Consider the following 461,373-nt stretch of genomic DNA (forward strand, 5'->3'; position numbering starts at 1 on the left):
AATATGTCATTATAGATTTGCGCGAGGGAAATTATAATTTTAAAGTTCAACATTTAGATATGGTAAATATTCGAAGTAATCATAAGGTTGAAATTGATAGTAAAATAAAAGTCATCAAAATCAAACCGACTATAACTTCAAATAAATTAGAGATTATAAATGAGTTGCCTCAGAACTTTAATAAGTTCAGCTATACTAACAAGATATAAAAAACTGATTTTATCTCCTCCATTTTAATTAACTATGAAAGAAATTTCAATTGATTCAAAAAAAGTACAATTGTGGGGAATACTAATAAGCATTCCGATTATTTTAGTTTTTCTATTAATCTTGTTTTTTAATTGGGGTGAAGTATTTAATCAAAATTTAAAAGATATAAAAGCTTCAATTCAAATCTTTGATAGTAAAATAGCAAATACCATTTTAATTTTTTTGGTTCCAAATTTAATCATTTTTACAGCCATAATTGTTCACGAACTTATTCACGGTTTTTTTATGGCACTTTTTTCAAAAAAAGGATGGAAATCGGTGAAATTTGGGTTTATAAAAAAGCACTTAATGCCTTTTGCAAACTGCACAGAACCTTTGAAATCAAAAAAAATGTTGATTGTTTCACTTTCGCCTTTCTTTATATTAGGATTATTACCATCAATTTATGGCTTTCTGTTTAAGGATTTGGTTTTTTTATTTATTGGTTTTTCTATGACTTTAGGAGCTGTTGGCGATTTTATTTATGCCTATTTGATATTAAAAGCGGGTTTGAATCATACATTATTAGATCATAAGAGCCAAGTTGGTTTTATAATCATAGATTAAAAGTATCAAAAATGATTGAACAAAAAAGAAAAATGTCAGTTCACAAAGGTGGTAAGGAAGAGGCCGTGGTTCTAAAAATGTTATTAGATAGTTTCTCCATTCAGGTCTTTTAAGATTCATCGTTATTGTCTGTTTTTAATCCGTGGGGAGTTTTGGTTGGGGATGTTGATTCCGTAAAATTAAAGGTAAAAGAAGAAGATTATAATGAAGCAAAGACAATAATTGACAATTATCATTCTGGGAAATACATCATATAATTTATTATAAATTCTAAATTGAACTACATAAATTTAGGTTCAGATCCAAAAAACAACTTTGAAAATTTTAGCTCATAAAGCAAATCCAAAAGCTTTTCAATTCATTTGATTATTCTTTTAACTACTGTCGCTTTTCGAGATTATTGCCAATAATTAAAGTAGATATAAGTAGTTTAAATAAGGAGTCATTCGGGATAAAATAATTTCGGCAGTTTAACTTCCGTCCAATTTTATTAGACGGAAGTCTAATAAGTTTGCTATAACAAAATGTTCTCGAGAAAATGATTTTGTTGAAATTTATTAATTAACTATTTTAATTTTAAAATTATGAATTTAGAAGAATTGAATTTAGTAGAACTTGATGTTCAGGAATCGAAAGAAATTGAAGGGGGCTTTGGCATATTGTTTATCGCCGCTCATATTTTTGCGCTTGGCGTATATAATGGCTATAAATCAGCAGAAGCTAGTGCTCATTAATTAATAAATTAATATATATAAATATGGAAACGAGAGATTATGCAGTTATAGAATTAACTCAAGATGAGATTCAAGAGGTAGAGGGAGGATGGTTGCCAGTTGTTCTTGGCGGTATAGCCATTGCAGCCGCTGTTTACGGTGCAGGACGTGCTTGTGGGGAAGCTTTATACTATGCAACTCATTAATATTTTGAATATAGGGACTAGGTTCGTGTTTTTTAAAATTCCAAAGTTGAGTGTCATTTTACATAACACTTAATAAATAATATCTGGACAAAAACACTACAATGGCTTAAGGCTATTGTAGTGTTTCTTTTTCAAAAGAAAATTACTTTAATGAATTTCAGTTTAGATCCAATAAATACTCTTGAAAATCTTATTAGAAAAAATAAAACAAAGAGTTTTTCAATATATCTCGTTATTGTTTTGGCAATTCTAATTTTCTTAGGACTACTTCCTTTAATTAACATAGATATCAGTAGTCAAAGTCGCGGAATAATTCGTAGTAAAACAGATAATGTTCCTGTTACAACAATTGTGAGCGGAAGGGTTAACTGGATAGCTCTAAAGAACAATATTTTTGTAAAAAAGGGCGATACACTTTTAAAAATATCCAAAGAAAACCTAGAAAGTGATAAAAGAACTCAAGATATATTATCAAATTCTACTTCTTCCTTGCTAGAAGATATTTCAAATCTTTTACAAAATAAAACTTCGCAATTGGAGACTTCTACAGCACGTGAAGATTTATTCAAATTTCAATCAGGAAAAAAGGAACTGCAAAGTAAAATTTCGCAAGCGCAAGTAAATTATGATCGCAATAAAATTCTTTATGATAAAGATATTATTGCAAAAGCAGATTTCGAAAAACTGGAATATGAATTACGATTAACCAAGCATTCATTGCAAAATTATATAAGTCAACAGAAAGCAACATGGGAAAACCAGAAAAGAGATTTGGAAGAACGATTGAAAAATCTTAACGGAACTGTTGCCAAAATAAATGTAGAGGCAAATAATTATTTTGTTTTAGCACCAATTTCGGGCACTATCGAAAATTATTCTGGAGTTCAAAATGGTTCTTTTATAAATGCGTCACAAGCTGTTGCGACCATTTCTTCAGCAGATCATCTTATTGTTGAAAGTAATGTCGCTCCCAATGATATTGGTCTGATAAAGAAAAACCAAAAAGTAAAATTTCAATTGGATGCATTCAATTACAATCAATGGGGATTGTTGGAAGGAAAGGTAATTGATATCGACCGTAATATTACGATGCAGGGCGATCAGGCTTTTTTTAAGGTGCGATGTTCTTTAGATTCTAAAACTTTACGTTTAAAGTCGGGTTACAAAACCGATGTTTCAAAGGGAATGACTTTAACTACAAGATACATAGTTACCCGCAGAAGTTTATTCGAATTGTTGTTTGATAAAATTGACGATTGGCTAAACCCAAAACAACTACCAAATAGAAAATAAATGGCCTCGATAAAAATAAAACAACACGATATTAAAGATTGTGGTGCAGCTTGTTTGGCATCTATTGGAAATCATTTCAAAGTTAATCTGCCCATAGCAAGGATACGTCAATACGCTAATACTGATAAACGAGGCACTAATGTTTTAGGGATAATTGAAGCAGCTGAGAAAATGGGATTTACTGCAAAAGGAGTAAAAGGCGGTTTAGATTCTTTAGATAAAATTCCGCTTCCTGCTATTGCTCATATTATTACAAAAGAGCAGTTGCATCACTATGTGGTCATTTATAAGGTTGAAAAAAACGCCATTACAGTTATGGATCCGGGTTTGGGTAAAATGGAAACTTATACTATTGAAGATTTTCAAAAAATATGGTCAGGTGTTTTAATTCTTTTTGCGCCAAATGATGATTTTAAAATTAAAAACGAAAAAACTTCTCCAATAAAGAGATTTTGGAATTTAATTCAGCCACATAAAACTATTTTAATTCAGGCTCTAATTGGTGCCATTGTATTTACGGTTTTGGGATTGGCAATGTCAATTTATATTCAAAAAATAACAGACTATGTTTTGGTTGATGGAAATAGAAATCTGCTCAATTTGCTTAGTGTTTCCATGATCGCAATTATTCTTTTGCAAGCTTATATTGGTTCAAAGAAAAGTATTTTTGTAATGAAAACGGGTCAATTAATTGATGCCAAATTAATTTTGGGTTATTATAAACATTTGCTTCACCTGCCTCAGCGATTTTTTGATACGATGCAGATAGGAGAAATCACTTCTCGTATAAACGATGCTGTAAAAATTCGTTCTTTTATAAATGAAACGGCTATAGAAATGATTGTAAATGTCTTTATTGTCATTTTTTCATTTGCTTTAATGTTTACGTATTATTGGAAATTAGCTTTGGTCATTATTCTTGTAATTCCATTTTATACATTGATTTATTTTCTCCTAAATAATTTCAACAAAAAAGTAGAACGAAACATTATGGAAAATGCCGCCGAATTACAAACCCAATTAGTAGAAAGTATCACACATGTAAGAACAGTAAAAGAATTTGGAATAGAAGATTTTTCAAATCTAAAAACAGAAAATAAATTTGTAAAACTTTTATTTACAACGTATAAATCTGGTTTAAATGTTGTTTTTGCTTCAACTTCGACGCAATTTTTGGCTTCTGCTTTTACCGTAATCTTAATGTGGATTGGTTCAGGATATGTAATTGATAGAGCTATTACTCCAGGAGAATTATTTTCTTTTTATGCTTTAATAGGATATTTTACCTCGCCCGTAGCGTCTTTAATTGGTATGAATAAAACCGCACAGAATGCATTAATTGCTGCTGATAGGCTTTTTGAAATTATGGATTTAGAAAGAGAGGAAACGGAAAATAAGATCGAACTGCAAAAAGAAAACCTAGGAGACATAAAATTTGAAAATATCTCATTCCGTTATGGATCTCGTATAGAGGTTTTTAAAAACTTTAATGCAGTATTTAAAAAGAATGAAACTACAGCCATAGTTGGAGAAAGTGGCAGTGGGAAAACAACTTTGATTTCTTTGCTTCAAAATTTATACCCAATAAAAGAGGGCAAAATTTTAATTGGGGAATATGATACTAAATTTATTCACTATAAGAGTTTGCGTCAAATGATTGGAGTTATCCCACAACAGCTTAATTTATTTTCGGGGAATATTATCGAAAATATTGCTTTGGGAGATTCATTTCCAAATATTCAAAGAATTTTAGATTTATCCCAACAATTGGGAATTACAGAGTTTGTAGAAAAACTTCCAAACGGTTTTGAAACGCAGATTGGTGAAAACGGAGCAATGCTTTCTGGAGGACAAAAGCAAAGAATAGCTATTGCAAGAGCTATATATAAAAACCCTGAAATTTTATTGCTGGACGAAGCAACGTCATCATTGGATACTAATTCAGAAAAAATTGTAAAAGGAGTTATTGATAATTTTAAATCACAGGGAAAAACGATTATAGTTATTGCGCATCGTTTAAGTACAATTGCAAATGCTGATACAATTTTGGTAATGAAAGAAGGAAATATTGTTGAATCTGGAAATCATTTGGATTTATTGGAACAAAAATTAGAATATTTTAATCTTTGGAATAAACAGAATTTACTTTAAAGATTATTAATGAAGAAAAATAAATGCGTTTAACTTCCGTCCAATTTTATTAGACGGAAGTATGATAAGTTTGCTATAATAAAAACGTTCTCGAGAAAATGATTTTTGTTTTAAATTATTAATCATTTAAATTTTAAAGTTATGAATTTAGAAGAATTGAATTTAGCAGAGCTTAATGTTCATGAAGTCCAAGAAGTTGAAGGGGGTTGTCCAGTTTGTTTGTATTTACAGTGTGAATCACATGTAAAAGATTTTTTAAGAGGATTGTTTGACTTATAAATTTGAATAAATTATGCTAGTAGAATTAAAAAACACAGAATTGGTTGAGATTAATGGAGGTTGTCAAGATTGTTACGATAATGGCGCTAAATTAAGAAAATTAATAGGTATTGCTTGGGATGTTCTCATGGCTATTTAAATAAATATAGAGGTTGTCTTAACAACCTCTTTTTATTTGCTCAACTTAAATAAGAAAAATGAACTATAGAAGTACAATTAATTACAGCTTAAAAGAGAAAGTACTAAAAGTAATAACTTCATATTTACTAGGTTTAAGTTTAATTATTATTACAGTATTAGTAATAATCTTGCCTCTCGATTTTATTATTACTAAATATCTTCATTTTGAATCTGTCAAAGAATTAATACATCAAACACAAAACAAATATGTTAAGTATCCTTTTTATATAACTGTCTTTATAGGTCCTATTATTGAGGAATTATTGTTTCGGTTATGCTTAATAGTTAACAGAAAAAATATCTCAATTTTTACAGGTTTTTTTTTGCATGAAATATTACGAAGACGTTTTATAAAACTAAATTTTCATGATGAATTATATTTCTATATAATTTTAATTGGTGTTTTTACTTTTTTACTTACATGGAAATTTTTGACTCCAACGATTATTAATTCTATTGACAAGAAGCAAAATTGCTTAGTTTGGATTTCAATAATATTTTTTGGATTAATACATATTACTAATATTAAGATTCTGCATTGGGAATTAGCGTTGTTTTATCCTTTTTATGTAATACCCCAAATGATCATGGGGTATTTTATTACTAATTTAAGATTAAAATACGGTTTTTTATGGGGTCTGTCTTTGCATTCACTATTTAATTTTATTGCAATTATTATATAATCAGAAATAAATTAGAAGCAACATTATTTTATTTAAATGAAAATAAGAGTTTCATATTAACTGTAAAAAAATATGTCAAAATATAAACTAACTAAAAATGAAAGTCAAAGGATTGGAAAAGGGAAAAATGAAAATATAATTTTCAATATTATTCTTTTCATTTTTCTATTAGTTGTTTTTTTTAAATGGAATTCAATTGACGACTTTTTTAATCATTTCTTTTTTTTTGGCGACTTCAAAATAAAAATTATCACATTCGTTATGTTATAGTATTTATTAATGTTTAAAAAATAGCAGACTATACTAAAAAATATTTTTTTAAAGTAATATTAAGTTTTCTCTGAAAACGATAAAAGATGATGAATCAAAAGAAATTTTTGAAGGCTCAAACTTACGTCCAATTTTATTAGACGGAACTATAATTGTTATGACTTAACTACTAAGAAAAAAATTGACCACAATCCTAAATTACTTGTTCCTGATCCGGTTTAGAAAATTAGTTTCTAAAGGCGATAATCTGGCAATATTTTTAATAGTACTTCTTTATTTAACAGTTGCATTTTTGATTTTTAAAAATTATGATTCCTTCAGAAATTACGTTCCCTTTCTTTTTGTCGATATTATAATTTATCATTTGCAAAGGTCAGATTTGGAACTTTTAAAAATGAAGAGAAATTATAAAGTAATCTTATTTACAGAATATATTATTTATTCATTTCCATTTTATCTGGTGCTTTTATTAAAAAGAGAGTTTGTTCCTATTGCGATAATTATTTTGTTTAAAATAGCATTGATTAGCGTACCTAGATTCAATCTCAAAATCATAAAATATCCTTTTGATACCTTTAATATTTACTGGCATATTTCTTTCAGAAAATACAAGATCATTTATATTCTTCCAGTATTGATTCTGGTCATTTTTATGGCAGTAAACAGCAATAATCAAAATCTTCAGTATGCCGTTTTTCTGGGTTTGTCTGTAATTGCTTGTGTTCCTTCATTCGAAAGAGAACAAATTGAAGAGATAAAGCAAAATCCGTTTGATGCCGTAAAATATGTAAGATATCAGTTTAAAAATTCAATTATAAATACCGCTTATTTAATATTTCCAATAGCAATAACATTGTCTTTTTTATTGCAATGGGAAAAAATGATATTCTTGATTTTTATATTTATAGCGCCTCTTTATAATCTGTTGTTAAAGTATATTTGTTTTAATAATAGCTTGTTACAGCAGATTTTCTTTGCCATTTTTATTACCGGAAGTATATTTTTATTTGGAGTTCCTTTTTTAGCGACGCCCATTATCTATAAAAAAGCGATTAAAACTTTAAAACAATTAAAGGCATGCTAAGGATTACTATTGATCAAAAGAAATACAAGGATAAATCGATATTAGAAAACATTAATATTATTATCTATCAACCAGGAATTTACGGTGTTGTTGGGAAAAATGGTCAAGGCAAAACCACACTTTTTAAATGTATCGTAGGTTTAGAGAAGTTTAAAGGAAGTTGTTTTATAAATGATGAAAAGGTGATATTGCAAAATGTAGGCTGGATTCCAACAGATCCTCCAATTTACGGAGAACTTACTGCCGATGAATTTTACGATTTTTATGCGCATTTATTAGATGTAAGAACAAAAAGCATCAATCGAATATTTGAAATTCCAGATAATCAATTAATACGCGAATTTTCTACAGGAATGAAAAAGAAAACATACTTGAATGCTGTTTTTAAAAAGGAATTTCCAATTTACATTCTAGATGAACCGTTTAACGGATTGGATTTAGAATCGAATTATTTATTAATGAATTACATTAGAGGACTTTCTAAAACCTGTATTGTTTTTATTTCCTCTCATATTTTAGAAATTCTCTATAAAGATTGTGATCAAATTTTTCTGCTGAAAGATAAAAACATACAGACGTTTGAGAAAAGTGAATTTCCAGAGATAGAAAAAACACTTTTTATGTAATTGCATGAGAAAACAGAATTTGCTTTAAATGTTTGTTAATTAATAAACATTTAGATTTCTCCTTTTATAAGGAAGCCGTAACTTTACTTTTTAAACGGCTGCCGTCTTCAGTTGGTAGTCTAAATCTATTAAAAGTTACAAGTATGGCTTCACAATTATTTTCTCCATTACTATTAAAAAATACCACATTAAAAAATAGAATCGTCATTTCGCCAATGTGCCAATATTCTGCCGAAGACGGATATGCAAACGATTGGCACCTGGTTCATTTAGGAAGTCGTGCGAGCGGAGGCGCCGGATTGATTATTCAGGAAGCAACTGCCGTTTCTCCCGAAGCTCGAATTTCGCCTGCTGATCTTGGAATTTGGAAAGATGAGCATATTCAAAAACTGAAACAAATCAATCAATTTATCGTTTCTCAAAATGCTGTGCCCGGAATTCAATTGGCGCACGCTGGACGAAAAGCAAGTGTTTCGGCTCCGTGGCTTGGCAATAAAAAATTGGATTTCGCTCAAGGCGGATGGCAAACCGTTGCGCCAAGTGCGATTGCATATCATGAGAATGAACCTTTTCTTCCTGAAGCCTTAGATAAAAACGGAATCCAAAAAGTGATTTCTGATTTTAAATCCGCAACCAAAAGAGTCGTTGAAGCCGGATATCAAGTTCTCGAAATTCACGCAGCGCACGGTTATTTGTTGCATCAGTTTTTATCGCCTTTGACAAATGTAAGAACCGATGAATATGGAGGAAGTTTTGAAAATAGAATCCGTTTTACATTAGAAGTTGTAGAAGCAGTTCAATCAGAATGGCCGGAAAATCTTCCTTTATTTGTTCGAATTTCAGCAACAGATTGGGCAGAAAACGGATGGAATCCAGAAGAATCTGTAGTACTTTCTAAAATTTTAAAAGAAAAAGGAGTAGATTTAATTGATGTTTCGTCAGGCGGATTGGTTTCGCATCAAAAAATCAATATTGGTCCAGGTTACCAAGTTCCTTTTGCAGAAAAAGTAAAAAGTGAAGCCAATATTTTAACCGGAGCAGTTGGTTTAATTACGGACGCAAAACAAGCCGAAGAAATTTTGAATAATGGCCAAGCCGACTTAATTTTGTTTGCCAGAGAATCATTAAGAAACCCGAATTTGCCTTTAGATTTCGCCAAAGAATTAAACGACGATATTCATTGGCCAAAACAATACGAAAGAGCTAAACTATAATTTATTTAGCCACAGATTTTACAGATTAAAAGGATTTTTCTGAGTTTTTTCGCCACGAATTACACAAATTTTCACAAATCGTTGCGTTCAAAAACTTAAAAAATTCGTGAAAATTTGTGTAATTCGTGGCAAAAGAGAAATCCTTTCTAATCATATTAATCTGTGGCGAAAAAAAACTAAAACAAAATGCAAAAAATAAAAACAGCACTATTATCATACGGAATGTCGGGGAAAGTTTTTCACGCTCCGTTTTTAGATATTCATCCCGGTTTTGAATTATTAGGATCTTGGGAGCGAAGCAAAAAACTCATTCAGGAAGATTATCCGTACGTACAAAGTTATCCATCAATTGATGATTTATTGGCAGATGATGTCGATTTAGTAATCGTAAACACGCCAGTAGGAACGCATTATGAATATGCGAAAAAAGTACTTTTGGCAGGAAAACATGCTGTTGTAGAAAAAGCTTTCACAACAACTGTTGCCGAAGCCGAAGAGCTCACTCAAATTGCCAAAGACAAAGGATTAAAATTAGCCGTTTTTCAAAACAGAAGATGGGACAGCGATTTTAAAACGATTCAGAAAATAATTCATGATGGAGTTTTAGGCGAATTGGTTGAAGCCGAATTTCATTTTGACAGATATAATCCGTTGTTGAGCCCAAAAGCGCACAAAGAAACGGCAAATGACGGAGCGGGAGTTTTAAAAGATTTAGGGCCACATATTATTGATCAGGCAATTTGTTTGTTTGGTTCACCAAAATCGGTATTTGGGGATATTCGTTTTACTAGGCAAAATTCTTTGGTTGATGATTGGTTTGATTTGGCATTGATTTATGAAAATTTCAGGGTGCGTTTAAAAGCAGGTTTTTTTGTTAGAGAAGCTAATCCTGCTTATACTATTCATGGCAAAAAAGGCTCTTTTTTAAAGCCAAGAGGCGATGTTCAGGAAGATGAATTGAAACTCGGAAAAAAACCAAATTTAGAAGCTTGGGGAACAGAACCAGAAGATTTGCAAGGTCTTCTGCATACTGAAATTGACGGAAAAGTAATTCGCGAAAAAGTACCAACATTACAAGGAAATTATTTCTCGTTTTTTGACGGCGTTTACAATTCAATTACAAACAATACAACAGAACCTGTTACAGGTCAAGACGGCGTAAAAGTAATGCAGATTATTGAAGCTGCCATTGCGAGTAATACGCAAAGAACGGTAATAAATTTGTAGCGAATAATGGCCCACGGATTATGCGGATTGAAACTGGTTTTCGCTGGTTTTGTTTTTTTCAATCTCTGGCAAAATACGTAATGAATAATCGTAGAGACGCACTGCAGTGCGTCTTTTTTTATGTCGGAAAAAAAATCAGTATCAGTGCAAATCTGTTTTAATCAGCGTAATCCGTGGCCCAAAAAAACACAGCAATTTATAAACAATAACGTTGTAAATAAAGGAACATTTTTCAGCATAAAAGAAATACGTCGTTTTTTTGTACTTTTATGTAATAATCCCAAAATGCACCGATTTTGATAAATTTCAATCCATTAGAACTATTTCAGACAAAAGGAAAAATCAAGAAAGTTTTCAGAGAAGCAAAAGCCTCTTATTTGAACCGAATTCGTTTTGCCGTTGGAATGTTTTATTTCGGAATGGGATTAAGTTTTGCAACCTGGGCAAGTAGAATTCCAGATATTAAAACCGCTCTTCATTTAACCGAAGGCGATTTGGGATCCATACTTTTTGCTTTGCCAATGGGACAATTGATCATCATGCCTTTTTCAGGGAAAATGGTGACCAAGTTTGGAAGCCACCGTATTTTGATTTTCTCTTTAATAATGTATGTTTTATGCCTTATCAATTTAGGATTGGCAACAACTGCACTACAATTATCATTAGGTTTATTCTTGTTTGGTTTATTTGGAAATTTAGCCAATATTGCCGTAAACACTCAGGGCGTTTATACCGAAGTGCTTTTTAGAAAAACAATCATGTCGTCGTTTCACGGAATGTGGAGTTTTGCGGGTTTTACAGGGGCTTTGGTTGGCTTAGGAATGCTTGCATTAAACTTGTCGCCACTACATCATTTTTTAATAGTGGCAGCGGTGGTTTTGCTTATGATTGCTTTTAATTTTAAATTTTTGGTCAAAGCCAAAGAAAAGAAAATCAAGAATAAAGGCGAAAAGAAAAAATTATTTACAAAACCAGACAGCGCCTTGATTTGGCTTGGCGTAATAGGATTTTGCAGTATGGCGAGCGAAGGTGTTATGTTTGATTGGAGCGGTGTTTATTTTAAAGATATTGTAAAAGCTCCTGGACCTTTGGTTGTTCTAGGATATACTTCATTTATGATTATGATGGCCAGTGGAAGATTTCTTGGTGACGGGCTTATCAATAAATTTGGACGCGAACGCGTGATGCAAATCAGCGGCATCATGATTTCTGGCGGACTTTTCACAGCTGTTTTTCTGCCGTATTTATTTCCGTGTACAATTGCTTTTATGGCAGTTGGTCTTGGAGTTGCCACAATTGTTCCTACGGTTTACAGTTTGGCCGGAAAAAACCCAACTGTGCCACCAGGAGAAGCTTTAACGATCGTTTCCAGTGTAAGTTTCTTAGGGTTTTTAATGGGACCTCCCGTAATTGGCCATATAGCGCAAAATTTCGGACTTCAATTTTCTTTTGCTTTTATCGGAATCTTTGGTGTTTTGATTGCTTTTATGGTGTCTAAAATTAGAACTTCGGCTTAAAAACAAAACAAAAAATAGCAAATCTATTTAATTAATTTTGAATTTCAACTCATTTAATAATGAGAAAAAACTTATATTTTCAATTTATTTCTTTATATTTGGAATTCAAGATTTAAGAATTTAAATCCATTTATTTCTCCAAAAACCAATTTTATCTTTTGAATAGGAAGAATTTCCGAAAATAATTTTCAAAAATAAATTGGAATTTTTATGATTGAAAGATACGCTACATTTTTTATTTTATTGGTTTTTGATTTTGCTTTTGCGCAAGAAACAGTCTTTAGAGGAATTATTGTTGACGCGAAAACGCAAAACCCGCTTGAAAATGTTGTCGTGAGTATTCAAAATTCGGCCATTACGCAACTTACTTCAAAAGATGGGAAATTTGAATTGCATTCTTCTCTAAATGGAGAACAACTTCTTTTAATTCATAGTCAAGGTTTCAAGGATTTATTACTTAAAATTCAATCAAAATTTGGTGAAAATGTAAATCTCGGCATCCTACAATTAGAAGATTTATATACTGATGAGACTCCTGCCGCTTTAATTACGCTTTTAGACACTGATTTGTCTGATGACAGTAGTTCTTCAGATATGACATCCGGGCTTTTGCAGTCTTCTAAAGATGCGTTTATGCAGGCATCAGCATTTAATTGGGGTCAAGCCCGATTTAGAGTTCGAGGTTTAGACAGCGAAAACGGGACCATGATGCTCAATGGCATGATCATGAATAAACTCTATGACGGAAGACCACAATGGAGTAATTGGGGTGGATTGAATAATGTGATCCGAAATCAAGAATTTTCGGTAGGAGCGGCAGTTTCCAATTATGCTTTTGGAGGCGTTTTAGGAACACAACAAATTTTTACAAGAGCTTCTCTGTATCGAAAAGGAAGATCATTTACACTTTCTGGCAGCAACGGGGCTTATACTTGGCGCGGAATTGCTACAGAAGCCTCCGGAATGAATTCTTCAGGTTGGGCTTATGTAATTTCGGCAGGCAAAAGATGGGCGGAAGTAGGTTATTTTGATGGAACAAATTTCGATGCAGAATCCTTTTTTCTTAGTGTAGAAAAGAAATTGAACAATAGGCATTCTTTGAATTTTACAGGATTTTATACGCCAAATTCGCGTGGAAAAAATTCGCCAAATACAAATGAAGTAATTCATTTAATGGGTGAAAAATACAATTCGTATTGGGGATTTCAGAATGGAGATAAACGAAATGCGAGAGTAAAAAATGTCGAAGAACCCCTGTTGATGCTCAATCATTATTTTAAGATTGATGAAAGAACAAATCTGAATTCTGGAATCATGTATCAATTTGGGAAAGTAGGAAACAGTACTATTGATTATCAAAATGCGAATAGTCCAGATCCTGTTTATTACCGAAAAATGCCGAGTTATTTTAGTTCGCTTTATGCAAAAGATCAAGGAGAATTTTCAGGCCAGTTTACTCCCGATTATGAAAATGCCGAAAAAAGCAAAGAAACATTTTTGGCGAATCCGCAGATTGATTGGAAAGCAATGTATTTGGCAAATCAAAAACCAAGCGGAAATGGTTACGAGCCGGCACAAAGTCATTATGTTCTTTATGAAGATCGCACTGATGATAAAACATTTGCATTCAATTCTACTCTAAACACTCAGATCAATTCAAATCTTTCCTTTGATGGAGGATTTGTTTATAAGAATTTGAAATCGCATAATTTTCAGTATTTATTGGATCTTCTTGGCGGTGAATATTTTCTAGATATTGACCCTTTTTATAAAGGCAATCTTTCACAATCCGATTTATTGCACCCAAATCGATTAGTCAAAAAAGGAGATACTTATGGCTATAATTATAATTTTTTGGCCCACACTTTTGATGTTTTTACGCAGTTTAAATTCACGTATAATAAAACTGAATTCTTTTTGGCACAATCGTATTCCATGTCAGATTATCAAAGAGAGGGTTTATATCAAAACGGACTTTATCCCACAAATTCATTAGGAAAAAGCGAGAAGGTGAATTTTGAAAATTTTGGGTTTAAAGGCGGATTCACGTATAAGATTTCGGGAAAACAATTGCTTTTTTTCAATGGTGAACACCTAACAAGAGCCCCGTCTTTGAGAAATACTTTTTCAAATGCACGTTTAAATAATTCGGTTGTAAATGGAATTCAAAGTGAAAATATAAGCAGTGTTGAGGCAAATTATATATATCGTTCACCAAAACTCAAATTTCGTTTCACAGCTTACCATACTTCAATAAAAAACACTGCAAAAACTTCTTTTTTTTATGCCGAAGGAATTTTTGATAACGGCGCAGGATATGATCCTACAGATGCATTTGTCAGTCAAACGCTAACCAATCTAGATAAGAGAAATACAGGGGCAGAATTAAGTTTTGAATATCAAATATCATCTACTTTAAAAACCATTTTTGCAGCTTCTTATGGAAATTTTGTTTACACCAGTAATCCTGATGTAACAATTACAAACGATGCAAATCTTGCAAAAGACAATTCTCAAACCACGTTTGATTTTGGGCCTGCTTATCTTAAAAATTACAAACAAGCAGGAACGCCACAGCAAGCCTATTCACTTGGAGTAGAATATCGTGATCCTAAATTTTGGTGGTTGGGCGCGAATATCAATTATTTGGCAGATAATTATATTGATGTTTCTCCAATTTCGCGAACAGCACAGTTTTATATTAACCCAGTGAATGGATTTCCTTTTCCAGAAGCGACTTTTGAACGCGGAAATGAATTGCTGAAACAAGAAAAATTTGAACCAATTATATTGCTTAATGTTAATGGCGGAAAGTCTTGGCGCTTTCGCAAAAAATATATCGGACTTTTTGCTAGCGTTAATAATGTATTGAATTTAATGTACAAAACAGGCGGTTTCGAACAGGCTCGAAATGCTAATTATAGAGCATTGAATCAAGATGTTTCCAGCGGAACGCCTTCATTTGGATCAAAATATTATTACGGTTACGGTCGCACTTATTTCTTAAATCTAACAATCGGATTATAAATTGAAATTTATTTCTCATGAAAAAAATAGTTTTATTTTCAACTTTATCATTGTTTTTTTTCAGTTGCGCTACTGAAATTGACACACCAAAATTAGAATGTACTCAACCTGATTTTATTGTAAACAAAACAGTAGAAAAAGTTTATGAGATTTCGGATCCAACGGCTAAACAATATACGTATGACGACATTATAGAAGCCTATGTGGTTTCAAGTGATGAAGGTGGCAATTTTTTTAAAAGCATTTCTTTTCAGACAAAAGCATCAGAAAACGTTTCCGCAATTGGATTTAGTGTTCCAGTTGACGTGTCAAATACCTATATTGATTACCGCGTTGGAAACAAAGTCTATGTAAAGCTCAAAAATCAATTTACAGATTTGTATTATGGCGGATTACGAATTGGTAGTTTGTATGTGAGCAACGGGGGCAACCCTACGATTGGAAGAATTTCGCAAAATGAATTTAAAAATGTTTTGAATGCGTCTTGCACAACGATTGACGAAAATCAATTAGTAGAATCGATTTCTATTGAAGAAGCGTTGCATGATTCAAAATTAAATACTTTGATCGAGCTCAATAATGTTGAATTTACAGAAGATGCCCTAGGTCGTCATTATTTTGAAGAAAGTAATAATGTAGGAGGTTCGACAAATTGGAATTTAAGAGATAAAACTGGAAATCAAATTATTTTTAGAACCAGCAGTTATGCCAAATTTGCGGATCATTTTGTGCCGGAAGGAAGTGGCAAAGTTCGCGGCATTTTAACCAAGTTTGGATCAGATTATCAGTTTATGGCTCGATTTGAAAGGGATATTGAAATGAACGGAAAAAGAAATACGCCACTTTTTGCTGAAGATTTTCAGTCCGTTAAAAACAATGTCAATTTTGTCCTTCCAGGTTGGAGCAATATTGTTGAAAAAGCTACAAAACTTTGGAAAAGTATGGTATATTCAGGAAATGGATATGCAGAATTCAATACAACAAGCACAACCGCGGCTGAAAATATTGCGTGGCTGATCTCTCCAAAAATTAATTTAACAGATTATAAAAATGCCATATTGTCTTTTAGAAGCGCACAGCATGATTTAAAGGTCGACTCGCCATTAAATACTTTAGAAGTTTATGTGTCAACAAACTTTGATGGTTCTAATGTTACTAAGGCAAAATGGATAAGATTAGAAGCAAAAATTCCTTCGCTTTCAACTCCCGCGCGTCAATTTATAAATTCTGGAGGAATTGATTTATCTGAATATTCAGGAAATATCAACATTGCTTTTAGGTATGTTGGCTCTGGAAAAGACAAAACGCTGAACGGTGCTTTTATGGTTGATGATGTTAAGGTTTTTGGCGAAAAGTAGGTAGTGTTTTTTTTGATTTCAAAGAAGAAAAACTAATAGTGATTTGTTTTTGAGATTTAAGCTATTAGAATTTGTCAGAATTTTGTATTTTGGTCATCCCAAATCAATACAAAAACAAAATGAGAACCTACTTTATCGCCATCTTGATGATGGTATTCCCTTGCTTGACGCACAGCCAAGATCAGGCCGATGCAGTCAAACTAAAGCAAATCAACATTGTAAAAACAAATTACCAAAACTCAAAAGATGGTGAAATTGTAAATAAAACAATGGTTTTTAAAGATGGCAAACTTCAAACCGTTACAACTTCAGATGTTGTTCAGCACTTTTTTTATAATAAAAATGGATTGCTGGATATGACAGTGAAAGATAAAATTGGAAGCGATTGGAAGGAAGTTGTGAATTATACCTACGATGCAAACAACAATATCATAAAATTTGTAAAAAAATATCAGGAAGGGCCTGATTATATTACAAAAGTGGTGACTTTTTTCTATGAAGGAGCAAGAATAAAAGTAACGACTAAAAAGAGTACCAATCACCAGAATCTAGTTGATGATATTGAATATATTGTTGAGAACGGAATTATTGTTAGACGTACTTCGCGCGATAGAAATAAGCAGATTATTGGTAAAATCGAATATGTTTATGTAAACGATAATGTCTCAAAACACAAAGGTTTGGTTGGAGATAAAATCTCAAAATCGTTTACCTATGATGATAAAAAATCTGCGGACCAATTAATTGTTCAGAGTCTTTTTGGGGATAATTATAAAATAATTGTGCCAATGATTTCGTATCATGAAGAAGAATTTGCATTTGAGTCGATTTCATATAATAACGAAATGAATTTTAGTCCATCATCTTCGGCATTAGTTGCAGTCAGCAGAAAGTACAAATACAACAAATTGAATTTCCCAATTTCTTGTTCTCAGATTGAAGAAAACGGAATTGTGAAAACAGAAAAAACATTTATCTACGAATAAATCTGTATAATAAATTTTGTAACCATTTATAAATTAGGTTTTATTGCCTGATTTATAAATGGTTTATTTTTTTTAATTGAATTTAAAATTGGAATTCTATAATTGTAAGTAGTGTACAAATGCTTAAATTTGTGGCTTATTTTAAGATATGTTAGAGAAAGAAGTTATAAATTTTGAGAAAACGGCCATTGTTGGTATTGTAACTCAAAATCAAAGTGAGGAAAAACTTAACGAATATTTGGACGAATTAGAGTTTTTGACTTTTACTGCAGGAGGTGAAGTTATAAAACGTTTTTCGCAAAAAATGGAACGCCCGAATCCCAAGACTTTTGTGGGAACGGGAAAAATAGACGAAATCAATCTTTTTGTAAAAGAAAACGGAATATCGACGGTTATTTTTGATGATGAATTAACGCCTTCACAACAAAAAAATATTTCAAGAATTATTGATGCAAAAATCTTAGATAGAACCAACCTAATCTTAGATATTTTTGCGCAAAGAGCCGAAACTTCGTACGCAAGAACGCAGGTAGAATTGGCGCAATGTCAATATTTATTACCAAGACTTTCTGGTTTATGGACGCACCTTGAGCGTCAAAAAGGTGGAATTGGTATGCGTGGTCCTGGGGAAACGGAGATTGAAACTGACAGACGTATTGTACGTGACAGAATTTCGTTATTAAAAGATAAAATCAAAACGATTGACAAGCAAATGAGTATTCAGCGAAGCAATCGTGGCGCAATGGTGCGTGTAGCTTTGGTTGGATACACCAACGTTGGAAAATCGACTTTGATGAATGCTATCGGGAAAAGTGATGTTTTTGTTGAGAATAAATTATTTGCAACTTTAGATACAACGGTTCGAAAAGTGGTGATTAAGAATTTGCCATTTTTGCTTTCGGATACGGTTGGTTTTATTCGAAAATTGCCTACTCAATTGGTAGATTCATTTAAAAGTACGCTTGATGAGGTTCGCGAGGCCGATTTGCTTTTGCATGTTGTCGATATTTCGCACCCAGATTTTGAAGATCATATTGAATCGGTAAATCAGACTTTGCAGGAAATCAAAAGTAATGATAAGCCAACGATTATGGTTTTCAATAAAATCGATGCTTACAAACATTTGACTATTGATGAAGATGATTTGATTACTGAAAGAACCAGAAAACACTGGACACTTGATGAGTGGAAACAGACTTGGATGAGTAATGTTGGTCAGGATAAAGCATTGTTTATTTCGGCAACGAGAAAAGAGAATTTTGAGGAATTTAGAGAAATGGTTTACGAAGCGGTTCGCCAGATTCATATCACGAGATTTCCATATAATAAGTTTTTGTATCCAGATTATAAGGACGCAATTGAAAAAGAAGAAGAATAAAACTGAAACGGCTTTTGAATTATTTCAAAAGCCGTTTTTATTTGCCACAGATTAAGGGATTTAAAAGGATTTTTTATAATCTGAATAATCCTTTAATCTGTGGCATTTTTTTTCAAATGTTTAAAAGAAGCCAATTGTTTTAATTTAGCCCCGATGGAGGCGGTATCCTTGCTGGCCCGAGAGGGCAACAGCGAGATATAGCCGAGAGCGGGAAACCACGTTTGTTAAAATGCCTTTTGCGATGCTCCTGATTAGAATCCAAAATTAATTCCTAAACCAAAAACTTCTCTGGTTTGGAATCCTTGAAATGCATTGTCATCGTAAATTGTCTGGAAGGAGAAATTTGCTGATAGAAATTTATTTACTTTCATTACAATGTTTAAGGAATAATTAATGTCGATGTTTTGCGGGTCTTCTAAATAATTTGAATACAAATTAAGGGTGTTTTCGGCCGTTACATTGGTCATAATGGCCAGTTTGTAATATACCGAAGCATAGAAACCTAGTTCGTAACGCATGCTTTTGCCGGCGTCGACGCCAAAATAATATCCGTCAGGATAAGGCAAACCTGTGGCTGGATCAATGGCTGAGGTATAAGCTTTGTCTACAAATGTGAATTTTGAAGTTAAAGGCGCAAAATTTATTTTGAGATTTTCATCTTTTGACCAGTAAATACCTGGACCAGTTGTTAGGTATCCTGGCGACATGAATTTGGTATTTTCAGTCCTGATTTCTTTTCCGTTTGCGTCTTGTCCGTAAATGTATCCGGTTGTGAATTGTGTCCTAAAGTTTAAGAAATAAGAGTAATACCATTCGCCAAATGCTCTTTTTCCAACGACTGAATTGAATTCGAAACGGTCATCGGTTTTCTTTTCGAAATCGGCATTTTTGGTTTGTAGCAAACCGTAATAAGCGAGAACTTTATTGTCCCAGGTGATATCGTCTTTTTTGTAGTTGAAATCATAATTGATTCCGAGTGTTCCTGAGAAGCTGTCTTCACCACCTGCAATCCAGTTGTTAAAGCTAGATTGGTTGAGTAGAAGTGATACCGTCCCTTTTGCTTTCCAGCCTTCTTTTTCAATGGTATCATTGATTTTTTTTACGGCTTTTTCAGTGTTTTGTGCGAGTTCTTTTTCAGTGTTTTGAGATTGAACAAAAGTAAGATTTGCTAAAATGAACAATAATAATAGAATCTTTCTCATAGTATTTAATTTAAATGTATGGGACAAATATAACTAAAAACATTTATTTTGTAGGATTAATCTCAATTCATGAATTTATTTTTTGGATTCTTTGTATAAAGGTACGGCAGAACATGCTTCGCCGTACATAATACTTCTGGCAAATGGTTGCAAATGGGTTGTAGCCAAGATATAAGCGCGCATTGGCACTGGTTTTCTAGAACAGCCTCTTACAATTACGGGTTTACTTTTGTAAACAGAATAGTCAAGTTTACTAAGGATTTCTTCGTAAAGACTTGCATCAAGGTCTTCAATGGTACCGTTTACTACTTTTTTAGCAAAAGGAGCCAAATGAACGCTAACTAAAATAAGTGCCCAAGCCGGAATAATAGCGTCTGTACTGCAATGTACCGCTACATATTGATCTTGATATTGCGACCAATCGTGATTTTTAAGATGTTCTCTAAAGTCTTTTTCTTTCAATAAAAATCCTTCCAAAAGCCATTGCGAAATGTCAATTTGTGTTCGAATTCCTTTTGGATAATAATCTTCTAAATCAAAAACTTCTAAAGCACTATTGGCAACTTTATTGATGATTTCTTCCATTCTTTAAGTCTTAAAGTCGAAGGTCGAAAGTCATAAAGTCCTGAACTTTGGACTTTATGATTTTCAACTTTATGACTAAATTAAAGCATTCCTAATTCTAACTTAGCTTCTTCGCTCATTAAATCTTTGCTCCAAGGCGGATCGAAAGTAATTTCAACATCTACATCTTTGATGTTTTCTATTGATTTTACTTTTTCTTCTACTTCTCTTGGCAAGCTTTCTGCAACTGGGCAGTTTGGCGAAGTAAGTGTCATTAAGATTTTTACTTCGTAATCGGTGTTTACCATTACGTCATAAATTAATCCTAATTCATAAATATCTACAGGAATCTCAGGATCGTAAATTCCTTTTAAAACTCTTACGATTGATTCTCCTAATTCGTTTGTGTCTATTTCTTGTTCCATTTTGTTATTTGTTTTTTCGCCACGAATTTCACAAATTTCCCGAATTTAAAAATTACTGCCAATTCGTGAAATTCGTGGCAAAGGAAATTTAATTTTTGTTTTTAGCGTCAAAAGCCAAAGCGTACATTTTGATGTTTTTTATCATTGATACCAAACCGTTGGCGCGTGTTGCTGATAAATGTTCTTTTAATCCAATTTCGTCTATAAAATCAGTATCTGCATTTATGATATCTGATGCTTTTTGGTTGGAGAAAGCACGAATTAAAATCGCGATAATTCCTTTTGTCAATATCGCATCGCTGTCAGCTGTAAATACAATTCTATCGTCGTTTTGTTCACCTTGCAACCAAACTTTCGATTGGCAGCCTTTGATTAAATTTTCGTCGGTTTTGTATTCTTCTTTGATTAATGGAAGACTTTTTCCTAATTCGATGATGTATTCATAACGTTGCATCCAGTCGTCGAACATTGAAAATTCGTCTATTATTTCGTCTTGAATTTCTTTTATCGTCATAATTATTCTTTAGCAAAATCAGTCAGCAAATTTACCAGTTTTTCAATTTCCTTTGGAGGAAAACCGTTGTCAAAACCTTTTGTTTCGTAGGTTTTCTGATTTTGAGTTATTTTTAAATTTCCAATTGCGGCTCCGTCATAAAAACGTTTTTCTGTTGGAGCTTTCAAGTTTGGAATATTTTCTAGATTTATTTTTGAAAACTCTGATACAATTTGCTTCCATTTTGCATCGTCAATTTTCTTTTCAACTGCTTGGGCATTTCTGCCATTTGTAACCGAAACGCTTTTATTCTCAACTATTATCTTTTTAAATACACCTCTCGAAACTGCAGAATATTCCATTTTTGTTGTGGTCATATCAGCTAATTTTTGGCTTGAACAGCCTGTTACGAAAAAGATTGCTAGAAATAAAAAAGAGAATAGTTTCATAAAAATAGTTTAGCTTAACATGGTTTGTGCTTTTTTCACAGCATCAACCATCGCATCAATTTCTTCTTTTGTATTATAGAATGAAAATGAAGCACGAATCGTTCCTGGAATACAGAAGAAATTCATAATTGGTTGTGCGCAATGATGTCCGGTTCTAACCGCAATTCCTAATTTGTCAATAATTGAACCAATATCATAAGGATGAATTCCGTCAATATTAAACGAAACTACAGAGGCTTTATTTTTGGTATTTCCATAAATTCGGATACCTTCAATTTCGTTTAAACGTTTTGTAGCGTGTTCTAAAAGTTCGTGTTCGTATGCTTGAATATTTTCAAAACCAATTTCGTTTAAATAATCAATTGCGGTTCCTAAAACAATTCCGCCAGCGATATTTGGTGTTCCGGCTTCAAATTTATGAGGAAGATCTGCGTAAGTAGTTTTTTCAAACGTAACTTCTTTGATCATTTCGCCACCGCCTTGATAAGGAGGAAGTTTGTTCAGCCAAGCTTCTTTTCCATAAAGAATTCCAGTTCCTGTTGGACCACACATTTTATGCCCAGAAAAGGCATAAAAATCACAATCTAATTCCTGAACATTTGGTTTTAAATGCGGAACTGCCTGCGCGCCGTCAATTAAAACTGCAGAACCTACAGTATGTGCTTTGTCAATAATATATTTGATTGGATTGATTACACCCAATGCATTTGAAATATGATTTACAGTAACAATTTTCGTTTTATCCGATAGTAATTTATCAAATTCCTCAATGATTAATTCTCCATTGTCATCGATTGGAATAACTTTTAAAACAGCCCCCGTTTTTTCGCATAACATCTGCCAAGGCACAATGTTACTATGATGTTCCAAAGAAGAAACAATTACTTCGTCGCCCGGTTTTAAAATAGAAGCAAATCCGTTTGCAACTAAGTTAATTCCGTGCGTTGTTCCTGAAGTAAAAAGAACTTCGTGAGCATGTTTTGCATTGATATGATCTTTCACTTTGCGACGAGAAATCTCGTAAGCATCAGTGGCTAATTGGCTTAAAGTGTGAACGCCACGATGAATATTGGCGTTGATTTCCTGATAATATTTTACTTCAGCATCAATCACGATTTGCGGTTTTTGCGAAGTAGCTCCGTTGTCGAAATATACTAATGGCTTTCCGTTTACAGTTTGCGAAAGTATCGGGAAATCAGCTCTTATTTTTTGAATATCTAGCATGTCTTATTTAGAAAAAATCTATTTACAAAAGTACTAAAACTAAATTTGTTTATACAGGAATTCTATAATTTCCTTTTATGATGCGATTGTCAGATGTTGTAAATGCTGATTCCTTAAAAATAGTTTCGGTTTTCTGCATTATCCGAAACAGATTTCTAATTTGAGTTCTAAAATCGTGAGCATAAATTATTTATATTGCATTAAAAACATCTTAAACATCATGAAAAAATTTTTAAAAGTACTGGCGCTTGCCCTTGTTCTTGCTTTTTTGTATTTCGGATTTACAACTTATCCAAAACTTGATTTAATTTCGGGTTTCTCGGCCAAAAGTGTTGCATCCGGACATTTTATGGATCATCGCTCATTGGATTTAATTCAGAAAACCGATAATGATATTCATTTATTAGATCTTGCGACAAACACAATTAATGACGCCGGAAAATTTGCAACATCGGCTGTTTATGGTTTGAAAGAAAGAAAAGCAATTTACAGAGACGGTTTAGGTGCTTTATTGATTAATGACGATTATGATGTTTCAAAACCTTATTTGCTTCCAAAGAGAACAAAATTGGTTAATAATCTTCCGTTTCCATATGGAAATAATGAACCAAAAGATACCGCTTTCGCGAATGTGGATTACGCAAAATTAAAAAAGGCAATTGATGATTCTTTTGATAAAAATGGCGGTAAAGCAAAACGCACTCGTGCGGTTGTTGTTTTATATAAAGACCATTTAATTGCTGAAAAATACGATACAGGTTTCAATAAAGACAGTAAAATTTTAGGCTGGTCGATGACAAAAAGTATCACAAGTTCAGCATTTGGAGTTTTAGCTAAACAAGGAAAAATTGATATTTACAAACCAGCGCCAATCAAAGAATGGCAAAATGACGAGCGTAAAAATATTACCGTAAACGATTTGCTTCATATGAATTCCGGTTTAGAATGGGAAGAAAACTACAGTACAATCTGCGATGCGACTCAAATGCTTTTCCAGTCTGAAGATATGGGAAAAGTACAAATGGACAAACCAGCAAAATACAAACCAAACACACATTGGTATTATTCTTCAGGAACAACAAACTTATTATCGAGAATTTTAAGAAGCCAATTTAAAACCCAACAAGAATATCTTGATTTTTGGTACAGCGCCGTAATTGACAAAATCGGAATGAACTCGATGATTGTTGAACAAGACATGTCGGGAACTTTCGTGGGTTCTTCTTACGGATGGGCAACACCACGCGATTGGTCAAAATTTGGATTATTATACTTAAGAAAAGGAAACTGGAACGGTGAGCAAATCCTCGATGAAAGCTGGGTAAAATATACCGCAACTCCAACGAATACTTCAGAAGGAAAATATGGAGCGCAGTTTTGGTTAAATGCTGGCGGGAAATTCCCAGATGTTCCTCGTGATATGTTTTATTGTAGTGGATATCAAGGTCAAATGGTAGCGATTATTCCGTCTTTGGATATGGTAATCGTGAGAATGGGAGTGAAGGAAGAAGAACCTGGATTTGATTTTAATGGGTTTTTGAAGGGGATAATTTCTTCAGTAAAAAAATAAAATTTAACCGCAAAGACGCTAAGTAAAAAGCGCAAAGTTCGCAAAGTTTTGTAATAAACCTTTGCGAACTTTGCGTAACCTTTGTGTCTTTGCGGTAAAACCTGACTACAAATCAAATCCTAAATTCACGCCTAATTTGTTAGCGATGATTTTAGTAATTCTTTGTTTTAATTCTGGTATTTTAATGCTTTCGATAACGGCATTTGAGAATGCGTACATCAATAAAGCTTTAGCTTCTTTTTTCGGGATTCCGCGTGACTGCATGTAGAACATTGCTGTTTCATCAAGCTGTCCAACAGTACATCCGTGAGAACATTTTACGTCATCAGCAAAAATTTCCAATTGAGGTTTTGCATTGATAGTTGCTTTGTCACTCAATAAAATATTATTGCTTTTTTGGAAAGCATTTGTTTTTTGAGCTTCTTTTTCTACTAATACTTTTCCGTTGAAAACTCCAGTTGAACGATCAGAGAAAATTCCTTTATAATCTTGAAAACTTTCGCAATTTGGTTGTGCGTGATTTACCAAAGTATAGTGATCAACGTGTTGTTTGTCGTTTAAAATCGAAATTCCGTTTAACGTACTTGTCAATCTTTCGCCAAAATGATAAAAGTTTAAGTTGTTACGAGTCAAATTTCCACCAAAAGAGAAAGTGTGTACATAAGCATGACTTTCCTGTTGTTGAGAAACGTAAGTATTGTCAATTAAATTCGCTTCGTTATTATCGTTTTGAATTTTGTAATAATCAACAATCGCGCGTTTTTGCGCAAAAATCTCAGTAACAGAGTTTGTTAAAACCGGATTTTCATTCAAACTTTGGTGACGCTCAATAATTTGAACATGTGAATTTTCACCCACAATAACCAAATTTCTTGGCTGAACCATTAAAGCTGATTCTGCACCAGTTGAGAAATACATAATCTCAATTGGTTTATCAGCCACTTTTTTCTTCGGAATATTGATAAAAGCACCTTCAATTGCAAATGCAGTATTCAGTGAAGTCAAACTATCATCTTTACTTGCAATTTGATTAAAGTAAGTGTCAATAATCATTTTATATTTTGGTTTGGTCAATGCCGATGACATTAAGCAAACATCGATTCCGTCATGCGTTGTAGAAGACAAATGCGAACTGAAAACGCCATCGATAAATACTAATTTGTACGTATCGATTTCGTGTAAAAAGTATTTTTTTACTTGATTAAATTCGATTGCATTTTCCTGTTTTGGAAAAACCGTAAAGTCATTTTTTAAGATGGCGTTTAGCGATGTATATTTCCAAGCTTCTTCTTTTTTGGTTGGGAAACCTTTATTTTCGAAGTTTTTTAAAGCATTTGTGCGTATGTCATGTAAATCTGAATGTACATCGACACGCTCTTCAAAAGCCATAAAAGACGATACTAATTTTTCTTTTAAATCCATTTCTTTTTTTTAGTCTTAAAGTCGAAAGTCGAAAGTCGAAAGACTTTAGATTGTCGACTATTTTTATAAAAAAATCATAAACTAAGTTGAGTCTAAACAGACTTTACAACTTTCGACTTTATGACTTTTGACTCAAATATTTAATGAAACCGCTTAATAATTTCGATATTTCTGTTATCGATTCTAAAAGCATTTCAAATTCTTCTTTTATAATATATTCTAAATCAAAAGCTAAATATAATTGAGATCTTACTTCTCCTGCTGATGCTTTGGCTACATATAAAAAGTAAATAAACTCTTTGTCCGTATTTCTTTCAAAGCCTTCTGCTATATTTGATGATATAGAAAGTGATGCACGTCTTATTTGTCTAACAAAATCAAAGTCTTTTTTGAAATTAGAATTTTCAGTAATCAAATATATTTTCTTATTGAAGATTCGAGATTTTTGCCAAGAATTTATTTCCTCAAAAGATTTGAACTTACTCATATTGTATTTTCGACTTTACGACTTTTGACTTTCGACTTTATGACTGACTAATTCTCTGCCTTGATCCAATCGTATCCTTTTTCTTCTAATTCGTAAGCCAATTCTTTTCCTCCAGATTTTACGATTCTTCCGTTGTAAAGAACGTGAACGAAATCAGGAACGATATAATCTAGCAAACGTTGGTAGTGCGTGATCACGATAATTGCGTTTTTGTCGCTTTTTAATTTGTTCACTCCGTTAGCCACAATTCTTAAAGCATCGATATCAAGACCAGAATCCGTTTCGTCAAGGATTGCTAATTTTGGCTCTAACATTGCCATTTGAAAAATCTCGTTTCTTTTTTTCTCTCCTCCAGAAAAACCTTCATTTAAAGAACGAGATAAAAATTTACGGTCAATTTCCAACAGCTCCGATTTCTCACGAATAACTTTCAGCATTTCGTTTGCCGGCATTTCTTCTTGTCCGTTTGCTTTACGAGTTTCGTTGATTGCCGTTTTCATGAAGTTAGTAACGCTAACTCCAGGAATTTCTACCGGATATTGAAACGAAAGGAAAACACCTTTGTGTGCTCTTTCTTCTGGAGCTAAATCAGCAAGATCTTCTCCGTCAAGAATTACCTCTCCATCTGTTACTTCATAATTTTCATTTCCTGCAATAACAGCAGAAAGTGTACTTTTTCCAGAACCGTTTGGTCCCATTATCGCGTGAACTTCTCCAGCTTTAACTTCTATATTAATTCCTTTCAGGATTTCTTTATCACCAATCGCGGCGTGAAGGTTTTTTATTGATAACATTGTTTTTTATTTTATATAAATGTCAATTCTATTTTTGTTTGTTGGTTTAGGATGTTGGCATTAAAATGCGCGTGTCCTAAATATTCCATGCCTAAATAATCGGCTGATTTTTGAAACGGTATGTAAAAACTATCTTCGATTTCATTATCGTGTGAATTTGTAATCACTCCAATTTTCTTTCCTCTTAGCTTTCTTCCGGTTTCTTTTTCAATTCGGATTAAATCTGAAATCCTGTCGAAAAAGACCTTCATAATTCCGCTCATATTATACCAATAAACCGGCGTTGCAAAAATTAAGGTCTCGTATTCTTCCAATATTCTTCTTATTAAAGGAAGAAAATCATCGTCTATATTTTTGCTTTCGTAATCGTAATACGAAATATTGTAATCACTTAGATTCACTACATCGATGTGATGCTCTTTAGAAATTTCATCCACAATTTTTGTTGTGTTTCCGTTTTTTCTGGAAGAGCCTAAAATGATGACTTTTTTATTTTCCATCTTCAAATTATCCTACAGATCCTTCTAAAGAAATCTCTAATAGTTTTTGAGCTTCAACAGCAAATTCCATTGGAAGTTTATTCAAGACATCTTTACTGAAACCGTTTACAATTAAGGCAATCGCTTTTTCAGTCGGAATACCTCTTTGGTTACAGTAGAAAACTTGGTCTTCTCCAATTTTACTTGTAGTTGCTTCGTGCTCGATTTTTGCTGTTGGATTTTTACTTTCGATATAAGGGAAAGTATGTGCGCCACAATTGTTACCCATTAATAATGAATCACATTGCGAAAAGTTTCTTGCATTCTCTGCTCTTGGCGAGATTTGCACTAAACCACGGTAGCTATTTTGAGATTTTCCAGCCGAAATACCTTTAGAAATAATAGTCGATTTAGTGTTTTTTCCTAAATGGATCATTTTAGTTCCAGTATCGGCTTGTTGGAAATTATTGGTAACAGCAATAGAATAAAATTCTCCAACTGAATTGTCTCCTTTCAATACACAAGAAGGGTATTTCCAAGTTACAGCAGAACCTGTTTCAACTTGTGTCCAAGAAATTTTAGCGTTTGTTTCGCATAAACCTCTTTTGGTTACAAAGTTGTAAACTCCACCTTTTCCTTCTTTGTTTCCTGGGAACCAGTTTTGAACAGTTGAATATTTAATTTCAGCATCATCCAAAGCGATTAATTCAACCACAGCAGCGTGTAATTGATTTTCGTCACGGCTTGGCGCTGTACATCCTTCAAGGTAAGAAACGTAACTTCCTTCATCAGCAATAACTAGCGTTCTTTCGAATTGTCCAGTTCCTGCTTGATTGATTCTGAAATAAGTTGAAAGTTCCATTGGGCATTTTACACCTTTTGGAATATAACAGAAACTTCCATCAGAGAAAACTGCTGAGTTTAGCGCTGCGTAGAAGTTGTCTTTTTGAGGTACAACAGTTCCTAAATATTTTTTTACTAATTCAGGATGTTCTTTAATGGCTTCAGAAATCGGACAGAAAATAATTCCTTTTTCGGCCAAAGTTTTCTTGAAAGTTGTTGCAACAGAAACAGAATCGACAACAATATCCATAGCGACATTGTTCATCATTTTTTGCTCATCAACAGAAATTCCAAGTTTTTTGTACATCTCTAATAATTCCGGATCAACATCGTCTAGAGTTTTGTTAGGATCTACTTGTTTTGGAGCTGAATAATAAGAAATCGCCTGAAAGTCTGGTTTTTCATAACGAACATTTGCCCATTCTGGCTCGATCATTTCTTTCCAAGCGCGGAAAGCCTCGATGCGCCATTCGGTCATCCATTCAGGTTCTTCTTTTTTAAGCGAAATAGCTCTTACAATTTCTTCGTTTAAGCCAATAGGGAAAGTTTCAGATTCTATATTGGTATAAAATCCGTACTCATATTCTTTAGTTTCCAGTTCGATTTTTAAATCGTCTTCGGTGTATTTGCTCATTATTTTGTTTATTGTCTAAATAGTTTTAAAGTCCAAAGTTTGAAGTCAATTTAGTCTTTATGACTTTACGACTTTCGGCTTTTGACTAAAGAGAAAATGATTCTCCGCATCCGCAAGTTCTGCTTGCATTTGGATTGTTGAAAACAAAACCTTTTCCGTTTAATCCGCCTGAAAATTCAAGAATTGTTCCGGCTAAATACAGAAATGATTTTTTTTCAACTGCGATTTGTATATCATTATCTACGAATATTTTATCGTCATCTCCTTTGGTTTTGTCAAATTTTAGATCGTATGACAAACCAGAGCATCCGCCACTTTTCACTCCAACACGTACGTAGTCGTGAGCGGCATCAAAACCATCGTCAGTCATCAGGTCGATGATTTTCTTTTTGGCTGTATCAGAAACTTTTATCATTGTTTTTATGGTATTTATCTTTTTCAACATTCCTTTAATATTTATCAAAAAGTAATCAAATTATTACATTTTAAAGTGCTGTCTGTCAATGTTGAAATGAAATTGTCTGCAAAGATACGACTTAAAAACCTTTTTCCATAACGGTTCACATTATTATAACAAATGTTAAAATAGATAGAAGTTATTTTGATGTTCAAAAATTACTAGAAAGTCGCGCTATTCTGCAGAAAATAAAAAGAAACTTACAAAAAAAGTTTTTGTTTGTTGCCAAATTGTTAAGAGTTGGCAAAAAGAGTTAAAATCCCGTATTTTTACCTGTGCGTAATTTTAAATTTATGGTACTTTTGCAATAAATTATGATAAATCATGAAAAAAAATTACAAAGATAGCTGGATAAAAGCGCTTTTTGCAATTATTTTTATTTTTGGCATTGGAGCCACATATTTGATTTTTAGCAGTGAAACAACAGAGATTATAAATGAGCCTAAAAGTAGCAGGCTGGAAATAATTGAACCGGTTTCAGAATCTATGGATCAGGAAAGTATACTGGACTCTTTGAATAATTTGAAGTTGGCTTATGATGTTGCCATTTATGAAAAAACTGCACTTTCTGCGGAATTGGAAATTGAAAAAAAGAATATTGAGAATTTGATGGAAATCATCAGGGCATCAAAAAATCCTTCTGCAGAGCAAATTAAAATTTACCGCAAACAACTTTCGGATCTAAAAACAGCATTAGATGAAAAAGTAAAAGAGGTTAAAAAACTGAAATCTCAGAATAAAAACTTGCTGACCGAAATCGAAAGCCAAAATGTTGTCATGTACAAGCAAAAAGCAGAAAATGACACATTGATCTCGAAACAGAAAAAACTGGAATCGACTTTAAAAGATGCCGCAAAGCTTTCTTTGAGCAATTTTAAAGTGACGGCTATTAATGAAAAAAGTTCAGGAAAGGAACAAGAAACGATTAAAGCGAAAAACACCAAAAAACTAAAGATAAGCTTTTCAGTGAATGGAAATTCGGCTTCAAAAAATGGAAAAAAAATCTATTATATTCAGGTTTTGGATCAAAAAAATACTGTTTTGGGTGAAAATAAATTGATCGAATTTGGCAATGACAAAGCATTGGTTTACAGTTTTTTGGTTTCATGTGATTACCAAGGAAAAACGGCCAATGTTTACGGCGTTTTAAATGATGATTTGAATGCATTTAAAAAAGGAACCTATTTTGTCAATTTCTTTGACAAGCAAGAAATAATGGGAAGCTCGTCGATTACCTTAGAATAAGTTTCAAAAAGTTTTGCAATGAATTTTTAGTTTAAAGAGCAGGATTTCCTAGCTTTGTTTCTTTACTAGAAATTATTTATATGAAACTTTATCCAATAGAATCTGGAAATTTTAAGTTAGATGGAGGCGCTATGTTTGGCGTGGTTCCTAAAACAATCTGGAATAAAACGAATCCCGCAGATGCTAATAATTTAATTGATATTGCGGCGCGTTGTTTATTGATTGAGGATGGAAATCGTCTTATTTTAATCGATACCGGAATGGGCGATAAGCAATCGGAGAAATTTTTTGGTTATTACTCGCTTTGGGGTTCGCATTCTATAGATAAATCACTAGCAAAATATGGTTTTCATCGAGACGACATAACTGACGTTTTTATGACACATCTGCATTTTGACCATTGTGGTGGAAGCGTGCAGTGGAATGCAGATAAAACGGGTTATGAGCCAGCTTTTAAAAATGCTAAATTCTGGACCAATGAAAATCATTGGGAATGGGCAACAAAACCAAATCCTCGTGAAAAAGCTTCTTTTCTTTCCGAAAATATTCTTCCAATGCAGGAAAGCGGACAACTGAATTTTGTTGATCGACCAAAAACCGATTTTGGCTTTTCTAGCGAATTAGGTTTCGATATTTATTATGTTGATGGTCATACCGAGAAGCAAATGATTCCGCATATTAAATACCAAGACAAAACGATTGTATTTTGTGCCGATTTATTGGCGACAGCCGGACATATTCCGCTTCCTTATGTGATGGGATATGACACACGACCTTTGTTGACCATGCCCGAAAAAGCCAAATTGCTGAACGCGGCAGCCGATCAAAATTATTATTTATTCTTGGAGCATGATGCTCACAATCAAATTATCACTGTTGAACATACCGAAAAAGGCGTTCGTTTGAAAGAGGTATTTACTTGTGAAGCTATTTTTTAGATTCTTTAATAAAATTATTAATCCAATTTCCATCCAAAGGTTGTTTGGAAAACATAATCATCTTTTGAAGCTCCTGTTTTTGGTTTATTGTCGTAATTGTAAACAAACGAAAGTTTGATGAAAAAATCCAAAGGCAAATCGTATTTGGTATCCAAAGAAAAATCGGTACGAACCCTTTTGCTTTCTGTTATACTCGGAAAAACAGTTGCTTTTGTCTGAATACTGAAATCGCCAATATCGTATAGATTAAAATCGGTTCCAAGAAAAAGCTCCAAACTTTTATTAGGTTCGCTGGTATCTTTAAATTTTTCGTGGTTAAAAGACAAGCCAGAAGCAACTCCCCAGTATTTTTTGTTGCTGTGCATGAGGAATTTTCCGTATCCTGCTTTTGAAATGATTCGCAGATCGATGTCTTGCTCGGTATTTGATAAAGTGCTTACTGATAATGGAATGAAATAATCTTTTGGGAGCAAATGAACATAACTTAATTCGGAATCAATTCTGCGGATGGGATCGCTGTCGTCCTGAATCGATTGTAAGTGTTTGTACATTGCGGTTCCGTACCATCTTTTGGCCGTGTAGCCTAAGTTTACGTTTGCCGTTAATTGCTGTAAGTTTTGGGCTTTGGTCAATTTTATTCCCACATCAAAACTGGCATCGAGTCTGTCCCAAAAACTGTCATCAACAGGTTTTATGTATACAATATCCGCGAGGTCTATTATGGATTTGGTTTGTGTTTCGACATTGGTAATTTCGCACTTATTGGGCGCTTTGGTTTTTGAAATTTTCCCGTTTAAGAGCACTCCATTGGTCAAGTTGATAATATGAATTCTTTCTGAGCCAATGTTTTTTACATGTTTCCATTCCAGTTTAAAATCATCTTTGCTATAATCGGTTTCAATTTGAACGACGCCTTTGTTCATTATTTTTATTTCGCCAACAATGATGTCATTGTTTTTCAGTACTAATGTATCAGAAGTTTGCGCACTGGCTTTGAAGAAAAAGAAAAGAAAAAATAAAAGAATGATTTTCTTCATATTGGGTTTTATTTCTTTGGTTGTCAGCTTGTAACATTAAAGTTAGAAATAAAAATGCAATGAAAATCAGAAATATAAAAAAATCCCATTTTCAGTTTGTGGAAAATGGGATTTTTTGGATTAATTGATTTTAATTTTTAGTTGGTTTTAAATTTCCAAACTTGGCCAACAGTTTCTCCTCCTTTGCCGTCTTTTACAACAACTCTCCAGAAATATTGTTTTGCAGGTTCTATCGCAACATCAAGTGTGTTGGCTCCTTTGTTTTCACTTATTTTAGCCGTTGGTGGATTTGCAGTTCCAAAATAAACGTCATAAGTCAAAACATCTGCTGTATCAACATCAGAAGTAGTCCATTTTAGCGTTGCCGTCGTGGTGCTTAGAGCGGCATTAAGAATTGGCTGTACTAATTCTGGCGCAAAAGGCAAATGATTTACTACAGCATCTCCTGATGTATAAAATTTGAAAGTAGCCGAAAAAGCACTTGCCAATCCTTTTGCATCAATAGCTTTTATTCTCCAATAATAAGCTGTGTTTTTACTCAGCACAAAAGAAGCTGAGTTATCTGCACCATCAAAAGTTTTTTCGATTTGAGTGAAAGCATTGTCTTTTGCCACTTGAATTTGATACGTTATGGCATCATTTTCTGTATCTGTTGCTTTGTTCCATTGAAAAGAAACAGTATTGTCTAAACATAGTTTATTATCAACTGGACCAACTAATGTTGGAACAGTTGGAGCTGTGTTTGTTTTTGGCGGTGTTGGCGGTTCAACCGGATCATCAGAACCACCTCCGCAAGAAATAAAAACTAAGCTGATAATTGATAGGTATATAAAATTCTTCATTTTTATTTTTTTATGATTTTAATGTATTCTGGAGTTTCAAAATAAATCTTAGCAGCATAAATTCCTGAAGGCTGGTTTTCAAGGCTCAACTGTACTTTTCCATTTTCGATAGTGTAGTTTTTTGCCGAAACCAATTGACCGCCGAAGTTGTACAATTCGATTGTAACTTCTTTGTTTTTTGTTGGAATTTCGATTTCAAAACTTCCAGATGTTGGGTTTGGATAAGCTGCTAAAGTTCCGTAAAGATCTAAAGTTGCTATTTTTTTAGAATAAACTCCCTCGCACGCTTTTGATGTAGCAACTTCTAATAAACCGCCTTTTTCAAGATCTAAAGAGAAATTAGAATCGTTTGTTTGAAATTGTGCCTGACCGTCAATAAATACAGTAAATGGCGCAGTTCCTTCGGTAATTTCAACATCAACCTTTTTAGCGCTTACACTAGATTTTCCAGTAATGGTAGCTCCTTTTTGAATGGTAACATTAAAATTTTGTTCGAAAATTTCACCAGGAATGGTAATAGCGATCGTGTAATTACCTGGAGTTAAAGTAGTAACTTTTAAAGTATTATTTGTGAATGCGGTTGCTTTTCCGTTTATAGTTGCCACGTATGCAAATGTTTGTTTTGCCGTAATGCTTATTTCACCATTGTTTTGACCAAGGCAAGATTCTCCTTTAGTTTCAATTGCAAAATTATTTGCAGGTAAAGTAAGTTCACCAGTACACTCTGTATTGTACTTCGCTGCTGTATCTTTTGCATAAGTCCAATTGGTGTTAGCATATACTACATCATCAACAAGAATACAGTATAATTTTGGGTTTGCACGTAAATCTAAGTAAGCAGAATTTATTGAGGTATTTTTCCCATTTTTTAAATTCAGACTTGTCAATTGATTGCCGTTCAGGTTTAAGTTCATTAATACTGGATTTTGAGACAAATCTAGCGTTGTAAGTTTATTGTCAGATAATACTAATAATTTCAGAGCTGCATTTTTAGAAAAATCTACCGTAGTAATTTTGTTAGATTTTAACTCCACTGTGTTAAGCAGGGTATTGTTACTGATATTTAAGCTTTCTAATTTGTTTGTACTTGCAAACAATGAGGCTAATAAAGGATTTTTAGAAAGATCCAGACTAGTCACTTGGTTATCAGTAATTGTTAAAGCTGCTAGTTTTGTATTATTTGAAACATCTAAAGACGTTAAAAGGTTGCTTGAAAATGATACGCTAGTTAAATTGATGTTTTTAGTAATATCTAAACCAGTTAATTTATTATTATTAGCATATAATGTTAGTAAAGCTGTATTTTTTGAAACGTCTAATGTTGACAGCTGGTTGCCACTAACAGACAAAGTGGTTAAATTAACATTTGCCGAAAGATCAATTGTTGTTACAGCATTAGTGCCAAAATCTAATAATTTTAATTTACTGTTTTTTGAAAAGTCTAACGAAGTTATTTTATTACCTGAACAGTCAAGTGTAATTAAATTTACGTTTTTAGAAACATCCAAAGAGGTCAATGCCGCAGAATAACAGTATAAAGTTTCTAATGCAGTGAAATCTTGAATACCTGTTAAATCAGATACTTTCAATGTATTATCGGTTACATTCAGGTAAGTTATTTTTGAAATGCTTGCGGTAAGTACTTTGCCGTTTTCACCGTCGGTGTCTATATTTTTGGCAATTAATAATTTTTCAAAATTCACATCAGGTATTAACGTGTATTTACCGTTTACAGGACAAGCTTCAGATGAATATGTTGCCGTTGCGTCTTTTGCAATCCAGTTATCTTTTGAGAATTGAGCATCATCAACTTGAATACAAAGCAAGTTTGGATTTGCTGTAAAGTTTCCAAAAAATACTCTTTCAAAATTCACATTGTTTCCGTTTTTCAAGTTCAAGTTGTACAAATTGTTAGAAGCGCAATCAATTTCTTTTATTAGTATGTTTTTAGAAATATCTAAATTTTCTAATTGATTGATACTAGCGCTTAAGGCTACTAGTTTTGTGTTTTTAGAAACATCTAACACAGTAAGAGCATTCGTGCTGCAGTTTAAAGTGTTTAATTGCAAAAGTCTAGAAACGTCTAACGTTTTAATCGCATTGTTGCTGCAATTTAAATTGTTCAATAAGGTTGCATTAGAAAGACCGTTTAAACTTGCAATTGCATTTGAGCTGCAGTTTAAAATTACTAAGTTGTAGTTTGCAGTTACATCAAGAGAAGTCAATTGATTTTTGCTAACATTCAAATTGGTTAAAAATCGGTTTTTTGAAACATCAATTGTTGTCAATTTGTTATCAGCAGCTTCTAATGTAGTTAAAGCAGTAAAATTTTGTATTCCGGTCAAGTCAGTAATATTGCTTTTTGACACGTTTAGAGAAGTCACAGTATCAATGCTGTAAGTTGCAACTTTTCCGTTTGGACCATCTTTGTCGATTCCTAGAGCGATTAATTTGTTTTCAAAATTAACATCAGGAATTAGTGTAAATGGCTCTCCATTTGGACATGCTTCTGATGAAAAGTTTGATGTTGCATCTTTAATTGTACTCCAATTTGCATTTGAAAAAGTAACATCGTCAACTGTAATACAAGTTAGATATGTATTATTTTTTAAGTTAGAATAATTGATGTTTATTAAGCTATTAGCGCCATTTTTTAAATTCAGATTGTATAGCTTATTGTAAGCCAGATTTATTTGATAAAGTTTGTTGTTTTTAGATAAATCTAAAGTGCTGATCTGATTTTGAGAACATTGTAATGTTTCTAAAAGTAGATTATTTGAAAGATCTAAAGAAGTCAACAAATTGTTGTACATAGATAAATACCGCAATTTTGTGTTTTGTGATAAATCGATAGTTTTGAATTTATTATCACCGATGTCTAGATTTGATAATTTGGTGTTTTTAGAAACATCAAGAGTTGTCAATTGATTACGATCAATACTTAGCAAACCTAATTCTGTGTTTTTTGAAAGATCAAGAGTTGTCAATTGATTGTTTGTAATCTTTAAAACCCACAATACAGCATTGTTTGAAAAATCTATACTTGTTAATTGATTATTGCTAAGATTTACATTGTATAACTCTGTGTTTTTAGAAAGATCAATGGTTTTAAGAGTGTTATTGCTTGCATCTAATGAAGATAAAGCTTTAAAGTCTTGAATTCCTGTTAGATCAGAAACTTTATTTTTGCTATCATTTAATGTTAAAGATGTCAAGCCTGAAATGCTTGCTGTACGAACTTTTCCATTTTCACCATCTTTGTCTAAACCTTGAGCAATCAAAATTCTTTCAAAACTTATGTCAGGAATTAATGTTTGCTGTTCATTAAGAGGACAAGCTTGTGATGAATAGGTTGCCGTTGCATCTTTTGCGATCCATTTTGCTTCAGCAAATGCGGCATCATCAACTTCAATACAAACTAAATGTGGATTTAGGGTAAAATTGCCAAAAGTCATGCGCTGCATATTGGCGTTATTACCATTCTTCAAATTTAGATTGTAAAGATCGTTAGAAGCACAATCGAATTCTTTTAAAAGCGTATTTTTTGAAACATCTAAATATTGCATTTTATTAAAACTAGTGCTTAGCAAAGTAAGTTTTGCATTTTTTGAAACATCTAATGTCTGAATGGCATTAGAATTACAACTTAAACTGTTTAGTTCTGTATTTTTTGTGACATTTAAAGCGGTAATATTGTTATAAGCACAATTCAAAGTATTTAGCGATATGTTAGCAGTAACATTTATCGAAGTCAGTTGATTTGAGCTAATGTTTAATGTTTTTAAGCCAGTATTTTTAGAAACATCAATCGTGGCCAATTTATTATTGCTAGCATTTAAAGCTGTCAAAGCTGTAAAATCTTGAATTCCTGTTAAATCTGCAATGTTGCTATTTGAAACATCTAAACTTGTTAGAGTAACAACATTCATGGTTTCAACTTTTCCTGCTATTCCATCTTTATCAATGCCTAATGCAATTAACTTCGCTTCAAAATTGGCATCAGGAATTAAAGTATAAGGAATTACAACTGGACATGCAACTGAAGAGAATGTAGCAGTTGCATCTTTTTTTGCTGACCAATTTGTATTAGAATAAGAAACATCGTCAACTTGTATACATTTCAAGTCTGGATTTCCAGTAAAAAGCAAACCGCCATTGTTTCCTGACGAAACATTTATTAAGGTATTGGCTCCATTTTTGAAATTCAGATTGACCAGTTTGTTATTTCCCGCCATTACTTGAGTAAGTTTTGCGTTTTTAGAGAAATCTAAATTTCTGATTTGATTATCTGAACACCAAACTTGATATACCTCTGGATTTTTTGAAATATCAAAAGAGGTTAATTTATTATTATTAGCAAGAATATAAGTCAGATTTGTATTTGCAGAGACGTCAATTTTGCTTAGATTATTGTTGCTAACTCGTAGACTTTTTAGATTTACATTATTTGTCAGATTAATTTCTGAAATAAGGTTGGTGCTTAAATCAATCGAAACTAATGCTGTGTTTTTTGAAAGATCAATTTTTGATAATTTATTATTGCTAAGAGTAAGACTTGTCAAAGCTGTGTTTTTAGAAACATCTATTGTTTCTATTCCATTGCCATAAGCTTGCAGTTGGATTAAAGAAGTAAAATCTTGAATCCCTGTTAAATCGGAAATCCCCAGATTGTAAATATTTAAAATAGTGATTTTATCGATATTTTCGGTTAATACTTTTCCGTTTTTACCATCTTTATCAATATTATTATTAATTAGAAAATCTTCAAATTTAGGATCTGGAATAAGCGTATAAACATTACAGTCTAAACTAAAGCTTGTTGTTGCATCTCGGGTAATAATCCAAGTAGAAGCAAGAGCAAGATCAGGCACTTCGATGCAAGTCAATGCTGAATTGTTAGAAGTATTTAAAGTCGTCAATGCTGTGTTTTTAGAAAGATTCAATCTTTTTAATGCATTGCCAGAGACGTTTAAATTTTTTAATCCAACAAAACCTTCAATTCCGGTTAAGTTCGTAATTCCTTTTGCTGAAACATCTAATGTGGCAACAGTATTGATGCTAGAATTTAAAACTGCACCATTTTTTCCATCAGTATCAATCCCTAAAGCGATTAATTGATCTTCGAATTTTGCATCTGGAATTAAAGTCGAAAGCGAACAATCTAATGAAGTAAAATTCGCTTCTTTATCTTTTAATGCTGACCAGTTAGTATTAGAATAAGCAGCATTATCAACTTGAATACAACTTAATGCATTGCTAGCAAATGATAAATCTATAGAGCCACCTGTTGAATTGCCATTTAGATTCGTATAACCAATATTACGGCTTAATAGGAAATTAGAATTATTTCCATTTTTTAAGTTCAGACTGCTTAGCTTGTTAGCAGAACAATTCAGGGTAACCAGTGCATTGTTATTGCTAAGATCTAAAGAAGTCAATTGATTTCCATAGATACCTAAATCAGCTAATAAGTTGTTTTTTGAAAGATCGATATTCGTTAATTTATTAGAACCTAATTCCAAGACAGTTAATGCCGTATTATTAGATACATTTAAAGATGTAATAAGATTGCTTGTAAAATTAATTTGTTTTAAAGCCGTATTTTTAGATAGATCTACAGTCGTTAATTTATTGCTTCTTACTTGTATTTCAAGAAGATTTGTATTGTTTGACAAATCTAAAGTCGTTAAGCTGTTATTTGACGCCTCAAGATATTGAAGAGCTGTATTCGAAGCTAGATTCAAAGTCGATAAACCAAGATTACTGCAGTCTAGATAAACCAAATTTGGATTCTTACTTGCATCAAAGCTTTTTAGATTGTAATTGCCCCCACAATTCAATTTAAGAAGGTTTTGATTTTTGCTAAGATCCAGACTTGTTAAACCTGCTTGGTTGCAATTTAAAGTTGCCAAAGCAGTAAAATCTTCAATACCAGTCAAATCAGTTATAGAGCTATTTGAAACATCCAGATATGATAGTGAGTTGATGTTTATTGTTGGGACTTGACCATCTGTAGTACCAGAATCAAGACCAAGTGCAATTAATTTTTTTTCAAAATTAAGATTAGGAATTTTTGTGTATTGTTCTGTACCTTGTACATAAACTTGAACCGCATCAATCAAAACTTCAAAAGAGGCACTGTCAAAGCTAAAAGTAGAAAGCGATAAATCGTATGATAAATCTTTATCTGCTGTAAAAGTAGCCGTTTTTTCTGTCCATAAATTATTTGTTGCAAATGTACTACTAGACAAAGTGGCCGCGCTTCCAGTTTGCGAAATGTTTAGCGCAATAGGATGATCTCCACTGTAATTTGCACTGACATATTTGTATTTATACTTTATAGTATAAGTTACCCCAGCTTTCATTGGTACTTGAGTTGTAATTTTTGGAGATTTAGTCGTGTAGGACAATCTTGCACTATATTGTAATGTTGTATAATCATAACTTGCATTAACAACATTCGTTACGGTCCAATTTTGTATTACTCCGTTCGGTGCAGTAAAATCCCCGTTTGGAACAAGATTAATCTGCGCATGAATTGAAAAATTTGCTAGAAACAGCAACAAGAGTAGTTTTGTTTTCATAGAATGAATTTAAATTTTTGTCACCGCAAGTATAGTCGCTTTAAAGCAAAATTCCTTACGGAAAACCGTAAGTAGCGACTCTTTTAATTAAAAAGGATGTATTTGATACTAAAAAAAGCTCCATTTTCGATTCATTGAAAATGGAGCTTTTATTATTTTTTGTTGCTGTATTATTCTACAACAATTTTCTTTGCCGAAGCCGCATCTTGGTTAATCAAGTATAAATAATAAACACCCCTTGGCAATCCAGATAAATCAATTTTAGTATTAGATTCATTTGAATTTAATTGGAATGATTTTACCAATTTCCCAGTTGTATCATAAACAGTAACTTTTTCTACCGACACATTTTGAATGTTAACTTCTCCTTTTGTTGGGTTCGGATAAACCACTGCTTTTCCAAAAACAGAATCTTCAAGACCAAGTGTACAAGTTTCTGAATAAGTTGTTTTAGTTTCTTTTATCTTAGACCAATTTGTGTTAGAATAAGCAACATCATCCACTTTGATACAAGTAAGACTTAAATTGTTTAAGAAGCTTGTATAGAGCGCAGCTGCTGTTTTCTTGCCGGTTTGAGTTGGTAAAATGAAGTTTTTATTATTACCATTTTTAACGTTAAGCGATACTAAAGGATTAAACTCAACAAAAATAAGTTCTAATTGAGGATTATTAGAAATGTCTAAAGTTGTTAATTGATTATTACTCACATTTAATCTTTTTAACAATGGATTTTTGCTCAAATCTAATGTCGTCAATTTTGCATTATTGAAATATAGATTTTCCAATTTTGGATTTGATGTAACATCAAGCGCTGAAATATTAGTATAAATACAATTCAAATCTTTTAGATTTGGCAAGTTTGATACGTTTATTGTTGTCAAATTATTTTGACCGCAGTAAATTATCTCTATTTCAGGATTTGCAGAAAAATCAATACTTGTCAGTAAATTTTGATCGGCAATTACGTAATGAACTTTTTTATTCTGAGACAAATCAATAGATGAGATTTTATTGTTGCTGAATGCAAGGTTAAATAATGCGGTATTTGCTGTCACATCTAAACTTGTCAACTTATTATTATTTAGCGAAAGTTTAGTCAGTAACGGATTTTTGCTGACATCAATTGAGGTCAAATTGTTGTTATCACAATCTAAATAAGTCAAAGCTGTAAAGTTTTCCAGACCAGATAAATCGGTAATATTAGAGTTTGATAAATCTAAAGAAGTGATCGAGCTAATATCGGAGGTAGCAATTTTTCCGTTAAGACCATCTTTATCAATTCCTAAATCAATTAATTTTTGTTCAAAATTAGTGTCTTTAAGTGTTGTGTAAGAGGTACAATCTAAGTTGTAATTTGCAGAGCTGTCTTTAAAGTTTTTCCAGTTTTGGTTGGAGTAAATTTCATCATCAACCTGAATACAGTTTAAATCTAAATTTTTAGTAAAGTTAGAATTGCTGTTAAAGTTTTTATTGTTCCCATTTTTCAGGTTAAGAGAAACTAATTTATTGCTGCTGCAATCAAGAGAAGCCAAACTTTTGTTTTGTGAAACATCCAGCGTCGCTAATTGATTTCCGCTGCAATTAAGAGTTTGTAAGCTAGTGAAACCTTTAATTCCTGTTAAGTCTTTGATGTTGCTAGCCAAGACATTTAAAGAAGTTACATTTGAAATACTGCTATTTAAAACAGTTCCGTTTTTACCATCTTTGTCGATTCCTAAAGCAATTAATTTGTCTTCAAAAGCTGGATCCGGTATTGCAGTTACGGCAGTGCAATCTACAGTTGAATATGATGCTGTAGCATCTTTAAAAGTAGACCATTTTTCATTAGAATAAATGGCATTGTCAACAACAATACATTTAAGCAAAGGATTTTTCGAAAAGTTAATTACGTACGGTTCCAATTGCATCACGCCATTGTTTCCATTTTTTAAGTTTACATTGGTCAGCAACGGATTTTCGGAGCAGAGAATAGTTGCTAAATTCGTGTTTTTAGAAACATCCAAGCTTGTTAACTGGTTTCTTTCACACCATAATAATCGCAATTGTTTGTTATTTGAAACATCAATATCTGTTATTTGATTTGTTGAACAAGTAAAATATTGCAAATTAAGATTCTTTGAAACATCGATGGCTTTTAAACTATTATTAGATATAACTAAGTTTTCAAGAGCGACATTTTTAGAAAGATCAATCTCTGTTAAATTATTATAATTGGCAAGAAGATATTTTAAAGTCAAATTTTGGGAAACATCTAAGCGCGTCAACTTATTTGACATTACATTTAATGAATCTAATGCTTTGAAATTTTCTATTCCTGTAAGATCAGAAATATTGCTATAGTAAAGATTTAGTTCTTTTACAGTAGAAATATTTGAAGTTAAAACTTTTCCATCTGTTGTGCCTGAATCTAAACCTAGAGAAATTAATTTTTCCTCAAAATTAACATCAGGAATTAAAGTATATGTAGGTAAACAGTACAATGAAAATGAAGCTGTGGCATCTTTTTTTGATGACCAATTTGTATTTGCATAAGCTACATCATCTACCTTTATACAGGTTAAATCTGGATTGTTTTTTAGGTCTAAAGAAGAGTCTAAGATGGTGTTTTTTCCATTTCTTAAGTTTAATTCAACCAATTTATTGTTAGATACATCCAGAGTGATTAATGCTGTGTTTTTCGAAAGATCAAGATTAGTCAGCAAATTGTTTTTACCGTTCAGCGTAACCAATAAAGGGTTTTGCGAAAGATCAATTGAGGATATTTTGTTTTCAGCAAAATATAAACCCGTTAAAAGAGTATTTTGAGTTACATCTAAGGAAGTGAAGTTGTTTCCGAACGCATTTAAAACAGTTAATTGTTTGTTCTCGGAAACATTTATACTATTTAATCCCAAAATGTCGCAATTTAACTCTTCAAGTTTTTTATTTTGAGTTACATCAAGAGATGTTATTTTGTTTAAACCGCATGATAAAATTGATAAATTTGGTTGGTTTGTTACATTTATGCTTGTTAGCATATTTCCGCGACAATCTATTTGAGTAAGATTGTTGTTAGTAAAATCTATTTCAGTTAGTTTGTTATAATTACAACTTATTCCAGAAAGATTTTTGTTTTGAGATAAATCAAGTGACGTTATTTGATTTTGTGAAACGTTAAGAACGCGCAGATTTGTGTTTTTGGATACATCTATGCTTGTTAGGTTGTTTTCATTAATTTCTAAAAATTCAAGCACTAGATTTTTACTTAGATCAACAGAAGTTATTTTATTTGTGTTGCAAGAAAAGTATTTTAAAGCTGTAAAGCCTGCAATTCCTGATATATCTGTAATATTACTATTAGCAATGTTAAGAGAAATGATGTTGTTAATGTCAGCATTAAAGACTCTTCCGTTTAGGCCATCTTTGTCAATCCCTAAAGCAATTAATTTTTTCTCAAAATTTACATCAGGTATTTGCGTAAACATTGAAGCGCAGTTTGTATTATAAGTAGCTGTAGCGTCTTTTATACTCATCCATTTTGTGTTAGAATAAGCATCATTATCGACTTCAATACACAACAAATTCGGGTTATTTCTAAAATCTGAAAAAGTTAGGTCTAAAATATCATTATGGCCGTTTTTTAAATTTAAGCTTTGAAGCTGATTATTTTGGCAAGCCAATTCGGTTATTTTAGGGTTTTTTGAAATATCAAGAGAAACTAATTTGTTATCTAAACAATCCAGTAAATTCAATTGAGGATTTAATGATACATCTAAAGCAGCTAATTTATTGCCATGACACATTAATTGCTCTAATGCAATATTTTTTGAAACATCAAGAACGGCAATTTGATTGTAATGACAAATTATAGAAGTTAAAAGTGTGTTTTTTGATACATCTAAACTTGTCAACTTATTATTGTCACATGTAAGACCTGTTAAAGCAATATTATTATCAATAGTTAAGCTTGTTAATTTATTACTGCTAACAGTTAAATTCTTTAGTTGTGTATTTTGAGATACATCTAAACTTCCTAATTGATTCCTCGCCACACTTAAGTTAGTCAGATTAGTGTTTTTTGAAACATTTAAAACGGTGAGTGTATTTAATCGACAATCAAGTGTTTGTAATAAAACGTTAGCACTAATATCTAAATTAGAAATTTTATTAGTACTGATATTTAAATCTTGTAATTGCGTATTTTGAGATAAATCTAAATTTGCTATCTGATTAGTAAAGACATTTAAATTCGTCAATTTACTATTAGCTGAAAGATTTAAACTTGTGATTAGGTTTCGTGAGCAATCAAGAGATTCTAATAAAGTATTAGCACTAACATCTAAACTCGTCAGTTTATTATTTCCAACATTTAAATTTTTCAGTTTTGTATTTTGAGATAAATTTATGCTCGTTAATTGACTGTTGGATACATATAATCCGGTTAAGGATGTAAATTTTTCGATCCCTGTTAAGTCTGATATCGGATAATCATAAAGACTTAAATCGGTTACTGAACTAATAGCTGAAGTCAAGACTTGACCGTCAGGAGTTCCAGTGTCAATTCCTTTAGCAATTAAAGTTTTTTCAAAATTGAGATCAGGAATTACAGTATAAAGAGTAGAAGGACATGAAGTTTCATTATAAGTAGCCGAAGCATCTTTTATACTAGACCAGTTTGTTGTTGAGTAAGCCGTGTTGTCTACTAGGATACATGCTAAATTAGGATTGTTGTTAAGCTTGGTTGAAGCCTTTTTTAAATTTGTATTATTTCCATTTTTTAGATTAAGCGTATAAAGATTATTATCGTTACAAGTTAAATCAGTCAAAACGGTGTTTTTGGAAAAATCTAGATTGGTGATTTTATTTTTTGCGCAATATACTGCATCAAGTAAAGTATTTTTAGAAACATTCAGACTTACTAACTGATTTTGCTCACAGTTTAAAGTCATTAATGCGCTATTTTTACTAATATCAAGAGTTGTTAAAGAATTTGAGTAACACTCAAGATAATATAAAAGCGTGTTTTTAGAAAGATCTAAAGAAGTCAATTTGTTTTGACCACATTCTAACCCGCGTAACTGTAAATTACTAGAAACATCTAACGAAGAAATTTGATTGCTGAAACAATATAATTGTTCTAATGCTGAATTTTGCGAGACATTTAAAGCGGTCAATAAATTACTTTGGCAATCCAATTCCTTTAATTTGCTATTCGCCGAAACATTTAAAACAGCTAGTTGATTGTTATATACCTGCAACACCTCTAGCTGCGGGTTTTGGGAAACATTTATATTGGTCAATTTATTATAGGAAGCATTTAAAACTTTCAAAGCAGCAAAATCTTGAATTCCGGTTAAGTCGGCGATAGAGCTTGATGAAACATTAAGCGATGAAACTTTTGAGATATCGAATGTCAGGACTTTTCCATTTTTTCCGTCTTTATCAATTCCAAGAGAAATCAATTTGTTTTCAAAATTTGAATCGGGAATAGCAGTATAACCGTAACAATTAGTACTGAAAGATGCTGTAGCTTCTTTTAAGCTTAACCAATAACGATCAGAATAGGTTGGGTCGTCTACTTGAACACATTTTATAGCATAACTTCTTTTAATATCAAAAGTTGTAAAATTGATATTATTTCCATTTTTTACATTTAAAGAAATCAAAGAACTGGCATCGCTACATTTGAAAGAAGTTAATTTTGGACAGTTCGAAATATCAATGCTTTTGATGCCTGTAGCAGAGCAGTCCAGACTAATCAAATTGATGTTTTTAGAAAGATCTAAAGCGGTTAATGGACCATTACTAGAACAGTTTAAATTTTTTAATGCAGTATTGTTAGTTACATCTAAGCTTGTTATTTGGTTTATCGTACAAGAAAAATCTGTTAACAATATGTTTTTAGAAATATCAAGACTGGTAATTTTATTAGAAGTACAATAAAAAGTCTTTAATGCAGTATTGTTGGCAACATTTAAACTGGTCAATTGATTGCTTTGAATATCCAACCAATCTAATTTGGTATTCTTTGAGAGATCAATTGTTGTTAATTTATTGCTGTAAAGAGTTAAACTGGTCAAAGCCGTCAATTTTGTAACATCAAGTGAGGTAATGTAATTATCACTGCAGATAAGTTTTTCCAGACTAACAAAGTCTTGAATACCAGTTAAATCGGTAATTGAACTATTTTGAACCTCTAAAACTGTCAATTTAGAAATTTTAGAGGTAAGAACCAGTCCATCGACAGCACCAGAATCAATTCCTAAAGCGATTAATTTTTTTTCAAAATTAACATCAGGAATTGCAGTATACTGTGCATAAATAGAAAAGTTAGCCAATAAAAGCAACAAAAGTAGTTTTGTTTTCATAGAATTGATTTAGGGATAAGTCGCGCAATGATAATTAATCCTTGAGAAAATTCCTTACGGAAACCCGTAATTGCCTATTCTATTTTCAATTTAACTGCTTTTAAATTTTTATCAGATTAGTTTTAAGTATTTGATATAAAGTGTTTTTTGTTAGGTTTCTATTTCCTTAAAGTAAATTTAAATAATCATAAGACAGTGTTAATGGTTAGTTTTTTGTAACAAAAAGTCCTAATTTAGGCCCATCTTTTAACTTTAACGATATATTTACTTACATGAGTCATATAAAACCATTAAAATTATCTGCTTTTGCTTTATTGGTTTTAGCAGGATGTGGCACTACTTTACAGGCACAATCTGCTGCTTCTAAAGAATTTATTAAAGCACCTTTGGCTGTTGTGAAAAAAGCTCCAGTCACTGACAATGAATTAAAAAGATGGAGTCACCTGGACTTGGTAAAAGATTCTATCCCAGGAATGAGTGTTGATAGGGCTTACGCCGAATTATTACAAGGAAAAACAGGCCAGAAAGTAATCGTTGGGATTGTAGATTCTGGCATTGATATCGAGCACGAAGATTTGCAAGGAATGATTTGGACAAATCCAAAAGAAATTCCAGGCAACGGAATCGATGATGACAAAAACGGATTTATTGATGACGTTCACGGTTGGAATTTCCTAGGAAATGCAGTGCACGAAAATCTTGAATTGACGCGTATCGTGAAAAAAGGCGATGACGGTTCTGCTCAATACAAAGTTGCTTTGGCAGAATACAATGATAAGTACGATGAAGCTTTAAAAAATAAACAACAAGTAGATGCGTTATTAAATATTCACAATACTATAAAAAAAGAGTTAGGAAAAACAACCTATAAACTTGAAGATTTAAGTACAATTAAATCAGCTGACCCCAAAGTTCTATATTGTAAAGACGCAATGACTCAAATTTTCACAAATGCTGGTCCCACTTTTGATCCAGAAGCTGATTTTGAAGAGTATAGAGAACAAGTTTACGATGAGCTGAACTACAATTTAAATAAAGAGTACGACGGAAGAAAAATTGTAGGCGACAATCCGGATGACATCAAAAACAATCATTATGGAAACAATATTGTTTTTGGTCCAGATAAAGAAAAAGCATTACACGGAACTCACGTTGCTGGAATTATTGGACAAGTCCGTGGCAATAATTTAGGAGGAGACGGAATCACAAACAATGTTGAAATCTTGACTGTAAGAGCAGTTCCAGACGGAGACGAATATGATAAAGATATCGCGCTTGCTATTCGCTATGCAGTTGACAACGGAGCAAAAGTAATCAACGGAAGTTTTGGAAAAAGCTTTTCACCACATAAAGACTGGGTTTATGACGCGTTGAAATATGCAGCCAAAAAAGATGTTTTGATCGTACACGCAGCAGGTAATGACGGATATAATATTGATGAAACAAAAAACATCAATTACCCAAATGATTCTAAAGACAATGTAAACGAGTTTACAAACAACGTAATCACGGTTGGCGCAATCAACAAACAATATGGCGAAAATGTAGTGGCAGGATTTTCAAATTTCGGAAAAATAAATGTTGACGTTTTTGCTCCAGGAGAAGAAATTTATGCAACAGTTCCAAACAATAAATACAAATATCTGCAAGGAACTTCAATGGCATCGCCAAATGTTGCTGGTGTAGCGGCATTGATTCGTTCGTATTATCCAAAATTGAAAGCAGTTCAGGTGAAACAAATTTTAATGGATTCTGGAGTGGCGCTTCCTGCAAAAGTAGTTTTGGGTGAAAATGAAGAAACAGGTGAAAAGCCAGCAGCAGTTTCATCAACAGAATCATCTCGAACAGCTAAAATGGTAAATGCTTACAATGCATTGCTTATGGCCGAAAAAATGTCTAAAAAATAATCAAACAGAATATATTAATCCGATGGAAGGGCGGCGGCTCTTCCATTTTTATTAAAATAACCATGCGAAAAATTGTATTATTATCCTTTCTGAGTTTGGGTCTAAACTCTGCCTTTGCCCAAAGCGCTCCATATTGGCAGCAACACGTCGATTATAAAATGGAAGTATCGATGGATGTAAAAACCTATCAATACAAAGGAAAACAAGAATTAGTTTATACAAACAATTCTCCTGATACTTTAAGAAAAGTTTTCTATCATTTATATCCAAATGCTTTTCAGCCAGGAAGCGAAATGGATGCACGTTTGCATTCTATAAAAGATCCAGATGCAAGAATGGTGAATAAAGTTAAAGATGCTGAAGGAAAAGAAATCAAACAAAGCCGAATTGAAACTTTAAAACCAAATGAAATCGGGTTCTTGAAAATCAGCAATTTTAAACAAGATGGAGTTGCTGCTCAAACCAGACTTTCATCTACAATTTTAGAAGTGACTTTGGCGAAACCAATTTTGCCAGGTTCAAAAACTACTTTCACCTTAGATTTTGACGGACAAGTTCCAGTTCAAATTCGTCGTTCTGGACGAAATAATAAAGAAGGAGTTGAGCTTTCGATGTCACAATGGTATCCAAAATTAGCCGAATTCGATTTTGAAGGATGGCACGCCGATCCATACGTTGCGAGAGAATTTCACGGCGTTTGGGGAGATTTTGACGTAAAAATTACAATTGATAAAGAGTATACAATCGGAGGTTCAGGGTATTTACAAGACAAAAATTCAATCGGACATGGTTATGAAGATGCTGGCGTAACAGTAACGTATCCTAAAAAAGCAAAGACGTTGACTTGGCATTTTATTGCGCCAAATGTTCACGATTTTACTTGGGCAGCTGATAAAGCGTACACACATGATATCGTAAAAGGACCAAACGATGTTGATTTGCATTTCTTTTACAAAAACGACGAAAAAACAACTGCAAACTGGAAACAACTTGAGCCTTTAATGGTTAAAGTTATGGACTACTACAACCACAGAGTTGGGCAATATCCTTATAAACAATATTCATTTATTCAAGGTGGCGACGGCGGAATGGAATACGCAATGTGTACTTTGATGCTTGGAAGCGGAACACTTGAAGGAATTTTAGGAACGGCAACGCACGAATTAGGTCACTCGTGGTTCCAACATATTTTGGCTTCAAACGAATCAAAACACCCTTGGATGGATGAAGGTTTTACAACTTACATCGAAGACAGTGCTTTGAACGAATTAAAAGGAGATAAAAAAGAAGTAAATCCTTTTGAAGGAAATTATAAAGCTTATTACAGTTTAGTAAATTCTGGCAAAGAACAGCCACAAACTACGCATGGTGACCGTTATGATGAAAATCGTCCGTACAGTATTTCATCTTATGTAAAAGGAAGTATTTTCCTTTCGCAATTGGAATATGTAATTGGAAAAGAAAACGTTGACAAAACTTTAAAAAGATATTACAACGATTTTAAATTCAAACATCCAACTCCAAATGATATCAAAAGATCGGCAGAAAGAGTTTCTGGTGCAGAATTAGATTGGTATTTAGTGGATTGGGCACAAACAGCAAACACAATTGATTACGGAATCAAAGACGTTGCTGATAATGCTGGAAAAACAACAGTTACTTTGGAAAGAATTGGAAGAATGCCAATGCCAATTGATTTAAAAGTGGATTATACAGATGGAACTTCTGAAACATTCTACATTCCATTGAGAATGATGAATTTCATTAAACCGAATCCAAATCCAAACCAAAAAAGAACTGTTTTAGAGGATTGGGCTTGGGCGCAATCAAACTACAGTTTTACAATTGACAAAAACAAAACGGCAATCAAAAAAATCACTATCGATCCAAGCGGATTAATGGCTGATATTAAGCAAACAAATAATGTTTTTGAAGTAAAATAATCTTCAAATTAGAATATAAAAAATCCCGTTTAGAATTTCTAAACGGGATTTTTGTTTTTAATTATCAGGAGCATCACACGAGGCATTTTAATAAACAGGATTTCCCGCTCTCGGCTATATCTCGCTGTTGCCCGACCTCGGGCCAGCAAGGATAACGCCTCCATCGGGGCTAGATACAAACATTAGGCTTCTTTTAAAGATTGCAATAATGCGTTTTATCTTATTAGTAAAAAATCAATTGCCTCCAGCTTTAGGTGGTGAAATTAAGATGAAAATAAAAAAGGCTTTATCCAAACATACGAGTTTGGCTAAAGCCTTTCATTTGTTCAATAAAAAAACCTCCAGCTAAAGCTGGAGGCAATTGAGATTTTTGATTTTATAATAATAAGTAAATCGTTCTGAAAAAATTTAACTCAAATGCTCAATCATATCTTTTGTCATGGTTTCCAAATCAAATTTATGATTCCATCCCCAGTCTTCTCTGGCAGAACTGTCGTCAATACTTGCTGGCCAGCTATCCGCAATTTTTTGACGGAAATCTGGATTATAAGTAATTTCAAACTCCGGAATATGTTTTTTGATTTCTGCAGCAATTTCTGTCGGAGTAAAACTCATGGCCGCCAAATTGTATGATGAATGAATTTTAATTTCTTCAGCCGGAGCTTTCATGATGTTGATGGTTGCGTCAATTGCATCATCCATATACATCATCGGCATTTTGGTTTCCGAAGATAAAAAGCATTCGTATTTTTTATCGGCAATAGCTTTGTAGAAAATATCAACAGCATAATCTGTCGTTCCACCGCCTGGAGGAGTTGACCAGCTGATCAAGCCCGGATAACGAATACTGCGAACATCAACACCATAAATGTTATGGTAATATTCACACCATCTTTCGCCCGCTTGTTTACTGATTCCGTAAACGGTTGAAGGTTCCATTACGGTATATTGAGGTGTGTTTTCTTTTGGAGTAGTTGGTCCAAAAACGGCGATACTTGAAGGCCAGAAAATCTTTTTTATTTTTTTGGCTTTAGCCAAATTCAAAACGTGAAAAAGCGAATTCATATTCAAATCCCAAGCAAAAGCAGGGTTTTTTTCAGCAGTTGCAGACAAAAGCGCGGCCATTAAATATACATCTGTAATTTGGTGCACTTCGACAAGATGTTCAATTTGGTTAAAATCTAAAGCATTGACCACTTCAAAAGGTCCTGAGTTAACAACATCAGTATTTAATTTTCGGATATCAGAAGCAATTACGTTTTCTGTTCCGTACAGCTTGCGTAGTTTTTGGGTCAGTTCGGTCCCAATTTGACCACAAGCGCCAATGATCAATATTTTCGGATTCATTTTGTGTGAGTTTTAGAAAGACAAATATAACGTTTTCGCAATTACGTACGTTTTTTAGAATCATAAATTATAGATTCAATAATGAAAAAGTTTGTTTGTTGGATAATTCTCTTTTTCAGGGGTGTGTCTTTGTGCCTACAAGAGTGTGCCCTTGTGCCTTTGAAAAATCGACAGAAAAATTTATTTCTCTTGGTTAAATTATAAAAAGAAAATCATTTTAATTCAGTCAATTCTATCTAACTTTTTTAACTTTAAAAATAAGCGCAAAATCTTAGCGTCTCTGCGCCTTTGCGTGCAAATTTCTTGTTGCTGAAACAAGAAGCTTTATGTTTTAATCTCGCGAAGTCGCAGAGACGCTAAGATTTTAAAGCAATTTTTTTTTGAATTATTGTTTCGATTTCCTCTAAGGATTGTCAACTTAGAAATTCTTATCAAAGTCCAACAACTTTTTTCAAATCTGTGGCAAAACAACAACAATGATTTAGAGAATCTTTGGCAAAAATCAGAATTCGTAATTGTAAATTTACTTCGTAACTTTGCGACTTAATGTTTTGCCAAATGAAATATAAAATAGCTCTCTTTTTACTTTTGACTTTTCTGTTGCAATCTTGTCAAGATGAAAATGCAAAACGCCTTGCAGAACAACAAAAAGTAGCCAAAAAGAATGAGAAAATCTTCAATAATATTAATAAAGCCTGGACCTTTATCGACGAGCCAATTAATGAAGCTGCAGAAAAAAATGCGGGTACATGGACAGAATGGCGCGAATTTTTAAAGGAACTTGGAGACAAGCCTAGAAGAACAATTGGTGCATTTCAAAAAAAGTCAAAAGCGATTGCAAAAAAAGCAATGGCATTGAACAATAATATTCCGGCAGAATTAAATCAACCAGCCATAAAAAGCAGAATTTCTATTTTGATTACCAAAGTCAAAATGATGGATTTGTTTATCAATTTGAGCACAATTCCAGATGATAAAGTGACATTTTTGATTGGTGAAATCAATAAGGAAATTATTTCATTGGAAAGACAAATGGATAAAATTGTCGAAAAAGCGAAAATTCCAAAAGAACAAGGGGAAGAAGATTTCTTGAGAATGTTAGATACAACACGAGCGATTCCGAGTTCAGGAATGCCACAAGTTCCATTGCAAAAAACGGATCAAAATACACCAAAAGTTGAGTAAGAACGCCTTATATACCACATACGATAATCTGCCAAAAGCGCAGCAGATTGCGACAAGCTTGCTAGAAGGGAATCAGATAAAAATGAACTTTAGTGGCTTGTTGGGATCGGCGGTTTCATTTTTAATACGTTCTGTTTTCAGAAAAACTGAGCTGCCTTTTCTGATAGTTTTAGACAACAAAGAAGAAGCGGCGTATTATTTGAATGATTTAGAACAAATGATTGGTGAGCAAGATGTTTTGTTTTATCCAGCTTCATTTCGTCGTCCGTACCAAATTGATGAAACCGATAATGCCAATGTTCTGCTTCGTGCTGAGGTTTTAAACCGAATCAATTCGCGTAAAAAACCAGCGATAATTGTTACGTATCCAGAAGCGCTTTTTGAAAAAGTAGTAACAAGAAGAGAACTCGATAAAAACACCTTAAAAGTAGCTTTAAATGATAAAATTTCGATTGATTTTATCAACGAAGTTTTGTTTGAATACGAATTCAAGAGAGTAGATTTTATTACCGAGCCTGGAGAGTTTTCAGTTCGTGGAGGAATTGTCGATGTGTTCTCTTTCTCAAATGATCATCCGTATCGAATTGAGTTTTTTGGAAATGAAGTAGACAGCATCCGAACTTTTGATGTTGAAACGCAATTATCTGTTGAAACGCATAAAAAAATCACGATTATCCCGAATGTCGAAAACAAACTTTTTCAGGAAAACCGTGAGAGTTTCTTAGATTATATTGCTGAAAAAACAGTTCTTTTCATTCAAAATACTGAAGGACTTTTTAGTCAATTAGATAAACAATTTGCGAGGGCTGAAGAAGCTTTTGAGAAATTGTCGAAAGAAATAAAACACGCTACGCCAGAACAATTGTTTTTAAATCAGGCGTCATTTATAAAAAGATCTTTGGATTTTTCAGTTGTAGAATTGGCTTCAAGACCTGTTTATAAAACCACTAAGAAATTCGAATTTCATATTCAGCCTCAGCCATCTTTCAACAAACAATTTGATTTGTTGCTGAATAATCTGAGCGATAATCATTTTAATGGATACGTGAATTATCTGTTTTGTTCAAATGACACTCAGGCCAAACGTTTTCATGATATTTTTGAATCTTTGGATGAAGCCAATTCAGAAAATATCAGGAAACACTATCATACCATTGTATTGCCTTTATACCAAGGTTTTATTGATGAAGAAAACCAAATAACGGCTTATACCGATCATCAGATTTTTGAGCGTTATCATAAATTCAACATCAAAAACGGATATTCGAAAAAGCAAAACATAACCCTTAAAGAATTAACCGCACTTTCCGTTGGCGATTATGTAACACATATCGATCACGGAATTGGGAAATTTGGCGGTTTACAGAAAATTCAGGTGGAAGGCAAAACGCAGGAAGCTATAAAATTGGTTTATGCCGATAATGATATTGTTTATGTGAGCATTCACTCGCTTCATAAAATTTCCAAATACAACGGAAAAGACGGAACGCCTCCCAAAATCTATAAATTAGGTTCGAACGCCTGGAAAGTTTTAAAACAAAAAACCAAAGCGCGCGTCAAACATATTGCCTTTAACTTAATTCAGTTGTATGCAAAACGACGTTTGGAAAAAGGTTTTCAATTTGCACCTGATAGTTACTTGCAAAACGAATTGGAAAGTTCGTTTATTTACGAAGATACGCCAGATCAAATGAAATCAACGGCAGAAGTGAAAGCCGATATGGAAAGTGATCGCCCAATGGATCGTTTGGTTTGTGGTGATGTTGGTTTTGGAAAAACGGAGGTTGCGATTCGTGCTGCTTTTAAAGCGGTAGATAATAGTAAGCAAGTTGCGGTTTTAGTTCCGACTACTATTTTAGCGTACCAGCATTATAGAACTTTTTCGGAACGATTAAAAGATATGCCGGTTACAATTGGTTACTTAAACCGATTTAGAACGGCAAAACAAAAAACGCAGACTTTAAAAGATTTAGCCGAAGGAAAACTAGATATCGTAATTGGAACGCATCAATTGGTCAATAAAAATGTAGTTTTTAAAGACTTAGGATTACTGATTGTTGATGAGGAACAAAAGTTTGGTGTAAACGTAAAAGATAAACTGAAAACCATTGCGGCCAATGTTGATACGCTGACTTTGACTGCAACGCCAATTCCGAGAACGCTTCAGTTTTCTTTGATGGCAGCTCGAGATTTATCGGTAATTACAACGCCTCCGCCAAACCGATATCCGATTGAAACGAATGTTGTTGGTTTTAATGAAGAAATTATTCGTGATGCGATTTCGTATGAAATTCAGAGAAACGGACAAGTTTTCTTCATCAATAATAGAATTGAAAATATAAAAGAAGTAGCAGGAATGATTCAGCGTTTGGTTCCAAATGCAAGAGTCGGAATTGGCCACGGACAAATGGACGGTGCCAAACTAGAAGAATTGATGTTAGGTTTCATGAATGGAGATTTTGATGTTTTGGTAGCAACAACCATTATCGAAAGTGGTTTAGACGTTCCAAATGCGAACACGATTTTCATCAATAATGCCAATAATTTCGGATTGTCAGATTTGCATCAAATGCGTGGTCGAGTAGGGCGAAGCAACAAAAAAGCATTCTGTTATTTCATCTGTCCGCCGTATTCATCAATGACCGAAGATGCTAGAAAACGTATTCAAGCACTGGAACAATTCAGCGAATTGGGAAGCGGTTTCAATATTGCGATGAAAGATTTGGAGATTCGTGGAGCAGGAGATTTATTAGGAGGAGAACAAAGCGGTTTCATCAATGAAATTGGTTTTGATACGTACCAGAAAATCATGAATGAGGCGATTGAAGAATTGAAGGAAAATGAATTCAAAGATTTATATCCAGAGGAAAATGATATCGATACCAAAGAATATGTAAAAGACATTCAAATCGATGCCGATTTTGAACTTTTATTCCCAGATGAATACATTAACAACGTTTCTGAACGTCTAGTTTTATATAACGAATTAGGAGCGATAAAAGACGAAGCGGGTTTACAGGAATTTGAGAAAAAACTAATAGACCGTTTCGGGCCATTGCCAAAACCTGCTGTTGCTTTATTAAACAGCATCAGAATAAAATGGATTGCCACGAAAGTTGGAATTGAGAAATTAGTCTTGAAACAAGGCAAAATGATTGGCTACTTCGTATCCGATCAGCAGTCCGATTATTACCAATCGGTGAAATTCAGAAACGTTTTAAACTTTGTTCAAAAACATAGCAATCTTTGTAAAATGAAAGAAAAACAAACCGTTAATGGATTACGTTTGTTATTGACTTTTGAAAATGTGAAGTCTATAAAACGGGCTTTGGAGTTGATGGAGTTGTTCGAGGAGTAATTTTTTGTTTTTTAGAAGCAGAAATTTATAGCTTCAAAGAAACACCTGTCCCGCTATCCCTTACAATCTTTTGTACCGAACCCCGGCACAAAAGGATTTCCAGTTCTATCGGGGCTAAACGAGAAATTTAGTAATTCTTTTCACCATTTTTAAAGTTGCTTATGATTCTATGAATACTGATAAGAAAACATTTTTTGATAAAATTAGTTCGCAAATACTATATCGATTAGGTTTTGCTGGCTTATTTCCAAATTTAGGATTGATTACAGGCGGGATTCTGTTATTTCATGGTTTTAAAAGAAAAGATTTAAAGATGAAAATAATAGGAATAGCCAGTATACTTTTTACTCCATTATTTTGGCTTCTTTTAGAAAATAGTGAGCTACATAAAAAGCAACTTATAGAACTTACAAAATATCAATTAAATGAAGTTGTAAAAGATTTAGAGTTTTACAAGAGTAAAAATGGTCAATATCCAGATAGCCTGGCAGAATTAAAGCCTCAAAATAAATTTTTTAATGACGAGGAACTTTTTATCAATGAGTTTGATTTTACGAAATCAAAGCTTGTTAGATTTTATTATAAGAAAGTTGAAAATGATTATATTTTGAAATCATCAGGCCCAGATTTGATTTTGGGTACAAAAGACGATATTTATTCACAATTGAAAAAATAAAAAATGCCTTTTGAAATTCTCAAACGGCATTTTTTTTTATAACTTTTCTCCATTTAAAGTATTACTGATATTATTAAAAGCCTCTTCAATGTTCTTTAAATTAGCATTTTCTTTATGATACATCAAAGAAGTGTAAAGTTTAATAATTTCAGAACCAGAATCAAATTCGATAATATTATTAAGCTTAATGATATAATTGGTCATATTGCTTTTATTGTACCATCTTTCAAAAGTAGCAAATCTTTGAAATGCTTTTTTGTCATTATCATCGCAAATGTAAATTAATGCATCTTGAGTATTTTCAAAAAATGTTGTTATAATGTTTTTAATTGTTTCTGAAACAAATAAATCAAACGGTGCAGGTTCAGTACTAATTCTATCTATTGTGATCTGATAAATATTTCCCAATTCTAAACCATCACCTATGCATGTAGCTAGTGTGAAATCTTCGTAGAAAGCAACTCTGTATTCGATTTGTCTTTTTGTTAAAAAAGTGTAATAACCAGAATCAGAATTAAAAGTATAATTATATTGTTTTGACAAGCTTGATACCTTTTGAAGTTAAGGTTTCGGCAGAGATTTTTCCTTGTAAAAAAGAACGTACGGCAATCTTATCTTCTCTCATTTTGATAATTGCTTCTTTAATTACTTCTTTATTTACAGTTGTAGTTTTCATATTGCAAAGTAATAGTTTTAAGTTGAATATTGCAAAAAAAGTAGTATTATTTTTATGTTTTGTGTGTAAATTAATGATTGTAAATTGATTAATTGTATTAAATTAAGGTAAAAAGAAATAAAATTAAATTTTATTAAAAAATGGCGCACGAAAATTCATGCGCCATTTTTACATACTACTAATTAACCAAAATTTATAGCTTCTTCAATCCTTTTAACTCAGAAGCATTTCCTTCTTTAATACTTACAGCAACACCTCCGCCTGGAGCTAAATATTGCTTTAGTTTGCTTTTTGAGCTTACGATAACTTTAGTAACCGTATATTTCTGCGGATTTTCTTTCCAGTTTGCTTCTTTTGCATCAGCGTAAATAGTTGCTATGTAGTTTTTTCCAGCTGGCAAATAATCAAATGAAATGTTTGCTGTTCTTGCATTTTCATCAGTAATGCCGCCAATAAACCATTCGTTTTTGCCTTTTGCTTTACGAGCAATTGTAATGTAATCTCCCGGTTCAGCTTCAAGAATATAGCTATTGTCCCAATCAACAGCTACATCTTTAATGAACTGAAATGCATCTGGAAAACGTTCGTAATTCCCCGGAATATCAGCCGCCATTTGCAACGGACTGTACATGGTAACATAATAAGCCAATTGTTTTACTAAAGTTGTATTGACGCGTTGATTACTTCCAGTTCCGTAATAGGAAAGATCAGTTTGGAAAATTCCCGGTGTGAAGTCCATTGGGCCTCCCATTAATCTTGTAAAAGGCAAAATTGTGGTATGATCGGGAGTTAATCCGCCCATCGATTCAAACTCCGTCCCCCGCGCAGATTCCTGAGCAATCCAGTTTGGAAAAGTTCTGTTTAAACCCGTTGGACGAACCGCTTCGTGGCTGTCAATCATAATTTTATAATCGGCTGCGCGTTTCGCAACATTGATGTAATGATTGACCATCCATTGTCCGTCATGATGTTCACCACGCGGAATAATTTTTCCAACATAACCGGTTTTCACAGCATCATAACCATTGTCATTCATAAATTGAAAAGCACGATCTAAACGACGCTCATAATTAGTTGCTGATCCTGAAGTTTCATGATGCATAATAATTTTTACACCTTTTGAAGCAGCATATTCATGAACTGCTTTTACATCAAAATCCGGATAAGCAGTTACATAATCAAAAACTTCTTCTTTCCAGTTTCCAATCCAATCTTCCCAACCAATGTTCCATCCTTCAATCAAAATGGCATCAAAACCATTTTTTGAGGCAAAATCAATATATTCTTTTGCGCGTTCTGTAGTTGCGCCGTGTTTTCCGTTTGGAGTTAGTTTTGTAAAATCATCAGTTAATTTTACATTGTTTTCTTTCCCGAAAGCCCAAGTGCTTCTTCCAGCAACAAAATATTCCCACCAAATTCCGATGAATTTCACTGGTTTAATCCAAGAAACATCTTTATAACTTGTCGGCTCATTTAGGTTCAGAATTAATTTCGAAGCCAAAATATCTGTTGCTTTATCGCTTACTACAATAGTTCTCCAAGGCGATTGTGCATCGGTTTGCATATAGCCTTTTGCTCCAAGCGCATCTGGCGCTAAATGAGTGATCATTTTATTGTTTACAGCATCAACTTCAAGATACATTGCCGGATAATTGATTAATCCAGCTTCGTGAATATTGATGTACAAACCATCATCAGATTTCATCATTGAAGGCGTTTGTACAGATAATTCTTTTATTGGGCATTGTGCATTGATTTCAATAGTCGCTTTTTTCATCAACGAAGGAATCTCTGAAATCTTCGAAGTTGTATAAGCATATTCATTGGTATCATAATCTCCAGGAATCCAGAAAATTTTATGATTTCCAGCCAAATTAAATTCAGAGCGTTCTTCCTTGATTACAAAATAACTTAGGTCGTTTTGTTTCGGAAATTCATATCTGAAACCTAATCCGTCGTTGAATAATCGAAAACGGATTCGGATAAATCGATTGTTATTTTTTGGCTGAGCCAAAGTGACAACCAATTCGTTATAATGATTTCTAATTGTTTTTTCTTCACCTAAAACCGGATTCCAAGATTCATCAACAGAAGATTGTGCTGTATTTGTAACAGTAAAACCATCCATAAACGAGGCCATGTTTTGAAGTTCCAAACCTAAAGAACTGGGCTTAATAACCGATTTTTGCTTGTATGATAATTGGTAAGAAGGAATTCCGCCTTCTTTTAATTCAAATTTTAAAGAAAGATTTTTGTCTGGCGAAGTTATTTCTTGTGCTTGAAGCCAAAATGAAGTGGCGAATACTAAAAATAAAAGTGCAGTTTTTTTGCCCAAACGAATTTGAAGCAACATTTTTTGGGATTGAAAATTCATGTTATTTGGTTTTGTGCAAATCTAGTTCTATTTAGAGGCTTTTATTGCTTTTTAAGTATTAAATATTGGTGGGCCACTAAGTTTATTTCGGATCCAATGGTAACCGAATTTCCTGTTAAGGCATCTTTCCATGTAGTATTTGCTAAAGCTGTTGGAGCAGTATATGTAACATTTTTGTTTTTAATGTTTGCTACAATTAAAACTTTATCAGAAGTGGTTTCCATTGTAAAAACACTTACTTCATTGCTGCTGTATCCTGTAACTTTTCCTTTTCTTAGCGCTTCGCTTGTATTTCTGAAAGCAATTATTTTTTTGTATTCTTTGAGCATATCATAATCAGCAATAGACCAGTCAATGGCAATTTTATCAAAGTAATCGATTCGTTTTGCATAACCAATTTCCTGTCCGCCATAAATCATTGGAACAGATTTCATGCTTGAAGCAATTGCAAAAGCAGTTAAAGATCCTTTTTTGCCTCCAAAAAGTTCTAACGGAGTTCCGTCAGAAAGATTTACATCATGATTTGTTATGTAGCGAACAATGCGTTTTGAACTGTCTAATTGACCATATTCTTTAGAGCTTTCTGTTTGTAAATAAGAAGCTGGCTGTGTTTCTGAAAACACCTTTTTTAATGCATCGAAATAAGCAAAACCAAAAGTGTAATCGAAACCTGCATCATAATGATTGACTCTTGTGCCTTCTGCCATCATAATCATTTTCTGATTTTTAATTTTACGAATTTCAGTGATAGCTTGCGTCCAAAAAGCCTGTGGAACAAAATCGGCAGCGTCACATCTAAATCCATCAATATTGGCATTGTAAACCCAATAGGACATAGCGTCGATCATGGCATTTTTCATGTCGTTATTATTGTAGTTTAATTGTGCTACATCTTGCCAGTTGGTTCCCGGCGGAATTGTAATATTTCCGTTAGCATCTTTTTGGTACCAATCCGAATGTGCTGTAATCCATTGATTATCCCATGAAGTATGATTGGCAACCCAGTCTAAAATGACAGCCATGTTTTTACTATGTGCTTCTGTAACCAAAGAGCGCAGGTCATCAAGTGTTCCAAAAGCAGCATTTACCGCTTTGTAATCTTTTACAGAATATGGAGAACCTAATTTACCAGCCATTTTTACCTGTCCAACAGGATAAATTGGCATTAAGTAAATTACATTCGCACCTAATTTCCGAATAGAATCAAGACGGTTTTGAACTCCTTTCAGATTTCCTTCCGGACTAAAAGAACGGATATTTACCTGATAAATAATGGCATCTTCGTTTGCAGGGACTTTGTCAAAAGCAGTTCCATATTGTTGATATCCCGTTCCAGGATCCGGTTTTGGATCCGTTTTAGGACCATCCTCTGAAGAACTGCAGGAAATAAATGCCAAAGCAAACAGCAAAATGAAAACGATGTTGGTTTTTGACTTCATGATTTTAGAAATTAAATTATACAAGACTAGAATTGCAATTTTGTTTTTTTAGATAACCTGCCTTTCGCTCAAAAAAGGCAGGTATCACTCAAACTAATCTAGCTTATATCAAATATGTTAGATTATTTTTTAATTATAGTGCAAGTTGCTGTTGCCGGATAACCTTTTGTTGCCGGATCAGTTTCGTCTATAGTAAACGTAATGTCATAAGTTCCCGCTTCTGTAATTGTATAAGCGCCTTGATCGTCACGGTTAATTGTATTTGTTGATGCATCTTTTGGTCCGTAATTAACGTCCCATTTGTTGTTTAATCTGAATTTTAAAGCTCCCGGAACTAAATCGGCAGTAACTTTCCAGGTTTTTGTTTTATGGTCGTATTTCATTGGAGTACTATTATCCCAACCTCCAGATTGAGCTGTACCAACAATTCCCCAAGAATATGGAGTTGCAGACCATTTTAAAGTATTAAGATTTGCTTTAATTTGGTATGAACCTGCGCTCGGAAGAAATAAATTGTCATCATCCATTCTCACTAAATCTTCATTAGTAGCACCAGCTCCATAAAATTTGGCCCACGTTCTGGCAGTATTTAATTTGAATGCTAATGCAGTGCCTTCGGCAGTCATGTAGCCTTGATAAACTCCTTTTTCGATTGCTGTCAACGCTGCAGCAGTTTCAACTGCCCAACCTTGATAATCTCCTGGCATATAAATTTCGCCAAAAACAATTGCTTTTTCATAAGGAGTCACTGTTATCTCAATTGGATCAGAATAGATATTTCTGTCCATTGCGGCAACAACTCTTATTGCTAATTTTCCTTCTGCATTTGGTTGTAATCCTAAATCAGTTGCAATTTTATTCAAATCACGAACAGTAAAAGATTTAGTCAAGACATCGTTTCCTGCTTCGAATGTTTTAGCATTTAACCACGCTTTAGTGCCAGAAGTATTTGCCGGAAGATCAAATTGAACCGTATATAAAACCGGAGCTTCAATTGGGAAAACAACAGCAGGCCAAGAAATAGTTGTTGCATTAGCGTCGGCTGCGTCTTCTTTAAGTACAATTTTGCTTGCTGAAGATGTAATTGCAGAAGGAAAACTAACCGACTTTAAAACGGTTAATTCTGCATCAGAGTCACAAGAAGTAGCCACGATTACTAATGCAAGTAATGCTACTAATTTATTTATATATTTTTTCATAGTATTTAGCTGTTTTTAGTAACCTGGATTTTGTTTAAGTCCTGGATTGGCATTTAAAGCTGAAGTTGGGATTGGGAATATTTTTCTAAATTCTTGTGATGCGCCTCTGAATTCATTTGGCAACAAGAATTTATCAAAACGAATCATATCTTCTCTACGATGACCTTCCCAGTTTAATTCGCGTCCTCTTTCATCGTAAATATCATCAAGAGTAGGGTTTGAAGCTAAAGCAGTAAGACCAGCACGAGTTCTAATAGCATCAACTAAAGGTTTAGCTGCTCCAGCATTCCCTAAACGAACATTACATTCGGCTGTCATTAACATAACATCAGCATATCTGTAAATTGGGAAATCATTTGAAGCTCCACCGCCGTTCATTGAACCTGCAGGATAAAATTTAACATTTCGCACTCCTTCCTGAGCGCCTGCTCCAGGATTATCTAATGAAGCTACATCCAATGTATAATTTACGTTGCCCGGTTGTGGCCCTAATAAGAATTGTTTTTTACGAATATCTTTATCATCATATTTCGCATAAAAATCTTTAGGAACAATAGATCCGTTCCAGCCACTGTAGCCAAATAATGCATTAGCGTGTGGTCCAATTAAACTACGTACGGTAAAAATATTACGGCCTACAACATCAACAGTAGTGTAAATAGATAAAATGGTTTCATCTTGAGGACTTACATCACCAAACAATTCGTAATATTTATTCCCTAACGGACTTGAAGCATCTGAAAGCGCAGGATGTAGTGAAAAACCACCACCGTTTACAACATTACAAGCCGCAAGACATTCTTGCCATTTTGGAGTTCCGGTTAAAACACCTGCATTCAAGTATACTTTAGCAAGCAAAGTATATCCAGCCCACTTGTTGAATCTGCCGTAAAATTCGCCACCTTTAGTGCCTGGCAATAAATCAACATTGGCTTTTAATTCTGATACTACAAAATCAAATACTACCTGACGACTTGCTTGTGGAATTTTATCGACAGTAATATTGTTATCTGTGTAAAACGGAACACTTCCAAAGTCATCAATTAATAAATAATAGAAAAATGCTCTTAAAACTTTTGCTTCAGCAATTTTTGATGCATCCGCTTTAGAGTCTTCCAATTGTTGTATTGCAAGGTTGGCAGTAAAAATTGATTTGTAAAGCCAGTTCCATGTATTCCCAACGATTTCGTCTGTTGGCAGCCATTGATGTTTGAACAAAATTGCGAATCCAGTTGACCAGTCACCAGTGTTTCTATGCGGAATAACTTGATCATCAGCACACATGGAGTTTAAGTCATACCAACCCATATCGGCACCAGCATAACCAACGCCACCCCAGTTACCAGCGATTTGTGCATATACACTCGCTAAGGCTATGTCAGCTCCTTGAGGAGATCCATAAAAATCTTCTGCAGGGTATTTGTCATACACATTTTCGTCAACATTGGTACAACCTGTCAAAGCCAAGAAACAAATGCTTCCTGCTATAAATATATTTTTGATTTTCATTTCTTTTACTATTTAAATTTAACATTTACACCAAACGAGATGCTTCTGGTACGAGGATAAATTCCTTTATCTCCTCCAAAATATACATTTGGATCTCCACTTCCACTTAAGTTGATTTCAGGATCAATACCTGAATAATTTGTGATAAGGAATAGGTTGTTTCCAGTAAGAGAAAGTCTAATAGAATCTATGAATCGATCTTTAAAACTAAAATTGTATCCGGCAGTAACGTTTTCTAAACGAACAAAAGAACCATCTTCTAACCATAAATTTGAAGAATATTGCGAGGTGTAAATACCTAAGTCAACAGCGCTCCGTAAAACATTGCTTTTTCCAATGTTTTCCATATAACTTGAACGTTGATTTACAGTGTTGTAGATTTTGTTTCCTCCAGATCCTCTTAATAATAAAGAAGCATCAAATTTTTTATATCTCACACTTGGATTGAAAGCGAAAGAATAAGTTGGAAGAGCAGAACCTTGCATTACACGATCCGGACTCATACTACCTTGATCAATAACACCATCACCATTTTGATCTACTACTGTTTCAGCATTTGCAGCATCTTTACCTTGATGTTGCAAAATATTAAATGTGCCTATTGGTTGTCCTTTTATCAAATAAGAATTTGGTGCACCCCAACCTACATAGTCTGTATTTAATGCTACGCCATTAATGCTTCCGCTTAAGTTAAGAACTTCATTACGCATGAAAGAAACGTTTCCTGCTAAAGTAAAAGTCGTATTTTCATTTCGGATTACATCATATGCCAATGCAACCTCTAATCCTTCGTTTTTAATACTACCAACATTAGCTTTGATTTTATCATACGGATATGGAGGTTGTGGAACTGTGTAATCAAATAATAAATTATCTGTTGTTGCAGTATATACATCAATTGTACCTCTTAAGCGGTTGTCGATCAAACCAAAATCAAGACCAATATTGGTTTGTTTTTTGGTTTCCCATTTTAAATCGGCGTTGCCATTTTGAATGATGTTGTAGTTTGGAATTTGAGAGCCTCCAAAATAAGTCGTACCAGCAGCGCCAACTAAAGAAAGTGAGCTTTGAGGCTGTAAACCTTGCTGATTACCGGTAACGCCATATCCTACACGTAATTTCAAATCATTAACAACAGATTGATTAGCCATAAATGATTCTTTCGCAATTTGCCAAGCTACCGAAGCAGATGGGAAATTACCCCATTTGTTGTTTTCTCCAAATACAGAAGATCCATCACGTCTGATACTTGCTGTAACCAAATAACGATCTAATAAAGCGTAATTTACTCTTGCTAAAAAAGAAGCTAAAGTTCTGTCATTTTTATAAGATTGAATATCACCAGGTAAAGCTTTACTCATGTCACCTAATTGAAGGCTGTTATAAGTTGCTAAATCATTGACAAATCCTCTTGCTGCCGAGTAATTTCTTTGCTCACTTTGGTATTGCCATTCATAAAGACCTAAGACATTGATTGCGTGAACTCCAAATGTTTTTTTATAATTCAAACTGATATCCATTAATTTCTCTTCTTGGCGAGTATTATTGATATTTCCAAAACCTTTTTGGTTAATAGCGTTTGCATCTGTGGATTTTGCCGGATTATAAAAACCGATTGAATTATTTGCTTTTCTCCAGCTTCCAAACCAACCAGCCTGCAAACCATCAACGATGTCTAAATCTGCTTTAAGACTTCCAAATAAATTATCGTATTTTCCTTCATTAGTAATTTCTTGTTGAGCCGCATAAGGATTCAAATATTGAAATAAATTAGGATCTGTATAATACGTTGTTCCATCAGATTGAAACACAGGATCAGTAGGACGCATTTGATAGGCTTGAGAAATTAAGTTTGAAACTTGATTCACTCTACCAATACTTTGTACACTGCTGTTCGTGTTACTAATTCCGTTAGTTAAACTATAAGTCAAAGTTAATTTGTCATCCAAAGCTTTTTGAGTCGCTTGTAATCTTGCAATATATTTTTTGTTATCAGAGTTGATCACAACACCATCTTGTAAAATAGCACTTAAAGACCCGTGGTAACTAAATTTTTCAGACCCACCACCAAATGAAAGCGTGTGCGTTTGCGTAAATCCTGTTTGTGTTAAAATTCCGTACCAATCTGTGTTTGCACCATGATTTGCAGAAGCAGGAACTCCAACACTTTGAGCTGCAGTCCACCATTGATCAGCATTTAGAAAATCTAATTTTTTTGGAATAAAATCGATAGCAGAAGAACCTACGTATTCAAAAGTTGTTTTTCCTGATTTATTGGTTTTAGTGGTTACAATGATAACTCCGGCAGCTCCTCTAGATCCATAAACGGCTGTAGCTGAAGCATCTTTTAGAATATCGATAGACGATATTTCTGTTGGAGGAATTGAGTTTAATAAATCTAGATTTCCCTGAATTCCATCTACTACAACTAGAGGGTCGCTTCCACCAATTAAAGAACTTACTCCACGAATACGCACACTTGGACCAGAACCCGGTTCGCTACCAATTTGGTTAATATTTACACCTGCCGCTTTTCCAGAAATTAATTGCAACGGATTTACAATTGCACCTTGATTCATCTCTTTTGCTGTAATTGTAGAAACTGCACCCGTTACATCTTTTTTAGTAACAGATCCATAACCAACTAAAACTACTTCTTGTAAGTTTGTTGCGTCTGGTTCAAGCTTAATGTTGATTATTTTTTGGTTTGCCGTTACTTTTTTGTCTTTGTAACCAACAAATGATACCACAATTACAGATTGATTACTGGCAACGGTAATCGTAAATTTTCCGTCAAAATCTGTCGCAACTCCATTTTTTGTTCCTTCTTCATTTACAGACGCACCCGGAAGCGGACTTCCATTTTCATCAGTAACAATTCCTGAAACGGTTTGTTTTTCAAACTCAATAACTTGTGTTTTAAGCTCCGGCTTTTTTAAGATAATCTGTGTATCTCGAATTTTAAATTCGGTTGGAGTACCTTTAAAAAGCTTATCTAGAACAACGTAGATAGACTGATCTTTTACCGAAATCGAAACTGTTCTGTCTAGATCAATATCATTTAGTTTATAAATAAATCTGAAATCGGTTTTTTGTTCTATGGTCTCAATCACCTTTTCGATTGTTGAATTGTTCAATTCCAGCGTTACTTTTGTCTTTTGGGCATAAGTATTCGCTCTAATATTAAACATGGCGACCAAAATAAGTAATGTAGTTAGTTTCAATTTTAGGTCATTTTGGAACACTCGGTATAAAAACCCAGTATTCTTTGATTTTTTTTTCATAATTTTGTTAATTGATTGTAGTTAATTCGTTATATTCAATCACTTAGTAAATCGGAAATTGTTCGCAGCTCTTTCCGATTTTTTTATTCCCGTACTTTAGTTCATCATAGATTGTAATTGGTTTTAAGTGGTTATTTAATTAGTATTTGATTGTCTTTGATAGTATAATTAATGCCATGAATATCATTAAAATAGCTCATAACATTTTCAATAGATTCTTCCTTAAAGCTGGCATTGAATTTTTCGTTGGCTAATTTTTCGTTTTTGTTTACAATTGTAACATTATAGCGTCTTTCCAGTTTAGTGATAATGTTTTTGAAAGTCATATTTCTAAAGGTCAAGCCTCCATTTATCCACGAAGTGTAAATATCTGTGAGAACAGGTTTGGTCGAAATTTTAGCATTTTCTTTATTGAAGCTTCCTTTAAATCCAGGTTTCAAAATCGTGTTTTTTAAAGCATCAAATTCTTGGTTTGATTGATACATCCCAACAGAACCTTCAACCAAAACAACATCAGTCAATGCATCTTCTGGATAGTTAGAAACGTTGAAATGCGTTCCTAAAACACGAACATTCAAGTTGTCGGCATTTACGATAAATGGATGTTTTTTGTCTTTGGCAACATCAAAAAAAGCTTCTCCGTCAAGAAATACTTGTCTGTTTTCGCCAGCAATAAATTTTATGGGATATTTTAAAGTTGTTCCCGAATTCAGATGAACAAATGTTCCGTCAGATAATTGAAGGCGGAATTTTTTTCCGTACGGAATTTTGATCGTGTTGTAAACCAATTTTTCAGGATCTGAACTGTTTTCGTAAACTAACTTATCTCCAGTTTGATTTCCAACAACATTGCCTTTTGAGTCTTTTACAATCGATGAATTTTTTTCAGAAATTACTTGAATATCGCCATTTTCTAATTGAAGGACAATGTCTGTGCTTTTGAAATCAAATTCTTTTTCAGCCGGTTTAGTTGCAAGATTTTGTTTGTAGAAAAAACCAATTCCCAACAAAACAACAACAGATGCAGCAATCGAAATGTATCTTCTATAATTTGATTTTCTTGCCGGCAGTTCGATTACATTTTGATCTTCTTCTTTTTCTTTGGAAGCAGATAAAATATTCATAAAAATATCGTCGGCAGTCTGTTTATCCATTTTTGGCATTTCATCCAAAAGATTTTGAACATCTTCTACTGTCGGAAAATCATCAGTAAGTTGATTTTTTTTATAATAAGCAATTACCTCGTTTGTTTCTTCGGGCGTACATTGGTTCAAAACAAACTTTTGTAAAAGACTTTTTATTTCAGAATTTGAATTCATTACGAATTGTTTTAGGTCGGGATTTTATATAATACAATCGAAATGAAGTTGAGTACTACTCAGATGTTATAAATTTTTCAATTTTAACATTTGAAAGATTAAATTAAATTTCAAACAATTGATTGTCAGTATTTTGACGAATATGTTTTTTTGAAAAAAAATGATACTATAGAATATTTGCCTGCAGATATAAACAGATTTAAACTGGTTTGCACAGATTTTAGTTTAATTTTTTTCGCATTTTTTCAAATATGGCCCGCGGTTTCAACCGCAGGGACGCAATGTAATCACAGCGCAGAATTGTAATCTGAATCGCGATCTGCATCACATACGTCTCTCGCGGTTGAAACCGTGGGCTACATTTTATAATAATTTTTGAAATTTTCGTGGAAATTGAACAGAAATTGAAATAATTAAAAATCTGTGCAAACCAGTTTAAATCCGTTAAATCCGTGACCCATCTTCTCACTAAGAACAAAAAAAATCACTCCGAAGAGTGATTTGATTGGTTAAAAAATTGGTTTTGGTTAGATAATCTCATCATGAACTTGAAAAAAGACTCGCATGGATTCCAGTGCTTTGCTCATTTGGTTCCTGACAGTATTTATAGAGATGCCGAGTTCTTCGCTTATTTCTTCGTAACTCATGCCTTTCTTTCGGGACATTTTAAAAATTTGCTTTCGCTTGGGGGGCAATTGTTTTATGGCTTGTTTGCGAAGTTTTTTGCAATCTTCTTCGCGAATCGAATAATCGCCGTATTCATGAGATTTTTGACTTTCATAAAAAACAGCTTCTTTTAAAACCTGATCATTTGCAGCTTTATTCAAAGTATTAAAAGCCTGATTTCTCGCAATGGTAAAAATATAAGCTTTAAATGACTGCTCCAGATTCAAGTTTTCGCGATGCTGCCATACCTTCATAAAAACATCCTGAACATTTTCTTCGGCAGCTTCTTTTGATTTTAAGAGACTAATGCTGTAACCATAAATATCTTGGTAATACAAATCAAAAAGCACGCGAAATGCTTTTTCGCTGCCATTTTTTAGTTCGCTTACCAATAATTTGTCGCTATGATCTTTGGCTTCCAACATTAAATTAATTAGTTTGTATTTAAATCTAATTATATTACGATACTGTTAAAATCGATACTCTAATGCGTTGAGTGATTAGCAAATATATAAAAATATAATTCGCATAAAAAAGTCAAAAAATACACTTATTTGTATTTTTGAAAAATTACGACTGCTTCGATGGCAGGAAATACAGCGTTAAAATGCTTTTTATCAAGTTGATAACTTTTTGGCTTAAAATTTAAAAATTAACTATTCTGAACTTTTAATTCTGGGAATATTCTTATTCTTGAAAGCAGGAATTGCAAATTCGTCAATTTTTTTAAACCAAAAAATCCTTTCATCTTTTTTAAAAAAGACAAAAGGATTATTGAAAATTGAATCTATATAATTGATCTAAAATTAAATTCTGTTTAATTAGTTTTTCAAATCTTTGATTACTTTGAAAGCAACGTCAACTTGATCTTCGCCAACTAAAATTGTAAATTCATTTGAAGTAGAAATTACCTCGTTGATGATGATTCCTTCCCAAGCCAAACGTTGGAAAATAAAATAATAAATTCCAGGAACAACAATATTTTCTTTTGGCAATTTTACTGTAATAGAAGCTAAATTGTCTAATTTCTGAATTAGTTTTTCTCTCATAAAGTGTTTCTCAACCAAGTGATTCACACTGCTGCTCACTACAATATTAGTTTCATTTACACCACGTGATGAGGTATAGAAAATATCAGATAAAGCATTAATATCAGAAATTAAGTCAGCTTGTTTGTTTAAAACAGTTTCTGAAGCAGCAAAAGTGTAATCTGTAAGCTCAGAACGAACCGTGATTTCACCAATATTCTTGATTACTTTATTGATTTTGTGGTTTAATTTAAAATCTAATTCCTCAGTCAATCTTTTAAGAGACATTACAACAGCACCTTGTTTTACCTCTTTGCCAAACTCACTTTCCAGCTCGGTCATAATATTTCGAGATAGCGAAGTCAGATTGATAATTCCGAGCGATAATGCATTTAATAAAAACGGTTTTGTTTTGATGTAATTTTCGACGATGGAAGAAACGGTTTTCATAATTTTTTTTCTTTTTTTTTTGTAACTTAATTGTGTTGGTTTAGTTAATTTGATGTTATAAATCTCTGCAAATATAAATAAAAAAACAAATTGTTACAATTATAACAACAAAAAAATATGTTAAAAATGATAAAAAGCGTCAGTAAGGTGCTCAATTGCAAATGTTTCCTCAGATTTATGTATTGCAATTATGTCAAAACGAACATTTAAATCATCATCAAAATCCATTTCCCTATCGTTTATGTAGGCATTTACTGCTTTTATGAGCAACTGAATTTTTTTTTGTTTGACAAAATCCTGCGGAGAACCAAAATCCAAACTCGATCTTGTCTTTACTTCAACAATGGCCAAAATGGAATCTTTTTGGGCAATAATATCAATTTCGGCTTTTTGAATAATAAAGTTTCTTTCTAAAATTTCATAACCATTTTCTTCGAGATAGGAGACGGCTAGATCTTCTCCGAGTTTTCCTAGTTCATTGTGTTCTGCCATAGTTTTTGTTTCAAGGTTTCAGGTTTAGGCTTTTTGCACGCAAAGACGCGAAGTCGCAAAGTATATTTAAAACTTTGCGACTTCGCGTCTTTGCGAGATTTTTATGTGGTATTTTTAGTCTCCCTTTTTAAAGAGTGAATGTTATTTTTGGAAGGTAAGCGTACTTCCAGAAGCATTTACCTCAATTGTAGCGGTATTTCCCATTATCAAAGCCCTATTATCTCTAATGTGCCCTGCTGGAAAGTTAAAAATTACGGGAATATTATATTTTTTAGTTACATCATCAATGATTTCCAGTGCGTTTTTCCCCCACGGAACTTCATTGTCTTTCATTTTAGTCATGCCACCAATAACAATTCCTTTAAGATTTTCGATGCATCCATTTCGTCTTAAATTCATCATCATACGATCGATATGATAAAGATATTCGTCTAAATCTTCAATGAATAATATTTTGTCTCTGCAATCTATTGCCGATGGAGAACCTAATAAACTATATAAGATGGATAAATTTCCTCCAACTAATTCTCCGGTTGCTTTTCCAAAACGATTCATTGGAGATGGAGCAACTGTATAAGATAATGATTCGCCAAATAAACTTGCTTTTAAAGAACTGATCGCCTCTGGAGTTGCGCGCGGAATTGTAATCGGCATTACACCATGAATTGATTTATAGCCCATTGTGTTTAAATGATTATGCAAAACGGTAACATCACTAAAACCAATAATCCATTTTGGATGTTGTTTAAATTTGGTAAAATCCAATAAATCTAGCATTCTAACAGTTCCGTATCCACCTTTAACGCACCAAATTGCTTTAATATTTGGATTGTCCATTTGCTTTTGAAAATCGGCTGCGCGTTGTTCATCAGTTCCGGCCAATTGGTGATAATCTAGACCAATGGTGCTTCCCACAACAGCTTCTAATCCCCAACTATGCAATAAATCAATTGTTGGTTTTAAATTATCGTCGATGTTTTTTCTGGCTGTTGCCAAAAGAGCTACAGTATCTCCTTTTTGTAAATAAGGTGGTGTTATCATGATTTGTTGAGATTGACAAGTGAATGTATGTAAAGCAAAAGTAAGCAATGCGAGTTTAAAGCCATTAAATTTCTTTTTGATATTAAGATACCGATTCATAATTTCTTTTGCAGTTTTTAATTTTGATTAGAAGCAAATTTAAATATTTAATCATATTATTTTGTTGAAAAATCCTACAATTTATTTAAATTGGTCATTTGATTTTTTAAAGTTATGCAAATTATTAAATTTCATTTTTGTTTGATTGTTTTTTTGGCGCTTTCTTTTTCAAATGCCCAATCTAAGAAATATAATATCCACACAATAGCCTTTTACAATTTCGAAAATCTTTTCGACACGATTGATGACCCAAATACAAATGATGATGAATGGACGCCAACAGGAGCACAACATTGGACAAAAGAAAAATACGAGCAAAAATTAAAAAATCTGTCGAGGGTTATTTCAGAAATTGGAACTCCTGAAAATTCAAATGCACCAACATTGATTGGCTGTTCTGAAATAGAAAACAGAGGCGTTCTTGAAGATTTGGTGAAACAAGAAAAAATTGCAGGTTTCGATTACGGAATTATTCATTTTGATTCACCAGATCAACGCGGAATAGATGTGGCACTTTTGTATCAGAAAAAATATTTTAGGCCGACTTCTTTTTCGAATATTCCTTTAATAATTTATAAGAATAAAACTGTTGTTCAAGAAAATGGAAACGAAGATTTAGGAGATGTTGAAGTTAAAGTTGACACTAAAAACCGAGTTTTCACGAGAGATCAGCTTTTGGTAACAGGTTTTCTTGATAATGAAGAAATTCATATTATTGTTAATCATTGGCCTTCCCGATCGGGTGGAGAAAAGGCGAGCAGTCCATATCGAGAAGCAGCAGGAAAATTGAACAGAAAAATTATCGATTCATTGCAGCAAATAAATCCGCTCGCAAAAGTGATTACAATGGGAGATTTAAATGATGGACCGTTTAATAAAAGTGTAAAAGTGGCTTTAGGAGCAAAATCGAAAAAAGAGACAACTGCAGAATTTGGGACTTTCAATCCGTTTGAAGAAATGGCCACAAAAGGAATGGGAACTATTGCATTTAGAGACTCCTGGGATATTTTTGATCAAATTATATTGACACAATCGCTGCGACAGCCGGATTTTTCAAGTTATAAATTTTGGAAAGCTGGGATTTTCAATCGGCCCTATCTTGTACAAACTACTGGAAAGTATAAAGGATATCCATTACGAAATACACTAACCGAAGCTGGTTTTAGCGACCATTTTCCGGTTTATGTTTATTTGATACGAGAGAAATTGTAGAGGTGCGTCTAAGTTGTTGCAAGCAAAACCGATAAGACGTACTGCGGTGCGTCTCTACAAATTCATTACCTTAGCTTTTCATAAATACTTAAAAAAATGGCTATAGCAAAACCATTCAATCTAACAAAATGGATTGAAGATAACCGACATTTATTAAAACCACCAGTTGGAAATAAAAATCTTTATGTAGATTCAGGAGATTATATTGTTATGATTGTTGCTGGACCAAATGCTCGAAAAGATTATCATTATAATGAAACAGAAGAACTTTTCTATCAGTTAGAAGGAAGTATAAAAGTAGTAATTCAGGAAGATGGCGAGCGCAAGGAAATGGAGTTAAATGCCGGTGATATGTATCTACATCCTGCTAAAGTGCCACATTCTCCAGTTCGTTCAGCTGGTTCAATTGGTTTGGTAATCGAAAGAAAACGAGCAGGTTTAGGCTATACAGATGGTTTGCTTTGGCATTGTGACAATTGCAATCATAAATTGTACGAAGTCTATTTTGAACTTCACAATATTGAAAAAGATTTTCTGCCTCATTTTGAACATTTCTACAATACAGAAGAATTAAGAACTTGCGATAAATGTGGAACAGTTATGGAAACAGATCCAAGATTTGTCGCTAAAAAATAATTTCGATTAAAATATAAATGGTAAATCCGACAGGTTTTTAAAGCCTGTCGGATTTTTTATAAATGCAGTTTTTAAATATTTTTTTAATCCGCTTAATCAGTAAAATCTGTGGCAAAAAAATTATAATTCAAACTTTTTCCCTTGTTCAGGATAAATGATTTTCAATCCTAAATCATTTTGATTCTTAAGTTGTTCTTTAAGCTTAGTAATATTTTTTGTTGGTGGTTTTAAGTGCGTAACAATGATTTTGAAGTTGTTTAAAGAGCCTTTTCCAGCTAAATCTTCTAAAACATGAAGTTCTTTCATCAGATAATTTGGGGTTAAGTGCCCAAATAAAAATTGGTCTGGTTGTTCATTTGGAAAAGAGACTTCGATGAAAATTCCTTTTAATTGTTTGTTTTGTACCAAAGGTTCAACTGCTGTCCACAAAGCTTTCAACTTATCACTTTTTTCGACAGAATCTGGGCCGGTATCACCTAAATACAGAACATAAGAATTTTCGTTTTTAATTAAAAACGCCGTACTTTCAAACGGATTAACATGGCTTAGTGGAAAAGCTTTTACCGTCATTTTTGTATTTGAAATTGGAGTTTCCTCGCCTAAATTCAAAGTTTGAAAATGATATTTTTTCAACGGAAATCCGACACCTTTATCTCCAAAGTTTGCCCAAGTTTGATCGTTGAAATAATGATTTTCCATCATTTCCATACATTTCTGAGTCGCATAAACAGTTTTTGAGGAGTCAGCAGGAGAATTTATGATTAAACCTGAAACGTGATCCAGATGCGCATGCGAAATCAAATATCCTTTTATGTATTTGCGCAAAACTTCGCTTGTTGAAACTTTGAAAACTTTATTTTCAATTGCTTTTTCGATTCCCGCATTTACAGTTCCGGCATCGAGACAAATAAAATCTTTTGTATTTGATGGAGCAACTAAATATGCGGATAGATTTTTTTCATCAATTCCGCCTTTTATTCCTAAAGGAACAACTTGAAATGAAGGTTTTTCTTTTTGAGAGAAAGCATTTGTCGAAATTAATAGCAAACAAAGTAAAAGCCTACTGAAAATGGTCATAATTGTTGTTTTATGTAATGCAAATTTCACTAAATAAATCCAATAAATAGGGCTTCATTTCTGTTAATACTATTAAATAATCTTAATTTTACTCTTATTTATGAATTCATTTCAATTTGAAATTAATTCTAAAAGAATATCTTTACATAAAAATATAACAATTTTAACTAAAAAAGTTACAATGACAACAATAGCATCACAATTTGGCATGAATGAAGCACTGGAAAAACTAGGAATTAAACTAGTAAACGAAGGAACTTCAACAGGAGTGGAGAATTTTTCATCAGGTGAAATCTTAGATAGTTTTTCTCCTGTAGATGGAAAATTAATAGCATCAGTAAAAACTTCAACACTGGAGGATTACGAAAAAGTAATGCGTTCGGCAACTGAGGCTTTTAAAACTTTTAGATTAATTCCTGCGCCACAACGCGGTGAAATTGTACGCCAGTTTGGAGAAAAGTTGCGTCAAAATAAAGAAGCTCTTGGAAAATTGGTTTCTTATGAAATGGGAAAATCATTGCAAGAAGGTTATGGAGAAGTTCAGGAAATGATTGATATCTGTGATTTTGCCGTTGGACTGTCTCGCCAATTGCATGGTTTGACCATGCATTCTGAAAGGCCAGGACATCGAATGTATGAGCAATATCATCCGTTAGGAATTGTCGGAATTATTTCGGCATTTAATTTTCCTGTTGCGGTTTGGTCTTGGAACACAGCTTTGGCTTGGATTTCTGGCGATGTTTGCGTTTGGAAACCTTCTGAAAAAACACCTCTTTGCGGTATTGCTTGTCAAAATATAATCGCTCAAGTGATCAAAGAAAACAATTTGCCAGAAGGAATTTCTTGCTTGGTAAATGGAGATTATAAAATAGGAGAGTTGTTGACAAAAGATACTCGTATTCCGTTAGTTTCTGCAACTGGTTCTACCAGAATGGGTAAAATCGTTGCACAAGCTGTTGCTGCTCGATTAGGAAAATCATTATTGGAATTAGGAGGAAACAATGCCATTATAGTTACTCCAGATGCAGATATTAAAATGACTGTTATTGGAGCAGTTTTTGGAGCTGTTGGAACGGCTGGCCAGCGTTGTACATCGACTAGAAGATTGATTATTCACGAAAGTATTTACGACAAAGTAAAAGATGCTTTGGTTGCTGCATACAATCAATTACGAATTGGAAATCCGCTTGACGAAAATAATCATGTTGGACCACTAATTGATACGCATGCTGTTGAAGCTTATGCAGTTGCTTTGAACAGAGTTGTCTCAGAAGGCGGAAAAATTTTGGTTGAAGGCGGTGTGCTTTCTGGCGAAGGTTATGAAAGTGGATGCTACGTTAAACCGGCAATTGCTGAAGCTGAAAATTCATTTGCAATTGTACAGCACGAAACTTTTGCTCCGGTTTTATATTTGATTAAATATTCTGGAGAAGTTGATAATGCAATCGAAATTCAAAATGGAGTCGCTCAAGGATTATCTTCAGCAATTATGACTAATAATTTACGTGAAGCTGAAAGATTTTTGTCAGTAACAGGTTCGGATTGCGGAATTGCGAACGTAAATATTGGAACTTCCGGAGCTGAAATTGGAGGTGCTTTTGGTGGAGAAAAAGAAACAGGTGGTGGACGCGAGTCTGGATCTGATGCTTGGAAAATCTATATGAGACGTCAAACAAATACGATTAATTATACAACGAATCTTCCTTTGGCACAAGGAATTAAATTTGATTTGTAAGATTTCTTTAAAGATAAAAACAGCAAAGGCTTCCAATAGTAGGAAGCCTTTTGCATTTCAAACTGAGTTAGTTAAGTTAGGTTTGTTGTTTTATTTTTTCAAAATAGTTTGATTGAATGAACCATCATTGGTATAAACTTTTACCAAATAAGTTCCCGAGATCAATTGACTTAAATCGATGCTTTCTGCATTTTTTCCTGCACTAGCTACTAATGTTCCAGAAATATTGTAAACCTGAACTTTTTCAATTGTTTGAGTTGATTTTGAAAAGTACAAAACATCAGAAACTGGGTTTGGATATAAAACAACTTTTGATGTTTCAGGCTCTGTTGCTACTTCAGCAGTTTTCGTCATTCGTAAAGTACTTCCGCTCGTGTAAACTGTGCTGATATAGAAAAGGTTGGCAACAGAACCTTTTGTAATAGTGTGAGAACCTGCAGCAATTGAAGCCGTTACAATGCCTGCTGATGCAGTATAAGAAACATTATCAACTTTGATTGTTCCTGTAAAATTTGAATCAAAAACTAAAGTTAGTGTTGAAGAACTTGTTGTTGTATAAGTTATAGTCGTACTTGTTTCAATTTTTAAGCGTTTCGTTAAGGTTAGTCCATTGTATGTCACAGAACCATCTGTAGAATTCATATTTCCAGTAATTGAATAGAAAGAACTTGTTTTTCCTGAAACTGTGAAATTATGAATTTCATCCCCGCTTGGTGTACCAGTAGTAACCGTAATTGTTCCAGAACCTGCTACAGGAGTTCCTGTTCCTGTTGTTGCAATTGAATAGGAAACAGTTGCTGTTGGAGTTCCCGTAATAGTAATGGTTTTTGCCGTTGTGTTTTTTACAAAACTAATTCCAGATGCTGGCAAGCCTGTTACGGTTGCGTCTGTAGCAGTTCCTCCCCAAGTGAAGACAATTGATGATATCGCTGTTCCGCTAGCAACAGTTTGATTGTTGTTTGTTGTAGAAGTCAAAGTTTGAGCGCCTGCAGCTGTAACTGTAATTGTTCCAGAACCTGTTGCTGGAGTTCCTATTCCTGTGGTTGCAATTGAATACGATACTGTTGCCGTTGGTGTTCCAGTAATTGTGATTGTTTTTGCGATTGCGTTTTTCACAAAACTAAGTCCAGACGCTGGCAAGCCCGTAACCGTAGCATCTGTAGCATCGCCACCCCAAGTAAAAACGATTGATGAAATTGCTGTTCCGCTTGTTACTGTTTGGTTTTCATTTCCATTAGAAGTAAGTGTTTGTGAACTTGCTGGAGGATTTCCTTCGCCTTGAATAGCAACTAAAGTTCCCGAATAGTTTGTCAATGCAGATTTAAGTGCTGTAATTACAAGTGAAGAAGTATCATCGACACTGTTGTCAAATACCCATTTCAAATCTCCTCCAGAAACACGCCCAGCGTATTGTGTTACTTTGGTTTTTGCAGTTGCTGGCTGATCAATTACTAAATTTTTCACATATAATGACGCATCAGTATCAAAGTTGTTATATGAATTTGCTCCTGATTTTGATTTAATTGTACTGCTTACAGTTTCGCCTCTTGATGTTGCAACATAGGCATCAAAATCGGTAGTTGAGCTTATTTTTCCTGAAATATTGTACAACGGATTAGGATCATTATAAGCTACAAAACGCATATTATTTGTTCCGTTTGAAGCATCAAAAGTGTTATTGTAAGCTTTTATAAATCCGCCAGCTTCACCAGAGAATGTTCCCATAGTTCCGGCATTATTAACTTGATTGGCTTCATCCCAAATATCTGTTCCTTGCAGAGAAGTCAACATTGGATGTTTAGCATTTCTGAAATAATTTCCTTCTACAAAAAGTGAAGATCCCATTGTAGATCCAGCTCCATATTTCGCATTTCCGTCATAATAATTGTTGTAAATGTGAGCGGAATAATAACGAACACGGGGATGACGAGAATCGGAATGATCGAACCAGTTGTGATGATACGTGATGTACAAACCAGTTGTTGTTCCTTCGCTTAAGCCCAAAAGACTTGCTTTTCCGTTGTCCCAAAAGTGATTGTAAGACAAAGTAATATAAGTTGAAGATTTGTTGTCCAATGCTCCATCTCCTTTAATTTGATCGGCATCGCTTCCTGCATTTCCGTAGAATAAGTCACAGTTATGAACCCAAATATGATCGTTGTCTTGTTGCATTCCAACATTATCACCAGCTGTACTATTGCAGTTCATAAAACCAAGATTGCTTACTTCGATATTTGAAGCCGATTTTAGTCGAACACCCCAGCCATTTGCAACAGCATCATTTCCAATCCCTTCAATTGTTACGTAGCTTGATGCATTATTTGCATTTTCGATCACAACATCGCCACCTTCCATAACCGTCATGTCAGTAATGTTTCCGATTAATCGAATGATGAATGGGCGAGTGTCTTTTCCTTTTTTGATTGCATATAAAATATTTTGCAAACCAACGCAAGGATTAGCACTTGCTCCAGTAATATTCATCGAAATGGTATTTTTTGTGTTTTGCGTAATGTATAAAATTACGGCATTGTCTTTAGGTGTTCCATCGGCTTTGTAACCGCCCGGAACTCTGCCACTTTCAAAAGCAAATCCGTTTCGATCGTGTGCCACAACGGTCAATGCACTTGTTGTAGATCCGGTTCCTTCTACTCCAGAAATTACTGGTTTTACTTTTACAGTGTACGATCCCGCTTTTAATCCAGGAATATCAGCACGAAAATAACTTCCATAGCTTCTAATGAGTTGATCATCAATTTTTCTGTCGGTAATTCCTTCGCCAGAATAATAAACATTGTAAGTTTGTGCATTAGTGACAGGTTGCCATTTTACAAAAGCAGTTTCAAGCCAGCCTGATGCTTCAGTAATTGTAACTTGCTGTGCCCAAGTTTGAACGCAAACAAGAAAAACGAAAACGAAAAGTAGGTTTTTTTTCATAATTGTTTTGGTTAAAAATAGTTAGTAAATAGTATTTGTGGTTTTGATTCTCTTTTACAATTTTAATTGTAATCGATTACACAAAAATATATAATTTTTTGAAATTCATAATTGTTTGATATATTAAAAATTAATAATTTAAAAATTTTAAATAAAAAATAATCATTATGTAATAAATTGCATTAATTGCAATTTATTACATAATTCAAGCTGTTTGTGTGAAGTCTTATTTTTACTACGTTTTTGCAATCAGTTGAAAAGATGATGGACGCAGATTTTGATTTTTCTGAAGATTTTTTAAAAATTTGGACCAATAAATTTTAAATAAGAAATAGATTACTTTTTGAGTTTGCTATTGGGAAATTTGCTTAAAAATGATTTTTTAATGTCTATTTTATTTTTTTTGAGGAGGAAAAACTGAAAGATTAGATTTGTTTTCAGCGAAGTTTTAAGAAGAAAAATATACTTCAGAGAAACCTTTTTTGAGAAGATCATTTTATCAAAATAGAGAATAAAAAAAAGCCTTTTTGAAAATCTCAAAAAGGCTTAAAATATAAGGTTGAAAAAAATTATTTTTTCGATAATTTAGATAGAAGTCTTAGGAATTCAATGTACAACCAAACTAATGTGATTACTAATCCCATAGCACCAAACCATTCCATATATTTTGGCATTCTTTGTTGTGCACCTTTTTCAATTTGATCGAAATCTAAGAATAAGTTTAAAGCTGCGATAACAATTACAAAAACACTGATTCCAATGCTCATCATTCCGTTTCCGTAATGAACAGGAGTGAAATTGAATATCAGAGAAGCTAACCAAGAGAATAAGTAGTAAGTTGCAATTGCCAATGTAGCAGCAACTACTACTGATTTGAATGTTTCAGTAACTTTTACAATTCCAAATTTATACAAGCCTAAGCAAACTAAAAATGTTACTAAAGTTGCAGCAACAGCATTAATTACAATTCCAGGGTACATCGCTTCAAAAATTGCAGATATGCCTCCAATAAACAAACCTTCAAATAAGGCATAGCCAGGTGCTAAATAAGGAGAATATTGTGGTTTGAATGCTGAAATTAATACTAATATCAATCCAACAATTGCACCACCCATTGCCGGAATCATGATGTTTATTCCATTAAAAGCCATCCACCAGGTTACCATGGCAGCGCCAGTAAGAATTAAAAATAAAATAGCTGTTTTGTTAATTGTGCCAGAAACAGTCATTTCTTGATTGTAATCAATAATTTGTGCTTCGTGTACTTCTTCAGCTCTTGAAACAGCATTTGATGAAAAACGTTTGCTGTTTAAAAATGGATTTTTTGAATTGAAAGCCATAGTTTAAATACATTTAAATGAACTCAAATATAGGAAGTTTTTTTTAAGTCTATTCGTTTGAACAGAAATTTTTAACATGAATTTTTCTTAAAAAAATAAGGACAAAAAAAATGTCCATCAAAATAAATTTTTGATGGACATTCTAATATCTTTTTGAAAAATTTTAGCTCAATAAATCTAAAACCAAAGAAGGGAATAAACCTAAAACAATGTTCAAAGTGATTGAAACCACTGCTACAGCATAAATAAGGAATGGTTTTCCTGTGCGCTCTTCATTTGGCTCTTTTGAATACATTGCTAATATTAGTTTGAAATAATAACCAACACTGATGATAGAGTTGATAACAGCAACAATAACTAAAGCAATATAACCCGATTGGATGGTTTGGTTGAACAAGAATAATTTAGCAAAAAATCCAGAAAAAATTGGAATTCCGGCCATAGACAACAATGAACCAGTCAAGATTGCAGCCAATAACGGATTTGTTTTTCCTAAACCATGAAAGTTTGTAATATCCTCGTTGTCTTGATTTTTGCAAACATATAAAATAACGCTAAATGCAGCAATTCCGGCCAATGCATAAGCAGCTGCATAGTATAATAAAACTCCTGCAGATGTTGCAATAGTTAAAAATGTCATCAACATGAAACCTGCGTGTGAGATTCCAGAAAATGCCAACATACGTTTTACATTTACCTGACGCAATGCCATTATATTTCCGACTGTCATCGATGCAATTGAAATGATTACAATAATATGTTCAAATGTTCCTAACATATCTTGATTTTCTAAAGATGGAATCAGGTTTAATCCGGCAACTAATTTATAAAGTGTTGCCATAGCCACCACTTTAGCCAAAGTACTCATTAAAGCAGTTGTCAACGCTGGAGAACCTTCATAAACATCTGGAGCCCAGAAATGGAATGGAACAGCAGCGATTTTGAAAAACATTCCGATGGTCATTAAAACCATCCCGATTGGAAACCAGATTGGCAATTCAGCAGAAAGAGAGCTTTCGAAAATTTCAGTCACATCAAAAGTTCCCATAGCTCCGTAAATCAAACAGATACCGAATAAAATGATTCCTGATGCGAAAGATCCCATCAAGAAATATTTCATACCTGCTTCATTACTTTTTATGTTCAAACGATCGCTCGCCGCAAGAATATATAATGCAATTGACAAGATTTCGATTCCTAGGAAAAACATTGCCAAGTTTCCGAAAGAAACCATCGCAACAGATCCAGCTAATAAAAATACTTTTATAGCAATATAATCAGAGATCTTTGTTTGATGATTTTCGTAGAAATTGTGGCTTAACGCTACAAGGAAAATGGTCAAAATAATAAACAATGATGAAAATGCAGTAGAGAACTTGCTCACCACAATCATATTGTTATAATAACTTGCTGTTGATCCAAATTCATAATAGTTAAGTGCCAAAACTCCTAATAAACCTAAAATGGTAAACGGAACAATGCCTTTTCTAAAATTTAGAATTTCAAACAATAGGCAAAAAATACCCAATCCTGTTATAGCTATTAATGTATTCATTTTTGTTTTTTTGATTTAGGAAATCTAAAACGCCCTAATTTATTTTATTTAAAATATATTTTTACTTTTTAAGCTTTTTAACTTTTTTAGTTTCGAATAATTCTGAAATCAAAATTCGTTAATCGGCATTCTAAAATTTTAGTTTTTATTGATAACGTTTAAAATCGTTTCTAAACTTGGTGTAATCAAATCGGTTATTGGTTTTGGATAAAATCCGAAGAAAATCAAAACAGCAATAATTGCTATCATTGAAATACCTTCGTTAACGGTAACATCAGCAAAAACTTTTGAATTTGTTTCTCCCAACATTACATTTTGAAACATTTTAAGCATATAGTAAGCGCCCAAAATAATAGTAGTTCCCCCCAAAACAGCAAACCAGATATTGATTTGAGATAAACTGTACAATACTGTAAACTCTCCAACAAAGTTAAATGTAGTAGGCAAAGCAACCGAAGCCAAAACCAAAATCAAGAACATTGAAGTAAATTTTGGAGATTGCGTACGAATACCGCCTAAAGAAGAAATTTCTCTTGTTTCAAATCTTCTGTAAATGATTTCTGCAGCATAAAACAATCCAACTACAACAAAACCGTGAGCGATCATCTGTAAAACTGCTCCGCGGAAACCATCAACTGTTAAAGTATAAGTTCCTGCAGCAATTAATCCAACGTGAGCTAAAGATGAATAAGCTAATAATTTCTTTAAATCTTTTTGTCTCAAAGCTACAATTGATCCATAGATCACTCCAGCAATTCCTAACACAATGAAAATATCCATGTATTCTTTTGCTGCCAATGGCGCAATTGGCAATTGCCAACGAATTACACTGTATAATCCCATTTTAAGCATGATACCAGATAAAAGCATTGTTCCAACAGTTGGTGCTTTTTGGTACACATTTGCCTGCCATGTGTGGAAAGGGATAATTGGAATTTTGATTGCATAAGCTAAGAAGAAAGCTAAGAATATCCAAAGTTGCTCATCTGCAGAAAGATTCAATTTGTATAAATCTTCAATTAAGAAACTTTGCACTTTTGTATATAAATAGATAAAAGCTGTTAACATGAATAATGAACCAGCAAGTGTGTAAATAAAGAATTTAACCACTGCTTTTCTTCTTTCATCTGCATCACCGTTACCCCAAATCAGAGCAATAAAGTAAATTGGAATAAGTGCTAATTCCCAGAAAATATAATATAAAAGACCATCTGCAGCAAGGAAAGTTCCTGTCATTGCAAATGCCATAAATAAAATCAAAGCATAAAAAGCTTTTGCATTTTTATATTCATTCCCAAAAGAAGAGAATATAATAATAGGCGTTAAAGACGCTGTCAATAAAACCATTGCAAGAGCTAATCCGTCAGCATTTAAAGCGAAAGAAATTTTTGGTTGTGTAATCCAGCTGTTGATTACGCTGATATTTTCACCTGCAGCATAATTATTCAATAATACAATTGAACATCCTAAAGCTGCTAAACTAAAAAGTAATGCAACTTTTGAAGCTAGTTTGTCACCAGAAAAATAAGTGGCAAATGCACCAATTAAAAGTATAATTAATATAGTAGAAACGTTCATAGTTATAATATTATTGAGCTAAAAATATATAGGAAACAATTGCACAAAGTCCTAAAACAAAGGCAAAAAGATATAATCCGATACTTCCGGTTTGTAATTTTTTTCCTTGGAATGATAATTCATTCGCCACTTTGCCTAATCCAAAAACTAGTGCTGATAAGCCAGTTTCAATATAATCTCTAAAGATTTTTGATAAACCGTTTATCGGACTTACAAATACAGCGTCATAAAGTTCATCAACATAATATTTGTTGTATAGCACTTTTGCTACACCAGTAATATTTTCGTCTGATTCAGGAACATTATCTTGTTTAAAGTATTTTACGTAAGCAATTAAAATTCCTAGTAAACATCCTAATACTGCAACTCCCATTAAAGCATATTCAGTTGTGCCTAAATGGTGTTCTTCACCAGCTGCTTTTGTGAAAAGAGGAGCTAAATACTCATTCAACCAGCTGTTGCCTGGTAAACTAATCAATCCACCAAACGCAGCAAGAATAGCTAAAATGATAAGTGGAATAGTAATTAATGAACCACTTTCGTGTAAGTGATGTTTTTGCTCTTCAGTTCCTCTAAATTCTTTGAAGAAAGTCAAGAACATTAAACGGAACATATAGAAAGCTGTCATGATTGAAGCAATAGATCCAACAACGTATAACGGAATACTATGGTGGAAAGCAGTCATTAAAATTTCGTCTTTAGAGAAGAAACCTGAAAGTAAAGGGAAACCTGAAATTGCCAATGAAGAAATCAACATCGTCCAGAACGTAATTGGCATTGCTTTACGCAAACCTCCCATGTTACGCATATCTTGCTCTCCATGTAATCCGTGAATCACAGATCCAGAACCTAAGAATAAACAAGCTTTGAAGAAAGCGTGTGTGATTACGTGAAAAACAGCTATTTCATAAGCTCCAAATCCTAATGCTAAAAACATTAATCCTAATTGTGAAACTGTAGAATAAGCCAATACTTTTTTGATATCGTTTTGTATTAAACCAATTGTAGCCGCAACTAACGAAGTAATTGCTCCAATAACTGCAATAACAGTTTGAACATCTGTTGCAAGGTCAAAAACAAAGTTTAATCTTGTTACCATGAAAATACCAGCAGTAACCATTGTAGCTGCGTGAATCAATGCAGAAACCGGAGTTGGTCCGGCCATCGCGTCAGGCAACCAAGTGTATAACGGAATTTGAGCAGATTTACCACAAGCTCCAATAAACAAGCATAAAGCAGCTAAAGAAAGTAATGGTAAATTTAAGTTAGAAGCTCCAGCAATTGCAGTTTTTAAAGTGGCGTAATCTAATGTTGAAAACATTGATCCAATGATGAACATACCAATTAAAAGACCTAAATCTCCAATTCTGTTCATGATGAAAGCTTTTTTTGCAGCATCATTGTAATCTTGGTTTTTATGCCAGAATCCAATTAAAAGGTAAGAGCAAAGTCCAACACCTTCCCATCCGATGAAAAGAACTAATAAGTTGCTTCCAATTACAAGTGTAATCATAAAGAATACGAATAAATTCAAATACGCAAAAAACTTGTGCATATTTTCATCATCATGCATGTAACTGATAGAGTATAAGTGAATCAAAGATCCGATTCCAGTTACAAAAAGTAACCAAAGAACAGATAATTGATCTAATAAAAATCCAAGATTGATTTTTAAGTTGCTAATTTGAATCCAATCAAATAAAGAAACTTCAATTGCTTTTCCAGTCGAAGTAATTTGATTAAAAAGTAGAAGAGTAACGATGAAAGAAATTGCCACAGCAACAGTTCCGATTGCTCCAGAAACTGATTTTCCTAGGCTTTTTCCAAAGAAAACATTGATTAAAAATCCTAAAAAAGGAGTTAATACTAAAAGTAAAGCTAAATTAATATCCATTTCTTTTATCCTTTTAAATTTTTTAAGTTATCGATACTAATTGAGCCAATGTTTCTGAAAATAGAAACCAGAATCGCTAATCCAACTGCAACTTCGGCAGCAGCAACGGCCATCGAAAAGAATACGAAAACTTGTCCCTGTGCATCTTGATGATAAGTCGAAAAAGCTACAAATAAAAGGTTAACTGCATTCAGCATAATCTCGATAGACATAAAAACAATGATAGAATTTCGTCTGTATAACACACCAAAAACACCAATACAAAAAAGTACAACACTTAAAAAGATGTAATTTTCAATACCTATTTGATTTAATATATTACCCATTACTTATTTAATTTTTCTTTTTTAGACAATAATACAGTTCCAATCATTGCAACTAAAAGTAAAACTGAAGCAAATTCAAATGGTACCATATATTCGTTCAATAATATTTTACCCAATACTTTAATCGATTGGAAATCTTCTCCTGTTGAATCGTAATCACCTACAATTGGTTTAGAGTTGATGAAGATTGCGATTAAAACAATAACAATCAAACAGAAAGAAACAATCGCACCCAATCGCGTAATTCGTGGTCGGTGTACATCTTTTTGTTCGTTTAAGTTCATTAACATGATCGTAAACAGGAACAAAATCATAATTGCTCCAGCGTAAACGATGATATGTACAATTGCTAAGAATTGAGAGTTTAATAATAAATAATGACCACCAATCGAGAAGAAACAAATCACCAAGTAAATAGCGGAGTGAATTGGGTTTCTGCTAAAAATAGTCAAGAAAGCAGTAATTACAGTAATAAACGCTAAGATACAAAATATCACTCCTACAGGAGTTGCGTTTGCAAGATCTGGAATGTGTATCATTAGTTAGCGTTATTAAGTTGTGAATTTTTCAAAGCCATTTCTAAAGGCATAACAAGTTTGTCTTTTCCAAAAATGAAATCTTCTCTATCATAGCTTGCAGGAACTAAAACTTTAGATTCTGTCAAGTAAATTGCATCTTTCGGACAAGCTTCTTCACACAAACCACAGAAAATACAACGAAGCATGTTGATTTCATAAATCTCAGCGTATTTTTCTTCTCTATACAAGTGTTTTTCATCTGCTTTGCGTTCAGCAGCTTTCATAGTGATCGCTTCTGCTGGACATGATAAAGCACATAATCCACAAGCAGTACAGTTTTCGCGACCTTGTTCGTCACGTTTTAGCATATGCTGACCACGGTAAACAGCACTTCTTTCACGTTCTTGCTCTGGGTAATGAATTGTAGCCTTTTTTCTAAAAAAGTGCTTAATGGTAATCAATAAACCTTTTACAATTGCCACAAGATACAATCGTTCCAAAAAAGTCATGTCCTTATTTGACACCACTTTTTTTCTACCCGATAATGATATAGTTTCTATTGACATTTTTACTATTATAATTTATGATTCAAAATCTGATAAGTCAAATTCAAATCTATTTTGTTTTTATTTGAAGCTGGTGGCGGTTCTTAGAATCCTAAAGCTGTTGCGATATCGTGTCTTAAAATAACAGCACCTGTAATCATGATATTAATAATCGAAAGCGGAATTAAAATTCTCCAGCCTAGGTTCATTAATTGGTCATATCTAAATCTTGGAATCGTCCAACGTACCCACATGTAAAAGAATATGAAGAAACATATTTTTACAAATAAAACTGCAATTCCTAATAAATTAGCTGTATTTACACCAACATTTTCTACCATCCATTGCATTCCAGGATAATTGTAGCCTCCAAAGAATAAAACAGAAATAATAGTTGCTGAAATAAACATACTTGCATATTCAGCAAATAAATAGAATCCCATTTTCATGGATGAATATTCGGTATGGTAACCTCCAATTAACTCACTTTCGCATTCTGCTAAGTCGAAAGGTGTTCTGTTAGTTTCAGCAAAAGAACAAATTAGGAAGATTAGGAATGATAATGGCTGATAAAAAACATTCCAGTTCATTCCTTGTTGTTGTAAAGACATTTCTCTTAAGCTCATTGTTCCAGTCATCATCAATAATGCAATCATTGACAACCCCATTGCAACTTCATAAGAAACCATTTGAGAAGCAGCACGAACTGCTCCCATTAATGAGAATTTATTGTTAGAAGCCCAACCACCAATCATGATGCCGTAAACTCCAACAGAAAGAACTCCGAAAATGTATAATAAAGCGATGTTTACATCAGTTGCTTGAAGAATAATGTCTCTTCCGAAAAGATGAAGTTTATCTCCCCATGGAATTACAGCGCTTGTCATTAAGGCTGTACTCATAGCAATTGCAGGACCTACAATGAATAAAAATCTATTTGGCGTGTTTGGGAAAAACTCTTCTTTAGAGAATAATTTCATACCATCCGCAAGTGGTTGTAATAAACCTCCCCATCCGGCGCGGTTTGGTCCAACACGGTCTTGCAAGAAAGCAGCAACTTTACGTTCTGCCCAAGTAGAATACATTGCCATAATCATTGTTACCGCAAAAACGACAACAATAACAACACTTTTTTCTATAATAAATGCACTTTCCATTTCTTACTATTTTTGATCTTTATCAGTTAATGGAATTGCTGCCATACTAATTTTTTTACGGTCAATATCTCTACCTAAAAGGATATTCTTTTCAGTATCGATTTCAACTTTCTCTAATTTCTGAGTGTAGTTATTTTGGTTGATAACAGAATCTTTTTCAAATTCTCTTGGTCCTTCAATAACCCAGTCATTTATATTTTTGTGTTCAAAACGACAACTGTTGCAAATGAATTCTTCAACTTCATGATATTCATCTTTACGACCAGTTACACGTTGAATTTCTCCACCAAACATCCAAACGGTAGTTTTACCGCAACATCCTGGTGTTGTACATTCTCTGTGTGCATTGTAAGGTTTGTTAAACCAAACTCTTGATTTAAAACGGAAAGTTTTGTCTGTTAAAGCTCCAACCGGACAAACATCAATCATGTTTCCAGAAAACTCATTGTCGATTGCTTTAGAAATACCAGTCGAGATATTAGCGTGATCTCCACGATCTAATACTCCGTGAACTCTGTTGTCTGTCAATTGATCTGCAACTTGTACACATCTTTGGCATAAAATACAACGGTTCATATGCAGCTGAATATTTGGACCAATATCTTCTGGCTCAAATGTTCTTTTTTCTTCAATAAAACGTGATTTAGGATTACCGTGCTCAAAACTTAAATTTTGAAGATCACATTCTCCAGCTTGATCACAAATTGGGCAGTCTAATGGGTGGTTGATCAATAAAAATTCTGTTACAGATTTACGGGCTTCGGTAACTCTGGCAGAAGATTTACTGTTTACTTCCATTCCGTCCATACATCCTGTTACACAAGATGCCATTAATTTTGGCATTGGTCTAGGGTCAGCTTCACTTCCTTTTGAAACTTCAACTAAACAACAACGGCATTTTCCACCGCTGCCTTTTAATTTTGAGTAATAGCACATGGCTGGCGGCACCAAATCTCCACCAATCATACGTGCAGCCTGCAGGATCGTTGTTCCTGGCTCTACGTCTATACTTTGACCGTCTATGGTTACTTTCATTTCTTTATGTCTTAATGTCTAAAGTCTAAAGTCTAAAGTCAATCTACATAACTTTTAAACTTTCCAACTTTCGACTTTTTAACTTTTGACTATATTATTATTTTACCGCCTACTAAGTGTTTAACTTGTGAAAAAGGTCCAGCAACAAAGTGATCTCTATTTTTGATTTTTTCAGGGAAACGAACATGATATTCGAATTCATCTCTAAAGTGACGAATTGCAGCAGCAACAGGCCAAGATGCGGCATCTCCTAGAGGACAAATTGTATTTCCTTCAATTTTGCTTTGAATGCTCCATAACAATTCGATATCTTCTTCACGGCCTTGACCGTTTTCGATTCTCCATAAGATTTTTTCCAACCATCCAGTTCCTTCACGGCAAGGTGTACATTGTCCGCATGATTCGTGGTGGTAGAAACGAGCAAAGTTCCAAGTGTTTCTAACGATACAAGCTGTGTCATCGTAAACAATAAATCCTCCAGAACCTAACATAGATCCGGTAGCAAAACCACCGTCACTTAAAGATTCGTAAGTCATTAATCGGTCTTCTCCATTTGCTGTTTTGAAAATTAATTCAGCCGGCAAAATTGGCACTGAAGAACCTCCAGGAACAAAAGCTTTCAAAGGTCGGCTTGAAGACATTCCTCCTAAATATTCATCAGAATTCATGAATTCGTCTACACTTAAACCTAATTCAATTTCATAAACACCAGGGTTTTTAATATTCCCCGAAGCAGAAATTAATTTAGTTCCAGTTGAACGGCCAACACCAATTTTAGCATAATCATCGCCAGAATTGTTAACGATCCAAGGCACAGTCGCAATAGTTTCAACATTGTTTACTACGGTTGGGTTTGCCCAAAGACCAGAAACTGCTGGGAAAGGTGGTTTGATACGAGGATTTCCTCTTTTACCTTCCAATGATTCGATCAAAGCTGTCTCTTCTCCACAGATATATGCCCCAGCTCCACAGTGTACGTAAAGCTCAAGATCATAACCTGTTCCTAATATATTTTTTCCTAACCACCCTGCAGCTTTTGCTTCGGCGATTGCTCTTTCTAAAATTTTGAAAACCCACATATATTCTCCACGAATGTAGATATAAGATAGGTTAGCGCCCAAAGCGTAGCTAGAAGTGATCATTCCTTCGATCAATAAGTGAGGAATATATTCCATCAAAAAACGATCTTTAAATGTTCCAGGCTCCGATTCGTCGGCATTACACACTAAGTGTCTTGGTCTTCCTGATTTTTTGTCAATAAAGCTCCATTTCATTCCGGCTGGGAAACCCGCGCCACCACGGCCACGTAATCCTGATTTTTTTACCTCTTCAGTAACTTCATCTGGTGTAAGTGTTTTTAAAGCTTTTTCTACAGATGCATAACCGCCATTTTGACGATATACTTCGTAGGTTTTGATTCCAGGAATATTGATTTTATCTAATAATATTTTTTGTGACATCTTATTTATCGTGTAATATTATTTTATCATCTCTACAATCAGCAATTAACTGATCAATTTTCTCTTCTGTCAATTTCTCTTTGTAGAAATCTCCCAATTGCATCATCGGAGCATATCCGCAAGCGCCTAAACATTCTACACCAGCAAGGGTAAACATTCCATCAGGAGTTGTTTCGCCCATTTTAATGCCTAATTTTTCAGAAGTGTAATCCATTAAATTTTCGGCACCGCTTAAACAACAACAAGAAGTTTGGCAAAATTCAAACATGTACTTGCCAATTGGCTTTTGGTTGAACATCGTATAAAAAGTAACCACTTCATAAACCTCAATAGGTTTTATCTGAAGAATCTCAGCAACTTTGTCTTGAAGTTCAATACTAAGCCAGTTGTTGTGTGCATCCTGAACCTCATGTAAAACAGGCAATAAAGCCGATTTTTGTTTGCCTTCAGGATAATGACTGATTAATTCATTGATGCGTGTCATCAATGCTTCAGTCATGTTTATTTCTTGTTTGTAATGTTTACGTTCCATTTTTATTTTAGATTTTAGATTTTAGATTTTAGATTTTTTCAATCTTTGTCCATAATCCGTATTCTGCAATCTTTGTTTTAGTTTTAGATTTTTCAATCTGAATTCTTCAATTCTATATAAGTCTAGATTTTCAATCTAAAATTTAGAGATGCTATTCTGCAATCTAAAATTTAAAATCTTCAATCTAGAATTTTTTACGCGTCTAATTCTCCAGCAATTACGTTTAAACTTGATAAAATCACAATTGCATCAGAAAGCAATGCTCCCTTAATCATTTCAGGATATGCCTGATAATAAATAAAACATGGTCTTCTGAAATGTAATCTATATGGAGTTCTGCTTCCGTCAGTAGCTAAATAAAAACCTAACTCTCCATTTCCACCTTCAACAGCATGGTAAATTTCGGCAACTGGAACAGGAACTTCTCCCATTACAATTTTAAAGTGATAGATTAGTGATTCCATATTATTATATACGTCTTCTTTTGGAGGAAGGTAATAATCTGGAACTTCAGCATGGTATTCATTTCCTGCCGGCATTTTATCCAAAGCTTGGCGAATAATGCTTAAACTTTCCCAAACTTCAGCATTACGAACACAGAAACGATCATAAGTATCTCCTGATTTTCCAACAGGAACAATAAAATCGAAATCTTCGTAAGATGAATAAGGTTGAGCAACACGAACATCATAATCAACCCCTGCAGCACGCAAGTTAGGACCTGTAAATCCATATGCCATTGCTTTTTCAGCTGAAATGGCACCAACGTTTACAGTTCTATCAAGGAAAATTCTGTTTCTTTCGAATAGGTTTTCGAATTCTTTCCAAGCAACTGGAAATTCTTCAAGGAAAGTTTCTATTTTTTTGAAAGCTTCTGGAGACCAATCTCTTTCAAATCCACCAATTCTTCCCATATTTGTTGTTAAACGAGCTCCGCAAATTTCTTCGTAAATCTCGTATACTTTTTCTCTAAATTGAAAAACGTATAAGAAACCAGTATAGGCACCAGTATCTACACCAAGGATTGAGTTACAAATTAAGTGGTCTGTAATACGAGCGAGCTCCATTACAATAACTCTTAAATATTGCGCTCTTTTTGGAACTTCAATACCTAAAAGTTTTTCTAAAGTCATCCACCATCCCATATTATTAATAGGAGAGGAGCAATAGTTCATACGATCTGTAAGAGGAGTAATTTGGTAAAAAGGACGATTTTCAGCGATTTTCTCAAATGCTCTATGGATGTAACCAACGGTTGGTTCAGCTTCAAGAATTCTTTCTCCATCCATTAGTAAGATGTTCTGAAAGATACCGTGAGTAGCTGGGTGTGTAGGACCTAAATTCAGAACAGAAAGCTCGCTTCCGTCTTCATTGTGTCGCTCCTTAATTATTTTAGCATAACGATGCTCTGGTGGTAATAATAGTTCTGACATTTTATAATGTTGAATTATTTATTTTATCTTCTATTTCAATTTTTAGATTTGGAATATGTTTTACAACAATACTCCAAATGTTTTCATCAGATATGCTATCATAAGCATGAATGATTTGGTTTCTAAGACCAATTATTCGACGAGCATTTGTAATTTCAAATTCTGTGTTTTCTTTTAGAATTCTGTTTACTGCTTCGCCTATGATTTCTAAATTTCTTTCAATACCTCTTTTTAACAAAGTGTTTTTAGAATAATTAGAAAATGTTTTTTCTTCATTTAAAAGAAAACTATCAATCTCTTCAATGGCTAATTTTATATCAAATAATGATTTTAAAATTCTTTCATCCATAGATTAATTGTTTTTCTCTATCTATAACTTTTCTGAAAACTGGATTTTTGATAGCTTGATTTTCAATTAAATCTACAGCCCGGTCAAATAGTAATTCAACCTTTTCTTTAAAATCCATATAATTATCAAAATAGTCTTCTAAATTAATTGATGAAAATTGAATTAACATATCAATATCACTTTCGTCATTAAATTGATCTGTTAAGATAGAACCAAACAAATGCAATTTCTCAACATGATGTTCCATGCAGAGCTGATTGAGTTTTTGTTTATTTTGTTCTATCAGTTTCATTTAACTTAGCAATTTGATACTGTTCTTCCGAAGAATCTGTCATCTTTATCAGTTCTTCCGCTGTCTTCCATTGGGAATTCTTTTCTCATTGGGAAAGACACCATTTCGTCCATATTCAAAATACGTTTCAATTGCGGATGACCAATAAAATTGATTCCGAAGAAATCGTAAGTTTCTCTTTCCATCCAATTTGAACTCAAGAAAATATTTGAAACAGATTTTATTTCAGGTTTTTCACCATTTAAATAAACTTTGATTCTGATGCGTTTATTTTCGATCCAGTTGTGCAGGTGATACACTACAGCAAACTGGCGCTCTAGCTCATTGTCTGGATAGTGAATCCCGCATAAATCTGTTAAAAAGTGAAATTGTAAGTCAGCATCATTTTTTAAAAATAATATTAATGCTGTGATTTTGTCAGCCGAAGCTTCTAAAGTAAAAATATCTCTTTCTTGATGAAAGTTAAAAACATCGTTATTGAATGTTTCTACAAGTTTATCTTGGATCAGGGTATTTTCTAAAGCCATTTTATGAGATATTATATGAAGCTAATAATTCTTGGTATTCTGGAGAGCTTCTGCGTCTAACAGATTCGCTTTTTACCAATTCCTGTAATCTCATTACACCGTCAACAATTTGTTCTGGTCTTGGAGGACACCCTGGAACATATACGTCAACAGGAATTACTTTGTCAATTCCTTGAAGAACAGAATAAGTATCGAAAACCCCTCCTGAAGAAGCGCAAGCTCCAACAGCAATTACCCAGCGAGGCTCAGACATTTGTTCGTAAACTTGTCTTAAAATCGGGGCCATTTTTTTTGAAATAGTTCCCATTACTAAAAGCATATCAGCTTGACGAGGAGAGAAACTCACACGCTCTGAACCAAATCGTGCCAAATCGTAATGTGAAGCCATTGTCGCCATGAATTCGATACCACAGCATGAAGTCGCGAAAGGAAGCGGCCATAATGAGTTAGCTCTTGCTAAACCAACTACATCATTAAGTTTTGTAGCGAAGAAACCTTCACCAGTAACTCCTTCTGGTGGCGCAACCATATTTACTTTTGAATCGCTCATTTTTATTTTAGATTGTAGATTCCTGATTTTAGATTTTTGATCTTGAAATCGAAATCAATATTTTAAAAATCAATATTGTGTTTTGAGAAATTATCTTTCAAATCTAAAATTCTAAATCAATCTAAAATCTAAAATTTGAAATCTAAAATCTTAATTTATTCCCACTCTAAGGCTTTCTTTTTGATGATATAAAAGAAACCAACCAAAAGCAAAGCCATGAAAACAATCATTTTTAGCATTCCTTCAATGCCAAGATCTTTAAAGTTTACTGCCCAAGGGTAAAGGAAAATTACCTCTACGTCAAACAACACAAATAAGATCGCAACTAGGAAATATTTTACCGAAAAAGGAATACGTGCGTTTCCAACAGATTCGATACCACACTCGAAGTTTTTGTCTTTCACTTCAGAGGTTCTTTTTGGGCCTAATTTTCCAGAAATAATTATTGTTCCTACTACAAAACCAACAGCCAGAACTAACTGCATTAAAATTGGAATGTAACTGTATTGATCAGATTGCATAAACTTAGGGTTTTTACTTAAAGAATAAGCCACAAAGATAACTTTCAACTATGTAAATCACAAACTAAAGGAGGATATAAGTATGTTCAGAATATGCGTTTATGCCTAATTTTTATTGATTATAAATAAGAGGATGTTTTTTTAATATTTTTTTAAGAAATAAGCAAAAAAAAAACGCCTCGAAATAAATCGAAGCGTTTTTAAAACCATTCAGAGGCAAAAAAAATAAATTGCTATATTTTTCTTAGATTACTGCTACTTTAGCAGCAACTTTCCCTTTTCTTCCTTCTTCTTCTTCGTAGCTTACACGGTCACCTTCGCGTAATTCTTCCGCGTTAATTCCTGAAGCGTGAACGAAGATGTCCTTTCCTGTTTCTTCGTCTGTAATGAACCCATAACCTTTAGATTCATTGAAAAATTTTACTGTACCTGTACGCATTGTAATTGTAATAATAATTTATAATAAAGCAAATGTAACATATTAACTAATACAAAAGACATGTACGTGTTAATTTTTTGTAAAAATTATTGATTTACAGTGTTTTTACGTGGTTTATTACATCAAAATGCTAATAAAATAGGATAATTTGAGAATCATTAATTGTAGGAATATACAAAAAGGCATATTGTAGGAATTTTATAATCGATAAATGTAAAATTTGCATTTATTTTTTTACTTAAAAAGATAAAAAAACGCCGATTGAATTTTTTCAATCGGCGTTTATATTTTTGGATATTTTGTAAAAAATTATGCAATATCGACTTTAATACGAAGTTCTTTCAACTGTGCATCATCAATTGCGGCCGGAGCGTCGATCATAACATCACGTCCAGAATTATTTTTAGGAAAAGCAATAAAATCTCTAATGGTTTCCTGACCTCCTAAAATAGCAACAAGTCTATCCAAACCAAAAGCTAAACCTCCGTGTGGTGGCGCTCCAAACTGGAAAGCATCCATTAAGAAGCCGAATTGCGCTTTTGCTTCTTCTTCGGTAAATCCTAAATATTTGAACATTAATTGTTGTGTTGCTTTATCATGAATACGAATTGATCCACCGCCAATTTCGTTTCCGTTTAAAACCATATCGTAAGCATTTGCACGAACTTTTCCAGGTTCTGTTTCTAACAAAGCCATATCTTCTGGTTTTGGAGATGTAAATGGGTGGTGCATTGCATGGTAACGACCGCTTTCTTCGTCAAGTTCCAATAATGGAAAATCAACAACCCATAATGGAGCAAATTCTTCAGGATTACGTAATCCTAAACGAGTTGCTAATTCCATACGAAGTGCAGAAAGTTGTGCACGAGTTTTGTTAGCCGGACCAGAAAGTACAAAAATCATATCTCCAGGATTTGCTTCTGTAGCTTTTGCCCAATTTGCCAAATCATCATTGTCGTAGAATTTATCTACAGATGATTTGTAAGTTCCATCTTCGTTGCATTTTACATAAACCATTCCAGATGCACCAACTTGAGGACGTTTAACCCAGTCAATTAACCCGTCAATTTCTTTACGAGTGTAATTTCCTGCTCCCGGAACTGCAATTCCCACAACTAATTCCGCGGAATTAAAAACTGGGAATTCTTTGTGCTGTGCAAATTCGTTTAACTCACCAAATTTCATCCCAAAACGAATGTCCGGTTTGTCATTTCCGTATGTTTTCATAGCATAGTCGTAGGTAATTCTTGGGAATTTATCTACTTCGATACCTTTAATTTCTTTTAATAAATGTCTTGTCAATCCTTCAAAAACATTCAAAATATCTTCTTGTTCTACAAATGCCATTTCGCAGTCAATCTGAGTAAACTCTGGCTGACGGTCAGCACGTAAATCTTCATCACGGAAACATTTCACGATTTGGAAATATTTATCCATTCCACCTACCATCAATAATTGTTTGAAAGTTTGTGGAGATTGTGGCAATGCATAAAACTGCCCTTCGTTCATACGGCTTGGCACAACGAAATCTCTTGCTCCTTCTGGAGTTGATTTGATTAAGTAAGGCGTTTCAACTTCGCAGAAATCTAAATCAGAAAGATATTTGCGAACTTCCATCGCTACTTTATGACGGAACAATAAACTGTTTTTTACAGGATTTCTTCTAATATCCAAATAACGATATTTCATTCTGATGTCTTCTCCACCATCCGTTTCATCTTCAATTGTAAATGGAGGAGTTAATGCAGTGTTTAAAATCGTCAATTCAGAAACTAAAATTTCGATTTCACCCGTTGGAATATTTTTGTTTTTAGCTTCACGCTCAATAACAATTCCTTTTACCTGAATTACAAATTCTCTTCCTAGAGTTTTTGCCAATTCAAAAACGGTTTTATCAGTACGACTTTCGTCGAAAATAAGTTGTGTAATTCCGTAACGGTCGCGTAGATCGACCCAATTCATAAATCCTTTATCGCGTGATTTTTGAACCCAGCCCGCAAGCGTAACTTCGGTATTAATATTTGAAGCGTTTAATTCGCCGCAATTATGACTTCTATACATGATCTCAATTTTAGACTGCAAAAGTAAATACAAAATTCAAGATAATATAGTAAAGTGATAAACTTGATGCTTAGAAATTTGAAATATTTTGTTAATTCTGAAATTTCAAAGCGGTTATTTCTTTAGATTTGATTCACTAAAAATAAATTTTAATATCTATGAAAAAACTTTTTGTGGCAGGAATGTTGATTTTTAGCGCCCTGAATGTCTTTGGTCAAGCGAAAAATCAAATAAAATTTACGGCTAAAATTGCTAATCGAAATAGTGACACCCTTGTGGTTAAGGCAAGAAATGGTTTTAAGCAAGTGATTCCGATTGATAAAAAAGGGGTTTTTGTTGCAGTTTTTGATGCTCCAAAAGGGTTTTATGTTTTTTCTGATGGAACTGAATCGTCAAACTTGTATTTAAAACCAAATTCTGAAATTAACTTAACAATGGATGCCAAAGAATTTGATGAAACTATTGTTTATAAAGGGAAAGGTATCAATGAAAGTAATTTTCTGGCACAACAGGCGTTGAAAGACGAGAAATTTCAGAACGAGGCCTTTACTAAAGATGCGAATGAATTTACTGCTCTTTTAGAAAAAAAGAAAAAAACAGATAATGAAAATTTGGAAAAGGGAGATTTTGACCCTGAATTTAAAACGGCATTAAAAAGTAGTTTTGAAAGTTTTAATCAATATGCGTCTGAGGAATATGAAAGAGTAGCGAAAGCAAAGAGTCTGATTGGGAAACCTTCACCTGAATTCGATTACGAAAATTTTAAAGGAGGAAAAACAAAACTGGCTGACTTAAAAGGAAAATATGTTTATATAGACCTTTGGGCTACTTGGTGTGCGCCATGTAGAGCTGAAATTCCGTACTTGCAAAAAGTGGAAGAGAAATATGATGGAAAAAATATTGAGTTTGTGAGCATTTCTATTGATAAAGCAAAAGACAATGAAAAATGGAAGAAGTTTGTAGAAGACAAAAATTTGGGTGGTGTTCAATTATTTGCTGATAAAGATTGGACTTCTGAGTTTGTTGTGAACTATGGAGTTACTGGAATTCCGAGATTCATATTAATTGATCCTCAGGGCAATATTGTAAATTCTGATGCTCCAAGACCATCTGATCCAATACTTGTTGAGCAATTAAATGCATTATTGAACTAATTTATTTACGAAATCGAGAACGTTATCGTAATATTCTGATTTTCATGAAATACCAGTAAAACCAGTGCCTCAGCGCTGGTTTTTTTGTTTTGGAAGATTTTCCAATGTTAAGTTTTTATGCAATGTTACCAAATTGTTAAGCAAAAGTTTTTTTAATGTAAACAATTAACTATATTTGATAAAGATTTCTTAACATTAATACCTACAGATATGAAAAAGAGTGTAATTTTAGCTGCGTTATTGTTCTCTGGAATGTTAATTGCGCAGGAAGCAAAACCTGAATTAGAAGCCGTTGGAAACAAGGTAAAAGCTACTTATTACTATGAAAATGGAAATGTGCAGCAAGAAGGCTTTTTTAAGGATGGTAAGTTAGATGGTGTTTGGGTATCTTATGACGAAAAAGGAAATAAAAAAGCCGTTGGAGAATACACAGACGGAGTAAAAACTGGAAAATGGATTTTCTTTAATGAAGAAGGTCTAAAAGAAGTAGCTTATGTTGACAGCAAAGTTAGCTCAGTGAAAAATTTACAGAAAAATGCTTTAGCAAACAGAAATTAATTGATTTCGACAAATTATAAAAAAACCGTCCCGTTTTTTAACGAGACGGTTTTTTTATGTTTTTATGTTTCGATTTTTTACTGCGTCCAAACCAGATTATAAAACCTGTAACCGGTAAAGCGGAAGCAAGCAAGCTGACTGTAAAAGCGATAATCTTTCCTGGCAAATCTAGAACTTGACCAGTATGAATTCCATAATTCATTTCGACTACTTGTAATCCCAAGGTTTTTTTGTCAAAAGTTTGGCTCTTGATCAATTCTCCGCTTGACGGATGAAAATAATAATTGCTCTGCTGATCATAGCGCAACGTATGAGGATAAGCACCCGTGCTCACAATGTCTCCTTTTTGTTGTGGAATCATTATAAAAAACATTTCGGCTTTTGGTTGTAGTTTTATAGTTTGAGCAAAAGCTTTGTCGATTGCAGCAACAGAATTTGTTTTGAATTTTGTGGTATAGATTGTATGTGTTTTTGTTTCCGTCGCTTTATCTCCGCCAAAATTGAAGGTTTTGTAAATTCCATCGCCAACCCATTCGTAGGTGAAAGTTAAACCTGTAATTGCTAGAATCAGCGCAATCAATGCAATGTAAAATCCAGAAGTATTGTGCCAGTCATAATTTACACGGCGCCATTTGGCATTCCATTTAATGGTAAAACTTCTTTTAATATCGCTTTTTCGTTTTGGCCACCATTGTATAATTCCAGAAATAAGCAATAAAATAAAAATGATTGTTGCGCCACCAATAATATGTTTCCCAATATAATCGGGCAAAAGCAAATACAAGTGAATGTATTCAACGATGATGAAAAAATCGGTTTTTGGATTTTCTGTTTTTAAATATTGCCCTGTGTACGGATTAAAATAGAGATATAAATTTTCAGTATCGGAATAAGTGTAAACAATAGCTGACCGATTTTTTCCGTAATAAGCGACCATGCTGATTTTGTTCTTCGGAACAATTTCTTTTGCTTTTTCTTTCAAAGCAGAAGGAGGAAGGAAAGGCTTGTTTTGAGGTTCAACCAAACGCCATTCTTTTCGAGTAATGTCTTTTATTTCGTCATGAAAACAGAAAATGCAGCCCGTAATGCAAACTACAAAAACAATAAGCCCGGAAATTAATCCGAGCCATTTATGCAGAAAACGTATTTTCGTTTTGAATCCCATTTTTTGATTAAAAGCGTAAAATTATGCTCAAAATTCATTTGGGACAAATAATTCTAATTATTTTGTTTGTGGTAAAGTTTTTTTCTCACGCAGATTCCGCAGATTTGGCGGATTTTTTTTAAATATTATCTGTTAAATCTGCGGAATCTGCGAGAGAAACTCCTTTCAGTTTTTTTAAGAAACTGCTTGTTTTGGTTTTAAGTGATAAGCAGTATAGAGCGATATTGATGCTAGGAAAATCCAGAAAATATCTATAAAGAAAACCTGAATTTTGTTTTCCATGAAGGAAGTCCAAAACCAATTTCCAGAAACAATTCCGTTAGTAATTGGAATTAAGAATCCTAAAATACTTCCTGAAATCAGGCAGCATTTATTGGTAAAAGCGTCATTCTTTTTGATGATAAAGAAAACAGTCAGAATTAGCCACCCGCCAAAATAAATTTTAAACAAATCAGATTGCGTTAAAGGATAGAAAATTTTGCTTCCAATAAATGCCAAAGCTGTAATTGGATACATGCTTAGACAAATGGCCAAATAAATTCGAACAACTGCAGCGTTGAAACGTCTTTTCTTTTCTGGAAGATTGTTTTTTTGTCTTGCAACCAACCAAATCATAACGCCTGAAATAATGACGAAGCAAGTTATAATCCCCAAAATAAAGCTGATAATTTTTAGAGCATGTCCGCCATAATCGCCAAAATGAATTCGGTATAAAACGTTCTTCACAACATCAAGATAGCTGGTTTGAGAAACGGGATCTTTTTTGGCAATTATTTTTCCATCAGAAACACGATAAAGAACTTTTCCGATTCCGGTGAATTTTTTGTGATTCAGCATTTCACCTTCAACTAAAACATGCATATTGATATCACCATAATTTTGGATGTACACGCGTGTAACTTCAAAATCGGCCCAATTGTTTTTTGCTTTTGCTATAAGTTCGTTAATATTAAAAGGATTTGCCAGTTTCTTTTTCTCAAATTTATAATCGGCATCTATGTATTCAAGTTCCTTATATAATTTGTTTTGATCACCTCCGTAGAGTGCCATCACGGCCGGTGCTACGATCAAAAGTTTAATCATAAAAAAGGCTCCCGTAACAGCGTAAACAAATTGAAAAGGAAGGCCGATCATTCCTAATGCTGTGTGTGCATCTGTCCAAAGTGTTTTTAATTTTTCTTTTGGACGGAACATGTAAAAATTCGATACGATTTTTTTCCAATGCAATAAAACTCCCGTTACAATTGCGAATAAGAAAAACAAAGCTGTGAATCCCGAAAGGTAATAACCGACAGGATAAGGAATTTGAGCAAAAAAATGCAAACGATATAATAATTCTCCCAAAGAATAAGCTTCTTCGTACGTATAGGATTTGTAGTTTTTGTTGTCCAGATAAAAATAATCGCCGAGACGTTGCTTTTTTGGAGCCAATGAGTCTTTTGTTCCTCCGAGCGAAACAGCAACTCGGTTTTCTAGGTATGGCTTAGAAATCGTAATATTTCTTGCGTGCAAAACATATTTTTTGTCCAAATGCTGTAAGGCATCATTGTAATCTAGCTGAATTTCTTTTGTTTGTGCTGTAGATTCACTTCTTTCCCAATTGACGATTTCATCCCTAAAAAAAGAAAAAGATCCAGCAAAGAAAATTACGAATAGCGCCACGCTGATCACAATTCCGCTGACAGTATGTGTATGAAAATAGATATTATAATGACGGTTGTTCATAGATTAATGCGCCGTTTGATTATAGGTTTGACCCAAGTATATAAAAAGACAAAAAAGAAGAGTTAAAAGAATGTAAATGCCCCAGATTTTCCAACCACTTTTAGCCAAAAAAGCGACGACCATTAATGCGACCCAAAGAATGAATCCGCTGAAAGCCATTGTAATCAATACATCTGCACGATTGAACCAAGAAGCTAGAGCCAAATGAAAAGTGACAGATACAAAGTAACCTCCTAAAATCGCCGCAGTAATTTTGAGAAAACGAGGCAAAAAAGCCGGAGTTAAATATTTTGGATTTGCTGGCATGCTTTATTTAATGTGGTTTAGTTATAGTAGAATTCTAAAATGGCAACAAAAACAAGCAATGCTAGAAGTGCTTTGCTGTTTATTTTTTTTAATGGAGTCAGAATAATGATAAGACTTCCAACAGTCATCAGCTGAATGAAAAACATTAAAGTGCCACAACCTAAAGACTTTGTAAAAAGCCACATTGTATAGGCTGTCGCCAATAAAAATAATCCTGTAATTTTAGTTTGTTTTGGATTTCGTTGCATCCATTTTTCAAACCCTAAATCATACGATAAAGTGGCTCTTTTTGAAGTGTAATAAAGCGTATAAAAAGCTAAAAAAACGACAAGGCTGGCAATTGTTATCATAATTTTTGGAATTTAAAAACACCTTTCTGTTTGTTCAGAAAGGTGTTTGTGCTTGATTTTTTATTAGAACTTATAAGAGAAACTTGCAGCGAAAGTTCTAGGATCTTTTGGATGAATTGTTGACCATCCGTCATAGATTTCTTTGTTTGCGATGTTGTTTAACTTAAGCGTTATGGCAAATTTTTCTGTACTATAAAATAAAGAAGAGTTAAGTTCTGTATATTCTGGAATTGTAAATGTTCCTGAAACAGATCTGTTCATGATCTTGTTGTCTCCAACATAGTTTCCACCAAATCCTAAACCAAATCCTCTTAGTGTTCCGCTAGTAAATTTGTAGCTAGCCCATAAGTTTGCTAAGTTGTAGGCTCCGGCGCTTTCTGGTCTGAATCCTACAAAGTCAGCATCTCCTTGTGTTAAAGTAGCATCATTGTAGCTATAGCCAAGAATAATGTTTAAACCTGTAATTGGGTTAGCGATAAATTCAGCTTCAAAACCTTTGTTGTGCTGTGCACCGTCTTGGTAGTTCGTTACATCAGTTGCGTTTGGTCTTACGCTGTATGCCATATTCGAAACTTTAATGTCGTAGTAGCTTAAAGTAGCGTATAATTTATCTTTGAAAATATTCAATTTTGTACCAAATTCGATTTGGTTAGCATGTTCAGGATCAAACGTTACTGGAGTTCTCACAGTTCCATTTACGTTTTCGCTAGGCGCTACATTTGAAAATCCATTCATGTAATTGGCGAAAATAGATACTTTGTCAATAATAGGTTGGTAAACTAATCCGAATTTTGGAGAGAAAGAAGTTTGATTATAATCGTCAGCATCTGTAGAAACATCTCCTGTGTTCATAAAACGGTCAGCACGTAAGCTTACCATTGCAGAAAAAGCAGGAGTAAAGTTGATTACATCAGAGAAATAAGCGCTGTAAACTTCTTGTTTTGTTTTGTTGTTGTTTCTTGGAGCATTTCCAACAATTGCGTCAGATCCAGCTTTAGTCAAATCTCCTGTGTCGCCATTTGATGGTCCGAAAATGGCATTGAATGCTGCTAAATTATCTCCAACATAAACATATCCGTTTGCAAAATAACCTGTACCACGATCAAGACCAACTCTGTTGTAGTAATCTAAACCAACTACAAGTCTGTTTCTCATGCTTCCGATTTTAAAATCACCAATAAAGTTTTGTTGTACGTCAAAAGTGGTGTTTTTGTTGTCTTGGTAATTAAAATATCTTCCTAAAACAATTCCGTCTCCAGGTTTCATTGGAGTATAAGCAGTTCCTTCATATAAGTAAGCGTAATTTCCAGTTGACTTAGCATTACTTGTAGAAAAAATAGTTTGCGAAGTCCATTGGCTAGAAAGCTTATAGTTCATTTGCGCCTGGATGTTGTAAGAAGGTGTTTTGATTGTTAATTCGTCGCTCGTGTAAGAACGTTTGTTGTCGTATTTCAATTCGGCAATATTGCGAACTCTTAACGGATTTCCTCTGTCTAAAAACAACATTGTTGGATTTGTTGTTTCATTAGTCATGAATTCTGTATTTACTAAGAACGATAATTTATCATTTACTTCGTAAGATAATGATGGAGCGATAAAAAATGATTCTCTAAAACCAGCATCTTGAAAAGTATTTTGCTTGTTGTAAGCCGAATTAATTCTAAAATTAAGTGTTTTTTTATCGTTAAGAGAGGTGTTAAGATCTACAGTTGCACGATTTAAACCATAGCTTCCAACAGTATAATTTACATCTCCGCCAAATCCTTTGTAAGGTCTTTTTGTTGTAGTATTGATTAATCCTCCGTATGAAATTAAGCTGCTTCCAAATAAAGTTCCAGAAGGGCCTTTGATGATTTCAACTCTGTCAATGTTTGCAGGATCCAAACTTCCGTTTGTCAAACCTGGCACCCCATTTACAATTGTAGCTTGAACTGGGAATCCTCTTAAAGAGTAGTAACTTGCACCATCGCCTCCACGTCCTGTTGAAGCCCAAAGTTGTGTAACGCCAGGCGCATTTTTTAATGCATCATCAAATGTTGTAACTACTTGTTCTTTTAAAACGCTTCCGGTAATTGTAGTGTAAACTTGTGGATTTTCAAGATTTTTAAGAGGCAATCTCGAAACTTGTTGGTTGTCTTTGCGTACAAAACTATTTTTGCGTCCATTAACAACGATTTCTGTTAATTCTTCTGAATTTGAGATAAGATTTAAATTTTCAGTTAATTCTTGTCCTTCAGCAACAGTAATTTTTTTTTCGATTGTGTTGTAACCAACAGCCGAAACTTTTAGTGTATAGCTTCCTGCCTTAACATTTTTGATTTTGTAATTACCTTGGTCATCTGAGATTGTTCCAAATCTAGTGCCTTTTAAAGCGATCGAAATGCCTTCCGGAGATTCATTATTGTTTAAAGATATTTTGCCTTTAACAGTTGCTTTTTCTTGTGCAGAGATTGTTGCGCATGTCAATAAGAAAAAACAAGAAATTAAGATAGAAAATGTAAATTTTAATTTCATTTTTATTTAGAATTAATTTTAATAGTGCAAATTTAAGTGTTGAAACCCAACTATACAAGCTATTTTTATTTATTCTAAATAAATTTTTTTTAAAGGGTAAAATTTACATTTTTTCAAAAAATTAACATCTTAAGCTAAAATTAAGCTAATCTTAAGCAAAAAAAGCCTGTTCAAATTGATGAACAGGCTTTTTATTATTTTCTAAAATTATTTAAAATTACAACTCTAAAGCACGTTTAGCGTCGCCATTCATCAATAATTCTAATGGATTTTCTAAAGCTTCTTTAACAGCAACCAAGAAACCAACTGACTCACGTCCGTCGATGATTCTGTGATCGTAAGAAAGCGCAACATACATCATAGGGTGGATTTCAACTTTTCCGTTTACAGCAATCGGACGCTCGATGATGTTGTGCATTCCTAAAATTCCTGACTGTGGAGGGTTGATAATTGGAGTAGATAACATACTTCCGAAAACACCACCGTTAGTGATTGTAAAAGTTCCTCCAGTCATGTCGTCAACTGTAATTTGACCGTCACGAGCTCTTAAAGCTAATCTTTTGATTTCAGCTTCAATGCCACGGAAAGTTAAGTTTTCAGCATTACGAACAACAGGAACCATTAATCCTTTTGGTCCAGAAACAGCGATAGAGATATCACAGAAATCGTATCCTACTTTGTAATCTCCGTCGATCATAGAGTTTACATCTGGATATAATTGTAAAGCTCTTGTAACCGCTTTTGTAAAGAATGACATGAAACCTAAACCTAAACCACCGTGCTTAGCTTTGAAAGCATCTTTGTATTCGTTACGAATATTGTTGATTGGCGTCATGTTTACTTCGTTGAAAGTAGTAAGCATAGCAGTTTCATTTTTAGCCGAAACTAATCTTTCTGCAACTTTACGACGCAACATAGATAATTTTGTGCGCTCAGTTCCACGGTTTCCTCCAGTTGGAGTTCCCATTGAAGCTACAGCTGTTGCATTTACAGCATCATCTTTAGTGATTCTTCCGCCTTTACCAGTTCCAGAAACTGATGCTGGAGCAATATTTTTTTCATCTAATATTTTTCTTGCTGCCGGAGATGGAGTTCCCGCTGCATAACTTGTAGCTGCTGGAGCTGGAGCTGCTTTTGGTGCTTCAGCCTTTGGAGCTTCTGCTTTTGGTTCTTCAGCCTTTGGTGCTTCTGCTGCTGGTGCAGCTGGAGCGCTTCCTGCTGGTTTTGCAGCATCAGTATCAATTAAACAAACTACAGCACCTACTGCTACTGTATCACCTTCTTCAGCTTTTAGTGTAATTACACCACTCATTTCAGCAGGCAATTCAAGAGTAGCTTTGTCTGAATCAACTTCAGCAATCGCTTGATCTTTTTCTACATAATCTCCGTCTTTTACTAACCAAGTTGCAATTTCAACTTCTTTTATTGATTCCCCTGGTGATGGGACTTTCATTTCTAAAATCATCTTATTTCTTTGTTTAAGGTTTTTATGGTTTCATGTTTCAAGTTTCAGTTTGTTAAACTTGAAACATGGAACATGAAACTTGAAATAATTTTTTTAATTATCTAAATAAATTTTTATCGAATACCATTCTAATTGCATCTGCGTGACGGCGTTTTGCACGTGTGTAACTTCCTGATGCAGGAGCAGAATATGCTTTTAATGAAGCCAATCTCCATTTTACAAGATCAAAGTTCATTAACATAAAGCTGTAAGCTCCCATGTTTTTAGGCTCTTCTTGTGCCCAAACATAATCATCTGCATTTGGATATTTAGCGATGATTTCTTTAATCTGCTCAACTGGGAAAGGGAATAATTGCTCGATACGAACCACTGCAACGTCATTTCTTCCGTTGTTTTCTCTTTCAGCCACGATATCATAGTAGAATTTACCTGTACAGAAAACTAAAGTTTTTACTTTCTTTTTATCTATTGCATTGTCATCAATGGTTTCTTGGAAACTTCCGTTTGCGATTTCATCCACTGTAGATACACATCTTGGATCACGCAATAAACTTTTTGGAGAGAAAACAACCAATGGTTTACGGAAATTCGTTTTCATTTGTCTTCTCAACAAGTGGAAGAAGTTAGCTGGCGTTGTACAATCTGCGACATACATATTATGTCTTGCGCAAAGTTGTAAGTAACGCTCCATTCTTGCAGAAGAGTGTTCTGCACCTTGTCCTTCATATCCGTGTGGCAATAATAAAACAATACCATTTTGGTTGTTCCATTTGTCTTCTCCACAAGAAATATATTGGTCAATCATAATTTGAGCACCATTAGAGAAATCTCCAAATTGTGCTTCCCAGATGGTTAAGGCTTTTGGATTTGCTAAAGCATATCCGTAATCAAAACCAAGAACACCATATTCAGATAAAAGCGAGTTGAAAACGCCAAATCTTCCTTTTTTGTTCTCAATACCGTTTAATAAGATTACTTCTTCTTCAGAATCTTCTACTTTAACTACAGCATGACGGTGCGAGAAAGTTCCTCTTTCTACGTCTTGTCCAGAAATACGAACATCAAATCCTTCAGTTAAAAGTGAACCGTAAGCTAGTGCTTCTGCAGTTCCCCAATCAACTGTATTGTTGTCGTATCCAGTTTTTCTATCGGTAACGATTTTGGTTATTTTGCTGATGAATTTTTTATCAGCTGGCAACGTTGAGATCGTGTTGATGATAGAATCCAAACCTTTTTTGTCAAAAGTAGTATCTACTTTTTGAAGCATTTGTGTATCAGTTACCTGAACAAATCCTTCCCATTCGTTTTTCATGAATGGCGTAATGATCGTCAAATCTTTTTTACGAGAAGCTTCTAAGTTTTCTTCTAATTTAGATTTGTATTGTTTTTCTAAGCCATTCACATAAGAAGCATCAATTACACCGTCAGAAAGTAATTTCTCAGCATAAATGTCTCTTGGGTTTTTGTGTTTAGCGATGATTTTGTATAAAACGGGTTGCGTGAAACGAGGTTCATCACCTTCGTTGTGACCGTATTTTCTATATCCTAATAAGTCGATAAATACGTCACGTCCAAACTGCATTCTGTAGTCTAATGCAAAAGATACAGCGTGAACAACAGCCTCAGCATCGTCAGCATTTACATGCAATACTGGAGATAAAGTTACTTTAGCAACGTCTGTACAATAAGTTGATGAACGAGCGTCTAAATAGTTAGTCGTAAATCCAACTTGGTTGTTGATTACAATGTGGATTGTTCCTCCAGTTTTGTAGCCATCAAGTTGCGCCATTTGAATAATTTCATATAAAATACCTTGACCTGCAATTGCAGCATCTCCGTGTACCGCGATTGGCAATACTTTAGAGAAATCATCAGCATAATATTTGTCTTGTTTCGCTCTTGTGATACCTTCAATTACAGCTCCAACTGTTTCTAAGTGAGAAGGGTTTGGTGCCAAATTGATGTTGATGCTTTTTCCAGATCTCGTTTTTCTGTCAGCAGTAAGACCTAAATGGTATTTTACGTCACCGTCAAAATATTCTTGATCGTAATCTTTACCGTCAAACTCACCAAAGATATCTTGAGTTGATTTTCCGAAGATGTTTGCCAAAACGTTCAAACGACCACGGTGCGCCATTCCCATTACGAATTGTTCAACACCTTTTTCAGCAGCTTGTTCGATCAAAGCATCTAAAGCTGGAATGATCGATTCTCCACCTTCTAATGAGAAACGTTTTTGTCCCACATATTTAGTGTGAAGAAAGTTTTCAAAAGAAACAGCTTCGTTTAATTTATTTAAGATTGTTTTCTTTTCTTCAGTAGAAAAAGTAGGCTGATTAACATTTACAGCTAACTTGTCTTGAATCCATTTTACAACGCCAGGATTTCTGATATACATATATTCAATACCAATATGTTGGCAGTAAATAGCTTTTAAACGGTTTACGATATCTTGTAGAGAAGAAGGTGCCATTCCGATTGTCTGAGCAGCATCAAAAACTGTTGAAAGATCAGCTGACGATAAACCGAAGTTTTCGATGTCTAAAGTTGGCGAAGATTGTCTGCGGTCACGAACAGGATTTGTTTTCGTGAATAAATGCCCGCGCGTACGGTATCCGTCAATTAATTTTAAAACGTTGAATTCTTTCTTTAGTTTTTCTGAAACCTGACTGTAATCTGTGTTGTCGCTTGTCACGTACTCAACAATTGTTTGCACAGGATTTTCGTCATTATAAGTTGTCATTCCAAAGTCAAAACCTTGGAAAAAACTTCTCCAGCTAGGCTCAACGCTGTCTGGGTTAACTAAATATTGATCGTATAATTGTGCAAAAAACTCGGTATGCGCTGCGTTTAAAAATGAAAACCTATCCATAATATGAGTGAATATACTTTTTTGTTATATAGAAAGGCAAAAGTACAACAATCACATTTATTTAAATCTTTTTTTTACGTACTTTTACGTAAAAATTTGTTAAAATAAACGTTAACTATGAATAAAAATCAAATTTCAATCGTTTTCAATTCTTTTTTTGTGATTTTGGCAGTTTTATTTTTAACCAATGTTAAAGCGCAGCAAAATTATGTTATAGACAATAGCAATCACTTTTGGGAAAAAGTGCAATTTGGCGGCGGACTTGGATTGGGTTTTGGTTCAGGTTATACCAATATTTCGGTTATGCCGAGTGCGATTTACAACATCAATCCTATAGTTTCAGTCGGTGCTGGACTGCAATTTGGTTATTTATATCAGAAAAATTATTATGAATCTTTTGTTTGGGGAGGAAGTCTTATTGGATTGGTAAATCCAATTCCAGAAATTCAGTTATCTGCTGAATTGGAACAAGTGAGAGTAGATACCCAATATGAAGCTACCTATAATTTCCCATCTTATTCAGATAGCTATTGGAATACTGCATTATATCTGGGAGCAGGGTATAGAACAAATAATGTTACCATCGGTGCGCGTTACGATGTTTTATATAATCCAAACAAAAGCCTTTACGGATCTGGATTTATGCCTTTTGTGAGAGTTTATTTCTAAGATGCTATCCCGATAGCTATCGGGACTGAGATGCTAAGATTCTAAGTTTTTAAATGTGAAAATGTGAAAAAATATATTTCTATAATAATTGTAATTATTACTTTGAGTTGTAATAATACCTAGAAATCAAAACATACTGCTGAAAAGATTGCAAAAAAAGAATTGCGACCTTTTTTTGATTCTGATGAAATCGATCATTATTTTGGAAATTACACTCTTGAAAATGTAATTGATTTTACAGGAAAAAGTAAAAGATCAAAAAAACAACAAGAGCTTGAAGGTTTGTTTGCAGGTTATTTTCCTGATAGTATTCCTAAAAAAGATTTTGAAGAAATTTTGCTAAGTCATAATTATAAGAAATCTGATCTTACAATTAAACAGCAAAAAGAAATTGAAAATATATTCAGTGAAAAAGACTCTTTACAAATGAGTGCATACGCATGTGTTCCAGAATATAGGGATATTTTTATTTTTAAGAAGAAGGAAAAAACGGTTGGAATCGCAAAGATTTGTTTTAAATGTGGTCGTTTCCAGATTATAGGAAGTAAAATTGATACGCAATATTTTGGGCTTTTTGAGGAATTAGAGAAATTGCATAATATTGTTCGTCCCAATGAGAAAAAAACTTAGAATCTTAGCATCTTTACTTGTAATAATTCCGAAACCAAACTTTCTGCCATTCTCTTTTTAAAATCAAGAAAGAAACTTGTTCAGCTAGAATGGCTAAATCTGAGCCATCGAGCTGTTTGATGTCGTTTTCTGGAACGTCGATTATGTATAAAAGGTTGAGATATTCAGCAAATTTGTACTGAATCATTCGGTAGATTTTTTCGTGAAGCTGAATCTTTAATTCTTCGGGGGAAATGCTTAATGGAAAATCGATTCCTTCATTTGCCAAATTAAAATCCTTGTTGATCTGCTCAATTAAATTTAAGTATAAAGATTCCTTTTGAGCTTCTTCGAATAGTAATTCGGTATTTAAAGGTGAAACATACATAATTTTAGAAATTATTAATGATAATTCTCAGATTCAATAGCAACATTAATGCGTTTATTGTCTGTTTTTGATTTCCAGAGATCAACAATTTTTGCTAGCAGTATGTCGCCGCCTGCGTATATAAAAACCGCTCCCATTGGCGGGTTCGCTGTTGGGATTAAACTCAACGTTTTTGGTGCCCATTTCCAGCATTTAAAAAAGGTTCCAGCCAGTTCGATAAATATAACACAAACTGCTATAAAATAGTACAGATTCTGCCATTTTTTTCGCTTTAAAAGCAAAAAGAAAAAGACTCCAAAAATAAGCGAAAAAATATCGTTTAGAAAGAAACCGACGTATAAAAACAAGAGCGAAAATCCAATTGTAAAATATATTCTAAAGGCTTTTTCGTTGTTGTACGCCCATTTTGTATTTGCATAAATATAGCCCGAAGCAAAAACAATTGCATGTCCAAAAGGAACATAAAACGGAATAAATTCGGTTTTGTAATTGTACATTTCGAGCAACGAGCAGAAAATAACTTCTCCAAGATAAGACAAAAGCACCATCACAAACATTAATTTTCTTAACTGAGAATCAGAAAACCAAAAGAAAAATGAGAAATAGATGATTGTTAAAATGGTGGTAATGTGTTGACCGTCGAAAAAGTGTGTGCTAAAATAGACGCTGTCAATTCCTAATGCTAAAAGTGTGAAAAAAGGGAAAAAGACAGCAAAAAACAATTGTTTTTTGGCATCGTAATTTCTGTCATCAAAAAAGAGAGCATTAATGATTTGGTTCATAAAGTGCTCAATATTAAACTTTTCGACCCATTAAGTTTTCTCCAAACGTTCTCAGGATATTTTTCTTTTCAGCATTAATATCCATTTTTTCTAAAGTTTCAAAAGCTTTAAAAGTGTACATTTCTATTGCATCTTGCGTTGCTTTTGAAGCGCCTGATTCGTTAAAAATAGCTTTTGCAGTCTCGATTTTTTCTGAATTTTCATCCAATTGCGAAGTGAATAATTTTTGTAATTCGGTTGCTTTTTCAGGAGTTGAAAATTCTAAGGCTTTTAAATATAAATAGGTTTTTTTGTTTTCGATAATATCGCCACCAACTTGTTTCCCAAAAGTTTCTGGATCTCCAAAAGCGTCTAGGTAATCATCTTGAAGTTGAAAAGCCAATCCTAAATTCAATCCGAAATCATAAATTAAGTCAGCTTCTTTTTCTGACGTTTTGGCTACAATTGCACCCATTTTCATTGCAGCGGCAACTAAAACGGCTGTTTTGTATTCGATCATTTTTAGATATTCCGGAATAGTAACATCGTTTCTTTCTTCAAAATCAACATCCCACTGTTGGCCTTCGCAAACCTCAAGTGCAGTTTTGCTGAATAATTTGGCCAAATCTCTAAAAACTGCTGGCTCGTATTGTTCAAAATATTGATAAGCGAGAATCAGCATGGCATCGCCAGACAAAATTCCAGTGTTGATATTCCATTTTTCATGCACTGTTTCTTCGCCTCTTCGCAAAGGCGCATCATCCATAATGTCATCGTGAACAAGTGAGAAATTATGAAAAACTTCTACTGCCATTGCAGCCGGTAGAGCGATCGTATAATCAGTATCAAAAACCTCCGAAGCCATTAAAGTAAGCACCGGGCGCATGCGTTTTCCGCCAAGTCCTAAAATATATTCGATAGGCTCATAAAGGTTCTTCGGTTCTTTTTGTATGCTTTGTTTTTTTAAGTAACTAATAAAAAAATCTTGGTACTGACTAATATCGTGCATAAAATGAAATTCTGATTTTCGAGGCTCAAAGATACAATTCAATTATGAATAATCTATATTAAATGCGACTATGATTTTATTGTTTGATGCAATCGCAGTGATTTTTGGATTCTTAAAATTATTTTTCAAAAAACTTGGAAACTTTTTTGGTATTCAGAGTTTCCCGTGTATATTTGCAGCTCAAAACGGAAACTTTGGACACTGTGAAAGTTTCCGTATAAAATTTAAATAATTTATAAGTTTTTCAAAATCAGATATTTATGAAAACAACATGGACTTTAGATTCGACACAATCAGATGTTTTAATAAAAATGAGACATTCTAAAATTGCCTATTTAGGAGGCATTACCAATAAATTTGGAGGTTATGTGGATATTGAAGATAATGAAATTGAAGACGCATCGGTTGAGTTTTCATTGGATATAAACAATAAAAATGAAAGCTTCCAGCGTATAGATTCGCATTTGCAGCTTCAGGATTTCTTTGACGAAGACGAGCATCCTATTATCAGTTTTAAATCGACTTCATTTCAAAGAGTAAACAATAACATCAACTTCTTTAAAGGTGATCTAACCATAAAAGATGTGACTAGAGTGGTTGAATTGGATGCTGAATTCATCGGTATGAATACTTACAATGGAGAGAAAAAAGTAGCTTTTGAGATTAAAGGAAATATTAAACGTCAGGATTTTGGTCTTGATTATGATTCTTTCAATCATCAGAATGGTGAAGCACTTGGAAAAGATATTAAATTAATTGCAAATTTAGAATTTAGCATATAATTCCTACATAATGAATAAGTTAATGTAAAATTATTACAAATATAACGGAAACTATTTTTCTGATTTTAGTTTCCTAAGTATATTTGTAATGCAATGAAAATCAAAATGAAAGAGAAAATTATATCAAAAGCTAGTGAATTGTTTTTGAAACTCGGTTTTAAAAGTGTCACCATGGATGATATTGCAGGGGAGATGTGTATTTCAAAAAAAACGATTTATAAATATTTCTGCAATAAGGAAGTTTTAATCGAAGAAAGCACTTCGATGGTCCACAGGCAGGTTCACGAAATCATGGATACCATTATCGCAAAGAATTATAATGCGATTCAGGAGAATTTTGAGATTAGAGAAATGTTTCGTGATATGTTTAAAAACAACATTGATACGTCGCCTATTTATCAATTAAAAAAACATTATCCAGAGATCTATCAAAACATTTTATCCTTTGAAATCGATCAGTGCACGCAATGTTTTAGAGATAATATCGAAAAAGGAATTCGCGAAGGCCTTTACAGAAGTGATTTAAATGTAGAGGTTTACGTTAAATTTTACTACACTCTGGTTTTCCATATCAACGAAAATACTGTTTCTGAAAGCGAAGCGCAAAGAATAGAATTAGAAGCACTAGAATATCACACCAGAGCGATGGCAACTCCAAAGGGAATAGAAGAATTAGAAAAACAACTTAAGAAACTTACCGCTTAATCGTCAATATATAATTTATGAAAAAAATCATTGTAATACTTTTGTGCTCTCTTGGCCTTTCGGCTAATGCGCAAGTCACACTAACCTTAAAAGACGCGCTTGTTTATGCGCTTCAAAATAAAGCTGAAGCTAAAAAGGCAAAATTAGAGGTTGAAAATAGCGAATATAAAATTCAAGAAATACGTTCTAGAGCCCTGCCTCAAATTTCTGCAAACGGAAACTTAACTCATAATCCAATAATTCAAACAACGGTTATTGATGGAGCCGGTTTTGGTCAGCCAGGAACTACTATTCAGGCTGCTTTTGGTCAAAAATGGACTTCAAACGCAGGACTTTCATTGACTCAGGCAATATTTGATCAATCTGTCTTTACAGGTTTAAGAGCTGCAAAATCTACTCGTGAATTTTATCAAATCAACGATCAATTAACAGAGGAACAAGTTATTGAAAGAGTAGCAAATAACTATTATTCGGTTTATGTACAGCGTGAAAGATTAAAATTGTTGGATAGTACTTATCTTAATACAACAAAAGTTCACGATATCGTAAAAGGACAATTTGACAATGGTTTAGCCAAGAAAATTGATTTAGACCGTATAATTGTAAAATTGTCAAACATTGATACAGATCGCCAACAAGTTAAAAACCAAATTGAATTACAAGAAAATGCTTTGAAGTTTTATATGGGAATGCCAATTGAAACTCAAATTATTATCCCAAAAGAAGAATTTGAGGCTGTTCCTGCATCATTAACTGAGGTTCCAAATGTAGAAAACAGAACAGAATATCTGCTTTTGAAAAAACAAGAAGAACTTTTGGTATTCAATAAAAAAGCTGTTGAAGCAGGATATTACCCAACACTTTCGTTAACTGCTGGTTACAATTATATTGGTCAAGGGCCACAATTTCCTTGGTTTGCAAAACCTTCAGATGGCGTTTATTGGTCAGATTACGCTGCTATCGGATTAAATTTACACGTACCAATTTTTACAGGATTTGGAACTCGTGCTAAAGTAAGACAAGCCGATATAGAAATTAGATCACTTCAGGAAGATATCAAAGACACTAAACTTTCTCTTGATCTGGATTATAGAAATGCAATGGCGCAAATCGATAACAACATGGTAACCATCCAGAACCAACAAGAAAATATGCGTTTGGCTCGTGAAATTTTGAGCAATACAAAAAACAATTATCTGCAAGGTTTAGCATCTTTAACCGATTTATTGGATGCTGAAAATGCACATCAGGAAGCTCAAAATAATTACACAAGAGCTGTTTTAAATTATAAAATTGCCGAAGTGGCATTAATCAAATCAAAAGGCGAACTAAAAACTCTTATTAAATAACTAATTACAATGAAGAAAACTATTATAACAATCGTAATCATAATCGCAGCTTTGGGTGTGATAGGATATGTTTTAAATAACAATAAGAAAAAGAATAAGGAAAAAACAGATATCGTAGCCGAGAAAAATGCTGCTGTTTCTGTAAAAGTTACTCCAGTAAAAACAGAAGTAGTTTCATTAGATTTCGTTGCTAACGGAAACTTTGCTCCAACTCAGGAATTGACTTTCTCTGCTGAAAAATCTGGAAAAGTAATTAGTGTTTTGGCTAAAGAAGGTGATTACGTAAGAGTAGGTCAGACTTTATTGACAATGAGAGGCGATATAATCAATGTAAATGCCCAACAAGCACAAGCAGTTTATAATAATGCAAAATCTGATTATGCGAGATACGAAAATGCTTTTAAAACTGGCGGTGTTACAAAACAACAATTAGATCAGGCAAAACTGGCTTTGACAAATGCTCAGTCAAACTTAACTCAGGCAAATATTAATGTTGGTGATACAAAAGTAAAAGCTCCAATCAACGGATTTATCAATAAAAAGTATATTGAGCCAGGTTCTATCTTGACAGGAATGCCTGCAACTGCATTATTTGATATCGTAAATACTGCAAAATTAAAGTTGACAGTTACGGTAAACGAAAATCAAGTAGCAAGCTTGAAATTAGGAGATAATATCAATGTTACTGCAAGTGTTTATCCTGATAAAACTTTCCCAGGAAAAATTACATTTATCGCTGCAAAAGCTGATGCTAGTTTGAACTTTCCAGTTGAAATTGAAATTACAAATAATTCAAACAACGACTTAAAAGCAGGTATGTACGGAACAGCAAATTTTGCATCTAAACAGCAAAAACAAAGCCTAACAGTCGTTCCTAGAAATGCATTTGTTGGAAGTGTGAGTAGTAACGAAATTTTTGTAGCTGAAAACGGTGTTGCAAAATTGAAAAAAGTTGTTGCTGGAAGAATCTTAGGAGATCAAGTAGAAATTTTAAGCGGATTATCTGATGGGGAAAAGGTAATTACTACAGGTCAAATTAACTTACAAGACGGTAATACAGTAGAAATTATTAAATAATTATTGGCTTTAAGCCCTAAGTAATAAGTTTTAAGCCCTAAAAAAGCCTAAGGCCTATAGCTTACAGCCTATAGCATAAAGCAACAAATATGAAATTAGCCGAAATATCCATAAAACGTCCGTCGTTAGTAATTGTATTGTTTACAATTCTGACTCTTGGTGGATTGTTCAGTTACAGCCAATTAGGCTATGAGCTGATCCCAAAATTTGAACAAAACGTTATTACAATTTCTACTGTTTATCCTGGAGCTTCTCCAAGTGAGGTAGAGAATACAGTGACCAAAAAAATAGAAGATGCGATTGCGTCTTTGGAGAACGTAAAAAAGATTGACTCCAAGTCGTATGAAAGTTTGTCGATTGTTTCGATTACGCTGACATCAAACGCAAAAGTCGATTTTTCTTTGAACGATGCACAGCGTAAAATCAACGCCATCATCAGTGATTTGCCAGATGATGTTAAAACGCCGGCTTTAACCAAATTCTCGTTGAGTGATTTACCAATTATGACACTTGGTGCCAATGGTAAAATGGACGAAGCGGCCTTTTATGACTTAATTGACAAAAAAGTGGCTCCAATTTTATCTCGTGTACAAGGTGTGGCGCAGGTAAACATTATTGGTGGTTCTGAGCGTGAAATTCAGGTGAATCTTGACGCTGTAAAAATGCAGGGTTACGGACTTTCTATTCCTCAGGTTCAGCAAAATATTTTGACTTCAAACTTAGATTTCCCAACTGGAAACATTCAGACTCGTGATCAAAAAATATTAATTCGTTTAGCGGGTAAATATAAAAGTGTTGAAGAATTAAGAAACTTAGTGGTTTCTTCCCAAAACGGAATTCAAATTCGTTTAAGTGATATTGCCGATGTTCAGGATACGCAGAAAATTGCTGAAAAAATATCACGTGTAGATCAAAAAAGTGCAATCGTACTGCAAATCATCAAACAATCTGATGCAAATGCGGTGGCAGTAAGTGAGCAATTACTAAAAACAATTGCAACTCTTGAAAAAGATTATAAAGTAAATCAACTTAAATTAGAAGTAGCAAAAGACAGTACAATCTTTACTCTTGAAGCAGCAGATTCTGTTGTTCACGATTTATTGATTGCGGTAATTCTGGTAGCATTTGTAATGTTGTTTTTCCTTCACAGTATTAGAAACTCATTGATTGTAATGGTTTCGATTCCTGCATCGTTAATTGCAACTTTCATCGGAATTTATTTAATGGGATATACTTTGAACTTAATGAGTTTACTTGGTTTATCTCTTGTTGTGGGTATTCTTGTGGATGACGCGATTGTGGTTTTGGAGAATATTTACAGGCACATGGAAATGGGTAAAAGCCGAATCCGAGCGTCTTATGATGGAACAGCTGAAATTGGTGGAACCGTAACTTCGATTACATTGGTAATTGTTGTAGTATTCTTGCCAATTGCGATGAGTTCTGGATTGGTTTCTAATATCATTACGCAGTTCTGTGTTACGGTAATTATCTCAACGATGTTATCATTGTTGGCTTCATTTACTATTATTCCATGGTTATCTTCTCGTTTCGGGAAATTAGAGCATATTGAAGGAAAGAATTTATTTGGAAGAATCATCCTTGGTTTCGAAAGTTATTTAACACGTTTCACGGATTGGGTTTCTCATTTATTGACTTGGTGTTTAGATCACTATATTAAAACTTTTGTTGTTGTAATTGTACTTTTCTTTGCTTCAACCATTGGATTAATGGGCGGAGGTTTCATTGGAGGAGAGTTCTTTGCTTCTTCTGATAGTGGAGAGTTCTTGGTTCAAATTGAAATGCCAAAAGATGCTTCGTTAGAACAAACGAACTTCATGACACAAAAAGCTGAAGCTTTCTTAAAAGCTCAGGAATATGTTCACAGCCAAATTACAACGGTAGGACAAACTTCTGAAGGTTTTGGAGCATCTCAGGCTACGGCTTACAAAGCAGAGATCGACGTAAAAATGATCGAGCAAAAAGACCGTACAGATGATGCGAATGTTTATGCTGCAAAAATCAAACGTAAACTTGAAAAAGTATTAGTTGGAGCAAAAGTAAAAACAGTTCCGGTTGGTATCTTGGGTACTGCTGAAGATGCAACTTTAGGATTAATTGTAACAGGTCCATCTACAGAAGCGGCAATGGCTTTTGCGAAACAAGCTGAAGCAGAATTACGTACAATTCCTGGAACAACTGAGATCAAATTAACGGTTGAAGACGGAAATCCTGAAATCAACGTAAAAGTAGATCGTGATAAAATGGCTGCTTTAGGTTTGACGCTTCAAACAGTTGGTTTAACCATGCAAACTGCTTTTAGTGGTAATACTGACGGTAAATATAGAGCTGGTGAATACGAATACGATATCAATATCAGATATAATGCTTTTGACAGAAAAAGTATTACCGACGTTAGTAATTTGATTTTCATTAATAATGCAGGTCAGCAAATTAAATTGTCGCAATTTGCAGATATTACTGAAGGTTCTGGACCTAGCCAGTTAGAGCGTAGAGATAAATCGGCGTCTGTAACTGTAAAAGGACAAAACGTTGGGGTTCCATCGGGAACAATCGTTCAGCAATGGCAGGTTAAATTAGATAAATTGAAAAAACCAGCTGGAGTAAACTACATTTGGGGTGGTGATCAAGAGAACCAATCTGAAGGATTTGGTACTTTAGGAATCGCTTTATTAGCCGCTATTATTTTGGTTTACCTTGTAATGGTGAGTTTGTATGACAGTTTCGCGCATCCATTCGTAGTATTGTTTGCAATTCCGCTTTCGTTTATCGGAGCGATGTTAGCGCTGGCATTGACAAATAATTCATTGAATATCTTTACCATTTTAGGTATCATCATGTTGATTGGTCTGGTGTGTAAGAATGCGATCATGCTTGTCGATTATACGAACCAAAGAAGAGCAGCAGGAGAATCTATCAGAAATGCGCTAATTCAGGCGAACCACGCTCGTTTGCGTCCAATCTTGATGACAACAATTGCGATGGTATTCGGTATGTTCCCAATTGCATTGGCAAAAGGAGCGGGAGCTGAATGGAAAAACGGATTGGCTTGGGTAATTATTGGAGGTTTGATCTCTTCTTTATTCTTGACCTTGATTGTGGTTCCTGTAATTTATAATATCATGGAGAAATTGATTCAGAAATTCTCTAAAGGAGAAAAAATCGACTACGAAGCTGAAATGGTGGCTGATTATACGCCAACAGAATTAAGCGAAGACGGTTTTAATCCGAAACATACCCATTAATTTTGATTTAATTTTAGACGAAAGTTCCAATTAGGAAATTTCAAAACTAAAAATCCCAAATTCCAATATGAAGGAGTTTGGGATTTTTTTATTGATTTTAGGAATTAAGAAAAAAAATGTTTCACGCAGATTTTACAGATTTAAGCAGATTTAAAAAAGATTTTCGTTTAATTAAAGATAGCCTGTGGTTTCAACCACGGGCTATGTTGAGCAAAAGAGATAGATATTTCAGCAGATTTAATTAGAATAAATCTGCGTTTATCTGCTTAAATCTGTTTAAAATCTGCGTAAAAAAATTATAGATAGTTTATTTAAAAATCTGTTTATTTGTATCACCTTACAAAAATTATTATGCTACAAAAAGATAAATCGGCTGCGATTGGTTTCATTTTCATAACCATGTTGATTGACATTACGGGCTGGGGAATTATTATTCCGGTTGTTCCAAAATTAATCGAAGAATTGATTCACGGAGATATCAGCGAAGCGGCAAAAATTGGCGGCTGGCTGACTTTTGCGTATGCAATAACACAATTTGTCTTTGCACCAGTAATTGGAAATTTGAGTGATAAATTCGGAAGAAGACCTATTATCTTGATTTCGCTTTTCGGATTTTCATTAGATTATCTTTTGTTGGCATTTTCACCAACGATTATTTGGCTTTTTATCGGAAGAATTATTGCTGGAATTACCGGTGCGAGCATCACAACAGCTTCTGCCTATATTGCCGATGTCAGCACGGCCGAAAACAGAGCAAAAAACTTTGGATTAATTGGTGCCGCTTTCGGATTAGGATTTATCATCGGACCTGTTATTGGAGGTTTATTAGGACAATACGGATCACGGGTTCCTTTTTACGCAGCAGCGATTTTGTGTATGGTCAATTTCCTTTACGGATTTTTTATTTTGCCAGAATCTCTTAAAAAAGAGAACCGAAGACCTTTTGATTGGAAACGTGCAAATCCAGTTGGTGCGATTTTAGGCTTGAAAAAACATCCAGAATTAATTGGGTTGATTTCAGCAATATTCCTTTTATATGTGGGTTCGCATGCGGTTCAGAGCAATTGGAGTTTCTTTACCATTTATCAATTCAATTGGAATGAAAGAATGATCGGAATTTCATTAGGAATCATCGGACTTTTGGTTGGAGTAGTGCAAGGCGGATTAATCCGTTTTATTAATCCGAAATTAGGAAACGAGAAAAGTATTTATGTTGGTTTGGGATTATATACAGTCGGAATGTTATTATTTGCTTTTGCAACAGAAAGCTGGATGATGTTTGTGTTTTTGATTCCGTATTGCCTTGGCGGAATTGCTGGGCCGGCTTTGCAATCAGTTGTAGCCAGTAAAGTATTGCCAAGCGAACAAGGCGAAATTCAAGGAACTTTGACCAGTTTAATGAGTGCTTCTTCCATAATTGGTCCGCCAATGATGGCCAATACTTTTTACTTTTTCACTCATAGTGATGCGCCATTTAAATTTGCAGGAGCGCCCTTTATTTTGGGCGGATTTTTAATGCTGCTGAGTACTGTTGTTGCTTATTTTTCATTGAAAAAACATTCGGTTCCAAAAACAGAAATCAGTCAACAAGAAATCGAATAAAAACGAAAAAGCCTTCATTACATAAAATGAAGGCTTTTTTTATGGCTTTTGAATAATTATTTTTTAATGAATTTTACTGTTTTTGCTTTCCCTTCAGATGTTACTTTTAGAATATAAACACCACTAGAAAGACTTGATAAATCAATCCCAGCAGAAAGAGCATTTATCTTTTTGGATAAAACAGATTTTCCAGAAACATCAATAATTTCAACATCGTCGATAACAGCATTGTTTTCAATATTTAAAATATCAATCACCGGATTAGGATAAAATTGGAACGAAGTCAAATTGAAATCTGGTGCCGAAAGTGAACCATTAACTTTGGCTGTTACCGCAAGACGTTCCTTACTTTCAATTCCGTTTATGGTTTGTGAAGCATAATACGTTTTTCCGTCAACTAAAACAGTTGTTAATGGTAATGGAGTTTCATTTGTTTTGCTTGTTGGTGAAGTTCCTGGTGTACTGTACCATTTAATATCTTGTCCATCGATAGTTAAATCTGCTAAAGTTTGTCCGGCTTTGAATTCTACAGTTATTTTATTGCTTTGTCCATCTATTGTTGGAGCGACGGGGTCAACAGTAATATCACTCATGACATAACATCCATTTAAATCGGAAGTGACAACACGATAGATTCCAGTCGATAAATTAGAGAAAGTATTGTTTGTTGAAAACAGATTCAAATTAGGAGATATCGCATATCTATAACCTCCAGCCCCGCCCGTAGCATTTATCGTGACGTTTTGATTTACAACTTCGGCTGTAGCTATCAACGCAATAGATTCAGTTACAGTAATTATTAGAGTAGAAGTACATTCATTACTATCTTTTACTGCTATTAAATAAGTGCCAGCATACAGATTAGAGAAGATATTGCTAGCTTGATATGTATTTCCGTTTAATGAATAAAGATAAGGCGCTTTTCCTCCTGAAGCTGTTACCTGAATCACAGCATCATTGTTTCCTGGACAACGTATTGGAGAAGTAATAGATGCTGTCGCTACAACCGAATTTACACCAGCTAAGGCAGTAGAAAGGGTGAGTATATCGCCTCCTGCATCTTTAACTTTTATGGTGTAATCTCCTGCTTGTAAATTAGAAGCGATATTAGATGAGCCGTAAGTAATACCATTATCAAAAGAATATTGATGAGGGTATTTGCCTCCTGCTGCATTAATGGTAATAGTGCCTAAAGTTGTGCAAGTAATTGGCTTTATCATGAGAGTGCCAAAAAGGGTTTGTGACGTGATCGTTATTCCCGAAAGATTTACACTGCAACCTCTTGAATCGATTACTTCGATATTGTATTTCCCAACCGATAAACCTTCAAAAATAGGAGAAGTTTGCGGAATACTGATATTATCGTATTTCAGTACATATTGATAAGGAGCTGTTCCGCCTTGAGCCGAAATTGTAATTTTTCCATCATTACTAGCAACAGTTGTACTATTTGTAGCAGTGTTCGTCAAAGATAAAATTGTTGGCTGTGCCAATTCTACCGTTAAGGCGACACCACATCCAAGCGCATCTTTTACCCAAATAATATATTGTCCGGCTGTTAAACCAGTAAAAATATTTGCAGAAGTATAGATTTTATTGTCTATCGAATACGTATAAGGTGCTTTTCCGCCATTGGCAATTACAGTTATGGATCCGTTACTATTATTAAAACAATATGGGGTTACTTGTGTAGTAGTAGCAGTCACTGCAGAAGAAGATTCAATCGTCACTGATACAATAACTTGACAACCATTACTGTCTTTTACATATAAATTATGTGTTCCTGCGGTTAATTCATTAAAAGTATTTACGGAAGAAAAAGTAATTCCGTTAGCAGAATACAGGTAAGGTGCTTTTCCTTGAGTAGCATTAATTGTGACAATATCATTTTCATTGCAGCTCGTTGCTTTTGTAATAGTTGCTGTTGCGAATACTGGAGCCGACTCCATTAAGTCTACAGTATTCTCCGAATTTATAGTGCCTGCTGCATCTTTTACCCAAACGGTATAGGTACCGGCTGGCAGATTGTTAAAAACAGCATTTGTTTGGTAAGTTGTTCCTCCATTAATAGAATATTCATAAGGAGCTTTGCCTCCAGAAGCAACAACAGAAATAGTTCCGGTGTTGGTTGAACAATCCATTGCTTTGTTGATTTGAACAGTCAGCGCAATAGGATCTTCAATAAAAAATGAATGCGCGAACCCAAAACAGCCTAAAGAATCATAAACCAGTATCCAATTAGAACCACGCAGGTTTGTAAAAACATTACTGGACTGTAATTCACCATCATTTAGAGAATAAAGATAAGTGCCACTGCCGCCTCTTACATTAACAATGCTTGCTGTGTTCCCTTCTACAACTAATCGTCCTATCATATTTGCTGGCTCAGTTATTGTATAAGGCAAAGTGAAGATACAATCATTAGCATCTTTCACTTTGATGGTATATATTCCGGATCCAACTTCGTTAAAAGTGTTGGTAGTTGTGTAAACATCATCTTTAAGGGAGTATTGGTAAGGAGCCCTTCCTCCTGATGCCGTAATGGTTACCGATCCATATTCCGATCTACAAAATACAGTATTTGTTGCAGTTGCAGTTAAGGGAACAAGCGGTTCTATTACTAGAGTATTTGTAAGTGAAACGCAACTACCGCTGTCTTTTACAGAAAACTGATATGTTCCCGCACCTAAATCAGTAAAAATATTGTTAGATGAATATACACTTCCATTGATAGAATATTGGTAAGCTCCTATTCCGCCCACGGCATTTATTATTACTGTTGCATTGCTTGTGCAATCTATTGCTTTTATAAGTGTTGCTGTTGTAGCTATAGATGGAGGGACAATTAAATTAATTGTTGTAGATGTTTCAGTATTTGTAGCATCTTTAACTTTTATTAAATAAGTTCCTGGAAATGCAGTATAAGTATTCGAAGCGCTATAAGTCATTCCATTGTCAAAAGAATAGGTATAAGGAGGTGTTCCACCTGTTGCATTAGCTGTTATGATTCCATAAGGGTTAGTACACGTTATTGGAGTCGCTGTAGCAGTTGCTAAAAGTGCTGGTGGCCCATCAACAATCGAGACCGTTCTTATTGCAATGCACCCATTTGCATCTCTAACCTGAACATCATAGGATCCTACTTGCAAACCGTCAAAAATAGTTGAGGTTTGAAAAACGCTAGCTGGCATTCCGTTATTTGTCAATGCATAAGTATAAGATGCAACTCCGCCTGTTGCAACAACGGTTATTTTTCCATTATTACCGTTTGTGGAATTTGAAACATTTGCAATTAAAGTTATTGGGGAAGGTTGGTCAATTTGGATGAAATATGAACTCAGACATCCATTTGCATCTTTTACAGTGACATTATAAACTCCGGCGCTTAAATTTGTAAAAACATTTGTAGAAACAAAAGCGCTATTGTTTATTGAATAGCTATAAGGTGCTTTTCCGCCTTGTACTTGTATGTTTATACTTCCGTCATTGGCTTGGTAGCAGGTTGTATTTGTTTTTGAAACTGTTATTGTTGGAGCATTTACAGGCAAAACAGTTATAACATTTGAAGTAGCAAAAGTATTATTAATGTCTTTAACAATAACGGAATAATTTCCTGCATTTAGATTAGTAAAAATGTTGCTACTCTGAAAAGTTGTTCCATTATCAATAGAATAAGCATATGGTGAAAAGCCTCCTGTTGCAGCAACGGTAACTTCTGCGCCGCTGGTGCAATCTAGTGTTTTAGTAATAGAAATGTTAGCTGTGATAGGATTTGCTATTTCAGCCGTAAGACGAACAGGCTCACAGTTATTTGAGTCTTTTAACCTAATAAAAGATGTTCCAACGCCCACATTTGTAAACACATTGCTGCTTTGAAAAGCACCATTATTTATGGAATAAAGATAGGGTCCTGTTCCTCCACTTACATCAATAACAGAAATCGTATTGCCCTCAATTAATAGTTCTCCAAATACTTCTGTTGGTTGTGTAATGGTATAGGGAAGTGTAGTTATACAACCCGCAGCATCTTTTACTTTAATAATATAATTTCCAGCGTTAAGGTTTGCAAATACATTATTGCTTGAGTAAATATCATTATTTATCGAATATTGATAAGGCGCTTGTCCTCCTGTCGCTGCAATGGTCAAAGTTGCTTTTTCACCCCAGCACAATATTGGCGTGGCAGCAACATTTGCCATTAATGGTGGCGATGGCGGTTGTACAGTATTAAATAATGGAGTCGAAACACAATTTTTACTGTCTTTAATAAGGAAAGTATAATTGCCTGGAGCCAGATTACTAAAAACATTACTATTCGTAAAAGTTTGCCCATTGTCCATAGAATAATAAAATGGAGCCTGACCAGAAGTTGCCTGAACCTTAATTGATGCAGTATTACAGCTTGTAGCATCGGTAACAAGTGCAACACCTGTAACATTAACAAGCGGTGCGATAGTCAGTGCAAATGGATTTGAAACCGAATTTAAAGCATCTTTAACCGTAATAGAATAAGTGCCAGCATTAAGATTATTAAAAATATTAGAGGTTTGATAAGTAAATCCATTAATTGAATACGTATACGGAGCTTGGCCTCCAGTAGCGTTTGCAGTTATAATTCCGTTATTGCCGTTGCCCGAACAATCTAAATCTTTGGTTACAAATGCAGTTAAGTTTAAGAAAGGAGCAACTGTTGTATTTACTGTCGCACTACATCCTTCCGAATCACTTACACTTACATTATAATTACCAGGAGCTACATTTGAAAAAACATTGCTTGATTGAAAATTTATTCCGTTTAATGAATATTGGTATGGCGGTGTTCCTCCATTGGCTGTGACAATTATTGTATTTTGATCTACAATCATTTGCGTTGCCACTAAAGCTGAAGGCTCTGTAATAGTATAAACAATCGAAGTTTTGCAGCCTCTCACGTCATCCCGAACAGTAATAGTATAAATACCAGCAGGCAAATAAGAATAATAATCTTGATTTGTAAATGAACTACCATTTAAGGAATATAAATAAGAACCACTTCCTCCAGAAACATTTATTGATAATGATGCAGTTTCTCCTTTACAAAGTATCGGTTTGTTGGAAGCCGTTACTGTTAAAGCCGGAAAAGTAGTTAAATTGAAATAATTGGTCGTGATAGTGCCATTATTGTCTATTCTTCCGTAGATTTTTGAGGTACCTGTAATTCCAGTGTAACTAGTTGGATTCAGAATTACATTTGTATTGTTTAAAGCATCGTTTTCACTCAAAAAGTAAGTTACCGTTGTTTCAGCAGGATTTAAATTACCAATAAAATCGGCCTTAAGTGAAGTGAGATTAAAAGTTTCGTTAGCGCAAACTGTAACGAAAGCGACTTGAGAATAAAATGTAGTTGTAAATAATAAAAGAAAACAAAGTAGAGTTTTTTTCATAGTACTATATTTGTTAATTGGCTATCAAATATAGTAGAATAAATAGTGTTAAAATTGCGGTTTTCCGTAAAAGCTTAAAAAAAATTAACTAAAGCAATATTTTCATTTCAAATACAAATAATTATTATAATAATCAATAATTGCTTTTCCTTCCAATAAAACATCAGCTCCTATAATTCCATCAACGGGTTTTGCTTTATGCGATTCCAAAGCTTCATTTACATGCGAAAGATCAAATATAACGATGCTAAAATCGTTGTTTTTCCAGCTTCCTAATGTCAATTTGTTTTCAGAGGAAATTTGTGTTTTCATTCCCGTACCGCCCGCACCCGATGCTTTGGTTTTCGATTTTTTTGCCTTCAACTCAAAGCGCTCAATACTTTCAAATCCAACGCAAGAATTTGATGCTCCGGTATCTAAAATGAAGTCTCCCAAAATGCCGTTGATCTTAGCTTTTATAGCAAGATGCTGGGTTTTGGTAAGCTTGAATTTTATTTTTTTGTATTTCTCTTTTTTGAGGTATTCGTGAAGATTTTCCATTTTTGATTCGGATTGAATATCAAAAATAAACCAATTAAAATCAATAAACTAACAATATAATAGATATAATTCGTTGATTTTTCTTCATTTGAAATAGAGCCATAATACACAAACGAACTCCAATAGTAAGGCGACTTTTTGACATTCGAAATAGATTTGTTGTTCAAATAATCTAATTTGGCTTTGCTGTTGGCTTCAAAATAAGAAACATTATTGTTGACGTTTTTATAAAAATCTTCCATAAAAACAGAAGTCGTAAAATCATTTACTTTCCATAACGAAAACAATAAATTTTGTGCGCCGGCAAACTGAAAGCCTCTTGCAACGCTCATTGCACCTTCGGCTTTGTAGAGTTTTCCAATTCCGGTTTCACAGGCGCTTAAAACCACTAAATCGGGATTGATATGCAAATTATATAATTCAGAATAGAAGATTTCTTGATCATAAAATTTGATGCTCGCCGGAGTTTCAATATCTCCCGAGGAGGCATGCGTACTTAAATGCAGAATAGAATAATTTGGTGCATTATTTTTGAAATTGGCAAAACTTGCATCAGCATTTTCTAAATATTTCCCTTTAAAATAACTTTTGATTGATTCCAATTCTTTCTTCGAATAACTTAATTCAAAAGCAGTATTTTCAAAAACAGGAAAAACACCTAAAACTGTTTTTTCTGATTTCTGAATTGGTTTTGAATTCAAATAAATATTTGCCGAAGTATTATAAGCAATCTTAAAATCGTTGAGTAAATAATGCATTTTGGCAAAATTTGTCGTTTTTGATTCCTGCGTAATCAATGCTTCAAAAGGAAGAAAATTCAAAATTCCGTCCGGAACAATGATGAGGTTTTGATACACGGCATTGCTGGGTAATTTTAATAAATCGTAAGCTTTTTTTCCATAATGATTATAACCTGAAATATCATTTGTAATGGCGTCTGCGCTATTAAAATAATTTAGAAAAAATAGAATAGAAACAATTTTTCCATCGCCTATAGGAACTTCGGCTAATGAAATTCGATTATTTTGTAAAATGAAATAATACAGCCTTTCAGCTCCCATAAAATAATAAACCATCATTGCTTTATCATTTTCCAATTTTTTGAACAATGCTTTCAAATCGTATTTTTCAGGAAGATAATCTTGTCTTTGAGATTGTATTTTCTTTAGCGAAAGCATCACTTCATTTTGCTTTTTTATAAGCTGGTTTATTTTTGAAATAGCGGCTAAATTTCCTTTTTGCTGTTCTTTTAAAATGGCATTATTTAAGTTTTGAATTCCCTGTAAAAGCTGTTTTTCTTCTGCCGAAGCATTTTTAATATTCGAACGATAACGTTGCAAAATTCCTGATTTTGTTTTTTCAGACAATTGAAAAGCTTCGTTTAGATATTCTACTTTTCCTTCCTTTTCATATAAATTATTATAGATCGAAATGCATTTTTCAGTTCGGTTTCGTGATCGTATTTGTGAGATGATTTTTGAATTTTCATAAACTAATGAATTCATTAGCAAATCTTCGATGTAAAAAGAAAGTTCAAAAGTTTTTAAAGCTTTTTTGGGCTGATTTATTTCCAGCATTTCGGCCTCTAAATCGAGTGCATCAATTAAAACGGTTTCTGCATACAATTGGTTTTGATAGGGAAGAAGATTACTCGAATCATAATCTGGAATCAGAGTTTTAAAAACTGCTGAAATCTGTTTTTTGCTTTCCTCGTATTTTCGTTCATCAAAAAGAAGTAAAGCTTTTTCGTAATAGAGTTTTGCAAGTTTTCTCGGTTGTTGATTTGCTGTTTTTAAAAGTAATTTTTCGGCTTTTTCTAAATAGGAATTGGCGAGATCAAAACGTTGCCATTGTCTGTTCATCGAAGCCATATTTCGACACGAATTTGATAAAGTTTCGGTTTGATTTTTTTCGTTTTCTAGATATTTTATCGAAGATTGAAATGCATTTTCAGCTTTTTTGTGAGTTTCGGGATGCAATAAGTTTCCGCCAGAACTTAACAAATAGTTATTGCCTAAATTATTCAGTAAAATCCCTTTTTGCGAATTCGACAATTTCTCTGTTTTTAAAGTATTTTCCAAAAGCTCAATCGCCTGTGAAATCTTGCCAGAATTCTGATAAACATTTGATAAATTCAGAATCGCAGCAAATTTTTGTTTTTCCGAATCGGGATAATTTTTGGAAGTATTGACAATAAAAAAATACTGTTTTATAATGTTTTCGGCACTATTATAATCACCCAAAACGGTATATAAATTTCCTAAAGGTTTTAAGCAGAATTCAATAATGTCGTAGTTGGAAAGTTTGTTTTTTTGATAAATCTGCCACGCTTTTTCGTAGCTCGAAATCGCATTTTGCGTTTGTCCAAATTGGTTTTCATAATACGCTTTATTGCAGTTTAAAACCACAATAGCAAGTAATTCATCTTTGGTTTTTGGTTTTGGATTTGTCCAGAAATCATTTTCGGCAGTCTTTAAATTTTGTAACGCTTCCGCGGAAGGATGAGCAACAAAAACATCAACAGCATTATATATTTTATCTTCCTGATGCTGTCCAGAAACATTCAGATTTATGAAAAAGAAGATTAAACCATATAAGTGATATAAGTTCATATTAATTTGTTTTTTTGCCACGAATTTCACCAATTTCCACTAATTTTTTAAGCAGTGCTTTTGAGTTTCGATTTGTGAAAATTCGTGAAATTCTTGGCAAAAGTCTTAGTGTATCTCTGTGTTGCCTTCGTGAATCTCTGCGGAACAAACTAAAACTTCCATATTCCATAAAGCTGAATATAATTGAAATTCTGTTCAAAATTAATCACATAACGCGCACCCAAACTCGGCCCGATTCTCGCAAAACCAGCTGTCAAATCAAATAATAATCCGGTTTTAAAATCGGTAAACGAGTTTTTGATTGTGTTTGACGTTGTTTTCGAATCAATTAAAAAATTGCCTTTGTCGCCTTCGTAAAGGTCAACTTGTATATTCTGATTTTGTTCCGAAGAAACATTTACATTGAACTGAACTCCAGCACCAACTCCAATGTAATTATTGATATTATACCGGATCAAAACAGGAATTTCCCAATTGATGTTTTTGTTTTCGGTTGTGGTTGTTGTGCGCTGTAATTGACGAACTCCGTTAGCATTTGTCAAAAATTGATCTTCAACTGTAACTTCGCTATTGTATTGATTCAAAGCATTCAGCCATTCCGCCTGCCAATAAAAACGATACGATTTAAAAGGTGAAATTGTCGCTCCAACAAAATAACTGGTCGATTTATCTAAATCAGGATAAATATTGTAACCTGCTTTTGCGCCAATTGAAATTCCGGGCAAGAATCGGGTTGTGGCGTAGTTGGTAATTATAGGTTCGTTTTTATCAAAAATAATCGCAGTTCGGCTTTTGGTTTTTACTTTATGAAAGTCTTCGGCAAACTTCATTGAATATTTTACAAAACCTTTTGTAGAATCTTTTTCCTGAACATTTTTCTGTTCGCTTCCCGGCAAATAAATGTTTTTGAAAGTAAAAATAATTTGTTTTTGCTTGATAATGGTATCGAGACAGCTTACGGTTGGTTCTTCTCCTTTTGGGCAAATCGGGCATTCGGGATACATGCTTTCAATTTGGAAAGTTTTTTTGTCAAACATATCCGGAACATCGGTTTCTAACCGAATTTTTCTTGCCGGACCTTCGCCATTATTCTGAAAACGGGTTTTGAAATTCACTCTTTTAAAACGCACCAATCTGTAATTCATAAAACTTCCGTTGGATCCCATTTTATTTGGGTCGTGCGAAGTGACAATTTCCATTTCTAGGTTTTTGATTTTGTGGTTTTTATAACTTCGATTCGGAACAAAAATCCCGCGCATGGTAACTGTTGCGCTTGTATCTTTGATCATTTCCGGAGTTGTTTTAAACGTATAAAAAACATTTCGAGTTTCCCCCGGATTGGCATCATCAAATTCTAAAATAGAAACATTATGATAGGTTTTTTGGGCTTCAGATAATGAAGCGTCAAGATCTTCTTCAGTAGTTGTATTTCGGTATTTTTTACGCTGAATTGTATTTTCGGCGGAAGCCAAAAAAGTATTCGTATCATCAAGATCATCAACATTTGCAACAAGATTTTCTTTGATTTCTCGCTCATTCGCATAAGTCCTAAAATCGCTTAATTCGAAATTATTGTGCTTGAATTGTTTCTCATTATAAAACAAATACAGTTTGCCGCTTGCAACATAATTCTCCAGATTTTGATAACTTACTACAACTATCATTTCCTGATCAGGAATTGGATCACAATTTTTCATTATGGCAAAACCATTTTGATCTGCAATAGATGCAATATCTTTATAATTAGTATCTGTAATATCATTTACGGCTACTTTTTTCGGGCGTGTTGCCGGAGGTTTTCCGTTGTCGTAATTATTGGTAACAGCAAGTCGCGTGGTGTAAGTTCCTTTATTTTTATAAACATGTTTTGGTTCTACTTCTTTGCTGTAATGGCCGTCGCCGAGTTCCCATAAATACGAATAACTTGGTTTTGGAGCACCAGCAATCGGGATCAAAGGCGGCGTTTCGGGTTTAAATGTAAAGGCATTTCCGTTTTGGATAAAACCAATATTGGCTCTTCGGGTTATGGTGTCTTTTACTTTGGTTTGTCCTATTGTGATAATAGAAAATAGAATAAAGAAAATAGACAGTTGTGGTTTCATAACTAGATAGTTTTGGGTTCTAAAAATTCAATAATCAACGAGTTGAATTAAATTAAAAAAAATTAACACATAGAAACATAGGTTTTTGTATCAAAAAAAGAGATCAAACGAAACAAGTTTCCACACATAGCTAAACTATGTGCATTTAGATTTAGTGAAACGCCTTTATTTAAATATTTCTAAAAACTATGTTTCTATGTGTTGAAAATTATTACATTCAATTAATTGAGAATCAATTTTAAAACAGGTTTAAATGTAAAAAAAAGTGATGAGCAAATCATCACTTTTTCTTAAAAAAGTATTTCTAACTTATTGAATAGCATTGATTGCTGCTACCAATTGCGCCTCAGTACCGACTACGGTTTCGGCAAGAGTAAAAGTGTAAATATCGTTGGCAGCGACGGTTACAGCTTTGATCGCATAGCGCCATTGACCATTGTCTTCGGTAACAAAAATCACATGGCATTTCAGACCAATCGGGATTTGGCCATAATGTTCGCTGAATAATCCTGCAGCGGTATAAGTATCTAATTTTGCAAGTGCATTTTTTCCTTCGCCGTCGTATGACAAATAAATTGCGCTATTGTTGTTGTCATAACCATCAGGAGCATCGGCAAGAATTGTTGTTTTTGGTCTTGGATCACTGTAAAAACGGTCCACATTTGTCCATCCAAAGTTTCCAAAAGTTACATAATAATTGTTTCCTTCGCCCTGAACACCGCCTTTTCCGTTAGCACCGTCAGCACCCGCTTTTGCTTCTCTCCAAACTAGTTCTCCTTTGTCATCAATTACGCCACTCCATAAAGTCATGGTATTGTCAACACCATCCGTTAAAGTAGCGGGAACAATCATGCTCATTGAACAGGAAGTTTGAAGCTCAACACCGCCTTGAGTTGCTTTGATGAAAAATTCTCCGCCAGAAATCAATAAGTTTTTCTTTCCGTCAGCAGTAATTCCCATAGTTGGTTTATTGGTAATCAACATATTTCCTTTGTCAAAAAGCTCAATGTATTCAATATCGATTTGTCCTGTTACGGCATTTCCGTTTTTGGTCAAACAATTTCCGTTAATGTTCAATTTTACACCTTTTGCCGATGTTAATGTAATCATTCCACTTCCGGCAGTTGCAGTAAATTTTTGTGTATTTCCTTTAACTCCTTTTTCGCTGATGCTTTTAAAAGCCGCCGCCGTTGGAGGCATAATCTGGATATCCTCTCCATCGCTGTTGTCACAGCTTACTAAAGAGATTAGCAATAAAAATAATAGACTGATAGTTTTAAATTTTGTGTTCATGATTTCTAGTTTTTAAAAAATCTGACTTGAGTATTTCAAGTGGTTTTCAGATTTTGGTTGTTACATTTATATTCTTAAATCAATTTGGGTTTGATTTTGTTACCCTTGTTTTCAAAATATTTTTCAGGCTTGTCTAACACTATATCAATTCGGTTGAAAATTTGTTACCCTTGTTTTTGATTTTTTTATTTAGGGAGATAAACATTTGTCTTCAAAAAGGTTTCCATCTTCATCGACAGCTACTAAAATGTTTTTCTTCTGCGAAAGCGAAACAATCAAATACAGCCAAACAATCGACCAAAGTCCGAATGTGATGCAGGTCAAAAAGAGGTGAAAAGAATGTTTAATGGCTTTTTTTTCTTTGGACAAAACCACATAAGGCAGTTTTTCTTTATGCTCGATAATTACAAAACCATTTCGTTTTTTAGCCGAAATCATTTCGTAAAACTGATCCAGATTTTTCTCTTTGGTAAATTGATAGGTTTCCATTTCCTTTTAATTTTTTTAGTTTAAAAGAGTATTACGGCTTTATATCAAATTGATTTTGTAATTGTTACCCTGTATTTTAAAATTATTTGAGATTCTTTTTTAACTTTAACTAATCAAAAGTTTTTTTATGGAGAAAATTAAAATACATCGTGACCAAATGTATATTGACGGACTTGCAGCAAATGATTCGGCTATAATTGAATCTATTTATAAAAAGTTTGTTCCCAAAGTGGTTTTTTTCGTTTTGAATAATTCAGGCGATCGAGATCAGGCGCAGGATATTGTGCAGGAAGTTATGATTTTGCTTTACAATCAGGCGAAAGCCGGCACTTTAAAATTGACATGCCCTTTTGATGCATACTTTTTTTTATTATGCAAAAGAAAGTGGCTAAACGAATTCAAAAAAATCTCGAATAAAGGGGTAACAATTCATGAAGATGTAGTATCTATCAATGAATCGGCTCTGGAGTTAATCGCTCAAACAGAAGATTTTGAAGAAAAGCAACAGCTTTTTGATGCCATGTTTCAAAAGTTGGGAGACAAATGCCAAGAATTGTTGAAACTGAGTTTCACTATTAAATCAATGGAAGAAGTTGCCGAGAAACTAAACGTTACGTATGGTTATGTGCGTAAAAAGAAATCCTTGTGCATTGGTCAGCTTACAGAGTGGATTCAGGGAGCAAAAAATTTTAAATCTCTAAAAAAATAAGCAGTCATGAACGAAGAACGCTACATATTATTCGATCAGTATCTTGAAGGAGAACTTGCAGTTGAAGAAAAAAATGATTTCGAAAAACAGTTAAGTGAAGATGCACAGTTTGCATCAGAATTTGAAACTTTCAAGTCGATACAGCTTCAGTTGGAGAATAAATTTGGATTCGAAAAAGAAAGAGAAGCTTTCAAAGAAAATCTGAATCAGATAGCTGAAGAACATTTCAATAAAAAGCCGAAAGTAATTGGCTTGAAGCCTTGGTATTTGGCAGTTGCTGCATCAATAGCAGTATTATTTGGGCTTTTCTTTTTTAACTACAATCAGAATCCGGCTTTCGCCGATTATAATCACCCCGAACAAGCTTCTTTTGCTGAAAGAGGAAGTGAAGACGGTCCTTTGAAAAATGCAGAAAAAGAATTTAATGCAAAGAGATATTCTTTGGCAATTCCGCATTTTGAAGCCGTTTTGGCCAAAGGAAAAACGCCAGAAATCCAATATTTTTACGGAATTTCACTTTTGGAACAAAGCGAATATTTAAAAGCCGAAGCTGTTTTCAATGAACTGAAAGCAGGAAACTCAGCTTACAAAGACAAAGCGACTTGGTATTTGGCATTATCTAAATTGAAACAAAGAGATTATAAGTCTTGCAAAGAGATCTTACAGACCATTTCTGAGGATTATGAAGATTATGATGAAGTGCAATTGTTGCTCGATGATTTAGAATAAGCTTGGACTTCGACTCCGCTCAGTCTGACAATACACATAAAAAAAATGCTTTTACGTAAAACCGTAACCGAATTTAGAATTTTAGTTCTAAATTCGGTTTTCTTTTTATAAGAAATAGCCCAAAAACTATTTATTTAAACTAAACCTACATGAAGAAAATTACGTTAGTACTTTTTATTGTTTTTTCGCAAAGTATTTTCAGTGCATCCAAAATCACCGAAACTGAAAAACTGGTTGCAACTTGCAAAGTATGGGGTTTCTTAAAATATTATCATCCAGAAGTGGCCGGTGGAAAAACCAATTGGGACGAACAGCTTTTGCAGAAATTGCCGAAAATAGAAAAAGCACAAACTAAAGAAGAGTTCTCCTTAATCTTAGAAAACTGGATTGACGATCTTGGCCCAGTAAAAGAAATCGCTCCTATTTCTGAATCAAAAGATGTAAAGTTTTTTGATAAAAACTTTGATTTAAGTTGGATTAATTCTGATAAATTGTTTTCGAAAAAGCTTTCGAAGAAACTCAAATTTATTGAAGAAAATAGATATCAAGGCAAACAATTTTATGTGGAAGGAAGTGAACATGTAGAAAATGTTAACTTGAGAAATGAGCGTTATGACGATCCCAATTTTGAGGATAAAAATTCTAAACTACGTATGATATTTATGTATTGGAATGTCGTTGAATATTTTTTTCCATTTAAGTATCTAATGAGTCAAAAATGGGATGAAACTTTAATTCAGACATTGCCTGCGGTGATCAAAGCTGAAAATTATACTGATTTTTACACAGCAATGAAAAAAATGGTTTCAAAAATAGATGACAGCCATACAGAGTTTTTTATGTATAAGTCTTCGATAGGTGAAGGAAATGGAAGATTTTTTCCTGCTAAAGGAAAAATAATTGATGAAAAAATAGTGGTGACAGAAATTCTAGGAGACAGTGTTGCCGAAGCTTATAATATTAAAATTGGAGATGTCATTACTAAAATAAATGACAAAACAATTAAAGAACTTATTTCAGAAAATAGAGATTTAATTTGCGCGTCAAATGAGGCTGCTTATTTAAATAAACTCGTAAGGATTGTCCTGGCGAATACCAATGATAATGTTAAAGTTGAATTTTTGAAAGACGGAAAATACGAAACAAAAGATATGATTTGGTTTGATTATCATGAGTCGCATCGAAATGAATTTAAAAAAGGAGCTCAGAAAAAGACGGAAAAGTTTAAACTTCTCAAAAATAATATTGGATATGTAGATATGGGAGTTATAAAACCGAGAAATATTCCGGCTATGATTGAAGCTTTAAAGTCAACAAAAGCAATTGTTTTTGATATGAGAAATTATCCATTGGGAACTTTTAGGGAAATATCAAATTTTCTAAATTCTCAGGAAAAAGAATTTGCCATTTACACACGTCCATATTATGCTTATCCAGGCAGATTTATTTGGAAGGGAGGAACAAAAAGCGGTTCTGATAATAAAGATCATTACAAAGGAAAAGTGATTGTTTTGCTTAATGAAAAATCACTCAGCCAATCTGAGTGGACCGCTATGTGTTTTCAAACAGCGGGAAATACCACAATTATTGGAAGCCAGACTGGCGGAGCAGACGGAAATGTAAGCCAATTTGATTTTAAAGGATTTCACACACTATTTTCAGGAATTGGCGTTTATTATCCTGACGGAAGAGAAACACAAAGAATAGGAATTGTTCCAGATATTGAAGTAAAACCAACTATAAAAGGAATTCAGGAAGGCAAAGATGAGGTTTTAGATCGTGCTTTGCTTTTTATTGAAACAGGAGATTTGAAAACAGGAGCGGCTATAAAAAACTAAAAATATAATATTGGGGGCAAAAACCTTTGTCAAAGGTTTTTGAATATTGTTATCCTGAGTGAAGTAGAAGGACAAATAAGTAAGTAAAAAAGAATTGGGGATCTTTTTTAGTGGACTTCGACTTCGCTCAGTCTGACAATATAAAGTTTAAAAAATTTGTTTTCATCCGCGTTTTCACGAAGTGAATCCGTAAAATCCGCGTTCCATAATCACCACGAAATTGCTATTCTTTTAATATTGTCGTAATTTTGACAGCTTTAAAAAAATAGACAATTGAATTCAGCACCCATAATTACCGATACACACACACATTTATATTCTGAAGAATTTGATCAGGATCGTGACGCCATGATTCAGCGCGCCATAGATGCCGGAATTACACGTTTTTTTATTCCTGCAATCGATGCTGCAGCAACGCAGTCTATGTATGATTTAGAGAAAAGTTATCCAGAAAATATCTTTTTGATGATGGGACTTCATCCTACATATGTAAAAGATAATTATGAAGAAGAATTGGCGCATGTAGAAACCGAATTATCAAAGCGAAAATTCTATGCAGTTGGCGAAATCGGTATCGATTTGTATTGGGATAAAACACATTTAAAAGAGCAGCAAATTGCTTTTAAGAGACAAATTCAGTTGGCAAAACAATACAAATTGCCAATCGTAATTCACTGCCGAGAAGCTTTCGACGAAATCTTTGAAGTTTTGGAAGAAGAAAAATCTGAAGATTTATTTGGGATTTTTCATTGTTTTTCCGGAACTTTAGAACAAGCTGAGCGTGCGATTTCTTACAAAATGAAATTAGGAATTGGAGGAGTTGTCACTTTTAAGAACGGAAAAATCGATCAGTTTTTGAACCAAATCGATTTAAAACATATTGTATTGGAGACAGATTCGCCATATTTAGCGCCGATTCCGTACCGAGGAAAACGAAATGAAAGCAGTTATTTAGTCAATGTTATTGCTAAATTAAGCGATATTTATGGAGTTTCTGCCGAAGAAATTGCCAAGATTACGACTCAAAATTCAAAAGACGTTTTTGGGATTTAACCAAAGCCTTACAAAACTTTAATTTTTTTTTTGTTCTTTTGCCCACTTAAACCTAAATAAATAATGCAGAGATTTGATGCCATTCGACCGTTTTATGATTCTGAAATAAATGAAGCACTTCATGGTGTTGTCAATCATCCGATGATGAAAACCATGATGAACTTTACATTTCCGGATGTAGAAGATGAGGTTTGGAAGGAACAATTGAAGAAAACACATTCTATTCGTGATTTTCAGTGCAATTTTATTTACAATACTATTCAGAAAGTTTTAGAAAAAAGTTCTGAAGGATTAACAACCTCAGGTTTTGAGAAATTAGAGCCAAATACTTCTTACTTGTTTATCTCGAATCATAGAGATATTCTTTTAGATACCACTTTGCTAAATGTTTGTTTGTTCGAGCATGGTTTAGTCATGACAGCTTCGGCAATTGGCGACAATTTGGTGAAGAAAGCTTTCTTGGCAACTTTAGCAAAATTAAATAGAAATTTTTTAGTTTTAAGAGGATTAACGCCTCGTGAAATGTTGCAAAGTTCAAAGTTATTGTCTGAATATATGGGACAATTGCTGCTTCGCGAAAATCGTTCGGTTTGGATCGCGCAAAGAGAAGGAAGAACAAAAGATGGAAATGACGAAACTAATCCAGGCGTTTTAAAAATGATCGGAATGGCTTCTGATGAAGAAGATTTGATGAATTATTTTAAGAAATTAAAAATTGTTCCAGTTTCGATTTCGTATGAATATGATCCGACTGATGTTTTGAAAATGCCACAATTAATGGCAGAAGCAAACAACGAAGTTTACGTAAAAGACAAAAATGAAGATTTCATGACCATTATAAGCGGTGTCATGGGGACTAAAAAAAGAATACATATTTCTGTTGGCGATGTTCTAGATACAGAAATCGATCAGATTGTGGCTGAAAATGACAATGCAAACAAACAAGTTCAAGCTTTGGCACAAACTATCGATGATGTTATTTTGAAAAACTATCAATTATGGCCAACAAATTTTATTGCTTACGATATTTTAAACGAAACTGATAAGTTTGCTCACAAATATAAAGAGAGTGAAAAACAGCTTTTTGAGCGTCGTTTAGAAATGCGTATCGGGAGCGATAATCCAGTGACAAGACAAGGATTTTTGGCTATGTATGCAAATCCAGTTGTCAATAAATTAAAATACCAAGATGTCATCTAAAGCAAAAATATTATTGATTTATACCGGAGGAACCATCGGTATGAGCAAAGATTTTGAAACGGGCGCGCTCAAAGCCTTCAATTTTGGTAAATTAATTCAGAAGATTCCTGAAATCAAACAATTGGATTGTGAAATTGAATCAATTTCGTTCGAACATCCAATAGATTCTTCAAATATGAATCCTCAAATGTGGACAAAAATTGCCACAATGATTGAGGAAAACTACACTTCTTTTGACGGATTTGTTGTCCTTCACGGATCAGATACCATGTCGTATTCAGCTTCAGCATTGAGTTTTATGCTGGAGAATTTGGCAAAACCAGTTGTGTTTACCGGTTCGCAATTGCCAATTGGTGATTTGCGTACCGATGCTAAAGAAAACTTGATTACAGCAATTCAGATTGCATCTCTTCAAGAAAACGGAAAACCGGTTATTACAGAAGTCTGCTTGTATTTTGAATACAAATTATATCGCGGAAACCGAACTTCTAAAGTAAATGCAGAACATTTTAAAGCTTTTACAGCGCCAAATTATCCGGAATTGGTAGAATCGGGTGTTCATTTAACCTTAAATAGACATTTATTTCTTCCAATAAATAAAGATGCGAAACTGATCGTTCATAAGAATTTGGACAATCACGTTGCCATCATCAAAATGTTTCCAGGAATGAGCGAAATTGTTTTGGCTTCAATTTTAGCAACTCAAGGTTTGCGAGGAATTGTTTTAGAAACGTATGGCTCAGGAAATGCACCAACTGAAGATTGGTTTTTAAATTTAATCGAAAAAGCAATCAAATCTGGAATGTATATCGTTAACGTAACGCAATGTTCAGGGGGAAGTGTGAATATGGGACAATATGAAACCAGTACGGCTTTAAAATCCTTAGGCGTTATTTCAGGAAAAGACATTACTACCGAAGCCGCAATTACAAAATTGATGTATTTGTTAGGGCATAATATTCCGCAAAACGAGTTTAAAGATATTTTTGAGACTGCACTTCGCGGGGAAATATCTTAAGTTTAAATTCCAATATTTTAAATTCCAAATTCCAAAATCTAAAGTTGGAATTTGGACTCGAGCAATAGCGAACAGGCGAAGCAATTTAATTTTTGCAATTTCCTCAAAGCGTTGGAATTTGGAATTTTCTAATTGGAATTTTTATAACGAACCGGACAACTCTCCAATTCCTCATCAACTTTATGTTTTCTATAATAGACATAAACAATAACCGAAAGAATACAAATGATTCCCTGAATCGCAACCGTATTTCTAGTTCCGATAATATGAGAAACATATCCAACGATCAAACTTCCCACGGGAATCATTCCTTGGTAAGCCATCAAATAATAACTGATGCTTCTTGATCTCATATTTACAGAACTTTGTGTTTGAACGTAAATGTTTATAGATGAGGTTTGTGCCATCATTCCTATACCACTCAAGGCCATGCAAATAAGCGCTATGGCTAAACTATTTGAGTAAGCAAGTATGATAATGCTAAAACCTAATAATAAGCTCGCAGCAATCATTATTTTGCCCATATTGTCAGCTCTTTTAAGATTAGCCAAATAAATCGCTGATACAATAGAACCAATTCCGGCGGCACTTTCAAACCAGCTGAAAGTTTGTGCGTTTCCGTTGAAAATATCTTTTGCAAAAACAGGCATTAAAGTATTAAAAGAAATCACGAATAAACTGCTGCACATTAGCATTAAAAGCATTCTGGCCATTTCGGTTTCTTTTTTGACATAATCCAAGCCTTCAAGGAAATCATCCAGCATTTTGAATTTATCTTCGGCTTTGATGTGAGGTGTGATTCTCATCATTAACAATGAGATTAAAACCGGAATGTAGCTTAAGAAGTTTCCAATAAAACAAATGTCTTCACCGTATTGGTGCAATATAATTCCGGCAAGCGCTGGACCGGCAATTCGGGCGAAATTATTCAAAGTTGAATTTAAGGCAACTGCGTTTGGCAAATCTTCTTTGTCATTTACAATATCAATCATCATGGTTTGTCGGCAGGTCATGTCGAATGCATTGATAATTCCTTGAAAAAGACTTAGAGCCAAAATAAAATTGATATTGTAAATTTTTAGGTAAATCAACAAAGCCAAAAGTCCCGCTTGAAGCATTGCCATCGATTGCAAAAAAATCATGGCTTTGTGTCTGTCGTATCTTCCGATAATACTTCCGGCTAAAGGTGCAAGAAATAATGACGGAATCATACTTAAAAAAGTCGCCAGCCCAAGTAAAAATACAGATCCGGTTACGCTATAAACCATCCAGCTGACCGCAGTTTTTTGAAGCCACGTTCCAATTACAGAAACGGATTGTCCGTAAAAGAATAACTTGAAATTCCTTGATTTTAGCGCTTTAAACATAACCTTAAATATTTTTTACAAAGGTCGGGATTATGATTTCATTAGAAAAATTAATAATTTTACTCGTAATAAGTAGTAAAACTTATCAATATGGAAATCTATCAATTAGAATATTTTATAAAAACAGCTGAGGTTTTGCATTTTACAAAAGCAGCCGAATTGTGTTTTGTAACGCAATCTGGGCTTTCACAGCAAATCAAAAAGCTAGAAGAAGAGCTTGGTTTGCCTTTGTTTAAGCGAATTGGCAAAAAAGTACAATTAACAGAAGCGGGGTCCGTTTTTTTGATTCACGCCAAAAAAGTGGTCGAAAATGTCGAAAACGGTAAACAAGCCATTGTAGATTTAAATGAAATGATTGGCGGCGAACTGCGAATTGGCGTTACCTATATTTTTGGTTTATTGATTCTTCCTGTTGTCAATGCATTTGCCAAGAAATATCAGAATCTGAAAATTGTGGTAGAATATGGAACAACAGAAGCACTGGAACAAAAGCTTCTTAATAATCAGTTAGATGTCGTTTTGGTGATTTCATCACATGAAATTGAATTGCCCATTCAGAAAATCCCTTTATTTACTTCTCACATGGTTTTGGCAGTTTCTAGAACACATGCTTTAGCTGCATTAGATAAAATAGCTTTCAAGAAAATAGAAGAAATTCCGTTGGTATTGCCTGGAAAAGGATCCAATTCAAGAGAATTTGTTGAAGAATTATTTCAAAAATTCAATATGAAACCCAAAATTTCAATAGAGTTGCATTCGATACACGCCTTATTGCAAATGGTAGAAAACAGCGATTGGGCCACAATTGTGGCAGAAATGGCGCTAAAAGGCTGGGATCAGCTAAAAGCAATACAAATTACAGGCGTTGCTACAAAAAGAGAAGCTTTTATGTTAACAATTGAAGGTTATCAAAAAAAGGCCGTAAAACTTTTTATGGAAGAATTTAGAAAAAGCATTTAAAGTAATCTTGAATTTTGTTTTTGAAACTCAATTTTTTTTGTGTTCTTTGCAGACCAACAAAGAAAGGTGTCCGAGTGGTTTAAGGAGCTAGCCTGGAAAGCTAGTATATGGGAAACTGTATCGAGGGTTCGAATCCCTTCCTTTCTGCATGAGTTGTCCTGAAAAAGGTTGACTCGATTAGTAATATAAAATTAATTAAATCGGAACAGAATTATTTTTGTTCCGATTTGTTTTTTTCCATCTTTTGAGTTTGATTTGATTTTGTAAATGTGCTTGATTTGGAGTCAGCATATTTATTGATAAATGCACTCTTATTTGATTATAAAATAAAATAGATTCTAGAGCTTGCTTTTTCAGATTTTCAAAATCTTCAAAGATTTCAGATAATCCAAATTCTTCTTTTAAAATACCATTTACTCTTTCTGCAACTGCATTTTCATATGGATCATAGTTTTGTGTCATACTTATCAGAATCTTGCTTTGAGATAAATATTCCGTGTACTCTTTGCTGCAATATTGAAGACCTCTATCTGAATGATGTATGAGATTTCTGCTGTATTTCCTATTACCGACAGCCATCTTTAAAGCTTCTAATGTAGAAGAAGCCATTAAATTATCCGATAAATTATAACCTACAATTTTCTTCGAGTATGCATCTGTTATCAAATGCAGGTAATATGTTTGTTCTTTAGTTCTTAGATAAGTAATATCAGCAACCCAAACCTGCTCAGGCTCATTGAGCTTGATTTCTTTTATTAAATTTGGATATTTACGCATCCAATGTCTTGAATTTGTTGTCTTGTAATATCTTCTAGCTTTAGGGACTAATAAATATTCATCACGTAAAAAATCAAACAATTTATCTCTGCCAATCTTTATTTGATGTCTTTTTAAATCATCTTTCAGCATATAATGCAGTTTTCTGCCACCGGTTTTTGGCAGCTTTTGACGAACCGACATTACCAAAGATTTGAGATGTACTTTGTCGGGAATTGACTTTAATAGATGTGATTTTCGTTTGTAATAAGCTTGTTTACTGTATCCAAACAATCGACATATTTCACAAGGACTAACCCTGTATATACGATTTATTTCTTGGACTGCTTGGAACCAGACTTTTTTACAATCTCGATTTTTAGCTCGCGTTCGGCTATTTCAATAAACTTTTTAAAGACCAATAATTCTTGCTCTTTCTTAGCTAATTGAGCTTCGAGTTCTTTGATGCGTTGAGATTGAGGATCTTTCATAGGTCGTCCCAGTGTTAGTTTTTCCAGATATGTAAATTTACCATATTTTCTTAACCAACTGTCGATACAGCTATGACTTCTGATTTGGTAACGACGGCGAAGATCTGCCTTGCAAAATAATCCCAGTTCAAATTCTTTTACAACCTGTTTTTTGAATGCCTCACTGTAAGTGCAATCAGGCACAATTCTTTTAAATACTTCTCTTGTTAGTGACATAATTAAGTTAATTATAGTCAACTTTTTTCAGGACGAGACAGCAAGATAAAATCCCCAATTTCATTTAATGAAGTTGGGGATTTTTTGTTTGAAAAAATAAATTTGGATTACGGTTTTCCATATTATTTTATTACTTAATTATTATATATTTGGCCCAATTGTCAATATAAAAATTTAAATGGATTTGCCTCCTTACTCGCCGGGACTTCACAAACTGGTAACATTACATGTCGATGAAATTTCTAAATTAACCAACAGTAAAGGCTTTGTTGCTGTAACTGAATCTATTTTAGAAAAGTATGAACTTGAAAAGGTCGGTGCAGTTGTCCACAACTTCGAAAATGATAGTTTTACGATTTCGTATTGCCTGAAAGAATCGCATATTTGCATACACACTTGGCCAGAATACAATCAGTTGACTTTAGACGTTTATTTGTGCAATTATCTTCAAGATAATTCAGCAAAAGTGCGTGCTGTAATGGCAGATTATGTGGCTTATTTTGAAGCAGAAATTATTAAAGATTTTGAAATTAACCGATAAGATATGAAGATTCCATGTTACGAATGTAATACAGAAACCGAATTAGAGATTGGTTTTGAAGTTGTAACTTTTGTTTGCCCGACATGCCACAGCTTATATGAAGTTGGTGATGATGGAAAATTTTTCAGAAAATCAAAATATAAAGCAGAAACAGAACCATTTCCGTTAGCCATTGGCGATAAAGGTTTCTTAAACGGAAGCGAATATAAAGTTACTGGTATTTTGAGAAAAAAAGTGCATCCAGATTATCGATGGACAGAATTTATTTTGCAGAATGAAGCAAAGGAGTTTCTGTATCTATCGCTGTCTAATGGGCATTGGATGATGCTAACGGAAATGGAAGAAATTGATCAGTTAAGAAAAGGAGTTCGTGTTCTCAAACATAATGATATAAGTTATGATTTATTTGAGCATTCGGATGCTCAAATTATAGATGCACAAGGTTTTTTTGATTTTAAGCTTCGTAGCAGATTGATTCATCTGGTAGAATTTATAAATCCGCCGTATATCATTTCTGTGGAAAGAATGAACAACATACAAACAGCTTTTCATGGCGAATATGTACGTAAAAGCATTATCAAAAAAGCTTTTCCAAAAAGAACAATGCCATATCAGTCAGGAACCAACATGATTCAGCCGTCTCGTTTTGATCTTAGAAATACGGCAATTATTTTCTGTCTTTTTGCTTTGCTGATCATAACGGCAAATTGGTACATTTATAGAGATCAGGTGGAGCAAAACGTTTTTAATAGTGCTATCCAATTCAGCGATTTTAATAATAAAGAAATTACTACCCCATCATTTGTGCTTAATGGTGCTTCGGCCCCTATGACGATTAAAGTTTCGACGAGCGTAGATAATTCCTGGGCAAATTTAAATATTGCTTTAATCAACGAAGATACAGGAGATGAGGATTATGCCAATAAAGATATAGAATACTATCACGGCTATTCTGATGGAGAATCATGGTCAGAAGGAAGCCAGTCAGAGAAATTTAATATCTGTGGCGTTAAACCAGGCAAATATCATCTTTTGATAACGCCAATGAAAGCTCCAGAAGATCTTTCTGCCAGTACAATGAATGTAAGTGTAGTCTGGAATCAGCCTTCGAATCGAAATGTTTGGCTGGTTATTATTGGGATGATTGCAATTTACTTTATAATACGATATTTCAAAAACCAATTCGAAAGAGAGCGATGGGCAGACAGTTCTTACTCAACATTTGACTAAAACATTATGAATAGAATATCTGATTTCTTTGCAAATAATTGGGCGCCTTTAGCAATTGGATTCTTTTGCTTTGGCGTTTACATCTACTTTGCTCTTGCAGGAAACCGAATCTGTGATTGCGAAACTACAGAAAAGTACAGACCAACAACGAGCGGAAGCCGTTCATCATACAATCATTTTTATCACAAATAAAAAATTAATCAATATGGAATTATTTCACGCACAACCAATAGTAAATTCGATTATTTATTCTTTTTTAGGAATTGTCATCCTGTTGATCGGATATTATGTTATTGAGAAACTTACTCCAGAAAATACTTGGAAAGAAGTAGTAGAAAAAAACAATGTTGCTGTTGCGATCGTTCTAGCAGCATTCATCATTGGGATTTCCATGATTATTAGTGCAGCAATTCATGGGTAAAAAGTTTCTTAGGTTCGAATTTCTTTTACTTTTTGCTGTATTTATAATTGCCACTTGCGGACTAATTTATGAATTGGTCGCAGGAACTTTGGCAAGTTATTTATTAGGCGATTCGGTAAAACAATTTTCGTTTATTATTGGCGTATACTTGTTTTCGATGGGTATAGGCTCATTTTTTTCAAAGTTTTTTCATAAAAATCTGCTCAATACTTTTGTAGAAATCGAAATCTTGGTTGGACTTATCGGAGGTTTAAGTTCGGTGGTTTTGTTTCTATTGTTTGAAAATGTTGGGTCGTTTCAGTTCATTTTATATTTATTTGTTTTCGTAACGGGTTTTTTGGTTGGATTAGAGATTCCGCTTTTAATGAATATTTTAAAAGACAGAGTCGAGTTTAAAGATCTTGTTTCAAATGTTTTTACGTTTGATTATATCGGCGCTTTGCTGGCTTCTATTTTGTTTCCGTTAGTTTTAGTTCCGAAATTAGGAATTATGGGAACTTCTCTTTTTTTCGGAATGATCAATGTGAGCATTGCTATCGTTTTGTGTTTTTTGCTGAAAATAGAATTAAAAAACGTTTATTTTCTGAAAGTAAAAGCTATTTTTTCGTTTGTTCTATTACTTGCCGTTTTTGTTTTTTCGAATGATATTCTAGCGTATTCAGAAGGGAAATTATATGGCGAAAATATTATTTATACTAATTCAACTCCGTATCAGCGTATCGTTTTAACGCATAATAAGAGCGATTACAGGCTTTATTTGAATAATAACCTACAATTTAGTTCTGCCGATGAATATCGTTATCACGAAGCTTTGGTGCATCCCGTTATGTCGATGGCTAAAAGTGTAAAGAACGTTTTGGTTTTAGGCGGTGGTGACGGTCTTGCAGTTCGCGAAATCCTGAAATATAAAGACGTTCAAAAAGTAACTTTGGTCGATTTGGATGAAGGGATGACGAAGTTGTTTAAAACCAATACAGTTTTGACCAATTTCAATCAAAATTCGCTAAATAATCCAAAAGTTACTGTAATCAATACAGATGCTTATATTTGGGCAAAAAGCTGTAAAGAGCAATTTGATGTGGCTATAATCGATTTTCCAGATCCATCAAATTATAGTTTAGGGAAATTATATTCGCTGAATTTTTATCAAACCATAAAAACCATTTTAAAACCCGATGCCGTAGTAGTAATTCAAACTACTTCACCCTATTTTGCGCCAAAATCTTTTTGGTGTATCAATAAAACAGTGATGCAGGTTTTTCCGCAGGTCGATGCATATCATGCGTATGTTCCGTCGTTTGGAGAATGGGGTTATACGATTGCAATAAACGGTTTTGGAACCACGTTTAATTCCGTTAACCGAAAAGCAGACAAATTGAAATTTTACAATTATCAATTTGATCGTTTCAATTATTTTACAACCGATATGATTTCGAACCAAGTTGAAATCAATCGTTTAGATAACCAGATTTTAGTGCGCTATTTTGATGAAGAGTGGGGAAAATTGCAATAAATCCAGAAGGAGCTTTTTAAAAGTAGTTGGTGCGGCTTTAATTGCGGTTCCGTTTCTGCAATTTTGTTCTGATAAAATTGCAGTGCTGCTGATTCGTTTATCTGGAACTAAACATTTACTCGGACATCGTTTGTGGATTAAGGATTTTCCTAAACCGATTAAACAAATTCATATTCCGTATTTGATTGTTGGTGGAGGAATTTCAGGTTTAAGCGCTGCAAGACAATTTCAAAAAAGAGGGATTTCAGATTTTTTAATAGTAGAATTAGAAAATCATTTGGGAGGAAATTCTTCAAATGGCGAAAACAAATATTCCAAATATCCTTTGGGTGCGCATTATTTGCCTTTGCCGAATTTTCAGGACAAAGAATTGCTTCAGTTTTTAGAAGAAGAAAAGATAATTCTCGGCTATAATGAAAAAGGATTTCCAATTTTTGATGAATTGCAACTGACTTTTGCACCAGACGAACGTTTGTTTTATCGAAATAATTGGCAAGAAGGCGTAGTTCCAAAAGAAGGAAATTCAGTTGCGGATGATTTGGAATTTGATAAATTCTTTAAGAAAATGGATGTTTTTAGAACCGCCAAAGGCGAAGATCAAAAATATTTATTTGATATTCCGATTTACCTTTCTTCTAAAGATGAAAAAACAAGAAGTTTAGACAAAATCACAATGAAACAATGGTTTGCAGAAAACAATTTCACTTCTGAACCTTTGTTTAATTATATCGATTATTGTTGTAAAGACGATTTCGGATTAGGAATTGAATACGTTTCGGCTTGGGCTGGAATTCATTATTTTGCAGGGAGAAAACAAGACAGCACGCCCGAAAAGCATGATAGTGTTTTGACTTGGGCAGAAGGAAATGCGCGTTTGGCAACTCATTTGAAAAAGTATACTATAGCCAAATCATTGAAAAATCATTTGGTTTATGAAGTAAAAGTCGAAAATCAAAAAGTTATCGCAAAAGCTTTCGATGACGCAACAAAATCTTCTCTAGAAATCATTGCCGATAAAGTGATTATGGCATCTCCGCAATTTGTAAATCAGTATTTGATTCCAAATAGAAAAGCTTTTACCAAAGATTTCCATTATACACCTTGGCTTTTGGCTACATTAATTGTCAATGATTTGACAGATAATGGCAGTTTTCCGTTGTCTTGGGATAATGTAATTTATGGTTCTAAGGGTTTGGGTTATGTTTATGATCAGCATCAGACTTTAAATCAGGTTCAGGACAAAAAGGTGATTACGTATTACTACAGTTTTTCATCTGCTGATTTGCGGAAAACAAGAAAAGAGCTTTACAAAAAAGACAAAGAATATTGGAAACAGTTTGTTTTAGATGATTTAAAAATTGCGCATCCAGATATTGAAGAATATACAGAAGATATTGAAGTTTTTCTGTTAGGCCACGGAATGATTTCGCCTGCACCAGGTTTTATTTTTGGCGAAGCGAAAAAACAAGCCAAACAAAACATTCAGAAAAAGATGTATTTTGCTCACAGCGATTTGTCTGGAATTTCGATTTTTGAAGAAGCTTTTCATCAGGGAATTAATGTTGTAAATGAAATTTTAGATGGAACAACCGTGGATTCATAAAGCCAAAACAGATTTAAGTTTTATTATTGGGCCATCCTTTTTTGTGCTGGCAATTATCTTTATTTTTCAGGATTATATTGCTGAAATTGAAGAGAATTATTCTTTTTACACTTGGCTTTTTTTGATTGTTTTTATAGACGTCGCTCACGTTTATGCGACTTTATTCAAAACTTATTTTGTTGCCGATGAATTTCAGAAACAAAAACGAAGACTGATTTTGTTGCCTCTTTTTTGTTTTGTCACCGGAATTGTGCTTTTCGCTTTTGGGAGTTTAGTTTTTTGGTCTTTTTTGGCTTACATCGCAGTTTTTCATTTCATCAGACAACAATATGGCTTTATGCGATTGTACGCGAGAAAAGAAGTGAAAACTAAAATATCGATCTGGATTGATAATCTGGCGATTTACGCCTCAACTGGATATCCCATGTTGTATTGGTTTTTTTCGTCAAAGCGAAAGTTCAACTGGTTTGTAGAAAATGAATTTTTTAGGTCTGAAAACCAAAGAATTCTCGAAATTTTGTTTTGGGTTTATGTTGGAATTTTGGTTTTGTATGTGATTTATACGGCTGTAAAATCCATTCAAAATCAGTTTTTTAATATTCCGAAAAACAGTATTATTCTCGGAACGGCTTTGTCTTGGTATTTCGGAATTGTGTATTTTAATGATGATCTGATTTTTACTTTACTGAATGTCGTTTCGCATGGAATTCCGTACATGGCTTTGATTTATTTTAAAGAAATTGATGGAAAATCGGAAGCAGAATTGGGAAGTTTATCTTTCTTAAAACAATATAAAGGACTTCTGATTTACATTGGAATTCTTTTGGCAATTGCTTTTTCAGAAGAATTTCTTTGGGAACTTTTTGTTTGGAATGAAAATATCAGCGTAACTAATTTTGATTTTTCAAATTGGCAGATTTTATTGGTTCCTTTGCTTACAGTGCCACAGTTTACGCATTATTTGTTGGATGGGTTTATTTGGAAGACTAAACGGTAAGTTTTTGGGGTTTTATTTCTTTTGAAAACGAAAACGTCTATTCTAGCCCCGATAGTAGCGGTATCCTTTTGTTCTGGGGTTCAGAACAAAAGATATAGCGGATAGCGGGACTAAACGTACTTTTGAAAACGATTTTTTCTGCTTCTGAAAAATAAAGAACTTAATCCTGCAAAACCATTTTCACCTGTGGCAATATTCGCTCCACAAACAATTTATAAGCCATTTCAGAAGGATGTAAGCCATCTGATGCGACTAAACTTGGATTGTTTAATCCTTGTCTTGTAATATCGGTAATGGAGATGAATGCAACATTTTTTGAGATGCAAATACGCTCCGCAAAAGAATTATAATGATCTAATTCGGTTGAAATTTTCATTCGGTTCTCATCTGTATAATTCTTCGTAAAGGGCGTGTAGGCATAATCTGGAATCGAAAGTACGATTACATTTTTGTTGTCGCCCTTTGCTAATGCAATTGCTTTGTTGAGTAATTGGGGAAATTCTTTTTCATAAACCGAGAAATCCTGATGCTGATATTGATTGTTGACGCCAATTAAAAGGGTGACCAAATCATAATTTGAATCGGGATTTTGGGAATTGATTGCCGAAATTAAATCACTTGTTGACCAGCCGGTTTGGGCAATAATTTTTAATGAAAAAGCAGTTTCGGGATAAATAGTCTGTAACTTGGCTTTGAGCTGTTCCGGATATCGGCAAGTTTCACAAACGCTTTGCCCAATGGTATAACTGTCGCCTAAAGCGAGATATTTTATAGATGATGAAATTGGCGTAGTTGGAACTTCTGTTGTTGGTGGAGTTGTTGCTGGCGGAACAGTGCTATTATCTGAATCTGATTGATCAGCGCTGCAACTCACAAATATGGAGAAAATAACAATAACTATTTGTTTGAAATGCGGTTTCATAATTTTGGCAAATTAGGTTTGTGAACATCTTAAACAAATAGTTACGTTAAATATTTGAATTCGGTTTTAGACCATTTCGGCTTTTAAAACAATTTCTTCCTTAATGGCATTCCAAAGTCCGATTCGTTTTTCTAGGGCTAAAATTGAAACTTCTTCGACTTCTTTCCATTTTTGAGCATCATCTTCACATAAATCGGTAATCATTTGCATTGCCATTGGTCCGTGTTCATCAGCATCAAGTTCAATATGTCTTTCGAAGTAATAAAGCAATTTTGCCAAATCGACTTCTGGAAGGTTTTTTTGAAAGTTTTTCAAGATTTCGGTAAACATACTCGGAATCAAATCTTCTCTACCAAAAGTAAAAGCAGCAGCAATTTCATGCGGTTTTCCTTCTTCAATAACTCTAAAAGTAAAGTCCAGGAAAGCTTTTACATCAGGATGAAGCGAACTTTGTTTAATGGCAACAAAAATATTATGAAGCGAATTTACTTCAGACAAGAACTTGTTGATTCCAGTTGTATCGGCACCGCAATCTTCCATGGCTTCAAGATACATTTCATAATGACTTTGTCTTCTTCCGTCGATTGTCAAGTCGGTTTCTTCGGCAAGAACAATTTCGTTGATCAAATATCTTGTTTCTGGGTTTTTTGTTGCGAACCAAGGTGTTGTTGTACACGTAAGTTTGGCTTGTAAAGCTTTTAACAATGACATAAAATCCCAAACGGCAAAAACATGATTTTCAAGAAAACTATGCAAGTCATCAATGTTTTGAATTTTGCTGTATAAAGAGTGGTTTAAAAGCTGCTCTTTTTGAGGTTGAATGCTATTGTTTATAGTTTCAATATTCATTTATGTAAATTTTGGTGCAAAGATAAAAAGCTTCTCGTTTAGAAGAAGCTTTTTAAATTGATTTTGTATATACTTTAATAATTGTTTATGATTTAAATGCTGGAATTCCAGTTACATCCATTCCGGTAATCAATAAATGAATGTCGTGAGTTCCTTCATAAGTAATCACACTTTCAAGGTTCATCATGTGGCGCATAATTGAGTATTCGCCTGTGATTCCCATTCCGCCTAACATTTGTCTGGCTTCGCGTGCAATTTCAATAGCCATATTAACATTATTGCGTTTTGCCATCGAAATTTGAGCAGTTGTTGCCTTTCCTTCGTTTCTTAAAACGCCTAAACGCCAAGTCAATAATTGTGCTTTTGTGATTTCGGTAATCATTTCGGCCAATTTTTTCTGCTGCAATTGCGTTCCTGCAATTGGTTTCCCAAATTGAATTCTTTCTTTAGCATATCTTAAAGCAGTATCATAACAATCCATTGCGGCGCCGATTGCTCCCCATGCAATTCCGTAACGAGCAGAATCTAAACAGCCAAGCGGTGCACCTAATCCAGATTTATTTGGCAATAAATTTTCTTTAGGAACTTTTACATTGTCAAAAATCAATTCTCCGGTTGATGAGGCACGAAGCGACCATTTGTTATGCGTTTCTGGAGTTGTAAAACCTGCCATGCCACGTTCAACAATTAAACCATGAATTCTTCCTTCTTCATTTTTTGCCCATACTACAGCAATATCAGCAAAAGGTGCATTTGAAATCCACATTTTGGCACCATTTAAAAGATAGTGGTCTCCCATATCTTTAAAATTGGTAATCATACTTCCTGGGTCAGAACCATGATCTGGCTCGGTCAAACCAAAACAGCCCATCCATTCGCCTGTTGCTAGTTTTGGCAAATATTTCATGCGTTGTTCTTCGTTTCCGTATTTCCAAATTGGATACATTACTAAAGAAGATTGCACAGATGAAGTCGATCTTACGCCAGAATCTCCTCTTTCGATTTCCTGCATAATCAAACCGTATGAAATTTGATCTAGACCAGCACCTCCATATTCCACAGGAATATATGGACCGAAACCACCAATTTCTCCAAGTCCTTTAATAATTTGTGTTGGAAATTCTGCTTTTTGAGCATATTCTTCGATAATAGGAGAAACTTCTCTTTTAACCCATGCACGAGCAGATTCGCGAACCAATTTGTGTTCGTCCGTTAATAAATCGTCAAGGTTGTAATAATCTGGGGCTTGAAATAAATCTGGTTTCATTTTTGATATGTTTTACGAAAACAAATTTACGTAATAAAAATATAACAAAACAAAGCTAAATTGTTATATTTTTTTAATTTTGCTGTAAAATTAACAAGACTATGGCAAATAAATTTTAGTATATTGAAAATTTATGCGTTATTTTTGGAATCCAAAAACAAATAAATGAGGCTAATCATCTCTTTTTTTCTTTTTCTTGTTTTTAATACGAGTTTTTCCCAAAAAACTCAAATTAGTGAACAGGAATATTTAGTCCTGCAAGACAAAATTCGATTTAGTTTTAATGACAATGTCGATCGAGGTCTTGCATATACTAGAGAATTGATGAAATCAAACGATAATAAGCATCTAGCATTTGCTAATGGTGCAGCTTGTTATTTGTACCAAATGAAGGGCAATATTTCTAAGTCTGATCAAAGTTATAAAAAAGCATTTCAGTATTTAGACAAAATGCCCGAATCTTCAGAAAAAACCAAACTGACAGCTTATCTTTATAATTTTAGAGGATTGACCGAATGGAAAAGGGGCAATTTAAGTGCTGCAATTGAAAATTATCAAACCGGTATCAAGTACTCCATTAAAGTAGAAGACGTTATTCAAATTGTTAAATTCAAAAGCAATATCGCAATTGTTAATGAACAAGTTGGAAATTATCAGTTATCAATTAAAAATTTAAGGCAAAACAACGATTTCATTGATAAAAATGAAAGGGTTTATACAAGAGAGCAGTTTCAAAATAGTAAAAGCAATATTAATTTGGATTTAGGTGGTTCTTATGAGGGCTATTTTATGAAAAACCAAGATAAAAGGTATTTGCTAGACTCGGCCGAATATTTTTATAAAAAAGCAGTTACTTATTCTCAAAATTTCACAAGCAATACAATTGCCGCTAAAATGAGTTTAGGGAATATTTACCTCATGAAAAGTGACAATAAAAATGCTGAAAAAATTTATTATGACATTTTGTTTTTAGCAAAGCAAAATAATTCGGAAAGCTTTTATCATACCGCTAGTTATAATTTAGGAGACTTGTATTTTTATACAGGAAAATACCAGAAAGCTTTGGTTTGGTTAAAAAAAGTGGATTCTATTTCGTTGAAAAATAAAACTTTGGATGAAAGCTATTTGAAATCAAATTACCTTCAGGCTAAGATTTACAGTGCACTTAATAAACCAGAAGAAGCTTATAAATATTCTAAAATTTATTTAAATGCTTATGAAAAATCTCAGACAAAATTTAAAGACGAAGCACAAGAGGTAAATTATAAATTAGGTGTAGAAGATTTGAGTGCGGAAATGCTTACTATTCAAGAAAAATATAAATATGATGTTTTGATAAGTAAGGCACTAAAAGTATTTTATGTGCTTCTTGTTTTAGCAATTGTATTTTTTCTGATAAAAAATATCCGAGACAAGAATAAGGCGCATAAAAAAATGAATGCTTTAATTGAGGAATTTAAAGCTAATCTGGAGAAAAAAGAAAATCCGCCGATTTTAGCAGAGGCTATTGAAAACATAGAAACCGAAGAAATTCACCTTAAAAAGGAAAATGCAAATTTAAGTATTGACGAAGCGAAGGAAAATAAAATTGTCGAAAAATTATTGGCGCTTGAAAATAAACTCGAATACCTTAATGCCGATTTTACTTTGCCTTATGTGGCTAAGAAAATTAAAACCAATACCACTTATTTGTCTTATGTAGTGAATAAACGATTTGGAAAATCATTTGGAGAATATTCAAATGAGCTTAAAATCAACTATGTAATCAACGAAATGATTACCAATCATATGTATCGAAAATATTCTACGCAAGCTATAGCCGAAAGTGTTGGTTTTAAAAATGCCGTTTCATTCGCAAAATCATTCCGTAAAAGAACAGGCGTTTCTCCAGCTCAGTTTGCAAGTAATATTTAGAAATAAATACTTTGACACTTTGATAAAAGTTAATAGTTGCGATCTTTAAATTACAAAAAAAATACAGCTAAACATTCAAGTTTAGCTGTAGCTATTTTATTTCGTTAAAAAAAATGGTTTTATCCATTTCCAGTAGATCCTTTTCCTGGCTCGTTTTTCACATCTGTTTCAGCATCACCTCCACGAACCGCTTTTTGTTGGTTTGAAGATAATTTTAAAGTTTCAAAATCTTCAATTTTCATTTTTGTATTCTTCATGATATTTTTGATTTAAGTATAGATTGATTGTTAAAAAGTATTAGCCATTTCCTCCTTTTCCATCTTTTCCAGGTTCATTTGGTGGATAATCACCATCGCCGCCACGAACAAATTTTTGTTCATTTTTTGATAATTTTTCGGCTTCAAAATTTTCGAATTTTAATGTCATATTTGCCATGATTTTAATAATTAAGTTATTGATATGTCAAAGCTAGATAAAAAGGAAAACGCTTGGTCGAGATTTGGGTTTTGACAATTTTGAAACAAAAAAAATCAGCATAATTGATTGACTTACAATAAAATACAAGTTTATGTATGACTGGTATAATTTATAAATTGTATGTAGTATAATTGATAAAATGTCTACCAAAGGTCACTTTTTCTCGATAAAAACCACAATCTTTGTACTGTAATTATGATTTAAACGCAGTCGAAAAGATGTTAAAACTAGTCCAAAAATTTCTTCAAATAAATAGATACTCAGAGATCAAAAATGAGTTCAAGGATTTGTTTTTGTCTCATCCTAATTATCCAAGTTTATTTGCGATAACAGATTCGTTAGATTTATTATCAGTAGAAAATGCAGCCATCAGAGTTCCAAAAGAACAGATAGAAGATTTGCCTGAAAATTTTCTAGCTTACTATAAAGAAGAACTTGCTTTAATAGAAAAAGCTAAAAATCATGTTCGTATTACTACTATTAAAAAAGGAGTTCAGAAATTAGCATACGAAAAATTCCTTTTAGACTGGAATGGTGTTATCGTGGCAATAGAACCAAATAATGTAATTGCAAGAGAAAATCTAAAAGTAGAATATAACTGGTTGAAGTATTGCTTGCCGTTTTTGCTTTTGATTGGCTTATCATTCTTTTATAATGCATATGATTTTTTTAGTGTTGTTTTTTTAATCACATCAACATTAGGATTCATCGTGAGTGTTTTTATTGCTCAAGAAAAATTAGGCTTTAAAAACAACATAATTTCAAAGTTTTGTAATCTAAGCTCAGATTCTTCTTGTAATTCGGTAATCAATTCTAATGAAAGCACAGAAAATAAAGTTTTCAACTTTTCTGATTTGCCATTACTGTTCTTTACAGCAAGTTTTGTAGCGATATTAATTCAGCCATTAAGCTCATCAATTTTTGTTGGTTTTTTAAGCCTTTTCGCTATTCCTATAATAGTATCATCTATTTGGATTCAAAAATTTGAACTTCAAAAATGGTGCGTAATGTGTTTGATGGTTTCATTTTTGATTTTTGTTCAGAGTTTTATCTGGTTTTCATCAGATTTGTTCACTTTGACATTTAGTTTCGAAAGTGTTTTTCCATTCATTTTTTCATTGGCTTTATTGATTCCAATTTGGTTGGCAGTGAAACCTATGATTAAAAACGTTTTGAATAGCGAAAATTCATTGAAAGAGCTGAAAAAGTTCAAAAGAAATTATTCACTATTAAATTTCTTGGCAAAAAAAGTGCCTGATGCAGATGGATTAGAAGAGTTGAGAGGTTTGAATTTTGGAAGCCGAAGCGCAGCAATCAGATTATCAATAATAATAAGTCCAAGCTGTGGACATTGTCACAAAACATTTCATGAAGCATTTGATCTTGTTTTAAGATTTCCAGACAAGATTTATTTGAATGTTTTATTCAATATAAATCCAGAAAATACAGAGAATCCATATAAAATAATTGTGGAAAGAATCTTAACGATTAACAGAACAACGCCAGGAAAAACTGTAGAAGCAATTTCAGACTGGCACATCAAAAAAATGAGCCTTAAAAAGTGGCTTAAAAAATGGCATGTTGAGCCTGTTAGTATCATGATCAATCAAGAGATCAATAAACAATATGAGTGGTGTTCTAAAAATAATTTTAATTATACCCCAGTCAAAATCGTAAACGAAAAATTGTTTCCAAACGAATATGAACTGAGTGAACTAAAATACTTCTTGAACGATTTTGCTGAAGAAGTTGAAGTTTTGGAAAAAATAGCTTAGAGGCTTTACTAAATTCCTGCGCAGGGATGGACATAAGCTTCAAGTGTCTTAAAATGATTGAAGTGCTATTATCAAGAAACAAAAACCACAAATCATGTTAGAAAAATTTTTAAAAGCTGAAGGGACAAAAAAATTGTCAAAAGAAGAACAAAAAAATATTGCAGGCGGAACCTACCCTGAAGTTGGAATGTGCTGGGATATTAATAGAGGATATTTTAAATGCGGCTATTAAAAAGAAAATAGTGCGGAGAAGTTTAAAAGCTTCTATGCATTTCACAAGCATGAACTGAGTGAGCTAAAATACTTCTTAAACGATTTGCTGAAGAAGTTGAAGTTCTAGAAAAAATAGCTTAGCGGCTTTGCTAAAATTCCTGCACAGGGATAGACACAAGCTTCAAGTGTCTTAAAATGATTGAAGTTTTATTATCAAGAAACAAAAACCACACATCATGTTAGAAAAATTTTTAAAGGCTGAAGGGACTAAAAAATTGTCAAAAGAAGAGCGAAAAAATATTGAAGGCGGAAATTATCCTCCAGCATTGTGTTGGGATTATTGGGCGCAAAAAGAATATAAGTGTTAATATACTTTGAAAAGTAATGGATGCAAAGAAGTTCGAAAACTTCTTTGCATTTCATAACAATTGAAGAATAAAATAGAGATTGTTGTTTTGAATAAATGAAGGAGAACTAAAAATTGAAGATTATGCTAAAGAATATTTTAAATCTAGAAGGAACCCAGGAAATAACTGCCAGCGAGCAAAAATTGATCCTAGGTAATTATGCAAAAGAGAATGTGTCTAAGTGCAACGCATGGGATTATGTGTCTTCAATGTCATATGAAGATTGTACTGACTATTTTGCGTTAGAAATGAGTTATTCTGACGCTTTGGTTATGGGATAAGTTTTTGGCTCTTAAATAGCTTAAAATCAACCAATAACTTGAAGCGTTGAGAATGTTTCAGAAATGAAAATGATCTAATAGTAATTTGAATTTTATGATAAAGAAAATTTTAAGTCTGAAACATACGCAAAAGATCAGTAAAAATGAGCAAAAGACAATGAAGGGAGGAATTCCGGAATGTTGGATTCATGCTCTTGAGGCAGGATGTATTTTAATACCAACCGGCGGAGTTTGTCCAATGGATACTGTGCCAGGTATTTGCAACACAGGCCGATTATGCTGTTAAAAAATGAAATTTATTAAATAAACAATATAAAGCCTTTCAAAAATTTAGTCATGTTTTTTTTTGAATCTACAGGCGCTCAATCGTGGAACATTGAGCAATTATCCCAACATTGATGATTGGTGTCGGGATTCTCAGGAAATTAGTCGCTGCGTTAATTTTATTTGGTTAGGTTAACCAGCGACAGATCCTAGAGAAATTAAAATTATCGAATAATTGAAATAATTTGAGCAGTAAGAAACATTTCTAACTGCTTTTTTTTTGCACTAATTTCTACTCCAAATATGATTTAACAGAAAAGACAGAAGCTTCAAATGTCTTAAAAGGATTGGAGCATTAACAAAACCCAAAAGAACCACATTATGTTAAAGAAAATTTTTGAATTAAATGGAGCTGCTAAATTAAGCAAGGAAGAACAACAAAGAATTATAGGTGGTAATGCACCAGTTTGCGAAAACAATACGACTGCTAAAAGATGTCCGCGAACAGCAACTTCACCAGCTTATTGGATTTGCGTAACAGATCCTAATGAGCCATGTGAATAAGCGTTTAGATAAAGTGAACTTGCTAAAATAACGATGTCTTTTTGATAGTGTTATAATTTTGGCAAATTTTTAAAAATCTAAGAAAGAGTAATTATAATTTATTGTTCAAAATAAATTATTCCATTAATAATCAAACAAAAATCAATTATGAAAAAATTAAAAAATTTAGTAGGGATTGAAATTTTAAGTATTAGTGAAAGAAAAAGTATAGTTGGAGGAGGAGATCCGGGTACTGAACTTTGTTATTGTCCGGGAACAGATATTCTTTTAGGAATTATACATACTAGAGACGGCGAAAGCTGTGAGGTGCTTATTGATCAAAAATGCCCAGCAGACTCTTAGATTTTTATATTAAATAATACTAGGAAGCTTTGTTATTTATTTAGCAAAGCTTTTTTGTTTTTATCACTTAAATCGATAAATAAATCTATTTGATAAAACAGTTTTAATAAAATAAAAACCCTAATTATTTCAAAGCGAATCAATATAATTTAGTCGTTGCTTTTTATTTTTTTTAAGAATTTTTGTATAATATTGCTGTAAACAAACTTAAATACTAGAATTGAAAAAATTCCCTCATTATAAACAGGCAGATCATAAAGACTGCGGACCAACATGTTTAAAAATTGTAGCCAAACATTATGGGAAGTCAGTCAATATTCAGGAGTTGCGCGAAAACAGCGAAACAACTCGTGAGGGAAGCAATTTGCTATTTTTGAGTGATGCCGCCGAGAAAATTGGTTTTCGAACACTGGGTGTAAAATTAAGTGCCGAAAAGTTAGATGAAGCGCCACTGCCTGCTATTTTGCATTGGAATAAAAACCACTATGTTGTACTGTATAAAATAAAAAAGGAAATTTATTATATCTCAGATCCTGCTTTTGGATTGATCGAATATAATAAAGAGGATTTCTTAAAATTCTGGATTGGCAATAATGCAGATGATGCTACCAATGAAGGAATTGCATTATTGATGGAAGCAACACCAAAATTCTTCCAATCTGAATTTGATAAAGAAGACAATAAAGGCTTAGGTTTTAGTTTGCTTTCGCAATATGTTTTGCGTTATAAATCGTATTTGATGCAGTTGAGCATCGGATTGCTGGCAAGTAGTATGATAATGGCAATTGTGCCTTTTTTAACACAAAGTATCGTTGATGTCGGGATTCAAAATCAAAATCTTAATTTTATTTACTTGATTCTTTTTGCGCAATTATTTCTTTTTGCTGGAAGGACAGGTTTAGAATTAATCAGAAGCTGGATATTGCTGCATCTTTCAACCAGAATCAATATTTCTCTGATTTCAGATTTTTTCATCAAGTTGATGAATCTTCCAATTTCATTTTTTGATGTGAGAATGACGGGAGATATCATGCAGCGCATCAATGATCATCGCCGAATCGAAAAAATTCTTACTACATCTTCTCTGAATGTTTTATTTTCTGTTATAAACATGTTCGTTTTAGGTGCCGTTTTAGCGTACTTCAACTGGAAGATTTTTTTAGTTTTCGTTGTCGGAAGTATTCTTTATTTTGGCTGGATTACACTTTTCTTAAAAAGAAGAGAAGTTTTGGATTATAAACGTTTTGCTGAGATTTCTCAAGAACAAAGTAAAGTGATGGAGCTCATTAACGGGATGCAAGAAATCAAACTTCACAATGCCGAAAAGCAGAAACGCTGGGGATGGGAATATGTACAGGCAAGATTGTTCAGAGTTTCAATAAAAGGCTTGGTTTTGGAGCAGACGCAGAGTATAGGTTCGTCGGTAATTAATGAGCTTAAAAATATTTTTATTGTTTTTCTTTCGGCCAAATTAGTGATAGATGGCTCGATAACACTCGGAATTATGCTGGCTATCAGTTCAATTGTGGGAAGTTTGAACGGACCAATTACGCAACTTATCGAGTTTGTCAGAGAGCTTCAGGATGCTAAAATTTCATTGGCAAGATTATCTGAAATTCATGAAAAAGAAGATGAAACACAACAAGAAAGCAATCAGACAAGCGAAGTTCCGTATGATGCCGACATTGAAATAAAGAATCTAAGTTATCGATATTTAGGATCTGACATTCCAGTTTTGAAAGATTTAAATCTCACAATTCCTGCCAACAAAGTGACCGCCATAGTAGGAACCAGCGGAAGCGGAAAAACAACTTTGATGAAACTGCTTTTGAAATTTTACGAGCCTGAAAAAGGCGAGATTACAATAGGAAATGCGCAACTCAGAAACATTTCGCAAAGAGCTTGGCGTTCAAATATTGGAGCTGTAATGCAGGAAGGTTTTATTTTTAGCGATACAATTGCTAATAATATTGCTGTTGGAGTTGATAAAATTGATAAACAGAGGTTGCTTTATGCCGCTGATGTAGCCAATATCAGAGAATATATAAGCGAGCTTCCACTTGGATACAATACTAAAATTGGAGCAGAAGGAACGGGAATGAGTGCCGGACAAAAACAGCGATTGCTTATTGCGAGAGCGGTTTATAAAAATCCTGAAATATTGTTTTTTGATGAAGCAACATCAGCATTAGATGCCAATAATGAAAAAGAAATCATGCGAAAATTGGATATCTTCTTTAAAGAAAAGACCGTAATTGTGATCGCGCATCGTTTGAGTACGGTAATGAACGCAGATCAGATAGTGGTATTAGATAAAGGGAAAATCATCGAAATTGGGAATCACTCTGCACTTGTGGAGCAAAAAGGAAATTATTTTGAACTGGTTAAAAACCAACTGCAATTAGGAAATTAAGTCATGGAAGATCATAATGCAATAGAACTAAGAAGTGAGGAAGTACAAGAAATCCTGACAAAAGTGCCTCATTGGATGATCAGGTGGGGAACTGTTCTTATTTTTGGCATCATCGTGATGCTGTTTTTTGTTTCCTGGTTCGTGAAATATCCGGATGTTGTAAATACTGAAATTGTAATTACGACCAATATTCCGCCAGAAAAAATCGTTTCGAAGTCTTCTGGACGCATCGAAGCTATTTTGGTTAAAAATAAAGCAACAGTCGCTAAAAACACTACGCTAGCCATTATTGAAAATACAGCGAATTATAAAGATGTTTTTTTACTGAAAAGCATTGTTGAGAATTATAACATCAACGATTCCAATCAGGCATTTCCGTTTGCCAAGTTGAAAAATCTGCAGTTAGGCGAAATTGAGAGTGCTTTTGGAGTTTTCCAAAAAGATTATGAAGCGGAAAAATTAAACGAAAATTTAAAACCTTTTGAGGTTGAAAACCGAGCACAAATTTCTGAAAAAGTACAGATCAAGGAAAGATTGGAAATTTTGCAACAGCAAAAAATAATCAACGAAAGCGAGCTGCAACTTCAAAAGAATGAAATTGCTCGTTTTGAGACTTTGTACAATAAAGGAATTATTTCGGCTCAGGAAATGGAAGCCAAAAAACTGGGCTATTTGCAAGCGCAAAAAAGTTATAAAGGACTTTTGTCTTCGATTTCGCAGTTAAAATCGGCTTTGATCGACAATACAAAACTGAGCCAGACTTCTCAGATAAGTGGTACTAAGGAAGAAGTGAACTTGGGACGAAATATGGCGCAGTCATTTTATCAGCTCAAAAAAGTGATCAAAGATTGGGAATTGGCCTATACATTGAAATCATCAATCAGTGGTGTTGTAACTTTTTTGCAGGTTTGGAACGAAAGCCAGACCATAAATGTTGGAGATAATGTATTTTCGATTATTCCCGACGCGGAAAACGGTTATATCGGAAAAGTCAAAGCGCCGGCATTGAATTCAGGTAAAATAAAAGTCGGACAGCGGGTAAATATTCGTTTATCAAATTATCCTGATCGTGAATTTGGGGTTCTAAAGGGTGAACTAAGGAATATTTCGTTGGTTCCAGACAAAGATGGGAATTTATTGCTAGACGTAGCGTTGCCAAACGGACTCAAAACTTCATATAACAAACAAATTGTTTTTCAACAAGAAATGAAAGGAAGGGCAGAAATTATAACCGAAGATCTGCGTTTAATCGAACGAATCCTATATCAATTTAAGAATATTTTTGAACAAGTTTAATACTAAACGCTAACTAACCTAAACTCCAAAAATAAATCAATGAAAAAAGCATTACTTATTGTTTTTGTACTATTATTTCAAATTTCTTTTTCAAAACCTATAAATGAAATCCAAAAATTAGCGGCAGTATGCAAAGTTTGGGGCTTTTTAAAATATTATCATCCAAATGTTGCAAACGGCAGTAAAAATTGGGATGAACAATTGTTTCAAATTCTGCCAAAAGTAGAAGAGGCTCAAACTTCAGAAGCTTTTTCGCTTGTTGTAGAAAATTGGATTGACTCTTTGGGGGAAATTAAAAAACAGGAATCTTTAAAACCTGTTGTAAAAAAAGATTATTTTGATAAGAATTTCGATTTGTCGTGGGCTACTAATAAAGACTTGTTCTCGAAATCACTTTCAAAAAAATTGAAATTTATTGAAGAAAATAGAATTCAGGAAAAACAGTATTATGTTGCTTATGAATTTGGCAGTAATGGCCCTCCATTGCAATTTAAAAATGAAGTAAAATATGCAGATTTTAAATGGACGGACAAAAATCTTCGTCTGTTGACGTTATTCAGATATTGGAATTACATTGAATATTTTTTTCCTTCTAAATACCAAATGGATCAAAATTGGGATAAGTCATTAAATGAATTTCTTCCTAGAATTATTGCGCCAGAATCAGAAAAAGATTTCGCTTTAGCAATGCGCGAAATTTCTATAAAAATAAATGATACGCACGCTTCTACTCAAGTGCCTCAGATGTTTGAATATTTCGGAGATAAATTTATTCCTGTTGATGTTAAAATTATCGATCAAAATGCCGTTATTATAGGTTTAAAAAATGACTCTTTGGCAAAAATCAGCGACCTTAAAATTGGCGATGTAATTACAAAAGTAGATGGAAAATCGATTGACCAACTTTTAAGAGAAAATTCAAAATATGTGGAAGGTTCAAATGAACCTTCAGTTTTAAAAAATGCTTATTGGGCAATCTTTAATGGGAAAACACCAACTTTCGAGATTGAATTCATTCGAGATGGAAAAACCGCAGCAAAAACAATAAACCGATATAAATATCAAGATTTAAAAATTAAATTTCCTGATCAGGGAAAATGGAAAATTCTAGAAGGAAATATTGGATATGTAAATTTTGGGGGAGTTAATGAAGAAGATATTCCAAATTTGATAGCTGCGCTTAAAAATACAAATGCTATAATTTTTGATGATCGAAAAAGACCTCATGATGTCATATATGCGCTTGCAGATTGGCTTAATCCTGAACCCGTAGAATATGTGAAGTATATTGATCCAGATGTTAATTATCCTGGTCGTTATATTTGGAGAAAAGAAGATGAAAAAATAGGAAAGGTAAACCCGGAAAATTATAAAGGAAAAGTAATTGTTTTAATTGATGAAAATGCCGTTAGTCACGGTGAACATACTGCGATGGCGTTGCAGACTGTTCCTAAATCTACTGTCATTGGTTCTCAAACGGGAGGCGCAGATGGTGCAAATGCTAGATTTTTGATCATTAAAGGGTTTTCTTCTTCGTTTACCTGTTATGGCGTTTTTTATCCAAACAAAAAAGAAGTACAACGTATCGGAATTGTTCCTGATATCGAACTAAAACCAACTATTTTAGGCATTCAGCAAGGAAAAGATGAGATTCTGGAGCGAGCGATTCTTTTTGCTAAAAATGGTAAATAATAAATTTTAAATCTTTGTCAAAGTTTCAAACTTTGACAAAGATGTTTTTTCTACATCTTTAAATAAAATTCTTTAGTCAATTCAATATATTCAGGAGTATAAACATGACGATCAATTTCGATAATTAATTCATCAATTTCAATTTCATCAATTTCATTTCGGCCCAAAGCCAATAAACTGCGTTTGATTTCTGTTTTAGGAGTGCCTTTTACTCGAGTGATTTTTAAAGGATATAATTCGGCTTCTTTTGCCAAGGCAATAAATTTTTCTTCTTCTTTAAAAGGAATAATAACAGCTAGAATTCCGTTTTCTGAAAGCAATAAATCGGCGGCTTCAACAATTTCCTCAAAAGGCATTGCATCTTGAAAACGTGCTAAATCACGTTGTTCGTTGTCTGTTTTATAATCTTCTGAATAAAAAGGCGGATTTGAAACAATTAAATCATATTCGTCTTCTGGTTCTTCGATAAATTCATCCAAACCAGCATGAAAACAGAATAGTCGGTCGCCCCAAGGAGAAGCTTCAAAATTTTCTACGGCTTGTTCGTAAGCATCTTCGTCAATTTCGAGTGCATCAATTTGTTCCGCGCTTGAACGCTGTGCAATCATCAAAGCAATAATTCCAGTTCCCGCACCAATATCTAAAACACTAAATGGATTATGGTTTATTGGAGCCCACGCACCAAGTAAAACACCATCTGTGCCTACTTTCATAGCGGTTTTGTCTTGTTTAACAGAAAATTGCTTAAACTGAAACATAGTAAATTCTAATTTATTATTAAGATTTTGAATTCAGATAAGAAACTGAACACTTAAAACTGAGACTGAAGACTAAATTAAAGATACATCTCAACAAGACCTTCAGGAAGATCCATGATTACTTTTTTATTCTCGCGATCGATTTTTACAAGGAAATGATCAATCATAGGAATAAGGATTTCAACTTCGCCATTTAAAACTTCAAAAAGCGGTTGAGCAGTTGAATCGTTGATAGAAGTTATTTTTCCGAAAACACCCAAACGTTTGTCTTCAATTTCAAAACCAATAACTTCGTGGAAATAGAATTTGTTGCCAGAAAGTTTAGGCAACATAGTTAACGGAAGATAAATGCCGTTTCCAACAAGAGCATCTGCATCTTCTTCGGTATTAACATCTTCAAAACTAACTCTTAAAAAGTCGTTTTTATGTAGAGCGCTTTTTTCAATAAAAAAAGGAACCAAGTGTTTGTTGTGTTCAACAAACACTGATTCCAAGTTTTCGTATAACTCAGGTTCGTCTGTGTCTAAATAGATCAGAACTTCACCTTTGAAACTAAATTTTTTAGCGATTTTACCTAAATAAAAACATTCTTCTTTACGCATTATCGCTAAGTAAAATTATGCTTCAGTTGTTTCGTTATTCTCTTCAGCAGCAGGTGCTTCTTCAGTTGCTTCAGCAACTTCTTCTGTAGCCTCAGTTGCTTGTGCAGCAGCTTCAGCTTCAGCTTGTGCAGCAGCGGCATCAGCTATACGCTTAGCGTTTACTTCTTTTTCAGCTTTTAAAGCTTTAGCTTTAGCATCAGCTTGTGCTTTTGATAAACCATCTTTTTTAGCATCAACTTTTCCAGCTTTAGCCTCTAACCAAGCTGCTAATTTAGCATCTGCTTGCTCTTGAGTTAAAGCTCCTTTGCGGATACCTCCATCAAGGTGGTGTTTCAATAAAGCACCTTTGTAAGAAAGGATAGCTCTTGCAGTATCAGTTGGTTGAGCACCATTGTGCAACCATTTAACTGCGCTGTCAAGGTCTAACTCAACAGTTGCTGGGTTAGTGTTTGGATTGTAAGTACCGATTTTCTCTAAGTATCTACCATCTCTTTTTGAGCGTGCATCTGCAGCTACTACCCAGTAAAAAGGTTTTCCTTTTTTACCGTGTCTTTGTAATCTAATTTTTACTGACATAATCTAGTGATTAAATTTTGAGGTACTCGACCTCTGTTAATTAAGGGCGCAAAGATATAATTTTTTTATGAAATATACGTTCCAAATACTATTAAATGTTGCTAAAGCAGAATTGTGGCATTTTTTTATTGTTTTTAGGACCAAATTTTAGATATTTATTTCAAATGCAATACTTTTGCATCAAATCCACAGAATATGAAAAAATACTTTTATTTTTTATCGCTTCTATTTGTTGTTGCAGCTTGCACAGAAGATATAAAATTTAATAATCCAGCATTTCAAGGCTTAAAAGACAATGTTTTTTGGAGGGCTGTGGGCCATAATGCGGCGTTTTCGATAGAAGGAAATTTTGTAATTGAAGGCTCTTTAGGTTATGAAAAAGTGATATTGCAAGTGGATAATAATCCTGCCGAAAAGACCTATGTGTTGGGAGTAAATGATGTTGTGAAAGCATCTTACGTAAGTACCTTCCCAGGGAAAGAAAGCGAATTTTCAACAGGGACAAAAAAAGGAAGTGGGCAAATTGTAATTACTGATTATGATGCTGAAAATAATACCATTTCTGGTACATTCAAATTTAATGCAGTAAATAGCAATACATCAGATTTGGATAATCCGAAAGTTACTTTTACAGAAGGTGTTTTCTATAAAGTTCCAATAACGCCAAGAGCTTTGTTTTAATTTTTTCTTTTGCGGTATGATTTTTAAAGATTTGTTTTTAAAATCTAAATAAAAACATAAATAAACTCGAATATAGCAGATTAGAAAAAAATAAGACTACATTTGCTTATTATTTAAATAAATATCTATGAATATTTTTGTTGGAAGCCTTCCATTCAGTATTGAGGAAGCAGATTTAAGAGAGTCTTTTGAGGCTTATGGAACAGTTGACTCTGTTAAAATTATTACTGATAAATTTACTGGAAGAAGTAAAGGCTTTGGTTTTGTTGAAATGCCAAATGATAGCGAAGCTCAGAAAGCTATCGACGAATTGAACGGTGCTGTTGTATCAGGACGTACAATCGTTGTAAATAAATCGGAGCCAAAACCAGAAGGCGAAAGAAGAAGTTTTAATAACAATCGCGGAGGAAACGATCGTGGTGGTTACGGAAACAACCGTGGAGGAAATGACCGCGGAAACAGAGGAGGATATTAATATTTTTTTTCTAAAATATAAAAGGGATCAACTTTAGTTGATCCCTTTTTTTTGTTTCAAGTTTCAGGTTTCACGTTCCAACAACCTGAAACCTGAAACAAAATAAACTAATTATACATTCGCTGCTAACCAGTCACCAACTTCTTTAGTGCCGTATGCTTTGCCTCCGTTAGCTAAATCTTCAGTGACTACTCCAGCTTCTAATGCTTTGTTTACAGCATCTCTCATCGCTTTTCCTTCTTCCATTAATCCGAAGTTTTCAAACATCATAGCAGCAGATAAAATAGTAGCCATTGGGTTTGCAATGTTTAATCCTGTAGCTTGTGGATATGAACCGTGGATAGGTTCAAATAATGATACTTCAGCTCCCATAGATGCAGAAGGCATTAATCCCATTGAACCAGAAATTACAGAAGCTTCGTCTGTTAAAATATCTCCAAATAAGTTTTCAGTAATTAATACATCATAAGAGTTTGGCCATTGAACCAAACGCATTGCTACAGCATCAACAAATTCGTAGCTAACTTCAACCTCTGGATAATCTTTTTCCATTGCTTGAACCGTTTCTCTCCATAAACGTGAAGTTTCCAAAACGTTTGCTTTATCCACGCAACATAATTTTTTAGAACGTGTCATGGCCAATTCGAAACCTTTTTTAGCTAGACGCTGTACTTCGGCTCTTGTGTAAACGCAGTTATCATAAGCTGTATCTCCGTTGTCTTTTCTTCCTTTTTCGCCGAAATAAATTCCACCAGTTAATTCTCTTAAGAAAACCAAATCAGTACCTTCGATTCTTTCTCTTTTTAGCGGCGATTTATCTAATAAAGATGGGAATGTAAAAGTCGGTCTTACGTTTGCGAACAAACCTAATGCTTTACGCATTTTTAACAAACCTTGCTCTGGACGTACCGGTGCAGAAGGATCATTGTCATATTTAGGATGACCGATTGCTCCAAAAAGAACGGCATCAGCATTTTTACAAACTTCGTGTGTTGCATCTGGATAAGGTTCACCTACTGCATCAATTGCAGCAGCTCCAGTTAAAGCTGGTTTCCAAGTGATTTCATGTCCAAATTTTTGTGCAACAGCATCAGATACTTTTACAGCTTCATTTATTACCTCAGGTCCGATTCCGTCTCCGGCTAAAAGGGCTATGTTTAATTTCATTTTTAAATATTTATTATTTTAAGGTTCAAAGTGACAAAGAGACAAAGGTTCAAAGTTTTAAAAGCAGACTAAAATCTTTGTCTCTTTTTAACCTTGAACCTTTGTAACTTTAGTTAAGTTATAATGTTAAGCATTTTCTGCGTTGCAATAATTGCTGCAACAGTTTGATCTGAATCTAATCCGCGGGTTTTGAATTCTTTTCCGTTGTTGACCCATGTGATAATGGTTTCGCACAACGCATCAGAACTACTTCCTGGTGGGATTCTCACAGCATAATCGATCAATTTTGGAAGTGTTAGTTTTTTGCTTTTGTAAATCTTGGATAAAGCATTCATAAAAGCGTCAAACTGACCGTCTCCTTGGGCATTTTCTTCGATTATTTCTCCGTTTAAATTTAAAGATAAAGTCGTAGATGGGCGCATCCCTTTAGAATGAACCAGCATATAAGAATTGATTGTGATTTTTTCTTCATAAGTGTGACTGTCCAAAACATCGGAAATAATGTATGGAAGATCTTCCTTGGTTACGGTTTCTTTTTTGTCGCCCAGTTCAATAATTCTTTGTGTAACCAATTTCAAATCTTCTTGATTCAGTTTTAAACCTAATTCCTGAAGATTCTTTTCGATATTGGCTTTTCCAGAAGTTTTTCCTAAAGCGTATTTTCTTTTTCTTCCAAAACGTTCTGGAAGCAAATCATTAAAATATAGATTGTTTTTGTTGTCTCCATCGGCATGAATTCCAGCTGTTTGCGTAAAAACATTGTCGCCTACAATTGGTTTGTTTGCAGGAATTCTATAACCTGTAAAAGTTTCAACCAATTTGCTTACAGAATACAACGAAGTTTCTTTAATGCCGATATTTACTTCTGGCATATAATCATTGATAACCGCAACAGTGCTTTCAAGAGGTGCGTTTCCAGCGCGTTCTCCCATTCCGTTTACCGTAACGTGAAGTCCGTTGATTCCCGCTTTTATCGCTTCCATAACGTTGGCAACACTTAAATCGTAATCGTTATGTGCGTGGAAATCAAAGTGAATGTTTGGATGTTTTGCTCTGATTTTCGAAATAAATTCAAAAGCCAAAGACGGAATTAAAACACCTAAAGTATCTGGAAGTAAAACTCTCTTGATAGGCTGTGTTGCTAAGAAATCTAAGAATTGAAAAACATAATCTGGAGAATTTCGCATTCCGTTGCTCCAGTCTTCCAAGTAAACATTGGTTTCGATATTGTTTTCTTTAGCTAAAGCAATGATTTGAGCAATTTCGGAAAAATGTTGTTCAGGAGTTTTCTTTAATTGATGCGTTAAGTGATTCATTGAACCCTTGGTCAATAAATTCTGTACTTTGGCACCCGCTTTTTTCATCCAGTCAATTGAAACGCCTCTATCAACAAACGTAAGAACTTCAATTCTGTTAATGTAGCCGCGTTCTTCAGCCCATGAAGTAATGCCTTTTACAGCCTGAAATTCTCCTTCGCTCACGCGCGCCGAAGCAATTTCGATTCTATCAATATTTAATTCCTCCAACAACAATTGCGCAATGGTCAGTTTTTCTGCAGCAGAAAATGATACTCCTGACGTTTGTTCGCCATCACGGAGTGTCGTATCCATTATTTCAATTTTTCTTTTTTCCATTATTATATTGTTAGCTTTTGAATGCTTGCTGTTTTATTTTTTTGTTATCAGAATTAAGCCAGTCGACCAGCGCATTTTTGTCAATTGAATGTCTTTTCTGTTTTCAAGATTTTGAATCAGAATTTCGACATTTTTCTCATGATCTTTTGGCCAGTTTGGTTGAGGAAGCATATCATCAATCAAGTAAATTCCGCTGGAATTCAATAAGTTTAAAGTTTCCTCTAAAACCGAATATTTTCCTGGCCATGCATCGGCAAAAATCAAATCAAACTTTGAGTCATTATAATTTAAAATCCAATTTTCGGCATCTTCACAAATGAATGAAATGTTTGGATTTTGAATGTGTTTTTTTGCAACACTTTGATATTCTGATGAATTGTCAATTGTAATCAATGTTGAGTTTTCACTCATTCCTTCAACCATCCACGAAAGTGATAAGCCGGTTCCGGTTCCTATTTCTAAAAAATGACCATCTTTTTTTGTGGCAACCAATGTCCTAAGAAAACTTCCTGTTTGCAGATCGTAAGGCATTGAAAATGAAATTCTTTCTGAGTCAATTTTGATCTCTGAATACGATTTTGGCAATTCAATGTTAGTGTCGATCATTTAGAAAGTTGTTAGTTGGTTGTTTTTTATTCGATAGTAATTCAATGTTAAAATTATAAAGCAGTTACCCCCAGATCAACCTTTAAAGTCGAGCTTGGATAACTGCTTTTTAGTTGGTTGATTGTTAGTAAGGAAGTTTGTCAGCAAAAGCCTTAATATCTTCCTTCATATCCTGTAAGTAATCAATGTCGTCAAAACCATTAATTAAATTGTTCTTTTTGTAACCGTTAATAGCGAATGACTCTTGCTCGCCAGTTGACAATAAAGTAATTGTTTGGTTTGGAAGATTGATTTCTAATTCTGTTTTTGGATCAGCTTCAATAGCTTTGAAAATATTAGCTAAAAATTCCGGGCTGATTTGTACTGGTAAAACACCAATATTCAAACAGTTTCCTTTGAAGATATCAGCAAAGAAACTAGAAACTACAGCTCTAAATCCGTAATCGTAAACTGCCCACGCAGCATGCTCTCTAGAAGATCCAGAACCGAAGTTTTTTCCTCCAACCAAGATTTTTCCGCTGTAAGTTGGGTTGTTTAAAACGAAATCTGCTTTTGGAGTATCATCTCCATTGTATCTCCAGTCTCTAAAAAGATTGTCTCCAAAACCTTCACGTTTTGTAGCTTTTAAGAAACGAGCAGGGATGATTTGATCTGTATCTACGTTCTCAATTGGCAACGGCACTGCGCTGCTTGTAAGTATATTAAATTTATCGTATGCCATTTTAATTTTAGATTTTGGATTTTAGATTTTAGATTTTCTGAATGTGAGAATCTATATTAAATCTAAAAGCAATTTTATTGAATTTTTGAAATTGTTATTGCTATTGTCATTGACTAGAACAGTTCTCTCGGATCTGTTAGTTTTCCTGTAACCGCCGCTGCAGCCGCCATAATTGGACTTGCTAAAAGCGTTCTTGAACCAGGCCCTTGACGACCTTCAAAGTTTCTGTTTGAAGTACTTACTGCATATTTTCCAGCAGGAACTTTATCATCATTCATAGCTAAACAAGCAGAACATCCCGGCTGACGTAATACGAAACCAGCTTCTGTCAAAATATCTAAAATTCCCTCTTCTTTAATCTGTGCTTCAACAACATGAGAACCTGGAACTAACCAAGCCGTAACATTATCTGCTTTTTTTCTTCCTTTTACAATTTCAGCGAAAGCTCTAAAATCTTCAATACGTCCGTTTGTACAACTTCCTAAGAAAACGTAATCGATTTGTTTACCAATCATTACGTCGTCTTCGTTGAAGCCCATGTAAGCTAAAGACTTTTTGTAAGTTTCTTCTCCGCCTTCAACTTCTTTTGCATTCGGAATATGTTTTGTGATACCAATTCCCATTCCAGGGTTAGTACCATAAGTAATCATTGGTTCGATATCTTCAGCTTTGATGTTTAATTCAGCATCAAATACAGCGTCAGCATCAGTTTTTAGTGTTTTCCAGTATTCAACAGCTTTTGTCCAAACTTCTCCTTTTGGAGCGTAAAGTCTTCCTTCTAAGAAATCGAAAGTAGTTTGGTCAGGAGCAATCATTCCTCCACGAGCACCCATTTCGATACTTAAGTTACAAACTGTCATACGACCTTCCATAGTCATGTTTTCAAAAACATCACCAGCATACTCAACAAAATATCCTGTACCTCCAGAAGTAGTTAACTGCGCAATAATATAAAGTGCAACGTCTTTTGGACCAACACCTTTGCTTAATTGACCGTTTACGTTGATACGCATTTTCTTTGGTTTTGGTTGCATAATACATTGCGTCGAAAGTACCATTTCAACCTCAGATGTTCCGATACCAAAAGCAATCGCTCCAAAAGCACCGTGAGTAGACGTATGCGAATCTCCACATACAATAGTAGCACCTGGCAAAGTAATTCCGTTTTCAGGACCTACTACGTGTACAATACCATTTTTTTGATGACCTAATCCCCAGTGCGAAATTCCGTATTCGTTCGCATTGTCTTCAAGAGCTTTAAGCTGATTTGCAGAAAGCGGATCTTGAACTGGTAAATGTTGGTTTATGGTTGGTGTATTGTGGTCTGCAGTTGCAAAAGTACGTTCTGGGTATAATACATTAACGCCTCTTGATTTTAATCCTAAAAAAGCAACAGGACTCGTAACTTCATGAATGAAATGGCGGTCAATAAAAAACACATCTGGCCCATCTTCAATTTTACGCACAACATGTGAATCCCATACTTTGTCAAATAATGTCTTACTCATTTTTTATTTTTTTAAATTGTAATTTCTATAACCACAGCAATTTCCTGTTCATTATAATAGCAAAACAAAAGTAAAAAAAGATACAAAAGCGTCAATTTCGATATTTCATTATATACGATACCCAAACTAAATTACAAATTGCCAAATGGCTTTTGCAGACTAAAATTTGAAAGAAAAATGATTAAGAAACTGATTTGCTTTTTCTTTTTCGGCTTAAATTTTCCTTGTTTGTTTTTTGTTTTAATAGTTTGCAAATTTATCTCAAAATCAATATAAAATATAAGAATTTAATTGAAAAAATCTAACAAAATGAATAAAAATAGTAATAATTGTTAGTTTTGAAATCTTTGCTAAAAGAGCGTTTTTTGAGTTTTTTAAAGCTTTGAAAGGCGTTTTTTGGACATTATTTAGATTCAATAAAAGGTCAAAATACTACGACATCCAAGAAGCGTATTTTTATGAAATTTTATGTTTTTTTGAAGCAAAAACTGATTTTTTGAAAGAAGTGTTTTTGAAAATTAATTCAATGAGTTTTTAAATTCTAATGGCGTCAGATTGGTTTTCTTTTTGAATAATTTGCTGAAAGATTGCGGATACTCAAAACCTAATTGATAAGCGATTTCTGCCACTGAAAGATTAGTGGTAATCAGGAAATCTTTTGATTTTTCAATTAATTTCGAATGAATGTGCTGTTGCGCATTTAATCCAGTCAAATTGCGAAGCATATCACTGAGATAATGACTTGAAACATTAATCTGCGAAGCCAGAAATTCTACTGTTGGCAATCCTTTTTTTAAAGTTTCTGAATTGCTAATATAGTTATCCAGGGTTTCTTCAACTTTCAATAATAAATCGTTACTGACGGTTTTTCTGGTAATGAATTGTCTTTTATAAAAACGATTGCTGTAATTCAGCAAAACATCAATATAAGAAACAATCACATCCTGACTCATTTCGTCTATGGCAGTGTTGAGTTCATTGTCAATACTTTGTAATAATCCGATAATAATTGTTTTTTCGCTGTCTGAAAGATGTAGTGCTTCATTGGTGTCATAAGAAAAGAAGCCATATTTTTTGATGCTTTTTCCCAAAGGATAATTTCGAATAAAATCGGGATGAAATAAAAGAGTGTAACCGCCATATTCAACACCTTCTTCATTTTCAGTAAAAATCAACTGAGTTGGGGAAGCAAACATGAGTCCGCCTTCGTTGAAATCATAATAGCCTTGACCGTAGCCCATTTTTCCTTTGGTAGAAAACTTATAAGAGATCTTATAAAAATCAAGCAAAAAGGCATGATTTGCCAAATCTTCATTGATGACCAACTGTGTATTGTCCACCAAACTCACCATCGGATGAAGGGGTTTTGGGAGTCGAAGCAAGTCATGAAACTGCGATATAGAAGAGATTTTTGCTGGATTATTGTTTTTCTTTTCCATGATATAAAAGTATGAAAATTTGAGAGATTAAATTAGGCTTTTCAAAAAGCATTGAACAGTTTGTTTGATTTTGAAAGACCAGCTTCGAAGAAGCGAAATATTTATAGAAATTGCAGTTATTATTGAGAGTAGAGCTCCAGCGGAGCGACATATTCATTACAATAAACATGTCGCTCCGCTGGAGCTTTTTTCATCCGTATGATTGAATTTCTATAAATATTTTGCTCCCCTGGAGCTTAATAAAAAACTGTTCAATGCTTTTTGGACAACTTCATTAGAAATTATTATTCTCCAAAAAATTGTTTCCCAAATTCAGAACGAAAAACTTCATCTCCAACTTCTAGTCTTTGTTTATAAAGCGCTTTTGCGTCTTCACCAGCAACATATCTTAATTGGTTTTTTCCGTCAGTTGCAGCTTCATAAACAACATCGGCAATTTGTTCTGGAGTCGATGCCATTTCAAACATAACGTCAACGTTTCCAAACATTTTATTGGTCATTGTTTCGTATTCTGGCAAAGTGCTTGTGTCAAGTGAACCATGCAAAAATTCAGTTTTGATCGCTCCAGGAGAAACTGTTTTAATGTTTATTCCAAACGGATTTAGTTCGTAAGCCATACTTTCGCTCCAGCCTTCTAATCCCCATTTTGTAGCATGATAAATTGATCCTAAAGGAAAAGCAATCAATCCGCCAATAGATGTTGTAGAGATAAACAAACCGCCTTTTCTTTCTCTGAAGTAAGGAATAAATGCATTCGTAACGCGAATTACTCCCAATAAATTAGTGTCCAATTGTTTAGTGATTTGAGAATCAGAAAGACTTTCTAAAGGTCCAATTAACCCATAACCTGCATTGTTAAAAACGATGTCAATATCACTAATTTCAAGCGCTTTTTTAACTGTTGCCTGTATTTGATCATAATTGGTAACGTCTAATGGTAAAAGCGTAACGTTTTTTAATTGAGAAAGTTCGGTTTCTTTTTCAGGGTTTCTCATGGTTGCAATTACATTCCATCCTTTTTCGAGGAATAATTTTGCTGTTGCTTTTCCTAAACCTGATGATGCGCCTGTGATAAAAATTGTTTTCATGATTATTGTTTTTTTAATTGTTATAATTTGACGAAGCAAAGTTCAGGATACACTGCAGTTTAAAAGTGTTCATTTTGGTGCAATGAGTATCCAAAATGAATACTCGAAGATTTAAAGATATATATAATGAAATCCGTAATCCATTCTATATGTTTTGATTTTAAATTTATTTCCAAGATTTTCTATTTGATAAACTCTAGCATTGGTTTCGTCGAAGTAACAATTGTAGTTATATGCAAATTCTTCTGGATGCCATTCACGCTTCATTAACTCGTAATTTTTACGTAATCTGATTTTAGCTGAATCGATATTTTCATCTGGAATGTCATAACTTCCTCTTAAAGTATGGAGTACACTGCTGCTGTCTTTTTCTTCAATTCTTTTGCAATTTAATACAGAAGTTAACATCACGTTGATTAATGTAAACCTCTTATTCGATTTTCTTCTGTCGCTATTATTAATTAGTTCATCTATGCCTAAATTAAGTTGATTTGTAAAAGTTGTATTTGTTTTGGGAACATTTGGCAATAGGTTGTCAAATGGGAATTCCCAATAATCTCTGTATTTGCTATTGAAAAGAGGCATAGCATAGATTTGTTTTTTGCCATTAATAAAAACTAAAATATGATTTCTGTTTTTATATCCTTCAGGTTGTGAATAAAGTTGAATTTCGATATTAAATTCGCCTTCTCGAACACTTTTTACAAACTTGAATTCACTTTCAGATGGTTTTTTATCAGCTGTTAATTGTGGATACTTTATAAGTAGACTTTGAATGGAATGATCAATTTTAGTTTCAATACTCTGATTACAGCTAGTAATAAATAAGATTAAAAAGCATAAGAGAGCGTATGGTAGACGATAGTTTTTTGCAGATTTATTTATCATTATTTTCGATTTTATTGAAGTAATTGGATTAGAGTTTAAAATTTTATTTATGTACCTTGTATCTTTCGGGATTGTAAAGCCTTTTCTCATCATAATCGCCGGCATATCTTTTAAGATCACCTTCTTTTTCTTTTATTAAAAATACATAATTCTGATATGGTTTTTCTTTTGTTGGGTAGGTAAGTACAATTGCTTTATCGTTGTAACTTATCACGTCGTATGAGAAACCTCTCAAAGTCATAATGCTGTCTGAAGATACAGACCATTTTCGAGGTTCGTTGGGATAGTATGGATCTTCTGGTTTATCAGTAAATTTTCCGTTTTCATCAACAGTGAAATTGTACGATAATTTGTCATCGTTAAACTTATAATAGGTTGAATAGGTAGTATTGTCATAATTATAATAAAAACGCCAATATTCATTTGATTTTGTTTCTAGTGCTTTTTCAATAGGATTTTTTCTGGAACACCCAGTTAAAAGGATTGTTGCAAAAAAGAAATAGTATATTTTCATAGGACTTGATTCAATTTATGGATTGAATTTACTTAATTCATTGTAATATTTATTTTTGTAGAAATAGGATTGTTAAAATATTCAAATCTAATATTATTTCGTCAAAATTCTTTCTTTTTGTTAACAACTTTCATTTCGTTATTTCTTTAAAAAAAGCGTAAATTTGACTTCCTTCCATTTTCTACTTCGCATTTTGTTATGTTTCATGTTGTCAATGTTTTGTAACATCTAAGATTTGGAATTTGGAATTAAAAATTTGACTTTTTACAACTCTATGTATTTAATATTCGATACCGAAACAACCGGATTACCAAAACGCTGGGATGCCCCAATAACCGATTCTGACAACTGGCCTCGCTGTATACAGATTGCGTGGCAGCTTCATGACGAAATGGGACAGCTTGTCGAGCATCAGGATTATTTGGTAAAACCCGAAGGATTTAATATTCCGTATGATGCTGAACGTATTCACGGAATCTCGACCGAATTGGCTGAAGCCGATGGAATCACTTTGGCCGAAGTTTTAGAGAAATTCAATATTGCATTAAGCAAAACCAAATTCATCGTTGGACAGAATTTAGGTTTCGACGTTAATATTATGGGAGCCGAATTCCATAGAATGGGAGTAGATTCTACTATGGCTTCAATTCCTGTTTTGGATACTTGTACCGAAGTTACGGCATCGTTATTACAACTTCCCGGAGGTCGTGGAGGAAAATTCAAACTTCCTACTTTGACTGAATTACACAGCTATCTCTTCGACCAGCCATTCGCGGAAGCGCACAACGCAACTGCCGACGTTGAGGCAACTACGCGTTGTTTCTTAGAATTGGTTAGAAGAGAGGTTTTTACCAAAGAAGAGCTTGACGTTCCGAAGGAATATTTCAAAGATTTTCAGGAAAGAAACCCAGAGCCATTTAAGTTAATTGGTTTAAAACACATCAATTTAAAAGCGGCTTCTGATAAAATCAGAGAACAGCTTAAAGCTTTAGCTGGAGATGGTCAGCAAACAGTTGTTTCAGAAGAAGATAAAGCGGATTTCAAAGCTGCAAAATTTGCACATTTACACAATCATACACAGTTTTCGGTACTTCAATCGACTATCGGAATTGGGAATATAGTTGCCGCTGCTGCTAAAAACGGAATGCCAGCTGTTGCGATGACCGATACCGGAAACATGATGGGAGCTTTTCACTTTGTGAGTGCTGTAATGAACCACAACAAAGCGGCTTCTGGAAAAAATAAAGCTTTGGTTGAAGCTGGAGAAGAACCAACAGAAACTGAAGTGAAACCAATTGTAGGTTGTGAATTTAATATCTGTGAAAATCATTTAGATAAAAGCAAAAAAGACAACGGTTATCAGGTTGTTCTGATGGCTAAAAACAAAGCCGGTTATCACAACTTGGCCAAAATGGCTTCGATTGCTTATACTGATGGTTTCTATTATGTTCCAAGGATTGACCGCAAGATTGTGGAGCAATACAAAGGTGATATTATGGTTTTGTCCGGGAATTTATACGGAGAGATTCCGAGTAAAATCCTGAATATTGGTGAAAACCAAGCTGAAGAAGCGTTGATTTGGTGGAAAGAACAATTTGGAGAAGATTTCTATCTGGAAGTAATGCGCCACAATCAGGAAGATGAAAATCGTGTAAATAAAACCCTGATTGAGTTTTCGAAAAAACACGATGTCAAATTAATCGCAACCAATAATACTTATTATTTAAATAAAGAAGATGCTAATGCACACGATATTTTGCTTTGCGTAAAAGATGGTGAAAAGCAGGCAACACCTATTGGACGTGGACGTGGTTACCGTTACGGACTTCCAAATCAGGAATACTACTTCAAGTCGCAAGACGAGATGAAAAAACTCTTTGCCGATTTGCCTGAAGCCATTATCAACATTCAGGAAATTATTGATAAGGTTGAAGGATATTCATTGTATCGAGACGTATTGCTTCCGAAATTCGAAATCCCCGAAGAATTTGTTGATCCAGAAGACGAAAAAGACAATGGTGTTCGAGGTGAAAATGCTTATTTGCGACACCTTACTATGGAAGGTGCCAAAAGAAGATATGGTGAAATCACCGATTCGATTCAGGAACGTTTGGATTTTGAGTTAATGACGATTTCAAACTCAGGATATCCAGGTTATTTCCTGATTGTACAGGATTTCATTGCTGAGGCAAGAAAAATGGATGTATCGGTTGGACCAGGCCGTGGTTCGGCAGCCGGATCTGCGGTTGCATACTGTCTCGGAATTACCAATATTGACCCGATTAAATACGACTTACTTTTTGAGCGTTTCCTAAATCCTGACCGTGTATCGATGCCCGATATTGATATCGACTTTGATGACGAGGGTCGTGGACGTGTAATGGAATATGTAATCAACAAATACGGTCAAAAACAGGTGGCGCAGATTATCACATATGGTAAAATGGCAACCAAATCGGCGATTCGTGATACGGCTCGTGTACTGGATTTACCTTTATTTGAAGCTGATAGAATTGCAAAACTGATTCCGGGAATGATGCCGTCAAAATGGAATTTGGCGCGTTTTATTTCAGAGAGTGAAGAAGAGGTTAAAAAAGCACTTCGTTCTGACGAATTTGACAATGTAAAAGAATTAATCGCGATTGCCAATGAAGATGATTTGGCAGGAGAAACCATTCAGCAGGCAAAAATCCTTGAAGGATCGATGCGTAACACGGGTATTCACGCCTGCGGGGTAATCATTACACCATCGGATATTACAAACTATGTTCCGGTTACAACAGCAAAAGATTCAGATTTATATGTAACCCAGTTCGATAACTCGGTTGCAGAAAGTGCCGGATTGCTGAAAATGGATTTCTTGGGTCTGAAGACCCTTACACTGATAAAAGATACCGTAAAACTGGTAAAATACAGAACGGGAATTGAACTGGATCCGGATACTTTTCCAATTGATGATGAAGAAACGTATGCGCTTTTCCAAAGAGGTGAAACCGTTGGAATCTTCCAATACGAGTCGCCTGGGATGCAGAAATACATGAAGGATCTGAAACCGACAGTTTTTGGAGATTTAATTGCCATGAACGCCTTGTATCGTCCCGGACCTTTGGAGTATATTCCGTCTTTCGTTCGAAGAAAAAATGGTGACGAAGAAATCAAATACGATTTAGATGCATGTGCGGAATATTTATCAGAAACCTACGGAATTACGGTTTACCAAGAGCAGGTAATGCTTTTGTCTCAGTCTTTGGCAGGATTTACAAAGGGTGAGGCCGACGTCTTGCGTAAGGCGATGGGTAAGAAACAAAAAGACGTACTTGATAAAATGAAGCCGAAGTTCGTTGAGCAAGCGGCCGCAAAAGGTCACGATGCCAAGATTCTGGAGAAAATCTGGAAAGACTGGGAAGCCTTCGCGAGTTATGCCTTCAACAAATCGCACTCAACTTGTTACGCTTGGATCGCGTATCAAACGGCTTATTTGAAAGCGCATTATCCTGCCGAATATATGGCAGCGGTACTTTCGAATAACATGAACGATATCAAACAGGTTTCGTTTTTTATGGAAGAATGTAAACGCATGGGATTGCAGGTTTTGGGTCCTTGCGTTAATGAATCGTATTATAAATTTACCGTAAACGATGATTACGCGGTTCGTTTCGGAATGGGAGCGATCAAAGGAGTGGGTTCTGGAGCTGTAGAAACCATTGTAGAAAACAGAAAAGACGGAAGATATAAATCAATCTTTGATTTAGCGAAACGTATTGATTTGCGTGCTGCCAATAAAAAAGCGATTGAGAATTTAGCATTGGCAGGAGGTTTTGATTCTTTTGAAGGAACAACCAGAGCGCAATATTTCCATGACGATGGCGACGGAATCACTTTCTACGAAAAAGCAATGCGTTACGGATCTAAGTTTCAGGAAAATGAAAATTCATCTCAGGTAAGTTTGTTTGGAGAAACCAGTGAGGTGCAAATCGCAGAACCTGTTGTGCCACCTTGCGAAGACTGGAGCACAATGGAAAAACTGGCAAAAGAAAAAGAGGTTGTCGGAATTTATATTTCTGGACATCCTCTTGATGATTTTAGATTTGAGATGAAATATTTCTGTAATTCTCGTTTGGAAGCGCTGAAAAGCATGAATGAATATGTTGGGAAAAACCTAATGTTTGCCGGAATTATCAATAATGTTCAGCATCGTGTTGCTAAAAACGGAAAAGGCTGGGCGGCATTCAATCTAGAAGGTTACGATGAGAGTTATGAGTTTAAGATTTTTGGAGAAGAATATTTGAAATTCCGCCATTTCTTGATTCAGAACAATTTCGCTTATATAAAAATTTTGATAAAAGATGGTTGGGTAAATCACGATACAGGCAAAAAAACAGATCCAAGAATGCAATTTGTTGAGGTTCGACAGTTGCAGGATATTCTCGAAGCATTTGCCAAAAAATTAATTTTATTGTTAGATATCAAAGACCTTCATGAAGAATTCATTCATAAATTGAGTCGTTTGTTTAGTGAGAACAAAGGTGATAACACGGTGAGTTTTGATATTATGGAAATTGAGAATGTAAAACGTTTAGTCGAAGTCGAAACTACAAGTGAATTTGAAGATAGTGAAGATGCTGTTTTTGAAGATGAAAATGACGATAACGATACAGTTTCAGGTGAAGCCAAAATGAAGGAAATGAAAGAGGTTGAGGAAGTAAAAGTTGTTACCAAATTAACCATGCCAAGCCGACGTTTGAAGGTGAAAATTTCAGCTGAATTGTTGCAAGAATTAGAAAAAATGCAGATTAATTTTAAGTTGAACTAAATTTTAACAGTTAAAATTTAATGGAATGTAAAATTTTAATGTTAAAAATATGCATGCATAATACTTTTTTAGTAATATTGCCCGAAATTACAACGATTTCGTTCCAAGTCTAACCGTACAGACTAAAAGAATATGTTAAAATACTCTAAGTTTGTATAAATTAATTAAATCAGAATTATGAAAAAGAACCTATTTTTATTAGGATTATTAGTTTGCTCTATGGCTACAATGGCGCAGACAGAAAAAGCAGACAAGCCAGAAAGCTGGTATTTTAAATTAGGAGGATCTTATTTTAACCAAACAGCTTCAACAGAGTTTCCAGAAGTTGGAGGACAAGCTCCTAACAGAGATGTTTATTCAGGAACTTTGACAAATAATAAATTAGTTTCAAGAGAAAGTATAACAGGTTCTTTTGGACAAGGTTTCAGAAGTGGAATTACTGGAGGTTACCGTTTTTCAACACGTTTAGGAGTTGAATTATCTGCTAATTACTATATCAGTAATAGTAAAACAATGGCTCAAACAACTGATAGACTTATTTCATATAATCCAAATACAACAGTTGCTACATACGTAAGTTTTACTGCAGAAGGACAAATCAAAGCTTTTGATTTGGCACCAGCTATCGTAATGTTTTTAGGTGAAGCTCATGGTTTTGAACCATATACTAAAGTTGGAGTTATTGTTCCAGTACATGGTACATTAGATATTAAAACAACAAGAGATTACGTAAGTTTTGCTGGCGCTAATCAAGTTGCAGCTACTCAAGCTTATTCAAAAGATGTGGTTAAACCAAATGCAACAGTTGGTTTTATGGCGTCTATTGGTACTTCTTATAAATTAGGAAAACACATTTCTGCTTTTGCTGAATTAGAATACCGTAACTTCACAGTACACGGAAAAACTAAAGAAACTACTGAATATACTGAAAATGGAGTAGATAAATTAAATACTTCAACTTCATTTAGAGCAGCTTCATATTCTGCTAACCACACTAATTACCATAGTTCAATCGATGCTAATTCTAACAGTATGGTTACAAATGCTGCTGGTTTTGATAGCACAAAAGCTACAGATGATTTAAGTTCTTATGTTGGAATCTCTGGTTTAGGTTTGACTTTAGGAGTTAAATACAGCCTATAATTTTCCAAAGTTTTTATAGTTTATAGTTTAGAAAAAGAGGATATTCGAAAGAATATCCTCTTTTTTATTTTGACAAAGATTTTATAATGAATTGCCTCCTGCTTTAGCTGGAGGTCGTTGGGATTGATTAAAATAAAAAAGGCTTTAGCCGAACTATTAGTTTGGCTAAAGCCCTATGTTTTTCTTGAAATTATTCCTCCAGTTAAAGCGGGAGGCAATTCAATCAAATACTATTTTGAAGCTTCTCTAAACTCTTTCAAAACTTGATCAATAACCCATGTTGTTCTGGAACCAGAAACGCCTTTTGATGGAGAAGCACCTCCATTTCCTAAAAGTTCAGCAATAACTGTTTCAATAAACGGTTGTTGAATATGCAACGGATTCTCAATCAAAATACTTTCTTTTTCGCCATTTGCATATTGAATGTGAATTGGATCATTCCCAAAAGTAGAGAACGAAATTTTTCCTTTATCACCAACAATTTCAGTATTGTCATAGCGCTCACAACTCGCAAAGTTCCATATTCCTGAACCATGAATTCCGTTTTCGAATAAAAATGACATTGAAACCGAATCTTCAGCAGGATAAGCCAGTAATTGAGAAGTCGCGTGTCCGCGAACTGATTTTATCGGACCTAAAACAAAATCTAGGAAATCTAAAGTATGACAAGCCAAATCAACAAAAATTCCGCCTCCAGAGATATGAGGTAAAACAGTCCAAGGAAGATTGATTTCGTCATCATAACGTGCTTCAAAAGGATGGTATAAAACACAATTTACATGTCTAATGTTTCCTAATTTGCCTTCATCTATTATTTCTTTTATTTTTAAAAAACGAGGTAGGCCTCTTCTATAATAAGCAACAAAGAGCGGAACATCGTGTTCTTTGCAAGTACTAATCATTTCGTTGCATTCTTCAAAAGTCAAAGCCATTGGTTTTTCTACATAAACTGGTTTTCCAGCTTTGGCACATAAAATAGTATATTCTTTATGAGAAGATGGAGGAGTAGCAATATAAACCGCATCAACTTCTGGATCATTGATTAAATCTTCAGCGTTCGAATACCATTTTGGGACATTGTGACGTTTGGCATAATCTTCGGCAAGTGCTGCATCTCTTCGCATAACGGCAACTAAAGCTGAATTTGGAGCTTTCTGAAAAGCCGGTCCGCTTTTAACTTCAGTAACATTTCCGCATCCAATGATGCCCCATTTTATAATTTTCATGGTTTAAGTTTTAAGTTTTTCAAATTTAAAAAAGGTTTGCCACTAATTGCACGAATTTCCACTAATTTAAATTGTGATTTTTTTGCCACAGATTAAAAGGATTAAAATGATTTTAATCTCTATGTGTTTACTTTTATAATCTGTGAAAATCCTTTTAATCTGTGGCAAATAGAAAAAAAAATTAGTGGAAATTCTAGTAATTAGTGGCAAAATAAAAAAGCCACGATATTCAGAAAATAATTCGTGAATTCGTGGCTAATAAAAACGTAGTTTAAAGTCTTATTTCGAAGGCAAAGCTTTGAAACCCATATTGTAAAGTGTAAAAGCTTGAATATCTACATTTTCTTGAATTGTAGCTGCAACAGATTTTCCTGCTCCGTGACCAGCTTTAACATCAATTCTAATCAAAACTGGATTTTCTCCGACTTGTTTTTCTTGTAATTCAGAAGCAAATTTAAAACTGTGTGCAGGAACTACGCGATCATCGTGATCACCTGTCGTTACAATAGTTGCTGGATAATGCGTTCCTTGCTTTACATTATGAACAGGTGAATAGCCTTTTAAGTATTCGAACATTTCTTTGCTGTCTTGAGCAGTTCCATAATCAAAAGCCCATCCTGCACCTGCAGTAAAAGCGTTGTAACGAAGCATGTCCATAACTCCAACTGCCGGCAAAGCTACTTTCATCAAATCAGGACGCTGCGTCATAGTTGCACCAACTAATAAACCTCCGTTAGATCCTCCGCGAATAGCTAAATAATCAGATGAGGTGTATTTCTGTGCAATTAAATATTCTGCAGCAGCAATAAAATCATCAAACACATTTTGTTTTTGTTGTTTTGTTCCTGCATCGTGCCATTTTTTGCCGTATTCACCGCCACCTCTTAAGTTAGCAACGGCATAAACGCCTCCGTTTTCCATCCAAACTGCATTGGCAATACTGAAACTTGGCGTTAAGCTAATATTGAATCCGCCGTAACCGTAAAGGATAGTTGGGTTTTTGCCGTCTAATTTTGTTCCTTTTTTATAGGTAATAATCATCGGAACTTTTGTGCCGTCTTTTGAAGTATAAAAAACTTGTTTTGACTCGTAATCCTCGCTTTTGAAATCTACTTTTGGTTTTGCATATACTTCAGATTTACCTGATTTTGGCTCGAAAGAATATATGCTTCCTGGAGTTGTATAATTTGTAAAACTGTAATAAAGGATTTTTTCATTCTTTTTTCCGCCAAATCCGCCAGCAGTTCCAACAGCTGGAAGTTTGATTTCACGAACTAATTTTCCGCTATAATCATATTGTTGTACAAAAGAAACTGCGTCTTTTGTATAATTAGCAAAGAAGTATCCTCCTCCTGTTGAAGGCGACAAAATATCCTTTGTTTCTTTGATGAAATCTTTCCAGTTTTCTGGTTTCGGATTTGCAGCGTCAACTGTAACCACACGTTTGTTAGGCGCATTAAGATCGGTTTCGATGAACAATTTGCTTCCTTCATTTTCAATAATACTATTATCGCTGTTGAAATTGTCAACAATAGTCACAATTGGGCTATTTGGTTTAGTCAAATCTTTGATGTACAATTCGTTTCCGTAAGTAGAATTGGCTGCAGAAATCACTAAATAATGATTGTCTTCCGTTACATAACCGCCAACATATCTTCTTTTTTGATCGGCACCAAAAATTACTTTATCCTCTTTTTGAGAAGTTCCCAGTTTGTGGAAATACAATTTATGTTGATCTGTTTTTGCAGAAAGTTCGCTTCCTTTTGGTTTGTCATAACTTGAGTAATAGAAACCTTCATTTTTGTGCCAAGAAATCCCACTGAATTTTACATCAACCAAAGTGTCTTCTAAAACTTTTTTAGAAACCGCATCAATAATAATTACTTTTCTCCAGTCGCTTCCGCCTTCAGAAATTGCATAAGCGGCTTTTGAACCATCTTCAGAAAAATCCAATCCACCAAGCGAAGTTGTTCCGTCTTTAGAAAAAGTATTCGGGTCTAAGAAAACTTCTTCCTTGCCATTTTGATCTTTTCTATAAACAACAGATTGATTCTGAAGTCCATTGTTTTTAGAATAATAAGTATATTTCCCTTCTTTATATGGAGCGCCAATTTTTTCGTAGTTCCAAAGTTTTTCCATTCGTTTTTTAAGTTCCTCACGAAACGGAATTTTATCTAAATAACCATATGTAACGTCATTTTGGGCTTTAACCCAAGCTCCAGTTTCGGCAGATTTGTCATCTTCCAGCCAACGATACGGATCGCTAACTTTTGTGTCAAAATAAACATCGACAGTTTCGCCTTTTTTGGTTTGCGGATATTGAATTTTATTTTGTCCAAATGAAATTCCTGCTGTTGTAATCGCCATTAGTAGAAATGTTTTTTTCATATTTAAGTTTGTCGGTTTTAACAAAAATAGCATTTTTTGTGTCATTGCTGAATTTTTAACCGCAAAGTACGCAAGAGTTTATGTAAAGCACTCAATATTAATCTCGCAAAGTCGCGAAGTCGCAAAGAAATTTTAAAACTTTGCGTCTCTGCGTCTTTGCGAGATTTTTTAAATGCTAAGCTAAAAAAAACCTAGCGTGCTTTGCGGTTAAATAAAAATTACAAATTGAAATTAACGCCCAAAACGATGTTTCTTCCAATATTTGGAATACCATCTGTTTTCAGTCTTGAAAGATGCGCAATGTATTTTTTATCGAATAAATTGTTTCCGTTTAAGTTCACATCAAAAGCAGTTTTTCCCAATTTAACTGTTCCTCCAAAACCTAAATTCACCAAAGTATAACCTTTAGAAGCTGTTTCAAATCCGCTCACATTTGATTGATCAAAAGTCGATGAAACATTCAATGAAGCAAAACCTTCGCTTAGCCAATTCTTGATGTTAAATTCGGTTCTAAGCGTGTTGTTCCAATTATTTGCCGGAATTAAAGGCAGATAATCATCATTGTCTTTTTTGCCTGTAACCGTTTCAAAACTAGTTTCAAAGTGCAACCAATCTAACGGATGTGGGTGAATATGCAGTCCAGCTTCACCACCAAATAATTTGGCATTGTCCTGAACATAAGCAAATACATCATTATTATCTAAAATTTCTCCAGTTGGCGAAGTATAAATGTAATTGTTCACGTGATTGTAAAACCCGTTGATGAAAAACTCAAAATGCGAATTTTTATATTCTAAGTTAACATCAGTCTGAACGTTTTGTTCTGTTTTTAAATTTGCATTTCCAATTTCATATCGATTTGTTCCTTCGTGAACGCCGTTTGAAGTCAATTCGGCTAAATTTGGCGCTCTAAATCCTGACGCAACATTTAAGCGAAGTGTCAGAGGTTCTGCCAATTTTGTTTTGTATCCCAAAGAAGCGTTAAAGCTATCAAATGATCGGTCCAATGCCTGAAAATAACCTTCTTCACCTTCTGTTCCGTGTGCAATTGAAGTAATATTTCTATTGTCAAAACGTAATCCGGCTTGTAAAACGCTGTTGTCCCATTCGTAATTTGCCGTTCCAAAAACACCAAAGTCGTTCGTTGTCGCATCCGGAATCAAATATTCCTCTCCCGAATTTGTATTGGTTTGATGCATTCCTTGAACCCCTAAAATAGTTTCAATTTTTCCGAATTTCGGGAAATGATATTTTGCATTATAGTTGAAAGTATTCAATTTCATGTGAAGAGAAGCTTTGTTGCTGTCTTCAAATTCGCTTCGGTCATTGGCAATATAACCTAAATCAACATCCAGTTTTGAGTTTTCAAAAAACACAACATTGTTCAAACTTAGTAAATGATTGAAAATTCCCTGTCTTGGAAATTCAGTGTCTTTGCTGGAAGTTTGTTCTGCAATTCCGTCTTCTGGAATTCCAATATCTAATTTGTTGTAATTGTATCTCAAAACGCTTGAAAAGCTAGAATTACTGTATCCAATTCCGGTTTTAAAATCGGTTTCATTGTAACGGGAATTTGTCACGCGATCACCTCCTGAAATTTTGTAATCAGAATGTGTATTGTAGCTTCCACGTGCTAAAAATTTCCAATTATCGGTAGAAGTTTTTAAACCAATTGATGAATTGCTTCCTTGAGTATTAGTAAAATATTTTTGGCTGAAATTTGCTTTGAAAGTTCCTGCATCAGCAAATTTTTCGGGGTTAAAATATAAAACACCACCTAATGCATCAGAACCATATAGTAACGAAGCAGGTCCTTTGATCACTTCAACGCTTTCAATTCCGGCATCATTTAATCCTAAACCATGTTCGTCTCCAAATTGTTGATTTTCTATTCGAACGCCTTGAGAATACACTAAAACACGATTACCGCTAAGTCCACGAATTACAGGTTTACCAATTGACGTTCCGGTCGAAATCTGAGCAACTCCAGGAATAGTCGCCAAACCTTCGATCAAAGTAGAAGTTCCTTTTTGTTGCAATGTTTTGATGCTTTCGTGTTCGATTTTCATTACGTTTTGCGATTGCAATTTGTTAAATGGAGTGGAAACGACTACTTCATCCATCTCCATAATTGATTGTAAAAGTGTAACGTTTAAAGTGTTTTCTTTTGCAAGTTTTGCAATAGTTTGATTTTGATTGGCATAACCTACAAAATTGAAGGCAAGTCGCAGACTTCCGTTTGGAAGATTGTTCAATTCGTATTTTCCTTTTGCGTCTGTTGTGGTTCCTTTATGTAATTCTGGCGCATATACAGAAACGCCCGGCATTGGCTGATTTTGATTGTCGGTAACAATTCCTGAAACCGAATTTTGAGCAGAAATCATGCTCGAGAACCCCAAAATTAGGGCTAGTAGTATTTTTTTCATTTGAAAATGATGCTATAGTTAATTGTTTTTCGCTTCCAAATAAAAACCAAAGCAAACAGCAAAGTATTCTGATCCTAATTGTTGCAATAGGATTAGAAAACTCAATGTTAATTGAATTTAAATTGAAAGCAATGTGATTTTTTTCCGAATAATCGAAATCTAAGAAACTAAAGCAACAGGAGGTCCCCGAAGTAAATAAACGCTTTTTGAAAATGAACGTGCATTTTCTGAAAACGAAAAGAAATAAGGAATTTCGTAATGAAAAGTGTGAAATTGAAAAGAGAAGATTTCGGCTGGAGTATAACTTCCAAAAGCAAAATTACAAACATAACATAAGTCGTAATTGTGATGCTGATGCGTTATTTCGCCGCTTGGATCATTGTAAGCGTGATGACACTGCTTTTCTGAAAGTTGTTTTACAATGTGCTCAAAACTGTGCAACGACTGAAACAATATCGTGAACAATATTGTCAGCGTCATCGAAACACTTAATATGAGCTGTTTTCTTTTCATGCAAAGGCAAAGGTATAAAAGCGGATTGAAAAAATGGGTTATTTTTCGATTTCTGTTGCAGATTTATTGAAAAAAGCGCAACAAATGCCTTTGTTCGCCCTGAAAAAGAGAATAATTGTTTTCAAATCGTATCTTCAACTGGCATTATATTATATTTGTATGTAAAATAAACTTACGGCAAAAAACGTTTAAGCTTGAAAACCTCTCTAAAACCAAAATTCGATATGCGATTATTTTTTACTTGTTTGTTTTTTGTTTCATTTTTGAATGTCTTCTCGCAGCAAGAAGTGAAACCTGAAATCAAGCCAGTAATTAAAATTGATTCGTTGTATCGTGAAGATCAGTTTTACTTTTCATTGACTTATAATCTTTTGGTGAATACGCCTGAAAGACTGAAACAGGATAAGTTTTCTGCTGGACTTTCTGCTGGTTTTTTACGCGATATGCCAATCAACAAAAAAAGAACGGTTGCCATTGCGGCCGGATTTGGATTGACTTATCAAAACTTTTACCAAAATTTTACAGTTTCAGAAGATACAAATGGTGCGCCGATTTATGGCGTCAATGATTATGATGAATTTGTTTCCAATCGATTCAGACAATATTCTGTCGATTTGCCAATTGAATTTAGATGGAGAAATTCGACTTATGAAAGTACGAAGTTTTGGAGGGTTTACGGCGGTGTAAAAATGAGTTATATTTTCTCGAGCAAATCGATTTTAGACGATGGAGAAAATACGTATAAAATAAAAAATAATCCAGATGTCAACACATTTCAATACGGAATTTACCTCGCAACGGGTTACAACACCTGGAATATTTATGCCTATTATGGCTTAAATCCTTTATTTGATTCGGTTTCCACAATTTCTGGCGAAAAAGTAAAAATGAGAGCTATGAATGTTGGACTTATCTTCTATATTTTATAGCCATAAAAATAAGAAGAGCAATTGTGGCAAAACACCAATTGATAATCCAATAAAAATTTCTTTTGAAGTATGTGCCTGCATTTCTAATCGCGATGAGGCAACAATTCCGGTCAATAAAATTAAAAGCGCTGGCCAATATGGATTTTGCATTTGCAAATGCATATTCATTCCAATTACAAAAATGGCAAAACCGCTAATTGCGGCCACATGCAGACTTGCCTTAATTTTAAATAAAGAACAAACCAAAGCTAAAATTGTCGTGAACAAAGCGCCCAGAAAAAAGAAATGCAGTTCTGGATAACGCGTAATGATTATGCTTCGTTTAACTAATAAAATATATAAAAAACACTGAAGGATCAAAGGAATCTTTCGTTGCGAAGTTTCATGAACCATTATAGAAGTCACATGCCCAGTTGATTTTAACAGCAGGAAAAACAAAACTGGAACTAAAATCGTAATAATCAGAATTTGAAATAAAACAAAGTATTTCTCATTATTTGAGAATGCGTCTTCTTTGCAAAAAAGATAAAATAATGTGGCGTACATCGCAATAAAAATCGGATGAAAGATATAAGAGAATAAAGGCAATATTTTTTTCAAAACGCGGTTATTTGTGGGTATTCAACAAATATAATGAAATAATGGTTTTCGCCATGAATTACTCTAATTTCCACAAATCCTATTTTGTTAATTAACATTTGATTTAATTTTAAGACACAGAGTAAAAGATTTTCGCAGATTAAAATCATTTGAATCCTTTTAATCTGTGGCTAAAAATTAAGATATAATTCGTGGAAATTCGTGTAATTCGTGGCAAACCTTTTTTTAAATTTGACAAAAAGAATTTCTAAATGAGCATAAATCTTAAAAGCCTTATCCCGGTTCTTGATGCCGAATGGATTGGCTCAAATTCGGATGTTTTTATCGATCATATTTCGATCGACAGCCGTTCGCTTCAAAACGGATCCAAAACCTTGTTTATTGCTTTGTCAGGCGTTAACAACGATGCTCATTTGTATATAGCAGAATTAATTGAAAAAGGCGTTCAAAATTTTGCTGTTCAATACATTCCTGAAAATGTAAAAGGCAAAGCCAATTTTTTGGTCGTTAAAAACACTTTAAATGCTTTGCAACAATTTGCCGCTTATTACAGGAATTTGTTCAATTTTCCTGTAATTGGTTTAACAGGAAGCAACGGGAAAACAATTGTAAAAGAGTGGCTTAACTTTTTGCTAAGTCCAGATTACAACATAATTCGAAGCCCAAAAAGTTATAACTCTCAAGTTGGCGTTCCGTTATCGGTTATCGCCATAAACGAAAAACACAATTTAGGCATTTTTGAAGCCGGCATTTCAACGGTAAATGAAATGATAAAGCTCGAAAAAATCATCAAACCAAATATTGGAGTTTTGACCAGCATTGGCTCTGCACATGATGAAGGTTTTGAGAATTTGGAACAAAAAATCAACGAGAAGCTTTTGCTGTTTAAAAACACAGAAGTAATTATTTATCAAAAAAATGAATTGGTCGATAAATGTCTTGTTGCTTTTGCTGCAGAAAATCCAATTCAAAATAGAATCCTTTTTTCTTGGAGCTTTAACGATAATACGGCCGATGTTTTTATTCTAAAAAAAGAAATCAAAAACGAAACAGCTACAATTCAATACCAATATAAAAACGAAATTTTTGATTTAGAAATTCCGTTTAGTGATTCAGCTTCAGTTGAAAATGCGATTTCGTGTTTGTTGGTTTTGCTTTATTTTAAATACGATTCGAAAACCATTCAAAATCGAGTGCAAATGTTGTATCCGGTTCAAATGCGCTTGGAAGTCAAAAACGGAATCAATAATTGCAGTATTATTGACGATAGCTACAGTTCCGATTTTCAGTCGCTTAAAATTGCTTTGGATTTCTTGGAAAGTCAGCAAAAAAAGAATGCCACAAAAACGGTAATTCTTTCAGATATATTTCAAAGCGGATTTTCGAATGAAGAATTGTATTCGAAAGTTTCACAATTAGTTTCAGATAACAAAATCAATCGCGTAATTGGCATTGGCCCAACAATTTTTTCTTTTAAAGACAAGTTTTCAAATTGTATTGCATTTCAAGATACAGCTTCGTTTGTTGAAGCTTTTGAAAGTCTGAATTTCAGTAATGAAACTATTTTGATTAAAGGTGCAAGATCTTTTCAGTTTGAAGAAATTGTTTCGCTACTGGAAGAAAAAACGCATGAAACGGTTTTGGAAATCAATCTCGATTCAATTAGTCATAACTTAAATTACTACAAATCAAAACTTGCCGATGATGTAAAAATTATGGTCATGGTAAAAGCTTTCGGTTATGGAAATGGAGGTCTTGAAATTGCAAAATTACTGGAACATCATAAAGTGGATTATTTAGGTGTGGCTTTCGCCGATGAAGGAATTTCGCTGAAAAACGGCGGAATCAAATTGCCAATTATGGTTTTGAATCCTGAGTCGACAAGTTTTCCGTCGATGATTCAGTACAAATTAGAGCCAGAAATTTATAGTTTAAAAGGATTAAATGCCTTTTTGAAAATTGCCAAAGAAAAGAATTTAAAGGATTTTCCAATTCATATAAAAATAGATACTGGAATGCATCGTCTAGGTTTTGAAGAAAATACAATTGATGAGTTGATTGCGACTTTAAAAAATAATTCAACGGTTCGCGTGCAAAGTGTTTTGTCACATTTGGCAACAAGCGATGATCCAAAACATTTTGGATTTGTCGAAAAGCAAATCAATTTATTTGAGAAATTATCTTCCAAATTAATGTCGGAATTAAATATAAACCCGATTCGTCATATTTTGAACACTTCAGGAATCAGCAATTTCCCGAATGCACAATATAATATGGTACGTTTAGGAATTGGTCTATACGGAGTTTCTAATGATCCTTCAGAACAAAAATATCTGGAAAACGTTGGAACCCTAAAATCAATAATTTCTCAAATCCGAATCATTCCAACAGGCGACAGCGTTGGTTACGGGCGTCGTTTTATGGCCGAAAAAGAAACTAAAATTGCGACAATCCCAATTGGTTATGCTGACGGAATTTCGAGATTATGGGGAAATGAAATTGGTTTTGTAACCATCAAAAATCAAAAAGCTAAAATCGTTGGAAGTGTTTGTATGGATATGCTCATGGTTGATGTAAGCCATATTGATTGTAAAGAAGGCGACTCGGTGATTATTTTTGGCGAAAGCCCAACAGTTATTGAAATGGCTGAGGCTTTAAAAACCATTCCGTATGAGATTATGACGAGTATCTCGCAACGTGTCAAACGAGTATTTTTTAGATAGAAGTAAGGAATTATCAGGAAAATTACGTATTTTCGGTATAATTATTATAAACTAAAAAGGAACAATTATGGGATTTTTTTCTGAATTTAAGGCATTTGCAATAAAAGGCAACGTGGTTGATCTTGCTGTTGCAGTAATTATTGGGGCGGCATTTGGTAAAATTGTAAGTTCATTTATTGAAGATGTAATTACGCCACTAGTATTGAAACCGGCATTAGAAGCTGCGCATTTAGAAAAAATTCAAGATCTTACCGCTTTTGGCGGTGTAAAATACGGTCTTTTTCTTTCGGCAGTAATTAACTTTGTAATTGTTGCTTTTGTTTTATTCTTAGTTATTAAAGGAGTAAACAAACTTAAAAAAGAAGAAGCTCCAGCGCCACCAGCAGGACCAACGCAAGAAGAATTGCTTACACAAATTAGAGATTTATTAAAAAATAAATAAAAATACAATACCGCTACACTAAGTCTAACTTAACCACCTTCTAAAGAGGTGGTTTTTTTACAATTTGTTTATTTTATAACATTTTGTTATTTTTTGTGAATCACCTTGCCAAGACTTTTATTATACTTATTTTTGCCGTACAAATTTGATTATAGAATTATTTAAAAATATAAAAATGAGAATTGCAGTTGTAGGTGCTACCGGAATGGTTGGCGAAGTAATGCTTAAAGTTTTAGCAGAAAGAAATTTTCCTGTTACAGAATTAATTCCTGTTGCATCAGAGAGATCAGTAGGAAAAGAAATTGAATATAAAGGAACAAAATATAAAGTTGTTGGTTTACAGACTGCCGTAGACATGAAAGCTGATATCGCAGTTTTTTCTGCTGGAGGAGATACTTCATTAGAGTGGGCTCCAAAATTTGCTGCTGCCGGAACAACGGTTATCGACAACTCTTCAGCTTGGAGAATGGATCCGACTAAAAAATTGGTAGTTCCAGAAATCAATGCTTCTGTTTTGACTAAAGAAGACAAAATCATTGCAAATCCAAACTGTTCTACTATTCAAATGGTAATGACTTTGGCGCCTTTGCACAAAAAATATAACATTAAAAGAATTATTGTTTCGACTTACCAATCAATCACTGGAACTGGTGTAAAAGCGGTTAAACAATTAGAAAACGAGTACGCAGGAATTCAAGGTGACATGGCTTACAAATATCCAATTCACAGAAATGCGATTCCACATTGCGACAGTTTCGAAGATAATGGCTACACTAAAGAAGAAATGAAATTAGTTCGCGAAACTCAAAAAATTCTTGGTGACAACACCATCAGAGTTACAGCTACTGCAGTTCGCGTACCAGTTGTTGGTGGACACAGTGAAGCTGTAAACGTTGAGTTTACAAATGATTTTGATGTGAATGAAGTTCGCGAAATCTTGCACAATACCGATGGAGTAGTAGTGCAGGATAATTTAGATACATTCACATATCCAATGCCATTATACGCTGAAGGTAAAAATGATGTTTTTGTTGGAAGAATCCGTCGTGACGAAAGCCAGCCAAATACATTAAACATGTGGATTGTTGCGGATAACTTAAGAAAAGGTGCAGCAACAAACACCATCCAAATTGCTGAATATTTAATTCAAGCAGGTCTGGTTTAAGCTGAGAGATTAAATTAAATTGTTATAAAGAAAAAGCCGTAATTGCATCACTGCAATTACGGCTTTTTTGATTTGTCTCCGTAAAGAAAACCCGACAGGTTTTTGAAATCTGTCGGGTTTGAAAGAATTAAAAAATTCCAAATCCCAATAACGTTAAGTAGTTAATTGGAATTTGGAATTTAATAAATTATTGGAATTTTATTTTTAATATTCTGGAGCCAATTCTAATTCTAAACCTTCTAATTCTTCAGTGATTGGAATTTGGCATCCTAAACGGCTATTCGATTTTACATAAAATGCTTCCGAAAGCATAGCTTCTTCTTCATCTCCCATCTCTGGTAGGGCAACGTCATTTAGAACATAGCATTGGCAAGAAGCGCACATGGCCATTCCGCCACAAGTTCCTTCAACAGGAAGTTCATATGCTTTGCATAATTCCATTATGTTCATTGCCATATCGGTTGGAGCTTGTAATTCATGAACAACTCCTTCTCGATCTTTAATCTTTATTAATACATCCATTTTTGGTATGGGAATTTTAATGTAGGATTTTATAACGTGAAAAAATCCTGGTTCAATTTAACTTGTTGGTTTTAGACTGAATGCGTATTCTTTTTGTGTGTTTTCTTTAAGATGCATTTTTACACCCAGCATATTGCCACCTTTTTCAAGCAACGTTACCACTGCAATTACAGAATAATAATCTCTATCACCTTGAAAGATTAATGTTCCCTCATAGGTTGAATTTACAACTCCTTGTTTGTCTGTAGTAACAGAAACTTTTCTTGGATGTGTAAATTCAGCTGTACTGTAAGTTGCTTTGTTGGCAAATTTTGCTTTTCCTTCGGCGAAATCATATAAAAAATCATAATTGCCAATTCTCAAACTTCCCTCTTCATTAGTTGGATTCGTATTGAATACAATTTGCCCTGAAAACTTAAAATCTGACCATTCTTCAGATTCACTTACCCAAGCCTTGTCAACAATTAGAGTTTGTGCTTGCTGAGCATAATTTACAGATACAAAAAACAACAATAAAAATAAAGTGTAATAGTGTTTCATAAATTTAAGATTTAGGGTTATTTTACAAAAATAAGTTAAATTAGTAAAAATAGCTCAACTAAAACTCTTAAATCTTTATATTGTTTTTTGTTAAATTCGCAATATTCTATATGATTTTGGATGTTTTGGTTTGAAAAAACAAGAAAAACACTCAAAAGAAATACTATTCTTGTTAATAATTCAAAACCATAAAAGGTTGCAAATTTTGATTTGCTACATGATGTTCACCACAGTTTCAATTTGTGGTGCATATTTTTTTATAGTCGTTTCAACGCCTGCTTTCAAAGTCATTTGATTTACGCTGCAGCTAATACAAGCGCCCTCAAGACGAACTTTTACATGTTTGTCCTCGTCGATAGAAACTAGCGTGATATCACCTCCATCAGATTTCAAAAATGGCCTTATTTCATCTAAAGCCAACAAAACGTTATTTGTTAATTCTTCTGTTGTCATAATATTTAATGTGTCAATTAGAGAATGTGTCAATTAGAGAATTTAGATCATTATCTAATTGCCACATTATCTCATTATCTAATTATTTTTTCACTGCCGAACATCCTGCCATAGTTGTAATTTTAATGGCTTCGGTTGCTGGCAAGCTTTCATTTCTGTTTACTGTTTCTTGTACAACATTTCGAGTAATTTCTTCAAAAACAGATTCGATTACTGAAGCTGTTTGCAAAGCAGCAGGACGACCGTAATCTCCTGCTTCACGAATAGATTGTACGATTGGAACTTCACCTAAAAATGGCACATCTAGGTCGGCAGCAAGATTTTTTGCTCCTTCTTGTCCAAAGATATAATATTTGTTGTTTGGTAATTCTTCTGGTGTAAAGTACGCCATGTTTTCAACAATTCCTAAAACAGGAACATTAATATTGTCTTGCATGAACATTGCCACTCCTTTTTTAGCATCGGCAAGCGCAACCGCTTGAGGCGTACTTACTACAACTGCACCAGTTATCGGCAATGATTGCATAATCGAAAGATGAATGTCTCCCGTTCCTGGAGGCAAATCTAAAAGCATAAAATCAAGTTCTCCCCAATCTGCATCAAAAAGCATTTGGTTTAACGCTTTTGCGGCCATTGGGCCTCTCCAGATTACAGCTTGGCTTGGCGCTGTAAAAAATCCAATAGAAAGTATTTTGATATCATAACTTTCAATTGGTTTCATTTTTGATTTCCCGTCAACGGTAGTCGAAATTGGTTTTTCGTTTTCAACATCAAACATAATAGGCATCGATGGGCCGTAGATATCAGCATCTAAAATACCAACTTTGAATCCCATTTTTGCAAGAGTTACAGCAAGGTTTGCGGTAACAGTTGATTTTCCAACTCCTCCTTTTCCAGAAGCGATGGCAATGATATTTTTGATTCCTGGAATTGCTCGACCTTTGATTTCGACTTTTTCAGGAACTTCAACTTTAATATTTACTTTGATTTTTGCATCGGCAGAGATCAAGTCATGGATTGTTTTTTTAACATCGTCTTCTGCTCTTTTTTTGATGTGCATTGCTGGAGTGTGAAGTACTAAATCTACTACAACTTCATCGCCAAATGTAATAACGTTGGCAACGGCGCCGCTTTCCACCATATTTTTACCTTCTCCTGCTATAGTGATAGTTTCTAGAGCCTTAAGGATTTCTTTTCTATCTAATTTCATTTTTAATGTAAGTGTTTTCTAGTGATGAAATTTGTTTAGATACTATATTTATTTAAACTTGTTTCAGAGTGCAAAGATAACAGATTAAGTTCGGATTCTTACTTTTTTTGAATCGTATTTATTGATGTTGAAATTATTCAAAATGATGGTGTTGGAATTTTTTTAAGCGAATTTAAAAAGAAGAAACAAAAAGAAGCAATTTTTATACTAAAGAAAAGTAAAATTGAATCTTAAAATTGAGAAAAAAAAGAAACCCGCCAAGATTCTGATTTGGCGGGTTTCTTAAAAAAAATGGTCTACAAGTTATTCGTATTTCAAATATTTCAAAACATCTATTTTAGTTACTTGATACGCTTTTGTCAAAACAATCACCAAAGTAAAAAACAGTAATGAAACTAATGCGATTGAAAATGGCAAAGTCGAAATGTTTATTCTGAATGCGTAATCTTCAAGCCATTTTTGTAATAAAATATAAGCCGGCACAATTCCGATTCCAAATCCAAGTAAACAGAACAAGACATATTGTTTTGATAATTCTTTCAGCAAAATGTCCGTTTCTGCACCAAGGGTTTTTCTAATTGCAATTTCTTTCAGTCTTCTCTCCATCGAAAATGATGCCAAAGCGAACAATCCGAACACAGCAATTATAATTACGACTAAATTTAGAATGAAAAACAGGTTTTTTTGCTTGATTTGTTCCTGATATGTTCTTGCAAAACCTTTGTTAACAAATTCATATTCAAAAGGATAATCAGGATTCACATTTTTTGCCCAATATGCTTTTAGTTTTTCTAAAGTTTCAGATAAATTATTTGGAGACACTTTTACAAAAATGTTGTTGAAGTTGTTCCATCCTAACGTTTTGAGATTTACAAAAACCATTGGAGGCACTTTATTCTGCAAACCCGTTATGTGAAAATCTTTTACAACACCTACAATCTTAAATTTCAAATTCCCAGTATCGTCTTTAGACCAGCCCGAAGTAATTATGGTATTTATTGGATTTTTTAAGTTCAGCGTTTTAGCAAGAGTTTCATTGATCAGCATACTGCTGACACTGTCTGAGGCAAATTTTTCAGACAAACCACGTCCTTGAACGATTTTAATTTTCATCATCTCAAGAAATCCAAAATCCATTTCCACATTTCGTGGTTGAACAAAAATGCCATTATGCGTAAATCCAGAACTTGAATTGGTGCTTCCGCCAAAACTTCCTGCAAAAGTAGAAACATCTAGAACTCCTGATATTTTTTTGATTTGTTGTTTATCTGTCTCATATAATGGTATTCTATTATCTCGGTCAGGTTTGTTATACGGAATCGAAATTACCTGATCGCCACTAAAACCAAGATCTTTGTTCATCATATAATTCACCTGTGAGTTGACAATCAAAGCGCCAATGATAAAAAATGCCGCGATTCCGAATTGAAAAATAAGCATCGAGTTACGAATCCAGATACCACTTTTGCTTCTTGAAAAATTGCCTTTTAGTACCTTTAAAGTTTCGAAATTTGATATATAAATGGCAGGGAAAATACCCGCAAAAATGATTACTAATCCAAAAATCATTATAAGTTGCAGGTAAAATTCGCTCCCGTTCATGGTTAAAGTCTTTTTCAAAAAAGTGTTGTAATACGGCAATGAAAGCTCTACAATTGCCAGCGCAAACACAATCGCAAGCGTTACAATTATGGCTGTTTCAAAAATAAATTGTCTGATAATTTGATTTTTTGTAGCGCCCACAATCTTGCGTACACCAACTTCTTTAGCGCGTTTGATTGCTGATGCTGTTGCCAAATTGATGTAGTTTACCAATGATAAAACCAAAATCAAAATAGATAAGCCTGCCATGATGTAAAGCAGTTTTAAATTCCCAACACCTTCAGGAAAGTTTTGTCCTGCTGAACTTTTTGTTCCGTGCAAACGAGACATTTGCAATTGGTCTAAAATAACTGTGATATCGCCATTTTCTTTAACATATTGTTCAACAGTTTGGCCGTTTTCTTTAGCATCTTTTAAAGTTCGGTTTACAAAATTCACGTTTTGCATTTTTTTCAAAACAGCAACTGGATCAGCATTTTTTTTGATTTTTACCAATAAACCATAATTGAAATTTCCCCAACTGTTGATGTCATTTTCGCGTTTTACACCGCTAAAAACATAATTTGGTTCAATTGACGAAGGTTTAGCAATTCGATAAACAGCTTTTACAGTATACGTTCCGGTATTATATGTGATCGCTTTGCCAATAGGATCTTCGTCTTTAAAAATTAATTTCGCCTGTTCTTCAGAAATGGCAACACTGTTTTTTTCTTTTAAAATATTGGTTTTAGCACCTTTTAAAATTTCGAAAGGAAAAAAATCAAAGAAATTCTCATCACTTGTCAGCATCTTTTTAGCCATCAATTTTTGGCCTTGATATTTGATAATGTCTTCATCATACCAAGTCCTAAAGAAACAAATAGATTCAATTTGTGGAATTGTCGCTTTGCAGGTTTCTCCAAACGGAATCGAGTTGGATCCCCAAGTGTCGCCTGTCTGTCCGATTTTGTTCAAGACCATATAAGCGTTTTCCTTGTTTGGATTCCATTGATCGTATGAATGTTCGTTGTTCCAATATAAAATCGCGAAGATTACGCTGGCAATCCCGATGCTTAATCCTAAGATATTTAAAAGCGAAAACAGTTTGTTCTGCTTTAAATGATATATAAATATTTTAAACCAGTTAGAAATCATGGTATTAGTTTTTGTAGTTATTTAGGTTTTTTAAAACCCGATTCGTTTTTAAATCAAAGCCCATATTTTGCAGACAAATTCTACCAGAATTACGATTGCTGCTACGATAAATTTTACCATTTTTCTTTTATTTAGCGTCCATAAAAACATCTACATTTCTCTGATTTAGTTTTTCAGAGAATATCACACCGTCTTTCATATGAATGGTTCTTTGTGAGAACGAAGCATCATAATCAGAGTGGGTTACCATCAAAATTGTTGCGCCTTTTGCGTGCAAATCGGTTAAAAGTTCCATTACTTCGTTACCATTTTTACTGTCTAAGTTTCCAGTTGGCTCATCGGCAAGAATGATTTTTGGATCATTTACCAAAGCTCTTGCAACGGCAACTCTTTGTTGTTGACCTCCAGAAAGCTGTTGCGGAAAATGTTTCAAACGATGTGAAATATTTAATTTCTCAGCAATAGCTTCAATTTTTTGTTTTCTTTCTGATGCTTTTACGTTGTTGTAAAGCAAAGGCAATTCAATATTGTCATAAACAGAAAGCTCATCGATCAAATTGAAATTCTGAAAAATGAATCCGATATTTTCTTTTCGAACCTGTGCTCTTCCTTTTTCTTTAAGACCAATCATTTCTTGGCCTAATAATTTATAGCTTCCACCATTGGCACTGTCTAAAAGCCCGATGATATTTAATAAAGTCGATTTTCCACAACCTGAAGGCCCCATGATAGTTAAAAAGTCCCCTTTTTTGATTTCTAAAGAAATACCACTCAACGCAGCTGTTTCTACTTCTTCTGTTCTAAAAACTTTGGTTAAATTTTGAATTGTTATCATTTTTGTAAAGGTGTTAATGTTGTTAATTACGTTTTTTGATTGATGATTGAAACTTTTATAATTGTAAATTGTAAATGATTAATTGTGAATTGTCAGGCTGAGCGAAGTCGAAGCCCTTTGCGACCCTTCGACTTCGCTCAGGGTGACAAAATAAGGCTGTCTATTGCGATTGTATCGAAAGCTCTTCGATGTCTTTATAATCTGTGTACGATGATGTCACTACCGATTCGCCTTCTTTTAATCCTTCCAGAACTTCATAGTAAGTCGGGTTTTCTCGGCCTAATTTTATGTTTCTTCTTTCTGCTTTATTTCCTTTAACAACAAAAATCCATTTTCCTGCAGTTTCTTGGTTAAAACTTCCTTTTGGCAGTACCAATATTTTGTTTCTTTCAGATAAAATCAGTTTTACGCCAAAACTAAGTCCGTCTTGTAAAACAATATTTTCTTTAGATGTAAAAGCTAATTCTACTGTAAAATGCCCGCTTTTCACTTCCTGAATCACTTTGGTAACAATAACTTCAAGATTTTTTCCTTTAAATTCTACTTGACCTTTCAAGCCTTCACGAACTTTCTCCAAATAAAATTCATCTACATCAGCAGCCAATTTGTAGCCGCGTTTGGAGTCAATTTTCCCGATGCTTTGACCTGCTTGAAAGTTTTGTCCTAAGACCGCTTCAAATGAAGTCAAACGGCCAGATTCTGGAGCGGTGATCAGGAAATTCTTTTTATTGTTTCTCAAAATATCCAAACTTTTTTCCATTGTCTGAATCGAGCGGTTGATTTGCGAAATCTGAACTTGATTGGATTGTTTTTCTTTCTGAATGCTTTGCTGAATTGTTCTTTTTCTTTCTTCTTGAAAACGAAGACTTTCTTTAAAAGTATTCCAGTCGTTTTTTGAAATCACATCTTTGTCATACAATTTCGAATTCATATCATATAATCTTTTGGCGTCGTTGTAATCATGCTCGATCAAAACCAAATCTTTGTTTAAATTCAATTCCTGATTTCTAATATTTAGTTTTCCGGTATTCAAATTGTTGATTTGCTCAATAATTGCAGTTTCCTGAGTCAAGTAATTCAACTCTGTATTTGGGTTGTATAAACGAGCAAGTGATTGTCCTTTTGTTACCATTGCGCCGTTTTCAACAAAAATCTCTTTTACTGATCCTCCTTCTGTAACGTTTACAAGCATGACATTCAAAGGTTCGACTTTTGCTTGAAAAACCACAAAATCTTCAAAAAAAGCTTTTTCAACTTTTTGGATTGAAAGTTCTTCGGCTTTTACATTCAAGCTTCTTTTGGTATTAAAAGAAAAAAAGATGATTGTGCCCAAGGCTAAAAAAACTCCAATTGCTATTGTGAGATATCTAAATTTTCTATTTTTACGAGGAATTACCTTGTCCATTTTTTTAATATTTTACTGATAATCAATAGGTAAATACTGTGCCATAAAATTTATTATTTGTAAAGTATTGATTTTAACGAAGCTTTAAAAACCACTTAAAAAAAGTAGTGTTCGATAATGAACAGTTGACCGTTCAAAATCGGACAAAAAAATCAACATGAGAAAAAAACAAGCTCAAATATTAATTGTTGACGATCAAGAAGAAATTCTTTTTTCGGCAAAAATGATTCTGAAAAAATATTTTGAAACCATTTTTACCACCAGCAGTCCAAAACAGATTATTTCGATTTTGAATGAAAATGAAATAAATGTGGTTTTGTTGGATATGAATTACCGAATTGGTTTTGAAGATGGGCGCGAAGGAATTCATTGGCTAAAAGAAATCAAAACACTTTCTCCCAGTACAATTGTGATTTTAATGACGGCTTTCGGTAAAATTGATACCGCAGTCGAAGGAATTAAAATGGGCGCTTTTGATTATGTTTTAAAGCCTTGGAATAACGAAAAATTGCTTGAAATAATTGATAAGGCTGTCGCCCAAAGCAGAAAAAACAGCAAAAAAATAATTATTGAGAAAGTTGAAAAAAGATATTTTGTTGGAACTTCTCAAAAAATAAAACAAGCGTATTCTATTGCTGAAAGAGTAGCGAAAACGGATGCCAATGTTTTGATTTTAGGTGAAAACGGGACCGGAAAATATGTTTTTGCGGAGTTTATTCATCAAAATTCAGAAAGAAGAAACGAACCTTTTGTACATGTAGATTTGGGTTCTTTGAGCGATAATTTATTCGAAAGTGAACTTTTTGGATATGCAAAAGGTGCGTTTACCGATGCCAAAACAGATACTCCAGGAAGATTTGAAAATGCACAAAACGGAACTATTTTCTTGGATGAAATTGGCAATATTCCGCTTCATTTACAGTCGAAATTATTGCACGTTTTGCAGACAAAAACGGTGACTCGTTTAGGTGAAAGCAAAGCAAGACCTTTGAATGTTCGAATTATTTCGGCTACTAATAATGATATTAAAGCCGAAGTAAAGAATAAAACTTTTCGTGAGGATTTGTTGTACCGAATTAATACAATGGAAATTAACCTTCCGCCTTTACGCGAACGAAAAGAAGATATTGTTCCGATGGCAAATTTTGTTTTGGAGCAAATTGCCGAAAAATACAATCATAGTCCCGAAACTTCGGGATGGCGATTTGAAGAAAATGCAGCGCCATATTTAGAAAAATATCCGTGGAAAGGAAATGTGCGAGAAATGGAAAATAAAATAGAACGTGCGCTGATTTTGGCCAATAATAATACGATTTCTGTTCATGATTTGGATATTTTAGATTTTGAAGAAATTCAGGAAAACGATGAAAATCCGTTGTCTGAATTAGAGAAAACAGCAATCGAAAAAGCACTTTTTAAACATCACGGAAATATCTCAAAAACCGCCGAAGAACTAGGATTGTCAAGAGCGGCTTTGTACAGAAGAATTGAGAAATATGATTTGAAGAATTAAAGTGAAAGAAGCAAGAGCCAAGAAGTAAGATTTTTTTGCCGCAGATTAAAAGGATTAAAGAGATTTTTTATCTGCTAGATCTGCGTGAAACTAATATTTAAGACAAAGCAAAAATCATTTTAATCCTTTTAATCTGTGGCTAAAATTAAAACTAAATGAAAAACTGGAAATTTTATAACGCTTTATTTGTGAGAGTCTTGTTTGTAATGATGCTCTTTTTTTTCTGCGTTTTTCTGATTTATAAAATGTTTTATTACAATGCACTTTTGGTTGGCGTTTTTGTTTTTATGATGCTGGCCGAAATGTATTTTTATGTCAAAAATCAATTGCAATTTTATGACAGAACCTTGCTTTCGATTTTGAAAAATGATTTTACAACCAATTTTCCTGAAGAAAATAGAAAAGACAATTTTGAAAGTTTGTATCTTTTATATGAGACTTTAAAAGTGCAACAACAGGAACAAATTTCGAAAGAATTGATTTATCGTTCGCTTTTGAACAACATTGACAGCGCCGCTTTGATTTTGGAAAAAGAAAACGGCGATTGGAACATTTTTTTGATGAACGATTGTTTTTCAGATATGTTCAAAGTGCCAAAAGTAAGTCATTGGAAATATCTTAAAAATTATCTTCCTGCGCTTTGTTCTGAAATTGAAAAAACAGAATTCAGTGAATTAAAATCGGCCATTTCGATTAAAATCGAAGAACAGGATTTGCAGACTTTTATGCTCCAAACTTCAAGAACTCAAAGTTATAATAGAGAATATTTCATTGTTTTATTGGACAGTATTCAACGCGTTATTGAGAAAAAAGAGAAAGAAGCTTGGATTAATTTAATGAAAATTATTTCGCATGAATTGATGAATTCTTTGACACCAATTCGTGCGCTTTCGCAGAATTTACTTCACATTGTTGATCAGGAAAAACTGGAAGAAGATGATTTTGACGATATAAAAAGTAGTATTTCAACCATTATTAACCGAAGCGATCACTTGCAGGTTTTTGTTGAAAATTACCGCAAACTGGCCATGTTGCCAACGCCAACAAAATCGATGACGCCAATAAAAGAACTTTTTGACGATTGCCTTAAAGTTATGAGTCCGATTTTAAAATCTGAAAATATCGAATTGATTAATGACATTCACAGTTCTCGTTCGATAATGATTGATAAAAATCAAATGGAGCAGGTTATTATTAATTTGATTACCAATAGTATTTATGCATTAAAAGAGAAAACAGAGAAGAAGATGTTTGTGTCAAGTTATACTGAAAACAACCGTTTTTTTATTTCTATTTCTGATAATGGAAAAGGGATTCCTTCTGAAATTCAAGACAAGGTTTTTCTTCCATTTTTCACGACGAGAAAAGACGGCGCTGGAATTGGTTTGACGCTTTCTAAAAATATAATCGAAGCGCATGGTGGTTACTTAAGCTATCAAACCGATGAAGATAAAACGAGTTTTGTGATTTGCTTGATTTGAGAAAAAGCAATAAAACTTTGTCACCCTGAGCGGAGTCGAAGGGCGTTCCAATTGGCACGTGGCTTCGACTCCGCTCAGCCTGACAAAGTAGAGATTTTAAAGTTCAACTTCAGGTTGCCAAAAATGTTTTTCGAAATCCACAATTTGATTATCGACAACTTTTACACCTTCATTTTCTAAAAGCTGCTGCATTAAATTCGTGCCGTCAAAATGGTGTTTTCCTGTCAAAAGGCCTTTTCGGTTTACTACTCTGTGCGCGGGAACGTCATCCATATTATGACAGGCATTCATAGCCCAGCCCACCATTCGGGCAGAACGCGCAGTTCCCAACGCTTTCGCAATTGCGCCATAAGAAGTAACTTTCCCAAACGGAATTTGTCTGGCAACTTCGTAAACTCTTTCGAAAAAATTTTCCTCAGCCATAGTTTTTGCCACAGATTAAAAGGATTAGTGGGATTTTAAAATTAGCATTAATCTGCAAAAATCTGCAGAATCTGCGGGAGAAATATTTACCACAAAGTAAAAAAAAAATCATTTTAATCCTTTTAATCTGTGGCTATAAATTTAAGCGAAATAATAATTCAAAATATTGAAAAGTGTTGCAACAGCCACTAATCCGGTAATACTTCCGATAATCGTATTCATGTTGCGCATAAAGTAATCGGTTTTCTTTTCTATTCTTCCAAAGAAAGCAATATAACTGTATAAAATTCCAAAAGCACCAAGGGCTGAACCTAATACAAAAGTCAAAATAATTGTGTTTTCGAATACAAAAAGATTGTATGAAGCTAATGTAACACTTACAACAACGTAATACGGAATTGGGAAAAAGTTTAATCCAGAAAGGAGCATTCCAAGAAAGAAACGGCTTTTTTTACTGCTCTTTTTTATTTTCGTTTTTTTCTTTGCTACTGGGTCTTTTGCAAAAAATAAAAAATAAATGGTTAAGATCGAAAAAATGATAAAACCAACTTCGCGCAATAGTGTGATAACATCTGGACGATTGTCAATGACACGTGCAAATAATACCGCGACAAAAGCTTGGAAAAAAATTACAAAAACAGCACCGATTACAAATGATAAAGCATTCTTTTTTCCCTCTTTCATTTTTATTTTGGCAGCTGTCATATTGAGCAATCCCGGCGGAATAGTCCCAATTGCGGCGGCAATAAAACCTGAAAGTAATGGAGTAAGGTAGGTCATTTAGTGATTAAATCGGTTAGAATAAAGGTTTCAAAATCAAGGTTAGTCCTTAATTTTGAAACGAATATACGTAATTGCCTTGTTAATTTCTAAATATTGTTTTTCGTAAAATGTTTGGATCGAAGTTACAACTTCAGGACTTCCTTCGTTTTTGTAAACATTATGATTCGCATATAAAACTTCGTGACCTTCTCCGTGAAGCAGTCCAAGTGTATAACCGTGCATAAATTCGCTGTCGGTTTTTAGGTTTACGACACCGTCTTTTTTCAGGATTTTTTTGTATAGTTTCAAGAACTCAGAATTCGTCATTCTGTGTTTTGTTCTTTTGTATTTGATTTGTGGATCTGGAAAAGTAATCCAGATTTCATCTACTTCGCCTTCAGCAAAAATATGATTGATCAATTCAATTTGAGTACGTACGAAAGCCACATTATGAAGCCCGTTTTCAACAGCAGTTTTAGCACCTCTCCAGAAACGAGCACCTTTAATATCAATTCCGATAAAATTTTTGTTTGGATATTTTTCAGCTAATCCAACAGAGTATTCTCCTTTTCCACATCCTAATTCTAAAACTAATGGATTGTCATTTTTAAAGAAATCAGAATTCCATTTTCCTTTTAAAGGCATTAAATCGCCTACAACTTCTTCTCTGGTTGGCTGGAAAACGTTTTGAAATGTTTCGTTTTCTCTGAATCTTTTTAGTTTATTTTTACTTCCCACTTTTACAAAAATTTTCCGCAAAATTAAGGAATATAAACGAATGAAAAGGCGTAAGTCAGTTTAAATGTTTTTTAGCCACAGATTTTACAGATTTTAAGGATTTTTCTAATCTGATTAATCCGTGAAATCTGTGGCCTATCTTTTTACCCGTAATGTGGTTCTGTAATTGGTTTTGATTTTGGATCTAAAGTTTCATCGTGTTGTGATAAATCCAGACCAATATGTTCTGATTCTTCAGAAACCCTTAGCGGAATAATAAAGTTGGTTACTTTAAACAAGAAATAAGCTCCGAAGAAAGTAAAAATTGAAACCAAAACCAAAGCCATCATGTGATGTCCGAAAACATTCCATCCTCCGTGAAGTAAACTTGCATCTTCGCCATGAGCGAAAATTGCAGTCAGAATCATTCCCATAATTCCGCCAACACCATGACAAGCAAAAACGTCAAGCGTATCGTCGAATTTTTTTGAATATTTACAGTTTACAGCAGTATTAGAAACCAAAGCCGTTACAAATCCGAAAAACATACTTTCTGGAACAGAAACATATCCTGCTGCAGGGGTAATGGCTACCAAACCTACAACAGCACCAATACAAGCGCCAAGTGCCGAAACTTTTCTTCCGTTTACTCTGTCAAAGAAAATCCAAGTCAACATTGCAGCTGCAGATGAAGTTGTGGTAGTTGCAAAAGCCATAGCGGCATTTCCATTCGCAGCAAACGCAGAACCAGCGTTGAACCCAAACCATCCAAACCAAAGCATTCCAGTTCCTAATAGTACAAACGGAATGTTTGTTGGAATATGTTGGTTGTTTTTTCTTTTTCCTAAAACAATAACTCCAGCCAAAGCTGCGAAACCCGAACTCATATGAACTACAGTTCCTCCAGCAAAATCTTTAACGCCAAAATAGCTTCCTAAAACTCCCGTTGGGTACCAAACGGCGTGACATAAAGGAGCGTATATAAAAACGGTAAATAAGCTGATGAAAATCAAATAAGAGATAAAACGAACACGCTCAGCAAATGAACCTGTAATGATTGCCGGTGCAATAATGGCAAATTTCATTTGAAACAAAGCAAAAAGCATAAACGGAATTGTAGTTGCCAATTGTTTATGAGGCAAAACGCCCACATAATCCATAAATGCAAAAGTGGTTGGGTTTCCGAAGAAACTATAAAAATGATCGCCAGAACCAAAACCAACTGGTTCTCCAAAAGCTAAACTAAAAGCAACCACCACCCACAAAAGCGTAACAACGCCAAGGCAAATAAAACTTTGAAGCATGGTTGAAATCACATTTTTCTTGCCTACCATTCCGCCATAAAAGAAAGATAATCCAGGCGTCATGATTAAAACCAGACAAGAAGAAGTAAGCATCCAAGCAACATCGGCTGGAACGATGTGATCTGTTGTGCCAAATTCAGATAATACATAGCTATTTTCAGTCATTGCTGGCCAAAACGCACCTGTGATACAAACGATGCTTATCATAAGAAAGGAGATGATCCAGCGTTTTTCTATTTTCATTTTTCAAATACTTAATTGAACCCTATTTTTTTTGGGGTCAAAGTTAAAAAAAATTAAATATTTTGATTTCAAGGGCTAGTAAAATAGTGGTATAGTATTTATTTTAGCTGATTTTGCAATTTATGGATTGATTTTTTGAGAGTATTTGATTTTCGACTTCTAAATTTACGCCAATATTGCCAATTATGCTATAATTATTTCGATAATATGTTTTGTAAAGTCCTCTAAAAGTTAGGATTATAAGAATAAAATCAAAAAATGTTTATTTTTTTTGAAGCTTCGCAATCAAAGCATCTTCGATTGGCGCTTTTATTTTGGTTACAGCATTGACTTCATCATTCGGAATTGTCATTGATAGTACATAATGTTGAATTTTCCATTCTTTTCCAACTTTAACCAAAACACCAGAACCACGGCAAATTTTCATTTGCGTATTCAGCAATTCATCAAACCATGCGATTTTTCCTGTTTTGTCAAAAAATATATGACGTTCTAAAGCGGTAAAATTCCAAGTTTTTCCTTTGTCGAAATGCGGTTTTGCCCAGATTTTGAAATCTTTTTTGGTCCAGTTTTCGGTAGCGTCTGTTCCAATGAAAATTGCGTCGTCAGCCATAAGCGCGAAATAAGCTTCAAATTTGACATCGGCAGCAGCTTTGTGCCAAGTATCTAAAGTTTGATTGATTTTGTCTTTGTCGGTTTGAGCATTTGCAAAAGAAGCAACGAATAAAAGAAGTAGAAATGTTTTTTTCATGAGATAAGTTATTTGAGTTTAAAGTTAAAGTTTTTCCACCATATAAGTAATATAAGCTCATATAATATCGGGATATAATTAACTTAATTCTTTTTTTAATCTAGGTAAAAAAAAACTTTGCTCCCGAAGCTTCGAGACTGCGACTTTGCGAGATTAATAGGTAAAGTAATTCACAATAAAACTTAAGATATCTTACATTACTTATATGGTTTAAAATTTTTATATTTGAGTGCTTTAAAATACCACATTATGAATCCGAAAATCATTATAAGTTCGCTGGCTTTTTCGTCATTGCTTTTTATTTCTTGCAAAAAAGAATTAGAGCCTCAAGAAAACACAGCAACATCAGAATTGGTTCGATTAGGGCTTGCAAAAGATACTACAAAGCCAGCAACAACGGCGCCAGTTGTACAAACGCAGACCGCAAACCCAAATACAGTTTTAGGAGAAACAAAAGGATTAAATCCTGCTCATGGGCAACCAGGACATCGTTGTGATATTGCCGTTGGTGCACCGTTGAATTCGGCGCCGCCACAGCAAGGGCAAGTGGTAGCGCAACCGCAAATGGTTCAAGTAAATCCGAATCAGAAAAATTTGGTAACTACAACAACTGCTCCTGTAAAAGTGGCAAAAGGAATGAATCCGCCACACGGACAACCGAATCACAGATGTGATATTCCTGTTGGAGCGCCTTTAAATTCGCCAGTAGCAAAACCTGTTGCGACAAATACGGCTCAAAGTGGAAGCACTTCACAGTCGTTTACCGTAACGCCACCAGCAAATAATCCAACTCCGGCTTTATTAAGTACAGAACCAGCTCAACCCGTTGCCGAAGGAATGAATCCGCCGCACGGACAAGCGGGCCACAGATGCGATATCGCTGTTGGAGCGCCTTTGCCGAAATCGTAAAAAAAGATTCTAAGGTACTTAGTGGCTAAGTTACAAACTAAAAAAACTTAGAATCTCAGATTCTTAGCAACTTAGCATCTTTCAAAATAGACAAAAAAAAGACGTTTCAATTTGAAACGTCTTTTTTTTGTCTATTTTGAAATTTAAAAAGCTTTTTGTTTTTCGAAGGTTGTAGTTAGTGATTTTTTGATTTTGCTTAAAGCGCCATTAAAAGCTTTTTCTAATGTTTCGGCGTGTTCTGTAACGGTTATGGGTTGTAATTTTTGAGGACGAACTTCGATTACGCATTTTTTATCATGCAAACTAAATTTCTCTCCATTTTCATCGCCAAAGTGAACTTCAATACGGGTGATTTTGTGTTCAAAACGGGTTAAACCTTTTTCTAATTCACTAGAAAAGTAGCTTTCTAATCTAGCGTGTCCCTCAATGTTTTTGTCGGTGTTGATTTGAATCTTCATAATGGTTTAAATTTTATGATTGTCTCTCAAAGCTATCTTTTTTGACCGAAAAAGACAAGGGAGTTAAGGAAAGATTATGAAAAATTTTGCTTCGTTTTTTATTATTCCCAAGAAGGCGGAATCTTTGCTAATTGTTTTGTTCGTAAATTAACAGCATTCAGAATCTCCACCATGCAAGAACCTAGATTTTTCTTGATATCATTACTCCAAAAACGCAGTACTTTCCAATTTTGAGATTCTAAATAGGTGTTGACTTCGAGATCGCGTTGCATATTTCGCTCGATTTTTTTGATCCAATATTCAGAGTTGGTTTTTGGTTTTTTCTTGGTTTCCCAATCTTTTCCGTGAAAGAATTCGCCGTCAACAAAAATGGCGATTTTTAAAGAAGTAAAAGTCAAATCTGGACAGCCAAAAACTTTTTTGTTGTTTTTCCGATAACGCAAACCAATATGCCATAACGCTTTAGCCAAACGAACTTCATCTTTGGTATTGGTGCCACGAATCATACTCATGACTTTGGAACGTTGTTCTGGCGTAAAACAGTCCATGGAAATTTAATTATTAAAGGTTTGAAATTTAATAATTAGTGGTATTTAATTTATTATAGGTTTATTGGCTTGAAATTGTATGATTACAATATCGATTGTTTTTTGGTAAATGTAAATAATAAATATATAAGTTCATTTGCCATTTCTTTGGAATAAAAAATTATATGTAAAAGGTATTACTTCTCTTTCTCCTTTTTCCCCTTCTTAATCTTCATCTTCCCATTATCATCATAAGCAACCAAACGAAGAATAATCCCTTTTTCGCGTACTGCATCGCGTTCGGCTTTTGTGGCGAGTTTGGCATCGTTTTTAGAATTTCGAAGCGGAATTGTGAGCGCTAGATTTGTGCCTCTTCCAAAAGAATAAACGCCTTTTGCATCAAGATTTAAGACACTCGAACTGATGGTTAATTTATTGACATCGACCATTTCGCCACGAAGTTTAAAATCACCAGACAAATCGCTAAAAGTTATATTCTCAACATCGCGAAACGGAAAAGCATATTTACCCACTTTCATAATAGGCTCAAATTTTATCAGAGCGCCTTGCGTAACAGTGAAATTCAAGCTTCCGTGCGTCGAATTCGTAACTAATTCACCATTGCTGTTCATTAAGCCGGTAACATTGGCTGAACTGGAGAGTCTTCCGCGAATGTTGTTTGGAGTAAAAGATTTGATTCCGAAGTTGTTGAACGATCTTAAAAAACTTGCAATATCAACGCTTTTTACTTGGGCATTTGAGCCAAAAGCGAAATTTTTTCCGCTTGGCGAAATCTCAGCATTAAAACCAATACTGCCACCAGAAGTCTGTAGAAAACCATTTTTAATGACAAGTTTCGAATTAAGCATCTGAACTGTCGCCGTTGTATTGGTTGCAGTCAGTTTGTTGTAATTCATGTGGTCTGCTTTGATGTCAATTACGACCGAACATTTCTCGATTACATCTCGTAAATGACTAGAAATGGTCGGTTTTCGGTTTTTCATATCCGATTTCCTTTTTTGAGAAGATGCCAAAACGCCCAAAAATTGTTTGATGTCTAAATTAGGGCAATAAATTTTCCAGTTTACAATCATACTCTCGGGTGCATCGTAATATAAGTTCAGGAAATTGTCAATTTTTCCTTCCATGAAAATGGTATTTTTTTTATGCTTGTAGGCGATTTTTTTGATCAGCAGGGCTTGTTGCGTAAATTCAAGCTGTACGCTTACTTTTTCGGCATGAACATTTTTCGGAATAAAATGGAATGATGTATTGGTGATGTTTACATTCCCTAAAAATTTAGGTTTATTAATGTACAAATCAACAATATCAAACTGGAAATTCAAGTTGGCCGTTGCGTGTCCTTCTGTAAACTGAATCCATTTATCGTTGCTGATTTCGTTGAGTTTATTGACATCAAAATCAGAACTTACAGTTCCTGTGGCAATTGGTTTTTCGAGATTATTGATAGACAATTGCGGAATTTTCAAAGGAATATTTTCATAAGTTGCTGAAAATCGGCTTAGAATTACAGCCGAATTGGCATCGGTGAAACCTTCTTTCGGTTTGAAATTATTGGTAAAAATTCCTTTGAAGTTACAATCATTAAGTTGTCCGTCCGGAATGCTGAGTTCGTTGTCTTTAATAATCGCCTGAACGACAATTTTTGGATCACCTTCGGCATTCAAGTCGCCTTTTATGTCGCAATTTACATCGATTGGCTTTTTTATATTGAAGCGATTCAATTTTGAACTGATGTTTCCAGACAATAAATTAGAAGCATTTTGCCATAAAATAGTTGTTCCAATATTGATTCCAAACAAAGAATTGTTTTTTCCCAAATTGAAGAAAGCTACGATATCAAAAGAATCGGTTCCAATTTTTAAGCCGTCAGTTTTAACGTCGATTTTTTGTTTGTCCGAAGCATAAGTGACATGCAAAGTTCCTTTGAGCCTTTTTTGTTTGGCAAAACTTCCGTGAACAGTATTAAAAGCCAGACTATTGATTTGGGTATCCAGAAAAAGATCGGTCTGCCAATTGTCTTTGTCATAATTTACTTTTGATTTTAAGCTGGCCACTTCAAAATCAAATAATTTATGGCCAACGTGATTGTCAATCGTAAAGCGGACATTGTTGAGGTCTATTTGATCGATTGTGGTTTCGGGTTTTTCCTTATTCTCGGGAGTTTTTTTCTTCTTTGGTTTAAAAATATTAGAGTTCGAATATCCGTCAGGCGCTTTATAAATATAGATCTGAGCGTTGTTAATGAGGATTTTATGAATATTGATTTCCTTTTGAAGCAAACTCACGACATTCAAACGTACTTCTATCTCTTTGGCTTTGAGTAAAGTATGTTTGTGTGTATTCCATTTGTTGTCTTTTAGTTCAACATCTTTTAAAGCCAGAGTAAAATTGGGAAAACCAGCTAAGAATTTGTACTGAAAATCGCCAATATGAAACTTTCCATTGATGTTTTCGTTGATTTTGGTATTTACTTTAGCAATGATTTCGGTTTTGTTTCGGTTGAAATAAATCGATAAACCGCCACAGGCAAGCAACAAGAGCGCTATTAATCCTAAAATAAAAAATCCAAAACGTTTGGCATATTTTTTAAAACCAACCGATTGGAAAAAGACTTTTATGCGATGTAAAGTTTCTTTCATTTGGAAAATTTTAATGGTTGATTAAAGATAACATAAAAATGATTCATAATTAAGAATTTGATTTTCAAATTACTGTAATGTTAAATTTGCGATATCGAACTTAAATTTATGATATAATTATTTACAATACTTTTATAATCAAAACTAATTTGTGAATGGTGTTTGATTAGTTTTTAATTTTTAACTTTGTACCTCAGTTTAGGAAATAACAAAAAACGAGTCTCTAAAGACAAAAGCTGAAATAACATTTAAAGACAAATTATTATGGCATTAGCAATAACAGATGCTACTTTTGATGAAGTAGTTTTAAAGTCAGATAAACCAGTAATGGTAGATTTTTGGGCAGCATGGTGTGGTCCTTGTAGAATGGTTGGTCCAATCATTGACCAATTAAGCGAAGAATATGCTGGTAAAGTAGTTGTTGGTAAAGTAGATGTAGATGCTAACCAAGAATTCGCTGCAAAATATGGTGTGCGTAACATACCAACCGTTTTGGTGTTTCAAAATGGTGAAGTAGTAGGAAAACAAGTAGGAGTAGCTCCGAAACAAGCCTACGCAGATAGCTTAGACGCTTTGTTGTAATCGTAAGATTATGATTTATATAAAAGAGGTTTGGCGAAAGTCAAGCCTTTTTTATTTGGTTTTTTCGCCACTAATTGCACTAATTTTCACGAATTAATTTAAAAAGTTTGCCACAGATTTCACAGATTAAAAGGATTTTTTAATCTGTGAAAATCCTTTAATCTGTGGCAAACTTTAAATAATTACTGCAAAATTTTCTGAAATATATTCCATATAGCCTGTGGTTTCAAACACGGGGACAAATTGTGTTAATATAACATGTCCCTGCGGTTGAAACCGCAGGCTATGTTTTTCATGCAGTTTCTTAATTAGACTTTTTTCAAGTTAGCAATCTCTTTGTCAAAGCCACAAGCGTACTTTCTTTAAATCTGTGGCAAAAACTCAGACTTAAATTTTAATTCGTGAAAATTCGTGAAATTCGTGGCAAACTATTTTTTATTTTTAACGAATCTTATATTCCTTTAAAAATGAAAATTCTTCGTAGCTTTTTTGTCTTTTTTATAATCACCACGATTGGTTTTTCTCAATCGAAACCAAAAGAAAATTTTATTGTAGAAAATGGCGTTTCAGAGCAATTGGCTCAATTTCGTAAAAAACAGATTTCAGATCTTCACTATACTTTATTCTTCGAAATTCCGAATCAAAAAACAGAAAATATAAATTCTCAGTTATTCGTAAATCTGAATTTATCTGATTTAAGTCAACCTTTGATTTTAGATTTTAAAGAGAAAACTTCTAATCTAAAAACGGTTGAAGCAAACGGAAAAAAACTCGAAATTGTTCATGAAAACGGACATGTTGTAATTCCGGTTTCAGCTTTGGTTTCAGGAAAAAACACAATTTCAATTTCATTTATAGCTGGAAATTTATCTTTAAATCGAAATGATGATTTTCTATACACTTTATTAGTTCCGGATCGTGCGAGTACTTTATTTCCGTGTTTTGATCAGCCTGATATCAAAGCGACTTATAAATTGAGTCTTTCTGTGCCAAAAGATTGGTCGGTTTTGGCTGGAGCCGATGTTGTAGAGAAACTTGAGAAAGGAGATTTTACAACATATACTTTCGGAGAATCAGATAAAATGAGTACGTATTTATTTTCATTTGTGGCAGGAAAATTTAAAAGTGTTATACAGAAACCAGGTATGGAAATGACGTTTTTATACCGCGAAAATAATCCTGAAAAGATAAAAATGAGCACTGATACAATTTTTAATCTGCATCAGCAATCATTAGATTTTTTAGAAAAATATACCAATTATAAATTTCCTTTTCAGAAGTTGGATTTTGCTTCAATTCCGGTTTTTCAATATGGTGGAATGGAGCATGTTGGCGCAATTCAGTACCGAGAATCGACTTTGTTTTTAGATAACAGCGCAACCGACAGCGAAAAATTAAACCGAGCAAAATTAATCGCACACGAAACTTCGCATATGTGGTTTGGTGACTTGGTTACGATGAAATGGTTTGATGATGTTTGGATGAAAGAGGTTTTTGCCAACTTCATGGCCGATAAAATCATGAACCCGATTTTTCCGAAAATCAATCATAATCTACAGTTTTTTAGTACGCATTATGCCAGCGCTTACGCGGAAGATCGATCGTTGGGAACACATCCAATTCGACAGCATTTGGCGAATTTGAAAGATGCCGGTTCGCTTTATGGCGCGATGATTTACAACAAAGCGCCAATTATGATGCGTCAGTTAGAAGCTTCGATGGGGGCAGCAGCTTTTCAAAAAGGAATTCAAAAATACATTCAGAAATACGCCAACGACAATGCCGATTGGAACAATTTGGTGGAAATTCTGGATGCTGAAACGCCTTTGGATATGAAGAAATGGAGCGAAGTTTGGGTAAACAAATCGGGAAGAGCTATTTTCTCAGATAAAATTGAATATGATGCTAAAAACAGAATCAAGAAGTTTGAAATTTTTCAAAAGGCTGAAGATAAATCTAATAATATTTGGCCTCAGATTTTTCAGATTGGTTTAGTTTATTCCAAAGAAGTAAAAGTTTTATTGGTCAATATTAAAGATAAAAACCTGATGGTAAAAGAAGCTATCGGACTCGAAAAACCGCTTACTATTATTTACAATTATAATGGTTTTGGATACGGTGTTTTTCCGCTTGACGGCAATAATTTAAATGTTATTTCTACTTTAAAAGATGAGGTTGCAAGAGCTTCGGCATATAGTAATCTTTATGAAAATACGCTGATTGGAAATATTTCGCCAGAGAAGGCATTTGATTGTTTTTTTAAAGGAATCCAAACGGAAGAAAATGAATTGGTTTTACGAATTGTTTCTAATAATCTGAATACTATTTATTGGAGATTCTTCACAGAAAAACAACAAAATAAAGTTCAGAAACAGCTTGAAGATATTTTGAATGAACGTTTGCAAACCAATTTATCAGCCAATATCAAAAAGACATTATTCGGATTGTTTAGTTCGATTGCGTATTCAGATTCGGCGAAAGCCAAATTATATCAGATTTGGAATAAAGAAATTGTGATTCAGAATTTGAAATTGAACGAAGACGATTTTACCAATATGGCAATGAATCTGGCCATTTTCAAACATGAAAAAGCCGATGAAATTTTAGAGAAAACAAGAACGACAATCACAAATCCGGATAAAAAGAAGCGATTTGAATTTTTGCTTCCATCCTTATCAAAAGACGAATCTGTTCGATCTGCCTTTATAGAATCGTTAAAAGACGATGCCAATCGTGAAAAAGAGGCGTGGGTTTCTGTGGGATTGGCAAATGTAAATCATCCGCTTCGTCAGGAAAGTGCGCAAAAATATATCAGATTTTCACTAGATTTGGTAGAAGAAATTCAGCGTACGGGAGATATTTTCTTTCCGAAAGACTGGATCGATAATACAGTTGGAAGATATTCGTCGAAATATGCTTTTGATGAAGTACAGCGATTCTTGAAAGAAAACCCTAATTTTAGTCCGATCTTGAAACGTAAATTGTTCATGGCGACGGATTTGCTTTATAAAGCACAAAACATTAAAAAAGAAACCGAATGAAAATTGAATCGGAAATAGAGAAAGTCTCGAGTTTTCAGCATCTTGAAATGCTGGCAAATCAGGTTGTGGAAGGTTTTATATCCGGAATGCACAAGAGTCCGTTTCATGGATTTTCAGCCGAATTTGCCGAGCATAAAGTCTATAACGCAGGCGAAAGCACCAAACATATCGATTGGAAATTATTTGCCAAAACGGATCGTTTGTACACAAAACGTTTTGAGGAAGAAACCAATTTACGTTGTCATTTGATTGTCGATAATTCGTCATCGATGCATTATCCTGAACTCAAATCAAATCAGCCTTTTTATGAAAAGAAGATTGGTTTTGCGGTTTTGGCTTCGGCAGTTTTAATGAATATTTTAAAGAAACAGCGCGATGCTGTTGGTTTGAGCGTTTTCTCAGATAAATACGAATATTATGCTCCGGAAAAAGGAAGTGACCGTCACCACCGAATGCTTTTGAATAAATTGGAAGAATTATTAGTTCAGCCAAAAGTCAAAAAAACGACCGACACGATTACCTATCTGCACCAAATAGCAGAGAAAATGCATCGCCGTTCTATGATTATTTTGTTTACCGATATGTTTCAAACGGAAGATGAAGAGAAATTATTCAACGCTTTACAGCATTTAAAACACAACAAACATAAAGTAGTTTTGTTTCATGTGGTTGATAGTCAAACTGAAATGAAGTTTGATTTTGATAATGCACCAAGAAAATTCATTGATTTAGAATCGGGAGAAGAGGTTTCAATTTTTGCCGATAATGTAAAAGAAGAATATGAAAAAAGGGTAGAATCTTATTTTAAAAACCTGGCTTTAACCTGTGCAAAGAACCAAATTAAGTACGTTCCGGTAAATGTAGGCGATAATTTTGAAAAAATATTGACTACATATTTAGTTGAAAAACAAAACTTTGGGTGATATTTTAAAAAATAATTTCATTTTTTTTATAAAAACACTTGCAGAAACGAAATTCTGTTATATCTTTGCAACCGCAATAACGCAGAGGTTTGGTAGTTCAGTTGGTTAGAATACATGCCTGTCACGCATGGGGTCGCGGGTTCGAGTCCCGTCCAGACCGCAATATTGGGAAAAGCCTTTCTATTAAGAAAGGCTTTTTTGCCCAAAAACGGTATCTAAGATTAGTTGTGTTGTTTTGCTACGACTTTGTAACTCGTAGCTGGTTTAGTAGTTAGACCAATGAAAAGCTTTCCACTTTTGTGGATGGCTTTTTTGATTTAAGACACTTTTGTATTTAACTGCAAAGAACGCTAAGATTTACACAAAGGGCGCAAAGTTTTTTTTAAGCTTTGCGCCCTTTGCGCTTTTAACTTTGCTCCCGATAGCTATAGGGATTGCGGTTAAAAAGAAAGAAAATACTTCTTTTTTAAATTTAGTATCAATTTTTAAAATATTGGAATTTAACCAATTAAAAATTTCTCAAATTTTATTCGCAAAAACGCTTGCAGAAACGAAATTCTATTGTATTTTTGCACTCGCAATAACGCAGGGTTTGGTAGTTCAGTTGGTTAGAATACATGCCTGTCACGCATGGGGTCGCGGGTTCGAGTCCCGTCCAGACCGCCTAAGTTGTTAAAAGCCTTTCTTAACGGAAAGGCTTTTTTTGTTTTTGGTATTTAACCGCAATCCCGATAGCTATCGGGAGCTAAGATTTTTACTCAGTCTGTTTTGTCATTTCGACGAAGGAGAAATCTCCACAAGAAACTCTACAAAGATTGGCGATATTCTGTGCGGAGCTACTCGCGGAGATTTCTCCTTCGTCGAAATGACAAACTTTGTGGCGATTGGAATTTTAATTTCTATTTCTTCAGTATCTTTATAATACGAAATCATCGTATCATTTAAATGGAACAATCAACATTCAAAATAGATAAATATTACATCAAGAAAGTAGATGCTGATAAAAAAAGCATTTACTGCCATCATGATATAATGGGAGAATTGCTGGTTCCAACACATAAACACAACAAGGCGCAAATGTTATATGCGGAGGGTGATGTAGTTTTTGTGACAACTGAAACGAAATCGTATTTTTTGCCTGCAAGACATTTTATTTGGATTCCTGCTGGATTAGAGCATAGTATTGAGCCGAAGTCGGAACACGTGATGATGCGAAATTTATATTTTCCAGTTGAAAAAAATGAAGATGATTTTTACAAAAGTGAAGGCATTTATCCGGTAAACAATTTATTGCTTCAAATGATGATGTTTACTAATCAATGGAACGGAGATTTGAAAAAGGGAAGTCCTAGTTTTGTCATTGCGAAAGCCATAAAGGCGATTCTTCCTCAAATATGTCATACGAATTTACCTTTAGAACTCCCTCAGCCCAAAGATAAACGATTAGGCAAAATTCTTCGACATATAGAAAATAATCTTGGAGAAGCTATTCTTTTTGCTGATGTGGCTCATGAATTTGGCTTTAGCGAACGCTCTTTGTATCGCTTATTTCAAAAAGATCTCAAGATGTCTTTTATTCAATATTACACCATTCGAAGAATTCTTAAAGCGATTGAACTTTTATTAGAAAGAAAACTTTCAGTAAAAGAGGTAGCTCTAGAAGTTGGGTATAATAGTGTTCCGACCTTTAGTAACACTTTTTTCAAGATTTTAGGACAAAGACCTTCCGATTACTTAAATGGAGAAGAGATTTTGGAACGTGGTAAATAGTTTTTGTTTTACGCAGATTTCTTTCATCAAATCCTAAAATAATTTCTCTCGCAGATTCCGCAGATTTAGGGGATTTTTTAAATGTGCTGAATGATTTTTTCACGCAGATTTAAAAGAATTTAAGCTGATTGTGTAGATTTTTTAAAGTTTATCTACTTAATCTGCCAAATCTGCGAGAGTAAAAGAATAAAATCTGCATGAAATAATTTTAATTTTTAATTATTTGTTTTTCAGTGTTTTAATATAACGTTTTCGGAAAATAGAATTTTAACTTTTGTCCGAAATGAATATGTTATTGACTTTTTAGAATCATCAGCCAATCAAAAAATGAAGGAACTTTGCAGCATAAATTATTCAAATATTCATGTTCCTTACAAAAACAAACTCTAAAGAAGATTGTTTTCCCAGAAGCCTATTGATTTTACTAATGGTTTTAGTATTCAATAGTTTACATGCTCAGGAAGTTCATACGGTTTCTTTACAAGAAGCGATGAAACTGGCGAAGGAAAACAACAAAAAAGTCCTTAAGTCTCAACTGGAGATTACGCTCGCCGAGCAAAACATCAAAGAAAGAAAAGAACTTAGATTACCAGATGTACAACTAAACGGGATGTACTCTAGAATTACCAACATTACAGAATTTAAAGGAAGTGGTTTCTTAAAAGATAAAGAAGTTACGCCTGCAATTCCTGAAATCTACGAGGTAAATTCAACTTTTAAAATGCCAATTTACGTTGGAAATAAGATTAATAACGCGATTAAAATTGCGAATCAGGAAAACGAAATTGCAAAAATAAAATCGGAAAAAACAGAAAATGATATTGAACTGGAAGTTGTTGCAAACTATCTGGCGATTTATAAAATGATGGAGCTTCAAAAAATATTTGAGGAAAACATCAAAGAAGAAAAAAGCCGATTAAAAGAAGTGCAATCGCTTCAAAAACACGGAACGGTTACGAAAAACGAAGTTATTCGTGCCGAATTACAGCTTTCAGATCGCGAATTGAATGCGTTAACTAACTCCAAAAACATTAAAATCGCACTTCACGATTTGAAGACTTTGATTCAGATTCCGGAAAATGAAGAAATTGCTATTGATACAACGTCAAGTTTAGACGAAATGAACGGTGTAGATCCTTATGATTTTTATCTAAGTAAGGCAATGCAGAATGAAGAAATGCGAATTGCAAGCCAAGAATTAAACATTAGTAAAACAGAATTGCAATTGGTAAAAGGTAATTATTTGCCAACTGTAGATTTCTTCGGGAATTATGGTTTTTATTATCCAAACTACAAATTTTTTCCGCCAAATCCGTACTTATACACTTTAGGACAAGTGGGAATCGAGGCACGTTTTGATCTTTCGTCTTTGTACAAAAACAAAACGAAAGTGGCAAAAGCGAGCACTAAAATCGATATGCAGAAAATGCAAACTGAAATTATAAAAGAAGAAATTCAAGATCAATTGTACAAAGAGCATACGCAGTATGAGGAAATCCTTGAAAAATTTGTCGTAGTTGATAAAGCTTTGGATTTAGCCGAAGAAAACTACCGAATCGTAAAACTGAAATATTTAAACCAATTGGTTTTAATTACCGAAATGGTCGATGCAGATAATGCGTTGCTTCAGGCAAAATACAACAAAATTTCTACGCGATTGGATGCTGTTTTGAAACATTATGAAATGATGCACACGGCTGGGATTATGCCTCAGAGTTAGATGCTGGTGAAAGATTAGGCTAAAGCCTTAGAGGAAAGAAGCTAGAGGAAAGACTTGGAAGAGGCAAGAAGCAAGAGAAAAGACTTAAAGAAAGAACTAAGATAAAGAGATAAAAAAGATGGTTAAGATAAAAAATGAAACTAAAAGAAATAAAACGTTTCATATACTAATAACAATTATTGCGTGTACGCTGGTTATAAGCGGGGTTATTTTGGGAATTTGGTTTTATGTGTTTAACAGAAATCACGAGGAAACCAATGATGCGCAGGTGGAGCAGTATGTTACGCCAATTATGTCGAGAATTACAGGTTATGTGCAGGAAGTTCGTTTTGACGAAAACCAGTTTGTTTACAAAGGTGATACTTTGGTGGTGATCGATAACAGAGAATATAAATCGAAATTGAATGTGGCTCTTGCCGATGTTCAAAATGCGCAGCAAAATAGTGTTGTGGCTCAAAAAAATGCCATTAATACAGCAAGTGCAACGGCAATTAACGAAGCACAATTAGAAGCTGCTAAAGCGAACCTTTGGAAAACCAAACTGGAATACGAAAGATATAAAGCTTTGGTGAGTGAAGAAGCTGCAACTTCTCAACAACTAGAAAAAGTTAAAGCAGATTACGAGTCGGCGCAGGCGCATTTTTCGGAAATGAGAAACAGAATTCATTCGGCTACTTTAAGTACTTCTGTTGCTGAAGCGAATGTTCCAACAACACAAACAAGTATTGCTTCAAAACAAGCTGTTGCAGACAATGCGGCATTGTTTCTTTCGTACACAGTAATCACAGCGCCTTATGACGGATGGGTTGGAAAAAGAACTTTACAGCCAGGACAAATGGTAAAAGAAGGGCAGTCTTTACTTTCTATTGTAAGTAAAGAAAAATGGATTACGGCCAATTTTAAAGAAACGCAATTGCAATATTTAACTGTCGGACAAGAAGTAGAAATCAAAGCTGATGCTATAAACGACAAAGTTTTTGTGGGAACAATTGCTTCGTTATCGCCTGCGAGTGGTGCGAGATTCTCGTTGCTACCTCCAGATAATGCGACTGGAAACTTCGTAAAAATCGAACAGAGAATTCCGGTTAGAATTCAGTTAAAAGAACAAGACAAACAAACCGATTTTTTAAGAGCAGGAATGAATATTACAGTTGTTGCTGCACACAAATAAAATGGAAGATAAAAGTATATTTAAATCATGGGTTCCAAAATGGGCGATCATTATTATTTTGTTCGTTTGTTTGCTGCATTCCATGATTTTATTGGGAGTTTATTCCTCAAACGTCACCTATGCAGCAAGTTTTCTGGATATTGAGCCCGAAGATTTGCAGTTCGCGATGTGTGTTACGTATGGAACACTGCTAGCAACCATTTTGATTGAAGGCCGATTCTCGAGTTTTTTTCCTGCAAAAAATTACCTGATGGCTGTTTATTCCTTAATCGGAATTACAATTATTTCATCGGCCTATATTACCAATTTTCCGGTTTTTTTATTGATGAGAGTTGCCGAAGGAATCCTGATGGCACTTCCTGTTATTACGATCAGGCAATTGCTTATAGAGCAGTTTAATTCTAAAAATGCCATTATTATTGGGTTTTCGTTTTATTACGGCGCTCTTTTATTATCAACGCCGTTTATTATGAATATCGCCGTGTGGTTTCTCGATCATTACGACTGGAAATATATGTTGTATGTTTCGGGTGGACTACAGGTTTTAAACGTCTTTTTAATCTTAGTTACTTTCAGAGGGCACCGAATTACAAAGAAAATCCCGTTATATCAAATCGACTGGATGAGTTATTTTTTGGTTTTAATTTCTATTCTTTGCGGTGCCTACTTTTTTGTTTATGCGGAGAAAAAATATTGGTTACAGTCTTCAGAAATGGTTTTAATACTGATGATTTCTCTTATTACGGGAGGATTATTCATCTTTAAAGAACGTTTGGTAAAAAGACCAAGTTTTGATTTTGAAGTGATAAAATACGCCAATCTGCGAATAGGATTTTTATTGTTTTTCCTTTTCTATATCAGCAGAGCGACGTTGAGTCTTTGTCATTCGGCGATGTTTTCCATCTGGAATTGGGATCCATCACGTGTGGCGGGCGTACAATACATCAACGGACTTGGAAATGCAATCGGACTTGTTTTGGCTGCTTTTTTTCTGATGAAATCTGTTTCTACTAAAATAATTTTCATGATTGGTTTTACGCTTATTGCTATTTTCCACTTCTGGTTTACGTTTCTTTTTGTGCCAGATGTTGCGCTGAGCGATATTATCATTCCATATATTTTGCAAGGAATCGGTGTAGGGTTTTTATTTGTTCCGCTCATCTTATTTACCACATCATCGGTTCCGGCAAATATGGCGGTTTCTTCAGGAATTGTTGGAGTTTCGGGCCGTTTCTGGGGAAGTACAGTTGGGTTTTGCATCATGCAGAATGCCGTTGTTTTCTTAAATAAAAAGCACTTCTTGAAATTAAGCCAATTTGTAACAGGAGAAAATCCCGAAGCGCAACAAACTATTGCAAGCACAACACAGAGTTTTATTGCCAAAGGGTATTCTGCAGATAATGCGAGTACTTTAGCCTTAAAGAAAGTTTTCGGAACGGTTGCTAAACAATCAACTTTATTGGCTGATATGGAAATTTATACGATTGTAGGGTACGGTTTAGTGGTTTTGATAATTCTTATTGCTTGCAATCAGCATTTGAGACAAACTATGACTTTGGTTAAAAGTAAAATTTGGATTGGCTAGAGAATTAATCTCGCAAAGTCGCAGAGGCGCAAAGATTTTTTACTCTCGCAGATTTGGCAGATTGAGCGGATTAGATTTTTAAAATGAGAAAATAAACAATCCGCGTAATCTGCCAAATCTGCGAGAGACAAATCCTTTTAATCTTATTAAGCGCTGGCTTTAAAATAAATCTTTGCGCCTCTGCGACTTTGCGAGATTCAAAAAAAAACTCTTAGCGAATCTTTGCGAAAAACCTCCGTGCAACTCTGCGGAAAAACTTATCTTGCAGCTGTTAAAAACAAATAAAAATATGAGCCAGCAATGTGTAATTTTTGATATGGATGGAGTGATTTCGCATACCAATCCGCATCATGTAATCGCTTTTGAAAAGTTTTTCGATAAATATAATATTCCGTACACCAACGAAGAATTTGAAGAACATATGTACGGAAAACATAACAGTTATATCATGTCGCATTTCTTCAAGCGTCCAATTACAGGAGAAGAGCTTTTAAAACTCGAAGATGAAAAAGAAGGAATGTTTCGTGAAATTTATAAACATAAAGTCGATACAATTCCGTTTTATTTGGATTTTTTAAGCGAATTGAAATCTCATGGTTTCAAAACCGCAGTGGCTACATCGGCGCCGCGAGCCAATTTGGATTTAATTATAAATACCTTAAAAATTGCAGCCAAAATGGATTCGATGATGTCAAGCGAAGATGTTACATTTCATAAGCCAAATCCAGAAGTCTATTTAAAATCAGCTGAAAGAGTTGGCGTTTCTCCGTCGGATTGTGTGGTTTTCGAAGATTCTTTTTCAGGAATTACGGCAGGATTAAATGCCGGAATGAAAGTTGTTGGTGTTTTGAGCACGCATACAAAAGAAGAACTTCCTGTATGTGATTTTTATATCAATGATTATAGTGAGATTAATGTCGACAAGGTTTTAGAGCTTTTGGGTAAAAAGTAATTAATATTTTAAACTTTGCGCTTCTGCGCCTTTGCGAGAGATTCGTAAGCGTTTGAAATATATACTTTAAAATTAATCTCGCAAAGACGCAGAATTTTTATGAGGTTCTACTTCTTCAATTTTAAATATTTTCTTGGAACGTTTAAAAATTCCTGATAACAAGTATTGCTTGGGCAATTGTCATTTAATACAGAATGTTCCGCAATTCTGATTGTGATGTCATCTTTGCCTTCGTCAACACCCTTAAAAGTTTCTCCAACTTTAAAAGTTCTATCTATTATGCCAACAACGCCGCCAACAGTTATGTGTGTTGTGTATGGAGTAATAAATTCAAAATCTGCTGTAGCTTGCGTATTTTCTTCAGAAGAACAAGCCAGAAGTCCCATAGTTAGAATCAATAAACAAATCAATTTTTTCATAACAATCTTTTTTGATTAGATGTTTGAATATCAAAATGGTTGCGTAGAATTCGGAAGATTTTTTTTAAAATATTATTTCGAAATGTCTTTTATCTGGATATTTCTAAAATCAATTGGCGAACGCTCATAATTCAAAGAAATTTTGCCTTCTGTAGAAGAGGCTTCCGTGCATTCGTTTACTAATTTTCCGTTTAAATATTGCTTGATTTTTCCGTTTAATGATTTAATAACAACTACATTCCATTCGCCATAAGGTTTCTCGTTTTCTGAAAATTTAGGAGAAACTACACTTGCGCCGGCTTCAACTAATTTTCCGTTTACTTTTGCTGTTACTTGATCCAAAAAGATAAAATCGCCCGTAGTATTTTCTTTTATTTGAAACTGAATTCCTTTTGGCCAGATTTTATCAGAAGCATCTAGCGGAATATTATACATCACGCCGCTGTTTTTCACGCCTTTCATTTTGTATTTCTCGTCAAGATTCCATCTGTACTCAAGCTCAAGCTCAAAGTTTTTATAGCTTTTTTTCGTCATCAAACAACTTGGATCTTCACCATGCATGCGAATCATTCCATCTGTGAACTCATATACTTTTGATGGTTCCTGTTGCGCGGTATTGGATTTAGTAAAAGCATACCAATCGTTTATTTCTAAACTTTTTTGCTGAACCAGACATGAATTTAGAATAAAAAGTAAAGCAAAAGCAAAAGTTGTTTTTTTGAACATGATTATGAATTTGAAAACGACATTGATTCGTTTGATGATTTTAAAAAGTAAAAATAACGATACGGATTAATATAAAAAACAGGCAATTTTGGTTTTTTGTTTAATAGGTTGAAATATTTTTATTTATAAATAAAGTTTTGATTAATGAAATCACATTGTAAAAATTCATAAATTATGGCAGTTTAACAAAATAATTCTAGCAAATAAATTTTATGTCATTTGATATGGAAAATACAGAATTTGAGAATCAAAGAAGAGCTTATTCTAATTATATCAGTTTTTTTTATCCCAATATAAAATGGACTACGACTATATACAAAGACTTGTATGATATTTTAGATGAAGATTTAAACTTGACAAAAGTAAGTTTAGGAGATTTCTTTCTTGAGAAATTCCTCAATATTTTAAGTGATAATTTAGTTATAATAGAAAATGAAGTTGATGATTATGCTCGAAACAAAAATTTTGATGATATACAAAAAGAGCATATTTTTTATTACAAACCTTTTTTGGAAAAATGTGTAAAAGAACTACTTGAAAAGTATAGATTGAAAAAAGAGTCTAAAATTAAAAAGGAAAAGATGATAACTAATTATGATAAAATTTTAAAAGAATTAAAAGTTATCGAAATCATTTTTAAATCTCAAATGGATCCTACTATACATTTAGGAAGTGGAATAGGATTGGCTAGGTTTTGTAATGAGATTTTTATATTTTCAGATATTGAATTATTTAACATTGGAAGTTATAAAGTTGAATATACATCAAGATTAGAAAATTCAAAGAATAAATTGTTGGTACGTAATGAACTGGCAAATATTTATAATATATCTGTGGAACTTTATAATTACTATATTGAAAATTTATCTAATCATCCAAATAGAACAGAAATTTTCAGAGGGAAAGATACGGAACGACAAATTATAGATAGTACTGGATATTACAATTTTATAAATTTTAGGGCAAGTTTTTGTTTTTTTGGAGTTGAGAAAAAAGATATAGGTTCAGCATTTTTACAAAATAATTTTAGCTACAGATATAAAAATGAAATGCTTCTTAATTTTTGTGTACAAATATTGGAATTTATAAAGTTGAGCGGCGTTTTGTTTGATGAAAATGCAGAAATGTTAGAAAAGAATAAAGTAATCAAATCAGAAAATAAAAACCCTTTTCCATTAATTTTTGCAGGCGATGATAGTAAAAATTACGACTTGTTTGAAAAATTTGTTACGAGTCATGTAATCGATAAGTATATTGATTTGAGCTTTATATTTCAGCAAATGAAGTATAAAGGATATATTTTAGATGTTAAACATCTGAAATTTATGGACTGGTTAAGTAAAAATAATTATATAACTGCGAAAGACTATGAAGATTTTAAAGAAAAGAATGCATTTAGGTCATTAAAAAAATGTGCATCTGGTACTAGGCTAAATTTATATTTAAAATTGGAGGAAGAAATAATTTCAGATTCCGATTAATCGGAAAAAACTACCATAAATCGGAATTCAAACTGTTGGAATATTTGTGAAACAATTTTAAATATGTCACAAATGAAAATAGTACAGTTTGTAAATTATTCGAAAAAAAAGTCTTTAAATAAAATTATTAAGAGACTAAAACGGTTCAATGAGAAAAAGAAGTATTTGAATAAATACAGAGAAAAAATAAAAATACTTAGGTTAGCTTTTGAGTTATATCGTATTTTAAATCAGTTTCTTAATTTTCTAGAGATTCATGATTTTTCAGTTTTTATAAAAAAGATACATACAATATGGTTTTAGATCAATTCCATAAAATTCATGAATATCCCAAAAACAAAAAAGCTTCTGAAAATTTTTTTCAGAAGCTTTGTTTAAGTGCGGATAATAGGACTCGAACCTACACGCCTTGCGGCACCAGATCCTAAGTCTGGCACGTCTACCAATTTCGCCATATCCGCGGTAATTGTGGGTGCAAAGATAAGCATACTTTCGAATATTCAAAGAAAAATTTCAAAAAAATTATTAATTCTCTTTTTTGTACTTTTGGGTTTCTATAAAAATTATTTAAATGGAAAATATTAAGTCCTACGTTCAACAACATAAAGATCGGTTTATCAATGAATTGATCGAATTATTAAAGATTCCGTCGGTAAGTGCCGACACTGCATATTCACAAGATGTTATTGACACAGCAGAGGCTGTAAAAGAAAGTTTATCAAAAGCAGGGTGCGATTATGTCGAAACTTGCGACACTCCAGGTTACCCAATTATCTACGGAGAGAAAATAATCGACCCAAATCTTCCAACGGTTTTAGTTTACGGACACTACGATGTTCAACCGCCAGATCCATTAGAATTATGGACTTCGCCACCTTTTGAACCCGTTATCAAAACGACAGAAATTCACCCAGAAGGCGCAATCTTCGCGCGTGGAGCATGTGACGACAAAGGTCAGATGTACATGCACGTAAAAGCGTTAGAATATATGGTGCAAAACAATGAATTGCCATGTAACGTAAAATTCATGATCGAAGGCGAGGAAGAAGTTGGTTCAGCAAGTTTGGCTTGGTTCGTAGAGCGCAATCAAGAAAAATTGAAAAACGATGTGATTTTGATTTCTGATACCGGAATGATTTCAAACCAGCAACCGTCAATCACAACAGGTTTAAGAGGTTTGAGTTATGTTGAGGTCGAAGTTACAGGTCCAAATCGTGATTTGCATTCAGGTTTATACGGCGGAGCAGTGGCGAATCCAATTAATATTTTGGCAAAAATGATCGCTTCGCTTCACGACGAAGACAATCATATTACGATTCCAGGATTCTACGATAAAGTTCAGGAATTATCTGCAGAAGAAAGAGCTGAAATGGCAAAAGCGCCTTTCAACTTAGAAAAATACAAAAAAGCTTTAGACATTGCTGATGTTTACGGCGAAAAAGGATATGTAACAAACGAACGCAATTCTATCCGTCCAACTTTAGACGTAAACGGAATTTGGGGCGGTTATACTGGCGAAGGAGCAAAAACAGTTATTGCGAGTAAAGCTTTTGCTAAAATCTCAATGCGTTTGGTTCCGAATCAGGATTGGGAAGAGATTACAGAATTATTTACAAAACATTTTACAAGTATCGCTCCGGCCGGAGTTACAGTAAAAGTGACGCCTCATCACGGTGGACAAGGTTATGTAACGCCAATTGACAGCATCGGATATCAGGCAGCAAATAAAGCGTATACAGAAACGTTTGGAGTTCCTGCAATTCCGGTTCGTTCAGGAGGAAGTATTCCAATTGTGGCTTTGTTCGAAAAAGAATTGAAAAGCAAAACAATCCTTATGGGATTTGGTTTGGATAGCGATGCTATTCACTCGCCAAACGAGCATTTCGGAATCTTTAATTACTTGAAAGGAATTGAAACTATTCCGTTGTTTTACAAGTATTTTGTGGAATTAAGTAAATAAGTTTTTTGCCACGAAGGCGCTAAGACACTAAGTTTTAAGGTTGAGATGCTTTGTCAAAGTTTTGAACTTTGACAAAGTTGACTTCAATATAAATCCGTTCAGCAATGAGCGGATTTTTTTTTTTGGCGTTCCCTTCGGTCGGGCTTTCGGCTATATCTTTTATTCCGCTCCGCTACATAAAAGGATACCGCCTCTATCCCTAACGCTCAGAAATACGATGAAATATTCGGGATTTCAGGTTTTTATGATTTTTTGATGCTTAATATTTTAAAATTGTAATTAACGTATTTAAATTAAATTAGTATTTTTATAAGAGAATAACTAAAAAAATACCGCTATGATCTCAAAATTAAATTCGGTTTCCAAGATAAAAATAGTTTTGTGTTTTGCTTTTATTTTGTTTTATAATCTCAGAACTACTGCGCAAGAAGCAAAACCCCAAGCAAGTTATTATCAAACAGCAGATTTGACCGAAAAGCCAACTTATCCTGGTGGAATGCCGGAGTTTTATAAATTTGCAGGTCATTTTTACAAAGTACCATCAACGCCAACCGGAATTGTGTTAAAAGGAACCATAAAGGTTACGTTTATAGTACAAAAAGACGGTTCACTAACCGATATGAAAGTCGTCAAAGATCTTGGCTACGGCACTGGTGAAGAAGCTTTAAGAGTATTAAGGTTGTCTCAAAAATGGATACCTGGCAAATTAAACGGGAAAGTGGTGCCGGCTGAATTCCATCTTCCAATTTCTATTCAAGAACCTGATAAACAATAGTAAAATTTTAATTGAATAAAAATTTTACTGTAAAAGTTGCACGTTTGATTTTTATTTCTACATTTGTAGAGCAACATCTATAAATGTAGAATTGAAAATATGAAAAACCTTCTTTTGTTATTTTTTTGCGGATTTATGCTTTTCAGTTGCAAAAGCAAACCAGTCAATCAAAAAATTGATCATAAGAGAGAAGGTGTGTGGATTGATAATTATACACAAGATAGCACGGTTTACAAGTCGTATGAATATTACAAACATGATGTTCCAGTAAAAAAGTGGAGATCGTACATAAACGGAAAGCTTTATAAAACCGAAAAGTATAAAAACGGAATTTGCATCGTAAAAAGTTATTACGAAAACGGAAAATTAGAATCAAAAGGAAAAACAAAATTAGAAACCAATTCGGTTGAAACACATTGGTTTTATTTTGGAGAATGGAAATTCTATTCGGATAAAGGAAAATTGAAAAGCATCAAAAATTACAATAAAGGCGAATTAATCTCGGAACAAAATATCAAATAAACTGCTCACATTCAACCATGAAAAAAATAATTGCTTTTAGTTGTATTGTCATGATTTGTCTTTCCGCGCAAGCGCAAACATACAAAGAATGGATTCGCAAAGCAGATTCTTGCTATGGGAAGGAAAACTATAAAATGTCGGTTGCTTATTATGAAAAAGCATTTAAAATGGAACAAAAATCTGCAAGAAATTTTTACAGTGCAGGCTGTTCTGCGTCTTTGGCAAAAGAAAATAAAAAGGCATTTAAATGGTTGAATCTAGCCATTGACAATGGATATCAAAACATGGATGAACTTCAAGTTGATAGGGATTTAATGGCGTTGCATTCTGAAAAAGAATGGAAAAAAACAGTTGAGAAACTACAAAAGAAGTTAGAGATTATCGGAGTAAATTATGATAAGGTGCTGGAAAAAGAACTTTCTGAAATTTATATTGAAGATCAAGAAATTCGCGGAGAATTTATGAATGTTTATAAATCCCCAAAACCTGACAAGAAGAAAATTGACAGTATTGGTCAAATTATGCTTAGAAAGGACAGTATTAATCTTATCAAGGTCATGAAAATATTGGACGAAAGGGGATGGTTAGGAAAAAATGTTGTAGGTGTTCAAGGAAACAAGACTTTGTTTTTGGTCATTCAGCATTCTCCTCTAAAATATCAGCAAAAGTATTTGCCAATGTTGAAAGAGGCGGTTAAAAACGGTAATGCAAGTCCAATAAATTTGGCCTATTTGGAAGATAGGGTAGCTTTAAGAGAAGGAAGACATCAAATTTATGGAAGCCAAAGTGCCAAGAATAAAAAAACGAATAAATGGTACATATCGCCGCTTATTGATCCAGATAATGTCGATAAAAGGCGCGCAGAAGTAGGACTCGGACCTATAGCAGATTATGCCGCAAAAATGAATATTGAATGGAATTTGGAAGCGTATAAAAAAGAATTGCCTGAACTGGAAAAACTTGAAAATATTAAAGAATTAAGAATTAAGAATTGATTTTATTCTTCAGAAAAAATAAAAAGGAGAGAAAAGCTCAGAACCTTAGAACCTTAAAAAATATGCAATTATCAAACGCAGAAGAACAATTAATGGAGCATTTATGGAAGCTTGAAAAAGCTTTTATGAAAGATTTGCTTGAAGCATATCCAGAACCAAAACCGGCAACAACAACTGTTGCAACATTGCTAAAGCGAATGATCGACAAAAAATTTGTTGCTTACAACGAATTCGGGAATTCGAGAGAATATTATCCTTTGGTGAAGAAAACAGATTACTTTTCGAAACACGTAAAAGGATTGATCAGCAATTTCTTTAACAATTCGGCTTCACAATTTGCTTCGTTTTTTACAACTGAAACAAATTTATCTGCTTCAGAATTGGAAGATCTTAAGAAAATAATCGACTCGGAAATTCAAAAAAAGAAAAAATGATAGGCTTTCTTATAAAATCAGCTATTGCTTTAGTCGCTTTTCTTGCCTTTTACCATTTCGTATTAGAGCGCGAAAAAATGCATCAGTTTAATCGATTCTTTTTGCTTTTTGCGATTGTGTTTTCGTTGATTGTTCCGTTTGTTTCATATGAAATAGTCAAAGAAATTCCGGTAAATGCAACCAATCAAATTGTTGTGAGTCAGCCCGTAATTCAGATGCAAAATGTTGTCGAGGAAACCAATTACAAATTGATTTTTTTATGGAGTCTGTATGCAATTGTGACTTTGACATTGGCACTGCGATTTGGAAGAAATATTAAAAACTTTGCATCTAAAATACGTCGAAATCCAGCAGTTGATTTTAAAAATTCGAAATTGATTTTGGTAGAAGAAAAGATTCTGCCACATACTTTTTTGAATTATATTTTTATCAATGCGGGTGATTTTAAAACCCAAAATATTGAACCCGAATTATATGCACATGAATTGGTTCATGTAACGCAAAAACATACACTAGACATTTTGTTTGTGGAGTTTTTAAAGACTATTTTTTGGTTTAATCCAATCTTTTTGTTCTATAAAAAAGCAATACAACTCAATCACGAATTTCTTGCCGATCAGGAAATTGTGAAAACTTATAACGATGTTCCATTTTATCAAAATCTGCTTTTGAATAAAGCGAGTGGAAGTCAAACGATTTACTTGGCCAGTAATTTGAATTATTTAGTAACAAAAAAACGATTAATTATGATGAAAAAAAGAACATCAAAAAACACAGCGTTTCTAAAAAAAATTGCTGCCTTGCCCGTTGCCATTGGTTTAGTCTTTCTTTTATGTGTCGAAACTATTGCGCAAGAAATTAAAACAGATGCAGGAAACAAAAAGACACAGAATGTTTTGTCTTCAGACAAATATTATGCAAATACAAACTTTGTTTTCAAAAACAAAGGCAATACCATTCTTGTTGAAAAGAAGTACTCCGAATTAACAGAACAGGAAAAAAAGCTTGTCCCGCCTGTGCCATCTTTGGCTAAAAAATCCCCTGACTCACAAGAATATGAAGGTTTTAAAAACAGTGAAAATTATGCTGTATGGATTGATGGAAAACATGTTCCTAATTCAGATTTAAATGAATATGAGGCAAGTAATTTTGTTTCGTACTTTAATAGTTTTGTGCACAAAAATGCAAGAAGTAAGAAGTTTCCGCAAAGGTTTCAAGTGACATTGTTTACTGCCGAAGGTTATGATAAAGCGTATGGTCAAAATAAAGTATTAGATGCTGGAACCATAACCATTATAGCTAGTGAAGACGCACGCAAAAGTAAAACTCAAAAAACGCCTGAAAAAGAAATTACAGCAACTGTAGAGGAAATCGATAAACAACCTGAATTTCCCGGCGGAATATTGGAGTTCTATAAATTTATTGGGAAAAATTTTAAATCGCCAATAGAAGCGGACGCAAATAAAGTTCAAGGAAAATTTTTAGTAGAATTTATGATCGAAACAGACGGTTCGCTTTCAGAATTTCAAGTAGTAAAAGATTTAGGTTTTGGAGTAGGCGAAGAGGCAATTCGTGTTTTAAAACTTTCTCCAAAATGGAATCCAGGAATCCAGAACGGACAGCCAGTTCGTGTGCTTTATACTTTGCCAATAACTATTCAATCGGAAAAGTGATTTTTTAGGTTCAAAGGTTTAGAGGTTCAGAGGAACAAAGGCTTTCCTCTGCGCTAGACGCACTGCAGTGCGTCTCTACAAAAAAGATCCGCTTACAAAATAGGAAGCGGATTTTTTGGATAATAGAATGTCTAATATTATTAGATTTTAAAAATCTTTAAAAGGTAAAATTTTGGTAATTCAATTGGTTTTATTGGTCATCATAATCACCCATTAGGGCATAATAACCAAAAATACCTAATCCTAGACTTATTAAAGGCGTAAGTATAAAAAGGATAATAATTCCAAAAACTAAATCTTCTTGTTTGCCCGATCCTAGTTTCGGTAAACCAAAAATAAATATGCAAAAATAGGCAGAAGCAATCGCCAAAGCAATCCAAATTAATCCAAGGGCTCTTCTTATCTGATTCATATTGATGTGTTTAAATGTGAGTATTTTTTTTGTCTTTGTTTTTGATGTATATCATTCCAATTACAAGAGAGGTTCCTGCAATTATGATAGGATACCAAAGTCCTTCAAGAAAAAAAGTAGGATCTCCTTTTTCTTTTGCATTTATGACCAGATAAGTGGAAATTGCGGGAAGCAATCCTCCAAAAATTCCATTTCCAACATGGTAAGGTAATGACATAGAAGAGTATCTGATTTTAGCAGGGAACATTTCTACCAAAAAGGCAGCAATTGGACCATAAACCATCGTTACGAATAATACCTGAATAAATATTAAAAAAACTAAAGACCATTTGTCACTGTTGTTGATGGTGACTGTCGTTTTGATTTCTGTTTTAGGTTTTCCATCTACAATAACTGCTTTTCCATTTTCTAAGGAAACCGTTTTAATTTGAAGAAAAGCAGTTCCATCAGTATAAGACTTGCTAGTAGTATAAACAGAATCCATTGCAAATTCGTGATTTTGGTTTTCTTTGAGCTCGGCCTGAATTTTGGTTTTGCTTACAATTTCTGTTTTTGTTTTAACATCAGTTGTATCGTACATTTTTTGATAAATGGGTCTGTAAGATAAAATTGCAATCAGCATTCCGGCCATCATAATATATTTTCTGCCTATTTTATCACTTAACCAACCAAAAACAATAAAGAACGGAGTGCCTATTAATAATCCAATTCCCAACAAAGTATCTACTTGTGAAGAATCTATTGACATAACAGTTTTCATAAAACTCATTACATAAAATTGTCCAGTATACCAAATTACGCCTTGCCCCATTGTAGCTCCAAATAAAGCCAATAGCACAAATTTTAAATTGTATCGGTTTCCAAAACTTTCTGCTAAAGGGTTTGTACTTGTTTTACCTTCTTGTTTTGCTTTGGCAAAAACAGGGGATTCATGCATGTTTTTGCGAATCAAATAGGAAATGCCAACCATAACAATTGAGATCCAAAACGGAACTCTCCATCCCCAGTGATTAAATTGTTCGGGTGTAAGTAAATTTCGAGTTGCCAAAATCACCATTAATGATATAAAAAGCCCGACGGTTGCTGTGGTTTGAATCCATGATGTCCAATAGCCTCGCTGTCCTACAGGAGCATGTTCGGCTACATAAGTTGCCGCGCCTCCATATTCGCCACCAAGAGCAAGTCCCTGAAGCATTCTTAAAAGTAATACTAAGACAGGCGCCATAAACCCAATGGTTTCATAACTCGGTACACAGCCTATCAAGAAAGTTGCGCCGCCCATTAATAATAATGTAACCATAAATGTATATTTCCTTCCTATAAGATCACCTAGTCTTCCGAAGAATAAGGCCCCAAAAGGGCGAACTACAAAACCGACCGCAAAAGTTGCTAATGTTGCTAAAAATGCTGCAGTGGGGTTGTCAGCGGGGAAAAATTTTGTTGAAATTACGACTGCTAAACTTCCAAAAATGTAGAAATCGTACCATTCAATCATCGTCCCCATAGAAGAGGCCGAAATAACCTTCCAGATTCCTTTTGTTGATTTTTCTTTCATATGGTTTTATTTATTGGTTAAAAAGAGTATGCGCATGAGAGTAATGTTCTAAAATTGCCAACAGTTGTTAGGTTTAAATCGGCTTTTCCATTAGCATTTTTATCTAAGTCTCCCCATTGAGCTGCGGTATATTCTAATTCTGGAGTTATTTTGAAATTATTGTGCTTAAACTCTACACGTCCGGAAAGACGCCAAACATTATCAATGACTCTGGAGTTGGAAATACCTCGGTTGTAATATTTTACGGTTTCTCCGACAGCGAGGCCGTTTCTTCCGTCACCTTGATTTTTGGTATATCCGAAAAATAATGCCGGTGCTATTTTTTTATTGTTGCTAGCTACATCAATCCAAAAGGATGAGGTTTTTATTGCTTCGTATTTTTCGGGATTTAAAGGAGTCGAATACCCTGCAAACCCTCCTAGCATTACAAAATTGATCATATTTCCACCTGTAATTCCATATGTTTTGATGGAGATTTTATCGTTTGCATATTTGACAAAACCTAAAAAAGATGTGCTGTTGACTTTTTCAGAAGTTTTTGCTTTTGTATCAATTGTTGGAGCGTATTCTGTAAGAGGCTGAAGCGATTTGTATTCTGCTCCAATGCCTGCAAGCCAATTTTTATTTTTAAATTGAAACTGCCCATGGAATGTTGGCAAAGGGGAATTAATTGATGCTGCATTTTGTGTGCCTCCTGTGGCTGCTGCAGTTGTAAATTCTCGTTCTTTATAGATGGTTGCCGCAAATGATAATTCTTTTGTGAAATTTTGCTTTAGTTTAATTTGCGATGCCCATCCAAAAGGATTAAACATAATTCCGGTATTAAAATTTGCTACTCCCGGAAAAACTTCAGGAATAAATGCAGGATACCAAGTTTGTCCAATTAAAAGAGACGTTTTTTGCCATTCCATATTTATGTAAGCGTGTCTCAATCTTACTAGTCCTATTGAAGCTTCGGTATTTCCAAAAAAATCTCCTTCCAGTGTTCCTGTCATTTTTGCTCCCCAAACATTTGGCCCTTTTATTTTTAAGCCTACTCTAGAGACTATTGACAAAATGTTTGAAGCCGAAACATCATTTAAATCTGCCCCATTTGCATCCAGAACTTTGTCCAAAGGATAGAGATTTAAATTATCCTCTCTTACCTGAGCCGATTTTCTAGTGTCGAAAATATAATCAGTTCTTATAAAACCATAAAAATTAAAATCCCATTCTTTTGCAGTAATAGTTGGAATAACAGAAACGGTTTCGGGTTTTGTAGTCTGCGAAAATCCTTTCAGGGAAAGTATTCCCAAGAAAAGAAAAAATAACTTCTTTTTCATAATTTAAATGGCTGGTTGGTTAGTTTGATAACAACCAAATTCAAATTATTTATCAGTAAAAAAAAAGTTACTATATTTATCTGTAAACTAGTATAGTTATTCTTTAAAACGTTGCCATTTTATCACCATAAATTTATCTCCAAGAGCTGTTATAATGACTCCTGCACCGGTCAGTAATTCCTTGTTTGACAGTTGTTCAATTAATTCTAGATGATTGAAAATTTTGTATGTAGGATGATATTCTACCTGATGTGGTTTTTTTATATGAAAAGCTTTTATCCACTTGCTAATCGTGACATGTGAAATGCCAATAACTCTCTCAATTTCCCTATAACTTAGACCTTCAAGATACAATTGCAAAGCTTTGGTCACATAGTAACTATCAATTTTTTTTCCTATTTTGTTGACTGTAAAAAAATAATTGCATTTTTTGCACAGATATCTTTGCTTGTTATTGATTATACCACTTTTAATAATATAATCGCTTTGACACTTCGGACATGCTAAAATTTCCATATATATATAAAGTTTGTATAAATATAGTAAATTAGCTACAAAAATAGATTTCAATCAAATAAAAAAGAAGGAAAAAACACATTTTTTGGTTAAATCATCCAAATATGTTGATTATAAAAGAATGTAAAAGAGTTGCAAGGAGTAAAAAAAATCCGCTTCTTTGCATCAGAGAAGCGGATAAAATAAACTAAAAAAAAATTCTAAAAAATAAAATCAAAAAACTTGGACTAAAACAAGTCCGGATTATATCCAAAATAGGGCACGATTTGTTCGTTAAAAATAACCCCATATTCTTCTAATTCTTTTAAAATGGGTTCATAAACTTCTTTTTTAATCGGAAGCTGAACACCTGGAGTTGAGATTTTTCCATTCAAAATCAATAATGTTGCCATAGCTACTGGCAAACCAACAGTTTTTGCCATCGCTGTATAAGTTTGATCATCGCCAATGCAAACCATTTTTGAGTCGATTTGCTTTTTTTCGCCATTGCATTCGTAACCAAATTTATGATACATGACAATCATGTCTTTGTCATCTGGCTTTAAAGCCCAACTATCAGTCAATATTTTTTCTAAAATCTGAGCCGGAGTTGCATTTGGCAGATTTACTTTTTTGTTTGGGTTGAATAAATCCAGTTCCAAAAGTTTGTCCCACATAATATCGTCCTGATCAATTTTAAGAATAAATCTAGTTTTGATTTCGACAGAATCTGTTGGATGATAAGGCAAAAACGAGTTCATGAATTGACGATAACTCATGTTTTCAGAATCTTCGATAATATAACTATCATCTGTCATTCCGAGCTGGACAAACATGTTCCAAGCTTTCGAAAAACCAACTCTTCGGATTGTTCCTCTATATAAAGTCAAGATATCATCAAGTCCGTAAACCGATCTGTATTTGAGAGAATCCCTGTTTGAATAGGCTTCAAATTTCCCGTAACCTTCGACTTCCAGAAATTCAGTTCTGCGAAACAAGGCGCTGTACGGGATGTATTTATAAGTGCCCTCTTGAATAAATTTCGCGGCGCCTCCTTGCCCTGCTAAAACCACATTTCTTGGTGCCCAAGTAAATTTATAATTCCACAAATTATTGTCAGATTCAGGTGCTACAAGTCCGCCGCAGAAAGATTCAAACAAAAGCATTTTGCCACCTTTTGATCTAATTTCATCAATAACTTTCATGGCGCTCATATGATCAATTCCAGGATCTAGGCCAATTTCGTTCATGAAAATCAAATTATTTTTTTTCGCTTCTTCATCAAGCGCTTGCATAGCATCACTTATATAAGAAGCCGTTACAAGATGCTTTTTGAATTGAAGGCAATCTTTGGCAATTTCAATATGCAAATGTGCAGGAAGCATTGAAATTACGATCGAAGCTTTTTCAATCGCCGATTTTCTTTCTTCAGCATTAAAAATATCTAAAGCAATTGGAGTTGCATTTGGGTGCTTTTGTGTCTTTTTTTCGGCCAAAGCCAAAGAGAGATCTGCAACAACCAAATGAAGGTTCTCGCTCTCAGATTTTGAAAGTAAATAACGAATCAGTGACGACGCTGAGCGGCCTGCTCCAAAAATTAATATGCTTCTCATATTTTATATTTATAACACAAATATATTAAAATGTTATAAATATAACAATGTGAAATGATAAAAAATGTAATTTATTTTTGAAATAAGTTAAAATCTAAATTTTTCAGTTTCGGCGTTATTTTTTGGCAAAAAGCAAACGGTTTTTTCTAATTGTATTGAGTATTTTTGTGGGGTAATTAGAAAAACAGAAATATGAAAAGAAGAATAGTTTTGACGGGAGCTTTTATCGGAATGTTGGCTATTATTTTAGGCGCTTTTGGAGCTCATTTGCTAAAAAAATATTTATCTGTAGAAGAGCTAAATACTTTTGAAGTTGGAGTTCGTTATCAAATGTATCATGCTTTCTTTTTGTTTTTTGTTTCGACTCGAAAAGACATTTCCGAAAAAACTTTAAAAACCATTTATAATTTGGTTGTTGCGGGCGTTGTTCTTTTTAGTGGTTCGATTTATTTATTGGCTACAAAAAACTTCACTTTATTTGATTTTAAATTTATAGGATTCGCAACACCTTTGGGCGGAATGCTATTAATTATTGCTTGGTTGACATTATTTGTTACTATTTTGAAGCAAAAATCATAAAATCCCGAATAAAAAATTCTATCTGAAAATTAATATTTAATTTTGTCTCATAAATAACATATAATCTTATTTGTGTGAATTTATTTTGGTTTTCACTTTAAAAAGAGAAAAATATAACAAATTGACGCAAAAGTTTATAAGATAATAAATTAGAAGCTCTTATTTTTTTATTTTATTGAATTTAAAGTTTAAATTTTGCTTTTTTGACATAAATTAAAGTGAAATTGAAATATTTTTAAAGGATTTACAATAAATCTGTAATTTTGCATTCTATCAAACATCACACACAACTTAAAATTTATGGACACTAACACACTTTTCTCGCAATCGATTTCGTTAAAAGAATTAGGAATTGAAAATGCTAAAGTTCGCTATCAATTATCCCCAGATGAATTGCATGCCATTACTTTACAGTCAGGCCAAGGTGTCGAAAGCTCAACAGGAGCATTGGCTATTAATACAGGTGAATTTACAGGACGTTCTCCACAAGATCGTTTTATTGTAAAAGATGCGATTACAGAAGATAAAGTTTGGTGGGGAAATGTAAATATTCCTTTTGCACCAGAAGCTTTTGAAAAACTATATAACAAGGTAACAAAGTTTTTATCAGACAAAGAAGTTTTTGTTCGTGATTCATACGTTTGTTCAGACAGCAATTACAGATTAAATGTTCGTGTTGTAACCGAAACAGCTTGGTCAAATTTGTTTTGCTACAATATGTTCTTGAGACCCGAAGAATCTGAATTGGCAAACTTTACTCCAGAATGGACCGTAATTTGCGCTCCAACTTTTATGGCAGATCCTGCTGTTGATGGTACACGCCAGTCTAATTTTGCAATTTTAGATTTTACTAAAAAAATCGCATTAATTGGTGGAACGGGTTATACTGGAGAAATGAAAAAGGGAATTTTCTCTGCATTAAACTTCATTTTGCCAGTTTTCAAAAATACACTTCCAATGCACTGTAGTGCAAATGTTGGTAAAAACGGAGATACTGCTATTTTCTTTGGATTGTCTGGAACAGGAAAAACTACTTTATCTGCAGATCCAGAACGTAAATTAATTGGAGACGATGAACACGGATGGACAAGCGAAAACACGGTTTTCAATTTTGAAGGTGGTTGTTACGCTAAGGTAATCAACTTATCTGAAGAGAATGAACCAGACATTTACAGAGCGATCAAAAAAGGTGCACTTTTAGAAAATGTGGTTTTTAAAGCTGGAACGAATGAAGTTGATTATGATGATGTTTCAATCACTCAAAATACGCGTGTTAGTTATCCAATAACACATATTGACAATATTCAGCCAGGTTCAATTGGTCACAATCCTAAAAATATATTTTTCTTAACGGCAGATTCTTTCGGAATTTTGCCTCCAATCTCAAGATTAAATCCAGGTCAGGCTGCTTATCACTTCATTTCTGGATATACTGCAAAAGTAGCTGGAACTGAAGCGGGAGTAACTGAACCACAGCCAAATTTCTCTGCTTGTTTTGGAGCGCCATTTATGCCTTTGCATCCAACAAAATATGCTGAAATGTTGAGCAAAAAAATGAAAGATGCAGGAGTAAAAGTTTGGTTGATCAACACAGGCTGGACTGGAGGTCCTTACGGAACAGGAAGCCGTATGAAACTAAAATATACTCGTGCTATGATTACTGCTGCATTAAACGGAGAACTGGATAATGTTGAGTACAAAGATCACGCAGTATTTGGAATTGCAAAACCACAATCTTGTCCAAATGTTCCAGAGGAAATTTTAAACCCTAGAAATACGTGGGCAGATAAAGATTTATACGATAAAAAAGCGTTAGAATTAGCTCAGAAATTCAAAGCTAATTTTGCCAAATTTGAAGAATTTGCGAATGCTGAAATTTTAGCAGGAGCACCGATTACAGAATAAAGGGGCAATTACTAATTCAAAATTAAAAAAGCTGTTCAATTTGAACAGCTTTTTTTTGTTTTCAATCGCAGAAAAAAAAATAAATTAAACACTAAAACTGCGATTGAAAAACTTGAAATTTATTTTTTGGGCTGGTTGATGTTTTTTTTGGAACAAACCCAAGCACAGGAACAGCTTTGTAATTTCTGATTATAATTTGTTCACCGTGTTCTAGGTTGGTTTGACGCGAAACTAGAACCTTAATGTTATTTAAAAAGTTGAAAAAAATTAATTTAATGTTATGATTCTCCTGATGAAAATAAACTTATTAATTTTAAAATAACACTTGTTAAATGGGAATTATTTAAAGCGCAAGTAAAAACAAATCAACTATTTGCCTCATAATTAAATTTTTGGCGCTAAATTTGTTTCATCAATCACAATCAAAAATCATCAATCATGTTAAAACAATTTTTTATTCTATGTTCAGGAGCCGATCGTGATCTCTTGAAAGACTGTTCAGAAGGCGAGCAAACCAAATATGTCGGTATTGGCGCCACTGTATTTTTTACTGCGGTAATGGCATTTTTAGCCAGTGCTTATGCTCTTTTCACTGTTTTCGATTCTATTTATCCCGCTCTGATTTTTGGTTTTGTTTGGAGTTTGCTGATTTTTAATTTAGACCGATTTATTGTTTCTACTATTAAGAAAAGAGATCGTTTTATGGATGAATTCCTTCAAGCGACGCCTCGTATTGCATTGGCCATCATTATAGCGATTGTAATTTCAAAACCTTTGGAGATTAAAATTTTCGAAAAAGAAATCAATACCGTTTTATTGAAAGAGAAAAACGAAATGGAATTGGCCAATAAAAAGCAAGTTGGAAACTATTTCAAATCAGATTTAGATAAAAATAAAGCCGAAATCGCCACTTTAAAAGTTGATATTGTAAAGAAAGAGAAAGAAGTAAACGATTTGTATTCAGTTTATATTACTGAAGCCGAAGGAACTGCTGGGACTAAAAAACTAGGAAAAGGTCCCGTATATAAAGAGAAACGTGAAAAACACGATGCCGCTTTAAAAGAATTCGAAGCGCTTAAAAAGACCAATGAAGCTAAAATTGCCGAAAAAGAAAAAGCAGGCGTACAGCTTCAAGCCGACTTAGATAAAAAAGTTTCGCAAACACAACCAATTATTGAAGGTTTTGACGGATTAATGGCACGCATCAATGCGTTGAATAAACTGCCTTGGTTGCCATCATTTTTCATTATGCTATTGTTTTTAGCCATTGAAACATCGCCAATTATTGCCAAATTATTAGCACCAAAAGGAGAATTCGATTTCAAGCAAGAAGAAGCCGAAACCGCTATGAAAGCAACTTTGGTACAAAACAAATACCAACGCGATTTATTAGTGAAAACCAGCGCCGAAATGCACGATAGAGTATATGCTGATATTGCCGAAGACAAAGGTTTATTCGATTTACAGCGAAAAAATGCCAAAGAGCTACTGGAATTGCAATCGCATAAATTTGTAGAGAAGCAGAAAGCGACTTTATAAGTACAAAGTGCAAAGTTTCTAAGTACAAAGTTTAAATATAAAGCCCGAAATAGAGATCTATTTCGGGCTTTTGTTATTTTAGACAAAGTCAATAATCTTTGTACTTTGTACTCAGAACTTTGTACTTTAAGATTACATGTAACTTAAAATCTCTTTTTTGTAAGCATCATATTCTCCTTGCATGATCAAGCCATTATCAAGAAGTTTTTTGTAATTCTGTAATTTATCAAAAAGTTCTTCTTTAGATAAATCACTTAATTTACGATCTCCTGTTGGTTGTGAAGGTTGTGTTGGAAATGGCTCGTAAGTTTCTGTAACAGCTGGAGCGGCAGGTAAAATTTCTGCAAAACTTGTCACTTCTTCCGTTTCTACTTCTTCAATTTCATCTTCTTCTTCAAAAACAGGTTCTTCAACTGGTAATGTTTCTTGAATTGGAGTTGCGGTTTGAACAGGATTTTTCAATAAATCCAATTGCTCTTTAGCGTAAGTATAAATTTTTCTAGCTTGAATTTTCGGAATATAATCGATAGAAACAGCCAAATCTGTTTTTGTTCCAAATGAAAATTCAGAACCTAAAATATTTTCTTTTACAAATGTACTTGCAATATCATCCCAAGTATAATCTGTGAAGTCCATAGAAAGACCTAAATTTTTAGGTTTGCAAATAATAATACGTTTATTTGTTAATACAATGCTGTCAGGAAAAACAGTAAGTGCAGGCTTTTTTTGCACTGCGATATATCCAACTTCTTCGCCTTTCATTAATAAATCTGTAAGTTTCGAAGTGATTTTTTCAATCGCTTTTGGATCTTGTTCTTCGTTCAGAAATTTTTTAAATTGTTCTTTCATTTTTTTAAGGTTCTAAGTTGCTAAGCAGCTAAGTCGCTGAGTTTTTTACTGACGCTACAAATGTAATGCCTAATTTTCTATTTCAATAATTTCATTTTGAATTTTCTTTGTCAAACTTTTGAAAACCAATCCATACGAATGATCAATCAATTCTTTCACAAATTTGTCGGGAAGATTTCCGTTTAAAGCCACGGTATTCCAATGCACTTTGCTCATATGAAATCCTGGTTTTATTTCGTCGTACTCGGCTCTGAGTTCTTCTGCACGGTCTGGATCGCATTTAAGATTGACCGATGGCTCATTTTTTTCCCATTGAGAAAGTGATGACAAGGCAAACATTTTTCCGCCTACTTTAAAAACAAGTGTATCTTCATCAAAAGGAAAATGCTCGCTGACACCTTTTTTTGAGAGACAATATTCGTAATACGTTTCTAAATTCATAATTGTTTATTTTCCAATTTCACCTAAATGCGTGTATTTAAAACCTTTTTCGTATTTCAGGCCATAACCAAAAATACGATCCATTGCCGAATGTGAAAATAAAATAATTCCGGCTAATTGCAATAATTCATTTTTGAAATAAAAACCCAAAATATATAAAAGAACCGCAATCGCTTTGTGGTGAAAGAAATTATATAAAAACGCTCCAACTTTGTTTCCAAAAGCATAACCAATCATTGATAAATCTGGAGTTAAAATTAAAGCCAAAAAACACCACCATTCATAATTTAAAAGGTTGAAAAGAAATATTCCGAGAACAAATAATGCAATTTCTTCGAGTTTTAAGACTGTTTTCATTTGATTATTTTTTCCATCATTTTTTCAGGATGATTCAGTTTTGTAAATCCGAATTTTTCATATAAAAAGTGAGCATCAGTTGTCGCCAAACGCCAGATTTTGACTTTTTGCAATTGTGGCTCGTTCACCATCGCTTCAATTAAAATGGATGAATAGCCTTTTCCGCGATGTTCTTCGGTAATAAAAACATCCATTAAATAAGCAAAAACGACATAATCAGTTATCACACGTGCAAAACCAATTTGTTTGTCATCCAAATAAATTCCAAAACAAACTGAAGCATCTATGGTTATTTGCACTTCTTCAATAGTTCGTCCCGCTGCCCAATAAATGTCTTTTAAAAAGTTCTGTATAAACGGAACGTCGAGTTTAGTTTTATCTGTTGAAATACTAATCATATTGTTTTAGTTTTTTTGCCACTAATTCCACGAATTTGCACGAATTAAATTTTTCTTGCCACAGATTAAAAGGATTAAAAAGGATTTAATTTGTGTAAATTCTTTTAATCTGTGGCAAAACAAAAAAAAGAAATTTGTGGAAATTCGTGTAATTTGTGGCAACCTTTTAAATTTTATATAAAATTGGTTTGCTCGGGCTTGCATCATTTTCAAACGAAGCGATTTGAAGGTTTAGTATATAATTTCCATCTTCAATTTCGTCTAGAACGTAAATCATTTCTGTAATTGTGGCATTAAATCTTGCATCTTTGTTTAAATTATGCGTGTCTTTTACATTCCAAAAAGCTTTATGCGCCAATAATTTTCCCTCGTCATGTTCTTTATCAACACTTGGCAAATCAATCAATAAATGCTGAATTTCGCTTTCGCGGATGAAAATCGCGGCCTCTTCAGACAAATACGGCGGATTTGTATTCGAGTATTTTCTTGATTTTTTGTCTCTTGAATTTGGAAGCGTTCTAATGATCAAAGCTTCGTTTGTCATGCTGAGCGGAGTCGAAGCACTCAACGCTTTTTGAATTTGTTCTTTCGTAATCACCAAATCATCAGCAATTTTCGTTGGATCAATTGTAATCAATTTAGCAAAAAAGAAAAACTGTTTAAGCGATTGATTAATACTGTAAAAATCATTCGTAATATGCCCCAGACATTCCGTATGCGTTCCATGCCCATGCGGATTGAAGAAAATATTATTAAAATTCGTAGATGATTTTCCTTCCGAAACTTTCCCAATCCAATCGCCAAAAACTACAGGTTCAATAACCGGTTTTTCGATGTACCAAGCAATCGGATTTTCATCAGTATTGGTTAATGGAATAGAGATATCAATGGGTTTTGATAAGTCGATTTCGAAGTTGTTGATTTTTGCTAACACAAATTTGGGTTTTATGCCGCAAACGCTAAGTCACAAAGTTTAATTGATTTGCGCCTTTGTGCCTTCGTGGCTAATTTTATTCTTCCAAATTTAGATAAAATAAATCTGAAGCAATTCCATCTGTTAAAAATTTTCCTTTAATGGTTGGTTTTAAAATGTTGCTTTCGATTGAAAGCAAATCGTCGTTTAGGAATTTTTGAGATTGATTTAATAAGTAGTTTAAATATTCTGACCCAAATTCATTTTCAATTCGTTCTAAAGAAACGCCCCAAATCGTTCGTAAACCCGTCATAATATATTCATTATAACGATCCGAAATCGTCAATACTTCAGTTTCAATAGGAAGTTCATCATTTTGAATTGCTTTTAAGTAAAGCGAATTATTTGCAATATTCCAGCCTCTTTTTTCACCATCATAACTATGCGCAGAAGGTCCGATTCCGATGTATTTTTTCCCTAGCCAATAAGCCGAATTGTTTTTGGAGAAATAATTCTCTTTCCCAAAATTGGATAACTCGTAATGAATAAAACCGTTTTTCTGAAGCATCTCAACCAAAATCATAAAATGATTGGAAGCTACTTCATCTTGCGGTTCAGCAATTTTTCCAGTTTGAATTAATTTGCTCAAAGCGGTTTTAGGTTCAACCGTCAAAGCATAACTTGAAATATGCGGAACGCCAAAATCCAAAGCCGTTTGAATATTTTGTCGCCACATTTCGTCGGTCATTCCCGGAATTCCGTAAATCAAATCCAATGAAATATTATCAAAATATTTGGTTGCTTCTTCCAAACATTTTTTGGCTTCCGTCGCATTATGAGCGCGATTCATCATCTTCAAATCCTCTTCATAAAAAGACTGAATTCCGATGCTTAAACGATTTATCGGACTTTTTGATAATTCCAAAATTCTTTCGGCAGACAAATCATCTGGATTTGCTTCAAGCGTAATTTCTGGATTTTCGATTACTTTGTAATTCTTATAAACTTCTGAAATTAGAAAGTTAATTTCTTCATTACTAAGAACTGAAGGTGTTCCTCCGCCAAAATAAATCGTTTCAATGATATTGTCATCCTGAGCGGAGTCAAAGGGTTTACGCATACCAATTTCTTTGGCCAAAGCCAAAACCATTTCATCTTTCTTCTTCATCGAAGTTGAAAAATGAAAGTCACAGTAATGACAAGCCTGTTTGCAAAAAGGAATATGAATGTAGATACCGCTCATTTTTTTAATTAGATAATGTGTCAATTTGATAATTAGATAATGATTATTAGATCGAAGAGAAATTATCTAATTGACTAATTATCTCATTTTCTAATTTTGTCTTCGTTTTGTTTCACAAAAGCATCCCAACCTGAATAGCTTTTTCCAGCTACGACTTTTCCCGAATTAAAATGATGACAAACTGCTGCTGCCAAGCCATCGGTTGAATCCAGATTTTTGGGTAATTCTTTTAAACCCAAAAGTTGTTGTAGCATTTTAGCAACTTGTTCTTTGCTAGCGTTTCCGTTACCTGTGATCGCCATTTTTATCTTTTTGGGTTCATATTCTGTAATCGGAATGCCTCTTGAAAGTCCTGCAGCCATTGCAACGCCTTGCGCACGGCCTAATTTTAGCATTGATTGTACGTTTTTGCCAAAAAAAGGTGCTTCAATTGCAATTTCATCAGGGCAATGCGTTTCGATTAATTCGATAGTTCTTTCAAAAATGATTCTTAGTTTTTGGTAATGGTTGTCGTATTTGGAAAGTTGCAATTCATTCAATTGCAGAAACTCCATTTTTTTATTGGTGACTTTAATCAATCCAAAACCCATGATTGTGGTTCCAGGGTCAATACCTAATATGATGCGTTCTTGTGCCAAGAGAGTTTTTGTTTCAAGTTTAAGGTTTGAAGTTTAGAAAATTGCCACATTTTCTAATTTTCTAATTGCCACATTTGATTACTTTTGCGGCATGATTTCAATTCCTCACAAAGCTAAGCAATTCCTAGTTCTTCTGGCCAAACTTTTAATTGTTGGCGGCGCATTTTATTTTATTTATAATCAGTTGGCCAACAATGAAAAATTAGACTGGCAGAAGTTTATTGTTTTGTTCAAGAAAAACCAGTCGGTTTTAGGGATTTCGTTTATTCTTCTTTTGAGTGTTTTGAATCGTTATTTCGAGATTTTGAAATGGCAGAATCTGGCAAAAGTAATTCATAAAATCTCTGTTTATGAGGCTACAAAACAGGTTTTGGCCGCTTTAACAGCTGGAATTTTTACGCCAAATGGAGTAGGGGAGTACGCCGGAAAAGCGTTGTATTATCCAAAATCTGAAGCTAAAAAAGTTGTTTTTCTAAACTTAATCTGTAACGGGATCCAGATGATTTTGACAATTGTTTTCGGAATTTTTGGACTGCTATATTTCAATGCCCAATTCAATGTAATTACGACTAAAACAGTTTTGATTCTCTTTGGCGGTTTTATACTGCTTCTGATTATTTTATTCTCGATTAAAAAGATAAAAGTCAAAGGATATTCAATTGAAAAACTGATTCATAAAATCAACGAAATTCCGAAATCGGTTCATCAGAAAAATATCTTTTTAGGAATTTGCCGTTATTTGGTTTTTTCGCATCAATATTACTTTTTATTTTTAGGTTTTGATGTTGATTTGCCTTATTTGACGTTAATGGCAGCGATAACGTCGGTTTATTTTTTGGCATCTTCATTGCCAACTTTTCAGTTTTTGGATTTTGCGGTAAAAGGAAGTGTGGCGATTTATTTCTTCGGAATTTTAGGCGTAAATGAGTGGATTGTAATTTTCATAAGCACTTTAATGTGGTTTTTGAATGTGGTGTTGCCAGTTGTTTTAGGAAGTTATTTTGTGTTGAATTTTAAAACTAAAACTGTAGAATGATTTTTGAATTTTTCGGCATATTATTCCTTTATATCATAAGCATTCTTTTGCTGATTTTTGGATTTTTCCGAATTAAAAAATTCAAGAAAACAGATTTAAAACCCAAAACTAGTTTTACCATTATAGTTCCGTTTCGGAATGAAAAAGAAAATCTGCCAATACTTTTAGAAAGTTTTTCAAATTTGAATTATCCAAAAAATCTATTCAAAGTAATTCTGGTAGACGATAATTCAGACGAGAAATTTCACATTTCACATTTCACATTTGGGGTTTCACAAATAGACAATATTCGGATTTCAAATTCGCCTAAAAAAGATGCGATTACAACCGCAATACAGCACGTAAAAACCGATTGGGTAATTACCATAGATGCCGATTGTGTAGTTCCTGAAAACTGGCTTTTAACTTTTGATAATTATATTCAGGAAAATAAAGTTTCGATGCTGGCGGGCGCTGTAACGTACAAATGTGAAAATTCTTTTTTAGATCATTTTCAGCAATTGGATTTAACAAGTTTGCAAGGCGCAACGATTGGAAGTTTTGGTTTGAATAAAGGTTTTATGTGCAATGGAGCCAATTTTGCGTACACAAAATCATTGTTTGAAAGCTTAAACGGCTTTGAAGGAAATGACAAAATCGCCAGCGGTGACGATGTTTTTTTATTGCAAAAAGCAATTGAAAAATTCCCAAATGAAGTTCAGTATCTTAAAGCTGACGAGGCAATTGTCGTTACAAAACCAACCAAAAACTGGAGATCATTATTTTATCAAAGAGTGCGCTGGGCGTCAAAAACAAGTTCGTATAAAAGCTCTTTTGGCAAGTTTCTCGGTTTGATTGTTTTCTTAGGAAATTTGAGTTTTGTAATTGGATTTTTCCTGCTTCTTTTCGGAATTTGGTCGTATCCCATTTTTGTGATTTTTGCCTTTTCTAAGTTTGCAATTGATTTTGTTCTGCTTTCAATTACCAATCAATTTTTGACACCAAGCAAAATTAAAGGTCTTTTACTCAGTAGTTTGCTTTATCCTTTTTTTAGTTCAGCTGTTGCGTTGTACAGTTTGTTTGGTTCTTATGAATGGAAAGGCCGACAATTCAAAAAGTAATTTCTTTTGAAAATGAGTGCCCTAGCCCTGATGGAAGCGGCATCCTTTTGTGGTGGGGTTCACCACAAAAGATACAGTGGACAGCAGGAATAGCTCCTAAAATAAACTACTTTTCTTCTTTCGCTTTTAAAATTACAGGCAAAATAAATTGTGTTTTTACCGGGATTCCGCGCTTTATTGCTGGATTTACTTCTGGAAAATCAATCAGGCGTGCATGCAAAATACTATCTACTTTGATGGTGTCATAAGCAACAGAATCTTTAGGAAATTGAGGCTCGAATTTCATTTTCGAATTTGGGAAAACCGTAACTTTTACCTGAATGGTGTCCAGCTCAGGATACAAAATAGAAAGACTGTCGATTTGCAGTTTTTCTTGAATAAGTTGTGACATGACATCAAAAAAACACTTTTGGCGTTGTTTTTCATCTGCAACTGTTTCACATTCGGCCACGGTAGGATATTCGTCAACCTCTTTCCAGTTAATAGATTTTAGTTCTTTTTGAAGTAATTCTTTTTCAGACGGAACCTTCTTCTCAAAGTATTGACAAGAGTTCAAAAGTAGGAAAGCTAAAAAAATGAAAAACTGCTTCAAGATTTTGAGGTTGAGTTGAATAAAGTGCTTTTGTGGTATAAAAATACGATTATTTTTTTTGCGAACCTTTGTATTCTAAATATTCTTCATAGCTTTCAGAGAGCCATTGTTGCTTATTTTGCGCCGCAAGTTCTTTTTGTTCAGGATATAACCGGGCAAGCCGATCTGAAAATGTGGCGATTTGAACGGTGTAGGTATAAAATTCAGCTTTTGTAAGTAGCTTATTTAGATCTTGCTTGCGGTCAAAAAATTCAAGAAAAAGCGCATCAAATTCTTTGAGAGAAAAATTTAATACTTTTTTCTTATTACTTTTATAAATGCTGTCCTGCAATAAAAGATCATCTAAAGAAAGTTTTTGAGTTTGAGCGTATAAGTTTAAATTGATAAAAAGTATCAAAGAAAAGAATGCAAATATTTTCAAAAATCGTCTCATAGCTTGTTTTTTCTGGGATTTGCAAATACAATTTACAAAAAATATATGGATTTAGTATTGTTGTTGCTTGGTTTTATGTGTATGATTATCGGTATTTTTGGCAGCTTTTTGCCTGTTTTGCCTGGCTTGTCAAGTTGTTGGGTCGGATTACTGCTTTTATATCTCACAAAGGCTGTTGAAAACAATTATTGGGTTTTGGGCATTACATTATTTATTACCATTACTATTACGGTTCTTGATTATATAATTCCGGCAAAAGGAACTAAAAAATTCGGCGGAAGTTCATATGGAGTCTGGGGAACAAACATTGGATTAATAGTTGGAATTTTGGCCCCGATACCATTTGGAGTTGTTATTGGTCCATTTGTAGGCGCATTTGTTGGAGAGCTTATATATGATTCAAAAAACCATAAAAGAGCATTAAAGGCAGCAACAGGATCACTGCTTGGATTTCTCGCCTCAAGTTTTATAAACTTTATGTTTTGTGTTATTTTTCTTGGAATTTTTCTGCATGTGACATGGGAATATCGAAACATTTTATTTTAATCGTGTAAATATACTTAGGATTTTTCTTATTTTTTATGCTTTTTTGAAAAATATTCAAAAATTGTATAAAAATATTTTCATTTTCTTTTGATAACGAAAGCAGTATGTTTACTGATGCTGACAAGAATTTATGTTAATAACCTGTTAATCGGGTATGTATATTCTTAACTTAATTTTTGGAAATGTTAAAATATTTTATATTTTTATCCTGATAAACGATAAAAAGCCTCACTTTATCGATTATTTTTAACAATTATAAATAATTATTTTATAAGTTATGAGTATGACCCCAAACCTACAAATTGAACTTAGACGTTTTATTTCTTCTAATGTTGTTTCTAAGCTAAACAAGTTTTATTTTGAAAACGATGCACTTTTAATCAAAGGGATTGATGTTTCAATAGGCACAATTTTAATGGGCCTTTATAACAAAGCCGAAGAATCAGGCTTTTATAAGGAAGTCATCTCATTGATTGAAGACGATTCAACCTTTTACCAGGAAGTCGATTTTGCTTCAGGCCGAATTTTATCAGTCGATGATTGTTACCGAATTGAAGGAAACCCAATTTTAAAAGAAATCTTCACCCAAAAAAAAGGAAGAATTTCTGAAATGATTTCAAACGAAGTCGGAATCAAAAGTGAAACTGCCCGCGAAATACTTAACTTCTCAGCACTTCTTGTAGTTTCATATCTTAAAAATAATATCCAATTATTAGATAGTTTAAAGCTTCTTCTTGAAGAGCAAAAAAGAGAAATCCTTAACAGCATTCAGCCCGGAATCAAAATCATATTAGGATTTTCAAATTACGAAACGGTTGAAGAAAAAAATCAAAACATCGGAAGATCGATCTTCACACTTTTTGGACATAACTTTTTCAGTTTCTAAATAAAAAAATCCCGTCTCGCAAGAGCAAAACAGGATTTGATATTGAATCTAATTTGAAAAACTTAAGAGTTTTTCAAATTGATAATTTCTTGGTCTGTCAGGAAACGCCAGTTCCCTCTAGGCAGATTCTTTTTGGTTAAACCAGCAAACGAAACGCGGTCAATACGCAAAACATTGTAGTCAAAGCTTTCAAAAATAGAACGAACAACCTTAACGTTTGATGTACGTAATTTAAGGCCAACTTCGCTTTTTGCTTCCTTTTCAATATAACTGATTTCCTCAACAGAAACACGGTGTCCTTCAAGAACTAAGCCTTTGCTGATTTTTTCCAAATCCTCAAACTTCAAGTTTTTGTCTAAAGAAACCTGATAGATTTTTGATGATTTTTGATTCGGCAATGAAAACTTACGAATCATATCAGTATCATTTGTAAACAAAAGCAATCCCGTTGTATTCTTGTCCATTCGTCCTACAGGAGCAATTTTTGAATTTGTAGAACCACGAACAAGTTCCAATACATTGCGATATTCCTGACCTTCGTCAAGCGCAGTAGTAAAGTTTTTCGGTTTGTTTAGCAAAATATATTCTTTCTTTTCTGGAGTCAAAACAACGCCATCAAAGTTTACAACATCATTGATTTTTACTAAATATCCCATTTCAGTAACCGGAACGCCATTCACTTTTACGTTTCCAGACTGGATATAAATATCGGCATCACGACGTGAACACACTCCAGAATTTGAAATGTATTTGTTCAAACGAATTTCATCTGACGCTTTTTGTCTCTTAGCCGGCTGATTTTGTTTTCTGAATTTTTCAGCAGCAGCTTCCTGAGCAGCTTTAACTTCAGGTTTCACTTTTTTCGGCCCTTGAGCGCGTTTTGCCATAGGAGGTTTTGGCTTGCTAGAGTTTGGTCTTGAGCTATTTGGTCTCGATCCGCCTCTTCTATTATTGCCTTCCTTGTTGTTCATAAAGTCATTAATTTGTGCAAAGATAGTTTTTTCCTGCCAATAAATCTTAAGTTCAATGTTCTTAGATTAATAGCAAAAAAAATGAAAGGATTTTGAAGCATCGCAATTGGCTTTTTTTCAGGCATTAATTCCCGCTTTCCGTTTCAATCTTTTATTTTTTAAAGAAAAAAAATAAAAGGATTTCCACTTCAATCGGGGCTAAAATCAAGCAATTGGCTTCTTTTGAACAGTTAAATTATTTTGCATAGTTTTCGCAAATTTATGAGAGATTTTCAAATCAAAAAAAATCCGCGTAATCTGCCCAATCTGCGAGAGAAAAAAACAGTTCAATCCGTTAAAATCTGTGGGCAGTCTAATAATTAGAAATTAATTCGCGCCCATGCCATAAAACATTCGGATTGATCAAAACAATGCAAAAAACGCCAGAAACAATCAAAAACTTCAAAACATTATGAAGCATTAAAAACTGTTCTTTTGAATTCGATTTCCATAAAAAAATCAAGAAAAACAGCAAAACACCAAAACATACATAAAAGTAAATATCCATATAACCAACATCATAAACGTTGACTAAAATATAAACCGGAATAATGGTCAAAAGTGTTAAAAGCGTAATAATTTGCTTAGAAACTTTCTCGTTATAAAGTATCGGAATCGTCCGGTAGTTATTTGCCAAATCGCCTTTTAGATTTTCCAAATCTTTGATCATTTCCCGAATCAAAAGCAATAAAAACAAGAAAACTGCATGGGCGGAAATCACCATAAAATGGCTCATGTGATTTTCAATTTCTTCAAACGAAATCGAATTGTAGAAATACAATAATATTGCAAAAAACGGAATTACAGCCATAAGTGCAGCCGTCAAATTTCCAATAAATGGATATCTTTTTATTTTATGCGAATAAAACCAAATTAGGAAAATATATGCCGAAAAGAATAAAAACGCACGCCAAGAAACAATCGAAGCCATTAAAACTGCTAAAAAATTCAAGCTGAAATAAACCGACAACTTGGTTTTCTGACTTACCAAACGATCCAGCATCGATTTATTTGGTCTATTGATTAAATCTTTTTGGCTGTCGTAAAAGTTGTTGATAATGTAACCCGAAGCAATGGTAATTGCCGAAGCAAAAACAATGAGAAACAAATAAAAATCCAAGATAATGTCAAGCGCTCTTTTCTCTGGAGCCAAAATAAATATTGCAGACAGATATTGTGCGATAACAATAATAGGAATGTTATAACCGCGTACCACAGAAAACAAACTGACAATTTTCATTACTACAAGTTTGTGCTGTCTGCTTAACATAAATTATAAAGTGTGATGGATTAGATTTAGGGAAGTTAGAATATATTTTTTTATTCTATATTTTAAAGCTTGTTTTTTAACAATTCTTTAGAACCGTAACCTAATTTTCGAATACAGGCCAAAGCTTGTTTTTGGGTAATATCAATATCCTGAATATCTTTTTTTTCTACGAAAACCACTGATCCGCTCCACGGATTTGGAGCATCTGGAATAAAGACTGTAAATTTATCTTCACTTATTTGTTCGATCAAAAAGGCAAATTGTAAACCGGCATCTGTAGGAACTAGAATTACTTTTAAGTCATCTTTGGATTCCAACCCAAGAATATTTTCGTTCATGTTTTTCATGAACGAATAGCCAGGAACAAAACTCAAAACACCATCTTCTAATCTTTCCACCAGCTTTTTTGCATTGGCAGTTTTTGCTAATAAACCCGCCACCAAACAAATAAGAATTATAAGCAGTATTCCAATAAATTCCTGAAGCGCAAGTCCTAAAACACTAATTCTGGGTAAGTTGTTTACCAGTGGAAGCGTGGTTTTTTGAATAATGCCGTATCCTTTTTCTAAAACAATTAGTAGAACCACCAATGGCACTAAAAACACGAGTCCTCCTAAAAATGTTGCTTTGATAATCTTTAAAATGCTTTTCATTGGCAATAATTTTAGGATTAAGATTCTAGAAAAATATACTCAAATAACTATTGTTTTTAGGATTTTAAAACTTAAAATTGATAAACTACTTCTAGTTTATAATCTTTCAAAGACATTTTTGCGCGTTCTAAATCTTCAGTAAAACCAAGAATATAACCGCCTCCTCCAGAACCACAAAGTTTTAGGTAATAATCGTTTGTGTCGATTCCGTGTTGCCAAATTCCGTGAAATTGCTCAGGAATCATTGGTTTGAAATTGTTCAAAACAACTTTTGAAAGCTTTTTAGTATTGGTAAACAACGATTTCATATCGCCGTGCAAGAAGTTTTCTACGCAAGCATCTGTGTACTTTACAAACTGGTTTTTAAGCATGGCTCGGAAACCTTTGTCTTTTAGGTTTTCCATAAAAATGTTGACCATTGGAGCCGTTTCGCCTACAATTCCTGAATCTAGCAAAAATACAGCGCCTTTTCCGTCAAAACTTTGTGTTGGAATTCCGGTTGCTTCGATATTGTCTTTCGAATTAATTAAAATTGGAATGCTCAAATAGCTGTTTAATGGATCTAAACCAGAACTTTTTCCGTGGAAAAAGCTTTCCATTTGTGAAAATATATTTTTAAGCTGTAATAGCTTTTCACGAGTCAAATTCTCTAAAACTGTGATTTTGTTTGTCGCATATTTATCATAAATAGCGGCTACAAGCGCACCACTGCTTCCAACGCCGTATCCTTGCGGAATACTAGAATCGAAATACATTCCGGTTTCGACATCATTTTTTAAAGTTTCCAAATCGAAAGTAACCAATTCTGGTTGCTGTGTGTGTAACACTTCAAGATAAGAAGCAAAACTTCTTAAGCTTTTGTTTGATGCAATGGCTTCGGCCGAAGGTTCTTCAGATTTTTTTAATGCACCGTTGTAAAAATTATAAGGAATAGAAAGTCCTTTAGAGTCGCGGATAATTCCGTATTCTCCAAAGAGTAATATTTTTGAGTAAAATAAGGGTCCTTTCATGATTTATTTTATGTCTTTTTTTATTTTATTTGGGTTTTGTTTAGCCTTTTATGTATAATCCAATAATCATCATTGCCAAGGCAAAAAATAGACCAACAAACCATTTTATCATATCATTTTTAGCATCTACAATTTCTTTTTTCACAAAATCTTTAGTAGCTATCTCGGTTTTATCTTGTCGTATTTCTTCGCTGATGGTTCTGTCAATAGCTTCGACAAATTCTTTAGCCTTACTCTCATCAAGATTAAGTTCTTTTCTAAATAAATCGTAAAGTTTTATAGTTGCAGTATTCATGTTCTGACTTAAAAATATGTATTATAAATATAAAGATACGGAAAATTATAATGCAATAGCTCCCTCTCCAATTTTGTCGCAAAGGTACTGACGATTCTGACAAAATACAACTAATTCGTCTTGAATAAATTGTAATACTTTTTCGCTAACGTTTTCGGGATAAAGGACATGCACATTTGCTCCGGCATCAAGTGTAAAACACACAGGAATTTGAGTTTCATTTCTGAATTTCCATATTGCATTGATGATTTGTAGCGTATTTGGCTTCATCAAAATAAAATATGGCATTGAGGTCATCATCATAGCATGCAAAGTCAGTGCTTCACTTTCTACAACTTTGATGAATTCGTCTAAATTTCCATTTTCAAAAATGGCAATTAATTTATGCAGATTTTCATGTGCTTGCGCAAAACGTCGTTCTGCATACGGATGATTGTGCATCAAATCGTGCCCAACCGTACTCGAAACTTGTTTTTCGCCTTTGTCAACTAATAAAATGGTATCTTGATAATTCTTGAAATTTTCATGAATAGCGTACGGAAATTCAACACCAAATAAATCGGTGCTTCCTTCTATGTTTGCTTGATTTCCCCAAACTACGACTTCGCCTTTTACACTTCTACAAGCGCTTCCTGAACCTAAACGAGCAAGAAAAGATGCTTTTTGATAGAAATATTCATCCGTCATTTCTGGATTTAATTTTCTTTCCAAACTCATAAAATTCATTGCCAAAGCTGCCATTCCAGAAGCCGAAGAAGCAATTCCAGAACTATGCGGAAACGTATTTTGAGTATCAATCGTAAAATGATAGTCTTTTAAAAATGGCAAATAAACTTCAACTCTTTCTAAAAACTTCTGAATCTTTGGTTTGAAATCTTCTTTTGGTTTTCCTTCAAAAAGCAAATCAAAAGAAAAATCGTTTGTCACATTGAGCGAAGTCGAAATGGCTCTTTTTTCGAAACCTAATTTCGTAATCGTTTTGCAATTATTCAAAGTAAAACTAACCGAAGGATTTGCCGGAATCTGATTGTCTTTTTTCCCCCAATATTTCACTAATGCAATATTGCTTGGAGCGCTCCATTCAAAGTTTCCGTTTTCGATTGTTGAAGTATATTTATTTGGAATAAAATCAGCTGCTGTAAACATGAAATATAAAATTTTGGCAAAGATAGTTTTTTCACCCTAAAGGGATAATTTTTTATCTATATGGTTTAAATTTTCTTTTGACTATTTTTGACTACAAAATTGAATAAAATGAATAAGATTGTAAAAATCGTTATAGCTTTAATTGTTTGTCTTTCTGTTGGATATTCTGCAGGAGTGGTCACAAAACCAAGTATTGAGACTTGGTATGTAACATTGGAAAAACCAATATTTAATCCACCGAACTGGATTTTTATGCCCGTTTGGTCGTTACTTTACATTTTAATGGCAATTGCTGCTGCATTAGTTTGGGACAAAATAAAAGAAAATGCGGAAGAAGTAAAGAAAGCATTGCTTTTTTTCATTATTCAATTGATTTTAAATTCAATTTGGTCGTATTTATTCTTCGGATTAAAAAATCCGATGCTGGCTTTAATCGAAATTATTCTTTTATGGTTGATGATTTATGAAACGTATTTGAAGTTCATTAAAATCAATAAAACGGCTGGTTATTTATTAATTCCGTATTTGGCTTGGGTCGCTTTTGCTACGGTTTTGAATGCTAGTATTTGGTGGTTGAATAAGTAGTTTCAGGTTTCAGATTTTTTTTGTTTCAGGTTTAATCAATATGTTTACTTTATGAATAGATTAAAGTTTTTTCTAGTTGTTTTGGTTTTAATGTCATTTAAAACTTTTGCTTGTTTGAATTGGGAAATTAAAACTTTGAAGAATAAAGTTGAAATTTATAGAGATCGTGCACATCAATATGTTCCGAGAGGCCATCAATTTAAAATTAAAGATTTTTCAGGATTAATTTTAGATCTGGAAGAAGGATATAAAAAGACGAACGATGTCGATTATTTATCTGACAAAGGTTATGTCTTAATCATTCAAGGGAAATATGATGAAGCATTAAAATTATATTTAGAGATTGAAAAAATTAAGCCTAACAGATATTCAACAGCGTCTAATCTTGGAACATTGTATGAGTTAATGGGAGAAAACCAAAAGGCTTATGAATGGATTCAAAAGTCTATTAAAATTAATCCAAACTCGCACGAAGGATCAGAATGGCTTCATCTTAAAATATTGGAAGCGAAGATTAAGAAAATTCAAAATCTAACAGGAGAATTTTTTATTGGCACTAATTTCGGTTCAGAAATTGTTGCGAAAACAAATCTTTCTAATGAAGAATTAACAAAGTTGCAAGATGCTATATTTTTTCAGTTAAATGAAAGAATTTCGTTTATAAAGCCAAAAGATCAGATTATTTCTGTTTTACTTTTTGAATTAGGGAATATAGCTTCAATGAATGAAAATGTATTTAGTGAAACCTCGGAAATCTTTGAGCTATCAAGAAAATATGGCTTCCAAAGTAATGTGCTTAATGAGAGATTGCTCGTTTGCTATGAAAAAATGAATGAGTATAGTCTAAAAAATGGTAAAGAATTATATGAAAGCGCTGTTCATGCAGACACATTGAGTGACAAATTAGCAAAAAGAATAAGAAAAAATGATGATATTTTTAATGAAGTATTAATCGGTTTTTCAATAATCACTTTGACATTATTAATCTGCTCAGTTGTATTTTTCTTAAAATGGAAAAAGCTTAAGAATACTATTTCAGCTTCTTAAATTCTTCATTTTTAGCATAAAGAAAATCCATACAAGCCAGAACATTTGGATTTTCCAGAAGTGTTTTCGATTTCGGATCTGAGTCGCAAAAATCAATAAAAAGTTCTTTTTCCTCGGGTTTTAGTTTTAGATTTTTGATGAAAAAATCGGGAGGGCAATAAGCGGTTATCAGTTTCTTAAATCGATCATCATCAAGTTCAGTTTTTTTCTTCGGCTTACCTTTTAAAGGGAATGAAACTCGAAGAGCTTCTCTAATTGTATTGTCACTAACTCCTGTATTCCAGGATAAATCTTTGGCATTTTTGCTGATTAATACATCTGCAACAGCATCAGCATCAACCTTAACTTTATCAAATTCAACCTTAGTTATGACAACTTCTTCCAATTCTTCAGGTTTCATAACTTTATTCACAATCAGATTATTTTGATTGATGTTTTCCTGAGAAATTTTCAACCTTGAGAAAAAAGAATCTTTATAGAAAAAAAGAAGACTGTCATGCGCTTTTACCAAAATTGAAAATTCTCCCAACTCATTTGTTTTAGTACTGATTTTAGTGGTCTTATTAATTACTTCCACTTTGTTAAGTGGCCTATTCTCTGAAAGAACTTTTCCGTTTAATAATTTTTCCGTTTGAGAAATACTGAGCTGATAGGTAAAAAAAGAAATGGTCGTGAGTAATTTTACTTTCATTTAATGGATTTTAGTTTTTGCTTTCAGCATTTAATTTTTGAAATTCTTTGTTTTTAGTGTGCAAAAAATCCATGGTGTAAAGCAAATTTTTTTGTTGCACAAGAATTTTAGCCTTGGGATCGGCGTCGCAAAATTGTAGAAACAATTCTTTTTCTTCGGGTTTCAGTTTTAAATCATTTGTAAAAAAATCCAGTGGAACTGTCGCTTCAGCAAGTTTTTTAAAATCTAATTCTTTGAATTTTTCTTCGGCTTTTTTATGTTTTTTTCGAAATAGACTAAAAATAGCCATTAAATCGGCTCCATTTGCTATTGTTCCGTCGTAAACGCCTGTAGATAATGGCGGTCTTGGGACTATAATTGAGTTTTCATCGGCAGGACCAACTTTCGGAAACGTAATATTGGTAACAACCACTTCGTCAAGTTCTTCAGGCTTTAAAACCATATTGACTATAAGATTGTTTTGATCAATAGTTTGCTGCCAGACTTTTACTCTTTTAAAATAATAATCTTTAGAGTAAAAAAGCAAACTGTCTTTTGGGCGAACCAAAATAGAGAATTCTCCCAGTTCGTTTGTCCGCGTACTTGTTTTAGCCGTTTTATTGATTACTTCGACTTTGTCGAGAGGAATATTTTGCGAAAGAACCTTTCCGTTCAATGCTTTTTCGGTTTGAGAAACGCTAAGTTGATAAGTGAAAATAGAAATTGTGGTAAGTAATTTTACTCTCATACAGGATTAATTAGTTGAGAGTAAAATTATTAGAATAGTCTTAACGAAAACTTACAGAATCTGTAAATTCTTGTTAATTAAACTGAATCGAGTTTTTGAATTTCTCCAATTCACCATTGTTAACTAAAACAGGGCCGTGGCCAAAACACAATATTTTGGGTTGTAAGGAAGCTAATTTTAGTATTGATTTTCTATTGATTTCCTGATCTGCAGTAAATAAATGAGGCGGTTCATGCAGACCAACTTTTGTAGTCAGCAAATTCATATTGGTCATCACATCACCTACAATCAAAACGCCGTCTTTCTCTCTGAAAAAAGATAAATGTCCACTCGAATGTCCTGGAGTTTCAATAACCGTAAATCCTCCAATTTGATCACCTTCTTTTAAGGTTTCAGAAACCAAATGTCCTTTTCCTGCCCAGAAGTTTTTCTGAAATTTTGAAATAATATGATTCGGATTTGGATATTCTGTAATGACATTTCCGTTTTCAGCGAATTCTTTTTCGGGTTCACTGCATAAAAGTGGAATATTCAGCGTTTCGCAGATTATTTTACTGCTCCCCTGATGGTCGGCGTGGGCGTGCGTCAATGCGTGTTTGGCAACGGATTTGTCTTTTATTGATTTTAATATTTTATTAGAAGAAGTTCTAATTCCTGCATCAATTAAAACATCTTCAATCAAATAACAATTGATCGCGTTTCTTGGAAATAACGAGATTTGGTAAACGTCTTTGGCAATATTCTTCATCTTTTTCAAATTTTATTTTGGCAAAGATTTGAATTCCGTTTCTCAACTCACTTGATAAATGTTAAGAAATATCCTGACGGATTCTACTCAGCGATTCTGGGGTAATTCCGAGAAAGGAAGCAATGTAAATTAAAGGCGTTCGCTGAATTATTTTGGCTGGAGCCGAAGCTAAAAAAGTCTGGTATTTTTCTTTGGCAGGAATCATTTGTAGTTTTAAAACGCGATCGGCCATGCAGAGATAATTTTGTTCGGCTAAAATTCTTCCAACACGTTCCCAATTTGGAATTTCGTTATACAAAAACTGCATTTTCTCGAAAGTGATCGAAAGCACTTCGCAATCTTCGATACATTGAATATTTTCAAAAGAAACAGATTGATTGATGAAACTGGAATACGAAGCAATAAAACCTTCATCACAGCTTAAATAAGTGGTAATTTCTTTTCCGTCTTTCAAATAATAAACACGAGCAAGACCTTCAACAATAAAGAAAATCTTGTTGCTGATTTTTCCCATTGAAGAAAGAAATTCTTTTGTCGTAAATCTTTCATATTCAAAACAAGAATCGATCTTTTCGATTTCTTTTTCAGAAAACGAAGCGATCGACAGTATTTGTTTTTGTAATTCAGCATTCACGATTTACAATATTTCAATTAATTGTGAAGCATTATTAATAACCACTTTTGCACCACTGTTTTTCAATTCTTCTTCAGTTCTGTAACCCCAAGTTACACCAACAGGAAACATATTGGCATTTATAGCCGTTTTCATATCAATGTCTGAATCGCCCACGAAAAGAATTTCTTCAGGTTTTAGATTCCATTTTTTGCTGATTTCTATCGCTTCAAACGGATTTGGTTTTTTAAGTTCTTCTGTACTCAAACCAACTGCTGTGTCAAATTGTTCTGGAAATATTTCCGATGCTATTTTCTTTGTCAATTCATCGGCTTTGTTAGAGAAAACGGCCATTTTGATGTTTTGTGAAGTCAGTTTTTCTAGCAGTTCAACAATTCCATCATAAGGTTTTGTTTTCAGCGTGCAGATTTTAGTGTATTCATCGACCATACATTCAAAACAACTTTCGATTTCATCATCAGAATTGTTTGTGGCAGGCAATGCTTTACTTACCAGATTTCGTAAACCGCTTCCGATAAAATATTGGTAAGTATCGTAATCATGTGTTGGGTAACTTAGAGCGGTAAGTACTTTGTTCATCGCATCTGAAATGTCGTGTAATGAGTTGACTAAAGTTCCGTCTAAATCAAAAATAATTCCTTTAAATTTCATTTTGTATTAAATATTTTGAGCCAGAATAAACCCGCTTGTCCAGGCATTCTGAAAATTAAATCCGCCAGTAATAGCGTCGATATTTACAATTTCCCCAGCAAAATAGAGATTTTCATGAATTTTGCTTTCCATGGTTTTGAAGTTGATTTCTTTTAAATCGATTCCGCCAGCAGTTACAAATTCTTCTTTAAAAGTACTTTTTCCGTTGACTTTAAATTCGGCTTTTGTTAATTGTGAAGTCAGATTCTGCAATTGATTTTTAGATAAATCGGCCCATTTAGTCTCTGAATCAATTCCCGAAGCCAAAGCCAAACTTTCCCACAAACGGTTTGGGAAATCAAAAGGAGATTTTTTAGAAACCGCTTTTTTAGCATGTTCCTGTTTTAAGTCTTTTAGGATTTTTTCGGCATCTTCAAAATCAACATCATTTAGCCAATTCACAAAAATGGTAAATTGATAATTTTTGTCGTGCAGAATTCGAGCGCCCCAAGCTGAAAGTTTTAAGATTGCTGGGCCGCTCATTCCCCAATGTGTAATCAATAAAGGCCCAGTTGATTCTAATTTAGTATCTTTTACATGCACAGTAGCTTGTGCCGCAACGCCTGGTAATTCTTTTATTCTCGAATCTTTGATGTTGAAAGTAAATAGGGAAGGAACTGGGCTTACAATTGCGTGTCCGTGTTCCTGAAGCATTTCCCATATTTTAGGATTGCTTCCTGTTGCCATTACTAATTTTTCGGTAGCGTAATTGTCGGTTTGCGTATCAATTTTCCAATGATTTTCTTTTTTGAAAATAGATTGTACACTTTGACCTGTCAAGACTTTTATGCCTAATTTTTCAGTTGCTTTTAAGAAACAATCTATAATAGTTTGTGATGAATTGGAAACAGGAAACATTCTGCCATCTTCTTCGATTTTTAATTCGACGCCGTGTTTTTCGAACCATTCAATTGTATCTCCCGAACAAAATTGATGAAAAGGCCCACGAAGTTCTTTTTCGCCTCGAGGATAAAATTTTACTAATTCGTTAGGCTCAAAACAGGCGTGTGTAACGTTGCATCGTCCGCCTCCGGAAACACGGACTTTAGAAAGTACTTCTTTTCCTCTTTCTAAAATGGCAATTTTCAGTTTCGGATTTTTCTCTGCAATATTAATTGCCGTAAAAAAACCAGCAGCGCCTCCGCCAACGATTATTATGTCGAAATTTTTAATCATATTTTTTTGGTTGCCACGAATTACACGAATTGGCACTAATTTTTTTAACTAGATTTTTTCTTTAACCACATATTGCACAAATTTTCGCAAATTAATTATTGCATTTAAATTTGTGAAAATTTGTGCAATTTGTGGCAAAAAAACTTTTAATCTGTGGCTATTTTTAAACTTTATATTTTGTCTGGATTATCAGAGATAATTCCGTTTACTTTATAACTTTTTACTTTTTGAATGTCTTCTTCTGAATTAACTGTCCAAGGTAAAACTAGAAAACCTTTTTTCTGCATTTGATGAACATTTTCTTCGTTCAATAAATTAAAATCGGGGTTAATGGCTTTTGCTTTTATTTTTTCGGCGAAAGCCAAAGCGGTATTTATATCTTCTTCTGTTAAAACACCAATTGGGATATTTGGATTTAGGTTTGCTGTTTCCTCTAACATATTCCAATCGAAACTTGAAATAATGAAATCCTCGTATTTCCAGTTTTTGACTGAAACATACTCTTCTATTAAAGCCACAACTTTGTTTGGAGTGTTTAAACCTTTTAATTCGATATTGATCAGACATTTTTTGTCGACTAAATCGAAAACCTCGTTTAAAGTTGGGATTTGGAATCTTCCATCAATCAAAAACGATTTTAATTCCGATAAAGTAAAATCGTTTACAAGGCCTTTTCCATTAGTTGTTCTATCGATGGTTTCGTCGTGAATTACGATTATATGCCCATCTGAACTCAAATGAACGTCAAGTTCAATTCCATCTGAATTTAGGTCTAAGGCTTTTTGAAAAGCTTGTAAAGTGTTTTCAGGTTCGTAGGCTTTGGCACCTCTATGTGCGATTTTGAGCATCTGTTGCGAGTTTAACCGCAAAGGTCGCAAAGTTTTACACAAAGGTCACAAGGATTATAAAAAAAGTTAGCCACAGATTATTAGGATTAAAAGGATTTTTGAATCTGTAGTAAATTATCTCTCGCAGATTTTGCATATTTTGCAGATTCCTTTTTTAGTTATCTGCTCAATCTGCTCAATCTGCGAGAGAAAAATATTTTTAAATTTCTTCCAATAAGACAATATCAAAATCATTATCGATAATCACTTTTCCATCAATAACTTCTACTTTCTGATTTGAATATGTGTCTTTTAGTTTTGTTCCGTTTGGGAAGACGTCACCAACAGGAAGTTCTTTTCTGCCGTTTGGCAAATCTACTCCCATAACTACTTTATCTGTAAAAGAACCTTGAGTAAACGTTCTAGAAAAAGTATAAGGATACGGATTAATGAGTTTGTGAACGCCTGCTCCAACAGCAGGATGATTTCGTCTAAACTGACCTAATTTCTGCCAATGTAAAAGTGTTTTCTGCGTTTCAGGATTGTTCTGAATATCGTCCCAATTCATGTTGGAACGTAAAGTCGCATCGCCCTGAGTTCCTTCAACAACTAAAGATCGTGCCGATTCGTCTCCATAATAAACCTGTGACATTCCTGGGGAAAGCAGTAGTTTAGTGGCTGTTTCGATGCTTTTGGTTCGGTTAGCATCAAAAGGCTGGCCGTCGTCGTGCGAAGACATATAATTAAGGACCGAATATCCTTTTAAGTCATTATTTAAATGATTAGAATATTTCGAAAATAAACCTTCATAATCGTTCTGACCTGCATTCCATTTAAACTCAAAATTGATCATGCTGTTGAAACCGTTTTGAAAATAATTTACTTTTCGATCTCCAAAATCATAATCCTGTCCACCACTAATTCCGTAACCATAAACTTCGGCAATGGTATAAAATGGGTTTTGGTCTAAAATTTCAAGCGGATGATGTTTTTTCCAGGTTTCAAAAGCGTAATCACATTCTTTTTTGAAATCGGCCCAAACATCTTCATTAGTGTGTTTTACAGTATCGGCGCGATAACCGTCAATTCCGAATTCCAGAATATAATCGGTAAGCCATTTTATAATGTAATATTTTGGTGTTTTTGGATAACCTGTTCTTTTGAAAAAATCATCTAATGAAGCAATTTCTTTTTCGTAACGGCCTTCTTTTTTCCATTTTTCGATTAAGAAAGGAGGCAGTTGAACTTCGTGATTACTTTCGGTTCTTACATCTGGAAGATTATCAACCAAAGTACACATCGTTGTGTTTTCGAACGATTTGTAATCGCAGACAACGCCAGTTCTTACCCAGTCTGAAGGCCAAACAGGATCTTCGGGAGTTACTGGTCCGGTATGGTTGATAACGCCATCAAGAATTATTCTGATGCCTTTTTCGTGTGCTTTTTTTACCAAGTTGGCTAAATCTTCTTTTGTTCCAAAATTGGGATCCAAAGCCGTCCAGTCTTTTGTCCAATAGCCGTGAAAACCATAACTCAATCCAGTTCCTTCATCAACGCCATCGTGAATCTGTTCTACAATCGGCGTAAGCCAAATGGCATTGATTCCTAGTTTTTCAAAATATCCTGATTCGATTTTTTTTGTGATTCCGATGATGTCACCGCCTTCAAATCCGCGAAGTTTTCCAGGCGTTTTGGTTCGGTTAAAATTGACATCGTTTGAAGTATCTCCGTTGTAAAAACGATCTGTAAGTAAAAAATAAACATTTGCCCCTTCCCAAACGAAAGGTGTTTTCGAAGTAGTATTCATTGTAACTGATTTTGAGCCAGAACAACTCATTGTTAAGTATACTAAAGATAAAAAAAGGAAAGTGTATTTTTTCATTATTTAGGGATTTTTTGGGTGAAAAAAAATAGCCACAGATTAAAAGGATTAAAAAGGATTTTTTTCTTTTTGCCACAAATTGCACAAATTTCCACAAATGCATTATGTTGTATGGATTCGTGGAAATTTGTGCAATTCGTGGCGAATAAAATCTGTGTTAATCTGTGTAATCTGTGGCTAAAAACCTTTGCGAACTTTGTGGTTAAGCTTTATTCCAATTCTAAAACCAAAACTGATTTTGGCTCTAAAGTAATTTCAGTAGCTAAATCGAATGTTTTTCCTGTGATAACATCTTTTCCTGATTTAAAGTTTTTGATGTTTTCTTTGAAACGGTTTGTTTTTACAACCTGCTCTTTTGCATTGTTGTTGAAAATTACCATTACGGTTTTGGTATCATTATATCTGAAATACACATAAGTATTGTTTTCCGGAATATAATGCGTCATTTTTCCTGTGTGAATTACTTCATTTGATTTTCTCCAGGTGAATAATTTTGAAGTAAAATCAAAGAAAGAAGCTTGTTGAGCCGTTCTTCCTGCTGCTGTAAAAGCATTGTTTTTGTCGCCAGCCCATCCGCCAGGGAAATCTTGACGAATATCTGCGTCACCTTTGCCTTTGTCTCCACCCATTCCAATTTCGGTACCATAATATACCTGTGGAATTCCGCGAATTGTTGCCATCAAAGTCATGACCATTTTGTATTTCGCTAAATCATATTTGTACACTTCGTTGATACGATTTGTATCGTGATTTTCGGCAAAAACTAAAATACTATTGGTGTTCGGATATAAATAATCCATTGCAAAATTATTGTAGAATTTGATCAATCCGCTGTCCCAATTTGGAGTGTCTTCGTTGAAAACAGAACCAATCTGGTCTTGCAAAGTAAAGTCCATTACACTTGGAAGATTTGAATTGTAATTTTCTATTGCACCAATTTTACTGTCTTTTTGCCAATATGCCAAACTCGCTTGATTGTGCATCCAGATTTCTCCAACAATATTGAAATTCGGATATTCATTTGTGATTGATTTTGCCCAATTTGCCATTGCAGTTGGGTCAGAATAATTATACGTATCTACACGGAATCCGTCAAGATTTGCAAATTCAATCCACCAAATAGCATTTTGAGTTAAGTATTTTGAAACGAGAGGATTTCTTAAATTCAAATCCGGCATCGAAGGTACAAACCAGCCATCGATACAAACTTCCTGATCTGCTTTTGAAGCGTGCGTATCTGGAATTACCTCGCGTCTGTGATTTGTTTGCGTGAAATTTTCGAATTGATTGAACCAAGTTTTTGTTGGCATATCTTTCATCATCCAGTGCGTAATTCCCCAGTGATTGGTTACATAATCCATCACCAGTTTCATGTTTTTTTTGTGCATTTCTGCAGAAAGGCGAACATAATCGTCATTTGTTCCGTAGCGAGGGTCGATTTTGTACACGTCAGATTGTGCATATCCGTGATACGAATGTTGTTTGTCGTTGTCTTCGCATAAAGGCGTGTTCCAAATTGTGGTTGCACCAAGAGATGAAATATAATCTAAGTTTTTGATTATTCCTTCGATATCTCCGCCATGACGTCCGCCTGGTTCTGCGCGGTTTCCTTTTTCAGTTAAAACAGCATCACTGTCGTTTTTCGGATTTCCGTTAGCAAAACGATCTGGCATAATTAAATAAATCAAGTCAGATGAATCATAACTTTTTCGGTCTGCCGAATTTGCTCTTCTTTCTTTCAAAGAATATTTCTGAGTAAAAGCAACTTTGTTATTGTTTTTGAAAGAAAAAGTCAATTCAGAAGCTTTTACGTCTTTTGTATCGATTGTTACGAAAAGGTAATTAGGGTTTTCCGTTTTTTCTACATTTTTAATCACCACATTATTCGAAACCGAAGCTTCAAATTGTGAAATGTTTTTTCCGTAGAACATAATCTGCAGTTCCGAATTTTTCATTCCGGCGTACCAGAAAGGCGGTTCTACTTTTTGGATTTGCGCTTTCGCGGAAGCGGAAAACAACAAAACCATTAGGACTAATTTATAGATAAAGGATGTTTTTTGGTTTTTCATAGTAATAAGAAATTATTCTTCATTGTCAGTTCAAGCGGAGTCGAGAACCTTTGCGGCATCTCGATTCCGCTCGATGTGACAAAAAGATGTTGATTAAAAAAAAGACAAGCAATTCTGGGGGAAATTACTTGTCTTTTTAAGGTGTTATTTGGTTTCAATAATACTTATTGCATATCCTCCGCCAGGAGCAGAAAACTGAGATAATTTTGATTTGTTTGTTACAGCAATTTTCTTGATAGTGTAAGCTTGCGGATTCGTTTTGTAATGCGCATCTTTTGCATCAGCGTAAATTGTTGCAGTGTATTTCTTTCCTTTTTCAAGGAAGCTGAAATCGATGTTTGATGTACGCGGAGTTTCTCCGTTTACGTTTCCAACGAACCAATTGTTTGTTCCTTTTGCTTTACGGGCAACTGTGATAAAATCTCCAGGTTCAGCTTCAATATATTTACTTTCTGACCAATCTACCGCCACATCTTTAATGAATTGAAAAGCATCTGGAAAACGGTTGTAGTTTTCTGGAGTATCAGCAGCCATTTGTAACGGGCTGTACATAGTTACATATAGTGCCAATTGATTACAGATTGTACTGTTTACATGCGATTTGTTGTCAGGATTCATTTTGCTGATATCCATTTCGAAGATTCCCGGCGTATAATCCATTGGGCCTCCAATTAAACGTGTAAAAGGCAATACTGTAACGTGATTTGGTTTAGAACCACCAAAAGCTTGGTATTCTGTTCCTCTTGCAGCTTCGTTTCCAATTAAGTTAGGATACGTTCTTGCAATTCCTGTTGGACGAACTGCTTCGTGAGCATTCACCATAATTTTATAATCAGCCGCTTTTTCGATAGCATATTGGTAGTGATTTATAATCCATTGGCTGTAATGATTTTCACCTCTTGGTAAAATATCACCTACATAACCGCTTTTTACAGCATCGTATCCGTTGTCTTTCATGAATTTGTAAGCTGCATCCATGTGACGCTCGTAGTTGCGAACAGAACCTGAAGTTTCGTGGTGCATGATGATTTTTACACCTTTAGATTTTGCATATTCGTGAAGCCCTTTTACGTCGAAATCTGGGTAAGGCGTCAAGAAATCAAAAACATAATCTTTTGAGTGACCAAACCAGTCTTCCCAACCTTCGTTCCATCCTTCAACTAAAACTGCATCGAAACCATTTGCAGCAGCAAAATCGATATATTTTTTCACATTAGCATTGTTTGCTCCGTGCGTTCCGCTTGGTTTTGCTTTTGAGAAATCAGAAACGCCTAATTGTACTGTCGGAAAATCATTTGTGTACGACCAAGAACTTTTTCCTGTAATCATTTCCCACCAAACTCCAACGTATTTTACTGGCTTAATCCAAGAAGTATCATCAATTTTTGATGGATCGTTTAAGTTATAAGTCATTTTTGAAGCTAAGATTTCTCTTGCATCGTCGCTTACCATAATTGTTCGCCAAGGCGAATGACTTGGTGCTTGCATATATCCTTTATCTCCTTTAGCATCTGGTGTTAACCAAGATTCGAAAACTAAGTTTTTGTCATCTAAATTCAAGTGCATACAAGAATAGTTGATCAAAGCCGCTTCGTGTAAGTTGATGTAGATTCCGTCAGCCGTTTTTAACATCAAAGAAGTCTGAACTCCAGTTGGAGAAAACGATTTTTGAGAAACGTTTGCCGTATATGCTTTTTGAGATAAACCTCTAATTTCCGATAATTTCGATTTTGTGTAATCATATTCCTGAGTATCATAATCTCCAGGAATCCAGAATGCGGTGTGATCTCCAGTCATGGCAAATTGAGATCTTTCTTCTTTGATTACAAAGTAAGTAAGATTCTTTTGCGCTGGGAATTCATAACGGAATCCTAAACCGTTATCGAATAAACGGAAACGAATTACAATTTGTCTGTCAGTACTTTTTTGGTTTAAAGTAACTGCCATTTCATTATAATGATTTCTAATGTGATCTACTTCTCCCCAAACTGGTTTCCAAGTTTCATCAAAAGTTGAAGTTTTAGTATCCACAACAGTAAAGTCGTTCAATAAAGATTTTTTGTCATCTTTAAGTTCAAGACCTAATTTACTGGTTTTTACAACTTCTTTGTTTTTGTATTTTAAATTGTACGTTGGAGTTCCGTCGTTTTGAAGAGAAAATTCCATTACGAACTTTCCTTCGGGTGATTTTAATTGCTGCGCTTTTGCAACCGTGCTAAACGCAAACAAAATTAAACTTGCGAAAAATAAGTTTTTCATGTTTTTTAGTTTTTTAGATGTATTGTAATTTATTTGATTTGTGCAAATTTACCAGCAACAATAGGGTTTTCGTTCACAATAATTGTTAAATCTTGATCGCCGTCCACCGTAAAAGTTGTTTCATTATGATTTACAGAAACTTTTAAAATCTGGTTTCTGAAATTGATTTTAAACGAATAGCCTTTCCATTCTTTTGGAATTTTTGGTGAGAAATGAAGCTGGTCATTTTTAACGCGCATTCCTCCAAAACCTTCCACGATACTCATCCATGTACCGGCCATTGACGTGATATGACAACCTTCTTCTACTTCTTTATTATAATCGTCCAAATCCAAACGAGAAGTTCTTAAATAAAATGTATATGCCATGTCCATTTTATCTAATGCTGCAGCCTGAATCGAGTGAACGCAAGGCGAAAGCGAACTTTCGTGAACCGTAAATGATTCATAAAACTCGAAATTGCGTTTTAATTCTTCTTTCGAAAAATGATCTTCGAAGAAATAAAAACCTTGTAAAACGTCAGCCTGTTTGATGTATGGCGAACGCAACACACGATCCCAAGACCATTTTTGGTTGATTGGTCGCTGGGATTTATCTAAATCTTTTACAGGAACTAATTCTTTATCTAAGAAACCGTCTTGCTGTAAGTAGATTCCAAGTTCTGCAGAAACTGGGAAATACATATCATCAGCTACTTTCTTCCATTCTTTGATTTCTTCTGTAGAAAGACTTACTTTATCCATCACTCTTTTGTGATCTGCAGGATATTCTGAAGCCACTTTTTCGATTTGTTCAGCAGCAAAATCAATACACCATTTTGCAATATAATTGGTGTAGAAATTATTGTTGATGTTGTTTTCGTATTCGTTTGGACCTGTAACTCCCAAGATCACATATTGATTTTTATCTTTTGAGAAAGAAGCTCTTTGGTGCCAGAAACGAGCAATCCCGATTAAAACCTCAAGACCTTTTTCTGGAATATAAGAGTAATCTCCCGTGTAACGGTTATAGTTGTAAATTGCAAAAGCAATAGCACCATTTCTATGAATTTCTTCATGTGTGATTTCCCATTCATTGTGGCATTCTTCACCATTCATGGTTACCATTGGATATAAAGCCGCACCGTTTTTGAAACCTAAATTGTCCTTAGCATTTTCAATCGCTTTGTCCAATTGATTGTAACGATACGTCAATAAGTTTCTCGCCACTTGCTGATCTTTTGTAGCCATGTAAAACGGAATACAATATGCTTCGGTATCCCAATAAGTAGATCCACCGTATTTTTCTCCAGTGAAACCTTTTGGACCAATGTTTAAGCGAGAATCTTTTCCTGAATAGGTTTGGTTCAATTGGAAAATGTTGAAACGAATACCTTGTTGTGCTTTTACATCGCCTTCGATTGTAATGTCTGACATTTCCCAAACTTTTGCCCAAGCTTCAATTTGGTTTTGAAGCAAGGTTTCGTAACCTAAAGCAACAGCAGATTTGATTACTTTTTCGGCTCCAGCCAAAGTGTTTTCATGGTTTAAAGAAACCGTATACCCTCCAATTTTTTGGATAGATGAGGTTTGTCCTTTTGCAATAATAGTTCCGTAAGTGTACTGAACTTTATCTGTAGTTGAATCGATTGTTGATGGTGAAACGTTGATGTTTTCTCCATTTGCCAAAATCGTATTGTGCATGAAAGTTGTAACTTTGAAATGCGTTTTGAAAGTCTGAGCCGTTACAAAAGCTTCGTTTGTGCCTTTTTTAACTTCAAGCGGTTCCCAGAATTTTTCTTCCCAGTTTGCATCTTCATTGGTTACACCAGCGTCAATATAAGGTTTGTAAACGATTTTAGCATCTTTGTTTAAAGGTGTAATATCGTATTTGATAATTCCGGCTTCGTCTAAATCTAATGAAAGAAAACGACGAACGTTTACCGAAATTTCGGTTCCGTTTTTAAGAACAGCTTCAAAAGAACGATTGTACCATCCTTCTTTCATATTCAATTCTCTTCGAAAGTTTCTAACCTCGGTGCAAGTGTTTAAATCAAGATTTTCTTCGTTGATTTCAATGTCAATTCCAATCCAGTTTGGAGCGTTAAGTACTTTGGCAAAATATTTCGGATAACCGTTTTTCCACCAGCCCACTTTTGTTTTGTCTGGATAGTAAATTCCGGCAATATAACTTCCTTGGAAAGTTTCTGCGGAATAAGATTCTTCAAAATTCGCACGCTGTCCCATAGCGCCGTTCCCGATACTAAAAAGACTTTCAGAAGATTTTACTCTCTCTGCATCAAATCCTTCTTCAATAATAGACCAATTGTCTGGTTTTATATAATCTTGGTTCATCTTTTAAATTAGATAATTCGGCAATTTGGTAATTCGATAATTGCCTTGGTTCCTTATTAACTTTTTACATTTATTTGAGAAATTGTTGATTAGAATATTTGTCGATGAGCAATATTATCTCATGGACACATTTTCTAATTATCCAATTAACTCTTCAATAAAGCTTGTTTCGATTTGGGTAAAATCTTTAAAAATGTGATCAGCTTCATGTAAAATTGTTTCCTCACCAATTCCTACACTTACCATTTCTGCGATGTTTGCTGCCTGAATTCCGGCAACAGAATCTTCAAATACAATTGAATTTTTTGGATCAATCTTTAATAATTGAGCCGCTTTTAAGAATACTTCAGGATCTGGTTTTGCATTGCTGACATCGTTTCCGTCAACAATAACATCGAAGTAAGACAGAATGCCTGTTTTTTCTAGAATTGGTCTTGCATTTTTACTGGCAGAACCTAATGCAATTCCTTGATTTTTCTCTTTTAATAGTTTTAGAATTTTTAAAACTCCTGGAAGAATCTCACTTTCATCCATATCAACTAAATAAGATAAATAATCTTCATTTTTTTGGATTAACCATTTGTCTTTATCTTCCTGAGAAGCCTCAACATTTCCTAATCCAAGTATAATATCTAAGGAACGAACTCGGCTTACGCCTTTTAAAAGTTCATTGTCTTCATGTGTAAAATTTATATTTAATGACTGGGCAATTTTTTGCCAAGCTAAAAAGTGGTATTTAGCGGTATCAACGATCACTCCATCAAGATCGAAGATGAATGCTTTTTTATTATTCATGGATTTCAATTTTAGTTTTACTATTTACTCTGAGAGTCAATAATCCTGCGAAAATCATTGATACACCTCCAATTATTAGAGCGTAAATAGGTTCATTATTAAAGAATTGTTTTATTACAAATCCTAATATTGTAGCGGCTACAATTTGTGGAATTACTACGAAGAAGTTGAAAACTCCCATATAATAACCCATCTTGGCTGCAGGCAAAGCTCCAGATAACATGGCATAAGGCATTGATAAAATACTTGCCCAAGCAATACCAACTCCCAACATTGGAAGAATAAGCATTTGCTTATCACCAATAAAATAAATTGAAATTAAACCAACACCTCCAGCGCATAATGCTAATAAATGTGTTGCTCTAACGCCTACTTTTTTTGCAATAACCGGTAATAAGAAAGCTACAGCTGCAGCGACACCGTTATAAACTGTGAATAAAACAGAAACCCAGTCGGCAGCATCATTATATACTTTTGAAGTGGTGTCTGTTGTTCCAAAAATATGCTGTGTAACCGCTTGTGTTGTATAAATCCACATGGAAAAAAGCGCAAACCATGAGAAAAACTGAACCCAAGCTAATTTTTGCATTGTTTTTGGCATATTCAATAAATCAGTCATGATTATGGTAAAGCCATTTTGAACTTTTTTAGTGCGTAATTGGGATGCTATTACGAATAAAACACCCATAAAAATCAATCCAACAAATAGAATGTATAGTTCTTTTGCTAAGCTGTTTTCGAAAATTAAGAATGAAATTAATCCGCCAATTGCAGCAAATACAATCCCTAAAGTCAATTGTTTTTTGGTAGTAACATCAGTTTCTGTTTCAGAATTTGGAGAATTTTGCTCTAAATCTTTTTTGCTGTTGGCTTCAAATGCATGAAGTTCTTCAGGAGTATATTCTGTTGTTTTGAAAACAGTCCATAAAACTGAAAGCAGAAAAACAATTCCGCCAATGTAAAACGACCATTTTACCGCATCAGGAATAATTCCTTTAGGCGCAACGTTGCTTACGTCAAAGACATTTGTGAAAAGATAAGGCAAAACTGAACCTACAACGGCACCAGTACCAATGAAAAAACTCTGCATAACAAAGCCCAAAGCACGCTGATGGTCTGGTAAATTATCACCCACAAAAGCACGGAATGGTTCCATTGAAACATTTATCGAAGCATCCATTATCCATAATGTACCAGCGGCAATCCATAAAGTTGGAGAGTTGGGCATTACAAACAAAGCCAAAGACGACAAAATCGCACCAATTAAAAAATAAGGGCGCCGTCTTCCTAGACGAGTCCAAGTTCTGTCACTGAAATAACCAATAACGGGTTGAATTATTAAACCTGAGACAGGAGCTGCAATCCATAAAATTGGAATTTCGTCAATTTTAGCACCAAGAGTTTCAAAAATTCTAGAAGTGTTTGCATTTTGCAGTGCAAAACCGAATTGTATTCCCAAGAAACCGAAACTCATGTTCCAAATTTCCCAGAAACTTAATTTACGCTTTTCCATTATCGTAATTTGAAAATTATACGATAAGCGCTTTGCTTATCAAAACTTTGTTCTTTTCGAAGTAAAACTAAAAGCCTTGACGGGCGTAAAAGTATAAATTATTTTTTTATTTAAGCTAATAAAAAAGCCATAAATATTTTTTATGGCTTTAGAATGTGTTGATTTTAAGAAAATTAGTCAGTAGATTCTCTTTTTATTAAATGAGTTTCTATGACTTCTGTGGTATAGTTTTCATTTTCTTCTTCGTCATCGTCATGTTCGGCTTCAAGTCTTTCGATAAGCATTTTTGCAGCTTTATTTCCCATTTTTTCTCCACTTTGACTTACGGTTGTAATGCTTGGAGTGGAGTATTTTGAGATAATTCCGTCAGTAAATGCAATTACAGCTAAATCTTCGGGAACTTTTAATCCCATTTTGTTGGCTGTTTTGATAATGGTTACCGCAAAAAGCTCATTTACTGCAAAAGCAGCATCAAAAGCTCTGGCATGCAAAAGCTCGGAAATAGTAATTTCGCAAGTATCAACGTCTTCGATTTTAATGATCAAATCTTCATTAAAAGGAATTCCGTTGTCCAAAAGTGCTTTTTCATAGCCATCAGTTCGTAGTTTTCCCACACTTACATAATCGACAGTAGTTACTAATGCGATCTTTTTTCGTCCATTATCAATTAAGCTCTGAACGGCTTCGTATGCCGCTGCTTTATCATCAATAATAACTTTGTCGCACAAAATATCATTGGTTACACGATCAAACATAACTACAGGCATTCCTTGATTGATAACTTCCGTAATATGATGAAAATCGCCTTTAAACTGAGTTTCTTTAGATAAGGACATGATAAAACCGTCGATACTTCCGTTGGCTAACATTTCCATATTCAAAACCTCTTTATCAAATGAATCGTCTGATAGACAGATTACTACGCTATATCCGTGCTCGTTGGCAACTTGCTCAACTCCATTGATTACAGTAGAGAAAAAATGGTGTACAATTTCCGGAATGATGATGCCAATACTTTTAGTTTTTCGGTTTTTAAGACTAAGGGCAATATTGTTGGGTTTATAGTTGTAAAACTTGGCAAAAGCCTGCACTTTTAAGCGAGTTTCTTCACCTATTTCAAGGCTGTTTCTAAGTGATTTTGAGACAGTTGAGATAGATACGTCAAGTTCCTTTGCGATCTGTTTTAAGGTTATTTTGCGTTTCATAGTGTTTTTTAGAAAAAATCTAATTGATAATAAAGGTGGTTAATATTTTTGGTATTGGCAATTTTTGACTTAAAAGATTACAAAAAATAGAAAGTTTTCAACACTACCACGTTTTCGTAAACCAATAAAAATTGCCATCGGTTGTTCGTGTTAATAAATTCATAATTTTGAAATTCGAAGTAAAATTAAAAACTTAACTAACAATCACAAACTCAAACTAATTTAAACAAAAAGTATGAAAACAATTTACAAAAAGTTGTTATTTTTATTCCTACTGCTGCCGTTTACTGTGTTAGCTCAAAGCACATTAAATGGAACTGTTGTCGATAAGGCAACTGGGCAGCCGATTCCGGGAGTAAATGTAAATGTACAAGGCTCTAAAGGAGGTACTTCTACAGATTTTGACGGAAAATTTCAATTGCCAAATTTAAAAAATGGTGATAAAATTGTCGTGTCATTTATTGGTTATGTAAGTAGTACTATTACTTTTTCTGGACAAAAAACAGTAAGCGTTATACTAGAAGAAGACACAAACCAACTTAAAGAGGTTGTTGTACAAGTAGGTTACGGTACTGTTAAGAAAAAAGATGCGACAGGAGCTGTAACAGTTTTAGGTGCAAAAGATTTTAATAGAGGACCGGTGCAATCTGCTGATCAAATGATTCAAGGTAGAGTAGCTGGTTTGCAAATTATTAACGGAGGAGGATCTCCAGGAGCTGATCCAATCGTGAGAATTCGTAGTGGATCTTCTCTTAGTGCAAACAACGATCCATTATATGTAATCGATGGTATTCCTGTTGCAAACGGAGGAGTAGAAGGAGGAAGAAACCCTTTGTCTACAATCAATCCTAATGATATTGAATCACAAACAGTTTTAAAAGATGCTTCTGCAACTGCAATTTACGGTTCAAGAGCTTCTAATGGTGTAATCATTATTACAACTAAAAAAGGTAAATCGGGAGATATCAAAGTAAGTTATAACGGGAACTTTCAGGTTTCAGAAGTAACACAACAAGTTGATGCTTTGTCAAGCGGACAATTTAGAGATTTCGTAAATGCTCATGGAAGCGCTTCTCAAATTGCTGCAATGGGACAAGCTAACACCAACTGGCAAGATGAAATCTACAGAACTGCTATGGGAACTGATCAAAATATTTCTGCTAGTGGTGGAAAAGATAATGTTACTTATAGAGCTTCTGTAGGATATACAAACTTAAATGGAGTTTTATTAAGAGACAATTTTGAAAGAACAACTTTAGGAGTTTCGTTAAATGGAGACTTTTTTGACAAACATTTAAAAGTTCAAGTAAACAACAATACCTCTATAATTAACAGTAATTATAGTAATACAGGGGCAGTTGGAGCAGCTGTAGGATTTGATCCAACTCAGTCTGTAAAAAATGCTGACGGAACTTATTTCCAATGGATGACATCTCCAACAGAGTTTAATCAGTTGGCAGGAAAAAATCCACTTGCGTTGATTAACCAACAAAATAACTTAGGTACTTTTAATAGAAGTATTGGAAACATCCAATTGGATTATAAAATGCACTTTTTACCAGAATTAAAAGCTACAGTAAATTTAGGTTACGACCAAATGAGCGGTAGAGGTTTTGGTGGAACTAATGGAGATTATTTATATGGTCTTAAAGGTTCTGGATACAACAACTCTTATGTAAACATAGAGAAGAGAAATAACAAGTTGATGGACTTGTATTTGAATTACAATAAATTGTTTGAAGATATTAAAACTCAGATCGATGTAACAGGTGGTTATACTTATCAAGATTTTAGAGAAGAAAAAAATAAATCAAACTATAATTTTGAAAATGATGTAAATACAGTAGAGTTGTTTACTCCAACACACATTAATTTACAGTCATTCTTTGGTAGAGCGAATTTCACAGTAGCAGATAAGTATTTAGCAACTGTATCTTTAAGACGTGATGGCACTTCTAGATTTACAGAACAATATCGTTGGTCAAATTTCCCAGCAGTTTCTGTGGCTTGGAAATTGAATGAAGAAAATTTTTTAAAAGATGTTTCAAGCATCAACTCTTTAAAATTAAGAGGAGGATGGGGTATCACAGGTCAACAAAATATAGGAAGTGCTTATCCATCTATTCCATTGTATTTAGCATCAAACACTGCGGCTCAATATCAAATTGGAAATACGTTCTATACAACTTACAGACCACAACCTTATAACAGCAACCTGAAATGGGAGGAGACTACTACAATTAACGTTGGATTGGATTTCGCTCTTTTCAATAATAGATTTACAGGTACTGCAGATGTTTATGAGAGAACTACTGATGACTTGTTATTGTATACTCAAAATCCTGCTTTCTTCGGATTTTCTAATTATGACAATTACAATGTTGGTAGTCTTAAAAACAAAGGACTTGAGTTATCTGGTGAAGTAGTTGCGGTTAAAAAAGACAATTTAGAATGGAGAATTGGTGGAAATATTACATTCCAGAATTCAAAAATTACAAAATTAACGACTACTCAAGATAATACTCCTGGATTAGAAGCCGGAGACAATATATCAGGAGGAACAGGAAATAAAATTCAAAACAATCAAGTAGGTTATGCGCCAAATTCATTCTATGTATTTGAGCAGGCTTATGATGCGGCTGGAAAACCAATCGATGGCGTTTTTATTGATCGTAATAAAGATGGAGTAGTAAATGAAGATGATATGTATCGTTTTCATAAACCAGCAGCCGATGTGTTTTACGGGTTTTATACAACCTTGAATTACAAAAACTGGGATTTCTCTATGAACTGGAGAGGTTCTTGGGGGAACTATATGTACAATAACGTAGATTCAGGAAATGGTACATATAATAACATCTTAATCAGACAAAATGATTTATCGAATGGTGTTGAAAATCTTTTAGAAACAGGATTTAAACAAGGAAGTAACTTCCAATTAAAATCTGATTACTATGTACAGGATGCTTCTTTTGTGAAATTAGATAACGTTACAGTTGGATATACTTTCAATCAAAAAATTAAAGGTATTTCAATGTTAAAGTTAACTGCTTCAGCGCAAAATGTTTTGACAATTACGAAATATGAAGGTTTAAATCCTGAGATTTCTAATGGTATAGATAATAATATATACCCAAGACCAATTACTTTCATGTTAGGATTAAACGCTAACTTCTAATTCAAATAACAAGAATAATGAAAAAGATACAAATAAAATTAATAGGTATTTCTTTGTTTATGATGACGATGTTGTTTTCATCATGTACAGACGATTTAAACCAATCACCTGATAATGGAGATTCTGTCAGCGCTGACGAGTTATTTAAAGATCCGGCGTCATACAAACAAAATTTATCCAAATTATATGCAGGTTTTGCTACAACTGGTCAACAAGGACCTGCAGGAAGCCCTGATATTTCTGGAATTGACGAGGGAACAAGCCAATACATTAGAGGTTTTTGGATGATGCAAGAATTAACAACTGACGAAGCTGTTATTGCTTGGAATGATGGAACAATTAAAGATTTCCATTCACAAACATGGTCATCTGCAGATTCATTTATTGCGGCAACATTTGCACGTTTTTCTTTCCAAATTGTAAACTGTAATGAGTTTTTAAGACAAACGACAGATGCAAAATTAGCATCAAGAGGAATAACAGATGCGGCATTATTGTCTGATATTAAAGTATTCCGCGCTGAAGCTCGTTTTTTAAGAGCGATGACATACTGGCATTTGGTAGATACTTTTGGAGCAGGATCAATCGTAACAGAAGATTCTCCAACAACATTTTACTATCCAGATTATGCTTCTAGAGCTGAAATCTACAAGTTTATTGATGAGGAACTTACAGCTATTGAGCCACTTTTGAAAACACCAAAAACGAACGAAGCTTACCGTGTTGATCAAGCTGCTGCTTGGATGTTGCATGCTAAATTATACATGAATGCAAAAGTTTATATCGGTACAGATCATTATACTGAAGCGCTTCCTTTTATTGACAAAGTAATCAATTCTGGTTATACGTTACATAATAATTACAATCAGTTATTCTTAGCTGATAACGACAAAAACGGTGCGCAGAAAGAATTTATTTTTGCAATTGGTTTTGACGGAATCCACACGCAGACTTACGGTGGAACAACATTCTTAGTTCACGCTCCAGTTGGTGGAAGCATGGTGGCATCTGAATACGGTATCAACGGAGGTTGGGGAGGTATTAGAACAACTTCGGCTTTTGTTGACAAGTTCCCAGCGGTTACTACAGATACTCGTTCTCAGTTTTATACGAATGGACAAAGTAAAGAAATTGCAAACATTGGAAACTTTACTGATGGATATGCAATTATGAAATTTAAAAATGTTGATGTTAATGGTGTTCAAGGATCAGATAAAGCAGGGAACTTTGCAGATACTGATTTTCCAATCTTCAGACTTGCAGATGCTTACTTAATGTATGCGGAATGTGTTGTTAGAGGTGCAGGCGGAAGCTTGGCAACTGCAACGACTTATGTAAATGCTTTAAGAACAAGAGCAAAAGCAAATATTATTACTCAAACAGATCTTAACTTGAATTTTATTTTAGATGAAAGAGGAAGAGAGCTTTACTGGGAAGGACACAGAAGAACAGATTTGATCCGTTTCGGAAAATTCAGTGGAGGTTCATACTTATGGCCATGGAAAGGAAATGTGGCTGGAGGTACTTCTACACAATCTTACAGAGATTTATTCCCAATTCCTGCTGGAGCTTTAGGAGCAAATCAAAATTTAAAACAAAATCCTGGATACTAAACTAACTGAATAACGAAAAAAATACAACAAATGAAAAATATAACGAAATTATTAATTGCTTTATTAGCATTAGTTGCTGTATCATGCAGCGTTGAAGATGTACAAGATAGACCTGTGATCGAAGGAGTTGATTCTCCAGTTTTAACTGCTCCTCAAAGTGGTGCGGCATATGTATTGAAACCAGAAGCTGCTGATGCTCAAGCGGAGCGTTTCACATGGAATTCAGCAAATTATGGAGGAGATGTTGAAATTACCTATACAGTTGAAATGGATAAAAAAGGAAACAGTTTCAAAACTCCTAAAGAATTAGGAACTGTAAAATCTCAAAATCAAGTTTCAGTTTCAGTTGGCAAATTAAACACGGCGGCTTTGGCTTTAGCAGCAACTCCATTTGTTGCTGGTGATTTTGAAGTAAGAGTAAAATCTGCTGTGAGTACAAATGTTATGTATTCAAATGTTGTTGGAATTGTTGTAACTCCTTACACTACTGAAACTCCAAAATTATGGGTTCCAGGTGGATACCAAAGTACAAGTGGCTACGGATCAGATTGGACACATTCTTCTGCTCCAATATTGATTGCTGAAGGATATGGAAAAACTGCTTTTGAAGGATATGTTTATTTCGCAACTGCACAAGATCCAACACAAGATGGAAAAGGATACAAATTATCTACTGAAGCAGGTTGGGGAGGAACAAATTATGGAGCTGGCTCTACAGCTGGTACATTAAGTTCAGCAGGTACTGCTAAAAATCTTGGAATCACTACTCCAGGATATTACAGAATTAAAGCAGATACTGATCCTACAAAATTATCAATCGCTACTTTAAAAACTACTTGGGGAATCATTGGTAATGCAACTCCAGGAGGATGGGATACAGACACTCCAATGACATACGATCCTGCTACTAAAAAATGGACAGTTACTGTGACTTTAACTGCTCAGTCTGCTCCAGATAATGGATTGAAATTTAGAGCCAACGGAAACTGGGATCTTAACTTCGGAGATACTGGTGCTAATGGTACTCTAGAAGAAGGTGGAACTAATATCGGTACATCTGCTGGAAAATATTTGATCACTTTAGATTTAAGTAATCCAAGAAATTACACTTATACTATGGTAAAACAATAATAAGTTGAAACCTAAAAAGAGGCTATCTACGGATAGCCTTTTTTAATAACCATATTAATTATGAAAAAAACTTTACTATTATTTTTCTTTTTGTTTTCGGCAATCTCGTTTGCACAGTTGCAAAATGTAACTTATTCTGTAAGCCCAGCTGCTTTTGAGGAAACTATATCTATTACTATTACGATTAATGGAAACAGTTTCGATGAATCAAAATGGGGTGTTACGGATAATGCTCTATATATGTGGGCGTGGGCATTTGATACCAATGATACAACTCAAAAAGGAACACCAAACAACGGTTCGTGGGAAGCATCGAGCGACGCAAGTAAATTTACCTACAATGTGGCAAGTGATACTTACACGAAAACAATTACACCAACAGTTTATTACAATACAACAGGAATTGGAAAAATTGGTTTTTTAATTAAAGCCAAAAATGGAACTGGAGACAAAAAATCACAAGATATTTTAGTTGAAGTTGGTTCTTTTCAAGTAACCTTGACTTCGCCAGCAGAAAATAGTACTACAATAATAGCATCAGGTTCTAATTTTAATATTGCAGCGACAAATACAAATGGAGTGGCAAGTTATACTTTAAAAGCAAACGGAACGATAATAGATACTAATGCAAGTACGGCAAGTTATTCTTACACAGCAAATAATCTTACAAACAATCAGAGTTATGAATTAGTTGCAGTTCAGGGGGCGGTTACGATTTCTAAAAAGTTCTCGGTTGTTGTAAATCCAAATACAGTTTCTGAGGCAATGCCTGCAGGTTTAATTGACGGAATAAATTATAATACTGCAGATGCTACAAAAGCAACTCTAGTTTTAGACGCACCTTTAAAAGATTTTGTTTATGTAGCAGGAAGCTTCAATAATTGGCAGCCAACAACGGCTTATGCCATGAAAAAAGATCCTTCTTCTGGAAAATTTTGGTTGGAATTAACGGGTTTAGTTTCGGGAGCAAATAATACGTATCAATATTGGGTAGGAGAGAGCACGCCTTTGGCAAATTCTCCCGCTTTGGTCAAAACAGCAGATCCATACTCAACTTTGGTTTTATCTCCTTATGATGATCCAGGAATTCCTGCAGCTTCATATCCGAATTTGCCAGTTTATCCAACAGGACAAAATTTTGAAGTTACGGTTTTAAAAACAGGACAAACACCATACAATTGGCAAGTAGCTAATTTTACAAAACCAGAAAAAGACAAATTGGTTGTTTATGAACTTTTAGTTCGTGATTTTGATGCTAAAAGAAATTATCAAACTTTGATTGACAGAATTGATTATTTTAAAACACTTAAAATAAATGCTATCGAATTAATGCCGGTAATGGAATTTGAAGGCAATGAAAGCTGGGGCTATAATACCTCATTCCACATGGCTTTGGATAAATATTATGGTACATCAGACAAATTAAAGGAGTTTATCGATTTATGCCACCAAAACGGAATCGCTGTAATTCTTGATGTTGCGTTGAACCACGCTTTTGGAAGAAATCCAATGGTTAGAATGTGGATGAACGATCCTGATGGAGACGGTTTTGGGTCTCCAACTTCAGAAAATCCGTATTTCAATACCGTTGCTAAACATACTTACAGTGTAGGTGAAGATTTTAATCATCAGTCAGCAAAAACGCAATATTATGTAGAGCGTGTTGTAAAACAATGGATTCAAGAATACAAAATCGATGGTTTCCGTTGGGATTTGACCAAAGGATTTACACAGGCTTGTACTGCTTCAGATGAATCTTGTACCAATGCATATCAGCAAGACAGAGTTGATATTTTGAAAAAATATGCTGATTATTCTTGGAGCCTTGACCCAACACATTACACGATTTTTGAACATTTAGGTTCTGATTCAGAAGAACAGCAGTGGGCAAATTACCGCGTTGCTGAAACACCAAGCAAAGGAGTTATGATGTGGGGAAAAATGACAGATCAATACAATCAATTGTCAATGGGATATTCATCAAGCAGCAATATTTCAAGAATGATGAGCTCTAGCCGTGGTTTTACAACAAATCGTTTGATGGGTTATGCTGAGAGTCACGACGAAGAACGTTTGATGTATAAAAATGTACAGTACGGAAATACATCTGGAACGTATAATGTAAAATCATTAAATACTGCTTTGTCGAGAATGTCTGCCATTGGAGCGGTTTCACTTTTGATTCCTGGTCCAAAAATGATCTGGCATTTTGGTGAATTAGGTTGGGATGACTCAATTTATACTTGTAATGACGGAACTGTTAATGATAATTCGGCAACTATTTCTGGAGATTGTAAATTAGATACAAAACCACAACCTCAATGGGCAGAAAATTGGTTGGGCGACACAAATCGTAATAAAATTTATTATGATTGGGCAAAAATGATCAACATGAAAGTAACTGAACCTGTATTTTTAGGAACAGCAACAATGGCAAGCGCAAACACACTGACAGTAAATATTAAAATTACCAACAGCAATTTAGCAGCAACACAATTGAAAGATGTTTTGATTTTGGCCAATTTTGATGTAACTCCACAAAACGTTTCTACGGGTTTTCAATATACTGGAATATGGTACAATTTAATGGATAATTCTTCAATAAACGTCACAGATGTTAATGCAACGATGAGTCTAAATCCTGGCGAATACAGAATTTATGGAAATAAAACAGCCAATTTAGCCATTCCAGATTTTGACCAAACAAGCACGGTAAAATTGTATCCAAATCCGGTTTTGAATTATTTTACTTTAAATGTTACCGCTTCTAAAGTTCAAATTTATTCAATAACTGGCCAGCTGGTAAAAAGTTTTGCTTCAAACGGAAATGTTGATTTTCAATATAATGTAAGTGATTTAAAAACAGGGTTATATGTTGTAAAAGCAATCGATGAAAACAATAAAGTTCAGGTAATGAAATTTATAAAAAAATAAAAGAAAGTTTTAAAATTTGGTTTTTTAGTAATGTAAAAGGGCTGTCTATTTGTTTAGACAGCCCTTTTTCGTTAAGTCGTTTTGGTTATTTTTTCTCGTTGTATTCTCCAATCAAAGAAAAATAGCCAAAAGTTCCCAAGCCTAAAACGATTAATGGGGTCAGAATGAATAGGGTTATAATTCCAAATACAGTATCATCCTGCTGGTCTGATAAAAATTTTGGCAAGCCAAATTCAAACACGCAGAAATAAGCTGCAGCAATGGAAAGTATAATCCATAAAACACCTAAAATTTGTTTAACTGTGTTCATAAGGTGTAGGCATTAAAGGTGATTTATTTTATTTTTATTGTCAATGTAAACCATTCCAATTACAAAGCAGATTGACGCAATAATAATTGGATACCAAAGGCCGTCAAGATAAAAGTCTTGTTTTCCATTTGCTTTGGCGTGGGTTACAAGATAAGTTGAAATTGCAGGCAACAATCCTCCAAAAATTCCATTTCCTACGTGATAAGGAAGCGACATTGAAGTGTATCTGATTTTTGTTGGAAACATCTCTACTAAAAAAGCCGCAATTGGTCCATAAACCATTGTAACAAATATTACCTGAATGAAAACTAGAAAAATTAGCATCCATTCGTCTTTAGAATTTATTTTAATCGTGATGCTGCTTTGTGATTCTTTTTTAGAAGCAAAATCAGTTTTCTTTTCCACATATGAAGTGCCATCTGTATAGGTTTTAGAAATTGTAGTTACAGCATCATTGTTTTCTTTTCTCTCGGTATTTTGGGTTGTTTTTTCAGTAATTTCTGTTTTGTATTTTACGTCGGTTGTGTCGTACATCATTTTATAAATTGGTCTATAAAATAATATTGCCAAAAGCATTCCCGTCATCATAATATATTTTCTGCCAACTTTGTCGCTCAGCCATCCAAAGAAAATAAAAAATGGCGTTCCTATTAACAATGCAATTCCTAAGAGACCATCAACTTGCGAAGAATCAATATTCATTACCGTTTTCATGAAACTCATGGCATAAAATTGTCCAGTGTACCAAACTACGCCTTGCCCCATTGTCGCGCCAAAAAGGGCCAGCAAAACAAATTTTAGATTATATCTATTCCCAAAACTTTCTTTTAACGGATTCGTGCTTGTTGTTCCTTCTTTCTTGGCTTTTGCAAATACAGGCGATTCGTCCATGTTTTTTCGGATTAAATACGAAATGCCAACCATTACAATTGATACCCAAAACGGAACGCGCCATCCCCAAGTATCAAAAGCTTCCGCAGAAAGTATATTTTTTGTGACCAAAATAACCATTAATGAAATAAATAAGCCTACAGTAGCAGTGGTTTGAATCCATGAAGTCCAATACCCTTTTTGCCCAATAGGCGAATGTTCAGCTACATAAGTTGCGGCACCGCCATATTCGCCGCCTAAAGCAAGTCCTTGCAACAAACGAAGAACCAATACCAACAAAGGAGCTAAAAAGCCTATAGTTTCATAACTTGGAATACAGCCTATCAAAAAAGTTGAGCCTCCCATTAGCAGTAAAGTTGCCATAAAAGTGTATTTTCGGCCAATAATATCACCAAGCCTTCCAAAAAATAAAGCGCCAAAAGGCCTAACAACAAATCCTGCAGCAAATGTTGCCAAAGTCGATAAAAATGCTGCAGCCGGATTATCACTTGGAAAAAATTTGGTTGAAATAACAACAGCTAAACTTCCAAAAATATAAAAATCGTACCATTCAATCATGGTGCCCATTGAGGACGCCGAAATAACTTTCCAAATACCTTTTGTAGAAGTTTTGCTCATAAAACCGTTTTGTGTACTTAATAATTATTAAATGCTAAAAATATAGTTTTACGAATATATAAGATATTTTGTTATTCACTTAATATTTTTTTAACAAAAACTATTAATTTGTTGACTTTGTAAGCTATGAGTGGGAATTTTAGTCAGAACAATTTTATATTTGAAAAATATTTTAAATTTCGATAAAAGTGAAACAGCTTAGGATAGTGTTTTTTTGTATGATTTTTATTTCTTGTGCAAACAGAAAAAATGCTGTCTCGAAGATAGAAAACAGATATAATTGTAAAGCTATTTCAGTGACGTCAGAAGAGGTGCAACATCAATATTTGAGTTTTATAGGCGATTGTGATTTTTGTAAAAAGGAATTTGAGAATTTTGATAAAATAAAAAAAGGCGCTTTGCTTTATCATTGGCAGGAAGGAATCGGCAGCAATCAATTTTTAATAGTAGATTTTGATAATGATTTTAGCTTTTTTATTAAGTCAGAAGGCTTTGTAAAAAAGAAAGATTTTTTTTTAGAAGATAAAAAGAAGTTAAGCTTTATTTTGGAAGTTTTGGAAAAAGGAAATTATTATCAAAGTTGTGACAGATTTGGTGGGCATTCCAATTTATATGTCTTGCTTGTAAAATGTGATGATGAAATAAAAGTTCAGTATTTTTCGCCTTTTACAGATTTTTATGAAATAAAAACTTCAGATAAAAATGTGAGTTCGATTAAGGAAGTTTTTGAAATAATGCAAAGGAATTATTATTGTAAGAGTTAAAAATGTAAAAAAAGTAAGAGCTTAAAAATAACTTTGCGAACCTTTGCGTAAATCTTAGCGCTCTTTGCGGTTAAATATTGAAAAAGGAATAAAAACAAAAAACCCGAATATTGCTATTCGGGTTTCGTGGTACCTCCAGGGATCGAACCAGGGACACATGGATTTTCAGTCCATTGCTCTACCATCTGAGCTAAGGTACCGTCTTGTGCTCAATGCGGGTGCAAAGATAGAATCATTTTTCGTTTATCCAAAACATTTTTTTAAAAAAATCAATTCGTATCTTCGCAAGGGTAAAAAAAAAGATATGATTTTAACTGTTGATGTCGGAAACACGCGAATTAAAGCAGCTGTATTTGAGGGTGATACTGTGTTGGAAAATTTTGTTTTTGAGAAAAACGATCTCGAAAAAAAAATTAAAGAAATTTTAGAAAATTTTCCAAATTGCTCCGATTTGGTTGTTGCTTCTGTCGGAAATGTCGAAAAACAATCTTTTTTGACTTTCGAAAATCAGCTGAATATTCATTTTTTTACGCATGAAGATGTTTTTCCCTTTCATAATAAATATGCCACTCCAAAAACGCTCGGAATTGACCGAATGATTTTGGCAGCGGGCGCAACTTTGCAATTTCCTAAAAAAAACAGATTGGTTATCGATGCTGGAACTTGTATTACCTACGATTTTATCGACGAAAACGACAATTATTTGGGTGGAGCCATCTCGCCGGGACTTCGATTGCGATATGAATCGTTGCATCAATTCACGGCCAAACTGCCTTTGCTGACTTTTGAAGAGCCCGAAAATTATGTAGGAAACTCGACTCAACAAGCCATACATTCGGGAGTTGTCAATGGGTTCGTCTATGAGATCGACGGTTTTATCGATGAATATCGAGCAGCGTTTTCAAATTTTATAATAATTTTAACGGGAGGTGATGCAGAATTTTTGGCTAAACGATTAAAAAATACCATATTTGCCAATTCAAATTTCCTTTTAGAAAGTTTGAACCAAACATTTCAATATAAAATCGACAATGATTAAAAAAATTATAATAAGTGCTTGTTTACTTATCTCGTTCGTTTCATTTGCTCAGCAAGGTACAGCTTCACCATATTCTTTCTACGGAATTGGAGATGCAAGATTCAAAGGTACTCTAGAAAACAGATCTATGGCTGGGGTTTCAATAGAGCAGGATAGTATTCACTTGAATGTTGATAATCCTTCAAGTTATGCTAGTTTAAGACAAACTACATTTACGGTCGGTGGAAGTTTTGGTACAGCTACATTAAAAAATTCTGACCACTCAGAAAAAGCGCAAAGAGCGACTTTTGATTATTTGGCAGTAGGAATTCCGATGGGAAAATTTGGAGCGGCTTTTGGTTTGGTTCCATTGTCTTCAGTTGGATATAAAATCATCAATGATAATACTGGTACAGAAGGAGCAACAAGCAATCAGTTTCAAGGAAAAGGTGGTGTTAACAAGGTATTTTTTGGTTTAGGATATAAAATTAGACCAAATTGGAATATTGGAGCAGATGTGCAGTATAATTTTGGATCAATCAACACATCAAGTGTTGAGGCGATTACAGGGGTGCAAAATGCGACTAGAGAAACAAATGAATCTGATTTATCGGGTGCTAATTTTAATCTTGGGACAATGTATCAAACCAAGATTGATAAAAAAATGATGTTGTTTACAAGTTTGAATTACACATTTGCTAGTACATTAAAAGCAAGCAATGTGAGAACTATAGAGGTTGATACAGATCCAGATCCAGTTGTGGCTGATCCAGTTGATGCAAAAATAAAACTTGGAAGCAAATTGACGCTTGGAGCGGGAGTTGGTATTCCGAGAAAATGGCTTGTTGGAACAACACTTGCTTTTCAAGGTAGCGGACAATATGAGAATTATTATAATTCAAGTGATGATGTTCGTTATGAGAAATATTCGAAATATGCACTTGGAGGTTATTATATTCCTAACTACAATTCATTTACAAATTATTTCAGCAGAGTTACTTATAGGGCAGGTTTGAAATATGAAAAAACAGGATTGGTAATCAACAATCAAGAAATAAATGATGTTGGAATGACTTTAGGAGCTGGTTTTCCAATTACAGGTTCATTTTCAAATGTGAATATTGGAATTGAATTTGGAAAAAGAGGTACAACTTCTGCAGGTTTGATTCAAGAGAATTATTTGAACTTTAGTGCAAGTTTCTCTTTCAACGACAAATGGTTTAGACAGCGCAAAATTGAGTAATACCTTAGTTATATTTTTATAAGCTCACTACAATTTACTACTTTTGGCAAATGAATTTACCAAAAAGATATACTATAGCCGTTGTCACAGTTTTTGCTGTGACACTGTTTTTTGGATGCGAAAGTAATTTTAAGGAAGTGCAAAGAAGTAACTTTGCAGAATTTGTTCCAGGAAGCGATGCTGACACGGTAAATATAAAATATACTGATTCTGGACGTATAACAGGTGTTTTGATTAGTCCGAAAATGCTGGATTATTCGAATCTTGAATTTCCTTTTACAGATTTCCCAAAAGGAATTGATGTTACTTTATATGACAAAAAGCAAAAACGTACCTTTATTAAATCGAATTACGCAATTTCATATAAGGAAACCGGAATTATTGATTTGCAAGGAAATGTAAAAATTACGTCAGAAACTGGACAAATGTTAGAGACTGAACAGCTGTATTTCGATCAGAAAAACGAATGGTTTTATACAGAACGAAAATTTAAGCTTACAGATGCTAAAGGAGTATCAACAGGTCAGGGAATAGATTTTAGTAAAGATTTTAAAATGATCAATTCACAGCGTATAAGTGGTGAAATTGAATCAAACGAATAAAAATTATGGGTTATTTAAAATACACACAATACGTTTATATTGCATTTGCAGTTTACTTTATATATGACGGAGTTACAAAATTGAATGAGGGCAATGAGTCTTACGCTCTAAGTTTTGTAATTGCTGGAATGGCTGTATTTATGTTTTTCTTCAGAAGAAAATTTGTCAAGAAATTTGACGATCGTAACAAAAAACAATAAAAATGGAGATTAGTATTATAATATTGTGTTTAATACTATCTGCTTTTTTTTCAGGAATGGAAATCGCGTTTATTTCCTCCAATAAAATTTATCTTGAAATTGAGAAAAAACAAGATAATTTTTTATCAAAAATCCTAACAAGGCTTACTCAAAATCCATCAAAATTTATTGCCGCAATGCTTATTGGCAATAATGTAGCATTAGTTATTTATGGCTTTTACATGGGGGATTTAATTCTTGAATGTATGGTGAGTTTGGGATTTCAATTTTCTGATTTGACAAGTTTGTTGATTCAAACTGCACTTTCGACTTTCATTGTTTTGATAACGGCAGAATTTCTTCCGAAAGTGTTCTTTCAAATTTATGCCAATTCATTAGTCAAGTTTTTTGCTCTTCCAGCGTATCTTTTTTACAAGCTGTTTTATTATATCTCAACTTTTTTCATTTGGATTTCCGATTTTGTCCTAAAGAAATTTTTTAAGACCGAAGGCGATCAGGTGCAATTGTACTTTAGTAAAGTCGAATTGGGTAACTATATAACAGAGCAAATGAATGCAGTCGAAGATGATGAAGAAGTAGATTCCGAAATTCAGATTTTTCAAAATGCCTTAGAATTTTCTGGCGTAAAAGCGCGCGATATCATGACGCCTCGCACAGAAATTGTCGATATTGATTTGTTTGACAGCGTTTCAGATCTAAAAGCGCTTTTTATAGAAACAGGCTATTCAAAAATAATAGTCAGTCAAAATACACTTGACGATATTGTAGGTTATGTGCATTCTTTCGATTTGTTCAAAAAACCTTCCACAATCAAATCAGTCTTAATGACAGTTGAATTTGTTCCGGAAACTATTTTGATAAAAGACGCTTTGAATCTTCTGATAAAAAAAAGAAAAAATGTTGCCGTTGTTCTTGATGAATATGGAGGAACATCTGGAATTATTACAATCGAAGATATTGTCGAAGAGCTTTTTGGCGAAATTGAAGATGAGCACGATCTTGATGAAGAGCTGATTGAACAGGAATTAGGAGACGGAAAATATTTGTTTTCTGCACGATTGGACGTTGAATACTTAAATGAAACCTATAAGTTAGAAATTCCAGAAGAAGATTCATATGGAACTCTCGGAGGTTTTATAGTCAACTCTACTAAGAAAATTCCACAAAAAGGAGACGAAATTGTAATCGATAACTATCATTTTGTGATTGAAGAGGCGACAAATAAGAAAATTGAATTGGTGAAAATGTCCCTAAAAGACTGATTTTTTTCAATAATTAAAAAAATTGTGCAAAATAAAACGCTAGTTGTATTGTTATTAACTAGATAATTGTATTTTCGCAAACTGAATATAAAATTAACGATAATTAAAAATGGCAGTTTTAGCAAAAATTAGACAGCGTTCCGCTTTATTGATAGGAGTTATTGCACTTGCATTATTTGCATTTATAATACAAGATCTAATCGGTAAAGGAACATTTAGTCAAAGTTCAAAAGATGTGGGAAGCATCGACGGAAAAGATATTTCATTTGAAGACTTTAGAGTTAAAGTTAGCAATGTTGAAAAAAGTGGTCAAGGAATTACTTCCACTGAAGCTGCAAACAGAGTTTGGGATCAAGAGGTTTCAATCGCATTATTATCTGCTCAATTTGAAAAATTAGGATTAAGAGTAGGTGAAAAACATTTGATTGAAGTTTTAAAAGCTGATCCAAATATTGGTAAAAACCCAATGTTTTTGAACGCAGCAGGAATTTTTGATGTAGTAAAATTCAAAGAATACTTCAAAACTAATCCTGAAGCAGCACAATATATTTCTCAAAAAGAGAAAGAAGCTGAGTTGAATGCAAAATTCCAAATCTACAATACATTAATCAAATCTGGACTTTACACAACTGCTAGTGAAGGAAAGTTGAAATATGAAATGGAAGCAAACAAAGTAAACTTTAGTTATGCTGCGGCTTTATATTCTTCTATTAAAGATAGCGAAGTGAAAATCTCTGATGATGAGATCGTAGAATATATGAAGAAAAACGAGAAAAAATTCAAAGCTGATGAAACTCGTGAAATTCAATATGTTTTAGTTGAAGACAAAGCTTCAAAAGAAGACGAGGCTGAAATTAAAGCTAAAATCACAAAATTGTTAAGCGGAAGTGTTGTTTACAATGGTAAAACTGGTAAAAACGATACTTTGCCAGGATTTAAAAATGCTACAAACATTGCTGAGTTTGTAAACTCAAATTCTGATGTTCCTTACGATTCTACTTATGTTCCTAAAAATGCTTTGCCAGCTGTTGATGCTGACAAATTATTCAGCTTGCCAGCTGGAGCAATCTACGGACCATACGTTTATGGAAGATATTATGCTATCTCTAAATCTTTAGGATTTAAAGCTGGTGTTAACGCAAAAGCTAGCCATATCTTGATTGGTTACGAAGGATCTCAAACACCTAACCAAAAAGAAAAAAGAACTAAAGAAGAAGCAAAAGCTAAAGCTGAAGAAATTTTAGCTCAAGTTCAAGCTAATCCAGATAGTTTCATGATGCTTGCTTTTACAAGCTCTGATGATTCATCTGCGCAACAAGGTGGTGATTTAGGATATTTTGGTCAAGGCCAAATGGTAAAACCATTCAATGATTTTGTATTCAGCAACGGAATTGGTAAAGTTGGATTAGTTGAAACTCCTTTCGGTTTCCATATTATTAAAATTACAGACAAACAAGACGGTATTCGTTTAGCTACAATCGCTCAAAAAATTGAGCCTTCTGAAGCTACTTCTGATAAAGTATTTACATTGGCAACTAAATTTGAAATGGAGGCTGCTGATAAAGATTTTGCTGCTACAGCAAAAGAATTAGGCTTAAAAGTTGCTGCTCCAGTAACTGCTAAAGCTATGGATGAAGCGTTTGGACCTCTAGGAAACCAACGTAACATCATCAGATGGGCATTTGATAAAGAAACTAGTATTGGTGATGTTAAGCGTTTTGAATTAGCTAACATTGGGCACGTAATTGCTCAATACAAAAGCGAAAACAAATCAGGTTTAGTATCTGTAACTATGGCTAGACCTTATGTTGAGTCTATCTTGAAAAATAAGAAAAAAGCAGAAATCTTAAAAGCTAAATTAACAGGTTCAACAATCGAAGCTGTAGCTAAGAGCGCTGGTGTAGCAGTTCAACAAGCGACTAACGTTACTATGGAAAACCCTGTTTTACCTGGTGGAGTTGGACAAGAGCCTAAAGTTGTTGGAAATGCATTTGCATTAGCAGCAAACAAAATTTCTGCGCCAATTGAAGGAAACACTGGAGTTTATGTAGTGAAAAACGTAAGCACAGTTAAAGCTCCTGCAATTGCAAACCATGCAGAATATGTAGCTAAATTAAAAGCTCAAAGTGCTTCTGATGCAGGTAGAGTTTTACCAGCTTTGAAAAGCAATGCTAAAATCGAAGATAACAGATTACAATTTAACTACTAGTTTTTAGAAGTTAAAATCAAATAGCGAAACCTGAAACTTAAATGTTTCGGGTTTTTTTATGCAAATAAAGGAGGCTGTAGATTGTTTTGTAAGTCAAACGACAATTTTTTTTGTAAGTTATATAGGAATAATAGAAATATAATTTAAAAAATTTGGGTTATTAGAATTATTGCATTTAATTTGTTAAAATTTTTATTTAAACAGAATAAATTTTATCCGTACGATATTTAAAAAAAGTGAGAAAAAATGAATAAGTACTTTAATAATCAAATAGTTGATGTTTTTTTCGTTTAACCCTTTTAGAAGAAAGCCGAGGGTATATTCTAAAATTGAGAATCATATATACGGAATCATTATCGAGCTTTTAAAAGTGAGCAGCACAGACATCAATGTTGATGAACTGGGGGGCAAGTACTACTTAAGCAACGAGGAGCAACATTTTAAAGTTACTATATTAAGCAACGATTATGTTATTAGATTAACGAACACACGTGATTCTGTTGCCGAAAAATATGATAAAGGATTCGTTGAAGATGTTTTAAAGGCTGTGAAAGAAGAAAAGCATCGTCGAATGGAGCTTGTTTATGATTCTATCAATAGTAGTATTGAAAAAATGGCGGAGCGCCTTCACAACACACTGATTCAATCTAATGAACTGGAGAATCAAAAGGTTCGTCATCTGCAATCTGAACCTAGTGAGGATAAAAAAGTAAATTCGTAAGATTTATAAAATCATTTCTTCATAAGTAAGAAGGGTTGGATATCCTTTTGAAATAAAATAATCTTTTGGATTTTCTTTAGAAATAACCATTACAAAGTCACCTCCCCAAGCACCAAGACTTTTAATTGTGCCATTAAAATCAGGAAAAGCCTTTTCTTTAATAGTGCTGATTTCAAGAATATTGCTCAAATGATTTTCATGTCTTTGAATTTCATGTGCGAATTCTTTTAAGGTTTTGGCATGAAGGATTGCTTGGGTGATTTTATTGTTTTCTGCAACGCTTTTGGCTAAATTTTGATCCTTATGTTTGTTGTAAGCATGAATCGCAGCTTTACTGTTTTGCTTTTTATTTAGATAGACAAAGTAGATGTCTTTTGTGAAATCAGGATTGAAAGTTACTGGTTCAACAGCATTGTTTTCAATTTTATATAAAATAGGTGTGTCGTTTTGTGCACAAGCAATGTCATAACCGCTTCCGCCAAAACTGTTTCGCAACAAAGTAAAAGCATTGATTTTTGTCCATTGCGCAATATTATTGATCAAAGTTGATGACGTTCCCAAGCCCCAATTTCTAGGAAAAGTAAGGTTTGTTGTGATTTTATATCCTTCTGAATTAGTAATGAATTCTGGATTCAATAAATAAGCCTTATGAAGAATATTGATCAATGTGGTTTTTACAGTTTCGATTTCTGAAGCTACATTGTTGATAATTTCGTCGAAAGTAATGGTGTTTTCAAACCAAAGCGTATTGTCAAAATCATAGCTTTTCCAATCGATGATTTTATCTTTTGCATTTTCAACAATCAAATTCTGTCCAAATTTAGTAGGCAAAGCAAAAGCATCTGCGCCGTCTAAAACTAAATATTCTCCAGAAATGAATAATTTTCCGTTACTGTAAAAGGTTGTTGACATACTTCAATTTTAAAATAAATTCCAATATTCCAAATTCCAATTATCGTTGGAATTTGGAATTTTATTTGGAAGCTATATTTTTGGAATTTTTAATTGTTTTATTTTCTTAAATTTTCGATAAACTCAACTACAGCGCTATGAGAAACGGCAGTTTTTTTGAAGTGAGCTTTGATTAATTGACGCTCTTCATGAGTTGCTTCAAACTGGTTGATGATATTGTTAAGGTGCATTTTCATGTGTCCTTCCTGAATTCCTGTTGTCGTTAAAGAACGCAATGCAGCAAAATTTTGTGCCAATCCGGCAACGGCAGTAATTTCCATTAACTCTGTTGCTGAAGGTTTTTCAAGAATTTCTAAACATAATTTTACCATCGGATGCAATGAAGTCAATCCGCCTACTGTTCCTAAAGCTAGAGGAATTTCCATCCAAAAAGAAAAAATTCCGTTTTCGATTTTTGCATGTGACAAACTTGAATATTGACCGTTTCTTGAGGCGTACGCGTGAACTCCGGCTTCAATCGCTCTAAAGTCGTTTCCAGTTGCTAAAACAACGGCATCAACACCATTCATAATTCCTTTGTTGTGCGTAACGGCTCTAAAAGGCTCTACTTCGGCAATTTGGACCGCTTGAACAAAACGCTCGGCAAATTCCTGCGGATTTGTAATATGTTTTTCTGATAAATCTTCAATCGGACATGAAACTTCGGCTCTTACAAGACAATGTGGCACATAATTCGATAAAATGCTCATAATTACTTGCAGATTGTCTTCTTCAGAAAACAAATCCGAATTTTGAAATTCCTCTTTTAATGTAGAAGCAAATTGTTCTAAGCATGAATTGATGAAGTTGGCTCCCATGCTGTCTTTGGTTTCAAAAGTAGCATGAAGCTGAAAGTAGTTTTCAAGTAAATTTCTTTTGTCTTTTAAATGTATGTCCAAAATTCCACCGCCACGCTGTTGCATGTTTTTGGTGATGTTTTGTGTTTCAGAGAAAAATTTAGGCTTTATTTCGTCAAAGAAAGTGTGAAGTTTTTCGGCATTTCCTTTGAAGGTAAAATGAACTTGACCAATTTTTTCAGTATTGATTATCGTGGTTTTGAAACCGCCACGTGTCGACCAAAATTTAGCGGCTTTTGAGGCTGCAGCAACAACTGAACTTTCTTCAATTGCCATTGGAATGGTTTTGTATTTCCCGTTTATCAGAAAATTAGGCGCAACTCCAAGCGGAATATATAAATTGGTGATTGTGTTTTCGATAAATTCATCATGAAGTTGTTGAAGCTTCTCGTCTGAATTCCAGTAATTTCTTATAATATTTAGCGCCTCTTCGGGTGTAGAAAAATATTCGTTGGCGATCCAATTAATTTTTTCTTTTTTGGATAATTTAGAAAATCCGGAAACAGCGTTGTTCATTCTCAATGTATTAAATAATATTGTGCGCACAAAGATACTATTTTAAGAGTTTTGATTGCAATCTATTTCATACATGAAAGTACGCAATCGTTATTTTTTTTAACATTTAACACTTAAAATGTGTATTATGTTTATTTTTTTTACTAAAATTGGGCTCTTTTTATATTTAAAATAATTATAATGAATACAAGTAAATTTACTGCAGTACTTTTATTTTTAACTGCGGTTGTTTTTGGACAGCAGAAAATAACTGTCGAAAACATTTTTGGAGGTACGTTTCGGGCTAAAGGAATGGACCAAATGCAATCCTTAAAAAATACCAATCAATATACTGTTTTAAATGTCGATCAGGCAAGCAGAAGTATGCAAGTTGATTTGTATGATTTTGCAACTTTAAAAAAAGTCTCAAATTTAATTGACACAAAAAACTTCAAAGAACTTGCTGACGGAATTGATGGCTACACTTTTGATGCTTCTGAAAAAAAGATGCTAATCGCTTGTAATTCAAACAAGATTTTCCGTCACTCTTTCACTGCCGATTATTTCATTTATGATATCGCTGGAAAAACTTTGACAAAATTGGTTGATTCTCAAATTCAAGAACCAACTTTCTCACCTGACGGAACAAAAATTGCTTACGCAAAACAAAACAACCTTTATATCTATGATGTCGCTTCAAAAAAAGCGACTGCAGTTACAACTGATGGTAAAAAGAATGCTGTTATAAATGGTATTACGGACTGGGTTTACGAAGAAGAATTTGCTTTTGTACGAGCATTTGACTGGAGCAAAGACAGCAAAAAAATAGCTTATATTCGTTTTGACGAAAGCCAAGTTCCAGAGTTTTCAATGTCAATGTTCCATAAAGATTTGTACCCAACAATTGAAACGTTCAAATATCCTAAGGCAGGAGAGAAAAATTCTGACGTTTCATTACACATTTTTGATGTAGCTGGATCGACTTCTAAAAAAGTTGACTTAGGAAATTACAATGATTTCTATATTGCAAGAATGCAATGGACAAATGACAATAATGTATTATCAGCTCAGGTTTTAAACCGCCACCAAGATAATTTAGATTTATTGTTTGTTGATGGAACTACAGCTGCTGCAAAAGTAGTTTTGAATGAAAAAGACAAAGCTTATGTTGATGTGACAGATAATTTGACTTTCTTGAAAGACAACAGCTTTATCTGGACAAGCGAAAAAGACGGATTTAATCATATTTATGTTTATGATAAAACCGGAAAGCTTAAAAATCAAGTTACTAAAGGAAACTGGGAAGTGGTTTCATACTACGGTTTCGACGAAAAAACAAAAACTATTTTCTATCAATCTACAGAAAATGGTTCTATCAACAGAGATATTTACAGAGTTGGTTTAGATGGAAAGAATAAAACTCGTTTAACTACAAAAGTTGGAACAAGTGCGGCGACTTTCAGTCCTAACTTCCAATATTTTATTACTACTTTCTCAAGTAATTTAGTGCCTACGACTTATACTCTAAATGAGTCAAAAACAGGAAAAGAAATTCAAGTTATAGAAAACAACCAAGCGCTTGTTGATAAGCTTAAAAGTTATAACTTGCCTGCAAAAGAATTCTTCGTTCTAAAAACGGCTAAAGGAAACGAATTAAACGCATGGATTTTAAAACCAAAAGATTTTGATCCTTCTAAAAAATATCCAGTTTTCATGTACCAATATTCTGGTCCTGGATCACAGCAGGTAAATAATGACTGGAATAATTCTGATGATTATTGGTTCTTATCGCTTACACAGCAAGGTTATATTGTAGCTTGTGTTGACGGAAGAGGAACTGGCTACAAAGGAGCTGATTTCAAAAAAGTGACTCAAAAAGAATTAGGAAAATACGAAGTCGAAGATCAAATCGATGCGGCTAAAGTAATTGGTTCTTATCCTTATGTTGATGCTTCTAGAATTGGAATTTTCGGATGGAGTTATGGTGGATTTATGGCTTCGAACTGTATTTTCCAGGGAAATGATGTTTTCAAACTGGCAATCGCTGTTGCTCCTGTAACAAACTGGAGATTTTATGACAGTGTTTACACAGAAAGATACATGCAGACGCCACAGGAAAATGCAAGCGGATACGATCAAAACTCACCAATTAATCATGTTGATAAATTAAAAGGTAAATTTTTATTGATTCACGGTTCAGGCGATGACAATGTTCATGTTCAGAACTCGATGCAAATGATGGAAGCTTTAATTCAAGCAAACAAACAATTTGATTCTCAAATTTATCCAGATAAAAATCACGGTATTTATGGTGGAAAAACAAGAGTGCAGCTGTACACTAAAATGACTAACTTTATCAAAGAAAATTTATAATTCACAAATATTAACCTTAAATAATAATGACTAATATGGGAGAAACTCAAGTAAAAACTGCGCATCCAAAAGGGCTTTGGGTATTGTTTGGAACGGAGATGTGGGAGCGATTCAATTTTTATGGAATGCGAGCTTTATTGACTTTATTTCTTGTAAACTCATTATTAATGAAAGAAGAAGAAGCTTCATTGATTTATGGAGGTTTCCTTGGACTTTGTTATTTGACTCCAATGCTTGGAGGGTTTATTGCTGACCGTTTTTTAGGAAACAGAAATTGTATTCTTTTAGGCGGATTGTTGATGGCAACAGGACAAATGTTGTTGTTTACCAGCGGAAGCGTTTTTGAATCTAATTTAGGTTTAGCAAAAACGATTATGTATTGCGGACTAGGAGTTATTGTTTTTGGTAACGGATTCTTCAAGCCAAATATTTCTTCGATGGTGGGAAGTTTGTATCCAAAACAGGAAAAAACAAAATTAGATACTGCATTTACGATTTTTTACATGGGTATCAATATTGGTGCTTTTTTAGGGCAGTCAATTTGTCCATTATTGGGAGATGTAAAAGATGCAGGAGGAATTAGAGATATTCATGCTTTTAGATGGGGTTTTATGGCGGCATCTGCAGCAATGCTTATCGGAACAATTCTTTTTTACTTCTTGAAAAATAAATATGTAGTTTCTCCAGAAGGAAGACCGTTAGGTGGATTGCCATCTAAAAATGTGGCGGCAGATTTTGAAGAAGGAGAAGCGCAACAAGCAAATTTCTCTTCGAAATCTTTGGTTTTTGCAGGAATTGCATTCGTTGCTTTAGGATTCTTTTTTCACTACGTAGTAGGTCAGAATTTAATTTATACTTTGATTTATTCAAGTGGTTTGGCGTTGGCTGGATTGATTATTTCAGATAAGTCTTTAACTAAAGTAGAGCGTGATAGAATCTTTGTAATTTACATTGTTTCGTTCTTTATTATCTTTTTCTGGGCGGCTTTTGAGCAAGCAGGTTCTTCGTTGACTTTTATTGCAGATAATCAAACAGATCGTCATTTCTTTGGTTGGCAAATGCCGCCTTCAATGGTTCAGATCTTCAACGGACTTTTTGTTGTAGTAATGGCTGTACCATTCAGTATCCTTTGGGATTTCTTAAGAGCTAGAGACAAAGAGCCTATTTCGCCAGTGAAATTAGCGGCAGGATTGGTTATTATTTCGATAAGTTTCTTTATGATTGCTACTCAAGTTTCATATATTGGAACTACAGGGTTGCTATTAGTTAAATGGTTGATCTTGTTATATTTCTTAAATACTTGTGCAGAGTTATGTTTGTCGCCAATTGGATTGTCATTGGTAGGTAAATTATCTCCAAAACGTTTTGCGTCTTTATTATACGGAGTATTTTTCTTGTCTAATGCTTCAGGATATGCATTAGGAGGAACTCTTGGTTCAATTTTGCCTGCAACAGGTGATAAATTTGCAAAAGCTAAAGAACTAGGAATTGACCTTCATGCTGTTTTAAATAAAACAATTACACCAACTGCTGAGCAATTAGCTTTGTTGGACAAACACCAAATTAGTGCTGAAAACCCAATTTTTGCAGGATTTGAAATTCATAACTTATATGAATTCTTTATGGTGTTTGTAGTTTTGACAGGTATTGCGGCAATTTTATTATTTGCTTTGACTCCACTTTTAAAGAAAATGATGCACGGGGTTAGATAATTAGAATGGAGAAGAATATTACATTAGAAGAAATTCAAAATTTTAAAGGCAGGTACCCTAAGCAATTATGGTACTTGTTTTTGGTTGAAATGTGGGAACGTTTTTGTTTCTACGGAATGAGAGGGGTTCTAGCATTTTTTATGGTTGACCAATTAGGTTTGCTTGAAGGAAAAGCAAATCTTCAATACGGTGCCATTCAGGCGTTTGTTTATGCATTTACTTTTATTGGTGGAATTTTTGCCGATAAAATTTTAGGATTCAAAAAATCACTTCTTTTTGGAGGAATTATAATGATTTTGGGGAATTTGCTTATTGCGGCTTCTCCACATGATTTCTTTTATTATGGTATAACGCTTTCTATTATTGGAACTGGTTTCTTTAAGCCAAATGTTTCGTCAATGGTTGGCGAGCTGTACCATGAGGAAGATGGAAGAAGAGATGCCGGTTACGGATTATTCTACGCCGGAATCAATATTGGTGGAATGTTGGGAGGTGCTATTCCTATTTATTTAGGAAAAAACTATTCTTGGAGCCTTTGTTTCTTGTCTTCGGCAGTTGTGATGATCATTGGAGTTGTGACGTTTTTATTGACTAAAAAATATTTAGCGCCAATTGGTAATTCTCCTTTAGCAAACGTTGTGCCTTCAAAAAGAAAAACATACGAAATTGCGGTTTATCTAGGATCATTGTTGGCCATTCCTTTAATATATATTATGGTCATCAACTCTGATTTTACAGATTATTTTATGTACACAATTGGAGTTATTGCGGTGGGATATTTTATATTTGAGTTGGTAATGATTAAAGACAGAGATCAGCAACGTAAATTATTGGCAGCATTTATCTTTATTTTTGGATATTTTATGTTTATGGCAATTTCTGAGCAGTCTGGAGGGTCATTGTCATTATTTGCAAAAGATAATTTAACGAACAGTTTGTTGTTTTTTCATATCGACCCAAATGTTGTAAATAATAGTATAAACTCTTTGTATGTAATTATCTTTAGTCCGCTTGTTGGTTTTCTTTGGATATTTATGGGGAAGAAAAAAATTGAGCCAAATACTGTAATCAAATTTGGATTCTCATTTGTTTTATTGGCAATTGGATTTTTTATTTTCTATAGTGCGAGATTTTTTGTTAATCCTGAAGGATTAAGTTCATTGAATGTTTTTGCATTAGGATATTTAGTTTATACGCTTGGGGAATTATGTATCGGGCCAATTGGAATGTCGGTAATCACAAAACTTGCTCCAAAACGTTTATTCGGAATGATGATGGGACTTTGGTTTTTGTCAAGTGCTTTCGGGCAATTAGCGGCAGGAAAACTTGGTTCAGAAATGTCAGATGCAAATACAGGAACGACTTTAATGTCTAAGCTTGTTGCCTATACAGATGGATACTATCAATTAGCACTATATTCTTTAATTGCAGGTATTGTTTTGATTGTGTCAACTTCTTTGATTAAAAAATTAATGCAAGAAGTAAAATAGATTTTATTTAGCGATTCTTTTTTTGCTTAAATTTGTATCAAAGAAAACTAAGATGAAAAAAATATACTTAATCACATTGTTCTTAATTGGAGCTTTTGCAACTCAGGCGCAGGAACTTAAATGGTATACTGATGTCAGAGAGGCTATCACGGTGAGCAATAAGGTACACAAGCCAATGTTGATGTTTTTTACAGGAAGCGATTGGTGCGGTTGGTGTATAAGATTGCAAAATGAAGTTTTGAAAACGCCCGAATTTAAAAAATGGGCCACCGATAATGTTGTTTTGGTTGAATTGGATTATCCAAGAAGAACACCTCAGACTCCTGAGATCAAAAATCAGAACAATGAATTGCAGCAAGCTTTTGGAATTCAAGGTTTTCCAACTATCTTTTTTACAAGTGCTGAATCTAAAGATGGAAAAGTGAATTTTAAAGGTCTTGGTCAAACAGGTTACGTTGCCGGTGGTCCAACTGCATGGTTGACTGTAGCTGACGGAATAATAAATCCGAAGAAATCTTAAAGATTAAAACATAAAAATTTATAGCTCCTTGCGCTCTTTGTGCAAGGAGTTTTTTTTTGATTCGTAGGAAAGTTTTTATATTGGGAGCGGTTAAATTGAGTATTTGATATTTTATTATGTATAAAAAAACACATTATGTATTTTTTGTATTAATAAAAATTGGATAATTAAAATATTATGTTAATTTCGTCAAACTAATCTAACCAAAACCAAAATAATATGACCAAAAAATTACTTTTCCTACTATTTTTTTTAGGTTCATTTTTTATGCAGGCGCAAAATCTTCTTTGGAAAACAAATATGGCCGATGCAATTGCGATGAGTAATGAACAAAGAAAACCAATGTTAATTCTTTTCACTGCCTCAGGTGTACCAGAGAATCTTCAAAATGAAATTTTTAAAACGCCAGATTTTGCTGTATGGTCACGAGATAACGTGATTTTAGTAAAGCTTGATCTATCTGATAATTCAGCATCTGATAGTGATAAAGAGCAAAATCTTAGATTGAAAAGTGCTTTTGGTGTAGAAGAACTTCCTCAAGTTTGTTTTGCTAGTGCATCTATTAGAAAAACCAAAACAACTTTTAGCGCTTTAGGAAAGATCTCTTATAAGCCAGGAGGAGCAAAGGCGTGGATCGCTGAATCTAATGCGATTTTGCATCCAAGTGAATAGATAATAGCTAAATTTCCGTGTGATATCAATCCCTTTTTGTACTGCAAAAAGGGATTTTTTTGTGATAGTCATAGTAAGTTTGATAATTTTAAATAGGTTTTTTTTTGAATTTTACATTTATTTAACTTTTAATTAGCAATTTCGATTTTCTTATTTTTTTTTGCATTTTTTTGTTTAAAGATGAACTTTTTAGAGGGATATTATATTACTTTAGTCGAAATTAACCTACTCCTAAAACCCAAATTATTATGACTAAAAAAACACTTACCCTGTTATTTTTACTTGGTTCGTTTTTTATGCATGCGCAAGGATTAGTCTGGAAAACTTCTATGACTGATGCAGTTGCAGCAAGTATGGAACAAAAAAGACCGCTATTTATTTTCTTTACAATTGCGGGTGCACCAACAAAACTTCAAAACGAAATTTTTAACACCCCAGATTTCGTTGTTTGGGCAAGAGATAATGTTGTTTTGGTGAGACTAGATTTATCCGATACATCAATATCTGATGCTGAAAAAGAGCAGAATGTGAGTTTAAAAGGTGCTCTTGGTGTTGTAGAACTGCCACAGGCTTGTTTAACTATAGCTTCTGTGCGAAAAACAAAGACAACTTTTAATTTATTGGGCAGACTGCCTTATAAGCCTATAAGCGCGAAGGCTTGGATTGCTGAGGCTAACATTATGATGAATCCAGATTAAAAAGCTTTATTTTAACTTATAATATCCCTTTTCGGCAGTGGCATGAAAAGGGATGTTTTTTTTGGCACAGGTTTTTTTCCAAATTTTTTGAATCGAGTTTGAATTTGAAGCGTCAGCGATTACGGTTTTGGGATGTATTTCTTCTAAAACTCGATCTAAATTTATTTTTGAAGATTGCGTCAACAATAAAATATCAGGTTGGGTTTTATTTGTATAAACGCCCGAGCTGTCAATAATAAAGATTTTTTTGTCATTATAGAAAAGCACATTTTTAATTTCGCTAGCCGACTTAATTTTACTGAAATTTCCAACTAGATAAGAGTTTAAAATATTGTTTTTTGGATTAGCTAGCATGGATTTATTGCTGGTAAATAGTTTGATGTTTTTACCAGATCGCACCGTAATCAAGGTTTGTTTCTTTGCATTGTAAATAATCATTTCTTTTTGAGTTTCGTTTTCTCTTTTTGTATAAATAAAAGAAAGCTGTACCAAAATTATTGAGATTAAAAAAAGAACTAATTTGGGATAATCGGGTTTTTTAAACCAAACAATTGCTGCAATTATTAAAAGATAAAAAGTGAGTAGGAAGTAAAAATTAAAGCTGATATCAAGTATGACAAACGATTTTATTGAAGCAACAGCGTGAATGATTTGGTTTAAAAGATAAATGCTTTTTTCTAGAATTTGAGCTAAAAATAGAGGTGGAGAATCAAAAACAGCATAAGTCGTGACCAGAATTCCTGCAATCATTACAAAAGCTAAAACCGGAATGATAGCAATATTAGTAACAAAAAATAATCCTGGGAATTGATGAAAATAATAAAGACATAAAGGGAAAGCGCCAATTTGTGCCGCAAATGAAACCGTTAAAGCATTCCAGATATACAGTGCGATTTTGTTTTTTGGATTCCATAATTTTTTTAATAATGGTTGTAGCCAAAGAATAAAAAATAAGGCAATATAGCTCAATTGAAATCCGACATCGAACAAAAAATAAGGCTCAAAAAGCAAAATCAGTAACATTGAAACTAATAAAGTATGATAGATATTTCCTGCTCGGCGAAGGTGATTCCCGATGGCAAGAAATGAGAACATAATTACAGAGCGTAAAACTGGTGGAGACAAACCAGAAATAATGGCAAAAAAGCTTAAAGCTGTTAATACGGAAATCAGTTTTATAAAGGAGCCTTTTCGGGTATTTGGAATTGGTTTCAGAATAAAATTTATGAGCAACATTATAAAGCCAACGTGCAATCCTGAAACCGATAAAATATGTGTTGCACCAGAATATTGGTAATCCTGAATAATATCAGATGAAATTTCCTGTTGCTGACCCAAAATTAAAGCGAGTGCTACATTCATTTCGGCAGGATTAAAATGCGCTTTTTCTAGATTATGAATGATACGTCGATGAAGATAATCGGCATAGTACCAAATATCCTTTTTTATGTTTGTATTGATTTTAATCTCGGCTTTGTTTAGATAAACTTGCGCATAAATTTGGCGATCTTCCAAATATTTATCGTAATCAAATTGATTTGGATTTTTGGTCGAATTGTTTTTCTGTAAGGTGGTTTTTGTTTTAATGATGTTTCCAATGACAAAAGGGCTTTTGAGACTGTCTTTTGCAATATTTACGATGATTTTTCCAGAATGTGTTTTTCCGTCAATTGTTTGTATGAGTGCGGTAAAGCGATCGCTATAGGAGTTGCTTTTGAGTTTTTCGCGAAGTATAAATGTTATTTCTGAAGGAGTTTCAAATGCTTTTTGGTAATGAATGTAATTTGATTTTTGAAGCGAGTTGGTGTGTGCAATAAGCGTGATTCCCCCAATAAAAAATGAAATAAAATATGTACTTGCGCCGAAAAATGAAATGAATCTTCGGTTTCTTTTGCTTAAAAAATAGAAAACAATCAAAATTGAGGGGCCTAATCCCAGCGCTATTTCAGAAACGAATAACGGGATTGTGATATAATAGAAAAATACAATTCCAAGAATAAACCAAATGGTAATTCGGGCCAAAGGAAAATCCAATACTTTCATGTTCTAAAAGTATTAAAATTTTTGTAAGAAAAAGAATATATTTTTATTTTACGATCCTATTGACTTGTGCGAAAGAATTTTGGTAATAAGGTTCTTTAGTAGAGGAAATAATTACGCCTTTTGAAGTGGAGGAATGTATGAATTTTATCTCAGTGGGACTTACTTCTGTAATTAATCCAACGTGGTTTATTTGTTTGCTTTTGTTGGTTTTAAAAAAAATTAAATCGCCTTTTTGAGCTTCTTTCAACGGAATGACAGTTCCAATTTTTGCTTGTTCATATGAACTTCTAGGCAATTTTATGTTTTCTGCTTCAAAAGTAGTATAGACAAGTCCAGAGCAGTCAAAACCATTTTTAGTGGTGCCGCCAGCTTTATATTTTGCTCCAAGATTTTCGGAAGCTGTTTCAATTAAATGATTAACAACGCTTTTGTTTTCTCGTTTTGTCTCCCTTTTGCTAACAGCATTTGAAGAAGATTTACAAGACACAAATACGATTGCTGTCAGCAGTAGAATAATTATTCTTTTCAAAATTAAAAAGGTTTAAGCTTGCTTTAAGTCGGCAACTATTAGTTTTGCGGTTTTTTTGCTGGCTCCAACTCCACCAAGTTTTTGTTCCAAAATATCGTAATTCTTCAATAGTTTTTCGCGAGATGTTGGTTCTAGTAATTTTTGAAGTTCTTCTTTAATTCGTTTGGTGTTGCAATCGTTTTGAATCAATTCGGTAACCACTTCTTGATCCATAATTAAATTGACAAGCGAAATGTATTTTAACGTAATAATTCGTTTTGCAATTTGGTATGAAATCTCGCTTCCTTTATAGCAAACTACTTCTGGAACTTTGAAAAGAGCAGTTTCAAGCGTTGCTGTTCCTGAAGTTACTAAAGCTGCCGTCGCAGAACGCAACAAATCATAAGTTTTGTTTGAAACAAATGCTATGTTTTTGTTTTTTAAAAACTGCTGATAAAATTCGTATTCCTGACTTGGCGCGCCGGCAATTACAAATTCATAATCCTGAAAATCATCAACAACGCTTAGCATTACGCTCAGCATTTTTGTGATTTCTTGCTTTCGGCTTCCCGGAAGAACTGCAATGATAGGTTTTTCGCCCAAATTATTTTCTTTTCTAAAAATAGCTTCGTCAAAAGCAGGCTGATTTTGGATCGCATCAATTAGTGGATGTCCAACAAAATCTACAGGGAAATGATGCTTGTCTTCGTAGAAGCTTTTCTCAAAAGGAAGAATGACAAACATTTTATCCACATCTTGTTTGATGGCTTTGATTCGGTTTTCTTTCCAAGCCCAAATTTGAGGTGAGATGTAATAATGCGTTTTGTAATTTAACGCTTTTGCCCATTTTGCAATACGCATATTAAAACCTGGATAATCAATAAAAATAATGACATCTGGCTTGAACTCAGAAATGTCTTTTTTGCAGATTTTGATATTGCTCAAAATTGTTTTTAAATTAAAAACAACTTCAACGAATCCCATAAAAGCTAAGTCACGGTAGTGCTTTACTAAAGTTCCGCCAGCTTTCTGCATCAAATCACCGCCCCAAAATCTGATTTCGGCTTGCGGATCTTCCTCATACAAAGCTTTCATTAAGTTAGAACCATGTAAATCTCCAGAAGCTTCTCCAGCTATTATGTAATATTTCATATCAATTTTTTTAAAAGTGCGCTACATTATTTAAACGCTACATTTTTTTGCAGAACAAAGATAAGGTTTATATAAATAAAGTCGAAATTGCTAACAGAATCACGGCAAAAACAACGCCTCTCGCCATTAATTCTTTGTTTCTTTTTAATAGGAATAAAAACAAAAGCAAGTCTAAAACTGTGCCTAGCGTAATGACTTTTCCTAAATACCCGTATTGTTTAATGGTTTGAAGTCCGTTTGAAAGATCAAACGAAGTGAATAATTTAATGAAAAGATAACTTCCGATAAGAGAAGTGATGATTCCGAGAACGAAACCAATTAACATGTCTAATTTATTCATTTAATTTCCAAGTATTAAGTTGTTGCATTGAATGATGAGCGGTTAAATCAAATTGAACCGGAACTACAGAAATATAACCATTTTCTAGCGCCCATTCATCCGTGTCTTCGCCTTTGTCTTCATTGGTGAATTTTCCGGTAAGCCAGTAATAATCTTTCCCGTGCGGTGTTTGGCGTTTGTCAAATTTTTGCGCATAATACGCTTTCGCTTGACGACAAATTTTAATTCCTTTAATTTCGTTTTCTTTTAATTTCGGAAAATTGACATTTAAAACAACACCAGCGGGTAATTTATTGGCAAGCGTTTCTAAAACTATTTTTTTGACGAAAGATTTTACAGGTTCAAAATCGGCATTCCAATCGAAATCCAAAAGTGAAAATCCGATTGCCTGAATTCCTTCAATACCAGCTTCAACAGCGGCACTCATGGTTCCAGAATAAATTACATTGATGGATGAATTTGACCCGTGATTTATTCCTGAAACACAAAGATCAGGTTTTCGTCTTAAAATTTCATTTACAGCCAGTTTTACGCAATCTACAGGAGTTCCAGAACAGCTGTATTCGGTGATTGCATCTTCTTCTTTTGAGATTTTATCTAGAAATAAGGTATTATTTATCGTGATGGCGTGCCCCATGGCACTTTGAGGTTTGTCTGGTGCAACCACTACAACTTCGCCTATAGTTTCCATAACGCTGATCAAAGCTCTAATTCCCGGAGCTAGAATTCCATCGTCATTGGTCACTAATATTAATGGTTTTTCGTCTTTCATGCTAAAGCAGGATTTTTGTTTTGTCAAAATTAAGGCTTCTTTAGGTAAATGTAGCAACAGATTTTGGTAGAATACTAACAAATAAATAAAAATTGTAAACTAAATCTTAAAGGACTTTTGAAGAATAAACTATTTTATATCTTTAACAAAAAATTATAGTGAGCTTGGCTTTGTTGGCACAGTTTTTACCGTAACTTAGATTAAAAAATTTGATGAATGCTATTATTAAGTTTATGAAAAGAAATTATAAAATACTTATAGCCGTATTATGCTTATCTGTTACCTTATTTGCATTTAAAATAAATGCGGATAAGTCTGAAGATCCGGATCCAAATAGAGACAAAACGCTTTTAGAATTGCTTGCCTTTGTTATTGAAAAAGGACATTATAGTCCGGCTGAAATAAACGATGAGTTTTCAAAAGGTATTTTTAAAGATTATATAGATGCGCTTGACCCTTCAAAGAGGTTTTTCTTGCAGTCTGATATTGATGAATTCAAGCAGTATGAGTTACAGCTTGATGACCAGTTTTTGAATAAAGACTTAACGTTTTTTAATCTAACGTATACAAGATTGATGAAACGTATGGAAGAAAGCAAAAAACGTTATAAAGCAATTTTAGCGCAGCCTTTCAACTACAATGTTGACGAGACTTTCAATGCAGATTATGAGCATATTCCTTATGCTAAAAATACAACTGAAATCAATGAAAGATGGAGAAAACAAATCAAATTGTCAACGCTTTCTTCATTGGTTACAAAGCAAAAATTAGAAGAAGACAAAAAGAAATCGGATCCAAATTATAAAGAAAAATCTTTTGAAGCATTGGAGAAAGAAACTCGTGAGAGCTCTCTAAAATCATTGGACGATAATTTCGGTTTGATTAAAGATTTGAACAAAGAAGATTGGTTTTCTGTATATGTGAACTCAATCATGACTCGTTTTGATCCGCATACAAGCTATTTTGCTCCAGAAGAAAAAGATCGTTTTGATGTTAACATCAGTGGAAAATTAGAAGGAATTGGAGCTCGTTTGACAAAGAAAAATGATTTTACTCAAATTGACGAATTAATTTCTGGCGGACCAGCTTGGAAAGGAAAACAGCTTGAGGCTGGAGATATGATCTTGAAAGTTGCTCAAGGAAACGAAGAGCCTGTTGATGTTGTTGGAATGCGTCTAGACGATGTCGTGAAAAAAATCAAAGGTCATAAAGGAACTGAGGTAAAACTTACCGTTAAAAAAGTTGACGGGACAATTAAAGTAATTTCAATTATCAGAGATGTGGTTGAAATTGAAGAAACATACGCAAAATCTAGTATTGTTGAAAGAAACGGATTGAAATACGGAGTAATTTATTTGCCTAAATTCTACATCGATTTTGAAAATAAAGATGGCCGTGACGCTGGAAAAGATATTGCGCTTGAAGTTGAAAGATTGAAAAAAGAAGATATCAACGGTATCGTACTTGACGTTCGTGATGACGGAGGAGGATCTCTTTCGACAGTAGTTGATATTGCTGGTTTATTTATTGAAGAAGGGCCAATTGTACAGGTAAAATCTGCTGGTAAAAAGAAAGAAGTTTTATACGATAAAGATAAAAAAATCGAGTGGGATGGTCCATTAGTAATTATGGTTAACAGCTTCTCGGCTTCGGCTTCAGAAATTTTAGCAGCTGCGATTCAAGATTACAAACGTGGAGTAATCATTGGAAGTAAGCAAACTTACGGAAAAGGGACAGTGCAAAATGTTCTTGATTTGAACCAATTTGTTCGTAATGCAAATTATGGCGATCTTGGAGCTTTGAAAATTACAGGCCAAAAATTCTATAGAATCAACGGTGGTTCTACGCAATTAGAGGGTGTTCATAGTGATGTTGTGATGCCAGATCGTTACGCTTACTTGAAAATGGGCGAGCGTGATATTGACAATGCAATGCCATGGGATAAAATTGATCCAGCTGATTACAGTACTTGGACTTCTAACGAAAAATTCAATCAGGCGATCAATAACAGCCGTAACAGAATTGCAAACAATGATCAATTCAAATTAATCGAGGACAATGCAAAATGGATTGATATCAAAAATAAAGAGAACACTTATAGTTTAAATATCAAAAACTTTAAAGCAACTCAGGAACAAGTTGAAAATGAAGGTAAAAAATACAAACCAATTGCTGATTACAAAAACAACTTGGTTTTCAAATCATTGCCTTACGAAGAGCTTGAAATGAAGAATGACGCTACATTAAAAGAAAAAAGAGATGCTTGGCACCAAGCTTTGGCAAAAGATGTTTATGTAGAAGAAGCTTTGAATGTTCTAGATGACTTGCAAACTAAAAGCTACGTAAAAAATACAGTTACTCCTAAAATGAAAAAGGATAAACTGGTTAAATCTTAGTTCGATATAGAATTAATTTGTTATTAAAATGCTCCATAAATTTTATATTTGTGGAGCATTTTTTTGTAAGTTTATTTTTAAATAAAATTAAGATAATGAAGAAGTATATCGTTTTGGGATTGATTGGTTTAGGATTATTTTCTTGTAAAAAAGAAAACAATGCAAAGGAAGAAATGACACAAGAAAAGCAGACTTCGTTTGTTTCTACAAATTATACTTCAGATTCCTTGTATACGATTGCATATCTGCCAACTTCTACCACTGGGCAAATTGTAAAACATACTTATTATACACTTTCTTACAATGAAAAATATGAGCAAGCTGAATGGCTTGCTTACGAATTAAAAAAGGAGTATTTAAAAAACGGAGATTATAAACGTCCTTATTTTATTGAAGATCCCAAAGTGACGACGGGCTCTGCAGATTGGAGAAATTATAAAAATTCAGGTTATGACAAAGGTCATCTTTGTCCTGCCGGTGATATGGAGTTTAATAAAGACGCCTATAATGATACTTTTTATACGTCGAATATTTCGCCTCAAAAACACGATTTTAACAGCGGAATTTGGAATAGAATTGAACAGAAAACGCGTTATTTTGCTCAAAAATACAATGATATTTATATCGTGACGGGCGGAATTTTGAAAGATTCAGATAAAAAAATAGGGACAGAAAATGTTGCTGTCCCTAAATATTTTTATAAAATTGTTTTGGCTAAATCTGGAAAAGAACACAAAGCAATTGCTTTTTTGGTTCCAAATGAAGACAGTGACAAATCTATTTATGATTTTGTAGTTCCAATTGAAACCTTGGAAAAAATGACCGGAATCGATTTCTTTCCGAATTTGAAAAACTTAAAAAGCAGTAAGGATTTTTAATTCGGCAATGGTATGAGTTGGGTTTTCAGCTTTAAAAACAAAGCTTCCAGCTACTAAAACATCTGCGCCAGCTTCTACTAATTGTTTTGCGTTTTTGCTTGTTACACCGCCATCAATTTCGATTAATGTTGAAGCGTTTTTGCGTGTAATCAAAGCTTTTAGTTTTTCGACTTTCGCATATGTATTTTCAATAAACGATTGTCCACCAAAGCCAGGGTTAACACTCATAACTAAAACTAAGTCAATATCGTTTATTACATCTTCTAATAAGTCTATGTTAGTATGTGGATTTATTGCAACTCCAGCTTTCATTCCCTCTGCCTTAATGGCTTGAAGTGTTCTGTGCAAGTGTGTGCAAGCTTCATAATGTACAGTTAAGATATTTGCTCCTAAATCGGCAAAAGTTTTAATGTAGCGATCCGGATCAATAATCATTAAATGCACATCAATTGTTTTTTTTGCATGTTTTGAAATGGCTTCTAAAACGGGCATTCCAAAAGAAATATTCGGAACAAAAACTCCGTCCATGATATCGATATGAAACCAATCGGCTTGACTGTTATTAATCATTTCGACATCGCGCTGTAAATTGGCAAAATCAGCAGCAAGAACAGAAGGAGCAATAAGTGTATTTTTCATTTTGTAGTAGTGTGTTGTTTTTTACAAAGATAATTTTTTTATGAGTTGCAGTGAAATTTAACCGCAAAGTCCGCAAAGATTTATGAAAAGTTTGTTGTTTATGAAAATATGCTCGCAAAGTCGCAGAGTCGCAAAGTTTATTATTCTTTGCGACTCTGCGACTTTGCGAGATTCTTTTAAAAAAAAACTTTGTGTGCTTTGCGTAAACCTTTGTGTGCTTTGCGGTTAAAAATAAAATAAAAAACTCCGGTAATCAGCCGGAGTTTCAATCATCAATCAAAAAACGAACAGTCAATCAAACTGTTGTTTGCGTTACAAAGGTTTCATGTTTCATGTTTCAAGTTACAAACATAACCTGAAACTTTAACTTGAAACAAATATTATTTATCCTAAGTATGTTTTAAGGATTTTACTTCTAGAAGTATGTTTCAATCTACGGATTGCTTTTTCTTTAATTTGACGAACACGCTCACGAGTTAAGTCGAAAGTTTCTCCAATTTCTTCAAGAGTCATTGGGTGTTGATCGCCAAGACCAAAATACAAACGAACTACATCAGCCTCTCTTGGAGTCAATGTTTCTAATGAACGCTCGATTTCAGTACGAAGAGATTCGTGAATTAATTCTCTGTCTGGGTTTGGAGATTCACCAGAACGTAATACGTCATAAAGGTTAGAATCTTCACCTTCCACAAGAGGTGCATCCATAGATAAGTGACGTCCAGAGTTTTTCATAGACTCTTTTACGTCATTTACAGTCATGTCAAGTTCTTTTGCAATTTCCTCAGCAGAAGGCGGACGCTCATTAGATTGCTCTAATAACGCATACATTTTGTTGATTTTATTGATAGAACCAATTTTGTTCAAAGGTAAACGAACGATACGAGATTGTTCTGCCAATGCCTGAAGAATCGATTGACGAATCCACCAAACGGCATACGAGATAAATTTGAAACCACGAGTTTCATCAAAACGTTGTGCCGCTTTGATAAGCCCTAAGTTTCCTTCGTTAATTAAGTCAGGAAGAGTTAATCCTTGATTTTGATATTGTTTAGCCACCGATACAACGAAACGTAGGTTGGCTTTTGTTAATTTTTCTAATGCTCTTTGATCACCCGCTTTAATTCTTTGTGCTAATTCTACCTCTTCATCTGCGGTAATTAGGTCAACTTTTCCGATTTCTTGTAGATATTTATCTAACGATGCAGTTTCACGATTGGTTACCTGCTTGGTGATTTTAAGTTGTCTCATGTTTTTGTCTCCTCAATTTTTAAGTGTACAAGTAGTTATACGTACGAAGTGTCAAAAAAGTTACAACTAATTTAAAAATATTTTTAAAATTTATAATTTATACCTTGGAATATATTAAATTTTACAATTTTACTTTTGTTTTTTAAATACAAATCCCTTGTAATCAATGTGTTTTTTGTTTTTGTTTGTCTTGAGTTTCTTAAAGTTTAATTACTTGCTTTTTATTTTATTTCTATAAAGTCTTTTATAAAAACAGGTTTTCCGCTAGAAGAAAATCCTTCGAGTGTTATTTCATATTTTCCGGAAACATCAGAGGCATAAAATTTAATATTTGAGCTTGTTTTGCTCAAATCAATATTTGGTTGCCATAAAAGCTGATGTCTATAATCTGGAATTCTTATATTCTTATTGCCTGCGTAGTCAGGGCTAAAATAATTTTTCTTTACCTGAGGTCTCAAGATTTCTGGTCTAGCGATAAACTTGCCTTTGAGCTTAGTATCATAATCGCCATTTTTTGTTGTGAACATCACAATGCCATTAAACGATTTTGAGCCATAATAGTAAAGTCCTCGTACTACATTTACTTTGTAGAGACTCTTAGGATTAAAGGCAAAAAACTCATTCAAATCTTCAATAATTAGTCCGTCAACAATAATCATTGTTGGAAGTGCAGATTCGTAATTGTCATTATTGTCAAAAACATGAATAGAATATATGTTATCATTTTTTCGATAATAAACACCTTTTAGGATTTCTGTAATTGTTTCTTCAATATTTGGAAATCGCGTAAAATCATCTAACTTAAATTCTTCAGATGATGCTCCGAAAAATGGAAGCGCAACGGCTGGTGTAATTACACTATCTTTTTTGACATCATAATAAGCATTTTCAACTTGCGTCGAAATTAAGCGATCGGTGATGTTTTGTTTAAAATCTGAATTGAATTGTACAGCAGGAAAAGTTAAATTCGAAAAATCGATATTTCTTTGTTTGTCAATTTCAATGGTATAATCTTCTTTGCCAGTTTCAAGAACTTGAGCAATAATATTTGAATTTGAGTTCTCTTTTTCTAAAATAACAATGAATTTTCCTTGATCATCGGTTTTTACAATTTTCAGATCCGCATTTTTACCAACAATTGAAAGTGCTACTTTTTTGTTTTTAATTTCGGCAGTTTCCGAAAATATTTTTCCTGTTATGATTTCGCCTCGCAATTCAGGCAATACAAATTGGCTGTTTGTGATTTCGCTGTTCTGGCTTACTGTGTTGCTGAAAGTTGCTTTGTTTTGAACCAAAAAGCCATCTGTTTTTCTAACGGATAAAGTATAATTTCCTTTTGTAAATTCGTCTGAATTGGATTTTATATTTAATTCAATCAAATCTCTCGTATTGTATGATTTGTTTTTTATATCAAATGAAATATTGCTGTTGTTTACCGTTTCGGAAGTAACAGCATTATAAGAGACTGTACTGTTGCTCGGATTTTCTTTATATGGATTTACGATATAAATATCTGCAGAAAAATAATCTGGAGTATTTTTATTAAGCATCCAGTTGGTATAGCCAATCAGTTTATAGCTTCCGGTTTCTAATGTGGTAGGAATAAAAAAGTCACCATTTCCTGTTGCTTTATTCAGGAATAATTTATGTGTAAAAACTGTTTTTTTGCTATTGTCAATTAATTGTACGTAAGCTATTTTGCTAAAAATTGAAGCAATATTTGTCAATTTGTCGATACAAAATAACTTGTATTGCAAAGTTTCGCCTGTCAAAAAAGAATTTGCATTTGTACTGATGTAAATTGACTCGTTCATTTTTTTGTCAACTTCATTCAATTCACTTACAGAATTGTTTTTTTGAGCAAATACAATCTGCTGGCCGCTTAAAGCGAGCGTAAGAAGTAATATGTATCTTAATCTATCCAAAATGGTGGTTTTATGTTTGATGAAAATGAAGTGCAGTCGCCGCATTGTACTGGATACAAAATATAGTTAGTAGGTGATTCTGTAGGATAAAAGACTTTTATGCCACTAGCCAATAAATTTAATATTACTTCACCTTGACATTCTAACAAAGGATCTTGATTAAAGCAGTATTTGAATTGATATTCTCCTTTAGAAATCTCAGGAATTGGAGCAGGGCAGTCATATTGATAGTTTGGGAATGGCTGACCATTCAATAAATCAGTGAAATTGAAAAAAAGCCTTTTCTCAGAATAGGATGACACATCAAAATAACCAATAACTTTTTCCTTTGGGTTGGCAACGGATTGAATGTTGCCATAAAAAAATCCTGGCTGCGTTTGAGATAAAATGCTTCCTATATTAGAAATCTCTTTTAATGTGGCGAAAAAAGTATGCGCAGGAAGACTTTGAACATATTGTTTGACCAATATGCTATATCTGTTTCTTATAATAGGATCGGTACTGGCAATAAATCGAACAGGGAAGTTGATTACTTTGTCTTCAGATAAATCGCTTGTACTGGTTAAAATCAGTTCGTTTGAACTTTGACTTAAGTAGCAAATTCTTGCTTCGTATGTTCTGTCCTCAAAAACCACTTTTCCTGGAGGATAAGATCCTGCAGCAAAAAATACAGGAACAGCTTTTTGAGGATACCATTTTGGAGCTACAACCTTATAAGTTTCGTCATATTCATATCTGTAGTAATGCGAGCTATTTGTAGGATCAGTGCTGTTTACGGTGATTTCAATGCCAAGCTGATTGTTTTTTGTTTTGGCTTTCGCTTCTAAGCTTTCAATCTCAGTTTGTTGCGGTAATTTTTCAGTGCTTGAAACATAATCTCTTCCATCTTTAGTGCGAACATGCAATTGATATTGTCTGTTTGGAGCCGCTTGAAACGGATTAACAGAGGTATACTTTTCAGCATTTTGTTTGAACTCATATTTATTGCCCAAATTATCGGTAACAAAAACAGTAGCATTCGCTTCAAAAGTTGGCATTTTTTCGTCAAGCTTATAGGCTCTGGTCACTTTTACTTCCTGAGTTTTATTTTGATTTGTGATCGTTGCTTCAATTACAATAACATCTTCATAAGCGCTGCTCGATTGGTAATCATACGGCGTTGTACATCCCAATACCGATAAAAACAAAGTTGTTATTAGAAATCTAACTAAAAAGATTTTTTTCATAACGGTTAAAATTTAAAATTATAAGTAATGGTTGGTACTGGAACCGCAAAAATTGAGGTTTGATAAGCTTTTACTTGGCCATCTTTGGTTACAAAAAAGACTGAATATGGATTATTTCTTCCTAACACATTATAAATTGAAATATTCCAGAAACTATGCGCTAATTTCTTAATCTTATGGTTTCCTTCGATATTTAATCCAATATCTAAACGGTAATAATCAGGTATTCTGAATTTGTTTCTGTCGGTATATAAGGTGTATTCGGCACCACTGTAATAATACTTTCCAATAGGATAAGTGATTGGTCTTCCTGTTTGATACACAAAATTAGAAGAAAAACTGTAACGATGTGTAAACTTGTAATTCATTACAATGCTGACATCGTGTGGTTTGTCAAAATTGCTTGGGAAATATTCACCGTTGTTAACCTTTTCATCGTTAAACTGACTGTCTAGTTTGATGAATGATCTCGAATACGTATATCCAATCCATCCATTAAGTCTTCCGATTGATTTTCTCAATAAAAATTCGATTCCATACGCTTTTCCATCACCTTGAAGCAATTCTGTTTCCAAGTTTTGATTTAAAAGAAGTTGCGATCCTACTTTATAATCTAAAATGTTTTTTGAGGTTTTGTAATATCCTTCAAGACTTAATTCCAGATCGTTGTATTCTAGTTTTTTGAATATGCCTAAAGAGTATTGCAAACCACTTTCTGGCTTCACATTCAAATCAGACAATTTCCATGTATCAGTTGGCGCTTGAGTGGTGTTGTTGGTAAGCAAATGGATATATTGGTAATTTTTGTCGAAACCTGCTTTTACAAAAAGACTTTCGTTAAAAATATAACGCAAACCGACTCTCGGCTCAAAACCACCATTTCTGGAGATTACTTCGTTATTGCCATACGTTTTTTGTTCAATCACGGTCGCAGGCGATTTAGGCACGCCTTCTTGATAAATATTTTGTGTCGATGGACCAAGAGCCATATAATAAGAATATCGGGCTCCGACATCTAATAATATTTTTTCTGAAATTTGAAATTTATCAGACAAGAAAGCAGCTGATTCCAATCCTTTTTCATTTTCAACAGTAACTGGCGTGACTATTGAGCTTTCTCCGTATGGAGACAATTCTCCGGGATTTACTTTGTAAAGTTTGCTTGAAATTCCGTAAGTCAATCTGTGTTTAGCATTAAGCTCGCTGACAAATTTTAAAACGGCCTGACTTTCGTTTATTTTATATTTTAAAAGAAAAGACTCAGGATTAATAGATTCATATTTAATGCTGTATTTGTATTCGCTATTTGTAACATTGAATTCACTGTTGTTTTTTTCGTTGAAGGCATGTTTCCATTTCAATGAAACTAATCTGTTGCTGTATTTAAATAAGGAGTCTGGAGTCAAAGTATAAGAATCCTTGCTGTAATAGCCTGTTCCTTCAACCGAATTGTTTTTGTTGATTTTGTGATTGTATTTGGCAAATAAGTCATAAAAAGAAGCATGGCTGTTTTTTAATCTTTCGTCATCTAAGGTTTTTAAGATCCAATCAGAATAAGTAGCGCGTCCGCCAACTAACAAGCTTGCTTTGTCTTTTACAACAGGCACAGAAAGAGTAAGATTGCTGGTTACGGGTCCAATTCCTCCTTCGCCAGAAATTTTTTCGGTATTTCCATTTTTAGAAACGATATCAAAAACCGAAGATAAACGTCCTCCAAATTCAGATGGAATTCCTCCTTTGTAAATATCAACTTTGTTGATTGTATATGGATTTATGGAAGAGAAAAAACCAAAAAGGTGCATAGGGTTGTAAATCGTAGCATTGTCCAACAATACTAAATTTTGATCCTCTTTTCCGCCTCTGACATTGAATCCAGAAGATCCTTCGCCTGCCGTTTTGATCCCAGGAATTGTTAAAGCGACTTTTAAGACGTCTCGCTCTCCAAGAACTAAAGGAATAGTTTTTACGCCCTCCGCTTCAATTGTTGTAACTCCGGTTATGGCGGTTCTAATGTTTTGATTGTCTTTTCCTTTTACTAAAACTTCATCCAGCTGATTGATTTTTTCAATCACAGAAAAGTCTAATGTACCATTGCTGTAAATCATTATTTTTCTGGAAGTACTGTTGTAAAATAAAGATTCGACTTCAATTGTGCTTAGTCCTGTTGGAAGTTTAAAACTATAAAAACCTTCGGCATTGGTGGTCGAAATTATAGCGGTGTTTTTTACTTTAACATTAATATCGGCCAATGGCTTGCCGTCTTTCAGATCTGTAATATGACCAGATAAAGTATACAAATCAACTTCTGAATCAACGGCTTCTTTTCCAATTAATGCAATTGGAGCAGTTGTTCCAGATTTATCTTTTTTAACCGAATCGTATTGCTGGAAAAAAATTGGAGCATTGGCATCTTTTTTATTGTTTTGAAACTTATCATAAATGATGCTGTTTTTTGTCAAGATAATTTTATTCTTGTTGATGTAAAAATTAAGCTCTGTATCTTGTAAAACTTTTGACAAAACTTCATCAATTGTTTTGTTTTGGTAATCACCAGAAATCAATACGTTTTTGTCAAACCAATTGTCTTGAAAATAAAACTTATATGAAGTTGAAGCTTCAATTTTTTCTAGAACAGCAATTCTGTTAATATTGCTGAAGGTAAGGTTTATTGTCTTTTTTTCGCCTTGTGAATGCAGTAACTGATTAAAACCGAAAAATAATAAAAGGATAGTAAATATTCTCATTTGTATGTTTCTTCAGGTTTTAATTATTAATGTATTTCATTAAGTTTTTCATGAATATTGGGGGGTTTTCTTTTCGCAAGCTTCTATTCATGAGATAGAAATCATTTATATTTCTTTTGCTTTCAGGGAATAAGGCTATAATCTCTTTTTTTTCATTGATTAAATTAAATTTGTTGTCTTTCCATAAAACAAATTCATAGCGAGGTTTATAATCAATCAAGTCTAATTCTTCTTTGATATTTTTCTTTTTTTCTTTAAAGTATTTAATATAAAGCGCTTGATTGTTTTTGATTAGAGTTTCATTGTAATAACCACCTTTGAAAAGAGAATTGTTTAATTCGTCCAGTTTTACAAAATTCTCATCGCCAATCTTGAAATAAGCAATATTTGCTTTTAAGAGATTTATTTTTGTAGTGTTTTGCTGATCATAAGGACGTAAAACCAGTTGATCAGCATAGATGTCGTATTTTAAGTAGACATCAAAATAATTTTGACCATTGTAGTTAATGCTTCCTTTTTTGAATTCATCAGTACCATAGTATCGGTGCTGATTGTTTATGGTTTTGTCAAAGTTTAAATGTGCAGGGCCATTTTTAATATCTAAGGATTCTATTCCTGCATTTTTATCAAACCAATTGAAAATTTCGGTTTCTTTAACACTTTGGCTGTGTATCGACGGAATGTTTAGTAATAATCCAAATAGGCACAGAAATATTATCTTTTTTCGTGAATTTTTCAAAGGACTGGTGTATTTTGGTTTTATTTTGGTTAATTTCAAAAGTATTAAAAAAAAGTTATAAACGGCAGTCAAAATTGTTAAAATACGATAAAATATGCATGTTTTGTTTTAAAAAACGCTTCAATGTTTAAACAAAGTATAAAAAGGCGACATCTTTTTTACACTTCGCCTTTAGAGATCTTCATCGTTTTTTATATTCTTATTATTTTACTTCAAAATTTTCTTTTAAAGAAACTGGAATTCCATCTTTTGTAAATCCTTCTAAATTTATTTCATATTGTCCGGGAACATCAGAAGTAAAAAATGAAATTGTTTTTTCTTTTTCTTCTAATGATAATTGTGGTTCCCAAAGCAATTGGTATCTGTAATCCGGAATACGATCATATTTGCTTGTACTGGAATAATTTTGTTTAAAATGTGTGATTTTGCCTAAAGGTCTTTGGATTTCAGTTTTTAATATGTGCGATCCTTTCTCTTTTGTGCTGTAATCATTGTTTTTTGTCGTAAAACTAATAATGCCATCAAATGCCGTAGGTCCGTAAAAATAAATACCTGGAACTACACTTATTTTGTAAATATTATCCATTTTAAGATCTATAAGTTCATTTGTATTTTGAACCAATAATCCGTCAACCAAGACTAAAGAGGGCTCGGAGAAAAAGTTTAGATCACGATTGATGCTTCGCACATGTAATGTGAAATTTTTATTTTCTTCACGATAATATATTTCCTTAACGATTTCTATAGCTGTTTCTTTTAAAGTTGGAAATCTTGTATAATCGTCTAGAACATACTCTTTTTCCATTGGATAAAAAAACGGAAATGTTTTTGGATCTACTTGAATACTATCTTTTTTTAAATGATAATAAGAATTCTCGATTTGATTGGCAATAGATCTTTCTTCAAGATTTGTTTTGTAATCGGCAGAAAGATAAAATTCTTCCCCCGGTGTTAGCTGCGATAAATCATATTCATTGTATTTGTCGATTTCGACAGTGTAATCGTTTTTATCATTCCCAACAACTTGAATTATTGCTTCAAAATAATTTGGATTTTTGTCTAGAATGAAATTGAATTTCCCGTCTGGATTTGTTTTTACAGTTTTAAAAGCGAAATTTTTTCCTGGCAATGATAGTGCAACATTTTTATCGGCTATTTGGCTAGGATCTTTGCTGTTTTTGATTCTTCCGGATACTATTTCACCTCTAAATTCTGGTAAAAAAGTAGTTTGATTATTTAAATTGTTTTCGGTGTTAGATTTTGCAAATTCATGTGAATTTATTTGTTCTTTGAAAGGAAGATTATTCGTTTTTTTTATTGAAAGAGAAAAACTTCCCTCATGGACAATATTGTTTAATGACTTTATTTTGAGTACAATTTGTTCTCTTTTTGAAACGGTTTTTTTATCTAATTCTAATGCAAAAGTTTGGTCTTTAGAAGAAGAATTTATTGCGAGTGATTGATTTTTGGTTATTTTTTCGCCGTTTTCGAGAGTTGTCGATTTAGCTTGTTTTTTATTGCTAATAATGTAAGGGTTTATAATAATAAGATCTGTTACAGATACTTTTGAAATCGTATTGTTTAGCATCCAGTTTGTGTAGGCAATAAGTTTATAATTGCCGGTTGCAATTGTTGTTGGGATAAAAAAATCGCCTTCGCTTGTTCCGTTGTCAATGTAAATCTTATTGCTGAAAATAATCTGTTTTTCACTGTTTATAAGTTCAACACGAGCTATTTTGCTGATCGAACTGAAATTGTTTGCTGGAGCGTTTAAGCAATAAAACTTGCAATGCAGTGTTTCTCCTGCAACTAAAGTAGTATTGTTTGCATGAACAAATATATTTTCGCTAAATAGTTTAGTTTCATTTTTAGGGAATGAACTATGCTGCGCAATAGCCATATTTGCGACTATCAGCATTATGATGCGTATTATGTTTTTTAATCTATCCAAAATAAAGGTTTAATGTTAGATGAAATTTTTGTGCAGTCTGTACAGCCAGGAGGGAAAAATATGATGATTCCCATGTTGTCTCGTTGTCCATAAAATACTTTTTCAGGAGCAGGCGATTTAATTAAGGCAAGTATTGTTGCGCCTGCACATCCCTTCGCATCCCAGCAGTTTGCTAATTCTGTCGGGGTGCAATTTGTGTAAAATGGTGGATATTGGTCATCTTTAAACAAATCTCTGAAATTAAAAAAGATTCTTTTTGACGAAACAGATGACACTTCAAAATAGCCGATTATTTTTTCGTCAGGATTATCATCTGATTGTAAATTGCCATAATTAAATCCGGGCTGAACCTGGGATAAAAGACTTTTTGAAGTTGAAAGTTTTTTTTGAGTCGTATAGTACGTATATGATTCTAAACTTTGAACATACTGGCGCACAATAATACTATAACGCTCATTAAGGATAGGATTTGAAATGTCGATGAAACGTATTGGAAGATTAATTCGGTCTTCACTTTGGCCAACTGTGCTAAGCAAGATTAAATCGTCAGACTTTTTTGTGGTATAACATACCCTGGTTTCGCCCTGTCGAGGAATCATTAAAAAATTGGGCTCTTCTTTATTTGGGCTGTTCGGATCTACGATAAGTCTGTTTGGACTCCAAGCGGGAGATACAATTTTGTATGTTTCTTCGTATTCGTATCGGTAGAATTTTGATTTCGCACTTGGGTCATAATTGGTTACCTGAATTTGAACTCCTTTATAGCCATCGATAGTTTCTACCTTTGGTTCTACTTGAACATCGCTAATCGCGGTTAGAGTTTGTGTTGCAGACGAATAGGATTTTCCGTCTTTTGTAGTAATATGTAATTGATATGATTTTTCGGGAAGTGCCTGAAAAGGTTCTTTTGAAACATACAGTCCTGAATATTCTTCAAATTCAAATTCGTAGGTTTTATTTCCATCTTCACTAATATAAACATTTGCGCCCGCCTCCATTGTGGGAGTAGTTTCTCCCAAACGAAATGATCTAGAAATTTTTATTTCCTGCTTTTTAAGTTCGTTTGTAATTCGGGCTTGAACTACAAGAATGTCTTCGAAAGTATTGGATTGAAAAATATATTGTTCTGTACAACTGCTTATCGTGATGCAGAAAAATAGAAGAAATATTTTCTGATATAAATGTTTAGTATATAGTGTTTGAAATCTCATTTCTTATTGATGCTTAAAATTTGATATTATAAGTTATAGTTGGAATCGGCACGGAGAATATTGAAGTTTTGTAGGCTTTAATTTGTCCGTCTGTAGTTACGAAAAAGATCGAATAAGGATTGTTTCGTCCTAAAACATTGTAAATCGAGATATTCCAGAAACTATGGCTTAGTTTTTTGATTTTATGATTTCCTTCGATATTAAAACCAATATCCCATCGGTAATAATCTGGTATTCTGTATTTATTACGATCGCTGTAAATTGTGTACTGCATATCATTATAAACATAAGATCCAATAGGGAAGGTAATAGGTCTTCCAGACTGATAAACAAAATTGCTAGAAAGGCTATATCTCTTAGTGAATTTATAGTTTAGAACGGCGCTTACTTCATGCGGTTTGTCAAAATTTGTTGGGAAATAATGGCCATTATTTACTTTTTCATCAATAAACTGAGTGTCTACTCTTATAAAAGTTCGTGCGTAAGTATATCCAAGCCAACCATTAAGTTTTCCAATATTTTTTTTCACTAAAAATTCAATTCCATATGCTTTTCCTTCACCTTGCAAAAGCTGGGTTTCGGTGTTTTCATTCAGCATTAAATCAGAACCTACTTTATAATCCAAAAGATTCTTTGATTTTTTAAAGTATCCTTCAACACTTAATTCTAATTCGTCATCTTTAAGGTTTTTGTAAAACCCTAAAGAATATTGTCTAGCTTCTTGTGGCGAAATATTCAAATCAGACAATTTCCATGCATCTGTAGGAGATTGCGTTGTGTTGTTTGTCAGTAAATGGATGTACTGATATGTTTTGTCAAAGCTTGCTTTTACAGAGAAATCGTCATTGAACAAATAGCGCATGGCAATTCGTGGTTCAAATCCGCCATAGGTTTTGATGATTTCATTTTTTTTATAATAATTTGTGCCAATTACGGTATTGTCGTTCACTGGAGCATCTGGCTGATAAACGCGTTGTGTCGATTCGCCCAATGCCGAATATGTTGAATAACGAAGTCCGAGACTCACTAGGATTTTTTCACTCAAATTGTAATTATCCGAAACATAAATCGCAGATTCTAATGCTTTTTCACTTTCAATTTGAACAGGAATAATGGTCGATTCAGAGCTTTTCGGGTTGAGATAACCGGGGTCAACATTATATAGTTTGCTTGAAATACCGTAATTAAAAGCGTGCTTAGAATTCAGCGAATAATTGAAATTGGCTATAAATTGAGTATCATTTAGTTTGTATCCATAATTAAATGAATCGGGAGTTCCGTTGTCAAAGTCAATATTAAACTTGTAATTACTATTTGTAAATATGAAATCGGTTTTTGTTTTATCACTAAAGGCATGATTCCATTTTAAAGAAACCAATGCATTGCTATATTTATAAACAGAATCAGAAGAAATGCTAAAACGGTCTTTGCTGTAATATAATGTTGATTCAATGTTGTTTTTCGGATTTATTTTGTGGTTGTATTTTATGATGCCATCAAAAAAAGCAGCTTGACTATTTTTTAAATCTTCGTTGTCTAGTTTCTTTAAAATCCAATCTGAATACGTAGTTCTGAATCCAACTAATATACTCGCTTTATTTTTTATAATTGGAGTTCCAATAGTAAGGTTGCTTGTAACTGATCCGATGCCGCCTTCGCCTGAGAATTTTTCTGGATTACCATTTTTAGAAGCAATGTCAAAAACAGAAGATAATCTGCCTCCAAATCTTGCCGGAATACTTCCTTTATAAATGTCAACTTTGCTTGTTGTATAAGGATTTACAGCCGAGAAAAAACCTAAAAAGTGTGAAGTGTTATACAGAACAGCATTGTCTAAAAGAATTAGATTTTGGTCGTCTTTTCCTCCTCTTACATTAAATCCTGCCGAGCCTTCTCCGGTTGTTTTGATTCCCGGTAAAGTAGTTGCGACTCTAAAAATATCTCTTTCGCCCAGCACTAGCGGAACGTTTTTTATTTTTTCGACATCAATTGTTGAAACTCCCGCTATCACATCTTTTACATTTTTTTTCGCGCTTGTTTTAACAACTACTTCGTCTAATTCGTTAAAGCTTTCGTCAAGGAATATATCAAGTTTTCCATCATCGTAAACCATTACGGTTTCGGTAGTTTTTTTGTGATTGACTAATTCTACATCAATATAATTAAGTCCGTACGGAACAACAATTTTGTAATTTCCATCATTATCCGTGACGGTACTGCTGTTTTTTCCGCGTACTCTTATAGTTGCATTAGAAAGAATGTTTTTTGTTTTTCCATTTTTTACAGCGCCAGAAAGGGTATATGATTTTAATTCTGCTCCTTTTTTTTCTTTTCCAATATATACGATTCCCGAAACGTTTTGATTTTGTGTTATAGAGTCGTATTGTTGATGAAATATAGGTTTTGCCGAGGGTTTATCGGTTTGCGGTGTAGTTTTGTCAAAGTAACCGTCGGGAAGTGACGCGTGAATTGTACTGCTTTTGGTTAAAATTATGACATTATTGCTTATGAAATAATTTAAAGTCGTTTTTTCAAAAAGATCACGCAGTAAGTCTTCAATAGAAATGTTGTTATACGTTTTATTGATTAAAACAGTTTCGCTTTTAAGCCAGTTTTCATCAAAAAAAAATTTATAATTTGTGGTTTTTTCAATGCTTTCTAGAGCTGTTTTTAAATCAGCATTCTGGAATTCAATTGAAAATTTATTGCTTTTTTCCTGACCGAATAATATTGTGCAAAAAGCGAATAAAAAGATAGTGAGTATAGTTTTTTTCATTTTTAATTCGATTCAGTGGCGCGTAAATTGCTGATTTCTTTTATCAGGTTTTCAATAAAAACTTTGTTGTTTGATTCTTCTAATTGACTATCAGTGTTGTAATAGTTTTTTATTTTGCTTTTATATTCTGGAAAAATTTTGATGACGTCATTTTTAGAAGCTATTTTGTAAAAATTGTTTTTGTATTTTAATACAAATTCGTCTTTTTCTGTAAATGAATCGGTTGTAGATTTTGAGGCTCCATCTCCAGCTGATTTGTCAATTACCGTGGATCTGTTTTTATGATGTTTGATGTAAAGCGTCATTGTCTCAGAAAAAGTAATTTCCTGATAGTATCCATTCATAAAATCAGGACATGAAGGATTTTCATAGTTTATATTAATGAATTTCTTGTCGTAAATTTTAAAACTGGAAATGTTTTGTTTTATGGTGTTTATCCCTAGATAATCAAATTTGCCAATAGGTTTTAAGACTAAGATGTCATTGTTGATGTCATACTTTAAATCTACATTATTGTATGTTTGATTTTGATAATTAAGAATTCCTGAGCTATAATTTCCAGATAAATAATAGCAATGGGTATTGTCTAAGGATCTGTATTGATTTACATAACGAGGACCGTTATATATAGGCAAATTTTCATTTCCAATAGTTTTGTCAAACAGGTTTTCAATAGATGTATAATTGCTGTTGTTTTGGCTGTAGAAAAACGAAATGTTTAAGAATAATCCAAATACTATGAATAAGATATTCTTTTTTTGGTAATTTTTCAAAGGATTGGTGGATTTTTGAATTTGTTTCGGTTAATTTCAAAAGTATAAAAAAAAAGTTACAAATGACACTTAGGATTGTTAAAATGTAATATTTTTTCTATTTTTTGTTTAAGTAAATTTGATATTTATCAAACAAATCAAAAAAAGATAAAATTGGTTTTTCTATTGAAAAGACATGAAAAGCCCCAATTCATTCAATTGAATTGGGGTTTTCCTAATCATTTTATAAACTTATTCAATTTTGAATGTTTTATAAAAATGAACATAATTCCCGGTTTCAGTGAGCCCTTCCAAAATAATTTCATAATCTCCAGCAATATCAGAGGCATAAAATGGAACTGTAACTTCATCGCTTTTAAGAGCCATATTCGGTTTCCAAAGTAATTGGTGCCTATAATCAGGAACTCGGCTAAGTGTATGAGCAGTTTCGTATTTTGGCTGAAAATATACTTTTGCGGCTTCGGGTCTTAAAATCATTGTTTTTAAGATGCTTTTGTCAGAATAAATAGTTGCAAAATCCTTGTTTTTTGTAATGATACTAACAATTCCGTTGAATATTTTAGGACCATAACAATAAGGTCTGTCTACAACGCTAATACTTTCAATTTGAAAAGCATTATAATTAAGTAATGCATTTATATTCTGAATTTGTAGTCCATCTACTAAAACTAGACACGGCTCAGGCGATTGTGTTATATTGTATTTGATGTCTCTTAAAAAGAGCGCAGGAATTTGATTGTAATCTTTAAAATTAAGTTCGGTAACAATTTCTATGATTGTTTCTTTAAATGTTCTAAATCTTTCAAAATCGTCTAGATTGTATTTTTTCTCAGTAGGTTGAAAAAAGTAATCTGTATGGATTGATTCAATAAGGCTGTCTTTTTTTTGCGAAAAATAGACGTTTTCTACTTGAGATGCTAATGCGCGTTCTTGAATGGCTTTTAAATTTTTACTAGAAATAGATGTCTTGTTGGAGAAAGTTAAATTTGATAAATCCGGACTTGGAGTTTTGTCTATTGCAATAGTATAATTTTCTCTATCAGACTCTGATAATTGTACATAGCAGTCTGATATATTGGTTTGTTTGTCTATTAAAAACAAAAACTTTCCGTTGCTATTTGTTTTGGCTGTTTTAAAGATGAAATTTTTTCCTGGAATAGAAAGTGTAACGATTTTAGAACTTAAATCAGAGTTAGCAACTTTAGAAATGATATTTCCAGTTATAATTTCGCCCCTTGTTTCAGGAAGTATCTGTATGTCTTGTTTTAGATGCACATTAGTAGTAACTCTTTCATTATTTGAGTATGCAGGAATAAAATCTATTTTTCTGATATTTAAAAAGTAATTTCCCTTGTCCAAAGTTTTTGGCAGTACAAGTGTTGCTTTTTCTCTCTTCGAATATTTTTCTTTACCAAGGTTTAAAACAATGTTTTCAGATGTATTTTTTGTTTCATTTTTATAAACGTCAGATTTCTTGGAAGTGCTGTCAATAATCATATTGATGTGCTCTTCAAATGGATTTATGATGGTAAAATCTTTTTCAAAAAAATTATCTTGACTGTTGTTTAACATCCAGTTCGTGTAGGCAATAAGTTTATAATTTCCTGTTGATAAAGTTGTTGGGATAAAATAATCGCCAGATCCAATTCCGTTTTTTAAACTAATTTTAGTTTTAAACACACTTTCCCTGCGATCGTTAATCACTTCTAAATAGGCAATTTCACTGATATCTGAAAATACATTCGTTTTGTTTAAACAATATAATTGATAGTATAGTGTTTCGCCGGTTAAAATTGTCGAGGTGTTAGTTTTGACCAACATTGATTCTGTACCCAAAATAGCAGTATTTTGAGCATTACTATTATAAGTGAAATTCACTAATAATAATAAAAAAGCTAACTTGATTTTTAATTTTCCCAAAATGAAGGTATTACGTTAGAAGAAAATGATGTACAATCGCCGCATGCCTTTTCAACCATGTAGAATCCCGAAGGAATCATTCCTGGGCCATCACCAATAAAATCATGTGTTTTAATTATGTCATAATCATTTTGTTCGATTTCATTAAAATAGTAGAGTCTGGCATTGCAAGTTGTAAAATATTCCGTTGGTTTTTCGGAAGGGAAAAAATCTTTGAAGCTAAAAAAGATTCTTTTTTTAGCAACAGAAGCAACTTCAAAATAGCCAACAACTTTTTCATTTGAATTTGTTGTTGATTTGATATTTCCAACTACAAATCCAGGCTGATTTGGAGATAATAATTCTCCTGAATCTACCATTTTTTTAGATGTGTAATAATAATCGTAAGCAGCTTGGCTTTGTGTATATTGAGAAACCATAATGCTGTAGCGATTTGTTAGCACGTAATCTGTGTCGGCAATAAAACGGATAGGGTATTTTACACGATCTTCAGTTAAATCTGTTGTATTGGTTTGTCTAATTCCTGTGGAATGTTTAGTGGTGTAACAAGTCTGGATGTTAGGTGGCGCAGGAACTTTTACGTAGCTGTAATAGCCGTTTTGTTTTACTAAATTAATACGTGTTTCAATAGGATGTGGCGTTATTATTTTATAGGTTTCTTCATATTCATAACGATAATATTTAGATGTATTTGTTGGATCAAAACTTTTAACGTTTACCTGAATACCTCTAGCGCCATCTTTTTCTGCAATTGCTGTTTCTAGGTCAATAGTGTTTAGTGTAGTTAAAACTTCTGGTGACGAAACATATGTCTTTCCAGATTTAGTTGTTATTTTTAATTGATAGGTCTTGTTTGGTTCAGCTTTAAATTCGTTTTTAGAAATATATTTGCCATCTTTTTCCTCAAAACGGAATACATTTTTATCACTATCAACAACAGTGACCTCAGCTCCAGATTCGGGAATTTTTACGGTGTCATTAAGAACCCTTGTTCTTCCAATTTTTATTTCCTGATATTTTAATTCGTTAGTTAATGTCGCTTCAACAGTCATTGCATCTTCAAAATCTTGATTTTGATAGATGTATTGTTCCGTGCAACTGGACAAAATTACAGTTGCAAAGAGGATTAATGCCATTTTTTTGATTATTGATAAATTCATATTGACGAGATAAATGAATTAAAATTTAATGTTATACGTGATTGTTGGAATCGGAACTGAAAAAATAGATGTTTTGTATGCTTTGATTTTTTTATCTTCAGTAACAAAATAAACATTATAAGGATTGTTTCTTCCAAGAACATTATAAACAGAAAGATTCCAGAAACTATGTGCGAGTTTTTTTATTTTGTGATTTCCTTCAAAATTAAGACCAATATCCAATCTATAATAATCTGGAATTCTATATTGATTGCGATTGCTGTATAGCGTAAAATTCTCTCCAGCAAAATCATAAGAGCCAATTGGAAACGTTACGGGTCTTCCGGTTTGGTAAACAAAATTAGTTGATAAACTGTATCTTTTGGTGAATTTATAATTTAAAATAGCGCTAAAATCATGTGGTTTGTCATAATTCGTAGGGAAATATTGGCCGTTATTTATTTTTTCAGCATCAAATTTGCTGTCCAATTTTATTAAAGCTCGGGAATAAGTATAGCTTAACCAGCCATTAAAATTTCCTTTTTCTTTTTTGATTAAAAATTCCACTCCGTAAGCTTTTCCTTCTCCTTGAAGCAGTTCAGTTTCTATGTTTTCGTTCAAAAACAATTCGGCACCCACTTTATAGTCTAATATGTTTTTTGAGCGTTTATAATAACCTTCGAGGCTCAGTTCTAATGATTTTTCGATTATGTTTTTGAAAAGTCCTAACGAGAATTGATTCGAAGATTGTGGTTCTGTGTTTAAGTCCGAAAGCTTCCAAACATCCATTGGAGATTGGGTAGTATTAGTCGACAGTAAATGCATGTATTGATAGGTTCTGTCAAAACTTGCTTTTACAGATAAATCGGGAAGTATAAAATAGCGAGCCGAAATTCTAGGTTCAAAACCACCGTACGTTTTTATAGATTCATTATTTGAATACGTTTTAGTGTCAACAACAGTTCTTTCAGATTTAGGAAGACCATCTTGATAAATGTTTTGTGTTGAAGGGCCGAGTGCAGCATAATAAGAATAACGCAAACCTAAATTGATTAAAAGTTTATCATTGACCTTGTAATTTTCAGTAAAAAACAAAGCTGACTCTATGGCTTTTTCCTTCTCCAATGTTTTGTCTTTAATTTGAGAATCACCGTTTGTTGGTTCTAGAAAACCGGGATTGACATTGTAAATTTTACTGCTAATACCATAATTAAATAAATGCTTTTCATTCAGCGCATACTTCATTTTCAAAATAAACTGAGTTTCATTGATTTTATAGCCGTAATCAAATGATTTTTCAGGCTGAGAATCATAATCAATGTTGAATTTATATTGGCTATTAGTGACAATCAATGAAGATTTATTTTTTGCATTGAAATCATGATCCCATTTTACGGTTGCTAATAAATTGCTGTATTTGTAAATAGAGTCTGAGTTGATGCTGTATTTGTCATGACTGTAATATAGAGAGGTTTCCAGATCATCTTTTTTTGTGACTTTATGGTTGTATTTTAAAAGCAAATCATAAAAAGAGGCTTGACTATTGTCTAATTCAGGATCTTTAATTGTCTTTAGAATCCAATCAGAATAACTTGCTCGACCGCCAAATACCAAGCTCGATTTTCCTTTTACAACGGGAATTTCAAGCGTGACATTGCTCATTACTGGTCCAATTCCTGCTTCGCCAGAAACTTTTTCGGTGTTTCCATTTTTAGATTTAATGTCAAAAACCGAAGAAAGACGTCCTCCAAACTCTGCTGGAATACTTCCTTTGTATATATCGGCTGATTTTGTTGTAAACGGATTTACAGAAGAAAAGAAACCTAAAAAGTGAGATGGATTGTATAAAGAAGCATTGTCCAGTAAAAATAAGTTTTGATCGTCTTTCCCTCCACGGACATTAAAACCAGCAGAACCTTCTCCTGCTGTTTTGATCCCGGGAAGCGTTGTAGCGACTTTAAAAATATCTCTTTCGCCCAAAATTAGAGGCACATTTTTGATGTTTTCGATATTAATGCTTGTGAGGCCGGCAACTGCTGAGGTTGTGTTTTTTGTTCGTTTATTTTCGATAACAACTTCTTTAAGCGCATTTACATTTTCGTCTAAATTAAAATCAACTTTTCCATTACTGTAAAGTACAATCTTCTTGATCTTTGACTCATGTTTGATGGATTGTGTTTCAATTATGTTAATGCCTGCCGGAACTCTAAAACTATAATAACCATTTTCATCAGTTGTTGTACTTATATCTTTATCCTTTACTTTAACAGTAATATTGTATTCTGGTTTTCCTGAAATTCTGTCTTTGATGTAACCAGATAAGGTATAAGTCTGAGAAGCATTTATCAATGATTGTTTTCCGAGGGAAATAATTGAATCTGAATCTTTCTTAGAATCATTCAAATATTGCTTATTGTAAATTGGAACAATTTGTGAATTCGGAGTTTTGTTGACGTTTTTATTGTCGGCATTTTTAAAATATTCTTCTGTTATAGTGTTTGAGATTAAAAGGCCATTGCTTAGAATTATGTTGTTTCCGTCAATAATGTAATTGATGGTTGTATTGTTAAAAATGGCATCTAAAACTATTGTAATAGATGTGTTCTTGAAGTCTCCCGAAATAAGCTCATTATCAGCTAACCATTGGTCCTCAAAATAGAAATGAAAAGAAGTGTTTTTTTCAACTATTTCAATAGCTTTTTTTCGAGTTACATTTGAATATTGTACAGAAATGTTTTTTTCTTGCGAAAAAAGAAAGAGGGGCAGTAAAAAAAATAAATAGAAGATAAAATGCTTTTTCATTTAGATTTTGGAATAGAGCTTATAAATTGTTATCAATAAATTTTATCAAATCTGCTTTGAACTGGTATGGATTTGTCTGTTCCAGAATTTTATTTTTTTTGTAAAAATCTTTTATTTGTTTTTTAAGTTGAGGAAATGCTGTGAGGATTTCTTTCTGCGTATTTACAGCTGTAAATGTTGAATTATAAAGAAGTTGATAATCGCTGTACTCTTTGAACTCTGTGTACAAACTTGATTCAATAATAGTTTCTTTAGCAGTTTTAAAATGCTTGATATATAAGGAGATGTTTTTGCCTAAATATTTTTCTTCAAAAAAACCAGTGACGACTTTCGGAAATTTATATTTATTGTCAATATTGATAAATCTTTTATCATCAATTGTAAAATAATCTGTTTTTTCATTTATGAGTGTTATACCAAATGTGTTGTTGTTTTCGAATGATTTAACAAGCTGATCTTTGTATATATCATACTTTATTGGGATGTTGTCATAAAACTGATTGTCATAAAAAACAGATCCTTTGACAAAGTTTTTATTTGAATAATAATTGTGGCTGTTTTTTAAATTATAAGGGTCAATGTGAATTTTGCCGTTATTGATGTTTAAAATTTCTTCACCAACTATTTTGTCAAAATAATTAGAGATTTCTTTTTTTTCATTAGTTTGAGAAAAACTATTGATTGAAAATAATAGCAAGATTAAAATTACGGTTGAGTAATTTGTGATTTTCGATGATAGGATTTTACAATATGGCTTGAATTTAAAAGAAATAATAAATAGTATTGTTTTAATTCTTGGTCTTGTTATACCCTTTCTCATCAATATTTGTGGTTTTGTTTAGCTATTTTCTATATAAAACTATGTTAATGACGTTTTTAAACAAAATAAATTAAACCAACAACATTGATTTTTAAACCAACAACATTATTTAATCTATAATGTGCTTTCTGAAAACATTGTAGATTAGTGTTTTAGCCGTATAGATTTAGGTTGAAAAAACGAAAAACCCCAATTCAATTGAATGAATTGGGGTTTCCTATGAATAAACCTTTAGTAAACTAAGATCTGATTACTCTTTTTTCTCCTCACGTGGAGGTCTTGGAACAAGTGCTTTTTTAGACACTTTTTCTTTTTTAGTTTTAGGATCGATTCCTAGGTATTTAACTTGGAAAACATCTCCCATTTTAACTACGTCAGCAACATTTTCTGTGCGCTCCCAAGCTAGTTCTGATACGTGAAGCAATACTTCGTTTCCTGGTGCAGCAGTATATTCAACTACAGCTCCGAAATCTAGCATTTTGATTACTTTAACTTCGTAAGCTTCTCCAACTTGTGGTTTGAAAGTCAACGCATCAATTTTAGCTAATACAGTTTTGATGCCTTCTGGATCAGTTCCTAAGATTTCAACAACACCTTGTTCGTCAACTTCATTGATAACGATAGTAGTTCCAGTAGCTTTTTGTAATTCTTGAATTACTTTTCCACCAGGTCCAATCAATGCTCCAATAAAGTTTCCAGGAATAGTTCTGGTAATGATTTTTGGTGCATGAGCTTTAACATCTGCTCTTGGAGTTGCGATAGTTTCAGTCAATTTTCCTAAAATATGCAAACGCCCGTCACGAGCTTGAGCTAGAGCTTGCTCCATAATATCATAACGCAATCCTTCGATTTTGATATCCATTTGGCAAGCTGTAATACCGTCAGCAGTTCCAGTTACTTTAAAATCCATATCTCCTAAGTGATCTTCATCTCCTAAGATATCAGACAATACAGCAAATTTCTCACCGTCAGTAATTAATCCCATAGCAATACCAGAAACTGGTTTTGTCATTTGAACTCCGGCATCCATAAGAGCCATTGTTCCAGCACAAACCGTTGCCATAGAAGAAGAACCGTTAGATTCTAAAACCTCAGAAACAACACGAATTGTATAAGGACAATCTGCAGGAATCATATTTTTTAACGCTCTTTGAGCTAAGTTACCGTGACCAACTTCTCTTCTTGAAGTCCCTCTTAATGGTTTTGCTTCACCAGTAGAGAAAGGAGGGAAGTTATAGTGTAAGTAGAATTTCTCTTCACCTTGCTCTGATGGAGAATCGATTTGGTTAGCTTCTCTAGAAGTTCCTAAAGTTACTGTAGCCAAAGCTTGAGTTTCTCCACGTGTAAATAAAGAAGATCCGTGAACAGATGGCAAGTAATCAGTTTCACACCAGATTGGTCTGATTTCTGTAGTTTTTCTACCATCTAAACGAATTCCTTTTTCAAGAATAACGTTACGAACTGCTTCTTTGTTTGTTTTGTAGAAGTATTTTCCAACTAAGCCTGCAAGATCTGCATTTTCAGCATATTCTTCTTCTGTAAATAAAGCTTTTGCTTCTTCTTTTACAGCAGCAAATTTTTCACCTCTTTCTGATTTTCCAGAAGCTTCTTGTGCAATTGCGTAGCATTTGTCGTAAGCAGCAGCTTTTACTTTAGCGTAAACAGCTTCGTCTTCAACTTCGCCTTCGTAAGTTCTGTATTCTTGAGAGCTTAATTTTGCTCTTAATTTTTGTTGAGCAACAATTTGAACTTTAATAGCTTCGTGAGCAAATTTAATTGCTTCAACCATTTCAGCTTCTGAAATTTCTTTCATCTCACCTTCAACCATGGCAACAGAATCCATAGAAGCTCCAATCATCATATCGATATCAGATTTTTCTAATTCTTCTCTACTTGGGTTGATTACTAATTTTCCGTCGATACGTGCAACACGTACTTCAGAAATTAAGTTGTAAAATGGAATATCTGAAACAGCTAATGCTGCAGATGCTGCTAGTCCAGCTAATGCATCTGGCATAACATTTTCGTCATGAGACATTAATTGAATCATAACTTGAGTTTCAGCGTGGTAATCGTCTGGGAAAAGCGGACGCAATACACGGTCTACTAATCTCATTGTTAATACTTCGCTGTCGCTAGGTCGAGCTTCTCTTTTGAAAAATCCTCCTGGGAAACGTCCTGCAGCAGCAAATTTTTCACGGTAATCTACCGTTAATGGTAAAAAGTCAACACCTGGGTTAGATGTTCTTGCAGAAACTGCAGTTGCTAAAAGCATACAGTTTCCTAAACGTACAACAACTGAACCATCGGCTTGTTTAGCTAATTTACCAGTCTCGATTGAGATGCTTCTTCCATCTCCTAAATCGATAATTTCTTGTGAAACTTGTGGAATCATAAATTTTCCTTTTTGATTATACAATGGGTTTTAGTTGTGTTGTAGTTGTTGTTGTGTGTAGTTGTTGTTATCTAAAACCCAATGAAAAACCAAACTTTTTTTCTTGTAATATGCTTATTATAAACAGTTCTAATGTAAAAACAAAAAGAGGCACTCTCGCACCTCTTTTCTATATTGATTATTTTCTGATATTCAATACTTTAATAATCTCACGATATCTGTTGATATCTTTCTTTTTCAAGTAGTCCAACAAAGCTCTTCTTTTACCTACTAATAGTACAAGAGAACGCTCAGTGTTGTAATCGTGACGATTTTTTTTCAAGTGTTCAGTTAAGTGAGAAATTCTGTAAGTGAACAATGCAATTTGACCTTCTGCGCTTCCAGTGTTTGTTGCACCACCGTGTTGTGCGAAAATCTCTTCTTTCTTTTCTTTAGTTAAATACATTCCAATATTATTTAATGATTTTTATGTATGTCTGTACAACTTTTGTAAGACGGGTGCAAAATTAGGGTAAAAAAATAAAAAAATCAAACAAAAATAAAAGAATCTCAAAAAGAATGTCGCTTTTTGATTTTTGAATAATTTTTAAACATTAGGTTTGCTAATTTGTTACTGTGATCGGTATCGCATATATTACTCTGACCGGCACACCTCTTTGTTGTCCTGGAATCCAGTTTTCGTAAGCCGTAACTACTCTTACAGCTTCTTCATCAAGGCCATATCCTAAAGATTTTAGGATTTTGGGTTCAATAATTTTGCCGTTTTTGTCAATAACAAATTGAACTACAAGTCTTCCTGATACTTTGTTGATTACTGCTTCTTTTGTTTTTGTGAAATTAGCTCCAACAAATTTGTAAAAGTCAGTGATTCCTTTTTGAGGCAATGGCTTTGATTCTAAGACAGTGTATTGTCTTTCTATACCTTCCGAATTTATGCTTTTTCCAGAAATGAATTTTCCTTCATTATAAATATCAGTGTATTGATAGTGGGTTTCTTTATTAGTACCTTTCCATTCTCCATCCTTAAATCCATTTTTTAATTTTCCTTTTGCCGAAAAGGTTTCCCAATTTTCTTCAAAAAAGCCATTTCCGTTTTTTACAACATGCTCATTTTTAGAATTCCAATAGTCGTAAATTTTTAAATCTGAACTAAATCCTTTTTCAGATTCAACGTATTCTCCTCTTAATTTAGGGTTTCCATTTTCATACCATTCTGAAAAACTACCATTTAATCTTGATTTGATATAATTTTCGATTCTTTTTTTCAGACCATTTTCATAGTAGTAAACATACTGGCCTTCTCTAGAATATCCATCTTTGGTTTTAGAATTCCCTTCGATTTTTAGAACGCCAGACTTGTAATAATCTTTAATTTCATAAACATCTTTTTCAGTGTAATAATCTTTTATGATTCTATAAAACTTGTGATTTTCTTTTGTTGCATCTTTTCCAATGGAATCAAAATAAACAATTTTATCTGTTGAATTTTGAGCAAAAAAGAAGGCAGGAACTAAAGCTAAAAAAACAAAAAAAGTTTTTTTCATAGATTGGTTTTGGATAGTTAGAATTTGATTTTAGAATAATTTCGCAACTTCCTCGTTCACAAACTCTAAAAATCTTTCGTCAGCTTCTGTAAAAGGATCAATAACGTGGCTGTCAATATCGATTTGGCCAATATTTACGCCATTTACAAATAAAGGAACAACGATTTCTGATTTTACAGTCAAGCTGCAGGCAATATAATTGTCTTGTGCTTTAACATCTGGCACTACAAAATTGGCGTTGCTTTCTGCAACTTGTCCGCAGATTCCTTTTCCAAACGGAATAATAGTATGGTCTGTTTCAGCACCTACGTATGGGCCCAAATGAAGTGTTTTGTTTTCGTGGTTCGCAAAATAAAAACCAACCCAATTGTAGTATTCTACATTTTCATTTAGTAATTGACAGATTGCCAATAATTTTTCGTCTCTAACAATATTGTTATCAGCTACAATAGCGCTTATTTTTGGTTGTAAGTCTTGAAAAGTCATGATAAATAAATTTTATACAAAAGTATTTAAAGCCTGACTTAAAAAATACATAAATTTGAAAAAAAATTCCGTTGAAAAAATATTTAGTACAGTTTAAACCTTTCCTGATTTTTATAGGCACTTTTTTCTCTGCTTATATTTTGTTGACAATAGTTTATAAAATCTATTTAAACAGTTACGGACCAATTGATCTTGACGGAATTTCAAGGATTGTTGGAAAAAATGTCGAGCAATTAATGTTGTTTTTTAATTGCGATATTAATATTATAAAAAGCATTTCTCAGCCCTGTTTAGAAGTTTGGTACAATAATAAATTTACAATTCGAATTGTCGAAGGCTGTAATGCCGTGAGCGTGATTATTTTGTTTATTTCGTTTATAATTGCTTTTTCAGGAAAACTTAAAACGACTTTGTTGTATATTCTATTCGGAACACTTTTTATTTATGTTTTGAACATTTTCCGAATTATGTTTTTAACAATATTGCTTTTTAGATACCCAGAAAAGGAGCATTTTTTGCACGGTGTTTTATTTCCGCTACTTATTTACGGACTCGTTTTTCTTTTATGGGTTATTTGGGTCAATAAATTTTCGAAGTATGCTAAGTAGTTTATTGGAACATAAATTTAAGATTGCAATTTCAGTTTTAATTGTGTTATGTTTTGGAATTATTCGCGCATTTGAAAACAGTCTGTTTTATGATCCTTTTTTGGAGTATTTTGAGAAAGATTTTAAAAATTTGCCTTATCCTGAAATAGAATCTTTTAAGTTATTCTATGGGCTTTTTTTTCGATATTTTTTGAACACAATCCTTTCTCTGTCTTTGATTTATGTGCTATTTAGAGATGTTGATATTTTTAAATTCAGTTTCTTTTTATATGTCTTTTTTGGAGTGATTCTTTTTGTGCTGTTTTTTGTGATTTTGAATTGTTTTCCAAATGCGAATTGGCTTCTTTTTTACGTTCGAAGATTTATAATTCAACCCATATTTGTTCTTTTGTTTATTCCAGCAATTTATTATCAGCAACAAAATTTTAAAAAATAACAAATCATTAAATATTTTTTTGAGTCTTTTTGAATAGTTTTGCAGTATGAATCTAAAAAAGTGCACAGGATTATTTTTGGCTTTCCTATTGTTGGTTTCCAACATTGGGTTCGCTTTTGATGTGCATTATTGCGGAGGCGAAATCGCTTCTGTATCTTTAAATACATCAGTAAAAGCTTCTCCAGAAAAAAAATGTTGTGGAGAGAAAGAAAAAAAATCTTCTTGTTGCAAAGACAAAGTAGTTCATATTGAGAAAAAATCTGACAATGCTACTTTTAAAATATTCTTTTTCCAGCTTGATTTTCCGGCTGTAATCCACGAATATAAAACCATTGCTTTTTTATCTATTCCAAATTTTAAAAGCAATCAAATAACTTCGTATTATTCTGATGCGAATGCACCTCCTTTCTACAAGTTATACAATCAATACATTTTTTATTCCTGATTTTAATGTTTAAAATCAAGCCGTTTTTTCGTGCTTGAAAGTTGCTGTTTGTCTTTATTTAAAGAACCAAAAAAACAGCTTTTCTAATAACATTAAAATTATTTATATGCACAAAAATATTATGCTTTTTAGTATGATTTTGCTGTCTGTAACTGCTTTTTCACAGGAAGATTTGCAGGAAGTAAAAGTCACTAAAAAGCAAAAAGGAATTAAGAAATCCTATACACTTACATCCAATACATCTGTTATTACGAGTAAAGAACTGCTAAAAGCGGCATGTTGTAATTTGGCCGAAAGTTTTGAAACGAATCCTTCAATAGATGTCAATTTTTCGGATGCTTTGACAGGAACCAAACAAATAAAAATGTTGGGTCTTACAAGTCCGTATTTGATGATTACCGAAGAAAATATTCCATCGGTTCGTGGCGCTTCGCAAGCTTACGGATTATCATTTACGCCGGGAACTTGGATTGAAAGTGTTCAAATCACAAAAGGAGCGGGGAGCGTTATTAATGGCTACGAAAGTATTTCGGGACAAATCAATACTGAACTTTTAAAGCCTTTAAGCGATATTCCATTTTTCTTAAATGCTTATGGTTCAACAGATGCGCGTTTTGAGCTAAATACTCATTTCAATAAAAAATTATCTGACAAATGGGCGACAAGTCTTTTTGTGCACGGAAATACGCGTGTGGCCAAAAATGACATGAATAATGATGGTTTTCTGGACAATCCGCTGGGGAAACAAATCAATATTTTGAATCGATATCAATATTATGATCCCGAAAGTGGTTTGGTGAGTTTTATCAATTTCAGATACATGAATGATAAAAAGCAAACAGGAGAAGTTGATTTTGACAAAGATATCGACCGTGGCACTACAAATCATTGGGGTTCAGAAATCAATACAGAGCGTTTTGATGTTTCAACTAAAATAGGATATGTTTTTAAAGATATGCCTTATCAAAGTATTGGTTTTCAAAATGCCTTCAACAGTCATAACCAAAATTCTTATTTTGGACTGAATTTGTACGACATCAAGCAGAATAGCTTTTATTCGAATTTAATTTTCAATTCGATTATCAATAACACGATGCATAAATTCACAACCGGGTTGAATTTTACCTACGATCAATATCAGGAATTTGTGAATGTTGTCGATTACAGCCGAATCGATAATTCGGTTGGGGCATTCTTTGAATATACCTATGATAATACAGATAATTTCAGTTTGATTTTAGGCGGAAGAGTCGATAATCATAATCGATTGGGATTTTTTGTAACACCTCGTTTGCACATGAGATATAATCCCTGGAAAAATGGGGTTCTTCGTTTCTCTGCAGGAAGAGGAAAGCGTTCGGCTAATATTTTTGCCGAGAACCAACAGCTTTTTGCTAGTTCTAGAACGCTTTCAATTTTGGATACAAACGGAAAAATATATGGATTGAATCCTGAGATTGCGTGGAATTATGGAATCAGCTTTTCGCAAAAGTTCAAACTTTTTAATAAGAATGCTGAAGCTGGATTTGATTTCTACCGAACTGATTTTCAAAACCAAGCCGTTGTTGATTTAATGCAAAGTCCGCAACAAGTTTTATTTTATGATCTAAAAGGAAGTTCTTTTGCAAATAGTCTCCAAGTCGAATTTAATTATGAGTTGATCCATAATCTGAATTTGAGAACCGCTTATAAATATTACGATATCCAGACTGATTATTTACGAGGAACATTCCAGCGTCCGTTGCAGGCAAAGCATCGTTTTCTTGGAAATTTAGAATACGAAACGCCATCTAATAATGGGAAACAATGGAAGTTTGATTATACTTTCAACTGGACTGGAAGTCAGCAATTGCCTTATACAGCGTCAAATCCTGCTGAAGATCAGTTCGCTGATTTTTCTCCTGCTTATGCAGTTATGAATGCTCAGGTAACGAGAGTTTTTTCAGACGTTTTTGAAGTATATGTTGGCGGAGAAAACATTGGAAACTATAAACAGAAAAAAGCAATTTTAGGAGCTGATGATCCCTTTGGGCCAAATTTTGATGCTTCTATAGCTTATGCTCCAATTTTTGGGCAAATGTATTATGCCGGATTACGATTTAAAATAAAATAATAGAAATAACAACATCAAATTTTAATATTAGACAAAATGAAAAAAATAATTTTAATAGCAATAATTGGGTTTTTAGGATTTTCAGCGCAAGCGCAAACTAAAAAGAATAAAAATCTAAAATACACTGTAGAAGTAAACGGAAATTGCGAACAATGTAAGAAACGTATTGAAAAAGCGGCTTTTAGCGTTCCAGGCGTAAAAACGGCAAATTGGGATATTGCTTCGCACCAACTTTCGGTAATTTTAAATGAAGAGAAATCATCTCCGGCAGATTTGAATAACGCAATTGCCAAGGTAGGACACGATACTAAAGAAGTGAAAGCCACTCAAACAGATTATGATAATTTGCACAGCTGTTGCAAATATGTAAGAGAATAGCAATATCAAGAGCCTCATGATTATTTCTTGAGGCTTTTTTTATAGTTAATTTATCTTTAAAATACCGCATTTTATTGTGGTTGAAGTAAATTATTGTTACTTTCACAAACTTAAATTAAGTATAACCAAACCATTTTTATGAATAATTTTGATTGGACACAATTAGTCAACCCTGAATTTTATATTACTTTAAGTATCGGTGGTTTTCAAATTGGTTTATACATCGTGTTGTTTATTGTTTTTGCCGAAACTGGACTTTTTGCTGGTTTCTTCCTTCCTGGTGACAGCCTGCTTTTTTTATCAGGTATTTACAGCCGTGACTTAATCGAAAATGTGGTTTCTATCCCAAGTGATTTTATCAATGTTTTTATCCTTTCAACATTAGTGGCTTTGATGGGGGTTTTTGGAAATATGACCGGATATTGGTTTGGTGCAAAAAGCGGTTATTATTTGTTTAAAAAAGAAGATACTTTTTGGTTCAAGAAAAAATACCTTCTTCAATCAAAAGATTTCTTCGAAAAATACGGTGGAAAAGCAATTATTTATGCTCGTTTTCTTCCAATATTTAGAACTTTCGCGCCAATCATTGCAGGAATCGTTTCTATGGATAAAAAGAAATTTATGTTCTATAATGTTTTGAGCTCCTTTTTATGGTCTTTTGTATTGATCTTTTCAGGACATTATTTATACGGGGTGTTTTTAGAGCACGGAATCGATTTGAAAGAGCATATTGAAGTGATCGTAATAGGAATAATAATAGTCTCAACTTTCCCAGTTTTCTTAAAGCTTATCAAAAAAAGAACAAGCCATCAGGAAAAAATATAATCATAAAAAATCCGAAGTTTATAAGCTTCGGATTTTTTTATTGGAGTTCATTCATTAAAGTTAATGAATGAAATTATTTTGAATAAATAATTAAGATAAAATTCGATAGTGTTTTGGAATTTGGTACTTAAGATTTGGAATTTAAATCTATTACCATTCATTCACTTTGTTGGCATCCATTTTTAAGAAAATAAATAGCAAAATGGTGAATCCCCAGAGTCCGGAACCTCCATAAGAAAAGAATGGCAACGGAACCCCAATAGTCGGGAAAATACCAATAACCATTGCAATATTTACAAAGAAATGTATGAACAAAATTCCGGCCACGCAATAGCCATAAACACGGCTAAATTTAGTTTTTTGTCTTTCTGCCAAATAAATTATTCTTAAGAATAAACCAACAAAAAGAGCAATTACGACTAGTGAGCCAACAAATCCCCATTCTTCACCAACCGTGGTAAAAATATAATCGGTATGTTGTTCTGGTACAAATCCTCCTTTTGTTTGTGTTCCTTGTAAAAAGCCTTTTCCAAGCCATCCTCCAGATCCAATCGCAATTTCAGATTGGTTAGTGTTATAACCAATACCTTTCATATCGACTGTTTTTCCAAGCAAAATATTAAAACGGTCTCTATGGTGTTGTTTAAAAACATGTTCAAAAACATAATTTACAGAGAAAACAAAAGCAGAAATAATAGCTAATAGAATGCTACTCATTAATAAATTTCTATCAACAACACGACCTTTAAAGTGTATGATTGCAAGAACAACAGCTGCTAGAATAATAACAACATAAGGTTCAAGCACCAATGTTAAGACAAATAATAAAATGGTAATAAAACCAGTCCAAACGTACCATGATGGCAATCCTTCTCTGTATAAAACAATTATGAAAATACTATAAATCAAGGCGCTTCCTGGATCTGGTTGCGGTAAAATAAGCATAACAGGCAAAAATACAATGGCTAAAGCCTGTATTTGTCTATTGACATCTTTGAGGTTGATTTGTGTGTCGCTCAGGTATTTTGCCAGTGCAAGCGATGTGGCGGCTTTTGCAAATTCAGATGGCTGTAAAGTAAAACCTCCAATGGCATACCAGCATCTTTGTCCGGCAATAGTTTTTCCAAAAAGGAATAATCCCGCCAAAGATAAAAGTGAAACCACAAATATAATGCTGGCATATTTTTCATAGAATTTTCCGTCAACAAAAAGAACCACAAAAATCAACGGAATGGTACAGCCAATAAAAATAAGCTGCTTTTGATATGTTCCTTCGGTAGATAATAATGAAGACGAATAAATATTCAGCCACCCTAATATAACTAAGGCGCTGTAGATAAAAATACTTATCCAGTCAATATTATTTTTTACACTTTGATTTTTCATTTGAAATAATCTTGTTAATTTTCTTTAGTGGTGTCTATTGGTATCTTTTTCAATTCAGTTTTAGTTGCTGCCTTTGGAGTGACAATTTTGGCTCTCAAAACAGAGTCTTTTGGAGTCGACTCAATGGCGCTAGCCGCAGTCATTCCTCCAAGTTTAGCATATTCGCTGACCAAACTTTTATTTAATACACGGACTTCTAAATCAGTTCTTGTAATTTTTTTTCTCAAATACTTTTCAATCATCAAACTTGCGATTGGTCCAGCTACGTTTGCACCAAAACCTCCATTTTCAATCATAATTGCAATGGCAATTTTAGGATTGTCCTTAGGAGCAAAAGCCACAAAAATAGAGTGGTCTTTCAGTTTTGTTCGTACCCCGTCAATTTTTGCATAGTTTTCAGCAGTACCGGTTTTTCCGCAAATATCAATACCTTGCACTTTTAGAGCATAAGCGGTTCCCTTGTTATAAACGTCAAACAATCCATTTATTACAGGCGGAAAATACTTTTTGTCAATCGTTGTTTCGTGTCTTGTTGTGAATTTTACGTCAATTTTTTTGCCTTCAATTTTTTTGATAATATGAGGCGTATAATAATAACCTTGATTTGCAACCGTAGCCATCATGTTTGCTAATTGAATTGGAGTCATCAAAACCTCTCCTTGTCCAATCGCATTAGAAACAATTGTTGTGCTTCGCCATCCACCATTTGGATAGATCTTTTTGTAGGTTTTAGAAGTTGGAATATTTCCTTTTCTACCTGTAGGCAAATCGTAACCCATAAATTGACCAAGTCCAAAACTCTTAACGTGATTGCTCCAAACATCAACAGCGTATCCCGGGTTTCGGTATTTGTTGATCGTTAGCATATACGATTGCGCAAAATATGTATTGCAAGAATTATAAATACCATTATTAAGCTGATGCGGACCAAAGCCGTGACATTTCATAAATCGGCCTCTACCATAACTGAAACCATGGTGACACATAAATGTGGTATGTTCATCAATTACTCCTTCTTGAAGGGCAACCAGACCTGTCAATATTTTGAATGGAGATCCAGGAGGGTATTCTGCTAAAAGCCCTCTGTCGTATAATGGTTTTGCAATAGAATCATGATATAACAGCGTGTAGTTTTTAGATCTTTGTCTTCCAACTAAAATTCCAGGATCATAAGAAGGAGCAGTAACAAGCGCTAGAATTTCACCTGTTTTTGGCTCAAGCGCCACGATTCCACCTCTTTTGTTGATCATTAATTCTTCGCCATATTTTTGAAGTTCAGCATCAATTGTTAAATTGATATCTTCTCCGGCAACGGCGATTGTGTCATATTTTCCGTCTTTGTAAGATCCTATTTCACGATTGTATTTGTCCTTCTGAATATATTTTACACCTTTTATACCGCGCAAAACTTCTTCATAGCTTTCTTCTACACCTTGTCTTCCAATTAAGTCACCGCTATTGTAATACGGATTTTTAGCAATCTGGCTTTCATTTACCTGAGTGACACCTCCAAAAATGTTTGCTCCGTAATCTACTTCGTAATCTCGAAGTGATCTTTTTTGGAAATAAAAACCTTCATATTTTCTGATTTTTTCTTGAAAAGCGGCAAATTCATTTTTGTTCAATTGTGCCAAAAAAACAGATGGAAGCCTTGGGCTATAAACTTTAGCCTTGGCAATTCTTTTATCGTATTCTTCTCTAGTAATATTTAATAAGGCGCAGAATTCGGTAATATTCAGATCTTCTTTTATTTCGCGCGGAATAACCATGATATCGTAAGAAGCTTGATTTGCTACTAATAATTTGCCGTATCTGTCGTAAATGTAACCTCTCTCAGGATAGTCGTACTGTTTTTTTATTGCGTTGTTTTCTGATTTTAATTTAAATGAATCGTCTACAATTTGCAAATAAAATACCCTGATCACCAGTAAAGATCCTGCAATGATAATTAAAGCGGGCAGCAGAACTTTTCTCATCGTTTATTGGGCTTAATAAGATAAATTATTATGATTGAAGTTATAATTGTAAAAATTGAACTAAATAAGGTTCGGAGCAAAATATCCCAAATAAATTTGAATTGGAACGCTTCGAGAACAAACAATATAATATGATGCAGCAAAACTGATACCAAAATGAATGAAAAACGCTCCGGTGTTAAAGATTCGTTTAATTTGATGGTTTGATATTCGTAACTCAGTCCAAACGAAAATTTAAAAATATAAGGCCTGTAATAAGCAAGAATTACACAGGCTGTTGCATGAATTCCGCCCGAATTGCAAAACATATCCATTGTTAATCCAAGCAAAAAACTCGAAATAATCAATCCTGACTTATTGCTGTTAACAGGATAGAGAATGATATACAAGATGTACGGAAAAGGACTTATGTAACCTAAAAAATTCATATTGTTGAAAATAACAATCTGAATTGCCAGTAACATAATAAATCGAAAAATATTGACTAACAATGCGCTATTCATCTTTTTCCTTTTTTTCTAAATTAATAAGTTCTTCTCTGTCTTTGCTTTTGATAATATAGACATGTCCTAAGTTTGTCATATCGTTAAACAGTTTAACTTTTATGACATAAAAACTTGTCTGATCTTCTTTGTAAACGGTTTCAACAGTTCCGATGTTGATTCCTTCCGGGAAAATTACAGATTGTCCTCCAGTTACGATTGTGTCGCCTTTTCGAACAGAGGCTAACCTTGGAACGTCTCTCAGCTGTACAAATCCAGTGCTTTTTCCATCCCAAGTTAAAGAGCCAAAATGGTTTGATTTCTTAAGTTTGGCATTGATTTGTGATTTCATATTCAAAATACTGACCACAGTAGAATATCTAGGAGATGTATTATCAATTACTCCAACAATTCCTAAGCTGTTAATTACTCCCATATCTGGTTTTACACCTTCGTTGGATCCAGAATTTAAAGTAAGAAAGTTTTCGTGAGTATTGTATGTGTTATGAATCACTTTTGACACAATAATGTCAGCAGGCTTTACTCCTTTAATAGTATCGGGTAAAGGCAATTTTGTGGTGTCTTCTTTATTGAATAAAAGACTTTTTAATCTTGCGTTCTCAAGTACAAGTTCGTCATTTTCAGCTCTTAAATTCAAGTATTCGTTCACATGATTGATTCTTTCATAAACACCTCCGCTCAAGAAATTGGCAGAACTGATTACTTTGCTTCTGTGATAGGAATGAGATTGAATAGTGAGTCCTAACGAAATACCTAAAAGCAGCAAAAACAGCAATCGATTACTGTTTCTTATAATGAAATTAAATATTTGCTGCATTTCTTGTCTGGTTATTTTGTTTCAGGATATGCTTTAGGTTTCCATTTTTATAAAGGTCAAATTATAGAAATTTGACCTTTATAAAAGTAAATTAGTTTGTTATTTTTTGATCTTATTTGATTAAGATGCTTTTAAATTTTGCAATGTTTTTAAGTGCCATTCCAGTACCGCGAACAACTGCTCTTAACGGATCTTCAGCGATATAAACTGGCAAATCTGTTTTTTGAGAAATACGTTTGTCAAGACCTCTCAACATAGATCCACCACCTGCTAAATAGATACCTGTATTGTAGATATCTGCTGCTAACTCAGGAGGAGTTTGAGATAACGTTTCCATTACTGCATCCTCGATACGTTGGATAGATTTATCTAATGCTTTTGCGATTTCGCGGTAAGATACATCTACTTGTTTTGGTTTACCAGTAAGCAAATCTCTACCTTGAACAGACATATCTTCTGGCGGACCATCTAAATCTTCGATAGCCGCTCCAATTTGAATTTTGATTTTCTCAGCAGTACTTTCTCCAACAAATAAGTTGTGCTGTGTACGCATGTAATACACAATATCATTTGTGAAAACGTCACCCGCAATTTTTACAGATTTGTCACAAACAATTCCGCCTAACGCAATAACAGCGATTTCTGTTGTACCACCTCCGATATCTACAATCATGTTACCTTTTGGTTGCATAATGTCGATACCAATACCAATTGCTGCTGCCATTGGCTCGTGAATCAAATAAACTTCTTTTCCGTTTACACGTTCACAAGATTCTTTTACAGCACGCATTTCAACCTCAGTAATTCCAGAAGGAATACAAACAACCATTCTTAAGGCTGGCGTAAACATTCTCTTTTTTAATGCAGGAATACTTTTGATGAACATATTGATCATCTTTTCTGAAGCATCAAAATCGGCAATAACACCATCCTTCAAAGGCCTTATGGTTTTGATGTTTTCATGCGTTTTACCTTGCATCATGTTGGCTTCTTTACCAACAGCGATGATTTTGCCTGAAACTCTGTCGCGTGCTACGATAGAGGGGCTGTCAATAACAACTTTATCATTATGAATGATTAAAGTGTTTGCGGTACCAAGGTCTATTGCAATATCCTCGGTCATGAAATCAAAAAATCCCATAAGTTTTTTAGGGGTTTAAAATGTTATAAATTATTTATCGAACAAAGTTAAACAAATTAATGTTTAAAATGACGAGTTCCTGTAAATACCATTGCAAGATTATTTTCATTGCAATAATTTATGCTTAATTCGTCTTTTATTGAACCTCCTGGCTGAATTACAGCAGTTATTCCCGCTTTTTTGGCTAATTCAACACAATCCGGAAATGGGAAAAATGCGTCACTTGCCATCGAAGCACCAGTCAAATCAAATCCAAAAGCTTTTGCTTTGTCTACAGCCTGCATTAAAGCATCGACTCTAGAAGTTTGACCTGTACCTGAAGAAATCAATGTTCCGTTTTTAGCAAATACAATTGTGTTTGATTTTGTATTCTTGCAGATTTTAGAAGCAAAGATCAAATCTTCGATCTCTTGAGCAGTAGGTTCTGTAATGGTAACGGTTTTTAAATGCTCTTTATTATCCGTAATATTATTTCTGTCTTGAATTAACAAACCATTAAGACAAGTTCTTACTTGACGAGCTGGTAATTCAACTTCATTTTGAACTAAAATGATTCTGTTTTTTTTCTCTTGTAAAACTGTAACTGCCTCATCATCATACGCTGGAGCAATTACCACTTCGCAAAATAGTTTGTTGATTTCCTGTGCAGTTTCTAAATCAATTTTAGTATTAGAAATTAACACTCCACCAAAAGCTGATGTTGGATCACAAGCCAAAGCAGCCAAATAAGCTTCGCTGATTGTTTTTCTTGAAGCCAATCCGCAAGCATTGTTGTGTTTTAAAATTGCGAATGTTGGTCCGTCGGTTTTAAACTCAGCAATTAAATTTACTGCGGCATCAACATCTAATAAGTTGTTGTATGACAATTCTTTTCCATGAAGTTTTTTGAACATCGCGTCAAAATCTCCAAAGAAGAATCCTTTTTGGTGAGGGTTTTCACCGTATCTTAAAACTTGACCGTTTGCAATGCTTTCTTTGTAAATAGTCTCGTCTGTGTTGAAATAATTAAAAATCGCTCCATCATAGTGAGATGAAACGTGGAACGCTTTAGTAGCAAACAATCTTCTGTTTTCAAGAGTTGTGCTTCCGTTTTGTTCTGTAATCAAATCTAAAAGCAAACTGTACTCGTTAACTGAAGCAACAATTACTGTGTCTTTGAAATTTTTTGCGCCTGCGCGGATTAATGAAATGCCGCCAATGTCGATTTTTTCAATAATATCTTGTTCGCTTGCGCCAGAAGCAACAGTTTTTTCAAAAGGATACAAATCAACAATTACCAAATCAATTTGAGGAATATCAAATTCTTTCATTTGCTGTACATCGCTCTCGTTGTCTTGACGGTTTAAGATTCCGCCAAAAATTTTCGGGTGCAATGTTTTTACTCTTCCTCCAAGAATTTCAGGAAAAGAAGTAATATCTTCAACTGGAACTACAGGAATTCCAAGATTTTTGATGAAATCTTCAGTTCCTCCAGTAGAGTAAAGTGTTACATTTTGTTCGTGTAATTTTCTAACGATTGGCTCTAATCCGTCTTTAGAAAAAACCGAAATTAGTGCTGATTGTATTTTTTTAGTTGTGCTCATTGTGTAGTTATGATTTTCAGACTGCAAAAGTAGTTTTTTTAAATATTATTTTAAAGAAAATTAATGTAACATTATGCTAAAAAAATCTACTGATGAGTAAGTTAAGTTTTATTAGGTTTTTGAATTTAATTTATTGAATTTTACTTTATTGAAAAATACTATTATATGTTTCTTTACCTCCGATTATTAAAAGAAAGTTTCAGCTTTGCCATAAATGCGTTGCGAAATAATAAATTAAGAACTTTATTGTCTCTGCTGGGCGTTACAATTGGTATTTTTTCGATTATTGCTGTTCTCGCTGCCGTCGATTCTTTAGACCGAAAAATTTCTAAGGATTTGAGTAGCTTAGATAAAAATACGATTTATTTAATGAAATATTGCTTTGGGCCATCTGAAATTCCACAATGGAAAAGGGAGCAGTTTCCAAATGTAAAATATGATGAATATATTGGGTTGAAAAATTCGTTGAATAATACTGATCAAGTAGGTTACCAGCTTTTTGTTGCGAAAGAAACTTTAAAATATGATTCCAAAACAGTTGCCGATGTGAATATTATTCCTTCATCATTTGAAATGGTCGATATTGACGGACTGAGTTTTGATAAAGGACGATTTTACAACGAATCTGAATCAAATTCTGGAACTCCAGTTATTGTTCTAGGTTATGATATTGCCGAAGGGCTTTTTGAAGCAAGTGATCCAATTGGAAAAAATATTCGTTTGTACGGGCAACGTTTTACGGTTATTGGTGTAATGGCGAAGCAAGGAGCAGGATTTTTTGGCGATAGTAATGATACATCGGTTTATTTGCCGGCCAATTTCCTTCGCCGAATGTATGGAGATAGTGATTCGATGACACCTGTAATTGTTTTGAAACCCGTAAAAGGAGTTGATATGGAAGCCTATAAAGCTGAAGTTGCTCAAAAACTTCGTGCCATTCGTGGTATGAAAGCGGGTGAAATGGATAATTTCTTCGTAAATGTGCTTTCTGGTTTCACTGATTTTATTGATGGAATATTAGGGACTTTAAGAACGGCCGGAATTTTCATTAGTATTTTCTCTTTCTTGGTTGGAGGTTTTGGAGTAGCCAATATTATGTTTGTTTCTGTAAAAGAGCGAACAAATTTGATTGGTATCCAAAAATCGTTAGGAGCCAAAAATAAATTCATCTTATTTCAGTTTTTATTTGAAGCCGTAATGCTTTGTTTGATTGGAGGTGTAATAGGTTTGTTGATTGTCTGGTTGCTTTCTCTTCTTCTGACCAATTTATTGGAATTTGAATTCGTTTTGAGTTTCTGGAACATCTTTATTGGTGCAGGGCTTTCCATTTTTGTTGGGATAATTTCAGGGATTTTGCCGGCAGTTTCAGCGGCAAATCTAGATCCTGTAGAAGCAATTAGAACCGGAATGTAATATTGTTTTTGTGTTATTTTACTGTAAATTTTGATGGCTGGAAATAATTAGATATTTTTGATAGACCACTGACAACTTAATCCGCAAAACAAATGAGCTTTAACCTTAGATCTGTTGATACTGTTGAGTCAATTTCCAAAGAAGATTTTAAAAAGAATTATTTGGATAAAAGAAAGCCTTTAATCATTAAAGGACTCACAAAAGATTGGCCAGCCCGAGAAAAGTGGTCAACTGAATATTTTAAGCAAATTGCTGGAGATATAGAGGTTAAACTCGTCGATAATTCAAAGGCAGATCCTTCAAAAGTGATTAATGCTTCGATCGCTAGTATGAAATTTGGCGAATACTTGGATTTGATAAAAAGAGAGCCAACTCAATTGCGTATCTTTTTCTTCAATTTGTTCAAACACAGGCCCGAATTAATTGACGATGTAAAAATTCCGAAAGAATTAATGGGCGGTTTTATAGAAAGCATGCCAGCCATGTTTTTTGGAGGCTCAAAGGCAATTACTTTTTTGCATTATGACATTGATTTGCCGCATCTTTTCCATACTCATTTTGGAGGAAGAAAACATATTATATTATTTGATAATAAATGGAAAAAAAGATTGTATTGTCTTCCAAATACAACTTATGCTTTAGAAGATTATGATGTAGCCAATCCCGATTTTGAAAAATTTCCCGCTTTAAAAGGTGTTGAAGGATATGAGGTTTTCTTAGAACATGGAGACACTTTATTCATGCCAACAGGAATGTGGCACTGGATGCGTTATATAGACGGTTCTTTTTCGCTAACACTTCGCGCATGGGATCAATCGATGTCTAGAAAAATGGCCAGCGTTTGGAGTTTGTTCATGCACGGCGCAGTCGATAGTGCCATAAAAGTGGTTTTCAGGGAACGCTATGCAATATGGCGCGAAAAATTAGCTTTTAAGATTGCTGAAAAAGAATTAAAGAAGGATTTGAGAAAGGCGGGCTAAGATAAATTCCGTAGGAATGAATGTCGGTAGCAACGGAATTTATTCCGTTGGATGTATGATGTGTCAATATTTAATATAAAAAAAATCCCAAGAAGCAATTTCTTGGGATTTTCTATTTTGACTAGTTTTAAAACTATCGAATATCATTGTTTTGAATCAAATCGATGTATAAGTTGATCTTATCTTTCAATTCTTTTCTAGGCGTGATAAAGTCTAAGAAACCGTGTTCTAATAAGAACTCAGCAGTTTGGAAACCTTCTGGCAAATCTTTTCCTGTAGTGTCACGTACAACACGTGGACCAGCAAAACCAATCAAAGCGCCTGGCTCAGAGATGTTGATGTCTCCTAACATAGCATAAGATGCAGTTGTTCCTCCAGTTGTTGGATCTGTACAAAGAGAGATATAAGGTAATTTAGCTTCAGCTAATTGAGCTAGCTTTACAGAAGTTTTTGCTAATTGCATTAACGAATAAGCAGCTTCCATCATACGAGCTCCACCAGATTTAGAAATCATTACAAAAGGCAATTTGTTTTTAATAGCGTGATCAATACCTCTTGCGATTTTTTCACCTACAACTGCCCCCATAGATCCACCGATAAAAGCGAAATCCATACAGCAAATTACAAGTTCTCTTCCTTTAGATTTTCCTACTCCCGTACGTACAGCGTCTTTAAGATGCGTTTTTTCCATTACATCTTTCAATCTTTCTGCATATTTTTTTGTATCCACAAAATGCAGGGGATCTTTTGATGTCATGTTTTTATCTAACTCAACAAATTCGTTGTTGTCGAATAAAATTTCAAAATAGGTTGCGCTTCCAATTCGAACGTGAAAATCATCTTCAGGGCTAACGAATAAATTTCTCGCTAATTCGTCAGCATCAATAATTTTTCCAGTAGGAGATTTGTACCACAATCCTTTCGGAACGTCCATCTTGTCTTCTGTAGCGGTCGTAATCCCTTTTTCTTGTCTTTTAAACCAAGCCATTTTTTTAATTTTAGAATGTAGATTTTAAAGTTTAGATTTCAATCCTATTTCAAAAATTAGATTTCAGGCTTTTTTAGAAGTCTGAAATCTAAAGTCAGAAATCTAAATTTTAAAGCGTGTTTACGTTATTTAAATCAGCAAAAGCTTGTTCAAGTCTTGCGTTGAATGTTACTTCGCTTTCACGAACCCATCTTCTTGGATCGTAATATTTTTTGTTAGGAGCATCAGCACCTTCTGGGTTACCAATTTGAGATTTTAAATAGTCAAGGTTTTTAACCATATAATCACGAATTCCTTCAGTGTATGCAAATTGTAAATCTGTATCGATGTTCATTTTGATAACTCCGTAGCTAATTCCTTCTCTGATTTCTTCAAGTGTAGAACCTGAACCACCGTGGAAAACGAAATCAACTGGATTATGCCCTGTGTTGAATTTGTTTTGTACGAAATCTTGAGAATTTTTTAAGATTTTTGGAGTTAATTTTACGTTTCCTGGTTTGTAAACACCGTGAACGTTTCCAAAAGCAGCAGCGATAGTAAATTTAGGACTTACTTTAGATAATTCTTCGTAAGCATAAGCTACTTCTTCTGGCTGCGTGTATAATTTTGAGCTATCAACATCAGAGTTGTCAACACCATCTTCCTCACCACCTGTAATACCAAGCTCGATTTCTAATGTCATACCCATTTTGCTCATTCTAGCTAAATATTCTTTACAGATCTCGATGTTTTCTTCGATTGGCTCCTCAGACAAATCGATCATGTGAGAACTGAATAATGGTTTTCCTGTTTCTGCGAAATGTTTTTCAGAAGCATCTAATAAACCATCAATCCAAGGCAATAATTTTTTTGCGCAGTGGTCAGTGTGTAAAATTACAGTTGCACCGTAAGCTTCAGCTAAAGTGTGAATATGTTTTGCTCCAGCGATTCCTCCAGCGATTGCCGCTTTTTCACCTGCGTTAGATAATCCTTTTCCAGCGTTGAATTGAGCTCCTCCGTTAGAAAATTGAATAATAACTGGTGCGTTTAGTTTTGCTGCAGTTTCAAGTACACCGTTGATTGTGCTTGATCCAGTAACGTTTACTGCAGGAAGTGCAAATCCTTTTTCTTTTGCATAGTTAAAAATCTCCTGAACTTGGTCTCCTGTAGCAACTCCTGGTTTGATATTGTGTGCCATTGTAATTTTTTTTATAGTTGTTTTTAGTTTTTAGGTTGCAAAAATAAGAATTAATTAGCATTAGAAAGGATAATTTATTCCAAAATTTAAAACAGAGTGTCCAAAATTGTATTCCTTAAACCATCTGTCTCCCTTCTCGTGCGCCGGATTATAAGTCTTGAAGCCTAAATCTAAACGAACAACAAAAAAGCTTAAATCGTATCGTAAACCAAATCCTGTACCTAAAGCAATTTCAGCTAAATCGTTTACGTTGTTGAATCTTGCCTTTTCATCAATAACATTATCGAGCACATTCCAGATATTTCCGGCATCTGCAAAAATGGCTCCTTTAACATCTCCTAGAATTTTAAAACGATATTCGGCACTCAATGCAATCTTCATATTCGCTTCGTTAAAATCATCCTTCGCATCTGTGCTTCCCGGACCTAATGAGTAAGGTTGCCATGCGCGGTTGTCATTTGAACCTCCTGAATAATAGCTTCGTGAAAACGGAATGTAGTCGGAGTTGCCAAAAGGAATTGCAATTCCAAAGAAACTTCTTACTGCAACTACATTTTCTTTTCCAAAATCCCAGTGTTTGATATAATCAAATTCGGTTTTGATGTATTCAGAATATTCTAGATTAAATATTTCATAATTGCCATTAGTGTTTTTTGGCAGACTCGCAATGTTTGAAATGGCCGACAATAAAGTCCCTGCCGATTCTACTTTTGTTTTAAACTGATAAAAAGTATTGTCTGCTAGATCTTTTTTAGTTGTTTTAGTGAAGGTATAACTTGTGGCTAAAATAAAGTCGTTTTCGGTCAAACGAACTCTTCGTTCTTCAATACTTTCTACATCTCTATATTGAGGATCTCCAGGTTGTAATGCAGTTCTGTTGTTCAATACATCATCAGTGAATCCTGTGGTTCCTTGAGGTATAGTTAGGTTTTTTCTAGCTTGTTCTTCTGGTGTGGTTCCCCAGTTTGCATCGTTTATATTATAATCTTTACCTATGCCGTTTAATTCGTCATATGAAGAGGTATAAACATTAAAATAATTGTTCGGGTTTAAGTTTCGAACATATTGTGCATTCAGCAATTCTAATTTTGCTGTGTTATGGCGTTTTGGAGACCAATTGTAGGCAATTCCTCCTGTAAAGTTTTCTTTGTCCAAACCAATGTTTCTCTGTTTCGAAAAACCGCTTGATATAGATGTAGAAGGAATCATTCTTTTAGGAATAATTTTTTCGGTTCCAAAAGGTAGCAAAATCCTTGGAAAATTTAATTTCATATCAAGTCCATATTCTGAAACATTGAAAAAATTATTGTTTGGATTCGCCATATCTTTTGATGAGCCAATATTCATTCTTGCTGAAATTTCTAGTGTTTCGGCACGGTTAAATACGTTTCGAATCGTTTCAGAAATACTTGCTCCAATACCAAAATCTTGAATATTAGAGTGTGTCACATCAAGCGTTGCTCCAAAACTGTATTTTTTTCTTGGTGTCAAATAAACGTTGGCAATTAAAGACTGTGCGGTCGAGTCTCTTTTGTCGACTTCATATTGTATGGAAGGATAATTGAAAATTTTTAAATTGTTCAAATATCGAGAAGAAAGCGTTGTTCTCGTGTCAGAGAAAATACTTCCTTTTGTAATAAAAACGGCGTCAGTAATAGCTCGCGGTTTGTATTTGATTTTTTTGTAACCATACAAATTAAAGTTGTTGTATGAAATGCTGTCATTGATTTTTGATTTCGCATTAGCAGGCGAATAATCCGTGTAGATATTCACAGAACTGATTTTGTATAATTTAAAAGGTTCTGTTCTGCTTGAATCTTTTTCTTGGATGCTGTTGTTGTTGATGATTAAATTTACGTCAGCTTTATTTTTTTTGCCAATGGTATCAATGTCAAATGTCACGTAAGTTGGTTGAAAATAATAAGCGCCATTGTTTCTGAAATACGTGGTAATACGGTTCTTTTCTTCTTCAAAATCAGTGGTTTTGTATTGGTTTCCAGATTTTAAAAGCGAAGGCTCTCTGCTTGCATGATAAAGAGAATCTAATGCAGGAGTCAAAATGGTAGTTCTGATAGAGTCTAATGTATAGGCCGGCCCCGTTGTGATGTTGTAATTTATTTTAGCTCTTTTGATTCCAACAGTGTCAATAGTATAATCTGTTTGTACCTTGAAAAAACCATTATTTAAATAGTAATATTTTAAACGAAGCAACGATTTTCTTGTTTTGGCCGTATCAATAATTACAGGAGCTTCGCCAGTATTTTTTAAGAAATCATTTAGGCCTTTGTTTACAAAAGATTGGCCAAGACGATCGACTTGTTTGGCCGATAATAATTTTGACCAACGCTCATATCTGCCAGGATGATTGTCGAATTTTGCTTGATAAGTAGAGTCAGGATTTAAGTTGGCCAAATTGTATAAATTCAAACGCAGCTTAAAACCTAACAGTTTTCCGTTTGGTTTTTGGTACATTTGATTCGTGGCAATTTCATCATTTGATGATTTTCCGTTTACAAGAATATTATTTTTTACAAGAAGGTTTTTTCCATCTGGAACTCTTTTTACGGCATTACAAGCACAAATAAGTGTTGCTATTAGAATAAATGCTGTTATTTTTGTGGAATTATTTTTCAAGTGTTTATAAATATTTAATTCAAAAGTACATTATTTTATGGTTAGTAAAAACCAAATAAAACTTATCTCAGGCTTACATCAAAAAAAACAGCGTTTTGCAAATCAATTATTTTTTGCCGAAGGAGTAAAAGTAATTCAAGAATTGTTGCAATCCAACTTTGAATTAGAGCATTTATACACCACGCAAAATGATTTTGAAGCGGTTCAATCTTCAAAACGCACTCTTATTAATGAACAGGAGTTAAAGAAAATAAGTGCTTTATCAACTCCAAATACTTGTTTGGCTGTATTCAAAATCCCTGCCGAAAATAAAATAATCGAATCAGGATTGATTTTGGCTTTAGACGACATTCGTGATCCTGGAAATTTAGGAACGATTATGCGTCTTTGCGACTGGTTTGGCATCAAACAAATCATTTGCTCTAAAGAAACTGTAGATATTTATAACCCAAAAGTGGTTCAGGCTACAATGGGATCTATAACCAGAGTAAATGTAAGTTATGTTGATTTGAAAAGCTTTATCGCTCAAACAAAACTGCCAGTTTTTGGAACTTTTATGGATGGCGAAAACATTTATAAATCAAATTTGCCGGAAAATGGAATCATTATTATGGGTAATGAAGCCAATGGTATTTCGGCAGAAATTGAAAAAATGGTCACCAGCCGACTCACAATTCCACGATTTGGAGAGCTGCAAAAAACCGAAAGTTTAAATGTAGCTACTGCAACAGCAATTATTCTCAGTGAGTTTAAACGAAATAGTTAGCTATTTGTTTTAGTGAAAAGTAAAATTTATTAAAATTGCTCTAGATTTCATAGAATCTATATTTCCTGTCCAAGGGCTGTATGGGTCATTATCTCTAACTAATTCGTCAGTGATGCCAAACATTCCTCTGATTGAAGGTGAAAAAATGAAATATTCTGTAAAGAAATCAATTCCAACACCCATTTCATAAGCCGCCGTCCAAGGTTTTACTCTGAATTTTTGCTGCGAATTATCATCTTGAGATTTTGAATTGCTCGATAAATTCAGCGTTGTCGACATTCCGCCAACTAGGTAAGGGCGGATATTTCCTGTACGCAAAGAAGAGAATTTCAGCAATAAAGGAAAATGGATATAAGTACTGTTCACTTCTCTCAAATAGTCATTTTGAGAAGGGAAATTTGGATAATATAAATCACGTTTTGTATAGTATAAACCTGGTTCAAAACGCAGGTTTATATATTCCTGTAATCTTAAATCGGCAACAACACCAACATTGAATCCGGTAGTTTTTTTTACCTGAATATCTTGGTTCACAACATTTTTATAGTCAAATTTAAAGTCAAAACTATTGAATCCTAAATAGTAACCAAAGTAAAGGCGCTGTTTTTGCCAATTTTCAAGGTTAATGATTGGATCTTTGCTAAACATGCTTTTAGCAAATTGCGAATATCCTTTTGTCGATAAGACTAATAAAATTAAGATTACTGTTTTTTTCATACTATTTTTTAGAAGCAGAATAAATGGTTGCAACTCCAAAGGTTTGAGGCATAGCCACAACATCTATAAACCCAATTTTTCTCAAAATATTGTTTAATGCTTCTCCGTAAGGAAAAACAGCAGCAGATTCTGATAAATAACCATAAGCAGAATTATCTTTAGAAAATAATTTCCCAATTATTGGGAGTATGTTTTTGCTATAAAATTTGTATCCTTGTTTATAAGGCGTTTTATCTGGAACAGAAGTTTCAAGAATTACAAATATACCATTTGGTTTTAGGACTCTTAAAATTTCGGCAAATCCTTTTTCTAAATTTTCAAAGTTTCGAACACCGAAACCAACAGTTATAGCATCAAAATAATTGTCTTCAAAAGGAATGTTTTCAGAATCTCCCAAAACCAAATCAATAGTATTTGAAAGATTTTTTTCGGCTACTTTCTTTTTGCCAACTTCAAGCATTCCCGCCGAAATATCCAAACCGATTATTTTCTCGGCTTTGGTTTGTGCCATTAAAATTGCAAGATCACCTGTTCCGGTAGCAATGTCAAGAATGATTTTTGGCTTTGTGTCAGCAACTAATTTTAATACTTTTTTACGCCATTTCACATCAATCCCAAACGAGATGACACGGTTCAAATTATCATAGTTCCCAGATATGTTGTCAAACATTTGGGCTACTTGTTCTTTCTTTCCTAAAGAAGAGTCTTTATATGGTGTTATTTTTTCAGACATTTTTTTTATTTAGGCAAATATAATACAATCTGACTTAACTGTAATTGGCTTTTTCAATTTGTAAATCAAATGTTTTAAAAGCGACATTTTTGTTATTGCAAACTCGCTGTTTTCGATGGTTTAAACATATCACCAAAAGTGGGTATTTTTAAAAAATCACCAAAAGTGGGTATTGTGTGGCGCTGGATTTATGCACAAATTTGTCAAAGATAAAATAATCAAAATTTAATGATTGATTGAAAAATAGGACTTAAATCAAATGGTTGCTTCTTTTGCACTGGTAATTCAGTTGTTCTTGTAAGTAGTTTTGAAATGCTGTTCCTAAAAGCAGCATCATTTTAAAAGTTAATAAAGTGCAAAGTACGTTCTTAGGATTAAATTTGTTTTTGGAAATTTTAATTTTCTTGCCTTTAATATCTTAGTGGTATTTGTTATTAAAGGCGTTTTTGAGACTTGTTCTCAAATTAACATTTATGTTATTCAGTTATTTCAAGTGTTTACACATTTGTGATTTTTTTTTACCAAAACTATTTCTCGAAAGAGTCAAAATCTTAAATCAATCGTTTAAAAAACATCCTTCAAAAGAGGATGTTTTTTTATTTACGGATATAGGTTTCGTAAGTATAGTCATAAAGATGTTTGTCATCTTTAAAATTTTCTTCTGATTCTACCAGCATCCAATCGTTTTCATTGATTTTTGGAAAAAAAGTATCTGCATCAAAAGTGTGATGTACTTTGGTTATTTCAATTATATCAGCATAAGGCATTGCAAGATTGTAAATTTCACCTCCGCCAATGATGTATGAATCTTCATTTTCAGGACAAACTGCAATTGCTTTTTCAATACTGTCAACCACAATGCAACCTTCAGGCTGATAATCGGTTTGACGTGTTATGATAACATGAGTTCTATTTGGTAAAGGTTTTGGAAAGCTTTCAAAAGTCTTTCTTCCCATAATGATATAATGATTTGTCGTTAGAGATTTGAATCTTTTAAAATCATTTGGCAAATGCCATACTAAATCATTATTTTTTCCTAGAGCATTATTTTCGGCTACAGCCGCTATCATTATAATCATGGCATTCTAAACTAAAATTTTATTTCTCAGTATCCGCATTTATTTTGGATTCTAATTGGCTGATTCTTTTTTGCTGCAGTGCAACAAGTCGGTCAATTTGTTCTCTTTCCCATTTTTTATTCATGAATCGGTCTGTAATATAGACCTTTATAAAGTGTAAAATAAACAAAAAGAGCCAGATCGTAATTCCCCAGATGCACCAATTTTGATTTGTTCCAGCTCCAAAACCAAAAAATCTATTGGCAACAAATAAAAATAAGCTCCCGATTAGAAAAAGTACAAAATGGAAATATAGGATTTTCTTTTGTCTGAGTCTTCTTCTGGCATATTCATACTGTTCGTGTACTTCTTTTTCCATGAGATATTAAATGAAATGAGGTTATAAAGTTAAAATTTATTTTCAAAACAAGGAATTTTGGTTCTATAATATTTGCCCTTGAAGGAGTTAAGAATTTGAAATCAGAAAATTATCATTGATTAATTTATGGATATGATTAAAAAAATAATGCATTTTTATTATTGTCGCAAATCGGATATAGCGTTATTGAAAGTTCGCGGGAATTTGTTTAACTTAGAGGTATCAATCTAAAAACTAATTAGTTATGTCTTTAAAGAAACAATTTATCAAAACAAAACCAGTGTGTAAGGTTACCTTTTCTATAGAAGCAAAAGATGCAAATTCGGCAGCTGTAGTTGGAGATTTTAATAATTGGAATCCGGAAGAAGGAACTTTGAGCAAGTTAAAAAACGGAACTTTTAAAGCGACTTACGACTTAGTAAAAGATGCCATTTACGAGTTTAAGTATTTAATTGATGGAGTTTATGTTAACGAGCCTGAGGCAGATTCTTATAAATGGAATGATTTTGCTGGAAGCGAAAATAGTGTCCTGACAGTATAAAAAAATCCGCTTATAATTAAGCGGATTTTTTTATGTTTTATACAGCAACACTTCCTTTTATTCCAGGATGTGGTTCATAATCTACAAGTGTGAAATCGTCGTAATCAAAATCAAAAATGTTTTTAATTGTGGGATTTAATATCATTTTTGGCAATGGTTTTGGTTCTCTCGAAAGTTGCAGTTCCAATTGCTCAAAGTGATTGTTGTAAATGTGTGCGTCTCCAAAAGTGTGAATAAATTCGCCAGCTTCAAGATCGCAAACTTGAGCAATCATCATGGTTAATAATGCATAAGAAGCAATATTAAAAGGAACTCCTAAAAAGATATCGGCACTTCGTTGATAAAGTTGACAAGAAAGTTTGCCTTTTGTTTCGCCTTTTTCAATATCGGGACTCGACACGTAAAATTGAAAAAAGGCGTGGCAAGGTGGCAAAGCGGCTTTGTTGTTTGCGACGTTTTCCTCGAAAGATTTTTTAGTGTCTGGTAAAACCGATGGATTCCATGCTGAAACCAGCATTCTGCGACTGTTTGGATTTGTTTTTAATTCTGTGATTAATTCAGAAATCTGATCGATTTCTTCACTGTTCCAATTACGCCATTGGTGTCCATAAACTGGTCCTAGATCGCCATTAGAATCAGCCCATTCATCCCAAATTTTTACTCCGTTTTCCTGAAGATATTTAATGTTTGTATCTCCTTTTAAAAACCAAAGCAATTCGTAAATAATTGATTTTAAATGGAGTTTTTTGGTTGTAACCATTGGGAAGCCTTCGCTTAAATCAAAACGCATTTGATAGCCAAAAACGCTTTTGGTTCCAGTTCCGGTTCTGTCTCCTTTTTGATTGCCGTTTTCTAAAACGTGTTTTACTAAATCTAAGTATTGCTTCATCTTTGGTTTAATCGTTTAATCGTGGATTTGTTTAATTGTAAATTTGTTTAATCGATTCAACGAATAAACGGTTTAACGATTAAACATTAAAATTTATCTTTTTGAGATTTCGTCTCTGATTTTTGCAGCTTTTTCATAATCTTCTTGCGAAACTGCCTGATCCAAAAGTTCATTTAATTCTTGCAATGAATGTTTTGCATAAACATCGCCAGATTGATTGCTTTCTTCTTCGCGTCCAAAAGTTTCTGGATTAGAAAGTACATCGTCGATTTCTTGAGAACCTTGGTCACCGTCTCCAGAATTGGATTTCAAATAAATTCCGGCTTTGTCTAAGATGTTCTTATAGGTAAAAATTGGTGCGTTGAAACGTAATGCTAATGCAATTGCATCAGAAGTTCTGGCGTCAATAATTTCTTCGATTTTATCTCTTTCGCAGATCAAACTAGAATAAAAAACACCATCAACCAATTTGTGTATGATTACTTGTTTCACAACAATGTCAAATCGCTCTGCAAAGTTTTTGAATAAATCATGTGTTAGTGGGCGAGGAGGTTTGATCTCTTTTTCTAAGGCAATAGCAATCGATTGGGCTTCAAAAGCGCCAATTACGATAGGTAATTTTCTTTCGCCGTCAACTTCATTCAAAATTAAGGCATACGCTCCATTTTGAGTTTGGCTGTATGAAATTCCTTTTATGGATAATTTTACTAGACTCATATATGATTGAAAAAAGGGCACTTAGCGCCACATTTTAATACTTTTTTTGATTAGAGAATAAAGGTGCAATTTTAATCAAAAAATATCGAACAAAAAAGCTGCCTTAAAACAAAGATACGATTATCTTGTTTTTAGGCAGCTATATTATTTAAGAATTCTTAGATTAAGAATGCTGAGCCTTAAAAGCTTTAAGTTTCTCTGTTAATTGAGGAACGATTTCAAAAGCATCACCCACAATTCCGTAATCAGCTACTTTAAAGAAAGGAGCTTCTGGGTCATTGTTGATTACCACTTTTACTTTAGATGAGTTGATTCCGGCAATATGCTGAATTGCTCCAGAAATTCCGATTGCAATATATAAGTTTGTTGCTACTGGTTTTCCTGTTTGACCAACGTGCTCGCTGTGAGGTCTCCATCCTAAATCTGAAACTGGTTTAGAACATGCTGTTGCAGCACCTAAAACTTCAGCTAAATTTTCAACTAATCCCCAGTTTTCTGGGCCTTTCAATCCACGTCCGCCAGAAACTACGATATCAGCATCAGCAATAGAAACTTTTCCTGTTACTTTTTCAACAGATTCTACTTTTACACCAAAATCATTGTCTCCAATTGTTGGGTTGAAATCTTCAGCAGCTGCAGCTCCTGCGCTTTCGAAAATCCCATAAGAGTTTTTAGCTAGGCCAAGAACTTTTACATCAGTATCGATTTGTGTGATGTTGAAAGCTTTGTTAGAGAAAGCATTTCTTTTTACTTGAAAAGGTGAAGTGCTAACTGGCAATCCTACAACATTTGAAGCAAAACCAGCATTTAAAGCTACTGCAACTAATGATGAAAGATAAATACTGTCTGTTGTTGAAGAAAGCAAAACTACTTTTGTTCCTTCTTTTTCAGCAGCCTGTTTGATAACATCGGCGTAAGCCTTAGCTGTAAAACCAGCTAATTTATCGTTGTTTACTTTTAAAACCTTATCAACTCCGTATTTGCCTAATTCGCTTACGTCGCTGATGTTTACAGTCAAAGCCGTAACAGTTGTTCCTAATGATTCTGCTACTTTCTTAGCGTAAGAAGCTAATTCGAAAGCAACTTTTTTAAATTTTCCTTCTGCAGATTCTGCATATATTAATATTGACATAATAATTTTAGATTTTAGATTTTAGATTTCAGATTGTAGAAAATGAAATCTAAAAAGATTATTGATTTTAGATTTTGAAGTGAATCAAATGTTGATTTAGATTTAGTATTGCGTTCTGCAATCTAAAATCTAAAGTCTACAATCTTAAATCACTTTAGCCTCGTTGTGTAATAAATTGATTAACTCATCTAAATTATCTGCAGAAACTAATTTCACTGCTGATTTTGGAGCTGGTTTTTCGAATTTCACCGCTTTTGTATTGACAGCTGCATCAACTGGCTCAAGAATAGTCAAGGCTTTAGTTCTTGCAGTCATAATTCCTCTCATATTTGGAATACGTAAATCTTTTTCTTCAACAAGACCTTTTTGACCACCAATGATTAATGGTAAAGTTGTGCTAACAGTTTCTTTTCCACCATCAATTTCACGAACTGCTTTTACGTTGTTTCCATCAACAGTTATTGCTGTACAAGAATTTAAAAAGTTAGAACCTAAAATTCCTGCAATCATTCCTGGAACCATTCCTCCATTATAATCTAAAGACTCTTTTCCAGCAATTACTAAATCGTAACCTCCGTTTTTAATTACTTCAGCTAATTGTTTTGCAACAAAAAATCCGTCAGTTGGGTTAGCGTTTACACGAATCGCTTCGTTTGCGCCAATTGCCAATGCTTTACGCAAAGTTGGTTCAGTATCTGGTCCTCCAACATTAACAACAGTTACCGTTGCTCCTTGTTGTTCTTGAAACCAAATAGCACGTGTTAAACCAAATTCGTCATTTGGATTGATTACATATTGTACACCATTGGTATCAAATTCTGAATCACCGTTGGTAAAGTTAATTTTTGAAGTAGTATCAGGCACGTGGCTGATGCAAACCAATATTTTCATAAGTATATATTTTGAATTTAATAATATGCTTTGACAAATTTAGAAATTAAAATCGGAATAATATACTATGCATGCATAATATTTTTTAAAAACTATTACGTTTTCGAAGATTTTGAAATTTGGAAGTGCTTTTGTCTAGATGTAAAATTGAAAATTCACTTATTTTGCCTGATTCTTAGCAAATTCGTAATGCTCAGAATCATGTTAACTGTTAAAATTGAGGCAGAATTATACTAAATTTTGACCAATTCCGTTTAAATTGTCGAATTTGAATAAATCAGAATTACACAAATAGAGTTGGATTTGTATGAAAAGTGTTTTTCGGGAGAGAATAACAACAATTATATCGATTTCGTAAATATCTCAAAAAGTTTTAAAACGTTAAAAGCAAAAGAACAGGATAAAGTTCGTGCGATTTTAAATTCAATTTATGCTTTTAAGTGATTTAAAATATTTATTTTTGCTCTTCAGAAAATTCAACATACAATATAAATATGAGAACAATACAATTTAGAGAGGCCATTTGCGAAGCGATGAGCGAAGAAATGCGTCGCGATGAATCCATATATTTAATGGGAGAAGAGGTTGCAGAATACAACGGAGCTTACAAGGCTTCAAAAGGAATGCTTGCTGAGTTTGGTGAAAAAAGAGTAATCGATACTCCAATTGCTGAGCTTGGTTTTTCAGGAATTGCAGTAGGTTCGGCAATGAATGGAAACCGCCCTATTGTAGAATATATGACATTCAACTTCTGTTTAGTTGGTATTGATCAAATTATAAATAACGCTGCTAAAATGCGTCAAATGACTGGTGGACAATTTAATGTGCCAATCGTTTTCCGCGGACCAACTGCTTCTGCAGGTCAATTAGGAGCTACTCACTCACAAGCTTTAGAAAACTGGTTTGCAAACACTCCAGGACTTAAAGTTGTTGTGCCTTCAACTCCTTATGATGCAAAAGGACTTTTGAAATCAGCTATCCGTGATAACGATCCAGTAATTTTCATGGAATCTGAACAAATGTATGGCGATAAAGGTGAAGTGCCAGACGGAGAATACACAATTCCATTAGGTGTTGCTGATGTTAAACGTGAAGGAACTGATGTTACTATCGTATCTTTCGGAAAAATCATCAAAGAAGCTTTCATCGCTGCTGATGAATTAGCTAAAGAAGGAATCTCTTGTGAGATTATCGATTTAAGAACTGTTCGTCCAATGGACAAAGACGCGATCTTAAAATCGGTTAAAAAAACAAATCGTTTAGTAATTCTTGAAGAAGCTTGGCCTGTTGCCAGCCTTTCTTCTGAAATCACATATATTGTTCAGGAACAAGCATTCGATTTCCTTGATGCGCCAATTCAGCGTATCACAACTGCTGATACTCCTGCGCCTTACTCTCCTGTATTGCTTAAAGACTGGTTGCCAAATGCTGGTGATGTAGTAAAAGCAGTAAAGAAAGTAATGTACAAATAAGAAATTCAACAATACTTATAAAACTTCATCAGTCATATTAATTGATGAAGTTTTTTTTTGCCAAATGATAAAAAGAATAATTTTACTCAGCCTATTTTTTGTATTCGCTTTTGTGAATCTTGGAACTGCACAAACAAAAGTGAGTGGAATTGTTTTGGACAAATCAAATCAGCCAGTGCCTTTTGCAAATATTGTTTTCAAAGGTTCTAATACCGGAATCGTTTCTAACGAAGACGGGCGTTTTTATCTGGAATCGCCTAATACTTATACTGCTTTGTTAGTAAGTTCTGCAGGATTTTCAGATAAGGAAGTTCCTTTAGAAAAAGCAGTCAATTACAATTTTAAAATTGTTTTGTTCGAAGAACAAGTGTTGAACGAAGTTGTAATTTATACTGGAAAAACGTCTAAAAAGAATAATCCTGCATTAGATATTTTGAGGAAAATTTGGGAAAGAAAGCGTAAAAACGGGCTTTACCAATTCAACCAATATCAGATGCAAAAGTACGAAAAAGTCGAGTTTGATATGAACACGATTGACAGTGCTTTGATGAAAAACAAGCTTTTCAAAGGAATGGAGTTTATTTTTGATCATGTTGATACTTCTGATGTGACGGGAAAAACATATCTTCCTATTTTCATCAACGAATCGGTTTATGATGTTTACGGCGATAACAAATTAAAGAAAGTAAAAGAAAATCTGACCGGAAATAAAATGTCTGGTTTTAATGGAAATCAGCAGATTTTATCTTTCGTAAAAGATCTTTATTCAGATTATAATATTTACGACAATCACCTTAAATTTTTTGATAAGAGTTTTACGAGTCCGCTTTCAAAAACCGGAATTGATGTTTATAATTATGTTCTAAAAGATAGTGCTTTTGTCGATAAAAAATGGTGCTATAATATTGTTTTTTATCCGAGACGTAAAAACGAATTAACATTCAAAGGCGATTTTTGGGTTAATGACACCACTTTTGCCATCAAGAAAATTAATATGGGCGTTACCAAAAGTGCCAATATTAACTGGGTAAAAGATATTTACATCGAACAAGAATTTGAAGTCGAAAATGATTCTGTCTTCCTTTTGACACGTGATTATATGATGTCTGATTTTGCTCTGAATAAAAAAGAAAAATCAAAGGGAGTTTATGGAAAAAGAACGACTTTATACCGAAATCATAAATTCAATATTCAAAAGCCAGAGAAGTTTTATAAAGAAGAAGTCAACTTTATAGACAATGCTGTTTATGATCGTCCGCCTGAATTTTGGGATGAAAATCGTTTTGAGAAATTAAACAAAGACGAAGCCGGAATTTATAAAATGCTCGATACCTTGCAGACAGTCAAGCGATTTAAGCAATTGTACAGTCTCGTCTCGATATTAGGAAGCGGTTATGTAGAGTTTAAAAACTTTGACTACGGGCCAATTTTCTCCACTTTTGGTTATAATGAAGTCGAAGGTTTAAGGCTTAGAGTTGGAGGACGAACTTATTTTGGACCAAATGATCCATGGCGTATTCAGGCTTATACGGCCTACGGTTTTAATGATAACAAATTCAAGTACGGAGTTTCTGGAAAATGGATGGTTGATAAGAAAAATCGAATCATTATTTCTGGAGGAAACAGGCGCGATATTGAACAAATTGGAGCAAGTTTAACTACGACAAATGATATTTTAGGACGAAGTTTTGCGTCTTCTGCTTTGTTTACAACGAGCAGTAACGGAAAATTGACGAATATTAATTTGAGTAATGTTTCGTTTGAAATTGAAGCCAAAAAGAATTTTATCGTTCAAACTGGTTTTTCATATCGAACTTTGGAATCGGCTTCACCAACATTTAGTTTAGATTATTATTCGACTTTGCCAAGCCCAGAAAATCCTGCCGGAGTTATACAAAGTAAAGTAAGGCAGTCTGAAGCTAATATTCAGTTTGAATATATGCCAAATCGTAAAACTATTGGTTATGGAGTTGAACGAGATTTAGTGGATAGCCCTTTTAGCCATTTCTTTGTGAATTTCAGTTATGGTTTAAAAGGAGTTTTTGAGAGTGATTTTGCATACGAAAAAATTCAGATCTACTATAAACAGCCAATTATTATTGGGCCTTTAGGTAGAACAGATATTATTGTCGAAACAGGAAAAACGTTTGGCACAATTCCGTTAGGCTTGATGAGTGTTGTTCCTGGAAACCAGACATACTGGACTATTGAAAATACTTTTAGTAATTTAAATTTCTACGAATTTGTTACTGATCAATATACCACTTTACAATGGCAACATAATTTTCAAGGAAGATTATTTGCAAGAGTTCCATTTATGAGAAAACTAAATTGGAGAGAATTTATTGGAATTAAAGCGGTTCACGGAACTATTTCGGATGCCAACAGAGCGATTAATGCATCTGGCCAACCTTATAATGCTCCTGAAAATGTTTATTGGGAATATAATGCCGGAATCGGAAATATTTTTAAAGTTTTCCGAATCGATTTTTCTTGGAGAGGGAATTATTTAAACATGCCGGATGCTAATAAATTTGCAGTAAAAGGCTCATTCGGATTCTACTTCTAAAAATGTTTTGTCAGATTTAATAAAAGCGAAAGCTGTTTAATAATCTCGCAAAGACGCCAAGTCGCTAAGTTTTTAATTTCTTTGCGTCTCTGCGCCTTTGCGAGATTCTTTTTATTTAATTTTGAATAAACACTTAAACAACTCATGCAAGAAGCCATCGATTTTCTAACCAATAAAAATCAGATATTTCAGGAAATAATCGAGACATACGGATTGCCTCCAATTCCGAGACGTCCTCAAGGTTTTGAGACTTTGGTGTTGCTAATATTGGAACAGCAAGTTTCTATAGATTCGGCGAAAGCCACATTTTTAAAAATTAAAGCTTATAAAGACTGCAATCCCGAAAACATGGTGATTTTATCTGATGAAGAATTTAGAAGTCTTGGCGTAAGCCGTCAAAAAACAAAATACATTAAAATTTTAGCGGAAGCTGTTTTAAATAAAGATTTAGATATTGAAAGTCTGCCTTCGAAATCGGCAAAGCAAGTTCGGGAAGAGCTAATCAAGCTAAAAGGAATTGGAAATTGGACGATTGATATTTATTTGATGTTTTGTCTGGAAGAACCCGATTTGATTCCGCTTGGAGATATTGCAGTGGTGAATACAATGAAAGAATTGTTCAATATTCACGATAAGCAGGAAATGGAAATTCATGCCGAACAATGGAGTCCGTACCGATCTTATGCAACCTATTTGCTTTGGCACCATTACTTAAAAAAGCGAAATAGAACAATTACTTATTAACTATCTGTTATAGAAAAAGAAAAGTATATTAATTAATGAATAAATTCATAGATTAATATACTTTTTTCATTGTAAAAATAGAATGTTTGGTTACTTTTGCAACCGAAATTATAAGATATAATAAAAAACGAAAATGACCGCAGACAAACTAACGACTTTCGATGTATTAATCGAAATACCAAGAGGAAGCAGAAATAAATACGAGTACGATTTTGAAATCAAAAGAATGCGTTTCGACAGAATGTTATTCTCTTCAATGATGTACCCAGCTGATTATGGATTTATTCCAGAAACTTTAGCACTTGATGGAGATCCTCTTGATGTATTGGTTTTAGTAAATGAACCAACTTTTCCTGGATGTGTTATGGAAGTAAAACCAATTGGTGTTTTCCACATGGCAGACGATAAAGGACCAGATGAAAAAATTATTTGTGTACCAGTTTCAGATCCAATCTGGAATTCATTATCAGATTTATCAGATATCAACCCACACTTAGTAAAAGAAATCGAGCACTTTTTTCAAGTTTACAAAGATCTTGAAAACAAAAAAGTTGATGTTGAAGGATGGGGAGACGTAAAAGAAGCTTACGAAATTATCGCAGAATGCACTAAGCGTTTTGATGACATTGAAAATAAACCAGCAGGATTATTTAGCATTAAATAATTTTAACCTTATTCTATTATAAAAAAAGCAATACTGCCGTCAGGAGTATTGCTTTTTTGTTTAAATTCGTTCAGTTAGATTGTTGACTATTAACCAAAACCAATAAAATATTATGAATGCATTTATGATTTACCTGCCTATTATAATGGCAGTTTTAGGTTTATTTTTCATGGGAATAAAAAGGACGTGGGTTTTAAAACAAGATGCCGGAGACGGTAAAATGAAAGAGATTTCAGATTACATCTACGAAGGGGCCTTAGCCTTCCTAAAAGCCGAATATAAATTATTAACCATATTTGTAATTGTTGCCAGTTTAGCTTTGGCGGGAATTACTTTTATCCCTGGAGTAAAAACACATTTATTAATCGTAGTAGCATTTATTTTTGGTGCATTTTTCTCCGCTTTAGCAGGAAATATGGGAATGAAAATAGCAACTAAAACAAACGTTAGAACTACTCAGGCTGCGCGTACAAGTTTGCCTCAGGCCTTAAAAGTTTCTTTTGGCGGAGGAACCGTAATGGGACTTGGTGTTGCCGGTTTAGCCGTTTTAGGATTAACAGCTTTCTTTATCATTTTCTTTAATTTATTTTCAGGCGGTGTTTGGAAAGATACCGATACCATGACAGTTGTTTTGGAAACTCTGGCAGGATTTTCACTTGGTGCAGAATCAATCGCTTTATTTGCCAGAGTTGGTGGGGGAATTTACACAAAAGCTGCCGATGTTGGAGCTGACTTAGTTGGTAAAGTTGAAGCCGGAATTCCAGAAGATGATCCTCGTAATCCAGCAACAATTGCAGATAATGTTGGAGATAACGTTGGAGACGTTGCAGGTATGGGAGCCGATTTATTTGGGTCTTACGTAGCGACTGTTTTGGCGGCAATGGTTCTTGGAAACTATGTGATAAAAGATATGGGTGGAAGCATCAATGACGCTTTCGGCGGCATTGGACCAATTTTGCTTCCAATGGCAATTGCTGGTTTCGGAATTTTATTTTCGATTATCGGAACAATGTTGGTGAAAATTTCAGATGATAACGCTAAAGAAGCTCAAGTGCAAAAAGCATTAAATATAGGAAACTGGATTTCTATTGCTTTAACAGCTATTGCCTGTTTCTTTTTGGTACAACATATGTTGCCAGAAGTAATGACAATGGAATTTTTTGGAGAAGGATCTCAGCAAATTTCTTCAATGCGTGTTTTCTATGCTACTTTAGTTGGATTAGTTGTGGGTGGAGCAATTTCATCGGTAACAGAATATTATACAGGATTAGGAACAAAACCAGTTATGGCAATTGTTCAAAAATCATCAACAGGAGCGGGAACAAATGTTATTGCAGGTTTGGCAACCGGAATGATTTCTACTTTTCCAACTGTATTGTTGTTCGCAGTAGCAATCTGGATTTCGTATGCTTTAGCAGGATTTTACGGAGTAGCGCTGGCGGCTTCAGCAATGATGGCGACAACGGCAATGCAATTGGCAATTGATGCTTTCGGTCCAATTTCAGACAATGCCGGAGGAATCGCTGAAATGAGCGAATTGCCTAAAGAAGTTCGTACCAGAACTGATATTTTAGATTCAGTTGGAAACACGACGGCAGCTACAGGAAAAGGATTTGCAATTGCATCTGCAGCGCTAACTTCGCTAGCATTATTTGCGGCTTATGTAACGTTTACAGGAATTGACGGAATCAATATTTTCAAAGCGCCAGTTTTAGCGATGTTATTTGTTGGAGGAATGATTCCGGTAGTTTTCTCTGCTTTAGCAATGAATTCTGTTGGAAAAGCGGCAATGGATATGGTTTACGAAGTGCGTCGTCAATTTAAGGAAATTCCTGGAATTATGGAAGGAACCGGAAAACCAGAATACGGAAAATGCGTTGAAATTTCGACAAAAGCCGCTTTACGCGAAATGATGCTTCCAGGAATTTTGACAATTGGTTTTCCTATTGCAATTGTGTTGATTGGAAAATTAGTTTATGCAGATAACAATCAGTTGATTGCTGAAATGTTGGGAGGATATATGGCCGGAGTTACGGTTTCTGGAGTACTTTGGGCAGTTTTTCAAAACAATGCCGGAGGTGCTTGGGATAATGCTAAAAAATCTTTCGAAGCTGGAGTAATGATCAACGGAGAAATGACCTACAAAGGTTCTGATGCTCATAAGGCGGCAGTAACTGGAGATACAGTTGGAGATCCGTTTAAAGATACTTCTGGGCCATCAATGAACATCTTAATTAAATTAACTTGTTTGATTGGATTGGTTGTTGCGCCAATTTTGGGTGAAGGACATGCTTCAGGAATGACAGAAAAAGGTTCTTGTTGCGTGAAAATGGAAATGCACGCTGGTGGTGCTTCGAAATGTGGCGATTTATCAACAATGACTAAAGAAGAATGTGCTAGAATGTGCAAAGAAAAAGGCTGTACAGCAGAAGAAACAGCAAAATGTTTGGCACATTATGACGCAAACGGAAAATATATGCATCAAAGAACAGATTGTTTTGATACCAGCAAATATGAGAAAAAGTCACTTAAAGTGGAACTAAGAAAAGAAAATGGCAAAACCATTGGAACAGTTACAAAAACAGAAAACGGCAAAACTACAACTGAAGTTTATGAAGGAACCGAAGAAGAAGTAAAAGCTAAGATTGACGCTGTTAAATAAGAACAACTTGATAGCTTTGTCAAAGTTTAAAACTTTGACAAAGCTTTTAAAAACTAAAAATGCCTCTAATATTTAGAGGCATTTTTTATTCGTGTAAATCTGTGCAATTCGTGTTTTAGAATAATCCGTTCAATTCGGCATCAATTCTATTAATGATATTTCCTAAATCTTCTGGATTATCAACAAAATTAATATTGTCAACATCAATAATCAATAATCGGCCTTTTGTATAAGTTTGAATCCATGCTTCGTATCTTTCGTTCAAACGACTCAAATAATCAATCGAAATTGAATTTTCGTATTCGCGTCCGCGTTTGTGGATTTGTCCAACAAGATTTGGAATAGAACTTCTCAAATAAATCAATAAATCGGGTGCTTTTACCAATGATTCCATTAATTCAAACAACGAAGTGTAATTTTCAAAATCACGGCTTGTCATCAATCCCATAGAATATAAATTGGGAGCAAAAATATAAGCATCCTCATAAATTGTTCTATCCTGAATGATTTTTTTTCCGCTTTCGCGAATTTGCTGCACTTGGCGGAAACGGCTATTTAAGAAATAGATTTGTAAATTAAATGACCAACGCTCCATTTGGTGGTAAAAATCGTCTAAGTACGGATTATCAACCACATCTTCATAATGAGGTTCCCATTTAAAGTGTTTGGCCAATAACTTTGTTAATGTTGTCTTTCCTGCGCCGATATTTCCTGCTATTGCTATGTGCATTACGGTGTTACGATTTTATAATTTACAATTTCTTTAGCTGTAAAAATAGATAAAATTTGGTCTTTGTAATAGAAATTATCAAACGATTTTTCTAAAATTTCAATTTCTGAAATTACGTTAGTTTTGTCTTTGCTAATGTCTCTTAAATACAAGTGATTACCTTTGCTGAAAATGTATTTTTGTCCATCAATTATTTCGATTTTATCAAAATCTGGTACGTTTCCGAGGCTAGTAATTTTTCCGAAAATATCACACGAAAACCAGTTGTTTTTTTTATCAATCCAATAAAAAGCATTAAAATCGGTCTGATAGTATTTTATAGGTTCTGTCAACGGAATAGAAACCGTTTTGTATTCATTTTTCAAATAATCAAGCAATCCAATTTGTTGATTCAGCGCATTATAAATCCATAATTGATTTTGAGTTGACATTCCAATTGCGCTTGCGACAATAGGAGTAGCATTTAGTGAAAAATTGATTTCGGTAATTTTGTTCAGCTGATTGTCAAGCAAAACAACAGTATTGAAATCTTCATAATACAAAACCATTTTCAACGGATTCTGTAAATCTGTTTTTGTGATTCTTCCTAAAGAAACATTTTTATATTCAAAAACCTCGTTTCCTTTAAATTTAGTAAAAACATTGTTGCTGATTTGGTAACTAAATCCGAATGAATCTTTTCCTAAATAGTCATCAGCAGTATAGTTTGCATGAGAAATTTGAACTGCATTTATCTTTGAATTTTGCGCCGAAAGAAGAATCGGTGAAACAGCAATTAAAAAGAAAAATAGAATATTTATTGCTGTTTTAGTCATGTTTTTTAGTTTCGGTCATGCCAAATTACAAAAAACCTTACGATAAAAGTTTAAAAAAATGAGATTTTGGCGATTCTGTCATTTAAACCTTTCTCGATCGTAATAGTCTAAAAAATAACGTATTCTATCTATGTCTTAAAAGCGTTGATATATTATATTTTTAGTATTTTAAAAATAATAATACATTTGAGTATAAGTTTTTAATACAAATTACCAATTTAAAATAAAATGAAATGAAAAAAGTGTTTTTTTATATGTCTTTGATGCTTGTTTTTTCTCAAATGCAGGCGCAAAAAGATTTTCAGGGAATGGCTGTTTATGAGTCAAAAACCCAAGCTCCGAAAATGGATGGAATGCGAGCTAATAGAGATATTACGCCCGAAATGCAAAAGAATATGGAGGAGCGAATGAAAAAAATGCTTGAAAAAACCTTTATTTTAAATTTTGACAAATCGGCTTCTATTTATAAAGAAGAAGAAAAATTGGAAACACCAGGTCAGCAAGGAGGTGGCATGCGCATTATGATGAATTCGTTCATGGGTGGCGGAGGCACTTTTTATAAAAATGTAAAAAGCAAATCGTACACAGTTGACAAAGAATTTATGGGAAAAGAATTTCTAGTGGTGGATTCTTTGCCAAAATTAAATTGGAAAATGGAATCTGAAACCAAACAAATTGGCGGTTATACATGCTACAAGGCAACGGCGGTAAAAGAAGCTAGCAAAACCGATTTTAGAAACTTCAGACCCAAAAATAACGACGATAAAAAGCCGGAAGAGAAAAAAGATGACGCAAAGAAAACTTCTGGCGAAACGAAAACAAACTTTCAGGATAACTTCGAAATTCCTAAAGAAATTATAATAACAGCTTGGTATTCTCCAGAGATTCCTGTGAATCAGGGACCAGAAAATTATTGGGGACTTCCGGGTTTGATTTTGGAAGTAAACGATGGAAGAACGACTATTTTATGTTCGAAAATTGTTTTAAATGCCAAAGACAAAGTCGAAATAAAGGCACCTACAAAAGGAAAAGTGGTTTCTCAGAAAGATTACGATGAAACAGTAATCAAAAAAATGGAAGAATTCAGAGAAATGAACCGTGGCCGTGAAGGTGGTCCAGGTGGTGGTCCAGTAATGATTAGACGATAATTTTTGAATATCATTCTTTAGATTTTCTCCATGAAAAATATATTTCTTTTCGTCATTTTTTTAATGACCTCGATATCTTTTGCGCAAACGGTTCGTTTTGATGGTATTATTCAAGACGAGCAAAAAAATCCGTTGGAAATGGCCAATATTATGGCGGTTAACAACGCCACAAAAGCAATGGATTCTTATGGTATTACTAATGATAAAGGGAAATTTCAGCTTACATTAAAGCCAAATACTTCTTATACAATTAAGATAAGTTATCTTGGAATGAAATCAAAAGAAATGGCGATTTCGACCAATACCGAAAATATCGTTCAGAATATTGTAATGGACGGTGCTGGAATAGAATTGGAAGGTGTTGAAATTGTTCGCGAAATGCCGGTTTCGATAAAAGGTGACACTATTGTTTACAATGCCGATTCGTTTAAATCGGGAACAGAAAAAAAGCTGGAGGATGTTTTGAAAAAATTGCCCGGCGTTGAGGTAAATGCCGATGGTGAAATAGAAGTAGAAGGAAAAAAAGTCAGCAAATTAATGGTTGAAGGAAAAGATTTTTTCGACGGAGATACCAAACTAGGCGTTAAAAATATTCCTGCCGATGCTATTGACAAAGTGCAGGTTTTAAGAAATTATAACGAAGTAAGCCAATTAAAAGGTCTGGAAAATGATCAGGATAATGTTGCGATGAACATCAAGCTGAAATCGGGGAAAAAGAATTTCTGGTTTGGAGATGTAACGGCAGGAATTGGCGTTGCAGAGCTTGATAGTCGATACATAATCAATCCAAAACTGTTTTATTATAGTCCTAAATATTCCATCAATTTAATTACCAATTTCAATAATATTGGCGAATTGCCTCTGACGGCCCAGGATTATTTCAAATTTACGGGCGGTTTCAAAAATATGATGAAAAAGGGAGGAAGCAATTTTAATGTTTCGTCGAATGATTTGGGGATTTCAGTTTTAAGAAACAATCGTGCTAAGGAAATCGAAACGAAGTTTGGAGCGACGAATTTTTCTTATAATCCCACAAAAGCTTGGAATATTAGCGGTTTCGGAATTCTTTCGGTTTCGAAAACAGATTTAGAAACCAAATCGCAAACCACGATTTTAGATTCTGGCGATCAGCAGAAACGAGATGAAATGACGCATCAAAAAAATAATTTGGGACTTTTTAAATTGAGTTCGAGTTATAAGCCAAGCGATAAATTTCAGTTTGATTATGATATTTTGACCAAATTATCAAAACAAGATGAAGATACTGATTTGTTACGTGAATCGGTTGTAAATAATGTTTCGGCAGTTGAAACCATTTTGACACAGAAAAAGCAAGATCCAACATCAGTAAATCAAAATTTGAGTTTGTATTATACGCAAAGCGACAAAAACATTTTTGCTTTTGAGGCGCAACATTTATATCAAGACGAGAATCCGTTTTATAATGCCAATTTACGTTCGCAGCCTTTTGATTTGGCTGGATATATTTCGGGACAGAATCGAAATGATTTGAATCAGGACCGTTTTGTGAAAACAAATAAACTCGATGCAAAACTGGATTACTATTATATGGTAACGCCAAAAAGCAATTTTAATGTGACTTTAGGAAATACCTATTCGTACCAAAATTTCAATTCTCATATTTTCCAAATGCTGGACAATAGAGATAAAAATGACTTGAATGAACCAGAAAATAACAATGATGTTGATTATAGATTTAATGATGCTTTTTTAGGTTTTCACTATAAAATCCTGACAGGAAAATTTACTTTCACTCCCGGCCTAAGCATACACACATACAATATGACAAATGCGCAATTGGGAACCGATTATTCACAAAGTTTCACAAAAGTCCTTCCTGATTTTTTTGCCTTGTACCAAATCAAAAAATCAGAAACATTGACGTATAATTTTTCATTATCGAATGATTTTACAGATATCAATCAGCTTGCGGCGGGTTATGTTTTATCAGATTACAGCAGTTTGTTTAGAGGAAATCGTTTCTTGGAAAATGCGACTTCGCAAGTGCATTCATTGCGTTATTTCAAATATAATATGTTCAATTTCGAGAATATTTTTGCCAATGCCACGTACACGAAAAAAGTTGACGCCATAAAAACGAAGGCTAATTTTGACGGAATTAATCAATCTTCAGTTCCGTATAACTCCAATTTAGCCGATGAAACTTTAAGCGGAATGGGAAGTTACGGACGTTCTTTCTTGAAAAATTACAAAGCCTCGGCAACGGCAAGCTTGAATTGGTCAAAGTTTAATAATATTCAGAATAATGTTTTGGCGACGACAGAAAGTTTTACGCAAAGTTATACGGTAAAAGCAGCAACAAATTATAAAAATCTGCCGAATTTAGAACTTGGTTATAACGCTTTGATTAATCAATACAGCGGTTCAACTTATTATACGGACAAGCCTTTTGCGAGATTGGATTATTATTTCTGGAAAAGTTTTTCATTTGTTTCAGAGTATGAATTCTATCATTATTATAATGGAAATAAAACGGTTGATAACGAATATGACTTTTTGAGCGCCAGTTTGGTTTATCAGAAAAAAGACAGCAAATGGGAGTATAAAGTTTCGGCTACAAACATATTAAATACAACTTATTTGAATGATGACAGTTTTTCGCAATTTTCTACACGAGTTTCGCAATACACTGTTCAGCCTCGCTACATCATCTTTTCAATGAAATACAATTTGTAGTATTTTAATTGCTAAATTATCAGTTTTAATGACTTGTTTCGATAAGAATCGAATATCTTTGCTTCAAATTATTAACAGCAAAAAAAATAGTCATGCGCAAGTTTGTGTGGAGTATATTACTCGTGATTACAGGAATTTCCTGTTCATTTTCTCAAGTGAAAGGAATAGAAAAGGGAACTTATTTATCTACCAATAAAGGCCAAAAAATCAAGCTCAATTTATTAGAAGATAATAAATATGAGCTAGTTTTTTATACAGGCAATTATGAAATCAAAGGCGATTCTTTAATCTTTATTCAGAAAGAAAATGCTGAAAATGGTTTTGATCTTGCTTTTGCAACCGATAAAAAGGCGAAAAAAGTAAAAATTAAGTTCCCAGATTCATCCTATTATTCTTTTTATATAGGAACACAAAAAGGAAACGAAGAGGTAGTTTATCAGAGAGTTTCGGATATTAAAACTAAAATAGACCCAAATTGGGAAAAGACAGATTTAGAATTTGATATCGAAAAAACGGATTATTTATATTTGGTTTATGAAAATTATGACGGCAAAAGCAATGTCTGCAAATATACATTGCCAAAAGATGTTTCTGAAATAACCGTAAAATATGAATTTGCACTTTTAGGCGATTTAAAAATTGGCGGTTTTTTTGATCGGAAAACAAATGAATTGAAAATCTCGGAGCCTTCGGGCAAAGATCCTCTGGTGTTTTTAAATGAAAAAAATCCACAGCCAGAAAAGCCAAAAAAAGTAATTCCACTTGAAAATCAAACCATCTCAAATTGGACTTACCCGGGGAAAGAAAATTATAATGACATTTATGGAACTGGGGTTGCTGTTGATACAACACTATATCCGCCTTTATCGACAGGAACTGAAATTGCGCCTCCTACACTTCCTTCTCAATATGATTTTAAATTAAAAATTGAGAATAATTTAAAGAACGCTTTGGCAGCAACAAAAGAAGCAAAACTTAAATTTTTAATGTTTTACAGCAATAGCAAAGATAAAGCCGTAAAAGAAAACTTCAATGCTTTTGTAAAGGATCAGGAAACACAGGCTGGATATAATATGTATGACGGATACAATCCTGTTTATGATGTGTATAATTATTATTTGGCTGGCGCCGATGACAAAAAATGGCTGAAAACTAATAAAATCACAGATGATCCAAGTGTATTAGTTTTAAATAGCGATGGTGATATTTTAGCGAAAGCGAAATCTGATTTATCAGACAAGAGTTATCAGTTTAGCTATTATGGTGATTTATATAAAAAATTGCAGCGAGTAAATGCTTTTGTATACATTAATAAGGTATTCAAAAATAAAAAAGCACCTGATGCTGATTTGATTAGCGCCTTTAATAGCGCATCAGTTTTAGAAATTTCGTACGATTATGATTTAGATGAAACAATTGCTGATCCTAATTCTACTGATTTTGTAATAACCAAAATAGCATCTGATAAAAAAGAAGTCGCTCAGACTTGGAAAAAGCTGATCGAAGCACATCAAAAAGATACAAAGCCAGAGATGTATTTGGTGGAAACAATTGTAAGAGAAATCAAAAATCAGGGTTTTACAAAACAGCTTTTTAATGAAGACAAAGTTTTTAGTGATACGGATTTTCTAGCTATAGATTATCTTTTAAAACACTCTGACAAAATTGAAGAAAACCGTTCGGACTTCAATAATAAGGAAGACGAAGTTCATAATATAGGAAATGTGATTTTTGAAATTTCTTCTGCCTTGCAGTCGAACTCTTATATTGCTCAAGATAAATTTTCTTCGGATATAAATAAAGAGAAGAATATCTCAATTTATAAAAAGATAATTGCTTTAGGAAAAGGAAATTTTGAATCGTACAGCAATTATTTTCAATATTTGAATAATTCAGAAGATCCAACAGCATCAAATGTTGATTTCTTAAAAGAGTTCACAGCTTATTTTGATTCTAATTTAACAGCATCAAGTCCAATTGAAAAATTGGATGCAATGTTTTCTGCATTAGATTCATCCTATGACGGATGGAATTCTTTTAAAGATTATCATTCTAATCTTTGCAATAATGCAGCTTGGTCAGTAGTGTTGCAATCACAAAATGCTAATTTTTTAAAAGAAGCAATTAAATGGTCTGAATATAGTTTAGTGATAACCAAAAACAATCCGTACTATTTAGATACGTTGGCACAATTATATTATAAAGACGGCCAAAAGCAAAAAGCTATTGAAACACAAGCTCTGGCAGTTAAATTTTTGAATGCGGTTACAGAACCAGAAACGGCAGCAGATATTAAGGAGACTTTGGACAAGATGAAAAATGGAACATATTAAAAATATAATCGTTGTGAAAAATGTAATGGCTGTCTGTATTGATAGCCATTTTTCTTTATTAATCATTGCTAATTGTTGTTTTTGATGTAAAAAACTAAAGTTTTTGCCTTGAATTGATTAAGTTTGGATTATAAAATTAAAAGGTATGAAAAACAAAATGATCCTTGGTTTACTGGTTTCTGGAGCAATGACTTTTGCACAGGCAGTTAAAAAACCATTAGTTGCGGCAATAACTGATAAAGATCTTAAAACTGATATGTATCAAATGGCCGGAGACCATTTTAACGGTCGTGAAGCGGGAACTCTAGACGAATTAAAAGTATCAATGTGGCTGGCTAATAAAGCAAAAGAAGCGGGAATGGAACCTGCAGGAGATGATGGAACTTATTTCCAATTTTTTGATTTGTACAGACACCAAGTTACGCCAAATACAAAGTTTAAAATTGGACAAAAAGAGTTTAAACTTTGGAAAGATGTTTTAGTGGCAGAAACTACTAATATTAAGGTAGAAGGTTCATTAGTTTATCTAGGCGCAGCAACAAAAGAAGAAATTGAAAAAGCAGATGTTAAGGGAAAAGCAGTAGTTTTATTAGCTTCAAAAGAAGGAATTGCTGATGATATTTCGCTTTTTGACAGGCGTTATCCTGGGTTAGTTAGAAATAAATATTATGACCTTGTGGTTAAAAAAGGAGCAATCGCACTTATTATGGTTGCAGACGAATTGGCTGAGCAAAGTTGGTCACAAGTGGAGCCACAAATGACAAGAGGTATTTACGGGATTGAAGGTTTCCGTGATAAAATAGGATCTACGATGCCAGTTTTCTGGGTTCACGGTGATCAATTAAATTATTTAAAAAAGACTAAAGATTTATTGTCTGCTGAAGTTATTTCTGAAACTTACAAATATCCTTCAGTAAACGTCGTAGGTACAATTGCAGGAACAGATCCTAAATTGAAAAATGAATATGTACTTTTCAGCGGTCACCAAGATCATGATGGTGTGCGTCAAAAATACGGACAGGATTCTATTTATAATGGAGCCGATGATAATGCAAGTACTTGCGTGGCAATGTTGGCAATCGCACGAGCTTATAAGCAACAACCTGGAAAAAGAACATCTTTGTTTGTATTTCACGGTTCAGAGGAACGCGGTTTGTTGGGATCAAGATGGTATGCAGCACATCCTACCGTTCCAGAAAAAGACATTATCGCAGTTTTAAACGGTGATATGATTGGAAGAAACAATGTAAATCAAGCGGCATTATTGGGTTCTAGTTCGCCACATGAAAATTCATCTGATTTGGTTGCCATTGCCAAAAAAGCAAATGACGAAGGTCCAAAATTTGATTTGGATAAACTTTGGGACAGGCCAGAACATCCAGAATATTTTTACTTCCGTTCAGATCATTTGCCATATGCAAGAAGAGGAATCCCTTCAGTTTTTTACACCAGCGTTTTGCACAGTCAATATCATACGCCAATGGATGAATCTGAAAATATTGATTTCGTAAAATTGCATAAAATGACAGAGTGGATTTACAGAACGGGTTGGATTTTGTCTAATGATCCTAATCGCCCTAAAACATTGCCAAATGTGCAATTGGAAAGATAAGTTCATAATAAAATTAAAAACCCGATTTCAATTTGAAATCGGGTTTTTTTATGTTTAAGATTTAGATTGAATTACAATCCAAATGCAACTTTAACTTGGTCAACAAAATCAAGTTTTTCCCATGTAAACAATTCAACAGTAACAGTTTTTTCGTTTCCACCTGGAGCAGAGAAAGTTTTAGTAACCGTTTCTGGTTTACGTCCCATGTGTCCGTAAGCAGCAGTTTCGCTATAAATTGGGTTTCTTAATTTCAAACGTTGCTCAATAAAGTAAGGACGCATATCAAAGATAGCTTCTACTTTTTTAGCGATTTCACCGTTCGTTAAGTTTACTTTAGAAGTTCCGTAAGTTTCAATGAAAATACCCATTGGCTCGGCAACTCCAATTGCGTAAGAAACCTGAACTAAGATTTCATCAGCAACACCTGCAGCAACTAAGTTTTTAGCGATATGACGTGTAGCATAAGCAGCACTTCTATCTACTTTACTTGGATCTTTCCCAGAGAATGCACCACCACCGTGAGCACCTTTTCCACCGTACGTATCAACAATGATTTTTCTTCCTGTCAAACCAGTATCTCCGTGAGGTCCTCCAATAACGAATTTCCCTGTTGGGTTGATGTGGTAGTTTATTTTATCGTTGAATAAATGAGCGTGTTTTGGATTTTTAGCTATAATTCTTGGAATCAAGATTTCAACGATATCTTTTTTGATTTTAGCCAACATTGCAGCTTCTTCATCAAAATCATCGTGTTGAGTCGAGATAACAATTGCATCAATACGAGTTGGTTTGTTATCGTCGCTGTATTCTAAAGTTACTTGAGATTTAGCATCTGGACGTAAATACGTGATTTCTTTGTTTTCACGTCTTAAGATTGCTAATTCTTGTAATAATTTATGAGATAAATCTAATGCCAAAGGCATGTAGTTTTCAGTTTCATTTGTAGCGTAACCAAACATCATTCCTTGGTCTCCAGCTCCTTGCTCTTCTGGCTTAGCTCTGTCAACACCTTGGTTAATATCTGCAGATTGCTCGTGAATTGCTGAAAGAATTCCACAAGAATTTGCTTCAAACATATATTCGCTCTTAGTATATCCAATTTTGCGGATTACCTCACGTGCAATTTGCTGTACATCAAGATAAGTATTTGATTTTACTTCTCCTGCTAAAATAACCTGACCTGTTGTAACTAATGTTTCACAAGCTACTTTCGAGTCAGCGTCAAATGCCAAAAAGTTGTCAATTAATGCATCCGAAATTTGATCTGCAACTTTGTCTGGATGCCCTTCACTAACAGATTCTGACGTAAATAAATAAGCCATAATAATGATTAAATTTAAAATTAAGCGAGAAAAATAATTGCTAAAAAGGGCTAAAGGAGAGTGTCTGCTTTAGCATTTTTTACTACTGAAAGAATTTTTTCAGCACCCATAACGAACCATTTCATTATGAAGAGGTTGCAATCAGTTCAAATTTTTCCTCTGTATTCGGGTGCAAAGGTATAAAACCATTTTGATTTGCAAATTAAAGTTCAACTTTTTTTATTTTTTTAAAGAGAAATTTAACAGTAGCATACTAATTTGATAGGGCAATAGAAAATATTTTTAATTTTGTTTGGCCGATTCAAAAATAGTTCGCAACTTTGCCTCGTTGAAATAAAAAGAAACAAAAAAATGAAATTTACAATTTGCAATATGATGTCTTGTATGATGCCGGAATATTCCGCAGAGACGTTATTGTAATTTTTTTTCAAAAAAAATATATAAAGAACCTCTGCACATCGCAGAGGTTTTTTTTGGTCAAAAGAAAAAAAGAAAGAAAATTCACTTTTAAATTTGGTAGTTAAAAAAATAGATATTACATTTACCCTATCGAATTAGTCGAATTTAAAAAAGAAATTAATTTTAATTAAAAATGAAAACAGCAAGAAAAAATATGATGTGTTGTAGTATGATGCAAATGTGCATCCCAACTTGCTGTTGCCAAAAGTGAAAGATAAAATCTTTGTTATAGTTTCAACTATAAGCCCTTTTGGTCGCCATCCGAAAGGGCTTTTTTATTTACCATTTAAAATTAAAATCATGAAAACATTAAATTCAATAGCTATAGAATATTTATTGAGAAACGATTCTCAAGACAATGCTAATAAATCAGAAGAGATCTCGAGAGAAGTCAACAGAATAAATTCAGAACAATACGCAAGAAATCAAAAATCATTGTTGCTTCAAATGTATGAACTCGAAGAGGGTGATTTTTTTGCATAAGTCAATTCTAATTCAATTACAATTTTTAAAAATTAACCACACTATAATATAGTATTAACAATATCTAAAAACTAAGAAATCATGAGTACACAAAAATTTGCAACAAACGCGCTACATGCAGGACACGATGTTACTAAAAACGCAGGAACTAGAGCCGTTCCAATTTATCAAACTTCATCATACGTATTTAATAATGCAGATCACGCCGCCAATTTATTTGGTCTTGCCGAAGCTGGATTTATTTACACACGATTGAATAATCCAACAAATGATGTGCTGGAACAACGCCTTGCAGCGCTTGAAGGCGGGATTGGAGCTGTAGTGACAGCATCAGGAGCATCGGCAATTTCGACAACTTTATTGACGCTATTAAGAGCTGGAGATCATATTGTAGCATCAAACAGTTTATATGGAGGAACTTACAATTTGCTAAGTGTGACATTGCCACGATTAGGAATTACCACTACGTTTGTAGATCCTTCAAAACCAGAAAATTTTACTAAAGCTGCCAAAGAAAATACAAGAGCCTTTTTTGTAGAATCTTTAGGAAATCCAAAACTTGATGTTTTGGACTTAAAAGGAATTTCGGCGGAAGCCAAAGCATTCAAAGTGCCGTTTATAGTAGATAATACAGTTGCGACACCTTATTTATTAAACCCAATTAAATATGGTGCCGATATTGTAATTCATTCCTTGACTAAATATATTGCCGGAAACGGAACTTCATTAGGAGGCGTTATTATCGATGCCGGAAATTTTGATTGGGCAAACGGAAAATTTCCTGAATTTACGGAGCCTTCAGCGGGATATCATGGATTAGTGTACCACGAAGCTTTAGGAAATGCGGCTTTTATTGCAAAAGCAAGAATCGAAGGATTGCGTGATTTTGGCTCGGCATTGAGTCCGTTTAATGCTTTTCAAATTATTCAGGGATTAGAAACTTTGCCAATCCGAATTAAAAAACACAGCGAAAATGCTTTGGCCTTGGCTGAATGGCTTGAAAAACAAGATGAGGTAGTTTGGGTAAATTATCCAGGCTTGAAATCAAGCAAATACCACGATTTAGCCAAACAATATTTGCCAGAAGGACAAAGTGGGATTATCACGTTTGGGTTAAAAGGCGGTTTTGATGCTGCGAAAAAAGTGGTTGACGAAACTAAATTATTCTCATTGTTGGCCAACATTGGCGATACAAAATCATTAATTATACATCCAGCAAGTACTACGCACCAGCAATTGTCTGAAGAAGATCAATTGTCAACTGGAGTTTCAAAAGATTTAATCCGACTTTCTGTTGGAATCGAAGATATCGAAGATTTAATTGCTGACTTGCAAGCTGTTTTTGAAAGCGTTACACAAGCGCAATACAGCATCAATAAAAATTAGGTTTTTTTGTTTTTTGTTTGAAAAATTGCCTTTAGCGGTGTGGTGCCGCTAAGGGTGATTTTTTATGATAAAAAATCACAATATATATGTGTAGAGACGCACTGCAATGCGTCTAGCTCATGATGTTAAAAATCAGATATGTTTTAAAAATTAAAATTATGTCAAAGCTTAAAATAAATATTATTCTTTTTGGAATTGGAAATATCGGAAGCACTTTGATCAATCAAATTATTGAAAGTCAGGAATTTTTTCTGCAAAGCAAGAATGTCGATTTTCATTTTCCAATAATTACCAATTCAACTGTTGCTTTTTTCGAGAAAGAAGGCGTAGGCTATGCTTGGGAAACTAATTTTAGAGAATTGGCTGTTCCTTTCAGGGTTGAAGATATTGTGGAATTTGCGAAAGAAAATGAATTTGAAAATTTGATTGCCGTAGATGCTACAGCCAGTGACGAACTGATTAGTCATTATAATACTTTGATCGAAAACGGATTTAATATTGTAGCCGTAAACAAAAAAGCCAACACGCTTCCGATCGATCTTTATAAACAGCTGAGAGAAAATCTAAAAAAGTACGATAAAGAGTTTTTATATGAAACATCGGTCGATACGGGATTTCCGGTTTTGCAGACTTTAAGAGATTTGTATTATTCGGGCGAAAAAATCACAAAAATCAGAGGAGTTTTTTCAGATCATCTGAGTTATATCTTCAATAGATTTTCTTTAGAGGAAAATTCTTTTTCAGCTATTTTGAAAGATGCCAGCCTCCTAGGATTGATGCGCAATACTTTTAAAGAAGATTTATCAGGAAATGACACAGCTCGAAAATTATTGATTTTGACTCGCGAAATTGGAAAAGAGTTCGAATTAGCAGATATAAAGATCAATCCTATTATAAAGGAAGAACATTTAGAGAAAAATGGAATATTAAATAAAGAGGCAATTGACAAATCGTATAAAATAGCAAAAATTACACAGCGCGAAGATCATGTGTTGCGTTATATTGGTGAATATGATATCGAGAAAAATACACTCGAGGTAAAGTTAGTTTCAGAACCTGTTACATCGGCAATTGGTCAATTAAAAGGATCAGATGCCATTTTTGAAATTTATACACAATCTTACGCTGATGTGCCAATTGTTATACAAGGAGCATCACCTTGTAAACAGGCAATTTCAAGAGGAATTATAACTGATATTTTAAAAGTTGCCGAAAAAATTAAAAATAAAGAAGCAGTTTGGCTTTAAGTGGTTTTTGAATGTTATAAAAAAAGTTCTTTGAAAGATTGAAACAGAAAAAGTTAGTTAAATTTTTGTAATATTAAACTGATATTTTGTTAAATTGTAATTTTGTAAGATGTTTTTTGACGATAAAAAAGTGTTTTTTAACGTTTTTTTAGAAAAAATAAGCTTTTGTAACTTGCAATATTCAAAAAAAAGTCGCAAATTTGTAAGACAAGTAAGATCTGTTAAAAACAGATGCCGAAATGTTAAAAACAAATGATTATTTCCTTTTAGATCTTAATCAAATCTAAAAGTTTATTAAAGAAATTTAAATGCAAAAGTTTTTTAAAATAAAAGTCAAATCACAGATGAATAAATCCCTACAGATGAACAAGATGTTTAACGTCGCACGTATTTGTGTATGCGTCTGTTGATACTAAAAGTATATATAAGTTTATATAAAAACTTAAACCCTTTTGGTATTAAAAATCCAAAAGGGTTTTTTTATTCATTTTGATTACCATAACACAGATTTAAAGAAAAAGTAAAGATTATAAAACGCAAACTAACTTAAACTTAAATATCATGAGCACATTAAACTACTTAAGAAAAAAGATTTCAACTTTCAAAAACATCAAAAATGAAAGAAACAATCCGCCGCCAACAAATGAGTTGATCCACCCAAGTTTCGGAATCACGGAGACAGATAAAAAAGAGGTGAAAAAAGAACCAAATTCTTTGTTATTCTTGATGTATTCAAAAGAGAATGAAACGCTTTTTATCTAAATCAAAAAGCATCATAAAATAGGGTAAAACCCGCTTAATTTTACTGGGCAGTTTGTTCGGTAATTTTTTGCGTATAATAGTTTTAGTAATAGACAAAGAGATGATGGTATTAATAATGCCAATTCTTTTGACTTTATGACTTTAAACTTTCGACTTATATTTAAAGTATGTTTAAGAAATTGCAGAATCAATTTCGATAAAATTTGTTAGTTTAAGAAATTAGTAGTTAATTTGCACCGTTAAGTTCAAAAATGTATTGAAATGTTATAAAGAAAGGAGGAGGGATTAGACCCGATGAATCCTTAGCAACCCTTCGTTAATTCGAAGAAGGTGCTGCATTCTACCACGCCCAAACGTGGAAAGATAACAACAAGAATTTTTCTAGTTTCAAACCCTAGACTTTCTTTCTAATATTTCCACATACAAATCAATAATAAAAAGATTTGAAATTGGAAAATATACCCAATCCTATTATAATTCAAGATTTCATCACAGAAAGTGGTGCGATATTTTCATCATTGCCGTTAAGTTTTACGCTTTCTGGCTTGCCTTTGCATACCGCACCAATCGTTTTAGTCAATCATGCTTTGACTGGAAATGCGCAAGTGACTGGGGAAAACGGCTGGTGGAGTGATTTGATTGGAGATGGTAAAACCATTGATACAAACAGATTCACTGTTTTAGCCTTTAATGTTCCGGGAAATGGAAATGATTCATTCCTAATCGAAAATTATCAGGATTTTACCGCCAGAGATATTGCAAGAATTTTTATCAAAGGTTTGAAATCGCTAAACATAGAACAGGTTTTTGCTATAATCGGCGGTTCTGTAGGTGGCGGAATTGCTTGGGAAATTTTGGCATTGGAGCCAAACATCACAGAACATCTAATTCCGATTGCGACAGACTGGAAATCGACTGATTGGATGATTGCCAATTGTTATTTGCAGGAACAAATCTTAAACAATTCGTCAAAACCAATTGAAGATGCCAGAATTCATGCTATGCTCTGTTATCGATCTCCTGAATCATTCAAAGAAAAATTTCAGCGAACCATCAATCAAGATCTTCTGATTTTTAATATCGAAAGCTGGCTGGCACACCACGGAAAAAAATTGCAACAAAGATTTCAGTTGTCATCCTATAAATTGATGAACCAATTGCTCAAAACCATAGATATTACTCGAAATAGTGAGGATTTCGAAACTTTAATATCAAAATCAAACGCGGCGATTCATATTGTTGCAATCAATTCAGATTTGTTTTTTACGCCAAAAGAAAACCTGGAAACCTATCAGGAACTAAAAAGGTTTAAAGACAATGTTTTTTATAGCGAAATTGATTCGGTTCACGGACATGACGCTTTTTTAATCGAGTACAAACAATTAGATCATTTACTTGCCGATATTTTTAAGGCAGAAACAATAGCAAAATAAAATGAAAGTATTAAAATTTGGAGGCAAATCGTTATCAAACGGAGAAGGACTTAACAAAGTAGTTTCAATCATTTCAGATAAAGTAAATCAAGGCGAACAAATTGCCGTAGTTGTTTCTGCGCGCGGTAATGCAACAGATGAATTAGAAGATATTTTAAGAATTGCCGCTAAAAACGGAAATTATAAACCATTATTAGAAAGTTTTAAAGCGTATCAAACTTCAGATTATCCAGAAGTTGATTTGTCTGAGGAATTCAATATTTTAGATAAACTCTTTGAAGGAGTAAGTCTTATTGGTGATTACAGCAGCAAAATTAAAGATCAGATTTTGTCTAAAGGCGAATTGCTTTCGGCTAAATTATTGACTGCCATTTTAATCGAAAAAGGAATTCCAGCAAACTTTGTTGATACAAGAGAATTGCTTAAAACCGATTCAAAATTTGGTGACGCACAGCCTTTGGAACAACTTTCAAAGAAAAATGTGATCAATTATTTCAAGCTTCATAACGGAGAAACAGTGAATATCGTAACAGGTTTCATTGGTTCAAACAACAATAACGACACTACAACTTTAGGAAGAAACGGAAGTAATTATACCGCTTCGTTAATTGCGAATTATTTAAATGCCGAAGAACTTCAAAATTTCACGCATGTTGACGGAATTTATACCGCAAATCCTGATTTAGTTGCTGATGCTAAAAAAATTGAATATTTGTCATTTAATGAAGCAAATGAGCTGGCTAATTTTGGCGCAACGATTCTGCATGCAAAAACGATTATTCCGTTATTAGAAAAAAATATTCCGCTTCGTATTTTAAATACCTTCAACCATGAAAATCGAGGAACCTTAATCACTTCAGATTCAAATAAAGAAGGAATTAAAACGCTTTCAGTTTTGGAAAATGTGTCATTAGTGAATCTTGAAGGCCGAGGATTGCTTGGAAAAGCTGGAGTTGACGCCCGAATTTTCAAAGTAATGGGCGATCACAATATCAGCGTAAGTATTATTTCACAAGGTTCTTCAGAAAGAGGAATCGGGTTGGTTGTCGCAAAAGACAAAGCAACACTTGCAATGGTTGAATTGGAAAAAGAGTTTGAAAACGACTTTTATTCTAAAGATGTAAACCAGATTACGGTTACCGATAATGTATCTGTAATTTCTATCATCGGACAGGATTTGAGCACTTTCCATAAACCATATACAGCTTTAATCAAAAACAAAATAGTTCCGATTTTATTCAACAACACCGTTACAGGTAAAAACGTGAGTTTGGTTGTTAAAAAAGAAGAATTAAATAAAGCTTTAAACGTAATTCACGGAGAAATCTTCGGAGTTTCTAAAAAAATCAACATTGCGATTTTCGGCCACGGATTAGTTGGAGGAACTTTGATCAATCAAATTTTAGAATCGGCCGCAGCGATTGAAAAACGTAAAGATATTAAGCTGAATGTTTTTGCAATTGCCAACTCTAAAAAACTGCTTTTAAATAAAAATGGCGTAACTTCAAATTGGAAAAACGATATCCAAACAAAAGGGGAAGCTTATACGCTAAATGATATTATTGCTTACGCGAATGAATATCATTTAGAGAATTTAATTGCAATTGATAATACAGCAAGTGCTTCTTTTGTAGAAAATTATATTCCGCTTGTAGAAAGCAGTTTCGATTTGATTTCTTCAAATAAGGTTGCAAATACATTGACTTATGGTTTTTACAAAGAATTGAGAAAAGCTTTGGCAGAAAATCAGAAAAATTATTTATACGAAACCAATGTTGGTGCGGGATTACCGTTAATTGATACCATAAAATTACTGCATCTTTCGGGAGAAAATATCACGAAAATTAAAGGGGTTTTCTCTGGAACATTAAGTTATTTATTCAATAATTTCTCTGCAAAAGATGCTCCGTTTAGCGAAATTTTGCAAGAAGCAATTGATAACGGATATACAGAACCAGATCCGCGTGAGGATTTATGTGGAAATGACGTGGGAAGAAAATTATTGATTTTGGCAAGAGAATTAGATTTGCAGAATGAATTTGAGGAAATCTCAATTCAGAATTTAATTCCGGAACATTTAAGAGAAGGAAATGTTTCTGATTTCTTGACGAAGTTGAAAGAATTCGACCCAATTTACGAGAAAATAAAAGCCGAACAACAGCCAAATCATGTATTGAGATATATTGGAGAGTTGTCTGGAGATTTGCAAAATGATAAAGGAAATTTAGAAGTAAAATTAGTTTCAGTGCCAAAAGATACAGCTTTGGGCGGATTAAAAGGTTCTGATTCTTTCTTCGAAATTTACACAGAATCTTACGGAGATCGTCCAATCGTGATTCAGGGAGCCGGTGCAGGTTCTGCGGTTACGGCAAGAGGAGTTTTTGGAGATATTTTGAGATTGTCTGATAAAGGGTAATTGATTTTAGATTGCAGATTTTAGAGTTTAGATTGAAATCTGAAACCAAACAAAAAAACAAAAAAAATAACAACACAATGAAAGTAACTTTAAACAGAGTAAATGACGCATTTCATTTCAAAGTAAAAAATGAACGCGGACACGTAGTTGACGTTGACAGCAGAGCCGAATTTGGCGGAAGCGATTTAGGAGCAAGTCCAATGGAATTAGTTTTAATGGGAGTTGCGGGATGCAGTGCTATCGATATGATTTCAATTTTGAAAAAACAGCGTCAGGAAATTACTTCTTTTAACGCTGAGGTTGAAGGAACACGAGTTCAAATCGAGGAAGCAAAACCTTTCAAAGAAATCGATGTGGTTTTTTATTTAGAAGGAGAAATCAGTCCAGATAAAGCAAAAAAAGCGGCACAGCTTTCTTTCGAGAAATATTGCTCAGTTGCCAAAACTGTTGAGCCAACAGCGACCATTAGCTACAAAGTTGTCTTGAACAACGAAGCTTTATAAAATTAGATAATTAGTTAATTTGAAAATTGGATAATTTTTGAATTTGTAACAATGAAAATTCACATTCAATCCTTAGTGAAACTCTGCGTTTTACTTTGTGAATTTTTGTGAAATTAAAAAAGAAAAACGAATTAGTGCAAATCAGTGCAATTCGTGTTAAACAACACAAACAATGAGTACAGAAGAATTTGGTTTTGAAACACAAGCCATTAGAACACAATTAGAAAGATCTCAGTATTTAGAGCATTCGGTGCCATTATACTTATCGTCAAGTTTTATATTTGAAGATGCCGAAGATATGAGAGCTTCATTTACAGAAGAAAAAGAAAGAAACATTTACAGCCGTTTCAGCAACCCAAATACTACAGAATTTGTAGATAAAGTATGCAAAATGGAAGGCGCAGAAGCTGGTTATGCTTTTGCAACCGGAATGGCAGCGGTATATTCTACTTTTGCTGGCTTGTTGAATTCAGGCGATCATATTGTTTCGGCGAGCAGCGTTTTTGGTTCTACTCACGCTTTGTTCATGACTTATTTTCCAAAATGGAATATCGAAACTTCTTATTTCGAAATTAACAAGCCAGAAACAATCGAGAGTTTTATAAAGCCAAACACCAAAATATTATACGCAGAATCTCCAACAAATCCTGGAGTTGATGTTATTGACTTAGAATTGTTGGGCAATATTGCTAAAAAACACAACTTGATTTTAATTATCGACAACTGTTTTGCAACGCCTTATTTGCAACAGCCAATTAAATTTGGAGCGCATTTGGTAATTCATTCGGCGACTAAATTAATTGACGGACAAGGACGTGTTTTAGGCGGTGTAACGGTTGGAAATGCTGATTTAATCAGACAGATTTATTTGTTTTCGAGAAATACAGGTCCAGCTTTAGCTCCGTTTAATGCTTGGGTGCTTTCAAAAAGTTTGGAAACATTGGCAGTTCGCGTGGACAGACACTGCGAAAATGCTTTAAAAGTAGCTGAATTTTTAGAAAGTCATCCAAATGTAAATAGCGTAAAATATCCGTTCCTGAAATCTCATCCGCAATACGAAATTGCTAAAAAACAAATGAAAGCGGGTGGAAATATCATTGCATTTGAAATCAAAGGCGGCATCGAGGCGGGAAGAAAATTCTTGAATTCAATTCAGCTTTGTTCGTTATCAGCAAACATTGGTGACACAAGAACAATTGTTACGCATCCAGCATCAACAACACACAGCAAATTGTCTGAAGAAGATCAATTGGCAGTTGGAATTACACAAGGATTGGTTCGTGTTTCTGTTGGTTTAGAAACGGTTGAAGATGTAATTGCCGATTTGAAGCAAGCATTAGGTTAAAAATAAATACAATATTTTTGAAGGGCTATTTTTTTAAATAGCCCTTTTTGGTATATAGAAAATTGCATTTTTAATTTTAGTTTTACAAAATATGGAAAAACCAAGATTGCTTTTGTTGTCAGATTTATTTGGAGGCAATCCCGAATGGATTCACTATTATATCGAAATTTTAGAACCTAAATTTGATGTTCAATATTATGATATTTTAAAATTAGCCCGGATTGATTCATCAAATGAAAAAGAAATTCACAATCAATTTTTAAGCGGAGGAATAGAGAAGGCGGTAAGTAATTTGTTGGATTCTAAAAAAGGAGAAGTAGCAGTTTTAGGTTTCAGTATGGGAGGAACAATTGCATGGAAAGCCTCTTTAAAAGGATTGAAAACAACAAAATTAATTTTGGTTTCTTCGACAAGATTGCGTTTTGAAACTGAAAAACCAAGCTGCGAAATCAAGCTTTGTTTTGGTGAAAAGGATTTGAATGCACCAAAAAGTGATTGGTTTTTGGGGCTAAAAATTTCCAATCAGATTATAGAAAATGAAGATCACTGTTTGTATCAGAAAAAAGACAATGCATTTTTAATTTGTACTAGTTTTTTGTAGTTTTTTGGATAAAAAATATATTTTTGTTAATGCTGAAATAAAGTAATAATTAATCAAATAAGTAAAAATGACAATTGAATAATTCTATCTATGTTCTGGAAAAGAAACTGTTGACATCAGATCGAGATCGTTTTTTAAATTGTATCATCGATTTTTTTTCTATTCTTATCATGATTTTTGTTTTTACATTTTTTGTTGTGATAACGGGAAATATTTTTCAATGGGATGTTTATCGTCCTTGGGTAGAAACTATGATAAATTTAGGGATGCTAGGAACCTATCTTTCTTTTGCGATGTTTTATTATTTAGTTTTTGAAAGTCTCTTCGGAAGAACTATTGGTAAATTTATTACAGGGAGTATTGTAGTAAATGAAAATGGTCTAAAACCAAGTTTCAGCGCTATTTGTATTAGAACTCTATGTCGTTTAATTCCTTTTGATCAATTATCATTTTTAAGTAAATCGGAAAGAATATGGCATGATGCTCTTTCTAAAACTTTTGTTGTTGAGAAAAAAGATTTGGAAAGAGATATGGAGATTTTCCGCTCCTTAGATTTAATTGGCAAAAAAGAAATAGCCTAACTCAAAATCTACTTCTTTGAAATTGTATAAACAAAAAGTATATTTTTGTTGTAACCAAAAAACTATTAATAATTAAAATAACCAATTAATGTATGAGTAATTCTGGATACATTCTTGATGACCGATTGCTGGCTTCGGTGGGAATTCGTTTTTTAAATTATATTTTAGATACAATATTTGTTGTTGCTATTTTTATGGGACTTTGTCTTTTTGCAGGTGTTTTGATTGGTTTATTTGAATTGACAGGTTTAAGTCAATGGATGAACGAATTAGGAGATTGGGGCTGGAATATGGTAATTTTCACAATTTATTTTTTCTATTTTTTAATTACCGAAGGATTATTCGGACGATCATTGGCCAAATTTATTACAGGAACTGTTGTAGTTGACGAATATGGTGAAAAACCAGATTTTGGAATGATTGTTAGAAGAAGTCTATGTCGTTTTATTCCTTTTGATGTGTTTTCGTATTTTGGAACAAGAGGTTGGCACGATTCTATTTCTGATACTTATGTGGTGAATAAAAAAGCATTAGCAGAAGAAATAAAAACCTTTCATGAGTTCAATTTAATTGGAAATAACGAAGTAATTTGATGGATTTAGTAGAATTTAACTATTCAACTCTTAGTTTTCTCATTTAAAAAAACTACTTTTGTTGTAGAAAAATATGAAGTCTGTTTTTTTAAAACAAAAAATCAAAAGACTGCAATCTAAAATATAAAATAGTGCTTTCAAAGAAAACAAAATACGGAATTAAGGCTTTAACTTATTTGGCAAGAAGGGAAAATAATGAACCGGTTCAAATTGCCGAAATCGCAAAAAATGAACATATTTCGATTAAGTTTTTAGAAAGTATTTTGCTGTTGTTGAGAAACTCAGGTTTTCTTGGAGCCAAAAAAGGAAAAGGCGGTGGATACTATCTGATTAAAGATCCAAAAGACATCAGCATGGCAAAAGTCTACCGAATTTTGGAAGGGCCAATTGCCTTATTGCCTTGTGCAAGCCATAATTTCTACGAAAGATGCGATGACTGTGATGATGAATCAACTTGTGCAGCACGACGTTTAATGACAGAAGTTCGTGATAATACCCTTAAAATATTAGAAAGCAATTCTTTAGCAGATATTGCCTTTTAGTTTCGAACCATATAAGTTATATAAATTCATTTAGACTTTGCGCTAAAGCTAAGCTTGATTAAATGAATTTATATAACTTATATGGTTTAAATTTTTTTAAAAAATCAATTTATATCCTGCCATAAAAAGCATTACAGCTATGGCATTTCTAAGAAACTGATCTGGCACTTTTCCGCTTAGCATACTTCCCATGTAAATTCCAGGAAGAGATCCCATTAATAATTGTCCTAGCAAGCCTAAATCTAAATTTCCCATTGAAGCATGTCCAATTCCAGCAACCAATGTCAAAGGAACAGCGTGTGCGATTTCGGTTCCTACTAATCTTGGTGTTGGCAATAGCGGATAAAGGAAAAATAAAGTTACAGTTCCTAAGGCCCCAGCTCCAATAGAAGTTAAGGTTACAGTAGCGCCAAGTAATATTCCAATTCCGATAGTCAATGCATTTTGAGCTGTGCTTTCGCTATGAAATTTATCTCCCGCATGTTTTTGAGAGAACTTCAAAATTTTGTTTTTAAATATAATAGCAACAGAAGTAAATAATAATGCCCAGCCTAAACTATATTTAATAACACCATTTATAGTTTCAATATCAGTCTTGATGCTATTTAGAATCCATAAAGTTATTAAAGAAGCAGGGACACTGCCAAGGGTGAGCCAACCTGTAATTTTCCAGTTAATGTTTCCTTTTTTATTGTGAACAAAAACGCCTCCTGCTTTGGTGAATGCGGCATATAATAAATCGGTTCCTACTGCGGTTGTTGGCGGAATATTGAAGTATAATAAAATTGGAGTCATTAAAGAACCGCCACCAACTCCCGTGAGTCCAACAATAAAACCAACAACTAATCCTGCAATTACAAGACCTATTTGAAAATCCATAAATAAAAGTTTGGGGCTAAAATACGATAATTTTATAATAATCCTATCGATTTTATAGAGATTAAAAATGTATTTAAAAACCAAATATTTTTGAAGGATAAATTGTTGAAATATGCTGTAATACGGCATTATTTGTGAAATTATACGGCATAATTCTTAAAACTCTCTTTTAGAATATAATAAAAGGTTAATTGAGGGTTTAAAAAAATAATAATATTGCTTTGTAATTTAGAAATAAGTAGTATTTTTGCAAAGTAATCTACTAACCCGATAGGGTAATAGGTTTGAAGTAAATTTAAACATGTTAAATATGGAGAAAGAACTGAAAATAAATAGTGCTGATTCTTTTAAGGAAAAGCTTTGGATTGGAATTCCTGTTGTTTTACTAGTAGGTTTATTATCTGTTTTGATATACAATCATCACGCAGAATTTACGTGGGATGGATTTGTGAATGGTTTTAATGCAGAGTTCCTAGTTTTTTTTGCGATTGGAGTTTTTGCTCAATTGGTTGATGGAACTTTAGGAATGGGTTATGGAGCGACTTCAACGTCATTTTTATTGGCTTATGGAGTTCCACCGGTAGTGAGCAGTACGGCAGTTCACGTTTCAGAAATGTTTACAACGGGTGCATCGGCGCTTTCGCATCATCGTTTTGGAAACATCAATAAAAAACTGGTAAAGCATTTATTGATTCCAGGAGTTTTAGGTTCTATTACAGGAGCTTATTTATTGTCTGATGTTATCAATGGCGATGTCATCAAACCATTTATCGCAGTTTACATGATGATTTTGGCAATTGTTATTATCAGAAAGGCATTAAAAAAGAGTATAGAAAAAAAGAAAACTAAAAAATTAGGTGCTTTGGCTGTTTTCGGCGGATTTATGGATTCTGTTGGAGGCGGAGGCTGGGGGCCAATCGTAACTTCTACTTTATTAGGAAGAGGAAGAAATCCGAGATATACTATTGGTTCAGTAAACGCAGCAGAGTTTGCAATTTCATTTGCAAGTGGTATCACATTTATGCTTTTTGGAGGAATCCACGGCTGGCAGGTTATCATCGGACTGATTCTAGGAGGAGTCGTTTCAGCACCTTTGGCAGCTTATTTAGTAAATAAAATCAAAAGAAAACCAATGATGGTTGCAGTTGGAATTCTAATTATAGTATTGAGTTTAAAAACATTATCTAAATTATTGTAAAAGATAATTTTAGAAAGGAGAGATTTATGAGTGCGATTATTGTACAAGAATTATTAGAGAAAACTAAAGCTTTTTCGCTTGACGAAACCTTAGTTTTTTTAGCAAAAGAATTTCCGGGAAAAGTCATTTTTTCGACTTCTTTCGGACAAGAGGATCAAGTAATTACAGATTTTATTGCAAAAAGTGACACAGATATTAAAGTGTTTACTTTAGACACAGGAAGATTATTTCAGGAAACTTATGATGTTTTTCATAAAACATTAAAAAAATATAAAAGACCAATCGAAGTCTTTTTTCCAGAAGCAGCGTCAGTAGAAAAACTGTTACAGGAAAAAGGACCAAACAGCTTTTATGATTCGGTAGAAAACAGAAAAGAATGCTGTTTTATCCGAAAAGTTGTTCCGTTAAGAAAAGCTTTGGCAGGAAACTCAGTTTGGATTACGGGACTTAGAGCTGAACAATCAGAAAACAGACACGATTTAAGTTTGTTTGAATACGACGGAAATTTCGAAATCATCAAATTCAATCCGCTTTTAAAATGGACTTTAGAAGAAGTTGAAACGTATTTATCAGAAAACAATGTTCCTCAAAATGCTTTACACAAACAAGGTTTCGTAAGTATCGGTTGCGCACCTTGTACGAGAGCGATTTTTCCTGGAGAAGATATCAGAGCAGGAAGATGGTGGTGGGAATCAAGCCACAAAGAATGCGGGCTTCACAGTGCTAAGAAAGAGTAGGTAAGACTTTTAGAGGCAAGAAGAAAGAGGCGAGACTTTCTTTTAGAGAATAGAATATAGATTATAGAATAAAGAGTGAAGATTTTTAGATCGGGCAACTTGAAACCTGAAACCTAAAACTTGAAACAACAAAAATATCAAACAAAAAAACAATGAGTTCAGTATTAAAAACAAACGCTTTAGAGAGTGAAGCGATATACATTTTCAGAGAAGTAATTTCACAGTTTGACAAACCGGTTTTACTTTTCTCAGGAGGAAAAGATTCTATCACATTAGTGCGTTTGGCGCAAAAAGCATTTTTCCCTGCTAAGATTCCGTTTCCTCTTTTGCACGTTGATACGGGACACAATTTCCCTGAAACAATTGCTTTCAGAGATAAATTGGTAGAAGAATTAGGTTTAGAGTTGATTGTTCGTAATGTTCAGGATGCTATTGATGAAGGAAAAGTAGTTGAAGAAACTGGAAAATACTCAAGTAGAAACAGTTTACAAACAACAACACTTTTAGATGCAATTGAAGAATTTAAGTTTGATGCTTGTATTGGTGGAGCGCGTCGTGATGAGGAAAAAGCAAGAGCAAAAGAACGTATTTTCTCAGTTCGTGATGATTTCGGACAATGGGACGAAAAAAATCAGAGACCTGAGTTGTTTGATATTTTGAATGGAAAAATTGAAAATGGCCAAAACGTTCGTGTTTTCCCAATTTCAAACTGGACAGAATTAGATGTTTGGAGTTATATCGAGAAAGAAAAAATCGAGATTCCGTCAATCTATTTCTCACATAAAAGAAAAGTTTTTTTGAGAGACGGTTTAATCTGGTCGCATTCTCCTTTTGTGTACCAAGAAGAAGACGAACAAATCGAAGAAAGAATTGTTCGCTTCAGAACCGTTGGAGATATGAGCTGTACAGCGGCTGTTGAATCTTACGCAGCAACAATCGAAGAAGTAGTTGGAGAAATTAGATCGTCAACAATTTCAGAAAGAGGAGCCAGAATTGATGATAAACGTTCTGAAGCTGCGATGGAGAAAAGAAAACAACAAGGATACTTTTAGTAATTATGAGTTATGAGTTTTGAATTATGAGTGTAATTCTAAACGAAATTTAAAAGTAAAATCAAGAAAACAAAAACATACGGATTATAAGTTTCAACAGAAAACTTGAAACTTTAAACCTGAAACAAAAATATTAGAATGGACGTTTTAAAAATAGCAACAGCAGGAAGTGTAGATGACGGAAAAAGTACTTTGATCGGGAGATTATTGTATGATACAAAATCGTTGACGACTGATAAAATTGAAGCAATCGAAAAAAGCAGTAAACAAAAAGGATACGATTACCTTGATTTTTCTTTGGCAACTGACGGATTAGTGGCGGAAAGAGAGCAAGGAATCACGATTGATGTTGCGCATATTTATTTTTCGACTGCAAAGAAAAGTTACATTATTGCCGATACTCCAGGTCACGTAGAATATACCAGAAACATGGTTACAGGAGCTTCAACTTCTCAGGTTTCGATCATTTTGATTGATGCCAGAAAAGGAGTTATCGAGCAAACATACCGTCACTTTTTTATTAATAACTTATTGAGAGTAAAAGAAGTAATCGTTGCCATCAACAAAATGGACTTGGTAGATTATTCAGAAGAAGTTTTCAATAAAATCAAAGCTGATTTTGAGGCTTTAAATGCAAAAAGTACATTCAAAGAGCAAAACGTAAGTTACATTCCGTTAAGCGCAATCAACGGCGGAAACGTGGTTGACAAATCAGAGAATATGCCTTGGTACGAAGGACAAACAGTTTTAGAACATTTAGAAGGATTGCATTCCCATGATGTTTACGAAGCAGGAAAAGCACGTTTTCCAGTTCAGACTGTTATTCGTCCAAAAACAGAAGAATATCACGATTTCAGAGGTTACGCAGGGAAATTATACGGAAATTCTATTAAAGTTGGAGATGCCGTAACGGTTCTTCCTTCTTTAACAGAATCAAAAGTATCTAAAATTCACTTCTTCGATAAAACATTTGACGAAGCCGTTGCAGGTTCATCAATTACAATCGAATTAGAAAATGATATCAATGTAACAAGAGGCGATATGATTGTAAAATCAGATGAGCTTCCAAAAATTGAAAAAGATATCACAACGACAGTTTGCTGGATGGACAGTAAAAAACTGGTTCCAGGAACTAAATATTTGGTACAACACAATACAAACAGAGTTTTAGCAAAAGTAGAAAGCATTAAAAATACAATTGCAACAGATTACTCAGGAACGACAGAAGCTTCTCAATTAGCAATCAACGAAATTGGAGAAGTAACGATCAAATTAAGCAAACCGTTATATTTTGATTCATACAACGAAAACAAATCAAACGGAGCTTTCATCTTAATTGATACAGCAACAAACACAACAGCAGGAGTAGGATTCATTCGCTAGTTGATAGTTGATGGTTTTTGGTTGATAGTTATTCTGCCAGCAAACCAACAACCAACAACTGACAACCAACAACTAAAGAGAAATGGAAAGTTTTAGAACAGAAATAGAAAATCCGGTAGTTCAGAAGGAGATTATCGAATTAGAAAAAAAGATTCACTTATTCCGTGGAGGAAAAATTGATGATGAGCGTTTTCGTAGTCTTCGTTTAGCGCGTGGAATCTACGGACAGCGTCAGGAAGGCGTTCAGATGATTCGTATCAAATTGCCTTATGGTAAAGTAACCAGCGAGCAATTGGTGCGTATCACACAAGTTTCAGACAAATATTCTACAGGACGTTTGCACATTACAACACGTCAAGATATTCAGATTCACTATGTAAGTTTAGACAGAACTCCTGAGCTTTGGGCAGATTTGGCTAAAGACGATATCACACTTCGTGAAGCCTGTGGAAACACGGTTAGAAATATTACAGGAAGTGAACTGGCTGGAGTTGACGTAAACGAACCATTTGATGTTTCGCCTTATGCACACGGACTTTTTCAATATCTGTTAAGAAACCCAATCTGTCAGGAAATGGGGCGTAAATTCAAAATTTCGTTCTCTTCTTCAGACGAAGATACGGCTTTGAGCTATTTACACGATTTAGGATTTATTCCGAAAATTAAAGACGGACAAAAAGGTTTCAAAATCATGTTTGGTGGAGGTTTAGGATCTCAGCCAGCTCATGCGGAATTGCTTTCAGAGTTCGTTCCGGTAAACGAAATCATTCCAACAGCAGAAGGAATCATTCGTATTTTCGACAGATACGGAGAACGTGCAAAGAGAATGAAAGCGCGTATGAAATTCTTAATCAAAGAAATGGGGAAAGATGCTTTCCTTGATTTGGTTGAAAAAGAGAAAAAAGCCATCGCTTTCGAAACTTACGAAATTGATACAACGGCTTTTGACGGACCAATTCCAGAACCGTTATTAGAAGTTCCGCAAGTTACAATCGAAGATACAGAAGCGTATGAAGCGTGGAAAAAATCGAATGTAATCAAACAGAAACAAGACGGTTATTATGCTATTGGAATTAAAGTTTTATTAGGCGATTTTTATACTGATAAAGCGAGATTATTAGCCGATTTAATTAAGAATTACGGAGCAAATGAATTGCGTTTTTCATTGCGTCAAAATATTGTAATACGAAACATAAAAGAAGAGAATCTTCCTTTCTTTTATCAAGAATTAGCCAAACTTGACTTTGTTCAATTAGGATATAATTCAGTTGGAGATATTACGGCATGTCCGGGTACTGATACTTGCAACTTGGGGATTGCAAGTAGTACCGGTATTGCAGAAGAATTAGAAAGAGTTTTAAGTACAGAATATCCTCAGTATTTAAACAATCGCGAAATCGAAATTAAGATTTCTGGCTGTATGAATGCTTGCGGACAACATAATATGTCTGCAATTGGATTTCAGGGAATGTCTATCAACTCAGGAAAACTAGTAGCTCCGGCTTTACAAGTTTTGTTAGGTGGAGGAAGATTAGGAAATGGCGCGGGACGTTTTGCTGATAAAGTAATCAAAGTACCTAGCCGTAGAGGACCAGATGCGTTGCGTACCATCTTAAATGATTTTGATGCTAACGGAAGCGGACAAAAATTCCTTGATTATTATGATACAAAAGGAGAAAAGTATTTTTACGAAATCTTAAAACCGTATGCTGATGTAACCAATTTAACAGAAGCTGATTTTGTGGATTGGGGTAATGCAGACAATTACGTAAAAGCAGTTGGAGTTGGGGAATGTGCCGGAGTGGTGATCGATTTAGTAGCGACATTATTGTTTGAAGCTAAAGAGAAATTGATTTTGGCTCAGGAATCTTTCGACGAGAAAAAATGGTCAGATGCGATTTATCACGCTTACGCTGGATTTGTAAACGGTGCAAAAGCTTTGTTATTAGCAGAAAACCAAAAAACAAACCACCACGCAGGAATCGTGGACTTGTTTGATACTGTTTTCATCGAAACTAATAAAATCGAATTAAATTCAACTTTTAAAGATTTGGTTTACCAGATTAATAAAAATGAACCATCTGAAGCTTTCGCTAAAGATTACATTGCACAAGCAACAGTTTTCTTTGATAAAATCGAAACTTTCAGAGCACAGGAATTAGCAAATGCATAATATAAAACCCAAAATAACTTTAGTCGGTGCAGGTCCGGGCGATCCCGATTTACTGACGCTAAAAGCTGTAAAAGCATTGGCTGAAGCAAATGTGGTTTTATACGACGCTTTGGCCAATGAAGAAATTCTGGATTATGCGCCTAAAAATGCGATTAGAATTTTTGTTGGAAAAAGAATCGGAAATCATGCATACACGCAGGAGCAAATCAATCAGCTGATTGTAGATAATGCACTGACATACGGAAACGTGGTAAGATTAAAAGGCGGAGATCCATTTATTTTTGGAAGAGGCGGAGAAGAAGTTGATTTTGCAGAAAGTTTCGGAATTGAAACTATTGTAGTTCCAGGAATTTCATCAGTAGTTGCTGTTCCTGCAAGTCAGGGAATTTCAATAACAAAAAGAGGAGTTTCAGAAAGCTTTTGGGTCATTACAGGAACAACGTCTGACAGAAAATTATCTTCGGATATTGCCTTATCAGCGAAATCATCAGCAACCGTTGTGATTTTGATGGGAATGCACAAACTGCCTCAAATCATCGATTTGTTTCAAAAAGAAGATAAAGGAAATTTACCCGTTGCAATCATCCAAAACGGAACAACAGCAGAAGAAAAAGTAGGTGTTGGAACAGTAGATTCGATTTTAGAAGTTGTAAAACAAAAAGAATTAGATTCTCCAGCAATTATAGTATTAGGTGAAGTTGTCCGCGAAAGCAACAAACTAAAAGGTTTTTACGAAGAATTTCTATCAAAAGAAATTGCAAGATAAAATAAAAATCATCGAATTCTATTCGTTATAATTTTACCATTAAGAGCATGAAGTTAATAAAGCGATGCTTAATCTTCCTTAATAACTTAATGGTAAGAAGAAAATTAAGAAAAGCTCTTAATTTTTAAAAGATAGATTTAAGAGCAAAAAGGTATAATTTTGTTTAGATGAAATTAAATTAAAATGGAACAGAACGAATTATATCCAATATTTCTAAAGCTTCACAATTTAAATGTCTTGATTGTAGGCGGAGGAAATGTAGGTTTGGAAAAGCTTTCATTCTTGCTCAAGTCAAGTCCGAATGCTAATGTTGAGGTAGTTGCACCTGATTTTCATTTAGAAATTAAGGTTTTAGCAGAAAAACATCCTTCAATTAAATTGACGGAAAAAAAGTTTAAAAAGAAAATGCTTAAAAAACGTCACATGGTAATTGCCTGTACAGACGATTTGAAAGTAAATAAAAAGGTGTATGATTTGGCCAGAAAACGTTATCTGATTTGTAATATCGCCGATACACCAGATTTATGCGATTATTATTTGGGCGGAATCGTAACAAAAGGAAATGTCAAAATCGCGATTTCAACAAACGGAAAATCGCCAACGACAGCAAAGAGATTGCGTGAGTTTTTCGAAGAAGTAATTCCGGAAGATATCAATCAAATGGTTGAAAACCTGAATGAATACAGAAAAACCTTAAAAGGTAATTTTGAAGAAAAGGTAAAAAGAATGAACGAGATAACCGATTCATTAAGAAATAAAGAGTAGCATACCAGAGAAATGAATAATGATAAAAATCATTGTTAGTAGAATAAATTATTCGTTTCTTTGTATTATTAAGAATGATTATAAACAACAACCATAATGATTAAAACAGATATACTTATAATTGGAGCAGGCCCAACAGGTTTATTTGCCGTTTTTGAGGCAGGATTATTGAAATTAAAATGTCATATTTTAGATGCTTTGCCTCAGCCAGGAGGACAGCTTTCAGAATTATATCCTAAAAAACCTATTTATGATATTCCAGGTTTTCCAGAAGTTTTAGCTGGAGATTTAGTTGATGGTTTAATGGAGCAAATCAAACAATTTGAGCCAGGTTTTACATTAGGAGAACGTGCTGAAACAGTTGAAAAGCAAGAAGACGGATCTTTCATTGTAACTTCAAATAAAGGAACTAAATTTCATGCGCCAGTTATTGCAATCGCTGGAGGATTAGGGAGTTTCGAGCCTCGTAAACCACTTATCGAAGATATCGAGTTTTATGAAGATAAAGGAGTAAAATACTTCATCAAAAATCCTGAAAAATTCAGAGACAAAAGAGTTGTTATTGCAGGAGGAGGAGATTCAGCATTAGACTGGAGTATTTTCTTGGCAAATGTAGCTTCAGAAGTAACTTTAATCCACAGAAGAAACGAATTTAGAGGAGCTTTAGATTCTGTTGAAAAAGTACAGGAACTAAAATCAGCTGGAAAAATCAAATTAATCACTCCAGCAGAAGTAGTTGGAATCAACGGTGCTGAGCATGTTGAATCATTAGATATCGAAGAAAACGGCGCACACCGTAAAATCGACTGCGACTATTTCATTCCACTTTTCGGACTAACACCAAAATTAGGTCCAATTGGAGACTGGGGATTAGAAATCGAGAAAAATGCAATTAAAGTAAACAATGCATTAGATTACCAAACTAACATTCCGGGAATCTTCGCCATTGGAGACGTAAACACATACCCAGGAAAATTAAAGTTAATCCTTTGCGGTTTCCACGAAGCAACTTTAATGTGTCAAGCTGCATATTCAATCATCAATCCAGGTAAAAAATACGTATTGAAATATACAACAGTATCTGGAGTAGACGGTTTCGACGGAACTCGTAAAGAAGCACCAAAAGCGGTTGTTAAAGCGATAGTCTAAGTTGCCGAGATACTGAGTTTCTAAGATACTAAGATTTTTATATAGAAAGCTCAAACTTTTTCAAGTTTGAGCTTTATTTTTTAGCAAAGTATATAAAACATAGCCAGTGGTTTCAACCACTGGAAGACAACGAATAAACGCATCGCATAATCACAATACGGTCCCGCGGTTGAAACCGCGGGCTATATTTGAAAAACAGAAGCTAAAAAAAAACTTATAAACTTAGAATCTTAGAGTCTCAGCATCTTAAAGAAACTTAGAACCTTAGCATCTTAGTCCCTCAGCACCTTACAAAAAAAACATTTGCAAATCGAATTGCCATTTCATACCTTTGCACTGTTCTTAAAATTATTGTTAGTTATCACGAAAGGCGGAGGGACAGACCCAATGAAACCTTAGCAACCCTTTACCATAAAGAAGGTGCTAAATTCTACTTTTTACTAATTTTCAAGTATTAAAGATAGATAACACAAATACATTACAAGTATTTCTCAAAACTTTTCCAGACAACATACAATATTTACTGAAACAGATTCTGTATCAGGAGCGAATCATTGGCGCATTTTTGCAGTCAATAGTTCCCGCTGTACACAAATATCTTTTATTCTGAACCCCAGAATAAAAGGATATTTGCTTCCATCGGGGCTAATGAGCCAGCAATAGTACACTTTTGGAATTAATGTGAAAAAATATCCGAAGTAAACCGATAGGTTTAAACTTCACAATTATAATAAAAAAAACTTAGCATCTTAGAACCTTAGCGTCTTAGCAGCTAAAACAAAAAAACATGGCAATAACAATTCAAGAAGCAATAAAAAAAAATATCCTAATCCTAGATGGAGCAATGGGAACAATGTTGCAACGCTATAATTTCTCAGAAGAAGATTTCAGAGGAGAGCGTTTCAAAGATTTCCCTCATCCGCTAAAAGGAAACAACGATTTACTATCTCTAACACAACCACAAGCAATCCGCGATGTACATGCCGCTTATTTTGAAGCAGGTGCTGACATTGTAGAAACTAACACTTTCTCTGGAACGACAATCGGTATGGCCGATTATCACATGGAAGATTTGGTTTACGAGTTAAACTACGAATCGGCAAAACTTGCACGCGAGGTTGCCGATGAGTTTACCGCAAAAAATCCTGAAAAACCACGTTTCGTAGCCGGTTCAATCGGACCGACAAACCGTACGGCAAGTATGTCACCAGATGTAAACGATCCGGGTTACAGAGCTGTAACGTTCGATGATTTACGAATTGCATACAAAGAGCAAGTAGAAGCGTTAATGGACGGTGGCTGTGATTTACTTTTGGTAGAAACAATTTTCGATACATTAAATGCAAAAGCCGCACTTTTTGCAATTGAAGAAGTAAAAGAAGAGCGTAATCTCGATATTCCAATCATGGTTTCAGGAACGATTACAGATGCTTCAGGAAGAACACTTTCAGGACAGACAGTCGAAGCTTTTTTGATTTCCGTTTCACATATTCCGTTATTAAGTGTAGGATTCAATTGCGCTCTTGGAGCCGATTTGTTGAAACCGTATTTGAAAACATTAGCACATAATACAAGCTTTAATGTTTCGGCACATCCAAACGCAGGATTACCAAACGCATTCGGACAATACGATGAAACACCAGAGCAGACACAAGCATTCATTAAAGAATATTTAGACGATAATTTAATTAATATCATCGGTGGCTGTTGCGGAACAACTCCGGATCATATTCGATTAATGGCTGAGGTTGCCAAGGATTATAAGCCTAGAGTGGCGCCGGTATTGGTGTAGTCCAATTTTATGAAATATTAGAGATGAAATTTAAATATATAGTTTTAATAGTTTTTGTTTCAGTTTTTTTGAGTCGATGTGCATCTAGTGCATCTATTAAAGGTATGACTGTCAAAGATTATAAAGTTGAAAAACAGATTGGAGATCAGCTTTACATAAAATCTGTTACAGGTGGAAAAAAGACAAACCCATTATGGGTATCTAATATTTCTAATAAAAATTTTGAAGAGGCATTAAAAAAGTCATTTACTGAATCTAATGCATTTACAAAAACAGAAGCTATTACAGATGGTGATTGGGTTCTTGAAGTAAATATAATTTCTGTAAGTAGGCCTAAGTGGTTTAATTTAACTGTAGAAACAACAATAGAATACAAGTTGTATAATAAAAATAATTTGGTTTTTAGTAAAAGTATTAATCAATCAGGGAATGCTACGATGTCAGATGCCATTATTGGTTCTAAAAGGTTGCGACTAGCGAATGAAATTTCGGCAAAAAATAACATTAAAACAATGCTTCAATCATTAGACGAAATGGCTAGATAGTATAACGAGATATGGATTTGCAAACCATACCAACAAAGTGAATAAAAGGTTTTGAATAACTTAACTTATATCACAATGCCTGCGTGAGGGATAGAAGTGAAAAGCCCACAGCCTGACGAAGGAAGAGCGAGGACTTGTAACGGATAGCCCGGTTCGCCGCGGCGAATCACGCCCAAAATATTAAAAGATTACAGGTTTAAAGACCTAAAAAATATAGAATAAAAAACTTAGAACCTCAGTATCTCAGGATCTTAGTAACTTAGAAAAAAATGACAGAAAAAAGAAGAGACCTTGTATTATCAGGATTAGAACCGTTGATTATTACGCCGGAAAGCGTTTTCGTGAATGTTGGTGAGCGTACAAACGTAACAGGTTCAAGAAAATTCTTGAGATTAATCAAGGAAGAGAAATACGACGAGGCGCTTGATATTGCAAGACAGCAGGTAGAAGGTGGAGCACAGATCATCGATATTAATATGGATGAAGGAATGCTTGACGGTGTTACTGCGATGACTAAATTTTTGAATTTAATTGCTGCAGAACCAGACATTTCGAGAGTGCCGATTATGATCGACAGTTCGAAATGGGAAATCATTGAAGCTGGTCTTAAAGTAGTACAAGGAAAAAGCGTTGTAAACTCGATTTCGTTAAAAGAAGGAGAAGAGGCATTTATTCATCACGCCAAATTAATTAAACGTTACGGAGCGGCGGCAATTGTTATGGCTTTCGACGAAGTAGGTCAGGCGGATAATTACGATCGTAGAGTAGAGATTTGTCAGCGTTCGTATGATATTTTGGTGAACAAAGTAGGGTTTCCTCCGCAGGATATTATTTTCGATTTGAATATTTTCCCAGTTGCAACGGGAATGGAAGAACATAGATTGAATGCATTGGATTTCTTTAGAGGAACAAAATGGGTTCGTGATAACCTTCCACACGCACATATCAGTGGTGGTGTAAGTAACGTTTCATTCTCATTTAGAGGAAATGATACGGTTCGCGAAGCAATGCACTCGGTGTTTTTATATCACGCAATTAAAAATGGAATGACGATGGGAATCGTTAATCCAGAGATGTTGACGATTTACGATGATATTCCGAAAGATTTATTAGAATACGTTGAAGACGTAATTTTAGATAGACGCGACGATGCTACTGAACGACTTTTAGATTTTGCCGATAGCGTAAAAGGCGAAGCAAAAAGCGATGAAAAAACGGTTCAGGAATGGCGTTTTGGAACGGTTCAGGAACGTATTACGCATTCATTGGTAAAAGGAATTGATGCTTTTATTGAAGAAGATGTTGAAGAAGCGCGTTTGGCATCAACAAAACCAATTGAAGTTATCGAGATCAACTTAATGGCCGGAATGAATGTCGTTGGAGATTTATTCGGAAGCGGAAAAATGTTCTTGCCACAGGTAGTAAAATCAGCTCGTGTAATGAAAAAAGCCGTGGCTTATTTATTGCCTTTTATCGAAGCAAGCAAACAAGCCGGAGACAAACAAGGAAACGGAAAAATCCTGATGGCAACCGTAAAAGGAGACGTTCATGATATTGGTAAAAACATCGTTTCGGTTGTTTTGGCATGTAATAATTATGAGATTGTAGATTTAGGAGTAATGGTTCCTCCGGAGAAAATTATTTCGGCTGCAATTGAACATGAAGTGGATATCATTGGATTAAGTGGACTGATCACACCTTCGCTTGACGAAATGGTGTATTTGGCCAAAGAACTAGACAAACAAGATATTAAAATTCCAATTATGATTGGTGGGGCAACAACTTCGCGTGCGCATACAGCCGTGAAAATTGCACCGCAGTACAGAGAAACGGTAATTCACGTAAACGATGCTTCGAGAGCCGTTACCGTTGCCGGAAACCTGTTAGATCATAATAGAAAAATATACGCGGCAGATATTCGTGCAGAATACGACTCGTTTAGAGAAACATTTTTAAATCGTTCAAGAGATAAAAACTTCCTAACGATTGAAGATGCCCGTAAAAACAAATTGCCATTAGATTGGAGCGAATACACTCCAGTTAAACCAAAAGTAATCGGCGCACAAACGATCGAAGTTGAATTGGATGTTTTGGTTCCGTATATCGACTGGACGCCATTTTTCCAGACTTGGGAATTGTACGGAAAATATCCGACAATTTTAACTGATGAGGTTGTGGGTAAAGAAGCAACTTCTGTTTTTAACGATGCTCAGGCAATGCTTAAAGTAATTTTAGAAGAGAAAAAACTGAAAGCAAAAGGTATTTACGGAATTTTCCCTGCAAATCAGGTGGATGATGATGACATTGAATTACGTGATGAAAACGGAAAAGTTTTAGAGAAATTCTTAACGCTTCGTCAGCAGTCACAAAAAACAAAAGGCGCTCCAAACATCGCTTTAGCTGATTTTATTCTGCCGAAAGACAGCGGCATAACCGATTATATGGGAGCTTTCTGTGTAACAACTGGTTTTGGTGTTGACGAATGGGCTGCGGAATACGAAAAGAATTTAGATGATTATAATTCTATTATGGTGAAAGCGCTTGCCGATCGTTTTGCTGAGGCTTTCGCCGAATATCTTCACGAGCGAGTGCGTAAAGATTTTTGGGGTTATGACAGCGAAGAATCGTTAACCAACGAAGAATTGATTAAAGAAAATTATAAAGGAATTCGTCCGGCGCCAGGTTATCCAGCTTGCCCAGATCACTTGGAAAAACCAACAATCTGGAAACTCTTAGATGTGGAGAAACAAATAGGAGTAAAGCTGACAGAAAGTATGGCGATGTGGCCGGCTTCATCGGTTTCAGGATATTATTTCGGAAACCCCAAAAGCCGCTATTTCGGACTCGGAAAAATAAAAGAAGATCAGGTTACAGATTACGCCAAACGCCGAAATGTACCGCTTGATTACGCAATGAAATGGTTAAACCCTAATATAGCAGATTAAATATAGTCGAAAGTCAAAAGTCGTAGAGTCTCAAAGAATGTGACTTTCGACTTTGGACTTTCAGACTTTAAACTAAAAGATTGATTTACGTTTTTTGATTTCAGATTTTTTACACTTAGCTCAACTCAAAATTCATAACTCATAACTCATAACTTAGAAATGAAAGTAACAGAACATATAAAAAACGCCAAAGGAAAAACATTATTCTCATTTGAAATTATTCCGCCTCAAAAAGGGAAAAGCATTCAGGAATTATACGATAATATTGATCCGTTGATGGAGTTTAATCCGCCGTTTATTGATGTAACCACTTCTCGTGAAGAGTATATTTACATTGACCGCGGTAACGGACTTTTGGATAAAAAACTGACTCGTATGCGTCCGGGAACACTTGGAATTTGCGCTTCTATAAAACATAAATACAATGTTGACACGGTTCCGCATTTGCTTTGCGGTGGTTTTACCAAAGAAGAAACCGAATACATGCTGGTTGACTGTCATTATTTAGGAATCAATAATGTAATGGCGCTTCGAGGCGATGCAATGAAAGACGAACAGTCTTTTGTGCCAAAAGCAGGAGGAAATCATTACGCAATTGATTTGGTAAAACAAATCAACGATTTGAACTGCGGAAAATATCTTCATGAAGTAATGGATGCTGATAACAAAGCTGATTTCTGTATTGGAGTTGCAGGTTATCCAGAAAAACATTTAGAATCCCCTTCTTTACAATCTGATTTAAAAAGATTAAAAGAAAAAGTTGATGCAGGTGCTGATTATGTAGTAACGCAAATGTTTTTCGATAATTCAAAATATTTTGCTTTCGTTGAAAAAGCAAGAGAAATGGGCATCACTATTCCGATTATTCCTGGAATTAAGCCAATTGCTGTTCAAAGACATTTACAGGTTTTACCACAGATTTTCAGAATCGATTTACCTGAAGATTTAATCGATGCTGTAGATAAATGCAAAAATAACGCTGAAATCAAACAAGTCGGAATCGAATGGGCGATTCAGCAGTCATTAGAATTAAAAGCCGCAGGAGTTCCGTTTTTACACTATTATTCAATGGGTAAATCTGAGAATATCCGCCAGATTGCAAGTCAGGTTTTTTAATATTTGCGTAACGAACTTTGTCAAAGTATAAAACCTTGACAAAGTTCTTCCTGTTCAGTTTGTAAAATTGGAATTATGGAATTTTCTTATTTGGAATTTGTTTTAAAGGATTTTACGTAATTTAGATGTCTAAAATTTTCACACCATGAAAAATGAAGAATTACGAGCGATTGCCTCTCAATTAAAACATCCATCGGGAGAAAAGGGAATCGAAATAGCAAATATGATGAATGAAACAAACATCAATATGACGCATCATTCAATTCAAAATCTAAATATATTAAATGATGACGCAATTCTTGAGTTAGGTCATGGAAATGCAGGACACTTGGAATTTGTTTTTAAACAGGCTGAACACATAAAGTATTTTGGGCTTGAGATGTCGGAACTGATGTTTCAGGAAGCCAGCCAGATCAATGGAGAAAGTGTTTCGCAAAATCAAGCTTTTTTTACCACTTATGACGGAAAAGTTATTCCGTTTGGAGTTGCTTCTTTCGATAAAATATTCACGGTGAATACGATTTATTTTTGGCAGGAACCTGAAAAATTTCTGTTGGAAATTTATAGAGTATTAAAACCAAAGGGAAATTTCTGTCTGACATTTGGAGATGAAGATTTTATGAAAAAGCTTCCTTTCACTCAATTTGAATTTGAGCTTTACAGCACTGAAAAAGTAAAGAAACTAATTGAGAAAACAGCTTTTAAAATAGTTAATACCGAAATTCAGACCGAAAAAATAAAAAGCAAAACTGGAGAACTTATGGATAGAACTTTTACCACGTTTGTTCTGGAAAAATAATAAAAGAAAGAGTATTAGTTTTAGTACTCTTTTTTTATTTAATTTTAATTCCAGTCTCTAATGCTTTTTTACAAATACATGGAAGTCAAAAAAATCAATTTTCTACAAAGTTATAGCAGTATTTTAATGCTTCTTGGCGGTATCATTATCGGCAGTATTTTTGGCTTAATTTTCAAAGAAAAAGTTGAGGTTATAAAACCTTTAGGCGATATTTTCCTGAATTTACTTTTTACGGCGATTATTCCGTTAATATTTTTTACAATTGGTTCTTCCATTGCAAATTTGGAACAGAAAGAAAAGCTAGGAAAACTGTTTTTTATTATGATTGTGGTTTTTCTTTCCACAATTCTTATTTCGGCAATTGTCATGATTTTTGCCGTTTACCTTTTTCCAATTCATCAAAATATTGCTGTTGCGAAAGTTCCATTTGAAAATGTAGAATCAGGTTCTGTTGGCGATCAGATTGCAAAGTTGGTTACAACAAATGATTTCTTCGAATTATTGTCCAGAAAAAGCATGTTGGCATTGATTATATTTTCGTTTTTAATTGGTTTTGCGACCTTGCAATCTGGAGAAAAAGGAAGTGCTTTTAAAAGCTTTTTAGATTCTGGAAACGAAGTCATGAAGCAATTGCTCAATATCATCATGAAATTTGCACCAATAGGTTTAGGAGCTTATTTTGCTTATCAGGTTGGTATTTTCGGGCCTCAATTATTTGGCGTTTATGCAAAACCTATGGCGGTTTATTATGCTGCCTGTGTTTTCTATTTCTTTGCATTTTTCAGTTTGTATGCTATTGTTGCCGGCGGAAAAAGAGCGTTTAAAGTTTTTTGGAGTAATAATATCACGCCTTCTCTCACTGCAATAGGAACTTGCAGCAGCATTGCAACTATTCCCGCAAATTTGGAAGCAGCACAAAAAATGGGAATTCCGACGCATGTTCGAAATCTTGTAATTCCGCTTGGAGCGCCTTTGCATAAAGATGGTTCGAGTATGTCATCGATCTTGAAAATTACTTTTCTGTTTGCCATGTTTGGAAAAGACTTTACAGAGCCTTCAACGATTCTTTTGGCGCTAGGAATTACCGTAATTGTCTCGATTGTCGAAGGCGGAATTCCGAATGGTGGTTATATTGGTGAAGTTTTGGCTATTACTGTTTATGGTTTTCCAATGGAACAAGCGCTTCCAGTTGCCATGATTTTAGGAACTTTGGTCGACCCAATTGCAACTTTGTTAAATGCAAATGGCGATGTAATTTCGTCAATGGTGGTCTCCAGATTTTCGGAAAAAACTAAATGGTAGGGGAATTTCATTTGGTCACAAATTTTTGGTAGATAATAGGTACAAATACATCGATTGTTTTTTGGGATTAGTATAAAACTTTAAGCAGTTATAGTATTAAAAAGTAGTTTTACCGACATAAAAACATTTTAGTTTTGAATCGTAAAGCTGTCTTAGTACTAATTTTATTTTTTCTGTTCCTTAAAGTACAAGCACAATTATGCACCGGAAGTTTGGGCGATGCTGTTGTTAAGCTTGATTTTGGATCTGGAACAGCCTCACACGGAACGGCTCTAGGAACTGGAATTACAAGTTATACTTGGACAACAGTAGATTTTCCAAACGATGGCTCTTACACCATCGAAAAAACAACCAACACTCCAGGAACTTGGTGGACAACCACAGATCATACAGGCGGAGGTTATATGATGGTGGTAAACGCGAGTCTTTCTACAACAGATTATTTTTATAAAAATACCGTTACAGGCCTTTGCCCAGATACTACTTACGAATTTGCGGCGTGGATTATGAATTTGTTGCGTTCAAATGATACGAGTCCGCCAAATATTACTTTTACGATTGAATCAACTTCGGGGACTATTTTAGGAACTTATAATACGGGAGATATTGGCTTAAGTTCAAGTGCAATTTGGAAACAATATGGATTTTTTTTCACCACTCCGGCCGATATTTCGACCGTAGTTATCAGAATGCGAAACAACAAAGCGGGAGCGGCACCCGGAAATGACATTGCTTTAGACGATATTACTTTTCGTGCCTGCGGACCAACAGTTACTTCATCAATACAAAACAATACCAATACTAGTTTAACGATTTGTCAAGGCGATTCGCAAAGTTATACTTTGACAGGAACCGTTTCTTCAGGTTATTCGAATCCGGCGTATCAATGGCAAGTAAGCAGTGATAATGGAGTGACTTGGTCTGATATTTCGGAAGCAAATTCAATATCGTACCTTTTTGTCCCAAATGCCACAGTTGGTACCTATTTATATCGCATGGCGGTTGCGCAAAGCGTGAATATTTCCTCGGCTTCTTGTAGGGTCGTATCAAATACCATCAGCTTTAAAGTAAATGAAAGCACCGTAGTTCCAACTTTCACTACTGTGCAACCCATATGCGATGTGCCAACAGGAACTATAAATATTGCGACAGCAGCAAATACTACTTACAGTATCGATGGGACAAATTATCAAGCCTCGGGAGTATTTTCAGGTTTGACTGGTGGCGATTATAATGTTACAGCAAAATTGAGTTCAGGTTGCGCTTCTACACCAGCAATTGCACACATAAATTCGGTTGCATCTTCAAGTGCGACGCCTACATTTTCTGTAATTCAGCCTGTTATTTGCTCAAATCCATTGGGGACAATTACAATTACAAGTTCAGATTATGAATATAGTTTTGATAATGGAGCGACTTGGTCAACAAATAATGTAAAATCAGGTTTGGAGGCTGGTGATTATCTAATAAAAACTAGGAATAGTTCTGGTTGCGAAACAACAGCCGTTTCTGTGGCTGTTTTGGTGCCTCCGGGATACCCGCCAACGCCAACAGTTTCAGTGATTCAGCCGGATTGTCTGTCTTTGAAAGGAACAATCACAATTTCTGATTTGGTGGCATTTTACAGTTTTGATAATGGCGCAACTTGGATAAATTCAAATTCAAAAAATAATTTAGCTCCGGGATTTTATAAAATTCTTATAAAGAATAATTTAGGATGTGTTTCTTTGGTTCCAAATGAAGTCGAAATCAAAGCTTACATCAATACAGAACCACTTCCGTCAGCAACAAGTCCGCAAACTTTTTGTGTTCAACAAAATGCAAGTTTACAGAATGTTGCAATTAACGGACAAAATGTAAAATGGTATGATTCGCCAATAAACGGAAATCTTTTGTCTGCGGCTGCAATTTTGGAAACTAAAACCTATTATGCGTCACAAACGATTAATATTTGCGAAAGCGAAAGAATTCCAGTTGTTGTAAATATTCAGAATACAACAGCTCCAACAGGAGATTCAAATCAAAATTTTTGTACGTCTCAAAAACCTACAATACAGAATTTAATTGCTGAAGGGACAAATGTTGTTTGGTATGACAACATTGTAAATGGTGTAATTTTATCTCCTTCAACAAGTTTGGTAAATGGGGCAACTTATTATGCTTCGCAGACCCTCAATAGTTGCGAAAGCGTAAACCGTTTGGCAGTTTCGGTTTCTATAGTTGCTCCCAGTTTACCAGTAAATGATGTTGCTGCAAATGTTTGCGATGAATTAGATGATGGAAATGAAGTCATAAATCTGACGGATTATAATTCCCAATTAGCATCATGCAGTTCTTGTATTCTTAGTTTTTATACTACATTGAATGGAGCCGAAAATCAGATTTTAGCCGATCAAATTACGACCGTTTCCAATTATAATGTATTAGCTGGAACAACCACAATTTATGTGAGAATTGATTCTGACGATAAATGTTTTCAAGTAGCAGAATTGAAATTAACTTTGGTAAATATACCCGTGATTTCGATTTCAGATTTGGTTTCATTGTGCCAAAATAAAGATGTTGAAGTTCATGCAGGAATTGGTTTTGATAGTTATTTATGGTCAAATGGAACTACTTCCGAATCACTAGTAATTACCGAAACCGGATCTTATTCGGTAACCGTTACTCAAAATCATGGAAATGTAATTTGTTCCGCAACGAAAAATTTTGACGTAAAACTTTCGAATAGTGCTGTAATTAAGAATCTTGAAATTCAAGATTGGACAGATTCAGAAAATGTGATTGAAGTTCAATTGGCAGATACAAGTCTTGGCAATTATGAATACTCAATTGATGGAAGTTCCTATCAGGAAAGCAATATTTTTTCGGGTTTGGCAACAGGCGATTATGTTGTGTATGTACGCGATAAAAACGGATGTGGAATTGTAAATCAAGAAGTTTTTTTACTGAATTACCCAAAGTTTTTTACACCAAATCAAGACGGCTTTAATGATACTTGGGGAATAAAATTCTCTGAAACTGAACCGGCGATAAATACCAAGATATTTGATCGTTACGGCAAATTTTTGAAAGAACTAAATGCGTACACGACTTGGGACGGAACTTTTAACGGAAAAGAACTTCCGGCTTCAGATTATTGGTTTGTGGTTACAAGAGCCAATGGCAAGGTTTATAAAGGACATTTTAGTATGAAAAGATAGCGGTTTTCTTGTGTTTTTCGTATTCGAATGAAGATTATTCACTAAATTCGAGGAAACATTTTAACGCAGAAAAAATGAACGCAGTATTACAAAACGATCTTAACAATTTTGAGAATATTTTAGAAAAAACAAAACAACAAGGAATCGATTTTCTGAATAACCTTGATACTATTCCCACTTCAAATAAAAATACAATTGATCCTAAAAGCGTCTTAAACGAATTTGGTTTAGGTTCGGTTGAAGTCTTAAAAGAATTCAATGAACGATTGGCACCTTTGATGGTTTCCTCTCCGGGACCGCGCTATTTAGGATTTGTAACTGGAGGCTCGACTCCGGCATCTATTGTTGGTGATTGGTTGGCTTCAGTTTATGATCAAAATACGCAGGCGGTTAAAGCGCAGGGAGGAGCATCGGCTTTAATTGAATTTGAAACTATAAATTTACTATTACAACTATTTGAGTTGCCAGATTCATTTCTTGGCGGATTTGTAACTGGTGCTACAATGTCGAATTTCACTTGTTTAGGTGTTGCGAGACAATGGTTTGGAAAGCAATTGGGAAAAGATTTTGCTAAAAACGGAATCTCAGAAAACATCAATATTTTAACTGCAACACCACATTCTTCTTCCATTAAATGTCTGTCAATGCTTGGAATTGGGAGTCAAAATTATTCAACTTTAAAAACAATTGAAGGAAACCGTGAAGCAATTGATATTGCAGATTTAGAAGAAAATATCCAAAAGCTAAACGGAAAACCTTTTATTCTGATTTCAAGCGCCGGAACTGTAAATACAGCAGATTTTGACGATTTTGTAGCGATCTCTAAACTACGAGAAAAATATAATTTCTGGTGGCACATTGATGCGGCTTTTGGTGGTTTTGCGGCCGTTTCAGAAAAATTCAAACATTTAGTTGAAGGCTGGGAAGGAGCAGATAGTATAACAATTGATTGCCACAAATGGCTGAATGTTCCGTATGAAAGTGCTTTTTATTTGATTAAAAAAGAGCATGTTAATTTGCAGATTGAAACATTTCAGAATTCGAATGCACCTTATTTGGGAGATCCATTGGAGAATTTTAATTATTTAAATGTTCTTCCAGAAAACTCGCGTCGTTTAAGAGCGCTTCCAGCTTGGTTTTCACTCAAAGCTTATGGAAAAGATGGTTTTAAAGATATTGTTGAAAATAGTACAGCATTGGCCTTGCATTTTGCAAATTGCTTAATTGAGACTGGAAGTTTTGAATTGCTGGCACCAATCAGGCTAAACAATGTTTGTTTTACTCTAAAAGGAAACCACAATCAGGATAAAGTAAGCGAGTTTTTGACAATTTTGAATGATAAAGGAAAAGTCTTTATGACTCCAACTTTATATGAAGGCCGAAAAGGAATTAGAGCTTCTTTTGTAAATTGGCGCACAACGGAAGAGGATGTGAAAATTATTATAGAAGAATTAAAAGCGTCAATTCTAGATTTGGAAATATAAAACCGGAATGACCTAAATATAAAAGAGCCTGTTAACTACAGACAGGCTCTTTACTAACACAAAAAAAAAACAAAAAACAAGAATTGAAAGGTTGATTAAAGCATGAAATTATTAGGTTTCTGTATGCAAATATAACACTATTTATACCAAGTCTAAATAAAAATAGTTAAAAATAAACGATAAAATTTTAATCGGCTGAAAGCGAGTCAATAAACTGCGGTTGAAAATTGCGAAACACAAAGAGAAATTTTTGCATTCCGTGAAAAAAGAAAAACCTATTTATTCTTGGTTTAGAATAAATAGGTTTTGTTGGTATGAATAATTAAAATTTTATTTAGTAATTTCTCTAAAAACGGCTTCCAGATTTTTATTCTTTTGATTTAATTGAAGTGTTTTTAGACCATTTTCATTGGCAAAATCAAATATTGCAGGGCGCATGTCTTTTTCGGTAACAAAAGTTAGCTCCCATGTCATGTCATGCGTATTTACGTATGAAGTGATGTTTTCTAGTTTTGCCAAAAGTTGTTGCTCAACTTGGTAATCAAACTCAACCTCAATCACTTGCTCTTTGTCTGCAGCAACTAAATGATCTAATTTATTGTCGGCAACTATTTGTCCTTTGTCAATAATTATGACACGATCACAAATCGCTTCGACTTCCTGCATAATGTGTGTTGATAAAAAAACGGTTTTATCTTTCCCAACATTTTTGATTACATTTCTGATTTCCATTAACTGATTCGGATCCAGACCTGTAGTTGGCTCGTCTAAAATTAATACATCAGGATTATGCAATAAAGCATTCGCAAGTCCCACGCGCTGGCGGTATCCTTTTGACAATTGGCTTATCTTTTTATGGCTTTCCGGTGTCAGTCCTGTCAGTTGGATAACTTCTTCAATTCTTGATTTTGGAACATTATAAACATCGGCATTAAAAGCCAAATATTCACGAACATACAAATCCAAATATAAAGGATTATGCTCAGGCAAATACCCAATCGAGCGCTGTACCTCTTTTGCGTTTGTCATGACATCGTGGCTATTTACAAGGGCTGAACCGCTATCGGCAAGTAAATAAGTGGTCAAAATTTTCATTAATGTAGATTTTCCAGCTCCGTTTGGACCAAGAAATCCCACGATTTCTCCTTTCTCAATTTTAAAAGAAATCTCATTTAAAGCTTTTTGCTCTCCGTAACTTTTTGATATGCTGTTTACTTCTATCGACATGGATATTTTATTTACTGCAAAAGTAACGAGAAATAGTTTCGATTGCTAGAATTTGTCTTTTAAAGTATTTATAAAAAAAACAAAGAGGCCTGAATTTACGGCATTGTTGTTGTTAAAGGAAACATAAATTTTAAAATAAACCCAAATCATGAAAAAAATTTTAGTGATGGCTGCATTGGCTATCTGCAGTTTCGCAAACGCTCAAAAAGGTTCAATCTTAGTTGGTGGAAACATTGGTTTCACATCTGAAAAATCAGAATTCCAATATGGCGAAGCAACAACAAGCACATTTAGCTTCTCTCCAAAAGTAGGTTACCAATTTAATGATAACTGGACTGTAGGAGGAGAGTTTACTGTTGGTTCATCTAATACTGACAATGGAAATATCGAACATAAAGACAACAACTTTAAATTAGGAGCATTTGTACGTTATTCTGTGCCATTGAGCCAAACTTTTTCTGTTTTTGCAGATATGGGAGCGGGTTTCCAAAATTTAAAAAATAAAACTTACGGTCCTGGAAATGCTTATTCAAAAGATAAAGCTGACGGTATGTATGTAGGTGTGACTCCAGCTCTTTTTATCAACATGAAAAAAGGTTTCGGATTAAACTTCAGCATTGGTGGTTTAGGATACGAAACTTTAAGTTTTGATAACAACGGAGAAGACTACAGTAAATTCTACTTCAACTTTGGTCAAACATTTAATATAGGAGTTTCTAAAAACTTCTAATCTTACGTTTTATATTCAATTTCAGAAAGCATCCGCCGTGGCGGATGCTTTTTTTTTGAAATGTTAAAAATTGCTTTTCGTGTGGTATAAAAGGGTGTCTTATGTTAAGAAAATATTAAATCAGAATACGTGGCATCTTTCTTGTTAAATAGATTAAATCAAATTTAACAAATATCACTTATGAAAAAAATTCTAGTTGTTGTTGCACTGGCAGTGTTCAGTTTTGCAAATGCTCAAAAAGGCTCAGTTTTAGTTATGGGAAGTATTATGTATAATTCTCAAAACGATTCAAATTCGAATTTCGAAAGCAAACAAAATTTTTTTGGTTTTCAGCCAAAGGTTGGTTATCAGTTTCAGGAAAATTGGACAGCTGGTATTGAAGGAAATATTTCAAATTCCAAAAATGATCTAAACGACGGAAGTCTATACAAAGATCATGTTTACAAGCTTGGAGGTTTTTTGCGTTACTCTAAACCATTGGGTGGCATTTTTTCAGCATATGCAGATTTAGGTCTTGGATATAAAAACAGGAAAGAAACTTTTAGAAATACCACAGGCCAAACGTACAATGATAGCGACGGATTTTATGCAAGTTTAACACCAGCGCTTTTTATCGACATTAAAAAAGGTTTTGGATTGAACTTTAATATCGGAGGATTGAATTATTCGGCTTTAAATACGGATTTAGCGGCTGGGATGAAAGGTAAAACGAAGACATTTGAATTTAATTTTGGACAATCATTCTCTATTGGGGTTTCTAAGAACTTCTAATTTTAGATTTTTTAATACATACAAAAGCATCCGCCACGGCGGATGCTTTTTTTTTTGAAAAGTTCTTTTGAAAATAAAAATTTCTCGTCTAGCCCCGATTGAGGCGGCATCCTCGCATCCCGATGGCAATCGGGAGGAGAGATATAGCCGAAAGCGGGACAGAAGCTGTTTTGAAAATAAGAATTTCTGCTTCTAAATTTTAAAATCTAAGGCTGATTAAATTAAAAAAACAATGTCAACATAGTGAAGCCGAAACGAATCATAACTAATTTCCGGACTTCACTTGTTGACATAAAAAAACAAAAATTATATCGAGATAAAAATTACTAAATCACAGGATTTTCTACGGCAGTTCTCATTTCTTGTGCGGCGGCAACCATTTCGATTAAGGCTTTTTTGGTTTCGTCCCAATGACGTGTTTTTAAACCGCAATCAGGATTTACCCAAAGCTGATCTACGGGAATTACAGCCGAAGCTTTTTCAAGCAAACGAACCATTTCGGCACTTGAAGGAACGCGTGGCGAGTGAATGTCGTAAACTCCAGGGCCAATTTCGTTTGGATATTTAAAGTTGGCAAAAGCATCTAAAAGCTCCATTTGCGAACGCGAGCATTCGATCGTGATTACATCAGCATCCATATCGGCGATGTTTTGAATGATGTCGTTGAATTCGCTGTAACACATGTGCGTGTGAATTTGCGTGTCGTCGTGTACGCCACTTGCAGAAATTCGGAATGCGCGAACCGCCCAATCCAAATATTTGGCCCATTCTTCTTTTCTTAACGGAAGACCTTCGCGAATTGCTGGTTCATCAATTTGAATGATTTTGATTCCTGCTTTTTCCAAATCAACTACTTCGTCGCGAATAGCCAAAGCGATTTGCGTACAAGTTTCAGAACGTGGTTGATCGTTGCGTACAAATGACCATTGCAAAATGGTTACAGGCCCTGTCAACATTCCTTTTACCCATTTTGGAGTCAATGATTGGGCATATTGCGACCATTTTACTGTCATTGGGTTTGGTCGAGAAACATCTCCGTAAATTACTGGCGGTTTCACGCAACGGCTTCCGTAACTTTGAACCCAGCCATTTTTAGTAAATGTAAATCCGTCAAGCTGTTCTCCAAAATATTCCACCATATCGTTGCGTTCAAACTCGCCATGAACCAAAACATCGATTCCAGTTTCTTCTTGAAAACGAATGGTCGCTTCGGTTTCTTTTTCGATTAAATCATTGTATTCTTTGGTCGATAATTCACCTTTCTTGAATTTCGCTCTCCAGCTTCTCACTTCGGCAGTTTGCGGGAAAGAACCAATTGTTGTAGTTGGAAATAAAGGCAATTTTAAAGCCTCGATTTGGCTTTTTCTTCGGGTTGCAAATGCACTTTTTCGTTGGTCATCAGAAGCTGTAATTCCAGCAACACGTGCTTTTACTTGGCTATTATGAATTAATTTTGAAGTTTTTCGGTTTTGGTTTGCAATGACATTTCTTTCATAATCAATCGAGTTTTTAATCTCAATTTCGTTTGAAGCAGCTAATTGCTTTAAAATTACAATTTCGTTGATTTTTTGTTTTGCAAAAGCCAGCCATTGTTTGATTTCTGGCGTAAGGGTTTCGTCATTTGTTTCTAAATCTAAATCGCACGGACTGTGGATTAAGGAACACGATGGCGCAATCAAAATTCGGCTTTCGCCTAAAGCATCAACCGCTTTTTTAATTAATTCCAATGATTTTTTGAAGTCGTTTTTCCAGATATTTCTTCCGTCAACAACGCCAAGAGAAAGGCTTGCATTTGAAGCCAATTTTCCTGACTCTAAAATATCATCCAATTGAAGCGGACAACGAACTAAATCTAAGTGGAAAGTGTTGACAGGCAAAGCCAAAGCGGTTTCTAGATTTTCTCCAAAACAGTCAAAATAATTGGCAAAAACAATTTTAAGTTTTGGGAAACGTTTGTTGATTTCGTTGTACACTTTAGTAAAAGCGCTTCTTTCCTTGTCGGTTAAATTTAAAGCCAAGAAAGGTTCGTCAAGCTGAATGTATTCGGCATTTTCGGCTTGCAGTTTTTCAAGAATTTCAAAATAAACCGGAAGCAAAGCATCAAGAAGATCAATTCGGTGAAAGCCTTCTTCTTTTTCTTTTCCTAACAATAAATATGAAACTGGTCCAATTAAAACGGGTTTTGTTTTAATTCCGATAGCATTTGCTTCTTTGAATTCATTGATTATTTTTTCAGAAAACAATTCAAACTTTTGGTTTTTAGTGAATTCAGGAACAATATAATGGTAATTGGTGTCGAACCATTTTGTCATTTCCATTGCTACAACATCTTGACCTTCTTTTTGCGAGCCGCGCGCCATTGCGAAATACAAATCTAGAGATGAATTGTTTTTTGCTAATTCGTGATAACGTGCCGGAATTGCTCCAAGAGTTAAAGTCAAATCCAAAACTTGATCATAAAAAGAGAAATCGTTTGACGGAATTAAATCAACTCCTGCTTCTTTTTGTAAATGCCAGTTTTTAGTACGGATTTCTTTTCCTGCTGCAATAAGTTCTTCTGCAGAAATTTTTCCTGCCCAATACAACTCAGAGGCTTTTTTGAGTTCTCTGTTGCTTCCAATTCTTGGGTAACCTAGGTTATTTGTTTTCATTTTTGATTCAGTATTTTTTACTGAACAAATTTACGTTCTTGGTTTTTATAACTTATATTTGGAGCTAATTTCAGTAAAATGCGTTTTAAAATTCACTTTTAAAAGATTTTGTTACTGTAAAAATGTTTTTAACGAACCTTTAGCCGTAAAAAAAACTATGGAAAATCTAGATAAAACCGATTTGTTGATCTTGAAACACCTTCAGGAAAACTCAAATATCAATACAAAAGACCTTGCGAGCAAATTATTTTTGACCGTTACGCCAGTTTATGAACGAATTAAAAGATTGGAAAGAGACGGTTACATTACAAAATATGTTGCGCTTTTAGACAAGAAAAAAATGAATCGCGGCATGACTGTTTTTTGCAATGTGCGCTTAAAAGAACACGCAAAAAATGTAGGAAGCAATTTTGTAAAAGATATTGTGGCGCTTCCCGAAATAATAGAATGCTACAACATTGCTGGCGATTATGATTTTATGCTGAAGATTTTGGTGCAAGATATGGTTAGTTATCAGGATTTTGTCATGAACAAATTGTCAACCATAGAAAACATAGGAAACACGAACAGTATTTTTGTTATGGGAGAAATTAAACATAGTACGGCATTAGAGTTTTGATTTTTTTTGCCACGAATTTCATCAATTAACACAAATGATTGCGTCAAATTAATTAGTGAAAATTTGTGAAATTCGTGGCGAATAAAACTTAGATCAAATTAAGGGGGGTACATATTTTTATTGAATATTATCCTAAAATAAAACGTATTTTTGACCGTCCTTAAATCTAAAATCAACAATCTGAAATCTAAGAATCAAATGAACTGGGAACAACTTTTATCATTAAAACGACAAGGCGATACAAGCAAAAGATTACGTGTAGAACAAGATGACACGCGTTTAGGTTTTGAGGTCGATTATGACCGAATTATATTTTCGTCGGCGTTTAGAAGTTTACAAGATAAAACGCAAGTTATTCCGCTTTCAAAAACTGATTTCGTGCATACGCGTTTGACGCATAGTTTGGAAGTTTCTGTTGTAGGGCGTTCGCTTGGGCGTTTGGTCGGAAAAAAGATTATTGAAAAATATCCTTATTTAAAAGAAGTTCACGGTTATCACATGAATGATTTTGGGGCGATTGTTGCTGCGGCATCATTGGCACACGACATTGGAAATCCGCCTTTTGGACATTCTGGTGAAAAAGCAATTGGAGAATATTTTTCAAGCGGAAAAGGATTAAAATACAAAGACAAACTTACTGCAAAACAATGGCAGGATTTGATTGATTTTGAAGGAAATGCCAACGGATTTTCGGTTTTGACAGCAAGTCGCCCAGGAATCGAAGGTGGACTTAGAATTTCGTACGCAACGCTTGGCGCTTTTATGAAATATCCAAAAGAGAGTCTTCCAAAAAAGCCAACAAACAAGATTTCAGATAAAAAATACGGTTTCTTTCAGTCGGATAAATTATTTTTTGAAGAAGTTGCTCAGGATATGGGTTTGATTGCCAATAAGGAAGATGGGGATATTGGCTTTGAAAGACATCCATTAGCTTATTTGGTTGAAGCCGCAGATGATATTTGCTATACAATTATTGACTTTGAAGACGGAATCAATCTAGGTTTGGTTTCTGAAGATTATGCTTTAGAATATTTGATCAAATTGGTAAAAGACAATATTGGCGTTGCCAAATACAAATTATTAGAAACGAAGGAAGACCGAATCAGTTATTTGCGTGCTTTGGCAATCGGCGCTTTGATTAATGATGCGGTTGATGTTTTTATTGAAAATGAAGAAGCAATTCTGGCCGGCGATTTTCCTTTTGCTTTGACTGATAAAAGCAAATACAAAGCCCAAATGAATGATATTATCAAATTAAGTGTCGAAAAAATCTACCAGAGCCGTGAAGTTATCGAGAAAGAAATTGTAGGTTATCAAATCATCCAGACTTTATTGGATAAATTCATAACGGCATTTAACAACAAATATGAAGGAACAGCGTCAAATTATGACAAGCTGATTCTGAAAATGCTTCCTGAAAAACATCATTTAGAAAAAGGCAATTTATACGAGCGCTTGCTTCATATTTGTCATTACGTTTCGCTTTTGACAGATGGAAATGCGCTGGAATTATATGAAATGATTCAGGGACGAAAAAATAAGTAAGTCATAAAGTCGAAAGTTGGAAAGTCTAAAAGAATAGCCTTGCGCTGTAAAGCTTTTATTTGATTTTTAAAAAAGCCAACATGAGTTGATTTTATTACCTCAGTTTATTAATTTTCAGACTTTCCAACTTTCGACTTTATGACTTTCGACTTTATTGAAAAGCATAAACTAGACCAACACCCAGAACTTGACGCAATTGCATTCTTGGTCCGTCGTTCACTTGTGTTTTTGCTCCTGTTGTTGGATCAATAACATCTTTTTTGGTTTTGATATCGTCATCATAAACAAGATGAACCCCAATATTGGCTTTTACATACGCATTTACAACAAGATCTAATTTGGTGTCATAATCGACATCGACATTTCCAAATTTATTCAAATAATCGGTGTACAAGCTTAAACGGTTTTCGTAGAAAACGTTTTTATAAATTTCCGTTTTCATATAACCTGTGAAAAGAATACCAAATTCGGCTTTTACTTTCTGGCCTTCTTCGACTAAAATTGTATTATTAGGATCAGCAGGATCAGTCATGTAAACCGCTTTTTTAACCCCAAAAGCTCCCTGATTTGCTAAATCTTGGTCTAAAACTAAAGTTGTTTTTAAGGTTATTGGTGAGAAATAAAAGGTTCTGTTTTTCTTTTTGTTTGAATTTTCAGCTCCGGCTCCAAGGAAAATATAAGCTGGTGCAAATGGTTTCGAAATTGCTACATCTCGGTTTGGATAATTATAACCGTTTGTAAACTGCGTATTGAAATTTAATTTTGAAGAGTAATACCAGTTTGAAATGGTATCTTTTCTAAAACCGTAAGTCGAGTTGAATTGCAAGGCGTCATCTGTTTTTCTTAATTCAATTCCGTCTTGTTTGTTTAAACCATATTTTACGATAAGTTCGTTAACCCATTTATGATTTCGTTTGATATAAGTTCGCCCGAATTCTCCTTTAAAAAGTCCTGAAATCGAGCTGGTTCCCCCCGCGCTCCAGTTCACAAAAGCAATTTCTGAAATGTCAAAACCAAGTTGATTTTTTTTAGTCCAATAAGTTGGCAATTTTGGAAGCTGAGATGGGTCTAGAGTAGTTTGAATAATCTGGGCAAAGTTATTTGATGTACTCAATAGCAATAATAGCAAAAGGGTAGAACGCAATAATTTCATTAGGCTTATTTTTATTTTTTTGGTTGTGCAAAATAATTATTTAGAACCGTTAGAAAAAAGATTTACCAAACTTTTAACGTCAATTTTACACAAATGTTGTAGCTGAGGCACGCTTCCGTGCTCAATAAAATGGTCAGGGATTCCTAAAATTTCAATCTTTTTTTTGAAATTTTGTGATGCTGCATATTCTAAAACAGCACTTCCGAAACCGCCATTTTTCACCCCATCTTCTATTGTAATTACGCCCTCAAATGATGAAAATATATGGTTTAATGTATTGATGTCTAGTGGTTTGATGAAGCTAAAGTTGTAATGGGCAAATTCATCAGCATTGTTGCACCGTTTCAAAGCCTCAATAACATTATTTCCAATTGTTCCGGTCGAAAGCACAGCAATTTTCGTACCATCTTTCAAACATTTTGCGGGACCAATTTCAATTTTTTCATAATGTCCGAAATTTTCTACTTCCCAATTTGGCAAAACACCTCGCCCGCGCGGATATCGAATCGCGATAGGATGATTTAAGCCTAATTGTGCTGTATATAAAATATTTTGAAGCTCAATTTCGTTTAGCGGTGCATGAATAATCATGTTTGGAATTGCTCTTAAATAAGCAATGTCAAAAACTCCATGATGCGTCGCGCCATCTTCACCAACTAAACCCGCGCGGTCTAAACAAAATATGACCGGTAGATTTTGCAAAGCTACATCATGAATAACTTGATCATAAGCGCGTTGCAAAAAAGTCGAATAAATGTTGCAAAATACCACTATTCCCTGAGTCGCCATTCCAGCAGAAAGTGTTACAGCATGTTGTTCTGCAATTCCTACATCAAAAGCACGTTCTGGCAATTCATCCATCATGAATTTTAATGAACTTCCAGAGGGCATTGCAGGAGTAATTCCGATTATCTTTTCATTTTTTTTAGCCAAATCCAAAATGGTTAAGCCAAAAACATCCTGATATTTTGGAGGAAGATTTTCTTCAGATTTAAAATGAATTTCGCCAGTTGAAGCATCAAATTTTCCAGGTGCATGATATTTGACTTGATTTTCTTCTGCTTGTTGTAAACCTTTTCCTTTTGTAGTTACAATATGTAAAAACTTTGGACCTTTTATCTTTTTTAAGCGATTTAATTCTTTGATTAATTTCGGAAAATCATGACCGTCAATAGGTCCAGAATAATCAAAATTCAGCGATTTGATAATATTATTCTGCTTCGGATTTTTTCCATTTTTAACTGCGGTCAGGTATTTTTTCAAAGCGCCAACACTTGGGTCAATTCCGATTGCGTTGTCATTCAAAATAACCAAAATATTGGCATCCGTAACTCCGGCGTGATTCAATCCTTCAAAAGCCATTCCGCTTGCAATGGAAGCATCGCCGATTACCGCAATATGTTCTTTTTCAGAATCGCCTTTTAGTTTAGAAGCAATCGCCATTCCGAGTGCAGCAGAAATAGAAGTAGAAGAATGGCCTACGCCAAAAGTATCATAAATGCTTTCGCTTCTTTTGGGGAAACCAGAAACGCCATCTATTTGTCTGTTGGTATGGAAATTTTCTCGTCTTTCGGTTAGAATTTTGTGCCCGTAAGCTTGATGGCCAACATCCCAAACCAATAAATCATCTGGCGTATTAAAAACATAATGCAAAGCAATTGTCAGTTCTACAACGCCCAAACTCGCGCCCAAATGACCTTCTTTTACAGAAACAATATCAATGATAAAATCTCGTAATTCTTTTGCCAGTTGTGGCAATTGACTTTCGTCTAATAAACGTAAATCGGCTGGATTGTATATGTTTGAAAGTAAATCGCTTTTCATTGTAAGGTAAAAAGCAAATTTACGGTTTTAAATTTAATTTTGCTGTTGCGATCTATTCTAATGTAATTGGCAAAGAATATTGCCTTTTTACTTTTTTTCCATTTGATTCCCCTGGCTGCCATTTCGGACAAGCATTCAAAACTCGGATAATTTCTTGTTCTACATTTTTGTTAATAGCAGGTTCTGATTGAAGGTAAGATACAGAACCGTTTTTTTCTACTGCAAAAGAGAGGTTTATTTTGAGTTTATAAAATCCTGATTCTTCGGGTTTTTTAAATTCTTTTTGGAAAAAAGTTAAAAATTGATCAATCCCGCCCGCAAATTCTGCATTTGTTTCAGATGCAGTTACCGGATTACTGTTGATGTCTTTTTTTGGAACGTTATTTTTTTTGTTTTCTGTTTTTTCAGATTTTGGAACATCGTTAGTTGCTTTTTTTTCCAATTGAGCCTGATCTGTTTTTGATGGTTGTGTTGGAGAATCAGCAGTCTGAATTTTACTATTTTTATCTAATGGAGTTTTATCAACCGCAATTTGTTCTTTTTTAGCACTATCAATTGCAACTTGAATATTTTCAATTTCTTGTTTTTTGGCTTCTTTGTTTTGACAGCTGAAGAATGTTGTTCCTGTTGCAATAAATAAAGTCACCAAAAATATTTTAGAGTAAGAAGTTTGTGTGTATAACATTCGATTGGGGATTTGAATGATAATTTTGTTTTTCATGATTGAATTAATATTGGTAAGCTGTATTTTATTCGTATTTTTTTTCCGTTTTGAGTTCCGGGTACCCATTTTGGAGATAATTTTAAAACGCGTATTATTTCTGTTTTTAATTGTAGATCAGTATTTTTTGGAAATTCAAATGATGTCAGCGAACCGTCTTTATCTATTACGAATGAAACAACAATACGATGTTTTAGATTTTCGACTGATTCGGGCAATTTAAATTCTTGGGCAAAAAAATCATAAAAGGCATTTATTCCATTTGGATAATCTGCTTTTGTTTCGATAGCAGCTCCTATAAAAAAAGTATTATCCTCTTCAATGGAATCTTGTTTAGTTGTTTTCTCACAGTTTATTTTTTCATTAGAAGAATAAAAAGCTGTCTTTTTATTTTTGGACTTATTGTTGTTTTTTGTCTGATTTTCTGGAATTATTTCACCACTAACCATCCTATTTAATTTTTCCAAATTTTCTCGATTGGCATTTTTTTCACGTGGAGGCGACGGAGGCGGCGGCGGAATTTGTTTCAGCTTGTCATCTTGATTCTTATCAGTATCAACAACTTCAATTGTATCTATTTTTTTCTTATTTCCGTCTTTATCTTGACAACTAAATAAAGTTGTTCCCATAGCAATAAATAATGCCAGTAAAAACATCTTGTGATACTGTGTTTGTGAATATAAAACCCGACTCGGAATTTGAATTGTAAGTGTGTCTAATTGTGATTTTCTAAATCTTCCGCAAATTTTATTGTTTTGATTTTGAATGAAATAATGCTGAATTTCTTCTGGAAGCATAGAAGTAAAATCAACAACAGTTTTAGAACAGCTTATACAAAAACGGCCATTATCTTTTGGCGTCATTGCGTCCCAGTTTTCATGGCATGGTTCAGGAATTGTTATTTTGAATTTTCTTTCCATATTCAGATATCAGGAATTAAATGTAATAAAAATTATTTCAAAACCTTATTTTTGCACTTATGGAAAATCCTTTCACCGACGAATATTTTATGAAAAAAGCCCTGCAGGAAGCAGAAGAAGCCTACTTAAAAGGCGAAATTCCTGTTGGAGCCATTGTTGTTGTTGCTGATAAAGTTATTGCGAGAAGCCATAATTTAACTGAATTGCTGAACGACGTTACCGCTCATGCTGAAATGCAGTCCATAACCGCGGCCGCAAATTTTCTTGGCGGAAAATATCTAAAAGATTGCACGCTTTATGTAACGCTTGAGCCTTGTCAAATGTGTGCCGGTGCGCTGTATTGGAGCCAAATTTCAAAAATTGTTTTTGGTGCGCGTGATGAACAGCGTGGTTTTATCAATATGGGAACCAAACTTCATCCTAAAACTACTGTGGTTTCTGGCGTAATGGCCAACGAAGCTGCCGATTTAATGAAACGTTTTTTTCTGGAAAGACGCAAGTAGTTAAAACAAATATCCTCCCATGTAAAAACACATAAATATCATAAAGGAATTAAAGCAAACGATATTGTAAAATGTGTTTTGAGAAAAACCTTTTTTCGAAAGCATTATTTTCAGACTTATTCCTAATGAAAAAAGAAGAATAAGACAGGTGTAAAAGGTAATTCCATTACTGCTTAAGCCACTAGAAAGTTGGCTGGTATAATCTTTTTTCTCAGACTTTACGCTTGTTACAAATTTAAACAATAAAGAAGTCCCAACTGAAATGTTGCCTTCTTCAATAAATTCTTTTGTTGTAGAAAAGACACATCCTTTTTGTGTAAAATAATGATAAGAAACGGTTTGATTTGATTTCCCAGAAGTTCGAACTAAATACTGAGTTATTACATCATTTGTTTTTGAAGCGGGTAAAACATAATAATCTGTAAAAGCTATCAAAATAAAAAATGATATTGCACCCAACAGATAAATAATGATCTTTTTGTTTTTTACAATGAATTCATTTTCAGAGGAGTATGTGTTTGAGTTTTTTGGCATTCTTTTTTAAATTTAGAAATATGAATATACTATTTTAAGAGTCTATTTTTTATAAAACTTCAACAAAAGTTAAAAATCAATATTAGGGAAAATTCTTCTTAAAAAAGCTCGAAAATTATTTTATATTTACTACAATATTAATCATTGATAGTTATAGGAAGTAACAGTCAAATGTTAAAATGTTCTCTGATTTCTTAAAAAATGTAACCCATTAACTCTAAATAAAAGTGAAAGCAAAAGGATTAGTTCTCGTGTTTTGTGTGTTTTTTATTTTTCAATCTTGCGGCAGAAAATCAGCAGCCGATTTTAATTCTGATTTTTCATTATTTAAAGAGTATATAGTCAGTTTCACGGGCGGAATAGTCTCGTCGGAATCTGATATTAGGGTGGTTTTGGCTTTTGATAAAAAAGAATGGAAAGCCAATCAAGAATTAGACAGCGATTTGTTTGATATTTCGCCAAGCGTTGACGGAAAAGTGGTGGCACTTTCGTCAAATACAATTGCGTTTATTCCAGAAAAAAAGTTAAAACCAGGTACAGAATATCAAGTGACTTTGAAATTGGATAAACTGATTACACTTCCAAAAGAGAAAGAAAAAACACTTTCTGAATTCAATTTTACCGTTAAAACAATAAAGCAGGATTTTACCATTAATACGGCTGATATTCAATCGTACAGCAAAGAATATCAATATTTGAATTGTGTGTTGAAAACGGCTGATAATATTGATATTGAAACAGCAAAAAAGCTGGTTGAAGCCAAACAAAAAGGGGATAATCTTAAAATTAAGTTTGATAAAAGTCCGGCTTCGGGCAAAGAATTTCATTTTATAATAGACAGTATTCAGCGTTATTCTGAAGCTTCAAATTTGGAAATTTTATATGATGGAAGTGATTTTGATATTGACCAAAAAGGACAAATCGATTTCCCGATTACCAATATTAATGAATTTAAAATCATAAAAGTCGAAGTTCCAGATGGGAGCAATCAGTCGGTTTTGATAAATTTTTCTGAACCTTTAGAAAAAGGACAGGATTTTAAGGGTTTGGTTTCGATTCAGAATACCAATAATCTAAAATTTTCTACAGATGGGAATTTGCTGAAAGTTTATTTTAATAATGAAAAAGAAGCTCCTGCAAAAAAAGAAGAAGTTATTCCGCTTGAAGAAACGGCAGTTTCACTTGTTGATTCGACAGTGGCAGTTGTTGATAGTGCCGCTGTGGTAGTTTCGGAGCCGGTTGAAGTGGTTCAAGAGGAAGAACCTGAATCAGAGCAAATTGTAGTTGGCGATTTATTAGTCGAGGTTTTTCAAGGAATTGAGAGCCAATATGGCAAAAAACTAGATGCAAATTATTCGGAGAAAATTTCCTTTGATCAAATAAAACCAAGTGTTCGTTTTATTAAAAATGGAACAATTTTGCCAAGTTCAAACAATTTAAAACTAAATTTTGAAGCCGTAAATTTAAGAGCTGTTGATGTAAAGGTTTATAAAATCTACAAAAATAATATTCTGCAGTTTTTACAATACAATGAATTGAATGGAGGTCAAAATCTCAAAAAGGTCGCCCAGCCTGTTGCGAAAACAACACTCAATTTGGTCGAGAGTAAATTAACGAATCCAAGTAAATGGAACACTTTTGCATTGGATTTATCCAAAATTATCAAACCAGAACCGGGAGCAATTTATAGAGTAGAATTTGAATACAAAAAGAAATATTCGCTTTATAAATGTGAAACAACAGAGGGAGATCAAGATGAAAGTGAAGATGAAGAAGAAGTTGATGAAAATGACATAAACTATAGTGGCAACTCGTATGACGATTATTATTATGATGATTATGAATGGCGTGAAAGTCAAGACCCTTGCTCTAATTCGTATTTTTATAATGCAAAAATTGCAACCAATATCTTAGCGTCTGACTTGGGTGTAATTGCCAAAAGAGGAGAAAACAAATCATACTTATTTGCTGTAAATAATATTGTTACGACCGAACCAGTTTCGAATGCGAGAGTAGATTTGTATAATTTCCAACAGCAAAAAATTGGAACACAAGCAACAAGCAGTGAAGGAATTGCATCTTTTCAATTGGATAAATTCGCTTATTTTGCAATTGTTACTCTAGGGGATCAATCGACTTATGTGAAATTGGATGACGGACTTTCATTATCGGTAAGTAATTTTGATGTAGCAGGAGAGACTTTGCAAAAAGGCTTAAAAGGATTTATTTACGGAGAAAGAGGTGTTTGGCGTCCGGGCGATAATTTGTGTTTGTCCTTTATTTTGAATGATGCTGCGAATAAACTTCCGAAATCGCACCCAATTAAATTCAGATTAAATGATCCGAATGGAAAAACAGTTTATCAAACCGTTCAAAAAACAAATGATTTAAATCATTATGCTTTTATAGTTTCAACAAATCAAGATGCGCCAACAGGAAATTGGGAAGCAATGGTAAGTGTCGGTGGAGCAAAATTCTATAAGAGCATCAAGATTGAAACCATTAAACCGAATCGTTTAAAAATCAAAAATACCTTTACAAGAACAATACTTTCATCGTCGTATCCAAATACAGATAATCTTGAAGTGACTTGGCTTCATGGTGCAATTGCGAAGAATCTGAATGTAGAAATGCAGGCTAAATTTTCGCAACAAACGACAACTTTTAAAGGGTATGAAAAATATACTTTTGATGATTTAGTGCGTCAATTCAATACGGAGGAAATCAATGTTTTCTCAGGAAAATTAAACGAAAACGGAAAAGCTTCGGTAAACATTCGACCTCGATTACAAGGTCAGGCGCCAGGAATGTTGCGTGCTTCATTCATCACGAAAGTATATGAAGAAGGAGGAGATTTTAGTGCCGATGTTGTGGCAACGACTTATTCGCCATATAAAACATATGTAGGAATTAAATCACCAGAACTGAATAAATACAACATGCTTGAAACCAGAACGGATAATCGTTTTGATATTGTTACTGTTGATGAAAATGGAAGACCAAAATCGGTTAGAAATTTGGAAGTAAAAGTGTTTAAAGTAGATTGGCGTTGGTGGTGGGATTCGTCAAGCGATAATTTATCAAATTACAATTCTTCGAATGCGACGACTTCTTATAAAACATTTATAGTCAACACTGATTCAAGCGGAAAAGGAAGCATTCATTTTTCATTGACTGATGAAGAATGGGGGCGTTATTTGATTCGTGTTGCAGATAGTGCAGACGGACATGCAACAGCATTGACGGTAAATATCGATTGGCCAATTTGGTCTGGAAAAACACGTAACAGAGATGCTTCGACAGCAAATATGTTGGTGTTTTCAACAGATAAGAAAAATTATGCCGTTGGAGAAAAAGCACAAATTTCTTTCCCTTCAAGCGAAGGTGGGCGCGCTTTAATTTCAATAGAAAACGGATCAAAAGTAGTGCAAACGCTTTGGGCAAAAACAAAAAATGGAGAAACCAAAGTTGAAGTTCCAATTACAGGAGCAATGGCACCAAATGTGTATTTCAATATTACATTATTGCAACCTCATGCTTCGACGAAAAACGATTCTCCAATTCGTATGTATGGAATTGTTCCTATTGAAGTGGTAGATAAAAACACGATTTTGGCACCCACTATTACTATGCCAGATGTTTTGAAACCAGAACAGCCTTTTACAGTGAAAGTAGGTGAGAAATCAGGTAAGGAAATGACGTATACAATCGCGGTTGTCGATGAAGGACTTTTGGATTTAACTCGTTTTAAAACGCCAAATGCTTGGGACAGCTTTTATGTTCGCGAAGCTTTAGGAGTAAAAACGTGGGACGTTTATGATGATGTTATTGGCGCTTATGGCGGAAAAATAAATCAGATTTTCAGTATTGGTGGTGACCAGGATTTAGGCGGTGGAAAAGCTAAAAAAGCAAACCGCTTCAAACCAGTTGTTTTGTATTATGGGCCATTTAAATTAGGTAAAGGAGAAACAAAATCACATCAATTAAAACTTCCAAAATACATTGGTTCGGTTCGAACAATGGTAGTGGCGGGAGATGCAAATACTAGTGCTTACGGAAGTGTAGAAAAAGCTACTCCGGTAAAAAGTCCGTTGATGGTTTTGGCTTCGTTGCCAAGAAAGATTTCACCGTCAGAAAAAGTAACATTGCCAGTGACAGTTTTTGCAACCGAAAATAAAATCAAAAATGTTTCCATTCAGGTAAAAACCAGCAACGGATTACAAGTTATAGGAAGTGCAGTTCAAAAACTAAATTTTGCACAGCCAGATGAAAAAATGGCCTATTTTAATTTGGTTGTCGGCTCAGCTACGGGAATTGCTAAAGTTCAGGTAATTGCAACATCTGGAAGCGAGAAATCGGTTTATGATGTTGAAATCGATATGACGAATCCAAATCCAGTTACGAGTACTTTTACGGATGTTGTTTTAATGCCAAACAGTTCTAAGACAATTTCATGGAAAACCTTTGGAATTGCTGGAAGCAACAAAGCAAGATTAGAAGTTTCGTCTATGCCTTCGATGAATTTGAACGGAAGATTGCAATTCTTGATTCAATATCCTCATGGCTGTGTAGAACAAACTACTTCATCTGTTTTCCCGCAATTGTATTTAGGCGATGTAGCTGATATTGATGCAAAGCGCAAAAGTTTGATTCAGAAAAATGTCACTGCAGGAATTGCAAGATTGGGCAATTTCCAATTGTCAAATGGAGGTCTGCCGTACTGGCAAGGAAATGCAATTGCAGATGATTGGGGGACTTCTTATGCAGGACATTTCTTGATTGAAGCAGAGAAAAAAGGATATGTATTGCCAATTAATTTCAAATCAAAATGGTTATCGTATCAGCAAAAGGAAGCAAAACAATGGCGTTTTGAACCGAAATACGGAAATGACTTAGCACAAGCATATCGTTTATATACTTTGGCTTTAGCCGGAAATGCCGATTTATCTTCAATGAATAGATTACGTGAAACAAAAGGTATTTCTAACGAAAGTATGCTTCGTTTGGCAGCAGCGTATGTTTTAGCAGGTCAAAAATCGGCGGGACAGAGTTTGTTCTTGAAAACGAGTATTGATGGAATCTCAGATGGCTACAGTTATTACTATTACGGTTCTAGCGAAAGAAACAGAGCAATGGCTTTGGAAACGATGCTTCTTTTAGACCAAAAACAAAAAGCATTTGCGACAGCCACAAAATTAGCCAAAGAAATGTCAGCTAATCAATGGATGAGTACGCAAACAACTGCTTACTGCTTGTATGCAATGTCGAAATTTGCGGTGAGCAACGGTCCAAAAGGAATCAATGTTCAGTTTAGTAAAAATGGAAAAGGCGAGACGATAAGCACAGGTAAATCGGTTGCAGATCGTAGTTTGTCTGTTGCTTCTGGTGCAAACAGCATTACGCTTAAAAATAATAAAGCCAATACGGTTTATGTTCGTGTACTGAACACAGGAATTCTGCCAATCGGACAAGAAAATGCGGTTCAAAGTGATGTTACGGCTTCAATTGTTTTCAAAAACAGAAAAGGAAGTGTAATTAATGTCTCAAGAATCACTCAAGGAACTGAATTTGTGGCTGAGGTTACGATTAAAAATCAAAGAGGAGAAAGCATTCAGAATGTGGCATTGTCTCAAATTCTGCCTTCTGGATTCGAAATCGTAAATACTCGTTTCACTGATTATGGAGATGCCGTAAACAACATTGCCGATTATATTGACATTCGTGATGATAGAACGAATTTCTATTTCGGAATGAAAGCCAGAGAAACCAAAGTCTTCCGCATTCTGCTGAATGCATCTTATTTAGGAAATTATTACTTGCCTGGATTGCAATGTGAAGCGATGTATGATAATACATTCTTGGCGAGAACAAAAGGATTCTGGGTTGAGGTTGTGAAGTAAAATTTATTCGCCACAGATTACACGGATTAAAAGGATTTTAAATCTGTGTTAATCTGTGTAATCTGTGGCTGAAAAAAGCTTTGTAAAAAGGTCTCCCGCAGATTTTGCAGATCAAGCAGATAAAAATAAAATCTGCCCAATCTGCGGAATCTGCGAGAGAAAAACTTTGCGAACTTTGCGTAAATCTTTGCGTCTTTGCGGTTAAAAAATAAATCAGTATTGAAAAATAAATTAAAAGCGTTTTTTCAACGTATTATAAATTGGATAAAAAGGAACAAAATAAAATCAGCAATTGCATTTCTGCTCTTGCTGATTTACTATTTTTCGTTACCCCGAACTTTGTTTAAAGAGCCTTATTCAACAGTTATTGAAAGCAAAGAAGGAGAATTGCTCGGAGCCAAAATCGCCCGTGACGGACAATGGCGTTTTCCAGCGCAAGACAGCGTGCCGGATAAATTCAAAAAATGTATTGTTTATTTTGAAGATGAATACTTTTACAAACATCCTGGATTTAATCCGGGAGCGATGGTAAATGCTTTTAAGCAAAATAAAAAAGCCGGAAAAGTAGTAAGAGGAGGAAGCACCTTGACGCAACAAGTTATCCGGTTATCGCGAAAAGGAAAAAACAGAACCTATTTTGAAAAAATCATCGAAATAATTCTCGCTACAAGGTTAGAATTAGGGTATTCCAAAGATGAAATCCTCGAAATGTATGCCGCTCATGCGCCATTTGGAGGAAATGTTGTTGGACTGGAAATGGCTTCATGGCGCTATTTTGGTGTACAATCCAATCAATTATCATGGGCAGAAAATGCTGTTTTAGCTGTTTTGCCGAATGCACCAAGTTTAATTTATCCGGGAAAAAATCAGATAAAATTACTGAACAAACGAAACCGACTTTTATTAAAACTGCATCGGGATGGAGTAATTGATAAGCAGACATACGAACTTTCGATAGAAGAGCCATTGCCTCAAAAACCTTATGATTTGCCTCAAATCGCACCTCATTTATTGCAAAGAGTGGCTAAAAATGAAGAAGGGACTAGAGTAAAAACTACGATTGATTACGCTTTGCAAAATCGCGTTAATCAAATTGCAAGGTATTATTACAATCAGTATAAACAGAATGAAGTTCATAATCTGGCTATTTTGGTAATTGATGTTCAAAGCAGAAATGTAATGAGTTATGTTGGAAATGCTCCAGCAGACAGTGATCACCAAAAAGATGTCGATATTATCGATGCTCCAAGAAGTACAGGAAGTATCCTAAAGCCGCTTTTGTACGCGGCAATGTTGGATGATGGCGAATTATTGCCTAACACTTTAGTGGCAGATGTTCCAACACAGATTTCGGGATATACGCCTCAGAACTTTAATTTAACTTTTGATGGAGCAGTTCCTGCACATCGCGCATTGTCACGTTCGCTAAATATTCCTGCAGTTTTAATGCTTCAGGATTTTGGCGTAAATAAATTTTACGAAGAATTACAGAAATTCAAATTAAAGAACATCAACAAAACACCAGACCATTACGGTTTATCGCTTATTTTGGGAGGCGCTGAAAGTAATTTGTGGGATTTATGCCGAACGTATGCTAATCTTTCGTCTACGGTTAATTATTATACTAAAAATAGGAGTAAATACAGGACGAATGAATTCACAGAGCTGAACTATAAAAACGATTTTAAGCCCGATTTTGGATCAGAAACCAATCAGAAGAATATTCTGGGCGCAGGATCAATTTGGTTGACCTACAACGCAATGGAAGAGGTAAATAGACCTGAAGGTGATGAAGCTTGGAAATTTTATGACAGTTCGTTAAAAATTGCGTGGAAAACTGGAACAAGTTTCGGAAATAGAGATGCTTGGGCTATCGGAACTAATTCAAGATATGTGGTTGGAATTTGGGTTGGAAATGCCACTGGAGAAGGAAGGCCAACATTGACAGGAGTTACGAGCGCGGCACCAATTTTGTTCGATGTTTTTAATTTACTGCCAAGACAAAGATGGTTTGATACGCCTTACAATGATTTGGCCGAAGTTGAGGTTTGCCGTTTAAGCGGTTATCTAGCAAAAGACAATTGCCCAAAAATCAAACAATGGGTTGCTAAAAAAGGAAAATCGACTAAAGTTTGTCCGTATCACAAAACAATTCATTTGGATAAAACAGAACAATTTCAGGTAAACAGCAGTTGTGAAAATGTGGAAAACATTGTGACTAAAAACTGGTTTGTACTGCCTCCTGTTATGGCATGGTATTATAAAAGCCAGCATATTGAATATTTGCCATTGCCACCATTCAAAGAAGGTTGTGAAGGAACACAAACCACTACAATGGATTTTATTTATCCGAAAGCAAACAGCAAAATTTATCTAACGAAGGATTTCAACAGCAACATTCAGCCCGTCATTTTAAAAGTGGCTTATTCTGAAAGAGATAAAGAATTGTTTTGGTATGTTGATGACGTTTATAAAGCTACTACAAAAACTTTTCATGAATTACCGATTACACCAACAACTGGAATACATTACATTACAGTTGTAGATGCTTCTGGGAATGAAATAAGGAGAAAAATTGAAATTGTGAGAGAATAAATTTTAAAAGGGAATACCAATTTTAAAATTCCAAATTCTAACTTTTTGTCAGGCTGAGCGGAGTCGAAGCCCACGCGCTAATTGTAGCCTCCTTCAACTTTGCTCAGGATGACATTCTAAAATATAAGGCTAAGCGAGATTGCTTTTTTCTTCACAAATAGACATAAAAAAACCGTCCCGATGCATCGGGACGGTTTTGTTTTTTATTCTGAAATAACATTTCCTTTTTTATCATAGAAATGGTATTCTAAGTACGTGTAAGCGTCACGAGGTATGATTTTCACCCACTTTTTATGTTCAAAAAACCATTTTGAACGTAATGATGGAAAACCTTTGCTGAGGTATGCAGCCACAAACGGATGTGTGTTGAGCACAACTTTATTGTGGGTTTTTAAAAGTCTTTCTAAATCAGCGGTGATCTTATCAATGATTAAAATTGGAGCTTCAATTTCGCCATTGTGTTTATTAGGATCTTCCTCTCTAGTTTTGATATTCACTTCTGGTCTTACGCGCTGTCTTGTAATCTGGACAAGTCCAAATTTACTTGGCGGTAATATTTTATGCTTTGCTTTATCGTCGCTCATTTCTTCTCGCAAGAAGTCGAACAAAACTTTCCTATTTTCTGGATTAGACATATCGATAAAATCAACTACTATGATGCCACCCATATCTCGAAGACGCAATTGTCTTGCGATTTCTGCCGCTGCAATCATATTTACTTCCATGGCTGTGTCTTCTTGGTTGGTCGCTTTGTTAGAACGGTTTCCGCTGTTTACGTCTATAACGTGCAATGCTTCAGTGTGCTCTATGATAAGATAAGCGCCTTTACTCATGGAAACAGTTCGGCCAAATGAAGTTTTGATTTGTCTCTCTATATTGTATTTCTCAAAAATCGGAGTGTCATTTGATTGATAAAACTTAACAATCGATTGTTTTGAAGGTGCAATTTCTTGCAGATATTCCTTCGTTTGATGGTACAACTCTTCATCATCTATTTGAATACCGCTGAAGGTATCGTTGAATACATCTCTTAATATAGAAGAAGCTCTGTTAAGCTCTCCTAACACTTTTGATGGATGATGAGCAGTTGGTAATTTTTTACACATTGCAGACCATCTGCCAAGCAGGTTCTGCAAATCTTTTTCTAATTCGGCTACGTTTTTGCCTTCGGCTACTGTACGAACAATAACACCAAATCCTTTAGGTTTGATCGATAGAACAAGTTTTTTTAGACGATCCTTTTCTTTTTTGTCTTCTATTTTTTGAGAAATAGAAACTCGATCAGAGAAAGGAACTAGAACGATAAATCTTCCGGCAAGAGAAAGCTCAGCACTTATTCTTGGGCCTTTGGTAGATATAGGTTCTTTAACTACTTGAACTAAGACAGATTGATTGGCACTTAAAATATCAGTAATGATGCCATCTTTGTCAATCTCTTTTTCAAACTGAAAGGTTTTTAGGGAGAAATCTTTTAATTTACCTGCGCTTACAAGTTTTATGAATTTCAGCTGAGAAGCTAGATTTGGACCCAAATCGTGATAATGTAAAAAGGCATCTTTTTCGAAGCCCACATTCACAAAAGCAGCATTAAGTCCAGCAACTGGTTTTCTGATTTTGGCAATAAAAATATCACCAACCTGAAAGTTGCTTTTTTCTTCTTCTTTGTGTAATTCAATTAGTTTTCCATCTTTTAATAAGGCAAAATCTACTGCTTCAGAACTAGATCTAATGATTAATTCTTTATTCACACTGTAAATTTTTATCTGTTTTTTCAGAAAATAGAATATAGAGAATAGAGTATAGATTTATTAAAAAACCTAAAATCTGAAATCTAAAATCTAAAATCTTATCTACAGATGGATTAAACAATATTTTTAACAGGTATTAACCCGGTGAAAAGAAGATTAGTAGAGAATAGAGTAAAGCGAATAGACTTTTTGTTGTCTATATTCTATTTTCTTTTCTCTTTCATCTTTTTTCAATTTCAATGAACGTTTAAAAAGAAAAAAGTAGTTTAAAACTACTTTTTCTTTTTGTGGCGGTTAGCTCTCGCTCTTTTTTTACGTTTGTGAGTAGCTACCTTATGTCTCTTTCTTTTTTTACCACTTGGCATATCGTGTCAGATTTTATGTTAATTAATAGTATTATTTTGCTTCGTTGTTCGTTTTTACTCCTTCTACAAAAACTTTTGCAGGTTTAAACGCAGGGATGTTGTGTGCTGGAATTTTTATAGTAGTATTTTTAGAAATATTTCTACCAGTTTTTTCAGCTCTTGTTTTAACGATAAAGCTTCCGAAACCTCTTAGGTAAACATTGTCTCCAGTTTCTAATGAAGTTTTAACTTCTTCCATAAAAGTTTCTACTGTTGCTTGAACATCTCCTTTTTCAAGACCTAGTTTCTCTGAAATTTTCGCTACGATATCTGCTTTCGTCATTTTCTTTCCTATTTTATTTTATAAATGATGTACTATTTTTTTGAGTTTGCAAATATAGGAATTAAAAAAATAATTAATCAAGCTAAATCGTTAAATTTTAATTACATAAACATTTACTTTTGTTTTCTAAGTATTTTTGAATGGATTTTTATAACATATTGATAAATTGGTATTTACAGAACAAACGCGATTTGCCGTGGCGTAAAACGGCCGATCCGTACCTGATTTGGCTCTCAGAAATTATGCTGCAGCAAACTCGAGTTGCGCAAGGAATGCCTTACTTTTTTGCATTTACCAAGGAATTTCCTACTGTATTTGATCTTGCAAATGCCTCAGAAGAGCAAGTTTTGAAACTTTGGCAGGGATTAGGGTACTATTCTCGTGCTCGAAATTTGCATAAAACGGCTCAATATGTGGCAAATGAACTCAACGGCGTTTTTCCTGAAAACTATAAAAATCTATTAAAATTAAAAGGTGTTGGCGAATATACAGCTGCAGCAATTGCTTCTTTCTCTTATAATGAGGCAGTTCCTGTTGTTGATGGAAATGTATTTCGAGTACTTTCGCGTTATTTTGATATCGAGTCAGATATTGCTCTGCCGGCAACAAAAAAAGAGTTCGCTGAATTGGCTTTTGAATTAATGCCGAAAGATAACCCGGCAATATTCAATCAGGCGATAATGGAATTTGGTGCTTTGCAATGCGTGCCTAAAAGTCCAAATTGCTTAGTTTGTGATTTTAATGCAAGTTGCGCGGCTTTGCAGAAAAAGAAAGTTTCGGTTTTGCCTGTCAAATCAAAAAAGACAAAAGTGACGAATCGTTTCTTTAATTATTTGGTTTTAGAAGATGCTTTAGGAAATACTTTGATAAAAAAAAGAACCGAAAAAGGAATTTGGCATAATTTATATGAATTTCCGTTGCTTGAAACCGATGAAATTGTTGGTTTCGAGGTAATTTCAAAGGCCGTTCAAAAAGATCTTTTTTCAGCTTATACTATTATAGGTATAGAGGAATGTGCCGAAACTGCGGTCTTACACAAACTTTCGCATCAACATCTGCATATTCAGTTTTGGAAGGTCAGAATTAGTGAAGTAATTGAGAATGGTTTGACTTACAGTGAGTTAAAAAATAATCCGTTTCCAATTGTGATATATAATTTTATCGAAAAGCAAGAATTAAATTGCTAAAAAAATGTATCTTTGGGAGAAATACTACCAAAAACTATGAACGGAACATTAAATAAAGTTATGCTAATAGGCCATTTAGGCGATGATGTAAAGATGCATTATTTTGATGGAGGGAATTGCATCGGAAGGTTTCAATTGGCCACAAACGAAGTTTATATCAACAAAACCACCAACGAAAAAATAACTTCAACAGAGTGGCATAATCTAGTGGTGCGCAATAAAGCGGCCGAAATTTGCGAAAAATATTTGTCCAAGGGAGATAAAATTTATGTCGAAGGCCGAATTAAATCGCGCCAATGGCAAGCAGAAGACGGCACGACAAAATATACAACAGAAATTCAGGTTACAGAGTTTACTTTCTTGACTACCAAAAAAGAAACCGGAAATCATAAGCCACATCAGGATCAGGAATCGGCAAAAAACACTAACTTTGACGCTTCAAACGAAAGCTTGCCTATAAACGACTTGCCTTTTTGATTGTTTAACTAATCTTTTTTAATTTGGACCCAGAGCCCAGTTTATTTTTATCTACAACTTTAGACATCAATTTAATTATTGGTTTTGTCGGAATATTTATTTTGCTGTTTTTATCAGCGATTGTTTCAGGTGCCGAAGTTGCTCTTTTTTCATTATCTCAAAAAGATATTGACGAAGCACTGAATGAAAATCTTTCAAAAGGGAAAATTATTTCCAATCTTTTGGATAAACCTAAAAAATTGCTTGCAACACTTCTAGTTGCTAATAATTTTCTAAATATCGGAGTTGTTATTCTGTTCTCTTTTATTGGCCGAGATATTTTTTCGCATATTAGTTCGCCTGCTTTTAAATTCTTTTTAGAAGTTGTTTTGGTTACTTCTCTGATTTTATTATTTGCAGAAGTTTTGCCGAAAGTTTATGCGAGCCGAAACAATTTAAAATTTGCAAAACGTGTTGCTTATCCTATTGCATTTTTAGACAAATTACTTTCGCCCATAAGTTTGCCTATGCGAGCTGTTACCTTATATTTGCAGCGTAAATTAGGGAAACAGAAGAATAGTTTTTCAATAAATCAAATTTCTCAAGCGCTCGAACTTACAGATTCTGAAGGAACATCAACAGAAGAGCAAAAAATCCTGGAAGGAATTGTTTCTTTTGGGAATACCGATACAAAGCAGGTTATGAGTCCGAGGATTGATGTTTTTGCTTTGGAAATTTCAGAAACATTTACAGAAATTTATCCGAAAATTATTGAAAGCGGTTTTTCAAGAATCCCGATTTACCGAGACAATATCGATCAAATTGAAGGCGTTTTGTTTGTAAAAGATTTGTTGCCTCATATTGATAAAGAAGAATTTGATTGGACTTCATTAATGCGAGAAGCGTTTTTTGTTCCTGAGAATAAAAAATTGGACAATTTATTAAAGGATTTCCAAAGCCTTAAAAGCCATTTGGCGATTGTGGTTGATGAATATGGCGGAACTTCTGGATTGGTTTCGTTGGAAGATGTTATTGAAGAAATAGTAGGAGATATCAGTGACGAGTTTGACGATGAAAATGTGAATTTCTCGCAGATAGATGAAAAGAATTTTCTTTTTGAAGGAAAAATAAACCTGAAAGATTTTTACAGAATTGTAGATGTTGATGAAGATGTTTTTGACGCGCACAAAGGAGAGGCAGAAACATTGGCAGGATTTATTTTGGAAATTTTAGGGAATTTCCCAAAAAAAGACCAAAAAATAGCTTTTGAAAACTGTGTTTTTACAATTGAAACAGTTGACAAAAAGCGTGTAAAACAAATAAAAGTAACGATAGATTAAGATGTTAAAAAAGATAATTTCAGCAGCAGTAATTATATTGACGCTAACTTTGGCAAGCTGTAAAGATGATGTTTTGCCAAAACCGGCAAGTTTTCTTCGTTTGGATTATCCGGAAGCAAAATATGTTCATTTTGAAAATAACTGTCCGTTTGCTTTTGATATGAATGAAACTGCAATTATTAAAGGCGAAAAAGACTGCGGATTTGCGATTACGTATCCAAAAATGAAAGCTACAATTTATCTGACTTATAAACCGGTTCACGGCGATATTAATAAGCTTTTGAAAGATGCACAAAAACTTACCTACGAGCACGTTATTAAAGCCGATGATATTCTAGAACAGCCTTATTTAAATCAAGAAAAAAGGGTTTATGGAATGTTTTATCAAGTAGATGGAAATGCTGCCACAAACTCACAATTTTACGTTACCGATAGTACAAAACACTTTATAACGGGTTCAATGTACTTTTATGCAAAACCTAATTTTGATTCTGTTATGCCAGCGGCGAGTTATATCAAAAACGATATGCAGCGATTGATGGAAACATTGAAATGGAAATAAAAACAAAACGGCGTTCATATTGAACGCCGTTTTGTTTTTATTTGTAAATTGAAAATTAGAAGTTTTGTTCTGATATTTTCTTTATGTTAACTCTTGAAACGCTGACGCTAGAATAAGATTTATCTAAGTGTTTGTGTGGTTCATTATTGAATAGATGGTTTGTTCTTCTAATAAATATGGTGAAGCTAAGTCGTTAATGTACTCTTTTTTATCATTGATGCTCATTTCGTTCCATTCATCAGTGTTTTTTAGATGACTTTTAATGGAATTTATTAAAGTTTTTCCAAATCGATTGTCAGGCGTAATCGCAAATGAAAATTCTTTTCCTATAGATGAATTAAATTGTATTAGTAAGTCTGATAAGATTTCTCCAACAATTGGACTAGCTGCAAATTCTTTGCTTTCAGGCTCTCTGCTTTCAAATTTAATAAAACTTATAAGTTTAATTAATGTATATATCTTTACTTTGTTTTCAATCATAATCTTTAGCTTTTTCTCTCAGTTAACATTTATGTAGCCCATGAAATAATGTTTTGAAAATTTACGGAGTCGCTTTATCAATATTTTTAATTTTGCTACTACTCACAAATATAAATTAAAAAAGGCACTCAAATCTGAATGCCTTTTATGATTATTAAAATTTCGAATTTAAGATTTAAAATTCAAAACCTTATATGTTTTTCCATCACCAGTAGCTTGAACAGTTTTTGTCAAAGATTCTTGATTTTGAACGGTTTTGTCAAAAGTGACGGTTGCCATTTTTTTGTCAAAATCAACAGTAGCTTTTTCAACGCCGTCAAGATTTGATAATTCTTTTTCAATAGTTTTGGCACATCCCATTGCACAAGTCATTCCTTCGATTTCGAAACTTGCAGTTTGCACATTTTCAGCAGCGATTGCTTTTTGTTCTTTAGCAGTTGTTTCTAATGGTTTTATGTTAGCCAGATTTTTATCTTCTTCTTTCTTGCAACCGACTAATACTAAACCAGCAATAGCTAACGACGCGAATATTTTAGTGAATTTCATATTTATGATTTTTAAATTGTCAATATGTTTGTTGCAAAATTAATAAAAACCAAATGGTTGGTTCGCAAAATAATTACAAATTTGCAGTAAAATACAATTTATGGAAACAAAACAGTTAAAGTGGTTTTACTTGTCGATTCTTTCTCTAATCTGGGGAAGTTCTTTTATTTTGATAAAGAAGGGATTGATTGGCCTGACAGCTATTCAAGTAGGTTCTTTCCGAATTATTTTTGCGGCTTTGTTTCTGTTGATTGTAGGTTTCAATAGTCTAAAAAAGATTTCGCGTCGTCAATGGAAATTTGTTGCCATAACTTCGCTTTTTGGGACTTTCATGCCGGCTTATCTTTTTGCTATTGCAGAAACTCAGGTTAATAGTTCAATTGTTGCCATTTTGAATTCGCTTACGCCGTTAAATACATTGGTTTTAGGAATTGTAGCTTTCGGAATTCAATTTCAAAAAAGACAGGTTTTAGGTGTTTTTGTTGGGCTTGTTGGTTGTCTGCTTTTGGTTTTAAGCGGAGATTCTGCAGGCGGAACCCAGAATTATTTATATGTTTTGCTTGTAGTTATTGCGACGCTCAGTTATGCAATCAATGTGAATTTGATTAAGAAATATTTGCATGATTTGAATTCAGTAAGCATTACAACAGGAAATTTTGCTGTTCTGCTTTTGCCAGCGTTGATTATTCTAAGTACAACGGATATTAGCCAAAAAATATATTTTGAAGCAACGCAACATTCTATATTTTTTGTTGGAATTTTAGGGATTCTAGGAACCGGAATAGCTAATGTTTTGTTCTTTAAACTGATCCAAATATCCTCTCCAGTATTTGCAACATCTGTAACTTATTTGATTCCCATAGTAGCTTTTTTCTGGGGATTGCTAGACAATGAATTTTTGACACCAATTCAGTCTGTTGGAGCATTTGTTATTTTGATCGGAGTGTATTTGTCGGCTAAGAAATAGTTGTGAATTATGAGTTATGAGTTATGAGTTTTGCGCATGTTACCTTGAGCGATGTCGAAGGGCGCGCCTATTGGAACGGGGCTTCTCCTGAACTTTCGGGACGCTCAACCTGACAAAACTTAGTAAATAAAAAAAGCTTTGTCAAAGTTTTAAACTTTGACAAAGCCTATGAGAAAAAAACTTAGCAACTTAGTGCCTTAGCAACTTAGAATCTTAGCATCTTAGCATCTTTTAAAGAAAATCCGCATCAGAAACTCCTTCGTTTATTTTGATATCAGACATTTTGATGTCCAATTCAAAACCCACATTCTGAATTAAATTAAAAGGAACTTTTACGCCTTTTACTTCTTTGTAATCATTAAAATTGGTGATTTGCGTAACCGATTTTCCGGCTTGTTCACGAGTTTTAGATTCCGCCACTTTTAATCCCGATTTGATATCGTAGAAATATGTTGTTTTCCCGTCTTTAATTGCATAAGCGTCGCTTCCGTTGATTGGTTCGATGCCGTCAACTTTCAAGTCAGTTCTTTTTACTAGCTGTAATTCTTCAAACGGAGCAGCATTGGCTTTCATGTCTTTTAAGTCATCGCCTTCAAGGTTTTTGCGTTGACCTTGCTGTTCAACATAAGCGCCTTTTTCATTCACAACCTGTTTCATCAAATTCATAGTTCCCATAGAAAGCGAAACCATCATTTTTCCTTTTGAATCTAATTTTGAAGTAAAAGTCAATGGAGTAGGAGCTTGCGGAACCGTCGTGCTTCCGTTCATGTAAAGTGTTTTTACAGAAGTTACTGCTTTCTCGCCACCAATTGCTTTGATGTAATTTTCAAAAACCGTTTTTGCAGTAACATTTGTTGGAGCTTCTTTTTTAGTGGCTGGTTTTTCAACTGGATTTCCGTATTTGTCAAAATAATGAATAGGAATTTGCAGTTTCTCCAAACCAGAAATAACATCAGAGCCTTTTCCAACAATCACAATTCGCATGTTGTCAAGCATGAAATATTTGTTTGCAACACGATAAATATCATCTGCAGTAACATTATTGATGGTCTGAATGTATTTTTCGTAGAAATCTGCAGGAAGTTTTTCTGTTTCGATGTTTAGAGCATAACGTGCAACGGCTTGAGGTTTTTCGACTTGCATTACAAATCTTCCAATGTAGCCCGCTTTTACATTTCGTAAAACTTCTGGATCAACTCTTTCGGTTCTAATTCGTTTGATTTCTTTGATAAATTGAACTACCGCGCTGTCAGTAACCGTATTTCGAACAGCTGAATTTGCTTTAAATTTAGTTACATATTTTCCGCTCCCAATGCTTGAGCTAGCGCCGTATGTCCAGGCGTGTTGTTCGCGTAAATTCATGTTTAAATAACTGTTGAAATCACCTCCTAAAATTTGGTTTGCAATTACAGCCGGGAAAAAATCGGGATCGCTCATTCTTAAATTTACCGTATTTACCAATGAAATTTCAGATTGAACGGCATTTGGAACATCAACAAAATCAATTTGCAAGTTCGAAACATTCTCTGGATTTGTATATGTGTTTTTTGGTGCAGCTTGCTTTTTCCATCCACTGAATAATTTTTCAACTGCAGCTTTTGTTTCTTTGAATTTAATGTCTCCAATGACCACTAAATAAGCATTTTCTGGAACGAAATAAGTGTTGTAGTTGTTTTGAACATCTGCTAGAGTAACATTTTTCACAGTTTCCTCAGAAAGATACTCGCCGTTAGGATGATTTTTTCCAAAAGCTAAAACATCAACCACTCGGTTTGAAATAGCCGGAACGCTTTTTTCGTCTGCTTTAAGACCTTCTAGAAGTTTTGCTTTTTCTTTATCAAATTCGGTTTGAGTAAAATTTGGCTGTAAAGCGCCTTCTGCTAAAAGTTCTAATACGCGTCCTGAATATTTGGACAAAGCGCTTGCATAGGCTCCTTGTGATGTAAAGTTGATATTTGCTCCGTAAAAGTCAATTTCTTCATTAAAAGCTTCTTTTGTTGTTTTTTTGGTTCCGTTGCCAATTAAGCTGCTGGTCAATTCGTCGACACCTTTTTTGTTGCCTTCAGTAAACGGTGCGTTATCCAGGGTTAGCGTAAAGCTTACTCGCGGTAATTTGTGGTTTTCAACAACTAAAACCTTCATTCCGTTTGCTAAAACAAAGGTCTGGGGTTTTTTGATGTTGACTACTGGGGCGTTTCCTGGTTTTGGTTGTGGACGATCTTGTGCTATCATAATTCCTGTTAGGAAAAAAAGGATTAAAAAAGGATATATTTTTTTCATGATTCGATACTTCTTAGTTTTGAGATTTTGCAGTTGGGATATAATCTAAAATCAAGCGCTGGTTTGGATTCAAGTATTTTTTTGCAACTTCTCTGATTTCCTCTCTGGTAATAGAATGGTAAATATCAATTTCAGTATTAATCAAATTTACGTCTCCATAAAGCAAATAATAAGAAGCAAGATTTTCTGCAATTCCTTCTACGCTTGAATTCGCATTCACAAAATTATTATCGAATTTGTTTTGCAATTTTTCGTAATCTTTTTCAGAAATCAAATCAGTTTGGATTTTTACGATTTCTTCATCCATTTCTTTTAAAATGTCTGCCGTTGTGTTTGGAGCCATTGGTAAGCCATATAAAATGTACGTTCCGTAATCTTCTTGGCTAAAGCCAACTGCACCAATTTGAAGCGCCATTTTTTTGTCGTCAACGATTTTTTTGTAAAGCTTTGAACTTTTTCCATCACTTAAATATGAAGAGATCAAATCTAGAACTCTGGCATCTCTGGTTTTCATCGAAGGTGTTCTGTATGAAGCAACAACCATCGGAATCTGAATATTTGGATCTTCGTAAGTTGCTTTTATAGTCTGCGTAATTGGTTCTTCAGTATAAGTTTGTTTTTTAACTTCTTCACCTCTTGGAATTGGGCCAAAATACTTCTGAACCCATTCTTTGGCTTTGGTCTTGTCGAAATCTCCGGCAACAACTAAAACAGCATTATTTGGTGTATAGAATTTTTTGTTGAATGCCTGAAATTCTTCAAGAGTTGCGGCATCTAGATCTTTCATTGAGCCAATAGTTGTCCAGCGATACGGGTGATTTTTGAACATATTCTTTTTAACTTCTGGAAGAATGTTTCCGTAAGGCTGATTGTCGTAACGCATTCTTTTTTCTTCTTTTACCACTTCATTCTGCGTATCAACTCCAATTTTGTTGATGATTGGATGCATCAATCTTTCTGATTCCATCCATAAGCCTAATTCTAAATTATTTGATGGGAAAACTTCATAATAATACGTTCTGTCGTCAGAAGTATTGGCGTTGTTTACGCCTCCGTTTGCTGTAACGATCTTCATCCATTCGCCACGTTTAATATTTTGAGTGCCTTCAAACAACAAATGTTCAAAAAAATGTGCAAAACCTGTTCGGTCAGGACGTTCATCTTTTGAGCCTACGTGATACATTACAGATGTAATAACCACGGGCGCCGATGGATCGTTATGCAAAATCACGTGCATTCCGTTGTCTAAGTTATATTCTTCAAAAGCCACCTTCTGAGCATGCGCTACTCCTCCAAGCATTAGTGCTGCACTTAACATCATTATTGAATTTTTCATGTGAGATTAATAAATTTATAATACCTAAAAACAAGTAGGTAGCAAAAAGTTGATTATAGTTACTTCAAAAATAGTCTTTTTTGTGTATTATTTTAGGATTTGTGCATTTACCCTTGTGAATTAATATGAATTTACTGAGTTTTTTGATTTTTAAATTGTTTAAAAAGCTTGAAAAACAGCTGTTAAACATGAAAAAAATATTTTTGCTTTTAGGGATTGCGTAGTAAATTTTTAGTTGTATATTTGCAACCTTAAAAATCAATAAATCAATTTGATATGTATGCAATCGTAGAGATAGCAGGGCAACAATTTAAAGTAAGCAAAGACTTAAAGGTTTATGTTCACCGTTTAGCTAATGAAGAAGGTTCAAAAGTTTCTTTTGATAAAGTTCTTTTATTAGATGACAATGGAAATGTAACTTTAGGCGCCCCAGCTATAGAAGGTGCTTCAGTAGAAGCTAAAGTGTTACAACACTTAAAAGGTGATAAAGTTATCGTTTTCAAAAAGAAAAGAAGAAAAGGATACAAAAAAAGAAATGGTCACAGACAATATCTTACACAAATTGTAATTGAAGGTATTACTGCGGCAGGAGGAACTAAAAAAGCAGCAGCTAAAAAAGCAGTTGTAGCAGAAGAAGCAGCTACTGAAGAAGTTGAAGCTCCAAAAGCAAAAAAAGCAGCTCCAAAAGCAAAAAAAGAGACTACTAAAGAATAATAACAATATTTAAACTCATACGTCATGGCTCACAAGAAAGGTGTCGGTAGTTCGAAGAATGGTAGAGAATCAGAATCAAAACGTCTAGGCGTTAAGATTTATGGTGGTCAAGCTGCTATTGCTGGTAACATCATCGTTAGACAAAGAGGTTCAAAACACAATCCGGGTGAAAACGTTTACATCAGTAAAGATCACACACTACACGCAAGAGTAGCTGGAGTTGTTAAGTTCCAAAAGAAAAGAGATAACAAATCTTATGTATCTATTATCCCATTCGAGGCATAATAAGCATAGATTACTTTTTATAAAAAACCCGTTCAGAAATGATCGGGTTTTTTGTTTTTAGAATGTTGTGTTTGGAATTATTCATTTTTATTTTACTGACGAAGGAAGCGTGCGTGAAATTTCAATATTATTGGCGCCAATCTTTGTAGAGTTTCTAGTGTGATTCCTCGTTTCTTGCTATGACAAGATTGCGCGAAAAAAAACTTTTGTCAAAGTTCAAAACTTTTGTCAAAGTTCAAAACTTTGACAAAGGTCTCGGAGTATTTTAAATTTGGATTTTGGAATTTGATTCTTATTCCCCAGTATCTTTAGTTTCTTCTAAATCCTGAGATTTTTTACCAACTTTTATTTTTGGATTATCCTGTGTTCCAGTAACTGTAAGCGGAATTCCGAAAATACCTAACGGAGGCAATCCTAAGCGCATTTTTAAATTCAATTTTCCGTCTAAGCTTGTTGTGCCTTCAATTCTTGGTCTAAAGCCAGCAAATTTGAATTTAAAGCGTTCTACAGTCATGATATTGTTTTTGATTGTAGTTTTAATATCCACTTTAGAAACGTCTGGATTTTTTATAGATTCTGTGTTGGTTTCTTTGCTTACGGCGCTAAACATTTTCAATCCTCGAACTTTTACATCTTTTACAGAAAGTGTTCCGCCACCAATAAGCGAAGGATAAACGGGCTCCATATTTGCATTCAAACGCCCTTTTAATTGATAGTCTAAAGAAACAATTCCTTGTGCCTTTTCGGCAGCGCTAGCCATTTTTCTGAACACTTCGACTTCATTATAAGCGCGCTTGATGTCAAAATCTGTTGCTTTTATGGCGTAATCAAAATTTGCTTTTTGAGGTGTTACAGCTTGATAATTGGCATTCATGGTTACTTTGCAGCCTATTAAATCAAAACCTGTATTTTGCATTGTCAGTTTGCCTTTGTTCATGCTTAGGTTTCCAGTTGCATTTTGCAAATTGAGTTTGTCGAAGTTTACTTTTTGTGCATTTGCTGTAAACTGCAAATTCAAATTTGTTGGAATGATAATAACGCCACTTTGTGTATTTGCTGTTTTTGTTTCGGGTTTTGG

At 33.9% G+C, this 461,373-nt stretch carries 383 protein-coding genes, 5 tRNA genes and 2 riboswitches (2 of these 390 only partly in view); of the genes, 183 read left to right on the top strand and 205 right to left on the bottom strand.

The window, feature by feature from the left end:
• The 18 genes from SCB73_RS07615 to hflX form a co-directional block, all read left to right on the top strand.
• A protein-coding gene (locus SCB73_RS07615) for a hypothetical protein (protein WP_320569463.1) crosses the window boundary here: on the top strand, positions 1-209 show its 3' end. 268 nt of this gene lie to the left of the window's left edge; the window shows 209 of its 477 coding nt (coding positions 269-477); the start codon falls outside the window, past its left edge; the stop codon is at positions 207-209.
• 34 nt (positions 210-243) lie between these two features.
• Positions 244-816 (top strand): DUF3267 domain-containing protein, encoded by a 573-nt coding sequence (locus SCB73_RS07620; protein ID WP_320569464.1) that lies wholly within the window; start codon positions 244-246, stop codon positions 814-816.
• Positions 817-1,400: 584 nt separating this feature from the next.
• Positions 1,401-1,550, top strand: a complete 150-nt coding sequence (locus SCB73_RS07625; protein WP_320569465.1) for a class IIb bacteriocin, lactobin A/cerein 7B family — start codon at positions 1,401-1,403, stop codon at positions 1,548-1,550.
• 23 nt (positions 1,551-1,573) lie between these two features.
• The gene (locus tag SCB73_RS07630) at positions 1,574-1,735 is read left to right on the top strand and encodes a class IIb bacteriocin, lactobin A/cerein 7B family (protein ID WP_320569466.1); all 162 of its coding nucleotides are present in this window, start codon (positions 1,574-1,576) and stop codon (positions 1,733-1,735) included.
• A 150-nt stretch (positions 1,736-1,885) separates the two neighbouring features.
• The gene (locus tag SCB73_RS07635) at positions 1,886-3,028 is read left to right on the top strand and encodes an HlyD family secretion protein (RefSeq protein WP_320569467.1); all 1,143 of its coding nucleotides are present in this window, start codon (positions 1,886-1,888) and stop codon (positions 3,026-3,028) included.
• Complete coding sequence (locus SCB73_RS07640) at positions 3,029-5,179, top strand: peptidase domain-containing ABC transporter (RefSeq protein WP_320569468.1); 2,151 nt, start codon at positions 3,029-3,031, stop codon at positions 5,177-5,179.
• A gap of 141 nt (positions 5,180-5,320) precedes the next feature.
• Positions 5,321-5,458 (top strand): hypothetical protein, encoded by a 138-nt coding sequence (locus tag SCB73_RS07645; protein ID WP_320569469.1) that lies wholly within the window; start codon positions 5,321-5,323, stop codon positions 5,456-5,458.
• A 13-nt stretch (positions 5,459-5,471) separates the two neighbouring features.
• Positions 5,472-5,597 (top strand): hypothetical protein, encoded by a 126-nt coding sequence (locus tag SCB73_RS07650; protein ID WP_256380876.1) that lies wholly within the window; start codon positions 5,472-5,474, stop codon positions 5,595-5,597.
• Between the two features lie 58 nt (positions 5,598-5,655).
• Positions 5,656-6,321: a CPBP family glutamic-type intramembrane protease gene (locus SCB73_RS07655; protein WP_320569470.1), complete on the top strand. Its 666-nt coding sequence runs from the start codon at positions 5,656-5,658 to the stop codon at positions 6,319-6,321.
• Positions 6,322-6,985: 664 nt separating this feature from the next.
• Positions 6,986-7,675 (top strand): hypothetical protein, encoded by a 690-nt coding sequence (locus tag SCB73_RS07660; RefSeq protein ID WP_320569471.1) that lies wholly within the window; start codon positions 6,986-6,988, stop codon positions 7,673-7,675.
• Entirely contained in the window at positions 7,669-8,301 is a 633-nt protein-coding gene (locus SCB73_RS07665) for an ABC transporter ATP-binding protein (RefSeq protein WP_320569472.1), read from the top strand. The genes SCB73_RS07660 and SCB73_RS07665 overlap by 7 nt, the downstream gene beginning before the upstream one ends.
• Positions 8,302-8,444: 143 nt before the next feature.
• Positions 8,445-9,515, top strand: a complete 1,071-nt coding sequence (locus SCB73_RS07670) for an NADH:flavin oxidoreductase/NADH oxidase (protein WP_320569473.1) — start codon at positions 8,445-8,447, stop codon at positions 9,513-9,515.
• A 186-nt stretch (positions 9,516-9,701) separates the two neighbouring features.
• Positions 9,702-10,742 (top strand): Gfo/Idh/MocA family oxidoreductase, encoded by a 1,041-nt coding sequence (locus SCB73_RS07675; RefSeq protein WP_320569474.1) that lies wholly within the window; start codon positions 9,702-9,704, stop codon positions 10,740-10,742.
• A 296-nt stretch (positions 10,743-11,038) separates the two neighbouring features.
• Complete coding sequence (locus tag SCB73_RS07680) at positions 11,039-12,259, top strand: MFS transporter (protein ID WP_320569475.1); 1,221 nt, start codon at positions 11,039-11,041, stop codon at positions 12,257-12,259.
• A 210-nt stretch (positions 12,260-12,469) separates the two neighbouring features.
• Positions 12,470-15,286: a carboxypeptidase-like regulatory domain-containing protein gene (locus SCB73_RS07685; RefSeq protein ID WP_320569476.1), complete on the top strand. Its 2,817-nt coding sequence runs from the start codon at positions 12,470-12,472 to the stop codon at positions 15,284-15,286.
• A gap of 17 nt (positions 15,287-15,303) precedes the next feature.
• Positions 15,304-16,644 carry a DUF5689 domain-containing protein gene (locus tag SCB73_RS07690; protein WP_320569477.1) on the top strand — a complete coding sequence of 447 codons (1,341 nt, stop codon included), beginning with the start codon at positions 15,304-15,306 and terminating at the stop codon, positions 16,642-16,644.
• 119 nt (positions 16,645-16,763) lie between these two features.
• The gene (locus SCB73_RS07695; RefSeq protein WP_320569478.1) at positions 16,764-17,630 is read left to right on the top strand and encodes a hypothetical protein; all 867 of its coding nucleotides are present in this window, start codon (positions 16,764-16,766) and stop codon (positions 17,628-17,630) included.
• Between the two features lie 148 nt (positions 17,631-17,778).
• On the top strand, positions 17,779-19,008 hold the full coding sequence (gene hflX / locus SCB73_RS07700) for a GTPase HflX (protein ID WP_320569479.1): 1,230 nt from the start codon (positions 17,779-17,781) through the stop codon (positions 19,006-19,008).
• A 251-nt stretch (positions 19,009-19,259) separates the two neighbouring features.
• Here the strand turns inward: hflX and SCB73_RS07705 are convergent, their stop codons facing one another.
• From SCB73_RS07705 to SCB73_RS07730, 6 genes are all read right to left on the bottom strand, one after another.
• Complete coding sequence (locus SCB73_RS07705; RefSeq protein WP_320569480.1) at positions 19,260-20,210, bottom strand: DUF3078 domain-containing protein; 951 nt, start codon at positions 20,208-20,210, stop codon at positions 19,260-19,262.
• 75 nt (positions 20,211-20,285) lie between these two features.
• Entirely contained in the window at positions 20,286-20,795 is a 510-nt protein-coding gene (locus tag SCB73_RS07710; protein WP_320569481.1) for a DUF2480 family protein, read from the bottom strand.
• A gap of 80 nt (positions 20,796-20,875) precedes the next feature.
• Positions 20,876-21,199 carry an SUF system Fe-S cluster assembly protein gene (locus SCB73_RS07715; RefSeq protein WP_320569482.1) on the bottom strand — a complete coding sequence of 108 codons (324 nt, stop codon included), beginning with the start codon at positions 21,197-21,199 and terminating at the stop codon, positions 20,876-20,878.
• An 88-nt stretch (positions 21,200-21,287) separates the two neighbouring features.
• Positions 21,288-21,713, bottom strand: coding sequence for a SufE family protein (locus SCB73_RS07720; RefSeq protein ID WP_320569483.1), 426 nt, complete (start codon positions 21,711-21,713; stop codon positions 21,288-21,290).
• Positions 21,714-21,715: 2 nt separating this feature from the next.
• A complete protein-coding gene (locus SCB73_RS07725; protein WP_320569484.1) occupies positions 21,716-22,069 on the bottom strand; it encodes a hypothetical protein in 354 nt (117 codons plus the stop codon).
• 81 nt (positions 22,070-22,150) lie between these two features.
• The gene (locus SCB73_RS07730; protein ID WP_320569485.1) at positions 22,151-23,365 is read right to left on the bottom strand and encodes an aminotransferase class V-fold PLP-dependent enzyme; all 1,215 of its coding nucleotides are present in this window, start codon (positions 23,363-23,365) and stop codon (positions 22,151-22,153) included.
• Positions 23,366-23,585: 220 nt separating this feature from the next.
• Between SCB73_RS07730 and SCB73_RS07735 the strand changes: the two genes are divergently transcribed.
• On the top strand, positions 23,586-24,935 hold the full coding sequence (locus tag SCB73_RS07735; protein WP_320569486.1) for a serine hydrolase domain-containing protein: 1,350 nt from the start codon (positions 23,586-23,588) through the stop codon (positions 24,933-24,935).
• A 105-nt stretch (positions 24,936-25,040) separates the two neighbouring features.
• Here SCB73_RS07735 and sufD read toward each other — a convergent pair whose 3' ends face one another.
• The 6 genes from sufD to SCB73_RS07765 all read right to left on the bottom strand — a co-directional run bounded on the left by sufD (position 25,041) and on the right by SCB73_RS07765 (position 30,009).
• Entirely contained in the window at positions 25,041-26,357 is a 1,317-nt protein-coding gene (sufD, locus tag SCB73_RS07740; RefSeq protein ID WP_320569487.1) for a Fe-S cluster assembly protein SufD, read from the bottom strand.
• A gap of 118 nt (positions 26,358-26,475) precedes the next feature.
• A complete protein-coding gene (locus tag SCB73_RS07745) occupies positions 26,476-26,844 on the bottom strand; it encodes a four helix bundle protein (RefSeq protein WP_320569488.1) in 369 nt (122 codons plus the stop codon).
• Positions 26,845-26,891: 47 nt separating this feature from the next.
• On the bottom strand, positions 26,892-27,638 hold the full coding sequence (sufC, locus tag SCB73_RS07750) for a Fe-S cluster assembly ATPase SufC (protein WP_008466070.1): 747 nt from the start codon (positions 27,636-27,638) through the stop codon (positions 26,892-26,894).
• A gap of 11 nt (positions 27,639-27,649) precedes the next feature.
• Positions 27,650-28,138, bottom strand: coding sequence for a flavodoxin family protein (locus SCB73_RS07755; RefSeq protein WP_320569489.1), 489 nt, complete (start codon positions 28,136-28,138; stop codon positions 27,650-27,652).
• Between the two features lie 7 nt (positions 28,139-28,145).
• Positions 28,146-29,594 carry a Fe-S cluster assembly protein SufB gene (gene sufB, locus SCB73_RS07760; protein WP_320569490.1) on the bottom strand — a complete coding sequence of 483 codons (1,449 nt, stop codon included), beginning with the start codon at positions 29,592-29,594 and terminating at the stop codon, positions 28,146-28,148.
• A gap of 85 nt (positions 29,595-29,679) precedes the next feature.
• Positions 29,680-30,009: a HesB/IscA family protein gene (locus SCB73_RS07765; protein WP_026727150.1), complete on the bottom strand. Its 330-nt coding sequence runs from the start codon at positions 30,007-30,009 to the stop codon at positions 29,680-29,682.
• Between the two features lie 366 nt (positions 30,010-30,375).
• Here SCB73_RS07765 and SCB73_RS07770 point away from each other — a divergent pair, with 366 nt between their 5' ends.
• Together SCB73_RS07770 and SCB73_RS07775 are read left to right on the top strand one after the other, a co-directional pair.
• A complete protein-coding gene (locus SCB73_RS07770; protein WP_320569491.1) occupies positions 30,376-31,296 on the top strand; it encodes a hypothetical protein in 921 nt (306 codons plus the stop codon).
• 80 nt (positions 31,297-31,376) lie between these two features.
• The gene (locus tag SCB73_RS07775; RefSeq protein WP_320569492.1) at positions 31,377-32,234 is read left to right on the top strand and encodes an MBL fold metallo-hydrolase; all 858 of its coding nucleotides are present in this window, start codon (positions 31,377-31,379) and stop codon (positions 32,232-32,234) included.
• Positions 32,235-32,251: 17 nt separating this feature from the next.
• Here SCB73_RS07775 and SCB73_RS07780 read toward each other — a convergent pair whose 3' ends face one another.
• The 4 genes from SCB73_RS07780 to SCB73_RS07795 all read right to left on the bottom strand — a co-directional run bounded on the left by SCB73_RS07780 (position 32,252) and on the right by SCB73_RS07795 (position 47,044).
• Positions 32,252-33,271, bottom strand: coding sequence for a DUF481 domain-containing protein (locus SCB73_RS07780; RefSeq protein ID WP_320569493.1), 1,020 nt, complete (start codon positions 33,269-33,271; stop codon positions 32,252-32,254).
• Positions 33,272-33,408: 137 nt separating this feature from the next.
• The gene (locus tag SCB73_RS07785) at positions 33,409-34,113 is read right to left on the bottom strand and encodes a fibronectin type III domain-containing protein (protein ID WP_320569494.1); all 705 of its coding nucleotides are present in this window, start codon (positions 34,111-34,113) and stop codon (positions 33,409-33,411) included.
• A 2-nt stretch (positions 34,114-34,115) separates the two neighbouring features.
• Positions 34,116-40,697, bottom strand: a complete 6,582-nt coding sequence (locus tag SCB73_RS07790; protein ID WP_320569495.1) for a T9SS type A sorting domain-containing protein — start codon at positions 40,695-40,697, stop codon at positions 34,116-34,118.
• Between the two features lie 170 nt (positions 40,698-40,867).
• The gene (locus SCB73_RS07795) at positions 40,868-47,044 is read right to left on the bottom strand and encodes a leucine-rich repeat domain-containing protein (RefSeq protein WP_320569496.1); all 6,177 of its coding nucleotides are present in this window, start codon (positions 47,042-47,044) and stop codon (positions 40,868-40,870) included.
• A gap of 272 nt (positions 47,045-47,316) precedes the next feature.
• On the opposite strand from SCB73_RS07795, the gene SCB73_RS07800 reads away from it, so the two are divergent.
• Together SCB73_RS07800 and SCB73_RS07805 are read left to right on the top strand one after the other, a co-directional pair.
• On the top strand, positions 47,317-48,951 hold the full coding sequence (locus tag SCB73_RS07800; protein ID WP_320569497.1) for a S8 family peptidase: 1,635 nt from the start codon (positions 47,317-47,319) through the stop codon (positions 48,949-48,951).
• Between the two features lie 62 nt (positions 48,952-49,013).
• A complete protein-coding gene (locus SCB73_RS07805) occupies positions 49,014-50,894 on the top strand; it encodes a M1 family metallopeptidase (protein ID WP_320569498.1) in 1,881 nt (626 codons plus the stop codon).
• Positions 50,895-51,302: 408 nt separating this feature from the next.
• Here SCB73_RS07805 and SCB73_RS07810 read toward each other — a convergent pair whose 3' ends face one another.
• On the bottom strand, positions 51,303-52,241 hold the full coding sequence (locus tag SCB73_RS07810) for an L-threonine 3-dehydrogenase (RefSeq protein WP_320569499.1): 939 nt from the start codon (positions 52,239-52,241) through the stop codon (positions 51,303-51,305).
• A gap of 558 nt (positions 52,242-52,799) precedes the next feature.
• On the opposite strand from SCB73_RS07810, the gene SCB73_RS07815 reads away from it, so the two are divergent.
• The 3 genes from SCB73_RS07815 (at position 52,800) to SCB73_RS07825 (ending at position 57,460) form a co-directional block, all read left to right on the top strand.
• Positions 52,800-53,426: a hypothetical protein gene (locus SCB73_RS07815; RefSeq protein ID WP_320569500.1), complete on the top strand. Its 627-nt coding sequence runs from the start codon at positions 52,800-52,802 to the stop codon at positions 53,424-53,426.
• Complete coding sequence (gene mfd, locus SCB73_RS07820) at positions 53,419-56,784, top strand: transcription-repair coupling factor (RefSeq protein WP_320569501.1); 3,366 nt, start codon at positions 53,419-53,421, stop codon at positions 56,782-56,784. Before SCB73_RS07815 ends, mfd begins: the two co-directional genes overlap by 8 nt.
• Positions 56,785-56,953: 169 nt before the next feature.
• Positions 56,954-57,460, top strand: coding sequence for a hypothetical protein (locus SCB73_RS07825; protein ID WP_320569502.1), 507 nt, complete (start codon positions 56,954-56,956; stop codon positions 57,458-57,460).
• Between the two features lie 36 nt (positions 57,461-57,496).
• Here the strand turns inward: SCB73_RS07825 and SCB73_RS07830 are convergent, their stop codons facing one another.
• The 12 genes from SCB73_RS07830 to SCB73_RS07885 form a co-directional block, all read right to left on the bottom strand.
• Positions 57,497-58,003: a DUF6169 family protein gene (locus tag SCB73_RS07830; protein ID WP_320569503.1), complete on the bottom strand. Its 507-nt coding sequence runs from the start codon at positions 58,001-58,003 to the stop codon at positions 57,497-57,499.
• Entirely contained in the window at positions 57,987-58,136 is a 150-nt protein-coding gene (locus SCB73_RS07835; protein WP_320569504.1) for a hypothetical protein, read from the bottom strand. Before SCB73_RS07835 ends, SCB73_RS07830 begins: the two co-directional genes overlap by 17 nt.
• A gap of 193 nt (positions 58,137-58,329) precedes the next feature.
• Positions 58,330-60,510, bottom strand: a complete 2,181-nt coding sequence (locus SCB73_RS07840) for a glycoside hydrolase family 97 protein (protein WP_320569505.1) — start codon at positions 60,508-60,510, stop codon at positions 58,330-58,332.
• A 41-nt stretch (positions 60,511-60,551) separates the two neighbouring features.
• On the bottom strand, positions 60,552-61,949 hold the full coding sequence (locus SCB73_RS07845; RefSeq protein WP_320569506.1) for an alpha-amylase family glycosyl hydrolase: 1,398 nt from the start codon (positions 61,947-61,949) through the stop codon (positions 60,552-60,554).
• Positions 61,950-62,071: 122 nt separating this feature from the next.
• Positions 62,072-63,148, bottom strand: a complete 1,077-nt coding sequence (locus tag SCB73_RS07850; protein ID WP_320569507.1) for a SusE domain-containing protein — start codon at positions 63,146-63,148, stop codon at positions 62,072-62,074.
• A 15-nt stretch (positions 63,149-63,163) separates the two neighbouring features.
• Positions 63,164-64,657 (bottom strand): RagB/SusD family nutrient uptake outer membrane protein, encoded by a 1,494-nt coding sequence (locus tag SCB73_RS07855; RefSeq protein ID WP_320569508.1) that lies wholly within the window; start codon positions 64,655-64,657, stop codon positions 63,164-63,166.
• Positions 64,658-64,665: 8 nt separating this feature from the next.
• Positions 64,666-67,881: a TonB-dependent receptor gene (locus tag SCB73_RS07860; RefSeq protein ID WP_320569509.1), complete on the bottom strand. Its 3,216-nt coding sequence runs from the start codon at positions 67,879-67,881 to the stop codon at positions 64,666-64,668.
• A gap of 191 nt (positions 67,882-68,072) precedes the next feature.
• Complete coding sequence (locus tag SCB73_RS07865; RefSeq protein ID WP_320569510.1) at positions 68,073-69,260, bottom strand: FecR family protein; 1,188 nt, start codon at positions 69,258-69,260, stop codon at positions 68,073-68,075.
• Positions 69,261-69,787: 527 nt separating this feature from the next.
• The gene (locus SCB73_RS07870; protein WP_320569511.1) at positions 69,788-70,351 is read right to left on the bottom strand and encodes an RNA polymerase sigma factor; all 564 of its coding nucleotides are present in this window, start codon (positions 70,349-70,351) and stop codon (positions 69,788-69,790) included.
• Positions 70,352-70,747: 396 nt separating this feature from the next.
• Positions 70,748-71,404 carry a hypothetical protein gene (locus SCB73_RS07875; protein ID WP_008466087.1) on the bottom strand — a complete coding sequence of 219 codons (657 nt, stop codon included), beginning with the start codon at positions 71,402-71,404 and terminating at the stop codon, positions 70,748-70,750.
• Positions 71,405-71,524: 120 nt separating this feature from the next.
• A complete protein-coding gene (locus SCB73_RS07880; RefSeq protein WP_320569512.1) occupies positions 71,525-71,896 on the bottom strand; it encodes a YraN family protein in 372 nt (123 codons plus the stop codon).
• A gap of 141 nt (positions 71,897-72,037) precedes the next feature.
• On the bottom strand, positions 72,038-72,937 hold the full coding sequence (locus SCB73_RS07885; protein ID WP_320570082.1) for a S66 peptidase family protein: 900 nt from the start codon (positions 72,935-72,937) through the stop codon (positions 72,038-72,040).
• A 213-nt stretch (positions 72,938-73,150) separates the two neighbouring features.
• Between SCB73_RS07885 and SCB73_RS07890 the strand changes: the two genes are divergently transcribed.
• Positions 73,151-74,248 carry an endonuclease/exonuclease/phosphatase family protein gene (locus SCB73_RS07890; RefSeq protein WP_320569513.1) on the top strand — a complete coding sequence of 366 codons (1,098 nt, stop codon included), beginning with the start codon at positions 73,151-73,153 and terminating at the stop codon, positions 74,246-74,248.
• Between the two features lie 96 nt (positions 74,249-74,344).
• Positions 74,345-74,884: a 3-hydroxyanthranilate 3,4-dioxygenase gene (locus SCB73_RS07895; RefSeq protein ID WP_320569514.1), complete on the top strand. Its 540-nt coding sequence runs from the start codon at positions 74,345-74,347 to the stop codon at positions 74,882-74,884.
• 120 nt (positions 74,885-75,004) lie between these two features.
• Here SCB73_RS07895 and SCB73_RS07900 read toward each other — a convergent pair whose 3' ends face one another.
• Positions 75,005-75,961 (bottom strand): 3',5'-cyclic-nucleotide phosphodiesterase, encoded by a 957-nt coding sequence (locus SCB73_RS07900; RefSeq protein WP_320569515.1) that lies wholly within the window; start codon positions 75,959-75,961, stop codon positions 75,005-75,007.
• Between the two features lie 181 nt (positions 75,962-76,142).
• Here SCB73_RS07900 and amaB point away from each other — a divergent pair, with 181 nt between their 5' ends.
• On the top strand, positions 76,143-77,696 hold the full coding sequence (gene amaB, locus SCB73_RS07905) for an L-piperidine-6-carboxylate dehydrogenase (RefSeq protein WP_320569516.1): 1,554 nt from the start codon (positions 76,143-76,145) through the stop codon (positions 77,694-77,696).
• 90 nt (positions 77,697-77,786) lie between these two features.
• Here the strand turns inward: amaB and SCB73_RS07910 are convergent, their stop codons facing one another.
• The 20 genes from SCB73_RS07910 to aspS all read right to left on the bottom strand — a co-directional run bounded on the left by SCB73_RS07910 (position 77,787) and on the right by aspS (position 98,745).
• Positions 77,787-80,633, bottom strand: coding sequence for a pectate lyase family protein (locus tag SCB73_RS07910; RefSeq protein ID WP_320569517.1), 2,847 nt, complete (start codon positions 80,631-80,633; stop codon positions 77,787-77,789).
• A 569-nt stretch (positions 80,634-81,202) separates the two neighbouring features.
• Complete coding sequence (locus tag SCB73_RS07915) at positions 81,203-81,973, bottom strand: Bax inhibitor-1/YccA family protein (protein WP_320569518.1); 771 nt, start codon at positions 81,971-81,973, stop codon at positions 81,203-81,205.
• Positions 81,974-82,136: 163 nt separating this feature from the next.
• Complete coding sequence (locus SCB73_RS07920) at positions 82,137-83,528, bottom strand: NADH-quinone oxidoreductase subunit N (protein ID WP_320569519.1); 1,392 nt, start codon at positions 83,526-83,528, stop codon at positions 82,137-82,139.
• A 138-nt stretch (positions 83,529-83,666) separates the two neighbouring features.
• Positions 83,667-85,106, bottom strand: a complete 1,440-nt coding sequence (locus tag SCB73_RS07925; RefSeq protein WP_320569520.1) for a complex I subunit 4 family protein — start codon at positions 85,104-85,106, stop codon at positions 83,667-83,669.
• 10 nt (positions 85,107-85,116) lie between these two features.
• The gene (gene nuoL, locus SCB73_RS07930) at positions 85,117-87,000 is read right to left on the bottom strand and encodes an NADH-quinone oxidoreductase subunit L (RefSeq protein WP_320569521.1); all 1,884 of its coding nucleotides are present in this window, start codon (positions 86,998-87,000) and stop codon (positions 85,117-85,119) included.
• A 5-nt stretch (positions 87,001-87,005) separates the two neighbouring features.
• Positions 87,006-87,326: an NADH-quinone oxidoreductase subunit NuoK gene (nuoK, locus tag SCB73_RS07935; protein ID WP_012023318.1), complete on the bottom strand. Its 321-nt coding sequence runs from the start codon at positions 87,324-87,326 to the stop codon at positions 87,006-87,008.
• Positions 87,326-87,865 carry an NADH-quinone oxidoreductase subunit J family protein gene (locus SCB73_RS07940; protein WP_035108238.1) on the bottom strand — a complete coding sequence of 180 codons (540 nt, stop codon included), beginning with the start codon at positions 87,863-87,865 and terminating at the stop codon, positions 87,326-87,328. The genes nuoK and SCB73_RS07940 overlap by 1 nt, the downstream gene beginning before the upstream one ends.
• On the bottom strand, positions 87,865-88,410 hold the full coding sequence (locus tag SCB73_RS07945) for a NuoI/complex I 23 kDa subunit family protein (protein WP_132990486.1): 546 nt from the start codon (positions 88,408-88,410) through the stop codon (positions 87,865-87,867). The genes SCB73_RS07940 and SCB73_RS07945 overlap by 1 nt, the downstream gene beginning before the upstream one ends.
• 83 nt (positions 88,411-88,493) lie before the next feature.
• Positions 88,494-89,546, bottom strand: coding sequence for an NADH-quinone oxidoreductase subunit NuoH (gene nuoH, locus SCB73_RS07950; RefSeq protein WP_320569522.1), 1,053 nt, complete (start codon positions 89,544-89,546; stop codon positions 88,494-88,496).
• Between the two features lie 6 nt (positions 89,547-89,552).
• Complete coding sequence (locus SCB73_RS07955) at positions 89,553-90,581, bottom strand: NADH-quinone oxidoreductase subunit G (RefSeq protein WP_320569523.1); 1,029 nt, start codon at positions 90,579-90,581, stop codon at positions 89,553-89,555.
• 89 nt (positions 90,582-90,670) lie between these two features.
• Positions 90,671-92,041: an NADH-quinone oxidoreductase subunit NuoF gene (gene nuoF / locus SCB73_RS07960; RefSeq protein ID WP_320569524.1), complete on the bottom strand. Its 1,371-nt coding sequence runs from the start codon at positions 92,039-92,041 to the stop codon at positions 90,671-90,673.
• 1 nt (position 92,042) lies between these two features.
• Positions 92,043-92,573, bottom strand: coding sequence for a complex I 24 kDa subunit family protein (locus SCB73_RS07965; protein WP_320569525.1), 531 nt, complete (start codon positions 92,571-92,573; stop codon positions 92,043-92,045).
• A 194-nt stretch (positions 92,574-92,767) separates the two neighbouring features.
• Positions 92,768-94,006, bottom strand: coding sequence for an NADH-quinone oxidoreductase subunit D (locus SCB73_RS07970; protein WP_132990490.1), 1,239 nt, complete (start codon positions 94,004-94,006; stop codon positions 92,768-92,770).
• Between the two features lies 1 nt (position 94,007).
• Positions 94,008-94,355 (bottom strand): HepT-like ribonuclease domain-containing protein, encoded by a 348-nt coding sequence (locus SCB73_RS07975; RefSeq protein ID WP_320569526.1) that lies wholly within the window; start codon positions 94,353-94,355, stop codon positions 94,008-94,010.
• Complete coding sequence (locus SCB73_RS07980; protein ID WP_320569527.1) at positions 94,348-94,647, bottom strand: nucleotidyltransferase family protein; 300 nt, start codon at positions 94,645-94,647, stop codon at positions 94,348-94,350. The genes SCB73_RS07975 and SCB73_RS07980 overlap by 8 nt, the downstream gene beginning before the upstream one ends.
• A 5-nt stretch (positions 94,648-94,652) precedes the next feature.
• Positions 94,653-95,174: an NADH-quinone oxidoreductase subunit C gene (locus SCB73_RS07985; RefSeq protein ID WP_320569528.1), complete on the bottom strand. Its 522-nt coding sequence runs from the start codon at positions 95,172-95,174 to the stop codon at positions 94,653-94,655.
• Between the two features lies 1 nt (position 95,175).
• A complete protein-coding gene (locus SCB73_RS07990) occupies positions 95,176-95,724 on the bottom strand; it encodes an NADH-quinone oxidoreductase subunit B (protein WP_026727108.1) in 549 nt (182 codons plus the stop codon).
• Positions 95,725-95,879: 155 nt separating this feature from the next.
• Positions 95,880-96,245: an NADH-quinone oxidoreductase subunit A gene (locus SCB73_RS07995; protein WP_026727107.1), complete on the bottom strand. Its 366-nt coding sequence runs from the start codon at positions 96,243-96,245 to the stop codon at positions 95,880-95,882.
• Between the two features lie 244 nt (positions 96,246-96,489).
• Positions 96,490-96,684 (bottom strand): cold-shock protein, encoded by a 195-nt coding sequence (locus SCB73_RS08000; RefSeq protein WP_007137066.1) that lies wholly within the window; start codon positions 96,682-96,684, stop codon positions 96,490-96,492.
• 309 nt (positions 96,685-96,993) lie between these two features.
• Positions 96,994-98,745 carry an aspartate--tRNA ligase gene (gene aspS / locus SCB73_RS08005; protein ID WP_320569529.1) on the bottom strand — a complete coding sequence of 584 codons (1,752 nt, stop codon included), beginning with the start codon at positions 98,743-98,745 and terminating at the stop codon, positions 96,994-96,996.
• Positions 98,746-98,903: 158 nt separating this feature from the next.
• On the opposite strand from aspS, the gene SCB73_RS08010 reads away from it, so the two are divergent.
• Positions 98,904-99,899: a TlpA family protein disulfide reductase gene (locus SCB73_RS08010; protein WP_320569530.1), complete on the top strand. Its 996-nt coding sequence runs from the start codon at positions 98,904-98,906 to the stop codon at positions 99,897-99,899.
• Positions 99,900-100,109: 210 nt separating this feature from the next.
• On the top strand, positions 100,110-100,457 hold the full coding sequence (locus tag SCB73_RS08015; protein WP_320569531.1) for a toxin-antitoxin system YwqK family antitoxin: 348 nt from the start codon (positions 100,110-100,112) through the stop codon (positions 100,455-100,457).
• 37 nt (positions 100,458-100,494) lie between these two features.
• Here the strand turns inward: SCB73_RS08015 and SCB73_RS08020 are convergent, their stop codons facing one another.
• The 7 genes from SCB73_RS08020 to SCB73_RS08050 form a co-directional block, all read right to left on the bottom strand.
• A complete protein-coding gene (locus tag SCB73_RS08020; RefSeq protein WP_320569532.1) occupies positions 100,495-101,622 on the bottom strand; it encodes a PepSY-associated TM helix domain-containing protein in 1,128 nt (375 codons plus the stop codon).
• A gap of 174 nt (positions 101,623-101,796) precedes the next feature.
• Positions 101,797-103,347, bottom strand: coding sequence for a PepSY-associated TM helix domain-containing protein (locus SCB73_RS08025; protein WP_320569533.1), 1,551 nt, complete (start codon positions 103,345-103,347; stop codon positions 101,797-101,799).
• Between the two features lie 3 nt (positions 103,348-103,350).
• On the bottom strand, positions 103,351-103,653 hold the full coding sequence (locus SCB73_RS08030) for a hypothetical protein (RefSeq protein WP_320569534.1): 303 nt from the start codon (positions 103,651-103,653) through the stop codon (positions 103,351-103,353).
• 17 nt (positions 103,654-103,670) lie between these two features.
• Positions 103,671-104,003 carry a hypothetical protein gene (locus tag SCB73_RS08035; RefSeq protein ID WP_320569535.1) on the bottom strand — a complete coding sequence of 111 codons (333 nt, stop codon included), beginning with the start codon at positions 104,001-104,003 and terminating at the stop codon, positions 103,671-103,673.
• 63 nt (positions 104,004-104,066) lie between these two features.
• Entirely contained in the window at positions 104,067-106,517 is a 2,451-nt protein-coding gene (locus SCB73_RS08040) for a TonB-dependent receptor (RefSeq protein ID WP_320569536.1), read from the bottom strand.
• A 217-nt stretch (positions 106,518-106,734) separates the two neighbouring features.
• Entirely contained in the window at positions 106,735-107,982 is a 1,248-nt protein-coding gene (odhB, locus tag SCB73_RS08045; protein ID WP_320569537.1) for a 2-oxoglutarate dehydrogenase complex dihydrolipoyllysine-residue succinyltransferase, read from the bottom strand.
• A 97-nt stretch (positions 107,983-108,079) separates the two neighbouring features.
• Positions 108,080-110,854: a 2-oxoglutarate dehydrogenase E1 component gene (locus SCB73_RS08050; protein ID WP_320569538.1), complete on the bottom strand. Its 2,775-nt coding sequence runs from the start codon at positions 110,852-110,854 to the stop codon at positions 108,080-108,082.
• Between the two features lie 117 nt (positions 110,855-110,971).
• Here SCB73_RS08050 and SCB73_RS08055 point away from each other — a divergent pair, with 117 nt between their 5' ends.
• Together SCB73_RS08055 and SCB73_RS08060 are read left to right on the top strand one after the other, a co-directional pair.
• Complete coding sequence (locus SCB73_RS08055; RefSeq protein ID WP_320569539.1) at positions 110,972-111,523, top strand: hypothetical protein; 552 nt, start codon at positions 110,972-110,974, stop codon at positions 111,521-111,523.
• A gap of 162 nt (positions 111,524-111,685) precedes the next feature.
• Positions 111,686-112,153: a hypothetical protein gene (locus tag SCB73_RS08060; RefSeq protein ID WP_320569540.1), complete on the top strand. Its 468-nt coding sequence runs from the start codon at positions 111,686-111,688 to the stop codon at positions 112,151-112,153.
• A gap of 13 nt (positions 112,154-112,166) precedes the next feature.
• Here the strand turns inward: SCB73_RS08060 and SCB73_RS08065 are convergent, their stop codons facing one another.
• The 3 genes from SCB73_RS08065 to SCB73_RS08075 are packed head-to-tail and all read right to left on the bottom strand — an operon-like array spanning position 112,167 to position 114,290.
• Entirely contained in the window at positions 112,167-112,520 is a 354-nt protein-coding gene (locus SCB73_RS08065) for a hypothetical protein (RefSeq protein ID WP_320569541.1), read from the bottom strand.
• Between the two features lie 14 nt (positions 112,521-112,534).
• On the bottom strand, positions 112,535-113,302 hold the full coding sequence (locus tag SCB73_RS08070; protein WP_320569542.1) for a hypothetical protein: 768 nt from the start codon (positions 113,300-113,302) through the stop codon (positions 112,535-112,537).
• Between the two features lie 13 nt (positions 113,303-113,315).
• The gene (locus SCB73_RS08075) at positions 113,316-114,290 is read right to left on the bottom strand and encodes a polyprenyl synthetase family protein (RefSeq protein WP_320569543.1); all 975 of its coding nucleotides are present in this window, start codon (positions 114,288-114,290) and stop codon (positions 113,316-113,318) included.
• Between the two features lie 260 nt (positions 114,291-114,550).
• Here SCB73_RS08075 and SCB73_RS08080 point away from each other — a divergent pair, with 260 nt between their 5' ends.
• The 6 genes from SCB73_RS08080 (at position 114,551) to SCB73_RS08105 (ending at position 123,071) form a co-directional block, all read left to right on the top strand.
• The gene (locus SCB73_RS08080; protein ID WP_320569544.1) at positions 114,551-115,072 is read left to right on the top strand and encodes a YceI family protein; all 522 of its coding nucleotides are present in this window, start codon (positions 114,551-114,553) and stop codon (positions 115,070-115,072) included.
• Between the two features lie 105 nt (positions 115,073-115,177).
• Positions 115,178-115,777 (top strand): TetR/AcrR family transcriptional regulator, encoded by a 600-nt coding sequence (locus SCB73_RS08085; RefSeq protein ID WP_320569545.1) that lies wholly within the window; start codon positions 115,178-115,180, stop codon positions 115,775-115,777.
• A gap of 17 nt (positions 115,778-115,794) precedes the next feature.
• The gene (locus SCB73_RS08090; protein ID WP_320569546.1) at positions 115,795-117,126 is read left to right on the top strand and encodes a TolC family protein; all 1,332 of its coding nucleotides are present in this window, start codon (positions 115,795-115,797) and stop codon (positions 117,124-117,126) included.
• Between the two features lie 9 nt (positions 117,127-117,135).
• The gene (locus SCB73_RS08095) at positions 117,136-118,203 is read left to right on the top strand and encodes an efflux RND transporter periplasmic adaptor subunit (RefSeq protein ID WP_320569547.1); all 1,068 of its coding nucleotides are present in this window, start codon (positions 117,136-117,138) and stop codon (positions 118,201-118,203) included.
• A gap of 89 nt (positions 118,204-118,292) precedes the next feature.
• The gene (locus SCB73_RS08100) at positions 118,293-121,469 is read left to right on the top strand and encodes an efflux RND transporter permease subunit (protein ID WP_320569548.1); all 3,177 of its coding nucleotides are present in this window, start codon (positions 118,293-118,295) and stop codon (positions 121,467-121,469) included.
• A 351-nt stretch (positions 121,470-121,820) separates the two neighbouring features.
• Complete coding sequence (locus SCB73_RS08105) at positions 121,821-123,071, top strand: TCR/Tet family MFS transporter (protein WP_320569549.1); 1,251 nt, start codon at positions 121,821-121,823, stop codon at positions 123,069-123,071.
• Positions 123,072-123,127: 56 nt separating this feature from the next.
• Here the strand turns inward: SCB73_RS08105 and SCB73_RS08110 are convergent, their stop codons facing one another.
• From SCB73_RS08110 to SCB73_RS08135, 6 genes are all read right to left on the bottom strand, one after another.
• Complete coding sequence (locus SCB73_RS08110) at positions 123,128-128,494, bottom strand: T9SS type A sorting domain-containing protein (protein ID WP_320569550.1); 5,367 nt, start codon at positions 128,492-128,494, stop codon at positions 123,128-123,130.
• 102 nt (positions 128,495-128,596) lie between these two features.
• Positions 128,597-129,034 (bottom strand): retropepsin-like aspartic protease, encoded by a 438-nt coding sequence (locus SCB73_RS08115; RefSeq protein ID WP_320569551.1) that lies wholly within the window; start codon positions 129,032-129,034, stop codon positions 128,597-128,599.
• Entirely contained in the window at positions 128,986-131,646 is a 2,661-nt protein-coding gene (locus tag SCB73_RS08120) for a CHAT domain-containing protein (RefSeq protein WP_320569552.1), read from the bottom strand. The genes SCB73_RS08115 and SCB73_RS08120 overlap by 49 nt, the downstream gene beginning before the upstream one ends.
• A gap of 149 nt (positions 131,647-131,795) precedes the next feature.
• Complete coding sequence (locus SCB73_RS08125; RefSeq protein WP_320569553.1) at positions 131,796-133,748, bottom strand: PKD domain-containing protein; 1,953 nt, start codon at positions 133,746-133,748, stop codon at positions 131,796-131,798.
• A gap of 309 nt (positions 133,749-134,057) precedes the next feature.
• Complete coding sequence (locus SCB73_RS08130) at positions 134,058-135,041, bottom strand: hypothetical protein (protein WP_320569554.1); 984 nt, start codon at positions 135,039-135,041, stop codon at positions 134,058-134,060.
• Positions 135,042-135,230: 189 nt separating this feature from the next.
• The gene (locus tag SCB73_RS08135; RefSeq protein ID WP_320569555.1) at positions 135,231-135,530 is read right to left on the bottom strand and encodes a hypothetical protein; all 300 of its coding nucleotides are present in this window, start codon (positions 135,528-135,530) and stop codon (positions 135,231-135,233) included.
• A 127-nt stretch (positions 135,531-135,657) separates the two neighbouring features.
• On the opposite strand from SCB73_RS08135, the gene SCB73_RS08140 reads away from it, so the two are divergent.
• From SCB73_RS08140 to SCB73_RS08165, 6 genes are all read left to right on the top strand, one after another.
• Positions 135,658-136,239: an RNA polymerase sigma factor gene (locus tag SCB73_RS08140; protein WP_320569556.1), complete on the top strand. Its 582-nt coding sequence runs from the start codon at positions 135,658-135,660 to the stop codon at positions 136,237-136,239.
• 6 nt (positions 136,240-136,245) lie between these two features.
• The gene (locus SCB73_RS08145; RefSeq protein ID WP_320569557.1) at positions 136,246-136,968 is read left to right on the top strand and encodes a tetratricopeptide repeat protein; all 723 of its coding nucleotides are present in this window, start codon (positions 136,246-136,248) and stop codon (positions 136,966-136,968) included.
• A 149-nt stretch (positions 136,969-137,117) separates the two neighbouring features.
• Positions 137,118-138,806, top strand: a complete 1,689-nt coding sequence (locus SCB73_RS08150; RefSeq protein ID WP_320569558.1) for a S41 family peptidase — start codon at positions 137,118-137,120, stop codon at positions 138,804-138,806.
• A 273-nt stretch (positions 138,807-139,079) separates the two neighbouring features.
• The gene (locus tag SCB73_RS08155; protein ID WP_320569559.1) at positions 139,080-139,859 is read left to right on the top strand and encodes a TatD family hydrolase; all 780 of its coding nucleotides are present in this window, start codon (positions 139,080-139,082) and stop codon (positions 139,857-139,859) included.
• Between the two features lie 63 nt (positions 139,860-139,922).
• Positions 139,923-141,059, top strand: a complete 1,137-nt coding sequence (locus tag SCB73_RS08160) for a 1-acyl-sn-glycerol-3-phosphate acyltransferase (protein ID WP_320569560.1) — start codon at positions 139,923-139,925, stop codon at positions 141,057-141,059.
• Positions 141,049-142,077 carry an asparaginase gene (locus tag SCB73_RS08165; RefSeq protein ID WP_320569561.1) on the top strand — a complete coding sequence of 343 codons (1,029 nt, stop codon included), beginning with the start codon at positions 141,049-141,051 and terminating at the stop codon, positions 142,075-142,077. Before SCB73_RS08160 ends, SCB73_RS08165 begins: the two co-directional genes overlap by 11 nt.
• A gap of 128 nt (positions 142,078-142,205) precedes the next feature.
• Here SCB73_RS08165 and SCB73_RS08170 read toward each other — a convergent pair whose 3' ends face one another.
• Positions 142,206-143,444 (bottom strand): MFS transporter, encoded by a 1,239-nt coding sequence (locus tag SCB73_RS08170; RefSeq protein ID WP_320569562.1) that lies wholly within the window; start codon positions 143,442-143,444, stop codon positions 142,206-142,208.
• A 90-nt stretch (positions 143,445-143,534) separates the two neighbouring features.
• Between SCB73_RS08170 and SCB73_RS08175 the strand changes: the two genes are divergently transcribed.
• On the top strand, positions 143,535-144,404 hold the full coding sequence (locus tag SCB73_RS08175; RefSeq protein ID WP_320569563.1) for a LysR substrate-binding domain-containing protein: 870 nt from the start codon (positions 143,535-143,537) through the stop codon (positions 144,402-144,404).
• A gap of 60 nt (positions 144,405-144,464) precedes the next feature.
• Positions 144,465-144,551 (top strand) — tRNA-Ser (locus SCB73_RS08180).
• A gap of 48 nt (positions 144,552-144,599) precedes the next feature.
• Here SCB73_RS08180 and SCB73_RS08185 read toward each other — a convergent pair.
• A protein-coding gene (locus SCB73_RS08185) for an IS3 family transposase (RefSeq protein ID WP_320566433.1) occupies positions 144,600-145,867 on the bottom strand; the annotation gives its coding sequence in 2 pieces (ribosomal slippage) (positions 144,600-145,528 and positions 145,528-145,867; 1,269 coding nt in all).
• Between the two features lie 178 nt (positions 145,868-146,045).
• Here SCB73_RS08185 and SCB73_RS08190 point away from each other — a divergent pair.
• From SCB73_RS08190 to SCB73_RS08220, 7 genes are read left to right on the top strand one after another with little or no spacing between them, the layout of a single operon-like run.
• Positions 146,046-146,408, top strand: coding sequence for an S-adenosylmethionine decarboxylase family protein (locus SCB73_RS08190; RefSeq protein WP_320569564.1), 363 nt, complete (start codon positions 146,046-146,048; stop codon positions 146,406-146,408).
• 3 nt (positions 146,409-146,411) lie between these two features.
• A complete protein-coding gene (locus tag SCB73_RS08195) occupies positions 146,412-147,638 on the top strand; it encodes a DUF4178 domain-containing protein (RefSeq protein ID WP_320569565.1) in 1,227 nt (408 codons plus the stop codon).
• A 6-nt stretch (positions 147,639-147,644) separates the two neighbouring features.
• Complete coding sequence (locus tag SCB73_RS08200; protein WP_320569566.1) at positions 147,645-147,830, top strand: hypothetical protein; 186 nt, start codon at positions 147,645-147,647, stop codon at positions 147,828-147,830.
• Positions 147,831-147,843: 13 nt separating this feature from the next.
• The gene (locus tag SCB73_RS08205; RefSeq protein ID WP_320569567.1) at positions 147,844-148,059 is read left to right on the top strand and encodes a DUF350 domain-containing protein; all 216 of its coding nucleotides are present in this window, start codon (positions 147,844-147,846) and stop codon (positions 148,057-148,059) included.
• A complete protein-coding gene (locus tag SCB73_RS08210; protein ID WP_320569568.1) occupies positions 148,052-149,572 on the top strand; it encodes a polyamine aminopropyltransferase in 1,521 nt (506 codons plus the stop codon). The genes SCB73_RS08205 and SCB73_RS08210 overlap by 8 nt, the downstream gene beginning before the upstream one ends.
• Positions 149,547-151,175, top strand: a complete 1,629-nt coding sequence (locus SCB73_RS08215) for a flavin monoamine oxidase family protein (protein WP_320569569.1) — start codon at positions 149,547-149,549, stop codon at positions 151,173-151,175. The genes SCB73_RS08210 and SCB73_RS08215 overlap by 26 nt, the downstream gene beginning before the upstream one ends.
• A complete protein-coding gene (locus SCB73_RS08220) occupies positions 151,153-152,172 on the top strand; it encodes a hypothetical protein (RefSeq protein ID WP_320569570.1) in 1,020 nt (339 codons plus the stop codon). The genes SCB73_RS08215 and SCB73_RS08220 overlap by 23 nt, the downstream gene beginning before the upstream one ends.
• A 160-nt stretch (positions 152,173-152,332) precedes the next feature.
• Here SCB73_RS08220 and SCB73_RS08225 read toward each other — a convergent pair whose 3' ends face one another.
• From SCB73_RS08225 to SCB73_RS08235, 3 genes are all read right to left on the bottom strand, one after another.
• Positions 152,333-153,094 (bottom strand): SGNH/GDSL hydrolase family protein, encoded by a 762-nt coding sequence (locus SCB73_RS08225; RefSeq protein WP_320569571.1) that lies wholly within the window; start codon positions 153,092-153,094, stop codon positions 152,333-152,335.
• A gap of 66 nt (positions 153,095-153,160) precedes the next feature.
• Positions 153,161-153,943: a DUF3050 domain-containing protein gene (locus SCB73_RS08230; RefSeq protein WP_320569572.1), complete on the bottom strand. Its 783-nt coding sequence runs from the start codon at positions 153,941-153,943 to the stop codon at positions 153,161-153,163.
• A gap of 85 nt (positions 153,944-154,028) precedes the next feature.
• Positions 154,029-155,210 (bottom strand): acyl-CoA dehydrogenase family protein, encoded by a 1,182-nt coding sequence (locus tag SCB73_RS08235; protein WP_320569573.1) that lies wholly within the window; start codon positions 155,208-155,210, stop codon positions 154,029-154,031.
• Between the two features lie 165 nt (positions 155,211-155,375).
• On the opposite strand from SCB73_RS08235, the gene SCB73_RS08240 reads away from it, so the two are divergent.
• On the top strand, positions 155,376-157,124 hold the full coding sequence (locus tag SCB73_RS08240; protein ID WP_320569574.1) for a helix-turn-helix domain-containing protein: 1,749 nt from the start codon (positions 155,376-155,378) through the stop codon (positions 157,122-157,124).
• Between the two features lie 119 nt (positions 157,125-157,243).
• On the opposite strand, the gene SCB73_RS08245 is transcribed toward SCB73_RS08240, so the two are convergent.
• Together SCB73_RS08245 and SCB73_RS08250 are read right to left on the bottom strand one after the other, a co-directional pair.
• Positions 157,244-157,381 (bottom strand): rSAM-modified peptide, encoded by a 138-nt coding sequence (locus SCB73_RS08245; protein ID WP_320569575.1) that lies wholly within the window; start codon positions 157,379-157,381, stop codon positions 157,244-157,246.
• A 40-nt stretch (positions 157,382-157,421) separates the two neighbouring features.
• A complete protein-coding gene (locus SCB73_RS08250; RefSeq protein WP_320569576.1) occupies positions 157,422-157,550 on the bottom strand; it encodes an rSAM-modified peptide in 129 nt (42 codons plus the stop codon).
• A 269-nt stretch (positions 157,551-157,819) separates the two neighbouring features.
• On the opposite strand from SCB73_RS08250, the gene SCB73_RS08255 reads away from it, so the two are divergent.
• The 10 genes from SCB73_RS08255 (at position 157,820) to SCB73_RS08300 (ending at position 166,848) form a co-directional block, all read left to right on the top strand.
• Positions 157,820-159,376 carry a vitamin K epoxide reductase family protein gene (locus tag SCB73_RS08255; protein WP_320569577.1) on the top strand — a complete coding sequence of 519 codons (1,557 nt, stop codon included), beginning with the start codon at positions 157,820-157,822 and terminating at the stop codon, positions 159,374-159,376.
• 94 nt (positions 159,377-159,470) lie between these two features.
• The gene (locus tag SCB73_RS08260; protein WP_320569578.1) at positions 159,471-159,608 is read left to right on the top strand and encodes a hypothetical protein; all 138 of its coding nucleotides are present in this window, start codon (positions 159,471-159,473) and stop codon (positions 159,606-159,608) included.
• Between the two features lie 217 nt (positions 159,609-159,825).
• Positions 159,826-159,957, top strand: coding sequence for a hypothetical protein (locus SCB73_RS08265; RefSeq protein WP_320569579.1), 132 nt, complete (start codon positions 159,826-159,828; stop codon positions 159,955-159,957).
• Between the two features lie 122 nt (positions 159,958-160,079).
• Complete coding sequence (locus SCB73_RS08270; RefSeq protein WP_320569580.1) at positions 160,080-160,277, top strand: hypothetical protein; 198 nt, start codon at positions 160,080-160,082, stop codon at positions 160,275-160,277.
• Positions 160,278-160,434: 157 nt separating this feature from the next.
• On the top strand, positions 160,435-160,563 hold the full coding sequence (locus tag SCB73_RS08275; RefSeq protein WP_262711224.1) for a hypothetical protein: 129 nt from the start codon (positions 160,435-160,437) through the stop codon (positions 160,561-160,563).
• A gap of 359 nt (positions 160,564-160,922) precedes the next feature.
• Complete coding sequence (locus SCB73_RS08280) at positions 160,923-161,105, top strand: hypothetical protein (protein ID WP_320569581.1); 183 nt, start codon at positions 160,923-160,925, stop codon at positions 161,103-161,105.
• A 147-nt stretch (positions 161,106-161,252) separates the two neighbouring features.
• Entirely contained in the window at positions 161,253-161,447 is a 195-nt protein-coding gene (locus tag SCB73_RS08285; RefSeq protein WP_320569582.1) for a hypothetical protein, read from the top strand.
• A 220-nt stretch (positions 161,448-161,667) separates the two neighbouring features.
• Positions 161,668-163,860 (top strand): peptidase domain-containing ABC transporter, encoded by a 2,193-nt coding sequence (locus tag SCB73_RS08290; protein ID WP_320569583.1) that lies wholly within the window; start codon positions 161,668-161,670, stop codon positions 163,858-163,860.
• 3 nt (positions 163,861-163,863) lie between these two features.
• Entirely contained in the window at positions 163,864-165,156 is a 1,293-nt protein-coding gene (locus SCB73_RS08295; protein ID WP_320569584.1) for an HlyD family secretion protein, read from the top strand.
• Between the two features lie 39 nt (positions 165,157-165,195).
• A complete protein-coding gene (locus tag SCB73_RS08300; protein ID WP_320569585.1) occupies positions 165,196-166,848 on the top strand; it encodes a S41 family peptidase in 1,653 nt (550 codons plus the stop codon).
• A 50-nt stretch (positions 166,849-166,898) separates the two neighbouring features.
• On the opposite strand, the gene SCB73_RS08305 is transcribed toward SCB73_RS08300, so the two are convergent.
• The 3 genes from SCB73_RS08305 to SCB73_RS08315 form a co-directional block, all read right to left on the bottom strand.
• On the bottom strand, positions 166,899-167,606 hold the full coding sequence (locus tag SCB73_RS08305; RefSeq protein WP_320569586.1) for a tRNA1(Val) (adenine(37)-N6)-methyltransferase: 708 nt from the start codon (positions 167,604-167,606) through the stop codon (positions 166,899-166,901).
• 77 nt (positions 167,607-167,683) lie between these two features.
• A complete protein-coding gene (rimM, locus tag SCB73_RS08310; RefSeq protein WP_320569587.1) occupies positions 167,684-168,208 on the bottom strand; it encodes a ribosome maturation factor RimM in 525 nt (174 codons plus the stop codon).
• 15 nt (positions 168,209-168,223) lie between these two features.
• A complete protein-coding gene (locus tag SCB73_RS08315; protein ID WP_320569588.1) occupies positions 168,224-168,784 on the bottom strand; it encodes a 30S ribosomal protein S16 in 561 nt (186 codons plus the stop codon).
• A gap of 195 nt (positions 168,785-168,979) precedes the next feature.
• On the opposite strand from SCB73_RS08315, the gene SCB73_RS08320 reads away from it, so the two are divergent.
• Both SCB73_RS08320 and SCB73_RS08325 read left to right on the top strand, forming a co-directional pair.
• On the top strand, positions 168,980-169,465 hold the full coding sequence (locus SCB73_RS08320) for a DUF6252 domain-containing protein (RefSeq protein WP_320569589.1): 486 nt from the start codon (positions 168,980-168,982) through the stop codon (positions 169,463-169,465).
• A gap of 127 nt (positions 169,466-169,592) precedes the next feature.
• Positions 169,593-169,940, top strand: coding sequence for an RNA recognition motif domain-containing protein (locus SCB73_RS08325; protein ID WP_057121565.1), 348 nt, complete (start codon positions 169,593-169,595; stop codon positions 169,938-169,940).
• A gap of 111 nt (positions 169,941-170,051) precedes the next feature.
• On the opposite strand, the gene leuB is transcribed toward SCB73_RS08325, so the two are convergent.
• From leuB to SCB73_RS08370, 9 genes are all read right to left on the bottom strand, one after another.
• Complete coding sequence (gene leuB / locus SCB73_RS08330) at positions 170,052-171,107, bottom strand: 3-isopropylmalate dehydrogenase (RefSeq protein WP_320569590.1); 1,056 nt, start codon at positions 171,105-171,107, stop codon at positions 170,052-170,054.
• 113 nt (positions 171,108-171,220) lie between these two features.
• Positions 171,221-172,741 carry an alpha-isopropylmalate synthase regulatory domain-containing protein gene (locus SCB73_RS08335; protein ID WP_320569591.1) on the bottom strand — a complete coding sequence of 507 codons (1,521 nt, stop codon included), beginning with the start codon at positions 172,739-172,741 and terminating at the stop codon, positions 171,221-171,223.
• 33 nt (positions 172,742-172,774) lie between these two features.
• The gene (locus SCB73_RS08340; RefSeq protein WP_320569592.1) at positions 172,775-173,347 is read right to left on the bottom strand and encodes an O-methyltransferase; all 573 of its coding nucleotides are present in this window, start codon (positions 173,345-173,347) and stop codon (positions 172,775-172,777) included.
• 124 nt (positions 173,348-173,471) lie between these two features.
• Complete coding sequence (gene leuD / locus SCB73_RS08345) at positions 173,472-174,068, bottom strand: 3-isopropylmalate dehydratase small subunit (protein ID WP_320569593.1); 597 nt, start codon at positions 174,066-174,068, stop codon at positions 173,472-173,474.
• Positions 174,069-174,181: 113 nt separating this feature from the next.
• A complete protein-coding gene (gene leuC / locus SCB73_RS08350; RefSeq protein WP_320569594.1) occupies positions 174,182-175,576 on the bottom strand; it encodes a 3-isopropylmalate dehydratase large subunit in 1,395 nt (464 codons plus the stop codon).
• A 518-nt stretch (positions 175,577-176,094) separates the two neighbouring features.
• Positions 176,095-177,015 carry a helix-turn-helix domain-containing protein gene (locus SCB73_RS08355; protein WP_320569595.1) on the bottom strand — a complete coding sequence of 307 codons (921 nt, stop codon included), beginning with the start codon at positions 177,013-177,015 and terminating at the stop codon, positions 176,095-176,097.
• Between the two features lie 284 nt (positions 177,016-177,299).
• Entirely contained in the window at positions 177,300-178,103 is an 804-nt protein-coding gene (locus tag SCB73_RS08360; RefSeq protein WP_320569596.1) for an SDR family oxidoreductase, read from the bottom strand.
• Positions 178,104-178,214: 111 nt separating this feature from the next.
• Positions 178,215-178,991 (bottom strand): hypothetical protein, encoded by a 777-nt coding sequence (locus tag SCB73_RS08365; RefSeq protein WP_320569597.1) that lies wholly within the window; start codon positions 178,989-178,991, stop codon positions 178,215-178,217.
• Positions 178,992-179,034: 43 nt separating this feature from the next.
• Entirely contained in the window at positions 179,035-179,505 is a 471-nt protein-coding gene (locus tag SCB73_RS08370) for a hypothetical protein (protein WP_320569598.1), read from the bottom strand.
• A gap of 274 nt (positions 179,506-179,779) precedes the next feature.
• On the opposite strand from SCB73_RS08370, the gene dnaE reads away from it, so the two are divergent.
• Together dnaE and SCB73_RS08380 are read left to right on the top strand one after the other, a co-directional pair.
• Positions 179,780-184,318, top strand: coding sequence for a DNA polymerase III subunit alpha (gene dnaE, locus SCB73_RS08375; protein ID WP_320569599.1), 4,539 nt, complete (start codon positions 179,780-179,782; stop codon positions 184,316-184,318).
• Positions 184,319-184,495: 177 nt separating this feature from the next.
• A complete protein-coding gene (locus SCB73_RS08380) occupies positions 184,496-185,461 on the top strand; it encodes an outer membrane beta-barrel protein (RefSeq protein ID WP_320569600.1) in 966 nt (321 codons plus the stop codon).
• A gap of 230 nt (positions 185,462-185,691) precedes the next feature.
• On the opposite strand, the gene SCB73_RS08385 is transcribed toward SCB73_RS08380, so the two are convergent.
• The 4 genes from SCB73_RS08385 to SCB73_RS08400 form a co-directional block, all read right to left on the bottom strand.
• Positions 185,692-186,687 (bottom strand): Gfo/Idh/MocA family protein, encoded by a 996-nt coding sequence (locus tag SCB73_RS08385; protein WP_320569601.1) that lies wholly within the window; start codon positions 186,685-186,687, stop codon positions 185,692-185,694.
• A 279-nt stretch (positions 186,688-186,966) separates the two neighbouring features.
• On the bottom strand, positions 186,967-189,075 hold the full coding sequence (locus SCB73_RS08390; protein WP_320569602.1) for a prolyl oligopeptidase family serine peptidase: 2,109 nt from the start codon (positions 189,073-189,075) through the stop codon (positions 186,967-186,969).
• 218 nt (positions 189,076-189,293) lie between these two features.
• A complete protein-coding gene (locus tag SCB73_RS08395) occupies positions 189,294-191,501 on the bottom strand; it encodes a TonB-dependent receptor (protein WP_320569603.1) in 2,208 nt (735 codons plus the stop codon).
• A 159-nt stretch (positions 191,502-191,660) separates the two neighbouring features.
• Positions 191,661-192,014 (bottom strand): hypothetical protein, encoded by a 354-nt coding sequence (locus SCB73_RS08400; protein WP_320569604.1) that lies wholly within the window; start codon positions 192,012-192,014, stop codon positions 191,661-191,663.
• A 224-nt stretch (positions 192,015-192,238) separates the two neighbouring features.
• On the opposite strand from SCB73_RS08400, the gene SCB73_RS08405 reads away from it, so the two are divergent.
• Positions 192,239-192,943: a porin family protein gene (locus tag SCB73_RS08405; protein ID WP_320569605.1), complete on the top strand. Its 705-nt coding sequence runs from the start codon at positions 192,239-192,241 to the stop codon at positions 192,941-192,943.
• Here SCB73_RS08405 and SCB73_RS08410 read toward each other — a convergent pair.
• On the bottom strand, positions 192,938-193,543 hold the full coding sequence (locus tag SCB73_RS08410; protein ID WP_320569606.1) for a hypothetical protein: 606 nt from the start codon (positions 193,541-193,543) through the stop codon (positions 192,938-192,940). The two genes, SCB73_RS08405 and SCB73_RS08410, sit on opposite strands and share 6 nt — an antisense overlap.
• Positions 193,544-193,794: 251 nt before the next feature.
• Between SCB73_RS08410 and SCB73_RS08415 the strand changes: the two genes are divergently transcribed.
• From SCB73_RS08415 to SCB73_RS08425, 3 genes are all read left to right on the top strand, one after another.
• Entirely contained in the window at positions 193,795-196,266 is a 2,472-nt protein-coding gene (locus tag SCB73_RS08415; RefSeq protein WP_320569607.1) for a bifunctional UDP-N-acetylmuramoyl-tripeptide:D-alanyl-D-alanine ligase/alanine racemase, read from the top strand.
• Positions 196,267-196,333: 67 nt separating this feature from the next.
• Complete coding sequence (gene mscL / locus SCB73_RS08420; RefSeq protein ID WP_035646047.1) at positions 196,334-196,708, top strand: large conductance mechanosensitive channel protein MscL; 375 nt, start codon at positions 196,334-196,336, stop codon at positions 196,706-196,708.
• A 175-nt stretch (positions 196,709-196,883) separates the two neighbouring features.
• Positions 196,884-197,873, top strand: a complete 990-nt coding sequence (locus SCB73_RS08425) for an aspartate-semialdehyde dehydrogenase (RefSeq protein WP_320569608.1) — start codon at positions 196,884-196,886, stop codon at positions 197,871-197,873.
• 204 nt (positions 197,874-198,077) lie between these two features.
• On the opposite strand, the gene SCB73_RS08430 is transcribed toward SCB73_RS08425, so the two are convergent.
• The 7 genes from SCB73_RS08430 to SCB73_RS08460 form a co-directional block, all read right to left on the bottom strand.
• Positions 198,078-198,395: a 2Fe-2S iron-sulfur cluster-binding family protein gene (locus tag SCB73_RS08430; RefSeq protein WP_320569609.1), complete on the bottom strand. Its 318-nt coding sequence runs from the start codon at positions 198,393-198,395 to the stop codon at positions 198,078-198,080.
• A 57-nt stretch (positions 198,396-198,452) separates the two neighbouring features.
• Positions 198,453-198,935, bottom strand: a complete 483-nt coding sequence (locus SCB73_RS08435) for a hypothetical protein (RefSeq protein WP_320569610.1) — start codon at positions 198,933-198,935, stop codon at positions 198,453-198,455.
• 213 nt (positions 198,936-199,148) lie between these two features.
• Positions 199,149-199,388 carry a NifU family protein gene (locus tag SCB73_RS08440; protein WP_035646036.1) on the bottom strand — a complete coding sequence of 80 codons (240 nt, stop codon included), beginning with the start codon at positions 199,386-199,388 and terminating at the stop codon, positions 199,149-199,151.
• Positions 199,389-199,470: 82 nt separating this feature from the next.
• A complete protein-coding gene (locus tag SCB73_RS08445; protein ID WP_320569611.1) occupies positions 199,471-200,598 on the bottom strand; it encodes an Mrp/NBP35 family ATP-binding protein in 1,128 nt (375 codons plus the stop codon).
• 303 nt (positions 200,599-200,901) lie between these two features.
• Positions 200,902-203,334, bottom strand: a complete 2,433-nt coding sequence (locus SCB73_RS08450; RefSeq protein ID WP_320569612.1) for an ABC transporter permease — start codon at positions 203,332-203,334, stop codon at positions 200,902-200,904.
• A gap of 127 nt (positions 203,335-203,461) precedes the next feature.
• Positions 203,462-204,169, bottom strand: a complete 708-nt coding sequence (locus tag SCB73_RS08455) for an ABC transporter ATP-binding protein (protein WP_320569613.1) — start codon at positions 204,167-204,169, stop codon at positions 203,462-203,464.
• A 160-nt stretch (positions 204,170-204,329) separates the two neighbouring features.
• Entirely contained in the window at positions 204,330-205,574 is a 1,245-nt protein-coding gene (locus SCB73_RS08460; RefSeq protein WP_320569614.1) for an efflux RND transporter periplasmic adaptor subunit, read from the bottom strand.
• Positions 205,575-205,731: 157 nt separating this feature from the next.
• Here SCB73_RS08460 and SCB73_RS08465 point away from each other — a divergent pair, with 157 nt between their 5' ends.
• Positions 205,732-207,087 carry a sigma-54-dependent transcriptional regulator gene (locus SCB73_RS08465; protein ID WP_320569615.1) on the top strand — a complete coding sequence of 452 codons (1,356 nt, stop codon included), beginning with the start codon at positions 205,732-205,734 and terminating at the stop codon, positions 207,085-207,087.
• Between the two features lie 155 nt (positions 207,088-207,242).
• Positions 207,243-208,568, top strand: coding sequence for a sensor histidine kinase (locus SCB73_RS08470; protein ID WP_320569616.1), 1,326 nt, complete (start codon positions 207,243-207,245; stop codon positions 208,566-208,568).
• A gap of 96 nt (positions 208,569-208,664) precedes the next feature.
• Here SCB73_RS08470 and SCB73_RS08475 read toward each other — a convergent pair whose 3' ends face one another.
• The 5 genes from SCB73_RS08475 to SCB73_RS08495 all read right to left on the bottom strand — a co-directional run bounded on the left by SCB73_RS08475 (position 208,665) and on the right by SCB73_RS08495 (position 212,768).
• Positions 208,665-208,991 carry an MGMT family protein gene (locus SCB73_RS08475; RefSeq protein WP_320569617.1) on the bottom strand — a complete coding sequence of 109 codons (327 nt, stop codon included), beginning with the start codon at positions 208,989-208,991 and terminating at the stop codon, positions 208,665-208,667.
• A gap of 141 nt (positions 208,992-209,132) precedes the next feature.
• The gene (locus tag SCB73_RS08480) at positions 209,133-209,771 is read right to left on the bottom strand and encodes a LysE family transporter (RefSeq protein ID WP_320569618.1); all 639 of its coding nucleotides are present in this window, start codon (positions 209,769-209,771) and stop codon (positions 209,133-209,135) included.
• A gap of 42 nt (positions 209,772-209,813) precedes the next feature.
• Positions 209,814-210,491 (bottom strand): tRNA (guanosine(46)-N7)-methyltransferase TrmB, encoded by a 678-nt coding sequence (gene trmB / locus SCB73_RS08485; RefSeq protein ID WP_073408106.1) that lies wholly within the window; start codon positions 210,489-210,491, stop codon positions 209,814-209,816.
• Positions 210,492-210,634: 143 nt separating this feature from the next.
• Positions 210,635-212,017, bottom strand: coding sequence for an ammonium transporter (locus SCB73_RS08490; protein ID WP_320569619.1), 1,383 nt, complete (start codon positions 212,015-212,017; stop codon positions 210,635-210,637).
• A 262-nt stretch (positions 212,018-212,279) separates the two neighbouring features.
• Positions 212,280-212,768: a nuclear transport factor 2 family protein gene (locus SCB73_RS08495; protein WP_320569620.1), complete on the bottom strand. Its 489-nt coding sequence runs from the start codon at positions 212,766-212,768 to the stop codon at positions 212,280-212,282.
• A 249-nt stretch (positions 212,769-213,017) separates the two neighbouring features.
• On the opposite strand from SCB73_RS08495, the gene SCB73_RS08500 reads away from it, so the two are divergent.
• Complete coding sequence (locus SCB73_RS08500; RefSeq protein WP_320569621.1) at positions 213,018-213,677, top strand: hypothetical protein; 660 nt, start codon at positions 213,018-213,020, stop codon at positions 213,675-213,677.
• A gap of 143 nt (positions 213,678-213,820) precedes the next feature.
• On the opposite strand, the gene SCB73_RS08505 is transcribed toward SCB73_RS08500, so the two are convergent.
• The 3 genes from SCB73_RS08505 to SCB73_RS08515 all read right to left on the bottom strand — a co-directional run bounded on the left by SCB73_RS08505 (position 213,821) and on the right by SCB73_RS08515 (position 217,325).
• Positions 213,821-214,135 carry an HPF/RaiA family ribosome-associated protein gene (locus SCB73_RS08505; protein ID WP_320569622.1) on the bottom strand — a complete coding sequence of 105 codons (315 nt, stop codon included), beginning with the start codon at positions 214,133-214,135 and terminating at the stop codon, positions 213,821-213,823.
• Positions 214,136-214,236: 101 nt separating this feature from the next.
• Complete coding sequence (locus tag SCB73_RS08510; protein ID WP_320569623.1) at positions 214,237-214,683, bottom strand: very short patch repair endonuclease; 447 nt, start codon at positions 214,681-214,683, stop codon at positions 214,237-214,239.
• Between the two features lie 176 nt (positions 214,684-214,859).
• Positions 214,860-217,325, bottom strand: coding sequence for an AsmA family protein (locus SCB73_RS08515; protein WP_320569624.1), 2,466 nt, complete (start codon positions 217,323-217,325; stop codon positions 214,860-214,862).
• Between the two features lie 264 nt (positions 217,326-217,589).
• On the opposite strand from SCB73_RS08515, the gene trxA reads away from it, so the two are divergent.
• The 10 genes from trxA to SCB73_RS08565 all read left to right on the top strand — a co-directional run bounded on the left by trxA (position 217,590) and on the right by SCB73_RS08565 (position 229,069).
• Entirely contained in the window at positions 217,590-217,907 is a 318-nt protein-coding gene (gene trxA, locus SCB73_RS08520) for a thioredoxin (RefSeq protein ID WP_008466289.1), read from the top strand.
• Positions 217,908-218,374: 467 nt separating this feature from the next.
• A complete protein-coding gene (locus SCB73_RS08525) occupies positions 218,375-220,948 on the top strand; it encodes a M1 family aminopeptidase (protein WP_320569625.1) in 2,574 nt (857 codons plus the stop codon).
• Entirely contained in the window at positions 220,945-221,871 is a 927-nt protein-coding gene (locus tag SCB73_RS08530; protein ID WP_320569626.1) for a DUF58 domain-containing protein, read from the top strand. Before SCB73_RS08525 ends, SCB73_RS08530 begins: the two co-directional genes overlap by 4 nt.
• A gap of 86 nt (positions 221,872-221,957) precedes the next feature.
• A tRNA-Asp gene (locus tag SCB73_RS08535) sits at positions 221,958-222,031 on the top strand.
• 429 nt (positions 222,032-222,460) lie between these two features.
• Positions 222,461-222,534: transfer RNA gene (locus tag SCB73_RS08540), tRNA-Asp, on the top strand.
• 282 nt (positions 222,535-222,816) lie between these two features.
• A complete protein-coding gene (locus SCB73_RS08545) occupies positions 222,817-223,641 on the top strand; it encodes an AraC family transcriptional regulator (protein ID WP_320569627.1) in 825 nt (274 codons plus the stop codon).
• Positions 223,642-224,068: 427 nt separating this feature from the next.
• Entirely contained in the window at positions 224,069-225,361 is a 1,293-nt protein-coding gene (locus tag SCB73_RS08550; RefSeq protein ID WP_320569628.1) for a TolC family protein, read from the top strand.
• A 118-nt stretch (positions 225,362-225,479) separates the two neighbouring features.
• Positions 225,480-226,532 (top strand): HlyD family secretion protein, encoded by a 1,053-nt coding sequence (locus tag SCB73_RS08555; RefSeq protein WP_320569629.1) that lies wholly within the window; start codon positions 225,480-225,482, stop codon positions 226,530-226,532.
• 1 nt (position 226,533) lies between these two features.
• Positions 226,534-228,117 (top strand): MFS transporter, encoded by a 1,584-nt coding sequence (locus SCB73_RS08560; protein WP_320569630.1) that lies wholly within the window; start codon positions 226,534-226,536, stop codon positions 228,115-228,117.
• 289 nt (positions 228,118-228,406) lie between these two features.
• The gene (locus SCB73_RS08565; protein WP_320569631.1) at positions 228,407-229,069 is read left to right on the top strand and encodes an HAD family hydrolase; all 663 of its coding nucleotides are present in this window, start codon (positions 228,407-228,409) and stop codon (positions 229,067-229,069) included.
• Between the two features lie 107 nt (positions 229,070-229,176).
• Here the strand turns inward: SCB73_RS08565 and SCB73_RS08570 are convergent, their stop codons facing one another.
• Both SCB73_RS08570 and SCB73_RS08575 read right to left on the bottom strand, forming a co-directional pair.
• Positions 229,177-229,488 carry a hypothetical protein gene (locus SCB73_RS08570; RefSeq protein WP_320569632.1) on the bottom strand — a complete coding sequence of 104 codons (312 nt, stop codon included), beginning with the start codon at positions 229,486-229,488 and terminating at the stop codon, positions 229,177-229,179.
• A gap of 72 nt (positions 229,489-229,560) precedes the next feature.
• On the bottom strand, positions 229,561-230,214 hold the full coding sequence (locus SCB73_RS08575) for a 3-keto-disaccharide hydrolase (protein WP_320569633.1): 654 nt from the start codon (positions 230,212-230,214) through the stop codon (positions 229,561-229,563).
• A 224-nt stretch (positions 230,215-230,438) separates the two neighbouring features.
• Here SCB73_RS08575 and SCB73_RS08580 point away from each other — a divergent pair, with 224 nt between their 5' ends.
• Positions 230,439-231,695, top strand: a complete 1,257-nt coding sequence (locus tag SCB73_RS08580) for a hypothetical protein (protein WP_320569634.1) — start codon at positions 230,439-230,441, stop codon at positions 231,693-231,695.
• A 379-nt stretch (positions 231,696-232,074) separates the two neighbouring features.
• Here the strand turns inward: SCB73_RS08580 and SCB73_RS08585 are convergent.
• Positions 232,075-232,156 (bottom strand) — tRNA-Leu (locus SCB73_RS08585).
• Between the two features lie 110 nt (positions 232,157-232,266).
• On the opposite strand from SCB73_RS08585, the gene SCB73_RS08590 reads away from it, so the two are divergent.
• The 6 genes from SCB73_RS08590 to SCB73_RS08615 all read left to right on the top strand — a co-directional run bounded on the left by SCB73_RS08590 (position 232,267) and on the right by SCB73_RS08615 (position 238,054).
• A complete protein-coding gene (locus SCB73_RS08590; RefSeq protein WP_320569635.1) occupies positions 232,267-233,655 on the top strand; it encodes a dipeptidase in 1,389 nt (462 codons plus the stop codon).
• A gap of 337 nt (positions 233,656-233,992) precedes the next feature.
• Positions 233,993-234,430: an energy transducer TonB gene (locus SCB73_RS08595; RefSeq protein WP_320569636.1), complete on the top strand. Its 438-nt coding sequence runs from the start codon at positions 233,993-233,995 to the stop codon at positions 234,428-234,430.
• 99 nt (positions 234,431-234,529) lie between these two features.
• Positions 234,530-234,952: a toxin-antitoxin system YwqK family antitoxin gene (locus SCB73_RS08600; protein WP_320569637.1), complete on the top strand. Its 423-nt coding sequence runs from the start codon at positions 234,530-234,532 to the stop codon at positions 234,950-234,952.
• A gap of 17 nt (positions 234,953-234,969) precedes the next feature.
• Positions 234,970-235,947, top strand: a complete 978-nt coding sequence (locus SCB73_RS08605; RefSeq protein WP_320569638.1) for a DUF6624 domain-containing protein — start codon at positions 234,970-234,972, stop codon at positions 235,945-235,947.
• A gap of 62 nt (positions 235,948-236,009) precedes the next feature.
• Positions 236,010-236,381, top strand: a complete 372-nt coding sequence (locus SCB73_RS08610; RefSeq protein WP_026726910.1) for a BlaI/MecI/CopY family transcriptional regulator — start codon at positions 236,010-236,012, stop codon at positions 236,379-236,381.
• Positions 236,378-238,054 (top strand): M56 family metallopeptidase, encoded by a 1,677-nt coding sequence (locus SCB73_RS08615; RefSeq protein ID WP_320569639.1) that lies wholly within the window; start codon positions 236,378-236,380, stop codon positions 238,052-238,054. The genes SCB73_RS08610 and SCB73_RS08615 overlap by 4 nt, the downstream gene beginning before the upstream one ends.
• Positions 238,055-238,244: 190 nt before the next feature.
• Here SCB73_RS08615 and SCB73_RS08620 read toward each other — a convergent pair whose 3' ends face one another.
• The 5 genes from SCB73_RS08620 to SCB73_RS08640 all read right to left on the bottom strand — a co-directional run bounded on the left by SCB73_RS08620 (position 238,245) and on the right by SCB73_RS08640 (position 243,451).
• Positions 238,245-238,466, bottom strand: a complete 222-nt coding sequence (locus tag SCB73_RS08620) for a DUF6814 family protein (protein ID WP_320569640.1) — start codon at positions 238,464-238,466, stop codon at positions 238,245-238,247.
• A gap of 10 nt (positions 238,467-238,476) precedes the next feature.
• Positions 238,477-240,021 carry an MFS transporter gene (locus tag SCB73_RS08625; RefSeq protein WP_320569641.1) on the bottom strand — a complete coding sequence of 515 codons (1,545 nt, stop codon included), beginning with the start codon at positions 240,019-240,021 and terminating at the stop codon, positions 238,477-238,479.
• Positions 240,022-240,038: 17 nt separating this feature from the next.
• Positions 240,039-241,343: a DcaP family trimeric outer membrane transporter gene (locus tag SCB73_RS08630; protein ID WP_320569642.1), complete on the bottom strand. Its 1,305-nt coding sequence runs from the start codon at positions 241,341-241,343 to the stop codon at positions 240,039-240,041.
• A 96-nt stretch (positions 241,344-241,439) separates the two neighbouring features.
• Positions 241,440-241,859, bottom strand: a complete 420-nt coding sequence (locus tag SCB73_RS08635) for a transposase-like zinc-binding domain-containing protein (protein ID WP_320569643.1) — start codon at positions 241,857-241,859, stop codon at positions 241,440-241,442.
• 227 nt (positions 241,860-242,086) lie between these two features.
• Positions 242,087-243,451 carry a saccharopine dehydrogenase family protein gene (locus SCB73_RS08640; protein ID WP_320569644.1) on the bottom strand — a complete coding sequence of 455 codons (1,365 nt, stop codon included), beginning with the start codon at positions 243,449-243,451 and terminating at the stop codon, positions 242,087-242,089.
• A gap of 192 nt (positions 243,452-243,643) precedes the next feature.
• Between SCB73_RS08640 and SCB73_RS08645 the strand changes: the two genes are divergently transcribed.
• The 3 genes from SCB73_RS08645 (at position 243,644) to SCB73_RS08655 (ending at position 247,474) form a co-directional block, all read left to right on the top strand.
• Positions 243,644-244,030 (top strand): DUF423 domain-containing protein, encoded by a 387-nt coding sequence (locus SCB73_RS08645; protein ID WP_320569645.1) that lies wholly within the window; start codon positions 243,644-243,646, stop codon positions 244,028-244,030.
• A gap of 300 nt (positions 244,031-244,330) precedes the next feature.
• Positions 244,331-245,935 carry a phosphoenolpyruvate carboxykinase (ATP) gene (gene pckA / locus SCB73_RS08650; RefSeq protein ID WP_320569646.1) on the top strand — a complete coding sequence of 535 codons (1,605 nt, stop codon included), beginning with the start codon at positions 244,331-244,333 and terminating at the stop codon, positions 245,933-245,935.
• A gap of 438 nt (positions 245,936-246,373) precedes the next feature.
• Positions 246,374-247,474 carry a DUF4407 domain-containing protein gene (locus SCB73_RS08655; protein WP_320569647.1) on the top strand — a complete coding sequence of 367 codons (1,101 nt, stop codon included), beginning with the start codon at positions 246,374-246,376 and terminating at the stop codon, positions 247,472-247,474.
• 132 nt (positions 247,475-247,606) lie between these two features.
• Here the strand turns inward: SCB73_RS08655 and SCB73_RS08660 are convergent, their stop codons facing one another.
• The 7 genes from SCB73_RS08660 to ruvC form a co-directional block, all read right to left on the bottom strand.
• Entirely contained in the window at positions 247,607-248,323 is a 717-nt protein-coding gene (locus SCB73_RS08660; protein WP_320569648.1) for a PH domain-containing protein, read from the bottom strand.
• Between the two features lie 69 nt (positions 248,324-248,392).
• On the bottom strand, positions 248,393-248,764 hold the full coding sequence (locus SCB73_RS08665; protein WP_320569649.1) for an MmcQ/YjbR family DNA-binding protein: 372 nt from the start codon (positions 248,762-248,764) through the stop codon (positions 248,393-248,395).
• A 6-nt stretch (positions 248,765-248,770) separates the two neighbouring features.
• The gene (locus tag SCB73_RS08670) at positions 248,771-249,121 is read right to left on the bottom strand and encodes a DUF4260 domain-containing protein (RefSeq protein WP_320569650.1); all 351 of its coding nucleotides are present in this window, start codon (positions 249,119-249,121) and stop codon (positions 248,771-248,773) included.
• Positions 249,118-249,519, bottom strand: coding sequence for a GNAT family N-acetyltransferase (locus tag SCB73_RS08675; RefSeq protein WP_320569651.1), 402 nt, complete (start codon positions 249,517-249,519; stop codon positions 249,118-249,120). Before SCB73_RS08675 ends, SCB73_RS08670 begins: the two co-directional genes overlap by 4 nt.
• A 166-nt stretch (positions 249,520-249,685) precedes the next feature.
• Positions 249,686-250,453, bottom strand: a complete 768-nt coding sequence (locus tag SCB73_RS08680; RefSeq protein WP_320569652.1) for a cyclase family protein — start codon at positions 250,451-250,453, stop codon at positions 249,686-249,688.
• 76 nt (positions 250,454-250,529) lie between these two features.
• The gene (gene hemW, locus SCB73_RS08685; protein WP_320569653.1) at positions 250,530-251,675 is read right to left on the bottom strand and encodes a radical SAM family heme chaperone HemW; all 1,146 of its coding nucleotides are present in this window, start codon (positions 251,673-251,675) and stop codon (positions 250,530-250,532) included.
• An 83-nt stretch (positions 251,676-251,758) separates the two neighbouring features.
• Positions 251,759-252,313: a crossover junction endodeoxyribonuclease RuvC gene (ruvC, locus tag SCB73_RS08690; RefSeq protein ID WP_320569654.1), complete on the bottom strand. Its 555-nt coding sequence runs from the start codon at positions 252,311-252,313 to the stop codon at positions 251,759-251,761.
• A 91-nt stretch (positions 252,314-252,404) separates the two neighbouring features.
• Here ruvC and SCB73_RS08695 point away from each other — a divergent pair, with 91 nt between their 5' ends.
• Positions 252,405-253,349 (top strand): hypothetical protein, encoded by a 945-nt coding sequence (locus SCB73_RS08695; RefSeq protein ID WP_320569655.1) that lies wholly within the window; start codon positions 252,405-252,407, stop codon positions 253,347-253,349.
• Positions 253,346-254,449, top strand: a complete 1,104-nt coding sequence (locus SCB73_RS08700; RefSeq protein ID WP_320569656.1) for a glycosyltransferase family 2 protein — start codon at positions 253,346-253,348, stop codon at positions 254,447-254,449. Before SCB73_RS08695 ends, SCB73_RS08700 begins: the two co-directional genes overlap by 4 nt.
• A gap of 106 nt (positions 254,450-254,555) precedes the next feature.
• Here SCB73_RS08700 and SCB73_RS08705 read toward each other — a convergent pair whose 3' ends face one another.
• Positions 254,556-255,041 (bottom strand): hypothetical protein, encoded by a 486-nt coding sequence (locus SCB73_RS08705; protein WP_320569657.1) that lies wholly within the window; start codon positions 255,039-255,041, stop codon positions 254,556-254,558.
• A 49-nt stretch (positions 255,042-255,090) separates the two neighbouring features.
• The gene (locus SCB73_RS08710) at positions 255,091-255,474 is read right to left on the bottom strand and encodes a hypothetical protein (protein WP_320569658.1); all 384 of its coding nucleotides are present in this window, start codon (positions 255,472-255,474) and stop codon (positions 255,091-255,093) included.
• A 45-nt stretch (positions 255,475-255,519) separates the two neighbouring features.
• Between SCB73_RS08710 and SCB73_RS08715 the strand changes: the two genes are divergently transcribed.
• Together SCB73_RS08715 and SCB73_RS08720 are read left to right on the top strand one after the other, a co-directional pair.
• Positions 255,520-256,020: a DUF456 domain-containing protein gene (locus SCB73_RS08715; RefSeq protein ID WP_320569659.1), complete on the top strand. Its 501-nt coding sequence runs from the start codon at positions 255,520-255,522 to the stop codon at positions 256,018-256,020.
• Between the two features lie 283 nt (positions 256,021-256,303).
• A complete protein-coding gene (locus tag SCB73_RS08720; RefSeq protein ID WP_320569660.1) occupies positions 256,304-256,906 on the top strand; it encodes a DUF937 domain-containing protein in 603 nt (200 codons plus the stop codon).
• A 62-nt stretch (positions 256,907-256,968) separates the two neighbouring features.
• Here SCB73_RS08720 and SCB73_RS08725 read toward each other — a convergent pair whose 3' ends face one another.
• The 6 genes from SCB73_RS08725 to SCB73_RS08750 form a co-directional block, all read right to left on the bottom strand.
• Positions 256,969-257,877 (bottom strand): pseudouridine synthase, encoded by a 909-nt coding sequence (locus SCB73_RS08725; RefSeq protein WP_320569661.1) that lies wholly within the window; start codon positions 257,875-257,877, stop codon positions 256,969-256,971.
• Between the two features lie 352 nt (positions 257,878-258,229).
• Positions 258,230-259,186 carry a geranylgeranylglycerol-phosphate geranylgeranyltransferase gene (locus tag SCB73_RS08730; protein WP_320569662.1) on the bottom strand — a complete coding sequence of 319 codons (957 nt, stop codon included), beginning with the start codon at positions 259,184-259,186 and terminating at the stop codon, positions 258,230-258,232.
• A gap of 62 nt (positions 259,187-259,248) precedes the next feature.
• Complete coding sequence (locus SCB73_RS08735; RefSeq protein WP_320569663.1) at positions 259,249-259,839, bottom strand: DUF502 domain-containing protein; 591 nt, start codon at positions 259,837-259,839, stop codon at positions 259,249-259,251.
• Positions 259,840-259,910: 71 nt separating this feature from the next.
• Entirely contained in the window at positions 259,911-260,849 is a 939-nt protein-coding gene (locus SCB73_RS08740) for a mevalonate kinase family protein (RefSeq protein WP_320569664.1), read from the bottom strand.
• A 40-nt stretch (positions 260,850-260,889) separates the two neighbouring features.
• Complete coding sequence (locus SCB73_RS08745; protein ID WP_091494097.1) at positions 260,890-261,144, bottom strand: hypothetical protein; 255 nt, start codon at positions 261,142-261,144, stop codon at positions 260,890-260,892.
• A 45-nt stretch (positions 261,145-261,189) separates the two neighbouring features.
• Positions 261,190-262,290: a diphosphomevalonate decarboxylase gene (locus SCB73_RS08750; RefSeq protein ID WP_320569665.1), complete on the bottom strand. Its 1,101-nt coding sequence runs from the start codon at positions 262,288-262,290 to the stop codon at positions 261,190-261,192.
• A 108-nt stretch (positions 262,291-262,398) separates the two neighbouring features.
• On the opposite strand from SCB73_RS08750, the gene SCB73_RS08755 reads away from it, so the two are divergent.
• Positions 262,399-262,875: a TspO/MBR family protein gene (locus SCB73_RS08755; protein WP_320569666.1), complete on the top strand. Its 477-nt coding sequence runs from the start codon at positions 262,399-262,401 to the stop codon at positions 262,873-262,875.
• A 51-nt stretch (positions 262,876-262,926) separates the two neighbouring features.
• Positions 262,927-263,922: a tetratricopeptide repeat protein gene (locus SCB73_RS08760; RefSeq protein ID WP_320569667.1), complete on the top strand. Its 996-nt coding sequence runs from the start codon at positions 262,927-262,929 to the stop codon at positions 263,920-263,922.
• Here the strand turns inward: SCB73_RS08760 and SCB73_RS08765 are convergent.
• The 14 genes from SCB73_RS08765 to SCB73_RS08830 all read right to left on the bottom strand — a co-directional run bounded on the left by SCB73_RS08765 (position 263,906) and on the right by SCB73_RS08830 (position 281,471).
• The gene (locus SCB73_RS08765) at positions 263,906-264,613 is read right to left on the bottom strand and encodes a hypothetical protein (RefSeq protein WP_320569668.1); all 708 of its coding nucleotides are present in this window, start codon (positions 264,611-264,613) and stop codon (positions 263,906-263,908) included. The two genes, SCB73_RS08760 and SCB73_RS08765, sit on opposite strands and share 17 nt — an antisense overlap.
• A gap of 10 nt (positions 264,614-264,623) precedes the next feature.
• Positions 264,624-265,340 (bottom strand): hypothetical protein, encoded by a 717-nt coding sequence (locus SCB73_RS08770; protein ID WP_320569669.1) that lies wholly within the window; start codon positions 265,338-265,340, stop codon positions 264,624-264,626.
• A gap of 73 nt (positions 265,341-265,413) precedes the next feature.
• Positions 265,414-266,088, bottom strand: a complete 675-nt coding sequence (locus SCB73_RS08775) for an MBL fold metallo-hydrolase (protein WP_320569670.1) — start codon at positions 266,086-266,088, stop codon at positions 265,414-265,416.
• Positions 266,089-266,149: 61 nt separating this feature from the next.
• The gene (locus SCB73_RS08780) at positions 266,150-266,722 is read right to left on the bottom strand and encodes a Crp/Fnr family transcriptional regulator (protein ID WP_320569671.1); all 573 of its coding nucleotides are present in this window, start codon (positions 266,720-266,722) and stop codon (positions 266,150-266,152) included.
• A 3-nt stretch (positions 266,723-266,725) separates the two neighbouring features.
• Positions 266,726-267,373, bottom strand: a complete 648-nt coding sequence (locus tag SCB73_RS08785; RefSeq protein ID WP_320569672.1) for an HAD family hydrolase — start codon at positions 267,371-267,373, stop codon at positions 266,726-266,728.
• 6 nt (positions 267,374-267,379) lie between these two features.
• The gene (locus SCB73_RS08790) at positions 267,380-268,588 is read right to left on the bottom strand and encodes a BaiN/RdsA family NAD(P)/FAD-dependent oxidoreductase (protein WP_320569673.1); all 1,209 of its coding nucleotides are present in this window, start codon (positions 268,586-268,588) and stop codon (positions 267,380-267,382) included.
• Between the two features lie 170 nt (positions 268,589-268,758).
• Entirely contained in the window at positions 268,759-269,436 is a 678-nt protein-coding gene (locus tag SCB73_RS08795; protein ID WP_320569674.1) for a glycerophosphodiester phosphodiesterase, read from the bottom strand.
• Between the two features lie 199 nt (positions 269,437-269,635).
• Complete coding sequence (locus SCB73_RS08800; protein ID WP_320569675.1) at positions 269,636-271,297, bottom strand: alpha-amylase family glycosyl hydrolase; 1,662 nt, start codon at positions 271,295-271,297, stop codon at positions 269,636-269,638.
• A 209-nt stretch (positions 271,298-271,506) separates the two neighbouring features.
• On the bottom strand, positions 271,507-273,366 hold the full coding sequence (locus SCB73_RS08805) for a glycoside hydrolase family 13 protein (RefSeq protein ID WP_320569676.1): 1,860 nt from the start codon (positions 273,364-273,366) through the stop codon (positions 271,507-271,509).
• Between the two features lie 144 nt (positions 273,367-273,510).
• Entirely contained in the window at positions 273,511-275,625 is a 2,115-nt protein-coding gene (locus SCB73_RS08810; protein WP_320569677.1) for a glycoside hydrolase family 97 protein, read from the bottom strand.
• A gap of 29 nt (positions 275,626-275,654) precedes the next feature.
• The gene (locus SCB73_RS08815; RefSeq protein WP_320569678.1) at positions 275,655-277,958 is read right to left on the bottom strand and encodes a glycoside hydrolase family 65 protein; all 2,304 of its coding nucleotides are present in this window, start codon (positions 277,956-277,958) and stop codon (positions 275,655-275,657) included.
• Between the two features lie 138 nt (positions 277,959-278,096).
• Entirely contained in the window at positions 278,097-278,753 is a 657-nt protein-coding gene (gene pgmB / locus SCB73_RS08820; protein WP_320569679.1) for a beta-phosphoglucomutase, read from the bottom strand.
• A complete protein-coding gene (locus SCB73_RS08825) occupies positions 278,746-280,266 on the bottom strand; it encodes an MFS transporter (RefSeq protein ID WP_320569680.1) in 1,521 nt (506 codons plus the stop codon). Before SCB73_RS08825 ends, pgmB begins: the two co-directional genes overlap by 8 nt.
• Before the next feature lie 173 nt (positions 280,267-280,439).
• A complete protein-coding gene (locus tag SCB73_RS08830) occupies positions 280,440-281,471 on the bottom strand; it encodes a LacI family DNA-binding transcriptional regulator (RefSeq protein WP_320569681.1) in 1,032 nt (343 codons plus the stop codon).
• A gap of 235 nt (positions 281,472-281,706) precedes the next feature.
• On the opposite strand from SCB73_RS08830, the gene SCB73_RS08835 reads away from it, so the two are divergent.
• From SCB73_RS08835 to SCB73_RS08850, 4 genes are read left to right on the top strand one after another with little or no spacing between them, the layout of a single operon-like run.
• Positions 281,707-284,649, top strand: coding sequence for a SusC/RagA family TonB-linked outer membrane protein (locus SCB73_RS08835; protein WP_320569682.1), 2,943 nt, complete (start codon positions 281,707-281,709; stop codon positions 284,647-284,649).
• 17 nt (positions 284,650-284,666) lie between these two features.
• Entirely contained in the window at positions 284,667-286,262 is a 1,596-nt protein-coding gene (locus tag SCB73_RS08840) for a RagB/SusD family nutrient uptake outer membrane protein (RefSeq protein WP_320569683.1), read from the top strand.
• A gap of 30 nt (positions 286,263-286,292) precedes the next feature.
• The gene (locus tag SCB73_RS08845; RefSeq protein WP_320569684.1) at positions 286,293-287,393 is read left to right on the top strand and encodes a SusE domain-containing protein; all 1,101 of its coding nucleotides are present in this window, start codon (positions 286,293-286,295) and stop codon (positions 287,391-287,393) included.
• 60 nt (positions 287,394-287,453) lie between these two features.
• On the top strand, positions 287,454-290,327 hold the full coding sequence (locus SCB73_RS08850) for an alpha-amylase family glycosyl hydrolase (RefSeq protein ID WP_320569685.1): 2,874 nt from the start codon (positions 287,454-287,456) through the stop codon (positions 290,325-290,327).
• A gap of 85 nt (positions 290,328-290,412) precedes the next feature.
• On the opposite strand, the gene SCB73_RS08855 is transcribed toward SCB73_RS08850, so the two are convergent.
• Both SCB73_RS08855 and SCB73_RS08860 read right to left on the bottom strand, forming a co-directional pair.
• Positions 290,413-290,637 (bottom strand): DUF6814 family protein, encoded by a 225-nt coding sequence (locus SCB73_RS08855; RefSeq protein ID WP_320569686.1) that lies wholly within the window; start codon positions 290,635-290,637, stop codon positions 290,413-290,415.
• A 12-nt stretch (positions 290,638-290,649) separates the two neighbouring features.
• Complete coding sequence (locus SCB73_RS08860) at positions 290,650-292,146, bottom strand: MFS transporter (RefSeq protein ID WP_320569687.1); 1,497 nt, start codon at positions 292,144-292,146, stop codon at positions 290,650-290,652.
• Positions 292,147-292,334: 188 nt separating this feature from the next.
• Here SCB73_RS08860 and SCB73_RS08865 point away from each other — a divergent pair, with 188 nt between their 5' ends.
• Positions 292,335-292,910 carry a hypothetical protein gene (locus SCB73_RS08865; RefSeq protein ID WP_320569688.1) on the top strand — a complete coding sequence of 192 codons (576 nt, stop codon included), beginning with the start codon at positions 292,335-292,337 and terminating at the stop codon, positions 292,908-292,910.
• A 127-nt stretch (positions 292,911-293,037) separates the two neighbouring features.
• Here the strand turns inward: SCB73_RS08865 and SCB73_RS08870 are convergent.
• Positions 293,038-293,110 (bottom strand) — tRNA-Phe (locus tag SCB73_RS08870).
• A 104-nt stretch (positions 293,111-293,214) separates the two neighbouring features.
• Between SCB73_RS08870 and SCB73_RS08875 the strand changes: the two genes are divergently transcribed.
• The 7 genes from SCB73_RS08875 (at position 293,215) to SCB73_RS08905 (ending at position 300,165) form a co-directional block, all read left to right on the top strand.
• Positions 293,215-293,949, top strand: a complete 735-nt coding sequence (locus SCB73_RS08875) for a type III pantothenate kinase (protein WP_320569689.1) — start codon at positions 293,215-293,217, stop codon at positions 293,947-293,949.
• Positions 293,942-295,171 carry a hypothetical protein gene (locus tag SCB73_RS08880; protein ID WP_320569690.1) on the top strand — a complete coding sequence of 410 codons (1,230 nt, stop codon included), beginning with the start codon at positions 293,942-293,944 and terminating at the stop codon, positions 295,169-295,171. Before SCB73_RS08875 ends, SCB73_RS08880 begins: the two co-directional genes overlap by 8 nt.
• A 50-nt stretch (positions 295,172-295,221) precedes the next feature.
• Positions 295,222-295,773: an LPS export ABC transporter periplasmic protein LptC gene (lptC, locus tag SCB73_RS08885; protein WP_320569691.1), complete on the top strand. Its 552-nt coding sequence runs from the start codon at positions 295,222-295,224 to the stop codon at positions 295,771-295,773.
• A 5-nt stretch (positions 295,774-295,778) separates the two neighbouring features.
• Positions 295,779-295,973, top strand: coding sequence for a hypothetical protein (locus tag SCB73_RS08890; protein ID WP_320569692.1), 195 nt, complete (start codon positions 295,779-295,781; stop codon positions 295,971-295,973).
• 2 nt (positions 295,974-295,975) lie between these two features.
• Positions 295,976-297,235, top strand: coding sequence for a hemolysin family protein (locus SCB73_RS08895; protein ID WP_320569693.1), 1,260 nt, complete (start codon positions 295,976-295,978; stop codon positions 297,233-297,235).
• A gap of 109 nt (positions 297,236-297,344) precedes the next feature.
• The gene (locus SCB73_RS08900) at positions 297,345-299,444 is read left to right on the top strand and encodes a peptidylprolyl isomerase (protein ID WP_320569694.1); all 2,100 of its coding nucleotides are present in this window, start codon (positions 297,345-297,347) and stop codon (positions 299,442-299,444) included.
• Between the two features lie 370 nt (positions 299,445-299,814).
• Entirely contained in the window at positions 299,815-300,165 is a 351-nt protein-coding gene (locus SCB73_RS08905) for a hypothetical protein (RefSeq protein WP_320569695.1), read from the top strand.
• 3 nt (positions 300,166-300,168) lie between these two features.
• On the opposite strand, the gene SCB73_RS08910 is transcribed toward SCB73_RS08905, so the two are convergent.
• Positions 300,169-301,077: a GYDIA family GHMP kinase gene (locus SCB73_RS08910; RefSeq protein WP_320569696.1), complete on the bottom strand. Its 909-nt coding sequence runs from the start codon at positions 301,075-301,077 to the stop codon at positions 300,169-300,171.
• Between the two features lie 98 nt (positions 301,078-301,175).
• Entirely contained in the window at positions 301,176-302,489 is a 1,314-nt protein-coding gene (locus tag SCB73_RS08915; protein WP_320570083.1) for a hydroxymethylglutaryl-CoA reductase, degradative, read from the bottom strand.
• A 180-nt stretch (positions 302,490-302,669) separates the two neighbouring features.
• On the opposite strand from SCB73_RS08915, the gene SCB73_RS08920 reads away from it, so the two are divergent.
• From SCB73_RS08920 to SCB73_RS08945, 6 genes are all read left to right on the top strand, one after another.
• Positions 302,670-304,841, top strand: a complete 2,172-nt coding sequence (locus SCB73_RS08920) for a S9 family peptidase (RefSeq protein ID WP_320569697.1) — start codon at positions 302,670-302,672, stop codon at positions 304,839-304,841.
• A gap of 35 nt (positions 304,842-304,876) precedes the next feature.
• Entirely contained in the window at positions 304,877-306,553 is a 1,677-nt protein-coding gene (locus SCB73_RS08925) for a peptide MFS transporter (RefSeq protein ID WP_320569698.1), read from the top strand.
• 5 nt (positions 306,554-306,558) lie between these two features.
• The gene (locus SCB73_RS08930) at positions 306,559-308,043 is read left to right on the top strand and encodes a peptide MFS transporter (protein ID WP_320569699.1); all 1,485 of its coding nucleotides are present in this window, start codon (positions 306,559-306,561) and stop codon (positions 308,041-308,043) included.
• 52 nt (positions 308,044-308,095) lie between these two features.
• Positions 308,096-308,563, top strand: a complete 468-nt coding sequence (locus SCB73_RS08935; RefSeq protein ID WP_320569700.1) for a thioredoxin family protein — start codon at positions 308,096-308,098, stop codon at positions 308,561-308,563.
• Between the two features lie 219 nt (positions 308,564-308,782).
• On the top strand, positions 308,783-309,235 hold the full coding sequence (locus SCB73_RS08940) for a thioredoxin domain-containing protein (RefSeq protein WP_132990657.1): 453 nt from the start codon (positions 308,783-308,785) through the stop codon (positions 309,233-309,235).
• 248 nt (positions 309,236-309,483) lie between these two features.
• A complete protein-coding gene (locus SCB73_RS08945) occupies positions 309,484-309,933 on the top strand; it encodes a thioredoxin family protein (protein ID WP_320569701.1) in 450 nt (149 codons plus the stop codon).
• A 6-nt stretch (positions 309,934-309,939) separates the two neighbouring features.
• Here SCB73_RS08945 and SCB73_RS08950 read toward each other — a convergent pair whose 3' ends face one another.
• The 5 genes from SCB73_RS08950 to surE form a co-directional block, all read right to left on the bottom strand.
• A complete protein-coding gene (locus SCB73_RS08950; protein ID WP_320569702.1) occupies positions 309,940-311,976 on the bottom strand; it encodes a ComEC/Rec2 family competence protein in 2,037 nt (678 codons plus the stop codon).
• 43 nt (positions 311,977-312,019) lie between these two features.
• Positions 312,020-312,505, bottom strand: coding sequence for a C40 family peptidase (locus SCB73_RS08955; protein ID WP_320569703.1), 486 nt, complete (start codon positions 312,503-312,505; stop codon positions 312,020-312,022).
• A 12-nt stretch (positions 312,506-312,517) separates the two neighbouring features.
• Complete coding sequence (gene lpxB, locus SCB73_RS08960) at positions 312,518-313,636, bottom strand: lipid-A-disaccharide synthase (RefSeq protein WP_320569704.1); 1,119 nt, start codon at positions 313,634-313,636, stop codon at positions 312,518-312,520.
• A gap of 67 nt (positions 313,637-313,703) precedes the next feature.
• Entirely contained in the window at positions 313,704-313,976 is a 273-nt protein-coding gene (locus SCB73_RS08965) for a hypothetical protein (protein WP_320569705.1), read from the bottom strand.
• A complete protein-coding gene (gene surE, locus SCB73_RS08970) occupies positions 313,969-314,748 on the bottom strand; it encodes a 5'/3'-nucleotidase SurE (RefSeq protein ID WP_320569706.1) in 780 nt (259 codons plus the stop codon). The genes SCB73_RS08965 and surE overlap by 8 nt, the downstream gene beginning before the upstream one ends.
• A gap of 212 nt (positions 314,749-314,960) precedes the next feature.
• Here surE and SCB73_RS08975 point away from each other — a divergent pair, with 212 nt between their 5' ends.
• The gene (locus SCB73_RS08975; protein WP_320569707.1) at positions 314,961-317,144 is read left to right on the top strand and encodes a carboxy terminal-processing peptidase; all 2,184 of its coding nucleotides are present in this window, start codon (positions 314,961-314,963) and stop codon (positions 317,142-317,144) included.
• 95 nt (positions 317,145-317,239) lie between these two features.
• Positions 317,240-318,022, top strand: a complete 783-nt coding sequence (locus tag SCB73_RS08980) for a DNA/RNA non-specific endonuclease (RefSeq protein ID WP_320569708.1) — start codon at positions 317,240-317,242, stop codon at positions 318,020-318,022.
• On the opposite strand, the gene rpe is transcribed toward SCB73_RS08980, so the two are convergent.
• The 18 genes from rpe to SCB73_RS09070 all read right to left on the bottom strand — a co-directional run bounded on the left by rpe (position 317,999) and on the right by SCB73_RS09070 (position 344,360).
• The gene (rpe, locus tag SCB73_RS08985) at positions 317,999-318,661 is read right to left on the bottom strand and encodes a ribulose-phosphate 3-epimerase (protein ID WP_320569709.1); all 663 of its coding nucleotides are present in this window, start codon (positions 318,659-318,661) and stop codon (positions 317,999-318,001) included. The genes SCB73_RS08980 and rpe overlap by 24 nt on opposite strands.
• Before the next feature lie 384 nt (positions 318,662-319,045).
• A complete protein-coding gene (locus tag SCB73_RS08990; protein WP_007804760.1) occupies positions 319,046-319,909 on the bottom strand; it encodes a sigma-70 family RNA polymerase sigma factor in 864 nt (287 codons plus the stop codon).
• A gap of 221 nt (positions 319,910-320,130) precedes the next feature.
• Positions 320,131-321,834, bottom strand: a complete 1,704-nt coding sequence (locus tag SCB73_RS08995; protein ID WP_320569710.1) for a hypothetical protein — start codon at positions 321,832-321,834, stop codon at positions 320,131-320,133.
• Positions 321,822-323,060 carry a DUF4249 domain-containing protein gene (locus SCB73_RS09000; RefSeq protein ID WP_320569711.1) on the bottom strand — a complete coding sequence of 413 codons (1,239 nt, stop codon included), beginning with the start codon at positions 323,058-323,060 and terminating at the stop codon, positions 321,822-321,824. Before SCB73_RS09000 ends, SCB73_RS08995 begins: the two co-directional genes overlap by 13 nt.
• A gap of 5 nt (positions 323,061-323,065) precedes the next feature.
• A complete protein-coding gene (locus tag SCB73_RS09005; protein WP_320569712.1) occupies positions 323,066-325,804 on the bottom strand; it encodes a TonB-dependent receptor in 2,739 nt (912 codons plus the stop codon).
• A gap of 19 nt (positions 325,805-325,823) precedes the next feature.
• Positions 325,824-326,543 (bottom strand): hypothetical protein, encoded by a 720-nt coding sequence (locus SCB73_RS09010; RefSeq protein WP_320569713.1) that lies wholly within the window; start codon positions 326,541-326,543, stop codon positions 325,824-325,826.
• Positions 326,544-326,745: 202 nt separating this feature from the next.
• Complete coding sequence (locus SCB73_RS09015; RefSeq protein WP_320569714.1) at positions 326,746-328,461, bottom strand: hypothetical protein; 1,716 nt, start codon at positions 328,459-328,461, stop codon at positions 326,746-326,748.
• Positions 328,462-328,481: 20 nt separating this feature from the next.
• The gene (locus SCB73_RS09020; RefSeq protein ID WP_320569715.1) at positions 328,482-329,705 is read right to left on the bottom strand and encodes a DUF4249 domain-containing protein; all 1,224 of its coding nucleotides are present in this window, start codon (positions 329,703-329,705) and stop codon (positions 328,482-328,484) included.
• Between the two features lie 13 nt (positions 329,706-329,718).
• Positions 329,719-332,481: a TonB-dependent receptor gene (locus tag SCB73_RS09025; protein ID WP_320569716.1), complete on the bottom strand. Its 2,763-nt coding sequence runs from the start codon at positions 332,479-332,481 to the stop codon at positions 329,719-329,721.
• 2 nt (positions 332,482-332,483) lie between these two features.
• Positions 332,484-333,254: a hypothetical protein gene (locus SCB73_RS09030; RefSeq protein WP_320569717.1), complete on the bottom strand. Its 771-nt coding sequence runs from the start codon at positions 333,252-333,254 to the stop codon at positions 332,484-332,486.
• Between the two features lie 231 nt (positions 333,255-333,485).
• Complete coding sequence (locus SCB73_RS09035; RefSeq protein ID WP_320569718.1) at positions 333,486-335,174, bottom strand: hypothetical protein; 1,689 nt, start codon at positions 335,172-335,174, stop codon at positions 333,486-333,488.
• Positions 335,162-336,310, bottom strand: a complete 1,149-nt coding sequence (locus tag SCB73_RS09040) for a DUF4249 domain-containing protein (RefSeq protein ID WP_320569719.1) — start codon at positions 336,308-336,310, stop codon at positions 335,162-335,164. Before SCB73_RS09040 ends, SCB73_RS09035 begins: the two co-directional genes overlap by 13 nt.
• 42 nt (positions 336,311-336,352) lie before the next feature.
• A complete protein-coding gene (locus tag SCB73_RS09045; protein WP_320569720.1) occupies positions 336,353-339,115 on the bottom strand; it encodes a TonB-dependent receptor in 2,763 nt (920 codons plus the stop codon).
• Between the two features lie 19 nt (positions 339,116-339,134).
• Positions 339,135-339,812, bottom strand: coding sequence for a hypothetical protein (locus SCB73_RS09050; protein WP_320569721.1), 678 nt, complete (start codon positions 339,810-339,812; stop codon positions 339,135-339,137).
• 373 nt (positions 339,813-340,185) lie between these two features.
• Positions 340,186-342,330, bottom strand: coding sequence for a polyribonucleotide nucleotidyltransferase (locus tag SCB73_RS09055; RefSeq protein ID WP_320569722.1), 2,145 nt, complete (start codon positions 342,328-342,330; stop codon positions 340,186-340,188).
• A 178-nt stretch (positions 342,331-342,508) separates the two neighbouring features.
• A complete protein-coding gene (gene rpsO / locus SCB73_RS09060; RefSeq protein ID WP_008466503.1) occupies positions 342,509-342,775 on the bottom strand; it encodes a 30S ribosomal protein S15 in 267 nt (88 codons plus the stop codon).
• Between the two features lie 157 nt (positions 342,776-342,932).
• Positions 342,933-343,874: a TonB family protein gene (locus SCB73_RS09065; protein ID WP_320569723.1), complete on the bottom strand. Its 942-nt coding sequence runs from the start codon at positions 343,872-343,874 to the stop codon at positions 342,933-342,935.
• 30 nt (positions 343,875-343,904) lie between these two features.
• The gene (locus SCB73_RS09070) at positions 343,905-344,360 is read right to left on the bottom strand and encodes a GAF domain-containing protein (RefSeq protein WP_320569724.1); all 456 of its coding nucleotides are present in this window, start codon (positions 344,358-344,360) and stop codon (positions 343,905-343,907) included.
• 71 nt (positions 344,361-344,431) lie between these two features.
• On the opposite strand from SCB73_RS09070, the gene xrtF reads away from it, so the two are divergent.
• The 6 genes from xrtF to SCB73_RS09100 all read left to right on the top strand — a co-directional run bounded on the left by xrtF (position 344,432) and on the right by SCB73_RS09100 (position 349,165).
• Positions 344,432-344,968: an exosortase family protein XrtF gene (gene xrtF, locus SCB73_RS09075; protein ID WP_320569725.1), complete on the top strand. Its 537-nt coding sequence runs from the start codon at positions 344,432-344,434 to the stop codon at positions 344,966-344,968.
• Complete coding sequence (locus tag SCB73_RS09080; protein WP_320569726.1) at positions 344,958-345,404, top strand: exosortase F system-associated membrane protein; 447 nt, start codon at positions 344,958-344,960, stop codon at positions 345,402-345,404. The genes xrtF and SCB73_RS09080 overlap by 11 nt, the downstream gene beginning before the upstream one ends.
• A gap of 46 nt (positions 345,405-345,450) precedes the next feature.
• Positions 345,451-345,849 (top strand): HYC_CC_PP family protein, encoded by a 399-nt coding sequence (locus tag SCB73_RS09085; protein WP_320569727.1) that lies wholly within the window; start codon positions 345,451-345,453, stop codon positions 345,847-345,849.
• A gap of 106 nt (positions 345,850-345,955) precedes the next feature.
• Positions 345,956-347,962, top strand: a complete 2,007-nt coding sequence (locus tag SCB73_RS09090) for a TonB-dependent receptor plug domain-containing protein (protein WP_320569728.1) — start codon at positions 345,956-345,958, stop codon at positions 347,960-347,962.
• Positions 347,963-347,998: 36 nt separating this feature from the next.
• Positions 347,999-348,340 (top strand): heavy-metal-associated domain-containing protein, encoded by a 342-nt coding sequence (locus SCB73_RS09095; protein WP_132990688.1) that lies wholly within the window; start codon positions 347,999-348,001, stop codon positions 348,338-348,340.
• Between the two features lie 138 nt (positions 348,341-348,478).
• The gene (locus tag SCB73_RS09100) at positions 348,479-349,165 is read left to right on the top strand and encodes a DedA family protein (protein ID WP_320569729.1); all 687 of its coding nucleotides are present in this window, start codon (positions 348,479-348,481) and stop codon (positions 349,163-349,165) included.
• A gap of 150 nt (positions 349,166-349,315) precedes the next feature.
• Here the strand turns inward: SCB73_RS09100 and rodA are convergent, their stop codons facing one another.
• From rodA to purH, 6 genes are all read right to left on the bottom strand, one after another.
• Positions 349,316-350,551, bottom strand: coding sequence for a rod shape-determining protein RodA (gene rodA / locus SCB73_RS09105; protein ID WP_320569730.1), 1,236 nt, complete (start codon positions 350,549-350,551; stop codon positions 349,316-349,318).
• Positions 350,552-350,565: 14 nt separating this feature from the next.
• Complete coding sequence (gene mrdA / locus SCB73_RS09110; RefSeq protein ID WP_320569731.1) at positions 350,566-352,527, bottom strand: penicillin-binding protein 2; 1,962 nt, start codon at positions 352,525-352,527, stop codon at positions 350,566-350,568.
• The gene (locus SCB73_RS09115; RefSeq protein ID WP_320569732.1) at positions 352,524-353,030 is read right to left on the bottom strand and encodes a rod shape-determining protein MreD; all 507 of its coding nucleotides are present in this window, start codon (positions 353,028-353,030) and stop codon (positions 352,524-352,526) included. The genes mrdA and SCB73_RS09115 overlap by 4 nt, the downstream gene beginning before the upstream one ends.
• A complete protein-coding gene (gene mreC / locus SCB73_RS09120) occupies positions 353,023-353,847 on the bottom strand; it encodes a rod shape-determining protein MreC (protein WP_320569733.1) in 825 nt (274 codons plus the stop codon). Before mreC ends, SCB73_RS09115 begins: the two co-directional genes overlap by 8 nt.
• 112 nt (positions 353,848-353,959) lie before the next feature.
• The gene (locus SCB73_RS09125) at positions 353,960-354,988 is read right to left on the bottom strand and encodes a rod shape-determining protein (RefSeq protein WP_008466528.1); all 1,029 of its coding nucleotides are present in this window, start codon (positions 354,986-354,988) and stop codon (positions 353,960-353,962) included.
• A 56-nt stretch (positions 354,989-355,044) separates the two neighbouring features.
• Positions 355,045-356,571: a bifunctional phosphoribosylaminoimidazolecarboxamide formyltransferase/IMP cyclohydrolase gene (gene purH / locus SCB73_RS09130; RefSeq protein ID WP_320569734.1), complete on the bottom strand. Its 1,527-nt coding sequence runs from the start codon at positions 356,569-356,571 to the stop codon at positions 355,045-355,047.
• A gap of 165 nt (positions 356,572-356,736) precedes the next feature.
• Between purH and SCB73_RS09135 the strand changes: the two genes are divergently transcribed.
• Entirely contained in the window at positions 356,737-357,984 is a 1,248-nt protein-coding gene (locus tag SCB73_RS09135; protein ID WP_320569735.1) for an ABC transporter permease, read from the top strand.
• 92 nt (positions 357,985-358,076) lie between these two features.
• Complete coding sequence (locus SCB73_RS09140; protein ID WP_320569736.1) at positions 358,077-358,964, top strand: cupin-like domain-containing protein; 888 nt, start codon at positions 358,077-358,079, stop codon at positions 358,962-358,964.
• A gap of 133 nt (positions 358,965-359,097) precedes the next feature.
• Here the strand turns inward: SCB73_RS09140 and accD are convergent, their stop codons facing one another.
• The 3 genes from accD to tamL all read right to left on the bottom strand — a co-directional run bounded on the left by accD (position 359,098) and on the right by tamL (position 363,763).
• Positions 359,098-359,952: an acetyl-CoA carboxylase, carboxyltransferase subunit beta gene (accD, locus tag SCB73_RS09145; RefSeq protein ID WP_026728501.1), complete on the bottom strand. Its 855-nt coding sequence runs from the start codon at positions 359,950-359,952 to the stop codon at positions 359,098-359,100.
• A gap of 109 nt (positions 359,953-360,061) precedes the next feature.
• Positions 360,062-361,129, bottom strand: a complete 1,068-nt coding sequence (fbaA, locus tag SCB73_RS09150) for a class II fructose-bisphosphate aldolase (RefSeq protein WP_035645669.1) — start codon at positions 361,127-361,129, stop codon at positions 360,062-360,064.
• 60 nt (positions 361,130-361,189) lie between these two features.
• Complete coding sequence (gene tamL, locus SCB73_RS09155) at positions 361,190-363,763, bottom strand: translocation and assembly module lipoprotein TamL (RefSeq protein WP_320569737.1); 2,574 nt, start codon at positions 363,761-363,763, stop codon at positions 361,190-361,192.
• Between the two features lie 37 nt (positions 363,764-363,800).
• On the opposite strand from tamL, the gene SCB73_RS09160 reads away from it, so the two are divergent.
• The gene (locus tag SCB73_RS09160) at positions 363,801-364,529 is read left to right on the top strand and encodes a TrmH family RNA methyltransferase (protein ID WP_320569738.1); all 729 of its coding nucleotides are present in this window, start codon (positions 363,801-363,803) and stop codon (positions 364,527-364,529) included.
• A gap of 9 nt (positions 364,530-364,538) precedes the next feature.
• Here SCB73_RS09160 and porT read toward each other — a convergent pair whose 3' ends face one another.
• From porT to SCB73_RS09180, 4 genes are all read right to left on the bottom strand, one after another.
• Positions 364,539-365,246 carry a type IX secretion/gliding motility protein PorT/SprT gene (porT, locus tag SCB73_RS09165; protein WP_320569739.1) on the bottom strand — a complete coding sequence of 236 codons (708 nt, stop codon included), beginning with the start codon at positions 365,244-365,246 and terminating at the stop codon, positions 364,539-364,541.
• 1 nt (position 365,247) lies between these two features.
• Positions 365,248-365,979, bottom strand: a complete 732-nt coding sequence (gene ubiE, locus SCB73_RS09170) for a bifunctional demethylmenaquinone methyltransferase/2-methoxy-6-polyprenyl-1,4-benzoquinol methylase UbiE (protein WP_320569740.1) — start codon at positions 365,977-365,979, stop codon at positions 365,248-365,250.
• 596 nt (positions 365,980-366,575) lie between these two features.
• Positions 366,576-367,058, bottom strand: coding sequence for a dihydrofolate reductase (locus SCB73_RS09175; protein ID WP_320569741.1), 483 nt, complete (start codon positions 367,056-367,058; stop codon positions 366,576-366,578).
• Positions 367,059-367,077: 19 nt separating this feature from the next.
• The gene (locus SCB73_RS09180) at positions 367,078-367,416 is read right to left on the bottom strand and encodes a 2TM domain-containing protein (RefSeq protein ID WP_132990703.1); all 339 of its coding nucleotides are present in this window, start codon (positions 367,414-367,416) and stop codon (positions 367,078-367,080) included.
• A gap of 244 nt (positions 367,417-367,660) precedes the next feature.
• On the opposite strand from SCB73_RS09180, the gene SCB73_RS09185 reads away from it, so the two are divergent.
• Positions 367,661-367,957, top strand: a complete 297-nt coding sequence (locus SCB73_RS09185) for an isoamylase early set domain-containing protein (protein ID WP_320569742.1) — start codon at positions 367,661-367,663, stop codon at positions 367,955-367,957.
• Between the two features lie 37 nt (positions 367,958-367,994).
• Here SCB73_RS09185 and SCB73_RS09190 read toward each other — a convergent pair whose 3' ends face one another.
• The 4 genes from SCB73_RS09190 to SCB73_RS09205 form a co-directional block, all read right to left on the bottom strand.
• Positions 367,995-368,846, bottom strand: a complete 852-nt coding sequence (locus SCB73_RS09190) for a thymidylate synthase (RefSeq protein ID WP_320569743.1) — start codon at positions 368,844-368,846, stop codon at positions 367,995-367,997.
• Between the two features lie 93 nt (positions 368,847-368,939).
• The gene (locus tag SCB73_RS09195; RefSeq protein ID WP_320569744.1) at positions 368,940-369,563 is read right to left on the bottom strand and encodes a bifunctional nuclease family protein; all 624 of its coding nucleotides are present in this window, start codon (positions 369,561-369,563) and stop codon (positions 368,940-368,942) included.
• A 163-nt stretch (positions 369,564-369,726) separates the two neighbouring features.
• Positions 369,727-370,695 (bottom strand): electron transfer flavoprotein subunit alpha/FixB family protein, encoded by a 969-nt coding sequence (locus tag SCB73_RS09200; RefSeq protein ID WP_026728511.1) that lies wholly within the window; start codon positions 370,693-370,695, stop codon positions 369,727-369,729.
• A gap of 144 nt (positions 370,696-370,839) precedes the next feature.
• A complete protein-coding gene (locus SCB73_RS09205) occupies positions 370,840-371,586 on the bottom strand; it encodes an electron transfer flavoprotein subunit beta/FixA family protein (protein ID WP_320569745.1) in 747 nt (248 codons plus the stop codon).
• A 494-nt stretch (positions 371,587-372,080) separates the two neighbouring features.
• Here SCB73_RS09205 and SCB73_RS09210 point away from each other — a divergent pair, with 494 nt between their 5' ends.
• From SCB73_RS09210 to SCB73_RS09230, 5 genes are all read left to right on the top strand, one after another.
• Entirely contained in the window at positions 372,081-373,058 is a 978-nt protein-coding gene (locus SCB73_RS09210; RefSeq protein ID WP_132990709.1) for a pyruvate dehydrogenase complex E1 component subunit beta, read from the top strand.
• 64 nt (positions 373,059-373,122) lie between these two features.
• Positions 373,123-375,627 carry a DUF5686 and carboxypeptidase-like regulatory domain-containing protein gene (locus SCB73_RS09215; RefSeq protein WP_413927824.1) on the top strand — a complete coding sequence of 835 codons (2,505 nt, stop codon included), beginning with the start codon at positions 373,123-373,125 and terminating at the stop codon, positions 375,625-375,627.
• A 144-nt stretch (positions 375,628-375,771) separates the two neighbouring features.
• The gene (locus SCB73_RS09220; RefSeq protein ID WP_320569746.1) at positions 375,772-376,371 is read left to right on the top strand and encodes a DNA-3-methyladenine glycosylase family protein; all 600 of its coding nucleotides are present in this window, start codon (positions 375,772-375,774) and stop codon (positions 376,369-376,371) included.
• Positions 376,372-376,504: 133 nt separating this feature from the next.
• A complete protein-coding gene (locus SCB73_RS09225) occupies positions 376,505-377,035 on the top strand; it encodes an inorganic diphosphatase (RefSeq protein ID WP_320569747.1) in 531 nt (176 codons plus the stop codon).
• 112 nt (positions 377,036-377,147) lie between these two features.
• Positions 377,148-379,697, top strand: coding sequence for a sodium-translocating pyrophosphatase (locus SCB73_RS09230; protein WP_320569748.1), 2,550 nt, complete (start codon positions 377,148-377,150; stop codon positions 379,695-379,697).
• Between the two features lie 115 nt (positions 379,698-379,812).
• Here SCB73_RS09230 and SCB73_RS09235 read toward each other — a convergent pair whose 3' ends face one another.
• Together SCB73_RS09235 and SCB73_RS09240 are read right to left on the bottom strand one after the other, a co-directional pair.
• Positions 379,813-380,427 (bottom strand): deoxynucleoside kinase, encoded by a 615-nt coding sequence (locus SCB73_RS09235; RefSeq protein ID WP_132990714.1) that lies wholly within the window; start codon positions 380,425-380,427, stop codon positions 379,813-379,815.
• Complete coding sequence (locus SCB73_RS09240; RefSeq protein ID WP_320569749.1) at positions 380,427-381,242, bottom strand: hypothetical protein; 816 nt, start codon at positions 381,240-381,242, stop codon at positions 380,427-380,429. Before SCB73_RS09240 ends, SCB73_RS09235 begins: the two co-directional genes overlap by 1 nt.
• Before the next feature lie 233 nt (positions 381,243-381,475).
• Here SCB73_RS09240 and SCB73_RS09245 point away from each other — a divergent pair, with 233 nt between their 5' ends.
• The 4 genes from SCB73_RS09245 to SCB73_RS09260 all read left to right on the top strand — a co-directional run bounded on the left by SCB73_RS09245 (position 381,476) and on the right by SCB73_RS09260 (position 389,053).
• A complete protein-coding gene (locus SCB73_RS09245; protein WP_320569750.1) occupies positions 381,476-382,390 on the top strand; it encodes a GLPGLI family protein in 915 nt (304 codons plus the stop codon).
• A gap of 30 nt (positions 382,391-382,420) precedes the next feature.
• Positions 382,421-385,108, top strand: a complete 2,688-nt coding sequence (locus SCB73_RS09250) for a carboxypeptidase-like regulatory domain-containing protein (RefSeq protein ID WP_320569751.1) — start codon at positions 382,421-382,423, stop codon at positions 385,106-385,108.
• A 92-nt stretch (positions 385,109-385,200) separates the two neighbouring features.
• Complete coding sequence (locus SCB73_RS09255) at positions 385,201-387,441, top strand: hypothetical protein (protein WP_320569752.1); 2,241 nt, start codon at positions 385,201-385,203, stop codon at positions 387,439-387,441.
• Between the two features lie 145 nt (positions 387,442-387,586).
• Positions 387,587-389,053 carry a M28 family peptidase gene (locus SCB73_RS09260; RefSeq protein ID WP_320569753.1) on the top strand — a complete coding sequence of 489 codons (1,467 nt, stop codon included), beginning with the start codon at positions 387,587-387,589 and terminating at the stop codon, positions 389,051-389,053.
• Between the two features lie 71 nt (positions 389,054-389,124).
• Here the strand turns inward: SCB73_RS09260 and metK are convergent, their stop codons facing one another.
• Positions 389,125-390,375: a methionine adenosyltransferase gene (gene metK, locus SCB73_RS09265; protein WP_320569754.1), complete on the bottom strand. Its 1,251-nt coding sequence runs from the start codon at positions 390,373-390,375 to the stop codon at positions 389,125-389,127.
• Positions 390,376-391,134: 759 nt separating this feature from the next.
• Between metK and SCB73_RS09270 the strand changes: the two genes are divergently transcribed.
• The 12 genes from SCB73_RS09270 (at position 391,135) to SCB73_RS09325 (ending at position 402,726) form a co-directional block, all read left to right on the top strand.
• Entirely contained in the window at positions 391,135-391,317 is a 183-nt protein-coding gene (locus SCB73_RS09270) for a hypothetical protein (protein ID WP_320569755.1), read from the top strand.
• 81 nt (positions 391,318-391,398) lie between these two features.
• Complete coding sequence (locus SCB73_RS09275; RefSeq protein ID WP_320569756.1) at positions 391,399-392,703, top strand: O-acetylhomoserine aminocarboxypropyltransferase/cysteine synthase family protein; 1,305 nt, start codon at positions 391,399-391,401, stop codon at positions 392,701-392,703.
• 158 nt (positions 392,704-392,861) lie between these two features.
• Complete coding sequence (locus tag SCB73_RS09280) at positions 392,862-393,950, top strand: homoserine dehydrogenase family protein (RefSeq protein WP_320569757.1); 1,089 nt, start codon at positions 392,862-392,864, stop codon at positions 393,948-393,950.
• Positions 393,951-394,511: 561 nt separating this feature from the next.
• Positions 394,512-394,712: a hypothetical protein gene (locus SCB73_RS09285; RefSeq protein WP_320569758.1), complete on the top strand. Its 201-nt coding sequence runs from the start codon at positions 394,512-394,514 to the stop codon at positions 394,710-394,712.
• A gap of 261 nt (positions 394,713-394,973) precedes the next feature.
• Positions 394,974-395,082, top strand: a riboswitch (SAM riboswitch).
• Between the two features lie 79 nt (positions 395,083-395,161).
• Entirely contained in the window at positions 395,162-396,145 is a 984-nt protein-coding gene (locus tag SCB73_RS09290) for an alpha/beta fold hydrolase (protein ID WP_320569759.1), read from the top strand.
• A 1-nt stretch (position 396,146) separates the two neighbouring features.
• Positions 396,147-398,561, top strand: a complete 2,415-nt coding sequence (gene thrA, locus SCB73_RS09295) for a bifunctional aspartate kinase/homoserine dehydrogenase I (RefSeq protein ID WP_320569760.1) — start codon at positions 396,147-396,149, stop codon at positions 398,559-398,561.
• A 77-nt stretch (positions 398,562-398,638) separates the two neighbouring features.
• A complete protein-coding gene (locus SCB73_RS09300) occupies positions 398,639-399,064 on the top strand; it encodes an OsmC family protein (RefSeq protein ID WP_320569761.1) in 426 nt (141 codons plus the stop codon).
• Between the two features lie 172 nt (positions 399,065-399,236).
• Complete coding sequence (locus SCB73_RS09305) at positions 399,237-400,409, top strand: trans-sulfuration enzyme family protein (protein WP_320569762.1); 1,173 nt, start codon at positions 399,237-399,239, stop codon at positions 400,407-400,409.
• Between the two features lie 91 nt (positions 400,410-400,500).
• Positions 400,501-401,010 (top strand): alpha/beta hydrolase family protein, encoded by a 510-nt coding sequence (locus SCB73_RS09310; protein ID WP_320569763.1) that lies wholly within the window; start codon positions 400,501-400,503, stop codon positions 401,008-401,010.
• Between the two features lie 74 nt (positions 401,011-401,084).
• Positions 401,085-401,591: an RDD family protein gene (locus SCB73_RS09315; RefSeq protein ID WP_320569764.1), complete on the top strand. Its 507-nt coding sequence runs from the start codon at positions 401,085-401,087 to the stop codon at positions 401,589-401,591.
• Positions 401,592-401,683: 92 nt separating this feature from the next.
• Complete coding sequence (locus tag SCB73_RS09320; RefSeq protein ID WP_320569765.1) at positions 401,684-402,184, top strand: RDD family protein; 501 nt, start codon at positions 401,684-401,686, stop codon at positions 402,182-402,184.
• 131 nt (positions 402,185-402,315) lie between these two features.
• A complete protein-coding gene (locus SCB73_RS09325; RefSeq protein ID WP_026728538.1) occupies positions 402,316-402,726 on the top strand; it encodes an RrF2 family transcriptional regulator in 411 nt (136 codons plus the stop codon).
• A gap of 96 nt (positions 402,727-402,822) precedes the next feature.
• Here SCB73_RS09325 and SCB73_RS09330 read toward each other — a convergent pair whose 3' ends face one another.
• A complete protein-coding gene (locus tag SCB73_RS09330) occupies positions 402,823-403,605 on the bottom strand; it encodes a sulfite exporter TauE/SafE family protein (protein ID WP_320569766.1) in 783 nt (260 codons plus the stop codon).
• Positions 403,606-403,915: 310 nt separating this feature from the next.
• On the opposite strand from SCB73_RS09330, the gene SCB73_RS09335 reads away from it, so the two are divergent.
• The 16 genes from SCB73_RS09335 to SCB73_RS09410 all read left to right on the top strand — a co-directional run bounded on the left by SCB73_RS09335 (position 403,916) and on the right by SCB73_RS09410 (position 426,014).
• Positions 403,916-404,803 carry a sulfite exporter TauE/SafE family protein gene (locus tag SCB73_RS09335; RefSeq protein ID WP_320569767.1) on the top strand — a complete coding sequence of 296 codons (888 nt, stop codon included), beginning with the start codon at positions 403,916-403,918 and terminating at the stop codon, positions 404,801-404,803.
• A gap of 26 nt (positions 404,804-404,829) precedes the next feature.
• Positions 404,830-405,540: a phosphoadenylyl-sulfate reductase gene (locus SCB73_RS09340; RefSeq protein WP_320569768.1), complete on the top strand. Its 711-nt coding sequence runs from the start codon at positions 404,830-404,832 to the stop codon at positions 405,538-405,540.
• Positions 405,541-405,674: 134 nt separating this feature from the next.
• A complete protein-coding gene (cysD, locus tag SCB73_RS09345) occupies positions 405,675-406,592 on the top strand; it encodes a sulfate adenylyltransferase subunit CysD (protein WP_262489180.1) in 918 nt (305 codons plus the stop codon).
• 138 nt (positions 406,593-406,730) lie between these two features.
• Positions 406,731-407,975, top strand: coding sequence for a sulfate adenylyltransferase subunit 1 (locus SCB73_RS09350; RefSeq protein WP_320569769.1), 1,245 nt, complete (start codon positions 406,731-406,733; stop codon positions 407,973-407,975).
• 82 nt (positions 407,976-408,057) lie between these two features.
• Entirely contained in the window at positions 408,058-410,148 is a 2,091-nt protein-coding gene (locus tag SCB73_RS09355) for a HEPN domain-containing protein (protein WP_320569770.1), read from the top strand.
• Positions 410,141-410,914 carry a uroporphyrinogen-III C-methyltransferase gene (gene cobA / locus SCB73_RS09360; protein ID WP_320569771.1) on the top strand — a complete coding sequence of 258 codons (774 nt, stop codon included), beginning with the start codon at positions 410,141-410,143 and terminating at the stop codon, positions 410,912-410,914. The genes SCB73_RS09355 and cobA overlap by 8 nt, the downstream gene beginning before the upstream one ends.
• A 183-nt stretch (positions 410,915-411,097) precedes the next feature.
• Positions 411,098-411,679, top strand: a complete 582-nt coding sequence (locus SCB73_RS09365) for a precorrin-2 dehydrogenase/sirohydrochlorin ferrochelatase family protein (RefSeq protein WP_320569772.1) — start codon at positions 411,098-411,100, stop codon at positions 411,677-411,679.
• 96 nt (positions 411,680-411,775) lie between these two features.
• Complete coding sequence (locus tag SCB73_RS09370) at positions 411,776-412,828, top strand: NAD(P)/FAD-dependent oxidoreductase (RefSeq protein WP_320569773.1); 1,053 nt, start codon at positions 411,776-411,778, stop codon at positions 412,826-412,828.
• A gap of 355 nt (positions 412,829-413,183) precedes the next feature.
• A riboswitch (SAM riboswitch) is annotated at positions 413,184-413,299 on the top strand.
• A gap of 316 nt (positions 413,300-413,615) precedes the next feature.
• Entirely contained in the window at positions 413,616-414,620 is a 1,005-nt protein-coding gene (locus SCB73_RS09375) for a homocysteine S-methyltransferase family protein (RefSeq protein WP_320569774.1), read from the top strand.
• 23 nt (positions 414,621-414,643) lie between these two features.
• Positions 414,644-415,165, top strand: coding sequence for a hypothetical protein (locus SCB73_RS09380; protein ID WP_320569775.1), 522 nt, complete (start codon positions 414,644-414,646; stop codon positions 415,163-415,165).
• A gap of 269 nt (positions 415,166-415,434) precedes the next feature.
• A complete protein-coding gene (gene metH, locus SCB73_RS09385; RefSeq protein WP_320569776.1) occupies positions 415,435-418,110 on the top strand; it encodes a methionine synthase in 2,676 nt (891 codons plus the stop codon).
• Between the two features lie 159 nt (positions 418,111-418,269).
• The gene (gene metF, locus SCB73_RS09390) at positions 418,270-419,226 is read left to right on the top strand and encodes a methylenetetrahydrofolate reductase [NAD(P)H] (protein ID WP_320569777.1); all 957 of its coding nucleotides are present in this window, start codon (positions 418,270-418,272) and stop codon (positions 419,224-419,226) included.
• A gap of 145 nt (positions 419,227-419,371) precedes the next feature.
• On the top strand, positions 419,372-420,025 hold the full coding sequence (locus tag SCB73_RS09395; RefSeq protein ID WP_320569778.1) for a class I SAM-dependent methyltransferase: 654 nt from the start codon (positions 419,372-419,374) through the stop codon (positions 420,023-420,025).
• Positions 420,026-420,103: 78 nt separating this feature from the next.
• On the top strand, positions 420,104-421,327 hold the full coding sequence (locus tag SCB73_RS09400; protein ID WP_320569779.1) for a dicarboxylate/amino acid:cation symporter: 1,224 nt from the start codon (positions 420,104-420,106) through the stop codon (positions 421,325-421,327).
• A 134-nt stretch (positions 421,328-421,461) separates the two neighbouring features.
• Positions 421,462-424,530 carry a T9SS type B sorting domain-containing protein gene (locus SCB73_RS09405; protein WP_320569780.1) on the top strand — a complete coding sequence of 1,023 codons (3,069 nt, stop codon included), beginning with the start codon at positions 421,462-421,464 and terminating at the stop codon, positions 424,528-424,530.
• A gap of 74 nt (positions 424,531-424,604) precedes the next feature.
• A complete protein-coding gene (locus SCB73_RS09410) occupies positions 424,605-426,014 on the top strand; it encodes a pyridoxal phosphate-dependent decarboxylase family protein (RefSeq protein WP_320569781.1) in 1,410 nt (469 codons plus the stop codon).
• 330 nt (positions 426,015-426,344) lie between these two features.
• On the opposite strand, the gene gldA is transcribed toward SCB73_RS09410, so the two are convergent.
• Complete coding sequence (gene gldA, locus SCB73_RS09415; protein WP_320569782.1) at positions 426,345-427,241, bottom strand: gliding motility-associated ABC transporter ATP-binding subunit GldA; 897 nt, start codon at positions 427,239-427,241, stop codon at positions 426,345-426,347.
• Between the two features lie 148 nt (positions 427,242-427,389).
• Here gldA and SCB73_RS09420 point away from each other — a divergent pair, with 148 nt between their 5' ends.
• Together SCB73_RS09420 and SCB73_RS09425 are read left to right on the top strand one after the other, a co-directional pair.
• A complete protein-coding gene (locus SCB73_RS09420; protein WP_320569783.1) occupies positions 427,390-427,971 on the top strand; it encodes an outer membrane beta-barrel protein in 582 nt (193 codons plus the stop codon).
• A 180-nt stretch (positions 427,972-428,151) separates the two neighbouring features.
• Positions 428,152-428,742 carry an outer membrane beta-barrel protein gene (locus tag SCB73_RS09425; protein WP_320569784.1) on the top strand — a complete coding sequence of 197 codons (591 nt, stop codon included), beginning with the start codon at positions 428,152-428,154 and terminating at the stop codon, positions 428,740-428,742.
• Between the two features lie 326 nt (positions 428,743-429,068).
• On the opposite strand, the gene metE is transcribed toward SCB73_RS09425, so the two are convergent.
• A complete protein-coding gene (metE, locus tag SCB73_RS09430; protein WP_320569785.1) occupies positions 429,069-431,393 on the bottom strand; it encodes a 5-methyltetrahydropteroyltriglutamate--homocysteine S-methyltransferase in 2,325 nt (774 codons plus the stop codon).
• Between the two features lie 157 nt (positions 431,394-431,550).
• Here metE and SCB73_RS09435 point away from each other — a divergent pair, with 157 nt between their 5' ends.
• Positions 431,551-432,012, top strand: a complete 462-nt coding sequence (locus tag SCB73_RS09435; protein WP_320569786.1) for an Lrp/AsnC family transcriptional regulator — start codon at positions 431,551-431,553, stop codon at positions 432,010-432,012.
• Positions 432,013-432,210: 198 nt separating this feature from the next.
• Positions 432,211-433,557 carry a deoxyguanosinetriphosphate triphosphohydrolase gene (locus SCB73_RS09440; protein ID WP_320570085.1) on the top strand — a complete coding sequence of 449 codons (1,347 nt, stop codon included), beginning with the start codon at positions 432,211-432,213 and terminating at the stop codon, positions 433,555-433,557.
• 151 nt (positions 433,558-433,708) lie between these two features.
• On the opposite strand, the gene SCB73_RS09445 is transcribed toward SCB73_RS09440, so the two are convergent.
• Genes SCB73_RS09445 through SCB73_RS09460 form a run of 4 tightly spaced genes read right to left on the bottom strand, consistent with a single transcriptional unit; the run spans position 433,709 to position 438,175 of the window.
• Positions 433,709-434,710: a DUF3078 domain-containing protein gene (locus SCB73_RS09445; RefSeq protein WP_320569787.1), complete on the bottom strand. Its 1,002-nt coding sequence runs from the start codon at positions 434,708-434,710 to the stop codon at positions 433,709-433,711.
• A 36-nt stretch (positions 434,711-434,746) separates the two neighbouring features.
• Entirely contained in the window at positions 434,747-436,534 is a 1,788-nt protein-coding gene (locus SCB73_RS09450) for a 1-deoxy-D-xylulose-5-phosphate synthase (RefSeq protein WP_320569788.1), read from the bottom strand.
• Between the two features lie 52 nt (positions 436,535-436,586).
• Positions 436,587-437,255, bottom strand: coding sequence for a hypothetical protein (locus SCB73_RS09455; protein ID WP_320569789.1), 669 nt, complete (start codon positions 437,253-437,255; stop codon positions 436,587-436,589).
• Positions 437,252-438,175 (bottom strand): energy transducer TonB, encoded by a 924-nt coding sequence (locus SCB73_RS09460; protein WP_320569790.1) that lies wholly within the window; start codon positions 438,173-438,175, stop codon positions 437,252-437,254. The genes SCB73_RS09455 and SCB73_RS09460 overlap by 4 nt, the downstream gene beginning before the upstream one ends.
• 59 nt (positions 438,176-438,234) lie before the next feature.
• Here SCB73_RS09460 and SCB73_RS09465 point away from each other — a divergent pair, with 59 nt between their 5' ends.
• Complete coding sequence (locus SCB73_RS09465) at positions 438,235-438,678, top strand: nucleoside deaminase (RefSeq protein WP_144337533.1); 444 nt, start codon at positions 438,235-438,237, stop codon at positions 438,676-438,678.
• Here SCB73_RS09465 and SCB73_RS09470 read toward each other — a convergent pair whose 3' ends face one another.
• Positions 438,679-439,212 (bottom strand): hypothetical protein, encoded by a 534-nt coding sequence (locus SCB73_RS09470; RefSeq protein WP_320569791.1) that lies wholly within the window; start codon positions 439,210-439,212, stop codon positions 438,679-438,681.
• Positions 439,213-439,439: 227 nt separating this feature from the next.
• On the opposite strand from SCB73_RS09470, the gene SCB73_RS09475 reads away from it, so the two are divergent.
• Both SCB73_RS09475 and pbpC read left to right on the top strand, forming a co-directional pair.
• Positions 439,440-445,112: an alpha-2-macroglobulin family protein gene (locus SCB73_RS09475; protein ID WP_320569792.1), complete on the top strand. Its 5,673-nt coding sequence runs from the start codon at positions 439,440-439,442 to the stop codon at positions 445,110-445,112.
• A gap of 219 nt (positions 445,113-445,331) precedes the next feature.
• Positions 445,332-447,707: a penicillin-binding protein 1C gene (gene pbpC, locus SCB73_RS09480; protein WP_320569793.1), complete on the top strand. Its 2,376-nt coding sequence runs from the start codon at positions 445,332-445,334 to the stop codon at positions 447,705-447,707.
• Between the two features lie 203 nt (positions 447,708-447,910).
• On the opposite strand, the gene SCB73_RS09485 is transcribed toward pbpC, so the two are convergent.
• Together SCB73_RS09485 and SCB73_RS09490 are read right to left on the bottom strand one after the other, a co-directional pair.
• The gene (locus SCB73_RS09485) at positions 447,911-449,455 is read right to left on the bottom strand and encodes an Rne/Rng family ribonuclease (protein ID WP_248729267.1); all 1,545 of its coding nucleotides are present in this window, start codon (positions 449,453-449,455) and stop codon (positions 447,911-447,913) included.
• 396 nt (positions 449,456-449,851) lie between these two features.
• On the bottom strand, positions 449,852-450,142 hold the full coding sequence (locus tag SCB73_RS09490; RefSeq protein WP_007805026.1) for an HU family DNA-binding protein: 291 nt from the start codon (positions 450,140-450,142) through the stop codon (positions 449,852-449,854).
• 140 nt (positions 450,143-450,282) lie between these two features.
• Here SCB73_RS09490 and mutY point away from each other — a divergent pair, with 140 nt between their 5' ends.
• Genes mutY through gldD form a run of 4 tightly spaced genes read left to right on the top strand, consistent with a single transcriptional unit; the run spans position 450,283 to position 453,687 of the window.
• Positions 450,283-451,329 (top strand): A/G-specific adenine glycosylase, encoded by a 1,047-nt coding sequence (gene mutY, locus SCB73_RS09495; RefSeq protein ID WP_320569794.1) that lies wholly within the window; start codon positions 450,283-450,285, stop codon positions 451,327-451,329.
• Between the two features lie 36 nt (positions 451,330-451,365).
• Positions 451,366-451,806: a single-stranded DNA-binding protein gene (locus SCB73_RS09500; protein ID WP_026983816.1), complete on the top strand. Its 441-nt coding sequence runs from the start codon at positions 451,366-451,368 to the stop codon at positions 451,804-451,806.
• 23 nt (positions 451,807-451,829) lie between these two features.
• Positions 451,830-453,125, top strand: a complete 1,296-nt coding sequence (locus SCB73_RS09505; RefSeq protein ID WP_320569795.1) for a gliding motility-associated protein GldE — start codon at positions 451,830-451,832, stop codon at positions 453,123-453,125.
• Position 453,126: 1 nt separating this feature from the next.
• The gene (gene gldD / locus SCB73_RS09510; RefSeq protein ID WP_320569796.1) at positions 453,127-453,687 is read left to right on the top strand and encodes a gliding motility lipoprotein GldD; all 561 of its coding nucleotides are present in this window, start codon (positions 453,127-453,129) and stop codon (positions 453,685-453,687) included.
• Positions 453,688-453,810: 123 nt separating this feature from the next.
• Here the strand turns inward: gldD and SCB73_RS09515 are convergent, their stop codons facing one another.
• Both SCB73_RS09515 and SCB73_RS09520 read right to left on the bottom strand, forming a co-directional pair.
• On the bottom strand, positions 453,811-454,167 hold the full coding sequence (locus SCB73_RS09515; RefSeq protein WP_320569797.1) for a hypothetical protein: 357 nt from the start codon (positions 454,165-454,167) through the stop codon (positions 453,811-453,813).
• Positions 454,168-454,335: 168 nt separating this feature from the next.
• The gene (locus SCB73_RS09520; protein WP_320569798.1) at positions 454,336-454,713 is read right to left on the bottom strand and encodes a heavy-metal-associated domain-containing protein; all 378 of its coding nucleotides are present in this window, start codon (positions 454,711-454,713) and stop codon (positions 454,336-454,338) included.
• A 100-nt stretch (positions 454,714-454,813) separates the two neighbouring features.
• Here SCB73_RS09520 and SCB73_RS09525 point away from each other — a divergent pair, with 100 nt between their 5' ends.
• Positions 454,814-455,680 carry a DMT family transporter gene (locus SCB73_RS09525; RefSeq protein ID WP_320569799.1) on the top strand — a complete coding sequence of 289 codons (867 nt, stop codon included), beginning with the start codon at positions 454,814-454,816 and terminating at the stop codon, positions 455,678-455,680.
• Between the two features lie 231 nt (positions 455,681-455,911).
• On the opposite strand, the gene SCB73_RS09530 is transcribed toward SCB73_RS09525, so the two are convergent.
• Complete coding sequence (locus SCB73_RS09530; protein WP_320569800.1) at positions 455,912-457,960, bottom strand: M16 family metallopeptidase; 2,049 nt, start codon at positions 457,958-457,960, stop codon at positions 455,912-455,914.
• A 13-nt stretch (positions 457,961-457,973) separates the two neighbouring features.
• Positions 457,974-459,296: a M16 family metallopeptidase gene (locus SCB73_RS09535; protein WP_320569801.1), complete on the bottom strand. Its 1,323-nt coding sequence runs from the start codon at positions 459,294-459,296 to the stop codon at positions 457,974-457,976.
• A gap of 276 nt (positions 459,297-459,572) precedes the next feature.
• Between SCB73_RS09535 and rplU the strand changes: the two genes are divergently transcribed.
• A complete protein-coding gene (gene rplU / locus SCB73_RS09540; protein ID WP_026728576.1) occupies positions 459,573-460,010 on the top strand; it encodes a 50S ribosomal protein L21 in 438 nt (145 codons plus the stop codon).
• Between the two features lie 24 nt (positions 460,011-460,034).
• Complete coding sequence (gene rpmA / locus SCB73_RS09545) at positions 460,035-460,295, top strand: 50S ribosomal protein L27 (protein ID WP_012023622.1); 261 nt, start codon at positions 460,035-460,037, stop codon at positions 460,293-460,295.
• 292 nt (positions 460,296-460,587) lie between these two features.
• Here the strand turns inward: rpmA and SCB73_RS09550 are convergent, their stop codons facing one another.
• Positions 460,588-461,373 carry the final stretch of an AsmA family protein gene (locus tag SCB73_RS09550; protein ID WP_320569802.1) on the bottom strand. 1,971 nt of this gene lie beyond the right edge of the window, so 786 of the gene's 2,757 nt are visible here — the last part of the coding sequence; its start codon lies beyond the right edge, outside the window — the gene reads right to left on this strand; its stop codon occupies positions 460,588-460,590.

This window comes from Flavobacterium sp. KACC 22761, from assembly GCF_034058155.1.
In the GTDB taxonomy this organism is placed as follows: Bacteria; Bacteroidota; Bacteroidia; order Flavobacteriales; family Flavobacteriaceae; genus Flavobacterium.

Bases quoted from the DNA above. Each gene is read 5' to 3' on its own strand.
- SCB73_RS07620 (WP_320569464.1), top strand. From the start codon at position 244: ATGAAAGAAATTTCAATTGATTCAAAAAAAGTACAATTGTGGGGAATA.
- SCB73_RS07625 (WP_320569465.1), top strand. From the start codon at position 1,401: ATGAATTTAGAAGAATTGAATTTAGTAGAACTTGATGTTCAGGAATCG.
- SCB73_RS07630 (WP_320569466.1), top strand. From the start codon at position 1,574: ATGGAAACGAGAGATTATGCAGTTATAGAATTAACTCAAGATGAGATT.
- SCB73_RS07635 (WP_320569467.1), top strand. From the start codon at position 1,886: ATGAATTTCAGTTTAGATCCAATAAATACTCTTGAAAATCTTATTAGA.
- SCB73_RS07640 (WP_320569468.1), top strand. From the start codon at position 3,029: ATGGCCTCGATAAAAATAAAACAACACGATATTAAAGATTGTGGTGCA.
- SCB73_RS07645 (WP_320569469.1), top strand. From the start codon at position 5,321: ATGAATTTAGAAGAATTGAATTTAGCAGAGCTTAATGTTCATGAAGTC.
- SCB73_RS07650 (WP_256380876.1), top strand. From the start codon at position 5,472: ATGCTAGTAGAATTAAAAAACACAGAATTGGTTGAGATTAATGGAGGT.
- SCB73_RS07655 (WP_320569470.1), top strand. From the start codon at position 5,656: ATGAACTATAGAAGTACAATTAATTACAGCTTAAAAGAGAAAGTACTA.
- SCB73_RS07660 (WP_320569471.1), top strand. From the start codon at position 6,986: ATGAAGAGAAATTATAAAGTAATCTTATTTACAGAATATATTATTTAT.
- SCB73_RS07665 (WP_320569472.1), top strand. From the start codon at position 7,669: ATGCTAAGGATTACTATTGATCAAAAGAAATACAAGGATAAATCGATA.
- SCB73_RS07670 (WP_320569473.1), top strand. From the start codon at position 8,445: ATGGCTTCACAATTATTTTCTCCATTACTATTAAAAAATACCACATTA.
- SCB73_RS07675 (WP_320569474.1), top strand. From the start codon at position 9,702: ATGCAAAAAATAAAAACAGCACTATTATCATACGGAATGTCGGGGAAA.
- SCB73_RS07685 (WP_320569476.1), top strand. From the start codon at position 12,470: ATGATTGAAAGATACGCTACATTTTTTATTTTATTGGTTTTTGATTTT.
- SCB73_RS07690 (WP_320569477.1), top strand. From the start codon at position 15,304: ATGAAAAAAATAGTTTTATTTTCAACTTTATCATTGTTTTTTTTCAGT.
- SCB73_RS07695 (WP_320569478.1), top strand. From the start codon at position 16,764: ATGAGAACCTACTTTATCGCCATCTTGATGATGGTATTCCCTTGCTTG.
- hflX (WP_320569479.1), top strand. From the start codon at position 17,779: ATGTTAGAGAAAGAAGTTATAAATTTTGAGAAAACGGCCATTGTTGGT.
- SCB73_RS07705 (WP_320569480.1), bottom strand. From the start codon at position 20,210: ATGAGAAAGATTCTATTATTATTGTTCATTTTAGCAAATCTTACTTTT.
- SCB73_RS07710 (WP_320569481.1), bottom strand. From the start codon at position 20,795: ATGGAAGAAATCATCAATAAAGTTGCCAATAGTGCTTTAGAAGTTTTT.
- SCB73_RS07715 (WP_320569482.1), bottom strand. From the start codon at position 21,199: ATGGAACAAGAAATAGACACAAACGAATTAGGAGAATCAATCGTAAGA.
- SCB73_RS07720 (WP_320569483.1), bottom strand. From the start codon at position 21,713: ATGACGATAAAAGAAATTCAAGACGAAATAATAGACGAATTTTCAATG.
- SCB73_RS07725 (WP_320569484.1), bottom strand. From the start codon at position 22,069: ATGACCACAACAAAAATGGAATATTCTGCAGTTTCGAGAGGTGTATTT.
- SCB73_RS07730 (WP_320569485.1), bottom strand. From the start codon at position 23,365: ATGCTAGATATTCAAAAAATAAGAGCTGATTTCCCGATACTTTCGCAA.
- SCB73_RS07735 (WP_320569486.1), top strand. From the start codon at position 23,586: ATGAAAAAATTTTTAAAAGTACTGGCGCTTGCCCTTGTTCTTGCTTTT.
- sufD (WP_320569487.1), bottom strand. From the start codon at position 26,357: ATGGATTTAAAAGAAAAATTAGTATCGTCTTTTATGGCTTTTGAAGAG.
- SCB73_RS07745 (WP_320569488.1), bottom strand. From the start codon at position 26,844: ATGAGTAAGTTCAAATCTTTTGAGGAAATAAATTCTTGGCAAAAATCT.
- sufC (WP_008466070.1), bottom strand. From the start codon at position 27,638: ATGTTATCAATAAAAAACCTTCACGCCGCGATTGGTGATAAAGAAATC.
- SCB73_RS07755 (WP_320569489.1), bottom strand. From the start codon at position 28,138: ATGGAAAATAAAAAAGTCATCATTTTAGGCTCTTCCAGAAAAAACGGA.
- sufB (WP_320569490.1), bottom strand. From the start codon at position 29,594: ATGAGCAAATACACCGAAGACGATTTAAAAATCGAACTGGAAACTAAA.
- SCB73_RS07765 (WP_026727150.1), bottom strand. From the start codon at position 30,009: ATGATAAAAGTTTCTGATACAGCCAAAAAGAAAATCATCGACCTGATG.
- SCB73_RS07770 (WP_320569491.1), top strand. From the start codon at position 30,376: ATGAAAAAAAATTACAAAGATAGCTGGATAAAAGCGCTTTTTGCAATT.
- SCB73_RS07775 (WP_320569492.1), top strand. From the start codon at position 31,377: ATGAAACTTTATCCAATAGAATCTGGAAATTTTAAGTTAGATGGAGGC.
- SCB73_RS07780 (WP_320569493.1), bottom strand. From the start codon at position 33,271: ATGAAGAAAATCATTCTTTTATTTTTTCTTTTCTTTTTCTTCAAAGCC.
- SCB73_RS07785 (WP_320569494.1), bottom strand. From the start codon at position 34,113: ATGAAGAATTTTATATACCTATCAATTATCAGCTTAGTTTTTATTTCT.
- SCB73_RS07790 (WP_320569495.1), bottom strand. From the start codon at position 40,697: ATGAAAACAAAACTACTCTTGTTGCTGTTTCTAGCAAATTTTTCAATT.
- SCB73_RS07795 (WP_320569496.1), bottom strand. From the start codon at position 47,044: ATGAAAACAAAACTACTTTTGTTGCTTTTATTGGCTAACTTTTCTATT.
- SCB73_RS07800 (WP_320569497.1), top strand. From the start codon at position 47,317: ATGAGTCATATAAAACCATTAAAATTATCTGCTTTTGCTTTATTGGTT.
- SCB73_RS07805 (WP_320569498.1), top strand. From the start codon at position 49,014: ATGCGAAAAATTGTATTATTATCCTTTCTGAGTTTGGGTCTAAACTCT.
- SCB73_RS07810 (WP_320569499.1), bottom strand. From the start codon at position 52,241: ATGAATCCGAAAATATTGATCATTGGCGCTTGTGGTCAAATTGGGACC.
- SCB73_RS07815 (WP_320569500.1), top strand. From the start codon at position 52,800: ATGAAATATAAAATAGCTCTCTTTTTACTTTTGACTTTTCTGTTGCAA.
- SCB73_RS07825 (WP_320569502.1), top strand. From the start codon at position 56,954: ATGAATACTGATAAGAAAACATTTTTTGATAAAATTAGTTCGCAAATA.
- SCB73_RS07835 (WP_320569504.1), bottom strand. From the start codon at position 58,136: ATGAAAACTACAACTGTAAATAAAGAAGTAATTAAAGAAGCAATTATC.
- SCB73_RS07840 (WP_320569505.1), bottom strand. From the start codon at position 60,510: ATGAATTTTCAATCCCAAAAAATGTTGCTTCAAATTCGTTTGGGCAAA.
- SCB73_RS07845 (WP_320569506.1), bottom strand. From the start codon at position 61,949: ATGAAGTCAAAAACCAACATCGTTTTCATTTTGCTGTTTGCTTTGGCA.
- SCB73_RS07850 (WP_320569507.1), bottom strand. From the start codon at position 63,148: ATGAAAAAATATATAAATAAATTAGTAGCATTACTTGCATTAGTAATC.
- SCB73_RS07855 (WP_320569508.1), bottom strand. From the start codon at position 64,657: ATGAAAATCAAAAATATATTTATAGCAGGAAGCATTTGTTTCTTGGCT.
- SCB73_RS07865 (WP_320569510.1), bottom strand. From the start codon at position 69,260: ATGAATTCAAATTCTGAAATAAAAAGTCTTTTACAAAAGTTTGTTTTG.
- SCB73_RS07870 (WP_320569511.1), bottom strand. From the start codon at position 70,351: ATGTTGGAAGCCAAAGATCATAGCGACAAATTATTGGTAAGCGAACTA.
- SCB73_RS07875 (WP_008466087.1), bottom strand. From the start codon at position 71,404: ATGAAAACCGTTTCTTCCATCGTCGAAAATTACATCAAAACAAAACCG.
- SCB73_RS07880 (WP_320569512.1), bottom strand. From the start codon at position 71,896: ATGGCAGAACACAATGAACTAGGAAAACTCGGAGAAGATCTAGCCGTC.
- SCB73_RS07885 (WP_320570082.1), bottom strand. From the start codon at position 72,937: ATGATAACACCACCTTATTTACAAAAAGGAGATACTGTAGCTCTTTTG.
- SCB73_RS07890 (WP_320569513.1), top strand. From the start codon at position 73,151: ATGCAAATTATTAAATTTCATTTTTGTTTGATTGTTTTTTTGGCGCTT.
- SCB73_RS07895 (WP_320569514.1), top strand. From the start codon at position 74,345: ATGGCTATAGCAAAACCATTCAATCTAACAAAATGGATTGAAGATAAC.
- SCB73_RS07900 (WP_320569515.1), bottom strand. From the start codon at position 75,961: ATGACCATTTTCAGTAGGCTTTTACTTTGTTTGCTATTAATTTCGACA.
- amaB (WP_320569516.1), top strand. From the start codon at position 76,143: ATGACAACAATAGCATCACAATTTGGCATGAATGAAGCACTGGAAAAA.
- SCB73_RS07910 (WP_320569517.1), bottom strand. From the start codon at position 80,633: ATGAAAAAAAACCTACTTTTCGTTTTCGTTTTTCTTGTTTGCGTTCAA.
- SCB73_RS07915 (WP_320569518.1), bottom strand. From the start codon at position 81,973: ATGGCTTTCAATTCAAAAAATCCATTTTTAAACAGCAAACGTTTTTCA.
- SCB73_RS07920 (WP_320569519.1), bottom strand. From the start codon at position 83,528: ATGAATACATTAATAGCTATAACAGGATTGGGTATTTTTTGCCTATTG.
- SCB73_RS07925 (WP_320569520.1), bottom strand. From the start codon at position 85,106: ATGAACGTTTCTACTATATTAATTATACTTTTAATTGGTGCATTTGCC.
- nuoL (WP_320569521.1), bottom strand. From the start codon at position 87,000: ATGGATATTAATTTAGCTTTACTTTTAGTATTAACTCCTTTTTTAGGA.
- nuoK (WP_012023318.1), bottom strand. From the start codon at position 87,326: ATGGGTAATATATTAAATCAAATAGGTATTGAAAATTACATCTTTTTA.
- SCB73_RS07940 (WP_035108238.1), bottom strand. From the start codon at position 87,865: ATGATACACATTCCAGATCTTGCAAACGCAACTCCTGTAGGAGTGATA.
- SCB73_RS07945 (WP_132990486.1), bottom strand. From the start codon at position 88,410: ATGTCAATAGAAACTATATCATTATCGGGTAGAAAAAAAGTGGTGTCA.
- nuoH (WP_320569522.1), bottom strand. From the start codon at position 89,546: ATGGAAAGTGCATTTATTATAGAAAAAAGTGTTGTTATTGTTGTCGTT.
- SCB73_RS07955 (WP_320569523.1), bottom strand. From the start codon at position 90,581: ATGAAAGTAACCATAGACGGTCAAAGTATAGACGTAGAGCCAGGAACA.
- nuoF (WP_320569524.1), bottom strand. From the start codon at position 92,041: ATGTCACAAAAAATATTATTAGATAAAATCAATATTCCTGGAATCAAA.
- SCB73_RS07965 (WP_320569525.1), bottom strand. From the start codon at position 92,573: ATGGAACGTAAACATTACAAACAAGAAATAAACATGACTGAAGCATTG.
- SCB73_RS07970 (WP_132990490.1), bottom strand. From the start codon at position 94,006: ATGTCAGAACTATTATTACCACCAGAGCATCGTTATGCTAAAATAATT.
- SCB73_RS07975 (WP_320569526.1), bottom strand. From the start codon at position 94,355: ATGGATGAAAGAATTTTAAAATCATTATTTGATATAAAATTAGCCATT.
- SCB73_RS07980 (WP_320569527.1), bottom strand. From the start codon at position 94,647: ATGAAACTGATAGAACAAAATAAACAAAAACTCAATCAGCTCTGCATG.
- SCB73_RS07985 (WP_320569528.1), bottom strand. From the start codon at position 95,174: ATGGCTTTAGAAAATACCCTGATCCAAGATAAACTTGTAGAAACATTC.
- SCB73_RS07990 (WP_026727108.1), bottom strand. From the start codon at position 95,724: ATGAGCGATTCAAAAGTAAATATGGTTGCGCCACCAGAAGGAGTTACT.
- SCB73_RS07995 (WP_026727107.1), bottom strand. From the start codon at position 96,245: ATGCAATCTGATCAATACAGTTACATTCCAATTTTAATGCAGTTAGTT.
- SCB73_RS08000 (WP_007137066.1), bottom strand. From the start codon at position 96,684: ATGCGTACAGGTACAGTAAAATTTTTCAATGAATCTAAAGGTTATGGG.
- aspS (WP_320569529.1), bottom strand. From the start codon at position 98,745: ATGTATAGAAGTCATAATTGCGGCGAATTAAACGCTTCAAATATTAAT.
- SCB73_RS08010 (WP_320569530.1), top strand. From the start codon at position 98,904: ATGAAAAAACTTTTTGTGGCAGGAATGTTGATTTTTAGCGCCCTGAAT.
- SCB73_RS08015 (WP_320569531.1), top strand. From the start codon at position 100,110: ATGAAAAAGAGTGTAATTTTAGCTGCGTTATTGTTCTCTGGAATGTTA.
- SCB73_RS08020 (WP_320569532.1), bottom strand. From the start codon at position 101,622: ATGGGATTCAAAACGAAAATACGTTTTCTGCATAAATGGCTCGGATTA.
- SCB73_RS08025 (WP_320569533.1), bottom strand. From the start codon at position 103,347: ATGAACAACCGTCATTATAATATCTATTTTCATACACATACTGTCAGC.
- SCB73_RS08030 (WP_320569534.1), bottom strand. From the start codon at position 103,653: ATGCCAGCAAATCCAAAATATTTAACTCCGGCTTTTTTGCCTCGTTTT.
- SCB73_RS08035 (WP_320569535.1), bottom strand. From the start codon at position 104,003: ATGATAACAATTGCCAGCCTTGTCGTTTTTTTAGCTTTTTATACGCTT.
- SCB73_RS08040 (WP_320569536.1), bottom strand. From the start codon at position 106,517: ATGAAATTAAAATTTACATTTTCTATCTTAATTTCTTGTTTTTTCTTA.
- odhB (WP_320569537.1), bottom strand. From the start codon at position 107,982: ATGATTTTAGAAATGAAAGTCCCATCACCAGGGGAATCAATAAAAGAA.
- SCB73_RS08050 (WP_320569538.1), bottom strand. From the start codon at position 110,854: ATGGATAGGTTTTCATTTTTAAACGCAGCGCATACCGAGTTTTTTGCA.
- SCB73_RS08055 (WP_320569539.1), top strand. From the start codon at position 110,972: ATGAATAAAAATCAAATTTCAATCGTTTTCAATTCTTTTTTTGTGATT.
- SCB73_RS08065 (WP_320569541.1), bottom strand. From the start codon at position 112,520: ATGTATGTTTCACCTTTAAATACCGAATTACTATTCGAAGAAGCTCAA.
- SCB73_RS08070 (WP_320569542.1), bottom strand. From the start codon at position 113,302: ATGAACCAAATCATTAATGCTCTCTTTTTTGATGACAGAAATTACGAT.
- SCB73_RS08075 (WP_320569543.1), bottom strand. From the start codon at position 114,290: ATGCACGATATTAGTCAGTACCAAGATTTTTTTATTAGTTACTTAAAA.
- SCB73_RS08080 (WP_320569544.1), top strand. From the start codon at position 114,551: ATGAAAACAACATGGACTTTAGATTCGACACAATCAGATGTTTTAATA.
- SCB73_RS08085 (WP_320569545.1), top strand. From the start codon at position 115,178: ATGAAAGAGAAAATTATATCAAAAGCTAGTGAATTGTTTTTGAAACTC.
- SCB73_RS08090 (WP_320569546.1), top strand. From the start codon at position 115,795: ATGAAAAAAATCATTGTAATACTTTTGTGCTCTCTTGGCCTTTCGGCT.
- SCB73_RS08095 (WP_320569547.1), top strand. From the start codon at position 117,136: ATGAAGAAAACTATTATAACAATCGTAATCATAATCGCAGCTTTGGGT.
- SCB73_RS08100 (WP_320569548.1), top strand. From the start codon at position 118,293: ATGAAATTAGCCGAAATATCCATAAAACGTCCGTCGTTAGTAATTGTA.
- SCB73_RS08105 (WP_320569549.1), top strand. From the start codon at position 121,821: ATGCTACAAAAAGATAAATCGGCTGCGATTGGTTTCATTTTCATAACC.
- SCB73_RS08110 (WP_320569550.1), bottom strand. From the start codon at position 128,494: ATGAAAAAAACTCTACTTTGTTTTCTTTTATTATTTACAACTACATTT.
- SCB73_RS08115 (WP_320569551.1), bottom strand. From the start codon at position 129,034: ATGGAAAATCTTCACGAATACCTCAAAAAAGAGAAATACAAAAAAATA.
- SCB73_RS08120 (WP_320569552.1), bottom strand. From the start codon at position 131,646: ATGAACTTATATCACTTATATGGTTTAATCTTCTTTTTCATAAATCTG.
- SCB73_RS08125 (WP_320569553.1), bottom strand. From the start codon at position 133,748: ATGAAACCACAACTGTCTATTTTCTTTATTCTATTTTCTATTATCACA.
- SCB73_RS08130 (WP_320569554.1), bottom strand. From the start codon at position 135,041: ATGAACACAAAATTTAAAACTATCAGTCTATTATTTTTATTGCTAATC.
- SCB73_RS08135 (WP_320569555.1), bottom strand. From the start codon at position 135,530: ATGGAAACCTATCAATTTACCAAAGAGAAAAATCTGGATCAGTTTTAC.
- SCB73_RS08140 (WP_320569556.1), top strand. From the start codon at position 135,658: ATGGAGAAAATTAAAATACATCGTGACCAAATGTATATTGACGGACTT.
- SCB73_RS08145 (WP_320569557.1), top strand. From the start codon at position 136,246: ATGAACGAAGAACGCTACATATTATTCGATCAGTATCTTGAAGGAGAA.
- SCB73_RS08150 (WP_320569558.1), top strand. From the start codon at position 137,118: ATGAAGAAAATTACGTTAGTACTTTTTATTGTTTTTTCGCAAAGTATT.
- SCB73_RS08160 (WP_320569560.1), top strand. From the start codon at position 139,923: ATGCAGAGATTTGATGCCATTCGACCGTTTTATGATTCTGAAATAAAT.
- SCB73_RS08165 (WP_320569561.1), top strand. From the start codon at position 141,049: ATGTCATCTAAAGCAAAAATATTATTGATTTATACCGGAGGAACCATC.
- SCB73_RS08170 (WP_320569562.1), bottom strand. From the start codon at position 143,444: ATGTTTAAAGCGCTAAAATCAAGGAATTTCAAGTTATTCTTTTACGGA.
- SCB73_RS08175 (WP_320569563.1), top strand. From the start codon at position 143,535: ATGGAAATCTATCAATTAGAATATTTTATAAAAACAGCTGAGGTTTTG.
- SCB73_RS08190 (WP_320569564.1), top strand. From the start codon at position 146,046: ATGGATTTGCCTCCTTACTCGCCGGGACTTCACAAACTGGTAACATTA.
- SCB73_RS08195 (WP_320569565.1), top strand. From the start codon at position 146,412: ATGAAGATTCCATGTTACGAATGTAATACAGAAACCGAATTAGAGATT.
- SCB73_RS08200 (WP_320569566.1), top strand. From the start codon at position 147,645: ATGAATAGAATATCTGATTTCTTTGCAAATAATTGGGCGCCTTTAGCA.
- SCB73_RS08205 (WP_320569567.1), top strand. From the start codon at position 147,844: ATGGAATTATTTCACGCACAACCAATAGTAAATTCGATTATTTATTCT.
- SCB73_RS08210 (WP_320569568.1), top strand. From the start codon at position 148,052: ATGGGTAAAAAGTTTCTTAGGTTCGAATTTCTTTTACTTTTTGCTGTA.
- SCB73_RS08215 (WP_320569569.1), top strand. From the start codon at position 149,547: ATGAAGAGTGGGGAAAATTGCAATAAATCCAGAAGGAGCTTTTTAAAA.
- SCB73_RS08220 (WP_320569570.1), top strand. From the start codon at position 151,153: ATGGAACAACCGTGGATTCATAAAGCCAAAACAGATTTAAGTTTTATT.
- SCB73_RS08225 (WP_320569571.1), bottom strand. From the start codon at position 153,094: ATGAAACCGCATTTCAAACAAATAGTTATTGTTATTTTCTCCATATTT.
- SCB73_RS08230 (WP_320569572.1), bottom strand. From the start codon at position 153,943: ATGAATATTGAAACTATAAACAATAGCATTCAACCTCAAAAAGAGCAG.
- SCB73_RS08235 (WP_320569573.1), bottom strand. From the start codon at position 155,210: ATGAAACCAGATTTATTTCAAGCCCCAGATTATTACAACCTTGACGAT.
- SCB73_RS08240 (WP_320569574.1), top strand. From the start codon at position 155,376: ATGAGGCTAATCATCTCTTTTTTTCTTTTTCTTGTTTTTAATACGAGT.
- SCB73_RS08245 (WP_320569575.1), bottom strand. From the start codon at position 157,381: ATGAAGAATACAAAAATGAAAATTGAAGATTTTGAAACTTTAAAATTA.
- SCB73_RS08250 (WP_320569576.1), bottom strand. From the start codon at position 157,550: ATGACATTAAAATTCGAAAATTTTGAAGCCGAAAAATTATCAAAAAAT.
- SCB73_RS08255 (WP_320569577.1), top strand. From the start codon at position 157,820: ATGTTAAAACTAGTCCAAAAATTTCTTCAAATAAATAGATACTCAGAG.
- SCB73_RS08260 (WP_320569578.1), top strand. From the start codon at position 159,471: ATGTTAGAAAAATTTTTAAAAGCTGAAGGGACAAAAAAATTGTCAAAA.
- SCB73_RS08265 (WP_320569579.1), top strand. From the start codon at position 159,826: ATGTTAGAAAAATTTTTAAAGGCTGAAGGGACTAAAAAATTGTCAAAA.
- SCB73_RS08270 (WP_320569580.1), top strand. From the start codon at position 160,080: ATGCTAAAGAATATTTTAAATCTAGAAGGAACCCAGGAAATAACTGCC.
- SCB73_RS08275 (WP_262711224.1), top strand. From the start codon at position 160,435: ATGAAGGGAGGAATTCCGGAATGTTGGATTCATGCTCTTGAGGCAGGA.
- SCB73_RS08280 (WP_320569581.1), top strand. From the start codon at position 160,923: ATGTTAAAGAAAATTTTTGAATTAAATGGAGCTGCTAAATTAAGCAAG.
- SCB73_RS08285 (WP_320569582.1), top strand. From the start codon at position 161,253: ATGAAAAAATTAAAAAATTTAGTAGGGATTGAAATTTTAAGTATTAGT.
- SCB73_RS08295 (WP_320569584.1), top strand. From the start codon at position 163,864: ATGGAAGATCATAATGCAATAGAACTAAGAAGTGAGGAAGTACAAGAA.
- SCB73_RS08300 (WP_320569585.1), top strand. From the start codon at position 165,196: ATGAAAAAAGCATTACTTATTGTTTTTGTACTATTATTTCAAATTTCT.
- SCB73_RS08305 (WP_320569586.1), bottom strand. From the start codon at position 167,606: ATGTTTCAGTTTAAGCAATTTTCTGTTAAACAAGACAAAACCGCTATG.
- rimM (WP_320569587.1), bottom strand. From the start codon at position 168,208: ATGCGTAAAGAAGAATGTTTTTATTTAGGTAAAATCGCTAAAAAATTT.
- SCB73_RS08315 (WP_320569588.1), bottom strand. From the start codon at position 168,784: ATGTCAGTAAAAATTAGATTACAAAGACACGGTAAAAAAGGAAAACCT.
- SCB73_RS08320 (WP_320569589.1), top strand. From the start codon at position 168,980: ATGAAAAAATACTTTTATTTTTTATCGCTTCTATTTGTTGTTGCAGCT.
- SCB73_RS08325 (WP_057121565.1), top strand. From the start codon at position 169,593: ATGAATATTTTTGTTGGAAGCCTTCCATTCAGTATTGAGGAAGCAGAT.
- leuB (WP_320569590.1), bottom strand. From the start codon at position 171,107: ATGAAATTAAACATAGCCCTTTTAGCCGGAGACGGAATCGGACCTGAG.
- SCB73_RS08335 (WP_320569591.1), bottom strand. From the start codon at position 172,741: ATGGAAAAAAGAAAAATTGAAATAATGGATACGACACTCCGTGATGGC.
- SCB73_RS08340 (WP_320569592.1), bottom strand. From the start codon at position 173,347: ATGATCGACACTAACATTGAATTGCCAAAATCGTATTCAGAGATCAAA.
- leuD (WP_320569593.1), bottom strand. From the start codon at position 174,068: ATGGCATACGATAAATTTAATATACTTACAAGCAGCGCAGTGCCGTTG.
- leuC (WP_320569594.1), bottom strand. From the start codon at position 175,576: ATGAGTAAGACATTATTTGACAAAGTATGGGATTCACATGTTGTGCGT.
- SCB73_RS08355 (WP_320569595.1), bottom strand. From the start codon at position 177,015: ATGGAAAAGAAAAACAATAATCCAGCAAAAATCTCTTCTATATCGCAG.
- SCB73_RS08360 (WP_320569596.1), bottom strand. From the start codon at position 178,103: ATGAAAACAATTTTTATCACAGGCGCATCATCAGGTTTAGGAAAAGCA.
- SCB73_RS08365 (WP_320569597.1), bottom strand. From the start codon at position 178,991: ATGATAAATAAATCTGCAAAAAACTATCGTCTACCATACGCTCTCTTA.
- SCB73_RS08370 (WP_320569598.1), bottom strand. From the start codon at position 179,505: ATGAAAATATACTATTTCTTTTTTGCAACAATCCTTTTAACTGGGTGT.
- dnaE (WP_320569599.1), top strand. From the start codon at position 179,780: ATGTATTTAATATTCGATACCGAAACAACCGGATTACCAAAACGCTGG.
- SCB73_RS08380 (WP_320569600.1), top strand. From the start codon at position 184,496: ATGAAAAAGAACCTATTTTTATTAGGATTATTAGTTTGCTCTATGGCT.
- SCB73_RS08385 (WP_320569601.1), bottom strand. From the start codon at position 186,687: ATGAAAATTATAAAATGGGGCATCATTGGATGCGGAAATGTTACTGAA.
- SCB73_RS08390 (WP_320569602.1), bottom strand. From the start codon at position 189,075: ATGAAAAAAACATTTCTACTAATGGCGATTACAACAGCAGGAATTTCA.
- SCB73_RS08395 (WP_320569603.1), bottom strand. From the start codon at position 191,501: ATGAAAAAAATACTACTAGCCCTAATTTTGGGGTTCTCGAGCATGATT.
- SCB73_RS08400 (WP_320569604.1), bottom strand. From the start codon at position 192,014: ATGAAAAGAAAACAGCTCATATTAAGTGTTTCGATGACGCTGACAATA.
- SCB73_RS08405 (WP_320569605.1), top strand. From the start codon at position 192,239: ATGCGATTATTTTTTACTTGTTTGTTTTTTGTTTCATTTTTGAATGTC.
- SCB73_RS08415 (WP_320569607.1), top strand. From the start codon at position 193,795: ATGAGCATAAATCTTAAAAGCCTTATCCCGGTTCTTGATGCCGAATGG.
- mscL (WP_035646047.1), top strand. From the start codon at position 196,334: ATGGGATTTTTTTCTGAATTTAAGGCATTTGCAATAAAAGGCAACGTG.
- SCB73_RS08425 (WP_320569608.1), top strand. From the start codon at position 196,884: ATGAGAATTGCAGTTGTAGGTGCTACCGGAATGGTTGGCGAAGTAATG.
- SCB73_RS08430 (WP_320569609.1), bottom strand. From the start codon at position 198,395: ATGGATGTATTAATAAAGATTAAAGATCGAGAAGGAGTTGTTCATGAA.
- SCB73_RS08435 (WP_320569610.1), bottom strand. From the start codon at position 198,935: ATGAAACACTATTACACTTTATTTTTATTGTTGTTTTTTGTATCTGTA.
- SCB73_RS08440 (WP_035646036.1), bottom strand. From the start codon at position 199,388: ATGACAACAGAAGAATTAACAAATAACGTTTTGTTGGCTTTAGATGAA.
- SCB73_RS08445 (WP_320569611.1), bottom strand. From the start codon at position 200,598: ATGAAATTAGATAGAAAAGAAATCCTTAAGGCTCTAGAAACTATCACT.
- SCB73_RS08450 (WP_320569612.1), bottom strand. From the start codon at position 203,334: ATGATTTCTAACTGGTTTAAAATATTTATATATCATTTAAAGCAGAAC.
- SCB73_RS08455 (WP_320569613.1), bottom strand. From the start codon at position 204,169: ATGATAACAATTCAAAATTTAACCAAAGTTTTTAGAACAGAAGAAGTA.
- SCB73_RS08460 (WP_320569614.1), bottom strand. From the start codon at position 205,574: ATGGACAAGGTAATTCCTCGTAAAAATAGAAAATTTAGATATCTCACA.
- SCB73_RS08465 (WP_320569615.1), top strand. From the start codon at position 205,732: ATGAGAAAAAAACAAGCTCAAATATTAATTGTTGACGATCAAGAAGAA.
- SCB73_RS08470 (WP_320569616.1), top strand. From the start codon at position 207,243: ATGAAAAACTGGAAATTTTATAACGCTTTATTTGTGAGAGTCTTGTTT.
- SCB73_RS08475 (WP_320569617.1), bottom strand. From the start codon at position 208,991: ATGGCTGAGGAAAATTTTTTCGAAAGAGTTTACGAAGTTGCCAGACAA.
- SCB73_RS08480 (WP_320569618.1), bottom strand. From the start codon at position 209,771: ATGACCTACCTTACTCCATTACTTTCAGGTTTTATTGCCGCCGCAATT.
- SCB73_RS08490 (WP_320569619.1), bottom strand. From the start codon at position 212,017: ATGAAAATAGAAAAACGCTGGATCATCTCCTTTCTTATGATAAGCATC.
- SCB73_RS08495 (WP_320569620.1), bottom strand. From the start codon at position 212,768: ATGAAAAAAACATTTCTACTTCTTTTATTCGTTGCTTCTTTTGCAAAT.
- SCB73_RS08500 (WP_320569621.1), top strand. From the start codon at position 213,018: ATGAATCCGAAAATCATTATAAGTTCGCTGGCTTTTTCGTCATTGCTT.
- SCB73_RS08505 (WP_320569622.1), bottom strand. From the start codon at position 214,135: ATGAAGATTCAAATCAACACCGACAAAAACATTGAGGGACACGCTAGA.
- SCB73_RS08510 (WP_320569623.1), bottom strand. From the start codon at position 214,683: ATGGACTGTTTTACGCCAGAACAACGTTCCAAAGTCATGAGTATGATT.
- SCB73_RS08515 (WP_320569624.1), bottom strand. From the start codon at position 217,325: ATGAAAGAAACTTTACATCGCATAAAAGTCTTTTTCCAATCGGTTGGT.
- trxA (WP_008466289.1), top strand. From the start codon at position 217,590: ATGGCATTAGCAATAACAGATGCTACTTTTGATGAAGTAGTTTTAAAG.
- SCB73_RS08525 (WP_320569625.1), top strand. From the start codon at position 218,375: ATGAAAATTCTTCGTAGCTTTTTTGTCTTTTTTATAATCACCACGATT.
- SCB73_RS08530 (WP_320569626.1), top strand. From the start codon at position 220,945: ATGAAAATTGAATCGGAAATAGAGAAAGTCTCGAGTTTTCAGCATCTT.
- SCB73_RS08545 (WP_320569627.1), top strand. From the start codon at position 222,817: ATGGAACAATCAACATTCAAAATAGATAAATATTACATCAAGAAAGTA.
- SCB73_RS08550 (WP_320569628.1), top strand. From the start codon at position 224,069: ATGGTTTTAGTATTCAATAGTTTACATGCTCAGGAAGTTCATACGGTT.
- SCB73_RS08555 (WP_320569629.1), top strand. From the start codon at position 225,480: ATGGTTAAGATAAAAAATGAAACTAAAAGAAATAAAACGTTTCATATA.
- SCB73_RS08560 (WP_320569630.1), top strand. From the start codon at position 226,534: ATGGAAGATAAAAGTATATTTAAATCATGGGTTCCAAAATGGGCGATC.
- SCB73_RS08565 (WP_320569631.1), top strand. From the start codon at position 228,407: ATGAGCCAGCAATGTGTAATTTTTGATATGGATGGAGTGATTTCGCAT.
- SCB73_RS08570 (WP_320569632.1), bottom strand. From the start codon at position 229,488: ATGAAAAAATTGATTTGTTTATTGATTCTAACTATGGGACTTCTGGCT.
- SCB73_RS08575 (WP_320569633.1), bottom strand. From the start codon at position 230,214: ATGTTCAAAAAAACAACTTTTGCTTTTGCTTTACTTTTTATTCTAAAT.
- SCB73_RS08580 (WP_320569634.1), top strand. From the start codon at position 230,439: ATGGAAAATACAGAATTTGAGAATCAAAGAAGAGCTTATTCTAATTAT.
- SCB73_RS08590 (WP_320569635.1), top strand. From the start codon at position 232,267: ATGGAAAATATTAAGTCCTACGTTCAACAACATAAAGATCGGTTTATC.
- SCB73_RS08595 (WP_320569636.1), top strand. From the start codon at position 233,993: ATGATCTCAAAATTAAATTCGGTTTCCAAGATAAAAATAGTTTTGTGT.
- SCB73_RS08600 (WP_320569637.1), top strand. From the start codon at position 234,530: ATGAAAAACCTTCTTTTGTTATTTTTTTGCGGATTTATGCTTTTCAGT.
- SCB73_RS08605 (WP_320569638.1), top strand. From the start codon at position 234,970: ATGAAAAAAATAATTGCTTTTAGTTGTATTGTCATGATTTGTCTTTCC.
- SCB73_RS08610 (WP_026726910.1), top strand. From the start codon at position 236,010: ATGCAATTATCAAACGCAGAAGAACAATTAATGGAGCATTTATGGAAG.
- SCB73_RS08615 (WP_320569639.1), top strand. From the start codon at position 236,378: ATGATAGGCTTTCTTATAAAATCAGCTATTGCTTTAGTCGCTTTTCTT.
- SCB73_RS08620 (WP_320569640.1), bottom strand. From the start codon at position 238,466: ATGAATCAGATAAGAAGAGCCCTTGGATTAATTTGGATTGCTTTGGCG.
- SCB73_RS08625 (WP_320569641.1), bottom strand. From the start codon at position 240,021: ATGAAAGAAAAATCAACAAAAGGAATCTGGAAGGTTATTTCGGCCTCT.
- SCB73_RS08630 (WP_320569642.1), bottom strand. From the start codon at position 241,343: ATGAAAAAGAAGTTATTTTTTCTTTTCTTGGGAATACTTTCCCTGAAA.
- SCB73_RS08635 (WP_320569643.1), bottom strand. From the start codon at position 241,859: ATGGAAATTTTAGCATGTCCGAAGTGTCAAAGCGATTATATTATTAAA.
- SCB73_RS08640 (WP_320569644.1), bottom strand. From the start codon at position 243,451: ATGAGAAGCATATTAATTTTTGGAGCAGGCCGCTCAGCGTCGTCACTG.
- SCB73_RS08645 (WP_320569645.1), top strand. From the start codon at position 243,644: ATGAAAAGAAGAATAGTTTTGACGGGAGCTTTTATCGGAATGTTGGCT.
- pckA (WP_320569646.1), top strand. From the start codon at position 244,331: ATGGACACTAACACACTTTTCTCGCAATCGATTTCGTTAAAAGAATTA.
- SCB73_RS08655 (WP_320569647.1), top strand. From the start codon at position 246,374: ATGTTAAAACAATTTTTTATTCTATGTTCAGGAGCCGATCGTGATCTC.
- SCB73_RS08660 (WP_320569648.1), bottom strand. From the start codon at position 248,323: ATGAAAGAACAATTTAAAAAATTTCTGAACGAAGAACAAGATCCAAAA.
- SCB73_RS08665 (WP_320569649.1), bottom strand. From the start codon at position 248,764: ATGAATTTAGAAACGTATTACGAATATTGTCTCTCAAAAAAAGGTGTC.
- SCB73_RS08670 (WP_320569650.1), bottom strand. From the start codon at position 249,121: ATGAAAACAGTCTTAAAACTCGAAGAAATTGCATTATTTGTTCTCGGA.
- SCB73_RS08675 (WP_320569651.1), bottom strand. From the start codon at position 249,519: ATGATTAGTATTTCAACAGATAAAACTAAACTCGACGTTCCGTTTATA.
- hemW (WP_320569653.1), bottom strand. From the start codon at position 251,675: ATGAGCGGTATCTACATTCATATTCCTTTTTGCAAACAGGCTTGTCAT.
- SCB73_RS08695 (WP_320569655.1), top strand. From the start codon at position 252,405: ATGATTTCAATTCCTCACAAAGCTAAGCAATTCCTAGTTCTTCTGGCC.
- SCB73_RS08700 (WP_320569656.1), top strand. From the start codon at position 253,346: ATGATTTTTGAATTTTTCGGCATATTATTCCTTTATATCATAAGCATT.
- SCB73_RS08710 (WP_320569658.1), bottom strand. From the start codon at position 255,474: ATGAGACGATTTTTGAAAATATTTGCATTCTTTTCTTTGATACTTTTT.
- SCB73_RS08715 (WP_320569659.1), top strand. From the start codon at position 255,520: ATGGATTTAGTATTGTTGTTGCTTGGTTTTATGTGTATGATTATCGGT.
- SCB73_RS08720 (WP_320569660.1), top strand. From the start codon at position 256,304: ATGACCCCAAACCTACAAATTGAACTTAGACGTTTTATTTCTTCTAAT.
- SCB73_RS08725 (WP_320569661.1), bottom strand. From the start codon at position 257,877: ATGAACAACAAGGAAGGCAATAATAGAAGAGGCGGATCGAGACCAAAT.
- SCB73_RS08730 (WP_320569662.1), bottom strand. From the start codon at position 259,186: ATGTTAAGCAGACAGCACAAACTTGTAGTAATGAAAATTGTCAGTTTG.
- SCB73_RS08735 (WP_320569663.1), bottom strand. From the start codon at position 259,839: ATGAAAAGCATTTTAAAGATTATCAAAGCAACATTTTTAGGAGGACTC.
- SCB73_RS08740 (WP_320569664.1), bottom strand. From the start codon at position 260,849: ATGAAAGGACCCTTATTTTACTCAAAAATATTACTCTTTGGAGAATAC.
- SCB73_RS08745 (WP_091494097.1), bottom strand. From the start codon at position 261,144: ATGAATACTGCAACTATAAAACTTTACGATTTATTTAGAAAAGAACTT.
- SCB73_RS08750 (WP_320569665.1), bottom strand. From the start codon at position 262,290: ATGTTTACAGCAGCTGATTTTATTCCAAATAAATATACTTCAACAATC.
- SCB73_RS08755 (WP_320569666.1), top strand. From the start codon at position 262,399: ATGAATAAGATTGTAAAAATCGTTATAGCTTTAATTGTTTGTCTTTCT.
- SCB73_RS08760 (WP_320569667.1), top strand. From the start codon at position 262,927: ATGAATAGATTAAAGTTTTTTCTAGTTGTTTTGGTTTTAATGTCATTT.
- SCB73_RS08765 (WP_320569668.1), bottom strand. From the start codon at position 264,613: ATGAAAGTAAAATTACTCACGACCATTTCTTTTTTTACCTATCAGCTC.
- SCB73_RS08770 (WP_320569669.1), bottom strand. From the start codon at position 265,340: ATGAGAGTAAAATTACTTACCACAATTTCTATTTTCACTTATCAACTT.
- SCB73_RS08775 (WP_320569670.1), bottom strand. From the start codon at position 266,088: ATGAAGAATATTGCCAAAGACGTTTACCAAATCTCGTTATTTCCAAGA.
- SCB73_RS08785 (WP_320569672.1), bottom strand. From the start codon at position 267,373: ATGAAATTTAAAGGAATTATTTTTGATTTAGACGGAACTTTAGTCAAC.
- SCB73_RS08790 (WP_320569673.1), bottom strand. From the start codon at position 268,588: ATGATTAAAAATTTCGACATAATAATCGTTGGCGGAGGCGCTGCTGGT.
- SCB73_RS08795 (WP_320569674.1), bottom strand. From the start codon at position 269,436: ATGCTCAAAATCGCACATAGAGGTGCCAAAGCCTACGAACCTGAAAAC.
- SCB73_RS08800 (WP_320569675.1), bottom strand. From the start codon at position 271,297: ATGAAAAAATACACTTTCCTTTTTTTATCTTTAGTATACTTAACAATG.
- SCB73_RS08805 (WP_320569676.1), bottom strand. From the start codon at position 273,366: ATGAAAAACCAAAAAACATCCTTTATCTATAAATTAGTCCTAATGGTT.
- SCB73_RS08810 (WP_320569677.1), bottom strand. From the start codon at position 275,625: ATGAAAAACTTATTTTTCGCAAGTTTAATTTTGTTTGCGTTTAGCACG.
- SCB73_RS08815 (WP_320569678.1), bottom strand. From the start codon at position 277,958: ATGAACCAAGATTATATAAAACCAGACAATTGGTCTATTATTGAAGAA.
- pgmB (WP_320569679.1), bottom strand. From the start codon at position 278,753: ATGAATAATAAAAAAGCATTCATCTTCGATCTTGATGGAGTGATCGTT.
- SCB73_RS08825 (WP_320569680.1), bottom strand. From the start codon at position 280,266: ATGGAAAAGCGTAAATTAAGTTTCTGGGAAATTTGGAACATGAGTTTC.
- SCB73_RS08830 (WP_320569681.1), bottom strand. From the start codon at position 281,471: ATGAAACGCAAAATAACCTTAAAACAGATCGCAAAGGAACTTGACGTA.
- SCB73_RS08835 (WP_320569682.1), top strand. From the start codon at position 281,707: ATGAAAACAATTTACAAAAAGTTGTTATTTTTATTCCTACTGCTGCCG.
- SCB73_RS08840 (WP_320569683.1), top strand. From the start codon at position 284,667: ATGAAAAAGATACAAATAAAATTAATAGGTATTTCTTTGTTTATGATG.
- SCB73_RS08845 (WP_320569684.1), top strand. From the start codon at position 286,293: ATGAAAAATATAACGAAATTATTAATTGCTTTATTAGCATTAGTTGCT.
- SCB73_RS08850 (WP_320569685.1), top strand. From the start codon at position 287,454: ATGAAAAAAACTTTACTATTATTTTTCTTTTTGTTTTCGGCAATCTCG.
- SCB73_RS08855 (WP_320569686.1), bottom strand. From the start codon at position 290,637: ATGAACACAGTTAAACAAATTTTAGGTGTTTTATGGATTATACTTTCC.
- SCB73_RS08860 (WP_320569687.1), bottom strand. From the start codon at position 292,146: ATGAGCAAAACTTCTACAAAAGGTATTTGGAAAGTTATTTCGGCGTCC.
- SCB73_RS08875 (WP_320569689.1), top strand. From the start codon at position 293,215: ATGATTTTAACTGTTGATGTCGGAAACACGCGAATTAAAGCAGCTGTA.
- SCB73_RS08880 (WP_320569690.1), top strand. From the start codon at position 293,942: ATGATTAAAAAAATTATAATAAGTGCTTGTTTACTTATCTCGTTCGTT.
- lptC (WP_320569691.1), top strand. From the start codon at position 295,222: ATGAATTTACCAAAAAGATATACTATAGCCGTTGTCACAGTTTTTGCT.
- SCB73_RS08890 (WP_320569692.1), top strand. From the start codon at position 295,779: ATGGGTTATTTAAAATACACACAATACGTTTATATTGCATTTGCAGTT.
- SCB73_RS08895 (WP_320569693.1), top strand. From the start codon at position 295,976: ATGGAGATTAGTATTATAATATTGTGTTTAATACTATCTGCTTTTTTT.
- SCB73_RS08900 (WP_320569694.1), top strand. From the start codon at position 297,345: ATGGCAGTTTTAGCAAAAATTAGACAGCGTTCCGCTTTATTGATAGGA.
- SCB73_RS08910 (WP_320569696.1), bottom strand. From the start codon at position 301,077: ATGTCAACAACCTTTTACAGTAACGGAAAATTATTCATTTCTGGAGAA.
- SCB73_RS08915 (WP_320570083.1), bottom strand. From the start codon at position 302,489: ATGAACAACGCTGTTTCCGGATTTTCTAAATTATCCAAAAAAGAAAAA.
- SCB73_RS08920 (WP_320569697.1), top strand. From the start codon at position 302,670: ATGAATACAAGTAAATTTACTGCAGTACTTTTATTTTTAACTGCGGTT.
- SCB73_RS08925 (WP_320569698.1), top strand. From the start codon at position 304,877: ATGGGAGAAACTCAAGTAAAAACTGCGCATCCAAAAGGGCTTTGGGTA.
- SCB73_RS08930 (WP_320569699.1), top strand. From the start codon at position 306,559: ATGGAGAAGAATATTACATTAGAAGAAATTCAAAATTTTAAAGGCAGG.
- SCB73_RS08935 (WP_320569700.1), top strand. From the start codon at position 308,096: ATGAAAAAAATATACTTAATCACATTGTTCTTAATTGGAGCTTTTGCA.
- SCB73_RS08940 (WP_132990657.1), top strand. From the start codon at position 308,783: ATGACCAAAAAATTACTTTTCCTACTATTTTTTTTAGGTTCATTTTTT.
- SCB73_RS08945 (WP_320569701.1), top strand. From the start codon at position 309,484: ATGACTAAAAAAACACTTACCCTGTTATTTTTACTTGGTTCGTTTTTT.
- SCB73_RS08950 (WP_320569702.1), bottom strand. From the start codon at position 311,976: ATGAAAGTATTGGATTTTCCTTTGGCCCGAATTACCATTTGGTTTATT.
- lpxB (WP_320569704.1), bottom strand. From the start codon at position 313,636: ATGAAATATTACATAATAGCTGGAGAAGCTTCTGGAGATTTACATGGT.
- SCB73_RS08965 (WP_320569705.1), bottom strand. From the start codon at position 313,976: ATGAATAAATTAGACATGTTAATTGGTTTCGTTCTCGGAATCATCACT.
- surE (WP_320569706.1), bottom strand. From the start codon at position 314,748: ATGAAAGACGAAAAACCATTAATATTAGTGACCAATGACGATGGAATT.
- SCB73_RS08975 (WP_320569707.1), top strand. From the start codon at position 314,961: ATGAATGCTATTATTAAGTTTATGAAAAGAAATTATAAAATACTTATA.
- SCB73_RS08980 (WP_320569708.1), top strand. From the start codon at position 317,240: ATGAAGAAGTATATCGTTTTGGGATTGATTGGTTTAGGATTATTTTCT.
- rpe (WP_320569709.1), bottom strand. From the start codon at position 318,661: ATGAAAAATACACTTATTGCTCCTTCTGTTCTTGCTGCTGATTTTGCC.
- SCB73_RS08990 (WP_007804760.1), bottom strand. From the start codon at position 319,909: ATGAGACAACTTAAAATCACCAAGCAGGTAACCAATCGTGAAACTGCA.
- SCB73_RS09000 (WP_320569711.1), bottom strand. From the start codon at position 323,060: ATGAAAAAAATCTTTTTAGTTAGATTTCTAATAACAACTTTGTTTTTA.
- SCB73_RS09005 (WP_320569712.1), bottom strand. From the start codon at position 325,804: ATGAGAATATTTACTATCCTTTTATTATTTTTCGGTTTTAATCAGTTA.
- SCB73_RS09015 (WP_320569714.1), bottom strand. From the start codon at position 328,461: ATGCTGATAGTCGCAAATATGGCTATTGCGCAGCATAGTTCATTCCCT.
- SCB73_RS09020 (WP_320569715.1), bottom strand. From the start codon at position 329,705: ATGAGATTTCAAACACTATATACTAAACATTTATATCAGAAAATATTT.
- SCB73_RS09025 (WP_320569716.1), bottom strand. From the start codon at position 332,481: ATGAAAAAAACTATACTCACTATCTTTTTATTCGCTTTTTGCACAATA.
- SCB73_RS09040 (WP_320569719.1), bottom strand. From the start codon at position 336,310: ATGGCATTAATCCTCTTTGCAACTGTAATTTTGTCCAGTTGCACGGAA.
- SCB73_RS09045 (WP_320569720.1), bottom strand. From the start codon at position 339,115: ATGAAAAAGCATTTTATCTTCTATTTATTTTTTTTACTGCCCCTCTTT.
- SCB73_RS09055 (WP_320569722.1), bottom strand. From the start codon at position 342,330: ATGATTCCACAAGTTTCACAAGAAATTATCGATTTAGGAGATGGAAGA.
- rpsO (WP_008466503.1), bottom strand. From the start codon at position 342,775: ATGTATTTAACTAAAGAAAAGAAAGAAGAGATTTTCGCACAACACGGT.
- SCB73_RS09065 (WP_320569723.1), bottom strand. From the start codon at position 343,874: ATGAAAAAAACTTTTTTTGTTTTTTTAGCTTTAGTTCCTGCCTTCTTT.
- SCB73_RS09070 (WP_320569724.1), bottom strand. From the start codon at position 344,360: ATGACTTTTCAAGACTTACAACCAAAAATAAGCGCTATTGTAGCTGAT.
- SCB73_RS09080 (WP_320569726.1), top strand. From the start codon at position 344,958: ATGCTAAGTAGTTTATTGGAACATAAATTTAAGATTGCAATTTCAGTT.
- SCB73_RS09085 (WP_320569727.1), top strand. From the start codon at position 345,451: ATGAATCTAAAAAAGTGCACAGGATTATTTTTGGCTTTCCTATTGTTG.
- SCB73_RS09090 (WP_320569728.1), top strand. From the start codon at position 345,956: ATGCACAAAAATATTATGCTTTTTAGTATGATTTTGCTGTCTGTAACT.
- SCB73_RS09095 (WP_132990688.1), top strand. From the start codon at position 347,999: ATGAAAAAAATAATTTTAATAGCAATAATTGGGTTTTTAGGATTTTCA.
- SCB73_RS09100 (WP_320569729.1), top strand. From the start codon at position 348,479: ATGAATAATTTTGATTGGACACAATTAGTCAACCCTGAATTTTATATT.
- rodA (WP_320569730.1), bottom strand. From the start codon at position 350,551: ATGAAAAATCAAAGTGTAAAAAATAATATTGACTGGATAAGTATTTTT.
- mrdA (WP_320569731.1), bottom strand. From the start codon at position 352,527: ATGAGAAAAGTTCTGCTGCCCGCTTTAATTATCATTGCAGGATCTTTA.
- SCB73_RS09115 (WP_320569732.1), bottom strand. From the start codon at position 353,030: ATGAATAGCGCATTGTTAGTCAATATTTTTCGATTTATTATGTTACTG.
- mreC (WP_320569733.1), bottom strand. From the start codon at position 353,847: ATGCAGCAAATATTTAATTTCATTATAAGAAACAGTAATCGATTGCTG.
- SCB73_RS09125 (WP_008466528.1), bottom strand. From the start codon at position 354,988: ATGGGATTTTTTGATTTCATGACCGAGGATATTGCAATAGACCTTGGT.
- purH (WP_320569734.1), bottom strand. From the start codon at position 356,571: ATGAGCACAACTAAAAAAATACAATCAGCACTAATTTCGGTTTTTTCT.
- SCB73_RS09135 (WP_320569735.1), top strand. From the start codon at position 356,737: ATGTTTCTTTACCTCCGATTATTAAAAGAAAGTTTCAGCTTTGCCATA.
- SCB73_RS09140 (WP_320569736.1), top strand. From the start codon at position 358,077: ATGAGCTTTAACCTTAGATCTGTTGATACTGTTGAGTCAATTTCCAAA.
- accD (WP_026728501.1), bottom strand. From the start codon at position 359,952: ATGGCTTGGTTTAAAAGACAAGAAAAAGGGATTACGACCGCTACAGAA.
- fbaA (WP_035645669.1), bottom strand. From the start codon at position 361,129: ATGGCACACAATATCAAACCAGGAGTTGCTACAGGAGACCAAGTTCAG.
- SCB73_RS09160 (WP_320569738.1), top strand. From the start codon at position 363,801: ATGGTTAGTAAAAACCAAATAAAACTTATCTCAGGCTTACATCAAAAA.
- porT (WP_320569739.1), bottom strand. From the start codon at position 365,246: ATGAAAAAAACAGTAATCTTAATTTTATTAGTCTTATCGACAAAAGGA.
- ubiE (WP_320569740.1), bottom strand. From the start codon at position 365,979: ATGTCTGAAAAAATAACACCATATAAAGACTCTTCTTTAGGAAAGAAA.
- SCB73_RS09175 (WP_320569741.1), bottom strand. From the start codon at position 367,058: ATGATTATAATGATAGCGGCTGTAGCCGAAAATAATGCTCTAGGAAAA.
- SCB73_RS09180 (WP_132990703.1), bottom strand. From the start codon at position 367,416: ATGGAAAAAGAAGTACACGAACAGTATGAATATGCCAGAAGAAGACTC.
- SCB73_RS09185 (WP_320569742.1), top strand. From the start codon at position 367,661: ATGTCTTTAAAGAAACAATTTATCAAAACAAAACCAGTGTGTAAGGTT.
- SCB73_RS09190 (WP_320569743.1), bottom strand. From the start codon at position 368,846: ATGAAGCAATACTTAGATTTAGTAAAACACGTTTTAGAAAACGGCAAT.
- SCB73_RS09195 (WP_320569744.1), bottom strand. From the start codon at position 369,563: ATGAGTCTAGTAAAATTATCCATAAAAGGAATTTCATACAGCCAAACT.
- SCB73_RS09200 (WP_026728511.1), bottom strand. From the start codon at position 370,695: ATGTCAATATTAATATATGCAGAATCTGCAGAAGGAAAATTTAAAAAA.
- SCB73_RS09205 (WP_320569745.1), bottom strand. From the start codon at position 371,586: ATGAAAATATTGGTTTGCATCAGCCACGTGCCTGATACTACTTCAAAA.
- SCB73_RS09210 (WP_132990709.1), top strand. From the start codon at position 372,081: ATGAGAACAATACAATTTAGAGAGGCCATTTGCGAAGCGATGAGCGAA.
- SCB73_RS09215 (WP_413927824.1), top strand. From the start codon at position 373,123: ATGATAAAAAGAATAATTTTACTCAGCCTATTTTTTGTATTCGCTTTT.
- SCB73_RS09220 (WP_320569746.1), top strand. From the start codon at position 375,772: ATGCAAGAAGCCATCGATTTTCTAACCAATAAAAATCAGATATTTCAG.
- SCB73_RS09225 (WP_320569747.1), top strand. From the start codon at position 376,505: ATGACCGCAGACAAACTAACGACTTTCGATGTATTAATCGAAATACCA.
- SCB73_RS09230 (WP_320569748.1), top strand. From the start codon at position 377,148: ATGAATGCATTTATGATTTACCTGCCTATTATAATGGCAGTTTTAGGT.
- SCB73_RS09235 (WP_132990714.1), bottom strand. From the start codon at position 380,427: ATGCACATAGCAATAGCAGGAAATATCGGCGCAGGAAAGACAACATTA.
- SCB73_RS09240 (WP_320569749.1), bottom strand. From the start codon at position 381,242: ATGACTAAAACAGCAATAAATATTCTATTTTTCTTTTTAATTGCTGTT.
- SCB73_RS09245 (WP_320569750.1), top strand. From the start codon at position 381,476: ATGAAAAAAGTGTTTTTTTATATGTCTTTGATGCTTGTTTTTTCTCAA.
- SCB73_RS09250 (WP_320569751.1), top strand. From the start codon at position 382,421: ATGAAAAATATATTTCTTTTCGTCATTTTTTTAATGACCTCGATATCT.
- SCB73_RS09255 (WP_320569752.1), top strand. From the start codon at position 385,201: ATGCGCAAGTTTGTGTGGAGTATATTACTCGTGATTACAGGAATTTCC.
- SCB73_RS09260 (WP_320569753.1), top strand. From the start codon at position 387,587: ATGAAAAACAAAATGATCCTTGGTTTACTGGTTTCTGGAGCAATGACT.
- metK (WP_320569754.1), bottom strand. From the start codon at position 390,375: ATGGCTTATTTATTTACGTCAGAATCTGTTAGTGAAGGGCATCCAGAC.
- SCB73_RS09270 (WP_320569755.1), top strand. From the start codon at position 391,135: ATGAAAACATTAAATTCAATAGCTATAGAATATTTATTGAGAAACGAT.
- SCB73_RS09275 (WP_320569756.1), top strand. From the start codon at position 391,399: ATGAGTACACAAAAATTTGCAACAAACGCGCTACATGCAGGACACGAT.
- SCB73_RS09280 (WP_320569757.1), top strand. From the start codon at position 392,862: ATGTCAAAGCTTAAAATAAATATTATTCTTTTTGGAATTGGAAATATC.
- SCB73_RS09285 (WP_320569758.1), top strand. From the start codon at position 394,512: ATGAGCACATTAAACTACTTAAGAAAAAAGATTTCAACTTTCAAAAAC.
- thrA (WP_320569760.1), top strand. From the start codon at position 396,147: ATGAAAGTATTAAAATTTGGAGGCAAATCGTTATCAAACGGAGAAGGA.
- SCB73_RS09300 (WP_320569761.1), top strand. From the start codon at position 398,639: ATGAAAGTAACTTTAAACAGAGTAAATGACGCATTTCATTTCAAAGTA.
- SCB73_RS09305 (WP_320569762.1), top strand. From the start codon at position 399,237: ATGAGTACAGAAGAATTTGGTTTTGAAACACAAGCCATTAGAACACAA.
- SCB73_RS09310 (WP_320569763.1), top strand. From the start codon at position 400,501: ATGGAAAAACCAAGATTGCTTTTGTTGTCAGATTTATTTGGAGGCAAT.
- SCB73_RS09320 (WP_320569765.1), top strand. From the start codon at position 401,684: ATGAGTAATTCTGGATACATTCTTGATGACCGATTGCTGGCTTCGGTG.
- SCB73_RS09330 (WP_320569766.1), bottom strand. From the start codon at position 403,605: ATGGATTTTCAAATAGGTCTTGTAATTGCAGGATTAGTTGTTGGTTTT.
- SCB73_RS09335 (WP_320569767.1), top strand. From the start codon at position 403,916: ATGGAGAAAGAACTGAAAATAAATAGTGCTGATTCTTTTAAGGAAAAG.
- SCB73_RS09340 (WP_320569768.1), top strand. From the start codon at position 404,830: ATGAGTGCGATTATTGTACAAGAATTATTAGAGAAAACTAAAGCTTTT.
- SCB73_RS09350 (WP_320569769.1), top strand. From the start codon at position 406,731: ATGGACGTTTTAAAAATAGCAACAGCAGGAAGTGTAGATGACGGAAAA.
- SCB73_RS09355 (WP_320569770.1), top strand. From the start codon at position 408,058: ATGGAAAGTTTTAGAACAGAAATAGAAAATCCGGTAGTTCAGAAGGAG.
- cobA (WP_320569771.1), top strand. From the start codon at position 410,141: ATGCATAATATAAAACCCAAAATAACTTTAGTCGGTGCAGGTCCGGGC.
- SCB73_RS09365 (WP_320569772.1), top strand. From the start codon at position 411,098: ATGGAACAGAACGAATTATATCCAATATTTCTAAAGCTTCACAATTTA.
- SCB73_RS09370 (WP_320569773.1), top strand. From the start codon at position 411,776: ATGATTAAAACAGATATACTTATAATTGGAGCAGGCCCAACAGGTTTA.
- SCB73_RS09375 (WP_320569774.1), top strand. From the start codon at position 413,616: ATGGCAATAACAATTCAAGAAGCAATAAAAAAAAATATCCTAATCCTA.
- SCB73_RS09380 (WP_320569775.1), top strand. From the start codon at position 414,644: ATGAAATTTAAATATATAGTTTTAATAGTTTTTGTTTCAGTTTTTTTG.
- metH (WP_320569776.1), top strand. From the start codon at position 415,435: ATGACAGAAAAAAGAAGAGACCTTGTATTATCAGGATTAGAACCGTTG.
- metF (WP_320569777.1), top strand. From the start codon at position 418,270: ATGAAAGTAACAGAACATATAAAAAACGCCAAAGGAAAAACATTATTC.
- SCB73_RS09395 (WP_320569778.1), top strand. From the start codon at position 419,372: ATGAAAAATGAAGAATTACGAGCGATTGCCTCTCAATTAAAACATCCA.
- SCB73_RS09400 (WP_320569779.1), top strand. From the start codon at position 420,104: ATGGAAGTCAAAAAAATCAATTTTCTACAAAGTTATAGCAGTATTTTA.
- SCB73_RS09410 (WP_320569781.1), top strand. From the start codon at position 424,605: ATGAACGCAGTATTACAAAACGATCTTAACAATTTTGAGAATATTTTA.
- gldA (WP_320569782.1), bottom strand. From the start codon at position 427,241: ATGTCGATAGAAGTAAACAGCATATCAAAAAGTTACGGAGAGCAAAAA.
- SCB73_RS09420 (WP_320569783.1), top strand. From the start codon at position 427,390: ATGAAAAAAATTTTAGTGATGGCTGCATTGGCTATCTGCAGTTTCGCA.
- SCB73_RS09425 (WP_320569784.1), top strand. From the start codon at position 428,152: ATGAAAAAAATTCTAGTTGTTGTTGCACTGGCAGTGTTCAGTTTTGCA.
- metE (WP_320569785.1), bottom strand. From the start codon at position 431,393: ATGAAAACAAATAACCTAGGTTACCCAAGAATTGGAAGCAACAGAGAA.
- SCB73_RS09435 (WP_320569786.1), top strand. From the start codon at position 431,551: ATGGAAAATCTAGATAAAACCGATTTGTTGATCTTGAAACACCTTCAG.
- SCB73_RS09440 (WP_320570085.1), top strand. From the start codon at position 432,211: ATGAACTGGGAACAACTTTTATCATTAAAACGACAAGGCGATACAAGC.
- SCB73_RS09445 (WP_320569787.1), bottom strand. From the start codon at position 434,710: ATGAAATTATTGCGTTCTACCCTTTTGCTATTATTGCTATTGAGTACA.
- SCB73_RS09450 (WP_320569788.1), bottom strand. From the start codon at position 436,534: ATGAAAAGCGATTTACTTTCAAACATATACAATCCAGCCGATTTACGT.
- SCB73_RS09455 (WP_320569789.1), bottom strand. From the start codon at position 437,255: ATGAAAAACAAAATTATCATTCAAATCCCCAATCGAATGTTATACACA.
- SCB73_RS09460 (WP_320569790.1), bottom strand. From the start codon at position 438,175: ATGGAAAGAAAATTCAAAATAACAATTCCTGAACCATGCCATGAAAAC.
- SCB73_RS09465 (WP_144337533.1), top strand. From the start codon at position 438,235: ATGGAAAATCCTTTCACCGACGAATATTTTATGAAAAAAGCCCTGCAG.
- SCB73_RS09470 (WP_320569791.1), bottom strand. From the start codon at position 439,212: ATGCCAAAAAACTCAAACACATACTCCTCTGAAAATGAATTCATTGTA.
- SCB73_RS09490 (WP_007805026.1), bottom strand. From the start codon at position 450,142: ATGACGAAAGCAGATATCGTAGCGAAAATTTCAGAGAAACTAGGTCTT.
- mutY (WP_320569794.1), top strand. From the start codon at position 450,283: ATGGATTTTTATAACATATTGATAAATTGGTATTTACAGAACAAACGC.
- SCB73_RS09500 (WP_026983816.1), top strand. From the start codon at position 451,366: ATGAACGGAACATTAAATAAAGTTATGCTAATAGGCCATTTAGGCGAT.
- gldD (WP_320569796.1), top strand. From the start codon at position 453,127: ATGTTAAAAAAGATAATTTCAGCAGCAGTAATTATATTGACGCTAACT.
- SCB73_RS09515 (WP_320569797.1), bottom strand. From the start codon at position 454,167: ATGATTGAAAACAAAGTAAAGATATATACATTAATTAAACTTATAAGT.
- SCB73_RS09520 (WP_320569798.1), bottom strand. From the start codon at position 454,713: ATGAAATTCACTAAAATATTCGCGTCGTTAGCTATTGCTGGTTTAGTA.
- SCB73_RS09525 (WP_320569799.1), top strand. From the start codon at position 454,814: ATGGAAACAAAACAGTTAAAGTGGTTTTACTTGTCGATTCTTTCTCTA.
- SCB73_RS09530 (WP_320569800.1), bottom strand. From the start codon at position 457,960: ATGAAAAAAATATATCCTTTTTTAATCCTTTTTTTCCTAACAGGAATT.
- SCB73_RS09535 (WP_320569801.1), bottom strand. From the start codon at position 459,296: ATGAAAAATTCAATAATGATGTTAAGTGCAGCACTAATGCTTGGAGGA.
- rplU (WP_026728576.1), top strand. From the start codon at position 459,573: ATGTATGCAATCGTAGAGATAGCAGGGCAACAATTTAAAGTAAGCAAA.
- rpmA (WP_012023622.1), top strand. From the start codon at position 460,035: ATGGCTCACAAGAAAGGTGTCGGTAGTTCGAAGAATGGTAGAGAATCA.